This is a genomic window from Paenalkalicoccus suaedae, assembly GCF_006965545.2.
Taxonomy (GTDB): Bacteria; Bacillota; Bacilli; order Bacillales; family Salisediminibacteriaceae; genus Paenalkalicoccus; species Paenalkalicoccus suaedae.
Genome location: NZ_CP041372.2, coordinates 1,439,478 through 1,900,850, shown reverse-complemented (window position 1 = coordinate 1,900,850; position 461,373 = coordinate 1,439,478). Strand labels below are relative to the sequence as shown.

Below are 461,373 nucleotides of genomic sequence, written 5' to 3'. Positions count from 1 at the left end.
GTTTCAAGCAGACGCCCGCCAGATCTACCTGCATATGGTCGAGCGTTAGTTGCAGCAATTGAAAAGTAAGGAAACGTGGAAAGGGGATGCCTACTATAGGGCAACTCCTTTCCCTTATTATGTATTGTGACAGGGAGGAAGCATAGGCATGGAAAAATGGATTGAGCATATTCAAAAGCATACTCTATCACTTGATGAGAGCAACCCACATTTACATAACGAAGACCTCCTAGCCTATTTGTCCTTTTATTCCTTTCATATGGACAGGGTACATACCTATCGATGTGGCTTTGTCCCGTCGGCTCATTTCCGCATCTTTACTCAACTATTTTCGCGAAAAAAAGCAAAGGGACTAGTCGTGCTCGTTCATGGTTATTTAGATCATGCAGGAGGACTTAGCAAAACCGTCAACCATCTACTTGAGGATGGTTATGATGTATTAACCTTAGATTTGCCTGGGCACGGAATGACAGAGGGTGGGAACGGCTCCATTCGAACGTTCGATGAGTACGTGCAGGCAATCATTGATGTATGTGAAACGTCGACATACTACGTGAAGCAAACAACTATTATCGGAATGGGGCATAGTACGGGGGCTGCTATGCTATTCCATACAGCTTGTCAAAACAAAATAAAATTTGATCGACTTATTTTTGTTGCACCATTATTTATGCCGTTTAGGTGGACGCTTGTAAAAGGCATTATTAAAGCAGCAGGAAAAGTGCGTCCGAGAAGCAGAAGACGATTCAAACGGAATTCTGCGGATCGAACGTATCATAGTTTTATAAAAAAAGATCCGCTCCAGTCAAAATGGTTGCATGCAGACTGGTTATTAGCAATGGAAGCATGGCAGTCTTCCATTGAAAATTGTCTCGTGTACAAAAATCCCGTCTATTTAATCCAAGGGACGAAAGACACAACAGTAGAATGGCCAGTGAATATTCGTTTTTTTCGCAAAAAATGTAAAAATATCCAGGTGATGCTGTTACCGGAAGGACGCCATCAGCTATTGAATGAACGTGGTCTCTATCGAGAAATCATTATGGAAAGAATCTCGCAGTTTCTGCGCCAATCTGTAAAATAAACTATTTTTAACTCATCTAGCCTATACAGATTCTACTATGTTAAAATAGGAAAAAGGTTGCTTCTATGAAGAGCCAATTTAATACAGATTGAGGGTGACATGTGCGATGGACATTTCTGTTCAAGCATTTACAAACGCCTTACTAGAAGGCGATCACGGTCGGTCACTCGCCATCGTTCAAAAGTGGAGAGAATCCGCTTCGAGATTTCACGTATATCGCGATCTTTTTACACCGGCGATGTATGAAGTAGGGCGCCGCTGGCAGCGCAATGAGATCAGTGTAGCAGAGGAGCACTTAGCAACTGGCGTATGTGATTTTGTGCTAACGCAAACAGAGTATGAGCTTGTAAAGCATTCCGCTTCCATAGATGCAACACCCAAGGCCTTATTTTTCACGGTCGAAAATGAAGCACACTTTTTAGGGATGAAGATGGTGTCTATCCTCTTTAGGGAAAGGCAGTGGAACGTTCGGTTTATGCAGGCAAATGTACCACTAGAGGACTTGATGAAGGAAGTAGAGAAGTGGCGTCCAAGCGTCATTGGCGTTTCTTTTTCCCTTGCATACCGAGTGGATGAGTTAACTAAATATTTAAAGGCCTTTGCAGAGAGCGATGTCGAGATGGATGTCCTAGTTGGAGGAAGACTAATCTCTAGATATGATTTTTCCTCGGTAGGTTCCTTGAACACCTATTTTGTAAAGGATTTAGATGAATTAATGACATGGTTTAAGACTTATAAACAGACTGGACGGGATGTAGCAGATGGAAAATCAGGGACCACTTCCATTATTTAAAGTAAATACGGAGCTCGTTATTATGGAGAGGTCAGATGAAGCTGTCCGCTTATTTCCACACGTGGAAACACTTGAAAGACTTGTGGATCGAGAAAGCAGGGAGAAGTTTATCCTTGAGATGAGCGCAACTAACAAAGAGTCGCAGTTTGAGATTAACGTGACGACGAAAAAAAAGCCTTTAGAGCTGTTCACCGTCTTTACAAAATGGGTGGACAGCTCTTGTTACTGCTTATTCGTACCACAATCAAAAGGATATGAGCGTGTTGAGTCGCAATTAGTTGCCTTACAACAACGACTTCACGAAACAAACTTTGAGCTCTTCGAAAAAAAGGAGGAGCTCTCAGACCTCATGGGACGAGCAAATGAGCTGTCCGGTCCCTATATTGAGCTCTCTGATCGAGTAGCACTTGTTCCTATCTTTGGTGATGTTTCAGAAGCAAAAGTCGAAGCTATTCGCTACAACCTCTTAACGAAAGCGTACGCTGATCAACCGGATCGCATGCTGATTGATTTTACTAGTGTGGGACGAATTGCAAATGAAGGCGTTCAAGCATTAAAAGAGATGGTGTTAACCCTCCAACAAATGGGCATTGAAGTAATCATTTTAGGATTACATCCACAGCACGCTCGCAAGTTGCAATCGCATATAAAGGAACTACAAGTAGAATTTGATCGATCGACGAAAACAGCGATCAAAAAATGGCTACTACACGAATAGGTCGAACTATCCTTTATGGACGGTTCGACCTTTTGCATCCATCATCTAAAAAAGGAGTTCATACAATGACCGCGTATAATCATTTAAAGAATGAGACATCCCCTTACTTAAAGCAGCATGCTCAGGATCCAATTGACTGGTACCCATGGGGAGAAGAGGCCTTACAAAAAGCTCGCGACGAAGATAAACCCATTTTCCTCTCTATTGGTTACTCGACCTGCCACTGGTGCCATGTGATGCAAAAGGAGACGTTTTTAAACGAAGAAGTTGCCAAGCAATTAAACGAAACAATGGTTGCTATAAAGGTGGACAGAGAAGAACGCCCAGATATTGATCAGCTCTACATGCAGGCATGCCAGGTGATGACAGGACAAGGCGGTTGGCCAATGAGCTTATTTTTGCTACCAGATGAACGACCGTTTTATGCTGGACTCTATTATCCTCCCTACGCAAAGCGAGGCGTCCCAGGATTTATAGATGTTGTGTCGCAATTAAGTCACGTTTACAACGAGCAACGCGTAAACGTTATTCAAACAGCATCGAACTTAACAGCAAGGCTTAAAGAGACAATTGATCATTCTACAAAGGCCTCCGTATCGTCTAAGCACTATAACCAAGCAAATACGAGGCTACTAGAAGAAATGGATCAAGTTTACGGTGGATTTTCGGACGCACCAAAGTTTCCGATGACACAAAATATTAGTTTTCTATTACGCTTAGGTAATGAAGAGCCTGTATATAAAACGCTTGATGCTATGGCAAACGGAGGAATTTATGATCACCTTGGCGGTGGTTTTTCTCGCTATTCCGTCGATCAGCGCTGGCACGTCCCCCATTTCGAAAAAATGTTAAATGATCAAGCCCTTCTCATCATCGCTTATGTAGAGGCATTTAGTAAAAGCGGTCGGGAGTCGTACAAACAAATTGCTACAGATACCTACACGTACGTGACAAACACGTTAGAAGCGAAAGGCGGCTTTTATAGTGCAGAAGATGCGGATAGCGAAGGGGTAGAAGGAGCGTTTTATGTCTGGGATAAACGAGAAATAGAGGAGCTATTGCGTGAAGACAGCGCGCTTTTTTGTGAAGCCTACCACGTGACAGAAGAGGGCGTATTAGATCACAAAAACGTTCTTGCCTTCCTTGAGACAGATATCGATGATTTAGGAGAGCAATTTTCTATAACAAAGCAAGAATGCTTAACGAGACTAAAACAGGCGAAGAAGCGTTTATTCGAAGTAAGAGAGAAGCGAATCCGACCACACATGGATACGAAGATTAAGACGGCTTGGAATGCGCAAATGGTAGCGGCTATTGCGCTGTATGCACGTGTGATTGAGGACGATGCCATCAACCACGCAATAGACCAGTTTCATTTTATCGAAAACACGCTGGTGACAGATGGAAGAGTAAGATCTGTTTATACAGATGGAAAAGCATCTGGTCATGGCATATTAGAGGATTATGCGTCAATGTTATGGGCGGCGAATGAGCTCTTTGAGACGACAGGAGACACATTTTATAAGGAAAGAGCAAGGTACTATGCAACGCAGGCAGTGGAATTATTTTATGATGAAGAGGGCGGATTTTATTACTATGGGTCCGATCAACCACCACTCTTTATGCGCACTAAAGACGACTTTGACGGCGCGACGCCATCTGCTAATAGCATGATAATAAGAGAGCTTGCAAGACATAGCACGTGGAGCGAGGACCAAGCCTTTGAGCAGGAGATCGATGCTTCCCTTAAGCGATTTGCCAAAGTGGCAGACCGGGTCCCACACGCTGCGCCTCACTTACTTGTTGCGGCGATGCATATGGAGAGATCACAACAGCTTTACATCGTTGCAGATGAATCTGATCCACTATACCAGTCGGTCAAGCGTGGCTTTTACCCATTTGTTCAAATGCGACGCGTGGATGAGGCGTCTGAGCTACCTCTTGCGTACCAAACAGCTGTGACAGAAAAACCAACCTATTTACTTTGTGAGCACGGCTCTTGTAAACTTCCAACTTCAAGCTACGAGGCAGTCCTTGCACAATTAACTTGATTGACGAACGTATATTCGATACACTTCTATGTAAGAATGGAGGGACAGCATGTTAGGTAAAAAATCACTCTCGATGCTTTTAGACGAATTAAAGCAGGATGAGAACGTATCGCATTGGCATGTCATGAAGGAGCAAGAGGCCCGCTACGCCGACTTTCCTGATTCGTTGGATCCAACAATTAAACAAGCGCTTCAAAACCGAGGCGTTACATCCCTTTATACGCATCAACGCAGTGCCTATGATGCCGTGATGAAGCAAGATAATGTCGTGACTGTAACCCCAACAGCATCCGGTAAAACACTGTGCTATAACTTACCGGTGCTATCCAAATATATGCAAAATAATAGTAGTCGCGCGCTTTATTTATTTCCGACAAAAGCACTTGCTCAAGATCAAAAGTCAGAGCTTAATGAGCTTGTGGATGAAATGGAGATTGACTTAAAGAGCTATACGTACGATGGCGATACACCAGCGAATATCCGCCAAGTCGTCCGCAAAGCAGGACATATTGTTATTACAAACCCAGATATGCTACATGCGGCGATCCTCCCACATCATACAAAATGGATCTCGCTATTCGAAAATCTGGAGACAATCGTCATTGATGAGCTTCACACATATCGAGGTGTATTCGGATCCCACGTTGCGAATGTGATTCGACGGTTAAAGCGAATTTGCGAGTACTACGGAAGTAAACCGACGTTTATTTGCACATCTGCAACGATTGCAAACCCGTCTGAACTTTGTCAGGAGCTAATAGGTGAAGACGTCGTGTTAATCGACAATAACGGAGCGCCGCGGGGGAAAAAGCACGTTGTTTTATATAATCCACCCGTTGTCCATAAGCAGTTAAATATACGAAAAAGCGCCACTAGAGTAGTGAACGAGCTCGCTAGCCAGTTTTTAAAGCAAAAAATACAAACGATTGTTTTCGCAAGGAGTCGTGTAAGGGTCGAGGTTATTTTAAGTCACCTCCAGGAGCTCACAAAAAAAGAAATTAATACACGCTCTATCCGAGGCTATCGCGGTGGCTACTTACCTAACCAACGCCGAGAAATTGAGCGAAGTCTTCGTAACGGGGATACGATTGGGGTCGTTAGTACGAATGCGTTAGAGCTTGGTGTTGATATCGGTCAACTCCAGGTGTGTATTATGAGCGGCTATCCTGGTTCCGTTGCGTCAAGCTGGCAACAGGCGGGGCGTGCCGGGAGACGAAAGGATGAGTCGCTCGTTATTATGGTGGCAAACTCTACACCACTTGATCAATATATATTTCAGCATCCTGAATTCTTCTTTGAAGGCTCTCCAGAAACAGCCCGAATTAATAAGGATAATCTGATTATTTTAGTTGACCATGTAAAGTGCGCAGCCTACGAGCTTCCGTTTAAACAAGGAGACAGATTTGATGGACTCGATGTAGAAGAGGTTTTAGAATACTTAACGGAAGAACGCGTCATCCATCATGCGCAAGATAAATGGTTTTGGATGAACGATGCGTTTCCAGCCCACAACATCAGCCTTCGCTCAGCTGCTCAAGAAAATGTTGTGATCATTGATCAGTCAGACGTTGCTAATCACCGAGTTATTGGTGAAATGGATACGTTCTCTGCGATGACACTCCTACACGATGAGGCAATCTATTTACATGAAGGTGTCCAGCACCAAGTAGAGTATTTAGACTGGGACGAGAAAAAGGCATTTGTCAGAGAGGTCGACGTTGACTACTTTACAGATGCAAACCTTGCGGTAAAGCTTTCTGTATTAGAAATTGACGAAGAAAAACAGATCGGCAATCATTCGATTCAATACGGAGACGTCATGGTAACCGCGATGGCGACGATCTTTAAAAAAATCAAGCTTGATTCCTTTGAGAATATTGGATCTGGTCCGATTCACCTGCCAGAGCAAGAGCTTCATACTAATGGGTTTGTGCTTCAGTTTGAGAAGGAGACGTTTGCTGAACTTCGCGAGGATCATATCGAGCAAGTACTGATTGGTCTCGCTCACGTTATGCAGCACGTTGCATCGGTTCACGTCATGTGCGATAAAAATGATTTGCACGCAGTCCCAGAAGTGAAAGCCGTTTACACCGAAAAGCCGTCCGTTTATTTATACGACCGCTATCCAGGAGGAATTGGTCTAGCGGAGCGGGTTTACAGGCAAGCGGAGGAAGTGATTTTAAAAGCATGTGAGTACGTATTAATGTGTCCGTGCGAATCTGGATGCCCATCCTGTGTTGGAATGGCTTTATCTGACTCTGAACTTGAAGTGAAGAAGTGGGTTCGAATCCTCCTTCGTGATAGTACAGAGAGAACGTCTATAGAGAGAACAACATAAAGACAGGAGCGTGCCTACGTTAGCTTGGGCACGCCTCTTTTTCGTGATAAGATACAGGTTAGGTGATTATAATGAGTCTAAAAAAGAAACTGCTACGAATGAAAACCCATTTACAAACGGAAGAACCAAAAGAAATAACGCCTCCTAAACAGGAGGTGGCCACTAAAAACGAAGAGGATGCCTTTCGAGAGCTTGGATTTGAACCCTTTTATTTTGATAATCAAGTGTCTTATAGAAAGCGTGTCATGTATGACTACGAAGAAGGGCTGTATGACAGGCTCCACGCGCTAAACTTTATAGGGATCGAACAGCATCCACTCGCGTTCACAGAGCACCCTTCCAAGCTTTTATTTTTTGATACGGAAACAACGGGACTGTCCTCTGGAGCGGGAAACATGATCTTTTTATTAGGCTACGTAAGAGCGCATGATACAGGGCTTGAAGTCACACAACACCTGCTCCCACAGCCAACTGAGGAGGCTGCGTTTATGAGTGGCTTTTTAGACGACTTTTTAGAGGATGATCGCATTGTTTCGTACAATGGAAAGTCGTTTGATTGGCCCCACGTCAAATCTCGTCACGCCTTTTTAAGAAAGTTTTTGCCGAAGCTACCGGAGACCGGTCATATCGACCTTTTGCATGCAGCACGTAGGCTTTGGAAGGATGAGCTACCATCGTGCCGTCTTGCTATTGTAGAAGAGCATAAGCTAAAAAAGCCTCGTGTAGGGGATACGCCAGGTAGCCTTGCCCCACTTTTATATATGGACTTTGTGCGTGAACGTGATCCAGCGATTCTAGCTGGTATAATCGAGCATAATGATCAAGACGTACGAAGCCTCGTGACGCTTTACGTTCTTTTAGCTGAAAAAGTATTAGGCTACTCTCATACAGAGATTCATGAGCATGAGAAAATTGCGAAATGGTACGAAACATTAAAGCTTGAGGAGAAAGCGGAATATCACTACAAAGAAGCGATTACTCGAGCGGTAACTCCGTCTCGTGAAGCACATTTTCGACTCGGGAAACTATATAAAAAACAAAAGCGTTATCAAGAGGCCAAACACGAGCTACATCAAGCGATTGCTACAGCGCTGCCCCATACCGACGCGCTTTTAGAGCTAGCAAAACTATATGAACATCAAGAGAAAGACGTGGATATGGCATATAAGTTAACAAAGCTTGCTAGTAAATCTGTGTTAAAAAAGCAGGAGGCAAGCGTTGCGACGAGACTTAACCGATTACAACGAAAGAGAGAAGGTAAAAAATGACTAGCACGAATACGTATGAAGATTTAATTCGCCATGCCTTTCCGTTTGATTTATTAGATGATAATCAGTTTGCGAGATTGATCAAACGCTCGGAGCGTGCGTCGTTTAAGGAGAACGAATACGTCTTTCATGAAGAAGATGAAGAAGTAGAAGTATATTTTTTACTAAAGGGATTAGCAAAAAATGTGCTGCACAGAGAGGATGGGCAACAGTTCTCTGTACGCTTTTACTACCCTGGAGACTTAATTGGTCTCATGATCCTACTTGCGAGCGGTCAAATGAATTTTTCTGTCCAGGCGCTTGAAGACTGTGAGACAGTTAGGTTCCGCAAAAGCGAATTTTTAAAAATCATGACAGAAAATGATGCGTTTAGTGATGTTATATTGACAGGTATCGGAGAGCGCATGAAATCGCTGTACGATGAGATTAAAAAAGAGCGCAACGTGACAGACAAAGAGAATATTGGACTCTTCCGCACGCGCGTGCATACGATCATGGAGCCTGTTCGTAAAATTAGTCCAACAAAGACGATTCAGGATGCTGCAAAGCTAATAACCGAGTGGAATACGGCAGGAATTGTGGTCGTACATGACTCAGGTATGCTTGCAGGAGTTATTACGCAGCAGCAGGTGATTCGAGGCTTTATGCAAGGAAGCGCGAACGATCCTGTGAAAGATTGGATGGAGCATAGTCCGCACACCATTCAAGAAAATGCGTTTAGCTATGAGGTACTAACGTTTTTTAAAGATGACTATATTGACCTTGTCCCGGTTATGAAAGGGGAGCAGGTAGTCGGTATTTTAATGGCAGAGTCATTTTTACAGCTCCAAGATTCGAAGTATTTGAATTTATCGTATCGCATGCAGCACGCAAAGCACGTAAGAGAGCTTAAGAAGCTTGCACCTTCGTATAGTGCAGATTTTCATACGTTTACGGAGGCCCTCCTAAACGAGCGCACGCACCCAACAGAAGTGTGCGAATTCATCTCTAGCTACAATGATCAGCTACATCGTAAAATCATCACCTTTGCGTTAAAAGATATGGAGCGAGAGGGCTTTGGCAAGCCACCAATCGGCTTTTGCTTTGTCGTCATGGGATCACAAGGACGCAAAGAGCAAGCGTTTAGTACAGACCAAGACAATGGGCTAATTCTTGCAAACTATCAGCACTTAGCAAACAAGCGGGACATAGAGGAATATTTCCACCGTTTTGCAGCGAAGGTGAATGACGGGCTCATGGAGGCTGGATTCCCTGAGTGTAAAGGGGGTATTATGGCGAGAGAGCGCAGATGGTGTCGAGAAATAGCGGAATGGGAAGAAGAAGTTATTCGCTGGGTGCGAGAAAGCGACAGCCAGGAAATTCGCGACTTTACGATCTTTATTGATTACAGACCAGTGTACGGTGATTTTACTTTAGCAGAATCATTGCGCGATGCGATTACAGAAAAAATATCAAAGGGAAAGCTTTTGCACGCGATGCTCATGAAGGATACGATTCGCTTTCGAATTCCGATTAACCCGCTCGGACGAATTTCTGTGAAGGGGAAAAGTAAAACCATTGATTTGAAGAAGTCGGCGCTAATGCAAATTGTGAACGGTGTGCGGATATTTGCTATTCGCTATGGGATCCAAGAAGTCAGTACCGTAGCGAGATTAAAGAAGCTTCAAGAGATGGAGATCTTTCACCCAAGAGACGTCAAAAATGCAAAGCTTGCGATGGATGTTTTGCTAGACTTTCGAATTCGAGAAAATATTCGTCAGTTAAGACACGATGAACCACTATCGAACGAATTATCTCCACAGAATCTAGATAAAGATGATCGAAGACAATTAAAGGATGCTCTTATCATTGCAAAGCGCCTCCAACAGATGAGTGAGCTCAGCTTCCAAAAGAATCGAGGCATTTAACGATGGAGCTCTCAATCACTCAATTTCTACGGCATATATTGCTAGATAAGTGGCGGTTTCACCTCGCGTTTTCGCGCTATAAAAAGAAGCATGTGGATGCTTATGCAGCTTGCCTCAAGCAACTTGAGTTGTTTCAATCATTTAAAAAACGGGATGCTCACTTAAAAGACATTACCTATACTGTCTTTGATTTAGAAACAACGGGCTTTTATCCGAATGTAGGAGATGAGATTCTTTCGATAGGGGCACTAAAAATGAATGTCAATCACATATCATTTCCCGAGCAATATTATGAACTGGTGCATGTGAATAAACCGATACCAAAGGCCGTACAGAAGCTTACGGAATTAACAAATGACGATTGTCGTTATGCCAAAAAGTTCCCTGAAGTGTTACAGAGCTTTTTAGAGTTTGCGGATAATACGGTATTAGTTGCTCACCCAGCAAGCTTTGATGTCGTGTTTTTAAAAGAAATGTGCAAAAAATGGGGATTGCCTGTACCTCCGTTTACGTACATTGATTCTTATCTAGTTGCCAATGATTTATTTCCAGATAGTAAAAATAGCTTGGATGAACTTCTCGAGAGGTTTGACATTAACCAACTAGAGAGGCATCACGCACTAAACGACGCTCTCATGACGGCGGACATGTTTACTAAATTAATCGATGAGTTAGTCATTAGGGAAATAAACACGCTCGAGGAAATAAACGATTCAAACGCGTAATATTTCCCGGGCAAGCGCAAAATTCTACAATATAGTAAAAATCGTTGCAAAAGCTGTTGCCATTTGTCTAATTATTGTATATATTTACGAATGGATATTGTATTAGACAGGGGAGAGGCAGAAATGGTTAAACTAGTGGTTGCGATGTTTTTTGCTGTAATCGGTGGCACTGTATTCTTTTTAACGTAATTAGGTCAAGCAACTAGTCACTCGAAAGTACCTCGCATACGATGTAGAGAATCCAAACAAAGGAGGAAGACACGTATGAGAGGCTGCAACTGCAACAAAGGAAAGACTTTACCAGCACAAATTTGCCCAACGGTTCAAGGGGTGAACGAAATTAACTGTGATTACAACGTTCCTGTTATCCATCCAAGTCATACAACGAACGTTGTTAACCATCGCTATAATTTCTATCATAGCTACCCGCACACTGAGTCTACGGTAAACAGAGTTTTTAATCAGAATTTTGTTCAGGGCCCTGGTCCTGGTCAGGTTCAAGGTCAAAATCAAGGCTTTAACGGCGGTCCAGGTGGACCACTCGTGCAAGGTATTCAACAAAATAGACCACCTTGCGGATATTAATAGCTTAACGCCACGACATATGTCGTGGTGTTTTTTGTATGATGTAAATCAAAATCCCAGCAAGTCACTCGACAGTCATCTTAACGTAATGACTCTTATATTTCGCGCAAACTAAAGTCGGCGCCAAAGCTCCCCATGGCAGAGTCTCACGGTTATGTACAAAATTTGCCCTCTGTAGCTAGGATAGTAACTGCGCTATTTCCCGCAATAATGTTATCTAAGAGCCTCTCTATCGTTTGGAGGATGCAAGAATAGCGCCAATACGTTAAAATAAGGAAAGAAAATCGAAGGAGGGCATCTATGTACCACGTACTTGCCGTATCAGGCTATAAACCTCATGAAATTGGGGTTTTTAACGAAAAGCACGAACAGCTCCCCTTTCTAAAAAAAGCAATTAAACGTAAGTTATCGGATCTCATTAGCGAATTTGGCGTAGAATGGATTACAATAAGTGGACAAGCTGGCGTTGAATTATGGGCAGCTGAAGCATGTTTATTGTTACAAGAAGAGGGCGTAGACATTAAGCTTGCCGTGCTCGCTCCATTTATGGAACAAGAAGAGAAGTTCCCTGAAAAAGTGAAAGAGCTATACGAAAAGGTATGGCTAGAGAGTGATTTTCAAGACTACATCACTAAAAGACCTTACGATAGTCCAGCTCAGCTGAAACTTAAAAATGAATTTATCGTAAATAAGACACAGGCAATGATGCTCTTGTATGATGAATCGACTGAGGGAACACCTAAGTTTTATTTAGAAGCTGCTAAGAAAAAGCAAGAATCGACGGATTATCCCATTTTTTATGTGACACCGGACGATATAGAGGATATGATAAGAGCAGAGCAAGACTGGAATTGACAAGAGAGAGCTACTTTGAAAAAATAAGCAAATAGAATAGACCAATGAGGTGACGTTGATGGAACGTAAATTAACTGCAAAATTAACGAAGAATGAGATATACGAAAAAGACTTTAAATCAAGTATGCGTGGGTATAATCAAGATGAGGTTGATCAATTCTTAGATGAAATTATCAAGGATTATGAAGCATTTGAAACATACATTCAGCAACTTGAAGAGGAAGTAGAAAAGCTTAAAAAGCAGCCGGCGCCAGCAGAACCGAGAACACAGGCAAAGCCACAGCCAGCTCCTGGTAACACAAACTATGATATTTTACGTCGATTATCAAACCTTGAGAAGCACGTGTTTGGGAGCAAACTGTACGACTGATGATTGAAGTGTATATTGATGGCGCAAGCGCAGGGAACCCTGGAGCAAGCGGCGCTGGTATTTTTATTAAAGCACCGTCTGGACATATAAAAGAATCTATTCCACTCCCGCCTATGTCGAATCATGAAGCGGAATTTTACGCTTGTCTTAAAGCGGTCAAACGCTGTAAAGAAGAAGGATTTCGTATTATTTCTATACGGTCAGATTCAAAAATTGTCGTTGATGCTGTGGAGAAGCAATACGTCAAAAAAGAGCTGTATAAGCCGATGCTACAAGAGATTATCTCGATGATGGAGCATGATTTTGACTATGCTTTTATAAAATGGATCCCGACTAAAAGTAACGGAGAAGCGGATCATTTAGCAAAGAAAGCGATCAGGCAGTCATTGGCTTAAACTACCGATTGCATTTCGCTTACTCTGGTGGTATGATAAGTGATGTTGTTTTTATGACAACCATTTGTGTTCGGGTAATCGCTGCATCTCTTTGAGATGTAGAGGAAAGTCCATGCTCACACCGTCTGCGATGTCGGTAGTGTTCGTGCCTGACGAAGTCATAAGTCAGGGTAGCAAGTAATTGCTAACGGCAGGGAACTTACCTACGTTACGTTTGTAATATGGTAAGACGACCTTGAAAGTGCCACAGTGACGAAGTCTGATTAGAAATGATCAGAGTGGAACGAGGTAAACCCCACGAGTGAGAAACCCAAAATTTGGTAGGGGCATCCTTACGAAGGAACTGAACGGAGTAAGGGATAGGTTCGACCTATAGACAGATGATTGCCGCTTTCGTACGAGGTTGACAACCGTTTGAAGTACGGAGTAACAGAACATGGCTTACGGAACACAAATGGCGTCCTTTGTGACTGTAACTCCACGATGCCCGTCATCGTGGAGTTTTTTCATTAGATAATTAAAAAGAGGTGAAGACGATGACTACGTATACATTAATGGCCACTGCGACAATGGGCCTCGAAGCAATTGTCGGGAAAGAGGTTAAGGACCTTGGCTTTGAAAACGTACGAGTAGAAAACGGCCGCGTATTATTTGATTCTGATATGAGAGGAATCGCCAAAGCAAATATGTGGTTACGCACAGCAGATCGCGTCAAGCTTATTGTCGGTCAATTCCGCGCTACAACATTCGAAGATTTATTTGAGCAAACGAAGGCTCTTCCATGGTCAGAGTTTATTTCTGAGGACGCGGAATTCCCCGTATTAGGAAGATCGGTAAAATCAACGTTATTTAGTATCTCTGACTGTCAGGCGATCGTGAAAAAGGCAATTGTAGAGAGCTTAAAGCAGACTTACAACATTAGCTGGTTCCAAGAGACTGGTGCAAAAACAACGATTGAAGTTGCCTTACTTAAAGATGTTGCAACAATCACGATCGATACGAGCGGCGATGCGTTGCATAAACGTGGCTACCGCGAGCTTCATAACAAAGCGCCACTAAAAGAAACGATGGCAGCAGCAATGATCCAATTAACAAATTGGAAGCCTGATATGCCGTTTTATGACCTGTTCTGTGGATCAGGTACTATTCCAATTGAAGCGGCTATGATCGGTCAAAATATTGCTCCTGGATCAAATCGTTCGTTTGATTTTGAAAAATGGCATTGGTTTGATCGTGCCTTGCATGCATCGGTATTAGAAGAAGCAGAAGATCTTGCAAAGTATGACCAGCCATTGGATATACACGGATCAGATAATGATCGTACGATGATTTCATTAGCGCAAAAAAATGCGATGGAAGCTGGCTTCCCAGATCAAATTTCCTTCACGCAACTGAAAGCGCAGGATTTTAGAACGACAAAATGGCAGGGTGTCATTGTATCAAACCCACCATACGGGGAGCGTTTAGAAGAAAGAGATACGGTAGAAGTGTTGTATAAAGAATTAGGGAAAGCCCTTAAGTCCCTTGATCATTGGAGCATCTACTTGATCACTAGCCATCCAACCTTCGAGAATTTATTCGGTAGAAAAGCAACGAAGAACCGCAAACTTTACAATGGTAACATTAAAACGCATTACTATCAGTATTTCGGTAAGCGACTTCCAAGAAACTAGTATAATAAACACCCCTTTTGCATATGCTAAAACATAGACAAAAGGGGTGTTTTTGTATGATGACAGAAATGGATCAAGTACGCCAAGTAATGAAGGCAGCTGAAAAATTAAAGGCTGCTGCAGAAAGACTCTCTCATGAGGGAAAACAAGAAAAGTCTGATAAACTTTATCAAGAATTCGCACATGTAAAAGAAATGATGCAAGCGGGTCTTAAATGGTCACTGACAAATAAACATTAACGCTCTTCATTCGGGTTAAACGTGTCGGAGAAGGATTCGTGGGTAAAGGTTACTTCGCTTCGATCCTCATCATAATCGATCGTCATACCGTGTAAATACCAATAGTCATCTTCCATCACATAGTACGACACGCCTTCTACTTCTATTGCAGTAGAGGCTTTTACTGGTTTGCCACGAGTTAATCCTACGGAAAATCCGCCAGAACCTACGCCCCCGACTCGAACAAAAAACGTCAGCTCCTCGCCTTTGGTTAACCCCATCTCTTCTCTATAAAAAGCATGAGCTTTTTCTGATATGTGTAAAGTTAGTTCCATATAAACGCCTCCTAAAAAGTCAAACAACTATGAATTAATTCTATAATCGAAATACTTTTTGATGAAATTACTTGCAAAAGTAAGTATACTTATAGGCAAGCGTTGCGTCAATTTGTACATATTTTATTAAAAAGGGAGTTTGATTTATGCAAACAACAGAACAGAAGTATTTAGATTACGTAAAGAAGCTAAGCCACTTCCAAGAAGCGGTTGGTTTAATCGGATGGGATCTTCGAACTGGTGCACCAAAAAAAGGTGTTGCTCAGCGTGGAGAAGTTCTTGGAACACTTCAATCAGAGAGCTTTAATCTGTCTACGTCACAAGAGTTTAAAGACCTCTTACAAGAACTACGAGAGGATACAACGTGGGGTACGCTCGACGAAGTAACGCAAAAAAGCGTGGAACATAGCGAAAAAAGTCTAAAGAAGTTTGAAAATATTCCTCCAGAGGAATATAAAAACTACGTTATTTTGACTTCGCAAGCGGAATCTGCGTGGGAAACTGCGAAAGCAAACGCTGACTTCGACTCGTTTTCTCCGTACCTTGAAAAAATCGTGGACTTCAACCGCAAGTATGTGGATTGGGTTGGATATGAAGGACACAAATATAATGCTCTATTAGACGATTACGAGCCAGGACTTACTGTCGACACGATCGACCGAGTGTTTGGCGAATTAAAAGAGGCGCTTGTGCCATTAGTCAAGCAAATTACAGAGAGCGAGCAACCAAAAACAGACTTCCTCTTTACTCATTTCCCTAAAGAGAAGCAGGAAGCATTTAGTAAAGCAATCTTAACAAGCATGCAGTATGACTTTGAAGCAGGTCGCTTAGATACAACGGTACATCCATTTGCAACGGGACTTAACCCAGGCGATGTGCGTGTGACAACAAAATATGATGAAAGTGATTTCCGTACGGCTGTGTTTGGCACGATCCACGAAGGTGGACATGCCCTATACGAGCAAAATATTGATAAAAGCTTAATCGGAACAAACCTTTGCTCGGGTACTTCCATGGGGATTCACGAATCACAGTCTTTATTTTATGAGAATTTTGTCGGTCGTAACTTTGCATTTTGGGAGCGTCACTACGAGACATTAAAAGAATATGCAGATGGACAGTTTGATGACGTTTCTTTAGAGGATTTTTATGAAGCAATTAACGTAGCAGGTCCTTCCCTCATCCGTATTGAAGCGGACGAACTCACATACTCGCTACATATTATTATTCGCTATGAGCTTGAGAAGGCACTTATAAACGGAGAGATTGAAGTTGCTGATCTACCGGAGGCATGGAATAAGAAGTACGAGGATCTTTTAGGCATCCGCCCATCTCATGACGGAGAAGGAGTATTGCAGGATGTTCACTGGTCCTTCGGTGCCTTTGGCTACTTCCCATCCTATGCGTTAGGCCTTGTTTATGCGGCTCAGCTTAAACAAGCAATGCTTAAGGATCTTCCAAACTTTGATGATTTACTTAGAGACGGCAACCTTGCCCCAATCAAAGAATGGATGACAAAACATATCCATCAGTATGGTAAAAAGAAATCACCGGTTGAGCTACTAAAGGACACGACTGGAGAAGGCGTGAATGCGAAACACTTAATAACGTATTTATCAGAAAAATACCAAGGAATTTACGCGTTGTAAAAATATAGACGTTAAGGGAGCTTTATGTCGAGAGGCAAAAGCTCCCTTCTTCTGTCTGAACACGGAGGAAATAAGAATGATCGAATTTAAACATGTATCAAAAGAATTCGAAGATGGTACTAAAGCCGTTAATGACATTAACTTTACTGTAGAAAAAGGGGAGTTTTTTGTTCTAATCGGGCCAAGTGGATGTGGAAAGACGACGACGATGAAGATGATTAATCGTCTTATTGATCCCACAGAAGGAACGATTCACATCGATGAGAAAGATACGAAGTCTACAGACTTGAATAAACTACGTTGGAATATTGGTTATGTACTCCAACAAATCGCTCTTTTCCCCCACATGACAATAAAAGAGAATATTGCAATCGTACCAGAGCTTAAAAAATGGTCCAAGTCGGATATTGAGAAGCGTGTAGATGAACTACTAGCGATGGTCGGACTAGAGCCAGAGACATTTCGTGATCGAAAGCCAGATGAGCTCTCAGGAGGACAACAGCAACGCATAGGTGTTATTCGCGCATTAGCAGGAGATCCAGATATTATTTTAATGGATGAACCTTTCAGTGCACTAGATCCATTAAGCCGCGAACAACTTCAAAAGGATATTGCAGATTTGCAAAAAAATATTAAAAAGACGATCGTTTTTGTCACACATGATATGGATGAAGCCCTTCAGCTTGGTGATCGTATTGCTGTTATGAAGGACGGTAATATCGTACAGATTGATTCTCCACAAAATCTGATGAAGCATCCAGCAAATGAATTTGTGCAAAGCTTCTTAGGAAATCGAAAGGATCCCTGGATGGTAGAGCTTAAAGAGGTAGTTAAACCTACTAATTCCTTAGCAGGAGAAGTTCCAAAGCTTGAAGCATCAGCAACCGTGCGTGATGCGCTATATGAGCTTAATCAATTACAGGCTAGTAGTGTAACGGTCGCGTTACCAGACGGCGTTGGAGTAATCACATACAAAGATATTGCTCAATTCATCGAAAAAGAAGGGGGCAATTCACATGGAGTCCATTAATACGTTTTTTGATTTAGCAACAACAAGAAGTGACCTATTACTCAACGCACTTTGGGAACACGTGGAGATGTCTTTAATCTCTTTACTCATAGCTGTATTTATTGCGGTACCACTCGGAATTATTTTAAGTCATTATAAAAAAGGTGCCGAACCAGTCATTGGAACGACAGCTGTGTTACAAACAATCCCTAGCCTCGCATTACTCGGATTTTTAATCCCATTTGTAGGTATAGGGACAACACCTGCTATTGTTGCCCTGTCTGCCTATGCGCTTATGCCAATCTTACGCAATACATACACAGGCATAAATGGTATTGACCGAGCCTTGCTAGAAGCGGCTCGCGGGATGGGAATGAATGCGACGCAACGTTTATTAAAAATAGAGCTTCCACTTGCTATGCCTACTATTATGGCAGGTATACGCACGGGCATGGTGCTCGTTGTAGGTACGGCAACACTTGCTGCGTTAGTAGGAGCCGGTGGTCTTGGTGATTTAATTATGACAGGTCTTCAAAGAAGTAATAACTACTATATATTATTAGGTGCGATTCCAGCAGCACTTTTAGCTTTATTCTTTGACGGTATATTACGCATTACAGAAAAAAAGTCGAGTGGCTCAACCATTATGCCAATCTTCGTTGTCGTAATAGCGGCTATATTAATTGTTGCAACTCCAGCTACCTTGCGTGCTTTAGATGTATTTGATAACGGTGGGCGCCAACAAATCGTCATTGCAGGTAAACTAGGTGCAGAGCCAGAGATTATTATTAATATGTATAAACTATTGATTGAAGAAAACACCGACTATGAGGTTGTATTAGAGCCAGGACTCGGGTCAACAGATATCGTCTTTCAAGCGTTAATGAATGAGGATATAGACGGGTACTTTGAATTTACAGGTACCGCGATATCTGAGCTATTAGGTGTCACGCCAACCAGTAATGAAGAAGAGGATGCATATATTCAAGCAAGAGATGGTGTTTATGAGGAATATAACCTTGTGTTTTTAGAACCAATGGACTATCAAAATACGTATGCAATTGCATTAACAGAAGAGCTTGCTGATGAACTAGGCGTATCGACAATAGGAGGTTTAGTTGCCTATCAGGATCAATTATCAGCTGCGTTTACGTTTGAGTTTGCGGATCGTAATGATGGCTATCCTGCTATCCAAGAGGTATACGGATTAGAACTATCTAACGTTCAAACGATGGATGCGGGTCTTCGAGCAAATGCACTAGTTTCAGGAGATGTAGAAGTCATTGATGCGTATTCAACAGATTCGTATATGCGTCGCTATGGACTAGTTGCCATGGAGGATGACGAGAGCGTATTCCCACCGTTTAATGGAGCGCCTTTGTTTAGAGAAGATGTACTTGTGGAATATCCCGAAATAGAAGACATATTAAATCAATTAGGTGGTCGGATCACCGAGGATGAAATGATTGATATGAACTACCTAGTTGATGAAGAAGACGAAGATGCTGCTACTGTAGCAAGAAATTATTTAGAATCGCAAGGATTATTAGAGAACGTTGGCGAATAAAGAAAGAAGACAGGTCAAAAGGGGGATACGCATATGTTCCACTCTATCTTACTCGCAGGAGACGGATCTACTCATTCTCTTCGCGCCTGCGAAAAAGCTGTTTTCTTAGCAAAGCATTCCGATGAATCCTCTATTACGCTTTTGCATGTCGTTGATGATTTACCAAATCAAGCGGATGTAATCGATGAAGCCATGCGCTCAAGAGACATTCCAGATCATCGCAAAAAGCGAATTGCACCACTCGAGGCATACATGGCAAAACATGAGATAACGTTCCAAACTAAGCATGTGTTTGGTGACCCTGGCCCTACCATTGTAAGACACGCAAATGTTGATAAGTATGATGTAGTCGTCATTGGTAGTAGAGGCTTAAATCAGTTCCAACAAATGGTGCTAGGAAGCGTTAGTCATAAAGTAGCAAAACGTGCCAACTGTCCGGTTTTATTAGTAAAATAGGGAAGAAAGGGTGACAAACGATGGAAAATCCGTCTCGTAAAGTAATTAAAGATGTGCTAGAAAAAGCCAAGGTGATTGCAATCGTTGGTCTCTCTGATAAGCCTCACCGAACGTCTTACCAGATTGCTGAAGCATTACTCGATTCTGGTTATGATGTCATACCTGTAAACCCAGAGATTGAAGAGGTGTTTGGGATTAAAGCGCTAGATGCGATTTCAGAGCTACCTGACAACGTCGATATCATTAACGTATTTAGACGATCCGAGTACTTACCTGATCTCGCAAAAGCGGCTGTCGAAACAAACGTTCCTGTCTTTTGGGCACAGCTTGGCGTGTCGCACGAAGGTGCATATGACACGCTTACAAAAGCCGATAAAACCGTTATTATGGATCGATGCATCAAAGTAGAGCATGCCATTCTTATTGGCAAATAGTACGAATTAGAAGGGCGACTGCGTGTAATTCCTTACACGTGCTCGTCTTTTTCTATTGACAGAGGGCGCCCTGTTGCCTACATAATAGAGAGACGAACATATTTTCCCACTGATGAATTAAGAGGGGAATTATGGTATGTTAGTACATAGCGCAAAAAAGCAAGTGAGAAAGGGGTAACACGCATTGGCTAAGGAACAAGCATTTGATTATAACGATGATGCCATACAGGTGTTAGAAGGATTAGAAGCGGTTAGAAAGCGACCAGGTATGTATATCGGGAGCACAGACCACCGTGGCCTCCATCACCTTATTTATGAGATCGTCGATAACTCAGTAGATGAGATATTAGCAGGGTTCGGAGATAAAATCTCTGTTACTCTTCATAAAGATAAAAGTGTCAGCGTTGCAGATGAGGGACGCGGCTATCCAACTGGGATGCACACGACTGGTAAGCCAACACCTGAAGTCATTTTAACGGTCTTACACGCCGGGGGTAAATTCGGTCAAGGTGGGTATAAAACGAGCGGTGGGCTTCATGGAGTAGGAGCATCCGTAGTAAATGCCCTTTCCGAGTGGCTCGAAGTCACTATTCATCGGAATGGATTTATTTATAAACAGCGTTTTGAAGATGGCGGTAAGCCCGCTACCACGCTTGAAAAAAAAGGGAAGACGTCTAAGACAGGAACGACGGTTCACTTTAAGCCTGATCCTACGATCTTTCAAACAACGACCTTTCATTACGAAACAATTGCAGAGCGTCTTCGTGAAGCGGCATTTTTACTAAAAGGAATGACGATTGTTTTAAAAGACGAGCGTCATGACCAAACCGATACGTTTCATTTTGATACAGGGCTTGAAGCCTTTGTAGACTATTTAAACGAAGAGAAAGAAACATTTCATCAGGTTGTGTCCTTCAGTGGCGAACAAGAAGGCATTGAAGTTGATTTTGCTTTTCAATACAACGATGGCTATACCGAAAACATGCTATCGTTTGTCAACAACGTTCGAACGAAGGATGGCGGTACGCATGAGCTAGGTGCTAAAACAGCTATTACTCGTGCGATTAATGAACATGCTCGTAAACTCATGCTATTAAAAGAAAAAGATAAAAACTTAGACGGTAACGATATTCGAGAAGGCTTTACTGCCGTGTTGTCTGTCCGTGTGCCTGAAGAGATTTTACAGTTTGAAGGACAAACAAAGAGTAAGCTAGGTACACCAATTGCTCGTGCCGCAGCGGATCAAGTGATTGCGCAACAACTTAATTTTTACCTAGAGGAAAACCCACAGTTTTCGAACACAATCATTAAAAAGGCGATTAAAGCATCGCAGGCTCGGGAAGCGGCTCGTAAAGCGCGTGAGGATGCTCGTAACGGAAAGAAAAACAAGCGCAAGGACGCAATGTTATCCGGTAAGCTAACGCCTGCTCAGTCTAAAAATGCGGACCGTAACGAACTTTACTTAGTAGAGGGTGACTCTGCAGGTGGTTCGGCTAAGCAAGGACGTGACCGAAAGTTCCAAGCTGTCCTACCACTCCGAGGGAAGGTTATTAACACGGAGAAGGCAAAGCTTGCTGATATTATGAAAAACGAAGAAATCCGCACAATCATTTACGCGATCGGTGGAGACGTTGGTGCTGATTTTGATATTAGCACGATCAACTACGATAAAATCGTCATCATGACGGACGCCGATACAGATGGTGCACACATTCAAGTCCTACTTCTTACCTTCTTTTATCGCTATATGAAGCCGTTAATAGAAGCCGGCAAGATCTATATCGCACTTCCTCCTTTATACAAAGTGAGCAAAGGCTCTGGTAAAAAGGAAAAGGTAGAATACGCGTGGGATGAAGCCGGAATGAAGCAAGCGATGAAGACGGTCGGCAAGGGTTACACGATTCAGCGCTATAAGGGTCTTGGAGAGATGGATGCCACTCAGCTTTGGGAAACAACAATGAATCCTGAGACAAGAACACTTGTACGTGTGACGATAGAAGATGTAGCGCGAGTAGAACGACATGTGTCTACCTTAATGGGAGATAAAGTAGAGCCGAGACGTAAGTGGATTGAAAGCCACGTCGCGTTCGGGCTAGATGAAGAAACGAATATACTAGATAACGACAGCTTACTTATAACAGAGGAGGAATCGTAACGTGGCAGAAAAAGAACGATACCTCGATTTACCGCTTGAAGAAGTATTAGGAGATCGATTTGGACGCTATAGTAAATACATTATCCAGGATCGAGCATTACCAGACGCTCGCGATGGACTAAAGCCTGTGCAACGCCGAATTCTTTATGCGATGCACGTTGATCGTAACACCGCCGATAAGCCTTTTCGTAAATCGGCGAAAACAGTTGGTAACGTAATCGGTAACTATCATCCACACGGAGATTCCTCCGTGTATGATGCGATGATCCGTCAATCTCAAGATTGGAAAATGCGTAACCCACTTGTTGATATGCACGGAAATAATGGCTCGATTGACGGAGATCCTCCGGCAGCGATGCGTTATACAGAAGCTCGTCTTGCTAAAATTGCACAGGAGATGCTTCGCGATATTGAGAAGAATACAGTCGATTTCATGCCAAACTTTGATGATTCAGAGAACGAGCCAGTCGTTTTACCTGCCTCTTTCCCGAATTTATTAGTGAACGGTTCTACCGGTATTTCTAGTGGTTACGCGACAGACATTCCCCCACACCAGCTCGGAGAGGTCATTGATGCAACAATCTTTGCGATGGAAAATCCGGATTGTACGGTTCCTGAAATTATGAACTATATGCAAGGACCTGATTTCCCTACCGGAGGAATCATTCAAGGTGTGGAAGGTCTACAAAAAGCATATGAAACTGGTAAGGGTAAAATTGTCCTTCGCGGTAAAGCTGACATTGAAGCTGTACGTGGAGGCAAAGAGCAAATTATCATTACGGAAATTCCATACGAAGTAAACAAAGCAAATCTCGTTAAAAAAATGGATGAGCTACGTTTAGATAAAAAGGTAGATGGCATTGCTGAGGTCAGAGACGATACAGATCGAACTGGTCTACGCATTGTGATTGAGCTTAAAAAAGAGGCAGATGCAAAGTCCATTTTGCACTTTTTATACAAAAATACGGATTTGCAGATCTCGTATAACTTTAATATGGTCGCAATTGCAAATAAGACACCTAAGCTTATGGGCGTTAAAGCGCTATTAACGGCTTATATTGAGCATCAGCGTACCGTTGTTACGAGACGAACAAACTATGATTTAAAAAAGGCACAGGATCGTTCTCACATCGTAGAAGGCTTAATTAAAGCTATTTCTATCTTAGATGATGTGATTAAGACCATTCGCCAAGCGTCTGATAAAGCAGATGCAAAGAGTCAAATCATGGACGCTTTTGGCTTTACAGAGCCTCAGGCTGAAGCAATTGTCACCTTACAGCTTTATCGATTAACGAATACAGATATCACCACGCTCCAGAAAGAAGCAGAAGAGCTTCGTAAAACGATCGCTCGTTTAGAAAAAATATTAGCTTCTGATAAAGCACTCATCCAAGAAATGAAAAAAGAGCTTATGTACATCAAAAAGACCTACAATGATTCGCGTCGAACGCTTGTCGAGGCGGAGGTCGAGGACCTTAAAATAAGCTTAGAAGTGGTCATCCCAACAGAAGACGTCCGAGTTTCAGTGACGAAGGAAGGCTACATAAAACGGTCAAGTATACGTAGCTTTACAGCGTCAAACGGTGAGCTGCCGGTGATGAAGGACGAAGACCGCATGCTCTTTAGTCAGGAGATGCTGACGACGGATACGCTACTCGTCTTTACGAAAAAAGGCTACTATCTTCACCTGCCCGTGCACGTACTTCCTGAAATGAAGTGGAAGGATAGTGGTCAGCACGTAGCAAACATCGTGCAAATGGATGGAACAGATCAAATTGTTGAGATCATACCGATTCGAGACTTTACAGAGTCGGACTACCTCCTTTTTGCAACGAAGAATGGCATGATAAAGAAGTCGCTACTAACAGATTATAAGGCACAGCGTTATACAAAAGCATTGATGGCAGTCAAAGTTAAAGACGGCGATGAAGTGATAGATGTGTATCAAACAGACGGTAATAACAAGCTTTTCTTAGCAACAAAGCAAGGGTTTGGATTAATGTATAGTGAAGAGGAAGTTAGCGTCACTGGTCAGCGAACAGCTGGAGTAAAAGCAATAAACCTCAAGGAAGATGATCATGTGGCAGGCCTTGCTATCCTAAAAGGCGATAAAAACGCTGTCTTTATTGCCACACAACGCGGCTCTGTGAAGCGTATGCAGGTGGATGGCTTTGAAGGTGTTGGTCGGGCGAAGCGAGGCGTTAGAATTTTAAAGGATTTAAAGAAGCAACCTCATGAAGTAGTGCGAGCAATTAGCGTAGCCATTCAGGATCACGTTACACTAAAATCTAACTCAGGCTTTACCAAGGATATCATGATGTCTGAGCTTAGAATGGTGGATCGATACACGAATGGATCCCTTAAAGTCGATACGAGTAAACACGGTGATATTGTAGATGCGTGGAAACAACAGGATACCGAGTAATACGAGATAAGAGGATATTCCTCTTATCTTTTTTTATTTTAAGCATGGTGAGCTACTAATTTGCAGCTTTTAAAAATATATTGACATCTCAACTTCCAAGTATTAGTATATGTAGTGTACTAGTTAATATAATACACACAGGACGGAGGATGATCATGATAGATATATCAAAAGTTTATGTCGCTTTTACATTAGGCAAACAGGAAGAAGTCGTATTAAAGAACGTCCATTTACATATCGGACAAGGCGATAGTGTGGCAGTAGTAGGTAGAAGTGGTTCAGGTAAGTCAACGCTATTAAATGTCATGGCAGGCTTTATAGAGCCGTGTAAAGGATCTGTGCATTTTTTAGGTAATGAGCTTAAGAAAGAAAAACAGTGGACAGCCTTTAGGCAGGAGAATGCTGGCTTTATCTTCCAACATTACGAGCTTATCTCAAGCTTAACAGCGTACGAGAATATTGAGCTTCCCCTAAAAATTAGAGGCATGGACCGAAAAGAACGACATGAAAAAGTTGAGCGTTTATTAAACGAGCTAGATATTGCACATATTCAAACGCATAAGCCTACCGAAATGTCAGGAGGTCAAAAGCAGCGAGTCAGCATTGCTCGTGCCATTATTCATGAGCCAGACATTCTTTTTGCTGACGAGCCGACCGGATCTCTCGATAGTGAGACAGAACAACAAATTCTTGCTTTATTAAAAGAGTTAAGGCACGCAAAAAACATGGCCCTTGTTATGATTACGCACAGCGACCGTGTTGCATCAGCCTGCGATCGAATTGTACGAATGAATGATGGTGTTTTAACGCAAGAAAGGAGGTCTCACTATGAAGCTACGTGATCGCATGGGTACAGTCAAAACAAGTATGCTACGTAACAAAGGTCGTTTATTTATGACTATTTTAGCAACATCAATAGGTTGCTCATTTTTAATTGTCTTAGCATCATTTGGATTTGGTCTACAACAGTCGATGATTGATGAAGTGAGTGCTAATCAAGCTGTAACGGAAATTGAAGTTTATGGCAGGGAAGACGGAGAGGAATTAACAGAGCAGGATTTATCGTTATTTTCTGAGATTGAGAACGTCACCACCGTGGTACAAACTTCTATGATTTCTGCTCAGGCAGAAGTGGATGAATTGTTTGTAAATGGCAGCATAATTGCGTTCTCAGGAGATAGCGACACGGCATTTGGAATTGCAGAAGGACGAATGGCTTCAAATGACTCAGAAGTTATTATTGGTATGGATTTACATGAGCAAGGCTATGAAATTGGGGATTCGATCAGCGTCTCGTATTCAGACTATGGATCAATGGACGAATTAGCGACGATCACATCTACTATCGTTGGAATTAAAGAGACACCAACAAAGGATTGGATTGAAGACTTAGGTGTATACTATCATGGTTCAGCCGCTATATTGATGGAAAATGTCATGATTGATCAACCGTTTGTAACTGTACACACAGATGATGTACGTCACGTAGGGGCAATAACAGAAGAAATAAAAGGGCAATCTTACTTTGTATATTCAGTAACAGAAGAGATCTCATCTATGGCAGCACTATTCCAAGCTCTGCAAGCAGGGTTAATTGCAGTAGGAACAGTGGCGGTTATTATTGCATCTATTGGGATCTACAATACGATGACCATGGCTGTGACTGAAAGAACGCATGAAATAGGAGTGTATAAAGCGCTCGGAGCAGAGCCAAAGCAAATTAAATCATTGTTTTTAATGGAAAGTAGTTTTATAGGGGGGATAGGGGTAGTCATAGGAATTATTGTCGCCTATTGGGTTAGTATGTTTGCAAACGCCGTTATTCCTAGAATTCTAGCATATACAACGGAGTCAGAGGCAATTGATATCACATTCTCACGAATACCAGTAGAACTATTAGTCATAGCAGGAGCAATAAGCTTAATTGTCGCAATATTATCGGGTTATCGACCGGCTGTTGCAGCGACTAAAATTAGTGTAGTAGAAGCGCTGAATCGAAGATAAGGAAGAAGAACTAGGCCTTAACAAATTGTTAGCGTCTAGTTTTATGTATGTTTATATAGTTTACAGTAATATAACACTGTAATTATTTTTATCTAATTTCAAATGCAACTCTTAAAGCATAGCGAACAAATGCTTCTATTACTAGTCTTGACTTTCAAAGATGCTTACACATACACTTACATAAAAGCAGCAATAAAGGGGGAGACAGTATGCCATTTGGATACGGAGAATTTCTTCGAAGTGAGGGATTAAGAGAGACTACGATAGATGAACACGTACGTCAGGTCACATATTTTTTTACGTATTTAGATAGGCGCTACAAAAGCCAAAAGGAGCTTTATGAAATAAACCCTTCGGATATAAAGGATTATTTAGAGGAAAAAAAGGTTCAAGAACTAAAGCTGTCTTCACGAAAGAAAATATTATCTATTCTAAAGCGTTTTTTTCATTTCTCTTGGAAAACAAGTAAAATATCCATCGATCCAGCCGTAAAAATAGAGTTAGTAGAAGAACATGTCGTTGAACACGAGGATACACAGTATGAGTTATTAAGAGATGTTCTCTATGACTTAATCCGATCGAATGAACCAGATAAACGCATAGCAATCTATTGTTTGGCTTTACATGGACTAAGGCCGGAAGAATTTAAGGTAAAAGTAGCGAATTTACGTGATCGCTCATTAGAAATCACGCATCCAGGACACGAACGAGTAATAGCATTAGACGATCTATCTGGAACGTTTTTACGAAACTATGTAAAAGGGAAATTTCCAACTGATTTTATCCTTGAATCAACTGGTCAGGATGGAACGATAAAAGCTGTTGAGCGAATGACGATTGGACTAAACTTAAAAAAAGTCGCTAAAAAATATAATCTTGGCCGCATTACAACTAACGAAATAAGACGAAGCTATGCAGCGTACTTAGTAAATCAAGAAAAATCATATGATCAAGCTGCAATGATACTAGGTATTGATAAAATAAGTTTGTTGAAGCTTTTAGGCTCATAAGGCAATATTTCAATTCCGTCTCACTTCTTAGAGTAATCTTATAATATGAGACGCCTTTAAAATAAATTATTTAAGTTCCGATAATATATATTATGTTAACTAGAAAGAAATATAAAAAAAGAGTAAGTAGCATCTTAAAGCCACCTACTCTTCTCTACTACTATTTAACGTTGCTGGTTATTGATTGTCGATAATATCACTCATGAACGCTTCAGCGTCTTCAATCGAATTCTCATCGTCTACTATATGATGAACAAAGTATCCATAATCACCAGCATCATAGCTCATCGTAACAATTTCATTTTCTCCACTAGGAATTACTAGTTGGTTGACTTCAGCTCCACTAATTTCAACTAGTTCAGCATCTGAGCTTTCTACGGCACCGCCAGCTGTAATCATAATCGAAATCGGTTGATCATCTTCTGTTAAGTCTCCATAAACGATTTCACGACCATTACGTTCTTCCCAAGTATCCGTTAACTCTTGATCTACAGCTTCTGGATCACCACTACCATAAAATACATCAATATCTGTGCGTTCATCTGCGTAGTCAACTTCATTCCCATCAACTTCACGATTCGATCCAACAGAAGCATAGTGTATCGAATATTCCTCATGCTCTGGGATATAAGGAGAGATTCCTACTTGCTCCTCAGCTATTGCGGTTATTTCTGCTGACGCACTTGTCGTTTCCGTCGCGTTGCCTTCAGATTCATTTGCTGGTGCGTTCACTTCATCCGGGTCATTTTCTCCACACCCAACAAGTAGGATTGTTCCTGCTACAAGTACTGTTCTTAGTTGCATGATCATCCTCCTTCAAAATTGGCTAAAATAGCCCTCTGTATAGTTACGATTAATACATTAAAATGTTCCCATTAACACCAAAAAAGCCAGATAGCTACTAACAGCTACCTGGCTTTTTACTTATTTTTCGTAGAAACTTGAAGGGATTTTACCAAATGCACGCTTATGATAAAGCAGTGGCTCTTTTGCGTCATTCGTTAGCTCCGTTACCTCACCGATTAAAATCGTATGATCACCTGCATCGACCGTTTTAAACGTGTTGCATTGCATAATTCCTGCTGCTTCTTTTAATACAGGTAATCCGGCTTCAGACTCAGACCAATCTACGTTACTGAAGCGATCTGTGCCTTTAGTTGCGAACAGCATACACACGTCACCTTGATTTTCAGCGAGGACGTGTACAGCGAATTTCCCTGATTCTACAAATTCGTCATGTGACGAAACATTTTTATCAATAGACCATAAAATCAGCATAGGATCCAAGGACACGGACGCAAATGAATTGACTGTTAAACCAATCGGTGTGCCATCCTTAGCCATTGTCGTACAAACGGTAACACCAGTAGGATAGTTACCCATAATATCTTTAAATGTGCTTACTTTTGCTTCATCCATTGTATTCACTCCTGTGTACGATATTTGGTTGATGCTTCCATTGTAACGTAGCTAGTTAAGAATTTCGAGCAAAAGCATACATGTCTGATAGCATCTTACATTCTTGATCTGGATCGTGGACGTTTTTCACATACTTTAACGCGTTCTCCGCTAATAGTTCATATGTTTTCGTATCGTTTAATAACTGCACAACAGACTCTCTCAAATCTTGTTCTGATTGATAAATGAGTCCTGTCTCTTTGTCTTTTACAATACTCTTATTACCATCATTTGCGGAAACGATAACGGGCGTTCTGCTCATCATTGCTTCTAATACAGCTGATGACTGCCCCTCATGAAGTGATGTATTTAAAACAAGATCGGCATCTTTTAATATGGCTCCCATCTCATGATAGCTGACAGATCCTTTATAATGTACCCAAGGTTCGTCCTTAATGGCCTCTAAAACGCGCTCTCCTTCCGATTGATCGAGAATAGGACCAACTAGCCACAAACACACGTTTTGTTCCTTAGCGACTAATTTAAGCGCGTTGACAGCTTGTAAAACATTCTTTACTGGTCTTATACCAGCTGGTAACACAATAAGTTTATTCGAAGGCTTAGAAAAGGGGCTCTTAACAGACTTAAAAGGGCGAATACTCTGGGGGATCACAAATATTTTTTTATCAAGATGCGGTCGCTCCTGTACTAATTTCTCTTTTGCTGCAGATTCAAACACATGAATAGCTAAAGCCTTTTCACATAAATTTAGCATTTCGACCTTCAACACGTCATCATAAAAATCCTGGTTAATGTCTGTACCTGTCATAGACAATATAAAGGGCGTTAATTCGCTATTTTTATGACGCTTTAAGAAAGCACGAAACTTCGTAGCATGAAAGCCGTGAATAATATCTACATCTTTAGGATACGAATCAACATTCGTGCTAGTTGACGATAATATAGTTATGTCATACCCTTTTTCTACTAAACATTCCTGAATTCGCTCCACTGTAATTTTGTTGCCTCTTTGCTCGTCAAAATGCGGTGCTGCTAACAATACTTTTCTCATATGTCCTCCTTGACTAGCTTACTCTTCTTCAAGCATTGTATCTGCATCTTTTATGAGAATCAATGTATATGCATAATAAAAGGCATTGCCAGCTGAGGCAATGCCTTTTCCTTCTAGAACAGTGGTTTTCTACCTGCAAAACCATCCTTCTTATTGTGATAAAACGTAATCTCTTTTTCTCCCTCTCTCCAGCAAAGCAAGATCTCTTCTTTTTCTTTAAAGCTTGGAAAATCTACTAAGCCTGGCTCAATACCTTTAAGCTGTGCACCTGTATCTTGAATATTTTTAACATGAAGCTGTGCTTGAAGCTCAATAAATTCCAACTGACACTCCAATTTAAACATACTTTCCGTCTCTGTTTGCACATGCTGTTGATGATTTTCTTTCACTTGATGGTAAGCAGACCACTTCTCATCAAACTCATTTTGAATCTTTTTAAGCTCAGCGATCTCTGTCTCTACTATCGGGATCAATCTATTCGCCTGTTCTACGGTAAAATACTTTCTAGGCATCATTTTCTCCTCCTCTTTCGTTTACACTCCGTCATACATCATCCGTCCTGCGTAGTGACCGGTTAAGAATACGAATACAGCTCCAGCAATGGCTAAAAGAATGAGCAACCATCTAAGGTATTTATTATCTAATACGATATTTACAGCTAAAAGGATCACTGTAAAAATGTAAGTTATTAGAGAATAAAAGGCAAACTGTTGGTGAAGACCTAAAAACTCACCTACGGAATCTCCATATAATTGAAAGGCTACCCCAACTGCGTTAGGTCCTGACTGATAGGAGATAACGCCACCGATCGTTCCAATTACTAGCATCCACATTGCAGCTCGATCAAAGAAGTAAGGCTTCCATAAGGAAAGTACGATAAACAGTGAGCCTACTAACCATAGTGCAATTGGTAAATGTACAACTGCTGGATGGAGAGGTTCTGGGATTAAATACATGGCTTTCACCTCATATAATTATTGTCTAACATTTGTATATAGTTTGTATACCCTTCTGAGTACTCTTTAAACGAACTCTATGTGACAATTTTGTAAACAAAAAGATGACTCGAGTGAGTCACCTTAATTAGCCGTACGTTTATATTTCCACATCATATATCGATAACGAATAACACAACCAACACAAAAGCCTGCTAAAGCAAGCGATGAAGCAAGAATCACCATGCTAGCAAAAATCACACCTAAAGAAGGTAATCCAGTGCTAAAGAATAATAAAGACAACCCTAAACAAATAGTAGCTATTGATTGATTAAAGCGAAGCTGATCTTTATCCTCCATCTGTTCACTTGTCTTAGACCGTAGCATAAATGATCCTATTCGTATAAAAAGATTAAAACCAAAAATAACTGAGAACAAGCACACAAGGAAAGGAATCACTAATAATACAGGATGAATGAGTAATCCAAGTCCAATTGTACTAATTAGCAACACTTGATTAAAAGAAACTAGATGCTTTGGAATCAAAAGGATCCACCCCTATTACATAATATCAAATCTGTTTACTTGGTATTATACACAAAAAACAGGCTCTATGCCTGTTTTTTGCTTAAAGTACATATTTTTTAATGGCATTCGCTACGCCTTGTTCATCATTAGAAGTTGTGACATCGTCAGCAATCTCTTTCACTGAATCCTGCGCATTCCCCATAGCTATGCCTATGCCTGCCTCTTTGATCATCGCAACATCATTTAAACTATCTCCAATAGCTAACACATTTTCCATAGAGATCGATAGCTTCTCACAAATAGTCTTTAAGGCAGCAGCTTTATGGACGCCAGCAGCATTAATTTCAATATTCACGAGGGAAGAATTAGTGAGTTCTAAACCTTCCACTGATTCCAGTTCTTTTAAAAGTAGCTTTCTTTCATCCACCGTATCTAAATCGTAACCAAATTTAAGCCATTCTGATTGATAAATATCTTCTGGAGCTTCGTGCCGCCAGACCTTATCGACAGCTGCGGCCCAAAAACGTACGTTGTGTTTAGACGCAAGAGCTAAAAACGTTTCTACATGCTCCGTTGGCAAAATTGTACGCTCAACTAATGTTCCATCAAGTTGCCAAATCTCTCCTCCATTACTTGCTATTAAGAAATTTGTAAGCTCTAACTCTTCCGCATACTTTTTGACGTTTTGAAAGGATCTACCCGTGCTAATCACAATTTCTATGCCTGCATCTTTTGCTTGTTTAATTGCTTGTTTTGTCTCTTCATCTACAAGATGACTTGTTGTTAACGTTGTTCCGTCCATATCAAGTGCTAATAATTTTACGTTTGTCATGCTAAAAACTCCTTTTGCAAATTATCGCCAAAAAACAAAATAGACGATCGTTAAAATAATTGCCGGTACAAATGCCACGACATATAGAAGCGACAGGTTCGTAAAGTGCTTTTTTGCTTTTTTATCATAGTCCTTGTCCTGAGGATTAATCCCGACTTTGATCGTTCCAATTAATCCAATGATACAAATAATTGCTGCTGCGATTATCATAATAGTTGTCATACTCAAGCTCTTCACCATCCTTATGCTACGCGTTTACTTTGTCTCCTTAATCGCCTCTTTAAGCTTACCATAAAGCGCCAATAAATCGGCGTCAGATCCATCTGTTAATGTTTCATATCGATGCTGTTCATAGGTCAGTGCGTCTTTAAATGCATGACGAACGTGTTGATCCATTTCTTTAAGCCTTGCATCTACGTGTTTTGATAATTCGCGTTCCGCTTCGGCTACAACACTGACTGCTTTTTCTAACGCATCCGAAACGAGCTGGTCCTTAAGCTTTGATGATTCATCCTCTTCGAAGAAAGCTCGCTTTGATTTGATATAGGACTTATACGCTGTAGCATCCTCTATAAATGGAGGAATGTCAGCCTCAATATTTGCCTGTAGCTGGTAAGATGGATGTTCAAATAAAAGAGACGGGAGAATCTCTTTTAGCGACTCCTCATAACTCTCTGCCCATTCTCTAAATATACGTTGCACCGCATAGTCGAGTCTAACAGACATCGCCGCTAGCTCCTGCTTTAAAAATTGCTCCCCTAATGCAGACCAGTCCTCTATCGCCTTTGTTAACTGCATTTGCAAGCCCTTGCGATCATTATCTGACAGGACAGAAACATTGATCGCATCCGCATAATAATCATATAAAACAACACTCATTCGTTTACGTAAATAAAGCGACAGTTGTTCTAACTCGCGTTTTGCGTCCCGTGCTACGTGACGTAGAGAAATCTCCTCCACTTCTACAAGCTTGTTACTAGCTATCGTCTGCTTATTTTTAAACGCTGCCTTTTCCTCAACTGACACGTGCTGCGCATCGATGTAAGAAGAGACAGTGCGAAGCGTTTGCTCGACTCGTTCTTTAATGACGGATATACCAAGTAGGTTTAGCTCTTCGTATGTTTCCTCATAAAACGTCTCTTCAAACCGCTCAAAGCTTACATCCTCTGACTCTAGACCTTGCTTCTTTTTAAGTCCTTCTTTTGACGAAACCTGATGAACGCGCGGCTTTTTAAAGCCATTTTGCTTAAGCTGATCCTGTACATGGTCCATGACACTCGTAAGTTCATGCTTGGAGGCAGCAAGGTCAGAAGCATTCACGACAAAGAATAGCTTGTCCGTCGAGAATTCCTCATTAACCTGATTAACCTGCTGTAAGAAGTACTGATCCGATTTAGAGAACGAGTGATTGTAGTACGTTAAGTAAAAGATAGCGTCAGACTGTGCCATTTGCTTAAAAGCAAGATTAGTGTGACGACCGTGAATAGAGTTTACCCCTGGTGTATCAATCAAGATGATCCCTTTTCTTGTCAATGGCGCGTCATAATAAATCGTCACATCTTCAATGAAGCATGCTACGTATTCATTTGCTACATAGTCAGACAAGGAATCAATCGTTGTTAATTTCGTCGCATCAATAAGCTCTTCTCGTTCACGCAGACTCGTTTGAATAACACGTAGATAATCAATCGTCGCCTTTTGACGAATGGAGTTACCCGCTTCATTCGCATTCCACTTCGGAATGGAATCAATCGTAAGCGACGTCCGAATCGAATTTGCTACAGACGTAATTTCCTCCGATAACGCTGTACGTGACTTAAAACGTACGACAGCTGTTCCGTGCGCGTATTCGTCCGTAGGAGCTTGCACAATGGTTACTGTAGCCGTTGTAGGGTGAGGAGATACTGGCATCATATTATCTCCTAATAACGCATTAGCAAAGCTCGATTTCCCTGCTGAGAAGGCACCAAATAAAGAAATCGTAAATGAGCGTGACTCAAAACGATCAACAGCCTTCGTGATTAAATCTGCTTCTCGCTCTAAAATAGCCTTAGCCTGGATGTCGGGTATAAGCGCGTGAATCTGCTCCACCCACTCTGCCGCTTCCGCTTCATCAAATGTTTTCTCTGCCCGACGAACCTTTTCTTCTTTTACCTCTTCAGGCGCCTGCGATACAGTTAGTGAGTCAAAAATGGTCGCATCCGACACGTCGTCATAGGTGTACCCTTTACGCCACATCTCTCTCAATTCATCAAATGTCCCTTTTGGATTAAATTCTTTCACTTCCTCTAGCTGCTGCTGTTCGTAGGTAGCTATGTCATCCATGGCCTGCCTTAATTCTTTAAGTTCAGCTAAATTGGCAAGTTGCGCATTAATTCGCTCTAATTCAGCCTGCTTAGGCTCTTTCACTCCTGCAATGTAGATATCCACTACTCGGCTTGCCAAACGCTTCATCTCTCGAATGATCGCATCGTTTACTTGCTTTGTTAGCAAATAAATATAGTCGTTATTTTTTTGACCAGACTTTACATGTTTATCTAAAAAGTCATCCTCAAGCGTCATATTTAACTCTTGCAGTGCCTCATCAAAACGCGCTTCGTTAGTTAACGAGTGTCTTGGCCACGTACGAAAGAATGCCTCTAAATGATAAAGGAGCTGTGACTTTATATTATCCTGCACATCAATTTTAAGAAGCTCGCGGCGCTTTTCTCTCTCTTCTAGCGTTTTTTTCTTAGAAAATAACATGCCCACTTTAAACGAAGAAGCCGTCGATTCCATATACTGTTTAACAAGCTCTGTCGTTTGATAAGGAAATACGTGTACGTTTTTATATAGTCGCTCCGTAGCATCCTCATACTCTTCTTCTAATACTTCCACATAGTTCCTTGTCTTTTCTTCCTTTTCGTACAGTGTTTGAAGCTCCTCTAAGCTCTCTCGATCAAATCCGCGCTCCTCGGCTTTCTCACGAATATCCTCTCTAGCATTTTCCGCGTCCTTACTAATGCGATCTCGTAGCGTCTCGTAAAATCCTTTTTGTAATCGCTTGTATGATCCGTCTAAGAAAGCCTCACTGTTAGCAAGAATCCCTTTTAGTCTTGATGAAAAGGCATCATACTGGTTTAACGGGTGATGGGCCTCTCGCATAGACGTCATAAATAGCTCTACATAGTGAATGCGCCATGCTTCAAGCGTTGCTTCCACTTGTGCTTGGAATTCTTCGATCGAAAGCTCCGCATCATCATGCTTATCAATTTGATTAATTACAATAAAGATTGGCTTCGATGCTTTACTTAATTCTCGAAGAAAGTGAAGATTCGTCTCAGATTGTACGTGATTATAATCCATTACATATACGATAGCATCTGTTGTAAAAAGTTGCTCCGTGGTCATTTTCGCGTGGTTCTTATCTGTTGAATCAACTCCAGGCGTATCGACAATGACTCCATGTTCTCCTAAAAACGGGAGAGGAATATCTATAGTGATGGAGTCAATCGTGGCCCCATCACGTCCCCAGTCTTTTACTTGATCCCATGGAATGGTACCAGTAAAGGATTGAAGCTCCTGTCCATTCTCACCAGTTAGCTCAAGCTTCACAGGTCCATTTTTCATTCTGATAATATTAGCACTCGTTGGTAGAGGACTAGTAGGTAATACTTCCGCTCCTAAAAATGCGTTTAAAATGGTGGATTTTCCAGCGGAAAAATGTCCGCAAAATGCTATCTCAAATTCCGTTATCTCTTTTTTTCGTGTTAACTTTCGTAGTCTGTTTTGTTCCTCTGCTGTTAACGTAAACGTCTTCGTACTCATGGCAACCTCCTTCTATCTATTCAAACTATACCGAATTTATCGAATAAATGGAACTATACGTCTATCATCAAAAAAAAGAAGAGCTACACGTAGCCCTTCTCACATGTTATTCATTTAATGTTTGAACTGTAATGGCTGCAGGTAACGACGATCCACCTGAATGCATAAGCTCAAGCTTTAATTCTGTTTGACCTGGTTCAATCGTAACAGTAGCCATGCGTGCAGATTCAATACCTGGTCGCATTTGTGGTGTAATAAAGACGGTGCCGTTTAATCTGTAGGCACTAGAGTATGTCCCACCCCTACCTGATAAACGTAACTCAATTTGCTTCGGCTCAGATGACTCATTCATAACAGGAATAACCACCTCGTAGTTAATGCCATAGTGTCCTCTATTAGCTGAGCTCTCATTTGGCTTTGTGCTAGACTCTGCCGTAAAGAAGTTATCTGTTACCCCATTTGAGATAGAATAGGAGACACCTTCATTACCAACTGTATAAGTAGGAAGCGTTCCACGGATAGCAGAGTGATCCCAGCTACCTCTAGAGTGAACGTTAACCGTATCCTTTGCTATTGCTGGCGTTTTAATGCTACGAACATCCATTCCCGCCTCCGTTGTTACGACAGATCGGATCGTATAAGAGGCAGGTATAAATTGACCTCCTGGCTCAACATCAAAGTCATACATGTATCCGACCATCGTGCTTGCTGATACAGGATGGCGACCAATAACAGCTGTCTCACCTGGCTGGATCATGCGTGCCTGTTGATTCACTAACGTATTATTAAGCGTACGCCCTGCTAGATGAATACCAATATCAAAAGCTGGCCAGCCTCTTGTGCTCGTGCGGTGTAATCCTTTTACGTTACTAATATAAATAGGACCTTCTGACGTATTTTCGACCGTGACAGCGAAAACAGCGTCTTGGTCCTCTATACGGTTATGGTGATGCGCATAAACACGGTGCTGTTCTTTTGCACGCTTATTGGTGTGCGTCTCATCCCATAGCGTAGCACTTGGAGTTGGAAGTGTTCGATCGTAAATAGATTCTGGGCTATTACTTACGAATAGTTTACGATTACCTATTAATTGCACGTTTTCTAAACGAGTAGGTACAGGAACAGCGATCTCCTCACTTCGAATAGGTGTCGTGCGGAAGACTAGGTTATCGGTGAAGAAGGAAAGTCTTTTGGCCACGCTATTCCACTGCAAACGAATATCAAATGCGCGAGCAAGGTCTGTCGCAGCAATGAGCTTTATGCCTTCGTATTCTTCTACTGTAACCGGGACCTCATTTAAGATCACCGTATTATCAATAATCTCAGGAAGTGTTGTTTCTAAGCTTTGAAAGACAGAGACAATTGGTACGAAGCTACGTCCGTTGCGAACATAGACTGTATCTACGTCTAAAAGCTGGAAGCTATCGAGTTCCACAATCGCATCTGTAATGACTCGCGTAGAATCAGCTGGTGGTAAAGGTGGCGATGGCTCCGTTACTCGTCTTGCAATAGATGCAGTTCGTGTAGCTTGATCCCACGTCACTAAATCACCTAATGATTCTGTAATAAAACGAAGTGGTACTAGTGTCGTTCCTGATATAACTTTAGGAGCAACGCGAAGCTGAGTTGGCTGACTATTTACAAGCGCCGTTTGATTATCAATCGTTAAGTTGATAACCGATTCTCCTCTTGTTGCTCGTATGGTGCGGTCCTGCTGATTCCATATAACATTCGCGTCTAATGCTTGAAAGATAGAACGCATCGGTACGAGAGTTGTTCCATTCTCGACCCGTGCTTGTACATCTGTTACTAATGGTTCTCCATTTAAAATGACGGACACTGGTGCTTGTACAGCTGTCGAAGCGTGTGCATTAGCGGGTAGCACTAGGCTACATGCTACTCCGACTAACACAAGCTTCTGTGCAAGTTGACGTAATTTCATCTCTGTCCCTACCCCTTTGCTAAAAATTACTTACCAAAGACCATCATACTAGAGTCACTTCCTTATTTCACCATCTTTTGCGATAAATTTTGTGTAAATTTGGAGAATGCTGGACACATTCAGTGATTTAGTAGAAGTTATATGCAGGTCTGCACCCTCTTCTTTAACCGCCTCCCCAACAGCAATGGCACACATCCGCGCAGCTCGTATTGCTTCGAGCCCTGCTTGACTGTCTTCTAAGGCCACACACTCTTTAGGGTTAACCTTTAAAAAACGAGCCGCTTCTAAAAAGATATCTGGCGCAGGCTTCATATGCGTGACCTTATGATGAGGGACAAGATAATCGACGTACATGGATACGCCTAATTGATTAACCACTGACTCGGCATTGGAGCTTGATGAAGCAATAGCGAGTAAGACGCCCGCTTCTTTTAATTCTTTCATTAACATAATCATCCCTGGCAGAGCATCTTTTTCAGATATCGTTGCGATAAGCTCCTTGTAATACTCGTTTTTCTTTTCTCCTAATCGAATGAGCTCCTCTTCTGACTTATCTAATCCTTCGCAAAGCTCTCGAATCATCTCCATACGATTTCTACCTTGGAAAGCTTCATTCATTTTATAAGTAAAAGGGACACCGACTTCATCCGCGACTTGCTTTGTTGCAACGTAATGAAGCGGCACAGTATTTGCAATTACTCCATCTAGATCAAATATAACGGCTTTCGGCATTTTCATACGTAAACATCCTCCCTATAGCGTTAGTAAGTACGCGACGATTGTCCCGATCGAGCCATACAGTAACGCGAATGGCATATTTGTTTTGGTAATTCTGTAAGGGTTTTGTGCGGTATTCATCGACGTCATCGTGACTGTTACGCCAAATGTTCCAACAGTAGCTGTGGCAAGCGCCCCAGTAACAAGAATAATCCCAAAGCTTAATGGATTGATGACACCCATTAGAGGACCTACTGCTTCAATCAAAATAGAAACAGTTGCAATTGGATGAATACCTACCATGCTCATTGATAAATACGTAAACTGAATTAATAAGAAAAGGAGTAACGGTTGCTCACCGAGTGCTAAAAATGGCGTTTGAAATGCTCCAAGTACTGGCGAAGCGTTTAATGCGTCAGAAAAGAATGCAAGACTTCCAAATAACACAACGAAGTTTTGCATCCCATTTGCGCGTTCTTTCCAATTGACAACTCCAATTTTTAAGAAGCGGCGAATTCGTCCCATACATAGCGACCAAAGCATCGCAAAAGGTAAAATAACCAGGGTAACGGTTAAAATAAAGCTCAGATTAAAGAAGGAGCTAATAGACACAATCGCCACTAAAAATAGGCTTAACACTAGGAATAAGTGCAGAATAGACATGATAGGCACAGGACGCGCCTCTTGCTTGTCGATCGGTACATGTTGATAGCGCCTTTTCCCAAAGAAGGAATCGATCGAGAAGGTGATAAGGGATATTGCTAGAAGCCATGGGAAAAGCGTTAAGTAGCTAACTCCCGTAGCATCAACACTAATAGCAACGAGTACCTCCATGGGACTCCAGGCGAGCGCTAAGGCAAATGCGCGTAGCGTCGTTTGACTAATAAAGGTGTTCTTCTCTTTCCACCCCTTTAGCTGCTCCTTTAAAAGGTTTTGCGCAACATATAGAGCGGATAGGTTAATGAAGGTGACGAGTATATACGATGTAGCTTTTGCTCGCACATAAAGGGATCCCGCGTGGCTTACATTTGATTTAAGTAATTGCTGAAGCTTTCGGTCGAACCCTCCAGCTCGAACAGCATTATTCATCCAAGGTAACATTAAAAGCAAGGCAACTAGCCCTGTGTTACTATTAAAAAATAGCCAAAATCCTTGGATATCATAAGTAAAAACAAGGTAAACACCTACTGATAGGAATAAGAGACCAAGTACCTTAAATAGATTTGTCGCATAGATAAAGGATAATAAGAGGGCAACCATCATGACCGCGCTCGCTACATAATTTAGTAGTGTTGCGCCTGTAAAATAGGCGAATAGATATGAAACTACTACAAGCAGATAAAGAAGATAATAATACTGTCTCATCGCATGTGCCTCATGCGCCGTAATACTAGCTTTTCAACAGTGGCAGGAAATAGCCTAGTCATCGTAATCGCAAGCTTTGTCCTTACGCCTATGGTGTAACGAAAGGCCGGCTTTTTTGCTTGTATAATGCGTGTAACCGTTTTAACCAGTTTAATCGGGTCTGCTCCTGCTGTCTCCACTTGCTGTACATATGTCATCATATAGTCTTGTAGCTCCTTATAAGTAGCTTCCTCCGAAAGCTTTGCTGAGTTCCGTGCTTTTTTCCAAATGTTCGTTTTAAATGCGCCAGCTTCGATGATACTCGTTGTTATGCCTAAAGGTAAAAGCTCCGAGCGAAGCGATTGACTAAAGCCTGTTAGCGCAAATTTAGAAGCCGCATAGGCTCCTAGTGCCGGGAAGCCGATTTGTCCACTAATACTCGATAGCATAATGATCTTACTAGTAGTAGACTTTTTTAATAGAGGTAAAAGCGATTTAGTTAGGGCAAGCTGTCCAAATACATTCGTTTCAAACTGTTGCCGCATGTCGTCTATGGTTAATGCTTCTATCACGCCACCTTGCGAATAGCCTGCATTGTTAATGAGAACATCGATACGACCATACGTTTTTTCGATATATGTATATAGCCTATCTATATCTTGCTGATTCGTTAATTCGAGTAGCTGATAGTCTACGTGTTTACTAGGATTCGCCGGCAACTTTCTAACAGTACCAACGAGTGTATAGTCATGTAGCGAAGATGTCAGAACTTCGCCAAACCCACTATTACACCCAGTAACAACGATTACTTTTTGCATCATGATTCCTCCACATTTATTGAAAGGAGTTGAGCTACTATGAATCGTTTGCTCACTCTCTTGAGTATTTTAGCATACCTATCTTCTATCTTTTATTTAATAGATGCGTTTTTCGTCTCGATTCCTGCAGCATTTTTATCCGCTACCCTTTCTGCAATTCTTGTATTAGCAACCTTATTTACCGTCAAATGGGGTACAAAGATGATCGTGACAGTGCTCCTTGCGATCGGCTTTTATGTATTCATGATCGAGAGAGCGAGTATCTCCACTATTTTACTCGCCTTCGGAACGAATGCAACCATTCTCTCTTTATTTCTACTCATTCCACTCGTCGGTACCTATATGTCTTCCACTGGCTTTTTACATGCACTTAAAGAAAATGTCGTTGCCTATGAGGCGAAACACGGTAATAAGCCGTATAAAATGAGCTACGGTCTGATGATGTCGATCGCATTCATCTTAAACTTCGGTACGATCGCTATTGTAAAGCAAATTGCAGACGAAAGCTTTCGAGGCTATCGAGAGAAGAAATTGACGTTACATATTATGCGAGGCTTTGCCTTCTGTATGCTATGGTCTCCGTATTTCGTTAACGTCGGTCTCGTATTGACATTATTTTATGTCTCTTGGTTTGACATAGCTGTATACGGACTTGGCTTTGCCTTTGTTTATGCCTGTTTATCAGCGTTGTTTTTACCTCTGGTTGCATTCAAAGATGATCCAGTGATAGAAAAGCTTGCTGCTCCAAGTATTAGCAAAGCTTCATCCATTCGACCATTGGTGCAATTTTCGCTTATATTTGTTCTTCTTTCGTTTACGATGTATTACGCACTGGATGCTACAATGCTCGCCGTTGTATCCCTACTCGCTATTTTCATGCCTATCGTTTATTCCATTTTTAGACGTGACACGAAAATATACACGGCAGATGCCATTACGCAAATGAGCGGAGCATTTACCCGACTCAAAAACGAGCTAGGTATCTTTATTGCAGCCGGATTTTTCGGTACGGCCCTCGCGTTAACTTCCGTTGGAGATTATTTATCGACTATGTTAGTGAATGTCGCGAATGGGTCCATATTTATCGTCATTGTTAGTGTCATGATAGTCACGGTTGCACTTTCTATGATAGGCGTTCATCCAATCATCGTCATTATTGGACTCTCAAGCTCCCTGCATCCAGATACCTTTGGCGTGACGCCAGTGTTTGTTGCTATGCTCCTCTTATTATCATGGACATTAGCAACTCAAGTATCGCCTTTCTCTGGTCAAATGTTAATGAGTGCTCGTCTCATAAAAACACCAGCATTACAACTCTCTAAACAAAATGCGCTCTTTATTGCTACATGCTTTATCTGTTTTGCTGGAATCTTATATGCGCTAGAGCGTTTGGGCCTTATTTAATTGACGTTTGATTAGAAGCTTTGCGGCTGTTTTATAGAGATGTTTAAAGCTTGGAGACTCATATCTATTTCGGGACGCCCTATTGGTGATCGCGTAAATTGAGTAGCTAATTGCGCAAGTTCACAGTGGAATTGCGCGAAATTCTTACTCAATCGCGTGAAAATCGCCTCCGATTGCGTAACTCAAAAATAATCGCGCATCATCAAAGTAACTACTCACGTTTCCACGTAAACCACGCAAACCTTCTCTTTAATTCCTACAACAACTCATCCAACGCCAATTGACCCATTTCCTATATCTTCACTTAAAAAATAAAAAGGCTGAGACAACTTCTAACCTCATTGTCTCAGCCTTTTTTTCTTATTCACTTTTTTCAAGTAGCTCGTATTCCGAATGTCTTAATACAGTACGTGGCTTCGTACCGTCTTCATCGCGATCATCAAGTTCAATCGAAATGGAGTTTGTATAGGGAGCGATAACAGTTGCTGTCTTACCTTTATATTCACCCTCTAATACGATAACCGGATCACCGGACGCAATTAGCGGCTGTTCTTGTTCTTCTGCCATGATTAAATCCCCTCTCGCTTAAACTGTTTAGACTATGATCATACAAAATTTGAATGTGTTGGTCAAATCGTTTCCCTTATGTGCGCGAACTAGAGATCGTCATAGAATCTAAATTTATCTTTGCACCCGTCTTTTTGAGGAAATCAAGTCCGAGTACGCCATCAAATTCAGAGTCCTCTAGAGTCCCTTCAAAATCAATCATTTTTAGTGGTCCTACGCTAATCGCGTCCACTTTAGCTTGCGTAATTTTTGCTTTATTGAACGTAGTAATAGGCGCTGCAGTGTCTATGACAACACGCGATAATAAAACAGATTCTCCATTTACTTTCAGCTTTACTTCTGTAAACAGTTTCCCTTGATCAACAACGATTGGTTTCATGAGTACCCTCCATAAGTGCGATTCTTTGTACAAGATGCCGATTTAAGGCTAGTATATACTATTATACAACAGATAAAACAGAATGAACATGAGAGAGGAATCAACCCATGAACCGAACTGTCGTTATTGGTGCAGGCATTTTTATCCTTATGTACATTGCTCTGCACGTGTATTTAGCCTTTGTAACAGCATTATTCATACCAGTTTCATTTACCCTTTTAGCCATTCTATTCTCACTACTCGGCCTTAGCTATTTACTTGCTAACAAACTATTACTAGCCAAGCTTATAGGTTCTATCTGGTTTGCTATTTTGACGTATATGCTTATGGTACTACCAATCTTACATTTGCTTTATTATGTGGCACCATTTGCGCTTTTACAGATTGTATTTGCAACAACGTTTATTCTTTATATGATTGCTGGCTTATTTGGCGCATATAGCACAAAAACGATCGCTTACTCGATCACCGTACCTAAACGACAAGCAACACAAGATAAGCTTCGGCTTGTACTTGCATCTGACATGCACTTTGGTGGACTTTCTGGACATACCCATGTAAAAAGACTAGTTAAACACGTAAACGCACTAAAACCAGACTCCATTCTTTTAGCTGGGGATATTGTCGATGATGATCCAGCACATTTCCATAATAAGCATATGGATGAGACGATGGCGAAGCTCCAAGCGCCATTCGGTAAACTAGCGGTGCTCGGTAATCACGAATATTACGGCAAGGAGATTCCTAAACTACGTGACATTTTATCAACGATTAACATCCAGTTACTGGAGGATGCATCATTCGTTGTAGCAGACAGCCTGCGAGTGATCGGTCGTTTAGATCAAACAGACCGAAATCGTCAATCTGTAGATGACATGATTGGTGACGAGCATTTACCCGTTTTAGTCATGGATCATCAGCCGACAGAGCTTGAAAAGATCGCAGATGCTGGTGCACATATTAGTGTCAGTGGGCATACGCACAGAGGTCAGATTTGGCCATTTCACCTCATTACAGAGCGAATGTTTTTCTTAGATTACGGATACAAAAAGCATAAGCAACTGCACGCTTTTGTCTCCAGTGGCTTCGGATTTTGGGGACCGCCAATTAGAATTGGCACTCGGTCTGAGATTGTATGTATTGATGTCACCTTTTCAGATGAAACGTAAAAAAAGCTGCCTCGGCAGCTTTTTTGTTTGCTTATTTTGCTTGTTTGTTATTATCAAACTCCATTTTCCAACTGAAGTAGTCGTTATCCGAATTTTTTTCGTAGCGTAGCTTCGCTTCAAAGGTGGATCCCTTTTTACTTTTTAACCCCGACACCACTGCAACGCCATCTTTTAATAAGCTTTTCACCATCGTTTTTGTTGGCTTTTTCTTCATAGAGGCTAAATATTTATCGTTCTTCCAAATAACAAATTTGCATCCACTCTTCCAGTTGCTACATCCAAATCCCTTTTGCCCTTCAACCACTTTAGACTGGCATAATGGGCATTTTCCTAACGTTTCATTACTTCTTCTCGCGCGTTCTACCACGTGAAGTGTCACGTCTTGATCCTGCTTAATTTTATCGACGGACTCTCGTGTAAACGAATAAATAAACTGTAAAAAGCTCTCCCGCGTTTGTTTTTGCTTTTCTATATCCGACAGCGTTTTTTCAAGACGCCCTGTAAATTCTAAATCAAATAGCTCCTTCACAGGGAACGTCTCTACTAATCGAACACCAAGCTCTGTACAGACGAGATTTTTTTGATTTGCTGTAATATAGCCAACGTCCTTCAATTTTTTAATCGTCTCCGCACGTGTTGCCGGCGTACCGATGCTATATCCACTTAAAATAGCCTGCATCATTTCTTCGGGATTATCCTCAGCCGCTTCCTTTTGCTTTTTCCCGCACGTTTCCATAACACGAAGTAACGTTTTCTCGGTATGAGGCTTTGGTGGTTTTGTTGTATGCATCGACACCTTGTGACTCATAACATCAACCGCTTCTCCTTCGTTGACAAAGGGTAGAAGCTGATCCTTTGATTCGATTTTTTCCACCTTTTTAAAGCCTTCCACGAGCTGAACTCTTCCACTCGTCAGGAACACACCATTTACAGCTTCTTTCTCTATTTGAGTCGTCAGTTTTGTTTCTTCATACTCCGCAATCGGCATAAACTGCATAATAAATCGATTTTTAATAGCAGTATAAACGAGCTCCTCATCGCGATTAAGCGATTTCGGTAATACGTAGGTTGGCATAATAGCGCTATGACTGTCCACTTTAGATGAATCAAACACCCGTTTCTTTTTAGCGAATTGGATCTCGTCTTCATAAGGCAGTCCAGTCTTCACTTTATCTAACACTTGCTTTGCTTTGCCTGTTAATGTTTCATCTAGCACGACACTCGCTGTCCTCGGATACGTAATGTATTTCTTCTCGTATAGAGATTGGGCTACCTTCAATACTTTATCGGAGGTGAAACCCTTATACTTACTCGTAATATAACCCTGTAGATTCGAGAGATTAAACAGATAAGGGGGAAACTCCTTTTTCTTTTCTACCGTTTTCTTGATCACGGTACCTTGCTTCCCATCTATCAGCTTTTGAATGGCTTCAAGCTCTTCCTTCTTTTCAAATTTATCCTGTTTATCTAATGTGTACGTGCCCTCATATGTTTCTTTTTTAGGTGTCTGAAACGTAGCAGCTAGCTTCGCATAGTCTTTCGGGACAAATTCGTTTATTTCTTTATCACGATCATAAATAATTTTTAATGTAGGTAGTAAGACGCGACCAATATTCAGCGCCTTTCCACCACCCTTTTGATATTTCAATGTCGCAACAGAGGTCAAATTAATACCAATCACCCAGTCTGCCCACTGCCTACTAATACCTGCATCTAGAAGCGGTCGCATCTCTGTATTTGGCTTCAAACGCTCGAGTCCTCTATTTACTTCGTCAGCTGTCCATTCGTTTAATAGGAGTCGATACGTCTGCTTTTTCGTTTTAAGTTGATAAATGATCGTATCTCCAATGATTTGACCCTCGCGATCATAATCGCACGCTTGAATGACTCCATCGACATCAGAGCGATTGATTAGCTGATGAATCGTTTTTAACTGCTTTTTAGCGCGGAAATCCTCTTTTTGCTTCTGTTTAAAATCACGCTTCACTTTATAACGAAAGTCATTCGGAATAAATGGAAAGTTATCCATGTGCCACCGCTTTAGTTTCGCATCATAATCAAGTGCGTCAAATAATTGGAGTAAATGTCCGAATGCCCACGTCACGATATAGCCATTTCCTTCGAAATAGCCATCCTGTTTCGTCTTTATTTTAAGAGCATCCGCGATGTTTTTTGCTACAGAAGGCTTTTCGGATAGTATTACTTTTACCATTCCATCCCCTCCTGGCACGTAATTAATGATCGTGCTGCCTTTACTACAGTGGAATGAATCATCTAGGCATATCCCCTCTCCAAAATAAAAAACGTGCGAACGTATGTTTTTTATCATACGGTACGCACGTCTAAAACGCAACTATTCTACTAGCGTTGTTTGTCCATCTTCTTGTTTAATTTTTCCGTCCTTCATAAGCTTCCCTAAAGCGCGTTTAAACGACGCTTTACTAATCTTAAACTGCTCACGAATCTCATCTGGATCAGATTTATCCGTATATGGCATCAGACCACCAGAGCGTTCTAAATATGCTAGAATCTCATCTGCGTCTTGAGACTGACTCTCCTGAGCCTTCGATCGCAGCGTCACGTTTAACGAACCGTCCTCTTTGACGTCAATCACTCTTCCTTTAACAAATTCGCCAAGTCTCGGCTCACGTTTTCTCTCATACTCATGAATGAATCCACGATAGCCTTGCTCCGTAATCATAAATGAGCCAACTTTACTTACACGATAAATGTGCCCCTCAATCTCACTGCCTTTAAGCGCGAGCGATGCGCGATCTCTTTCCTCTTCAATCATCTCTTCTTTAACCGGTAGCGCAATTAAACGACCGCGTCGATCATTAGAAAGTGTCACAAAGAGTCGATCTCCTTCGTTTGGCCATGCGCGTTCAAATAGTGGCAAATCATCCATCGATACTAAAATATCCTTTTGCATACCAATATCAACAAATACCCCTAGCTTCGCGACAACCTTCACCACAGTTACCCAATCGTAGGTGCCGGATAAAATCGTCGGGATTTGAAGGGATGCAATGATTTGTCCATTATTATCATTATATAAAAAGACGTCTACCTCATCACCTATAGGACCCTTTACGCTTTCCTTTGGGAGGAAAATGCGGGTGTTTTGATAGTTCAGTAAAAAACCGTTCGCCGTCTTACTTAAAACTTCTGCTGTTACTACTTGTCCAATTAAATTATCACTCATTCATACCAACTCCTCATAAGAAAAACCTTGTCCATTTCATTGTTACACGGACAAGGTCTTTTCCTTAACTTAGCTTAAATAATGCCAAATATCAAGGTGTATTATTCGTTTAAAGATAAAATTAAATTAAATGAGTAAGTTAAATAGATCTTCATCTTTATTAATTTCAATATAGCCAAAGCCCTTTTTGTCCATACGACCAATCAAACTATCGTAGTCAGCGCGATGCTTCAATTCGATGCCAACAAGCACAGGTCCTTGGTCACGATTGTTCTTTTTCGTATACTCAAATCGTGTAATGTCGTCCGTCGGTCCTAATACGTCAATCAAAAATTCACGTAGTGCCCCTGCTCGCTGAGGGAAATTGACGATAAAATAATGCTTTAAACCTTGATAAATTAACGAGCGCTCTTTAATTTCCTGCATGCGATCAATGTCGTTGTTCCCACCACTAACCACACAAACGATATTTTTTCCTTTAATTTCATCCTTATAGTGGTCTAAAGCTGAGATGGAAAGCGCCCCAGCAGGCTCTGCAACGATTGCATTCTCGTTATAAAGAGAGAGCATCGTCGTACACACCTCTCCTTCTGGTATCACAACAATATCATCCGTTACTTGCCTTGCTACCTCAAACGATGTATCGCCAACTCGTTTTACCGCTGCGCCATCTACAAATTTATCAATCTTCGGTAACGTCACGACTTCACCTGATTCAAGCGAACGCTTCATTCCAGGTGCTCCAAGCGGCTCAGCACCGATTACTTTTGTTGAAGGACTAATTTGTTTAAAGTACGATCCAACCCCAGCTATCAAGCCACCTCCGCCGATGCTCATAAAGATATGTGAGACAGGTACCTCGATATCTTCTAAAATTTCTAAACCAACGGTCCCTTGCCCAGTCATTGTTCTCATGTCATCAAATGGATGAATAAAGGTCATGCCTTCCTCATCGCACGCCTCTTTCGCTTCTTTAAATGCATCATCAAACGTGTCGCCAGTTAAAATTACTTCGACAAACGGCTCTCCAAAAAATTCGACGCGTGATACCTTTTGCCTTGGAGTCGTGCTTGGCATAAAGATTTTGCCTCTTACACCGAGCGCTTTACAGGAGTATGCGACGCCTTGCGCGTGGTTCCCTGCACTTGCACATACGACGCCACGCTGCAAGTCCGCTTCCGATAGACCCTGCATAAGGTTGTACGCACCACGTAGCTTAAACGAACGAACAACTTGAAGGTCCTCCCTCTTTAAATATACGTTTGCCTCGTATTTGTCTGAAAGGATAGGGTCCAATTGTAAAGGTGTTTTCACGATCACTTCTTTTAGAGCTTGATGAGCGAGTAAGATGTCCTTAACCTGCACCGTTTCTACTTTCGTCTTCGCCATAATCATGCTCCTTTATATTCAAAATATTAAAACTTATCTTAACACATCCTTATGGCTTTCGGAACAGAAACTAGACGCTTTTTATTATGTAAGCGGTTTAGGACGGATAATTATCTCTTGGGATGTTCCATTCGCTTCCACTAATAGGTCAATATAAGCACCAACCTCTTCTGGTAATAGACCATGCTCCTTTTTCTCTTTAGGTACCCCACCAAAGTCTGTTTGCACGAGTCCTGGAGCAACTGTCGATACGGCAATACCATCTTCAGCGAGCTCTAGTTTTAATGACCCTGCAAAACCTAGTAGCGCCCATTTGCTCGCACAATAAGCACTTGCCTTAGGTCGTGACGTATAGGATAGATCTGAAGCAACATGAATGATATGTCCTTGACTCGACTTACGTAATAATGGAATGGCGTATTTACTCATTAAAAAGACGCCCTTCACATTTGTCTGCATCTGATCATCAAATTCTTCGCTCGTCATATCTTCAACCGTTTTCCAATGCCCGACACCAGCGTTGTTAATGAGCGCATCAATTCTTCCGAATTCTTGGTCAATCTGATGGAGAACCTCTTTTACTTTTGCTTCATCCGTAATATCAGCCACATATCTACTGCAACTGCTAGGGATTGATGCTGCATCTGTTTTTGTGATGGCAATTACTTTGTACTCTTTTTTAATCATTCTCTCAATAACGTCAGCCGCTATTCCACGTGCTCCTGTAATGACAACGATTTTTTGCATGCTAATCACTCCTTTCTTCCACCATATAGATAATAGATAGCTCGTGCAACTATTCCGAATAATATGTATAATGAGAGCGCAAAGGAGAGGATAGAATGGCAGATTGGGCGTTTATAACCGATTTTGACGGAACAATCTCATCAAAGGATTTTTATTGGATGATGATTGATGATTTTTATGCGAATGGGAAAGAAGAATACGAGGCTTGGCAAGCAGGTAAATACAAAGATCGCGATTTTTTACAGCATGTTTTTAACCAAGCTCCCATGTCTGAGTCAAAGCTACGTGACTACGCGGAGACAATCCCTTTTGATCAGACATTTAAAACGTTCGCTAACAAATTAGCGAACGCAAATGTGGACCTCTATGTGGTTAGTGCGGGAGCGGATTTTTATATTAAGCACTTCCTCACCTATCACGATATTCCATACACAAAGCTTTACGCGAATGACTCCGCTGTCATTAACGACACGTTAACGTTTCAGATTGATGAGCAAGGACCTTACTTTTCCGATCGCTACGGGATCGATAAGAAAAAAGTAGTAAAAGACATTCAATCCAACTATAGCAGAACGTATTATTTTGGTGACAGTGAGCCAGACTCACACCCGTCAGAAATTGTGACCGATGCGTTTGCTCGTGATAAGTTAGTACCAATCCTCTCTGAGAAAGGCGTACCTTTTACAGAAGTATCGTCTTTTGAGGACATCTATCACAAACTTCGTAAAAAAGAGGCCCTGTAAGTTTTTATCTTGTACGTGCAATGTACGTATATACATCACGAAGTGTGTGATAGCCAAGAGATTTCACTTTTTCTATGCTCTGATTCCACAGCTCAGCTGTAACGGTAGCATCTGCTAGAGCATGGTGACGTTCGTTAAAGTCAATGTCAAAATAGGAGCAGCATTCTTCCAATGAGTGCAGAGACTTCATCTCAGGGATAAGCTTTGTTAAAAAGCTTGTATCAAGTAAGCGATAGTCAAACGAGGACTTGTATAAATTCCACGTGACATGCTCCATAAACTTTTTCTCATGCATCGCATGGTGAGCAACTAGCGTATGTTCGTGAATAAACTCGAAAAACTGAGGAAGCACTTCATCCATCGTTGGAGCTTCTTTTAAATCTGTAAGGGTAAGACCCGTCAGCTCTTGTATGTGAGCCGGCGGGTCCTCTTCATGATAAACAAGGGAATAAAACTCTCCCACTTCTTCCTGTCCAACTAGCTTTTTTGCTCCTATAGACAAAATCGTATCACCCTTTGTAGGATGAAACCCCGTTGTTTCTAAATCAAAAATAACGGTAGGGAGCTGATCGAAGGGCATCTCCAAATGCGCTTGCTTACGAGAGGCTTTTTGAAGTCTCCTGGCGTAAGCAATTTTAGCTGGATCCCGCTCTTTAGATTTATAGCTATTTGGTTGTACAAATCCCGTAAGCTGTCTCATAAAGCGATCCATCGCATTCATTCCTTTTTACCCTCCTGATAATAGCTTGTAGTAGCCTTGACACAACTGCGTCCTTCTAGCATGAGATGCTTCAGCTTTTTTTGCTCATCTCGAGATAGGTCATTTCGCCTAATATGATGCACATCCTCATAGCTTTGCACGTGAGACGTATGATCATGTCTAAACTGAAGTGCTTCTTTAAAGGCTCCTTCAAAGCCTGCTAGCTTCGGTACTTTTTCTCGCAGCTTTTGCATCCGTTCCAATGTACTTGCCTCTTTAATCCCTTCGATGATCGAAGCGACTCGTATTGCATTTACATATGGAAAGAGTAGCTCCTCTTTTACGTTAATGTATCCGTGCTGATCCGTTAAAAGCTGTCCAAAAAGCGTCGTCATCCGTCGTTTAAATTGTATATTGGAGACAAAACGCCTTCTAATTTCTTTCCTAAAGCGAGCAATGGATAAGAGGTGCTCTTTTAATGGACAAGGATCCCCGTGTAAGTCTCTAGAATCCGCTAGTATGAGTAAGTAACGTATGGAATCAAAGCTTGCATCGTTTGCATAGTCTTCTATTTGTTTACGCCATGCAGCCTCACTTTTACACCATCTCGCCTCACTGGCCATTACTTTGCCGTCACACCTCTCGTACCCGCAGTACTCCATACCTTCTACAATTTCTTCCCCCAACTGTAAAAAAAACGATGTCTCTTTATCCGATCCATAGTGAACAAGTGCGTGGTCCTGATCACTAAAGTAAGATTGCTCGTGACGACCGGCACTACCTAGCAAAAGGAACGTAAAGCGAGCAGGTGCTGGACCATGCTCGCTCTCCGTTCGATATTGTGCCGTGCGTACAATCTTTTTCATCACGTCGTCGTGTAACTCGTTTAACTCCTGCGGCGACTTGATCGTCTGTCGTTCATTTACAAGCTCGTCACGTATTTCATCGTATGTTGGAATATGCGTCGGATCCTGTAAAGTAGACATTGTTAGGCACTCGGCTTTTCTGTTTTAGCTGGCTCTGGCTGTGCCATGTTTTCTGGGTAGCCATAGCTTCCGTGCTCACTCATATCAAGACCTAATAGCTCTTCTTCTTCAGATACTCGGATACCACCTGACATTACTTTGTCCATTACTTTTAAGATAATGAATGCTACTGCAAATGCGTAAAGTCCAGATACGGTAACCCCAGTTAATTGAACTCCTAGCTGTGATAGACCACCACCGTAGAATAATCCAGCCTGACCACCGTTCATTTCAGCAAGTGCTGGTGTAGCAAAGAATCCTGTTGAAAGTGTACCCCAAACGCCTGCTACACCGTGAACAGATAAAGCGAAAATTGGATCATCAATTTTTGCTTTGTCAAACATAACCATTGCAAAGTGTACGATAAGTCCACCGATTAGACCGATGATAACAGCCGCCCATGGCGCTACAAATGCTGTAGATGCAGTGATAGCTACAAGACCCGCTAACGCACCGTTTAACATCGTTGGAATATCGTTACGTCCCGTCATTGCTGATACGATAAGCATGGCTGCAATCGCACCCGCTGCTGCTGCTAACTGAGTAGTAAGTGCTACGTAGCCGAAGAATGCTCCGTCTACTCCAAATGTAGAACCACCGTTGAATCCAAACCAACCTACCCAAAGAACTAGAACACCTAAAGCCGTGTATACTTGGTTATGTCCAGCTAAGTCGTTTGACGTTCCATCTGCATTAAATTTACCAATACGAGGCTTTAATACAATTGTTGCAGCTAATGCAGCCATTGCACCTGTTAAGTGAACTACTGTAGAACCTGCGAAGTCTTGCTTTCCTAAGCCTGCTAACCAGCCGCCTCCCCATACCCAATGTGCTACTACCGGATAAATAAGTGCTGAAAATAGTACAGCGAAGATAACATAAGCGGATAGCTTAGCTCGTTCTGCAAAACCACCGAAGGCAATTGTTAATGCAATTGCAGCAAATGCAAGTTGGAAAATGAAGTCTACCGAACCTGCCAAGCCTTCTCCTTCAAAAGAAAAGTCACCATAGAAGAAATTAGATAAACCAATAAATGCGTTGCCTTCCCCATAAATAAACCCATACCCTACTGCCCAGAATACTAATGAGGCAATAGCCACCGTGAAAATCGTTTTACCGGCGATATGCCCGGCATTCTTCATTCGTGTAGATCCTGCTTCAAGAAGAATGAATCCTCCTTGCATCAGCAATACTAGAGCAAATGCGATGATAACCCATAAATTATCCATTAATGCGATTGCTTCCATTCCTACGTCACTCCTCTTGAATTTTTTTCTGTTAGCAAATGTGCCAATCAGCTATGAACCCAAGTATACATGCTGAAAATTCTGACACAATCGATTTGTCAGATAATTTAACAGACTATTCAAAAGGTCCCAAACTGTGTGAAATCCTGTAATTATTGTGGCAGTTGAGTGGAAGCGTTTACTTGAAGGAGCTAAAATTAACAGAATATTTTTTATATGATTTGTCTTTATTGAGTGGATGATTATCTTTTACAGAAGGACATTGATGAATCGCAGCGGAAACGTGTAGATAAGGGTTGGTTAATGAGAGCGCAAATGGTTAATTGAAGGTCGATTCCGGTTTATTGGAGCCTTAATCCGGTTAATCGGAGCTCTGTTCCAGTTTATTACAGCACCAATTCGGTTAATCGGAGCTCTGTTCCAGTTTATTACAGCACCAATTCGGTTAATCGAAGCTCTGTTCCGGTTTATTTCAACCCTATTCCGATTAATCGAAGCTCTAATAAAGTTCGTTCATTCAAAATACGTTCACCCAACATAAAAAAGCTAGGACCCATGATCTACATGTGCCCTAGCCTCTTCTTCTATATCTATACCTGTCTTTTTTGTCTTCTCGCCAAAAATCTTGCTTCTATATAACCCGTTCCAAGCAGAACCCCCAATACGATAAAGACAAATCCAATTAGCTGAGACACAAAAATCTGCTCGCCGAGAAAATAATAAGAGCCAATTAGCGCGAAAAAGGGCACGAAATTATTAAATACAGCTGTTTGACCCGCGCCAATTTTTTGGATCGCTCCATTATAGACGAGATGTCCAAGTCCCGTTGCAAAAATAGCAGACGTTAGAAAAACAATCCAAACCGTTATGCTAGGGCTAGTCATTGCAGAGGCGCTTGCAGGCTCTAAAACTAAACTAATCAAAATAAGACTTACCGAACCAACTAACAGCATAACTGCCGTCATCTGCCTAGATGATAATGTCACGGTAATTTTGCGTATGACGATAAAAGAGAATGCTTGGGCGATCATCGATAAGAGAACGAGCAAGTCACCTGATGATACACTAGCTGTCCCTTCTTCCGGACTAAGTACGATAAATAAAACACCTATAAATCCTAAAGCGATTCCTAAAAAACGCAGTCTCGTCACAATTTCACCAAGAAAGATCATGGTTAATATAGCTGTTGTAAGAGGTATGAGTCCGAGTATGAGCGAGGCATTGCCTGCGGTTGTGTTGACAAGTCCGATCGCAAGTAAGGAGTGATGCGCGACCTGTCCGAGCATGGCAGCGAGTAGCGTGTAGCCCCATTCTCGCTTTGTCATCGCTCGTAAATCTTTTAAGAAGAAAAGGAGTGTAATGGTCACGACGCCTGCGAGTCCGATGCGAAGACCTTGCATCATTACTGGTGGGAAGGCCTCCACTAAGTATTTTACTGCGACGACGTTTAAGCCCCAAATGACCATGACTCCTAGTAAGATTATATACGTAACTGATTTGTTCACAAAAACCCTTCTCTCTAAAAATATCAAAGCAACGTATATCCTACCACATCCGATCAAAAATAACAGGTTTAGCGTACTAAAGGATATCGTCACGATCGTAAAATTATGGTAGTCTAATGAATAGTGTTAAGAGAGCAAGGAGGATTATATGATTAAAGAAATTTTTGTGCTACGAAGTATTGGGTGCTTGAGCATCGTCTTTTTGCACAGTATTCATATAGCGCTACAAACGATTCCCATTATTGCTATGGGCGAAGTGTTTGCGATCTTTTTTGATTCGCTACAAATGCTTCTCTATTACGGGACACCGATGTTTATCTTCATTTCGGAGTTTTTAATCTCCTATTCCTATCGGAACAAACCGCTTCCAACCTATTTTTTGAGTAAGCGGACAAAATTTATCCTGATCCCGTTTTTCGTCATGGGCGTGTTTTATTCGCTCCCATTTCTATTATCAGGCGCTTCCGTCTGGGCGGAGACTGTTGCTATGAACCTTCTATTAGGCGACTATCACGGCTATTTTATTCTCATTATCTTTCAGTTTTATCTGTTTCACTATTACTTCCACTCATATTTAAAAAAATGGCGTCCATTCCCAGTTATTACAATCGCCTTTATTATTAACGCGATCTATTTATTTATTTTTAACTTCACTACTCCTCCTATCGAAAATTCAGCGACGATGTTTTTATGGGAACGATTTTATTGGGTCCCCATGTTTGGTTGGGTTTTCTATTTTGCAGTAGGATATTACGCCGGTCTTTACTATGAATCATTTATGACGTTTTTACTTAAATATCGGTACTGGATTATTGTAGGACCGCTTGTAACGAGCTTTATTTTACTATTTGTTTATCACTCTGGCATTCTCTCGATTCATAGCTCAAAACGCATTGATATTTTGATTCACACCATTGCATGTAGCTTCTTTCTCTTTTATTTGACCTCTCAAATGAAGGGACTACCTACCTTTTTTGCATTTATTAGCAGGTACTCATTCGGCATTTATTTATTACATTACTTCTATATATTCGCAATCGACTTCATCTATAGTTTGTACCCGATCCCGTTAGGTGTAGCTTATATTATGATTCTTTTTGTGTTTAGTACACTGTTATCAATCGGAACTGTCTATGTATTAAATAAAATCCCTTATGGTCATATTGTAATCGGTAAGATAGGAGCGCCGTATAAACCTCCGGCGAGTTCGGTTTGATAGTTGTAAAAAGGTAAATGTGAGCCCCTCGCTTGGTGCGGGGGGCTTTGTTGTGGGGTTTATAGAGGGTATTGACTGGTATTAATAGTGAAACTTTGTTGATTGCGCGAATTTCGTCTCTGTCTGCGCATATTTCGGTGCTGATTGCGCGAATACCCTCCTGAATTGCGTGAATTTCCACCTTAATCGCGTATCCGACAAAAAAACATCGAAGCCCCTTCCCCAACCAAAAAAACAGGAACCAACCTCTCTCCTGGTCAGTTCCTGCCTGTTATTAGGATCTTCTGGCATCTAATATTAACTGCAACAGCTGTAGTCGCTGCAGTTCGTTTACGCTGGAGCGCGTGAATTGATGTGTCAAAGTAGTGGAGTCAACTCGGTGTACAAACACTAAATCAAGCTCTGGAACAATGTCGATTGATTGTCCATACCTGCCTACTGCCGAGTATAAGCCTAAATCACTATATGGTGGTGTTGTCGAGACCCACCATAAATACCCGTAGTCAAACACGGAATTAGAGGGGACGGTTTTTTGAGCCGAGGTGCTCTCTTTGATCCATTCTTTCGAAACAAGCTGTTCTCCTTCCCACTCCCCTTCTTGAAGGTACAATTGTCCGAAGCGTGCCATATCCCTCGCCGACATACGGAATAAGTAAGAAGGGTGCCTAGAGCGACGGTCCTCATGTTTATAATACGTATTGGATAAACTAAAATCCTCCATTCCTAAAGGAACGGCTATGTTTTCGTAAAAATCCTCAAACACATCTCTCTCGGTTTGCTGATTATAAATCGTGCCTAATACATTAAAATCCCAATTATTATAATAGTAGTGCTGTCCTGGGAAATTACTTCCTCGTGCAGGTCTCGAGAGTCTCATACCAAACGACTCTTCTCCTGCTGGCAAGTACACGCCAGAGCTTGAGGTCATCAGGTGGCTCAAATTAGCCCGCTTTTCTAAAGAAGTAAGGGGTGTATCGTCCTCGACGGAAAGATCCTCGAGCGTTTGCTCCAAACTTAACGTCCCTCTCTCTATTTCGTTGCCGATCAAGGCGCTAATAAAGCTTTTGCGAACGGAATGGGCATTTGTATTCTTCGTGACGTCTCCCCATGAGAACAACACTTTGCCTTCATAAATAACCATAGCAGCCGTCGAATTTAATGATTCATAGTAGTTACGAGCCTGCTCTAATGCTGCCGGATTAAATCCAGCGGACTCTAGTGATTCATGCGTTTCCCACGTCGTTTCAGAAGACGAATCCATGGAAAGATAGACGTACATAAATAATCCCACCAATACAAGTATTGTTACAATCAATACCTTTATGATTTTTGTATACACCTTGATCATCCTCTGTCAGTTACAATAACTTGATCATATCACGGTCTTATAATGGTTGCTATTACAGTGATATTAATTTCTCATTCCCTTGACTAGCATTTAGAAAACTGATACGTTTAGTTAAATTAATACGAGCGATGAGCGCAGTGGGTCACTACTGCGGGAGCAAATTCTGGAGAGTTCGCATCTAAGCGACGCCGAAGGGTTCATAATCTCAGGCACAAGGACAGAAACGATCGGCATGGAGCCGGTTTTTTTCTGTTGAGATTAGGGACAACCCTTGTCTCTTTTTTTGTGCATCAAGAAGACTTCATATTAAAACGAGAAGGTAGTGACAGCAAAATGGAACAAAAACGTGCAGTAATTTCAGTAGTAGGGAAAGACCAGGTTGGTATTATAGCGAAAGTAACAACGATGCTTGCAGAGAATGATGTAAACGTGCTTGATATCTCTCAAACGATCTTACAAGACTTCTTTACGATGATGATGCTTATCGACATTTCGGACGTAGAGGATTTCCACCGCCTCCACGATAATCTAGATACAATTAGTGAAGAGATGAAGCTTAAAATTGACATGCAACGAGAAGAGCTATTCGGCTCTATGCACCGCATTTAATAGGAGGATACTATGAGCTTAGCATTTCAAGAAATTCAAGAAACCATACGCATGATTCAAATGGAGAAGCTGGATATTCGCACGGTAACAATGGGTATCAGCCTACGAGACTGTATCTCACATGATCAAGAGCATATGAGAGATGCTGTGTATAAAAAGATAACGTCCTATGCAAAAGACCTTACAAAAACGGCGGAGCAAGTCGCAGACGAATATGGTATTCCGATCGTCAACAAGCGTATCTCCATCACGCCAGCTGCTGAACTACTAGGTAGTGCTACGAGAGAGGATGCTATTTTACTTGCTAAAACGCTAGATAAGGCTGCAAGTGAGCTAGGAGTAGACTTTATCGGTGGATTCAGTGCGCTTATTCATAAAGGCGAAACTAAAGGAGACACTGTCTTACTAGATGCATTAGCAGAAGCCCTAAGTGATACGAACCGCGTGTGCGGATCTGTCTCTGTAGCGACAACTCGTTCCGGAATCAACATGAACGGCGTCAAACGTTTAGGGGAAATCATTAAAGAAGGTGCGGAGCTGACAAAAGATCAAAACGGAATCGCGAATGCAAAGCTTGTTGTATTCTGTAACCCTGTTGAAGATAATCCCTTTATGGCTGGTGCCTTCCACGGTGCTGGTGAAGGAGAAGTTGTGTTAAACGTAGGTGTCTCTGGTCCTGGCGTTGTCTTGCATGCGCTTCGTCGTTATCCTGATGCAGACTTAGGCGAAGTTTCAGAAGTAATCAAAAAGACAGCATTTAAAATCACTCGCGCAGGAGAGCAAATCGGACGAGTGGTAGCAGAACGCTTAGAGGTGCCATTTGGTATCATGGATCTCTCATTAGCACCGACAAATGCGATGAACGATAGCGTGGCGGAAATTCTTGAGGAGATCGGACTCGAGCGTGTCGGTACGCACGGTACGATCGCAGCACTTGCTTTAATGAATGATGCTGTCAAAAAGGGTGGCGCCATGGCGAGCTCTTACGTTGGTGGCTTAAGCGGAGCATTTATTCCGGTTAGTGAAGACAACGGTATGATTAAAGGAATCGAAGATGGCGCACTTACCCTTTCTAAACTAGAAGCGATGACGTGTGTATGCTCTGTTGGTCTTGATATGATCGCGATCACAGGTGACGCCTCTGCCGCTTCTATTTCTGGAATGATTGCGGACGAAATGGCTATTGGAATGATCAATAAAAAGACGACGGCCGTGCGCGTTATTCCTGTGCCAGGTAAACAAGAAGGTGACATGGTCGAGTTCGGCGGATTACTAGGTCGTGCTCCGATTATTGCGATGAATCCATTCGGATCTGATCGCTTTATTAATCGCGGTGGCCGAATCCCTGCACCACTTCAATCATTAATTAACTAAACAGAAGAGGGAGCGCTATTCTCCCTCTTCTTCGTATACAAATTTCACTTCTCCGCGCGTAAGTGTAACCATTCTAAACATTCGATCGCGATGGCGATTCGTATAGGACGTCGCCTCAAATCGATATACCTGCTCTTCCCCTCTCATTAACACGTAGTGATTTGCTTGCGCATCTGTCTCTTCCGTCATCCACACCTCAAGCGTGTCAATCGAACTCCAAGGAATCTCCCTTTCTCCAACCATGCTTATGGATGAAAAGGTGATGCCACGATCCGTAATGTAGTAATAGGAATTAAGCGCGACCGCGCTTAAGCAAATAAATCCAATCAAGCTCACTACTAAATAAACGGTGTACCCTCTTAGCATGTGTATCGTTACCTTCGTTCTAAAATAAAAATAAGCTAAAAGTCCAATTGGCAAGAACAAAAATCCTGCTGTAAGTAAAATATATGAAGAGGAATGCGCGCCAACAAACCAAATAGAATCATGACTAAACCATATCCACTGCGTGAGTAATAGCAGGAACGATGGGCCAAATAAGACGAGCGCTCCAAAACAAATAAATAACATTCGAAGAAGTGTATCACGCTTTTTTACAGTCGTTTGCATCCATAATCCCCTCTTTAAATTGTTTTTAGAATTGTGCAATTATTCCTTGACATTACCTCTAAAAGTATAAATAATAAGGTAATATTATTATGTAGAGAATAGTAGGTATGACTGTCTTTAAGAGAGTAGATCCCAACAGGCTGCAAGGATCTATAAGGCCTCACATACCGAACCTGCTCTAGTTTATCATAATCGTGCGGCAAGCGTTAATTGTCCTTTAAGCTGGGTTTTAAACCAACAAAGGTGGTACCGCGGAGATCTCTTCGTCCTTTTTTATAAGGGCGAGGTTTTTTTATTTTTAGGAGGGATGATTCGTGGAACGAATCGTATTAAAAATTGGTAGTAGTTCATTAACGACACCTAATGGAGAGCTTGACGATCAAAAATTACAAGAGGTTGTCACGTTTATTGCAAAAGCGCGCGATCATGCTGATATTATACTTGTTACGTCAGGTGCCGTTGCAGCAGGCTTTAAGCAAGTCGGCTATCAAACAAGACCCGTCACCGTTCATGGAAAGCAAGCTGCCGCTGCAGTTGGACAAACACTTTTAATGGAGCGATATCACACGCATTTTAAAGCGTACGATATGACTGCAGCCCAACTCTTAGTTTCTCGCAGTGATTTGTATCGCGAAGAGCAGTATAAGAACGTCTATGCAACCATCACAGAATTAATCAAGCGTCACGTTATTCCTATTATAAACGAAAATGATTCTACTGCTATCGAAGAATTAACGTTTGGCGACAATGACCGACTAGCGGCACTTGTAGGCGGCATGGTTCATGCTACTCACGTCATCCTCTTCACAGATACAGACGGTGTGTATAGCGCCAACCCGCAAACGAATCCGGATGCTAAAAAGTATGACACCATTACAGAGATTACGGACGACCTGTTTGCTCAAGCGGAAGAAACGACGACGAAGGTTGGGACAGGCGGAATGCGCGCGAAACTCTCTGCTGCGACACTGGCTCACCAATTTGGTGTCACTGCCTATATCAGCACATTAAAAGCAGAGACGTCGCTTTTATCGATCATAAAAGGAGATGGTAAGGGCACTTACCTACCTAGTCCAACTACTGGTGTGATGAAGACATCGAAGCAGTGGATTGCCGTTCATTCCAAGCACGCAGGCGAACTCTTTATTGATAATGGCGCAAAGGAAGCGATGATCGAACGTAAAAAAAGCTTGCTTGCTGTTGGGATCGATCATATAAAAGGCACCTTCTCACGAGATGATGTCGTCACAGTGTACAGTCTAGACGGCGAACTTTTAGGTAAAGGTAAAACGCAAGTCAGCTCCGAAGATTTAACTGCTCTTTCTTCCAAAGAAAATCAAGTCATTATTCATCGGGATCAATGGATCACGTATTCGTAAAAAGGAGGCTTTATCATGACAGAGGTCCAGGAAAAAGCGAAACGAAGTAAAGTTGCGTCAAAAAAGGTTGCCTTAGTATCAAATGATGCACGAGATTTTGCACTTGAACGAATAGCTGAAGCAATTCAAGCAAACGTAACGGATATCCTTTCGGCGAATCATCAAGACATTGCAGAGGCCAAAAAGAATCAGCTTCAAGAAGCGCTGATTGATCGTTTAACACTTACGGAGGAGCGCTTAGCTGGGATTGTTCAGTCGATCTACGACGTTATCGGTCTCTCCTCCCCACTCCAAGAAACGGTATCCACAAATGCCAGACCTAATGGACTTGTAATTGAAGAAGTTCGTGTCCCTCTTGGGTGTATCGCAACCATTTACGAAGCGAGACCGAATGTCACGGTCGATATCGCGGTGCTTAGTATTAAAACAGGAAATAGCGTCATTCTTCGAGGTAGCACTTCTACGATTCACTCGAATAAAAAGCTCGTCGCGATTATGAAACAGGCTTTAGCTGATACGGAATTACCGGAGGATACAATCTCGTTAATTGAATCACCTGATCGCGAAGCAACGAAATATTTGTTTCATGCAAAGGAATTTGTAGACGTGATTATTCCACGAGGGGGTAAAAAGCTGATTGATCTGGTTGTTCGAGAGTCGTCCGTGCCTGTGATCGAAACCGGGGCTGGCAACTGTCATATGTATGTAGACGAATCGGCAGATGTGACCCTTTCACGCTCTGTGATTGTAGATGCAAAAGCGCAGCGACCTTCCGTTTGTAATGCGCTTGAAACGCTTCTCGTGCATAAGGATTGGGCGTCTAAGCACTTATCGTGTTTGATGGATGATTTATTATTAAATAAGGTGACAGTCCGCGGAGATGAGCGGGCAAGGGCGATTGATGAGAGGATAGTACCGCTCTTAGAGGATGATTTTGACACAGAGTTTTTATCACTTACGTTACCAATTAAAGTTGTTGATTCTGTTGAAGAGGCCGTGGATCATATCGACACCTATGGCACGAAGCATTCGGAGGCTATTTTGTCAGAAGACGAAAATAGCGTTGTCTACTTTATGAATGCCATTGATGCAGCTTGCGTGTATCATAATGCCTCTACTCGCTTTACCGATGGAATTGAGTTCGGATTTGGGGCAGAAGTTGGTATAAGCACACAAAAGTTGCACGTACGTGGACCAATGGGTCTCCCTGCTTTAACATCGACAAAATACCGAATTAAAGGAAATGGGCAAACGAAAGCGCAACCAATCTTAAATACCCTTCTTCATTAAAATGAAACGTGCTATTTTTGAATTAGTATGATATATTTGATCAGATGTAGAAATTAGCGAGGACAGGAGTTTTTTAAACAATGAATGTACGTAATGACTTACGCAATATCGCGATTATTGCCCACGTTGACCATGGTAAAACGACGTTAGTTGACCAGCTGTTACAGCAGTCCGGTACTTTCCGCGACAATGAGCAGGTTCAAGAACGCGCAATGGATAACAACGATCTAGAGAAGGAACGCGGTATTACGATCTTAGCGAAGAACACTGCCGTTCGTTTTGAGGACAAGCTGATCAATATTTTAGACACACCTGGTCACGCCGACTTTGGTGGAGAGGTAGAACGTATTTTAAAGATGGTTGATGGCGTATTACTCGTTGTCGATGCTTTTGAAGGCTGTATGCCACAAACGCGCTTCGTACTAAAAAAAGCGCTTGAGCAAAAGCTGACTCCAGTAGTCGTTGTAAATAAAATTGACCGTCCAGCGGCACGCCCTGATGAGGTTGTCGATGAAGTATTAGACCTCTTTATTGAGCTTGGCGCAGACGATAATCAGCTTGAGTTCCCAATTGTATATGCTTCCGCAATTAACGGTACAGCAAGTTTAAATCCTGAAGAGCAGGACGAAAACATGAAGGCTCTATTTGAGACGATTGTTGAATCTGTTCCAGCACCTGTTGACAATGGCGACGAGCCATTCCAATTCCAGGTTACGATGCTTGATTATAACGACTACCTAGGTCGTATCGGTATCGGTCGTGTTTTCCGCGGAACGTTAAAGCGCGGTGACCAAGCTTCTTTAGTACAGCCTGATGGAACAGTTAAGAACTTCCGTATCACAAAAATGTTCGGATTCTTAGGTCTTAAGCGTGAAGAAATCGAAGTAGCACGAGCTGGTGATTTAATCGCTATGTCAGGTGTAGAAGATATCATGGTTGGTGACACCATTTGCCCTCCATCTCATATTGAAGCACTTGATGCAGTTCGTATTGATGAGCCTACGCTTCAAATGACATTCTTAGTTAACAACAGCCCGTTTGCTGGACGCGAAGGCGATCACGTAACGAGCCGTAAAATTGAAGCACGTCTGTTAACGCAAGTTGAAACAGATGTAAGCTTACGCGTTGAGCCAACTTCTTCCCCTGATGCATGGACAGTATCTGGACGTGGAGAGCTTCACTTATCTATTCTTATCGAAAACCTACGTCGTGAAGGCTATGAGCTTCAGGTTTCAAAACCAGAAGTAATCATCCGTAACGTCGATGGCGCAGCATGTGAGCCTTACGAGAACGTACAAGTAGACGTTCCTGAAGAGTACACTGGATCTGTTATGGAATCATTAGGTGAGCGTAAAGGTGAAATGCAAAATATGATCAACAAAGGTGACGGCCAAGTTCGCTTAGAGTTCTTAGTCCCATCACGTGGTCTTATTGGATACACAACGGAATTCATGTCCCAAACAAAGGGTTACGGAATTCTAAACCATAGCTACGATAGCTATCGTCCACTTGCTCAAGGCTATGTTGGCGGACGTCGTCAAGGCGTACTTGTTTCTATGGAGACAGGAAAAGCTACTGGTTACGGCATGCTTCAAATTGAAGACCGTGGTACTCTATTCGTAGAGCCTGGTACAGATATTTATGAAGGCATGATCGTTGGAGAAAACACGCGTGATAACGACCTAACAGTTAACATCACGAAGATGAAGGCACAAACAAACATCCGTTCAGCAACGAAGGAAGCAACTGTTACAATGAAGCGTCCACGTCTTCTAACTTTAGAAGAAGCGCTTGAATTTTGTAACGAAGATGAGTACTGCGAAGTAACACCTCAGTCCATCCGCCTTCGTAAGAAAGTGTTAGACAAGGCAATGCGTGAGCGTGAAGAAAAGCGCAGAAAGCTTTCTGCTAAAAACTAATTTATAAGTGTACAAGCCGAGACGAGAACACGATGTTCGTCTCGGCTTTTTTTGTGTTTAAAATTTGCTACCTTTCTTTCGGATTGCACGTCCATTTTCTCTTTCTCGTCACTTCTTTCCACTTGCTTCTCACTTCTGGCAACTTTCTCTGCACAACCTCGTGCTTTCTCTTCATATCGCCGGTGATTCGCACCACTTCATCTATTTGAGACCCACTTACCTCATCCTCATCCACTAAAAAGAATTTCACTTTTTTTCACAATGAATAAGTTGCGGCAAATAATCTCTCAAACACCCACGCTCCCAACGGATACACTCGCTTTAACATTCCCTGCGACTTTTGTCTGATCGGAGCATTAGAGACTATACGTCACTATTAGAGAGTTATTCATACTAATCGGTACCTTATCCCCTCTTATCTATAAGGATCCATATAATTCCTAGTTCTTCGTGTTTAAACACGTTTGCCATATCAGTTCATAATTCCTATGATTAGAAGTGTTGCAAACGGGGTAATAAAAATGTCGAAGACGTTTTCTTCAACAACTAAATAGTAAAGGTGGTAATTCTATCATGTCCAAAGAGTCAACGGCTGTTTTAGACACTTTCACACTTAGCCAGCCTACGAAAGAGGATGGTCAAGGGATGTGGGCGTTAGCCAAGAAGACCTCGCTCGATCTTAACTCCGTCTACAAGTACATCATGATGGCAGAATACTTCTCTGAGACTTGTGTTGTAGCAAAGGAAAAGGATGAAGTTGTTGGTTTTATTACTGGCTTTATTCAACCCGAACACCCAGATGTGATTTTCGTTTGGCAGGTCGGAGTCGACTCGTCGCAACGCGGTAAAGGCGTTGCCTACAAGATGCTCAAAGAGCTAATTAGTAGAGAAGCATGTAAAGAAGTCAACTTCCTAGAAGCAACCATTACGAAAGACAATACCGCTTCTCAAGCATTGTTTAAAAAGCTCGCCAAACAAATGAATACGACCTATCGTGTAACAGAGACATTTCCTGAAGAAGTTTTCCCAGGCGATGAACACGACGCTGAGTATACGTATCGTATCGGTCCATTTTCAAAATAAAACGAGAACAAAAAACAATTCGGAGGGGTTTAATTTAATGACTACTAATAATTTAGACATTATCAATGAGTTGGAATCAAGCGTAAGAAGCTATGTAAGAAGCTTCCCTACAGTTTTCACTAAAGCACAAGGATATAAGATGTGGGATGAAGCTGGAAAGGAATACCTTGATTTTTTCTCTGGTGCAGGTGCGCTGAATTACGGTCATAATGAACCAAGCATGAAAAAGAAATTAGTAGAGTACATCTTAGACGATGGCATTACTCATTCACTAGATATGGCATCTACAGCAAAGATCGATTTCTTAAATAAATTTAACGACGTTATCTTAAAGCCTCGTAATATGGAATACAAAGTGATGTTCCCAGGTCCAACTGGAACAAACACAGTCGAAAGTGCCCTTAAGATTGCCCGCAAAGTAACTGGCAGAACAGATATCGTGAGCTTTACTAACGGTTTCCACGGGATGACAATCGGCTCACTTTCCGTCACAGGTAATTCCATGAAGCGCCGCGGTGCTGGAATTCCTTTAAATAACACAGTGACGATGCCTTACGATAACTTCGTTAATGACGAAAGCATGGATACACTCGACTACTTCGAACGCTTCTTAGAAGATAACGGAAGTGGCGTAGCAATTCCTGCAGCTGTCATCTTAGAAACCGTTCAAGGTGAGGGTGGAATTAATGCTGCTCGCATGGAATGGTTACAGCGCGTCGAAAAAATCTGTCGTGAGTGGGGCATCTTAGTGATCATTGACGATGTTCAAGCAGGTGTTGGACGCACAGGTACCTTCTTCTCATTCGAGCCAGCAGGTATTAAACCAGATATCGTTTGTTTATCAAAATCGATCGGTGGCTATGGACTACCGTTAGCACTAACACTTATTAAACCAGAGCTTGATCAGTGGAAGCCTGGTGAGCACAACGGTACTTTCCGTGGTAATAACATGGCGTTTGTAACTGCTACGGAGGCGCTAACGTATTGGGAAGATCCTACTTTCGAAAAAAGCATTCAGGATAAGGCTGATACCGTAACAGCATTTTTAGATGATATGATCGAAAAGTACCCTGCGATGGAAGGTCGTCGTAAAGGCCGTGGTCTTATGCAAGGCATCCATTCTGATGTAGAAGGCTTCAGTGAAAAAGTTGCTGAGCACGCATTCAAGCGTCAATTAATTATGGAAACTGCCGGTGGACACGACGAAGTATTTAAGCTATTCCCTCCTATCAACATTGATGAGGATGGCCTTCAGTCAGGACTAGCAGTACTTGAAGAGAGTATTAAAGACGCAATGGAATCAATGAATCTAGATAAAGAGACAGCTAAACAATAAATCAGGAGGCGTTACAGCATGAAGGTAGTTAAATTAGAAGATATTATCGGATCTGAACAAGAAGTAAAAGGTGAAAACTGGACGAGCCGTCGCCTACTTTTGAAAAAAGACGGTATGGGCTACTCCGTTCACGATACAGTTATTAAAGCTGGAACAGAAACGCACATTTGGTATCAAAATCACCTAGAAGCCGTGTATTGTATCGAAGGTGACGGCGAAGTCGAGACAATCGCTGACGGCAAAGTGTGGCCAATTAAAGCGAATGAAATTTATGCATTAGATAAAAACGATGAGCATTTACTTCGTGCGAACACAGATATGCGTATGGTTTGTGTATTTAACCCACCTATTACAGGGAAAGAAACGCACAACGAAGAAGGCGCGTATGAAATCGTGGAAGACGACGAGTAATAGCCACTATTAACTAGTAAAACGAGCAGAGAGTTAGCCTCTCTGCTCGTTTTTTATATGCGTATTTCTGTCGAGTATCGAAATAAATGATATACTTACTAATAAGAAACTGTTTAACTTTCCCTCGTATAAAGGACGTGTTACCTAGATGAAATTCTTTCAAACCTTCGAAACGTTAGTAATCGCATTAATAGGAGGTATTATTTTTACCTACCTCTCCCTCCCACTATCGTGGATGCTCGGACCGCTTACCGCTGTTATGCTCTACAAAAATATCACAAAGCGCGATACACCATGGAATCCAAGGCTTAAGGAACTTGGGCTTATCGTGTTAGGAATATCCTTCGGCCTCTATTTCACCATGAATACGATTCAGCTTATACTGCCTTATTTTCTTCCCTATTCATTTATCACAGCGCTACTCATTGTTGCGACTATTATCATGGCAATTGCCGTAACTAGGTTTATTAAAGTCGATAAGATCACGAGTGTATTCGGGTCGATTCCAGGCGGGCTTACGGAGATGGTGATTGCGAGCGAAAAACTTGATGCAAAGCCGGCACAAGTTATGATCTTTCAAACAATTCGACTTCTTCTCGTTCTGTTCACCGTACCATACGCGATTATCTTTTTATTTGGAACGGTACAAGGAGATGCACCGATCGTCACAGCACCTAGCGGAGATGCTGCCTTTCTATCTGTTTTCACCTTACTATTTATTCTTCCAGCACTTATCGGGTTAAGGTTTCAACATGTGATCCCAGCAGGCATTATGATCCTTCCTATGATCATTACTGCTCTCCTTCACATCAGTCCTATTCCTGTAGCCTCCGTACCAGATGTCTTATTTTTCGGAGCTCAGCTCTGCGTAGGCGTGTCACTCGGTCGCTCTATTTCATTCGGAGATATTAAAGAGGCCGGTAAATATGGTCCGATTTACGCTGCAGTTGCTATCGGAACCATCTCCGTATCTTTTTTACTTGGCCTTCTCTTATCTACACTAACAACCATGAATGTGCAAACAGCTATGCTGGCCGCAGCACCAGGAGGTCTTATCGAAATGGTATTAACGGCTTCTATAGTCGGCGCGGATCCAGCAATTGTCTCTTCCCTACAGCTAATGAGGATTATCATCATCATTACCTTTGTGCCGTCGTTTTTAAGCTGGTACTTCACTTCCCTTACAAGCTAAAGTCATCAATAGCATCATCAATCTCTTCTTGTGAAATACCGATGTAGCGAAGCGTGACACTTTGCGAGGAATGATTAAAAATCTTTTGAAGCATCGACGCATCCTTATATTTTTTATAAAAATGGTAGCCAAATGTTTTGCGAAGTGTGTGAGTTCCTACAAACTCAGCGCCCGCTTCATTGGCTGCCTTTTTTAATAGTTTATACGCGCGATCCCTCTGGATCGGCTCCCCTGTCATAGATGATGGGAACAAATAATCATCATCCGTCATTCCTATCGTATATGTCGCGATGTGCTCTCTAATTTCTCTATTTAACGGAAATCGCTTCGCTTTCCCCGTTTTTTCTTCTACTAAAATAATATATTTTTTACTTCTCACGTGATGCACCTTCAACGGCAATAAATCTCCTATTCGAAGACCCGTATTTAAACCTAGTAAAAATAAAAAGTAGTCTCGGTACGACTGCTCCTTTAATAACTGCTTCATTTTCTCAATAGTCGCAAGCTTTCGAATTGGCTCCACTGTTCTTGGAGTCATAGCGAGTAATGCTTGAAAGTCCGAACTCATTTTAAGAGGGCGCTTTCCCTGCATCTTGAGTTGCATTAATCGCTTCATTCGCTGCTTTAATTGCTGTGATCCTAATTTCGCTACTAATTTAGTATGTTGCTCTTTCGTTAGATAAATATAATCTGCGTAACGTATTTTTTCTACCATGACACCCTCCATTCCCTCTCTTAGTTTAACATACTAATAGACTCATTTAGTATTCTTATTAGAAACTTCTTAACGAGTAGTTTCGACACTAGTATTTCGACAATAATCCTTTTATATCAACGTTTTATGACCATTTATATATTAGCAAACTTAAGGAGAGAATACAAAATGAGTATTTTGTATTCTCTCCTATCACCTAACACCCGTTAAAGAAAATCGTCTCAGATTGCCCCAAATCAATTAATTAAAACCTCGAGAACTCTATTATTCCTTTTCGTTTAAAAGACCCTTAAAACGAATTCTCAGAAGCCATTTTAAATGCACTTATTTAAAAATTCCTTCCAACGATTAACAGAAGGATTTTTCCAGCAAGAAGTAATAACTTATTGCATATTAAATATAACTGTTATATTATAAGTATAACAGTTATAACAAACCAACTAACGAGGAGGTGCCTTCATGCTTATTACGCTCAATTTTGAATCCGACGAAGCGATTTATTCGCAAATAGTGAAACAAGTCATTATCGGAATTGCTAAAAAGCAATTACAACCAAATGATCCTCTTCCGTCCGTCCGCTCTTTAGCAGCAGATATCGGAATCAACTTACACACAGTGAATAAAGCTTATCAGCAGTTAAAACAGGAAGGCTATATCCTTATTCACCGGCAAAAGGGAGTCGTTGTACATCCTGAAGGCGTAGGTAAAGCCACGGAGAAGTATGTGGAATCGGTGAAAGATACATTGCGTCCGATTATTGCAGAAGGACTATGTAAACAACTTTCAGACGAATCTATATTAGCTATATTTAAAGAGACGCTTGATGAATTTTCACCAAAGGAGGATGAATCGTGATGGGATATGTATCAATCCTACTGCTACTAAGCCTATTTATTCCGATTGCTATTATTTTAACGAGTATTCCCTTTTTGACTCGTAAAACAGAGAGCTTTGGCGTCTCCATTCCTGAGAAGGAATATGACTCTCCTATATTAAAATCGTGGAGAAAGCGCTATGTCGTAATCATGCTTATTACTTCACTTATTTTAATTATTGCCTTTTTCTCTATAGGTGCACCTTTATCAAATAACGAACAAAATATATCGATCTTTTTCGCATGTAGCATCCTTGTCTATTTAGCGGTAGCATTTCTTATTTACCTCTCTTTCCATAAAAAAATGAAGCAACTAAAAAAAGACTCCAATTGGACAGCGCATAAGCAACAAACAATTGCGATTCGCACCGACTTCCGTACACAAAAACTGCATTATTCGAATCTTTTCTATGCCATTCCATTCGGCATCACACTTTTGACAGCTGTATTAACGTATGTATTTTATTCATCGCTACCTGATACATTGCCAGTCCGCATAAATACGTTCTCTGGCTCCCTGTCATCTGTAGAAACAACGATAAGATCCGCCTTCTTTTTACCAATCATGCAACTTTATCTTTTACTCGTGTTTGTCCTGCTTAACACGGTCATTGCGCGATCGAAGCAACAATTAAATGCAGAAGACCCAGAAAGATCCTATCAGCAACTAAAAGTATTCCGAAGACGATGGTCCCTCTTTTTATTACTTACATCTATTTTACTTACTGCTCTCTTCTCATTTATTCAATGGACATACTTTTACCAGCCAGATCCCGCTGTGATCACCTATATAAGTTTAGCTATAACAGGAATGATCGTCGTTGCAGCAATGATACTTTCTTTCTCCACTGGTCAAGGCGGAAGTCGCATCACGTATTCATCCGGCCAGGAGCCAACTCGCATTGATCGCGATGACGATACGTATTGGAAGCTCGGACAATTCTACGTGAATAAACATGACCCATCTTTATTTTTGGAAAAAAGATTTGGTGTAGGATGGACCATTAATTTTGCTCGTCCCTTAGCGTGGATGATCCTGATTGGAATTATTGCTACAGCAATTTCTCTACCACTTTTGTTAATGTGAGCGATCGCAATGAGTTTAAGAAGCACTTTTATGAAAAGGAGCTGGTACCATGCATCAGCACATCAGAAAACCGTGGCGCGCCTTTCTATTTTATCTACTAGTAGGGTTATTAGGCATCTTAACCTTGTACCCAATGCTTATAGACGTTTTACCTGACCAGCTTGACACACTTGGAGTAGAGTCACCGCTTCCTATCGAAGCACTCGCACTAGCGTCATTAGTTAACCCCCTATTATTACTTATCGTTGCACTGATAGTTGGTCACTTTCTTTCCCATCGAGTTGGACTTCACTCATTTGTCTATGACAAGGACCGTTACGGAAAGCCCTTTTTATCGCGCTTTATTTCAACATTAACATTCTCTATTCCTTTAGGGATTCTTGTTGGAATACTCATTCTCATATTAGACTATGCGTTTCAACCATTCCTTCCGGACGTCTTACATCTAACAAATAACGCAACATTTTCATTCGCTGACGTCAGTCAAAGGCTTCTGTATGGCGGCATTGTTGAGGAGCTATTGCTTCGATTCGGTTTAATGACGTTACTTGTCTTTCTTCTATGGAAGCTCTTCGCTCGTAAACAAACACGTCCAACCGCGATCATCATGTGGGTGTCTATTACTTTAGCCGCTTTATTATTCGGTCTTGGGCATTACAGCGCAACTGCTCTTGTGACAGACGTTACACCTCTCATTTTCATCCGCATGATTTTACTTAACGGCCTTGGAGGCATGATCTACGGCTTTCTTTTTTGGAAAAAAGGGTTGGAGTCCGCCATGGTTGCTCATATGATGACGCACGTGACATTCTTGGTTGCTATACTTATTACGTAGAAAAAGCTCAATAGGATGTAAAAAGAAGGGTTCATCATGAGCTCTTCTTTTTTTCATGTGTCTTTCTACTAGGTGGAACAAATTAACACTATAACAACTTCATCTGTTATGATTTAACTACATAACAAAAGTCAGGAACAGATCGGAAGGTACCTCGTATGTTAAACAACCATAATAAAATGACTATTACTTCCCTACAACATAATCAAATAGAGGATATTCCCGCTACTAATGAGCCGTTTTCTATCTTTGGTAAAGTTATTCCAAGTCTTCAATCAGGAAGGTGGTCTTACAAAGAATCTTTATTCGAGAACAGAAAAGAAATTTGGTTTCCAGACGACAAGCTTGATTGGGATTTGTACATAGACAAAGACGACAAAGCGCTCTTTTTAGCGTATTTAGACGACACATGTATTGGTCAAATTCGCATCATTCGAGATTGGAACAGGTTTTGTTATATCGAAAACATTGCCGTAAGAAAGGATTTTAGAAAGTTAGGCGTTGGTCTTCATCTTTTAACACGCGCAGAGGAATGGGCGAAAGAGCATCAGCTAATCGGCATGTCATTAGAGGCGCAAGACGATAATCTTGCTGCATGTCGTTTTTATGCAAAACACGGCTTCATATTAGGTGGCGTTGATACATTAAAGCATTCGAATAATGTCGCGATCGAGGCAACGTTATACTGGTACAAGCTTTTCAGATAATAACCATCTATAGATCCTTTAAAGGAGGAATTTTTATGCCTACATCTATTATTCTATTTGACGGGTATTGCCACGTTTGTGATGCAAGCATTCAATTTATAATGAAGCACGATAAAAAAGATACGTTTACCTTTGCCTCTCTTCAAGGAGAAAAAGGCGCGCAACTAAAAAAAGACTACGATATCCAAGTGGACAGCGTAGTCTTGATCGAACCATCAGGTCGAGTATATACAAAATCGGATGCGGCGCTTAGAATTTGTAAACAATTATCTGGCTTTCCAAAAATCCTGCAGATCGGTCTGCTTCTGCCTCGCTTTCTACGAGACGCCGTTTATGAGCTCATTGCAAAAAATCGCTATCGATTCTTTGGCAAACGCGACACGTGTCGCCTACCTACACCAGAAGAGCGTGCCAAATTTTTAGACGGGTGATGGGAACGTCTTAGGATGCAGTAAATAAGCAAGCTTTTTTAGTCCAACAAAAAGTCGCGGGGATGGTCGGCAAAATAATGCCTCCTCTAAAATGAGGATGTCACGTCCGTCTATCTCCTCGCGTTTTTCTAACACAGATAAAGGAGCAGGTTTTGTGCCAACCCAAATTGCGATTATCTTTTGCGGGTTACGAGCAAGTACTTCTTCCCAGGTTGTTTGAACACTCGCTTCCTCCACATCTGCAAATACATTCCGTGCCCCAGCAAGCTCCGCCATTTCTGTGAGCCAGTTCGTTTTCCCAGGAGTAAAAATCGGTTTCGGCCACCACTCAAAGTACACATCTATTGGCGTAATCTCCGAGCCCATTTCTCTATAGAGCTGCAAGACCCGCTCCATCTCCTTTGCCGCAGCATCCGCCTCTTCAACATTCCCAATCATTTCTCCAACTTCCCGAACAATAGAAGGTATTTCACCCAGTTGCTCGGGATTTTTCACAATCGTATAAGGAATTCCTCTCTCCTCTAACCCTTCCACATTCTTTTCCATCCCAGGGACAGATAAGGATGCTAAAACGAGATCAGGCTCTAATGCTTCGACCTTATCTAGATCAATCGACAAGTCGGGTCCAAGCTTAGGCACGTCTAAATCTGGTGGATAGTCGGAGTAGTCGTCGACGGCAATAGGATCAACTCCAATTGCGTGGAGGATCTCCGTATTACTTGGGCAAAGTGAGATAATACGCACAGCTACATTCCCCTTCCTTAGCGAACGTTAATACGAAGTCCATTCTCCGCAAGTAGTTTAGCAAGCTCTTCTTCACGGCCTGCTATCGTAAACGCTAATTCTTCCATACTCACGTCATAGACATTCGGAATTTCTGTCACAATTTTAGCTAATTGTTTACTGAGCCTAGTCGATGCTTCCCCTGCTATCAGCTTTTTGTGATTACGCTTAAAGGCTGGATCCAGCTCATCAATATTTTCATACAACTCTTCGATCGTGCCGTACTCTTGAATAAGCGGGAGCGCAGACTTCTCGCCAACTCCAGGGCACCCAGGAATATTATCACTCGGATCACCCAATAATGCCTTCACATCTACCCACTGGCTCGGCTCAATCCCATACTCTTCTTTAAAATGCATATACGAGTAATGAATCTCTTCCTTCTTTTTAACGAAAATTTGAGTCGTCGACTCATTTAAAAGTTGCAATAAATCACGATCGTTACTGTAAATATACGAACTACCTATCTCCTCATTGGACCACTTTGTTGTAAGTGCGCCAATAATATCATCCGCCTCAAAGCGTGGTACGTGAAGCTGGTGAACGTCCATTTTTTCTAATAGATCGAGCGCAAGTAAGTACTGGTCAATAAGTGGCTCTGGTAAATCTGTTCGCTGTGCCTTGTACGTATCCGTCAAGTCATTACGAAAGTTATCCTCGCGCTTCCCGTCCCAAGCTACGATGATGTGTGTGATGCCAAGACTTTCGCGCAGCTGAAATAGCTTACTAAAAAACACGCGCAGTGCACCGGTATAACGCCCTTGCTCATTACGCGTCAGTTGCTCCGGCTCCTTTCCGTAGGACGTAGCAAAATATCCTCTGCTCAGTAAGTTAAATCCATCAATCAACAGTAGTTTTTGTGTCATAGTATCCTCCGATGTGTGGGCATAGCGCTTGCCATGCATCTAATTTTTGTTCAAATGTTTTTATGTATCTACCAGGTACTGGACTAGTCGAGGGCAGTTTAATCGCCTGAATATCTAGGTTATGCTCCTTTTTATAGCGCTCAAATAACGTATGTGCCTTTGATCCATTACAAGCGACGACCTGAATAGTCGCATGTTCATGCAAAAACCTTTTCAAATCATTTGGCTTCGCATCCTTAATATTCGAGTCTAAGCTCCCCTCTCTATAACACGACTCTATCACATCCCAAATCGCAATACCGTGATTTTTAATCACTTCCACCCGCTTTTCATACGAAAAATCAGGTAAAGAAGGATTTTTTATAAGCCTACTTATAATCGGCCAAAAGTGATTTCTTGGATGTGCGTAATATTGCTGAGTTTCTATCGATTTTACACCTGGCATCGATCCTAAAATAAGAATGGTAGGGTTTGATCCGACGACCGGATCCATGGAGACAACGTCCATTAGTGATTCCTCCTCACATGAAGCGGTTCATTTGTAGCGATCGCATGTTGCAATGCTTGCAACATATAGCCAATGCCTTTATAGGGAGCAAGCGGGCGAACGATATCCGTCTTGTGACGCACAATAGGCTTCACCACTGAGATATATTTTTTACCTGTTAACAAAACAATCCGATCATACGTGTAGGTACTTAGCTGAGCCGCGAGCTCCTTCTGCGAGATTCCTTGATTAGTAGGGAAAGTGAGGTCGTAGTTTGCTGGTACTATGTCCTTCGGTGCTAAAAATCCGTGCTTCGCCGACAGAATAACGTAGCCATTACAAAACATGCTAGCGTACTCTTTTGTCAATTTGTGAAGAGTCCCAATATATGCTTCGTCCGCTCGTGTAGGACCAACATCAGAAACATCCCAGATTTTTTTCTTCCCACATGGTAGGATCGCTAAGTCCATGATGATACCTCCATTTCCTCTCTATTATGCTACGCTTTTTTTCTTCTCGAGACAACCGTCCAGATAATACCGACTGGAATAAGCGCAAAGCTTGCATAAATCGCGTTCCATTTAAGAAATGTAAACAGAGGTGCCAGTGAATCAATGAATGGCGTCGTAGCAGGATATCGATACATGACGAGTGATGCTGCCATATTTTCGGCAAGATCAAAAAGAGCTGCGAATGTCGGCAAAAGAACAAGTCTACTTGGCATAGCAACTCGCTTGAAGGAAAGCGCGAGCGCTGTCGTCAAGAAAAACCAATAAGCAACTGGCCAGACTAGGTCAAAAGTGAATCTAGCACGAATATAGTAAGCACGTCCTTCCTCTCCATATTTGGCTGCCATCTCATAGAGATCTTGGCTTGAATACAGATAAGAGCCATCTGGCGATCGGTCTGAGCCAGTGACGGCACTTGATTCCATCGCTTCGTTAGGTAGAACGAAAGCAATAAATGAGGCAAAGATGATAAGAGCGATTGCAAATAAAATCCAAGATGCAAAGCGTTTGTGGAATTGTTCCATGTTGGAAACCTCCTTTTGTAGAATAGTTTAGTTTACATAATATAGTTATAGTTAATAAATATGTTTAATGAAATGCTATCTAGTTAGTGCAGCTCTCCGAGCTGTCAGCCCTACGAACACTCTCGGCATAGGGCCGGTCTTTGAGCTTCCTCGTCGGCAGGTTGCGTCTATCGCATTACCCTAAACGCCTCCTGTGGGATCTCAAAAACCTCTTTTCCCTATGGAGTGTCTCCGAATGTTCTTCGGGTCTGCCAGCTCTGCGTTTAATTTAAAAGATCTTGTGAATGAGCTTGTAAATGTCAAATTAGTCATGTACATTTTTGATTGCTTAAAGTTGTACAAAATCACTTCTCTTCTTTAACAAAAGCTCCTTCTCTCTGTATAAAGGCCTATATTATTTACTACTTCAACGTGATGTAAAAATGTAGCATTTTTTCCCAGAGCTGATTAGTTCTTTCAGGTAAAATTCGACAAGTAACAGACATGAGCATAGATAAACTTAAAAAAACTACTTTTTAATATCAGTAAAGTAGTTCATGCATCTTAATGATGTCAATGTAATAGTTTTTAAACATTAACTTTTATGCAATTCATTTGCTAAAATGATTCAATAGCTACAACCATTTACATTGCCTTTAATAACTACATTTGTTTATTTAGTTCGATAATCTCATTGATTACTTCTGAAGACAGGAGATTATCATTGATCATTTCAATATCTTTAATAAATGTTTGGGTTACACGTTTAATTTCATTTATAACTTCTTCTTTACTTACTGAAGTAAATTCGGTTTTGTTTTTAAATACTTCATGATGTTCCGAAATTATATGGCACTTTAATACATCGGAATATTTTATCAACTCCACTATTCGAACTAACACCGTATTTTCTTTACAAGTCATCTCTATCCAAAAAGAATCTGTTTCGGGTATCCAAAAAGCAACATATGACTTTTTTTGAAGAGCTATGGCTGCCTGGTTTAAAAGGCGTAACCAAAATGTTATAATTTCGATTCCAAATGGTAAACAATCATCTACGTATCCTTCGTGTAACTCATTAATAACTATCTCAAATTGACCATAAATATCGTAAACTTGTTCATTAAACGATTTTATATCCATAGTTGATATATCTTCGTTTTCTTCTAGGACGATACGATAATTAATCTTAAACATTTCAATCCCCCTAGAAACCGAAATTTGATAACTTATATTTGCAGTTACCATACGCTGTTTGAATCTTTCCATTTCAAATAGGAACTATAATCTTTTCTCCGAAAACAGTATGAACATAATCTACATGATTAACTCCTTTATCTAGAGCTTTATTATAGGCTATATTTGTACCTTTAACTATATAATAATTAAACCACTTTTTATTAAAAAAGCTTCATTCCGAAATTTAGCTATCTACTACTTTTCTAGACGAATTTGCTATTTCCCTAGAAATTTGAGTTTTTACATTATCGAAACTATGTCTGTTTAGAATATGCTTAGATTTTGATTTAGAAATAATAACACTGCTATTTTTCAATCCTTTAGCAAACCCTAGTATCTTATTCCCACCCATGTGCGTGATCTTTCCACCTGGCATGAGGCTTAAAAGAATATTCTTCATACTAGGATCATTCTTAATCGCCTTATGGGTGCTATACGCGGTATAAGCTTTAAATCCTGCTTTTGCTAAGAAGATAATCAACGGAATCGGCACGCGACCATCTGGATCCACAAAGTTAACCGGATTGTTATCGGCGTAAATATACAGGTTTGTATCTGCGACGATATCGCGCGTTAAGAATCGTCCGATATCGGCATCGTAGTAACGAGTCTGCACGTAGTACAAGCTTGTCTCTTCATCATACACGTAGCTCGCATAACGGAATGGGTTCGCTTCTCGTAAAAGACGCCCATCACCAGTTAGGTCGTTTCCAATTTGACCGATGATATTCCCGTACGCATCATACGTATACGTGACAACCATGATTCCATCCTCGTCACGAAGACCAAGCACATCGCCACGATGATTCAGCACATACAGATATGTTTTTGGCGAAGCTCCAGTATGATCCGTATACGTCATCAATTGACCAAGAGCATCTCGGACAAAGCTTGAGCGGATGCGGTTTTGTCCATCCGTGATGTACGCCAAATCTTTCCCTGTGTAGTAATAGTGCTCGGTGCGAGAGCCGGCTACTTTCTTCGTGCGCATGCCATGATGGTTATAGTCATATGTCGCAATCGTTGCGCCTGCGCGCTTCACTTCTGTTAACTCTCGGTCCGTGTTATAGACAAAGTTCGTGTCCCCACGTGACGTCGTGTTTCCAACGTGATCGTGCGTGTACGTGAGAGATCCTTGTTGAAGCAGGTGATTCGCTTTGTCGTACGTGTACGTTGTGCGAGCTGCGCCAACGGTCTTCGCAAGACGGTTGCCTAAGAAATCGTACTCATAGGATTGGTCGAGCGTGATGGCGCCAGCGGCGTTGCGCTGCGTCTCTTTACGAAGCTGGTAGTCGTTATCGTATTCGTACGTGACGCGTGCTCCTGATAACGAGCGCACCTCGGTAATATGCCCATTCTCATCAAATGTGAGTTGCTCATCCGACACGACGTCGCCATTTGATTAGCCCATTAATAAATATTTTTTAAAAAAATAGCACAATTACCTAAAAATCAACTAAAGATGAATGTAATAAAATAGTTGAAAGTTTAATTTGATGTTTTTTCGACTTATAAAAACCTTGAAAATTTAATAATCCTCAAGGTTTTCATATAACACTTTTTAATCTCTCCGTTCAGCTAAAGAGAGATAGTATTCCTCATAACCAATTTCAAAGGTTATCAACTCAGAGACAAAATTTAGAAAAGATAGGCTTGAGGAAGTTGAAATCATGGTAATTGGATCACTTTCTGACAGGTTAAAAGAGAGTATTCTTTCGTTATTACTCTCAAAAACTGATAAACCATTTTTAGTTAAGTCTGTCTTCACTAAATGAAGTTGCTCAATATTACCAAGATCCTCATTAGGATTGGTGAGAAGATTGAGACTGTTAATCATTCTGAGGTATTGCATATTTTTAAAAACCATTGTAATATTTTCGAAACTTTCTTCGTCTCTGATCCTATTTGCGTTAGGATGTTCATATGTTATTTTAGCATCAATGTGAAGCGTTAAAGTACAATTAATTGGATCAACATTAATTCCTGTCAAATAACTATGTTCAAATAAATACCATTTTAAGTTCATACTGTCCCCCCTATTTAAGGCTTATTGGAGTATGGTTACCTGCACTTTTCCGAGTTACCGGATTACCTAACGGGTTAATTCTTTGTCCACTAGAATCTTTTATTTCTACATGAGCTCCTGAACTACCCGGGGCCCTGTTACTGCCACTCTTTTTAGTAATTCTTGCCGTACCATTTTTATCCACCCATTTTTCTGGTCCATTAGATGTTTGAGTTTTTTTCGAACCTCGCGACTCTGCATATTTTCTTAAATCTGAAGCTTTAATTGTTTTTGAGGCATCTATTCCAAATATATTTTTTGTGACCTTTTTAACATCTTTAGCCCCTTTCGCAAAGGCCAGTATCTTCTTCCCACCCATTCGCGTGATCTTTCCACCAGGCATCATGCTTAAGAGAATATTCTTCATACTCGGATCATTCTTAATCGCCTTATAGGTGCTATACGCCGTATAAGCTTTAAATCCTGCTTTTGCTAAGAAGATAATCAACGGAATCGGCACGCGTCCGTCCGGATCCACAAAGTTGACTGGATTGTTATCGGCGTAAATATACAGGTTTGTATCTGCTACAATATCGCGCGTTAAGAATCGTCCGGTATCGGCATCGTAGTAACGAATCTGCACGTAGTATAAGCTTGTTTCTTCATCATACACGTAGCTTGCATAACGGAATGGGTTCGCTTCTTGTAAAAGACGCCCATCACCAGTTAGGCCGTTTCCAGTTTGACCGATGATATTCCCGTATGCATCGTACGTATACGAGACAACCATGACCCCACCCTCGTCACGAAGTCCCAGCACATCGCCACGATGGTTCAGCACATACAGATATGTTTTTGGCGAAGCTCCAGTATGATCCGTGTACGTCATCAGTTGCCCGAGGGCATCTCGGACAAAGCTCGAGCGGATACGGTTTTGGGCATCCGTGATGTACGCCAAATCTTTCCCTGTGTAGTAATAGTGCTCGGTGCGAGAACCGGCTACTTTCTTCGTGCGCATGCCGTGATGGTTATAGTCATACGTGGCAATCGTTGCACCTGCACGTTTCACTTCCGTTAGCTCTCGGTCCGTGTTACAGACAAAGTTCGTATCCCCACGTGACGTCGTGTTTCCAACGTGATCGTGCGTGTACGTGAGAGATCCTTGTTGCAGCAGTTGATTCGCTTTGTCGTACGTGTACGTTGTACGTGCTGCGCCAACTGTCTTCGATAGACGGTTGCCTAAGAAATCGTACTCATAGGACTGGTCGAGCGTGATCGCCCCAGCGGCGTTGCGATGCGTCTCTTTACGAAGCTGGTAGTCGTTATCGTATTCGTACGTGACGCGTGCTCCTGATAACGACCGCACCTCGGTGATATGCCCATTCTCATCGAACGTTAGCTGCTCATCCGACACGACGTCGCCATGCTTATTTTCTTGACGAATGCGCGACGGCTGACCAACCGGGTTATAGTCATAATACGTACTAAACGACTCTGCGTTTAGTTTTAAAAATGCTTTTTTGATGCCGCCAGACTCATCGTACATGTAGTCCATACGTTGTCCTTGTGGACCCTCGGCACTGTTCGATTTCCCAGAAGCATTGTGGGTAAAGCGGATAAGTCCAACTGAAATACGTATAGGTTAACGTATTTCGTGTGCCATTAACAGCGAGATACTCTTCTTTATTTGTAAGTCTTATCAAATAAACTTTAAAAAGCTATAAACACATTAATTCGACAAAATTCGAAAAGTGACCAGACACCAGTAAATAATCATTGGTAAGTAACTTTCATTCGACACGCCACCCTTTGTAAAAACCTTAAGAGAATACTATCTTTCTCTCAAGGCTTTTTCATTATTCCAAATGAATGTTTACCATTATAAGACCATTTAAAATATACTTACATCCCTCAGTTGTTTCAGACGCTAGAAATTCATTTGTCGGACTCCCAAATTTTAACCACCTATCCGAAATACTCATTAAAACCTTATTTAGTTCGACCTCGCTTGTCCCATCTAGAAGCGATAGGTCTATTTCCACTACATAAGCATTTTCTATCTTCCAGTAAGCCTCAATCTTTTGTATCTCTTGACTCTTTAGAATTGGATGAAACTTTTTTATAAAACTCCTCAAAATTGATCGAGTTTGGGAATCATTTTTTGAATTTACAAATAATCGTACAAACATTTCAAATCACCCTATCTATGAGTAATTTTATCATCCAATTAGACTTTTTAATGCGAAGCCTCTTTACTCAGTTGAGCTAATCTTAAAGTACTGATTGTCAGTCCGCACTGCACTATAAATAATAAAGCTCTTGAACTTTAACAATGAGGGGCTATTATATTAACAATTTAAACATTAGATTTTATCTTCTTAAATTATCCAATAAGCTTCGCTATAATTTAGATATGCCTTACGTACACTACATTAGCTCGGCCACCCGTTCATTCTCCAATTAGCCAGGATGTTTCAGCAAGTAGAAATACGTTTTGAGAGTTGAATGGGTATGGATCCGTGTATATCATCAGTTAATCGAAGGCACTTAGAACAAACCAAAGAGAATGATGTTTTACCCATCGGTAATCTGGCCAATTTAAAAGAACGTGAGTTGCTCATCTAATACTACGTCTCTATCCTTATATTCTTGAAAATTACGTGACGGCTAGCCAACTTAGTTCTTGCCCTAATATGTACTATAAGAGTTTGTATTATATTTGAAAACACTATTTTATTTTTCCGGAGTCATCGTTTATATAGTCCATGCGATACCCTTGTAAGAAACTCGGCACTTTTCAATTTCCCAGAAGGATCTTAAGTGAAGCTTAAAGATCCTCTCGTAATACTATAGGTTATCCTATATCTTGGTTCATTAGTAAAAGAATAATCTTCTTTATCGTTAGTCTTGACATATGATTTTTATAGATTTCCCCGCATACATATACTTTAATATTCGACAAGTGACACAGAGAACGAGCAATAAATAAAGAAAATAAATATGCAGTAAACTGTTCTGATTGATCTTAAATAATGAAATTCACTTTAAAGAAAAACCCTTAAGAGAAAAATTCCTTTAAAGTTTTTAAATACTATTAGAGTTTAATCCGGTTGCTTCAATTATGATGTGCTCACACGTATCACTAAATAATTAAATTAATTTTAAAATATGGATAATTCACTTCCTATAAAATTAATACATAATAAAATCAGAATCATCCACATCTCCTTCTAATGTAAAATATAATCTATACTCTCCTAATACACGCTCTTTATACTCAATACTTAGGTATGAGACTAAATGAATATAATCAAATTCTGGAAAGTTTCTTAATTCTATTGATACTTTTTTTATATAACACTCTAAATCCGTTTCCACAAATTCTCCAAAATAAGAATGAAACTCCTCTTCTTGTTCTACTCTATAATTATTGAAGCTAATCAAAAAATGGTCTCTAGTTTGTTTCTCTACTCTCCATTGTTCTACTATATTTTTAAATTGATCTATTTTTAAAATAATAAACTCCTCCTCATTTGCTTAGAAAGTAATTAATTAAATTTCTCGACGGTCTATACCCGTAAAGATTACCGAGTTTACTCATAGTAATTACTAAACGACTCTTATTTATATTTTAGAAACGCTTTTTCGATTCCACCGGACTCAATGTACATTTAAACCATGCGTTGTCCTTGTGGACCCATAGCATTATTCGATTTTCCAAAAGCATATTGGGTGAAGCGTGCTTGTCCCACTCTTGAGTACGTAAACGTTTATACGCCGCCATACTCGTTATGCGTATAGTTTAACGTATTTCGTAAGACGGTCTCAGCAGGAAATTCTTCTTTAAATATAGTCATTACAAACAATTTCTAAAGTGCTATCCATTTATCGTTCAGTTAAATTTAACAAGTGACAGCGTACGAGCAATTTACAAATCAACTTTTGCACTCTACAAAAGTTTCTATTTACATCCAAGTACACTTAAGACAACTTTATTTTTCGAGTACATTAACGATTCAATTAGTGTTATATAGCGAAAACAGGTTTGTCATTATGTACATTAAGTATTAAACTATCTAGTTCTACCTGTCTTAGTATGCTGATTAAAATAATCATACCGACTAAGTTAAGAATAATCTGATAGCTCCATAAAAAAACCTTGAAAGGTATGATGCCGCTCAAGGTCTATTAATTTATATCAATTTCACTTTTTAAAATAATCATCAATAACTTTTTCATCACTACAGCCGACAATTAATTCGCAACTTTCCGGTGTCAGAAAAAACCCTAATGTTTGCACCACTATCTCTTTGCTCGCTGGTTCTATGTGATAATGAATTCCTTCATTTTGGGTTCTTTTTCACCTTAAATTCTTGTTTTTGCCGAAGCCCACAGCCACATTCTTCGCAATAATGAGTAGTGTCATAGATAGTCTCGACATACTCATCCTCTGGTTGGGGATATTCCCATCTGTATGTAGGTCTAATTGTATACCAAGCGGCTTTTTTCATCTCGCTCTTCGAATAGATGCTTTCTGCTATAGATGAGAGATCTTCTTTGTCTAATAATCTGTTAAATTCTTTTGTCCACTCTTCTTCTTCCTTTTCGACTATATAGGCAACTACCAGATCTGTTTCATCCTCTTGAATGTTTGCGTTATGATCTTTTAAAAAACGAATAAACGCTGGGTTTATATCTGTCTTGTCATATACAATTCTGTGCCTGATTTTCATAGTCAAAGCCCCTATTCATACCGTATTTTAAATTAGTTAGTGATTGAATACGTGCTTATCTCATCTCTAACATTACTCTCATCCCATGTTGATTGGCATGCCTTTTTCATTAGTAAGCTGCTTAAATGATGTATCATCAATGCTTTTAATCTGATGACATAATGTGAGTGCTATAGAATGAGCGTGGAATGTACTGATTAAACGTAATTATCTCCTCTTGAGGTTTTCCTACTAAAGAAAGTTCTAGCATGCCAACCTCCCTTCTCGTGCTAAAAAACTTGTATCTCACAAGCTACTTAATCTAATCACCAATTGCAACAAGGAGTTTATTTTCGTCTACTGCCTTTTTAGAAAATCCAATTAGGTCTTCTAAAAATAGGTAGACCTCCTTATTTTCTAACTGATTGCGACATAACTTGCATAGTAAGATCAGGTCACTTATCTCATCTGATGAAAATATTTTATAGCCATATGGATCTAACCCTATTAACAGCTCTGCACGCGATGTAACGAATCCTCGATTATTGTACAAATAAAGGTGGACATTATCTTCTAAGTCTAAATAGCTATCTGATGTTAATGCTTCAGAAATCGAGTTAGCTAGATAAAATGTCACTGCCAAGTTAATCCCTCCTATTTAGTAATTCGACAAATATATCAATTTCATCATGCCTCTTTATCATAAAACATTCTTTTATTGTTCACATCCAGAGATCAACTTACCTTTCAAATCGTAAACTCGTTATTCATACACGTGTATGTTCCACCCCTATTATTAACAACCAAATAAACTTCTAGTAGCTTATGTAAGATTAGTACTTGTAAGCGTTATGTTTATGGAACTCAAAGTGCCTAGTTCCGAAAGTCAACCTTCAAGAATTAATGGTGCAAGTAAACCCTCCTGTAATTTATATTAATAGACAAGTGACAGGCACGAGCAAATTATCGAGCAGCAACGAGGGAAAAAGTGTCTTCATAGTAGTAAACGTTTTATGAGGGGGAAAGTTGCGATTAAAATTCAAAATAATTTATTAGACAGGGAGAAAGCGAAGGCTAGGTATTTCACTCTAAGTATGGATGTAGCTTATGAGATCGAAGTTATTATTGGAGTTGATGTTTATTAATTTAGGCATACTTTTCAAAGTTTAGTGCGTCAGGATACTTTAGTAATGCTCTATACACATAGAGAATTGTTATGTAATTTATCGTCGGACAGCGTTCTCATTCGGCACTCCACCCTATATAAAAAGCCTTTAGAGATATATTCTCTTAAGGCTTAAATTTGACTTTAAATACTTTTACTTATTTTACAATCTCCCAAATAAGGTTGTATTTTCGGCAGCACCCTGTCATTAAAGTCGTTAATTTTATCGTATACACATAAAACCGGTCCTTCGTTATTTTCAATTATATAGATTAAATAATTAAAATGTTCGATGTCTAATCCCTTTGGCAATATGACACATCTAAACAAACTTTCAATTGTAATCGCTTTTTTAATATCCTCTCTACCGTTTGTTTTATACCAAATAATATTCGGAACATTTATTGGCATTTCTTCAGGAAAAATCCACTTATTATTTTTAAACAACTTATTTATATTAATAAAGTCTTTATCTTCAACGCTCTCATATTTTAAATTATCTTCGATAGTACTGAATAGAATAGTATCATTCTCAGTACAAAACGAAAGTACTATTGAAATTACATCCTCTAAATCAACTTGATAAAACTTGTTAATATAATGAAAACTATTCAAAGATACCCCTCCTTTTTTAAGGTTTAAAATATATATGATTATTTGATAATTTCGTTGTACCTGATTTATACCGCTGGTAGTGTGAAGGGTAAAAACCTCCTGACATACTATTTTTTGTGTTGTTTCCAATATATTGCGGTTGCCCTAAATGGATTTCACCAACAGGCTTACCATTTTAATAAACAATCTTTCTTGCATATCAAATGTGTTTCTGGCAGGTCTAACTGTATAGCCATTTTTCTTTAAGAAATCATTCATACTACCAAAATGACGTGTCCAATTCTTATTTTTGGATACATTAACCCACTTACCAAAAATTGAACCTTTACCCCACCCTTATTACCCTTCGCAAAAGCCAGTATCTTCTTCCCACCCATACGCGTGATCTTTCCACCAGGCATGAGGCTTAAGAGAATATTCTTCATACTCGGATCATTCTTGATCGACTTGTAGGTGCTATACGACTCTGCGTTTAGTTTTTAAAATACTTTTTTGATGCCGCCAGACTCATCGTACATGTAGTCCATGCGTTGTCCTTGTGGACCCTCGGCACTGTTCGATTTCCCAGAAGCATCGTGAGCGAAGCGTACTTGTCCCACTCTCGAGTGCGTAAACGTTTCCACGTCGCCATCCTCGTTATACGTATAGGTTAACGTATTTCGTGTGCCATTAATAGACGAATAGCCTTCTTTATTGTTAGTCTTATCAAATGAACTTTAAAGAGCTATACACAAATTTATTCAACAGAATTCGATAAATGACAGGCGCGAGCAATTCAATTATCTTTTATTTTAGTACAAAAACCTTAAGGAATCGGACCCTCAAGGTTTTTGTACTAATATTACATTACTTATCAAATGGATAATTTTCGCATGAAATACATGTTTTTTCTATTTCTTTCACATCTTTTTTTAAAAATTTTTGAAGCATTTTAAGTTCTTCCTTTTTTTTTGCTCGTATTAATTCATAGTTAATATCTAAACACTTTCCTTCATCAATTTCTCTATTATAAAGTGGGCAAAAATAATGTATTACCATCACCTCCTAGAGTCTTTTATAACTTGCTTCACAACGTCGTCAAATTGTTTCTTTCCCCAAATAGTTATGATTCTTCCTTTATTGTCCATTACAACAACTGCCTTTTTAGAAACATATGCAAACTTCTTTCCGCCCCATTGAGATAATACAGCAATTGGCTTATTAACAGTGCTTTGAATTTCTTTAGTTTTAACTCCTCTAGTGATAGCTTGATTAACTGCATGTCCAGAAAAACTAGAAATTTTTATTTTAGGATTCTTGACAACAGTTCCAAATCTTCCGTTTTTCCCATAAGACTTTCCTATAATACCTACACTCTTTGTACCCTTTGCAAAGGCCAGTATCTTCTTCCCACCCATTCGAGTGATCTTCCCACCAGGCATGAGGCTTAAGAGGATATTCTTCATACTCGGATCATTCTTAATCGCCTTATAGGTAGAGTAAGCCGTATAAGCTTTAAATCCTGCTTTTGCTAAGAAGATAATCAACGGAATCGGCACGCGACCATCTGGATCCACAAAGTTAACCGGATTGTTGTCCGCATAAATGTACAGGTTTGTATCTGCCACAATATCGCGCGTTAAGAATCGTCCGGTATCCGCATCGTAGTAACGAGTCTGCACGTAGTACAAACTTGTTTCTTCATCATACACGTAGCTTGCATAACGGAATGGATTTGCTTCTCGTAAGAGACGCCCATCACCAGTTAGGCCGGTTCCGGATTGACTGATAATGTTTCCGTACGCATCGTACGTATACGTGACAACCATGATTCCATCCTCGTCACGAAGACCAAGCACATCGCCACGATGGTTCAGTACATACAGATATGTTTTTGGCGAAGCTCCGGTATGATCCGTGTACGTCATCAATTGACCAAGAGCATCTCGGACAAAGCTTGAGCGGATGCGGTTTTGGGCATCCGTGATGTAGGCTAGATCTTTTCCTGTGTAGTAATAGTGCTCGGTGCGAGAACCGGCTACTTTCTTCGTGCGCATGCCGTGATGGTTATAGTCATACGTGGCAATGGTTGCACCTGCGCGCTTCACTTCCGTCAGCTCTCGGTCCGTGTTATAGACAAAGTTCGTATCCCCACGTGACGTCGTGTTTCCAACGTGATCGTGCGTGTACGTGAGGGATCCTTGATGATGCAGGTGATTCGCTTTGTCGTACGTGTACGTTGTGCGAGCTGCGCCAACGGTCTTCGATAGACGGTTGCCTAAGAAATCGTACTCATAGGACTGGTCGAGCGTGATGGCGCCAGCGGCGTTGCGATGCGTCTCTTTACGAAGCTGATAGTCGTTATCGTATTCGTACGTGACGCGTGCTCCTGATAACGAGCGTACCTCGGTAATATGCCCATTCTCATCGAACGTGAGCTGCTCATCCGACACGAGGTCGCCATGCTTATTTTCTTGACGAATCCGAGACGGCTGGCCAACCGGGTTATAGTCATAGTACGTACTAAACGACTCTGCGTTTAGTTTTAAAAATGCTTTTTTGATGCCGCCAGACTCATCGTACATGTAGTCCATGCGTTGTCCTTGTGGACCCTCGGCACTGTTCGATTTCCCAGAAGCATCGTGAGCGAAGCGGACTTGTCCCACTCTCGAGTGCGTATACGTCTCCACATCGCCATCTTCGTTATACGTATAGGTTAACGTATTTCGTGTGCCATTGACAGCGGGATACTCTTCTTTTGTGACTCGGTCTAAAGAATCATAGGTATAGGTTGTCACAAGCGATCCATTTTGCGTCGCTTTCGTTTGATTTCCACTCTTATCATACTCATAGTCCCACGTAAGCGTGTCCGTTCCCCCATAGCTGACGCGCGTTAGTTCGTCAAACGCATTATACGCATAGTGAATCTGTCCGCCAGTTGGATACGTGACCTGCTTCAACGTACCATTTGGCTCGTAGGCAAATCGTGTCTCTGCGCCTAGTTGATCGACCGTTCTCGTCAGGCGGTCTAGTTCATCATGGTGTTGAGAAACGGAACTAAACACACTAGAGGATGCGGATGGTCGGTACTGAATCTGCGAAATGTTTCCATTCGCATCATGAGAAAGATCAAATCGTAAGCGATGATCCGATACAGACGTGACACGGTCTAGTTCATCATAGACGTAATTCGTGAAAACGCCACTCTTAGAGAAATTAATACGCGTGATATTTCCTCGCGCATCATTCGTATAGGTGACTTTTCTGCCTAACCCGTCGGTTTCTTCGATGAGATAATTGCCTTTTGCATCATACGCATAGCTGTCTCGGCTAATCTGATCATCTAACCGCACGTTATCGACGAGCATGGTACCCGTAAATCGACCCTTTGACCCTACAACAACGCGCATATGTGTCGCAGACGCGTGAATTTGCTTCGCACGTTGCTCGCTCATCTGCACATAAAGCGGTGTCCAATAATCTAATTTATTAATGGGTCGCTGTATTTCCTCCCGACCTAATTTGGCTCCTGTAGAGGAATATAACTCAATCGCAATAAATGCCGTTGCGTCCCCTAACTCTTTTCCACTGACAACACTACTTGCTGTGTATGTTTTTCCTGCACGAATTGGCTCAAGTGGGGCAGAGATAAAGGAAGCTCCCTTTGGTTCTATACCAGCATCATTTAGCACTCAATCTTAATTTTAAGAGATTGTTTTAAAGCCTGCTCTACCTATTACCTAAGCTTGTTACTTGCCTTATCAAAAATAAGAGGAGGCAGACTCGGAGAATGCCTGAAGACAATTAGTAGGATAAGGCTGGATATAAGACCACGCAGAAGGCGTTTAGGAGGAGACGATCGTCGACTCCTGCCGACGAGTAGGCTTAGATTCAGACCCTACTAATGTCGTAAGGCGTTCGTAGAGCTGACTCCTCCTACTATAAAGCAAATAAAACTGAACGAAACTAGTTAGATCTTTATCAACCAAGCTCGAAGAGCTGCACTAAAAAAGAGCTCTTTAGCAAATCAGCACTCCTCCCACACAAAAAGGGAAGCCCACGGCTTCCCCTTCAACAACTACAGCTTAAGCGTCCATCCAAATGGATCGCGCTCTTTGCCTGTTTGAATGTTTGTGATTGTTTTATACAGAGATGTTGTCACATCACCTGTTTCCCCACCATTGATTGTCATCGTCGTATCGCGCCATGTTAGTTCTCCAATTGGAGAGATTACTGCGGCTGTTCCTGAACCAAACGCTTCTTCAAGCGTTCCGTTGTCATATGCATCTTTTACTTCCTGCATCGTGACACGGCGTTCTGATACTGGCACCTTCCAGCTCTTTAGTAGCTCAATAACAGATTTACGAGTGATACCCTCAAGGATACTATCGCTTAACTCTGGTGTAACGATCTCGCCGTTTATTTTAAAGAAGACGTTCATACTACCGACTTCTTCGATATACTTCTTTTCCATCCCATCAAGCCAAAGTACTTGTGCGTGGCCGTTTGCAGTAGCTTTTGCCTGTGCATTGTACCCCGCTGAGTAGTTGCCTCCCGTTTTGGCACTTCCAGTACCGCCACGAACTGCCCGAGTTGTATCCTCCTCGACCATAATGCTTACTGGCTGAATGCCAGTAGGATAATAAGACCCTACTGGAGATAGGATGATGAATAGCTGATAGCTTTTAGCAGGTGCAACCTGCAAGCTAGGCTCTGTTGCGATTACGAAAGGACGAATATATAAGGACGTACCTTCTTCTGTAGGGATCCAGTCTTTCTCCAAAGCTACTAATTGCTTTAAGTGCTCAATCGCGCTTTTTTCATCGATTGGCGGAATGCTCAATCGTTTATTGGAGCGGTTCAATCGCTTAAAGTTTTCTTCAGGACGGAAAAGTCGGACAACGCCATCCTTCGTTCGATAGGCTTTTAATCCTTCAAATACCGTTTGGCTATAGTGAAAAACCATAGCTGCAGGATCAATCTCAATAGGAGCATAAGGTTTGATTTGTGGATTTGTCCACCCTTCGTCTGCTTTGTACTCCATTGTAAACATATGATCTGTAAATGTTTTGCCGAATTGAAGGGAATTCGGATCCGGCTTCGGTTTTTTCGTCACCGCTTCTGTAATTGCCAATGTTGCTTCCATAAAAAATCTCCTCTCGCCTACGAGGTGACATGCACCTTTTCGCCTACTGTTTGAATGTTCTATATTGTATCACGATTCGAATCGCAATTGTATAAATGATTTAGAAAATTCATGATAAATGAGATTTTGCAATTTGAAGCTGTTTTTTCACCTGTTCTTGGCCCGTTCCACCGTAGCTCGTTCGGTTTGCAACGACTTGCTCAGGCTTTAACACGTCAAAAATATCGTCTTCAAACAGGGTATGATGCTCTTTGTACTCTTCCATCGTCAGATCAAGTAAAAATTTCTTATGGTTAATGGCATAAAGGACGATTTTTCCGATGACTTCATGAGCCTCTCTAAATGGAAGTCCTTTTGTAACTAAATAGTCCGCAATATCCGTTGCGTTTGAAAAGTCTTCGTTTACTGCCTGCTTCATGTTGTCTGTTTTCACCTGCATGGTATCAATCATTGGCGCAAGCATTAGGAGTGATGCTTCTACTGTTTCCACCGTATCAAACATGCCTTCTTTATCCTCTTGCATATCTTTGTTGTATGCGAGTGGTAGCCCTTTCAATACGGTTAAAAGTCCGACTAAGTTGCCTAATACGCGACCCGTCTTCGCTCGCAGCAATTCTGGAACATCCGGATTCTTCTTCTGAGGCATGATGCTAGATCCCGTACAGAAGGAATCATCAAGCTCGATAAATTGGAACTCTTGGCTACTCCAAATAATGAGCTCCTCAGAGAGTCTTGATATGTGTGTCAGCATCAAAGAAGAGGCTGCCATAAACTCCACGATAAAATCTCGGTCACTTACAGCGTCCATACTATTTTCGTACACACCATCAAAGCCAAGCTCAGAAGCTACAAAATGACGATCGATCGGGAAAGTCGTGCCAGCAAGCGCACCAGCTCCAAGCGGGGATAGATTCGCGCGCTTTACGCTATCCTGGAGTCGACCTTTATCACGCTCAAGCATCCAAAAGTACGCAAGTAAATGATGCGCAAAAGAAACAGGTTGAGCGCGCTGCAGGTGCGTATAGCCTGGAATGAGCGTATCGATATGCTTATCTGCCTGGTTAAGAATCGCTGTTTGCGTTGCTTCAACGAGCTCAATAATCGCGTGTGTATGCTCGACTAAATATAAATGCATATCAGTTGCAACTTGGTCATTTCGACTACGCCCTGTATGTAGCTTGCCACCAACTGGACCAATTTCCTCGATTAAAAAGGCTTCGATATTCATATGAATATCTTCGTTTTGTACATTGTACGCATAATCTCCGGACGAAATCTTCGCTTTTACTGCATGCAGTCCATTAATAATCTGCTCCGCATCCTCTTCGCTAATGATCTCTTGCTTACTAAGCATCGTTGCATGCGCAATGCTTCCTTTAATGTCTTGCTCCATTAGCTTTTGGTCAAAGCCAATCGATGCTGTTTCTTCCTCTACTAATTGATTCGTCGCTTTCGTAAATCTTCCACCCCATAGCTTAGCCATGACAACACCCTCCATACATTCCATTAATAATAAAACAAGTGCCCCTAAATAAGCTAGGGGCACTCCATACATCGTTTGCTGTAAACGATTTGCTTATTTCGTAACCGTAACAGACTTCTTGTTATTTACCTGCGCATACGTTTTTGTTGTTAAGCCCCATAGCTTAATAAATCCAACTGCTGCATTATGATCAAATGCATCATGTTTTGAATACGTTGCAAGCTCTTCGTTGTACAGGCTATTGTCCGAGTGTCTCGCAACAACCATTTGCGTACCCTTCCAAAGCTTCACTTTAATCTTACCATTAACTTGCTTTTGCGTGTCACTAACGAATGCTTCTAAAGAAGATTTAAGTGGAGAGTACCAAAGTCCATCATAGATAAGCTGCGTCATTTGCTGCTCCACCTGCGTTTTGAATTGCGTTACTTCCTTTGTTAATGTTAAGAATTCCAGCTCTTTGTGCGCGTTAATTAATACGAGCGCTCCCGGATTTTCATACACTTCACGCGCTTTGATTCCTACAAGTCTGTTCTCAATGTGGTCAATTCGTCCAACACCGTGCTTTCCAGCTGTCTTATTAAGAGATTTAATGATCTCGACAAACGACATCGCTTCTCCGTTTAACGCTGTTGGCTTTCCATTTTCAAACGAAATCTCTACGTATTCTGGCTCATCTGGCGTATGCGCGATATTCGCAGTCCACTCAAATGCTTCCTCTGGCGCTTCCGCCCACGTGTCCTCTAAGACACCAGCTTCACACGCTCTACCCCAAATATTTGCATCAATCGAATAAGGCTTCTCTAGATTAACGGGGATCGGAATATTCTTCTCTTTTGCATATTCAATCTCCTGCTCACGGTTCATGCCCCACTCTCTTACTGGAGCAATAACCTCAAGATCCGGATTTAACGCCTGGATAGAAACCTCGAAACGCACTTGGTCATTTCCTTTACCCGTACAACCGTGTGCGACTGCAACTGCTCCTTCTTGCTCTGCTACTTCCACTAATAGTTTAGAAATAAGTGGGCGTGATAGTGCAGATGATAGTGGATACTTCCCTTCATATAAGCAGTTAGCCTGCAGAGCTGGTAACAGATACTCTTCTGCTAATAGCTCCTTCGCGTCGATAATAACGGCTTTCTCCGCTCCAACCTCGAGTGCTTTATTTTTAAGTGCCTCTAGATCCTTTCCTTCGCCAATTTCAAGACCTAGTGCAATAACTTCATATCCATACTGCTCTTGTAACCATTTAATTGATACGGACGTATCAAGTCCGCCAGAATATGCTAGAACAACTTTACCTTTACTCATGAATAACATCTCCCTAATCGGTATTTTTATATATCATAACGTATCTTTATGCAAAAAGCTACAAAAAAACACTATTTTTTTAATAATTTTTTTAGGAGAGCTTTCTGAGCGTGTAATCGGTTCTCTGCTTCATCAAATACGACGGAATGTGGACCGTCGATAATATCGGCTGTTACTTCTTCCCCACGATGCGCCGGTAAACAATGAAGGAATAAATAATCCCTCTGTGCATAATCAACCAAATCACTATTTACTTGATAATCCTTAAATGTTTGTAGTCTCGTTTCGATCTCTGCCTCATCACCCATGCTAGCCCATACGTCTGTGATGATAATATCTGCGTCTTTCACCGCTTCTTTCGGATCGTACGTAAAGGAAACGCTTCCTTCAGTTGCAGCTTCGTCTACAATGTCTTGATCTGGCTCATAGCCCTTTGGAGATGCTACGATGATGCTCATGTCTGCGTTCACCGCGCCTTGAATCAAGGAGTGCGTCATATTGTTATTGCCGTCCCCAATAAACGCAACCTTCAGCCCCTTAAGCTCTCCTTTATGCTCTTTAATTGTCATTAAGTCCGCTAACACTTGCGTTGGGTGATGCTCATTCGTTAACCCATTGATGATCGGCACTGTCGCATTCGCCGCAAACTCCTCGATCTTGGCGTGACCAAACGTTCGAATCATCATCCCATCTACATAGCGAGACATCACCTTCGCCGTATCGGCTACGGTTTCACCGCGACCAAGCTGAATATCATTCGCGCTCAAAAATAGCGCGTGGCCTCCTAACTGATACATGCCTACCTCAAACGATACACGCGTTCTAGTCGATGATTTTTCAAAAATCATTCCGAGCGTCTGACCAGCTAAGTGAGGATGGGGAATCCCATCCTTCACTTCCTGCTTCATCGTGATGGCATCTTCAAGTAGCTCGTGCAATTCTTCTTTCGACAAATCATTGATCGTTAAAAAATGTCTCATGATTAAACCTCCAGCGCTTTTCTGTATGATTGGATCGATTTAGGTGTGATCGTTGCTTCGTTATCTGTCGTGATGAATGTAAACGTATCTTCATGCGTAAATAGCGGTACTTGGTTCTTAATCGCAAGCTCACGTAGCTTAAAACCATTACTCTCGTGGTGTCTACCTGCAGTTGCAATGCTAAGCACTGCATCGATATCCACCTGCTTCATCAAGGCTTCAATATCCGCATAATCTACCTTTTCCGCTTGAACGCCATGATCCGTTAAATACTGATGCGTGGATGGCGTTGCATAAATACTCGCCTTTATGCAAGAGAGAACGTCCTTAATCGCTTGCTTCGATGCATCCGCAGCCGAAACAATGATAGTTGGGTTCGTAAGCATCGGTAGTACCTTCGCTTTTGCCTCCGCGACTGTCTCTCCAAACCCGATCATTTCACCAGTTGATTTCATCTCAGGGCTCACCGCATGATCAACCCCTTTTAGCTTTGTTGCAGAAAATACAGGAGCTTTCACTGTCACAAAGTCTGGCTCCTTCATTAATCCCTGTGGTGCGATGTCCGCTAGTACTTCGCCAATTTGAGCACGCACAGCCCACTCCACCATAGGAACACCCGTTACCTTGCTCATGATCGGAACCGTTCGTGAAGAACGAGGATTGACTTCTAATACGTAGACAGTTGAATCGTGAAGCACAAATTGAATATTCATCATGCCGATAACCTGTGCTTCTTTAGCGATAATGGTGGCGATTTCTACTAAACGATCTTTTTCTGCTTGTGTAAGTGTCTGAGATGGAAGAATCGTGACACTATCACCCGAGTGTACACCCGCTTTTTCCACATGCTCAAAAATGCCTGGAACGACGACGGTCTTCCCATCTGAGATCACGTCAATCTCCACTTCTTTACCTGGGATAAATCGATCGACTAGCAGGGGCCAACTCGTTTTAGTCGTTGCATCCTCTAGTCTAGAAAGGTAGCGATCAAGCTCTGCGTCCGAGTGACAAATATACATAGACTGCCCGCCGATAACAAAGGATGGACGAATGAGGACAGGATAAGAAAGCTCATTAACCGCCTGTTTAAGCTCGGACTTTTGGTGACAAATCGTTCCCTCAATATGTGGAATCGCGTGCGCGTCTAATAGCTGATAAAAGGCTTCGCGATCTTCAAGCTTAGTGATGGAATCAGCACTCGTGCCGATAATAGGAAGACCTGCCTGCTTTAGCTCATTTGCTAGGTTAATCGCCGTTTGACCACCGAACTGGACAATAACGCCATCAACCTGTTCCTTCGTAGCGACTGCTAAAACGTCCTCTACCGTTAAAGGTTCGAAGTAAAGGCGATCACCAATTGTATAATCAGTACTTACTGTCTCTGGATTATTATTCATCACAATCGTTTCGTAGCCGCTTGCTTTTGCTGCTAGTGCTGCATGGACGGAGCAATAATCAAACTCGACTCCTTGCCCAATACGGATTGGCCCTGATCCTAATACGAGTAGCTTTTGCTTGTCATGAGTTACTTCTACCTCATCAAAGCCTTGCCACGTAGAATAGTAGTATGGTGTTAACGCATCAAATTCACCTGCGCATGTATCAACAAGCTTATAAGACGGCGTAAGGTCAAATGTCTGTAATGCTTGATAAACGTTCAGCTCTGTAGTCCCTGTTAAGGTAGCAATTTGCTTATTACTCACATTTAAACGTTTTAGCTTTAGGAGCTCTTCTTTCGTTAACGATTCTAACTTTTGTCCTTTAATGGCAAGCTCTGCAGCAACTATTCGCTGTAGCTTATAGATGAACCAATAATCAATGCCCGTTAACTCATGAATCGTCTCTAAAGGAGTTTCGCGAGCTAGAAGCTCTCCAATCGCAAAAAGTCTGCGGTCATTCGGATTTTCTAACAGGTCAAAGAGATCTTGCTCCGATGCTTGCTCAAAGCCTGTATCCATGAGGCTGTAGCGGTTCATCTCAAGCGAGCGGATCGCTTTATTCATCGCCGCTTCAAACGTACGCTCCAATGCCATGACCTCACCCGTCGCCTTCATCTGCGTCCCGAGCGTGCGATCTGCTTCTGAGAATTTATCAAACGGAAAGCGCGGTAGCTTTACGACGCAGTAGTCTAAAGCTGGCTCAAACGATGCGTACGTATTACCCGTGATCGGATTTAAAATCTCGTCAAGTTGATAGCCAATCGCGCACTTCGCTGCAATACGCGCAATTGGGTAGCCTGTCGCCTTTGAAGCAAGTGCAGAGGAGCGACTCACACGCGGGTTAACCTCAATAATTGCGTACTCTTCGGATTCTGGGTGAAGTGCGAATTGAATATTACAGCCTCCAACAATTTCAAGGGCACGAATCACTTTAAGTGAAGCATTTCGTAGCATTTGATACTGCGTATCAGTGAGCGTTTGTGACGGAGCAACCACGATTGAATCTCCCGTGTGGACACCTACTGGATCTAAGTTTTCCATGTTACACACGATGATGCACGTGTCATTTGCATCACGCATGACCTCGTATTCGACTTCCTTCCAGCCTTTGATACTTTGCTCGACTAATACTTGGTGAATCGGGCTTGCTTCAAGTGCTGTTTGAAGCTTATCCTTTAGCTCCTCTTTTGAGTAAGCAAAGCCACCTCCACCGCCACCTAGCGTATAAGCCGGACGTAAAATAACAGGGAATCCAGCTTCATGAACGAAGGAAAGTCCCTCCTCAAGAGACTCGACGATCTCTGAAGCCGGGACTGGCTCCTTAATGTCATGCATGAGCGAGCGGAATTTTTCACGATCTTCCCCTTGTTGAATCGAAGGAACGGATGTGCCGAGCAGTCGCACGTTGTGCTTCTCTAAAATCCCTTGCTCAAACAGTTGCACCGTTAAGTTAAGACCTGTTTGACCGCCTAATGTACCAATGAGACCATCTGGTTGCTCGACTTTTATAATATTTTCGACCGAATCAACGGTTAATGGCTCCATATAAACATGATCGGCGATCGAATCGTCTGTCATAATGGTCGCTGGGTTATTGTTAACGAGAACGACTTCGATTCCCTCTTCTTTAAGCGCTAAACAAGCTTGTGTGCCTGCATAGTCAAATTCTGCTGCTTGCCCAATAACAATTGGACCAGATCCTATTACGAGTACTTTTTTTATTGTGTGATCAAACATGCCTTTTTGCCTCCTGCCTGCACCTGCTGTAAAAATTCTTCGAAGATAAACGCTGTATCACTTGGTCCTGGATGAGCCTCTGGATGGAACTGCACGGATTGAACCGGTAGCTCTTTATGCTTAATTCCTTCTAAGCTTCCGTCATTTACGTTTTTAAAGGTAATATCAAAAACAGCTGTATCGATCGTGCTATCCGTGACGACATAGCCGTGATTTTGCGACGTGATACTTACTTTCCCTGTCGGTAGATGCTTCACGGGGTGGTTGCCACCGCGATGTCCGAATAACATCTTTTCTGTTTTAGCACCGTAAGATAACGCCACTAGCTGGTGCCCTAAGCAAATACCGAGCGTTGGGTAGCTTGCTGTAATTTTTTTATAAAGCTCAAAGTACGGAGCTAGTGTCATAGGGTCTCCAGGTCCGTTACTAAATAACACCCCGTCTGGCTTTAATGCTACAAGCTTTTCGAACGAATAGTTGTAAGGTACAATCGTCACTTTACATCCTTCCGCAACTAACGCATCTAGGATCGATTTTTTATAGCCGAAATCATAAAGCGCAACGTGCTTCTCGCCTTCTCCGTGTACTTCTGTTTTACCAACCGATACTTCCTTTACTAGCTCGCCAGATTCGAATGATGGGAATGTGGAAAGTAGCTCCTTTGAGATAACCGCTTTAACGGTGTGCTGCTTACGAATAATGGAGACCAATTTACGCGTATCCATGTTTTTAAGTCCTGGAATTCCTTGCTCTTTTAAGTAATCATCAAACGTCCAGTTAGAGAGATAATGGCTGGGATTATCACATACATCATTTAAAAGAACTGCCGATACCGCCACTTTTTTACTCTCTGCGTCCACTTGATTTAATCCGTAGTTCCCTATTAACGGGTATGAAAATGTGAGGATTTGCCCTTTATACGAAGGGTCCGTCATCATTTCCTGATAACCTGTCATCCCTGTATTAAATACGAGCTCGCCATAAGCCTGAAGGTCCGCCCCGATCCAATCGCCTTTAAATACGTCACCTGTCTCAAGCATCAAATATCCTGTCATACGAGTACGTCCTCCTTTGATAAAACAGCCGCTAGCTGCTCTGTAAAATGATCTAATTCCTCTATCGTCACCGTAAGTGGTGGTAATACTCTCAATACGTTTGGCCCTGCAGGCAATGTTAAAATGCCGTTTTGTTGTAGTTCTTTAATTAGTGGCATAACCGGTTGATCAAATTCGATGCCGATTAAAAATCCTTCGCCTCGTACGTTTGGCACAAGCTTTTTAAGCGATTCTATAAAATACGTTGCTTTTACTTTTACTTCTTCTAAGAAGCCTGATGCTTGTATCGCTTCGACAGTAGCTACTCCAGCAGCCATTGCTAGTGGATTACCACCAAACGTACTCCCGTGTGTGCCAGGCCCCATCGATTCAGCAACCGTTGCTGTTGCCATCATCGCTCCTACCGGAAAACCAGAGCCTATTCCTTTGGCTGTGGTCACGATATCAGGTGAGATTCCGTATTGCTCATAGGCATAAAATGTTCCCGTTCTTCCTGCTCCTGTTTGGATCTCATCGACAATAAGGAGAATATCGTACTGCTCACAATAAGTCGCAACCTCTTGCACCCACGCTTGACTAACTGGACGCACGCCACCTTCTCCTTGAATAAGCTCTATCATAATCGCGCATGTTGACGCAGGGTCAATGTGTTCCTTTAGATCGCCATACATCTCCATGTATGAAAATCCGGGCGTGAGTGGTGTAAAGCCTTGATGGATTTTATCCTGTCCTGTAGCGGCCATCGTTGAACCTGTTCGACCATGGAACGACTGCTTTAAGCTGACAATACCGTTTTTTTCCGTGTGTCCATGATCATTGGCATATTTTTTAGCAAGCTTGATAGCTGCTTCATTCGCTTCAGCCCCACTATTACAAAAGAACACTTTTTCAAGATGGCGTCCATTTGTTAGCAGTTTCGCCAGTTTTTCTTGTAATGGAATATGATAGAGGTTTGAGACGTGCATCAGCGTGTGAGCCTGAGTGGTGATAGCATCGACGACGATTGTTGGCGTGTGGCCGAGGTTGCACGTCGCAATTCCAGATGTAAAGTCTAGATATTTTGTTCCAGCCGTATCATAGACATAGCTCCCGTGTCCGCGTTCTAGTGTGATATCAAATCTTGCGTACGTATTCATAACGGATGATGAGTTAGACATAAGATGCTTCCTCCAAACGAATCGATGTCCCACAGGCCGTGTGAGTCGCAAGTCCAATAAGTGACTCACTGTCTAAGATAATACTTTCTTGAACGCCTGATTCAATGCAGGATAGCGCGGCCTTGACCTTTGGGATCATACCACCAGAGATCGTGCCATCCGTTATCGCCACTTCAATAGCCTTTTTTGATAGAAAAGGGATGATTTCCTTTTGTTTACTCATGACACCTTTGATATTAGTGACAAAAACGAGCTTCGCTTGCATCGCTTTCGCAATTGCGGCTGCAGCACTGTCGGCATTCACGTTAAGCTTTTGCTTCTCTTTTGTCATCGAAATCGGGGAGATAACAGGCACATAGTTGTTCGCTAGTAGCATCGTAATCATCTGCTTATTTACATGAGCGATGTCTCCTACTAACCCAAGTGCCCCTGTTTGATCTGCAAGCTTTGCTTGTAATAGCTCTCCATCAATTCCACTTAGCCCAAAAGCTGCTACGTGCTGCTCTTGTAGCTTCGTAACAAGATATTTGTTTGTCTGTCCACTTAGGACCATCTCACACGTTTGGAGCACCTCAGGCGTGGTAACTCGCAACCCTTGATGAAACGTTGCTTCAATCGCGTTCTTTTCTAATGCATCGTTAATTGCTGGTCCGCCACCGTGCACGATAATCACGTTATTTGTCCTCGTAAGCTCATGTACATGTTTGTAAAAGGCTTGTGGCAAACTTTCTAATGTACTTCCACCAATTTTTAATACGAGTGTTTCCACTTAGGTTCCCTCCTTACGTGCGATAAGACGCGTTTATTTTGACATAATCGTAGGTTAAGTCACATCCCCAGGCTGTCGCCTCGCCGTCACCCATTTTTAGCTCAACCGTAACAGAGACGTTTTCACTCATTAAGTACTCCTTGCCTTCTTCTTCACTAAAGTCAGCTGGTAATCCGTTTTCGACTACCTTAATGTCTCCAAGGTAGACAGTGACTTTACTTGGGTCAATCGGCTGATTGCTGTAGCCAACTGCACAAATAACGCGTCCCCAGTTTGGATCAGCTCCGTAAATCGCAGTTTTTACTAAGTTAGAGCCAATAATCGCCTTGGCGATTTTACGGGCAGAGTCCGTAGATTCGGCTTGCTTCACGTTTACTTCTACAAGCTTTGTCGCTCCCTCGCCGTCCTTCGCAATCTTCTTTGCAAGAAGTTGGCTGATGAGTGTGAAAGCATCCTGGAATTTGTGCCATTCAGGATGATCGGTCGTTAATTCCGTTTGCATATTCATACCGTTTGCGAAAGCAAGTACGGTATCGTTTGTGCTACAGTCACCATCGACTGTGATCATATTAAACGTTTCGTTTGTAGCTGTTTTAAGCGCTGTTTGTAGAGATTCCGCTTCCACGTTTGCATCTGTTGTAATATAAGCAAGCATCGTTGCCATATTCGGATGGATCATTCCAGAGCCTTTGCACGCGCCACCAAGTGTAATGACCTTGCCCTCGATTTCTACTTCAACAGCCACGTACTTAGTAACCGTATCCGTCGTAAGAATGGCTTGCTCAAAATCCGCTGTTACAGATTGATCAAGATCAATTTGCTCAATACCTTTTGTCAGTTTTTCCATAGGTAGCTGAACGCCGATCACACCTGTCGAAGCAACGGCAACTAAATGCTCGCTCACGCCGATGCGCTCGGCAACTAGCTTACGAGTCTCATATGCATTGGCCATACCGATCTCACCGGTGCATGCATTGGCATTAGCAGAGTTGACGACGACCATTTGTAGCTTATCCTCTACTGCGATAGACTCTTTTGTTACGTGCAATGGCGCTGCTTGGAAAGCATTTTGTGTATATACACCAGCAACCGTCGCTGGAACCTCTGAGTAAAGCCATCCAAAGTCAACTTTTTTACGACGTAAGCCACAGTGCGTGCCACCAGCTTTAAATCCCTTTGGACTTGTCACGTGACCGTTTTTAATTATTTGTAGTTGAGCAAAATCTGTCATGACCATGTTTTTATTCCTCCTATGGATAAACAGGCGATACCGTGAGCCCCATCTGCTCATCAAGCCCGTTCATAATATTAAAATTCTGAAGCGCCTGTCCTGACGCACCCTTCACTAAATTATCAATGACCGATACAATAATGACTCGCCGTGTCCGCTCATGAATATGGAAGCCAATATCACAGTAGTTACTACCGTAAACCTCTGAAGTAGATGGAACACCAGTTTCTCTAACCCTGACGAACTTTTCTTCTTTGTAAAACTCTTTATAAGCTTGGATGAAGCCCTCTTCTGTCACACCATCCTTGAGCTTTCCGTAGCACGTCATCATGATCCCACGCGTCATCGGAATCAGATGTGTGGTGAACGTAATGGCTACGTCTTCTCCTGCTTGCTCCGATAGATACCGTTCAATTTCAGGAATGTGCTGGTGCTTTCCTAATTTATAGGCCGTGACATTTTCATTCGTTTCTGAATAATGCGTCAGTAAGGATTGCTTTCGTCCTGCTCCCGAAACACCTGTCTTACCATCTATCACTAAATCCTGAGTATCAATTAATGATTCTTTAATACCTGGTAAAAGTGCTAACAGCGTTGCTGTAGGGAAACATCCTGGATTGGAGAGAATCTTTGCCTTCGCCACTGCATCTTTATTCACTTCGCTAAGTCCGTATACTGCTTGACTTAACGCATCTTTATCAGGTGCTGATAACCCGTACCATGCTTCATAATCTTCTTTAGATAATCTGAAGTCACCGGATAAATCAATATGCTGTACATCTTCTGTGCACGCTTCGATTTGTGATTTCGCAACTCCCGCTGGTGTTGCATAAAAGATGGTGTCTACTTCTTTTGCAATTTTATTAATGTCTAGTGCATCGAATGTATTTGTTACGACCCCTTTTAGATGCGGGTATCTAGTTGAGACGAGCTCTCCCTCTTCCGAAGTTGATACAATCGAGTGAATCGTGATTTGCTCGTGATGCTGCATTAATCTTATTAACTCTAAAGCTCCGTATCCTGTTCCGCCTACTATTGCGACTTTTAACACGCCTATCACGCCTTCCTACGAACTGTTGAATTATTTAATGATTATACTTAATAAGTAATATTTATTCAACCCTTATACATAATATTTATAAATATTTTTGTATGAAAATTAGGTTTGGGTAGTGTTTATCTTTTATGTAAGTTGCTTTAGTTGGTTATATATTTATTATGTTAACTAGTTATTAATATATTATTAAAGTCTGATCAAGGTTGTTATATGTAAAAACAGCAAAAAACCTTTGAATGGAGATCAAAGGTTTTGGATTCGTTCTATTTTTGTTTCTAATAGTAAGCTTTATTGTTTACCAAATGTTGAATCGGTAAATTCTTACGTTTACTAGCATGATATTTTTTATTATAAATCAATTTTATCTTAAAGAGGTATGTAACTACCTATTATTGTTCTCCTAAAAGTGCATCGTGTAAAGAAGGACTCGCTTCCCTCACTGCTCACACTTCCCTCACTTCTATAACCTCTTTGTTAGCTTTTTTAAAAAAATGTCTAATCTCATTATTACATTCACCCTTCTACCTTTAACATAATGCGTTTCTTCATCCATTTCGTCATTTATAATAGTATTTATAACATTTTTATTGTCTTTGATAATAATTTAACATGACCCTCTAAATGTTCTCTTGCTTCTTTTAATTTCTTCTTATATCGTTTTCTTTTTTTCTTAGACACAGCGTCTAGCCGTGATTCAATCAAAAAATATGATTTTCTACTCACTTCATAGTTTCCGTTAATAACATAGTCAATTAGCAAATCCATATGCGCTGAATAGTCAAATGGTTCAAGAGCTGCTAACAAGTTTCCTCTGTATCCTAGTGTCTTTGGATCTTTAAGCATATTAATGAGAGATTTTAATGCACGTTTATCACCAATATCAGCTAACGTGAGAGCAAGTGCATTTCTAAATATATGACTTTCCGTACTCTCTAATAGTTCACAAAGGTATGGGACAACGCTCTTTTATTTTGACTCCCCTAGTTCCTCTACTATTAGTATAGCGCGCTCACTATTATTTCGCTGTAATTCCAGCTTTAACTGCTCTTCAAGATTCATAATTGACCGCCTTTACTTAATTTAGATCATCTAAAAGGAACGATATAGAAGAGACTTAATCAAATTATTAATTAACTAAGACCTCATTAATAATCCTCCAGCATTCGTAACAATCTATTTACCACAACTAGGGCTAATTGGTGATGATTTTCTTCTGATTGCGTGAATCTAATTATCTCTAGATCATTTAAAATTTCTAACTCATTGTCTTTTAATTCTTCAGGAAAAATCGCTGTCTCTAATCGACTCTGCAACTCTACTAAATCAAACTCCCCATCAATAAATCTGTTACATACTGTTTTAATTCGATCATGATGTGACACTTTTCTCACCCCATACATATTGATTTGCCCATTTTATTAGATGTTCCCGATTATTACTCGTTTGAAAAATCATCAATTGCTTTCTCTTCGTTATGAGCAATAATAAGTTCACAACTTTGAGGAGTGAGGAAAATACCGAGTGTCTGTACAACCTAATCCTTAAAAATACTAAATCGATCCGCAGTTTCAATTTGCATAAAAATCGTCTAAAATTAAAGAGCTATTAAATGATTTTCTATCCAATACTGGAAGTTGTTTGGGTTACTTTAACTACCAAAGAATACGAACTGGATGGTGCTAAACTATATGAAACTATTAAACGGAGTTACAGGATTTTATGATTATACTTTATACGAGCCTCCGCAAGTTAATTATAATCAATTTAAACAGCTTTGTTATAGTTATACATTTACTAATCAAAACAAAGCGAGAGTTATTGATAGTAACGTAGATGCTGGTTTAACCAATTTCTATTTAGCTCATTTAGAGCATGAAGGAGTTCCGATATATATACTTCTTAATATGCATCATCCATACCTTGCTTTTGCGTCTAGAGTAGACGTTGAACATATTCACTTCGTAAATCACACGGCTATGTATGAATTTTTCTGTGCTTATTATCATGTGCTTCCTACTTCTGAACTTAATCGTCCAGTTAATAAAAAATTACTCAGTGATTCCAAACTTAATAAAGCTGAGATGGAGCAAATAACATATTGGCAGCCCAAAACGGTTGGTGAAATAATCTTTAATTATTGGGATTAAATGATCACTGGTTAATACCGCCTAGCCTCTGTAAATGAGTACTCATTTATGAATAATCACCCGATTTAATATCTGACTAATCTGACTTTATAATGCCGAATCATTCTCTTTTTCTTTTCTCATTAAGGCAAACGCTTCTTCAAATGCTATGCCTTTAAGTAAATATATTTTCTCCCCGTCAACTATTTTCTCGTTCAACCAAATTTGCGCTAAAGACTCCCCACAGCTAGCCTTAATCATGTCATCAGTATGATTATCATTGGCTACTTGTAATAATGCCTTTTCCACTTGGTCATCATTTGATATAAACCCTAAGTCTATAGCTGCATCATCTCTTTCTGCGTCGCTAATGTCGCTATCCAATAAGATGCTGATAAGCATGGTTTTCCTATCCATAAGTAACACCTCTATTAAATTTTTTAATAAAATGAATTTTTGACGTATTCTTTTTTAACGCATTTAATTGGAGGGTATTGCAGTAAAATCAGTCTCTTTATATTGCTCTAATTCTATTTAATATTCAATTATTGTATGGTCTTTTGCAATTAAAGCTCAGCTCAATGTGTTACTCTTTAAGTGTCTTATAAAGGGGGGGGATTTTGTGAATAGGAAAAATCTAGCACTTATAATACTTTTTATAACCGTGGCTATTCTAGGAATACTTTTAAGTTATGAATATAGCAGAACAAGGACAAACCTTGATCTTATGTTAGATTTGTTTTCAGGAGTTGAATATGTTGATATTGGAGAAGATGTAGACATTAATTTATTGGAAGAAGCAAGAGAGGAGCTTGTAAATCAAGGGACAGTCCAATTTACAAATTCTATAGAGTTTACTTCCAGTGATGGGCATGTTTATAAAGTCATTATCCTCTATGATAATAGGAAACCATATATTCACGAGATTATTAAATCTCCTTAATTCGGTTAACTATTAAATTTATCATTGTAAAAATCTATTCTATTAATTACTAAATATAGTATAAGTTGCTTTTACAGTTCATGACGCTTCGCATATAGTATATTAACAAAGTTGATAGTATACTACTTAATTAATCTTTGCTTATTAAATCTGAAATAGAAAGAATATCGTATTGGCAGCCTAAAAGATTGGCGAAATACTCTTTAACTATTGGGATTGAATGATCCCTACAAATTAGCGATTAGTGCAAAAGTAATCGTCACATGACTTTTTTAAACTTATATATACATAGTTTTTGAATAGAGAATAACTATGTATTTGGGAATGATATTTCCAAATACGATCTACTACTATTCTGCATATTAGATTAACGGTAATAATTTTATGTAATAGTAGTAAAGTTTTAATCATTATGATCGAGGGAAATAGCTAACATGTGGAATATAGTGTAATTTTAAGGAGAGCTATTTTGAACAATATATATCAAGTAAGCATTAGTTTGACAGTAATCATCATCATAACCGCGTGTGGCGAATCTGAAAGCGAAGAAACTAATAACGACAATCTAAATGATGCGGAAGAAATCGCGACGCAGTTTATCCGTTATGTAGATGATATTGAAGAATACCGATACGAATTTGAAATAAATGGTGAAGAAAAAATACACGTCGTTGAATACGCGGATCTATCAGCTGATGAAGTTTTATGGAGAAGTGAAACAGATGGATCTGGTTCTGGAACGCTGTACCAAGCTGTAAGCGGGGAAACCCTTCTCAACTATAACGATCATTATAACCTTTATAATTACAACGAAGTGACTCAACAAGTAGATGATACTCCTGCCGACTTGTTAGCTACAAGAGATGGATTAGAATCACTTATTGCCGATGAGGAGTCTTCACTTACTCACGAAGGAGAAGAAGAAATCAATGGAGTTATGGCACATAAAATTTCTTCAGGAGAAACTGCTTATTGGATTAGTACAGAAACCTCAATGCTCTTAAAAACTAATGGATCAAACCCTGATACAATTACAACTATACTTAACTTTGAAGAATTAGAGCCATTTGACGAAGGATTCTTTGAGCTGGATGATGTGATTTCAGATGATGCAAAAGAAGGAGATATTGGTGAAGCAATGTTAGAAGAACAGATTAGTGAGTAAATATAATATTCTGACCTTGAAAGATTATTAAGCATAGAGTGGCTGGGTTCAGCTCAATGGCTCTCGAATTCGGTATTAACATCACTTTGAAAATTGACGTGTAGTTACTTGTAGCTGAGGCTATAAACTTTACATTTTCACTCTCATATCTATTTTTAACATTAAGATTTACTTCCATTAAACGGATCCTTCCCTCTAAACGAGTAAGTACTACTTCTAATTACTCTTAATCATTTTCCTCGAATATGGCATATAGCGTTATTTCGTGTCCATTGTAATCGAAATCCGCAATCTCGGCAGGGAAAAACTCATTACCTGTTTTGCTTTGTTGAAATCTCATTATACAAAAATCAATTATTTCTCTGTCTAACCGCATTTCTAAATGTTTATGATTATAACCTAATTCTGCTGGAAAGCCTTGATCACTTATTGTAAGGGAATCTATAATGAGTTTTTTATCAAAAAAGCTCTCAATAATTAGGGAATATGTTGCCTCTCCTTCTTGAAATGCTTGGGTAAATAATTTCTCTAATTCAATAGAACCATTCTTATTAAATATTAACGTAAGCGCATCTTCATCGTCGCGATATAATCGAATCATTTTTTTCACTACTATAGATTAAGAACAATTGGTTGGAATAGTAGTTATTTGATAGGTAGATTCTAAGAAATTATTGCATTGATTACATAAAAGCCTCCCTAATTTCGGGAGGCTTATTTTACTTATAATATTGGTGACAGCAAACGAGAAATGGACTCTTTGAATCGAATCATTTTTGGTCGTGTGTTATATTTTTCAATTGTTAATCGATCGGAGATCATCATGTCATTTTCAAAGTCCTTTGACAGTCTCTCTGATATCTCTTGATCGTAAATAAATGCATTAACCTCAAAGTTTAATTTAAAGCTTCGCATATCAATGTTTGCGGTACCTACAGAACTCATTTTTCTGTCAATGATAATAGACTTGGCATGAATAAAGCCTTTTTGATAAATGTAGACTTTGACACCAGATTTTAAAAGCTGTCCGATGTGCGATAGAGTTGCCCAATAGACGAATGGATGATCTGGCATACTTGGGATCATGATGCGAACGTCTTTGCCTGTGAGCGCCGCTACACGTAGCGAATCCAGGAGACTTTGGTCTGGGATGAAATATGGTGTTTGGATGTAAATCGACTCTTTTGCGATCATGATCATTTTCATGTAGCCATTCTTAATTTGCTCCCATTCGGAGTCAGGGCCGCTTGAGACAATTTGCATCGTTGCCGTACCGTTAGATGGATTTTTCATTGGGAAATAGCGTGCTTCGTACTGGATTGGGTGGTCTTTCGACGCTTGATTCCAATCGAGAATAAAGCGTGTTTGCATCGGATCGACAGCATTGCCGGATACACGTAGATGCGTGTCACGCCAATAGCCGAACTTTTTGCTTTTGCCTAAATATTCATCCCCGACATTAAATCCTCCAACATAGCCGTGCTGTCCATCAATAACCGTTAGCTTGCGGTGATTACGATAGTTGAGTCGGAAGTTAAGTGGTGCAAGTTTAGATGGGAAGAATACGCCAACTTCTCCACCAGCAGCCGTGAGCTCTTTAAAGTGTTTTCTTCGCAGTTGCCTTGAGCCTAGCTCGTCATACAAAATGCGAACCTGCACACCCTCCTGCGCTTTTTGTGTGAGCTTTTGAATAATTTGCTGACCTAAATCGTCGTTTCTAAAAATGTAATATTGCATATGAATATGATCTTTAGCATCCTCGAGATCTTGAAGAAGCTGTCTGAATTTATCATGTCCATCCGCAAATACTTCGACATGATTATCCTTTGTTAAGATGGCATCGTTGTTGATGAGATGCATAAATATTAGGTCTCGATACGGGTCAATATTTTCGTCATGGTAAGAAAATGATGGGTTTTGTACCTGCTGAATCTGCTTCGCGATAATGTCCATGATCCCAATCTTTTTTATCCCTTCCCAATCAAACAGGCGTCGTCTCGTTAAATTTTGGCCGAGGAAAATGTACACTAAGAAGCCAAGAAACGGGATAAAAAATAAAATAAGGACCCATGCCCACGTAGCAGACGCGTCCTTTCGTTCAATAAAAATGATAATACCTGCAAATAGTATGTTGATTAAAAATAGAATGATTAACAGTATGGATACAATTTCAAATTCGAAAGTCATAACATCCTCCAGTGCGCCTGTTCTTACTTAGTTTACCCTATATTTACATCTCTTGTATAGTATTGAACGTAGGGGTTTTGTGTGCGTGGGGTGGTTAGGAAAATGAGTTGGTTGGCAAATTCGATTTTAGCATTCTCGGGTTGAGTTAATTCGTTAATTATCTGAGTTCGTTCTTGGAATTTTCGATTAGTCGGGTAGGATAATTGTTTATGATCATTGATTAACCGAATTGGCGTGTTCATTAATCGCTTATTGTCTTTGATTAGCCGGATTGTCATGTTCATTAACCGCTTTTCGCCTTCGATTAACCGAATGGCTGTGTTGGTTAACCGTTATACCCTCTCAAAAAAACAGAGCCGCATGCGGCTCTGCTTCCAACGTATCCTATTTAATCGGCTTTAGTTTTGCTTCGATTTCTTCTCGTTGAGATTCGAAGTATGGTGGTAACGCTAATTTTTCGCCTAATGTATCAAATGGCTCGTCGCTCTCAAAGCCTGGTCCATCTGTAGCGAGCTCGTATAAAATGCCATTTGGCTCGCGGAAATAGAGGGATTTAAAGTAGTAGCGCTCCACAAAGCCGGAGTTTGCGTACCCTTTTTCCGTGATAAAGGAGACCCATTTGCGGAGTTCTTCTTCATCTTCCACTCGGAATGCGACGTGATGGACGCTACCTCGACCAGGGCGCTCACGTGTTTCTTCGGATGCTTCGACGTGAACTTCTGCACCTGTGCCACCTTCTCCAACGCTAAATACGGTGACTGTCTTCCCATCATGCTCATAGGTGCCGATATTTTCAAAACCTAGCACTTCTGTTAGCACGTTATGCGTTTTCTCCGGCTTGGCGACAGTTAATCGAACTGGACCGAGGCCCATAATTCCTTTCTCACGATCGACTGGGCTGTGCTCCCACGGAGTTCCAGCAGCGACACCTTCATTCGTCTCGTCAGAAACAAGCGCTAAACGCTGTTCTTCAAAGTCCGTAAATTCGATTGTCTTTCTACCGAATTTGTCGATGATGCCAGAATGCTTGATGTCATTCTCGTCAAAACGCTTCACCCAATAGTCGAGAGTCGCGTCGTCTTTTACTCGTAGTGAGGTTTGGCTAATGCTGCCTGTTCCTGGATACGTTCTGCCTGCTTGCGGAATTTCAAAGAAGGTTAAGTCCGTTCCTGGATTTCCTTTTTCATCGGCATAGAAAAGATGGTACATACTTGTATCATCCTGATTGACTGTTTTCTTTACTAATCTCATTCCTAATACTTCTGTATAAAAGTGCACATTTTCTTTTGCTTTTGCTGTTAACGCTGACACGTGGTGAATTCCCTTAAGAGCTTTCACACTAACACCTCCATAGTTACTTACTTTTAATAAGTATATATCCTTTATTCAGTTTTTGCAAACATTTTATTTGGAAGCAAATATTTAAGTAACCATTGGAAAGGTACCAGATCATTTTCCATCGTCACTGTGCAAATAACCTCGATCTCCCGCTCAGGTATTAGAAAGATAAACTTCCCCTTCCGCCCTGCCGCATAATAAATAATTGGCTGACGTGACGTTCCCTTACTTACCCACCAGTGATGCGCGTATTGCTGATTTCGTATACCAGAATCGACTCGTGGCTTCATTAACTCATCAAAAAACGTGTAGCTCTTAAGTTCTTTTACTAGCTTCGTCAAAGAATTCGCCGAGATGCGAAGTCCATAGCCACCAAGGAGCACACCTTCGTCTGTCTTTTCCCAAGTGGCATGAAGATCGAGTGGATCTTTAAGTGTGCTTGTAAAGAACTCCGCAGCATCGCCAGTTGCGCGGTCTAAAACCACTGCAAGCAAGTAGGAGCAGACGTTATTGTACGCAAACGTAGCGGACTCATCGCGATCAAGCGTTAAAATATGCTGAAGGTATTCCGCTGATTGAAGTGTCTCCCTCCACTGAGCTTCCGTGTACCCCGCAGTCATCGTTAGAAGATCATTGATCGTCACTTTTTCTACAGGCGTGCCAACAGCCTCTTTTACATAGGTGTGAACAGGATCGTTAAGCGAATCGATATGTCCTTCCTCGCGCGCAAGGTAAATGAGAATTCCTAAAATAGATTTAGATATGGAGTTCACTTGATGAAGCTCGTCTAGCTTGCCCTCTCCAAAAGTAAAAACGCGTTCATTTTTATGTACAATGGTAAATGTTTCGATGTTATGCGCCTCGAGCTCTTTCGTTAATTTTTCCATGAGTCTCATCCTTTCTAAAAAAACGTGCTAAAGGTAAATACCCTTAGCACGTCTCTATTATTCCCAATGGGAGGTAATAAAATCTTTTCGTCCCGATTCTTCTTGTTCCTGCTTGTACTTTTCAGGATTTTTCTTATAAAACTTTTGGTGCTCTTCTTCTGCTTCATAAAATGTAGAAGCTTCAAGCACTTGTGTGACGATCGGATCCTTAAACGGACCTTCTTGCTCCATTTTAACCTTAGAAACTTCTGCCACTTGCTTTTGCTCCTCATTGTGATAAAAAATAGCGGTACGGTACTGGCTACCTCGGTCAATAAATTGTCCGCCATCGTCCGTTGGATCGATTTGTTGCCAATAGAGCGTTACTAATTTTTCGTAAGGAAAAAGCTCGGGATCGAACGTAATTTGTACTGCTTCGTAATGTCCGGATTCACCAGATTTGACCTGTTGATACGTAGGATCTTTGACAGATCCACCAGTATAGCCCGAGCGAACAGAAATGATGCCTGGTTGCTCGTCAAACGGCTTTACCATACACCAAAAGCAGCCACCTGCGAATGTTGCGAGTTGAGTTGTCATATGCGTCATCCTTTAATTCAGTAATACAGTAAATAATACGTGCTAGTTGTTTGTTTCGTCAAATAAATAGAGAAATTCGCCGTAGCCGCTGTCTTCCATCTCTTCGAGCGGAATAAACTGCATCGCCGCCGAGTTCATACAATAGCGAAGTCCTGTCGGCTCCGGACCATCATTAAACACGTGCCCGACGTGGGAATCAGCGTACTTACTTCTTATTTCCGTTCTAGGGTAAAAAAGCTTCCAATCCGTTGTTTCTACGATCGTTTCTTCCATAATTGGCTGTGTAAAGCTTGGCCAGCCAGTCTCTGAGTCATACATGTGTGTGGAAGAAAATAGTGGCTCCCCTGAGACGATATCGACATAGATACCGTCTTCATAGTTTCTCCAATATTCATTTTGAAACGCAGGTTCAGTCGCATCATTTTGAGTCACATCAAACTGAATATCTGTCAGTCTCTCGCGAAGCTCTTCCTCTGACTCTTTCTCATACTGTCTCCAAGAGGCAATTTCTCCGCTATCTGGTGCTGCTACTTCGTACTCGCGATCCTCGCCCCAGTACTCATCTAAGAAATCATCTCGGCCTGAGTTAGCTCGGTAAAAGTCATAACGTACAGAGTTTTCGAGATAAAAGTTTTGATGATAGTCCTCTGCCTGATAGAACGTTGTCGCTTCATTAATTGGCGTCACGATTGGTTCAGGGAATCTACCGGAAGCATCTAATTCTTCTAATGAAGCCTCGGCAATCTCTCGCTGCTCATCACTGTGATAAAAAATACCAGTTGTATATTGGAAGCCTCTATCTACAAATTGCCCCTCATCATCCATTGGGTTAATCTGTCTCCAAAAGATCTGTACAAGATCTTCATAGGATACGATCGATGGATCGTAAATCACCTGAACAGCTTCTACATGTCCTGTATTACCTGAAGCTACGTCATCATAGGCTGGATTCTCTTCTTCACCGCCAATATATCCGGATACAGCATCATCTACTCCCTCGAGCTTTTCGAAAGGAGGCTCCATACACCAGAAGCACCCTCCGGCAAATGTTGCTACTTCTCTATAATCATTCTCAGCGAGTTCTAATGGCTCACTGCCATAGGATCTTGCAGTAAAGTAATCATAGACGATCGGAATAAAGATAACGCCTAACACGGAAAAAACGATTAACGTCGTAATAATCGTAAATTTTTTCACGTTAACACCTCCGCGGATTTATACTCTCATTATAATAAGCTAACGAGTAAAACACTTAAAAGGTGCTCGGATTTGAGAATTTTACATATGGTTAAGAATAAATTGTTCGTTTAATATACCCTCAAGGTTAAGTTCTCTTATTTGATTCTACCCCAGTATCTCTCAATTTCATCAGAAGCTATTTTAGTATTATCCCCCATTAGCCTGTATGACTTTTTTAAATGATCTTTATCATCACCAAGTCTTGCTAGAATTGTTACCGATAAAACCTCTTGAATATCTAAATCTCCCTCAACCGACATCTTCTCTAACAAAGTAAAGATCTGTTGTAATTCGCCCATCTCATCCTTATCTGCATCGAATAGTTCCTGCAACCTCTCATTTATTGTATCCCCTAAAAATACATGAAGTAGCAAGTCATCATAATCTTCTAAGTGTTGCTTATAAGCACCTTTATACTCTGGAAAACGAGTTAAAAAGTATGTAATAAATGTTTGCCTATTCATGTTAGATAAACCTCTTTCTTATTGCCCTGAAAATTAATATATATTTGAAGAACTAGACTCATAGCTAAACTGATTTTTTCTTTAATTGAGAAGGAGACTAATTAATAATTACTTAGTTTCTAATCAAACCATCTTATACGACGGTTTAATAACTTAAGTACTTATGCTTTAATAAATACTTTAACAATTCAATGTGAGTTTTACGTTTAATTGCTTTGTAAATTTAAGTAATATATTTTATCTGAATCCACTTCCTAAGAGAATTGGAAAAATACCCTTCTTCACACTGTCTGAAAATAAAATGTCTATTTCATAATATTTATTACTCTAAGTCAATTCAATTAAATATATTTGTTGATTCAAAAGCTGGTATTTATCAGTATTATTTACTTTTTAAATGAACCGAACAGGAGCCTTACACGATTAAATACGAAAAGGCGTTCTTTTAATTTGTAGTCCCATAGGGTCCTTTTTATATTCCTCTGAATCCCCAAATGAGTCTTTCCCTAAGTGTTTTTTCGCCTGTATTTCAAGATTATCATCTTTTACTATTTTATCTAATGGACTTTCCGATAAAAATGTTAATATTCCATCTGAAAGGTTTTCTAGTTGAAACCATGGAAAAGATTTAATTGTATTTTCCTGAAAGAAATCAACATATTTTTTACCGAAGTAATTGCACCAAAACACTCCTGGTAGCCTCGTCATTAGTGTACCTGTTACATGCTGACGGTCTAATGGGGTCAAGTGAGTGATGTACGCATATAAAGCATCAAATAAACAATTAATTCTTTAAATAAATTCACTATTTGCTTCTCGAAACTTCTAAATGTTTTAATTGCGAATATGAACCCAATATGATTAATCTTGGGCATATTGGGACAATTCCACCAAGTCATACCAAAGTGATAAGGTGGATTTTTCGATTTAGCGAGTAATATGCCAGCTTTACCAACCATCCCTACTCCTTCCTCATAGCAACCGTCCGATTCATCTGTCCATAGTTGTATAAATGTATCTGGGGAGTAAGCTACTTTTAATGGTTCAAAGGTACCCAATTTTTCAGGAACCAAGTTATATTTCTCTAATAGTTCTACGAATTTTTCTGCTATGTCTTGAGAATTAAATTGTTTTGAGGTGTAAATAGTTAAATCAATCTTAGTCATCTATTAAACATCTCCCTTCATATAATATTATTATTTAAGATCCGCTCCTATTTTTTATTCATTAATTGAAGCTATCTATCCATTCATTATTCAAAATATTGATCTATTAGTACTATGATAATCTCGCATTATAAAAACGTACACTTAAAAAAGCTGGCACAGACCATTGTATGATCTGTACCAGCTTTAAACTATCTATTATTCACCAGTTACTTTTAACTCTAAGTCGATATTGCCTCGTGTTGCTTTTGAGTACGGGCAGAATTCGTGCGCTTTGTGCGCTAACTCTTCTGCTTCCTCTTGTGAAACTCCTTTAACGTCTACGTGAAGCACGACACCAATTTTAAATCCACCATCGGATTCATCTTTAATGAGGCTTACTTCTGCAGTAGTTGTTGAGCTAATATCCTTTTTGCTTTTTGATGCCATTAGGTTTAATGCGCCATCGTAGCAAGAAGAATACCCTGCTGCGAATAGTTGCTCTGGGTTTGATGCATCTTGAGGAATATCATTTCCCTTTGGCATTTGAAGCTTTACATCAATTACACCATTATCTGATTTTACGTGACCTTCGCGGCCACCATTTGCTGTTGCTTTTGTTGAAAATACTACGTCTGCCATGAATTATTCACTCCTCTAATTGTTAGTACATTATCTCCTATTCACGTTTTTTTGATAAGTTAAACCATTTTGTATTTTAGATGACGCACGTTATACTCAATATAACTCAGAGATGGAGGTCACATATGAGAGATATTACCTTTAAATACTCAGATAAAAAGAGCCTACCCCTTTACTATAAACAGGCGAAAGAATTTACTAACACCGCCGTGCTATGTATTCATGGCGTTACGAGTGAGATGGATGCATGGGATACGGCCTCTACCATTATTTCTGAAAAAGCGAACGTAGACTGTTATATGCCTATTTTAAGAGGTTATGATGATGCTCCAGTTGGAGATTTAAAAAAGAAAGGTCAATTTGACTCCGATATTCACGACCTATTAACGTATTTATATAACCGCTACACGAATGTCATCGCAATCGGTCACTCAATGGGCTCTGGTAACTTATTAAGATATTTGTCTACGTATAATGACACGCGATTAAAGCACACCATCTTCACCGCCCCATTCTTCCATCCAGCTTTAAATACGTTTTATAAAGAGGAAGAGCAGGATCGACCAGAAGACATGACGTACACGGTATATTATAATAAGGTCATGGCAATAGGCATTTTAGATCGACTAAAGCTACCATTGTTCCACACAACAACAGTTGTTGAAATCCCTCATCGCAAGGTGCCTTATGATGTAAATTCAAAAACCTCGGTTAAAAAACTGAGCTTTAGACTCATGATCTCTCGCTTTATCGAGAATCCGGCTAAAATACCTTCTGTTCCATTAGATCATTCCACCGTATTAGTTGGCAGATTTGATCAAATTGTTCATCCCGAGCTCCTAACGACGTATTGGACTAGCTCTGTCGGAAGAGACGTGACAATTGCTGAAGGTGCGGATCATAATAGCATTTTAAGTAGCAAGGAGCTTTTGGAAACGGTGAAAAAGTATGCGGGGTAATGTGTAAAGTTTTGAATAGAGAGGCTGGCCGGAAGTGATTCCGGAGTCCAGCCTTTTATATTTAGATAGAAAGCGAAGTCTCAAGTAATTTTGACGTTGAGTATGTAGTAATAGAGTGTTAATGATAATGGTGCTGCGCCAGTTGCGCTGATAAATATTTGTTGGTTCGGCTGTTGATTGGGAGCGTGTCACTATTGACCGTGAGAGGGCTGCTATTGAACGCCAACCTGTCGTTATTGATCGCACCTTTTGCTATTGACCGATCGAGCTTCACTATTGACCGCACCTTCTACTATTGACCGGACGATGTCTACTATTGATCGCCAACTTGCCGTTATTGACCGCAAGTAAGCCACTAATGACCGCACCCTTCTACTTATTACCTTCACGCCGCATCGCATAAATACCTTTCACAAAAGCCTCTTTTCGATTTGTATACTCTCCTATCTCCATCCCTTCAATAGCCATGCTATCCTTCTTGATCGTTTCGTACGTTAAACGTAGGTCACGATTATTACGTAGCGTATCTCTAAAGAAGAGAAGATCCTTCCAGAGCTCGCCTTCATAGGTAACTAGATGTACAAAGTGGGTTTTAACTTGCAACGTCTCGTCTTCAAAAGCTGCAAGGACGATCTCATTAGGACGCTTCACTCTTAATCGATAGAAGCCCACTTCTTTGAACTGTTTAAATAACTTCTCGTCCACTTCTTCTATATTTTCTATCCCTACTAGTATGTCGATGATAGGCTTTGCAACAATATCCTGTAAGGCTGTGCTCCCTATATGCTCAATTGCATGGATGCCAGTTGCTTTACTAATCTGTTCCTTCGCATTCTCAAAATCACGCTGCCACTCTTCACGATGCTCCATTACTATAACTTGTTTATTTAGTTCTCCCATAAAAGTAAACATCTCCCTTCTATTGAGATTCTATCGTAACATAAAAAAACAGGAGCCCGAAGCCCCTGCCACATTTATCCTTATCCTCTTCGTTTTTGAAACACTTCCGTTCCGTTTTTGACAATAGTCTTCACTAAAGACGCGTACGCGGATTGGTCGGGCTTTGTCTGCTTACCCTTTGCTAAATAACCTAATTGCTGACTATACCACGTAAGCTCTAACATGGCTTTATCATCTACGAATGGGATGCCTGTCTTTTTGCGAGTTAGCTCAATCGACTCTTTTCCTCCATACATAAGATCGTGAGGAAGGTTTGGATAAACGACGAGTGGTCGCGCTATGCCGATAAAATCGGTCACTCCGTCACCTAGCGCTTGATTCATGCCGCTTAGAGAGCGAAATCCGCCCGTGACAGCAAGGGGCACTTGCATTGTCTCTCGAATCAAAGAAGCGAACTGTAAAAAGTAAGCCTCGCGCTCTTTCGTTGACTGCTTCATGCCTGTCATCGCTGGTCGTTCATACGTCCCACCAGAAATCTCCACGTGATCAATACCTATCTCATCAAGCTTGCGAATCACTTGCAGACTCTCTTCCTCCGAGAAAGAATCGCGTTGAAAGTCTGCGCTATTTATTTTCACACCAATCGGGAAATCAGCTCCGACCTTTTCTCGAATTGCCTCGTACACGCGAATTAACAAACGCATGCGATTCTCAATTGGTCCTCCCCACTGGTCCTCTCGTTTATTATGTCGCGCAGATAAAAATTGACTAATTAAATAGCCGTGAGCGCCGTGAATTTGAACGCCAGTGAAGCCTGCTTGTTTAGCAAGAAAGCTCGTTTCGGCAAATCGTGCAATTACGTCTTCGATCTCCGCTTCGGACATTTCCCTTGGACGTGCCAAAAATGCTTCGATCGGGGAATCTAATAATATCGCAGAAGGAGCAAGTGCCTCATCAGCTACTCCTTTAAACACCTGTTTACCAGGATGGTTCACCTGCATCCATAGCTCTGTATTGTTCTCGGTCCCAGCCTGAGCCCAGCGCTTAAAGGCATGCAAATGTCTATCATCCTCTAATATGACGTTGCGAGGCTCGCCTAAATATCGTTTATCAATCATCACATTTCCCGTGACCAAGATCCCTGCTCCACCATTTGCCCACGTGCGATAAAGTGTCTCAAGTCGTTTATCGGGTAAACCGTCCTTCGTGCCGAGCCCTTCGCTCATTGCTGATTTGAAAAAGCGGTTTTTACTCGTTACATTGCCATGCTGATAAGACGTTTTTAGCTGTGTCATCAAAGACCTCCATTCGATTATCCTAAACGTTCTTCTAAGTGATCGGCTCCTAGTATCTCGCCTAATTTCCCTCTAAATTTGCGAACGCCATAGCGCTCTCCCTTTAACCAGTCCCCAAACGGTACCTTAATTGCCTTTCCATTGACCCCAACGCCGGCATAAACGGTTAAATTCTTCGTGTCATATACAGCTGAATGAATTGTGCCTGACCAGTTTTTATACTCTGTTTTACCAATTCCATATTCCGTATTGTTTAAGTAGTCTAACAGCTGTAAAGGCTCAGGATTAGTAGCCCTAAGCTGCTTTAATCGTTCGAGGCGATTTTTTGATTCATCTAAGATGCGTCGATTTTCTCCCTGCTTTTTTTCGAGGCGAAAATGATTAGAGCATACATCGTCATGCTGTTTAAGCTCGATGGCACCTTGACCTGATCCCTCTACCACTGCATGCCTACCCGATTTATCGGTTAACGAATAGTTAAAGGCGTGTCGATGCGGTAATGACGTTAACACATCTACTGCTTCTTTCACGTTTTTACAGGAATCTAAAATAAAGCGCGCAATCGAACAACAAATGAAGCCATCCTGAGGCTTGAGTCGATTAACGAAGTGGTAACCAATCGCAAGTCCATGCTCATTCATTCCATCCATCCGACCTATAATTCGTTGCGCGAAGCCAACGTGTGCAAATCCTTTTGATGGTTGCCATAAAACAAATCGCCCATCATACGTTTTGGGATGATAATCATAGTTACGCCCGTAAGCACCATTATTCATAATAGCGCTACATCCGGATTTGACCCAGTTTTGCTGGTAGCCACCATACTCGTGAATAACGTCTTGGATTCTCCATTCTAAGCCATCTGCTAGTCCTTCAAGCTCTTCCCATAGTACTGGACTAAGTTCTTTCATCCAGGCTTTAGATTCTGCTAGATCAGTATCATATTTACGTATTGATTTTTTTCTTCTATTTGTATGCTTCATAAATAAGGGAGTTTCTTTTAACTTTTGCGCTTGTAGTAAACCAAACGAATACGCATCTCCCTTTGCTTCGATTACTTCTATTTGCATGTTCACCTGCATCACTCCTGCCCCTAAGTATACGGAAGAAAAGAGGGAGATGAAACTAAACTGTCTCGGTTGAAATTCTCCAATGTTTCCTTTAAAATAATGAACTTGTGAGTATAAATAAGAAGGGAGTTTTACACGTGACATCTGCCCTCTCGGCGTTTAGCGCGCCGGAAAAGACGACAGAAGAGCGAATCGAAGAATTAGAAGATCAGGAATTCCAGCTTTTACGTATGCAACAAAACATGATGGAAGTTGCAAAACATGGAGATATTATAGGCATTGATACGTCTAAGCACGATGAGTGGTTCATTATTTACTCTCAGGATGACGGAGAAGTGTGTAGATTGATGGCTGCGAGCTGTCAAAAAGCATTCCGAGGAAGTTGGGATGCATCTATTCACGCAACTTACAAATCAGAAAGTATTCATATAGATGATATTCGCGGTGAGCCGAATGCGGGCATGGGCTCTGTTTTAGTGAGCTTTTTAAAGCAATATGCCATCGATCAAAATGTCCCCAAAATTGAAGGCAAGCTTGCTGAGAGAGACTGGGATCACGTGGACCGGCTCATTCATTTTTACGAAAAGCACGAGTTTGATGTACACGTCGACTATCGAAATAAAGAAGGCCATTTAAAGTGGGCTGCTAATTAAAATGGATAGAAGAACGAAGGGGATGTGCTCCCTCGTTCTTCTATCCTTTTTACTGTTCTTTCTATTTTGGTGGTGCTTGCTCTTCCCATGGGAACGGGTCGTGAAGCTTCTTCCAATCAGCCTCAAACTCCTCATCTGTTAATAAACATTCATCTAACTCTTTGACAATTGTCTCTCGGTCCATGGCTGCTCCTATGAATACAAGCTCTGTTTTACGGTCACCAATATCCTCTCGCCATTCTTTTTTTAGATCTGGATCTTCTGTTAAATACGCTTCTTGCGTCTCTTTAGATAATGAAGCTACCCAAAAAGATACGGGATCAAGTGCGACACTACTTCCCGCCTGAGAAAGTAACAGGGCTAAGTCGTTTCTCGTCGCACACCAAACGATTCCTTTCGCACGAAGTACCTCCTCTGGGAACTGATTGCCCCACTCAAAAAAGCGCTCAGAGTGAAATGGTCGCTCACGTCTGTAGACAAAAGAGGAAATTCCATATTCCTCTGTCTCAGGAGTATGATCTTCAAGCTCTAACTCCTTCAACCATCCAGCTGACATACTTGCTTTATCAAAATTGAATTTTTTTGTATCAATTAATCGCTCTACTTCTACTTTAGAATAATCTGTCATATAGAGCTCCGCGTCTGGCTGAAGCTTACGAAGTAAATCCGTTAACTTATCTAACTCTTGTTGCTCAAGCATCGATTGCTTGTTCACTATTAGAACGTCACAAAATTCAATCTGATCAATTAATAGATCAGCAATATCGCGATCATCGTCTTCATTCGCCTCTTGCTTGCGATCCATCAAGCTTTCACCTGATTTAAAATCCTTCCAAAAGCGATTCGCATCAACTACCGTTACCATCGTATCTAATCGACACGTCTTTGTTAAATCTACACCCGTTTCCTCATCAATATAGCTAAAGGTTTGGGCCACTGGTACCGGCTCTGAGATGCCTGATGATTCAATGACAATAGCGTCTAACTCTTTATCCGCCGCAAGTTTTTCTACTTCTAATAAAAGATCTTCTCGAAGCGTACAGCAAATGCACCCATTCGACATTTCTACAAGCTTCTCATCTGTTCGTGAAATACCGTGCTTTTTTAAAATATCTCCATCTACATTAATTTCACTCATATCATTAACAATAACAGCAATTTTTTTACCATGCGTCTCGGTTAAAATATGCTGTAGCAATGTTGTTTTACCAGATCCTAAAAATCCACTAAGTACCGTTACTGGAATCACACGTGCCACTCCCTCTATTGTTCAAATCGTAATAATTACTATTTAGATACTAATAGAGCTTTCCTTTTCTGTCAAGAAAATATGGGGAAAGCGTTTTTAGCTCTCCGAGCTGCCAGCCAGCTTTAAGACTAATTTTATGAATATAAAGTTAAAAAAAACAGAGCCCTGTGTTTAGGCTCTGTTCATCTACATATATCATGCTGAATCTAATAATGGTCGGTCCCTTACGAATTTTCTAAAATCTGAATGCGCTCTTTAGAAATCTCGTCTAGCTCGCGCTGCAAGGATTGACGAGTGCTTTTAAGTTCGTTGACGATACGTGATACATCGCTCATTGTGCTTGAGATCGACTCCGATGAGGAAGATATTTTTTGATGCACAGCGAAATCGACAAAAATGTTATCGAAGAAATAGTCTGCAAAGGTTAGGCCTTCTCCAATAGTCACGTGAATGTTGAAGTGGTTTTTTACATCCTGCAATTCTTCATTAAATTGACGCAGTCTGCGCTCTGCTCGGTGAGTTGCATTTTTTGAGTCATCAATATGACTATGCTTGATATACGTTGTCACCATGCCACCGCCAAACATATCTACCTTCGACCAATTGGATGCTTTTTCAAGCGATGCGGATGCATCTCTTAAAGAGTAATAGGCATCTTCACCGGCCTCAATTGCTTCATTCACTTCTTGCATGGCACCGTGAAGCTCTACTTCTTTTTCGGTCGCACGAAATAATTGTTCGCTCCATACAGAGTCTGTGTTAAGAATTAACTCTTCTTTACGCTTTAAAATATCGCGATACTCTGCATCTGCGTAACGAACTGTCTCTAAATGCTCATCATACATTTGCTTTTCTTTTTCTAACTCCTCTACTGCTTGCAAAGCATCTTGATACCGAAGCTTACTTTTTGCCAACACTTCTTCACGTTCGGTCATTTTTTCTTGTTTGTTGCCAAGAATCGTAGCCATCACAGCTCCTACCGTAAACGTGCGTAAATTTTCTACGTCTTCTTCTTTTTCATACAGCTCAAGTTTAAGCTCGCGAGCAATTGCTTTCTTTTTTTGCATACTTTCAAGCAGTCGATCCGAGTGATCCTGCCACTTCGTCTTTAAGCGCTGTTTTTCCTTCACTTCAAATAGTTCTTCGTTTAAGCTCTTCACGTCGGTACGTCCCCCTTTAATATTCCTACTCTAATATACGTGTAAAAACGCTCAAATGTTTCTACCTATTATGTAAGTAACTCTTTTGAAATCGTACCAAATTTTAACCTTCTTGACTACAGTAGTAGGGAGCTTCTCTTATCTATGAGAAAAGGTAGCGATGTTCGCTCCCATTGAGGAACGATCTATTATAAGCGTTGACGTGTATCCATGTTCATAATGAAGAAACGTGAACACGTAAAGTGTCAAGGTTATAAGTTAGGAGCTTTCGGATAATGAATGCGTAAAACCGGATAATGGTACCTCGTTTTCGGATAATCGAACACGAAAACCGGATAACGTTACCTCGTTTTTGGATAATCGAACACGAAAACCGGATAACGTTACCTCGTTTTCGGATAATCAAACACGAAAAGCGGATAATGATACCTCGTTTTCGGATAATCGAACACGAAAAGTGGATAATGTTACCTCATTTCCGGATAATCGAACACGAAAAGTGGATAATGTTACCTCGCTTCCGGATAATCGAACACGAAAAGTGGATAATGTTACCTCATTTCCGGATAATCAAACACGAAAAGCGGATAATGTTACCTCACTTCCGGATAATCGAACACGAAAAGTGGATAATGGTACCTCGTTTTCGGATAATCGAACAAGAAATGCGGATAATGTTACCTCGTCTTCGGATAATCGCGAGCCATTATTCTCACCACCTCCCCACACAAAAAAGACCGAGACAGCATAATCGCTTTGTCTCGGTCTTTTCATTTATTACATCTTTACTTCATGATACTTTTTAGAAGCTGCCTGTAATAAGATTGTCATGCTAACTAACTTTTGCGCGAGGAAATCAATATCCTCTTGCTCATAGTATTCCATGGATAGGGAGATTGGCGTATCAAGTCCCCATTTTGAAAGAAGTAGTTGGATTCGTTGCTGATCATAAGCAGTTAAATAGTTTGGTAGAGGTAATTCTTCAAGTCGTACTACCTCATCGTTGTTCCGAATTGTCGGAACTAAATTAACATCATATTGAAACTTAGTAGTTTCTGCTAAACCAGTCGACGTTTGTACTTTATCCAAACGAACCGACAAGGTAGCTTCGATTTTATGACTTTCTGTTTCTTCTGGGTAGCTCCAGCAGATGACACCTTCATAAGAAAGCTTATCTTTATAATAAAGCTGGAAGCCACGCGTTTTTATAATCATATTATCTTCATCAATCACGGATGATTTATCTTCTACTAATAGGGCGAAATGGTGCCAAGAACTGTTTAAATCTTCTCTCGACACGGATTCGATAAAGCGGACCATTGTTTCCTTCAATTCAGGATTCATGATAGTCGCCTCACTATTTTCATATAATTTACTATACATTCTGCATCACTCTTTTCTTTTTCTGCGAATGATGTCGCAACTAGTCTCTCCACCATACTATTTCCTCTATTTCGCCAAACGAAACGTATGCGGATAAACTTTTTTTCTTTCCTAACAAATGGGTGTAATCATTATATAGTAATTAACTAAAAGAATGACTCCCACTAATTCTAATAAATACAGGGAAAACGGCAACTTTCTACATACGTGATTTTTGCGCAACCTTAAAAAGCGTGGGCGAAAAAATCAAACGGTTGGGTTAATAGATAATAGAGGTTTCGCATGGGTGACTTAAAAGGTGGATTTTCGGATAACACGAATGTTTGTGGGTCACTTCCGTGAGAGGAAGCGCATGTGGGACCTAAATCAAACTAATATATATAATGATCGTCCTATACGGATCTGTTTTACCTAATCTTAAAAATTACTCGTGTCTAAATAAGTCTCCCTGCACGCATGATGCGTTAAACACTTAATTAGCATGACACAAATTCTATTGTACCATACTTAGTGCAAAATGAAAAATCTGGGCACTATTTGACTGAAATTTTTTCTTTTCAACCATTGTAAAAAGCCTATCTTTAAGCTCTGGATGAAACATAAGCTCACATACTCGCTCGTAATCATACAGCATAAGTCGCTGCTCTTTTTCACTCATCGGTTTAGTAACATGAAAAGAACGCTCTGGTTCTATAGAGGTTAAAAACAAAATCATCTGTCTTAATTCATGAGAACACTCCTTATGTGAGTTATCATTTGTATGGTAGTAGCATCTTTCCTCATCATTGTATAAATCCTTTAATAGAGTAGTAACGCTATGAAACAAGCTATCTGATTGCATGACTGACCTCCCCTTTCCCACTACCGATATGTATATGTATGCTATTTAAAAGATAGAACCTACAATCATGCAAATTTTATTTGCTATATGATTTTGGCGTTAGTAATGGTATAATCCATGCAGTATGTCTATAGGAAGAGGTTGAATAAATTATGTTACAAGCAACTGATGTAAGCCTTCGCTTTGGCGATAAAAAGCTTTTTGAAGAGGTAAATATTAAATTTAATCCAGGTAACTGTTACGGATTGATTGGTGCAAACGGCGCGGGGAAATCCACGTTTCTAAAAATTCTTTCTGGTGAGTTAGAGCCACAAACAGGAAATGTTTCTTTAGGTAAAAACGAACGATTAGCTGTTTTAAAGCAGGATCACTTTGCCTATGAGGATGAAGTTGTTCTAGATACGGTCATGATCGGTCACGAGCGACTGTATGAAGTGATGAAGGAAAAAGATGCCATTTACATGAAGCCAGATTTCTCAGATGAAGACGGTATGCGTGCCGCTGAGCTTGAAGGTGAATTTGCTGAAATGAACGGGTACGAAGCAGAATCTGACGCTGCGGTTCTTCTCCAAGGACTTGGCATTGCGGATGAGCTTCACCAAGCAAAAATGTCTGAGCTTACAGAGGGGCAAAAGGTAAAAGTCCTTTTAGCTCAAGCGCTATTCGGTAGTCCTGACGTTCTTTTACTCGATGAGCCTACAAACGGACTTGATATCGAAGCCATCACGTGGCTCGAGGATTTCCTTGCTTCTTTCGAAAATACTGTTATTGTAGTTTCTCACGATAGACACTTTTTAAATAACGTATGTACGCACATTGCCGATTTAGACTTTAGTAAAATCCAGATTTACGTTGGTAACTATGACTTCTGGTACGAGTCTAGTCAACTTGCTCAAAAGATGGCTCAGGAGCGTAATAAAAAGAAGGAAGAAAAAATTGATGAGCTTAAGTCCTTTGTTGCACGATTCTCGGCAAACGCTTCGAAATCGAAACAGGCGACTTCTCGTAAAAAGCTCCTTGATAAAATTGAGCTTGAAGACATTCGTCCTTCATCTCGTAAATACCCATATATTGCGTTTAAACCAGAACGCGAAATTGGGAATGACGTATTAGTTGTTGAGAACATTTCTAAAACGGTTGACGGAAAGCAGCTTTTAAATAATGTGAGCTTTAGTTTAAACCGCGAAGACAAAGTCGCTTTAGTTGGTTCTAACGAACAAGCGAAAACGCTACTCATGCAAATTTTAATGGGTGAAGTAGAGCCAGATAGCGGAAGCTTTAAGTGGGGTCTAACAACGACTCAATCTTACTTCCCGAAGGATAACAGTGAGTTCTTCGAGAATTCGAATGATCCTTCTCTTATTGATTGGCTACGCCCTTATTCACCAGAAGATCAGTCTGAAAGCTTCATTCGTGGCTTCTTAGGACGTATGCTCTTCTCTGGTGAAGAAGCGAAAAAGAGCCCAAGCGTTTTATCTGGGGGAGAAAAAGTACGTTGCATGCTCTCTAAGATGATGCTAAGCGGATCTAACGTACTTCTACTAGACGAGCCAACAAACCACTTAGACTTAGAGTCCATTACAGCACTTAACAATGGACTTATCCAGTTTAAAGGTGTGTTAATGTTTGCTTCTCATGACCACCAGTTCAACCAGTCGATTGCAAATCGCATCATCGATATTCAAGATGAAGGTGTTATCGATAAAGAAATGACGTATGATGAGTACGTTGCTTCAAAGCTACAAACGACGAAGTAAGTTACCATTTGGCCCGTCTCCTAATTGGAGACGGGTTTTTGTATGTGGACAGAAAGATTATTTTGTCCAAACTTTGTGATGAATATCAAGTGGTTAATTCGAAACGAGGAGCGATTAATTGGTGAATTGCTTTGATTATCCGCTTTTACCTTTCGATTATCCGCTTTCCCCCTTTGGTTATCCGAAAATGCGATTCGGTAACCAGACAACCGAATCGAGCGGCATGTTATCTCAACTGCAAGTGACTCTCATCTACACCCGCGCGAATATCTTCCTTCCTCACGCTAAAACACCTAACATCTAATGACCAAATTCTTTTACCTTCACAAAAAAAGATAGAAGCCATCAAACTAGCTTCTACCCTCTTTAAAACTATTTTAATATATTTTTACCTAATTGACTGATCACTAAATCTTCTGCTGGCGGATTGTGAAGACCTGCTCGGACATCTCTAAAATGTCGTTGTAAAGGACAGCTTTGAGATAAGCTTTTTGCACCTACGACCTTCATAGCCAAATCCACGATGATATTCGCTTTCTCCGTAACAATTTTTTTAGTAGCTCCTAAGTCGCCGCGAAGATCATCTCTAGATTGAAGATCTGTCTCCTCCCATTTTCTCGCAGTAGCATGAAGTAAGGTCTCTGCCTCAAACAAAGCAAGCTCGATCTCTCCGAACTTACGCTGGACTTCTGGAACTTCTGCGATAGGATGTGGCAACGTTGAAGGCTGATAAGAATTAGCAAACTCTTTCGCATACGCTCGCGCAGCCTTAGCGACTCCTAAATATACAGCCGGAACGAGTAGGTACCATCCGCGCGGTTTAGGACTCGTTAAAGCCTCCGTTTTAAGTAACGCATCTTCCTCTACGAAAACGTCCGTCAACACCAAATCGTCGCTTCTCGTCGCGCGCATACTAACACTATCCCACGTCTCCTCAATCGTTACGCCAGGTTTTGTCATATCGATGACAAAAAAGCCCTTCTCTCCTGTCTCCTTAACGGTTGCAGAAATCACCGCGTAGTCTAATGCTTTGGCGAATGAGGTAAACGTTTTGGTTCCATTAATGACCCACCCTGAGTCACGCCTCGCAGCACTAACAGTAGGCGCACCTCCTCTTGCTGGGCTCCCAGTTGCCTTCTCCGTTTGGGCGAGATTAAGTAGCACCTGCTCTTTGGCGATCGTCGTAAGTAACTTCTCTGTCTTAGGAGAAATACTATCCTCCGATAATTCTAAACAGTAGCCAGCATGCCATCCGAAGGAGAGAGCTGTTGGCGCGTCCCCTTCAGCTAGCGTCGTCAAAATTTCAAGCATTGGTACTAACGTTAACCCATGGCCACCTACCCTCTCTGACACTGTCATGGACAAAAAGAATGCATTCTTTAAATCACGTATATTTTCTTCAGGTAGCATCGCAGATTCATCGTAAAATGCTGCTCGATCTGCAAATTTTTCTTTTAATATGTGTGCCTCTTCTATAAGTTGAGTCGTTTTGATCGACATGATTATGCCCCCTATTCGAGTTGAATGAGACTAATAGTACGTGACGAAGAAAATTCTGTCAATGACAAACTATTTTGAAAAACCCTGTTGACAGATCGGAGATGTGAGAGTAAAGTGAACACCATCAACTTCATAAAAAACCCAATTTTTTCTTATCCAGAGAGGTGGAGGGACTGGCCCTTTGATACCTCGGCAGCGTGCAACTTTGCGGCGTGCCAATTCCAGCAGGCGTATTGCCTGGAAGATGAGAAAAGCGGATCTGCGTAAATGCGCCTGCTTTTTTCATGATGAAAAAGGCAGGCGCATTTTTATTTTATTTTAGGAGGCCAACACACAATGACAAAACAATTACGACTAAACGCGTTTGACATGAATAGTGCGATGCATAATTCTCACGGGTTATGGAAGCACCCTGAGAACAAACGTCAAGATAGCTATAAAGATATTTCCTATTGGACAGATCTTGCTAAACTACTCGAAAAAGGAAAGTTTGACGCTATCTTTTTTGCAGACGTCGTTGGCGTTTATGATGTGTACCAACAAAGTAAAGCACCATCCATCAAACAAGCGATGCAAGTACCTATAAATGACCCTGCCCTCCTAGTTTCAGCAATGGCATCGGTCACGAAACACCTTTCCTTTGCCGTCACCGTTAGCACTACCTACGAGCACCCATTTTCAAACGCAAGACGATTCTCTACGCTCGATCATTTAACAAATGGTCGCGTTGCATGGAATATCGTCACCTCCTACTTGCCCAATGCAGCAAGAAACTTCGGACTTGAGGGTCTGATCAAGCACGATGAGCGCTACGATATTGCGGACGATTATTTAGACACCTCCTATAAGCTTTGGGAAACGAGCTGGGAGGATGATGCGATTGTGAACGATCGTCAAGCCGATGTGTACATTGATCCTGATAAGGTGCACGAAATTAATCATGAAGGTCCTTACTTTAAGGTTGAGGGTCCTCACTTGTCAGAGCCATCTCTGCAACGAACACCTGTCTTATTCCAGGCTGGCACTTCTGCCCGTGGTCGAGACTTTGCCGCGAAGCACGCAGAATGTATTTTTGTCGGTGGGCCGACTCCGGCTAAAGTTAAAGAGCTCGTAGCAGATTTAAAAACGCGCGTCGAAGCTCATGGACGAAAGCGCGAGGACGTACTTATCTTCTCGTTCTTGTCTGTCATTGTTGCAGAATCCAAAGTGGATGCCGAGCAAAAGCTAGAGGAATATAATCAGCACTGGAGTTCGCTAGCCGCTAAAGCGCAGTTTGGCGCTAGTGGCTATGACATCGCAGAATTCGAAGACAAAGATCCCGATGATATTTTTAGCTATGATAAACCAACTGAGGGTGGTCACTATAAAGCTGCCACCTTAACGAAGGATAACGCAAAGGCTCTGACAGTTGGCGAAGCATTAAAACGCTTCGATGGTATTACTAATCAAGTTATCGTAGGGGACCCTGATCATGTTGCAGCCGAAATACAGACGCTCTTTACTGAGTCCGATGTCGACGGATTTAATTTAAATCACTTTGTTACTCCAAGTGACCTCGAGGATTTTGTCTCATTAGTCGTGCCAAAACTGCAGGCTTCAGGAATTTACAAACAGGATTACGCGGAGGGCACGTTTAGAAAAAAGCTATTTCCTCACCTAGGAAACAAGCTTCCTGATACTCACCGCGCAAAATCATTTAAACACGAACAGGCATTAAGCTAAGGAGGAGCGATATGATACAGCTAGATCACGTGACTAAAAAGTACGGGGATAAGAATGATATCGTAGCAGTCGATGACGTGAGCCTCCGCATTGAGAAGGGCTCCATCTGTGGGATCGTCGGCTACAGCGGTGCAGGTAAAAGTACGTTACTACGTTGCTTAAATTATTTAGAAGTACCATCAAGCGGCGAAGTATCTATAGATGGCGTAGAGCTACATACGTTATCCAAAAGCGAGCTTCGAAAAACGCGACAATCAATCGGCATGATTTTTCAGCATTTTAATCTACCAAGCTCAAGATCTGTTTCTCAAATCGTTAATTTTGCGCTTAAAGCTAGTGGCTACGAGAAAAAGCTACGCAAACAGCGTATTCGAGAGCTTCTTGCGCTCGTTGGTCTTGCAGATAAAGAGAACGCCTACCCCAGTCAGCTAAGTGGTGGACAAAAGCAGCGTGTGAGTATTGCGAGAGCTCTTGCTAACGATCCAAGTATTTTACTTTGCGACGAGGCAACCTCTGCCCTTGATCCAAAAACGACGCAGTCTATTTTAGCTCTATTAAAAGAGTTGAATCAAAAGCTCCAGTTAACGATCGTCCTTATTACGCATGAGGTGGAAGTAGTAAAAGAGATTTGTGATACGTGTGTGATTATGGAGCGTGGGCAAATCATTGAGTCTGGGAACACCTACGACGTCTTTGCCAATCCTAAAGAGGAGCTAACAGCCTCCTTCATTGATACCGTTCTACATTTTTCTCTCCCAGAAAAGCTTGTGAATGAATTAACAGGTCATGTCATTAAATTAACCTTTAGAGGCCATTTAGCCTCTGAGGCAATCGTCTCGACGATGCTTCAAACCTTTAAAGTAAAGGGGAATATTTTGCACGGGAAGGTCGAGTATATCCAAGATAAGCCGCTTGGCGTATTCATTATGGAGCTTCAAGGTGATGCGCATGAGATTCGTCGAGCTGTGACGTATTTAGAAAATCAGGTAAGTAAAACGGAGGTGATTGCGAATGGACTCGATTCTACAGCTTTTGCCAGAGCTTAACGCAGCTTTCCTTGAAACATTATTAATGGTCGGTATTTCTCTCTCAGCCGCCTTCTTTTTAGGGTTACCTCTTGGGATTCTGCTTTATGTGACGGATCGAGGGCTAATCTTAGAAAACTCTTGGGTGCGCCAAGGTGCTGGCGTGGTTGTTAACTTAATTAGGTCTATTCCTTTTATCATTCTGTTAGTATTTTTAATCCCATTTACGCACTTTTTACTAGGGACAACGATTGGTCCAGTAGCTGCATCCGTCGCCCTATCCGTTGCAGCGATTCCTTTTTACGCTCGCATCGTGGAGAGCGCCGCTCGTGACATTGATCCTGGCGTCATTGAAGCAGCTGTTGCAACCGGCGCCTCTCCATGGCTTATCATCCGAGACATTATTTTACCTGAAATGACGCCAACTCTCATTACTGGTCTCACGATAACCGCTGTCAGCTTAATTAGTTATTCTGCGATGGCTGGCACGATTGGTGGAGGTGGCGTTGGTGACCTAGCGATCCGATACGGCTACTACCGTTATGATAATGTCATCATGTTCACAACGATTATCTTACTCGTTCTTCTTGTCCAACTTATCCAGTTTGGTGGAGATCGATTTGCGAAGCGTATATCTAAAAAATATTAAGGGAGCGATTATGGATGAAAAAATCACTACTACTTTTACCAACTGTTGCTACATTTTCTTTACTAGCAGCCTGTGGATCGGACGAATCAGAGGCGTCAAATGAATACGGGGAATTAACACTAGGCGCGACTATTCCTTACAGCGATATGTTAGAGGCCGGCGTAAAGCCGTATTTAGAGGACCTCGGCTACGAGGTTACCATCACCGAATTCACGGATTATATTCAACCAAACTTGTCACTTGACCGCGGCGACTTAGACGCCAACCTATTCCAGCACCTCGTGTATATGGAGGCGTTCGCTGAAGAACATAGTCTCGAGCTGCACGACGTCATAACCGTTCCAACAGCACCGATCGGCGTTTATTCCAATGTCTACGATTCCATTGACGACATCGAGCCCGGCAGCACAGTAGCACTAGCTAATGATCCAACCAATCTAGCCCGCGGTTTAACTGTTTTAAGAGATAATGGATTAATTGAGATTGATGACTCTGCCGATCCCCTTCGTGTGACAGAAAATGATGTAAAGGATAATCCACTTGATCTGAATTTTCATCCTGTAGAGGCCGCGCAGCTACCAAGAACGTTAGATTCGGTGGAGCTTGCAGCAGTTAATGGTAACTTTGCCATCTCTGCAGGCTTCGACCTAACAACAGCACTATTTAGAGATGAGATACCAGCTGATATCATCAACCGAGTTGTAGTCACAGAAGAGCGAGCTGACGAACAGTTCGTGAAAGACATCATTGCCGCAGTAGAATCCGATGAATTTAGGGAAGTAATCGAATCCGACTTCCAAGGCTTCCACCATCCAGACTGGATGAACGAGTAATTGTTAGAGAAAAGCCCCAATCACCTCTGTGATTGGGGCTTTTTTGTTATAGAGGTAGATGAGTCGCGTAACATGTGAAGATACGTTAAGTGCGTGTGATTCACTAGCATTTTCACGCGATTCCTGCTCCTTTTCGCGCAATCGCACGGTAAACTTGCGCAGTTCGCTCTCCAACTTGCGCGGAATCCCCCAACTCTCCGCAACTCTCCGCATCTTCCCCGCACATTCAACCAAATCCCCTACATCTCCTCTAACTTAACTGTCGTCCCTCTTCCTGATGCCTCACCAGGAGTCACGATTAACTTTCTCGGTAATCGTTCTCTAAGCTCTGGCACGTGGGAAATAACGCCAACGCTTAAGCGATCCGTATGCAGCTTCTCGAGTGCATGAATCACCGTTTCCAATAAATCAGGATCAAGTGTACCAAACCCTTCATCTAAAAAGAAGAATTCTAACGCATGCTGACCGTTGAGCTGGATGGACGTCGATAATGCTAGTGCTAATGCTAAAGACGTTAAAAATGTTTCTCCACCAGAAAGTGTTGTAACAGAGCGCTTTACACCACCATTCACATCGTCCCTCATGATAAATCCACCGGAGGAATCGACCTCTAATGCGTAGCGTCCGCGCGTTAACTGCTTTAAGCGATCAGTCGCTATTTGGCTAATCGTATGGAGCTGTTCCTCTGCAATAAACTCGACAAACTCTTTTCCTCTAAAGACTTTATCAAGCTTTGATAGCTTCTCTACAAGCTCACCATGAGTACCCTTTTGACCCTCGAGCTCACGGTATCGTTCAAGCCGAGCTTCCATTTGCTTAATGACCTCAGTTATTGCACCGACTCGCTCTCTTTCTTCACCAGCCTGATCACGAAGATCCTTTTGCTTTTCAACCTCTAGCTTTAATTCCTCTTCTGTCACAGGCCCACCCTCGAGCTCATCAAGTAGCGACTGAATTCGCCCCTTTACTTGATTCACTTGCTCATCGAATGCTCGGAGGGTTGCTTCTAGCTCGCGAATATCCTGAGCTTCCTTCGCGTGCCGTTGCACATCCTCTATCGAAAGCGACGTCTCCGCTACCTCCCATTTTTCTTTAAGCTCGGATAGTCTTTCTTCGATATCCTGCCTTCTTGCGTCTATGGTAGCAAGTTTACTGGTCGTCTCCTGTAGCGCCTTTTTTGCCATTTCAGATCGCTCATAAGCTTGTTTAAATGCTCGTTCTAATTGAGATAGAGACTGCTGTGTTTCTTCCTTGTACGCCGATAGATCCTTGCCGCTCGTAACAGAATAAATGTTTTCTTCAGCAGATTTAATCGCACCATCAAGCTCTTTTACCGCCTGCTCCGCTTCCAATTGACGACGATTTGCCTGTTGAAGCTCCTCTGTTATCGCCGTTTTTTCTTTCGCGACATCATCAATGGCTTGGTGACTTTTATCTAACCTCGCCTGGAGAAAGTCTACCTGCTCCTGCTTCTCTCTGAGCCTATCTCTTTCCTCTCCAATCGACTCGACAGAAAATGCTGGATACGTGCTCTTCCATTCCGCAAGCATCTTCTCCCACTCTACTTCTTTCTCTTTTGCCTCTGTTTTCTTTTGAAGCAGTTCCTTTTGCTCATAGTCATAGGCAGTCTCGAGCTGCTTGTGCTCATTAATAAACTCCGTGTATGAGCGTACAAAAGCCTGTCCTTTCTCTAAGACACCTCGCACTGTTGTAAGCTTTGCCTCTAAACTAGCTATAAAGCTAGCCCAATCCTCCTTAAACGTATCACTTCCATAATGAATCTCGTTATGTGCGTAAGAATCCGCTTCTTCGCTATGATAAGGGAGCGAATTGGATAGCTGTTCGAGAGACCAAGAAAGTTCCGTCAGCTGCGATAATTCAGAAGAGTAGTCTTGGTCAAGACGCTCATCGGACCGAAAATGATCTTTTTCTTGTCTGATATGATGCTCATGAGATCCACAAACAGGACACGCCTCTCCTTCAACTAAGTTCGATTGCACAAGAGCCACTGCGTGCAAAAGCTCGTGTTCTTTTTTCTCTGCTTTGTACGTTTCCATCACGTCATCTAGCTGTCGCTTCATCATTTTTACGCCATCGTACCAATACTGTAGTTTAGCGGATATATTGCGCGATTCCAGCTTTTTCTCTTCTAGTACGGTCTCTGCCTGCTTCACTTTTTCACCTGTAGTAGTAACAGCAGTCGGTATATCCCGACGCAACTGATTGACCTGTTTCTCCTGCATAGAGATTGGCAGGCTAGCCTCATAGGCCGCTTCAATTTCCTTACGATTAGTAACGGCATTTCTCAAATCAGCAATTTTCTCTTTAAAGGAGTTTTGCGCCTGTCTGTACTTCTCTTCATCCTTCTTTTTCTTCTCCAGCTGTTCTGATAGCTCACGGGCATGGCTTTCACTATGTTTCTTTTCTTGCTCGACATCCGTTAGCTTTCGTTTTTTAGCGACGAGCTCTTTCTCTATTTGCTCGACTTCAACAAGCTTTGCAAGTAATACCTTTAGAGGAACCTCTTGTTCTTTTTCTATTTCTGCTCGTTTAAAAGCTTCCGCAGCTTGCTTGTATTCTTCACGGTGCCGCTTTGATACTTCCTTCATCTTGGCTTCCGTTTGCACCATATCAGACAGTGCTGCCGTTTCTTTCAACAGAGCTGCAACAAGGTCCTTATACTGATTTGCTTCTTTAGAAGTGTCTAACTCCTTCTTAAGCACAAGCATATCCTGCTCTTTTTCTATTTGTACTCTCTGCTCTTCCTGTAAATTCTCAAGCTCTACAGACAGTGTTCTTTTCTTCTGAACGTTACTAACTTGCCCCTCTTGCTTCGCGAGTTGCTCTTGCGTCTTGTCGCGATTAGCAACAGCTAGATGAAGCTCCTGCTGCTTTTCCTTCATTAGCTCCTCTGAGATCTCACCTAATCCTTGTTGTTCACGCTCAATTAATTCAATCTGAGATTTTTCGTGCGATAGTTTAGAACGAAGCTTACGATTCAACTCGTCTCCGTACTTCTCTAGGTGAAACAAACGTTGAAGCATTAAACGACGTTCTGTTCCCTTTAATGATAAAAATTCAGCAAACTTCCCCTGCGGCAACACAACGGCACGAGTAAAATCATCGTTTGACAGACCTAATAAATCTTGTACATGCGCTGTTACATCCGTTGCTTTATCAGCAAGAACAATTGTTTCGTCAGAGACATGAACAAGTCGCGCTGTAGCTCCAACTAAACGGTCCTCCTTTTGGCGTTTATACGTTCGTTCCACCTTATACGTATTGGAACCGAGCGAAAACGTTAAAGAGACAGCTAGCTGGTTTTCTCCATGGTGTAAAATGCCCTGCGTATTACTAGGCGCTCGCTCGACTTTCCCGTAAAGTGCTAATGTCATAGCATCGAGGATCGTCGATTTACCACTCCCGGTCGGTCCAAATATACCAAATACGCCCCCCTCGCAAAGGTACTCGAAATCGACTGTTTGCTCTTCTCTAAAGCTATGTAATCCACGTATCGTAAGTGTCAATGGTCTCATGAATGGTCCTCCTCTTCAATTATCTCCATAAATAATTGAGTCAGATCAGGATCTGGCGTTGCTCCACCTGTTTGCCGGGCGTAGAACTGTTCGAATAGCTGATCAATCGATAGCTTTTCACGCTGTATCTCTTCTTCCTCCGTCGCTTGATAAACCGGTCGAATCGTGACGATCTGAGGATACTCCGTGCGAATCTTTTGTAACTGCTCCATTGACATTGCATCTGTCAAATTAACACTAAGCTCAATCCATGCAGATGCGTCATCTTTTGCTTCTATCTTAGTGAAGACATCTTGAATACCATCTAGCTTCCACTTCACTAGGGGTCGACCTGATGATAGTGGGATTTCTTTTATCGTTGCCGTTTGTCCTGGTTCAACATCAATAACCGTGACGGATTTGGTGAAGCCTGCCTCCTGAAAGCTAAAGGCTAATGGAGAGCCTGCATAGCGACTTGGGACTTCTGTTTTTAAGGTTTGAGGTCGATGTAAATGACCTAACGCATTATACTGAACGTTTGTTGGTAGCTGTGAGCGCCTTACAGTATACGCTCCTCCAACCTCTATCGGACGCTCTGATTCTGTTGAAGCACCCCCTGCAACAAACAGATGACTCATGGTCACCTGTACATGCCTGGAGGTAAAATCCTTCGTCAAATGAGAGAATATATCGGCAATTTTTTCGTCGTAGGCATCCCTAAGAGCCAGCTCATCGATCGACTCGGATAAATGCGTTTTAAGACGGGACTCCGACGGATAAGGCAGTGCCGCTACCTGTAATAATGAATCCTTAACAGGTACATATATTGGCTCAAGCGACGGAAGTCCTCGCACATAAATGTGCTGACTACTCATAATCTGCTTCGCCGCCGATAAACGCTCTGGATGATCGTGATTACCAGCTATTAGAATAATCGGCAGTTCACCGTTATCAGATAGTCTCGCCATACTCTCATAAAAGAGCTCCTCACCCTTTGCAGGCGGATTAACCGTATCAAATACGTCTCCTGCCATGAGGATCGCATCAATCTTTTCGTCTTTACAAATCTCTTTGAGCTCCATAAAAAAAGCTGCATGCTCCGCTAAGCGGTCGCGCCCCTCAATCGTTTTCCCTATATGCCAATCAGCAGTATGAAGTAACCTCACCGTCTCACTCCTTTGTAATCAATTGTTTTCCGTTCATCATATATAAATACGTCTCGTCAATTTCACGTCCAAAGCTTTCCTCGAGCGCTTTCGTATAAATATCCAATTGGAATTGATATCTCGATAAGAAAAACACGTCACTGTCTACGTCAGTTGGGACCTGATCCGTTTTATAATCAAGTAACACAAGCTTCCCTGACGCATCCTCAAATACACAGTCTACGATACCTTGAACAAAGACCTCTTCCTCTGTCTCCTGTGAAAAGTCCGAGTAAATAGTAGATGCAGGAACCCCGTACGTAAAGGCGAGCTCTCGTTCCATCCATACCGCCTCGCGCATTCTTTGAGCTAAATCGCTCTCTAAAAACACTCGAATATTGGCAACGTTAACCGTCGCTGCCTCTTCAACCGTAAGTAACTCCTTTGCTACTAACATTGCGATCTCATCTTCGATCTTTTCTGGCTGCAAGGAGATGTGTTGCATCACTGTATGCACGATCGTCCCCTTTTCTGCTTGCGAAAAGCCTGTTGAAGCCTCGAAGGATGGGCGCTCATAAAATGTCGGTTCAAACGCACGAATAAATTGGTCATCGCTAGATTCATCCATTAAGGCTGCTTTAAGCTCCGTTACAGATTGTTTCGCACGATGTTCGGTGCTTGTTTGATAAGCATACTGCCACTCCAGCTCTTGTTTAATGGCATCATTAACATCCTTAAAACCAGCCAATGCTTGTAGCTGCTGTACTTTCTCTATCATGTCAGACTTTTCTTCTTTTTTAGGAGTTTCAAACGTAAGATCTTGCCTTTTAAACGACTGAAGCTCAATTCTTGCTTCCATTTGTAGCTGGAATTCACTGGCACCAATGGCTGAATGTCTCACAAGTGCTGGTCCTACCCAATCTAAAAAGCCCTTCGCCTTGCTTCGAACGATATTCGGTAAAAGTAAATCTTCCGAAACATTTTGCGACCACTGGTCTACCATATCTTCTTTGTTTGAGACGGTAGCAAGTAAAATGAGCTTTTCTTCTGCTCGTGTTAACGCAACATATAAAATACGCATCTCCTCTGCCAAGAGCTCACGCTTTGAGAGCTCCTTGACGACATCTAGATAAAGCGTTGGATAGGATACTCGTTGCTCCGTATCAATTCGTCTTGTAGCAAAGCCCATTTCTTTATGGAGTAGATAATCCGTGCGAAGGTCCATCATGTTAAACTGCTTATTTAAGCCCGCTACAAATACGACCGGAAATTCTAACCCTTTACTTTTATGAATCGTCATCATTCGCACAACGTCTTCTTGCTCACCGATCGCTTTTGCTTTACCGAGATCATCCCCACGCTCCTGCATTCGTTCAATAAACCGCAAAAATCGAAATAGACCTCTAAACGATGTTTCCTCATAGGCTCGAGCTCGGTCATACAATGCCCGGAGATTTGCCTGTCGTTGCTTGCCTCCAGGCATACCACCTACGTAGTCCATATAGTACGTATCCTCATAAATTCGCCAAATAAGCTCCGCAACACTTAAGCTCCGCGACTCATCTCGCCACGTTTCTAAAAGAGTAAGAAAGCGTTGCACCTTATCACCAAGCGCAGATTCTTCTTTAGAAGTAAGCAGAACCGCTTCATAAAAAGCACGTTGCTTGTCCATTAATCGAATAGCGGAGAGTTCTTCTTCATCGAAAGAAAACATTGGTGAACGTAACACGGAGGCAACCGGGATATCCTGATACGGGTTATCAATCATCTTTAATGCCGAGAGCATAATGCGAACTTCTATAGCATCAAAGTAGCCAGTTGCAAGCTCCGCATAAACTGGAATGTCCGCTTGCTTTAATTCTTCTATCATCGTATCTGCCCAAGGCATCGAACGCATGAGGACGACGATATCTCTAAACTTGATGGGACGCGTCGCACCAGTTTGCTTATCAAAGATAGGAAAGCGCGATTGCACAAGCTCGTTGATTTTTTTCGCCATCGCACGCGCCTCAAGCTCGGCCGATTCTAAATCTTCGACCTCACTATCCTCGTCTTGATCCTTCTCGATTAATAAAAGCTCGGTCGCCATATCGGCTGATGGTGGGTAGCTCATATTCCCAATCTTTAACGACGCGTTGTCGTCATAGTCCATTTCTCCAAGCTTCTCATCCATGATTTGCTCAAAAATAAAGTTCGTTGTATCAAGAACCTCTCTTCTTGACCGAAAATTCTTGGAAAGATCTATTTTCAGGCCCTCGCCACTGCCTGTATACGTAAACCGTTTATATTTTGATAAAAATAGCTTTGGTTCCGCCAACCGGAATCGATAAATAGATTGTTTCACATCTCCAACCATAAACATATTCGATCCATTTGTAAGGAGCTGTAAGATCGTCTCCTGTACAAGGTTTGTATCCTGATACTCGTCTACTAAAATCTCTTTAAGTTTCCGCTGATAGCTTTTTGCAACTGCAGACGGCTCCCCGTTTTCACGAAGTAAATCTAGAGCAAAATGCTCTAAATCATGAAAGTCTAGTGCCTGCTTTTCTCGCTTTGCTTCCGCATACCTCTGTCCGAATTCGATAACCGACTCCATTAGTACTCGAATACTTGGAGCCATCTCAAGCATCTCATCTAACACAAAAGCAGGATCTAATTGAAATGGTGTTGTTACATCCGTAACCGCTTTTTTGGCTGCATCGCGGAGCTGTTTGACCTTCTCCTTAAGCTCCGGATCAACCTCTAGCTTCTTTGGAATCGTCGGCATACGCCCAAACGTAACTTGCCGAGCATACTCCGTAAACTGGCTAAATGACTCCGCTTCAAGAAGTCTTGTCGCCTGTGAGAATTCTGCCTCTAACGTATCCTGATATTTAGCGAATCCCTCGTCATACTGAATCATATCTAGCCCTTTTTGTAACACGTTTCGAGCGTCTTTCATTTCTTCCTTGGCCTGTGTCACAGCAATCTTAACCCACTCCGCTTTGTCAGGAGTGTCCGGCACATCCTCATACGTTTTCGCAATTTGCTGTAGCCATTCTTTTGGATTAGCATTAGCCATCGAATACGAATAAAGGCGGCTAATGAGCGATTTGATGCGATCGTCCGAACGATCCCCACTATACTGATCTACAACCGCAAAAAATGACTCATCTGTCCCATAATAATGCTCTGTCAATTCTTCTAGCACTTCTTCTTGAATGAGCTGTGCCTCTGTTTGATCTAGCATTCGAAAAGCTGGATCAATATTTAATTCATAGTAATGTTTACGAAGTAGCTCCATACAAAACGAGTGAAGAGTAGAGATAGACGCTTTTTGTAAAAGGTTTAGTTGTCTACGTAGATGCAAGGACCCTGGGCTATTAGCTAGGCGCTTATCAAGTGCAGCACCTATCCTTGCCTTCATTTCAGCCGCAGCTGCATTTGTAAACGTAACAACAAGTAATTCATCAATATCAACGGTTTGTGGCTCCTCAACCATCGACACAATTCGCTCAACAAGCACGGCAGTTTTACCTGATCCAGCTGCTGCTGCAACTAAAATATTTGTGTCTCTAGCCGAAATTGCTAACCACTGATCGTCCGTCCATCTAGATCCTTCTGGTTTAGGAATATTAGTGATCGTCATGCTCTCCCTCCTTTTGCTTTAACATTGCTAAGATCTCTTTATCATCCACTTTTGGTACCTGCTTAAATGTGTCCACCGTTGCATCAAATTGACACACATCTTTATACGGACAGTACGTACATGCTATTTGCTGTTGCTTTTTGTAGGGCGTTAGAGATATATCACCTGCGACAATCGCTTCCCCTATATGGGTAATATGCTCACGAAGGTGTGACTGTAAAAGCGAATAATCTTCCTCCGATAGCGTGCTAGATCTCGACTCTACTAATTGACCATCCTTTTTAATTTGGACCGGAATAACGGAGGAATGCCCTTCTAGTTGGTGGTCCATTTCATGAATAACGTCTTTATCAGAAGCTACGTATCCTTTCATCTTAAACTCTTTAAGCAGTTTCTTTTCAAGCTCTTCAAGAGTAAGTTTCTCTGTTGTTTTTAACATTGGATTATGCACATGGAAATATAGAACACCTGCAGGTGATGCCGTAACGTTTAACCACGAAGATGACATAGACACTACCACGTCTAAATACACAAGCATCTGTAAAGCGAGACCAAAATACACATCGTCTAAATTGATATCACGTTTACTAGATTTGTAATCAATGACGCGTACATAGGTAGATTCGTTTATATCCGCACGATCAACCCGATCTATTCGACCGATTAGCTCCATTTCGGTACCATCTTGGAGTTTAAAACGAAAAGGGGGTAACGGTTGATTGGGTCCAAACCCTACCTCTAATCCAGCAGGGACGAATCCACTTTGCCTAGCCTGCTCCCCTAATACTTGAGAGGCGCGTGCCACGACCTCTTGAAGTTTTGTAAAAATATACTTATAACGATTCGAATGAGCAAAGATGTTTCTTTGAATGCGCGGCGCAATCGATTCTACCACTGTTTTAGCCATTCTCTTTGCATCCGCCTCATGTAAATCTCTAAAATCACGACGATCCTTTTGGAGCTCGTCCGCCATCTCCTTTAAGGCCGCATGAAACAGCGTTCCGATATCTGGAGCTTCGAGCTTATACGTATCTCGTTCCTTCAGACGTAATCCATACCCTGCGTATTGAGAGAATGGGCAACGATTATATTGCTCTAACCTCGAAACACTCGTCGACAGCTTTTCCCCATATAGCTTTTTAGCCGTTGCCACGGAAAGCTGTTTTGGTGTATTTGAATAGTAAAGACTTTGTAAGGTTTGCAGTGGCGCATCTTTCTGATCAATAAACCAGTTATAAGCTCCAAACCAATAATCATGTATATGATAGCCTTTTAAAAATGCCTGAAGCTCACTGCTTAAGTGTGTGAGCGTCGCTTTAGGAGTTGTGACAAATGACCTCTCTTCATTTGGTGAATTATCAGAGGCTTGCTCATAAATAGACTCAAGCTCCACTTGTGGAAACATGTCCTGAATGGGCTTTATATACATAGAAGGAAGTCGTTTTTTCCCCTCTGAATCAGCTAAAGAGTAGCTTAAAAATAATTTGTCAGAAGGAAGTGTAATAGCACGATAAAATAAAAACGATTCATTCATGAGTTTTTCTTCGGAACTTTCTGCAAGCTCAATCCCAGTGTCATGAAAGAACTTTCTATCTGTATCACTTAACATCCCGTCATCTCGATGAACACTTGGTAATACCCCATCGTTCATACCTATTAGAAAGGTAACTTTAACCTGTGACAATCGTGAATTTTCCATATCTGCAACAACGATTTGATCAAATGCTGGAGGAATCGTCGTAAACTGCATCGAGCTGAGTCCTGCTTCGATCATCTGTATAAACGTATGAAATTCTAGCTTTTCGTCTCCACTAACCATCACTATTTGCTCAAACAGAGAGACAACTTCCTTCCAAATTTGCTCATGCTCGCGATACTCTCGAAGTTTATTTCGTTCGAATGAGTATTCTTGCAGTTGCTTAAGCTTAGCGGGTGCATCGATAGTCTCAAGTAGCGAGAATAATGCGTGCACATATTCTTTCGCAGTTTTGGCCTGATTGATTGACTCCATAAAGCCTCTTACAGGAGGTAATAGCGCTTCCCTCCATTCATTAATAGCTTGTTCCACTGCTATTTCAGACTGGTTTTGATCCTCGTCTTCTGCACGCGTTCGATTTCGTCTAAATGTCCAAGCATTTTCTTCTCGCCATTGATTTCCTCTTATTCCATAGGCCAATACGTAGTTCTCAAGCTGATCTACATAGTCTCGTTCACGCGATCCGACCTGATTAAATAAGAGCTCTGTTTTTAGCATTCTAAATACAGCCTCATACGGAAAGTTTCGATCTACTACTTCTAAAATGGAACGAATAAACTCTGCTAATGGATGATTTAAGACAGAACGCTTTTCATCCATGAAGTAAGGGATTTGCTCGCGATTACAGATCGTCTCAATATACGGCTGATATTGTTTCGGATTCCTTGCTACAATCGCAATATCACGATATCTGTAGTCGCCACTCTTCACTAGTTCTTGAATTCGCCTCGCGACATAGGCTATTTCAGTACGTTCGTTCACCGCCTGCGCAAATCGAATACCTGATGTTGCATTGCTTTCATTTATTGGTCTTACATCACTGTTTTTTTCAACGTGAATCAGTGCTTCTGAAGAAAATCGGTGTGTATCTGTAAACGATGTCTCATCAATTGATCTTCCAAGATCATTCGCTAATTGCTTCACCTGCTGATACGTTTTCGTTGTTTCATAAAACAAATCTAGTGGGTGTAAAATAGAGGCGTCATTTGGATCTAGCGTCAGAGCGATATGTACCTGATTGACATGCTCGATGAGCGATTGTAGCACCTGCAGCTCAATAGGTGTGAAGCTATGAAAGCCGTCAATATAAAGGCTTGCAGACTGAAGCTTGGAGGAATTAGGCACCTTCTCCGAGAGTAATCGCAAATGGTCCTCTGACTCTGTGTACTTAAGATGGAGTTCCTCATCAAGTCTTCCTTTTATTCGATTTAAATCAGATAGTTTTGAAAGCATAATTTCTTCTTCGTTCGATCGCTCTTTCTTTTGAAGCTTATCGAGTGTCTCCTGAACCGCTTCTTTTGTGACATTATAACGATTCCACTCCGTAAAGGTTGTCTCGAGTTGCTCGATAAAGCCAGAATGCGAGGCTGCCTTTTGATATAAGACAAGTGATTCTCTCTCCTCTTCGACAATTTTACGAAGCAGCGCATGGATGCCAGATTTAGAAAGTTGGTAGAGAGAGGCTCCTCCTACCTCTTGTAGCACGCGAAGGCCTAAGCGTTTAAAGCTGACAACTTGAATACGTGTCGTTGCCTTTAATAATCGAATAATACTTCGTTCTACTTGGAACGTCATTTGATCAGGAACTAAAAAATAGATAGGTTTGCCGAATGGATTTTGCTTTGCTTCCTCTACTGCTTTATGTAATAGCGCATATGACTTCCCGGTACCGGATCGTCCTGTGTAAATATGCATAAAAAGCCCCTTTCGTTGATATAGTAACGTACGTTCGTATATATATGTAGTATAGCATGAAGTAGTATGACGAAAAAACACGACTAACTACTTTACCAATAGTTAGTCGTGAACGTTCTTATTCATTGCGCCATGGGTAGTCATCTGTCTCATCAAAAATTACTTTCTTGCTTCTTGTTTCAAAATGCTTTTTGCGATACATATTGCTTGGCCCAATAAATCGAAATGCATCATATAAGGAATATGGCCACCAGCCGACACCCGAAATATTTAACATATGCTTATAGTGAAGGATAGGATGACGTTCAAAACGTTTTAACGCAAACTTTCTCCCCCATTGGTACCACTTAAATGGCCACGCATAGCCTAATGCAGACATGTGACTTAAATTAGATATACGATCTGCGCGCTTTTTACGCACTTTTTCGAATTGCTTTAAATGTTTTTTATCTAGATTGCCCGTTGAATACATCCAGCATAATAAATCTCCGAGTATTGCCCCATCCTGAATGGCCAAGTTCATTCCCTCTCCAGCCATCGGGTGAACAGTATGTGCAGCATCTCCAATAATAGCAGCATTCCCTTTCACATACGTATGAATGTTGTGCCTGATTGGAATCATTAGCTGAATTTTTTTCCAGCTTTCTATTTGTTGAACGTAAGGTTCAAGCTCAGGTTCAAAACGTGCGAAGGGCTCGTAGAATGTATGCAGGCCTTCTTTTTTCATTTTGTTGTATGAGCCAGGTTTAATCAGCATGACGCAACGAATTTCGTTATCTGGAAGTGGAAATAGACCAATAAACTCACGGTGTGAGGCAAACATTCGTGCTTCTGTATACGATTCCGGCCGTGGGAAGGTCACAGTTAAAAAATGATGATTATACTGTGTCGTCACAACCTGCTGTTTCATCGCTTTTCGTACAATAGAGGATCGCCCTTCAGCACCCACAAAAAATGTTCCTTGAATTTCACGATCCTCATCCCCATATTTAATAAGCGCTCGATCAAACTGGGCCTTTTTTTCGTCCATTTTTGTAAACGTCTGAAAGGTAGCTGGATTCCAATAGTGAAAGGAGTCATACTTTTTAGCTTCCTCTAGAATAATTGTTTTGAGCGTCTCATGCGGAATCATTCTTGCTTGAGCAAATTTACTAGGGAGCATATCGTATCTGAGCGGTATATACATGGACTCAAATAGTTGACCATCTTTATCCTCCGTCATTTCGTACGTGTGGATAATAGGCAAGGCTAAGCTTTTTTCCATGACTTCCTCTGAAATTCCCATTTCATGAAAGTTCTCAATAGACTTAGGCTGTAGTAACTCTCCTTTGTATATTTTACCCGGATTCTTTACCTTCTCTAAGACAAGTACCTTAATGTCTGACTTCGCTAATCGTAAGGCTAATGTGAGTCCACCGACTCCCCCGCCGATCACGACTACATCAAAACGTTCCACATCGCCACACCCTCTCTACTTCAACGCCTCTTTATCTGGTAAATCAATGTTTCGATTTTTTAACGCTTTCCTTACCGCTACAGGAATAAAAAAGGAAACGACAAACATGGAGATCGTGAGTACGATCATTTGCCAAGAAAGGTCCGCAATCGACGCGCCTAGCAGATTGAAAGCGAGTGTACCTGGAAGAATCCCAATCATCGTAGCTCCAATATATGTTTTCATATTTACTCTAGATAAAGCAGATAAATAGCTTACTAGATCAAAATTAATAACAGGCACTATGCGTAGTGCTAGAATGTACGAAAATCCATTTTCTTCGATACGAGTTTGAATCACCTCGTAGCGATCTCCGAAACTCTTTTTAATAAATCGTTTGCCTAACTTACGGATTACGATAAAGGATAAAATCGCGCCAGAAAGGGAGCCAATATACGTCGCGACTGGACCAATTATTGGTCCAAATGATAATCCCCCTGCCACCGCTAAAATAGAAGATGGAAATAAGAAGAAAGGTCGAATCATGTAAATGAGAATAAAGATGAATGGTGCTAGTACTCCAAAGGATAGTAAGAATATTTGTAGTCTCTCTGGTTCAATATTTAAAAAGCGATCGTTGAGGAACAATACTAATCCAATTATCAATATAAATCCTGCTAGCTTGACTAGGAATGACGTCTTCATTCTTGCTGTCTCCTTTAACTCATTTATCTATCTATATCCTTTATGAGTCTTTTGTAATCTCTTTGACGGCTCTCTCAACTGGATAATTTATCGGATCTAATAAGCCTTCTGATTCAGTCATTACCTGCGCTAACTCTTTCCCTAAGAAAGGACCTGCCGTTAAACCAGACGCGCCAAGTCCATCTGCTATATATAGACCTTCTTTGTAAGGAATACGACCGTATACAGGTAAAAATTCTGGTGCTGTTGGACGTAACCCTACTCGTGTCTCTATTAATTCTGCATCCTTTAGTCCTGGCGCAATTTCTAATGCTGCTTGGAGCACTTGGCTTACACCTTGGACTGTTGGTCGAATATCAAACCCACTATTGTCCTCGCGCGTTGCACCAAATACGACATGGCCGCGTCCAAAGTTGAGTAGATAGTACTCAGAAGGTGGCATTATTACCGGCCAGTGATCATTTTCTTCGTTGATTCTAAAGTGTAATATCTGTCCTTTTTGCGGTTCTACTAATCCTTGCAATCCTAGTGGCTCAAGTAAAAACTTTGACCACGCTCCTGCTGTCACCGCCGTTTTATCCGCCGCATAAAATTCTTTATCGACGTACGCACCGTTTACGACACCATTCTCTTCTGCTAATTCTGCTACACCATGCACCATTTTAACGCCTAGTTTTTCACTAGCACGAATCAAGGCACTTCGTAAATTTCGTCCATTCACTCTCGCAGACCCCGTTATATGGACGGCTTTTTTATCTTTTGCGATGAGAGGAAACAGCTTTTGCGTTTCTTCTTCATCAAGTAAGCTAACTTCGCCGAGCTCTGGAGCAGTCTCTTGTCTTTGTAAAGCTAGTTCATGCTTCTTTTCAAGTCGGTGCTCCAAATCATGAATATGCAGAGATCCAACTTTTTTGTACCCTGTGTCCGTTTCTCCGAACTCTTCTAGCATTGCTATTAATTCTTCATAATATTTCGCTCCGTTAGAAGCTAATGCATACCATGCCTTATTTCGTCTTTGCGAAAGCCAAGGACCAATGATTCCTGCTCCGGCTCCTGTTGCTTGTCCCGCGTGACATTCATCTATTAAGGTTACTTTATGTCCAAGCTTTGCTAAATGGAAAGCGGTCGAAGCACCTAGTATGCCTCCACCTATAATATTGAACGATGTCATATCAAATCACCTAATCTACTTGTAAGATGCTTTTATTTTACCTGATTAAAGCTTGACTCACAAATGAACGTCCTTTCGATCACGAATCTTTTAGGTTTAACTATTTCCCCTTGATCTTTAGCTTTATCTCTGATAGTGTTGGTTACGAAAATGACATTACTTCAACACGTTTTGAAGTGAGTTTAGAGGTGCATGGCTTAAGAGTATGTTAAGGAAGAGATCAGAATCTCTATGAACTTAACGGAAAGGATGCCGTGCCGAAGCTAGCTGTAATTCTGACTGCAACTAGCTGGGGCTACTTTTAATAAAAGTAGTACTGTCGTATAGCATGTTTGCTATATGGAGGGCTATCTCACGCTACAATGCACATTTGCAGCGGGCCCCGCTGCTATTTTTTGTGCCTAAGCTTTGATTTAGCTCTATTCAAGAAAAATTCTATTGAATAGAGGTGTCAGGTATGAATTTTGGTCAAGTTATTACTGCCATGGTAACTCCGTTTGATGAATCCAATCATATTGATTATGCGGCGTTACGAAAGTTAATTAATCATCTTATTGCAAATGGTTCTGATGCGATTGTCGTAGCTGGAACTACTGGAGAAGCACCAACGCTTACACTTGCTGAACGAGAGGCTTTATACTCGTTTACCGTTGAGCTAGTTGGAAATCGCGTACCTGTTATTGCAGGTTGCGGATCAAATAGTACGCAAGCCGCAATTGAACTTACACAGCTAGCTGAAAAGTGTCAGGTAGATGCAATCATGCATACTACTCCGTACTATAATAAACCAAGTCAGGAAGGGCTTTATTTACATTACGAAGCAGTAGCACGTGCAACATCTCTGCCAGTCATGCTTTATAATGTCCCAGGTCGAACGGGAGTACATTTAGATGTATCTACTGTTGTGAGACTTAGCGAGATCTCAAATATCGTTTCCATCAAAGATGCTAGTGGAGATTTGGACAATATGACGGCGCTTGTGTCACATACTCCACAGGACTTTACCGTCTATTGTGGCGATGATAGCTTAACTCTACCGGCAATGTCAGTTGGTGCGGACGGAATTGTCTCCGTTGCATCTCACATTATTGGCTCTGATATGAAGCAAATGATTCACGCATTTACATCAGGTCAAGTCGGCTCAGCCGCTAGAATCCATCAATCACTCGTACCAATTATGGATGCGATGTTTGCTGCTCCAAGTCCGGCACCAGTAAAAGAGGCTTTAAATTATATGAATGTACCAGTTGGTGGAGTGAGACTTCCAATGACACCACTAAACGATTCAGAACGTGAAGCTCTTCAGCATTTACTTCATCAAACACTTTACACGTCGGCTGTATAAATAAAAAGCTGAGCATGCTCCTATTAGGAGCGTATGCTCAGCTTTTTTCGTCTCGAAATTTACGTACTCTTCCGTGTCTTCTATAATATATAGCGTTTATCTCTGCTCCAAGTACAAATATTACGCCGGTAAGGAAAAACCAGAGCATTAGAATAACGACACCACCGAGACTTCCATAAGTCGCAGAATAGCTCCCAAAATTACTCACGTACATAGCAAATCCCCATGAAATTATGAGCCATGCAGCAGTCGCAAACATAGCGCCTGGTAACACTTGTTTAAAAGGTACTTTTGCGTTAGGAGCTACAAAATAGAGCACCGATAGTACTGCTAACATAACAAATAGTGCAATAAACCATCGTATAACTTGTAAAAACAGCTCAATATGACTAGGCATAGGCATGACCTGTCCAATAATCGAAATAATCGTGTCTCCTAAGATTGGCAAAAGTAACGTAGTTAAGATCGTTAAAATGAGTAATAATGTTAATCCGATCGATAATCCTCGATGCACCAGAAACGATCGTTTTGTTGTGAAATTATAGGCTTCATTTACTGCCATAATAAACGCATTCACTCCGTTAGATGCTGACCAAATCGTGCCTATAATTCCGACTGTGAGGAGCCCACCATTCGGTGTGGAAATGACATCAATAATCGTTTCGTCTATCGTAGAGACGACCTCTCGTGGTAGTAGTTCATCCATTAAGGAGAGCACCTGCTCTACATCTAAATTCAGGTAGGGTAAGATGGCAAGCAACAACACAATCAATGGTAATATTGCCAAAATATAATAATATGCTTGGGCGGCTGCTAACAGCGGCGGGTTATCATTAGCCCATTCGTTCATAATTTCTTTCACATACACCTTTAATGTATGAAACATGAGAACGCCTCCTTTCTTTGTACAAAAAATGGTGCATGAAGATTCCCATCATGCACCTTTTTATTACCTTAATTTAAGTTTGGATATTTAAGCTTTAGTAAACGATAAATATTTTGCACAAGCACCTTTGAAATCGCATATGTTGGTATGGCAAAAATTAAGCCAATTAATCCAGCTAAGTTACCTGCGATTACAAGTAAAAGAATAATCGTTAATGGATGCATCTGAAGCTTGTGTCCCATAACGTTTGGTGAGATTAAGTTACTCTCTATTTGCTGAATGATTACTATTGCAACAATAACCCATACTGCTGTAAGAGGATCATTAAAAAATCCGACTACAACGGCAGGCGCTGTCCCAATAAATGGTCCAATAAACGGGATTAAGTTTGTAAACATAGCCACAAGTGCAAGGATAAGCGAATAATCAAGACCAATAATTAAGTAAGCTATATAGGCAAACACACCTACAAACACACTAACAATCGCTTGACCTTGAATGTAAGCACTAATCGTGTTATCCATATCGCTCATGATTTTTCTACCCTCTTTATGCTGGTCGCTAGGTAAAATTTTCAATACGCTATCAGGGAATTTATTTCCATCCTTAAGTAAGAAGAAAAGGACAAAAGGAATTAACACGATCACGGTTACGACGCTAAATAGCATTCCAATACCTGAGAGAATACTACCTCCTGCACTCGCTAAAATATTAGATAAGTTGTCTGTAATAACAGACGGATCAAATTGCTCAAATATCGGTTCATTTTGAATCACTTGAACCCAATCAGAAGCCAACGTTTCATTGATCCACCGTTCTACTTGTCGAATGATGGAGGGAAAATTATTTACAAGCTCCGTTGTTTGCTCCACAATAATCGGTCCGACAACTCTAATAAGAAGAGCTAGAAGTCCAGCAAACGCTGCAAAAATAAGCAGAATAGACACAACTTTAGGAAGTTTTTTGTTTAACAGATGTACAAGTGGTCTCAGAATATAATACAGGACACCACCTAAAATGATAACTGGTGCAATAGATCCTAAAGCTATTCCAATTGGACGAAAGATAAATGGAACTTCTACCGCTAGATTAATCGTTACTAGAATTAATACAACACTGTATAAAAATAAAAACCACTTTGATTTTGGCATAAGCTCCTCCTACTATTACTCAAAAAGTGTGCTTACTGATTCATTTTGGTGCACACGTGAAATACCCTCAGCGAGTAAAGGTCCAATAGATAAAACGGTAATTCGCTCATCTCGTTTATGTGACGGTAAGTAAATAGAATTTGTCATGACAACTTCTTCTAAGTCAGATTCACGAATTCTTGATACAGCAGGCTCAGACAGAACACCGTGGGTACAACATGCGTATACAGCCGTTGCTCCAAGCTGTTTTAAAGCATTAGCACCAGACGTCATCGTTCTAGCTGTATCGATCATGTCATCAATGATAATAGCCTGTTTACCAACGATATCTCCAATGATATTTATACCTTGAACAGAATCTGGATCGTCCTTGCGTTGCTTATCAATAAATGCAATCGGTGCATCTAACAGATTTGCTAATCTACGTGCTCGTACAGTACCTGCATTTTCTGGAGCGACAACAACAATATCGCTAAGATTTTTCTTTAAAAAGTGATCAGCTAAAAGCTGGTTCGCGATTAGTTGATCAACAGGAATATTAAAGAAGCCTTGGACTTGAGGAGCATGTAAATCTACGGTTAGAATGCGCGTAGCACCAGCCGCTTCTAAAAGGTTTGCGATAAGCTTTGCAGTAATCGGCTCTCTTGAGCGCGCTTTACGATCTTGTCTCGAGTATCCATAATACGGCATAACCACATTAATGGATTCGGCTGAAGCACGCTTTAACGCATCAATCATAATTAGAAGCTCCATTAAATGTTCATTTCCAGGCTCAGATGTCGATTGAACTAAATATGTATCAAATCCTCTAACTGTCTCCTCAATGTTCATTTGGACTTCTCCGTCACTAAATCGAGTGATGGTACTCTTCCCTAAAGGAACTTCTAAATGCTCCGCGATCTCTTGAGCGAGAGGCTTGTTTGAGTTCAGTGCAAAAAGTTTCATTTTATTCATATCAGATGTCATTGTTACTCCTCCTAGCAAATTATCTATACATGTATAGTACCACAATTTCGTTTACATCATCTTATCTTGCTGAAACAATTTGCGTCTCGCTCTCAAAGGATTCCCTCTTTAAGCACTATAAAAACTTCCGAATTAGACTCTCAAATACCCATAGCCAAAGCACTTCTTAAAATGCTATCATAGAAAGGATACCTAAACCTGCACTTATTAGTAGCATTCTCTTTAATTGATGTATGCATAATAACGTTGAACTATACGACATATTCAGAAAGGAATGATGTGTTGCTGTGATCAGACGACATATTCCTAATACAATAACGATGGGTAACATTCTTTTTGGATTTCTCGCTATTGGTCAAACGGCCACTGGAGAACTTCAAAATGCAGCGATATTTATATTAATTGGGATGATGCTTGATAGTATGGATGGCTGGTCTGCACGTAAGCTAAAAGTAGAATCTGCATTCGGTAAAGAATTAGATTCACTAGCCGATATCGTGACATTTGGTGTTGCACCAGCGATGCTTATGTATTCATCTACATTTTTAAATATAGGATTTTATGGACTATTAATAGCGGCATGTTTTCCTTTATTTGGTGCGTATCGATTAGCGCGTTTTAATATTGATGACGACACAGGGGATAAGAATTACTTTACAGGTGTGCCTATCACCGCAGCTGGGGGAATTATTGCACTCCTAACAATATTTAATTTTATTATCCCACAAGCAGTTATTTCTGCTATTTACATGTTACTGTGTGTGTTAATGGTAAGCCGTATTCGGGTTCCTAGCTTAAAAGATATCCCCGTCCCGAAATATTCGATCCTTATCACCTTACTTTTAGTATCGCTAATTGTAGTAACAAGGTACAATCAATCTATTGAATATTCAAGCCTAATTATATTAGCAATTCTTGCTTATATTAGCTTCATGATTATCTTCATCTTACTAAAGCGAAAACGTCTGAGAGATGCAACTGCTACTAATGAGCATGATATGTAAAAATAAGTAAGTATAAAAAAGAAGCCGACCCATTTAATTCATGGCCAGCTTCTTTTTCTTATTTATTTTCCGTCCTCTTCCTCATCTTGCTTGTCCTTCTTATCTTTTTCTTTCTCTTCTTTCTCTCTATCTATCGTGCCTTCCGTTAACGTATCGTTCACCTGTTCCTTCGTTTCTTCGATGCCTTCGTTCTTATTTTCTTTCGTCATGATAATCCTCCTCTTCTTCCTCTTTTGTAAATTGTTCTTGCTCCGAATCGGATGTGCCGTGAGCTTCCACGTCCTGCCAAGACTCCGTTCGCATTTCTTGTTTTAAAGAAGTTGCCTCCTCTTCAATTGGAGAAGTAACCTCCTCTTCGACAGGGCGACTCTCTTCCATCTCTTTCGCATGATCGACACAATAGAGAGTAGTGGGTACTATTTCAAGACGTTCTTCCGGAATGTCTTTTCCACATTCCTTACATGTACCGTACGAGCCATCCTCTATCGCTGCAAGGGCTTGATCTATTTCGTATAACTGATCCCTAGATTGTTCGTCTAAAGCTAAATCTCTTGTTTGTTCAAACAGCTCCGATCCACCGTCACCTGGATGATTATCGTAGTTTGATAGCTCACCAGTATCATGATCCTCGTCTGTCTGTAATCGTTCCTCAGTTTCTTTTTTCATATCTAATAACGTTTGTTTAAATGATTTCTCCATATGATCACATCCTCCAGACATTACTGTCTATATTTCTCTCTCTCTGGTATTATTCACTTCATGAGAGAATTTTAAACAAGGATGTGTATGAATGATGGAAGCAAAATTTCTTTTTTTCTTACAAGACCTTCAAAATCCCGTACTTGATGCATTTTTTATTTTTCTAACGATTATCGGAGAATATGGAGCAATTTGGATCATCATAAGCGTATTTCTATTTTTTTTACACAGAAAAAAAGCGCTATTGCTTGGAGCAAGCCTTGCAATAACGGGCTTTTTATCTGATCAGCTTAAAAGTATGATTGCAAGAAGCAGGCCGCCTGAATCGGTTGTAGGGATAAATAGTCCGATTTCTAATCCAGAGTCCTATTCGTTCCCATCCATTCACACAAGTCTATCGTTTACAGCAGCCGTTATGCTTCACTATTTCTTTCCTAAGCTTCGAATTTATATTTGGCCACTAGCCATTTTAACATCTTTCTCAAGACTATATTTAACCGTTCATTATCCGTCTGACATAGTAGCTGGTGCCCTCATCGGAACAGCAATTGCGCTTTTGCTTATTGTCGCAACAAAAAGATTTGTACCTTAAATAGAGAGAATTTCGGCTAAACGATCAAGCTCCGGATCGTACGATTTTTCTTTCGAGAGCGCCTCATGAATATCTTCGAATACGAGCTGGTTTTGGCGCACTCCTAATGCTAGCTTGCCCTCTCCTTCTTTCAATAACTCAACGGCTTTCAAGCCAAGTCGACTTGCTAAAACTCGATCAAATGCGCTAGGGTCTCCCCCACGTTGAATAAATCCTAAAACGGAAATTCTAGCATCTTCACCAGTAGCATCAACTAGTTGTTGCCTTAGGTCCTCCGCCTTTGAGGATCCTTCGGCAAGAATGATAATGTGATGTTGCTTTCCTCTTTTGCGACCGTGCTCCATTTTTTCGATAATAGAAGGAAGTGAAAATGGCTTCTCGGGAATGATGATAGCTTCTGCGCCACCAGCCACTCCAGCATACATTGCGATGTCTCCACAGTGACGTCCCATCACCTCAATAATGGTTGCTTTCTCGTGGGAGGTAGAGGTATCTCGAATTTTTGAAATAGAGTCAAGAACCGTATTTACTGCTGTATCAAAGCCTATCGTATAATCTGTGTAAGCAAGGTCATTATCAATCGTTCCAGGAATTCCGATTGTTGCGATTCCTGCTTCAGATAGCTTGGCAGCGCCTTTGAAAGATCCGTCTCCTCCAATTACAATTAACCCTTCTATACCTTCTTCCTTCAAGTGTTTAATAGCTTGATTGCGCCCTTCCTCTGTCATAAAAGCTTTCGATCTAGCGGTCTTTAAAATGGTACCTCCTTTATGAACAATGTCCCCTACTGAAGATGCGTCCATTACCTCAAAATCTTTATGAATGAGGCCTTCATAGCCTCGCTTTACCCCTATCACTTCGATTCCGTAATAGATGGAAGAGCGGACCACTGCCCTAATACATGCGTTCATTCCTGGTGAATCTCCACCACTTGTTAATACAGCTAACTTTTTCATACGTATACCTCCAAAAAATAGTTAATCTCGACTAAATGCTGTCTTTGCGCTTCTCACAGATAATCCAATAGTAATTGCACAGGCTATCGCTATGACGGATGCTCCGATAAGTATCGGTTGCCAGACCCAGCCGTCTATTAATACTGCACGCATAGCATCAAATAGATAAGTGGTAGGATTCATAACAGCCGCCACACGAAGCCATGTCGCTTCTATTAATTCAAGTGGCACAAATGTTGTGCTTAGAAATAGTAATGGGAAAAAAATAAGTGTTCCTGCCTGAGCAGCCTGCGCGTTCTTTGTTTTTAATGCAATCGCAACAGAGTATCCTGCAAAGGCTAACCCCCATCCTATCGCAAAAAGTAAAAGTACAAGTACACCACCGACTCCTGCCTCCACTCTCAAACCTAAAAGAAAAGCAACCGCTAAAATAATACCTGTTTGCACAAGTAGCTGTAGCATACCTGCTATAATCGGACCGAGCACGATGGCAAGACGTGATACAGGCGTTTGTAATAGCCGTGCAAAATATCCGGATTCTAAGTCACGAATGAGACTTTGGCCTGCTCCCCCAGCACCACCTATTGCTGCCGAAACAATGGACACAGGTAAGATAAAGGACAGGTAATCGGCTCCTTCGAAGGCGGGTAAGCTAGCTATGCCACTAAGACCACCCGAGTAGACTAAAAGAAAGAACATGCTGATAAATAAGTTAGGGATAACTGTAAAAGGATTTCGTAATAAGACAATAACACTTCGCTTTGTTAAGACATACGTATGTGCTAAAAATGGACTCATCCTCTGTCATCCTCTCTTTTAGCCGCCGTCACTTGAATAAACACATCATCAAGCGTTGGTTGTGAAACAGACAGCGATTCCGGCTCTATACCCGCATCTGTCAATATCTTTAAATAGCTACTAAGTCGTTTACTTGCTTCTTTTGTCGTAATTCGTAGCTCTTTTTCCTGAGTTATCACTCCTTCTGCATCAGTTAAAAGCTCCTTCGCTCGTGCAACTTCCTGCTCTTCTGCAAACTCAAATACAATTACATCTGCACCAATTGAGTCTTTTAATTCACTCGGTGTTCCCTCCGCGACAATTTTGCCCTTATTTATAATTTTTATGTGATCAGCTAATTCGTCTGCTTCCTCCAAATACTGCGTTGTTAAAAAGACTGTCGTACCTTCTTCCTTATTAAGTCTTCTTATTTCCTCCCAGATTGCTTTTCGATTTAAGGGATCTAGTCCTGTTGTAGGCTCATCTAAGAAGAGTATTTCGGGATTATGAACCAGCGTCATTGCTAAATCTAATCTTCGCCGCATTCCGCCAGAATATTTTTTACTTGGTTTATCTGCGTCATCTTCTAGTCCCACTTTAGCTAATAATTCTGTGGCACGAGTTTTTGCTTCTTTCTTTGTCATGTTGAATATTCTTCCCTGTAGCTCTAATAGCTCTCGACCACTTAAATCTTGATCTAATCCTGTGTCTTGCAATACAACACCAATTTTCAATCGCACCTTATCAGGCTCTGTCTCTGCATTAAAACCGCTTACAAAAACCTCGCCGCTTGACGGTGTCATGAGCGTCGTCAAGATCTTCACCGTTGTTGATTTCCCCGCTCCGTTAGGACCTAAAAACGCAAAGCATTCTCCCTTTTGTACTTCTAATGAAACACCATCTACAGCTTTATAGGAATCCTTGTATGTTTTTACTAAGTTTGATACGACGATAGTACCTGTATCCATGCGTCTTCCCTCCTAACAAATAATATCCTTATCATACACAATGGCCATTCAATAAACAAAGCTTTTCTACCAGTGGCAGAAAAGCTTTAAAATTCTTCTTTAATTGATTATGCAAACACACCTGAATCAGTAGACAGCTTTTCGTAAAGCTCTTCAAGCGTTCCCTCATCATCAATTTGGTAAGTCGCCGTACCTCGATCTATCACATTACCATGCACTAAGAAGGTTCTCATCCCTATCTTTTCCGCTACCATATCTTCTTGTTTATCATTGCCTATCATGACACATTGGGAGGGATCCACGTCGAGTTCTTTAGCAATCATTTCATAGTAGGTTAAATGCGGCTTCGTAAAGGTGCTTTCTTCATAAACTGTCACATGATCAAGTGGCAGCTTATCTATGCCAGCCCACTTTAATCGATGCCAAATGGCGACTTTAGGAAAGACTGGGTTTGTCGCAATGGCAATTTTATAGCCTTTTTCATAAGCTTTCTGAATAACCTTAGCAGCTAATGACGTTGGCTCTGTTAAAGTCTTGAACTGAGGAAATGTTTCTTCATAAAAAATATCAAGAGTTGGCCATATATCTTCTTTTTCTAACCCAGTCCTAGCTAAAAATGCTTCTGTAAAAATGGCTTCATTCGTTCTTTCTGCTTCTGTATTTTTCATCATAACGGCAGTAGCTTCAAATAAGGCTTGTAAAAAAGTCTCCGGATCTACAATATGTGCGACTTTAGGAGCTAGCTCTCTCGTGTACTGCTCCACAAATGCATGCGTATCCATCGGTAAGAGTGTTCCATCTAAATCAAATAATAGTGCCTTCTTCATATATGTACCCTCCTATAAAAGTTAAAAAAGGCTGCCCCATTATTCTTAGAGCAGCCCTGTTCGTTATGCTTTTGCTTTTTCTCGATCTTTCTTCATTTGCTTACTGCGTAACTGACCACAAGCTGCATCAATGTCAGAGCCTTGTTCGTGACGAACTCCGCACTGGATACCTTTTTGCATCAATGTTTCAAAGAACGTTAAGATATTACTCTTGCGACTTTGTTCATACATGATGTGCTCATCAACCGGATTGTAAGGAATCAAGTTAACATAGGAGAGCTTTTTCTTATCTTTAATAAGCTCTGCCAATTCTTCCGCATGCTCTTTACTGTCATTGACACCATCTAAAAGAATATACTCAAACGTAATACGTCGATTAGTCTTCTCTAAATAGTAGTCAACAGCTTCCATGAGCTTCTCGATCGGTTGGCCTTTATTAATTTTCATGATGCTTGTGCGTAGCTCGTTGTTTGGAGCATGCAACGATACGGCAAGGTTAACTTGAATATTTTCATCAGCAAACTCATAAATCTTTTTAATGATTCCGCTTGTTGAAACGGTGATGTGACGCGCTCCAATGGCAAGTCCACGATCATTATTGACGATACGTAAAAATGACATTAGGTTCTTATAATTATCAAACGGTTCACCGATACCCATTACAACGATGTGACTAACACGCTCTTCTTTTTGTTCTTCATCGATTGCTTTTTGTACATGCATAATTTGTTCTACGATCTCACCGCTCGATAGGTCGCGATCCTTCGTTAATAGCCCACTTGCACAGAAGCTACATCCGATATTACATCCTACCTGCGTCGTAACACAAACAGAGTTCCCGTAGTCGAATCGCATGAGTACTGTCTCGATTAAATTTCCGTCCGTAAGTCTGAATAAAAACTTCATCGTTCCGTCTTTCGAAACTTGCTTAGAATGTACTTCTAGCGTTCCGATTGTAAACGCCTCGTTTAAAAGTTCAATACAATCTTTCTTTACGTTTAGCATTTCGTCAAATGTATTGATGCGCTTTCTGTATAACCAGTCCCACACTTGCTGCGCGCGGAACTTCTTTTGACCGTGTTCCACTAGCCAATCCTCAAGCTCTTGGAAGGTCAATCCATAAATGGATGTTTTCATTAGTAAACCCTCATTTCCGTTCATTGTTAATAAGCCATCTGACATTATCTCAAGTTTACAAACTAAAAGCAAGTGATTAGCGCTCTATTTCCTCTAATAAAGGGACGATATCTTGCATTTTTATTGCTAACCCTACTCTTGAACCGTTCGATGAAGAGGTCGCAAATACGAGACCAACTACTTCTCCATCTGTATTTATCACAGGACTACCGCTACTTCCACGATAAATGGGTGCATCTAGTGACATGACTGGTACCTCTTTAGATGAAACCGACATATCTGCTAAAAGCGTCCCTTCATTCGGGATAAAATTAAAAAAGAGCGGATTACCTATTACATACACTAACTCGTTTTCAGCATAGTCAGTGGTAAGAGGCAACGAAGGATGATCAAAGTTTTCATCCTCTACTCGTAGTATAGCCATATCTAATTCTTCGTTTACATAAATAGGCTCCGTTACGTAGCTATCGCCATTATCAAATGCGACAACAGGCGAGACAGCACGGTCAATCACATGCTCATTCGTCATTATTAGCGAATCATCAATGACAAATCCAGTCCCCTTCGAATCATCCGTTCTTACAATGACAACGGACTCTTTATACGTTTGTACGTCTTCGTTAGAAGATAGCTCTTGAGATGTTGCTAAAAATTCAAAGGCAGGTATATTAAAAAGCTGTGGCCAAATAGCAAATACGTTCGCTAAAAGTGCGACCGTTATAATTCCAGCGACCACTACTTTGAAAGCCCTTGAGCGCTTGCGTTTTTTTGGCGAGACCTCTTCCTCATCTGGCGAAAAAAACTCTTCCTTGGTGTAGTAGTTTTCCCCGTCAAAGAAAAGCTCTTCTTCCTTTTGTTCATCCACATTTAATTCAGAGTCATCCTCCACGGAGCCATTCTGCTCGGCATCGTTATGCTCTGATGGTTCAAGAACTTCTTCGTTATCTCCGTGTTGTTGTTCACGTTGATGCCTTGACTTGTCATCCTCTTGCATAGTTGCCTCCTAAACATTATAACAATCTTTTTTTACTTATTGACCTTGCAACATGGACACCTGAGCTTGATGCACCTATCGATCCTGCTCCTGGATACACATTATCTCCACAAATCCAAAGTCCTGGAATTCCTGTCCTATGAGACACAGCGTTCCAAAGCGCATTTTCTTTTGTTTGTGGAAAACCGCCAACGCCGCCACCTTTGCGGTTAGTATACCTCTCCCATGCAATAGGTCCTCCAGATTCCTGCCATTCTATATAAGACTCTATATTAGGCATAATTGTTTGAGATAACTTCTTTATAATTTCTCGCGTGAGTCTTGTTTTATGATAATCGTAGTCAGCCTTTGTTTGCCATTCAGATAACGTAATATGCGTAGAAATAGTAAATGTGCGGAACCCTTTTGGCGCTCTTCTTACGTCATCTTTTCTTGATAATGAAACAAAAAAATGATGACCATCTTCAAGCTGTAACTGACTAAAAAGAGGTGTCGTATCTGTAACAGCGGCTTCCTTAATGGCCACATACATCGTAAATGTCCCCCACTGGTCCACTTGCTCCCGACGATTCCACTTTAGCGCCATCGTTTCATACACATGAGGTTCTAATAGATCCTTCATATTTAAAAGTGGCATGTTTAATACAACATGATCCGCCTCATAGGATCTATCACGTTGATCATACAAGGTATAACCATTAGCATGCTTTACGATTCGCTTAATGTGCCTTGGTTTTTTTACGACTCCCCCATTGGAACGAATAGATTCGATCAATTCATCAATAAGTTCGTATAACCCACCGTCTATATAGTAGGCTCCTCGATGATATACATCTAAGGCAGTTGCACCAATATAAGCAGGAATGTTTTCGTAGGATGTTTGCATACTGTCAAGTAACACTCCGTCTATAAAAGTAACGAAGCTTCTACACTCCTTTAAGTCGTGCTTTTCGACCAAATCACCAACGGTCGTAAAGAGGTATCTTGGTAAACCAAAGGTACGAAGGTTAACACCTTTTAGAAGCGCGCTTATTTCCCAAACCGTCGCCGGAGGGATCACTGGGAAGTGAGCCATATGCGCATGTAATCCTGCAGCAATCGACCAAGCCTCTTTAAAAAATGCGCGTATTTGATTGGAGTAGTTAGGCTCTACTCGCTCCCACTCTTTTATAAATCGGTCTCGATTTTGCTCGTAAGATATGAATTGTTTCCCTACATCCACTTGCATAACGGAGGAGAGGAGACGCTTTTGTACATCAATTCCTAGAAATGAATTAATACGTTCGTGAATACCATTATGCTCAAACCCCATGCCGAGTGTAGCACCAACAGGAAATCGATAATGATTCCTTCTATATTTAGAAGCACTCCCGCCCCACTCTGCAGCGGCTTCTAATAAGGTTACGTTATAGCCTTCTTTTTGAAGGAGGGCACCTGCAGTAACCCCACCGAACCCCGATCCTACGATGACAATATTTTTCATGCAACGACCTCCTCCTATTCACTACCTTTAGACTATCATAGAAAGTCTGTTTAAAAGAAGGAAAAAGCCTATGCATCCGCATAGGCTTTAGTCAATTATCCTTCTAATAGTAAGGATTCCGGATCCTCGATTAGTTCTTTGACTTTCACTAAGAATCCAACCGCATCTTTCCCATCAATAATACGGTGATCATAAGAAAGTGCAATGTACATCATTGGACGATTTTCAAAGTTCTCATTATCAATAGCGACCGGGCGCATTTGAACAGTATGCATGCCGAGTATTCCGACCTGAGGCGTATTTAAGATCGGCGTAGACCAAAGTGATCCAAATACACCACCATTTGTAATTGTAAAGCTTCCACCCTGTAAATCATCTAACTTTAACTTTTTCGTTTTTGCTTTTTCGCCAAGATTTCGAATCTCGCGCTCAATGCCAGCAAAGTCTAATCGGTCTGCATCACGAACGACTGGTACTACTAATCCGTCGTCAGTCGATACTGCTACACCGATATCATAAAACTGCTTGAGAACAACTTCATCATTTTGAATTTCAGCGTTTACGTATGGATATTTCTTAAGAGCACCGATAACGGCTTTCGTAAAGAAGGACATGAATCCTAGCTTTACACCATTAGCATCTAAGAACTTGTCTTTACGGCGTTTTCTCAGATCCATTAAATTCGTCATGTCAACTTCGTTAAACGTCGTAAGCATTGCTGCTGTATGTTGCGCTTCAACTAAACGCTTCGCAATTGTTTGTCTTCTTCGAGACATCTTTTCGCGAACAACAGGCTTTGCAGGATTATCCTGCTTCTCCTCTTGTTTAGCAGGAGCTGGCTGTGATTTTTTCGCAGCATGCTCATCAATATCCTCACGACGAACGCGGCCTAATGGGTCACGTGGAGAAATATCGTTTAAGTCGATTCCTTTTTCACGAGCATATTTACGAGCAGCAGGTGATGCAACTACGCGAGAGTTGCTATCTTTAGAAGTCTCTTCCGCTGTATCTGGCTCATTTTTAGGCTCGCTCTTAGGAGCTTCCTTTTTTGGCTCTTTTTCTTTCGGCTCTTCTTTAGCAGCCTCTGCTGAATCAGAAGATCCTCCGCCTTCTCCATTTGTATCGATGACTGCAATGACGTCACCTACTTTAACTGTGTCGCCTTCTTCAAACTTCGTTTCTTTTAAGACACCTGCTTCATCTGCAGAAATCTCAACGTTTACTTTATCCGTTTCAAGCTCTACGATATCTTCGCCTTTTTCTACGAAGTCGCCAGGCTTTTTCAACCACTCTGCCACCGTTCCCTCAGTTACTGATTCTGCTAATTCTGGTACTTTAATATCCAACATTATTCATTGCTCCCTTCGGCATCGTGAGTCGTTGCTTCTTCTATGATTCGAGTTTGTTCGATCTTATGAACTTTTGGATCACCTTCTGCAGTACTTGAACGGCGTTTTCTGCCGATAAAGCTTACGTGTGCTTTTTCAGGAGCAACGTCTTGTAAATGAGGAGCAATATAGTTCCAAGCCCCCATGTTTTGTGGCTCTTCTTGTACCCAAATTACTTCTTCAAGATTCTTATACTGCTTCAATACTTCGGCGATTTGCTCTTTAGGGAATGGATACAGTTCTTCGATATTAATTTGCTGAAGGAAATCAACAGATTCTTGCTTTTGCTCGATTCGCTCCGTCAAATCAATGGCCATTTTACCAGTTGCTAAGATAACACGTTTTACGCTAGTCTTTTTCTTTCCAAGCGTTTCGTTCACAATAATAGGATTAAAGCGACCTTCCGATAGCTCTTCTACACTAGAGGCAACTCTCTCATTACGTAATAGACTCTTAGGAGCCATCAGTACTAATGGTCGTACTTCGTCCATTGTAAGGAGCTTTGCCTGTCTACGTAGCAAGTGGAAGTACTGGCTAGCCTTTGTTAAATTCGCTACATGCCAGTTATTTTCAGCTGCCAATGTTAAGAATCGCTCTAAACGTGCACTCGAGTGCTCTGGACCCTGTCCTTCATATCCGTGTGGTAGCAGTAACACAAGACCAGATTTTTGGCCCCACTTCGCGCGACCACTTGAAATAAATTGATCAAATAGTACTTGCGCTCCGTTTGAAAAATCACCGTATTGAGCTTCCCATAACGTTAACGTTTCTGGAGAATGTACGTTGTATCCGTACTCAAATCCAACGACAGCTGCCTCAGATAGAGGACTGTTATGTACTGCAAACGATGCCTTAGCAGATGGCATAACATGCAAGGGAGAATACATACCCTCTTCCTTATAGTCATGAAGCATTAAGTGTCTTTGAGAGAAAGTCCCACGCTGAGAATCCTGCCCTGACAGTCGAATTGGCGTCCCGTCTTGGAGAATCGAAGCGAATGCTAATGTCTCGGCATGACCCCAGTCCACTTTTCCGTCTGCCTCTAATGCGTCCGTGCGACGCTCAAGGATTTTTTGTAGTTTCGGGAAAATATGAAAGTCGTCTGGGAAATCCAGTAGCTCCTTATTTAACTTCGTCAATTCTTCAGCCGTGATCTTAGTTTCCATGCCATATAGATTTGTTGCCACATAATCAGGCGGAAGCATTTTGTCATCAATATGCGTACGCTTTTTGTCTTTAATGTTCGTGAAATATTGCTCAAGTTCTTTCGTGAATGTCTCTCTCATAGAAGAGAAGTCGTCTTCTGAGACTACGCCGTCCTTCACGAGCTTTTGACCATACAAATTAAACACGGTTGGATGATCTTTAATTAGCGTATAAAGCTGTGGCTGAGTCGTCATTGGCTCATCCATCTCGTTGTGCCCATAGCGACGGTACCCAATTAAATCAATCACGATATCTTTATGGAATTCACGACGGTATAAATAAGCAAGGTGAATTGCTGCAAGACACGCTTCCGGATCATCTGCATTAACATGAATGACAGGAACTTCGAAGCCTTTTGCAAGGTCACTCGCATATTTCGTTGAGCGTGAGTCTCCGCTCACCGTTGTAAATCCAATCATGTTATTTGCAATAAGATGAATCGTTCCACCAGTCGAATACCCCTCGAGCTGACTCAAGTTAAGCGTTTCAGCCACAATACCTTGTCCAGGGAATGCCGCATCACCGTGAATAAGAATAGGCATTGATTTCTTTTTATCTTGTAAAGGGAATCCTTTTTGAGAACGATCGTCCTGTGCTGCGCGTGCGAGACCTTCTACAACCGGATCTACAAACTCTAAGTGACTAGGGTTGTTCGCAAGCGTTACTGTAACGCCTTCTTTCACCTCATCAATTTCTCTATCTGCACCAAGGTGGTACTTCACATCACCCGTCCAGCCATAGTTGAGCCCAACGGATCCTTCAGAAGGCACAAGCTCTTTATTAGGCGCATCATGGAACTCAGAAAAGATAATTTCATATGGCTTATTTAATACGTGCGCTAATACATTTAAACGACCGCGGTGTGCCATCCCGATCATGATGTTTTCGGCACCATCGTTAGCTGCTTCGCGAACAGCCTCATCAAGCATTGGAACCATAGCTTCCAACCCTTCGATCGAAAATCGCTTTTGGCCCTTAAACGTTTTATGAATAAAATGCTCGAAGCCTTCTACTTCATTTAAGCGCGTTAATAAGTTTTGTTTTACTTTATCTGTTACTTCAGGAAGATAATTTCCAGATTCAACCATCTCAAAGAGCCAGTTTCTTTCGTCAATGTTTTGAACTTGCTTAAATTCAAACGCTAACTTTTTTGTATACGTATTTTTTAAATGGGTAATTGCCTCAACGCCGTTCTTAACGGACTTGTATGGAGATAACAGCTCCGCTGGAACCTTATTTAGTGAATCCTCAGTTAAATTAAAATCTTCTAATTTAAAAATATCCTCTTTGACTTTATCTGTGACTGGTACTATATCTGACATGATATGACCGTTACGCCTAATAAAATCAGCAAGGTTCATCGCACTAATTGCTGTATAGTACGTTTCTTTAGATGACTCCTGTGTCTCTACAGGAAGTGCCGGAGAACCGTTTACTGCCTGCTCCTCGTACGCCCCCCACATATCAAAGAAAGCAATGATTTCATCGTCAACAGGCTCATCCTGCTGATATTTCTCGTATTGCTCTAGCATGTAGCCTAGGTTTGGTCCGTAAAACTGATCCCAACCTTCGGTCATGCTAATTGACTGACTACCCATGTGTGCAACCTCCAATGAAAATTAAATATGTACATTCTTCACGTAAAGCGTTTACACCGTTATTTTATCACTATCTAGGCTGTTCCTCAAAGGTTAGTTTACACAAAATGACCTTTTTTTGTGTGATTAGACGGATTTTACGCTAATTGAAAGAAATTCCACCCCATAAGGGCGGAATTCCGCTAATTCGTTAATATTCTCTTCCAAAACCGTTCCATTCTTTCCATAGCTTCATGTAGCTCGCTCATAGAGTATGCATAAGAAAGTCGAATAAACCCTTCGCCTAAAGGTGAAAACGCATCTCCAGGAACAACTGCTAGTTCTTCCTCTTCTAAAAGCTTCACTGCAAAGTCAAAAGACGATAGCTCAGACTCTTTAATCGAAGGAAAAACATAAAAAGCTCCGAAAGGTTCTTCGACTGACATACCAATCTCATGCAGTCGTTTCATAACAAAACGCCGTCTTTCGTTATACTCGCTTTTCATCGTTAGTGGATCCTCAGCTCCGTGTTTGATCGCTTCTAATGCTGCATATTGAGAAATAGATGATGCACAGCTTACGTTATACTGATGTACTTTTAACATGTGCTTAGCAATTTCCTCTGGGGCCATTAAGTAGCCTATTCTCCAACCCGTCATCGAATGAGACTTACTTAGTCCATTAATGACAATGGTCTTTTCGCGCATACCAGGGAATGTTGCAATAGACTTATGGTTAGATGTATAGCAAAGTTCTGAATAAATCTCATCTGAAAGAATAAACAGATCCTTTTGCTTCAAGTAATGTGCAAGCTGGGTAAGCTCTTCCTCAGACAGCACGACACCCGTGGGATTAGACGGGTATGGTAAAAAAACCGCCTTCGTTTTAGAAGTGATTGTAGATTCTATTGCCTCAACTGTTAGCTTAAACCCTGTCATAGTAGTATCTACATACACCGGTTTCCCACCACAAAGCCTGATAATCGGCTCATAGGCAGGATAAACAGGGCCCGGAAGAATTACTTCATCCCCTTGCTCAAGAATTGTTCTAAGCGCAACATCTATCGCTTGAGATGCCCCTACAGTGACGATAATTTCGGAATCTGCACGATACTCGAGGCTATACTTGTCCTGCGCATGGTGAGAAATAGCTTCGCGAAGCTCCATTATTCCTGCATTAGGCGTATACGTCGTTTTGTTTTGATCGATTGCACGCTTAGCTGCGTCTTTAATATGATCAGGAGTTGGGAAATCTGGCTGCCCAAGTGTTAGCTGAACGGCGTTCGGATATTGTTGTACTCGTTGGAAAAACTGTCTGATTCCAGATATTTTTAAGCTAGCAGCTGCGGGGTTAATTCGATGCTCCATTAGTCAAATCCTTTCAATTTTTTACGCAATTAAATATAGCGAAAGGCTTATTTCAATAGCATAAAGCATTATAGCAAAAATAATGATGATCCAATATGGATGAATGCGAAGCGTTTCTGTTTTTACATGTATGAGCTGCTTGACTGAATCTGATGTGAAAACGAGAAGAGCGACTATGTAAAGTAGCACAACACTTATGTCTAAAAAAACGGCGGAAACGCTTAAGTCTTCATAAAACAAGCCAGTTTGGCTTAAAATAACTTCACCAATGAGTGATACTACCTTTGCAAGGAGTAGCTGCGTAAATACGATCATATGAAGCCACCAGCCTACACGAAAGGAAAAAAGCAGTAATAGACCAACTGCTAGTAATAGCATCATTGGTCCATTTGTTATAATTTGAAGTAAAAGCCGGTCGTTAAATCCAAAGACTACTCCAATATAAAAGTAGTAAAGGGCGTAGCCCACCCCTACTAAACTAAGAAAATAGGAATAAATGGTCAAATATAGATGTGAGGTGGTTGGCATTGTCTATTCATCCTTACTCTACTATTAAGAAATCTGCTCCCGATTTACCTAATAAATAGGCAGCAATCGCAAACGCCTCCGTATGGTCACGCACTTTATCAAAGCCTTTTGGTGGCTCTTTTACTTGTAACGCATACTCGTCGCGAATTCTTAACGTTTCATTATTAACCTGTCTTAAAAATACAGATGCCTCTTGAAGACCATCTCTTCCACTTTGCATCACTTCATAAAAGGATACAAATCCATGCATGACTCCACGGTATCTAGTAGCTTTTACAGGCACTCCTGCTTCATGTAACCTAGTTGCATACTGCTCCCCTTCGTCACGAAGAGGATCAAACTCTGCTGTTACAATGAGAGCTGGAGGTAAATCTTCTAAATTGTCCGCTTGTAACGGAGATGTATAAGAATGATTCCACATCCACTCATCAGGCGTATACGAATCACGCGCTTTGTACATAACGGACCTTGATAATAAATAGTATCCACTATCATATGCTTCACGAGAAGCTAATGGAATATCTTGAAATGTGGTTAATGGATAGAGTAGCACCTGTGATGCGATACTTGGTCCATTGCGATCGCGAGACATCATCGACACGACAGTCGCCAAGTTCCCTCCAGCACTATCACCTGCAACACTAATTTTAGAGGGATCCCCTTTTAAAGACGCTGCATTATCTTGCGCCCAAAGAAGAGTAGAATAACTATCTTCTGTTGCAGTCGGAAAAACGTATTCAGGAGCGACACGATAGCTTGGTGCTATAACAATACTATTTGTTCGAGATGCTAGAGATCGAATAATATTGTTGTGTGTATCTAAATCTCCAAACCCTTCAAGGAAGGCTCCACCATGATAGTATATAACAATTGGATGGGGTCCGTCACCACTTGGCCGGTAAATTCTTGCAGGAATCTGCGAACCGCCTTGAACAGGAATCGTAATGTCTTCTCTAAGAAGACTCGGACTACCCGACTCGCCTGTCACAATTTTAGGTGGTCGGATATTAATATCTAAGCTCACTAAATTATTATTAATCGCATGTAGCACTACTGCCGTCTTCGCTGGCAGTCTGCCTTCATCTGTTTGTTGCCAAATAAATAATGTCATAGAAACAATCGCAACGCTTAGTGCAGATAAAAACGACGTGACGAATATAAATCTTCTTATAAACCCTCTGCGCTTCATCATAGATGTAGATCACCCCAGTAGAAGAATGAAAGATTATCTATATAGATAATGTCGATTATATGCAAAAATAATAATAGTAAAATCTCTCTTATACTAAGTATACTATGTTTTCTGAAAAATTGTGTTAATTTAAGATTACAAAATGAAAAAGTGTGGGAAAAAGTTAAATTATGTAGGAATAATAGGCGATTCGGTCTTAAGATTATCAATTATGGCGATTTTGTTTGCAAACATGTCAGTAAAGATCTCTCAACAACCATTATCTCAAAAAAATGTATGTATATAAAAAGTCGAAGGTAACACCTCGCAAGGTGTCCTTCGACCTGTTTTAATAGCTAAATATATTTCGTGTAATCTCCGTAGCCTTCTTCTTCTACCTGATCCTTCGGAATAAATCTAAGAGAAGCCGAATTAATACAATATCGTAATCCAGTCGGCTTTGGGCCGTCTGGGAAAACATGTCCTAAATGAGAGTCTGCTTCTTTACTCCTAACCTCCGTTCGAACCATAAAGTGACTTCGGTCCGTTTTTTCGATAATCGACCCCTCATTAATTGGCTTTGTAAAACTCGGCCAGCCACAGTTTGATTCGAATTTGTCCTTTGAGCTAAACAACACTTCTCCAGAGACAATGTCCACATATAGTCCTTCTTCAAAGAAGTCCCACAGTGGGTTATCAAACGGTGGCTCTGTTCCGTCTTGCTGCGTTACTTTAAATTGAATATCTGTCAGTTTATTTTTTAAATCCTCTTTACTCATTGTTTAATTCCCCCAATTTCGATTAATAAAGTCAGCTCGTCCACTACCTTTACGATACATATTGTAATGAAGCGGATTCTTTCTGTAATAATCCTGATGATACTCTTCTGCTTCATAAAATGGCTTTGCCTCTCGGATAGTTGTCGCAATTGGTTTGGTAAATTTGCCACTCATCTCTAAGCGACCCTTTGACTCCTCGGCAAGCTGTTTTTGCTCATCATCATGATAAAAAATCGCTGTTGTATACGATTCTCCTCTATCATGAAATTGACCACCCGGATCGGTTGGATCAATTTGTTGCCAGAATAGCTCCAGTAGTTTTTCGTACGAATAAATAGATGGATCATACGTAATTTGTACAGCTTCTAAATGTCCAGTCGTTTCCGAACAGACTTCTTTATATGTTGGATTTTCGGTGTGTCCTCCTGTGTAACCAGAAATAACTGATTCAATTCCAGGCTCTTGGTCGAATGGCTTTACCATACACCAAAAGCAACCACCAGCAAACGTTGCTTTCTTCATAAAATCGACCTCCATTTCGTCTTTCATTATACCATTTATCCCCTATATGGTTTATAAATATGCTTGTTCAAAAGGAGAAAAAGCCTCTTTAGACAAAATAACGCATATGTCTAAAGAGGCTTCATTTAATTAGATTCGATTTAAATAAGCACGTACATTTTTATGGGCAATTTTCTCGACAAGTGATCGCTCATATTTGTTTAAAAGTGCATCAATTAAATTCTGATGCTTTCCTGCATGCTCTAATGACTCTACATACGTTTCGATCCCATCAAAATCAGAACCTAAAGCAATACAGTCTTCGCCGCCGCGATTTAATATATAGTCGATATGCTCAATCAATTCTTCTATGGACGCTGTGTCGTCACTTTTACCAACGAAAGGTGGATTATACACAATCCCTATAATGCCCTTTGCTTTAATTAGGGTATCAATTTGCTCATCATTTAAATTCCGACGATGCGGATTAATAGACGTTGCATTAGAATGAGTAGCAATTGGATATGCTGCTGTTTTCATGACGTCATAAAATCCAGCAATACTTAAATGAGAGACATCAGTTAACATACGATGCTCGTTGTTAAATTTCACGACATCAAAACCAAATTCCGTTAAGCCACCACCCCGCGGCTCTCCGATCCCATCAGCCACTAGGTTTGCTTGATTCCACGTTAGACCAAACGAGCGCACGCCTAAATGATAAAGAGTGGAAAGTTTTACTAAATCCTGACCAATAGGGTCAGCTCCCTCGAGAGTAAGAACAGCACCAATCTCGTCCTCTTTTAGCTGATTGATTTGATCCCAGCTAGTTATAAAGCGTATTCCTGGCGCAGTCAACACGTGCTTATGAAAAAGATCCGCCTGCTTTAACGCTTCGTAAAATTTTTGATCGCTTGGAATGTCCGGCTCAATAAATATTGCAAAAAATTGAACCTTCACCTTTCCCTGCTTTAATCTGTTTAAGTTAACCTCAAGACGCTCATCATCTATAAAGGATGCGTCAGAAAGTTCATCTAAGCGAAGTAGTGCATCACAGTGTAGATCAATAACGTTCATTGTGCCCTCCTATTTTTGTGGACGAACCATTTTTTCTAAATCAATATATTCATCAAACTGGTCCGCAGTTAAATAGCCAAGCTCCACGGCCGTCTCTTTAAGTGTACTATTCTTCTCAAAAGCTGTTTTCGCAATCTTGGCCGCTTTTTCATACCCGATATGTGGGTTTAATGCCGTTACGAGCATAAGTGAATTTTTCACGTGCTTGTCAATAATCTCTTCATTCACTTCAATACCGACAACACAGTTATCGTTAAAGGAGATCATGGAGTCACTCAATAGTCGAACCGACTGAAGGAAGTTGTAGATAATAACTGGCTTATACACGTTTAGCTCAAAGTTACCTTGACTGGCTGCAAAGCCGATAGTCGCATCATTACCGAAAATTTGACTTGCTACCATTGTAATGGCCTCTGATTGCGTTGGGTTTACTTTACCCGGCATGATCGAGCTACCTGGTTCATTTGCTGGAATCGTAATCTCTCCAATACCAGAACGCGGACCACTCGCTAACCAACGAACGTCGTTTGCAATCTTCATTAAGTCAGCAGCTAATCCCTTTAATGCTCCGTGCACGTAAACAATTTCGTCATGACTTGTTAGCGCATGAAACTTGTTTTCGGAAGAGCGGAATGTTTCGCCTGTAATTTGAGAAATTGCTTCAGCAGTTATATCTCCAAAATCAGGGTGAGCGTTGATTCCTGTACCAACCGCTGTACCTCCGATTGCAAGATCACGAAGCTGTTCCGACGACTCTTCGATCATATAAAGTGATTTTTTGAGCATATGCGCCCATCCACTCATTTCTTGGCCGAGTGTGAGTGGCGTTGCATCTTGAAGATGCGTACGTCCAATTTTAATTACATGATCAAAAGCCGCTGCCTTCTCCTCAATCGTTTGGTGTAACTTTTTAAGCGAAGGAACTAGACGGTTTTTCACTTCTAATAATGCTGCAATGTGCATAGCTGTTGGGAATGTATCATTCGAGCTTTGCGATTTGTTCACATCATCATTCGGGTGAATGCGATGCTCGCTTCCTTGTTTTTCAAACGCTTCGTTGCTTTTATATGCTACAACTTCGTTCATGTTCATATTAGACTGCGTACCACTTCCAGTTTGCCAAACAACTAATGGGAAGTGTTCGTAGTTTTTATCAGTTCTTACCTGCTTACAAATTTGCTGGATCATCTCAGCCTTTTCTTTTTCCATATTACCGAGTGTTGCATTGGCGCTTGCACATGCTTCTTTTAAGATCGAAAATGCGTCTGTAATCTCTCTTGGCATCACTTCTGTGCCAATTTTAAAGTTTTCGCGGCTTCGTTGTGTTTGAGCTCCGTACCATTTATCGGCTGGAACCTGTACTTCTCCTAGTGTGTCTCTTTCTGTTCGAAATTCCATGCATAATTCCTCCTCATATGTATCACTAAAGCGCTTACGATGTTCATTTTACCATAAAAGATTCTCCCTCACACTTTCTTGCTTTATGAAATTTCATAAAAAATGGATAAGGATTGAATTTTCTGAATGATGTGTATATGATTAATAGTGCAAGCTATCTTCTTTGGAGGTGTTTAGACATGGAAACGTTACAACCGAAAAAGGGTACATATGCGTTAGAGGATTATACAAAAGCACGCGAATCATTCGACTGGAAGGACGTAGAAAAAGTCTTTACTTGGTCCAAAACTGGAAATGTAAACGCTGCCTATGAAGCAATTGACAGACATGTGAAAGAAGGTCGCGGTCAAAAAACCGCCTTGCATTATTCAGATGCATCTCGTGATGAAACTTACACATACAGCGAGCTTTGCGATTTAACAAATAAAGCAAGCCATATGTTTCGCGATTTAGGTGTGGATAAAGGCGATCGTGTCTTCATCTTTATGCCCCGTTCGCCGGAGCTCTATGTAGCATTGCTCGGGGCGATTAAGGTAGGAGCTGTTGTTGGACCGCTCTTTGAAGCATTTATGCAGGACGCGGTGAAGGCGCGCCTTGAAGACAGTGAAGCAACGATGATTATTACAACCCCAGACCTTGCATCTCGAATTCCTCATCAGGAGCTACCTAGCCTGAAAACGATTATGCTAGTTGGAGGTTCAGAAGAAATCGGTGGGATCAATACCGTGTTTTATGAGACGGAGCTAGAAAAGCACCCATCAGATGACACTGCAATCGAGTGGGTCGATAAAGAAGATGGTCTTATCCTTCACTATACGTCTGGTTCCACCGGCAAGCCGAAAGGCGTTTACCACGTGCACTATGCAATGCTTCAGCATTATCAAACTGCAAAATGGGTTCTTGATTTACAGGATAACGATGTGTATTGGTGTACTGCCGATCCTGGCTGGGTAACCGGAACATCGTACGGAATTTTTGGACCTTGGTTAAATGGTGCAACAAACGTTGTCCGCGGCGGTCGCTTCTCACCAGATGACTGGTATCACACGATTGAAAAATATCAGGTAACAGTCTGGTACAGCGCTCCTACCGCTTTTCGTATGCTAATGGCCGCGCCTAAAGATATTTTATCAAAATATGACCTCTCCTCACTGCGACATATACTGAGCGTTGGAGAGCCATTGAATCCTGAGGTAGTCCGTTGGGGCTGGGAGGTATTCCATCATCGAATTCACGACACGTGGTGGATGACGGAGACCGGCGGTATGCTCATTTGTAATTATTTAAGTGAGCCCGTTAAACCAGGCTCTATGGGTAAGCCGTTTCCAGGCGTCCATGCGGCGATCATAGACGACTTCGGCAACGAACTCCCTCCAAATGAGATGGGGAATCTAGCAGTTCAAACCGGCTGGCCTTCTCAGATGAGAAAAATTTGGAAAAATGATGCGAAATTTGAGGAGTACTTTGCCATTCCAGGCTGGTATATCTCTGGTGATACTGCTTATCGTGATGAAGATGGCTACTTCTGGTTCCAAGGCAGAAACGACGATGTAATCATGACAGCTGGCGAGCGCGTGGGTCCTTTCGAAATCGAAAGTAAGTTAGTTGAGCACCCAGCTGTCGCAGAAGCCGGAGTAATCGGGAAGCCAGACGAGATTCGCGGTCACATTATTAAAGCGTTTATCTCACTACGAGATGGCTACGACTATTCAGAGGAACTGAAAAAAGAAATCCAAACGTTCATTAAAACGGAGCTAGCTGCTCACGCTGTACCTCGAGAGATTGAGTTTAAGGAGAAGCTACCTAAAACACGTAGTGGTAAAATCATGCGACGTGTCCTGAAAGCTTGGGAGCTCGACGAGCCGACGGGCGATCTGTCTACGATGGATGATTGATTTTTAGATGATTTACTAGAAAGTGAATTGTACATTATGCTTAAGGACAGCAGGAATCGACGGTACGAGTCGGTTCCTGCTTTTTTATTGGGGTATTGGTGGAATTTCGGAATTTCGCTTTGGTTATCCGTTCCACGCTCTTGGTTATCCGTCTATTGCTTGTGGTTACCCGCTCATTCCTCTCGGTTATCCTATTGCCCCCTTACTTCTGGAAAAAGCCCCCTGCCTGATCTTTGGCAGAGGGCTTTCTTATCGCTATATTTTCTAAAATGTATAATATGGAGAGATCATAACGTAGACGAGTACGCCAGTTGCGCTGACATATAGCCAGAGCGGCATGGCGAAGCGGACCCACTTTTTATGCTTTGATCTGAGATCCTTGAAGCCTGTGAAAAAGCTCATCAGTGCGAGTGGCACAATGACAGCTGCCAACACAATGTGTGTGATTAAGATAAAGTAGTAAAACATCGCGCTGAAGCCACCACCGCCGTAGCTAGTTGATTCTGCCATGAAATGAAAAATGACGTATGATACTAGAAATACAGAAGTTGAGGAGAATGCGGCAAAGATAAATCTTCTGTGTAATACAATATTGCGCTTTAATATTGCGAGAAGCGCAAATAACAAGAAGAAAAAGGTAAATGAGTTCATAATTGCGTTAAGTAACGGTAATCTCGTTACCCATGTCGGTAGATCGCCGACGTAGCCTGGGATACCTGATAGTACAATGATCAATACGTTTACTACAATAGAAATGATAACGACTGTTCTAACATGATGAGTTACCATAGCATCTATCATTCGTTTCATGGTGTTCACTCCTTGCACCATCTACAGTTTAGATGGTGTCACTTCGTTGGTTTTAGAATTTCGTCTACTTTGTTCAATTTTATCGATGACTTCTTGCACATCGCTTGCTTTACTTTGAGATGTAAAAAGGCGCCGCTTTTCTTTTTTTAATGCACTGATAATGATTTTTTTATCTTTTTCAGATAATATCATATGTGATCCCTCTCTTCTTTCGACTGACGAATAACGACAATTAGCGTGTAAATTGCCATCACAACTAACAACGCAGTTGCAAGGTAAAATACCCCAGCGAGACCGTAATAGCCTGCGATAAGTCCACCTAAGGCAGGTCCGGTTACATTGCCTAAAAAGCGAAAGCTTTGGTTATAGCCTAATACCTCTCCTTGAATATCAGTTGGAGTAACGAGGCGGATATACGCGGCAACGCATGGAATTATCCCACCTATCGCAATTCCAAATAAAAATCGCAATATGACTAGTTGCAAATAGGAATCGACAAATGCTTGAGGTGAGTAAAAAATCGCTGCAGCAATCATGCATGCTATAAGGACTCTCTCGTGGCCGTGCCGGTCGCCTAAAATCCCTAAATATCTCGTTGCTGTCAAGTTGCCAAGCCCCGTGATGGAAAATGCGAGACCGGCAAGGAATGCAATATTCTCCCCTTCAAGAAGTGTGCCTACAAATAAGGCCAGCTGAGGCTGAATGCTAAAGGTCGCTGTTTGCACAATTAACGATAGTAGCATGATCGTCACAAGTAGCTTATCTTTCCATATAAATGCGATGACGTCACGCATCGATTTCCGAGCTTTTTGGACCATCTTCTTCGTGCGAATTTCGTGTACGCCCCAGCCTACTAGTATCGTCGCTAAACAAATCCCTACTGCTGTGATCGAAAATGTGTAAATGAATCCCACACTATCAGCTAACAAGCCTCCAAATAGTGGACCGAATAAGCCCCCAGATAACGTCCCCATTTGTAGAGTACCAAGAACTCTTCCTGCATCTTCTTTCTTTGTTTGTGCGGATATTAACGCCATGGAGGTTGGAATAAAGCCTGTGACAACTCCCATAAACATGCGTAAGAAAAATAATTGAAGCACACTTGTTACAAACGACATAAGAAATAGAGAGATGGCAACTCCAAAGCCAGTAATAAGCAAAATTTTCTTACGACCGAAGCGGTCTCCAAATCTCCCCCACAAAGGTGAAACGAAAAAGGCGACTAAAAACGTGATACCAAAAATAAAGCCGGACCATCGCTGGACATAGGCGTCGGAGAAATCACCTAGTGTCTCAATGTATAACGATAAAAATGGGAGCACCATCGTGGCGCTCGCTGCTACAAAAAAGTTCGCAAAGATTAGGACGGTTAAATTATGTTTTTGCATAGTATCGGCGAGCGGAGGCAATCATGCCTACCATTAAGCCTCTATAAAACGCTCTAGTTCCTCTCTGTGCTGCTTCATTTGGTAATACCCGTGATCATATAATGCTTCAAGTCTATCGCGCTTACGCTCTAATCTCGTTACATTGAACAAGGACTCAGGACGGATGACGAGCGCTTGTCCCTCACGTTCTAATTGCTCAATGTGAGCTAATGTATTGTTATAAATTTTGGAGCGATTTTGCACGATATCGATAAGACCAGGAAATTGCTGAAATTTTCTTCTGAAATACCACATTCCACGTTTGGCAGGTTTCTTTTGATAGCCTTTTTGCTGCGTCAACACAACCACATGTTTTTTATTCCCTTGTTCGATAGAATGGTTGATCGGAATAGGGTCACTTATTCCACCGTCTAAATAGGTTCGGTCTTTGTAAGTGATTGGAGGAGCTACCATTGGTAACGATGAAGATGCTCGAAGTAACAAGTTAAAGTCATGTCCGAGCTGTTGCTTTTCGTAGTAGACCGTATCGCCAGAAATGCAGTCCGTTACTCCGACATACAGCTTTTGAGGAGATCCAAAAAAAGCTTCATAGTCAAAAGGGTTTTCTACATTTGGGATTTGGTCAAAGATCAAGTCCATGTTAAATAACTCGCCGACTTTAAATAGTCGCTTGAATGAAATATACTCCGGATGATCGGAATAATCAATTGTTGTCGCTTTATTACGACCTCGCTGTCTCGAAATGTATGATGCAGCGTTACATGCGCCTGCGGAAACTCCTACTACATTCGGAAATACGATTTCGTTATCTAATAAATATTCAAGTACCCCGCTTGTGAAGACGCCTCTCATGCCTCCACCCTCGAGTACAAGTCCAGTTTCGTTGTTCATTTTGCTCACGCTCCTAGCATCATCTACCTTTATTTTAACGAAGTACTACGTATCCTTCAAATATTTTCAAAGAAGAAGCATGATTAGCATCACACGCTACGAACGCAAGAAAGCGCATCGAGCAGGGTTGATCATGCTCCGATGCGCGACGTAATTGTCTACTCTTTCTCAGCGTAATACATTAAAGCAAGTGCACCCGGTCCTGTGTGGGTACTAATAATTGGCGTTGTGTCAATGATTTGTAGCTCAGGAATAGTCGCCATCTCTTTAATCTTTTCCTTAAGCTGATTTGCAAGCCCCATTGCTTCTACCTGGGCAATTCCAATTCCTTTAATCACTTTACCTTTTGTTTCTTCTTCAATCTTTTGCGTCATAAATTTAATCATTTGCGCGTGCGTTCTCACTTTAGAAACTGGTGTGTAAACGCCATCCTGCAAGGAAGCTATAGGCTTTATCTTTAAGAGGGAACCAACTAACGCTTTTCCTCTACCGATTCTACCACCCTTCACTAAGTACTCTAATGTATCCACCATTATATAAAGGGACGTATTTTTACGAACTTCTTCTAAGCGAGCTAAAATATCGTCCATGCTATTGCCTTCTGCCGCTAATCTAGCAGCCTCTTTTACTTGGAAGCTTAAAGCAAACGAAATATATTTAGAATCGACAACTGTCACGTTATGATCAGACATATCAGCAGCCGTTTTAGCGCTTTGATACGTTCCGCTCATCCCAGACGTCATATGTATGGAAATAATCTCAGAGCCGTCTTTCCCAAGCTCGTCATAAACCTCTAAAAATGCTCCTGTAGAAGGCTGTGAGCTTTTAGGAACATCTTCTGACTCTACTAACATCTTTACATATTCTTTAGCAGTAATATCTACCCCATCAAGATAAGATTTCCCATCCACCGTTACAGTAAGTGGTACAACCTTTACCCCTAATGCGTCAAGCTCTTCTCTTGGGATGTCAACAGACGAATCGGTTACGATCTTAATTGTCTTTTCCACGTGAACACTCCTTTGAAATTATCTCTTTTTCTCGATGATACTATATATTGTGGTGCTTGTTAAGCGCTCTCTGTTAGATAATCGACAATTTTCGTTCATCTTGCATTAAATCTCACCAGCATTCCTTTACATGAAAAATGAGTTGTTCTCCTTTATCTCGAATAATTTTCTTAAGAAATTTGTCATTTGGTGAGTGCTTTATGATAAAATAAACGGTGCTGCAATCGAAGATACGTCCATTTTCACAGCAACAAAAAGGAGTGAAGACGTGTGACACACCAATTTGACGCGCCGTTTATAGCGATTGAAGGACCGATCGGCGTTGGTAAAACCTCTCTATCCACCATGCTTGGTGACTATTATCAGTTTCACCTATTGAAAGAAATAGTGGATGAGAACCCATTTTTATCAAAGTTTTACGAGAACATTGACGAGTGGAGCTTCCAAACAGAAATGTTCTTTTTATGTAACAGATTTAAGCAATTAGAAGATGTATATGTGAACTATTTAGCTAATGATAAACCTGTTATTAGTGATTATCATATTTTTAAGAATCACTTATTTGCAAAGCAAACGCTTCACGAGAGCCACTTTCAAAAGTACGATCGTATTTATTCTATTTTAACTGGAGATTTGCCAAAACCAAATCTCATTATTTATTTAGATGCAAGCTTAGATACATTAATGGATCGTATAAAACTTCGTGGTCGTGAGATGGAGCAAGCGATGAGCATTGATTACTTGAATCAGCTATCGCATGACTATCGCCAGTTTATGAAAGAACACGAACGGGTGTATCCTCATATTCCTGTAATTCGTATTGATGGGGATAAAATGGACTTTGTTTCGAAAAAAGAAGACTTTAACAGAATCGTTGATCAAATAGATGAAGGTCTAAAAAGAAAACGCTCGTTATTATAGTGCACGGAGGGAAATAAAATGGAAAAAATAGAACATCAATTAGCACCAAATTCATTAATTACGTTAGCTGGAACCGTAGGGGTTGGTAAATCGACGTTAACGAATACTTTATCTGATGCACTTGGTTTTAAACCTGCGTTTGAGAGCGTTCAAGGGAATCCCTATTTAGAGGACTATTATCAAGACTTTAAGCAGTGGTCCTTCCACTTACAAATGTACTTTTTAGCAGAACGTTTCAAGCAACAAAAACGAATGCATGAAGAAGGACTTGGGTATGTCCAAGACAGAAGTATTTATGAGGATGTTGGGATCTTTGCCCGACTTCAGTATGATCAAGGTAACATGACGGATCGAGACTTTACTACATATCATTCTTTATTTGAAGCAATGGTTATGAACCCTTATTTCCCAAAGCCAGATGTGCTCATTTATATAGATGGTTCGCTTGAGAGTATCATGAGTCGCATCGAAGAGCGTGGTCGACAGATGGAGATTGATACGCCACTTGAGTATTGGCAGGATCTATATACACGTTATAAATCGTGGATTGCTGACTTCAAAGAATGTCCTGTTCTGCATTTAGACATTGATCACTACGATTGTAACGATCCTGCTTCTATTGCTGAGATTGTGCGAGCACTCGAGGAGTTACAAGCATCTAAAGATAAATCTTACGTGAAGCTAACGTAATAATAAAAGGTCGAGACAAAGGCGAGTCATTTGTCTCGACCTTTTCGATGTAGACTAGGAATGGTACTGGTTATAAAAGAGGTAAGGTTATTCGAGACTGTTACTTTATACCAAAATAACAGGTTACTGCGTGCATGTGCCTATTAGTTGCGAGAGTATAGTCAATAACAGCGAGCGTGTGATCAATAATGGCATTCTACTGATTAATTGCTGAAGCCACGATCAATGGACAAGCCTCGTTTGATCAATTACAGCGAAAAAAGATTTGAACCGTGCGTGTCTAGTCATAACTATGTAATCTACGGAAAGAGGCTGGAACAGTTATATCTAATCTGTCCCAGCCTCTTATTAATTCTTATTCTATTTCTTTCTCCTCTTGCTGTAGCCTTTTGAGTCTTCTCTTGTAAACAATCTTAGATAAAGAAATACTTATTTCATAGAGTAAAATTAGCGGTATGATTACAAGAACGTCAGAGAGAAAATCTGGTGGTGACAGTAGTACACTTACGACAACGATACCGAAATAAGCATACTTTCTGTTTTTGTGCATTCCCATAGGTGTTAATATACCAATGGATGTTAAAAACATGACTACTAAAGGCATCTCAAACAAGAAGCTGAATGGTACTGTCATTCTTAATACGAATTGGAAATACCGATCCGCTGTGAACATCGTTTGGAACGTCCCCTCACCTAACGCAAGGAGGAAATTCAACACAATCGGGAGTACAACAAAATAGCCAAAAGCAAGTCCACCTATAAACAATAGGAACGAAGCTGGAATATAAACGGCTGTTGCACGTACTTCAGCCTTCGTTAAACCAGGCTTTGAAAATAGCCATATTTGAAGAACTGCCACGGGCAAGGTTACTGCAATAGCTAACACTGCCGCGATACTAAAATAAATGACAATAATATCAAGCGGTCCTAAAACCGCTAGCTGCATATCTAAATCCTTCGTAATCCACGCATAAATATCTTGAATGTAAATAAATACGGCTATAAAAGCTATGATAAAAACCGAAGCAATTATAATAATTCTTTTTCTAAGCTCGTCTAAGTGATCGACGATATCCATATCCTGCGACATAGAAAAACCCCTTTTACCTATCCAATTATCCTCTAAAAACAAAGGAAAAGCTTGTCCGCTTTAACAGGAACAAGCCTTCATCAATCTACTTTTTGTTTTGTGGAGTAGAATCATCGTCCTGTGTTAATTCTTTTGCAGAGTTACGAAACTCTTTTAACGTCTGGCCCATCGCCTTTCCGATCTCCGGAAGCTTTTTAGGTCCGAAAATAATAAGTGCAATGACAAGAATTAGAATTAATCCAGGAATACCAATATTACTAATCATATTTAACCCTCCTTGGCTCAGCTTGTGAACCTATTGACAGTTACATCAACGAAGAAAACGCACTCACAGTTTTCATGACCTTATAGTAACATATTAAAAAGGGTTGTTGCTAGTTAATCTTCATCTATCTGTAACAAAAGTGTGTCAATAGAGACTCCCTCACCGTACGCAATAGCATCTCCGTTCCTGACGTCTTCTCTTTCAACTCGTTCTGGAATAGTCTCTTCTATGACCTCAGATGTGGTAATAGGCTCAGATTCTTGAGAAGTGGTTCTATCATCCTCAAAAGTCTCTGTTGAGTCAAGAGGCTCAGGATCCTCTTCATCTATAGCTTCCTCTTCTGGACTAGGCTCTACCAAACTTTGATCCTGCCTCGAGCTATCTAGCGTCGTTAACGTCGGTGGTTCAGGAGTGATGATCGTTGTTAATGTAATCACCCACACACTGATTGCAACAAGTGCTGCTACGATTACAGCTATCCATTTTTTCATTTCCATCATCTCCAATTATGGTACTATCGAATTAAACGCAAACTTTTAAATAGTTATTATTTACTAAGGAGGTTACCCCTATGCATGCCATTATACTCAATAATTCTTCAAATAATCAAGTGATATATCAAAAGATAGTCCAAATTTCATCAGGACTTTCGTTGAATCCGCTTCCATTTTTTCTTGCTAACACTTCTGAGGCATCTTTAGCAAATTTAAAACAACAGCTACTTTCTAAATTAGATGTTTTACAAGGAATTATTATCCTAGGCGGCGATGGAACCTTGCAGCTCATTTGTGCCTATTTACACGACCTTAATCTTCCCTTTGGCATCATAAGGGCAGGATCTGGAAATGATTTCGCAAGAGCACTTCGCATTCCTAAGCATCTTAAGCATGCCTTGCAACGAATAGCGAGCAATTCACCTAAAAAATATGACACCCTCTATGCTTGCGATCGTCTAGTACTCTCTGTGTGTAGCGCTGGAGCTGATGCCTTAACTGCCAAAGCCGTCAATGAATCTCGGCTAAAGTCATTGTTTAACAAAGCCTACATTGGCCGTTTTATCTACATCTTTTTATTTATGAAAATACTATTCACCTATAAACCACAATCATACGATCTTTATATTGATGACAAAAAGCACTCGTTTAAAAAAATCTGGCTCTTAGCAGTTGGTAATACGCCTTATTATGGAGGCGGTGTCCCTATTTGCCCCTCTGCCGATCCATGTGATCAAAAAGCGACCGTGACAGTAGTAGACTCCTTATCACGAGCAATGATCTATCTCGTATTTCCTCTTGTATACATAAAAAAACACGTAAACCTGAAAAAGGTTCACGTGTTAGAAGGAGAAAAGATAGAAATAGTTACTGATACCCCTATTTATATGCAGGGTGACGGCGAACTATTACCCTCTGATAAACAAATTTCTATTAAGACTATGCCTGCTAACGTGTCTTTCTATTAAGAGTGAACGAATGTGAGACGGAGTTCTTTGCAGCATGGTCCCTTTCTATAAACGTACACTTATTGTTTCTATCTACTAAAATTACGGTGCTCGTTCTCGTCCCATACCCCTCTATATCTATATAGATGGAGGATAAGCTTCGTTCTAACTCATCTGATACACCAGTTTTAGGTAGTGATGATGCTTCATATGGCTCCGCATTCGCTAATGAATGGAACAAGTACCCTGTAAGGTCATCACCTTTAAGTGATTTACTGTCTGTAATCTTTGATTCAAGAGCTCTCATTTTTGGCCACTTATCATCGAGATTACCATTTGACATGGCGTGTACACCAGAGGTTAGTATGCTATCCAGTTCATTATGATTAGAGACATACTGTAAGCTAGTTATATCTCCATAGAGAAGATTAAACCCTGCGAAGTGCTCCTTCTCATTTAAACGAGCATAGAATGCCCGCTCATCTCGCAAATACGATGTTACTAATTCTCCTCTAGAATGAGGGAAAGAGGACTGTGCCTCCTCCCTTCTTACATTTGTTAATGTCGCTAGCTTGCCTGACTTTGTCATTCCAAGCCAAGTGCCGAGCATATCAAGGTCCTGACCAGCTAATATCCCATCGTCCCACCAGTAAGCATTTTTTGTAGGGCGATGTAAAAATTCGTCGCGATTAGAAGCTAAGATAAATGGGTATTCTGGGTGATGGTTTAACGCTACTCCTACTATACACATACTAGTCATCCCCTATCGTTTTGTTTGTAGAATATAATAAGCAATGCCACACAAGATAAACACAATAAATCCAGGCGCAATGGAGGCTGGCAAAAGTAAATACACAAAGAAGCCGCCAACAACAGTGATTAAAGCTATTTTGTTCATTGAACGTTGACTATCCTTTAAGTGCTCCACTTCAATCTTCCCTTTTTTTATCACTAAAAAGTCGGTAACAACTACAGCAGCTAATGGAATAATAAACGCTCCAAGTAACGAAATAAAGCTTTCTGCTTGCTCGACGATTCGAGGAAAACTACTTAGAAGAACAGCAACTCCTCCAAAAATTAGTACGCTCGTGATACGTTTTAATTGCGGAAGACTATTTAGTAAGCTATACCCTCCCGTGTAAGCGTTATTCACATTAATGATCAACATACTACAAACCGCCGCAGTAAATATTAATATGCTAACCGCAGTTCCAGACAGCGCGCTGACTTGAACGAATGGATTCCAATCGTTCGTTAAGGTTGCCGTGTACGCACCTAGAATGGCTGTTAATAAAAATCCAAGTGAATTACCGATATAAATACCAGTAAATGCATGCTTAGGTGATTTAGCATACCTCGCTAAGTCTGCAGAAGAACTTACGCCTGATACGTATTGAACAAACGCTAAGCTTGCATAAAATAACATAACAGAAACCGATGTTTCTGAAGAATGAGAAATACCTGTTGCTTCTTGGCTAGAAAGGATCCAGAGCATGGAGGCAATACTCATTAATAATATCGGCATAGATAACTTAGTGAATCGTTTCATTGCCTGAAAGCCTACTAAAGCAACGGTTACCATGACGATTCCCAAGCTCGCGGTTAATAGTGGCAATGGTAGTTCGATCCCAAAGCGAGCTAAAAGTTCACGTATGACGTAAGCTCCTCCAATTGTTTGCACGGCAAACCAATACAGAGAGGTTAACGTACGTATAGGGGAAGAAAGATACATCGCGCCTTTAATACCAAAAATCGAGCGCATTAAATACTGAGCAGGTAGTCCGTATTTAGCGCCTGGTATTGCAAGCAAGGAGACAAAGAAAAACGCGGTGACAGCTCCAATCACAGTTGATAATACTGCCATTTGGAAGGATAAGCCCCCTTGCATGACAGCAAGTGCAGGGACTAACATGTTGCCCGCGTTAACAGCTATTGCTGTTTGCATGACAATATATTCTGAAGCAGTCGTTGTTTTTGATGACGTAGGAACAGGTTCGAGACCAATTCGTTCTAATTTAGGGGCAATTGCACGCATAAAACACGTTTCATCCTTTCACGGGTACCTTTTCGTTAAAAGCCTTTCTTATCATATCTCAAATAGAGCGGAATTTATAGGTTCGTGCACGCCTTACCTGTAACCCTCATATTTGTAACAACTATTTTTTCGTCGTATACTTTTAAGTAGGATACTAAACGCGCCAAACCATTCTTGTTCGCTATGAGATGAAACCATTTCGAGAATACTTTCGTAAAGAAAGACGACTAGGCTTTTAAATGGAGGGGAATACGTTGATGAATGAAGAAAAAGATACAAATGAGCTAGTAAACTCGGAGAGTGTAACAGAGGACACGGATTCAAGTACGAATGAAGTTGCTCCTCAGAGAGATATTCAAGAAATTTTAAAGACGATCAACACATTAGGTGCTCGTGAGCAAGAAAAAGCCGGAGAATCACTCGAGGCTTTAAAGCGCCCAGTGACCGATATGATGAACGATCCAAATCATAACCTACCTGACCAGCTTTCAAAATTAAAAGAAGTAGTGTCTGAGCTTGAGCCAAATTATTTACAACAAGGGAAGTTCAAACAGTTTTTATCTAAGGTAGTTAGGAAAAGCCCTATTGATAAATACGCAAGAAAGTATCAGTCTGTAGAATCTGAGGTTGATACGATTATCGAAGCATTACTTCACGGCAAAGATAAGCTTCAAGAAGATACCGTAATGCTTCATCAGCTAAAAGATATCGCACGCGAGCGAATTCATGGATTAAATGAGCAAATTGACGTGGGGAAGGAATTAAACGTTCTTTTAGAGCAAGAAGCGCAAAAGGACGAGTGGAAAGATGACCCAGTCCCACTTCAAAAAGGGCAACAAAAAGTATTAACGCGTATTAAAAATATGCAGCAGGCGGTTCTCGTTCTTCAGCAGTCACTCGCTTCGGTCGATATTATCGTTGAGAATAACGATAAGCTTGAAGAAGCTATTTTTAACTCCATTACGATGACGCGCAATATCATTACCGTAACAGCATCTATTCAGCTCTCATTAAGCAATCAGCGCCAAGTAATTGATGCCGTACAAAACGTAAATAAAACGACAGAATCTATGCTGTTAAATAACGCAGAGCTGTTAAAGTCCAATACGGAAGAAACACTCAAAACACTTGAGGAGCCTGCTATTGCGATGGAGACATTCCGTAAAGCTTATGAGGACGTTTACGCTGCCATTGAGATGACAGAACAATCAAACGAGCGAATTATAACATCCAGCAAGAAATTCATATCTGAAATGGAGCAGCTAAACTCGGAAATGGAGCGAAAGCTACTCAACTAAGGAGGAAACGAGGTGAGTACCTTGTCGTGGCGAGAAAAACTCTTGGAGCATCGATTTGTGACTCCTTTTTTACCAAATTATCTAAAGCCGTTGGATGATCCAACGCTTGTTAACGAACAAACGAAGGAATTCGTCTATGAAGCCGAGGAGTTTATTTCAGATCTAGCTGCGCTCTCTGAATTACCTCGTTTAAACAAAACCTTCAAACGAAGTATTCACGGATACTCGTATAAGATAAAAATAAAAGCAAAAAAGATCCATTTAGAAATGATCGATACACAAAAGTCTTCTTCAACGATTAAAAAGCGTTTGTTTATTACGATGTTCAGACGTCATATTAAGCAAGAGGGCGGAATTGGCAAGGTCGCTGATTCTACAATCTATTATCAGAAGAACGGTCGCACATCCGTACGAAACGTGAAACGACACCCAGCGTTTTTGTCGCTGTTTTATCATATTCATCGATTAGACTTGTCGATTTCTGGAGAAGACATTCCAGATACGGCTGTTTTATTAGAGCAGCATGACTCCTCTAAACCTCAGCCTTTACCTGAAGGAGAGGATCAGCTCGCTCTTTTAAAGAATCATTTAGCGGATGTACAAACTAGGTTCGCTTCTCTTGATCCATCGATTGAGGCTACGCTGTATCAAATTAAAGAAGCTGTCGATAGTTACGAAGAAGAATTTCATCTACTAGACGTAGAAGAGCGTCACCGTTTGAAGCGAATGATTCTTCACGATATTCCTAGTACCTTGCAAACCTATCTTTCTCTCTCTTCTGAAAAGCAGAAAGAATCTTTGCCAAAAATCATCCAGTCCTTTAAAAATATGCACAGCTTTTTACTATCTCAATCAAGAGATCTCGAAAAAACACGCATGGATCGGATGAATCATTTATTAACATTGAACGATTTACGCTACAAGCAGTCTGATAATAAGGGTACCTCTACTTCAGAAATGATGCGAAAACATCAGAAGCAATTTACGGACGATATGTAATGTGTAGATAAAAACAGGCTGGGACAAAGGTAAAACGACTTTTGTCTCAGCTTTTTTTATGGTTGTGGAAGCACGTGCTACGTAGGTAACTGAGTGAGGTGGTTGGTGTTAGAGTTCGATCCGTCGCGAATATCGAGGCGGGGCTCTTTTTTGCGCGGTTTTTTTCCCTCTACGCAGTCGTTCTTGATTTTCGCGCGGTTCTCCTCTATTTTTGCGCAATCCGTGCTTCAACTCGCGCAGTTCGCCACTTTCAACTTGCGCGGTTTTTCACACTTTCGCAATCGCGGAATTCCACCCTACCCATCCACTCAAAAAAAGAGTAACCAACTTATCACACATTGGCTACTCCTTTAAAATCAGCAATCGAATTATAAAAAACACTTTTTACATAGCTTTAAAATAATCCTGCAAATAGTCGTAGTCACCTTTTAGAACTAATACTACTGCAATAATATATTTGCGGTTACGCTCCATTGTTTTTCGACTCATATTTATCTTTTCCATAATAACCTTCATAGGGAGACGCTTTTTTTCTTTCATGTAGCTGACAATTGATTCATCATTTGCTATAAGTGAAGCAATCTCTCGCATATTCTCTCTTGCATCTCGATGTTTTGGACGTTGCTTTGCTACGTCAGAGAGCGAGATTTGATAGGATTTTAATGTTTCTTCTAAGTGTTCTATTTCTTCGCGTCGTTGTCTTTCTTCTAGGCTTAATAAAAATTGATCATAGGAGGCCTCAGCCTCTGCCATATTCTCTACGTTCTCTTTCTCTTCCCCTTTATAATCTAAGGAGATCGAAAAGCTTCTTCTCTGCTCTTTACGAATATAATCGATTACTCTTCGTTTAATAACTAGATTTGCAAACGTTAAAAAGGAGCTCCCTTTTTGTACACGGTAATGATGTATCGCTTCATTAAAAGCGATCAGTCCAACACTGAATTCATCATCAACACCTGGCACGATAAATTTTTTGCAAACACTCGCCACTACTTTACGTATATAAGGAATATATTGCTTTATAAATTCATCTTCCATTGTTTTTTGCCCTGCCTGGATGGCTTTTATTTTTGTGTATAGGTCATCTGTTGGTTGATGAGTTAAGTTTAGTAGCAACCTCAACACCTCTGTCATCTAAGTTATAGTAAATCATGCCCCTTTTTATTTCAGGCACATGTCACATAATACCGCGGTGACAACATCTAAAAGAGTGCTTATGTACCCAACTGCTAGTTACATTTGCGTGATACGAAGTTTACAGGAGTGTGACGACATCATTTTGTAACAAATGGTTCGCTCGATAGCCATCAACGTGCGAAGCAGGCTTTTTCGACAAAATTCTGTTACGTTATATTACATTTTCTCGCATAAAAGAAATGGGTACTAAGACTTAACCAGCCTGCTATCATAGCTAGAATCTCTTGCTCGTGGTAGTATAGAGGAAGATTATATTTTGATAATGAGGGATAAGTATGAAACGTGAACAAGCAACGAAATGGATTGGAAACACGGTTATTGTGGAAGAGGATTCGCATGGCGCATATATCGGCGTATTAAATGACGTGCAAGCAGAGCCTAAAAAGCCTTGGGTTGGAGTTGTTACGATTAAAGGTATTGAACGCGCTCCACATTTTTCGACAGACCTAACAAGTCTTAAGACGCTTAAGTATGAGAAAGATGAGCAAATTACGGTTCAGGGACGAAAAATTGAGCCGTTAGAAGTTCCAATTAGACGTTCATTCAGAGAATCGTATGCCTATGCGATTAAAGATGTGTATACAGAGTTATCAAAGGGTCATCAATTAGTGGAAACAAAGCTTCACACGCTAGAGCAGGAGCTTCGCAAATGGCAGGCAGATCACGTGTTATCGGAAGACGCGTATGTGTATTACCATGTTGTCCAAGACGGCAAGCGATTCTCGTTATATGACGAGGCAAAAGGAGAAGCTCTTTCTTTAGAATCATGCCCTTTCGAATTTGAACTGTTTGTTGATGGACAGTGGTGCTCTGCCCTTTACTCCTCCAAAAATGTATTTGAATTAACAGAGGGTAAAAAAGTGCGAGTAAAACACGGCGAAAAAATTCGTCTTAACAAAGGTCAATTTGATCCTTACCGAATCTTATTAAATGAGCTTGAGCACCCATCGTTACACGCACTTCAAGAGGGACTCACGTCATTCGGCTTAGGACATGAACATTGTGTTTATTGTCACAACACGCTATTAGAGCAACTACTATCATCGTCAAAGCAGAAGGAATTTGCTGGTGTGAATTTTATTTCGTTTAAAGATAAGGATCAACAAATACTTGTATTGCATCACTTTAAACGTCTTTTAGTAGAAGATGGAGAAGACAAAATAAACGATCGATTTGAGTTTACTTCTGATAATGGCGTTCGTTCCATTACCTCCTACGTATCTGAAGTTAATAAAGAAAGTTAATAAATGGAAAGACGCAGCCTCCTACTCGGAGCTGCGTCTTTCTTCGTCTATATCTACTGATTCAAGATGTTGAGTCTGATTTTCATACGAATACCAAGCGAAAAATCTCTCTTTTTGTTTATCGCTTATGTGAGGAAGATGAAATGTTTTTCCCGATAGTGTCGTAAGAACTGACACATGTATCGTGTGAAGCTGATCTACCTTTTGCAAAAGATGCTGAGACATATCCATAGTTTGAATACGCTTTTTAGGCAGATACACATCTGTCTTAGCAATCCCTCTAGAGCGCATACATAAGTAAGTTGTTTCTGTCGTAATACCTGCAGCTTTGTATTGCAAGTAGCCGATGAATGCTCCAGCTAGTGGAAGCAAGAACGACACGTACCCATACGGTAAAAAATATGTTGCTATTCCAGCAAGGATTGTTGGAATCAGAATAAGTTTAATCATATATCTGCGCATACTCTTTTTGGGGAGACCTTCATAAGATGGTGTAAATGCGAAATCTGATGCAAGCTCTCTAAGCAGACCTTCCACTTCACTCCTCTTACAAAGCGGCAAAAGAATGGTGGATTGATCCTCATCCTTCGTACCTCCGCCGGCGCTTTCTACGTAAACAGAGACAAAGCCAAATGGCTCTCGAAGTAGGTTTTGTACAATCCTTACAGCCGTTATGTTTTTCTCGTTTATCGTTAATGACCGCTTCTCCAATACGCCTCTTGAGATATGAATATCGTGGTCATCCTTCTCAACCTTAAACTGGCCATACTTAAGTAGTGTTGATACGAAGGTGAAAAGCCACGCTAGCGCAAGAACGGTAACAACAAAAGCACCTATTAAAAGTAAACTCGATTGAAATAGCCTACTTAGCGCCATTTCGAATAGCCACTCCGGTAAAAAGGATGGAGCTTGAGATACAACGGCCGCAATAAACGTTGCCGCAATGCCTACTCCGCTAGATGTAGCAGCTGCTATTAAAAGCCTTTTTACAGAGAGATCCCATGTATAAGATGGCTCTCGCTTTTCTTCCTGCACTTCTTCCACAAACGCCGGTGAGTACTGCTCTTTAAATTCTTTTGGTCCATACACGTCATCATCATTATGTTGCAACGGCTCGTTTGGATGAGCATCTAATGAATCAGTCACAGGCTTACTACCCCGCCTTAGTAGCATTGCTTTAATCTGCTCTGCTTCCTCTTGGCGAAGTGCTGTAATTTTAAACTCTGCCTCACCTTGACCGCCGGCTGTTTCGATACGAAGCTCGACTAGTCCAAATAAACGTTGTAATAGCTTTGCGTTTATATCAATACTTTGAATTCGTTCGCGTCTAATGTAGCGGTTTTTTGTAAAGAATAAGCCTTGTTTAATTTGTAATTCCTCTTCATGCACGATATATAAAAATCGCCACCAAAAGATGAGCCCACTCACAAGTGAGCTAAGTAGAATGAATGCAGAAAAAAATAGGGTAAAAATAGTACTAAATGTATTTGATGATTGCCCTACGATAAAGACAGCAATAAGAGTAAAAATAACCTGCTTTAAATTAGATAAAAATGTAATAAATATGACGGCGGGATGTTGGCGTTTCCAACTATTCGTCATCTGGATCCGCTTCTCTCGCAAGCTTTGCAATCTGATCACGTAATGAATCAGCGTCCACCACATCAAGACCTGGAATTTCATGGACGGTTGCCGCTGTCGAGACGGTTACAGTTGCTAGCTTATAATGTCTTAAAAGAGGTCCCTGTTTTGTATCAACATGCTGTACTCGGATCATTGGTATGATGACTCGTTGCACAATAAAAACGCCTCTCATAAGCTCTAGTTCATTGTCATACACTTTATATCGCCATTTCCGCCACTTTAATGGCTGTATATAAAATGTATTAATAATCATTAGGACTGCTAAAACACCTAAAATAGAAAAAAGAATATAAAGAGGAATGGTGAAGAAGATCGATAGTATCGCATAGATCCCTCCAATAATCGCAAGATAGATAACTTGCAGTGCAGACGCGATTTTCCAAACCGTTAGCGTTTTTTCAGCTAACGGTTGATCTGGAATCGCACGGATCGTATCCTCGTTCCATACTTCTGGTTCTTGCATCATTCCTCTTCTTCCTCTGAAACGTACTCGATTTCCACACCTTTTTCTTTTAATAGAGACAGTACTTCCTCGTTTAACTTTTCGTCTCTAAGTAGTCCTAGAGATGGCGCAAGCTCTAATACCTCGAGCTTCCCTCGATCCGCATCTTCAATAAGCTCAATAATGTCTGATAACTGTCTTTCCTCTAATTCTTTCATTAGTTCTTCCTGTGTCATGTATACTCTCTCCTTAATCGTTGTCAAACGCCTCGGTCATTTGCTTCCATACAGAACCTTTTGCTTTTTCTCCACTCTCAATTCTAGCTAATGCTAGCTTTGCCTGAAGCGCTACTTCAAATTCACTGTCTTCCTCTGCTTTCTTTAAAGCTGGCACTGCTGTTTCATCCCCAATTTCATATAGGAACATAGCCGCTCTCCATCGAACTAACTTATTTTTATCTTCTAAAGCTGCAATCATAGCAGGCATTGCCTTTGTGCTACTAATATCCGACATCGCATCACCTGCTGTACGTCTAACCGTAATCGACTTATCTGAAAGTGCCTTTTCCAAGTAAGGAATCACCTGTTCATCCTCAATCATACCAAGATAAATCGTTGCTAATCGACGAATCGATGGCTTCTCATCCTCTAGCGCTTTTTCGAGTAGCGGTAAGTCATCTAAGGATGGATCTATTTGTTCTAGCATCGCAAAACGCTTCTTCCAATCCTCTTCTTCAAACATCGGTAGCGTGACCTTGAGCCAATTTCTCTCCACTTTTTTCTTTTCTGGTTGCAACGCAGCATCCACAAGCTTATCTAAGCGTTCGCTCGTATAGCTTGCCTGTAGCTCTTCAGACACCTCATTTGCAACGTCCTCTAAAGCACCATAGCGTGGCTTTTGGTCCTCCCACTTCCTCATAAAGACGACGTTATCTTCATCTTTCGTTGCCTTCGTCACTGCATCAATAAACTGAACAGGAAGCGCTTCGCGATGCTCACTTTCACCGTCCGTCACCTTAACCTGCATTGGAATATCTTTAAAAACTTGAATTTGGACAGAAACTTCGCCGAAATGCTCATCCACCTCATGAGAATGAACATCTGCTGATTCTTCTCCAAATACTTTTCGAACGGCAGGAAGAACTTCCTTCCAGTCTTTTTTAGGATGTCTATCTACCGCAATAAAATCTGCGACGTGGTAAGCTCCCGTCACTCCGTCAATTGCTAGTATGTCCTTAATAAAATCAGGCGCACCTTCGACTGACTCTTTTGTATAATTATTTGCCGTACCTTGAGGTAAGGATTCACTCAGAGTAAATTTCATCGTATTTGGACTCGGTGTTGGTTCTACTGATATAATTCGCATCCAATATTTCCTCCTTCAAACTAATAAGTCTCTTCTATGTTATCATATCCAGTATAATCCCCAAAACGTCACGTTAAAAAGGAGACTACAGGAATGAAAAAAATCGCAGTGATATCTGATATTCATGGCAACATGCACGCGTTACAAGCAGTTTTAGCAGACATCAAGTCTCAATACATTGACGAAATCGTCGTATTAGGTGATTTAGCCTTTAGAGGTCCTCATCCAAATGAGTGCGTGGACCTAGTTAAAAAGCATGCGAGGTACGTCATTAAAGGTAATGCAGATGAATGGGCAGTTCGAGGTATTCACGAAGGTGAAGTACCAGAGCATGTCCTAGATGGCATGAGAACAGAACAAGCCTTTACGCACTCCCAATTAACAGAAGAAAATCTTACGTACCTTCACTCGCTTCCTGAAACACTAGAGTTACCTTTAACAAACAAAAAACAGCTGTTTGTTTTTCACGCTACGCCAGATAGTCTATTTGAGGTCGTGCCAAGTGACGCATCTAACGAGAAATTATTAAAGCTAATAGCATCAAATGAGCGAGCCAATCTGTTTGCCTATGGGCACATTCATGTTGCCCATCAACGGACGATAAATGGAAAACTCGTTTTTAATACTGGCAGTGTTGGACTTCCTTTTGACGGTGATAATCGTGCATCATACGCAATTGTTCACGCTAAAGATGATGTTCAATTAACACTAAGAAGAGTAAGTTATGATATTGACGCCGCTGTAGAAGCACTAGCTAGCTACCCAGCACACGCTATTCCATTACTTACTCATGTGTATACAAACGGCGCTTTGCCGAAGTAGCTTCACGCTTCCTGTAAAAACTCGACAACTGTAGCGACTGATTGGAAGGCATAGAGACGTTTTGTCGGCCTTCCATTCTTTATTACTAATAAGCAAGGAACACTTGTTACTTCCCACTCTTGTGCAAGCTCAGGTATATAATTGATATCTACTTCCCCAATAGGAGGCATGGATTCCATATGGTCTACGATCGTTAAAAACTTTCGTGCTACCATACATGTTCCGCAAAGTGGGGTTGTTAAAAATAACACGCACTCTCCTTCATCTTTATAAAGCTCGCTCACATCTGTTGCTTGTAATGTCTTCATTTATACGGTACTCTCCTTTTACTTTTAACGCAGCCCTAACTGCTGATAAATCACTTTCACTTAGCTTTAGCGGCAGTGCGACAAGCTCATAAACCCTTGCTTAATGGATTGCATTCAGAGCCCCTTTAAAATGAGAATTATAGCACGTCTGCAAGCGTGGTGTGCAAGGAGTTCTTCACTTGTTAATGGATCAACAGAAGGACCATCTGTTCCGATCATACTAATTCCTTTTTGCTCAAGCAACTCAATCGCTTCAACAGAAAACGCTGGATAGCTCTCATAATCATGAACGTGCTCCGTCGATTTAAACAAAAGCTTCGTTACAGTGTTGGGAACATCTGATACGCGCTCTGGAAGAATTTCTTTTACTCCAACTACATCAAGTACGAAGCAATCCCCACTAAAGTCATTGACGTCTCATATCTCGATTGTTAAGCCCGTTTCATCATAGTGATACGGTGCATCGACGCGTGTTCCGCTATGAGTGGACATCGTAATGATCGCTGTGTTTATAGTATCTTCGTTTATAATTTACGCACGTTTTCCTCTATTAAATGGCTCATCACCAGGCCATACATTCATTCCATTATGTAAGCTTTGTGAAATATCGATCCTAGACATTAAAAACCTTCCGTCAAAGGAATAAATCACAGTAGAAAAGCCGCTACTAGGCGGCTTTATTTGTTATTATTCATTCTCACCGTGCTTCATTTTGTACTGTTCTTCCGACCAATCATAGAGCATATTTACAAGTTCATCTACATCCATCGGTGCCTTATACCCTTGTTTAAACTGCGTTTTTTCATTGTCGTTAAGACGAAGGTACGAATTTTTTAACTCCTGGCTCATGTGTGCGACTTCTTCTAATTTTTTTCTGATTGTTTGTAATTCCATTTTTAAAACGCCTCCTCTTACAACAGCGATACCCATTTTAATCGCGTTTTAATCCTCTGGTGTCCAAGCGGAGACAACCGTTGCGCCAAGCGTATCCTTAAAGTGACCTAAAGCCCATTCGTGTCCCTCAGGGTTAAAGCTATCCACCGCATCCTCATGCACGACAATCGAAAATCCTTTATTGTACGCATCAACCGCAGTGTGGAGGACACAAATGTCCGTGCACACACCAACTAAATGGACTTCTGTTATTTTTCGTTCACGAAGCTTCATCTCTATTTCTGTACCAGCAAAGGCACTATATCGCGTTTTATCAAACCACTCGTAGTTGTTCGACCCTTCTACTAGAGGCTGAAGCTTTCCATAAAGCTCTCTGCCCTTCGTACCGATAACATTGTGCGGTGGGAAGAGCTTCGATTCCGGATGGAACGAATCGTTTTCTTTGTGAGCGTCAATAGCAAGAATCGTGTAGTCCTGTCGCTCCATAAACCCTTTCGTAATCTCTGTTAACCGATCCTCAATCGCTTGGCCTCTCTCGCCGCACGTAAGTTTACCATCTGGTGCGACAAAATCATATGTATAATCAATCACAATCAAAGCTCTCATAACTAGTACCTCCCTAAAAAATGAATGATCTCTCATTATTGTAGCATGATTTTGATTCCTGTCTATATCCGACAAAAATAGGAAGTGTAGCTTGTTTTCTTCCACGTATAGGATATACTTATATGCATACATAAAAGAGGAGCTGACTGTCGTGAAAATCAAATACAATATTATTGAGAAGTCTCAGGTTGCAAACTGTAAAGAATCGTATACGCTAGGTCAAGCTTTAGACGTTTTAGAGGAAAGTGGCTATCGATGTATTCCTGTACTAGATGAGTCAGAAAAGATGTTTGTTGGTAATATTTACGTCCAACAAGTTTACGAAGCATTAGCAAAACACACACTTTCTAAAGAAGATACTATTGCATCTCTTATTCAAGACAAGGATGTTTTTATGCAGGAAGATGCTTCCTTCTTCCGCATCTTCTCCCTCATTAAACGCTATCCTTACTTAGCGATTTTAAATGAAAGAGAAGAATTTGCAGGCATCTTAACCCATGCGAATGTGATGGCAATATTAGAGGACTCATGGGGTATTCAAAGTGGTAACTATACGCTAACTGTATCCACTCAAGAGTATCAAGGTGCATTAAGTTTATTAGTGGAGTCCATTCGTGAATACACGAGCCTTCACAGCTTAATGACACTAGATAATGAGAGTACGTTTTTCAGACGCATTATCGTAACTCTTCCAAGTGATGTCACAGAAGACACGTTAGAAAGACTAATCAACCACCTTGAAGACAGAGGCTTCCGCGTGTTTGATGTAGAAAAGATTTAGTCAGAGGGCATTTTAGGTGATAGAAACAGGACCGAGATTATCTCTCGGTCCTGTTTCTATGCGATTAGAGCGGAGTAGTGAAGTGAAGAGACGGAAAACTGTTAATGAACGCTTGCATTTGGTTAATGAAGCTACAGTTCCGGTTAATCGAAGCCTTTAAACGGATAATCAAAGAACGCATCCACCCTCCCCCAGCATTCCTTCACAAAAAAACTGGGACAGCTCACTCGCTATTGTCCCAGTCATCTTACATATCCTCTTCAACTGTCTCAATTGCCGTGACGCGTAATCCCTGATTACCCTCATTCATATAGTAATAACGAGTACGCTCAATTTGCTCAACACCAGCCGGTGATTCTCGGTCAATCCATACTGTTATACGCAGTCGTTTCTCACTATCATATTGATTTTCTTCTAGAATAGGATCCTCGGTATCGACAGCACGATCAATGATTCTTGATCCAATTAATTCTTGATGCTGCCTTCTCTCGATATGATAGCCGTGTGAATTTGGTACCATCAAAGGCTCCATGATAGAGAAGCTTTGCGTCTCAAGTGCTCGCTCCCAAGTATCTAAATAATTTTCAACAAGTGTTAAATAAGGTAACACGTCTTCCTCGTTTGTTACCTCTGACCATTCTGTATCATCGCTGCATGCTACGAGAAAACTAAATGATAAGATGATCATTCCATTCATAAGCCATTTCATTTATGCCACCTCTAAGCTGATTGCTCGTCAATTGTTTGAATCACCAATTGCAACGTATACTCAATTGACTTAACTTGCTCTTTAAACCTTTTTCTTTTAGTATCTTTTTGAAAACACGTGACAGATACCACTTCAAAATTTTCGACTAATTGATCAATCTGTTGTGCATGAAGATAAGCTGGCTTCTCTTTCTCAATAAGCTTCAACGCCTGTGGTGTCCACCATTCAAGCTTTTCATGGACACTATCAGCAAATGGCTTTACTGTCTGAAAAAAGTCTGCCTCTTCTTCTCCCTCTCTATATCGCATAAAATATTGTAGCGCCTCCTGATTGAGCGAACGAAGCTCATCTGTTGGTGCTTTAATAGTAGTCATGTCATTCACCTCAAAAGAAATTGTATCAGAAACTAAATAGACTTGCGAATCGTTTCTTAAAATGAGTTTGTGCTTCTTCATGATTTACATCTGTTTGCATCGTTTCTAGGCGATTAATCCGAAGCGATAGCTCCTCTAAGAAGCGGTTAATATCATCTAATTCCTTTCTATGATGTTGCGTTCTGATCGCATACGACTCATCGGCTTTCGCCTGAACTTGACGATCAATCGTCTCTAATCGAAATAAAAGCTTCTCAAGCTTTTCCTCAATAACACTTGGCTCCACATACTCTTGAAAAGATCTGCCTCGTTTTTGCATTAAAATCTCCTCTAATCTGCTCCCACTTGCGAGCTTCTCTTTTATCATGACTAGTTCACTGACGGAGCTCTCCGGAATCTCATAGTGTCCTGCTTCATTTTTGTTCGCATGTAGGCTAAAGCTCTTCATCCATCTCATGACTGTAGTAGGATCGACATCCAATAGTTGCGCCACTTCCCGCGTTTTAAAAACTTTTGTCATTGTAAATGCCTCCTTCATATTTGTTGTATCGTACTTGTTCGTGCTCCATCTTTTAAACTCCTACGTGCTTGACAAAACTAGTGCACATCTTACAAAAGTAGTGGAAAAATCTCTAAGTTTAGCAATTTCCGTCTCTAAAAGTAATTCATAGAGTAAACTCACAGTAGGCGTTTTTCCTTGCGCAGAACCCATATTATGCTCTGCTATGCGGGTAAATCGAGAGTGTGGTATGATATGAGATGCGCTTTAAAGGGGTGAGAATGTGAGTATCAACTATCCTAACGGAAAAAAATTTACGAAAAAGCGAATCCCTGAAGGGAAAAAAAACGTCTACAAAAAAGACGATAGCTTCGGCAATCGTGGGATGAGCTTTGAAGATGATATTAACGAGACAAACGACTATTATCTTGCACATGAATTTGCCGTCATTCATAAAAAGCCAACCCCATTGCAAATCGTTAACGTGCACTACCCTAAAAGAAGTGCTGCTGTCGTAACAGAAGCTTATTTCCAAAAGCCTTCGACGACAGATTATAACGGTCTTTATAATGGCTACTATATTGACTTCGAAGCAAAAGAAACAAAAAATAAAACGAGCTTTCCACTTAAAAACTTTCACGACCATCAGCTCACTCATATGGAGCGCGTTGTGAAGCATTCTGGAATTGCCTTTATCTTGCTCCACTTTGCCTATCATGGTGAAGTATATTTTTTACCTGCAGAATACCTACTCAGATTTTGTGAAACGATGGAGAGGAAGTCGATCCCTAAGGTAGAGATTGAGGAGCATGGGATTCTTGTAAAAACCGGCTATATGCCAAGAATTGATTATTTAAAAGCAGTAGATACGTATTTGGCTACTCGCAACAAATAGAAAGGAAGATGAAAGATGTCAGAAAATCTTTCTCGGAAAGCCAGAAAACAAACAAAATCAAAAAAAGAATCTGGCTCAACGAAACCTAAAAAAAGTAAAAAAGGGTTAGTAAAAAAATTAGCTATTGCGCTACTTATCATGGGAGCAGTTGTTATTTTAGCAGGAGGTATCACGGCATTTGCTATTATGCGAGATGCCCCTGAATTAGATCGTGAGATGCTTCAACTATCACAAGTGCCACAGCTACTCGATAGTAGTGATGAAGAATTTGGCTCGATTGAAACTGGAGAGACAAGACGTTCCGCAGACATTAGCGATGTCCCTGACGTTTTAAAGGATGCTGTAGTCTCGATTGAGGACGTTCGCTTTTATGATCACTTCGGCGTAGATCTACGACGCGTAGGAGGTGCCGTACTCGCTAACATCTCAAACGGTTTTGGTAGTGAGGGAGCTAGTACGATTACGCAACAGGTTGTTAAAAATCTGTTCTTTGATTTTGATAAAACGATCACCCGTAAACTGCAAGAGCAATACTTAGCAGTCAAGCTTGAGCAACAGCTATCGAAAGACCAAATTTTAGAACTTTATTTAAATGCTATTTACTTTAGTGATGGTCGCTACGGCGTTGTTGAAGCTGCTAATTATTACTTTAGTAAAGAGTTAAATGAGCTTACGATTGAGGATGCTGCTCTATTGGCCGGTATTCCTCAACGTCCGAACGCACACAATCCAATTACGAACCCTGAGCAAGCTGAGGCTCGTCGTAATGTGGTTATTGATCAAATGGTCCGTTATGAAAAAATTACAGCCGAAGAAGGCGAGGCTGCAAAAGCAGTACCTGTTGCAGATCAGTTAGACATTACGGATCGCGGCGGCAATGAATATCAATCATATATCGATCAAGTCTTTACGGAAGTAGAAGAAATTGAAGGCATTGAGTGGAATGATATTTACTCAGGTGGATTAAAAATCTATACAAACCTAGATCAAGATCTTCAGTCTCACGTGGAACGCGTGATGCAAACAGATGAATTCGTTCAATTTCCTGACGAGGCTTTTCAAGCTGGTATTACTTTAATGGATACAGAAACTGGGCAGGTTCGTGCCATTGGCGGCATGCGCGGCGAAGCCGAAGTTCAAATGGGATTTAATTTTGCTACAAATGCAAACAGGCAAGCAGGTTCTACTAGTAAGCCAATTTTCGCTTATGGTCCTGCCATCGAACAAAATCAGTGGTCAACGGGACATGTTATCGAGGATGAAGAGTACTTTTACGCAGATAATGAGACTCCCGTTCGCAACTTTAGCCGAACATTCCGTGGTCCTGTCTCTATGAGAGAAGCATTAAGAGACTCACTAAACGTACCTGCAGTCAAGGCTTTAGATGAAGCAGGAATAGATGCGGCCGGTGATTTTGCAAGTGGCATAGGTATTCCCGTAGATACCGTGCAACAATCATATGCATTAGGCTCGAATACCGTTTCTTCTTATGAAATGGCTGGTGCTTATGCAGCATTTGGTAATGGTGGAACATACAACGAACCACATACCGTGCGTAAAATCGAGTTTCCTGATGGACAGGTAATCGAAGTAACACCTGAGCCAGAGGTAGCTATGCAAGACTATACAGCATTCATGATTTCTGACATGTTAAAGGATGTTTTAACAGATGGTACCGGCACGCGTGCTGCCGTTTCCGGAGTACCGATCGCTGGTAAGACAGGATCAAGTAACTTTGATAGTGAGACACGTGAACGGTTAAATTTAAGTCCTGATGCGAACGTGATTCCTGATGCGTGGTTTGTCGGCTACTCGACGGATTTAACAGCAGCTGTTTGGACGGGATATAGCAACAACTCCGATGGTGTGATTGACCGGGATAATAATGAGCATCATATTTCACAAAACCTTTTCCAGTCTGTCATGGAGTACGCACATGAAGGATTAGATACAGCAGACTTCTCTCAGCCCGACTCTGTCGTAGCTGTCGAAGTCGAGCGCACTACTGGTTTGTTACCTAGTGAATTCACACCTTCAAGTGAAATAACAACAGAATTCTTTGTACGAGGCACAGAGCCAACACAAGTATCAGAGGAATTTGAAATTGATGTCGAGCCAGAACTAACTGGTTTAAATGCGGATTACGAAGAAGAGACGACTTCTATCTTCGCTTCATGGGACTTCCCAGATGAGTTACGCAGTGACTACTCCTTCCGATTAGAAGTTGGAACGAACGGTTCTTTCCAAGAAATTGATACGTCGAAGGATTTACAGTATCGTTTAACTGGAGCTGAACCAGGAGTGACGTACACGATTTCTGTAACAGTTGTATCGGATGAAGATGGATCTGAGCCAAGCTCGCTCTCGGTCGATGTAACAGTACCAGAGGAAGAGCCTGAAGAAGAAGAACTTAACGAAGAACTAAACGAAGAAAATATGGAAGAAAATAATGAAGAGGTGCCCGAGAATGAGGGCAACCAAAATGAAGAAAACCAAGGTAATGAGGAAGAGAACCCTGGTAACACGAATGAGCCCGGAGCTGGTAATCCTGGCGGCGGCAACGGTGGAGGAGCTGGCAATGGTGGCTCCGATGGCGGTTCTGGTAACGGCGGTAACGAAAATACCCCACCAGAAGAGACACCTCCTCCAGAGGATGAAGGAAACGCATCTACTTCGGATACGAATGAGGATCCAGAAGCATCTACAAGTGATGCTAACAACTCAAATGTATCGACAAGTAGCCAGAACAATAGTAACAATAGTACAAACAACGAATAATCAAAAAAGCGAGGCAAGAGATCACGCATGTGATCATCCTGCCTCGCTTTTTGTATCGTTAACGCACTATAACAGCAGACTTCTTTTTTGTTTCATCAAGCATTCCTTTAAACGTTCGTAGGCTTGAAAAATGGCTGCGGTTTTGTAAAACGTAAGACAGCCTTTCGTGATAGTTTAAAGGCTCACACTTTTTATGATTATTAAAAAGCTCTTCAACAGTTAGTCCTGAAACATCTTTTTTTTCTAAAAGCAATAGAAAAAGGTCAAGCTCAATAACAGCGCGCTCTAATTGAAGTGAATACGCATTAAGATCTTGCTTTAATAACATACCAAGCTCAACCACTTTACTATTCATCCTAGTAAAAAAGCTAATTCTAGCATCCTTTAAAGTAGAAGAAAACTCAAACTGACTTAGTACTTCTTCAAACGTTGATTTATTTACTAAGCGCCAATTCTCCATGAATCTACCCCGTCACCTTCACTCGTTTCTTTCCCTCACGGCAAAGATCTAATAAAGGGCACTCGGTGCATCTTGGCGACTGAGCCTTACAGTGATATCTGCCAAAAAAGATCATACGATGATGCGTATCAGACCACTCATCTCTAGGGATTTTTCGCATAAGGGTCTTCTCTACTTCTAAAACAGAGTCCTTCCACCTGCATAGAGCAAGACGTTTACTTACTCTTTCTACGTGCGTATCTACGGCTATGGCAGGCTCACCAAATGCTACTGAAGTCACGACATTTGCTGTCTTTCGACCAACACCAGCAAGCTTTACGAGCTCATCTCGCTCCTGTGGAATCACGCCACCGTAGTCATCAATTAAAGACCTGCAAAGTTTTTGAATATTTTTCGCTTTACTGCGAAATAAGCCAATTCGTCTAATATCCTGCTCTAGCTCCTCAAGTGGCACGGATAAGTAATCTTCTGGCGTTTTATACTTCTCAAATAATCCTGGCGTCACCTTGTTTACTAATGCATCTGTCGCTTGTGCAGAGAGTAAAACAGCAATCGTCAGCTCAAATGGATTACTATGCGTAAGCTCACACTCAGCGTCAGGAAACATCTCCGTCATCGTATCTAAAACATGTCTTATTTGTACCTTCGTAAGCACAGCTATCTCCCTCCCTCAAGCCAATTGTAGCTTGGTCTTGGTTTAGCCTGTCCAACTTTAGGAGCCTTTTTTCTAAAGTTTGCACTGTGCTCTTTCGCATCCCCAGTTGTTCGTATGTTTTTTCGCTTCCATTCGTGCAGGATGCGGTCAATATAGCGGAAGTTAAGCTTCGACGATAGCACGGCCTCTCGAAGAGCGGCCTGAATCATCGTCACATCGTGCTTATCATCATCTAACCACATGGAGATCATCTCTGCCTCCATTGGTGTTAAAGGTCGTGCAAATTCCTCTTCAAACGACTGGAATAGCTTTCCTTCAAGCTCCTTCGTTGAGGTTGCAGTCTTCTCTTCCTGCTCCGCTGCAGCGAGCTCATACATTCGCTCAAACAGTGGAGCTATTTGAATTGTTTCTTCGATCTTATCTGCTACCTGCTCTTCAATTTTTATGAACTGACTTTTTAGCAGTTGCTTTAGTACCGTTGTACATTCATTCTCAGTTAACGTCATTCTTTCACACAAATCAGTTGGTGTTGGGAAAAAATGATTCTCGTGATGAAACTGATGAATGTGCAATAGCACTAAAAATTGAGAGTCTGTCAGTCCTAGCTGCTTATAGGAACGAAAGAATACTCCTGGAAGGGTGAACGGTGCTTCCGTGAATAACGATAGTCCTTTCTTCATCATGATCTCTCTCTTTCTAGGTTAGTTACCTTCTTTAGACAGAAAAGGGCTGTCTCAAAAAAGATGAGACTGCCCAAAAATATAACATCAACCAGCTATTAAGGGTACAGACGATTTAATAAACGTGGGAACGGGATTGTTTCGCGAACGTGCTCCGTACCACTAATCCATGCGACCGTGCGCTCTAAGCCAAGACCAAATCCAGAGTGAGGAACAGATCCGTAGCGACGAAGGTCTAAGTACCAACCGTACGCATCCTCTGATAGGTTATGCTCATCATAACGCTCTTTTAGAAGCTCTGCATCGTCAATTCGCTGACTTCCACCAATAATTTCTCCATAGCCTTCAGGAGCAATTAGATCGGCACATAAGACAACGTCATCACGCTCAGGATGAGGCTTCATGTAGAATGCTTTAATGTCCTTTGGATAGTTTGTAATGAATACTGGCTTGTCATGTGCTTCTGCAATAGCTGTTTCGTGAGGAGCTCCAAAGTCTTCTCCCCACTCGATTTCATAGCCTTTTTCCTGTAAGAAAGAAATCGCATCATCATAAGATATACGTGGGAAGGGCGCTTTAATTGCCTCAAGCTTCGCTGTATCACGCTCTAACGCTTTTAGCTCCTGCTCACAGTTCTTTAATACAGATTGGATAATAGACGACACATAGTTCTCCTGTACTTGCAGGCTCTCTTCGTGGTCCATAAATGCCATCTCAGGCTCAATCATCCAGAATTCGATTAAGTGACGACGTGTCTTTGACTTTTCCGCACGGAAAGTAGGACCAAAGGAGAATACTTTGCCGAGCGCCATCGCAGCTGCTTCCATATACAGTTGTCCACTCTGAGAAAGGTACGCATCCTCATCAAAATATTTCGTGTGGAAAAGGTTTGTCGTTCCTTCCGCTGAGCTTCCAGTTAAAATTGGAGGATCCACTTTAACAAATCCTTGTTCGTTAAAGAATTCGTATGTAGCGCGAATGATTTCGTTACGTATACGCATGATTGCATGCTGTCTCTTCGAACGTAACCATAGGTGGCGGTGATCCATTAAGAACTCCGTTCCGTGCTCCTTAGGAGTAATTGGATAATCTACAGCTTCATGAATAAGCTCGATACCTGTTACCGTAAGCTCAAAGCCAGACGGTGCACGATCATCCGCGCGTACGATACCCGTTACGTATACAGAGCTTTCCTGCGTCAATTCTTTTGCAAGCTTAAATGTTTCTTCCCCTACCTCTGCTTTTACGACAACTCCTTGTATGAAGCCCGTGCCGTCTCGTAGCTGAAGGAAGGCAATCTTTCCGCTTGAACGTTTATTTGCTAGCCAGCCGCCAATCGTTACTGATTGTTCGACGTGTTTACCAATCTCTTTAATCGTAGTTTTCACAGTATAACCTCCGCGTTTCTATATCAAGTTTCGTCTTTTATTATAGCGAACCTTTTGTCTTTTACAACCTATTGATAGCTTTTTACAAAGCTTTCAATACGGCTCAGTGCTTCTTCAAAGCTTTCTAGGTTTGTTGCATAAGATAGACGGATATTATCGTCAGCTCCAAATCCGCTTCCAGGAACGACAGCTACCTTTGCTTCTTCTAGTAGCGCCTCTACCCATTCATCCGTCGTATTATATGGGCTCTTTTCGACAGCTTCACGTACGTTAGGGAACAAGTAAAATGCTCCTGTAGGCTTTAAACAAGAGAATCCGTCAATTGCTTGAAGCTTTGTGTAAACCGTATTTAATCGTTCTTCGAATGCTTCACGCATCATTTCTACAGAGCCATCCTCTTTCGTATAAGCAGCAATCGCACCATGCTGAGCCATTACAGCAGGGTTAGATGTCGTATGGCTTGCTAAATTCGCCATCTTTTTAATAATATCCTTGCGACCAGCTGTATACCCAATTCTCCATCCTGTCATAGAATGAGATTTAGACACTCCATTGACCACTAACGTTAATTCCTTCAGCTCCGGTGAAATCTCCGCGATCGAGACGTGCGTTGCGCCATCATACAAAAGCTTCTCGTAAATTTCGTCAGATACAATTAAAATGTTGTGATCGATACAAACTTGACCAATTGCCTCAAGCTCTTCTCTCGTATACACCATACCTGTTGGATTAGAAGGCGAGTTGATAATAACAGCTCGAGTTTTGTCTGTAATAGACTGCTTTAGTTGCTCGGGAGAAATTTTAAATGAATTCTCCTCTTTCCCCTCTACAAAAACAGGAACTCCACCAGCGATTTTAACTTGCTCTGGATAGCTTACCCAATAAGGAGTTGGAATGATCACTTCATCATCATCTTGCAAAATTGTTTGGAAGATAGATGATAGTGCATGCTTTGCTCCTGTAGACACAATAATTTCATCAGCAGCGTAGTCAAGCCCTTGATCGGTTTTGAATTTCTCAATGATCGCTTGTTTTAATGCAGGTAGTCCTGCGGCTGGCGTGTATTTTGTCGCACCAGCAAGCATAGCCTGATAGCTTGCTTCGATAATATATGTTGGTGTATTAAAGTCAGGTTCTCCTGCGCCTAGTCCAATTACGTCATGACCAGCGTCTCGAAGCTCCTTCGCTTTCGCCGTAATCGCTAGTGTAGTGGATGGGGTGATTGATTCTACTTTTGGAGAAAATTTCATGTTTACAGCTCCTTTAATTAAGATGGATTTTTAGATAACTGGTACTGACGCAAGTAATCTCCGGATTCAAAATCAATAAAGTAGTAGCCTAATCGATTTTGTGAATCCTCGTAGTGAATCTCATAAATAGGAACAGAGGAAATAGCGCCAAGCTTTACAGATCGAACTTCCATGATGTCAGCGTCGACACGCTCTAGCGCTTCTTCTGCCGTTAGTCCATCTGCATGAGCAAATGCAAAGATCGTAGGCTCGCGCTGTTCTGCTTCTTCCAAGCTAGCTTCCTCATTAGCTTCCTCTACTTCATTTGATACCTCATTATCCATATTATCTTGGATTTCGATATCTTCATCTGTCTCATCAATAAGCTCTTCCACCCAAATATACGTGGGCTCTCCTGCAACTACTGCATCAATGACCTGGTAAGGTGTCGTTCCATGATAAAACACAATATCTGTCACTTCATCAATCTCATAGGATGCCTGAGCAAGGCGCAGCGCCTCGTTTTCTCTAGCTTCTAAAGGTGAATTAGCAAGGTTAAAAGTACTATAAACTCCTGCTCCAACTAATACGACTAGTATAATCGCGATAGCGATAATCCATGCTTTCATTCGTTACTCCTTACGTCTCATAGATCGAAAAAATCATTTGATCCTTATCCTTCTCATCAAGCGAAAGACCAAACATCAAATCACGATCCTTAAGCGTTCTATTTAGGGCATCTACAAGTTTATACGTATCCTCATGCTTCGCGACCTTGACTGTGCTCAGCAAACGGATTTTATCATTCTCCATAAACAGTCTCCTTTCGACCTTATTAACCTATCTTACCATAGGATTACATGAGCTTGGACAGCTGATTTCGACAATCTGCAAGAACCTTTTCTTGATCAATTGTCGTAAGCTGCTGATCCTTCATGACCTGCTTCCCGTGAATAAATACATCTGTCACATCTGTGCTTTTAACGGCATAAACAAGATGGGAATGCATCCGTTCATTTGGGAAAAGATGAGGCTTATTTGGATCAATTAAAACAAAGTCTGCTTTATAGCCTTCTTTTATCACGCCTGTGTCAGACAAGCCTACTGCTTTTGCACCTTCAGAAGTAGCAAGTTTAAACGCCTGATTTGCCGTTATCTTAGTTGGATCCATTGCAACACCTTTATGAACGAGCGCTGTCATTCGAAGCTCTTCAAACAAATCAAGGGTATTATTACTTGCCGTTGAGTCTGTCCCTAGACCAACCGTTATCCCCTTTTCTAGCATAGCAGGAAGTGGAGCAATTCCTGATCCCAGCTTTAAGTTTGAGATGAGATTATGAGATACTCTGACATCATTTTTTGATAGAATCTCAAGCTCCTCCTCTGACGCATGTACAACGTGCGCGAGAAGTGCTGGCTGTTCAAAAAAGCCGATCGATTCAAGCTGCTTAATAGGATGCATCCCAAATTCTTTATACGAATCTTCTACCTCTTTATATGATTCTGCGCAGTGCGTGTGAAGAAGGATGCCTCTATTATTCGCAGCATCGGCGATACGCTTTAAAAAATCAGGTGGGCACGTGTAAGGCGCGTGAGGTGCTAAAACGACGGAAACCCGTCCATTGTCTGCACCGTGATACGTATCATATAAGGATAAAGAGTCTTGAAGCTTTTGATCCTGTTCTTCTTTTGAGCATAGACCAATCATTCCTCTCCCCAACACTCCCTTCACACCTCGATCAAGTATGAGTTCTGCAACATCTGGCATGGCTAAATGATAAAAGTCTAAAAAAGTCGTTGTACCTGAGCGAATCATTTCGATCATGCTTAATTCTGCAGCTGCTAAAACCGTCTCGCGGTCAAACTTTGCTTCATTTGGCCACATAACTGTTTGTAGCCACGTTTGCAGTGGAAGGTCATCTCCTGCCCCTCTCAAAAAAGAGCTGCCGATATGACCGTGTGTATTGATAAGACCAGGAATAAGCCATTTCCCTTTCCCATCGATCTTAAGAGCTCCTTTCATCATTTCTCTTGATACATCACCTTTTCCGATCGATTGGATCGTGTCATCCTTTATCGTCATGTACCCATAAAAAGGAGCCTCTTCGCCATATATGGTCACGTTATGAATGAGTGTTTCCATGCGTTACCTCCGATGCTTGTAAAAATGTAGCCAGCTCGTCTTCAATATCTGCCATCGATTTTTCTCGAAGTGGAACAGGAAGAGACCTCACAAACTGTGAGCCGTACCTTGTTGTTACAATTCGTCTATCTAATACGATGACAGCGCCACGGTCTGTCTTTCTACGAATTAACCTGCCGAATCCTTGTTTGAAGCGTAGGATAGCCTGTGGCAAAGCTAGCTTCATAAAAGGCGATGATCCGTTTTCTTTAAAACGATCAGATTTAGCTTGGAAAACAGGGTCGTTTGGCGGACTAAACGGTAGTCTGGCCATAACAAGTACACTTAAATCCTCGCCAGGAATGTCTACACCCTCCCAAAAGCTACTAGTACCAAGTAAAATGGCTTTATCTACCTGCTGAAAGTTCTTCGTGAGGCGTGTCCTACTTCTAGAATGAATACCCTGTCCGATGATCGTATATGTTTCATCCAATAAATCAACTAAAAGCTCATGCGCTCGTCTTAGCATCTCATAAGAAGTAAATAATACGAGCATCTTTCCCTCTGATGCCTGGGCGATCCGGTAAACCTGTAACGCTAACGCCTCCACATACGCTTGATCTCCCACTTCTTGAATCAGTGGCATATCCGTTGGAACATAAAGCTTTGCTTGATCCTCCCAATTAAAGGGCGATTCAACCTGCTTCGTCACGACATCAAAATCAAGCAGTCCTAATGTTTGCATCATATAATCAAAAGATTTATTCACCGTGAGCGTCGCCGACGTTAATATGACGCGTTTCTTTTTACGAAAGAAGCTGTCCGCAAGTAGGTCCGACACGTCCACAGGGCTCGTATAGACGACACCAGACTGCTTAGGGCCTTTCCCATCCACTTCTAGCCAATACACCGTACCCTCTTCTATTTGCAAGAAAATACTCGTGAACAGGGCATACACGTCTTCAAGATCACTCAAATAGCGGTTAAATTGATCGATCTCACGCTGGAAGCTTTGTTTATTTTGGTCCGTATCAAGGAGTTCAGAAAGCTCTATCAACTCGTTTATACTCTCACGTAAAATAGCGTCGCATCTACGTGCAATATCATCGACACCTGTCCAACTTGCCTCTGTTTTGTGAATAACCTTTGAATTACGTCCGGTGTCTTCCTTACCCACTTTCCCTCTCGTACCATACTGATAAAGCTTATAGTAAAGGTCTGCCCACTCCTGTTGCACATCCTTTAAGCGCTCAATGACATCTTGGTAATGAGGGATTTCTCGATGAAGCCATGCTGTAAATAGAGATTCCTTTACTGTAAACTGATTGATCACTTGAGCAAGTGCCGCATAGTCTAACCGTTTACCGAACTGCTTCGTCGCAGTCTCTTCTAGATGATGTGCCTCATCAATAATAATCGTTTCACTTGAAGGGATCACCTGGTGACTAAGCGTCACATCCGTTAACAATAAAGCATGATTCGTAATGATCAAATCTGCGTGCTTCGCCGCAAGCTTAGCGCGCTGATAAAAGCATCGCGAGAACCATGGTGATGATGGATCGATACAAGCTATACCATCACTTTGTAGCTCACTCCAAAGCCTATCCGAAGACGAAGCTAAGTTTAATTCCTCAGCGTCACCTGTATCTGTTTCCGTTAACCATACTAAAAGCTGGGCTAATGAAATGACTTTTTCATACGTTAACGATTGCTTTAATGCAAGAGCGTCCTCAAACTTATGCAAGCATAAGTAGTGAGAGCGTCCTTTTAAGAGAGCGGTTTTGACGGTAAAAGGTAAAATATCCTCAAGAACCGGAATTTCTTTTTTTAATAACTGCTCTTGGAGCTGGATCGTTTCGGTTGAAATCACAACCGGTTGCTCGCGTGTTACAGCGTCAATAATGGCTGGTACTAAGTAACCTAGCGATTTCCCAGTTCCAGTCCCCGCTTCAATAAGACCAATTTTATCGGCTTGCAACGTCTCATGAATAAAGCTCATCATTTCCTCTTGTCCGAGTCTACGTTCAAAACCTTGTAAAGGCACATTGTCTGAACGGAAAGATTGCTCCATTAATTCTTCAAACGTTTGTAAGTCTCGTTCGACAGGAATATGCGTCCCTTTCTTGCGAATAACGAGACCTCGGTATTCTTCAAGCCCCTCTATCTTCTCATCTGCCTCCACGTAAAAGCTGTGTAAAATTCTCTCGCAGTCACTTCTAAAAAGAGGCGCAAACTCACAAAGCTCCTTTAACGTTTGTTTGGGCAGGGCTCTCAATCGATCAAAAATTTCTATTAATAAAATAGCGGTTGCCTCCGCATCACTATCTGCCCGATGAGGATTCTCGTGATCCATATTAAATCGGTCACTAAGTTCCGTTAGACGAAAGCTTTCTTCTGTCGGAAAAGCAATTCTACTTAATTCTACTGTATCTAAAACAGGTCCCATGTATGGATTGTAACCAGCGTCTTCAAGCGCTTCATTCATAAATCCTAAATCAAAATCAGAATTGTGCGCAACAAAATAAGCACCCTCTAAATCCCGCAGTAGCTTAGGTGCAACTTCATCAAACTCAGGTGCATCTGTAACGTGTGCATCTGTAATTTGTGTCAATTGTTTAATGAACGGAGGTATATCTCGCTTAGGGTTCAAATACGTTGCATATCGATCAACAATACGGTTATCTTCTACAATCGAATATGCAAGCTGAATAATTCGATCTCCCTTTTTATGTGATACTCCCGTCGTCTCTAAGTCAAGGACAACAAAGCGACTCATCTAACTCGCCTACTTTCACTTTCAAAATCGTTCCCTAGCTATTGTAACACGTTTTTTGCTATAGAGAGACTAGCTAGTAGGCTCTAAAACAAATAGGTCAGAAGGGAGCAATCGCTCTCCTCCTAACCTAACTAGTGCTTTATCTTACAGTGGCAGCTGGTTCATGCCCCATCATTTCAATAATAACGTTTTGATCATCTAAAACCGCTACTTTAGGTGTATGAGACAAGGACTCTTCCTCTGTCATATATTTATACGAGATAATAATTACTTTATCGCCTGGTTGCACAAGTCTCGCAGCAGCACCATTTAAGCAGATTGTTTTTGATCCTCTCTCGCCTTTAATGGTATATGTTTCTAGTCTTGCACCATTATTATTATTCACAACTTGTACTTTCTCATTAGGTAAAATCCCAACAGCGTCCATTAAATCCTGATCGATTGTAATACTGCCTACATAGTTCAAGTTTGCTTCTGTCACGGTGCCTCTATGCAACTTTCCACTCATCATTTCTCGAAACATTGGTTATCGATCCTTTCTTGTAGGTTCCCAAATTATATTGTCAATTAGTCGAGCATGCTCATAGTTCATAGCAATTGCTAGAATCAACTGCCCTTCAAGTTTTGTCGCTTCTTTTAAGTCAGGAAACGTTCTAAGCTCTACGTAATCTAATTCTGCAAGCTCTAACTCATGTGCTTGTTTGAATGCGACATCAAGTAGCTCCTCTACAGTTTGAGACTGCGCGATAGCATGCTTTAAAAGAGCATAAATGCGAGGTGCTTCCTTACGCTCATAAGGAGTTAGTCTCACGTTCCTAGAACTCATCGCAAGCCCGTCTTCTTCTCTTACAATATCGACTGGGACAATGGTGACGTCCATCTCAAAATCTTCTACCATACGCCAAATGATCGCAACCTGCTGCGCATCCTTTTTACCAAAATACGCATGAGTGGGTGAGACGATGTTTAACAGCTTCATTACAACCGTTGCTACACCATCAAAGTGACCTTCTCGCTTCGCCCCGCAAAGCACGTTCACTCCGTCGTGAACCTGGAGAGTGGCGCTCATCTTACGTTTATACATTTCCTCTTCGTTCGGTGTAAATAAAATAGTGACACCACGTTCTTTTGCACGAAGCGCGTCGCGTTCTAAATCGCGTGGATACGAGTCAAAATCCTCTGTTGGTCCAAATTGAAGTGGATTCACGAATATACTCATCACGACACAGTCGTTGCTTTTTGTCGCTTCATCGACTAGCGTCATGTGGCCTTCATGCAAATATCCCATCGTTGGTACAAACCCAATTGTGTGACCTTTCTCTCGCTCCGCTCTTAAAATCGCTTTTAGTTCCTTTATCGTTTCCACTCGAATCATGAGGAGCTACCCCCATAGAGCGTTACTTTTTCATCTGGTTCAAATACGTGCTTTTCTTCAGGAAAATCGTGATGTTTGACGTCTTTTGTGTAAGACTTAATCGCATCTCGAATTGAATCATTGACAGAGGCATATTGCTTCACAAATTTTGCAACATGTCCGCTGTAGTAGCCAATGAGGTCATGGTATACGAGTACTTGCCCATCAACCTGACGTCCTGCACCAATCCCAATTACAGGAATGTCAATCGCTTCCGCTACTTGTTTTGCAATCCCTTCAGGCACACACTCTAACACGAGCATACATGCACCTGCTTCTTCAATCGCTTTAGCGTCCGTTAAAAGTTGCTCTTTATCCTCTTCTTTTTTAGCCTGTACCTTATAGCCACCAGTAACACCGACTGTTTGAGGTGTTAACCCTAAATGACTAACAACTGGTACTCCGGCTTGCACAAGTGCACGGGTATGGTCAATAACAATGCCATTCCCTTCAAGCTTTACCGCATTCGAGCCAGTCTCTTGCATAATACGCCTCGCATTCGCCATCGTTTCTGAAATGGAGGAATGGTAGGTCATAAACGGCATGTCTGTGACGATAAATGTATCTTTTGCGCCACGTCTACACGCTTTCGCATGATGGAGCATGTCCTCTAGTGTTACTGGAACTGTAGAATCGTACCCTAATACGACCATCCCAACGGAATCGCCTACTAAAATAACGTCTACCTCCGCCTCTTCACTAAGCTTGGCAGAGGGTGCATCGTAAGCTGTTAACATCACGATCTGATCCTTACTCGCCTTCATTTTTTTAAGTGAGGCTGTTGTATGCATATAAAAAACCCCTTCCTATCGTCTGACAAGAAGGCATAGTTAAAAGACTCTATAACCTTCTGTCCCTGTCTAAAAGATCAAGGCAGACAACTAATACTTAATTCTATCTTGCAGGTACAGGTTGTTTAGCACAATCCTGTCCGTTATTTAGTATAGCAAAAATGCAATCTTCTAGGAAGAAACGAGATCGATATCTCCAGAGATAATCAACGTCTCTTCTCCACCCTCTCGTTGCACACGTAAATAACCATCGTCTGTAATTCCGAGGAGCGTGCATACTAATGTTTCTTGCTCGGATCTGACGCGAATCGTTGCACCTATAGATGTTGCGTACGCTTCCCATAATGGTTTTAACACGGTGAATCCATCTGATTCAAATAAGGCGTACATTTGCGTCCATTCAGTAAGTACACGCTCTATGACATTGACGCGAGGAATGGATTGCTTCGCTTCTTGTGCAAGCGATGTTGCACGGTCTTCTAGGCTCTCATCAAATACAGCGTTATTTACGTTAATACCAATCCCGATAATCACTGCTTTAATTCGATCTGGATCCGCTTGAAGCTCTGTTAAGATGCCGCACACTTTCTTCCCATTAATTAAAATATCGTTTGGCCATTTAATGGATACATCTGCATACTTGGACAGTGCTCTCGCGACAGCAACTGCTGCTACAAGAGTGAGCTTTGGAGCATGCTGAAGTGTGATCGTAGGCTTAATAATCATGCTCATGGATACGGTTGTATATTTCTCCGATTGCCAAACGCGACCAAGTCTTCCTCGGCCACTCGTTTGTGTCCCCGCCACAACGACAGTATTAGTGTCAGCACCATCCGCTAACAGTTGCATCGCGACCTGCTGAGTAGATCCCGTTTGTTCTATATAGTGGATCTTGTATTCTGGAGCAATTAAAGCAAGCTCTCGTTCGTTTAAAAGGTCAAAATCAGTAAGTTTATAGCCCAAATTACGTTGCGCCTCAATTGGGTACCCCTCTTTTTTAAGCTGAGATATAGCTTTCCAGATTGCTGTTCTGCTACAAGCTAATTGCTCACTCATTTTCTCTCCTGAAACATGCGATTGACTTTCTTTTAAAATCGCTAACACGTCTTCTTTCATGTAATCATCTCCTGTTTAACAAACCGTAGCAACGTTTCCTTCTCGTTGTTAAGCTTTCCATTCAAAATGCGGATAAGAAGCTGTGTTTTGACATGAGCAATCTCTGGTCCTTGCTCCACTCCTGCTTGAATTAAGTCTAGACCAGTAACGCTGAGGTCACCTATGTCTTTTATCGGCAGGCGGTCATACTGATCCAACAGATTGGTTTTAGATCCACGCAGCTCCCTTAAAAACGATACGTCACGGACTTCTTCACGATTTAGTCGAAGCAGATCTATGGATGTGGGCACACGCTCTACATACGCATGATACAGCAATACCCTCTGCTTTAGCTTTTTAGGGAGAAGGGAAACGCGTCTCTTGTCAGTTAAAAGTACTGCTAAGAAAGACGTATCTGATCTTTGAGCAATCTTAATTAGTTGGGGCGCAAATTCTTCTGATACGGCGAACCCTAATGTCTCTAGTAATTCTAGTACCCGTGAGGAATGTTTTATCTCGTTCCTCAGCTTTAATAGCTCTTGAATAATTCGTTCTTTACTTGCTGTAAAAAGTAACTCCCTATTTTCAACGAAAGACGAAAAGGTTTTTGCATCCATTGTCACATCAAGCTGTTGCTCCATTCGAACGGCACGCAACAAACGTATAGGATCGTGTATAAAACTTTGAGACGTCACTTGAGATAATCTCTTCTCTTTTAATGCACGCTGACCGTTAAAAGGATCAATCAAGACGCTTCCTGCCGCTGCGATTGCATTGACTGTGAAATCGCGCCTTTTTAAATCTTCCTCAATAGGTGTATCCACCATTAATGTTACTTCTGCGCGCTCCCCTTGATGAAAAACTAAGTAGGACTGCTTCTCTCTTCCAATCGCTACGACGCGAGTAAATACTGAACGCAGAGCATCCTCCGAGATAGCGCAGGCGATGTCAATATCTCTTGAAGGCTTTCCTAATAGTGCGTCTCGAACCGCGCCTCCGACAACGTATGTTTCATATCCCGTTTCCACGAGCTTTGTAAAAACCTTACTCTTTATCATGAAGAGCTCTTTCATAAAGCACCTCATATTGATGCACAATTTTTTGCTTGTGAAAATCAACGGTAGCGCGTTTTCTTGCGGCAATAGCCATATTCTCATGAAGTCGCTCATCTTCAAGAAGTTCTACAGTCTTTTGAGCAATATCCTCAATATCTCCCAGCTTACAAATAAACCCGCTTACGTTATCTTCAATGACCTCAGGAATGCCTCCTATATCCGTTCCAACGACAGGAACTCCACACGCCATCGCTTCTAATAGCACTAAACCGAAGCTCTCTTTTGAAGATAGTAGCAACTTCACATCACTAATAGATAAAAGCTCCGCCACACGTTTTTGACTCCCTAAAATTCGTACACGATCCGAAATCCCTAAATCCTTCACTAACTGACGAATGATAGGAAGCTCGGGTCCATCTCCTACTAAAAGTAAAACACTGTCTATTTCTTTTTGGACAAGATGAAAGACGCGAACGACATCATCTACGCGCTTTACTTTGCGAAAGTTCGAAATATGGATGAGCACTTTTTGTTCATCTTTAATTTGCAATTCCTTTTTTGTATTTACAGTTGCCCGGGGATGATAAATGCGCTCATCAATAAAGTTATAGACGGTGTGGATATCCTTTTTAACGTGAAGTAGCTCCCTCGTCTGGCGAATAAGATCGTCCGATACAGCAGTTACGATATCTGATTTCTCTATACTAAAACGAATCATGTTGCTGAGTGTTGGATCATCACCTAGTACCGTTATGTCGGTTCCGTGAAGTGTTGTTACTATTCTCACATTCCCATCCACCATCTCTTTCGCTAAAAATGCACTCACGGCGTGTGGGATCGCGTAATGGACGTGAAGGATATCTAGTTTTTCCTCTTTAATCACATCCGCCATTTTAGATGCAAGCGCCAAATCATAAGGTGGGTACTGAAAAACTGCGTACGAGCTGACAGATACCTCGTGGTAATAAATATTTGTATGAGAGTCGTCTAAACGAAAAGGTAAACTGGAGGTAATAAAATGAACCTCGTGACCTTTTTCAGCCAACGCTAAGCCGAGCTCGGTTGCAACGATGCCTGAGCCTCCTACCGTTGGATAGCACGTAATACCAATTTTCATGCTAAAAAGCTCCTTTTAATTGAATAACTCTTTTGTAATGTACTGATGATGTGTCAAAAACCCCTCCGCATACAAAACGCCTGAGTTGCGACCTATTAATTTATCTCTTGCTAAAACGTCCTCTACGTACCCATTATTAAGCGGTGTCTGTGTTGAGGTACTAGTTGACTCAAACTGACTTTTAAACGCCTCAAGCGCCTCCTGCTTCTTTTCTAAACTCTTGGAGATGTCTATTGTGAAATCCGGTGTATGTAATCCATTAATTTGATAAAAGTACAGAGCCTTTGGCCTAAACGCATCTCCAAGCTCTGGCTTGAACCGTTTTATGCCGCTATTAAAAAAAGCTTCTGCTACAAGCTCCGCACACATGCCGTGGTCAGGGTGACGGTCTATTTTCGATGGAGCAAATAAGAAGCGCGGTTTAGTCTCGCGAATAATTTTTACAAGTTCATCAATAACTTTATCTCTCTGCGTGTATAACCCCCTATCAGGAAACGTTAAGGTTGTTGTTTTATCTACGTTTAGAATGTCACACGCACGTTTAGATTCCTCTAATCTTGTAGCAACAGTACCGTTTGAGCTAAGCTCCGCCTGAGTTAAATGGACAATCATTGTTTTTTTATCTCTATATTTATAAAGAGTCCCCCCCATGCCGATTTCTACATCGTCTGGGTGGGCTCCAACTGCTAATATATCCGTGTGTGACACTTACTTCCTCCTTTTTGCAAGCTCGCGAAAATCAAAATCTCCACGAGAAAGACCAGCAATAAGAATTTCGGCAGTAGCAAGATTGGTTGCAAGTGGAATCTCGTACACATCACAAAGGCGAATGAGCGCAGAAATATCTGGCTCATGAGGCTGAGCAGTAAGTGGATCTTTAAAGAATAAGACAAGATCCATCTCATTTTCAGCTATCTTTGCACCGATTTGCTGATCACCGCCTAATGGACCTGACCTAAAACGATGGACAGAAAGATTTGTTGCTTCCATAATACGAGTTCCCGTTGTTCCCGTTGCAAATAACGTATGATCTTTTAGCACAGGCTCATAAGCTATCGTAAAATTAACAAGTTCATCCTTCTTTTGATCGTGAGCGATGCATGCAATATTCATTTTTTCTCCCCCTTAGTCGATAAGTTGATCAAGTCCATATACGAGCGTTTTTAAATGCATAACCTCATCTACAGCTAGCTTCACACCTGGCATGAAAGAGGTACGGTCTAATGAATCGTGTCTTAAAGTCAATGTTTGACCTTGTCCACCAAATAGGACCTCTTGGTGCGCAACTCTTCCTGGTAATCGAACGCTATGGATGCGCATCCCTTCAAAGTCAGCTCCTCGCGCCCCTTGTAGCGTCTCCGTTTCATCTACGTGACCCTGTGTTTTTTCTTCTCTCACTTCCGCGATCATTTGAGCTGTTTTAATCGCCGTTCCAGAAGGAGCATCTAGCTTTTTATCATGGTGCTGCTCAATAATCTCAACATCCGTCATATATTTAGCTGCTTGCTTCGAAAATTTCATTAAAAGAATGGCACCAATAGCAAAATTCGGCGCAATAATCGCCCCTAATTCTTTTTCCGATGCAGTTTTCGTAAGCTCCTCAATATCTTCATCCGTAAATCCTGTCGTTCCGACAACTGGTCGCACGTTATAATTAAATGCCGTTACCATATGCTGCTTACCAGTCTCAGGACTTGTTAAATCGATTAATACATCACATACCTCTTTTTGGAAACATTCTTCCATGTTTGTATATACTGGTACGTCCGCATCTAAGTCGGGGGCCACATCCTTCAAACGAGCTCCATCATGTTTACGGTCTACGACTGCTGTTAACGTAAACGTTTCCTCACCCATGACCATTTTAACAGCTTCTTTCCCCATATTTCCTCTTGGGCCTGCAATCACGATATGTATCATTTCTCTTCCTCCTCAATCTTTGTCCATCTATCCTTATCTCTTGTGTTAAATTTATTCATAACTAAATCGAATGCTTCTTCCATGTCGATATCAAGCGAATTAGCAAAGCAAATCATCACGAATAAGATATCGCCAAGCTCCTGTTCCATCGATCGATCCTCTTCAGAACTCTTCTTTGGCTTTTCGCCATAATAGTGGTTAACCTCACGCGCGAGCTCTCCCACCTCTTCAGTCATACGAGCCATCATGGCAAGTGGCGAAAAGTAACCCTCTTTAAATTGAGAAATGTACGCGTCTACTTCTTGTTGCATCTCTTCCATTGTCTTTTTAGTCATTATGTACTCACTCCTATTTAAGCTACACGCTTATCGTACAGAATCCCACCGCCTTTGACAAATCTTTTCTTCTCATAATGACCGCTATTCGATATACTATAGCAGGCATTATTACTTTCAGGAGGTGTCATCTATGTATCCACCAATTAAAATTCGTCATATCTTGCTTATTTTATTAGGAACTGCCATTTTATCTTTTGGACTTGTTTATTTTAATATGGAAAATAATTTAGCAGACGGCGGATTTACAGGAATTACGCTTATTTTATTTTTTATGTTTGAGTTTAACCCTGCATACACGAACCTTTTATTAAATATTCCTTTATTTATTATCGGATGGAAAATACTTGGCCGTAACGTATTTATTTACACGGTGATCGGAACAGTCGGCGTTTCCGTGTTTTTATGGTTATTCCAAGCATACCCTATCATGTCCTTACCTTTACAAGATGATATGACGCTCGCAGCACTGTTTGCCGGCGTATTTATTGGAGTCGGTTTAGGCATCGTGTTTCGAGTTGGAGGCACTACTGGTGGGGTAGATATTATCGCAAAGCTAGGCTTTAACTACTTTGGGTGGAGTATGGGACGTACGATGTTTGTATTTGATGCAGTCGTCATAACAGCCTCCCTTATTTACCTTGACTACCGTGAAGCCATGTATACGATTGTCGCCGTATTTGTAGCGGCAAAAGTCATCGACTTTATGCAACAAGGAGCTTACTCCGGTAAAGCTGCCATGATCATTTCCGATCATGTACCAGAGATCGCAACAGCTATTCTAGAGGAAATGGATCGCGGTGCGACGATGTTAAAAGGTCGTGGCTCCTTCACTGGTAACGACCGCGAAGTCCTTTATTGTGTAGTTGGCAGAAATGAAATGGTTCGTTTAAAGAAAACGATCGCACGTGTTGATCCTCATGCCTTCGTCACGCTTCAAGATGTACAAGACGTCATGGGAGAAGGATTTACATTAGACGAAAACAAGCGACCTCTAGGGGTGTAAGTCGTTGGTATAACGATGTGATTTTTTCGTTGCGCAATTGTGATGGAATATCTCGCGATTCGCTCTCCGATTCGCGCGGTTTTTCTGACCACACGCAATTCACACTCCAACTCGAGAGATGCTTACACCATCTCCAACAAAAAACTCTACACAAAAAGCCAGGCAGTAACTGCCTGGCTTTACTTTAGTCTCTATTCATCGCTAAGAACATAAGCACAAAACGAATTAATTCGGCAACTGCTACAAGTGCGGCAGCTACGTACGTTAATGCCGCAGCATCTAGTACCTTTTTCGTTTCACGTTCCTCATCATTTCGAATAACACCTGAGGATACCATTTGTCCCATCGCTCTGCTAGATGCATTGAATTCTACCGGCAATGTAACAAGCTGGAATAGTACCGCGAAGGACATAAAAATGACACCGAGTAGCACAAGCTCTGAGATCGTAAAGAGAATTCCACCCATAATTAAGAAAATGGATGTATTTGATCCAAATCCTGCTGCAGGAACTAACGCATGGCGAAAGCGAAGAAAACTATAGTCTTCTGCATCCTGCATGGCGTGGCCAACCTCGTGCGCAGCGACAGCTGCTCCTGCTACCGATCGACCATAGTAATTCGCTTCCGATAAACGTACAGCCTTCTTACGTGGGTCATAATGATCAGTAAGCTGTCCTTTCACTGGCTCAACAGTAACATCATATATACCATTATCTTGTAATATTTTTCTCGCCACATCTGCTCCAGTCATACCCGAAGAAGCCTGTATTTGAGAATATTTACGATACGTATTTTTAACGCGCGAACTAGCCCACATTGGGATAATTAATAGGGCCGCAAAATAAATTAAAAAGCCTCCAAATGTTTCAAACATGGGTACATTCCTCCTCTTACTATTCCTTATGATCAATTTTAGTCAAACTTTTGAAAGGTGTCAACGAATCCGCCTTCTAACAGGCTTTTTTAGCTTCTCTTCACGCTCAACCTTGAGTTTTTTATAGCTGACATATGTCATGGAAGAGAGGATAGAAATCGTGACCAAATAAATAACGAATAAAATTCCTTCGTTCCTTTTTTGGTCATATACAATCTCTTTTAAATGACCTTCTAACTGCTTCGCTACATGTAAATCGGTAGGAGTCGTGAAATACCTTTCAGCAAGAGCCTTCAGTGGATAAAATTCTTCTTCTGACAAGCATAGCTCAAAAACACTTTTTGTTACATTGTATCGAGCTTTTGCTTTTTTAAAAGCATTATTAATATCCTCATTAGAATTCTTTATACTACTACGGACATCCTCATATAAAAGTTTCAATTGCTCTTTGTAGGCTTGATCACCATTAATAGCTTGTACAACTAAGAGAAAAGAATAGGCCTTAGTTTTATCCAAATTTCCCGTATTCGCTTTTGAGAGCTCTTCTTTCAAAGCTCTCTCTTCTCTAATCAGAATATGCAGGGTTTGAATCGGTAATTTGGGGCTCATTTCTTCAAATTGATTTTCAAATAAAAGAATAGATTCTCTTGCACGTATGTAGTCCTCTTCGTCGATAGCTTGTACAATGCGTTTGGCGCTATCCTCAAGAAAACTAAAGTCTTGCTCAGATTCTTGCATCGCATAGGTATATGGTAAAGGATACATACTGGATACTAAAAGGATGAATCCGATAATAAATTTCACAGTCTTCGCCTCCTATCTTGCTTATCCATATGAGCAAAATAGGAGGGTTAGACATGCTATCTGAGATCAACTTTAGGAAGATACTTATTAAGTAAATAAACGCTAAGTAAGGAAAAGATACTTAGAGATACAGTAAACACCGCAATTTCTGTCATGAAGGGCTCAAGGGACCTTGCTACCCACGGATGCATATCGAAATAGTAATCAATAAAGTCATTAAATAATGTCCAAATAGCAACTAATACAAGGTGAATTGGCTTGATTCTAAAATAAGGCATGTATAGAAATGCTTGAAGAGCCATCCCTGCGTGACTTAGGATTAGCATCCAGCTAACTAGGCTCAAAGGTGTGCCAGTAGCTTGAGCTCCTAAATTCATTGCGACGGCCCACAGCCCATATTTTATTAAGGTGACTGCTGCAAAAGCTTCGATAAACGGCCACCTTTTACCGAACAAAAAGAATCCGATTGCAATAGTAATAAAGAGACTCGCCGTTGGACTATCTGGCACAAATAGTAAAAATTGAGGCGGCGTCGCCATGAGTTGATTCTCATACCAGTAATAGCCATAAATCGTTCCTAAAAAATTCACTATAAAAAGTACTAGCAAGAAGATTCGTTGTCTTAATATGTACAAAATAAATTCGCCCATAACTAGCCTCGATTCTTAAGTAGTAAAAAAGGGCAATCCTACATAGAATGTAGAATAGCCCCATAAACCTTTAATTATTCGTTAGCGTTCGCTTCTTCGTTAGCATTGGCATCGGCATCTTCTTCGCCCTCGCCGCCTTCTTCAGCTTCTCCGCCACCGCCGCCTTCGCCTTCAGGCTGTTGGCCATCATTAGCGATGAATGCAGCAAGTGTTTCTAATTCTTCATCAGAGCCATCGAATTGACCGCCTGGCATAGCGCCTTGGCCGTTTACGATAATGTCGATAACTTCTTCAGTAGAATAATCACTTTGGAACATGTTAGGACCGGCTGCGCCACCCATCATGTCACCACCGTGACACCCGATACAAGAATCTTGTGTCTGGTAAATCTCATAGCCGGCAGCTGCTTCATCTATTTCAACACCAGATTCATCAAGCTGTCCGATATTAGCAGCAGCTTCCCAGTCATGCTGGTCTACTGACTCCCAAGTTAAGAAAATGATAGAAATAACACCAAGTAGCATAAGACCAGAAGCAATCGGACGTTTGTGAGGACGTCTCTCCTTACTTGTGTCAAGCCATGGAGCGAGTAATAACGCACCAAATGCAATACCTGGAATAACAACTGCTCCCATAACTGTGTATGGACCTGCAGCAAATTCATACTTTAATAGTTGATACAAGAATAAGAAATACCAGTCAGGAAGTGGAATATACCCGGAAACTGTTGGATCCGCTACAGCCTGTAATGGCGCAGGGTGTGCAACAGTAAGGATTAGGAACCCGATTAAGAATACGGCACCTACCATCCACTCACGAAGTAAAAAGTTTGGCCAAAACGCCTCTGTTTTACCTGGATATTCAGAATAGTCCTTTGGAATATTCGGCTTACGCTCAGCTGAGACACGCGAATCTCCAACGAACTTCATACCTTTACCGCGATGCATAATGTTCCCTCCTTATCATGTGATGAATAGCTCTTACAACGGACCTGAGATACCTTGCTTACGGATCATAATGAAGTGAGCTCCAAGTAATCCGAGTAGTGCTCCTGGTAAGAAGAACACGTGAATCGCAAAGAATCGTGCAAGTGTTTGAGCACCGATAATATCGCCACCTGCTAGAAGTGTTCTAGCAAATCCACCAACAAATGGAGCTGCTTCTGCGATTTCAAGTCCTACTACCGTTGCAAAGTAAGCCTTCATATCCCATGGTAGAAGGTATCCTGTGAAGCCTAGTCCTAAAATTACGAAGAATAATAGAACACCGACAACCCAGTTAAGCTCACGTGGTTTTTTATATGATCCTGTAAAGAATACACGCAGTGTATGCAAGAACATCATTACGATAACGAGACTGGCACCCCAATGGTGCATTCCCCGTACAATCATCCCGTGAGTTACTTCATTTTGTAAGTAATATACCGACTCGTGTGCGTGCACGATATCTGGTACGTAGTACATAGTTAAAAACATACCTGATAAAATTTGGATAACTACGACGAAAAATGTCAAGCCACCAAAACAATAAACGAACGCTGAAAAATGATGGGCAGGGTTCACGTGCTCAGGAACTTCGTGGTCTGCAATATCGCGCCATAATGGGGTAATATCAAGCCGCTCGTCCACCCAGTCATACACTTTCTGAAGCATTATTTGGCCCCCCTTAACGCTGATTAATTTGTCCTAAGTAAATCATTCCATCTCGAACCTCTACATCATACACATCCAATGGACGCGTTGGTGGTGTCCCCGGAACGTTCGTACCATCTCGTTCGAATCGTCCAAAGTGACATGGACAGAAGAACTGATCTTGGTTTTCCGGACTTGTGTTCCAATCCACTGTACATCCTAGATGTGTACAAACAGGAGACAGAGCCATGACTTCCCCTTCATTTAGGAATACCCATGCAGATCTTGATTGTTCAGAAGTATACCAACCGTCCTCTAATTCTACGGAGAAATCTACTCGTTGTGGTTCTTCTGTTAAGTCAGCTTCGCTTAGACCGATAGAAACAAATTCTGAATCTCCACCTGCCTCAAGCGCTGGATCCAATGCCATTCTGACCATTGGAGCGAGCATTCCTGCTGCCATGAAACCGCCTACACCTGTAAGTGTATAGGTTAAAAATTGGCGTCTAGATACCCGATGCTTTTTCTCGCTCACGACCTTCCCTCCTCACTACCGTTTCTACACACATTTTTATAATTTATCATACTAAGACTATTTAATGATAGCTTAACAAAACACGGGCTGTCAATATAATCCGGGAAAACATTTTGCAAGAATAATGTCTATTTCGTGTCGTTCCATTTTTCCGTAAATAAAGGGATTATTTGCTTCGCCTGTTGTTCAAACGCTTGTTGTCTTTTAGCCGCTTCCATATCAGCTACAGAGAATGATGGAATCCAAATTAGCTCTCCAACTTCAGGCTCAATAAGATGGCGCCATGCCATATCAGCTGTCACAAAAAAGACGTGAGGTAAGGATGCATCTTTAAAATGCGAAGCAAAGCTTTCAGCCCGCTTTTGCAAGGCATCTTTCTCTTCTGTAGGTAAATACGTGAACGCAGGGGTTAACAATAGCCTCCCCATAAACTGTCGCTCTAGATAGTCTGTTAAAAAGCCTGTAAACTCGCTCATTCTAACACTGTCCGCTTGATTGCGACCTGCCTCTACCGGAATAAGTGGAATAATGACAGTATCCACATATTCTTTTGCCTTTACAAATGTCTTATAATCCGATTCGATCCACTTCATCTTTTAGACCTCCAAAAAAGAAAAGCCCTAAGAGTACAGGGCTTTTAGCTCCGAATATTGTTTTGATAGTTCCAAGAAGCGCGCTTTATCTCCGTGCTCTAACGCAAGGTCGATTTGAAGAGAAAGCTCCGTTAACTGCTTATGTCGAATCGATTCATCGAGTACCATTTCTGCAAGTAAACTCTGAACCGTTTCTTCAGCAACATTAGCCGGAAGATAAGGATTCTCCTCAAGCACCGCAACATATTGGGGTAGTGCATGCTTATCTTTGAAGTTTAGCTGGATATAAATATCTTCATTTCTATTTAACCGAATATCATGAAAGGACTTTTCCGCATCCATTGTCACGTGCTGATTTTTGTGAAACGCAAACGGAACTTGATCCACGTTGTTAGCGGAAATCATGAGCGCTTTTGGGCAAAACTCTGCTTGTTCAACAAAATGCACGCGCTCCATTAAGATGTCGTCACTCATTAAAAAGTTTAAAAGCCATGCACACTCTCGTCGCTTTAGCTGGTACTTTTCTAGGAACCACTTTAGAAAGTCCCTTTTCTCCATTACTGGAATTGGACTATTCATCACGACCCCTCCCTTGATAAGTCAGATTCGAGCGAAAAAGTTTCTTAACATTTATCGGTTGTTATACTTATTCTACATTCACGCTCAATATCCTGCAAACGTTTCAACTTTCTTGCTCTAAATCTTCAATCCTCATAGCTATATCCTCTCGCTCTGGATCTAACACGACTATTTTTCGAAGTAGCTCTAGCGCTTTTTCTCTTTGACCGTTAGCAAAATAAACAGGATAAGCCTCTTCGTAAAGAGTTACCTCTTCAGCGAGTTCAGCTATAGCAATATCATAGGCTTGAATAGCACCAGTGATATCATCCGCTTCGTAAAGTGCTTTAGCACGATATCGTTCAAACAGCGGATCAAACTCATTGTAATCATCTAAAAAACGAACGAGGTCAAGCATCGCATCATAATCCTCAACGTCATCATAGTAGCGCAACGCTTCCGTCACAGCTGACAAGTTCGATGGATTGAGTGCTATTACCTTCTCTAAAAAGACTTGTCCGTCTTCTCCATGCCCTTGAGAAAGCAAGAGTCTAGCAAGCTCCAAATACAAGCTCTCATTGTATTCATCGCGACGTAAGCCTTCTTCAAATGTCTCCTGAGCGTCCTCCCATTTCTTAATAGCCATGTAAGCCTTACCTAGGTTGGCATAAGCAGTCGTAAAGTCAGGATCCTGCTTTAGTACAACGGTAAACGCATCAATTGCCGTTTCGTAATCCTCTAGCTGCATAGCTGTGACACCATACCCGTACATAGCCTCTGTCGTACGCTCTTCTTGAAGACCTTTTTTATAATAATCGAGCGCTTCTTCAAATTGACCCGTGGCGCTAAACGCTTCTGCCAGTCGAATGCGAGGATCAACAGGTAGATCACTTAAATCGTCCTGATGAATCACTCGCTTGTAATAAGAGATCGCCTGCTTAAAATCGCCTCGATTTAGATAGAATTCACCTAATCCATATAATAATACAACCTCATTCGGCAACTGCTTGATTGCTTCTAACAGCTTTTGTTCGGCAACCTCTTCTAGTCCTTGACTTTCATATAGGTCTGCAAGTAATAGTTGCGCCTGTAAAAATGCAGGACCATCTTTTTTAATTTCATTTAGCATATCTAGTGCTTCCTGCTCTTTACCTAGCTCAATGTAGCACTCTGAGGCAAACGCAAACAGCTCTCCATTATCCGGATAAGAGAACATGAGTTCCTCTGTGATCTCAAGCGCCTTATCGACTAAACCTAGCTGGAAATAAAGCTCTGCTATATCTCGTCTCGTTTCATCATCAGCTTCTTTTACATAAGCCGCTAAATCTTGAAGGCCTTTTTCATGCTGGCCGTCTTCTATCATTTTCACGATGCGTGCTACTTTTTCATTCATTACTTATAGCCTCCTCAAATATCTCTGCGCACAAAAGCCTACCAGATTTTCGTCTGATAGGCAATGAATCATGAATCTCCTTGGAGTTCTTCTAAATGAGTGAAGAAATTTGGATAGGAGACTGCAATCGCATCTGTTCCTGAAACAGACACTGGATTCTCTGAGATGAGACCAGCGAGAGCCATAGTCATGCCGATACGATGATCGTGATAGCTCTCTGCGCTTCCACCGTGCAACGATTCCCCACCATGGATGATCATACCATCATCCGTCGCTTCAATCGACGCACCGAGCTTCTGGAGCTGTAAAACAACCGTATCGATCCGATTCGTTTCCTTTACTTTTAGTTCTTCTGCGTCTTTAATCACGGTAGTCCCTTTCGCTTGCGTTGCTAACAGCGCAATAGCAGGAATCTCATCAATCAACCGAGGAATTTCCGCTCCCTCAACGGTTGTCGAGGTTAGCTCCTGATAGCGAATTCGAATATCCGCCACTGGCTCTCCCCCCACCGTCTTTTCGTTAGAAAATGTAAGGGACGCCCCCATACGCTCGAGCACATCAATAATACCTGATCTCGTTGGATTTAACCCTACATTAGTAAGAGTAACATCACTATCAGGTACAATAGCAGCCGCAACGAGCATAAATGTAGCAGAAGATACGTCTCCAGGAACGTGCACATTAGTCGCAGTAAGCTTTTGTCCACCTTGAATGGATGCCGAAAGCTCCGAAGAAGTGACATCGACTCCAAAAGCTTGCAACATTCTTTCCGTATGATCTCGTGACTTATGAGGTTCAGCAACTGTCGTCGTGCCATTTGCATAAAGACCTGCTAGTAAAATGGCAGACTTCACCTGCGCACTAGCAACAGGAGATACATACGACATCCCTTGTAAACTGCCACCTCGAATAGCAATTGGCGTTAAGTTTGCATAATCTCTACCGTCAATCGTTGCGTTCATCATTTTTAACGGTCCTGTGACTCTTCTCATAGGTCGTTTTGCAATGGAATCATCCCCAATTAACATAGACGCAAAAGGTTGACCTGCTAAAATTCCAGAGAGAAGTCGGATCGTCGTCCCTGAATTACCAACGTCTAATATTTCTTTTGGTTCTGTTAAGCCATGAACGCCTTTCCCGTGGACAATTATTTTATCCTCAGTCTCTTCAATTTTTACACCTAGCTGTCTCATACATGAAATCGTGCTTAAGCAGTCTTGACCTCGGAGAAAGCCCGTAATCTCCGATGTGCCCTCCGCGATGGCCGCAAACATAACCGATCTATGGCTGATCGACTTGTCTCCAGGAGTCACCACTGTCCCTTGTAGGGGCTTTTTCGCTTGATAAATCACCTTCTCCATAGACGCCTCCTCTTACTGTACATCGTACGCTTCATATGCGTGCTCTTCTAATTGTTGTTTTGCGACAGTTAAATCTTCTTCAGAACGGAAGCTAAGTCTTAATGCCCCCATTATGCCTTCGCGTGCTTCAATAATTCGAATGTTGGTAATGCTAATACTCGCCTTAGCTAATATTGCTGTAACATCCGAAATAACGCCAGGATGGTCAGGAATGTCTACATATAAATCATAAAAAGGAAGCATAGCCCCTTTTTTCTTAGATGGTAAGTTATCACGAACATCCTTTGCATCGGCAAAAAAGGCATAAATAGCTTCATCATCATCCGTATGTAGCATGTCCTCGACGTTCTTCATAATAGCATTCCACTCTTGAATCATTGGGAGTAGTTGCTCTTTATTGTGCATGAGTATATCTCGCCACATCGTTGGAGAAGCAGACGCAATCCGCGTGATGTCTCTAAATCCACCAGCTGCAAGCTGCGTAATCAATGGATCTTCATCGCCTGCTTTTGCCACGTGATGAACGAGAGCAGATGCAACGATATGTGGGAAATGACTGATGAGCCCAGCAAATCGATCATGCGAGGCTGGCTCTAACTGAATAAATTTTGCTTTTGTCCCCTTTAACACGTTTTGTAGCTGAATAAGCTTATTATCAGGCACGCCTTCTGCTGGCGTTAATACGTAATAGGCATTCTCGAATAGGCGTTCAATCGATGCTTCAACGCCTGTTTTATGAGAGCCTGCCATCGGATGACCTCCGATAAAAAAGACTCCTTTTGATTGCAGTTTATTACCCGCAACGACAACCGTTTCTTTTGTACTTCCAACGTCTGTCACAATGGCACCAGCTTGAAGCGGTAGCGTCTCTAGTTGCTGAATCAACTTAATCGTGCTCTCTACAGGAGCAGCTAAAATAATAATATCTGCATCTCTCACAGCATCTTCAAGAGATTCTGCCTGCTCGTCGATAATTTGCAGAGTCGAAGCGAGCTTGACAGAGTTTTGATCAATATCGAAGCCCTTGATTTGTGCTTTAGGGAGTCCGCTCTTAATTGCTAGAGCAAGAGACCCCCCTATTAAACCAAGTCCAATTAATGCAATTTGTTTACTCACGTGAATCCTCCTAAAGTAGCCAATCTGTTAATAGTGATCGAATGCGCTCATTTTGCTCTTTTGTGCCGAGCGTTACTCGAACATAGGAAGGGAATCCTAAAGCCTCTCCGTTACGAACGATGAAGCCTTTGCGCAGTAAGTAATCAAATACCTCTCCACCTGGCTTGTTCACACTAAACAAGAGAAAGTTCGTTTGAGACGGATAATACGGAAATCCGTTATCCTCACAAAATGCTTCAAACAGCTCTAGCTCTTCTTTGTTTTTAACCTTACAATCCGCAATGAAATCTTGGTCATCTAAAGCTGCAAGTGCTGCTGCCTGCGCGATACTATTCGTATTAAACGGCTCACGACCTGGTTCAATCCCTTGTATAAAACTTGCATTCGCAACACCATAACCAACTCGTAGCGATGCAATGCCATACGCTTTCGAAAAAGTGCGTAATACCATCAAATTATCATAGTTCTTGATTAGAGGAATTGTGTCGGGGTAGTCCTCTGCAGTGACGTACTCTTCATACGCCTCATCACTCACTACTAAAACGTCTTTAGGGACACGCTTTAAAAAGGACATAAACGCCTCTTCGTTCACATACGTTCCTGATGGATTATTAGGATTACAAACAAAAACAATTTTAGTCGTCTCATCAATCGCATCGTACATCGCATCTAAATCATGCGTTCCATTTACTAAGGGCACTTCGATCACATTCGCCCCCTCAATAACGGCGTTATGCTTATATTGGGGAAACGTCGGTGTAGCCGTCACAATCGAATCACCAGCACTTAATAATGCACGACATAGAATAAGGATGACTTCATCCGAGCCATTCCCAAAAATAATCTGTTGCTCGTCAATATTGTGAAGCTCCGCCACTTTTTGACGGAGTTTTGCCGCTCCACCATCTGGATAAATAGCAATAGAAGATACTGCTTCTTGAATCGCTGCTTGGACGCTATCTGAAGCACCGTATGGATTTTCATTTGAAGCAAGCTTAACTACTTCATCAAGACCAAGCTCGCGCTTTACTTCCTCCATCGGCTTCCCAGGTTGATATGGGGTTAGACCGTGGAGCGTTGATTTAATCTTCAAGACAATTCCTCCTCTATACTAAGAGCAAAGCTCTTCAATAAATGATTTAATCTCCTGCAAAGGTTTTTCCCGATTTGCTTGTAATAGGGTATCCTCACGCTCTGAAATAAAGCGCACTAAGGCACTACCTACAATGACGCCGTCGGCGATCGATTGGAAGTGCTGGACGTGCTCACGGGTGGATATACCAAATCCAGCAAGCACAGGAACGGAAGCAACGTCGCGTAACTTTTGGATAGACTCGGAAAGCTCCTCAGCAAAACTCTCTCTCGTACCTGTAACACCTAGGGAAGTCACGTAATAAATAAATCCATCGCCAAGACGACTAATTTTCTCCATCCGATTTTTAGAGCTTGGTGCAACTAATGAAATTAACGAAATCCCTTTCTCATTACATAGTGCACGTAATTCCTCGCTCTCCTCAAAAGGAAGATCAGGAATTAAAATCCCATCCATATCTGCGTCCTCCATTAGCTCTATTACCTCTTTAAAACCAACAGATAATACAGGGTTAATGTACGTGAATAGGACAAGCGGAACCGTTAATCCTTTTGCGCGTGCTTCTTTTGCTCCTTCAACTGCCCGACGCAGACCACCGCCTGCTTTACGAGCACGATCACCGGCCTCTTGAATAACTGGTCCATCAGCTAGTGGATCACTAAATGGTACGCCCCACTCAATTGCGTCAACGCCTGCTTCTTCAAGCGTTAACGCAATATCGATGGAAGCCTCATAAGACGGGTCACTGCTCATAATATATGGTACAAAACGTTCTTTTTTAGATTGAAAAGCATCTTGTTTTAAACGGTTCATCCCTTATCTGCCTCCAATGTCTCTTGAATCGTCATCACGTCTTTATCTCCTCGTCCAGAGAGACAAACGAGTAATACATCGTCTTTCGACATCGTTTTAGCATGTCTTTCTACATATGCTAGTGCATGCGCTGTTTCGATTGCTGGTAAAATACCTTCAAGCTCACAAAGGTCTTTTAATGCTTTCATTGCTTCATCATCTGTGACGGATTCATAGTTAACTCGCTTAATATCACGAAGGTGTGCATGCTCAGGACCTATACCTGGATAATCAAGTCCTGCTGAAATGGAGTAAGGCTCTGTTATATTCCCATTTTCGTCTTGCAGAAGGTAAGAAAGTGATCCGTGTAAGACACCTTTACGACCTCTTGTTAACGTTGCTGCATGTTCGGTTGTGTCAACACCTTTACCAGCAGCCTCAATGCCAGTTAACGCGACATCGTCATAGTTAATGAATGGGTGGAACATCCCGATTGCGTTACTTCCTCCACCAACACATGCAACTACCTCATCAGGCAAACGGCCAATCATACGCTTCATCTGCGCAATACTCTCTTCCCCAATCACACTTTGAAAGTCACGAACCATCATTGGATATGGATGAGGGCCTACTGCACTTCCAATCAGATAAAATGTATCTTCTACATTTGCAACCCAGTGGCGAATTGCTTCATTTGTAGCATCCTTTAACGTTTTACCGCCTGATTGTACTTCTATTACTTCCGCTCCTAATAGTCTCATACGAAATACGTTAAGCTCTTGGCGACGAATATCTTCTGCTCCCATAAATACCTTACAGCTCAGTCCAAACCTTGCGGCAACTGTCGCAGATGCTACACCGTGCTGACCAGCTCCTGTTTCAGCGATAATCTGTTTCTTTCCCATACGCATCGCTAAAAGTCCCTGAGCTAGCGCATTATTGATTTTGTGAGCACCTGTATGATTAAGATCCTCTCGCTTCAAGTAAATTTGCGCTCCACCGTAATGTTCGGACAGTCTTTCTGCATATGTCATCGCCGTAGGACGACCAGAATATTCATACAGCTCTTTGATTAAGGCTTGTTTAAATGACTCATCCTGTTGCGCTTCCTTATATGCTTCTTCAAGCTCTTCAAGCGCGTACATCAGTGTTTCAGGAACATATTTACCACCAAAATCACCAAAGCGACCTAAATGGTCTGGTGCTTGATACGTTTTCTTGACTGATTCTGCCATTTTTTTCATCTTCCTTTCATCTTTTGACGCTGCTGATTCAATACCTGACGAAACATCAATGCCATCAGGTTTAAAAGACATTAAGTCGTTCACATTATCTGGGGTGATACCGCCAGCTACAAAAAGTGGCGTATCCTGCGTTTTAGCTTGCTCCTTGTATGAAGGAATAGCTTTCCAGTCAAAGGAGATACCAGAGCCACCCCACTCTGTCTCTGTTTTTGTGTCTACTAAAAAGATGTCGACAAGATCGTTATACGCTGCCATCGTCTTTAAGGCATCTTTATTATGATGGATCGTTTTAATAATAAAGCAGTCCGTTTGCTCTTTAAGGGCCCTTACCGTTTTAACGTCCTCTGTTCCATGCAACTGCAAACCGTCTAACTGAGCTACGTTTGCCGTGTTTACAATTGATTCAATATCTTCATTTACAAACACCCCGACTAGCTTTTTACCATGGCGTCCGTGTGTATTGACCCAATTACGTACGTCGTTCGGATCAACCTGACGCTTACTTTTCACAAAAATAAATCCAAGATAATCTGCTTTTGTTTTCATGGCCTTCTGGTAATCTATTTCTGAACGCATTCCACAGTATTTGAGATCAGTCATGACTGATCACCAAACAACGCTTTAAGGAACTCGTGCTTATTGTCGCTTTTCATAAACCCTTCGCCTACTAATAGTCCATCGACTCCAATTTGATTTAAAAAGGCTGTATCGCTAGACGTTGCTATTCCGCTCTCACTGATAAAAAGAGCATCCTTCGGCAAGTAAGGCTTTAAACGTTCTGAATTTGCTAAGCTTGTTTCAAAGGTTTTTAAGTTTCGATTGTTCACGCCAATTAGCTCTGGCTTAATGTGAGTTACTACTTTTTCAATTTCCTCTTCGTTGTGAACTTCTACTAAAACATCCATAGATAGCTCTCTCGCATGCTCATAAAGCTCTTTTAATTGCGTACCGTCTAATATGGCAGCAATGAGCAAAATAGCATCTGATCCAATTCTATCTGCTTGCATGACTTGCTTATGATCGATAATAAAATCTTTTCTTAAGATAGGGATCGAAACGGCCTCTTTAATAGCTGTTAAATAACGATCGTCCCCTTGGAAAAAATCTTTATCTGTCAGCACCGAAATACCCGCTACCTGAAGCTTCTCGTATTCTTCTGCAATGGCCAGTGGATCAAAATCCTGTACAAGTATCCCTTTAGAAGGACTCGCTTTTTTCACTTCCGCGATGATTCCCATTGGGTGCTGACTCTTTTTAATCGAATCAACAAGAGAGAGCCTCTCGCGCTCGACTAGTCGCTCAGAAGGAATCTCTATTAATTGAACTTCCTGCTTTTTTCTCTCAACAATCGTATCCAATATTGTCATGATTGCACTTCCTTTTCTGCTCTCATTGACTGAAGATGAGCAATTGCTTGTTCTCCGAGTGCTTCTTTCGCTTGCGCCACTCCCGCTTTAATTGTGGAGGCCTTTCTAGCTACATATAAGGCAGCCCCTGCATTTAACAACACTAAATTTGTCGCACTTTCAGGAGCATTACCCGCAAATACTTGTTCAATGAGCGTTGCACTTTGTTCGGCGTCCGAGACGATTGCCCCATCTAACGTTGTTCTCGTAAGTCCCGCATCCTCTGGTCTAAAGGTTGATTCGGTTACCTCACCTTGATAAACCTCTATCATTGTTGTCTCAGTTTGAGGAGAGATTTCATCAAGTCCGTCATGACCTGCAACAAACAAAACGCGTTCCATAGACAAGGACTTACTAGCTTCCGCCATTTTGCGAGCTACCTCTACGTCATAAACGCCTATTACGCGACGCTTTGCTCCAGCCGGATTTGTAAGAGGTCCAAGTACATTAAAGATTGTTTTCATCTTCAACGCTTTTCTAACAGGCGCAACGTGTCTCATTGCTTCATGATAGTGGGGGGCAAATAAAAACGTTAGTCCATGTTTGTTCAGAGCATCCTTTGCCTCTACTTCTCCCTGCTGGAAATTGATCCCAAGCTTCTCTAAAACGTCGGCACTTCCTGTTTTTGAGGACACGCTTCTATTACCGTGTTTCGCAACTTTCACCTGCATGGAGCTAAGTAAAATTGCGACAGCAGTAGATACATTAAATGTTCCAGAAGCATCTCCACCAGTCCCGCACGTATCGATTACATCAAATCCAACATCGATCTTTTTACTTTTTTGTTCCATCCCTAATGCAAATCCCGCTATTTCCTCTGCATCTAATCCTCTAAACTGCATCACAGATAAAATAGCTGCCATTTCTTCATTAGACAGAGAACCCTCCATCATGATTGTAACTAATTCTGTCGCCTCTTTCTTACTTAATGCTTGTCCTGTCATGATTCTAGATAGTGTCATCTTTTCATGACCTCCTCTTTATCTAATCTCTGCTCTGCTAGCTTCACTGCATATAACAGTGCTCGTGCTTTATTTCTCGTTTCCTCGTATTCAAGCTCTGGAATAGAATCTTGAACGACTCCAGCCCCAGCTTGAACGTACGCTTTTCCATCCTTTAATACGATCGTTCTAATAGCAATACAGGAGTCAATAGCTTTATTAAAGCCGTAGTAGGCGATTGCGCCTGCATAGACACCTCTATGCATATTTTCAAGCTCTTGGATGATCTCCACTGCCCGAAGCTTCGGTGCTCCTGATACGGTTCCAGCCGGATGTGTAGAAAAAAGCGCCTCAAATGGATGAACGTCTTCTCTAAGTATCCCTGTGACTTTAGTAGTTAAATGCATCACGTGCGAAAAGTACGAAATATCCATCATATCGTGGACATCTACACTACCGTATTCACTAACTCGACCAATATCGTTACGAGCTAAATCAACAAGCATTAAGTGCTCGGCACGCTCCTTTTCATCGTGAAGAAGGTCTTGAGCCAATGCCTCATCTTCCGCCTTATCTTTTCCACGCTTTCTTGTACCAGCGATGGGGTGAATCTCTAAATGGCGGTCCTGATCAACCTTTACAAGCCGTTCTGGTGAGCTACCAATAATCTCTTGATCAGGAAAACGAATATAGTATAAATAAGGAGACGGATTCACCTTCCTTAATACTCGGTAAAGAGATAGTCCGTCTGATCGAACTGGGACCTCGAACCGCTGAGATAATACCGTTTGAAAAACGTCACCCGCAGCAATATAATCCTTTATTTTTAACACATCTTTGATAAAGCCATCCTTCGTATAATTAGAGCTGACTCCTTCATACACATCAATATCTTGATTTTGATCGATTGGAATTGTTGGGAAGGGCTTCTCCTCTCCCTCTTCAATCTTAGCTAAGATCCCATGAATGGTATCAACAGCTGATTCATACGCGTTTAATCGCTCCGACTCTTGAAAGTGAACGATGGTAAGCTGCTCTTTATCATGATCAAACGCCAAGATTGTTTGACAAAACATAAAGCTTGCATCATGAGCCTTTTCGGAAGATCGCTTCACTTTCGGCTCATAAAATCGAAACCCTTCAAATCCTAAATATCCAACCGCTCCTCCGGGGAACGGAATGTCTGGAAGTGTTGGCGATACATCAAGGGTTGCCATCGCACGGTCCCATGCAGTCTGTAAATTATTTTCACAGAAAAGAATATGATCATTCTTATCAGAAAAAATAAATTCATCGCCTTTATCACGTAAAAAATATTTAGGATTAAGTCCAATAAAGGAATAATTTGACCATGGCGATAGAGGATCCTTACTCTCGAGTAAAAAGCTCGCTTCGTCATTACAAATATTAAATAATTGGATTGGCGTACGCGTATCAGCTACCGTAGAAGCCGACACTGCGACCGTTCGATTCATGGATGCTTCTTCGTAGAATTGTTGCTTTGTTTTTGTAATCATGGGTGACCACCTTATCTAAAATGTATTTAGAGAAAAGCGGCAGAGGAGAAAAAAAGTAGATTGTGGGGGTAATCTCTATGCGTAGGAATAAAAAAACGTCTGCCAAATAAGGGCAGACGTGTCCTTACACTGTCTACACATGTAACTCTGCTATACTCATCTCAGCTATGCTAAACTCTCTCTCAACTAAATTATCCTAATGCTAACGCGAGCGACACCTGTATGTCAAGAATAAGAGGTTCTCTCGCCGTTAACCGATTACCACCTTATCTTTAGCCAATTAACTCTTGAAGTAGCGATTCAATGACTTCCTCCTGTACCTGATAAAGCCCCGCTATTCCAACTTCCGATAACAATACAAACTGCATGTTTCCACTTGATGCTTTTTTATCTAGCTTCATACGATCAATAAGTCCTGCTATAGTAAGGCCTTTCCTAAGTGATGTCTCATACCCTAGCCGTTGTAAATAAGTCGAAGTCTCGTCAATTGGAAGAGTTGTATGAAGCACTTTTTCACTTAGCTTCATAGCAAAGATCATTCCGATTGCAACTGCCTCTCCATGCGTAAGCTGTCCATAGCCTAATTCCGCCTCAATTGCATGGCCTAGAGTGTGACCGAAGTTAAGGTGGGCACGGATGCCCTGTTCTTTTTCATCAACCTCGACTACATCTGCTTTCACTTTAATAGATCGAAGCAGTAAGTCTCCGAGCATATCAACGTGTAAATCCGTTAAGCTATGAATATGATCTACAAGCCACGTGTAAAACGCACGATCGTGAATCAATCCATGCTTGATAACTTCTGCAAATCCTGATCGAAGCTCCGCTTCAGGAAGTGACTCAAGTATCTCTGGATCATAAAGTACGGCTGATGGAGCATGAAATGCTCCAATTAAATTCTTTCCAAGTGGATGGTTGATTCCCGTTTTACCGCCAACGCTACTATCATGAGCTAAGATGGTTGTTGGAACTTGAATAAAGCGAATCCCTCTCATATATGTAGCAGCAACAAACCCAGCAACATCGCCAACGACTCCTCCACCAATTGCTACAACAACAGCTTTGCGATCTAACCCAGCCTCTAATAGTTTCGTTACTAGCTGGTGGTACGTCTCAAATGATTTTGATCGCTCACCAGACGCAACTTCTATGACCTGTGGTGCTTCTGCAAAAGAGGATAAAAAATCCTCTTTGTACAGATCTGCCACATTTTTATCGATAATCAAGACTGTTTTTGTGTAACCTGGAGTATGCTGCTTAAGCTGTTCTGCTAACCGAAAGCGACTGCCCTTTTCCATTACAACTTGATAAGAATGCGTAGCACTCTTAATGGTTAACGTTTGCCCCATTAAAAATTCCTCGCTTCCTCCTGGTACATCTCGTAGTGCTTTTTAATGTCATCCATCGTGTCTGAACCAAACTTGTCTAAGAACGCATCCGCAAGCTCCCATGCAACAGCAGCTTCTGCAACTACCGCAGCCGCTGGTACTGCACAGCTGTCAGAACGCTCAATACTCGCCGTAAACGGCTCTTTAGAGTCAATGTCAACGCTTCTTAGTGGTTTGTATAGCGTAGGGATAGGTTTCATTGCGCCATGGACTACAACTGGCATTCCGTTAGTCATACCGCCTTCAAATCCACCTAAACGATTAGACATACGGTAAAAGCCTCGCTCTTCACTGTACGCTATTTCGTCATGTACTTGACTCCCCTTCATTCTTGCCGCTTCAAAGCCTAAACCGACTTCAACCCCTTTAAATGCGTTAATGGAAAGTACAGCTTGCGCGATCTTTCCATCAAGCTTACGGTCGTAGTGGACAAAGCTCCCAAGTCCAATTGGTACATTTTCAGCAACAACTTCTACGATACCACCGATAGAATCTCCGTTTTCCTTCGCATCGTCAATTGCTTGCTTCATCTTTTCGCTAGCTTCTTCATCCATGCAACGTACTTCGGATGCTTCCGTCACTTTTTTAAGCTCTGCAACAGTTGTAAATTCTGACGTTGTTGCTTTCACATCTCCAATTTCAAGCACGTGTCCTGCAAGCTCAATACCAAATTGTTTAAGGATAACTTGCGCAACAGCACCTACCGCTACCCTTACTGTCGTTTCTCTTGCAGAGGAGCGCTCAAGAACGTTACGCATATCACGATGGCGATATTTAATTGCTCCATTTAAATCTGCGTGTCCAGGGCGTGGTCTCGTAAGCTTTCTTTTTACTTCCGCTTCCTCTTCTTCAGAAAGAGGCTCCGCACCCATAATCTTCGTCCAGTGCGTCCAGTCCTTGTTCTCTACTTGAAGCGTAATAGGCGCACCTGTCGTTTTACCGTGACGTACTCCGCTTAAGATTTGCACCTGATCTTTTTCAATTTGCATGCGACGACCGCGTCCGTATCCTTTTTGGCGTCTCGCTAGATGTTCGTTAATATCCTCAGCTGTTAAAGGTAGCTGAGAAGGTACCCCTTCAATGATTGCTGTTAGTGTAGGGCCGTGTGATTCTCCCGCTGTCAAAAATCGCATTCTTCCATCAACCTTTCTTTATCGCTTTTATGCGTTAAACTGTGTTAATCCCTATTGTTCAATATTTCGCATGATTTTTCAAGTATTAAATCCTTAAAGATTCGATTTACCCCATTTTTTTGTAGAAAAAAGTGTCTTCTGTTTCAAGCTTATATTGCTGCGGATTAAATATTTGTTCCGTACTTCCAACAAATAAAATTCCGCCAGGACGGAGCGCTTCGCTAAATTTATGATAAAGCTTCACTTTAGCATCTTCCGTAAAATAGATCATAACATTTCGACAAACAATTAAATCAAAGCCACGATCAAAGCTGTCCGCTAGCAGGTTATGTTTTTTAAACGTGATAGGTTTTTGAATTTCCGGCTTTACTTTATAGCCTAACGGCTCTTTCTCAAAATATGTAGATAAATAAGAGGGGTTTACTTCCTTTAGTGATCTATCTGGGTAAAATCCTTTTTTAGCCCGCTCTAAGATCGATTGGTCTAGGTCAGAGGCCTGAATCGTAAACGATTGTGGTGAGACGTGCTGCCTTAAAAGGATGGATAAAGTGTACGGCTCCTCCCCCGTTGAACAAGCTGCACTCCAAACTTTAAGAGATCCCTTATTCTCAAGTAGCTTAGGTACAATTTTTTTGTCTAAAATATCCCAACGTTGTTTATTACGGAAAAACTCCGACACGTTAATTGTCATTCTGTCCAAGAACTCTTCGAACAACCGATTATCCTCTACTAATCCATTATAATATCCTTGAAAGGTATCAAAACCTCTCTTTTCACGTAAAGAAGTAAGTCGTCGCTTCATTTGCGCTTCTTTATAAAGCGAAAGGTCTATCCCAGTACGTTTATATATTTTTTGTATAAAATCTTGGTAGTCATTCATTCTCATTCGTCTCCCTCGGAGTTGCTAATTTCTAAAAAGCTATACTCTTACTTTTACCATATAATCACGCATTCTTCTACCAATTGTCCGACAAATCGAAAAACTATCTGTTTCTTTTGGAATGGTAAATAGGTTGTATAGGACTTTCATTTATTTTTGCGTGAAAAGAAAGGCGAGATGATGATGGCCTAGCTAGTTGCATTTGTTCTTCGTGCCATCACCCCTCCAGAAATCCTGCAATATCTTAGTAAAAGCAAACTGATAATCTTGTCGTCACGTTTTTTGTAAATAGTGGTGATAACCCGGAGCTTTCTTTTCTTATGGGAATTGAGGTAAGGACCTTATATTCAAGGCGTCTGCGTTAGATAATAGTTCATTTCCTTTAAATCTAGTAGTCGCTACTTCACTTCTACTGTTGCATACGTCAGCATTAAATAAGAAGGTGTTTGCATCGCATTACAAAGGGAGTGCGTCAGACAGGTCTTCGTTTACTTTTCTATCATTACTCAAATAAAAAAACGTTCTCCAAATGGAGAACGCTTCGTTTTATTTTGATAATACAGATGTTTGTTTGTTTGCTCCAACTAATTCTGATTGCTCAAAGAAAAGAGCCAGCTCTCTTTCAGCACTCTCAATTGAGTCAGATCCGTGCACGATGTTTTTGGATTTTTCGATTGCAAAGTCTCCGCGAATCGTTCCTGGCGCAGCTTCTTTAGGGTCCGTCTTACCGATAAGCTTGCGTGCCTCATCGATAACGCCGTCCCCTTCCCAAGCCATCGCAAAGACTGGACCGGAAGTAATAAATTCGATTAAGTCAGGAAAAAATGGTCTTTCTTTATGCTCCGCATAGTGTGCCTCTGCGTGCTCCTTTGATAGTTGCATAAGCTTAGCACCTACAAGTGTAAATCCTTTTTGCTGAAATTTTGCTAAAACTGGAGCAATTAGCTGACGCTCTACCCCATCAGGCTTTACCATAATAAATGTACGTTGCACGAAAACTCCCCCTAATCAAGTAATGTAAACCCTTTCATAGTATAACAAAAAAGAATTAAGTGAACAACATAGTTTTGGTAAAAAAAGATAATTCACTAAGAATTTAGTAGTCAGCTGTAGATAGGAGGGTTATTAACTCCTTCACCCTCCTATTAATAATTACGGTCGCGAATATATATCGCTATATCATATAACGCTTGTTTAGCTCGAATATCCTCTAATGGTTCTAAGCAATCCAAGGCTTTTGTTATATAATCATTACTTAATTTATTCGCGGCATCAATGGCATCTGAATGTTTAATGCGATTGACAACTTCTTTAATTGGAGATTCGCCCGTTGGATCTTGCATGTAAGAGGTCACATGGTGCTTAATCCAATTATCCTGTTCCATGGCATAAATAGCTGGAAGTGTGATATTGCCCTGAATTAAATCACTTCCTGCAGGCTTACCAAGCTGCTTTTCTGTCCCAACGAAATCAAGAATATCATCTGTGATTTGAAAGGCCATACCAACATAATAGCCATACCACTTTAATGCTACTCTCTCTTTATCAGCGACATTGGCAACCCTAGCGCCTAAATCACAGCTTACAGAGATAAGAAGTGCCGTTTTACGCTTTATTCTACGTAGGTATGTGCGTAAAGATTGGTCCAAATTAAACTGATCTCGAATTTGCTCAATTTCTCCGATACACATATCTACCATAGCTTTTGATAGAACATCATGCACGCCTTGTTTATTGGATCTTGACGCGATCTCTATAGCTTTGGCGAAAATATAGTCACCTGTATACATCGCTACGCGGTTATCCCACTTTGATTTAATCGTGCGCTTCCCTCGCCTAAGCTCCGCATCATCAATGACGTCATCATGAACGAGCGAGGCCATATGAATGAGCTCTAACGGAATCGCTACTTGCTTGATTTGATCCAAGTCATAGTTACCAAACTGAGCGCTCAGTAACACAAACACAGGACGAATTCGTTTACCGCCAGCTTTTAGCAGGTGCGAAGATGCTCTTTTTAAGTCTGGGTGTTCTGCATCAATATGGGATTCTAGTTCATTTTCAATTTTTACGATATCTGAACGTAAATGTAAATATATATCCGTGAGTTTCATAAATGTCCACCTTGCTAAACGGAATGAAAGGGAGAGACTGGGTTCCAGACCGATATTTCTTTGACTGGTTTGGATAAATAGCCATATTGGTAGGCAAGATCATAATACATGTGCAAGCCATCTAAATGATCACTTGTTAAATCATGATTTAACTTTGCAAAATAGCTTTGCCAAAATGTAAATGTGCCACCGTGCTCTCTTTGAATCGATGTAATTAAATCGTGATAATGATTACTTTTACACATACGCTTACTCTCGTGAAAGCCCTCATATAAAGAAGCAAGCGATTCTTCGTATAAAGCTGCCATTTCTTTTCTGACAGCAAAAACTGCGTATGTCATTGGTAGACCAGTATGCTCATACCAAAGTTTGCCGAGGTCATAGCAAAAATATTCTGCTTCGTGGTTCCACTTAGCTCGAATGGCATCATCGCCAATTAACAGGCAAGCAGATGCACGCTCCATCATCTCATTAAAATCAGGATCCTGCGTATAAAAGCGTGGCTCGACCCGATAAAAATGTCTGAGTAAAATTTTAAGCAGATGAACAGAAGTAGCAGAGCTTGAGGTAAGAGCAATAGGTTCGCCGTCTAACTCCTCTAGCTTTTTTTTAGTAAATAGAAAAATGGAGCCTACCTGCTGATAAGAAGAGACAGACAAATCAGCAAGCACGTGATAATCGTCTATGTTCTGACCGTATGCGAAAGAGCTTATTCCACCAACATCAATCATACCAGCAGCCATTTTTTTATTTAACTCTGCCGGTATGGCAGGAACAAATGAAAAAGAAGCTAAGCGCTCTCTATTTAAATAGTGGAACATCGGTCGAATATTCGTATAGGATATTTCTCCAACTACTAGTCCCATTTGGCACCAGCTCCTTTACTAAAATAACAGAATGTCTCCTAAAGCAAATAAGAAAATCGTTATACTTATTACACCGTTCATTGTAAAGAACGCTACGTTCACCTTCGATAGATCATGAGGTTTAACTAAAGAGTGCTCATAAATCATGATACCACCTGCAATCAGTGCTCCAATGAGGTAAATGATGCCAAGCGGTGTTAACGCAGATAATGTTAGCATCGCAAGAAAGCTTACAAGGTGAAAGCCTCTTGCTATTTTAAGTGCTTTTGGAATTCCAAAGTGACTTGGAATGGAGTAAAGCTTTGCTCCTTTATCGTAATCAGCATCCTGCGTCGCATAGATGATATCAAATCCAGCAGTCCACATTGCGACTGCTAGGAAAAGAACAAACGCTTCTACAGTAAGCACACCAGTTGCTGCAACCCATCCACCAAGAGGTGCGAGTGCAATCGTGATACCAAGTACAATGTGACACGCCCATGTAAAGCGTTTTGTATACGAATAAATAACGAGGAAAAATACCGCTATTGGTAGGAGATACACAGCTAACATATTCAAATTGAATGTTGCAACAAAGAGAAGTGCAAAAGATAAAACGATAAACAAGATCGTCTCTGCCTTCGATAACAATCCTGCAGGTATCGCACGATTCGCTGTTCGAGGATTGGCTTCATCTATTTTTGCATCAATGACACGATTTAAGGACATCGCTGCAGTTCGAGCTCCAATCATTGCTAAAGTAATCCAGAGCCAATCTATCGCACTAGGTAAGGCGCCATTAATCGTGTAACTACCAAGAATTGCTCCTAGAAAGGCAAAAGGTAATGCAAATATTGTATGCTCAAATTTGATCATTTCTAAAAAGATTTTTAGTTTATTCATCTCAGTAAACCTCCGGCTATTTTGTTGCGAAGTGAGCAGCAGCAACTCCACCAGAGTATGACTTGATTGCTACATCGTTAAAGCCTGCTTCTAAAAACATCTCTTTAAGAACCTCTTTTGACGGGAAGCCCTCTGTTGATTCTTGAAGCCACGAATATTCCTCGTAGCTTTTCGCAAACACTCGCCCAAACAATGGCATAATACGTTTAAAGTAGAGCCAGTATAGCTGTTTAAAGCCAAGAGCTGTTGGCTGTGATGTCTCTAAACACACGACTAGCCCATCGTCTTTTACTACACGTCTCATTTCTTTCAATACCTGCATGTAGTCAGGAACATTCCGCAGACCAAAACCAATGGTTACATAGTCAAAAGAGTTATCCTCAAATGGAAGCTCCATCGCGTTGCCGTGCAAAAGCTCGACATTGGACAGTTTTTTATCATCAATTTTATGAACGCCAACATCAAGCATATTTTGGCTGAAGTCTAACCCCTTTACGTCGCCCTTTGGTCCAACAGCTTCTCCAAGCTGTATCGTCCAATCGGCCGTTCCACAGCACACGTCAAGTGCTTTAGATCCTTCTTTTACTGCCATTCGCTTCATGGTATCTTTACGCCATGCTACGTGTCTTTGAAAGCTAATGATAGCATTCATTTTATCGTAGCTTGGTGATATGGATTGAAAGATCGCATGCACGCGCTCTTCTTTAGATTGACTCATTTCTGTTCGCCTCTTTCCTATTCCAAAAACGTATCCGATAATCTTCGGTGACTTGATCATACATAGATCGAAGTGGCATTCCGCTCTTCGTGCCAACTTGCTCTATTTCTAAAAGTAAACCTTCTTTTGCATCATGAATTAATCTCTCGAGCTGAAGATTTTCTTTTGGCAAAGCTAATGTAGCAAGTGTCGGCTTCTCATCCGACGCTCGACGATCCTTCTCTCTAAGTAATGATTCATAAAAGAACAATGCGCTCACTGCTTTACTCAGAGCTTTATCATCCAAATATAAGGAAATTTGCGTAACTAACGCACTTTTGATAACCGCCACATCGTGATAAAGAAGGTATTCAGGGTCAATACGTTTATATATACGCATTTTAGCTTCGTTGATATCTTGTATGGCATTGGACAGTACCGGCAAGTACGACTCTAAGCGTCCAGAGAGCGTATGATAGTAGAGAGCACTATAGTAGTCTCCTGCAAGCACAGTTAGCTGACGATCCTTCCAAGAAAAGTCGTCAGTAAGCTCTGTGGAATTGACTTTATCATGAATATTCATGGCAGCCTGCACTAAAAGTGTCGCAAGAGTTAGCGTATGCCGATCCTTATGATTTAGTCCTTTTTCTTGAAGAATACATAGGAGTAATTTCGCCTGATAGTCATCAATAGTTGGATAAGGTAAATACGTATGTAAATAGGAATGACGAGTAAGCGAATGAAAGTCTGCGTATATAGATTGAATTTCTTGTTGGTTATCATGAATCGCTGTCATCATCTCGTCCCCCACTTTTTGCACTACACAATTCGCTAAATTTCACGCTTATCTAGTATAGCACAATTATTTTCCAACGATAATGCTTGGTGCCATAATTTTGACCTCTCTTTATTCCTATTCTACCACCATCTTCTCACAGGGTAAAAAAGGAACACTTATTTCACCAATTGTTTAAATACTTCGATTATGTAGCTCTACTTGAACCTTACACAACTGCTTTTTTATATGATAAATATATCGTCAAACAAAAAGATGCGTCAGTAAGCAGATTCGCTTAGACGCATCTTTCAATTAATCGTTCGTCTCCATAACGCCATGTGCAGTTTGCACAGTAGCATTACCTCGGATCTTTATAGCGGATGTATGCTCCGTAAACTGAGCAATCATCATTTCGTTTTTATCAAGCTTCTCAGAATGGTGAAATCGTGTGTCTGTCCCTCTAGTGAGTCCTATGACGCTCACCCCATCCTCTTTTGCTTTAATAACGATATAGTTTGTAGATTCAGCCATAACGATGCTCCTTTATGTGAGACTAGTTTCGAATAAGTGCTAGCACTTCTGCACGGGCTGCTTCGTCTTCTTTAAATGCACCTCTAACAGCAGAGGTTACAGTCATAGACCCTGGCTTTTTAACTCCACGCATCGTCATACACATGTGTTCCGCTTCTACAATTACAATAACTCCGCGAGGATTTAATGTTTCTACCATAGAATCTGCAATAGTGGAAGTAATTCGCTCCTGTAACTGCGGGCGTTTTGTTACAGCCTCAACTGCACGAGCAAGCTTACTTAACCCAGTGACTTGTCCTCCCTGAGGTAAATACCCGATGTGTGCTTTTCCGTAAAATGGAACTAGATGATGCTCACACATAGAGTGGAATGGAATATCTTTCACAAGGACTAGCTCCTCGTGATCTTCGCCAAACACTGTTTTGAAATGTTCTTTAGGATCCTGATGAAGTCCTTGGAAGACCTCTTCATACATTCGTGCTACTCGTTTTGGAGTGTCATGTAGCCCTTCTCTCGATGGGTCCTCTCCAATTGCTTCTAAAATCATTGTAACTGCTTGCTGGATTTTTTCATGATCTACTTTGCTCATTCGTAAGTGCCTCCAATCATTTTCAGTAACTTGGTAGTGTATTGATTCTAGCACATACAAATTATTTAAAACAAATAAATACGCTTTAAATGACAAAAGCATTTTTCAAAAAAATATTTCTTTAAAAATTTAAGGCGTCTTAATTTCATTTTTCAATAAAAAAGCTCCCCCAGCCTAAGCTGGAAGAGCAGAGAAATCTTAAGGCCCTATATGTAAATTACTTTACAGCATCCTTAAGGGCTTTACCTGGCTTAAATGCAGGAACATTGCTCGCTGGGATTTCGATTTCTTCACCAGTTTGTGGGTTACGACCTTTACGAGCCGCACGCTCACGTACTTCGAAGTTACCGAAGCCGATTAGCTGAACCTTTTCGTTCTTTTGAAGTGCACCAGTGATGATGTCAAATACTGCATCAACAGCTCCAGTAGCATCCTTCTTAGAAAGCTCAGTCTTTTCAGCAACCGCATTGATAAGTTCTGTTTTATTCATGTGTTTCACCTCCCTCAAAAAATTAAAACCGTTATTTCCTTTGTTACACATTCTGAAGAAAATTATACGTTAAACCGCGTAACAACGGGATAACAAGGCTTATGTTAAACGATTGCGCTTAGAAATTCAACAATTTTTACGGAATTCATGGCTTTTTTATGACGAATTACCCTTATTTTACAGCATTCAGACCATAGATGAAGCCTTCACTAGTGTCTTTTACTTATCGAATACGCTATCCAAAAAAAATAAGCGAGGTAGCCACTAGAATGGATTTCACTCTTCCGATGTGTATATATATACATGTAATATTCACTTATTACAGTCTTTAGATTGTGACACCAGAACCTAAAGTAATTTTTTAGAATTACGTTCTTTCATTCACGTCGACACTGTTTGATCTAATAGAAATTGATTCTACATTTAAAATGTTCCAACTGCAAGTTTTCTCTTTCATGTTGAATCATTCTTAAAGTTTGATTTAAAAAAATAATTTTTTTGACCTACCAGAAACAATATTAAATTGGCCTCTTTACATGAACAAACTGGAGGGCTTTTAAGAGAAGCGCTAGTAAAGAACGGTAAAGGCTTTTTAAGTAGTTGCCTTCTTTTTTGCTAGCATTGTAATGGGGACCTTAATTCCGAGGGGGGGGGTGATACATTAAAACGGTCCATTGCATTTATATTGCTTATTCGTGCGAACAATAACTAAATTGCGCTGCATCACATTACCTTTCGATTACGTCCGTTAACTCGATACTTATTAATAGCTCGCTGAACCCGCTCCTCAATATCCAAGCGATATAAGACAGCACCCATAACGAACAGTTATCCATGAATAAAAAGGTTAGATAGTTCCCACAACATTTAAAAGAACTCGCAGAAGTTCTGCGAGCTCACGGTTATAAAATAATGGCAATCAAGCCACCTGACCCTTCATTGATAATTCTTTCTAGCGTCTCTTTTAGTTTGTAACGAGCATTTTCAGGCATCAAGGAAAGTTTTGCTGAGATTCCTTCTCGCACAATGGAATTTAGAGATCGACCAAAAATATCAGAGTTCCAAATAGATAAAGGATTGTCCTCAAAGTCTTGCATTAAATATCTCACAAGCTCCTCACTTTGCTTTTCAGTACCAATAATAGGAGCAAATTCGGATTCCACATCTACTTTAATCATATGAATTGATGGTGCTACAGCCTTTAACCTAACCCCAAACCTTGATCCTTGACGAATAATTTCAGGTTCATCTAAGCTCATGTCGCTTAAGCTTGGTGCCGCAATACCATAGCCTGTTTGGCGTACCATTTGCAACGCATCCCGCACCTGATCATACTCTGTTTTGGCAAAGGATAGCTCCTGCATAAGCGATAATAAATGGTCTTTCCCACGAATTTCGACCCCGACTATTTCCATTAAAATTTGGTCGTACAAGTCTTCAGGAGCCTCTAGATCAATTTCCGCAATCCCTTTACCCATTTCCATCCCGGCGATTGTGGCTCGCTCAATGTATTCAAGACCATTAAATCCTTGAACTACATCATTAACATCGCGAAGTCGTTTAATTTCACCGATTGTTTGGCGAATAGATTCCTCGTAGCTTTCCTTTAGCCAGTGATTATCTTGTAGAACCATAACCCAGCTTGGCAGGTGCACATTGACTTCATGTACAGGAAATTCGAATAGTACTTCTCTCATGACACTCATTAAATCGTACTCTGTCATGCTTTCAATATTCATCGCTAAAACAGGCACATTATGCGTTTCCTCTAGATTTGCTCGAAGCTTTTCTGTTTCAGGATGAGTTGGTTTAACGGAGTTAACTAAGACAACAAACGGCTTTCCTACTTCTTTTAATTCCTCTATCACTTGGTTCTCCGATGTCTCATAATCAGCCCTTGGAATTTCTCCAATTGTGCCATCAGTTGTCACAACAATACCTAGTGTAGAGTGCTCCTGAATGACCTTTCTTGTCCCAATTTCTGCTGCTTCTTGAAAAGGAATGGGATCATCAAACCAAGGTGTATGAATCATTCTTGGACCATTTTCATCCTCATATCCAGTAGCACCTGGTACTGCATAACCTACACAATCGACGACTCGAACGTTTACATCTAGACCTTCTTCAACAGAAATAGAGACGGCTTGATTAGGAATAAATTTCGGCTCTGTCGTCATGATTTGACGACCGGCTGCACTTTGAGGAAGTTCATCCTGAGCCCGAGTCCGATCTGCCTCATTATCTATATTCGGAAGAACGACGAGCTCCATAAAACGTTTTATAAAGGTTGATTTCCCTGTACGGACAGCTCCTACAACGCCTAAATAAATGTCCCCACCCGTCCGTTCGGCAATATCTTTAAATAAGTCTACTTTCATCACATGCCACTCCTCCTACCAATGGGTCAAGCCCAATTTATTCTTCCATACATCCTATGGGAGTTGTCCTTTAAATATGCGAACTTCTAGAGACACAAAAAAAAAGCCCTTACTACTAAAAAGTAGTAAAGACTAATGAAGAGATGTCTCTTAGCCTATTTCGCCTTCTTCTAGGAAAATAATCTCTCCATTTTCGATAGACTGAGGAAGGGAGTAGGTTGGGACGAATGGCGCGTGCTCTACTAATAGATCTCGCAGATCATCCCCTTCTTGGAAATCGCCTATGCCGTACTCATCTACGTAAAAACGTATGTCTAGGCCGTAATCAATCACCACATCACCTCTTGTTGTTAACACAAGGGGTAATTGGTGCGTGGGATGAAACGGACTGTCCACGGTTGGCTCTTCTTGAAAGCCTAGTGCTTCATAATCAAGCTTTAGTATTTCTGTGCCAATTACCTCTGCTACTGGTGCATAATCATTTTGGCTTCTATATTGGAAGATTGCGGATTCAACCTCTTGAATCGTTCGGATTGTTTTTAAATCAATGAGCTTCACTTGAGGTTCTTCTTCTACATCAACTAATACGTACTGAAACGTCCCTCCATTTTCGAACGAATTTGAGGGTGCCTCTTGCATGTACATAGGAACTAATTGCGTAAACTGAATTGGATACTTCCTATACAAAGGAGTATCAGCTTCTCTTGTTGCAATCGGAAGTAGCCCAGAATTATTCTCTCGATACTGATTAACTGCATTCCCAACAGCTACAAGCTGATCCTCATAAGGGACTTGATTACGCGTTCTTTCCTCCTGAGGGTACAAACATCCACTTAGCAATGCTGCTACGATCCCTAGAAGCATGACTCTAGTTAGTTTCAACGTGATCGCCTGCCTTTATTTACTATTCTGGTACTGGACCACTAAATGTGACGAGAATAACAATCAATCCAGATACAATAATACAGATAAAGCTAATTGTTAAAAATGAGTATCGTAAAAATCCCCGTAATTTTTCTTTTGTAAAAATAGTGAGTGCAACGGAGACAAACATTAATCCCATCGCAATGAATGATATCCACATCTTCATCAATGGATCTACAAACATGTATGCCCCTCCTTTAAGAGATTATTTATAAATTCTGCGTAATTATAGCACATTATGTATGCGCGTGCATGCCTTACCTATGACGGGATTGTGACGCTTTTTCGTTAGACAAAAGCAAGACTGCCTCTATCAACGATAGAGACAGTCAAACCATCTATTTTTTTTGGAAAATAGACGATAACGTAGAAAAATCGAGTGGAATTTGCTTGGATGTAATTGCTTTTATAAGCTCCTGCTCTTTTTTGGGATCTACTTTTACTTGTGCCATAGCAGCTACTTGGTGAATTAACTTCCTTACATTCTCTGGATTTGTTAAATCTACATTATTAACAGATTGCGCAAGTGAGAATAAATCCTGCTGTGAAACATTCGTCTTTTGCTTTACCTTGTCGAAAAATGAACCATCCTGAGTCATCGTTTCGCCTCCATTCGGATATAGAGTCACTATATGCGAGGAAGCGAAAAACGTTCTATGGCTCGAAGTGATTAAGTGGATCTTGATGGCTAAAGGCTGAGCTTAGTGGAAGATGCTCTACTTCTCGTTTTTTTACACGCCCCATTAACCGCGTCACTGCTTCGTCCACAGATTTATCATTAAAAAGTACTTCATATAGTTCTGTTGTGATCGGCATATCGACTCCAACTGCTTTTGCTAACTGGTAGGCAGCCTTCGTTGTTCGAATTCCCTCAACAACCATGCCAAGCTCTTTTTCCGTTTCTTCTACTGATAGTCCCTTACCAAGCATATTACCAGCTCTCCAGTTACGGCTATGCTGGCTTGTGCATGTCACAATTAGATCACCTAATCCTGATAAACCAGCAAAGGTTAATGGATTCGCACCAAGTTTTACACCAAGTCGTGCTATCTCAGCTAGTCCTCGAGTCATGAGTGCCGCTTTTGCATTATCACCAAACCCAAGCCCGCTTGTCATACCTGAGCCTAGTGCAATAATATTCTTTAAAGAGCCACCTATTTCAACACCAATTAAATCGGTATTCGTATATACTCGGAACGCCTGATTCATAAATAAATCCTGTACATCTTCTGCAATATTCATATGTATAGAAGAGCATGTCACGGTCGTTGGTTGCTTTTTACAGACTTCTTCTGCGTGACTCGGTCCAGATAAAACAACAACGCCCTCGCGCTTCTCTTCACTTATTTCTTCTTCAATAATTTGCGAGATTCTGTAGTGAGTCTCGGGTTCTATTCCTTTACTAGCATGAATAAACACAGACGTTGCTGTCATGAGCTTATTAATATCAGATAAAACGTCGCGCATTGCTTTAGTTGGAACAACGACTAGAATATAGTCAGCATCTGTAATACTTTCTTGTAATGAAGAAGTAAGAGCTATTGTATCGTCAAGTAAGACTCCCGGTAAATATCGTTTGTTCTCACGAGTAGCTTGCATCTCACTCATTTGTTTCTCATTGCGTCCCCATAATGAGACATGATGTCCATTTTCAGCCAACACCATTGAGAGTGCTGTTCCCCAACTGCCTGAACCTAAGACTGAGATTTTTTTCCCCATGACGATCTCCCCCTATTAAGCTTTTTGACCTACTTTACTCTCTGTTCCTTGACGAAGTCGCTTTATATTTTCGCGATGTCTCCAAATGGATAAAAGAGTCAGAATAACCAGAAAGTAAACAGTAGTAAATGAATAGTCAAATAAGTAAAATGTCGAAGCGGTCAGTATCGTTGTGCCTACCATAAAGAGAAGAGAGCCGAGTGATACGAAGCGCGTTATGATAATAGAAATGATAGCAATCGTCCCTGCGATTAACGCGGGCCAAAAAACAAGTGTAGCTAGTACTCCAATTGTAGTTGCTACACCTTTACCGCCTCTAAAGCCGTGGAAGATAGGCCAGTTATGTCCTAATACTGCAGCTAATCCACATGCTCCTGCAATGACCGGATCCCCATTTGACACTTGTAAACCTATTACGACAGCAACTATACCTTTTGCACAGTCAAGTAATAGGACAATGATAGCTGGTCCAACCCCTAAAACACGAAGAGTATTCGTGGCACCAGCGTTACCGCTGCCGTGCTCACGAATATCAAGTTTTCTAAGTAATCGTCCCATTAAAAAACTAAAGCTTATAGAACCAATTAAATAAGACAGAATGATGACGAAAAAAGCCATATTAGTCCCCCCTACAACTAGTCACTTTTCTTACGTGCAATAATATGGATTGGTGTACCTACAAAGCCGAATGCTTCTCTAATTTTATTTTCTAAGTAACGCTTATAAGAGAAGTGCATAAGCTCAGGATCGTTAACAAACAAGACGATCGTTGGTGGTGCCACCGAAACCTGTGTAGCATAGTTTATGCGAAGTCTTCTACCACCATGATCCGTTGGTGTTGGATTCATTGTCACCGCATCTAAAATAACGTCATTTAATACGTTTGTTTGAACACGTAGGTTATGCGATTCGCTGACTTCCTTTACAACTGGTAAAAGGTTTTGTAGCTTTTGCTTCGTTAACGCCGATAGGAATACAACTGGTGCATAATCTAAGAAGAGGAAGTGTTCACGAATATTTTGCTCAAAGAGTTGCATCGTTTTATCATCCTTCTCCACAACATCCCATTTGTTAACGACAATAACAACTGCTCGTCCTGCTTCGTGAGCGTAACCTGCGATCTTTTTGTCCTGCTCAATAATTCCTTCTTCTCCGTTAATAACGAAAAGAACGACATCAGAGCGGTCGATCGCGCGCAAAGCTCGAAGGACACTATATTTTTCTGTAGATTCATATACCTTACCACGCTTACGCATGCCGGCAGTATCAATCACAACATAATTCTGCTCGTCTTTTGTAAACGGAGTATCAATAGCATCACGCGTTGTCCCTGGAATATTACTTACGATAACGCGTTCTTCGCCTAAAATAGCGTTTACTAACGAGGACTTACCTACGTTAGGTCGACCAATTAAACTCATTTTAATTGTATCATCGTCATAGCCATCTCCATCATGCTTAGGGAAATGCTCTGCTGCTTCATCTAAAAGATCCCCAAGTCCTAAGCCATGAGATCCTGAAATAGGATGTGGTGTACCAAGACCTAAACTATAAAATTCGTATAGTTTTTCGTGCATCCCCGGATCGTCCATCTTATTTACTGCAACAACGATAGGTTTTTTAGATCTAAATAGCATTTGAGCTACTTCTTCGTCTGCAGCTGTCATTCCCTCACGACCGTTTACAACAAAGCAAATGACATCTGCTTCATCTATCGCTAGTTCAGCCTGCATTCTCATCTGAGCCATTAAAGGTTCATCATTCATTTCAATACCACCCGTATCAATAACAAAAAACGTGTGGTGTAGCCATTCACCAGAGCTATAAATACGGTCTCTAGTGACACCTGGCTTATCTTCAACAATGGCGATTCTCGCGCCAGCAATTCGATTAAATATCGTCGATTTTCCTACATTTGGTCTTCCAACGATGGCTAATACTGGTTTTCTCACAGTATTTCCCCACTTTCCTTATAAAAAATAAACGGACATAACTTCCCTATTATAGCAGAGTTATCACGATTCAAACAGGGCAATTCACGCTTGCTTTTTTAATTGCTCTAAATAGTGACTGTTAATTTGTTTTTTGAGCATTCTTTCTCTTACCTCTACTCCCTTTTCTATAAGAAGTAAGCACGCGTTACTACTCATAAAAATGGTTAAGAAATAATGCTCAGTAGGTAAACTATGAAAGATGTGCATCCCATAAATAACAACTAAGCCTACCAAAGCGACGCTTGGGCTTAAACGAATCATGACCTGAAGAATCTCCTTAGGTAAAAATAACAAAAAAAGGAGAGGTAAAGCGAACGTTATGAGTGGTGACTCGATAAATAGCATCGGGGCAATATACTGTCTTCTAATAATTTCCATTACATATATACTAAAAAGCATCACGAATACAAACGCTAAAAAAGTCTCTTTTCGATTCAACTTTATGAGACGAATAAAACCATTCAGGCTTAAGATAGCTAAAGCTAATAGTGGTACAAATACTCCTGTTACGATGCAGACTAGTACGAGTCTTTTTTCCTTCCTTCTCGTTAGAGGGTAGAAGACCGAAAGCAGATAACAGCATATCCATGCGTATAAAAGATACTCATTCAAAAAAATCACTCCCCTTTTACCTACTTAAAAGTATTGGCAAAAAGGGAGTGACATAATCTTCATTATTAGCGTCTTGCAAATTTCTCTGGATGTAAATCACGTTGAGATAACCAATGATACGTATTACCTTGAATCACAAGAGGGACTTGTTTTAGGGCGCCTACATCACTTGCACCTAAAGCCGTCATAATAAACGTAAGCTCTTCAAGCATGTGTGATAATGTTTGGATCGCATGTTTTTGCCCACCATTTTGGAGGAGCTTTAAAACGTATCCTGCCATTCCACACATATCAGCACCAAGAGCGATACTTTTAGCAATCTCTGTAGCAGAACGAATACCACCAGTTGCCGAGACACCTTTTGAAAACCCTTCACGTGTTTCTACAATGCTTGCGGCAGTTGAAATCCCCCAATCATCGAAAAATGAATATGGCATTTCTCTTCTAGCGTTTTCGATTTTCGAAAAATTTGTGCCACCATATCCACCTACATCGATCGCATCAACAATTGGTGCTAATTTCGTAGCAGCTTCTTTGCTCATACCAAAGCCTACTTCCTTCACCATGACAGGAATAGGAAGCGCCTCTTGTATTTGCGAGATTCGCTCTAATGCCCCATCAAAGCTTCTATCACCTTCCGGCATGACAAGCTCTTGGACCGTATTAATATGGATTTGTAAAAGATCGGCTTTGATTAAATCACAGGCTCGTTTCGCTTGCTCAACCGTTGCTTCACTACCTAAGTTAGCAAAAACGAGACCCTCTTTATTATATTCTCTCACAACTTTAAAGGATTGCTCTTGATCGGGGTCTCTTAATGCTGCCATTTGCGAACCAACTGCAATTGGAACATGAAAATGAGCTGCTATTTCAGCTAGCTGCCTATTAATTCCCTCCGTAGCAGTTCCACCGCCACCAGTCATCGCATTTATCATAAATGGAGCATCGAAAGAGAGCGTTGCTAGTGAGGTTGACAAGTCCACTGCTTCTACCGAGCTATTAGGTAAGCTTTGATGAACAAACTTTACGTCCTCAAGTCCATTATCTCCTGCTTGACCAGTCTTAAGGGCATGTTCAATATGATCTAACTTTCGTTTTTCTCTACTCATAGATGTCACCTTCTCTAAAAGCGTGTTATGTAAAAAAAGGGTGCCATGACACCCTTCGTCATGACGCCCTTTTTATGCTAGCTTATTTTTTGTATTTGTCTAATTGATCACCAATCATATCACCTAAAGAAAAACCAGAGTGGTCGTCTTCTTTTTTATAGGCTTCTTTTTGTTGGTTATCTATTTTTTGTTGCTTTTCTTCATCTAACGCTCGAATACTTAATGAAATTCGTTTTTCTTCCGTATTCACATCAAGTACTTTTGCTTTTACTTCATCGCCTTCTGTCAGTACTTCTCCGGCAGTTGCGATATGACGATTAGCAATTTGTGAAATATGGACAAGACCTTCTACGCCAGGTGCTACTTCAACAAATGCCCCAAATGATACAAGACGTTTTACTACACCGTCTACAATATCATCTTGCTTAATTTGATCTTTTACTGTCTCCCATGGCCCAGGGAGAGTATCTTTAATCGACAGAGAAATCCTCTCGTTGTCAGGATCGACAGAAAGAACCTTCACGTTCACTTTATCTCCTTCGGCAACAACATCAGATGGTGATTCTACGTGCTGATGAGCCATTTGTGAAATGTGAACAAGACCGTCAACGCCACCAACATCAACAAATGCGCCAAAGTCTGTTAATCGTTGAACAGTGCCTTCGATAACATCACCTTCCGCAATACCGGCTAACGTTTCTTTCTTTTTCTCTGACGCTTCAGCATCTAAAACAGCTCGTTGAGAAAGAATAAGTTTGTTACGCTCTCGATCCATCTCTACTGCCTTTAACCTCAATGTCTTCCCTTTATAGTCGGAAAAATCCTCGACGTAATGTCTCTCGACAAGAGATGCTGGAATGAATCCACGTACGCCGACATCGACGACTAATCCACCCTTTACAACGTCAGCTACCGTCGCTTCAAAAACTTCTCCAGAGTCAATGCGCTTTTGCATATCTTCCCAAGCTTTCTCTGCAACAACAGCTTTCTTTGATAGAACTAGCTCTTCTTCTGTAAGCTTTGTCACTTTAAATTCATGCTCTTCTCCTTCTGAGAGAGCGTCGGACATTGTTTCAACGTGGAGACTTGAAAGCTCGCTAATCGGTAGGACACCATCGATTTTATAGCCTACATTAACATACGCTTGCTTATCTTCCACCTTCGCAATAGTACCTTTTACAAGGTCTCCTACTGAAAGTGATTCAAATTCTGTCATTTCGTTGTTCATCTCTTCTACCATTGACAATTACCTCCCTATATCCCGAATAAACGGGGCCATAAAGCTACACTATTTATATTTAACTCCCCCTTAGAGAGAGCTCATACCTAATGTCGGTGTTCGTCTAGCAGTGACTGTATTGCTCCCATGATTACAACTGTCACTTCTTCTGGGGATTTTTTTTCCTCACGAAGTGATTGCATATCAACGGGCTTACCATAGATGACTTTAAGTGTTGAAAAAGGCTTGTAAGATCCAATAATAGCTGCTGGGATAACATCTGCCTCTGATCGAAGTGCAAAAAAACCAACTCCAGCAAGACCAGGCTTTAATACACCGTCTTTACTTCTTGTTCCTTCAGGGAACACTCCAATCATATCATTATCTCGCAGTAATTTTAAACCAGTACGCATTGCTTGTCTGTCACTTGCTCCGCGTTTAATTGGAAAAGCACCCAATTTAGGGAGAAGTGTTTTTAAGATCGGCAACGTGAATAGCTCTGCTTTTGCCATAAACCTCGTTTGTCTTTTTAAAAATGCACCAACAAATGGAGGATCTAAGTAGTGAATATGATTGCTACAAAGTAAGACACCCTTATCACTTGGAATGTTTTCTTTCCCTATCACTTTAGGACGGAAAAATAGTCGGAAAAACGTGCGACAAATAAACTGTCCAAATGCATATAGTTTCATTGTCCAACCCTCTTTACTGTCGCGTGATACAAGAAGTCTACAACTTCATCAATAGACATGGAAGTTGTATCAACCTCCATAGCATCCTCTGCCTTTTTAAGAGGAGCAACCTCCCTCTCCGAATCAATTTTATCTCGTTTTGCTATATCTTTAACGAGCGTATCGTAGTCGGAGTCCATTCCTTTTTTAACCTGCTCCTCGTGACGACGTTTTGCTCTTTCTGTCACGCTAGCGGTTAAGAAAAATTTTACTTCTGCTTTAGGCAAAACAGCTGTTCCAATGTCCCGACCATCCATAACAGTACCTTTTGATTCAGCTATCTCCTGCTGTTTATGTACCATTTCCTGTCGAATCTTTGGGTGCTTTGCCACATAGGACACGTTTCCAGTAACTTCTGCAGAACGAATTTCTTCTGTTACTTCTTTATTGTTAACAAGTAACACAAGTTCTCCGTTAGCTCCATTTTTCATATTTAAAGAAGTGCTTGTAAGTAGTGCATACAATTCTTCTTCGTTATGAAAATCTGTGTTAGTTTGAATAGCTAGCCACGTGATCGCTCGATACATCGCTCCTGTATCAACGTACACATAGTTAAATCGCTGAGCAAGCTTTTTGGCTACCGTGCTCTTTCCAGCGCCAGCCGGCCCATCGATTGCAATATTAATTTTTACTTCCATCTTGTAAACCCTCTCATGCACGAATTTCTGATTTTACAATTATAGATACTATACTACCACACAATCCTCCAAAAGGTCTATTTATTCCCTCTTATTGGAGCTTATTCTTAAGCTCGCGCTGTCTCTCGTAGCAATACCTAACGATTGTTTGTCTCGTTCCTTCGATCAGATCAACGAATTTGAACGAGCCCTTTAAACTCCCATGCTCCTCATATGTACGGATGGCTTCTGCATGAACTTCGATGTACTCCGCTTGATTGTCTCTAAATGGTAGAGAAAGCCAAAGCTTCACTTTATCATGCTTATTAATTGAAATATCTTTTGGAAGAGTGATTGCAGAGCCACCTGCACTCAAATCTATAGTAGTAGAAGTGAAAGGTTTAAATGATCCATCAAAACTATAGACAGCAGTGTCTAAAAAGCAATCCACACGAACAAACTCTCGTCGTTGCGTACGCGTGTAATTTTCTCGACCCGGATCCTTTAATACAAGCATGGGCATATTGCGCTTCTCACGCCCAATTACTTCTGTTTCGAATGAATAGACGGCTCCATCTGCACCTACCGTCGTAATAGAGAAAGCAGTACCTTCAAGAAAGAATTTAGGCTTCTCTGTCTCCTCAGATACTGGGAAATCGATATAGAGCTTTGATGCTTCATGATCTAACAGTTTACTCCTGTATTTCTTTAATCCTTCTTCATCTCTCATTTCCAACTGCAAAACATTTCCTATTTTAATCAACCTTAAACTCCTTTCCTGAGAGCTCGATTGACCTGGCATCTCTTCTACATTATGTTTACTTCTAAAACATACGTCAAGACGAAAATTGTATTCACTTTTAACAGGAAACAGGCGACTTTTGGTTAAAAGTCGCCTGCATTCACTCTTTATTTATAAATAGGGTCTGGTTTACCCATCATTTCCACGCGTTCTTCTTGACCAGTCTCCGCATTTATGAACATTCGGTATGTCTCTCCATTTGAAGTGACGATAAATTCGTAACACCTCACGACTTCTCCTAGCTCATTTTCGATAACAGCTTCATTTGTCTCACGAACCTCTACGTTTGGTTGTAATTTTTTAACCGCCTCAGCTTCTGATAATACAGGCTTTACATCAACCGCTTCTTTCGCGTGAGCATAATAAGGAAGTGCCTCAAAGGCTACAAGTTCATTTGTATCGAGACCTACTTCTACTACAACTTGTTCATCATAGTATCTAACATCATCTCTAACAGGAACAAACGTGTAGTAACCTTTGTTCTCATATTGGTTACTTGCCACCACTTCCACATCCTTAAAGCCTGCACGTTGAGCGAATTCTGAAGCGGTTTTTTGTCCTTCATGTAAGCTAAACGACGTTTCACCAATTTCACGCTGATCAATCATCCAGAGAGGGTGACCACCAACTTTTGTGACATCCATCATAATCGTCCCACCATCCTCTTCTAGAGTAAGTGAATATGCCGAATATGCTAGTCCATCCATTGTTTCTTCAATAGACTGAGGTCTAAGCTCGTCTCGTTGAAGCAGTTTTCTGGCGATTTTAACTGCCTCTCTGTCTGTGACCTCCTCCCCCGTTAAGTGTTTACTTATTTCTTCGTCAAGAGCCCCTGCAACTTGCTTTTCAGATTCATCGACTTGCAAGTGCTGATGAATATTTTTAAATCCACCGCTTATTTCTTCGTCTGTTTCTTCGGCGGCGTTTAAAAAGTGTAGCTCAGACTGAAGCACCTCCGATTGCATACTTCTTAAGTCCTCTTGAAGTATTTTTGACTTTTGATAATACGACTCAAGTGCTTCTGTACTCTCATCCGACAGTTCCTTATTATCCTGATCGTGCACCGCATGTTGATAAGCGAATGTGGAGACGTCTGTTAAATATGCCTCCATATCGTGATATGGTAAAGCTCTTGTCGGTAACTGCGCTAAATCATCCTTAGCCTCCGTCGCGATATTCCATACCCTGGCAAGAGATGGCGACAGCTGATCCTTCGAATTGGAGACGACAGCTGTGCCTAGCTCATCATGGAGTCTATCTACCTGATAGGCTAAATCGTGAAATGCTCGTTGGTAGCCTGTTTCAGCTCGTTCTGCCATTCCAGCTCTTGCATCCTCAGCTTGTACACCTATAATGACAGCATATATTAAAGCCACGCTAAGTATTCCTATTATTACCGTGCGAACCATTACTCTCACTCCTTTCTAGTGACAGAAAATATGTTTACCGATTCGTTTAATTTGTGGACGAGTCCAAATCCAACCTGATGTAGCAGTATCTGGGTTAAAGTAATAAATAGCATTTCCCGTCGGATCCTGCCCATTTATCGCATCAATAACAGCATTTCTCGATTGCTGATTAGGCTCCAGCCAAATTTGACCATCAGCTACTGCCGTAAATGCTCTCGGTTCAAATATAACGCCATTAACTGAGTCAGGGAAAATAGGGCTATTAACTCGATTTAAGATTACCGCTGCCACAGCTACTTGCCCGACATACGGTTCACCTCTTGCTTCGCCATAAACAGCTTGAGCCATCATTCGAATATCATTTTCTGTATAGCCTCTTGGAGTTTGTCTAGCTGCTCCGACATCTGGTTCAGCTGGTTCTGGGGAGTCTTCTGGCGCTGGCTCGGCTTCTTCGATTGGCTGCTCGTTTGGAGGATTAGCTTGCGATTCCTCTGGGGAGTCTGGGGGTTCGGGTGCTTGTGGAGGAGTTTGTGGAGCATCACTTGGAGTCTGCGGTGATTCCTCGGGCTGTTTTGTCTCTTGGTTACGAGTAGATTCTTTTGATTGATCCGCGCTACCTTTCGGACCTTTTTGGATTTCTTTTGGAGTGGTTCCGTAATGAGTAAATCTTCTTCCTTCTTCAAGACTCTTTTTAACGAATGCTTCGTCATAGTCAGTTGCTTTTACAAGCATATCCTTCATTTTTTCACCGACTAGTCCATCTACCTCAAGTCCAAACTGCTCTTGAAAGTTTTTGACGGACCAATACGTATCCCATCCAAAAACTCCATCAATAACACCATCATAGTACCCGTTATACTGCATTCTTGCTTGGAGCTCTACAACATCATCGCCAGTTGCTCCTTGTTGAATGACCTGATCAGAGAAAGCAAAAGCTTGCGTACTTCCAACAAGTAATAAACTAATAAATACGATCGTACTCAGTAAGACTTTCATCCTTTGACCTCCATTCTTCATGTTCATACCGTTAGTGTGGACAGTTGGTAGCTGAATATGAAGGATGTTAATGGAAATACCGTCGTTTCGTTAGTAAGCTTGTTTTTTTGTATAATTCATTTTTAGTTCGCGCGGTTCGGCTTCCGATTCGTGCGGTTTTTCTGATATAACCAATCGAGAGCCACTTCCGCGCTTTTGCGTTACCATTATGCGAGCTTCCTCAACTCCCGCAACCACTTTCCTAATCGACCTCATAAAAAAGAGTAGCCAATATGTCATTTATTGGCTACTCCATATAAAAATTCTCATGTTCGAGTCATCTTATTTACTTGCAACTACTCCGGAGAAATATCTAAATCTAAATTTGTTTCATTTCCACAAACACATTTTTTAAAGCCTGTATCAAAACCGCCCTCTTCATTAGGCCGTCCTCTTAAGATATATTTTTCTCCGCATTCGTTGCACCTAATCGTGACTTTATAACGATTGTTCGAAGTTGTTTGCATGTAAAATTCCTCCTTTAAGTGATACGTACTGTTTAGATGTCTTGTCGTGATGTTAATACATTAGGTGCGCATTTGCTTTCTTCACTTTCCTCATAGCAAAGATCCATAAGAAAATCATAAAGGGTACGAGCAAATAAATCCAACGATTCACACTGACTAAAATAAAATTATAGGAACTATGTAAAAGATAAGGAATAATAAAGGCTAATGCCAGATAGAAAATACGTCTTTTAGCGTGAAATTTTGCTAAGCCAAAATAATACCCCATTACTACTCCAAACAGAGCATGGCTTGTTACAGGGAATATTGCACGAAAAATAGCTGTATCAAGTCCATTAGTAGCAATATAAAAGATATTTTCGACGGATGCAAATCCTAATCCAACAGCAGTTGCATATACAATTCCATCGTAACGCTGATTAAATTCAGCGTGAAAGAAAATAGTTATTAGTAAAATAAACCACTTGAAAAATTCTTCTGTAAAAGCGACATAGAAAAATGTATCAATAATGACGGATGAAGTTGGAGCTTCAACGGATAGTACATATTGAATAAAGAGAATTGGGAACACTAATATGGCTCCGAAAATAAATGAACGTACTACTAAATAAACAGGCTCCTGCTCAAAATCATCTTTCAAATAAAAGAAGGACAATAATGCTACTGCAGGAGCTATCGCTGCTGTTATAATAGTTAACATACAATACGCCCTTCCTTTTTGAAGTAGGTACTTCTTACATACTAAGAAAGGTTTGCACTTTTTGCAATGTTTATCACATGAGAGGATGACAAGAGATGACAAAATCTATTCTACTTATTCACACTGGCGGTACGATCGCAATGAGCGAGGATAAAACGACTGGTGAAGTAAAGCCAACGGACGAAAATCCGCTACAATCCATGCTGACAGAGATTGATGGCGCAACATTTACCAACAAGGCAATGTTTAATATTCCATCCCCTCACATGACTCCTGAGACTATGCTTCAACTATCGAACGAGATTAAAAAGGAGCTACAAAACGGCTATGATGGAGTCGTTATTACTCATGGAACAGATACGTTAGAAGAGACGGCTTACTTACTTGATTTATTACACGAGACAGATCATCCTATTGTAGTAACAGGAGCTATGAGATCTAGTAATGAACTCGGTTCAGATGGTCCATATAATTTTATTGCTGCTATTCGTACCGCATTAAGTGATCAAGCTCGCGGCTTAGGCGTTTTAGTTGTGTTAAATGATGAAATTCATGCGGCTAAAAACGTCACAAAAACACACGCTTCAAACATCGCTACTTTCCAAAGTCCGCAGTATGGCCCTATCGGTATTGTCACGAAGGGACGAATTATTTTTCACCATCAGCCGGTTAAAAGAGAACATTATATCGCCTCTACCTTAACTAAAAATATTGTTATCTTAAAAGCATACGCTGGAATGGATTCTTCTGTACTACGATGCTTAAGTCACGTGGATGGTGTTATTATCGAAGCTCTTGGGCAAGGGAATTTACCTCCTGAGACCGTCCCTGGTATTGAGGAGCTCATTAGTCGAGGCATTCCTGTCGTATTAGTATCTAGATGCTTTAGTGGTATTGTGCAGGACGTCTATGGCTATGCTGGTGGAGGCAGAAAGCTCAAGGAAGCTGGAGTCATATTTACGAACGGATTAAATGGTCAAAAAGCTCGCATTAAGCTATTAGTTGCGATGGAGCTAACAAATAACCTAAAAGAGCTTCAACAGCTTTTTGATAGATAGAAAAAACCCCTATTTAGTTGCTCAGGCAAAGCTCTAAATAGGGGTTATTCTTAATGTTGACGAGTCTGCACAAGTCTTTCTTGCAGAGCCTTCGCTATTTGCTCTCCGTGAAAGCGTCCGTTTTCGATAAAAATCTCATTCGCATTATTTCCTGCAGCTAGTACACCCGCAATGAATATATTGTCTACGTTCGTTTCCATCGTCTCTTCATTAAATAGTGGACGGCCAGATACCTCATCTACGTCTACGCCCATCTTTTTAATAAAATTATGGTCGGGATGGTATCCTGTCATGGCAAACACAAAATCGCTGGCAACCGTTTTTGTCTCTCCATCTTTCTTGTATGTGACATGATCTTTTTCGACAGAAACAGGAGTAGCTTCAAACTCCATTCGGATCTTCCCGTGCTTTACCAGTGATTCAAATTCAGGTAAAATCCAAGGCTTAATGCTTGGGGAGTAGATAGCTCCTCTGTAAAGTACGGTAACGCGAGCACCTGCTTTATCAAGCTCTAGCGCCGCATCAACCGCTGAATTTTTGCCACCTATCACAACGACATCCTGTTTAAAATAAGCGTGCCCTTCATGGAAGTAATGCAACACATGTGGTAACTCTTCTCCAGGGATATTCATGTAGTTGGCAGAATCATAATAGCCTGTCGCTATGACAACTGCTTGTGCGGAATACTGGTACACGTACCCCTTTTTTACCGTTTCAACTGTAAATACGTTTCCGTACTTTGTGACAGATTGCACTTCTTCGTAGCTATTCACGCGAACATTTTTCTCCTCGGCGACCTTCCGATAATACACAAGCGCCTCATTACGCTTCGGTTTTCTTTCTGTGCTATAAAATGGCACGCCACCAATGGCTAGCTTTTCACTCGTACTAAAAAACTGCTGGTGAGTCGGATACTTGTAAATCGCGTGTACAATATTGCCTTTCTCAATAACGAGAGGGCTCATTCCCCTATCCATTAATTCAATGGCTGCTGATAACCCGCAGGGTCCTCCGCCAATCACGATGACTTGTTCTTGCTGTACCATCTTCTTTCATCACCTCATCTTCAATCAAAACTAGCTCTTATTAGTTTACTACATGTATCAAAAATAGGCACGGATAGGGCTTATCACCCTTATCCATGCCTAGATAAACTACTTGTTAAATCCAGCCTCTAAAGCGACTCGCTTCCGCCATTTTTCTTACTCCTACCATGTATGCAGCTAACCGCATGTCCACATTTCGCATAGCCGCAACCTTATAAACGTTATCAAAGGAGCTGACCATGACCTTTTCAAGGCGTCTTTCTACTTCTTCCTCTTCCCAATAGAAGCCTTGATTATTTTGCACCCATTCGAAGTACGATACCGTTACTCCGCCAGCACTTGCTAATACGTCTGGTACAAGTAAAATATCACGCTGCGATAAAATCTCCGTCGCTCGCATTGTTGTTGGACCATTTGCAGCTTCCACAACGATGCTTGCTTTGATTTTGTGCGCATTTTTTTCAGTAATTTGGTTTTCGATTGCAGCTGGAACTAAAATGTCGCAGTCTAGCTCTAAAAGTTCCTCGTTCGAAATCGTCTCTTTAAAGAGGTTAGACACCGTACCAAAGCTGTCTCGTCGATCCAGTAAATAGTCAATATCCAATCCATCCGGATCGTGAAGAGCTCCATTCACGTCTGAGATACCAACTACTTTAGCACCTGCATCAAACATAAATTTCGCTAGGAAGCTTCCGGCATTACCAAACCCTTGAATAACCACTCGTGCACCTTCAAGGTTGATCCCTTTACGTCTTGCTGCTTCTCTAATACAAATGGTAACACCTTTAGCAGTCGCAGACTCTCGGCCGTGCGATCCACCTAACACTAAAGGTTTTCCTGTAATAAAGCCTGGTGAATCAAATTCCTTCATTCTACTATATTCATCCATCATCCAAGCCATGATTTGAGAGTTTGTAAACACGTCTGGAGCAGGGATATCTTTAGTTGGTCCTACGATTTGGCTAATAGCACGCACGTACCCACGGCTGAGACGTTCAATTTCTGGGAAAGACATCTCACGAGGGTCACAGATGATTCCTCCTTTACCTCCCCCATAAGGTAAATCCATGATTCCTGCTTTTAGACTCATCCAAATTGATAGCGCTTTCACTTCTGTTTCTGTCACATTTGGATGAAAACGTACTCCACCCTTAGTCGGTCCGACAGCATCGTTGTGTTGCGCCCTGAAACCAGTAAAAATTTTAATAGATCCGTCATCCATACGCACAGGAATTCGCACAGTCATCATGCGAAGTGGCTCCTTCATGAGCTCGTAAACCTCATCAGAATACCCGAGCTTATTCAGCGCTTTATGAATGACAGTTTGTGTAGCTTGTAAAACGTTTTGTTCCTTTTGAACCTCTTTTTGTTCGTCCATAGTAACCTTTCCTTCCGTTGGATTCACCACAAAGTTTTAAAGGCCATAAAAGTGGCTCCCTTACTCTTCCTACTATAAAGAACTTGCAGTGTTTTTTCCACAACCTTTTGCGAAAAAAAAGGAAAAGCACTTGCACGTCATACTTCACTCTATGCTTTACTAGTCCTTTCATGTAAAGCGCTTTACTATTTCTTCGATAGCTTGATTCTCTATAAGCATGTTTCCATGCTCGACTACATATACATGAGAACAATCATCCAGTTCTCCCCATTCTGATAATATTGCTTCCGTTGCTTCGTCAGGATCCTGTAGAAGTAGGTAATAGAACCGTTTAAAAGATAGTAGTTGCCCATCTCTACACCCTCGTCTGTATAAAACCTTCGCAACTTCAATAACATGATCAATGGAGGAAAAATAGCAGACCCCTTCTTCCCTTAATTCACGCTCTTTAGAGACAATGATGACGATCCCATCTGCATTGTCCGCAAACACTTCTACTGTGAGAGTCCCTCCGACGAAAAAATGTAGCTCATCGGAGGCTTCGATAATGACTTCGTAAAGTTCTTCATCAAGCTCTGACTCTATCCCATCTTCAGTGATGATGCCACGCTCTTCTAAATCCTCATATGTTAATGATATTTTCATTTTATCTTTTGAAATTCGCTCTACCTTCATGCATATTTGCCCCCAAATCCTTTCGGCACGAAAAGAACCTTTTCCTGCAACGTATGACACGTTGTAAGAAAAGGTTCGGTAGTAAAGCGACTTCAAGCACCCATTTTTTAAAAGTTACGTAAGATCTCTCTTCAACCAATTCGACCAGTCTTGCTGAGAATCTCCGATCATCATATCCTGTATTTTTCTAAGCTCTATTTCGGATAGGTGTTTAAACGCAGATCCTCCTAGACCTACTTTTACAGAGTCTTTTTTAACGAGCTTGTCGACTAAATCCATGGTTTTATGAAGCGTTTCAGGCATAGTACATGAAATAACGACCATTTTTGGCTTCACTTCATCTACTACTTCTATGACATCATCTTTAGGAATGCCAGCACCTAAATAGATGGTTTCATATCCTCGTCTTTTTAAGAAGAAGGTAAAGATAAGCAAACCAATCTCATGCATATCATCTGGACCACATACACAAATAACCTTCGGTAAAAATCCATTAATAGGTAGGTTGTTAAACACCATACCAATGCGAGTTCGAAGGAAGGCTGTAACAAAATGCTCGTGGGCGGTGGAGATATCTCCTTTTTCCCACTTGTCTCCTACTTCAATCAAAATACTACCAAGAATATCAATCAGCACTTTTTCTATTGAAAACATTCCAAATGCATGGTCTAAAAGCTCATTACTTTTTCTTTCCTCAAACTTCAGTAAAGAGGTCATCAACTGTTGTCTGACCGCCTCCATTTGATCCTGATGACCGTGCTCTTGCTCGTAAACGGATGCTCCTCCTTGTTTGCTTAACAGGTCAACTGCCTGTCCAATTGTAAACCCATTGTCTACTTTGTGGACAATCCACTTAAGGATTCGAAGTTGTTCATCTGTATAAAGTCTGTGACCTGCATCATTTCTTACAGGTTCAATAATGTTATAGCGTCTCTCCCAAGCACGTAACGTTCCCGGATGAATGCCTAAAAGAGTGGACACAGCCTTTATGTTGTATTTCCCATCTGCTTGTTCTGCCATAATCCCATCAACTCCGTCCCACTAATTGAGCCGATAACTAGACTGCACTAATTATTCGTTACAACTAGTTTACTCCTTTACGTGACTGTTGTGCAATTGTTTTACAACTTGTGCCAACAGTTTAAACATATATTGTTAATTTGTGTATCTGCGCTCGTGCCATAAATCGAAATGGAATCTCTGACGTACCATGTCCATTTGAAATAAATACATCGACACCATTTCGTTTTTTCCAGCCACCACGCTCAGCAATTCCATATGGTCCAATTCGAATTTGTCCACCGTGTGTATGGCCGCTAAGCACTAGTTTTACATCTGGATAGCCTTTAAGTTTAAAACTAATATCCGGATTATGACTTAGCAAAACAACAGGCCCATCCGCCTCCTCTAAAGCCTTTTTTACATCGTGCTTATTTGATGTCAGATCACCAATTCCAGCTAATGTAAACGAGCCGAGCTTAACAGAACGATTAGTAAGCTCTACACTATTTGTCTCTTTTAATGCTTCATGAATCTCCTCTGCTACCTCATAGTCATTGTTACCCCAGACAAAATATACTGGTGCAACTTGATTCAATACTTGTAGATTGCGCACAATTTGTTCTTTATGAACACCTTTTTCTGCAAGATCACCTGCTAAAAAAACAGCCTCCACCGATCCAACTTTGCTTAATAATCTCTTAGAAATAGTACGTCTGTGTAGATCAGATAAAAATAATACGTTCATTTTTTTATTTGAATTACCTATTTTATAGTTCTCATAGTTGATCTTTGTCCATTTCGCCTCTATAAACATATAGATGAGGAGGCTAATAAAACAAATGATTAGCTTTTTGATCATGATTCGCTCCTAAAATAGACCAATGACTTTTCCTTCTTGGTCAATATCCATCTTTAACGCTGCAGGCTCCTTTGGTAATCCTGGCATCGTCATCACATTACCAGTTAAAACAACAATAAATTTAGCCCCTGCTGAAACTCGTAGCTCTCGAACAGAGATAGTAAAATCCTTTGGTCGACCTAATTCTTTTGGATCGTCCGATAATGAGTATTGAGTTTTAGCCATACACACATCAAAAAGTTCCCAATCAGGACGCAATTCCTTTAGTTGCTTTTTAGCTACAGGACTGAATTCTACTCCAGTTGCGCCATACACGGTTTTAGCGATTGTTGTAATCTTTTCACGAATCGTTTGCTCAGGTGTATATAAGCGAGTAAAAGTAGCTGGATGCTCGCCGATTTCACGAATAACACGATTCGCTAAATCACGTCCACCTTCTCCGCCATTCGCCCATACATCAGCAAGCTCTACTGCCACATCATTGGCTTGTGCCCAATCAAAAATCGCTTGAATTTCAGCGTCTGTATCATGAGTGAATTTATTGATGGCTACGACGGCAGGCAATCCGAATGATCGAACTGTTTCCACATGTTTTTCAAGATTTGCAATACCTTGGTTTAATGCCTCTACGTTCTCTGTTTTAAGAGCATCTTTCGCAACACCACCGTGCATTTTTAGCGCTCTAACAGTAGCTACGATCACAACCAATGATGGATCAATTCCTAATGCTCTAGTTTTAATGTTAAGAAACTTTTCAGCGCCTAAATCGGCACCGAAACCAGCCTCTGTCACAACGTAATCACTTAAACCAGCTGCCATTTTGGTCGCAATGACACTATTACAGCCATGAGCAATATTAGCAAACGGTCCTCCATGAATGATAGCAGGCGTGTTTTCTAACGTTTGGACAAGGTTTGGCTTTAATGCATCTTTTAATAGCAATGCTAATGCACCTTCCACTTTTAAGTCGGAAACTGTGACAGGCTCTGAATCGGTATTATATCCAACGACTATTTCAGATAAACGATGTCTAAGATCCTTCAAATCGGATGCTAGGCAGAGGACAGCCATGATTTCTGACGCTACCGTAATGTCAAATCCGCTCTCTCTAGGTGATCCATTTATAGGTCCTCCAAGACCGATGACAATATCTCTTAATGCGCGATCGTTCATATCTAATACACGCTTCCACTGCACTTTTCTGCTGTCTAATTGCAAGTCGTTCCCTTGATGAATGTGATTGTCGATAATAGCAGCTAACGCATTATGAGCAGTGGTAATCGCATGAAGATCTCCTGTGAAATGAAGATTTATATCTTCCATTGGCACGACCTGTGAGTAGCCACCCCCACATGCTCCGCCTTTGACACCCATAGTTGGTCCAAGGGAAGGCTCACGAAGTGCCACTATTGCTTGTTCACCAATCTTATTTAGCGCTTGTCCTAATCCTACAGTTAACGTCGATTTCCCCTCTCCTGCTGGAGTTGGGTTAATTGCGGTCACCAGAATAATTTTGCCCTGCTTTTTTTGATTCTCTAAAAGCGAAAGAGGCAACTTTGCCTTATTGTCTCCATATGGCTCTATCGTTTCTATTTCTAATCCATTTGCAATATCTGAAATAGGAAGTAATGTTGCTTCTTGTGCAATACGAATATCAGATGGAATTGTCATAATGATGCTCCTCTTTTTATAGTCTGAACCACTCAATCCAAACAGGATAGCTAAGCAATCCTGCTACTAAGGTAAAGAATAAAAGTAACCAAATCTGTATCAATGGGATTTGATTACGCTTTTTTTTCTTTTTTGACCTGACGTTTTTCTTTTGTGCACGTCGATGCGTACTTGACCTTGATGGTAATGAGCTCTCTTCTCTTTTTTCTTTTTGTTCACTCATAGTTTTCTCACCTTTTATATATGTTTATTTATCGTTTATAGCGAATAATGAATCCTAATATGGCATCGATTAAAAAATGGGCGACAATTACAGTTAACAAGTTTCCTGTCCACATATAAAGGATACCTAACGCAAAGCTTAAGATAATGACAAATCCAAATAAAAAAGGCTTTGTCACATAACGAATGTGAATAAGCGCAAAAATAACAGAGGCTATAATTAGCCCTAGCTCTTCTTGTAAAATTGCACGGAAAAGGATCTCTTCACTAACTGCCACGACCATACTTATAAAAACGATGTGTAAAGGATGCATACGGCGAAATATTCTCTCATTGATTCCCCCGTCATCGAAGTAGGAGGATGGTAGGATACTTGTGAAGAAAAGATTCAATGCTACTGCAATGAAAGCGAAAATAGATCCGTATAAGAGTGCTTCGTTTGTATATATAATTTTTGTAAAATGTTCAAACACGCTTCCTTGAAAGAAAAACGCACTTATTAATGCAAGTACAAAGATGCCCACCTGAGTCATGTACACGTTGGCATACAGTTCTTTATCTGAGAGAGTTTTTACTATTTCAGATTGCTTTTGCATGATGGTGTATCCTTTACTGGATATAAAAGTTTATGAAGTCGTGTTTGCCAGTTGACCTCGTCTCTTTTTCGTCGAGTAATGGGTTGATCCATTAATGGACGTGTTTGTTGACATCGATCACAGCAAAATGCTGGCTTCTCAAACGTAGACTCCCCAAAGAATTCAATAATTTGCTTTCTTGTACACGTGGAGCTCGTCATTAATTCCTCGACTTGATAGAGTTGCCTCTGTTTAAATAATCGCCTCTTTAAGAAATGTTGCGCTAAATCTCGAATCTTATCTTCTTTACCAACTGTTTGGAACTGTTGATTTATAATCAACCCTTGTTTATTGAAATAATACGCGAGCATGCGCCACATCGTCTCTTCTAATTGTGAGGCATGCTTTGCTTCTTCAAAAGACAGCCCATGACATGCTCTAGCAAAGCCTAGTAACCACTCCTCTGTTGGTAATTCATAATCGATCATTGTTAGAGGCAATTGCTTGTCTTCTGTACTAATAATAGCGATAGCTTCGCTTTGTAAACTGTCTCTTCCAGCCCGCCCAATCTCTTGCACGTAGCTTTCCACGGACTGAGGTAAATGTAAATGAATAACAGTTCGGATATCACGTTTATTCACGCCCATTCCAAACGCCGTTGTGGCTACAAGAATTTGCAAGTCTCCATCTAAAAACTGTGATTGTACAAGGGAACGATCCTCGCGAGAAAGGCCTGCGTGGTAATAGGCTGTATAAAATTCATTCGCTTGCAAGAGCTCTGACACCTTCTGAGCATCTTTTCTAGTCGACACGTAAACGATAGCAGGAAGCTGACAATGCTCGAGCTCACCTAATAACACTTGCTGTCGCTGTTGCTCAGATTCAATGATATGTGATCGTAAAAAAATATTTGGTCGATTCACAGAGTGTTGGATCAGTTTAGCGTTATCCAAATCTAGCTTAGCTCGTATATCGTCTATTACATTTTTGGTCGCCGTAGCAGTCAACGCAAGAACCGTTGGAGAACCTAACTTGTTTATATATGTCGGTAGGCGTAAATACTCCGTTCGGAACTCATGCCCCCACTGAGAAATACAGTGAGCTTCATCAATGACAACAAGGGACACATCGCAATGTTGCAATTTTTGTAAAAGCTCTCCTGACGCTAACATTTCAGGAGATACAAACAACATAGACAAATTATTTACTTGTGAAAGTATCGCTTTTTTCTCGTTATATGATAGGAGACCAGATAAATGGGCCACTCTTTTTTCACCAGCTAGTCGTAGTTGAATGACTTGATCCTCCATCAGAGAAAGAAGTGGCGAAACGACAAGGGTAAGACCTAGCATCATTCGCGTTGGTAGCTGATAGCAAAGTGTTTTCCCACTACCTGTTGGTAAAACTCCTATCGTATGAACACGACCTAAAACGGATTCTATTATTTCTTTTTGACCTGGTCTAAAGGAGGTTAACTGCAGTTTTTGAAGCTCATTCTCTAAATGCATAGTCACCCCTCCTAACGATTTAGTATGGCAACTGCTAGTCGAATCTCAAAGTATGTCACGTTTTCTGAAGCATCCTTTATTAAACGAAGACGAGTAGAAGAAATCGTTTTTATAATTTGATGAATATACGACACTTTTTCCTCTGAAATATAGTGGTTGTAAGGAAACGTTTTATCATACGTTATCAACTCTACAACATGATCTTCCACCGTACTTGCTTTCAGATTCCTAATCCTACAAACGTCTTCGAAGCTATGGCCTTGTCGAAATAATACAGCACTTTCGCGAGCTGTTTGGGTTGTTTGATTAAAGACTGCTTTTGATTCTTTTATAAAAGAAAGATCGCTTGGAATAGAATTAGACAATAAATAATGAATAACCGCTTGAAATTGAAGCGATTTCGCAACGGGATCATCTCCAAGCTGACGATACGTTTTTCCAGCCATGTGATACCCACTACACCTAGCAACAAAGAGATTAGCAGAACTTTCATCTAGTTGAGCTAGTCGCTCAGATAAAAAAGTATGTAGACTCTTTTGTAGGTTGTCTATTGAATACGCACGTAGCGTTTGTTTAACAGCAAGTCTGTTTTCAAAACTTGCATAAACTGGAATGAACGCTTTTTCTCCTGCTTGAAGGTGAGAAATGGTTTGCATTAAAAGAGAAAGCCTCTCCCATGCTACTTGAGCTTCATTCGTCCATTCGAATAGAAAGCCATTATAGTGCTCAGGCAAGCCTTTCCAAGTTGATAAAAATGCATCTCCCGCCTCTGTGATACTAGCCCTCTTTTGATCAAAACGAATATACTCTTTGGTTATTACGATCTCTTTTTGTTGCTCGATCAAAGTCGTAGGAGTTGTCTTTAGTGAACCAGCATACTTATTCAGTGAAAAGAAGGAGATATCTTGAATTGTTTGCGCTGACCGCTTCCCCTTCAATAAATGCATGGCACCATTTAACGATCTTTCTCCTCTCATATGTTTTACTGCTGTTAGTAAGAGGTATTGAATAGTATGCATCACAATCTTCCTTTATCAAAAAAGATACGTTCTTCTATTATAAAGCAAGATTCTGCGTGACGCTATGTTGTAGTTTTATGTTGAAATGTCGCCTGAATAGCTATAAACTGTTAAGTGGAGAATAATTTATGTTAGTTACTAAATACATTCATCGCTTTAGATGGATCTAGATAGCGATAATTATTAGGAGGTTTTTTTAATGGGTAAGTTTACTATTGTCGACAAAGATACGTGCATCGCTTGTGGCGCATGTGGAGCGGCAGCACCAGATATTTATGATTATGATGACGAGGGAATTGCCTACGTTATTTTAGACGATAATAAAGGTACGGCAGAAATCCCTGAAGATTTACACGAAGATTTAGAGGATGCATTTGATGGCTGCCCTACAGACTCGATTAAAATTGCGGACGAGTCCTTCGATGGAGACGCATTAAAATACGAATAGAATTCATTAACTGGAGTGCTACGTCTACGATGTGGCACTTTTTTGTATGGTTTTTACTCTATTAAAAGCTCCTACACTGCCAATACTCCTCTACTTAATCATGAAAAAACGAAAATTAAACCGGATATCCTGAGTCAACATTCGTAAATTATTATAAAGTTTTTAAAATAACTATGGTAAATTTCCTGACTTTCGTGATAATATGAAATAATTAAAAAATAGAAGGCGGGAGATGTTTACTATGGTTCAGCTTCAACAACCTGTTCGACCTGATCAAGACACATTTACTGTGCTTGTATCTGATCATATGAGCGAGGACGGTCTAAAGCCTATACTAGAAAGTTCATTAGTGAGCGTAATTAGAGAATCTGTTGATGATACTACTTTTCCTCTTGAACAAGTAGATGCACTACTCATAAGAAGTGCAACTACAGTTACAGAAGAACTTCTGCAAAAAATGCCTAATCTAAAAATAATTGGTCGTGCTGGAGTTGGAGTAGATAACGTTGACCTACCAGCTGCTACGGCTCATGGTGTCGTAGTGGTCAATGCACCAGACGGAAATACCATTTCTACTGCGGAGCACACATTTGCTATGCTAGCTTCGTTAGCAAGAAACATTCCTCAAGCAAACCAATCAATGCGCGAAGGTAAATGGGATCGCAAATCGTATCAAGGTGCAGAGTTATACGGAAAAACCCTAGGAATCGTAGGCTTCGGACGTATTGGATCTGAGCTAGCAAGTCGTGCACGTGCCTTTAAAATGAATGTCGTCGCATTTGACCCATTCCTAACTCAACAACGAGCAGACAAGCACCACGTTGATGCTGTGTCGTTTGAAAAAGTATTAGAACAAAGCGACTTCATTACTGTTCACACGCCTTTAACGAAAGAAACAAAAGGGCTACTCAATAAAGAGAACTTATTAAAGACTAAAAAAGGTGTATTTATTCTTAACTGTGCTCGTGGTGGCATCATTGATGAGGAAGCACTTTATGAAGTTATTGTAGAAGGACATGTACGCGGAGCTGCAATTGACGTGTTTGCTGAAGAACCAGCAAAGAATCATCCACTCTCCTCTTTACAACAGGTTATTACAACACCGCATATTGCTGCATCCACATCGGAGGCTCAAAAGAACGTAGCGGAGCAAGTGTCTAAAGAGGTGCTAGATTATTTAAGTGGCAACCCAGCTCCACATGCGTTAAACCTGCCATATTTAGATCAAGATGTCTATGAAAAATTCTCTCCTTTTACAAAGCTAACTCGAACGCTCGGAGAGACTGCTTCTCAGTTATTCCGAGAGCCTGTTAAGCATATTGAGATTACGTATGCAGGAGAAATTTCGCACCAAGAAACAGGTCTATTCAATCGTAGCTTACTTGCTGGCTTTTTCCGTCATCGTATTGATGGGTATGTAAACGAAGTAAACGCTACTCTTATTGCGAAAGAGCGCGATGTGAAGCTATCTGAGCGCCACGACAGTGAGTCACACGGATATGCTAACTTTGTTAAGGTGATAATCCATGGGGAATCAAGAACGCTTACGATCCATGGTACTCACAGCCAAGAATTTGGTTCAAGAATTACGCAAATTAACGAATTCCAATTAGATTTTAAACCTGCCAAGCATACGCTTTTCGTTCAGCACAATGACCGCCCTGGTGTAATTGGTAAAGTGGGTCAGCTTTTAGGAACTCACGATGTCAATATTGCCACTATGCAGGTAGGGCGTAAGCAAGAAGGTGGAGATGCTATCATGCTTCTTTCAACGGACAAAGAATGCCAAGACAGCGTCCTTACGGCATTTACTAGCATTGATGAAATTGCATCCGTAAAAACAATTGAGCTATAAGAATGATTTTACTAGCCTCTTTTAATAAAGGGGCTAGTTTTTATTCGCATAAAAAATAACCTTTCTAACCGCCAAAGTCCCTATTATCAATATACTGCCATACTTTTATAGATTTGATAAATTGAATAAATACGCACTTTTATGATACGCTTTATACCATCGTAAGACAAAACTAGAGAGGCTGATTTAACGAATGAAACGATTTAGCAAAAAAGCAATTCTAACAACTACTCTTTCAGCTGGGCTACTGCTTGCAGCTTGTAGCACGGATAATGATGGAGGAAATGACCAAGTAAACAACACGAATAATGCAGCAACTAACACAGAAGAGAATGTTACCGAAGTTGAAGGTAATGAAGGTAATGCTAATACGGATGGCGAAAATAATCTCGATGGCGAAGCTCAGCCAGAAGACGTACCAAATGTTATGGACCAAGATCCTGATGAGCCAGTAGCTATTGTTAATGGAGAAGAAATTCCATACAGCGAACTTCAAGCTCAAGTAGGCCCAATGCAAGGAATGATGGGCGGCGAAGGTGAAGAGGATGCGGAACAAGATGCTGAAATGCAAGCAATGATGGCTCAAATGAGTCAGCAGATTCTTGATCAGCTAGTGGTAACTCGACTGCTTGTACAAGAAGCGGAAGCTCAAGGCATTGAAGCTGACGACGAAATGGTTAATCAAGAGCTAGAAGAATTAAAAGCTTCTTTTGAAACAGAGGAAGCATTCCAAGAAGCTCTAGAACAACAGCAGTATACAGAAGAGCAAATTGAAGAAGAAATTCGCGATATTACTCGCGTTGAAGAACTTCTAACTCTTGCACACCTAGAGGAAGGTGCGTATGAGGTTACTGAAGAAGAAGTTCAAGCCTTCTACGAGCAAATGGCTGCACAAAATCCAGAAATGGAAGAGTTTGATACCATTCAGCCTGAATTAGAAGAACAGTTAGAGCAACAAGCTTATCTAGAAGACCTTCGTGCGAACGCGGAGATTGAAATTTTACTATAAGTAGGAAACAGGCTGGGACAAAAGCAAATAAGCTGTCCCAGCTTTTTTATTTGAGGAAACAGCGTTTGATTATCCGAAAACACGGCTTGGTTATCCGAAAACGCCGCTCCATTATCCGTTTATAAACGTCAATTATCACCCAACGAGGCTCACTTTTCCGTTCCCATGAACTACTGCCTATCCTCTTTAGAATCCCACATTTATTTCCCACAAAAAAAGGAACCGAATTGTTGCAACCGGTCCCTTCTATCTCAAACATAGCGCTCTTCTTCCTAGTCTTATCTATTTAAAAACGTCTTTCCCACGCTTATAAAGGATATCTTCTCTATTTTTTCTCGCATTCACAGCTCTTGCTGCTGCAAAGAAATAGTCAGATAGACGATTCAAATAGGCAAGCGCAAATGGTGGAAGCTCTGAACCATCGTCAATGGCGACTGTTAATCGCTCTGCACGTCTAGCTACTGTACGACAAACGTGCAAATGAGCGGCCGCCTTCTCTCCACCTGGTAATATAAATGTTTTAAGTTCAGGTGCCTCCGCCCAATAAGCATCTATTTTATGTTCTAGCCTTGTAATGGATGCTTCTTTTAACGCCCACTCTTTTTTCTCTGTGACATTAGCTAAATCTCCGCCAATATCAAATAGCTCATGCTGAATAATCTCTAGGTCCGAAATCATATCCTCTTGATCTAATTCAGCAATTGCAACGCCAATAAAGCTATTTAGTTCATCAACCGTTCCATAGGACTCCACGCGAGCGTGAGTTTTAGATACACGTTTACCAATTAATTGCGTTTGGCCCTTATCGCCTTTTTTCGTATAGATTTTCATTCCGACAAACCCCTCTCCGTCTCGTAAGGTAATGTTACCGTAAATGTCGTGCCTTCGTTCATTTTACTTCTGACTGCCACTTTACCGTGATGGGCCTCTACTAAATTTTTTACGATAGCAAGCCCAAGACCTGTACCTGCATTTCCCCTCGTACGCGCTTTGTCCGTCTTATAAAAACGTTCAAACACAAAAGGTAGATCTGCTTCTGGAATCCCTACTCCAGTGTCAACTACTTCTATAATCACATTTTTATCCGTACCTTCAATGTGAAAATAAACTTTGCCGTTATTATACGTATGTCTAATAGCATTATCGATTAAATTTGTAACAACTTGCTCGAGGCGATCACTATCTGCAATCAACGGTTTCGGTAAATGCTGGGAATAGGCCTGCAATTCAATTTGTTGTTCTTTCGCCACTACCTGAAACTTTCGCTTAATTTTTGTTACGAAAGCTTCTACGTCAATAGGCTCTTTTTCTAACCGAATATAGCCTGCTTCCATTCTGGCAAGGTCTAAAAATTCATTTACTAACCTTCCGATACGAAGGGACTCGTCGTGAATGATTTGAGCAAACTCTTTTTTCTCATCATCGCTTGAGGCGATATCGTCTACAATGGCTTCACTGTAGCCTTGGAGCATAGAAATAGGTGTACGTAGCTCGTGAGACACGTTTGCAATGAAATCCTTGCGTAGTTTATCGTGCTGTCTCTCCTCGGTCATATCGCGTACAACTGCAACAGCTCCACGTACGTCATGATTATCATAAAGTGGAGTCATTAAAATAACCCAGCTTCTACCCTGAATCATTACTTCTGCCACCTCTTCCCGTTCGTTTTGAACGACCTTACAATATAAATCATGTAAGACACTTGGATATTCCCCATGAGGCGCTTTAGAATCATATCTCCAGGCGTCAATAAACTCCCGCGCAGGAGGATTTGTGACCATAACCTTCCCATTACGATCTAACGTAATAACACCGTCGGCCATAGAGCTTAAAATTCTCGATAGCTGCTCTTTTTCCTGACTTAACGCATGTAGGTTTGTATGAAGCGTACGTGCCATTCGGTTGAATGCGATTGCTAATAGTCCAATCTCATCCTTCGTTTGAATAGGTACCTTCGCATCAAAATTACCCTTAGCAACCTCTAGAGAAGCTTTACGCATGCGTCTAAGTGGCGCTGTAATTCGTGTTGTTAAGAAAAAGGCAAAAATCGTTGTTAAGATAATCGCTACTCCAGCAGAAACATAAATGATTTGCTTTGTTTGATTAGATGCTTCTTCTACAACCGTTAAAGGCTGATACAAATAGATAGCTCCCTCTTCCCCACTCGTAAAATCGACAGGAACGCCTACTATCATAACTTCATCATGTTCATCTCGAGAAGTAACGGTGTAATCTCCTTGAGTAACCGCGGACTCACGAGTTGTGAGCACCTGCGAGAGCTCCGGATTTTCGATAAAGAAAGATAGTGGAATCTCCTCGATATCCTCATGAGATGTATACCAAAATTCTTCATCTTCAAAAACAATGACAGATTTAGCGCCATACGTCTCTGCTATTGTCTGACTCATCTGGAATGCTGCTTCATCCATCTCCTCATCCGCTAAAAAGGAGGCCATTAAGTTAGCATGGTTGAGGAGTTCCTGCTCCGCATGCTCTGTATGAAACTGCTCAAAGGACTGTAGGAGTAAAAACGTTAATACTAGCAGTACGACTGACACGAGTAGCAAAATCGTAAACCATAGCTTTCCTACTACGCTTCTCCAAAACATCATTAGCTCTCGTCGACCTCAAATTTATAGCCAACTCCCCAAACGGTTTTAATCATTTCGGAAGCATGTGGTTCTACTTGACTGAGCTTTTCACGAAGTCTTTTGACGTGAGTATCAACTGTGCGTAAGTCACCAAAAAATTCATAGTTCCACACTTCTTTTAATAACGTTTCACGCGCAAAGACTTTATCTGGGGCCTGAGCAAAATATAAGAGAAGTTCGTACTCTTTAGGTGTTAAATTAATTAACTGGTCGTTAACTGTAACTTTATGTGCCTCATCATCAATTGTTAAATGTGGGAACGAATATAGCTCTTTTGTTTTTGTCTCGGTTTGTAAAAACTTCGTCGACGAGGACCTTCGTAGAAGCGCTTTCACACGAAGAACCACTTCACGAGGGCTAAAAGGTTTTACGATATAGTCATCAGTTCCTGCTTCAAAGCCTTGAACTCGGTTGGCTTCTTCTCCTTTCGCAGTAAGCATAATAATTGGAGTCGCTTTTTGCTTTCTAATCTCTTCACACACTTCGATCCCGTCCATGCCTGGCATCATTAAGTCGAGCACGATTAAATCGTACTCATTTTTTAGTGCTAAGGATAGTGCGATTTCCCCGTTTTCTGCATCTTCAACAGCATAATTTTCTTTTTCTAAATACATACGCAAGAGACGACGAATTCTTTCTTCATCATCTACAACTAATATTTTTGTTTTAGGTGTCATGAGTATCCCTCCAAGTAAATAGATCAAGTCGTATAAAAAGGTGTAAGCCCGCCATCTACAGCGTAAATGCGGGCTTATTCCTGTCTTCTCTCTTCACGTATATTCCCTATCTGAAAAGAGTTTATACATGGAGTAATAGAAGACCTGTCTCCCCCTTAAAACATTGCTGCATAAGAGTGAAGTCCTGCTATTACAAGATTGACAAATATTAAGTTAAACATGATGAGTGCAAAACCGATTACACATAGCCACGCACTCTTTTCACCCTGCCAGCCTCGCGAGAGTCGTAAGTGAAGGTAAACGGCATAGAATAAGAAGGTGATAAGTGCCCATACTTCTTTTGGATCCCATCCCCAGAAGCGCGTCCATGCAATTTGCGCCCAAATCATGGCAAAAATAAGTCCACCTAACGTGAATACCGGGAATCCAATTGCAATTGCTCGATAGCTAATTTCATCCACTGTGTTTGGCTTCACATTTCGCACAGCTGGCTGAATAAGTCCACCAACAGGCTTTCTGAAGATAAGCCTTAGTGCTGCGTATAAAATGATCCCTCCTATAATAGACCAGAGAACCGTGTTTAAATCGTTACTACGAATGACCGCCGGCGCATTAAATAATGGGTTCATTCCCTGCTCGGAAATAAGCTCCCCTTCGTAAGGTCCGACAAGCGGCGGCATCGGATACGTCATCGTATCTTCTTGCTCTAACTCGTTCACATATGCGAACTTCGCCTCGTAGTCGGCCGCTCCAAAGCCAATACCTAAAAGGACGTAGGCTAAAGCTCCGATACATGCAAAGAGGATAAACTCTACCCCAATCACTTTTTTCGTCAATTTCTTAAAGTCAGTGACAATAATCAGGTACAGCAATCCTCCAGCAAATCCAATTGAAAGAATCCCTTGCCCAATTGCTGTTGTAATAACGTGAATAGCAAGCCAATCAGATTGAAGAGCCGGAATAAGCGGTTGCACGTCTCGTGGGAACATAGATCCATACGCAATAATAAGCATCACAATAGGCATTGTAATTAAACCTAACGAATTTGCTTTATAAATTGGGTAAATAATAACAAACGCTAAAGACATTGCAATGGCTAATGCCGTTGTATATTCAAACATATTACTAACTGGGGCATACCCTACAGCGATCCACCTTATAATAAAATACGATACTGCAGAAATAAGCCCTAGTAAGGCAGTAATGTAGCCTAATAAACCGGCTATGTTCTTTTCTTGACCTTGACGGTTTTTAAACTTTTTTCCCGTAATAGATACGGCAAAAAAGATCGTTGCCGCTAAGTAAAGACCAAATGCTACATATAATAGTGTACTACTTAGTTGGACCATGCTGATCATTCACCTCTTCTTTATTGTCGTGGGCTTCCTTTTCTTCCGATTGATCAACGACATCTGGTAATCCAGTTTTTTCGGAAAGGAAAGAAATATCATTCTTTAGTGCATGCCAGTTCTTATTGGCGTGACCAGCGATCATGACTTTACCGTTTTTACGTTGCACCCATATACGTCTGTGATGCCAATAAGACCCTTGGATAAGTCCAACCATAAAAATTGCTCCCCCAGCAATTAATACTGGAAGGGTATGGTCACGTCGAACCGTTAACCCGGTGACGTCTACTAATTCAAAATCAGCCATTCGAATTGTATGATCGTTTTCACCATTTAGCTCTTCATTGACTTGAAGACCTATTAAACTAATCTCTCCCTCTGAATTCTCATCTAACGGATCGACGCCAGGTGGGAATACCTCAAAAATAATTCGAGGATTGTCAGGAATACGGTTAAGCGTAGTTGGTTCTCTATTGTCATCGATAATAAAGTTAGGGAAATACTCAATAATCTCTACTTGATAGCCATTATCAAACTCATAAAACATTTGTGGGTCATTTAAATCCACTTCAAACACTACTTCTTCTAAAATCTCAGGTGCGACATCTTCATTTTCGAGCGTAAAAGTAAAGCTTGAGAGCTCATTTAAACGATAATCAACCTGATAGAGAGAAATCCCTTCAAATGTTAGTGGTTCGTTGACACGAATGTCGTGATCTCGAATTTCTTCAAGCTCCGTCTCACTTCCTAGTGCGCCTTCATTTGAACGCTTTAAAAGTGTAGCGGATGTTTGGAAGGTTTGAACAACAGGAGACCCTTGTCTCGCTATTGCATCTGCAAACATCTCGTCTTCTTCATCATACAATTCGATAAAGAATTCGTTATTGCGTAAGAAGTACTCTCCGTCCGTTCCACGTATTACTTCTGTTTCTCCCTCACGCACCCAAATGTAATCATCTAAATACATCCCTGGGAAGAAACGAAGCATGCCACCAATTAAAAAGATAATAAGACCAACGTGGTTTACATACGGACCCCATCTAGAGAATCGTCCTTTTTCAGCAAGAAGGTTTCCGTTCTCCTCTTTTAGCTTATAGCGCTTATCTTTAAGTATCTGTTTTGCCTGCTCAAACTGATCATCCTGAGACACAGAAGCCTCTGCCTCACCGAATACGCGTTGCTTTTTAAGAAACGCTTCGTGACGTGTGACACGCTGCTTTTTAAGCGCTTTATAAAGCGGAACTGCTCGGTCCAAAGAAGCAATAACGAGCGACACTCCTAGTGCAGCAATGAGTAGCATGTACCACCATGAGCTATACAAATTATGGAATCCAAGCTGATAATAAATCTGACCCGCTACTCCATATTCTTGAGAGTAATAGACCGTAGGATCTTCGCCCGGTGGAATATACATCTCTTGAGGGAACAACGTCCCAAAGGAAGAGGTAACAAGTAAAAGGACAATAATCCAGATTCCGACTTTTACAGATGAAAAGAAATTCCACACTTTATCAACGATTGATTTTTTATATGTTTGAGAACGTCTTGCAACACCTTCGTAGCGCATGTTTGCAAGCTTTCCCTCATCAATCAAGGGCTTCCCGCAGGAGCCGCATAAATACGTACCGTATGGGTTAACATGCCCACACTCACATTTTACTTTCTCCATAGTTCTCCCCCATTAATTGCTACTAGGTACTAGGTCATCAAGAGATGCTAAAACGTGCTCTCTTGTTTTTCCTCCCACCTCATGCTCAACAACCTCTCCTGTCTCATCAATTAAAAACACAGAAGGAAGGACCGCTACACCGTATGCGTTCCCAACGAGCATATTTCGATCAATATAAAGCGGGTAATCTAACCCATAACGTTGTTTATGTCGTTCTACTTGTAGTGTTGTCTCGTCAACGTTAATATTGACAATTTGGACGCCCTTCTCTGCATACTCATCATGGACTTCCTGCAAATAACCCATTTTATCTCTACAGTACGTACAATACGTCGCCCAGAAGTTTACATACACACCCTGTCCTTGTAGGTCAGAGAGCTCTAGCCGATTACCATCTAAATCCTCTAATACAAAGTTAGGTGCAAAATCGCCTGCATCTACTAACCCTCTATCTTCAGAAAAGTGGTTGTAAAACGTGTAGCCAATTGCTAGAACCATAACAAATAGGATCGAGGAGCGAATCCACAGTCTACGTTTTTTCATGTGACATCCCTCTTTTTTCAATCATTCTCACATTTCCATCTTACCACCGGAAATTAAATTGACATAGTTTTTACCTGTTTTAAAGTGTGAAAGTTATGTGACGGCTAATTCACGTAGCTTTTTCACCTCATGAGGCTTAAGCTCTCTATACTCTCCAGCGTTTAATCCATGAAGCGTTAAAAAGCCATATTGCTCACGCTTTAACTTAATAACTGGATGACCAATAGCCTCTAGCATACGTCTTACCTGTCTATTTCTTCCTTCATGAATCGTGATTTCTAAAATTGCGGTTCCTTTTGTTCTATCCTGTTTAACAATCTTTACTTTAGCTGGAGACGTTTTGCGATCATCGAGTTTAATCCCGTGCTGCAACTTTTTTAAATCTTCACGTTCAGGCACACCTTCTACCTTTGCTACATACGTTTTATTAATGCGATACTTTGGGTGCATCAGTATGTTAGCAAAATCGCCATCATTTGTAAGTAAAATTAATCCAGACGTATCATAGTCTAGTCTTCCAATTGGATAAATTCTGCTTTCAGTTGGAAGGAAATCCGTTACGACCTTACGATTTTTATCATCGCTAACAGAAGAAATGACGCCTGTTGGCTTATAAAGAAGATAATAAACAGGCTCCTCCTTATGAATAGGTACACCGTCTACGCTCACTTCATCCTGCATTGGATCTACTTTTGTACCAAGCTCTGTGATTTGAACACCATTTACTGAGACTCTTCCTTTTGTAATTAGCTCTTCCGCTTTACGCCTTGACGCTATTCCTGCGTTTGCAATAACCTTTTGTACACGTTCCATATAAATTGTCCTCCTATTTATCGCTCGCATTTTTCATGCTCGATATTTTACCATTAACATAATCAATCTCTAATTGTACTCTTATTCACGTCGCCTGACAATGAAACAAAAAGAAAGCAAGCTCATTTTGTGAGTTTGCTTTCTTCGTTTACGTAAATAAATAGCTAACGATGATAATAGCCGCAATCATTCCGGACAAGTCAGCTAACAGTCCAACCTTTAATGCATGTCCCATTTTTTTAATTCCTACCGCTCCAAAGTATACGGTTAAGACATATAGTGTGGTATCTGTACTCCCTTGCATAACAGAAGCAACTGTGGCAATAAACGAGTCTGGACCGTACGTTTTATTAAGATCTGCTGTAATAGCAAGCGCACCTGACCCTGAAATAGGTCGCATTAGCGCAAGAGGTACCACTTCTTCTGGCACTCCGATAAAGCTAAGAATTGGTGATAGCATGCTCCCAAAAGCAAATAATGCACCCGACTCTCTTAAAACGGCAATGGCAACACTCATCCCCACTATAAAAGGGATGAGCCGAAAAGAGAGATCGACCCCTTCTTTAGCACCTTCTACAAAGAGCTCGTATGCAGGCAATCGCTTTTTAAGCGCTAATAATAGAATTCCGCTTACGATGAGTGGAATTAACCAAGCTGCACTCATACAATACCTCGCTTCCACCTAAAAAAGCGATCAATTGTGAGAGCGGCTGTCGTAGACACTGTTGTGGCTAAAATTGTCGCTAAAATGATATCGGTTGGGTTTGCAGCACCATATTCCGACCTAATGGCGATCACCGTGGTAGGAATTAACGTAATGCTTGCTGTATTTATAGCAAGCAACGTGACCATAGATGGAGTTGCTTCATCGCTATTCCCACCAAGTTCTTTTAATGACTGCATCGCTTTAATTCCCATAGGTGTCGCAGCATTCCCTAAGCCAAGCATATTCGCACTAATATTTGAGACTATGTATCCGAGAGCAGGATGCTTTGGAGGAATATCTGGGAATATGCGAACTAATAAAGGTCTTAATATACCTCCAATCATGTGTATAAGTCCAGCTCGTTCTGCGATATTCATGATTCCAAGCCAAAAAGCAAGTATGCCTATAAACGCGATACAAAGGCTGACAGCATCTTTAGAGCTCGTCATAATGGCAGCATTTACATTCTCCATTGTTCCGGTTAATCCTGCGTACCCTACGCCGATTAAGATCATGACAATCCAAATAACATTAATCATGATCGTAAGCCCCGTGCATACGAAGGAAATTATGCTGAAGTCTCTCTGATAAAGGGGCTTCAGATAGATACAACGGAAGCCTTGTTATTTCAATGTCGTCATAGTAAAAGCTAATAAATCCAATTGGACGATTTCTTGAATATTCATTTGTAGCACCTTGTATGAGCTTGATTTGAGAGCGCACTGTCGTTTTTTCATCTGCATTAAGTGGAAAGGTAACATCATGATTGGCTCTGACATATAACCCTTTATCCTCAATGTAAATACTATCATTATGCTTATAAAGGAGCGTTTGGTCGAAATGATCAAATCCCCACTCAAAGAGTGCAATATGATCGTGCCAATCGCTTGGCGCGTTTAACGTGACAGCGATCAATCCCAAATCCTCATCTGTCGCGGTAGAAACTAATGTACGGCCAGCTGCTTTAGTAAAACCTGTTTTGCCACCAGTCGACTTATCGTATAACTGTGTTAAAAGACGATTCTTATTATGAAAAATCCGAGTAGTTTCACTCGTTTTTGATCGGTACGTTTTAGTTTTAGCTACTTCTCTAAACATCTCGTTCGACATGGCATATCGCATGAGTATCGCCATATCACGGGCTGTAGAGACATGGTTCATTTCATCATCTAATCCATGTGGATTCGTAAACGTCGTATTTGTCATACCAATTTGTTCTGCTAATTCATTCATTAAATAAACAAATCCTTCTTCGCTTCCACCAACGTGCTCTGCGATTGCGACCGCTGCGTCATTACCAGACCTAAGCATGAGACCGTAAACTAAATCAAGAAGAGGAACTTCTTCACCAAGCTGTAGGTACAAGGAGGACCCCTCTTTATTGTAAGCACGACTTGAGATTTCCACTTCTTCATCAAGCTTATCGGAAGATATTGCAAGGATTGCTGTCATTATTTTCGTTATACTCGCAATCTTTTTCGGCTCATCAGCTTGCTTTTCGTATAAAACTCGTCCACTACTTCCATCCATTAAAATCGCATTTTCTGCTGACACGTTGCCAGTATAAGAGGCACTACTAAATCCTGTTAAAAATATCAGGCATAACACTACGACACCAATTCTCACCTAAAGGCCACCCCTTTCGCCTATCTATACATCAATGTATGAGACTCGTCCTACCCATTAGAACATTGATTTTAAAAGGGGTTATCCTTTCGGTCGAAAAAGGAGTGCGGCTAGAAAACTAAAGATAATAGCAGCAGATATCCCTGCACTAGTCACTTCAAAAATACCAGTCAAAATCCCTACCAAGCCATTCGTTTTAGCTTCTTGCATCGCGCCATGTACAAGGGCGTTACCAAAGCTTGTAATTGGTACTGTAGCACCAGCACCTGCAAATTCAATCAATGGCTCATATAATCCAAAGCCATCGAGCAACGCACCAACAACTACTAACGTTGACATCGTATGTGCCGGGGTTAATTTCCCGACATCCATCAATAGTTGACCAATGACACAAATGGTCCCTCCAACTATAAAAGCGTATAAAAATATCATGACTTTCCTCCTTTAAGTGCAACAGCATGCGCAATCGCAGGGATCGTCTCATGCTGTTGGAAGGTTAGTGGGGATAATAGTGCCCCAGTTGCTACTATTAATACATTATTATATAGCCCTTCTTGTAATTTTTTTACTACTCTCCCATACGTATAAGCTGCCGAACATCCCGCTCCACTAGCCCCTGCCTGTACGGCTTGATCCGATTTATACATGTTCATACCAGCATCGATAAAAATGCCTTCCTGCACGTTATGACCTGCCTTTTCTAAGAGCTCTTTTGCAATAGCATGACCAATTTCCCCTAAATCACCTGTGACAATTAAATCATAATCCTCCATGCGTTTATTCAAATCACGTAAATGAGCTAAGATGGTATCAACAGCAGCCGGAGCCATCGCTGCTCCCATATTATAAGGGTCTTCAATCCCTTCATCCAATACTTTACCAATCGTAGCCGAAGAAATAATAGGTCCCTCTCCTTGCTGACTAACGATGGCAACACCTGATGCAGTTACTGTCCATTGAGCTGTCGGTGGCTTCTGAGATCCGTATTCTGTTGGATACCGGAACGTTTTTTCGATAGCAGCATTATGACTAGTCGCTCCAGTTAAAACATAGTTTGCTCCCTTATAATTACTAATAAAAGCGGCCATCGCTAGACCTTCCATTGATGTGGAGCAAGCGCCAAACAATCCGAAATAAGGAATCTGAAGCGCACGCATAGCGAAGCTTGTTGACGTAATTTGGTTTAATAAATCGCCTGCAAAAACGAATGACATATCTTCTTTTTGCAACTTACTTTTAGCAAAAGCTATGTGGCAGGCCTCTTCAAACAATTGCTTTTGAGCTTGTTCAAAGCTTGGCTGGTTAAACCAAATGTCTTTACCAAACTGGTCAAAATAGTCCGCCATAGCTCCTTGCTTCTCAAAAGGCCCACCAATAACACCCGTTGAAATAATGACTGGCTGATTTGTAAATTGCCACGACTGCTTACCTACTAACATGTCATCTCCTCCTATAGCCCGACTGTCACATAACGAATTAATACAATTAGAAATGCTGCAAAGGTCCCAAATACGATGACGGAGCCTGCGAGTTTAAACATATTCCCACCAACCCCTAACACGTATCCCTCCGTGCGGTGCTCAATTGCAGCTGAAGCCATGGAATTGGCAAAGCCTGTGACAGGTACAGCCGAACCAGCTCCTGCAAGCTGTGAAAACTTATCGTATACCCCTAGACCTGTTAAAAACGTAGCAATAATGACTAACGTTGCAACTGTTGGGTCACCCGCTGTTTGCTTTGTGAACGAAAAATAGTCGATATATCCTTGCTGTATTAATTGTCCAATCAAACAAATACCCCCGCCAAAAAGAAAGGCAAAGAGACAGTTCTTTGCTACAGGTCGTTTCTTTTCATGTTTTTTAGCAAGCTGACTATAAGCTTGCTGTGTTTTTTTGTCCTGCGCCATTCTGCGTCACTCCCTTTTTATTATCTGTTCATGTAGTATGTCGTTTGGTAGGATAGATAATAAGCAGAAAACGGAGGAAATTTTTATGATGATCATTATACTTCTAAGCTTAATTGGATCAATCGTGATTACATTACAAATTATTACGATTAAAATAATTTCTAAAGTTAATCAATTGCCCTCTGATTTATCAGTTGATTCAGAAGATAAACAGAGCAATCTACAGGCCGACCTCCAGGAGGAAATGCATCAGGCCATCACTTATGAGTGCTTAACGATGTATAATGCAGTATCTAAACAAATCGACTCATTACATGCGAATGAAATCAGATACGTAATCAAGCAACCAAGTTGGAATAACTCCGCTTTACTTGAGCATCTCTCTGCAGATGAAAAGGAGCTTTATCTTTTCTTTAAAACGATGTTTGATACATACGTTGAGACATACTGGTTAAATTCTAAAGGAACCGTTCGAACCGTATTTACTCAAACAGATACTCCTACATCCTTTTCAGAAAAAACGATCAGTCAGGCTTCCTTAGAGCTACAAAGTAAAATGAGGCAATGGTTTGACAATTGGTCGTAACAGTCACCTTAAAAAGGGTTCTCATCCTATAATAGGAAGAGAACCCTTTTTAATAAACACATATTGACGTGGCTTCCATACACTAATTTACTGAAGAGTAAGGAGACCCTTTTTATCCTGCTTAGCTTGAATATGCGTGGAATCTTTGGTCAACTTATATGCTTCGGAACCAACTACAAGCACGACATCTGAATAGCAGGTAGTAATATTGATCATGCTATCTTTATCAGTTTGAATGATCGTTTTCACTCCAGCTAGTGAGCCAGCCTCCACTACATGAACGCCTTTTTTTCCGTAAAGCTTTCCTCCGATAACTTTCCCTCTAACAGTAATGGTACCCTCTGCTTCAATAGACGTATGGATAGCTCCCTTACCTTTAATAGTTACGTCACCACTAGCTGTTATGGTACTATTCATCGCATAGTTTATCTCTACGTTTGCCTTATTTGAAGAAGGAATAGATGCATAGTCCAGCAGGGAGGCCGCTTCATTATATAATGTCTCCATATCACCTATGGATTGAAATCCTTTTGAATGAAACTTTAATAATCCTACTTCGATTAAAGATGCTAACGATTTCCACCTTTTATCAATTTTGCTTTCCATGGCTTGAATAGTTTCGACTAATCGAGTGGACGAGACCATGAGGCGCTTACTCGAGGACTCCATAAGTAGCTTAATAATTGGACTCAAACTTGAATGTTGCTTAAACACTTCCTCAAATTTTGGATTTTTAGAAAGTTGTTTAATTGTTTGGATACAATGTAAATAGTCTTCTACAAAAGGCTTTAATTGAGCAGCAAGTTCTGCATACAGCGAATTAGTCGCACCAGCAACAATTGTGCCTCTAATGACATTTCCATTTATCAAGATATGACTCTTAGCCTGCACAATCCCCTGCATCACGTGCCTATAAAGTGCTACTTGTCCTTCGGCGTGAACGAGCATTCCCTCGTTAATACTTCCTAAAATCTCGACATCTCCAATAAAATGTATGTTACCACTTGCCACATCCACATCTCCTCGATGCATCAGCTTTGGAAGAATCGAGATCTTTACCGTTCTACCTAATCGTTCAATGTGTGGTCTCCCTTTATTTGTCGCCACAACCTTGTTTTCTTCGTCTAAAAATTCGACGCCAGTACCTGGCTTAAGTACAACAGGTTGACCATCTCTTGCTTTTAATACATCTCCATAAATACTCTTGCCGTCTTCGCCCTTAGTAGGTTCTTTAATTTGTCCTAAAACTTCCCCCTCTTTAAGAGATGGTATATAAGACGATTCTCTAAAATCTGCTGTCCCATCACTATTTTCTGTGAAGGGTCGTGATCTCTCCGTAATGTCTATATAAAAATCGACTTCGCCGTCTCTGCCGTGCTTAGGAAGTTCCCCTTCGGCGATAGTTACCGTCATGGAGGCTGTTGAACGACATGCTTGTTTAATGGCATCTTGATTGATTCCGTGCACAATCCTCATTTGCTCGAGTTGTTTAATAACATCGTGCTCATAAAGCTGATTATTAATTTGCTCTTCTTGCTTGAGTTTGATCGTAAGAGTTTCTGTTGGTGGTTCGTCAATAATACACGGAACGTAGAATTTACCAGGGTTTACTCGTAGTGAAACCTGCTGCTTTTTTTCATCGACACGAATACTCCAGGTTGTTTCTATTGCAACAGTCTCTAAATCGAATGTGATTACGTCTCCTTCAGTAAGGATAGTACGGTCATTTACCTTCTCTCCATTTTTATAAAGTGTCATCCCTTCTGTCGTAACGATGACCGGCTTGTTTGTTGGAGAATCCTTAAATTGAATTTGACCATCTCTAATCCATACTTTCCCGTCTAAATGTGAGCGAATCTCATGCTCTTTCATTTGCACAGGAAACGAGTTACTAGAGACTTCGTCTAAAATCCAATCCTCCCATGTTTCTCTTTGTTTTCTACTAATTCGGATCTTCGCCCGCTTTTTTTTAACTCCCCAAAATTTATCCGACTCCTTTTGAATAATGACAATATCTGCTTCATTTTCTGTAATATTAAGATCTGCTAATCCAGCTTCAATAGCTTCTTTAACAGTATTCGCTTCATAAATAGTAGCCTGTGTATCCTGTGTCATCTGTATCATTCTCCTTTCGGTTCGGTCGTAGGGCTCTTTACATTATTAGTGAGAATCAGGTAAGCTAATGAATCACACTAATTCATTTGTAAGAGTGGAGGTGAGTGTGTCATAAAACCGTAAGACTTTAGGTCTTCTTTCATTTATAGGAATCTTCGTTCCTCTATTTTGATTATGATACAATGATAAAGTTAGTTGGAGTAATAAGTTGTTGGCTACTCCCCTCTCTAATACGAATTTTTTAAAGAAGTCGTGTATCTAGTTAATCGACCATTATGTAAATAACCTTTTTTATATCCATAATTTGTAATTATGTTGATAACAACTCTTCGAAATAGTGTCAATATATCCTATAATTGTTCATTATACCTTAAATATGACCAGCATCCAGCATGATAACCCCTCAGTTAGACAAAAATTCACATCATTTCACTTCTTTACCCCTATTTTTTATATTTCATACGCAAAAAAAGAACTACGACCATACTTAAGTCGTAGTTCTTTTAAATTAGATAGTGATTTATCTATGGGTATTATTCACTCGGTTGCTTATATAGCATATAAACAACCTGTGTTGCTAAGAAATCCTCTAGGCCGTGCTTTCCATCCGCTCCACCAAGACCGGATTTTCTGAACCCTGCGTGATAGCCTTGAAGTGCTTCAAAGTTTTCGCGATTCACAAACGTCTCCCCGAAGCGAAGACCATTCGTAATTTGCATAATTTCATGATAGTTCTCAGAGAAAACTGATGAAGATAATCCAAATTCAGAGTCATTTGCAAGCTCAATCACTTCTTCTACTGTCTCAAATGTAACGATAGGAAGAACTGGTCCGAAGATCTCCTTTTGAATAATATCCATTTTTTGAGTGACGTTTGTTAATACCGTAGGCTGATAAAAATAGCCCTTTGCAACGTCGGCTTTAGCTCCGCCAGTCTCTATATTGGCACCTGCTGCTACAGCTTCTTCGACCATAGCGTGCACTTCCTCAATGCGATCTGCACTGACCAATGGTCCAATGTCTAATGATTTATCTTCCTTAGGATTACCATAAGTAACGTTAGCCATTGCTTCTGTAATTTTCTTCGTAAATGCTTTTGCTACATCTTTATGCACGTAGACACGCTCTGCGTTTGTGCAAGCTTGACCTGCATTAACAATTCGACTCTTTGTAATATTTTCAACAGCTAGCTCTAAATCGGCGTGCTTCGTCACTATTGCAGGTGCTTTTCCACCTAGCTCTAAGTTTACTTTCGTAATGTTTTGTGCAGCAGCTTCCATTACTTTCACACCAGCAGGTACGCTTCCAGTCATCGTTACAATAGCCACTTTTTCGTGTGATGCCATTGCATTACCGATTGTCGAACCTTTACCGTTAATAAGGTTGTAAACACCTTTAGGAACGATGTCTAAATCGTGTAAAAGCTCCGTAAAGAATGCCGCAGTGTTAGGCGTCTGTTGGCTCGGTTTTAATACAATTGTACAACCAGCAATAAGCGCTGTCGCAACCTTTCTTGCAAGAATAAAGACTGGGAAGTTCCAAGGTACAATCCCTGCAACAACACCGATTGCACGCTTATGAATAAATATATTTTCGTTTGGACGATCGCTCGGGAATATTTCTCCTTCAATACGTCTCGCCCACTCGGACATATACTGGAAGTAATCGATAGCAAGGTCTACTTCATCACTTGCCATATCGTAGCTTTTTCCTTGCTCTTCGATAAGTAAATCAATGAATTTATCTCGGTTATCTGAAATAGCGTGTCCAAGCTTTCTTACTATCTCGCCACGCTCATTAGAAGGAATGAATTCCCACTTCTTTTGCGCCTCAAAGGCTGCCTCAATTGCTTTATTAGCATCCTCTTTCGTACCATCTGGAATCCTCGATATAACTTCTTCTGTTGCTGGATTTACTACGTCAATTGTATCCTGTGAAGATGGTGACACAAACTCTCCATTAATATAATGCTGATGCGTATTCATAAACGAAAAGGCCTCCTTTAAAAGTGAACTACGCTACTCTTTTCCTTTATTTGAATAAAATAAAACGTAGAAGCTATTTTTTTGAAAGTAAAGCGTCTTTAAAGTAAGTAAAAGAGGCGTAGACTAAAGTGTATTGAGAGGGAGTTGGAGTATCCGATATAAAAGAAAGATGTCTCATTTTGCATGGAGATAAGAACGTATACATGCATATTTTCCGGTTAACCGCATAACATTCTTCACAAAAAAGCCGGGACAAATGAATCACTTTTGTCCCGGCTTTTTTTACTTATTACTCATTCGTTTGTGTATCTTCAAGCTGTTGCTGGAATCTCTCGAAGAATAGATCCACATCTTCCGCTGCGTCCTCATCCGTTAAATCCGGAAGCTCTGGGAGATCGTTAATTGTAGCGAGACCGAACTGCTCTAAAAACTGCTTCGTCGTTCCGTACAAAATCGCTCGTCCTGTTCCATCCTGGCGACCTACTTCTTTTACTAACCCCTTTGACTGCAAAGTCCTTAGTGGACGTTCCGTCTTTACTCCTCGGATATCCTCGATTCCCATACGTGATATTGGCTGCCTGTAAGCAATGATTGCTAAAGACTCTAACGCTGCTTGTGAGAGTGTTGCGCTAGTCGGAGATTGTACGAGTCGTTTAAAATAAGGAGCGTGTTCCTCTTTCGTCGTCAGCTGAAATCCCCCTGCAACCGAGACTACTTGAATTCCACGTTTTTTTGAGGCGTACTGACTTTTTAATTCTTCTATATAAAAATAAAGTGACTTTTTATCAATTTCTAATACATCCATCAGCTGTTTTTCTTCCATTCCCTCTTCACCTGAAACGAAGAGCAATCCTTCAATAACAGCTACTATTTCTTGACTATCCAAGCTTGTCGTAGTCCCCTTTCCATTCGATTGTAATTTCATCGAAATTACTTGATTGCTCGCATGCAATCTCTTTCTCTTTCATTAGCTCTAATATAGCTAAAAAAGTCACAACGATCTCTGCATCCTCATTATCATCAAACAAGGAGTGAAACGTTGTTCTACCGCCTGAACGCTTAAGGATATCGACTACCTGTACCATACGAGTATCAATCGGAATCTCTTCTCTTGTGACAGTTGTCATAGGACGAGGTTTTTTCCGTCTTTTTTGAATGAGCTGGAAGGCTTGAAGCATATCGTACACGGTTACGTTCATCTTCGCGTTCTCCTGCTCTTTTTCTTCAACTAAAAGTGGCGTCAAGTCCGTCATTGGCTTAGAAAACAGGTCGCTCCTTGCTATTTCTCTCTCTTTTAAATCAGATGCTGCTTCTTTATATCGCTTATATTCAATTAAACGTTGCATGAGTGAGTCCTTTGTTAACTCTTCCTCTTCTATTGTCCACTCTTCTTCCCATTCCTCTTCCTCAACAGGTAAAAGTAATTTACTCTTCATATGTAATAACGTTGCGGCCATAACTAAATACTCGCTCGCTATATCTAACTGTAACACCTTCATTGCATGAATATACGCTAAGTACTGTTCAGTAATTTCCCTTACAGGAATATCATATAAATCTAAATCATTTTGTTGGATAAGATGGAGTAGTAAATCGAGAGGTCCTTCAAATGAATGAAGCTTTACATTATAGGTCATCACTAACCCTCCCTCAGACGTATTATAGCATATCATACGTCATTCCTTCACAATTCTCTTCATATCATATATGATAGAGGAAATATAATAAAGATGCTTGACCTAAAACAAATGGAGGGAACTATGGAAAACTATCCGAGGGCTTACGTCGAGTATTTAGTCCACTTTCATGCAACGAGGGATTATTTTGAGTGTCATGAAATCATGGAGGAGTTTTGGCTTGAGGCGAATAAAGAAAGTAAATATTTAGCGCTCATTCAGCTTGCAGTTGCCGTTTATCATGAAAGACAAGGCAACATTAACGGTAGCCTACGCCTTTATCGAAAGGTGCTATCTCATATGAGAACAAACCGCAACTTGTTAGAAGAGCTCGGGTTAAATGAAGATGAACTTGAGCACGACATAAAAACGAGAATGAAAAGCGTGATGTATGAATCTCCCTATGAGCCGATGGATCTCCCTTTAGATGAGGAGCTTGAGCTTTACTGTCAACGTATAGCCAAACAACAAGGTCTTATCTGGAAAATGGATGATCGCAAAGCAACCGATGAATTAATTTATAAGCACCGTTTGCGTAATCGTGATGACGTCATCGAAGCAAGACAGATGTCACTTATTCAAAAGCAAAAACAACGAGAGCAACAAACAACTTAATGATATCTTAGACTCCAGTCATGTGCGTTTATCGCCTTTTCTGGGGTCTTTCTTAATATTGAGGATGACGTAACCTTTAGAATAAGAGTTTAAATATAGCTTAGGCTCAAATGAGAGGCTCATTGAATCACTTTTACTAGTATATGCATCGAACCAAAACTCTGGTGCGTCCCTTCGAACTAACTATAAGTCATGTGAAATTGGCGTGCAGATAACCGAGTGCAGTAAACGGAGAACCAAAGGCAACTAGTGAAGAACCTCTTACATTCGCGGGATAACCGCGCTCCATCCAATCACTTTTCCCATGCAAAAGCCCACCTCTCAATAATCATTAAGAGGTGGGCTTCAGATATTAATTACTTAAAGCTCTTCATTAAATTAGCCATTTCAATTGCTCCAGCTGCCGCTTCCCAGCCCTTATTACCTGCTTTTGTGCCAGCTCTTTCTACAGCTTGCTCAATCGTGTCTGTAGTAAGTACACCAAAAATGACTGGAATGCCTGAAGACATGTTTGCTTGGGATACGCCTTTAGCTGCCTCACCACACACATAGTCAAAGTGAGGAGTCGAGCCTCGGATAACCGTACCTAATGTTACAACGGCATCGTATTTACCTGAATCAGCCATTCTTTTCGCTACTAAAGGTATTTCAAATGCTCCTGGCACCCATGCTACATCTACGTCTTCTGGATTAACGCCGTGACGTTTGAATGCATCTTCTGCTCCACCTAATAGCTTGCTTGTAATAAATTCGTTGAATCTCCCTACTACGATCCCTACTTTAAGTCCTGTTCCGATTAAGTTACCTTCAAATGTTTTACCCATGAATTGTCCATCTCCTTTTATGATTATAAGTGTAGCATGTGTCCTAATTTGTCTTTTTTCGTTTGTAAATACTTTTCTGTATCCTTTGAATGAGGCAACTGTAGAGGGAGTCTCTCTACAATTTCTAGATCATATCCTTTTAGACCAGTGATTTTACGTGGATTATTCGTTAATAGTTGCATCTTACGAATTCCTAGATCACGCAAAATTTGTGCGCCAATACCATAGTCACGTAAATCAGGTGCAAAACCTAATTCTTCATTAGCCTGCACAGTATCGTAGCCTTCTTCTTGAAGCTTATATGCACGCATTTTATTGAGAAGACCAATGCCCCGACCTTCTTGACGCATATACAGCACAACTCCACTTCCGTGCTCTTCAATTTGTGCTAAGGCTGCATGTAGCTGTGGACCACAGTCGCATCGTTTGGAGGCAAACACGTCCCCTGTTAAACACTCCGAATGCACTCTAACAAGCGTTGGCTTTGATCCACCTATTTCTCCTTTTACAATCGCAACGTGCTCTTTTCCATCCACCACATTCGAATATCCAATTGCCTTAAACTCCCCGTAGTCCGTTGGCAGCTTGATCTCCACTTCACGAGTTACAAGCTGGTCCTTTCGATTACGATATTGAATCAAGTCCTTAATCGTAATCATTTTTAAGTTAAACTGATCCGCGATTTTCTTTAAATCAGGCACGCGAGCCATCGAACCATCTTCATTCATAATTTCGCAAATAACCCCTGCAGGTGCCGAGCCGCAAAGACGCGCTAAGTCAACGGCAGCCTCTGTATGTCCAGCTCGTCTTAAAACGCCACCATCTTTCGCGATAAGGGGGAAAATATGACCGGGGCGCTGAAAATCAGCAGGCTTTGTTTTCTCATCAATCAACGCCTGAACAGTCATAGAGCGTTCATGAGCAGAGATCCCAGTCGTCGTCATTTTATGGTCGATACTTACAGTAAACGCGGTACCATGTGGATCTGAGTTTCGATCTACCATTGGAACGAGATCAAGTTTTTTAGCTCGCTCTTCCGTAATTGGTGTACAGACTAGACCTCGACCGTGCGTAATCATAAAGTTAATTACTTCTGGCGTTGTCTTTTCTGCTAAAGAAATAAAGTCTCCCTCGTTCTCTCGGTCCTCATCGTCACACACGATGATGACCTCACCTTGAGCTAGTGCGTAGATTGCTTCTTCGATTGGATCAAATATCGTCATCTTTATCCCTCCTCACCTTATTTAAAGCCGTGACCCTCTAGAAATGATTCTGTCATTGTTGACCCAGGTACTTCTTGTTTTGCTAATCTCCCTCTCAAAAGCTCTTCTACATATTTTGCGAGCATATCATTTTCGATATTCACAATATCATTGACACCTTTACTCCCTAATACAGTCTCTTGGAGCGTATGCGGAATAATACTGATTGTGAAAGAATCGTCTGTCAGCCCAAAGATGGTAAGACTAATGCCATCGACCGCCACACTTCCTTTCATTGTCATGAGTTCGCGAAGCTTTGGAGAGACTTCAATTTCATAATAAACAGCGTTATATTCCGCTTTTCTGGAGCGGATTTTCCCTACGCCATCTACGTGCCCACTCACAAAATGACCGCCAAACCTTCCACCAGCTGCCATTGCTCTTTCTAAGTTAACCTCCGAGTTGACTGCAACATCACGTAAACTTGTTGCTTTAACCGTTTCAGGCATTAAATCAGCTGTAAACGTCTTTTCTGTAAAGGATGAGACAGTAAGACAAACGCCGTTAACGGAAATGCTATCTCCTAGGTTAACGTCAGACAATACGGTGGATGCTTGAATTGTCATGACGATTGCTTGCCCACTCTGTCTCATGTCTGTGACTTTACCCTTTTCTTCAATAATTCCAGTAAACATTATCGTTCCTCCTCACGCATATACACGGCCTTTATATCAGGTCCAATTTGATCAACGGATACGAGCTTCAATCTTGGTGCATCATTTAACGCTTCGATCCCTGTGCCACTAACAGCAGACGGTGCCTCTCGACCACCGATCAAAAGAGGTGCCTGGTAATGTATGACTTGATTAAAGTACCCGGATCGAATGAAGCTATCATGGATGGTACCGCCACCTTCGATTAGTACACTCGTGACATTGTTTTTATAAAGGGAATGGAGTATAGCGTCAATAGATAACTCTTCTAGTTGTATTACTAGAGTAGTCTTTGACTTTACTCGTTCGACCTTTTGTTCACTCACATCATTCGTCGTAAAGATGATCGATGGCGCATCGTCGTTTAGTACCTTCGCATCTTCAGAAATTCGAAGTGTGCGATCTAACACTACTCTAATCGGATTCTTTCCACCTTCGGGAAGTCTCGTCGTTAGGGACGGGTCATCCTTTATGGCAGTCTCAATTCCTACTAGAATCGCATCATGTTGATGACGGAGTTTGTGACCGTCTAGACGCGCTTCCTCACTCGTAATCCACTTGCTTTCGTTATGTTTGGTTGCAATCTTCCCATCAATACTTGTCGCCATTTTTAATGTAACAAATGGCTTTTTATTCATAACGTGATAAAAGAAGCCGTGATTTAACTCATCTGCTTTCTCTTTTAAAACGCCTGATATTACCTCAATACCTGCATCTCTTAAACGTTTGATTCCATTGCCAGCAACTTTCGGATTTGGGTCATCCGATGCAATAATAACCTTGGCAACTCCAGCATCTACAATGGCGTCCGCGCAGGGTGACGTTCTTCCCGTATGACTACACGGTTCGAGCGTACAATATAACGTTGCACCCTTCGCCTTCTCTTTCGCCATTGCTAATGCATGACGCTCCGCGTGCTCCATGCCTGCTTTTAAATGAGCACCCATGCCAACTACCTCGCCATTCTTGACAATGATACAGCCAACTAATGGATTTGGAGACGTTTGACCATGTGTGATACTAGCAAGATCAATAGCAACCTGCATATATGTGTCGTGCGACATCATCGTCCCTACCCCTCTATACACAAATAAAAAACCCTGAAGAAACGTCTTCAGGGCATACGGGCAGAATTATAGTGATGCTATTTTTCGTAAGAAAATGGGTTTGCTAAAAAAGCATACACCACTCCTGTGTAAAAATAGTTCCTCATCCTTCTCCCATCCAGACTTTTACTGTCGGCTTTGGAATTTCACCAAATCCACCGTTAAAACAAATGTTAAAACGGGTCACGGACTAAAAGGCACAAAATGCCTTATCACCGCCGGTTGGGACTTGCACCCGACCCCGAAGGAAACGCATTCGATCAATACATTAGTAAACCAAATGTCGTATATTTAATTGTTATTGTGAAAATCATATCATTCGTTTTACACATTGGCAAGGACTATGCTCGGAATTCTCTAACTAAATTATAGTGGATTAAAAGCTTTTGGTAAGAGTGATGACATTGGCATTGGTGTTCACTTATGGGAAATCGTGTGGTTATACGGTTGTATGGTGAGGGTTTCTGTTTGTTGCTCTCGGTTATTCGGAATCGCGGCTTGGTTTTCCGTTTATTGCTTTAGGTTATCCGCAATCGTGCCTTGGTTTTCCGCTTATTGCTTTCGGTTATCCGCAACCGTGCCTAGGTTTTCCGCTTATCGCTTTCGGTTATACGGATGCGCGGCTTGGTTTTCCGCTTATCGTTTTCAGTTATCCGGAATCCCTGCTTCATTATTCACTTTTTGCTTTCCATTATCCTCAAACCGGTCTATCTTTCCTCAAACAAAAAGAGGAGCCCTCGATTTTGCAATCGGCTCCTCTTCTGTTTATTTCATTTATCTTTTCGTTCAAACGCTCTTATTCAACGTCGTATACTTTTACTTCTTCCATTACATCGCCTTGCTTGATGCGATCCATCACGTCAAGGCCTTCAATAACTTGGCCAAAAACAGTGTGAACACCATCTAGGTGCGGCTGTGGATCGAATACGAGGAAGAATTGGCTTCCACCAGTGTCACGACCTGCATGTGCCATAGAGAGAGTGCCTTTTTGGTGCTTATGTGGGTTGCCTTCTGTTTCACATTTGATTGTGTAACCAGGTCCGCCAGTTCCTGTTCCGTTTGGACATCCGCCCTGTGCAACAAAACCTGGAATAACTCGGTGGAAGTTTAATCCGTTATAAAAACCGTCGCTCGCAAGCTTCTCAAAGTTTTCTACGTGTCCTGGTGCTGCTTCTGGGAAAAATTCAATAACAATCTTTTCTCCGTTGCCAAAAATAATTTCGCCTTTTTTCATGTGAATTGCCTCCATTGTTTAACGATTTTATACCTTACATAGTGTAGCAGAGAATCACTTAAAGGTCACGTTTATGCTTTTTCAGGAAGCATAATTTTTGAGTATCGATTCTCACGTCTTGTTAAATCTTCAAACTGCTCTCTTTCGATCACACATTCATGCTCCCCATCCTCAACGAACACGACAGCAGGACGTAGAATCCGGTTATAATTGTTTGCCATCGAGTAACCATAGGCACCTGTTGAGAAGACAGCTAAAATATCACCTTGCTCGATTTTTGGGAGATTAATATCCCAGATTAGCATATCCCCGCTCTCGCAACATTTACCTGCAATAGATACAACCTCTTCAGGCTCCGCGTGAGCACGGTTAGCTAATGTCGCGGAGTATTCAGCCTGATAAAGCGCAGGGCGAATATTGTCCGTCATGCCTCCGTCAACTGATACATACGTGCGTACATCAGGAATTTCTTTACGTGTTCCGAGCGTGTAGAGAGTTGTTCCTGCTTCTCCAACTAAAGCGCGCCCAGGCTCTATCCAAAATTCCGGAAGAGGCTTATTTAATCTGTTAGATTCTTTTTTAGCCGCTTCTACCATTTTGTCGATGTACGTTGATAGTGGGAGTGGTTCGTCATTTTCAGTGTAGCGAATTCCAAATCCTCCACCAACGTTTAGTACGTTTGGATAGTAATCGAACTTGTTTACCCAACCTTCGATGGATGCATAAATCTCCTTGACTGCCTCTTCAAAGCCTTCTGCACGGAAAATTTGGGAACCGATATGAGAATGAACGCCTTGAAGCGTTAGGAATTCATGAGAAGTAATCATATCGATTGCCTTGTCTGCCTGCGCGCTATTTAAATCAAATCCGAATTTAGAATCCTCTTGACCAGTTGAAATATATTCATGCGTGTGTGCCTCTACACCAGGTGTGATGCGAATGAGCACATCCATTTGTTGCTTACTTGACTCCGTCAAAGCCATCAACCATGATAGCTCTGTAAAATTGTCTACGACAATACAGCCGATTTTATGTGTGACGGCCATCTCAAGCTCGTCTGGTGTTTTATTATTTCCGTGGAAGTGAATGCGTTCAACTGGAAAGCCTGCTTCAAGCGCTGTATAAAGCTCACCGCCAGAGCAAACATCTAAGCTCAGTTCTAATTCGTTTGCAAGCTCAATCATCGCAATGCAGCTGAATGCTTTGGATGCGTAAGCAATTTGATAAGACACAGATTGATTTTTAAAAGCATCGTGAAACTCATTAGCCCGATCTCGAATGTCTTTTACATCATACACAAATAAAGGGGTTCCGTACGCTTCCTTAAGCGTCTCCGTTGAGACTCCACCAATTTCTATAAACCCACGCTCATTTACTTTCGTCGTCCCTCTGTATGTCATTTATCTCCGCTCCTACTCTATTTGAATATAAAAAAGGGAATGAGGGCGTCACACACACTCATTCCCGACCCGTACCTAAACGTATTCGGAAAGATAGTGCTCCACTGCTATAGTGACAGTGTCTGGCTTCTTAAACCAGACCCCAGGGAGGTGAAATGAGGTACTTCACGCCCCTTCGGCAATGTAACCTTTCTAACATGATCATCGCCTCCTCAGACTATCATGCTGTACTTTTTTACACCGCGCCTCTATCCTTCTATTCAATTCATTTTATTCAAGATAGCATAGGGCTAAAAGATTCGCAACCGTTACGAGGAAGTTCGTTGTTTTATCCTGTCTGGCGGATGGACAATACTAGGACGTAATAGTTTCAATGGCACTGGCTTTCGGAAGAAAATATCAAGGCACGCAATTGGATAAAAGGGAATAAACGGCCAAAAATAAGGTGTCTCGAGCGCTTTCCTTGTGGAAATAAATAACATCATGACAGTTAAGCCAATGACAAATCCAGGGAGACCAGCAATAGCAACAGCTGTGATTAAAAGTATTCTCATGATTTTCATCGCAAAGGCAAGCTCATAGCTTGGAGTAGCAAACATACCGACGGCGGAGATTGCTACATAAAGGATGACCTCTGGCACAAATAATCCGACGCTAATCGCAACCTCTCCAATTAGGAGTGCCGCAACTAAACCCAATGCAGTCGCAAGAGGTGATGGGGTGTGAATGGCAGCCATTCTCAAGAGCTCAATTCCAAGCTCCGCAAATAGTATTTGCCAAAATATCGGAACATTTGACATCTCATTTGGTCCGATAAAAGATAGGTGATCAGGTAATAGTGTAGGTTCGAGCACAAACAATAGCCATAGTGGTAAAACAAGAAGGGAGAATAGCATCCCAGAGAATCGAACCCATCTTAAGAATGTCCCAATAGCTGGCGCTTGGCGATATTCTTCCGCGTGCTGCACGTGATGAAAAAAGGTTGTTGGAAAAATCATGACACTTGGAGAAGAGTCCACATAACAGACGACGTGACCCTCGAGTAGATGGGTTGCACATACGTCAGGACGCTCCGTATAGCGCACCATAGGGAAGGGATTCATTCCTTGCTTGACGATGTATTCCTCTACCACTTTGTCGGCCATAGTGAGGCCGTCGATATCGATCTGCTCAAGCTCTTTAAATACAATATCAACCGAGTTTTGATCGGCTACACCTTCAATATACGCCACACAAATATCTGTTTTAGAACGCCTTCCGACCTGAACCATAACATTCCGTAAGTTTTCGTCACGAATCCGGCGTCTCGTGAGCGCGGTATTCTCAATAATATTTTCAGTAAAACCATCTCGACTTCCTCTTACAACTCTTTCCGTGTCAGGTTCTTCAGGTCCGCGCCCAGGGTATCTCCTCGCATCAATGATTAACGCTTCAGACTCTCCATCAATTAAAATGACAACGAGTCCAGATAACACTTGCTTTATAATCGTATCGTACTCATCCGTGAGCTCTACCTGCATATGAGTCAGTCTGTTGAGCATCATCTCTTTCGTGTCACGCTTTTTCCTCTCCATACTGTCAACGAACATGAGCTTATCTAAAATATCAATTAGGTGGGAAATATCGCAAAGTCCCGTCACAAAATATAGCTTGATTCCGACATCATGAATAAACAGGGAGCGTTTATCAACATCAAAACTCTTATCTATTCCTAATCGGTCTTGTAAAATTTCCTCATTCACTTTTAAATCGGTTGAAAGCATCTGCTTCTCCCCCTCTCAAGGACCTTCTGTTGAGGGTTAGTATGTGTTTAGGTTTTAGTAATTATGTAAGGCTGTTTTCTTAAGACAAAAAGCACCCCTTTAGAAGAAAAAGAGGTGCTTCCTTTTTAACTTGTCTGCTCTAACTTTTCTTTCAGCGTCTCTAAAATTTTCTTCTCAAGCCTTGAGACTTGGACTTGGGAAATGCCTAACCTTGCCGCAACTTGAGACTGCGTTTGATCCTTATAGTAACGAAGCATGATAATTATGCGAGAACGTTCATCTAAATGCTTCATTTCCTCGCGAAGTGCCAGTTTGTCAAACCAATACCTGTCTGGTTCATCAGCCATTTGATCTAAAATGGTGATTGGTTCTCCGTCATTTTCGTAAATAGTCTCATGAATCGATGCAAGTTGTCTGCTAGCATCTTGTGCAAAGACGACTTCTTCAGGTGACAGCTCTAAAAAAGAGGCGATCTCCTTAACTGTCGGCACTCTTCCTAGCTCCTTCATGAGCTGCTCTGACGTTTTCCTAACTTGGTTACTAAGCTCCTTGATTGATCTACTAACCTTTACCGCACCATCATCCCGTAAAAATCGTTGAATCTCTCCAATGATCATCGGTACGGCATACGTCGAGAACTTCACGTCATAGCTCAAATCAAATTTATCAATGGATTTCATAAGCCCTATGCAGCCTATTTGGAATAAATCTTCCTGCTCATAACCTCTATTCGAAAATCGTTGTACAACAGACCACACGAGCCGAGTATTGTGCTTCACAATTTTGTGACGTGCAGGTACGTCTCCACTTTGCGCTTTGACTAAAAGCTCCTTTACCTCTTTATCCTCTAAGTGAGTAGCCATAATAGACTCCTACTGGCAGAAGGCAGAGGCTTTGGATAACTTTTTCATCACCATAAGCCTCGTGCCTTCGCCAACGACAGATGAAATCTCCACGTGATCCATGAAGTTCTCCATGATTGTGAGTCCCATACCACTTCTCTCAAGCTCAGGCTTTGATGTGTATAGAGGCTGCCTTGCCTCTTCTATATTTGCAATCCCAACACCCTCGTCTTCTACAGTAATCGAGATGTTCCCTTCATCGATTTCACAGGATACATAGACGATTGACTCTGCATTTTCCTCGTAGCCATGGATGATCGCATTAGTTACCGCTTCACTCACAACCGTTTTAATCTCCGTTAATTCATTCATAGATGGATCAAGCTGACTGACAAATGCAGCTACTGCAACACGTGCAAAGCTCTCATTCTCACTTTTGGCACTAAACGATATAGACATACGGTTCATGACGCCACCCCCAGCTCCATTAGTGCCTCTCGTTCATTGCTGTGTACAGCAATGATTTTAAAAAGGCCCGACAGCTCAAATAATCGTTGTACTTGAGGAGAAACGCAGCAAACAGCAAGCTTTCCACCTCTTTTAGCTAAAAGTTTATATCTACCTAACACAACACCTAATCCAGAGCTATCCATGAATGTAACCTTCTCTACGTTTAATAACACGTGGTGAATATTACTTGTCTCTATTGCTAAGTCGACCTGCTGCTGCAAGCGTTTAGCTGAATGATGGTCAACTTCTCCTACAAGTCTTACACACAGGACCGCTTCCTTTTTTTCTACGTCAATATAAAGTGACATGTTGTTCCCCTCCCTTGAAGTCGGCTATCATAACCGGTACAAGTAGCTTTCTCTCTTTCTTTTTATTCTCCTACCTCTTCGTTAAAACTAGTGGCTATTCGTCAAAACTAGTAGTCTGCTTGGATGTTTCGACATTCCCTTTTGTTAGCATCGAGAAGGACCGGGTGAAGAACTGCCAAAAGGACGCTTCCTCGACTTCCTCATTACTAATTAACGGAGTAGACGCAATTACTTCCTCCCCTCTCTTTAATTGCATCAAGCCAATTGTTTGCCCTTTCGCAATAGGAGCACTCACTTGATCTAATTCCACCACAGCAGTAGCTTCCTCAAACTCCTCACTCTTTTTACGAACTTCAGCGAGTGAATCTTGTGCCGTTGCAGCAATAACCTGTTTTGCTCCTCTTGAAATATACATATCTGATACGTGTTCAGCTGCTTCTAAATATGGTTCTACTGTATAAGTGTCAAACCCCGTATCAAGCATGGAGGCAATCTGCTTATTCCTCTCTTTAGCACTCTCCGCACCCATCACAACTGTAATCAGCCGCATATTGTCTCGAAGCGCTGAAACAGTAATTCCATACTTCGCCTCTCTTGTAAAACCAGTTTTTAAGCCGTCAACACCTGGGTAGGTGCGAATTAGCTTATTCGTATTGACTAACCAAAAAGGCTTATCCGTTTCAGTCCGTAAATAGTCTTCATACGTACTAGTGAAATCTAGTATTTCTTCGTGCTTTACAAGCTCCTGACCAATAATCGCCATATCTCTTGCTGTACTCACATGCCCCTCTTCAGGTAGACCATTGGTATTTTTGAAAACCGTACTTACAGCTCCCAACTCCTTTGCTCGTTCGTTCATCATTGTGACAAATGCTTCCTCGCTACCTGCTAATTTTTCCGCCATCGCAACAGTAGCATCATTCCCTGAGGCGATAGCAATTCCCTTCATTAAATCTTTTACAGTCATCTGCTCTCCGGCCTCTAGGAAAATTTGCGAACCGCCCATCGATGCTGCATTCTCACTGATCGTGACACTATCCTCCCAATCAAGCGAATGATTCTCAATTGCTTCTATGATCAAAAGCATAGTCATCATCTTTGTCATACTAGCAGGCTGTCTTTGAACATCCGCTGCTTGTTCCATCAAAACTGTTCCTGTCCTTGCTTCAAGCATGATTCTAGACTCTTGCATCACCTCTTCTGCAAACGCAGATGTCGGGAATAACGTACTTATAACGAGCATAATCAAGATCCATTTTTTCATAGTTGCGGGCCTCCTCTTCTTTGCTCCTATTTTTTCCTGAAGGTGTCTTTTTTATACAACAAAAAAACATAAAAAAGAGCCTGAACAATTTGTTCAGACTCTTTGCCAGTATCTTATTGAATGATGTCGTAAATGAGCGTTGGCTCTTTTACTTTTTCATCTGTAATCTCGTACGAATCGAGTATTTTCTTTGTTGCTTCTTCTACCCCTGCTTCATTTGCATGCAGAATTGCAATAGGTTCTCCAGCCTCAACGTAGTCTCCAATTTTCTTCGTTAGCTCAATACCTACAGCTAAATCGATGACGGAATCCGTCGTTTGTCTACCAGCACCTAAGAGCATCGCAGCTGTTCCAATTTGGTCTGCTACGATCGATGCTACGTATCCTGATTTTGTAGCCTTTACATCAATTTTATTAGAAGCTGTTGGCAGCGTTTCTGGATGATCAACAACAGAGGCATCTCCATTTTGAGCTTCGATAAATACTTTAAACTGCTCTAGCGCCTTTCCTGACTGAATTGCTTCTTCAAGAAGCTTACGACCTTCATCAAGCGTTGCCGCTTTTTCTGCAAGAACAGCCATATGACTACCTAACTGCAGACATAGCTCTGTTAAGTCTTCAGGACCTCTGCCATTTAAGGTATCAATCGCTTCTTTCACTTCTAGCGCATTTCCGATCATGCGCCCTAGTGGCTGACTCATGTCAGAAATAATGGCAGACGTACGACGGCCAAGGTTATTACCGATGTCAACCATCGCTCGTGCAAGCTCTTTGGAATCATCTAATTCCTTCATAAATGCACCAGCGCCAGTTTTTACATCTAGTACGATCGCATCTGCTCCGGCAGCAAGCTTTTTACTCATGATCGAGCTTGCAATTAACGGAATAGAATTTACTGTAGCAGTTACATCGCGTAAGCCGTAAAGCTTTTTGTCAGCAGGTGTTAAGTTTTGTGTTTGCCCAATAACTGCTGCTTTGTTGCGGTTAACGAGGTCGATAAACGTGTCATTCGTAATTTCAACGGAGAAGCCTGGAATTGCCTCAAGCTTATCGATCGTACCACCAGTGTGACCAAGTCCACGTCCGCTCATTTTCGCAACTGGAACGCCAATTGCTGCGACTAAGGGAGCTAAAATTAGTGTTGTCGTGTCGCCAACACCACCTGTCGAGTGCTTATCTACTTTAATGCCTTCAATAGCAGATAAATCAATTGTATCTCCAGAGTGCACCATCGCCTCTGTTAAGTTCGCTCTCTCGTCTTGCGTCATACCTTGGAAATAGATCGCCATTGCCCAAGCACTCACTTGATAATCAGGGATCGTACCTGTCGAATATCCGTTAATTATAAAATCGATTTCTTCTTTCGTATGAGCCAATCCATTACGCTTTTTTTCGATCAAATCGACCATTCTCATTGCTTTTACCTCCTACGCTAAAAGAGCGTCTGCTTTTTTAAGCACTAGTTTAATTAACTTTTTAAAGGCTGGCTTCGCTTTCGCCGCCACTTCCATTACTTCCTCATGTGTAATGCCTTCCATCTCTTCCCCGATTGCCATATCCGTAATACAAGAAATACCGAGAACCTTCATTCCCATATGTCTTGCTACAATTGTTTCAGGCACTGTAGACATGCCTACTACGTCCGCACCAAAGGTACGAAGCATCGTAAGTTCCGCACCAGCCATATAAGTTGGACCACTTACAGCGAGGTAAACGCCTTCATGTAGTGTAATGTCATTTTGCGTTGCAAGCTTTTTTGTGTCGTTCTGCAAAGACCTTGTATAAGCGGTTGTCATATCAGGAAAGCGCGCGCCTAACTCAGCGTCATTCGGACCGATTAATGGGTTTGCACCCGTAAAATTAATGTGGTCTGTAATCAGCATGAGCTCTCCAGGCTGGAAGTTTTTATTCATACTACCGCAAGCATTTGTCACGATGACACTCTCGCATCCGAGCTCTTTCATCACTCGAACCGGGAACGTCACTTCCTGCATAGAATAACCTTCATAATAATGAAAGCGTCCCTGCATAGCGATGACCGTAACTCCCTCGAGCTCACCGATGACGAGCTGTCCTTTGTGACCAGCAACCGTCGAAGTCGGAAAATGAGGAATATCCGTGTAGTCTATATAAGTGGCATTTGTGATTTCATCTGCAAGCTCGCCAAGGCCAGACCCTAAAATAAGGCCGACCGTAGGCGATAATTCACTTTTATCTCGTATAAATTGAGCTGCTTCATGTCTATTTGTCATTGTAATGCCCTACATTCTGTGAACAATTGCTTTAACAAGCTTTAAGAAGTCTGCTTTTACTTGCTCCGTTGTCTCCATTACTTCATCATGCGTCAGTGGCTGATCTAGAATACCTGCAGCCATGTTTGAAATACAAGAGATTCCAAGTACGTCGATGTCGCTATGACGTGCAATAACTACTTCAGGTACAGTAGACATTCCAACTGCGTCTCCACCTAATACACGTAGCATACGAACTTCTGCTGGTGTCTCATAGCTTGGACCAGTTGTTCCAACATAAACACCCTCTTGGACGTGAACGCCATTTTCTGTCGCTACGTCTTTAGCTAATGAAAATAGTTCCTTGCTGTATGCTTGAGACATGTCAGGGAAACGAACGCCTAGCGCGTCGTCGTTTGGTCCAATAAGTGGGTTCGTTCCAAACTGATTGATATGATCACGAATAAGCATTAAATCTCCTGCTTTAAATGATTCGTTAATTCCTCCAGCTGCGTTTGTTACGATCAGCTTCTCTACACCAATTGCCTTCATAACGCGAACTGGTAGTGTCACAAGCTCCATTGGGTATCCTTCATAAAAGTGAAAGCGTCCCTGCATAGCTACAACTGTCTTTCCTTCTAGTGAACCGATCACTAATTGGCCTTTGTGACCTGCAACCGTAGATGTTGGGAATCCCGGAATGTCGCTGTAAGGAATAGCTGTCGCGTCCTCAATCTCATCTCCAAGTACACCTAGTCCAGATCCTAAAATAAGTCCGATAGTAGGCTTTTTGCCTGCTAATTTTTCTTCGATAAATGATTTTGCTTGTTCCATCTTTTCGTGTAAGCTCATTGATTGTCATCCCCTTATTTTAATTCGTTTAAAAAGCTTGTCCCGTGCTCAGGCATCTTCACGTCAAAATTATCTGCTACAGTAGCTCCAATATCAGCAAATGTTTTACGTGTACCAAGCGATGCACCTTCTTTAAATCGCTTGCTGTATGCAAGTAATGGTACATATTCACGTGTATGATCAGTCCCGTGATGGATCGGATCATTCCCATGATCAGCTGTAATAATTAATAGGTCGTTTTCTTTTAAATCTTCTAGCACCTTTGTAAGTCTTGCATCATATTCTAGTAAAGCATTACCATACCCTATTGGATCACGTCTGTGACCAAAAAGCGCATCGAAATCCACAAGATTTAAGAAGCTTAGGCCTTTAAAGTCCATAGCAATAGTCTCTTCAAGCTTGTCCATCCCATCCATATTTGACACCGTTCGAAGGGATTGTGTAACACCTTCCCCATCAAAAATATCAGCAATTTTACCAATAGAGATAGAATCTAAGTTAGCATCTTTAAGTTCGTTCATAACGGTACGACCGAATGGTTTTAGTGCGTAGTCATGGCGGTTAGATGTGCGGATCCAATTGCCTTTCTCCCCGATGAACGGACGAGCAATAACACGACCAACCATATACTTCTCATCAAGCGTTAATTCGCGAGCCATCTCACAAATCTCCCATAATTCTTTTGCTGGCACGATGTCTTCATGTGCAGCAATTTGTAACACGGAGTCTGCCGATGTATAGACAATAAGATCTCCTGTTTGAACGTGATGCTCTCCAAGTTCATCTAATATTTCTGTACCTGAAGCTGGCTTATTTCCAACTACTTTACGACCTGTTCTCGCTTCGATCTCATCAATCAATTCTTTAGGAAAACCTTCAGGGAATGTGCGGAATGGTTGATCAATACGCAAGCCCATGATCTCCCAATGACCTGTCATCGTATCTTTTCCTACTGACGCTTCCTCCATTTTGCCATAATAGGCAAGTGCTTTATCGTGAACAGTGCCACCCTCATACTGTTTTACCTTAGTCAGTCCAAGCTTCTCCATATTCGGTAAAGGTAGACCGTTCATTTTTTGGGCGATGTGACCAAGCGTATCTGATCCAATATCATCAAAATCAGCAGCGTCTGGCGCCTCACCGATACCTACCGAATCCATTACAACTAAAAAGATTCGATCAAAATTTGTTTGTGTCATCATAGTTCCTCCTCATAAAGGGCATTGATGTCTGAGGTCAGACATCTTATTCTTTATCTATTATGCTCTAGGATGATAGTTGCTGTAAACCTCTTTCATTCTAACTTTCGTAACATGTGTATAAATTTGTGTCGTAGAAATGTCTGCATGACCCAGCATCTCCTGCACGGCTCTTAAGTCTGCGCCATTCTCTAAAAGATGTGTTGCAAAGGAATGCCTGAGTGTGTGTGGCGTTAACTCCTTCTCAATCCTTGCACTCTTAGCGAGCTTTTTTACAATCTTCCAAAACCCTTGTCTCGAAAGTTCTCTACCATGGTGATTAACAAAAACAAAATCACTTGACGTGCGTTTTAATAGTGCTGGTCGCGCATCAATTAAATAAGCCTCTACTGCCTCTTTTGCAGGCTTACCTAACGGAATGATTCGTTCTTTATTACCCTTCCCAATACACCTGACAAACCCCATTGCTAAGTGAAGATCGTTCATCTTTAACGTCGTTAGCTCCGTAACACGCATTCCTGTAGCATAAAGTAGCTCCATCATAGCTCTATTACGCTTGTCCAATGGCTCATTTGACGAAGAAACGTCTAAAAGCGCTTCTACCTCTTTCGCCGATAATACTTTAGGTAAGCGTTGCTGTTGCTTTGGCCGATCGACATGTAAAGTAGGATCAACAGACGCGAATCGTTCTCTAATTAAAAAGAGGTGAAACGATTTTATCGATGATAGCATTCGGGAAACTGTTGTGGTTGCTCTTCCTAGCTCGTGTAAATGCTTTAGAAATTGCAAAATATGTAGCTTTCTTACTTCCTCCCAAGCAGAAAGTTGCTCAACCTCCATTAAATATTGCTTATAAACAGTGAGATCTCTTTCGTACGCTTTCGTAGAGTTTAGCGCCAACCCTTTTTCTACCGTTAAAAATTGAATAAACGCTTTCATTTCAGATTCCAACAGACGTTCCCTCGCTCTCTCAATCCACAATCGAAATCACCTTTACAGCTCTTCCGCTCGGCTCCATGTAAGGATCTTCTTTTATAAACTCAGCATTTACCCATAGAATACCATAATAGAAAACAAGCGTGCACCCTAAGAAGATGAAAAACACGAAAAAAGTTTCAATTACTAATAAAAATCTGTTCACCATGATCTATCACCTCTTCTCTATCGTATGCCTACAGAAATAAAAATTATACGATCGAAGAGAAAAAGACGCATGATTCCTATCGAGCAAAAAAATAAAAACCAGAGCAGCTGCCCTGGTTTACTCACTTTTATCTTTGCATCGATAACAAATTCCGTGGAATGTTAATCTATGATCCTTTATTTCAAAATTAAATCGAGATTCTACTATTTTTTCGACATCTTCGAGTAAGTCTTCTTGAATCTCATCTACAGAACCACATTCAATGCAGACTAAATGATGATGGAAGTGTGCCGCCCCTTCTTGACGAAGGTCATAGCGTGATACACCGTCACCGAAATTAATTTTATCTACTACTTTTAATTCCGTCAAAAGCTCTAACGTCCGATATACTGTAGCAAGACCTATTTCCGGGTATTTCTCTTTAACTAACATGTATACATCCTCAGCGCTCAAATGGTCATCCTCATGCTCTAGTAGCACTCGAACCGTTACTTCTCGCTGCGGGGTTAATTTATAGCTTTTAGAATGAAGTTGTTTTTTTATACGATCAATACGTTGCTCCATGAAACTCCCCCTGCTGCCTCCCTCTTCTCTACCGTCCTAGATGGCTACATGTAGAAAGGGATTGTCCGTTTGAATCTATTATACTCCTTGTGAAAAATAGATGTCAAATGAGAACGAGAATTAAACTCACTTTATAATAATTATTATTTGATAATCACTTACCTGTATTTTCTCAATTAGAAAAGGATGAGAATTTTACACATCATGATTAACTTAATTGATTGAAAATTGCTTGAACAAGATAAGTAGAGAGCGTTGATTCATATATAGAGATTACGATACAAACAACACACGCGCCAGCAAACAGCATCCAATACGATCTGAAATAGACATGAATCGTCGAGTATCCTTTATTAAGCAAATGGCGGCAGACTCTTATCGTAAAAAATAAGGCCCCAGTAGATAAAATTAGTAGGACAGGCACAACAAATACATTTTGAGGAAATACTGCTGCTAAAGCTAACGCGAATCCTTGAACTCCTTGATCTAATACGAAAAAACCAATTGAGAACCCTAATGTTAAACCTTTTAAGAAGATAATTAATATTATAATTGGTGCTCCTAAAATGGAAATACCACAAAGCCAGATAATAAGAATGACTTTCGCATAATAGCTCAGAGAGCTTTTGAATAAATCAATCGTAGATCCCGTCGCCGGTTCTGTAAAAAAACTATGTACGTGTTGACTAATATAATGAACTTGGTCCTGTGACAAACTAGTTACGATAACGGCACCACTTACTATACCAGCTAATAATATTCCACTTAAGAATAACAACAATAGTTTTACTTGCATAAGCTCCTGCACACGACGCGCCTCCCCTATCCGTGATAGGTTAGCCTATGCAGATACTAGTTTGTCTATGCTTGTCCTTTTAGCTTTCGAAGCTCCCACATAAGAATGGCATAGATCGTTTTTGCATCGTGAATGTCGAGAGAGTCTATCAAGCTTTTTGACTCATCTAGCGTGTAGTCTTCTCTTGATACAAACTCATCCTCATCAAGATTAACAGAGCCCTCCTGTAGGTCTTCAGCTAAATAAACATGCACAAGCTCGTCTGCAAAGCCTGGACTTGTATAGAAGGAATGCAGCTTTGACCATGTAGATGCGATAATCCCCGTCTCTTCTTCTAACTCTCTTTTTGCGCATAAAAGCGGATCTTCATTTGGCTCTAATTTGCCTGCCGGAATTTCAACAACCTCCTTTTTTAGCGCCTTTCGATACTGTCTCACCGTTACAATTTTATCGTCATCTGTAATGGCTAGCACTGCCACTGCTCCTGGATGAAAAACGAGCTCACGCGTTGATTCCTTCCCGTTTGGTAAAGAAACCGTATGTACTTCTAAATCGATGATACGTCCGTTATAAATTGTTTCTTTTGCTAGTGTTTTTTCTTCAAAAGATGACATGTCACATTCCTCCTACGTGAATTGATGGTACAACTATATCAAACTCTCTTTAGCTTTACCTCAAATTGCTTGCAACTAAGCCTCCGTTTCCTCTACATTGGTATGTATAGGAGGCGATAGGATGAAGCAACAGACAATTGGAAGCTTACACGTATCAGAATTAGGATTTGGATGTATGTCCCTATCAGATGACGAAAAACAGAACGAAGCATTATTACGAACAGCAGCTGAAGGTGGCATCACGTACTTTGATACGGCCGACTTGTACCAATATGGAGATAACGAACGCTCAGTCGGAAGAATTTTGAAGCCATACCGCGATAACGTTACTATTGCCACTAAAGGTGGGAATGAGTTTGGAGAAGGTATTGATAAGTGGCGCTGGAACGCTTCGAGCGATTATTTAAAAAAAGCAGTAAAAGCTTCTCTTACGCGTCTTCAATTAGATTATATTGATGTATATCAGCTTCACGGTGGTACGTTAGATGATGATCTCGAAGCAATAATTGATACTTTTGAGGAATTGAAAAAGGAAGGATTAATTAGAGAATACGGGATGAGCTCTATCAGGCCTAACGTGATTAAACGCTTTGCTAAAAAATCAGGTGTAGCTACAAATATGATGCAATACAGCCTGTTGGATCGTAGACCTGAGGAGCTCTTTCCCTTACTTGAACAAGCAAACATAGGTGTAATCGCCCGCGGACCTGTCGCAAAAGGATTATTAACAGATACTTATTCGACTAGGAATATGGATGATTATTTATCTTATTCAAAAGAGGAGCTTGAACAAACGTTAGGAGATTTACATTCTCTTGCAAAAGAAGCTAATGTATCGTTAGAAGCATTAGCTTTAAACTATATTTTGGCGCAAGATGCAGTCAAAGTAGCTATACCTGGCGCAAGTTCTGTTGATCAACTTAAAAAATTGTTGCATGCTGCAGAATCGACAATAGATGATGCCGTTTTAGAAAAAGCTGCTGCGATTACGAAGCAAAGTATGTATGAAGAACATCGATCATAGTGAAGAGGCTGGGACAATAGCGAATAAGCTATCCCAGCCTTTTGAATGCGTGAAATTGAGGGGCGGTTATCATGAAGTAATTTAATTACTTCCTTTTCTCCTCATGAAGCTTGCGAGTTTTTCTATTGAAATGAGCTCTTATCATTTCTTAAACAACAATAAAAAAAGAGGAGACAACGTGTTGCAATCGGCCCCTCCTCGACACTCCAAGCTTCTATCCCCGCTATATGCTTTCAGACATGCAGTTTTATTTATGAGTGTACTGCGTGACAATAACTACTAAACGTCATGTAAGAATGCGATCGCCCGAATCCTTTACTCTATTTCCTAACACTCCTTACTATCCACTAACTAACTCGATCTTAGTTAGCCTGCACATTCTCCCGTATCGTTAAATAACTTTCTTCTAAAATGTCATAGCTTACGTAACCAGGGCGGTTCATAGCGACGCGACCTTCTGGATCAATAATATACGTTGTCGGCATCGCAAAAATCTCATACAAGTCTTCCATTTCTCCAGCTTCATCTAAAGGAATTGGGAATGGTAGCTGAAAATCTTCTGCAAATTGTTGAACACCGTCTATGTTTCTCTCCGTAGCAGTCATATTAACTCCTAAAATCTCTACATTATCATCCTCATACGCTTCATAAAAATCAACGAAGTGAGGCATCTCTTCTAAACATGGCGGACACCACGTCGCCCACATATTAACGATGACAAAATCTCCACGATAATCACGGAGTGACACTTCGTCCCCTTCAAGTGTTGTGAGTGTGAAGTCCGGTGCAATCATTCCGGGCTGCACACCCACACCTTCTACATGCTCAAAACCGATCATTTCGTCCTCAGATGGTTGTTCCGTGCGCTCCATACCATCATTATCTAAATAGTATTGCAGTGCTTCCTCGTTTGCCCTGTCCGTCCTATCTGCATATATAACACTACCTGCGAGTATAATTGCAGCAAGTAGAATAATAATGGATATAATCCGCTTCATAATGTTCCTCCCATAATCTTGTACGGTCAGTATATACGATTGCTAAACGAAATCAAAGAATATCCACATTATTTCACAAAATCATCATAGGATAAATGCAGCGGGTCTGGTAAAATGAACATAGTTTTGCGTATTACATAGTTTGGAAAGGGAGAGTTTAATGACGTTAATCGAAGCAATTATTTTCGGTATTGTTCAAGGAATTACCGAATTTTTACCTGTATCAAGTACAGCTCATATTGTAATCACCCAGCTTTTATTTGGCTATTCCTTCCCCGGTCTCGGATTTGAGATTTTCTTACACTTAGCCTCTGTCTCAGCTGTCATTCTTTATTTTTGGAAGGACCTTTGGTCAGTTATTGTTGGCTTTATCCGCTATATAATGAAACGTGATAGACAAGACCGCACAGAATTTTGGTTTGGTGTATACATCTTAATTGCAACTGTCATTACAGGTGGTCTTGGATTTATATTATCTGATTCCTTTGGTGAAGCATTTAAGACTCCACTCATGATAGCAATTGCGCTGACTGTAACTGGTGTCGCACTTATCTTTATCGAGAAATTTCATCGTACTGGTAAGAAGGATGCCTCTACGATGACGTTAATGGATTCTATCATCGTTGGTCTAGGTCAGACTCTAGCTGTTATACCTGGTATTTCGAGATCTGGTTCCACACTAATTGTGGCTTTACTGCGAGGAATGGACAAAGATACTGCAGTTCGCTACTCTTTCTTACTTTCTATTCCTGTGATCTTAGGTTCAACGGTTCTTGGTATTACGGATTTCACTTCTGAAATGGTCGATTATATCGGTGTCACAAACTTAATCGTTACATTTGTATTAACATTTACCTTCTCGATCCTAGGAATTATCTGGCTAATTGATTTTCTTAAGAAGAGTAAGCTTGTCTACTTCGCCATTTACTGTTTTGTAGTAGCAGCTCTCGTACTCATCTTTATCGATCCAACAACAGTTGTCGATGTTTAATAATTACTGTTTAAAACGCCCTATTTCAGGGCGTTTTTTTTCATGAAAAAAACGGGTGACAAAGTCACCCGCTCCTACCAGTACTATTTTGTTGATACAGTCATAATTGTTGTGCTACCCGCAGTTGCCTGCTGGTTTTCATGCTTCTCTGCGCTAGCTACAATGTCACCATTCGTTAAAATAATTGGTGTGATTGTGCTCTCCGCTTTCTCGTTTACTAAGTCCATGTCAAATTCGATTAGCTTATCGCCTGTTGCGACTTTGTCACCCTCTTTAACGTGAGCCTTAAAGCCCTCACCTTGCATGTTAACTGTTTCAATACCGATGTGGATGAGAATTTCTAATCCATTAACTGTCTTAATACCAACAGCGTGCTTCGTTGGGAACAGTTGCATGATTTCTCCATGAACTGGAGAGACGATTAAACCATTTGCAGGTTTGATGGCTACTCCGTCACCCATCATTTTTTCAGCGAATGTTGGGTCTGGTACTTCCGATAAAGGAACTACCTCTCCATCAGCTGGGCTCATGATAATATCCTTACCATCCGCTTCCGGCATTTCTACTTCTTTCTTATCCAAACCAAATAATTTTTTTAACATTCTAATCACCATTCCTTTTCACTGAGTTGTCTATACATGCTAACGACATCGTATAGTATATCAGACCATCCGTTTTAATTGTGTGAGAAAAAATCAACATTTTGTTCACATTGACTTTTTTCCCATAGTGACCGTTCTCTAAACATTTAGCGCATTGCCGGCTAAAACTTGTTCAATTGCGAACGCAACGCCATCCTCATGATTTGTTTTTGTAACCCAATTGGCATGAGCTTGAATACTTGCATCAGCATTTGCCATTGCCACGCCAACTTTAGCAGCGCGTAGCATAGAGATATCATTCTCATTATCTCCGATCGCCATCGTCTCTTCCATATCAACACCAACGTAATGTGCGAGTGTTGTTAATCCAATTCCCTTCGATGCGCTCTTATGAGTAATTTCGATATTATCCTTTGCAGATGCACTAAGCTCTAAATCGTATTGACTTAACTTTTCACGAACGGCCAAACGAGCCCCATCATCTTTAGAAAATGCTAGAAGCTTTAGTAAAGGATCTGTTTCAATCAGCGTCTCATAGTTATCTACAAGCTTCACGCCACCTTGATGAAAGCGTTCCTTCGCATATGCTCTGGCATACTCTTCGGAAGGGACTTCCTCGATCGACATGAGGACATCCACTATAATATCAATTCCTCTTTCAACATCCTTCGTAAAGGCACCTTTAGACGTGTAGACCTCATAGTAAACATCATGTGCCTCTAATACGTCGCGGATCTTCTTGAATAGCTCAGGCGCAATAATTTTACGCTCTACCATTGTACCGTCCTCTAATCTCACATCTGCACCGTTAACACCGATTATCGGCATCGTTAAATTAGCTTCCCGAATCGGCGCCTCCGCTTCAAAAAAGTCTCGTCCTGTGCAAGCAGCAACGATAATTCCCTGCGCCTGTGCTTCTCTAATCGCCTCAATTGTACGAGCAGATATCTGTCTTTTTTTGTTTAATAGTGTTCCATCCATGTCTGTTGCAATTAATTTTATGTTTGTCATCCTATTTCTCCTAATAAATCATTTTCTTTGTCATGCCACCATCAATCTTAATTTCTTCCCCATTAATAAATACACTTTTAGCTAAATAATAGCTAAGTTCTGCCACATCACTCGGCTTACCAACTCGACCTGACCAATGCATGTCGTGATGAGATTGTTCTAGCTCACCATAATCTCCAGTGTGAATCCATCCCGGACTTATGGCATTCACACGTATGTGCTTCTCACTCAGGCTTGCAGCTAGAGCATGCGTTAACGCTACAATTCCACCTTTGGATGCTGCATATGCCTCACTGTCAGGCTCGGACATAGATGCACGAGTAGAAGCAATATTTATGATGCTACTGCCATCTTTCATCGTCTTTGATGCGTGCTTAGAAACTAGGAAAACACCTCTCAAATTGACATTTAAAACGTTATCCCAATCTGCTACGGTGAGTTCCTGTAACGGAGTGAAGGTGGATAAACCTGCATTATTGATAACAATATCGAAAGGCTCCTCTACAGACTGAAAAAATGCTTCTATCTCTTCTGGATTTCCAACATCCAATGAGTAAGCAGTCGCATTGTCCAACTCATTTGCCACTTTTTTAGCACCGTCTCTATCCACATCGGTTACATAAACACGAGCTCCTTTTTCGGACCAGTATGTTGCAATAGCTTTTCCAATTCCATTTGCTGCACCAGTTACTAATACTTGCTCCATATTTGCCTCCTCATCTCCTGCACATTCGTGTACTTTGGAGTCTTTAAAAGCTATAATTAATATACACATCTATGATGTCACGAAAATCCTTCTTTTTTCAACTATCTGCACTTTACATGCACAATAATTTGTAGCAAAGGAAAGGAGTCATTATGCCTTCAACGTTTGATTTGTACTTATTTCGATTCTTTTTAGTATGGTATGGAGTAGGCGTCATTTTACTCTCATTTGACTTAGTTCCCCCTTGGCTTGAGTGGGCTAACGTCGTTTTCTTAATTACAGCAGGACTTCTTGCGATGGTCTACCTTATACGTAGTCAACTCAAAATTGTCGGTGTCTTTTTAGTTATTCTTATATTTGCCTTATCGATGGCTATCGAGAGCTTTGGTGTACATACAGGACTATTTTTTGGTGATTATTCTTACCAAGCGGACTTTGGTCCTAAAGTTATTGGCGTTCCTATTACCATTGGCTTTGCATGGGTCATGGTTATCGCCACTTCCCATGTTTTAGCAGCTCCCATTATTCATATGGTAGGCCGTTTTAAGCGCCTTATTTATACGATCTACGGCGCACTTATTGCGACATCTTTAGACCTTATTATAGACCCTGTTGCATACGACGTTAAACAGTATTGGGTCTGGAATGAGGGAGGACTTTATTATGACATTCCATTTTCTAACTTTTACGGTTGGTTTATTCTCTCCTTTGTCTTACACGGTGTCATTTCTTTACTCGTGTATCGCGGCGGAGAATGGCGCAACAGATTCAGTGAATTTTGGCGTTCTAAGATGGTCTTTTTATATGTAGCGATGGCCCTTATGTTTGTTATTGTGGCACTTGTTAACGGACTCGTACTAGCACCGATTGTTTCCGTTAGTACCGTCCTACTCTTTGTTGGACTCTATTTCCTTTTTGAGAGGAAGCTCGCACGATGATTGAAGCTACTAAAAGTCGTTCCTTTACAAAGATTTTTCACGTCTATAATACGTGGCTACTTAAACGAAGCTTCCACCGTTTACATCTCTCTACACGCTCTGTTCGGACGGATCACCAAGGGGCGATTTATATTATCAACCACTCCTCTTGGTGGGATCCATTAGTACTGTTTTATTTAAACGAAGCAATCCTCCATACAGATGCACTTGCCATGATGGATCAACACGGACTAACACGCTTTCCCTTTTTCAAAAAAATCGGCGCATTTTCGATCGATTCTTCCTCGAAGCGAGATATTATGAAGTCCCTCTCGTATGCACAACGTCAGCTTGAGGAGGGAAAGCACGTCTTTATTTTTCCACAAGGGAACGAGTATCCATTAGAGAAGCGACCACTTCAATTTTTTGCTGGTGTCGCCCATTTAAAGCAGGCTCTACCAAACGTCCCTATCATTCCTATTACGTTTTATCATACGCATTTACATCATCAGCTACCTGAATGGTTCATTCAGATTGGTTATCCCATTGAGCTTGATGTGACAAAACCTAGGAAGCAAGTAACAGCTGACATCGAACAAGCATTAACTAAAGAGCTTGATCTCTTAAAAGAAGATGTTATAAACGAGGCCCCTACGTTTGCTCCACTATTATCAGGGAAGCTAGGGATTGGAGCGACGCTTGAAAAAATGAAATCTACGCTTAGGAGGAGGAACTAATGGTCGAACTATGGATTCTCCTTCTTTTTATACTTGTTTTATGGACACTGTTTAACTGCTTGTCTATGCCATTACTGAAAGATTCTTCTTCAGAACACTCAGAGCTTGTATCTATCCTCATTCCTATGAGAAACGAGGAAGCGAATGTAGAGAGGCTGATGAAGTCGCTTCAAAAGCTTACATATAGCCATATAGAAGTCGTTGTATTAAATGACGGATCTACAGATAATACGGGAAATTTACTTGAACAAGCTAAAGATCAGTGGGATCAACTCACTGTCATCAATGGTAAAGAGCTACCAGAAGGATGGGTAGGCAAAGTACATGCTTGCCATCAACTTAGTTTACAGGCTAATGGTGACTTTTATTTATTTTTAGATGCAGACGTTACTGTTCACCCGAAGCTAGTGGAGAGAAGTTTAGCAGCATTTACTCCTCAAACAGGCCTTATCAGCGGCTTTCCCCATTATCCGCTTAAAAGTGTTTTTGGGTTTATGCTGATTCCTATGCAACATTTTCTCGTCTTTTTTCACCTTCCAATCCTCCTTGCCAATAAAACGAATTGGCAAGCTGCAACAGCTGCACACGGGGCATTTATGATGTATCGCCGTGAGGCATACATAAAGATGGGCGGGCATGAGCGTGTAAAGGACTCACTTGTAGAGGACATTCACAGTATGCGGGCGATGAAGCAAAGCGGCTATAAAGCAACGATTGTAAATAACACAAACTCCTTATCATGCTTTATGTACAACACAAGTAAAGAAGTATGGCAGGGATTCTCTAAAAATTTTTTCCCAGGTTTAGGTCGAAGTGTCTTAGTCGTAATTGCACTTAGCTTTCTTTATTTAATCCTTTTCTTTCTTCCACTACCAGTGGCAATTATCGGCCTTATTCAAGGGAACCTCATGCTCGTGGTGCCTTTACTACTTGTTATGCTAATTAAATGTATTATTGATTCTTTCACCAGGCAAAAGTGGTGGCTATGTACTTTTTTCCCTGTCACTATTATTGCCACTATTGCTATGCTCCTTTATTCCACCTATCTTGGCATTTCAAAGCGGGGCTTTATATGGAAAGGAAGACAGTATCGATGAAGAAAATTGTCATTATCGGAGCTGGCTTAGGAGGATTGTCTGCAGCAATCACCTTACAGCATGCTGGATATCAAGTTACAGTTATTGAAAAAAATGAACATGCAGGTGGAAAACTTCATCCTGTTAAAGTTGGTGAAGCTTCTTTTGACTTTGGACCAAATACCATTACGATGCCACATATATTTAACGAAGTTATCGAGCAAACAGGGGAAAGTCCACTTGATTATATGGAGTTCTTACCTCTCGAATCTCATACAACGAATGCATTTAAAGATGGAAGCTCGTTTCGATTTTCATCAAATCATGAGATCTTAAAAGAAGAATTAGCGACGATGCGAGCTGGCGAAGCGGATAAAGTGGATGATTATTTGCAGGAAGTGAAGAGGCTTTATGAATTGTCCGAACGCTATTTTTTACGGAGGACTTTCTCAAGCTGGCGCGATTATTTAAGTGCACCTTTAGCTAAAGCGATGATAAAGTCACGCCCCTTAGAGTCATTAGACCATTTTCATCGGCGCTACTTTAAAGATGAGCGTGTTATCGCGGCTTTTAATCGCTATGCCACGTATATAGGATCCTCCCCCTTCTCTTCTCCTGCCACATTTGGCATGATCGGTCACCTAGAACTGACACAAGGAGTTTTTTATACCAAGGGAGGCAATGTCCAGATCGCAACTGGATTTAAACGTTTGGCAGAAAAGCTCGGCGTTCTCTTTCATTTTAGTGAGGAAGTTAAACAAATTCACGTTGTCAAAAGCCGAGCTTCTAGAGTTGAGACAACTAAAGGATCGTACCTAGCGGATCTAGTAATTTTAAATGGTGACTTACTTACCCAGGTACCAAAATTGATTTCAGAAAAAAGTCGTCCATCTTTGAAGGATAAAAACTTTGCAAGCTACGAACCTTCTATTTCAGCCTATGTTATTATGGCCGAAACGGATAAACGGTTCCCATTGAATCATCATCATGTCTTTTTTGGAGATGATCCTAAAAAAGAGTTTTCTTCTATTTTCGATCATAATCAGTATGGAAAAGATCCAACTATGTATATTTGCACATCATCTAAAACGGAGCCTTCACGTTCACGAAGAGGAGATAATCTATTCATTCTTGCAAACGCACCAGCGTTACAAAACAAGATGACTCAACAAGTCCCAAGTCCGGCCTTTTTCTATGAGCGTTTAGAGGAATTTGGATTACAGGTTAAACCTCATATTCTAGATTCTACTGAGGTAACACCAGCTAAGATCAGCCATTCCTTCAACGCATTTTACGGTGCTCTTTATGGAATTTCTTCTAACAAGCGGAAAGATACGTTTTTACGACCTTATAATAAGTCTACCGATATTGATAACCTTTACTTTGTTGGAGGTAGCACTCATCCAGGAGGAGGCTCTCCAATGGTGACTTTAAGCGGGATGAATGTAGCAAAACAGGTGATTCGTACCGTCGGTAACTAAAAATATCTGCTAGACAAAGAGAGGGACTATGCGTGATATGATTTAGTCCCTCTCTTTAGAATACTTACACGAAAAAGAAGCTTTCATCTACTCAGATAAGAAAGCTTCTTTACATTAAACGTATTAATTTATCTCCGCAATCCCACTCAAAATAACGGTTTTTTGCTCGGAGCTCACAATCGCACGCTTATTAAACGCATCATAATGATTATGTCTTACTTTTGTTAAGATGTGACGGTATAAGTGAGCAGCTGCTTGAACTGGTAATCTAGAATGTATAGGGTATAAGTGCATGTCACGTAGCCCAGCTTCATAGTAGTGCTCCGCAAGTCTCGCCATTTCTTCCCAAACAGCCTGAAACGAGCTATTAATCACTCTATCTTCAAGCATCGCATTCGTATAACCGTGCTTAAGCATGAGTGATGTAGGTAAGTATTTTCTTCCTCGATCCAAATCCTCCCCAACGTCTCGCAAAATGTTGGTAATTTGCATAGCGTAACCAAGCTCCATAGCACTTTGGCGAAGACGTTCTTTATTATCAGGTGCAAGGATAGGTAGTAACATTAATCCAACCGTACTTGCTACATGATAAGAATAGTTAATAACGTCCTCAATTGTCTCATAAGACATTTTAACAAGATCCATTTCTTGCCCTTTAATCATATCGTAGAAAGGATCTTCATCAAAATCAAACTGTGAAAATGTATCTTGAAGCGCAATCCATAAAGGTGTCCTACTCGGAAGCTCTCCTTGAAAAAACACATCCAATTCTCGTTTAAACTGAGCCAATCTTTTTTGACTGTTATTCCCTTCATCTACAATATCATCGGCAGTACGACAAAAAGCATAGACAGCCCAGACAGCTTGACGCTTATTCTTTGGAAGGTGTTGAAAAGCCTTTGCGAATGTTTTGGAATGATGCTCGATGATTTGTTTACATTGATCATATGCTTCTTGAACATGCATTGGCGATAGCTCCCTTCATAGTTTCATCGTTTCCAACTAGTAACACTATCATAACAGATAATGACGCTACTGTCGTGAATTTTACTTCGTAGCTTTTTGTGCTACTTTTTCTTCTTGTAATAGGTCTGCTAGAAGCTTTGCTCCTTGCATAACTATAGGAATTCCACCACCAGGATGCACAGATGCACCAACCGCATATACGTTCTGAAGCGAAAATGGCTTTATTTGTGGTCGAAACACACCTGATTGAAACAGAGTTGGAGCTATTCCAAAGCTACCACCATCAAATAGACCTTCTAATTGCTGGTCATGAGGTGTTCGCACATGCTTCCATACTATTTTTGATCGTATAGCAGGATCTACTCGCTGCTCTAAGCGTTCCATCATCTCTTCTCCTAATTGATAGAGTTGCTCCTTTGTTACTTTAGATGCCGACGGAACAGGAACTAATACGTAAGCAACCCCGTGCCCTTTTGGAGCTAATGTTGAATCAATTAACGACGGATTGAACACATAAAAGGACGGATCAGTCGGGACACGCTGTTCATCAAATAGTTGTTTCATATGCTCGTCTAAACGATCACCCATATAAAATTGGTGTACATGCTCTGTCGCTAACGGTTCATTGAGTCCCATATACATAAGTAAGCAGCCTGAGGAAGGGTTATACGCTCGTTTTTTTTGCTTTCTAACTAGTCCCTCCATGTTAGGGAAGTCCCCATTCAGGACAAAGCGATCAAAGCTATACAACGTGTTTTCAATGCGCACACCAACAGCTTCTTGTTCATCTACTACTAGTTCGTCCACTTTTGTGTTCAAATGGACTGTAATACCGTGCTTTTCAACTGCTTCTGCTAATACCTCCGCTAACCTTGCATAGCCTCCCTTCACATACCATACTCCATGTTCATGTTCGCTAAAGGAGACAAGCGAATAAATAGCAGGAGTTTGTTCAGGAGCGCCACCGATATACAGTGTTTGTAGTGCAAATGATTCTTGAAGCCTTTCAGATTCAAAATACTTTTTCACTTGTTGACGAACGGTTTGATACGCTTTTAATTTAACTAACGTCTTCACATTGCTCTTCGTCCAAAACGTCTTTTTATCTATAAACGCCCGATCTAAAAACGCTGGCTTACCTACAGTAAAACGATCGTTCATATCTTTAATGTACTGTTTATAAGCCTCTACGTCTTGAGGAAAGAGGCGAGTCATTTCTTCCATTTGTTTTTCTTTATTACTCCATTTAAGAAAAGTCATGCCGTCTTTATAATGAAGCGGATAAACAGGGTCAATCCTCTCGAACTGAATGTCATCCTCTGTGATACCAATTTGCTCCAAAATAGATGTGATCATCTCAGGAAGTAAGACGATTGTTGGTCCCTCATCTACTTTATATGCTCCTTGCTGATGATAGCTAAGCCTTCCTCCAAGCTTGTCCCTCTGTTCAAAAATGGTCACGTCATTACCATCTAACACTTCGTAAAGAGCTGTGACAAGACCTCCGATGCCACCACCTATAATTGCAGTTTTCATGCGTGGGCCTCCTTTTTTTGATCGAGTAACAGCTTAGAAGTTATTCTAGCAGACTCAAAAATAGTGGGTAATCCACTACCTGGGTGAGTTCCTCCGCCAACTAAATAAAGACCGTCAATTTCTTCAAATTGATTATGTGGTCTAAAGTACATCATTTGTCCGAGGTTGTGAGCTAAATTAAATGTAGCTCCTTTATAAACAAGCTTATCTACTTCCCACTCTTTAGGGGATAAAATTTCTTCTGTAACGATGTGTTGCTTAATATCGATTCCGGTTCTCTTTTCGATGATGGAATAAACAAGGTCTCTAAATTCTCCTTTTTTATTATCCCAATCTATTCCACTATCGTTATTAGGCACAGGCGCTAAAATATACAAGGCAGCTTGTCCAACTGGCGCAAGTGTTTTATCGGTCACACTAGCATTTTGCACATAAATAGATGGATCTTCCGACAACAACTGTGTCTTCGTGATCTCTTCTACGTTGCGTTTATAGTCATCAGAGAAAAGGATAGTGTGATGGTCTAATTCTAGTTCTCTATCAATACCTACATACATCATAAAAGTGGAACAAGAGTACTTTTTCTTTTCTAACTTTTCAGGAGCGTATTTCTTAATTACTCCATCTTCGAAAAGATGCGTCATAGCATAGGCAAAATCCGCATTCATGACAAGGTTATCGGATGAAACCATTTCATCATTCTCTAATAAAACACCTGTCACACGGCGGTTAGATACATGAATCTTCTTTACTCCATTATTTAAATGAATAGTACCACCAAGTTCTTCAAATGCTTTTGCCATTCCTTTAGTAAGTTGATTTAACCCCCCTTTAGGATGATAAACACCAAATTCATGCTCCATAAAGGAAAGAATACTAAATGCTCCAGGACAGTCCCAAGGCGACATACCTAAATATTTTGATTGAAAGGTAAAGGAGAGCTTTAAACGCTCATCATCAAAATATTTGGATAAAACGTCATAAAGTGTTTTACCGATCTCGAGCTGGGGTAGAGCTTTTATACTTCTCCATCTCATGTAATCAAAAAGAGAAGCATGGTTATTTTGTAAAATTGGAGATAGTACATTTAATTTTTTTCTTGTATCGTTCATAAACGCTTCATAACTCTTCCCATTTCCTGGGAAATGCTTTTCTATTTCAGCTATCATCTTTTGAGGATCTCTTGATGCACGTATTGTCATGTCGTTAAAATCTAACGCGTACATCGGATCTAATTCCATAAGTTCCACATAATCACTTAATTTCTTTCCAGAGGCTTCAAATACCTCTTCGAGAATGTGAGGCATACTAAAAAAAGTAGGTCCTAAATCAAACGTAAATCCATCTTTCGTGAAAGAGGAAGTGCGCCCGCCCACGTAAGATTGCTTTTCATATATATCAACTTTATAGCCATTAGCAGCTAAAATCATGCCACAGGCTAGACCTCCTGGTCCTGCTCCAATTATTGCGATATTAGTCACGCGACACACCTACCTTAATTTCTTTTATATTATTCAACAAAAGTTATACAAATTGTATAAAGAACTTATACATTTTGCAATTGATATGTTCTACACTATTGATTTTAAATGAATGCTATATTGTACTCTTTAAGCCAGTACTCTAATTGAATAAAGTAGGCAAGTAGTTGTGGACCCGTCATTAATTGACCAAAAAAGGGCTCTTTATAAGATTCGCCACCCGTGTTCACTAACTCCTTTATTTCACCATAATCATACAAATCAAATAGTATGGAATCCTTTTGTTTTATTATGCTTTGCATTTTCTTTTGTACAGCATCTTTGTAAGCTGGATGATGAGTTTTGGGATAAGGGCTTTTTTTGCGTTGCACAATTTCTGTAGGCAGAATTGGAGTTACAGCGTCTCGGAGAAGTTTTTTCTCTCTTCCACCGGCTAATTTCCATTCCCATGGTATGCTCCATGCATATTCTACGATCTCATGATTAGCAAAAGGCACTCTTACTTCAAGACTGCTTGCCATGCTCATTCGATCTTTACGCTCAAGCAATGTTTGCATAAACCAGTGAATATTTGCGTAGCATAGCTTTTTCAACCTTGCTTCCTCTGGCAATTCATCTCCGTTTAGAGGTGTTTCTGCTAACGTATTTTTATAAAGTTCATTTGTATAAGCTGAAGCTGCTTTTTGATCTTGCTTTTTTAATAATGTGGCTCTATCTTTGTGTAACCATGGAAACCCAATAGCTTCTTTAAAAAACCATGGATATCCTCCAAATATCTCGTCAGCACACTCTCCTGATAAAGCAACTGTTGCATCTTTCTTAATTTCTTTTGAAAATAGCATAAGAGAGCTATCTATATCCGCCATACCAGGAAGATCCCTAGCAATAACAGCCTGATTCAAGGAGTCTACAAGCGACTGTTGGCTGAGCTCAATAGTCTTATGATTTAAGTGATATGCCTGCTTAACTAAATCGATATATGTGGCATCTCTATTTGGCTGATAGAAAGAAGATGCAAAGTGTTTGTCATTTTCTTCGTATTCCACAGAGTAACTCGTGCGAATATGATCACTAGCGATCGCAGTGATAGCACTTGAATCAATTCCTCCGGATAAAAAAGTTACTACTGGTACATCAGAGACAAGTTGATCTACAACGGTGCTAGTTAAAAGTTCCCTCACACGTTCTACTGTCATTTCATAGGAATCCACGTGTTTCGAGGTGGGTACATTCCAATACCTCGAGATCGTTAAGTTATGTTGATTAAAAAACAATTGATGCGCTGGTTTAAGCTCATTTATATCTCTAAATATCGCATGCCCGCTCGCTCGCATTGGACTTAGAGCTAAAAGTTGAAGACGCCCCTCTTCATCAACTTTTCTAGAAATAAGGGGATGTTTTAAAAGAGCCTTTATTTCTGAAGCAAATAAAAAAATACCATCTTTGTAGGAATAGAATAGAGGCTTTACGCCAAGTCTGTCCCGCGCTACAAATAATGAGCGATCACGACTATTCCAGATGGCAAACGCAAAGATGCCATTTAGCTTTTTTAAGCACGCCTCTCCCCACTCTATATAAGCTGTAAGGAGTACTTCTGTATCTGAATGTCCTTGAAAGGAATATCCAATTTCAGCTAATTCTTTACGAATAGCTTCTGTATTGTAGAGCTCTCCGTTATAACATATCGTGTAAGTAGATCCTCTCACCACTCGGCTCATTGGCTGTCTACCATTATGAGGGTCGACAACTGTTAATCTTGTATGACCAAATACTGCATGATTTGATTTATAGACTTCATTAGTATCGGGCCCGCGATGTAGTAAAGCATGAGTCATTGCTTGAATTGGTGCTGGATCTACTTCTTTCGTAATACTAATTATACCAGTAATCCCACACATGCTATCGTCCCCTTCTCCGCTTCAGGATGTCTCGTTATATGTATGCGGAGAAGGGGAAAGTGTTCCGCTATTTAAGTTCTTTTTTTACAGTGATTAAATACCATCCACCTTCTCTAATAAGCGGTTTACTCGATTTCACATGAAGATTAGCAACCTGTACATCTTTTTCAAGTTCTTCTAAACTTGGCAGCGGGTGAAGATTTTCATGTGCTGTCATAAACGTATTAAACGCTGTAGTAAACGTTCGGCCCCATCTTGCATTTACGATTGGGCAGATAAACGAAATGACGCCTCCATTACGTAGGATTTTTGACATACGTTTATATAAATTAATCCGTTCGTCACGACTGAAGTAGTAAAGAAGGTTGTGAGCCATAATAAAATCAACTTGCTTCTCGTAAGAATCCAAAAATTCAACGATATCTCCTTGCTGAATAGTTATAGAATCATCAAGTTTTTTACGTGCTTTCTGCACCACTTCCTCACTCATTTCTACTCCTGTAAGCTCCATCTTAGGATACTTCTCATTAATTTGACGAAGGTATCCTCCTAATCCGCACCCTAAATCAATAGCTGATTTTGGTTTTTCTGTTTTAACTATTTTTAATATTTTTGAAGCAGCCGCCTTTTCAAGTAACGTTGATGTCTCGGCAACTACATCTGCAAATTTGTCTGACAAGTACGTAATTTTACTATTAGACTTCATTAAATCTGGATACTCTAACAACGTCGGGATATGAAGCTCCATCATTTCGGTTAGAAGAATACCAACAGACTCCTCACTTTGACGTGAAGCATAGCGAACCATTTTAGGCTTAGCTTTTATCTTTTTAGTAAGGGTCGTTTTTAAATGACCGATTTCTAAACCAACATCTACCCATCTTTGCAACAGCTCTTCTGATAATTCGTGCTTTGAAGCCACTGCGTGCACAGAAGCGCCGTTAGCGAAATAGTGAAATAAATCCATTTTGTAACCAACATGTGCGTGCCACGTTGATAAAAAATCCTCGTTTGTTTTCATCCAATTTCTTGCTTGTAATACTCTACTAATCTCACTCATGCTACACGCCTCCACTTCCGGGTCATTAGGGTTAATTTTCCCTAGTCTCTGACAAATGAAACGTATATTCGGGTTCCTAGTATGAAAGTACTAAAAAACGTTTTTCAGCTATAAAGTTGAAAAACGTTTGGATTATTCAAAATCAGTTCTCAACTAAAATTTCTCTCTGATTATTTTCGCTAATAATCGCTCACACCCTTCATTGATTAAGCTGAACGTCTCTTCAAAATCGCCAGTAAAGTATGGATCAGGTACATCCTTGTTTTCTATTTCTGAAACTAGATCGAGAAGCCGAAAAGCATTAGCTACATGATTTCGTCCATTTTTTACATCCTCTAAGTTGCTATTATCCATAACAACAAGATAATCAGCTTGGTAGTCTGCTTCCCTAACTCCTCTTGCTGTCTGTCCGTTATATGAAATAGTGTGTTGGTCTAATATTTGTCTTGTACCCTCATGAGGTGGTTTTCCTTCATGCCAAGAGGCTGTTCCCGCCGACTCAACAGAGATATGATCAGTGAGTTCCTTTTCATAAATCCTTTTTCTGAAGATTGCCTCTGCCATTGGCGATCGACAAATATTGCCTAAGCAAACAAAAACGACTTTTATCAATGTTCTTCTCCCTCAATTCTTTTAAACGTTTTTTATGCTATTTATATTAGCAATAAAAAAGCCGTCTTCAGTTTATTTGAAGACGGCATGATTAAATTTAGTTAAAAAGGTCTGGCTTAGATGTTTTAATGAAATCTAGCGCAGATTCTAATGATGGATGATCCTTACCAATTTCCAACGTTTCTTTCACAACTAATGAACTGTCTGATGAGCCCATTAAAATTTGAATTCGTTCTTCTGGATCACACTCTAGTTCTTCAAACTGTTTATCACGATACTGACAGTCAACATTTTCATATCGCTCGTACACGATATAGACGTGCTCTTCTGTCTCTCCCGCCAACAACTGCTTTGATTCGACTAAATCTTTTACTATCATAGTGATAGAAAATCCTTTCTGCCATTCGGCATTACGTTAGGCTGTACCGCCTTTGACACTAGGATACAACGTGTAATCGGATTCAAGACTAGCCGAATTGTGACTATTTTGTGACAACTTACTTTTTAGTCATGATATCCTTCCCAACAAATTCAATGAGTCTAGGTGAGACCTGATATATTCTTGTTAATATGTTCATCCATAAAGGTAAATTAATTTCTCTTCGAGGACGTTTAATTAGCTGAATGGTTTTTTTAGAGACATAGTCGGCACGAAGCATAAATTTCTCCACTTGATTAACGTATTCGCCCGTTTTATCTGCGCGATCAAAAAAGGCCGTTTTAATGGGACCTGGATTTACAACAGAGACGTTGATGGCTGTATCTGCAAGCTCCATCCGAATCGTATTAGCAAATCCGTAAATTGCGTGCTTGGATGCCACATAAAAGCTCGACTTTGGAGAGATCATTTTAGATAGTGCCGAGCCAACAAAGATGATTTGTCCACTATTGCGCCCAATCATCGACGGCAAGACTGCTTGCGTCATCGCTATAGCTCCAAATACGTTCACTTGGAATATCCCCTCTAGATCTGCTAAATCAGCTTGCCAGATCGAGTCAAATACCGCATACCCAGCGTTATTTATTAACACATCAATGGACCCCACTTTTGCTTCTATTTGCTCTACTACTTCTTTAATTTGATCAAAGTTAGTCACATCTAATGTAAAATATGGCGCATGCTTTGACGTCTCCTCATATATCTCACTTGATAATTGCTCCAGCTTATTTAAAGATCTTGCGAGTAATACTGGAATAGCTCCTTGCCTTGCAACCTCAAGTGCCATCTCACGTCCTATACCACTTGAAGCACCAGTAATCACAACAACCTTATGCGCTAATCGATTTACCATATTATCAGTCCTCTCCTATTTTCATCATACTAAAAGGAAGAAAAGCTGTATATCCCTTCTTGACAAGCTTTACTACTAGTCAGATAATTAACATAATTTTATTATTTGGGGGACTTACAGTGAATGTATCAATTATTGGATCTGGCTCTATGGCCGAAGCCTTAATAGCTGGATGGGCACGACATGATGATGTATCTATGCTAGTTACAAATCGTTCAGACGATCATAAACTTCTCCATCTCGAATCAACTTATGGCGTGCATACATCACGTGACCCAAAAGCTCTTTTACAGCATGCAGATATCCTGCTCCTTACATGTAAGCCTAAAGATTATAAAGATGCGCTAATGCCATACGTTCCTCATATGACCTCTTCTACAATAGTCGTATCGGTGATGGCTGGTATCACAATAACGTCTCTTGAAGAGGTCGCTCCTCTCGCGCAGGTCATTCGAACAATGCCAAACACATCTGCTGCGGTGAATAAATCTATGACCTCTATAGCTGCCGGACAGTCTGCGTCGAATGTATCAATTGATGCTATATCTAGGCTTTTTAGTTTAGTTGGAGAGATCGCTTTCGTAGAGGAAAAACTATTAGATCCTATTACAGCTCTAACTGGTACTGGTCCCGCTTATATTTACTATCTAGTAGAAGCAATGGAGATTGCTGCTCACGATATTGGGATTGAAAAGGAACTTGCTCGAAAGCTGATTCTACAAACTCTTTCCGGAGCAAGCGAAACGGCTAAAGTTTCGTCTCATACACCTAGAGAGCTCTATAAGCAGATCATGAGTCCAGGAGGAACGACAGAGGCTGGCTTCCATGTGTTAGAAGAACGTCACGTGCAAAAAGCACTGATAGATTGCATTGGGGCGGCAAACGACCGCTCTAAAGAACTTGGTATCGTGTTAACAAATGCGCTAAAACGATCATAATTTGTAATAAGCTATATTTCTTTCTTTAAGCATCTCTAGTAGAATAGTAGAGATGCTTATTTAGGAGGAGAATTCTGTTGGAAGATATTACAACACTTAAGAGCTGGCAACGACCACTACATCGCTTAGTCAACAGCAATGCATTTACAACGACAATCATTATCCTCATTTTAATTAATGCGATAATCGTCGGTGTCGAGACATATCAAGGAATATATGAGAATAATCGCGCATTCTTTTTTGCGGCAGACCGAGTTTTACTTTGGATCTTTACAGTTGAGATAGCACTGCGTCTACTTGCTTCTCGCAATATTAAATCGTTCTTTAGCAATAGTTGGAATTGGTTCGATTTTATCATTGTCGCAGCTGGTCATATCTTTGTAGGTGCGCACTTCGTAACGGTGCTACGTATTTTAAGAGTGCTACGCGTATTCAGAGCAATCTCTGTTATCCCATCTTTACGAAAATTAGTGGATGCGCTTCTATTAACGATCCCTGCTCTCGGAAACATTTTTTTACTCATGAGTATTATCTTTTATATCTTTGCCGTTATTGGCACAATGCTCTTCCAAGAAGTTGCTCCAGAATATTTCGGGAATTTACAGTTGTCCTTATTAACCCTATTCCAAGTAGTTACGTTAGAATCATGGGCATCTGCGGTTATGAGACCAATCTTTGAAGAACTATGGTGGTCTTGGATTTACTTCGTCTCCTTCGTTTTAGTAGGAACCTTTGTTGTATTTAACCTATTCATTGGTGTAATCGTCAATAATGTAGAAAAAGCAGAAAATGCTGATGAAGAAGTGAAGGATACACATAAAGAAGTAACCGAATTACGAAAAGAAATCCAAGAATTGAAAGAGCTTATTGTGAAGAATTCTGACGAGAAATGACCAATGTAAGATTATCTCACATTTTTCACCAAGCGAATCTTTTTTCATGATATAGTGAGAAAAAAGTTGCTCTTCGGGAGGATGTGGATTTCTTTGCCATCGTCATATAAAGACAAGAAAGTGATTAGTATCGGTATCGCAAGTGAACTTACAGGACTTTCAGAACGTCAAATACGCTACTACGAAGAAAGAAAGCTAATTTTCCCTGAAAGAAGTAAAGGGGGTACTCGCAAGTATTCCTTTGGTGATATAGAGAGGCTTGTGGACATCGCAAATAAGATGGAGGATGGTATGCAGACGTTTGAGATACGTCGTGAAGAAATGAAAAAATCCTCTGTGCGTAATAAAATGCTTCGCGGTCAAATTAACGCAGCATTTAAAATGCGCGAATAAAAAAAGCTGTCCCACGGTAAAACGGGGCAGCTTTTTTATCGATTAAAACTCTTTCAAAACTTCTTTTATGATAGTAGGAGCAATTCGATACGATCTATCTATGTGCACTCTTTCTGTCCACTGATGCGCATCTCGACCGAACGTGCCATAGTTTAATACAGGCATCTCGATTTTTTTCATCTCAGAGAAGGGTAATGAATACCCGTTGTCCCAGAGCGGGGTATTATCCTTTAGAACACGAAGCTCTGATTCCTCTATTTGCAATCCTATGTAGCTCATATCAGAAAGTCCTGGGAAATAAGATTGGGTGATGACACGTTCATTTGCTTTTCGCAATTTCGAAGCAAGCTTTTCTCTTACTGTATTAAGTAAAGCGTCCTCTCTGCTTTTTACCGCCGGATAGAAAGGTGGACAATAATAAAGGACATAGAAAGGTGCTAAATCCTTTGCAAATTCGATAAGAGTTAAAAGGTAAGAGCTTGTTGAGTGAAGCATATCAGTTGGATCAACTTGTACAGATGAAATGCGTTCTAAAAATTCATCGCCAAATTTGGTATATGCATGTTCGTAGAGCTCTTGTACGGTGTAGACTTGAAACGAAAATCGGTCGTGATAAAACTCACCTACCTCTTTCGCACATGCGTTTAGGAGTTCTCTTAATGCAGTTGTGATTTGTAACGGAGTCCGCTCCATTGTTAATATATTATAGAGTCCAGAGGACGTAGCTGGAGTTTGAACAGAGTATTCCGATTTATGATCACGTTGAAACAACGTGCTCGGAGGTGCTGTTTTTTCGCCTTCTACTGTTTCGGAAAAAGCTTCGTTAAGCTCTAAATTCTTTGTAACAAATGATTGCATGAGTGCAGCATTAACACTGGCATTCTGATCTGCCACGTGCGCCTCTACTCCAACGCTCATCACACCAGCTAACAGCTTCCCAGCAGAGCCTGAGTAGATCCTGTGGGCGTTGTCCGTAGGAGCTTGAGGAAATGTAGGCTCTGTATTCCAAAAAAGCTTATAGGAGAGGTTGAATGTATCCTGAACACGCGAGAGCTCTTTCACTCCCTGCCTCATGCCTTGAGAGACACCCTCTTCGTCAGGAACAAACAGCATCACTAAGGAGTGGTGCAAACCTTCTTCAGCGGCAAACTCAATTAACTGCATACACATAGCAATAGAAGAGAGCATATCCATTGTACCTCTGCCAAACAAATAGTCGTTCGATTCGCTATCCTTTTTTACGTACTCAGTTAGCCGCAATTGTTTTACCTTTTCTGTCCATTCGATTGGTTGAAAGGCCATAGATGCATGCTCACCGAAATCTTCGACAGGAACGACATCGACATGACCAGAAAACACGATTGTCTCAGACGTTCGGCCCGGAATATATACCGAGCAACCAATTCTTTTGTCTTCCGTTAAAAAAACATGCATATAATCTTCATTTTTGTGGAAATAAGGAAGTGCGGCGAGCTTTTTATGTATGAACTCAATAATCTCTTTTTCACCATCTGTGCTATTTATACTTTTACACGCACATAGCTCTATAGCTAGTGTTAGTAAAGCTTCTTCCGTTTGCCAAATCATGAAAACGTCTCCTTCCGAATTAACAAGTCTTGGTTTGACAATCTCAACCAGGACGACTACCATTAAATATGGAGCCTCTATCTAGATGCTCCTAATTTTTAGACAGGATGTGTATAACGTGATGCCCAATGCACAAGAGCAAGATGTACTTAGTGGTTCAATCACAGCCTTTATTATTCCTGCTGAACAAGTCGCATGTGTACAACCAGAAAATTCGCTTGAACATGCCCTACTCGTTCTAGTTAAGTCTGGTTACACCGCGATTCCTGTACTTGGAATGGATAATAAGCTAAATGGATTAATAAGTAAAGCACAAATACTAGATTCTATTTTAGGTATAGAAAGAATGGAGCCTGAAAAGCTCGCTACATGGCTTGTCTCCGACATTATGAATAACGACCATGTTTCTATCCATAAGTCAGCTAGCTTTGAGCGGTTAATGACGTTGCTTATCCAATACCCATTTGTGTGTGTAGAAGATGAGAATGGAATTTTTGAAGGAATTATCCCTAGAAGCAAAGTGCTCGCCCACTTAAATGGCTTCTTACATGATCTGCGTAGACAGTAGCTATTGTTTTGTAAAAGGCTAGCGGAGTGACCCACTAGCCTTTTTGGTGTGCTTATAAGTACTTTTTCAACTGACGCTTTCGGTCTGAGAACATGCCAATGAGCATCGCTTTAATAAGCGGCGCAGGCACATATGAAGAGAATTCAACGCGATCAATCATCTTCGTTTTAGAAGGAGAAAGCTCCTTAAACGCATGCACATGTCGCCACTCTTTGAACGGAAATGGTAGCTTTTTCCCTTCATCCATAAAGTAGGCTTCCGGAACTACCTTCGTAATTTCTCCTTGCCAATCTAACTTGACAAGAAAGAAGTCCATCTTCAAATGCACGTGAGAACCTTCAAATACATCTTTATCCCCTAACAGCGTTATTTTAGGAAACCCCGTAATAGCTACAAGATTCTCGTTCGTTTGGAAAAACTCCCAAACATCTTTAATCGGTTTGTTGATTTCTGTTTTAAAATAAAAGGTACCTGAAAACATGACGTTCACCCTCTCCATCAATTGCTTCCATTAATCATAATGGAAGATGCTTGAAAATGGAACTAATTCGATTGTAATTGTGATGTTTTGTTACAGGGTAAATGGTTAGTTGGTAGTTCAGTTTTTGATTGCGGCGTGCAGTTTTCCCGAAACGTGCCTTGGTTTTCCGTTCGCGTCTCTCCGTTTTCCCGAAACGTGCCTTGGTTTTCCGTTTACTACCCTCAATCAACCGGAAACTCGACTCAATTAACCGCTCTCGTCCTTGAATTAACCGAAAGTCTAACTCGATTAACCGCTTTCGACTCTAAATTAACCGAAAACTTAGCTCGATTATCCGGTTATCGGCCTCAGTTATCCGGAAATCCCGTTTGATTATCCGAATACAAAGCTAGGTTATGACAAAGTGACATCATTCAGTTATCCTACTTACTTATCCTGAAAACACCTTTCAATATGTACGTGTGCTTATAACCCAATGAAAGACACCACACCCTTAAAAAAACCCCCATACCTGGAGGTTTTACGCATAAATATTAACTAGTAGGCCACGGATCTCGCCGACCATATTTAAAATATCTAGACTTTTTTTCTGTTCATGCAGAACGGCATTGGTCAAATCAATTAACTTACTGTCCACTTCACGAACAATTTTATATACCTTCGTTCGTCCGCGACGATTGAAGCCTTTATTCTCCTCTAAGTTCAGACCAAGCTTAACCGCATCATCCATAAAGTCTTTCACAAGCTGCTTGTACTTTCTTAGCTCATCGACCGTTCTAGACTCATACAACACTTTCCCTTGATCATCTATCTTTTCTAACAGCTGCCCAAGACGCTCATACTGTGCGTTGTTGCGCCCCTGCTGCATAATTTCCTTAAACGTAACCTTTGCCTCAGTCGGCTGTTGCTTCGACTCCTGACGAGCAAGCCCAGCCCGTGTGACGCGATTGACTTCCATATTACCTGCCTCCCCACTATTTTCATTATACGGGTATTTCCAAGCTTATTAAAGGAAAATTCGGTAAAACCGCTGAATAAAGAATGTCTCGGCAAGATTTTGCCGAGACACGTTTTTAACCATTTATTGAAGTAGCTGCAGAACGCCTTGAGGAAGCTGGTTTGCCTGAGCAAGCATTGCTGTTGCAGACTGATTAAGGATATTGTTACGTGTAAACTCCGTCATCTCAAGCGCCATATCAGCATCACGAATACGAGACTCTGAGCTTGTTAAGTTTTCATGCGTTACCTGAAGGTTGTTAATCGTATGCTCCATACGGTTTTGAACAGCCCCAAGCTTTGCTCGAATAGAAGATACCTGTTGAATCGCGCTGTCTAAAGCAAAGATCGCATCGTTTGCTTCCGTTTGAGTCGTCACACGAATTTGATCTATTCCAAGCTCCACAATGTTAAGCTCAGGAACATCGATCATCACGTTTTGGTTCGTGTTAGGCCCAATTTGGAACGCAAGAGCGTTGTTGATTACAGAGAATTCTGTTTGAGGTGTCGAAGTATTAAAGTTAGCAATTGCAGTCTTACCTGCAGCTAATAGGTCAGCATCTGCAGGTGCAGGCTCAGTTGGAACAGATTGAACAGCTGTTGCAATCTGCTTAGCAATTAGATTTACCCCTGCTCTTAAGTCAGCTGGTAAATCTCCATAAGTCGCTACAGTCATTCCTGTTTGAGTATTATATTCGCTTAAAACATCGGCTTCTAATGCTAAAACAATGTCTTCTTCGGATCCATCAATGATTGCTATACCTAAAGTAGATGTATCTGTAGCAGCATTAATAAGTCCTAAAGCCTCATCCAGTGTATCCTGTTTAAACCCGTCTAGATACCCAAGTGACTCCTGAATCGAACTATCAAACTTAAACTCCATTCCACCGTGCGTTACTTTACCATTCACAGTAGTAAGTTCTTTATCAAAGTCTACTGGACGGAATGTATCATTTGTCTCACTACCTTGCCATACTGCAAAGTTAGCTTTCACTTCAAGTGAAACTTTCACCGTACCTGATTTATCAATGCTTTCTAATGGAATGCTTAGTCCACCAATTTCTACTGTATCTCCAGCTTGTCCTACTTCAACAGCAATACGCTCATCCTTCGGTAAGCCGTCTGGACCAATTACTTCAATCGTCGCACTACGTACGCCAGTATCAGCGTTTTCGTTATAGCTACGAACGTTAATTGTATAAGTACCTAGTTGATTACCTGCACTTGGATCAGCAAATGCAATAGCTGCATCTTTACCTAAACCAGCTGCTGGTTGTTTAATCTCACGTACAAATTCTAGACCAGATGTTGAAAGTCCATAATCACCAGAACGCACATTAGGATTCACTACTGTTGGTTCTCCAACAATATTAGAAACATTTTTACCTTCGTTATATGTAGTCAACACCGCACTCTCACCATTTAAAAGCTTACGCGTATTGAACTCTGTCTTTTCAGCAACGCTATCAATTTCCGTTAATAGCTGATCAATTTCTTTTTGGATCTCTTCACGGTCTTGATCTGTGTTTGTATCGTTAGCTCCTTGTACTGCTAATTCACGCATACGTTGAAGCATCTCGTGAACTTCCTGCATCGCACCCTCAGAAGTTTGCATAAGAGAGATTGCGTCCATTGCATTACGCTCTGCCATTTTAAGACCACGGATTTGAGAACGCATTTTTTCAGAGATTGCAAGTCCAGCTGCATCGTCTGCTGCACGGTTAATGCGAAGACCAGATGATAGCTTTTCTAAGTTTTTAGATGTTGCCTGCTGATTTTGGTATAGGTTACGGTATGCGTTTAGTGCCTGAATATTATTGTTAATTTTCATGTTAAAAAACACTCCTTCAAGGGATTATTCGTACATCATACTTTGTTCGTATGCAGACGCTTGGCGCTTTAACGATTTCGACTGTGCGTCGCTATTTGTTACCATTGCTTTTTGCCATGCAACAGCAAGCTCTTCTAATGGCTTAATTACTTCATCAATTATTTCAATGCTTTTCTCATAGTTCGCAACAACAAGTCTATCCGCCATGTAGTTATATAACGCGTCTAGCTGATCCGCTACAATACCTGCCTCGTAGTTGATTCCTGCGCCTAATCGGTGCAAAATATCAATCGCTTTTTGAAGCTTCTCATTTACGACGACATAGTCTTTTTGAGTGATTGCTTCTTTAGCAGTCTCCAGGTGATCTAAGCACGCCTCGTATAAAAGGGCTGTTAGCTCTTGTGATGACTTTTTATGTAATGCCTCTTTTGTAATCAATGCTTTTCACCTCCACGAACATTCCACTTGACCTCCGTGTCTCGGTCCTGTCCTTTTGTCTCTACTTACAATATCGGCTCCACGCTCACATTTGTTAATAATTTCTCTCAATTTCTTCAATTAATAATAAAATTTCTGCAATAACTGCATAAAGCTGCGGAGGAATATTTTCACCTAAGTCGAGATCAATAAGATTTTCTAAAAGAAGCGCATCCTCCTCGAGATGGATATTGTTCTCTTTAGCGAGCTCTAAGATCCGCTCTGCGACATAGCCTTTGCCAGCGGCTACAATTTTAGGCTCCTCGCCGTTCGCCTCATCGTAGCGTAAAACAGCTGCCGACGGACCATTTTTAATCCGACGGTTCACTTGATTAAAATGCTTTTGGATCATCATATTTTATAATCAAATCCTTTCTCCGTCATGATCGGCGCTAGTCGTTCGTTTGCTTCGACCTGCTCCGATTGTTGCGCTTCCGTGAGAGCCTTCGTCGTCACACCTGACACGTTATAGCCAACCTCTTTTAGTTGCTCTAAATACTTCTCCGTGAGTGGCTCCACCTTTGCTCCAAACCCCTCTGTATCATTTTTCAGCGTTACCTGTAAATTTCGATCAGCGACATGGAGCGCAATTCCTAAAGGGCCTAACCCCTTCGTTTCGATATGAAAATAGAGCTGACAGTTCTCCCAATCGACCTCTTCCCCATTGTTACGGGAATTCACAAATACTTGTAAATCCTCCAACTCACCCTTTAATTGCATAGGTAGATGGAAGACATGCATTTGTTGGGAAGGGGTTGTTTCTTGTTTACTTAAAAGCTGCTGTCCGGTTAGATTTTGCATCGTTTGTTGCGCTTTTCCTTCTTCATCGCCACCAAGCTTCATCAGTAATGACTTTAAGTCACGCTGTTGGGATTCTGTTATAGGTTTCCCATTTACAAGCTGTTGCGCGAGCTCTGACTCTCTATTTAATCCAAGACCTCTTATCCCATCTAACACTTGCCTTGGAGAATGATCGTTATAAGTAAGCGTTCTGGCGACATAGTCAAGCTGCTGACTAGGTCGATGCACATTCGCTTTTGTCTCCATGTTTTGCACAACGTGCTGTACTCGTTCTTTTGTTGGTTGAAAACGAATCTCTTGAAGCGTTCGCTTTACTTCCTTCACTATTGCAGTAGCTTCTGCCATGTTTCCTCTAGAAAGAAGTTTATGGGCTTCATTAAGCTTTGCACTCGCGCCTAAGAGCTGACGCTCCTGCTTCATATTCGCATGAAGGAGCCAATCACTCTTCGTAATAGCACGATCCAATTGCTTGATGACATTCTCAAGCATTGGCTTTGCTTGAGGGAGTGCCTGTTGCTTGAACTGCGCAACTAGTTGTTCAACTCGCTGAAGCTGATTCACAACATCTCGCTGGAATGCTTTAAACTGATCCGTTGCAAGAGCAAGACGCTCCGTTACTTCCGTAATTAACAGTTGCTTGGACTGAAGACTTAAAGGAGAGAGTACATCATTTTTTACAAACTGCTCTAACTCTGCCATCCTAGCTTGAGCTGGATCTAATAACGTTTGCGACAGCTGTTGAAGCGAATCAGTTAGAATTTGTCTAGCGCCGAGCTCTCGTCCAGCATCTAGTTTTGTTGTAGCTGCTCGAACCGCGTCATCCCATTTTTGGGCAATCTCTCTAGGCATTGAAGTCATCTGCTCAGATACGGCTCGAATTGCTTCTTTTATGTTTGGCTCCTTAGTGAGAAGCTCTGTCATCGTTTGCATCGTTTCTTTCGTTGGCATTGGTGATAGCGAGACAAGTAAATCACGCATCGAAGCTACGGCCACCTCTTTCCCCTGCTTAGCTTGTAGCGTCAACATAGACCTTAATGCTTGATTGACTTCTTTTGAGAGTGCCTCGTCAGACTGAACAGTTGCTTGAAGTTGCTCGATAGCGGCTCTCACGTTTGTCCCAGATTGCATTGCCGCTATAACCTGTCGTACTGCTTCTGCTGTCTGCTCTTTAGTCGTTAAAACTTGCCGACTAGCTACTGCTTCCGAAGACCGATTGGATGTAGCTGGTTGGCTTTCCACTTGCCGATTTACTGCTTCTTCCACTTTAGAGAGGACACGTGACATCTCCTGTCTGTCCGCTTGTACAGGCAATGTTTGAATGCGCTCTTTCACTGCCTGAACTTCTTTTGTTACAGGTCTACCCATCGTGACGCGATCTTGGATGTTCCGTATCTCTCTCTCTACCTGTTCTCTCGAAGGTGTTTCTCTTCCTTGAGCTTGCGTTATCTGTGATTTATACGAGGAATGATGCAGTGCCTCATGCACGCTTCGAATCTGACTCGCAGTAGGCTCTAACCGTTTATGAGCGAGCATTGTAATCGTCTGCGCCCGCTCGCGCTCTGTGCCCTTCTCAGAGTTTACATACGAAAGAAGCTCACGTGCTGTATCGCGAGTTAGCGTAACTCCGCGCTGCATGAGCTTATCTGTATGAGCAAGCATTTCTCTGGATGGTTCTTTTATTCCGAGATCACGAAGCACACTTCGCGCGTCTTGCGCTGTGGGTACACCAGCTTGTCGGTCTTGTCCCGTTTGCCTAGTAACCTCTTTCACTCGGATCCCGTCGTCTGTCTTGCCTTGTACCTCAACGTGAATGACCGATCGATCAGGTACTCGACCTTCAAACGTTGCCTTCACCTCTTGCCCTCGTATCATAACCATTGCTTCTCTATCCGAAATACGTGAAGTAATTTGTGCTCGAGCCGTCTCCCCTTCACGAATGGGCTGAGAAGGTATATCTTGTTTTACGTGCTGCTGAGATGGATTTACTTGCATGATAGGTAGCACTCCTTTACAGATCCAAAATCGTACTACTTATATCGGTCTTTTCTTGTGTAATGTTTACTATAAATCCTCTTTTTCCTGAACAAAGCCTTTTCGTATTGCCTTCGATCCAAATTTCTTGTTTAAGCTAGATAAAAGCTGCTCCATCTCATAAGCCTTCGAATCTTCTTCATACGAGAACAAGTTTAGCTGTTTTCTCGCTAACCCAACTGGGACAAGCTCTTGAGCCGTCACCCCTACAAGCCTTACTGCGTCTCCATTCCATGCCTCCTCAAACAATCGTTTCGCCTCATTAAAAATAACGGCTTGATCATCTGTCGCATGAGCTAATTGCTTCGATCGCTGTATGGTCCGAAAGCTACTGTAGCGGATCGTAATTTGAATCGTTTGCGTATACACTTTCTTTTGCTTTAAGCGCGTTACGACCTTTTCTGTCATGTGACGGAAAATGGGTAAAACGGTTGCTACATCTTTTGCGTCTTTAGCAAGTGTCGTTGAGTGACCGATACTTTTAAAGTGATGAATCGAGTCTGGATCAACAGGTCGGTGATCAATCCCACGAGACTTCTCATGCATACGTCTTCCACTAACACCAAATAAGCGCGATAGCTCGTCAGGGTCAGAATCTACAATATCCTGAATCGTATGAAGTCCGTTTGCCTCTAATCGTTCCGCCGTTTTTTTACCTATCCCGTGTAATTCAATCGCTTTTAATGGCCACATCTTAGTAGGTAAATCCCTTTTACGAAGTACCGTGATACCCATTGGCTTTTTCATATCACTAGCCATCTTTGCCAAAAATTTATTGGGCGCAATCCCTATACTAGAAGGAAGGGACAGCTCTTTTACGAGTCTTGTTTGGATATGCTCCGCTAATGCGACAGCATCAACGCCTTCGACGACACTAGTGACATCCATGTACCCTTCATCAATGGAAACTGGTTCAACAAGCGGTGTGTATTCTCGTAGTATCGCAAACATAGCCTGTGACTTTTCTTTATAGCGATAAAAACGCGGCTCTCGAACAATAAGATCGCGACAATGTCTTAATGCCTCCCATAGAGGCATTGGTGGTTTAACACCTTCGGCGCGCGCTTCGTAGCTTGCCGTTACCACAATTCCACGACGTTGTTTCGCATTTCCAGCGATAGCAAGTGGCTTATTTCGCAGGCTAGGATCATCTGCCACTTCAACCGACGCATAAAAACTATTCATATCCACATGAAAAATAATTCTTGCCATCGCTCTCCCCCCTACCAAACGTATATTCTCTATTTTAACATGGAAATCGACAGTGACGACAGCAAATACGTTTTAATTCTCTTTTTTTACCAGTTCTTTTGGTTTTTGTCGCAATCTGTGTTATAATGAACGAATAAATAGGTGAAAGGTGGTCGAAGCTAATGCCAGACTTCCAAGAAACGTTCTCATTTCATAGTAGCGTTCTCTATCTCGTCTTAGAAATTGTACGAGATCATGCTCAAAAAGAATGGCCCTCACCTACGATTAGACAGCTATCCTTTCGGATTGGTTATTCTGAAGAAACAATTTTAGAGTCAATAGAGTTCGGAACTACTGAGCCTGCTACAATTCTGCAGTAGGCTTTTTTTCGTAAAAAGGGAAGGATTGCGAGCTATTCGCAAATCCTTCCCTCTTTTTTATTTCGTAGCTTCTTTCACTAAAGCAACGACTAGCTCTGATAGAGCACTTAATTCTTTTATAGCAATTCGTTCAGACGTTGTATGAATCTCTTCATAGCCTACACCTAAATTTACAGTTGGAATACCATGACCTGCAATGATATTCGCATCACTTCCACCGCCGCTATGTTTGTACGTTACTTCCCGACCAATTTCTTTAGCAGCACGAGTTGCAACCTGCACAACGTGGTCCTCTTCCGTTTGTTTAAAGCCCGGATAAACAACGTTTACTTCTACTTCAGCCTTAGCACCCATTTCAGCCGCAGCTTCTTCATACGCTTTCACCATCGCGTCTGTTTGGGCAACCATTTTTTCTTTTACTAACGATCTAGCTTCCGCTGTGATTTCGACGTAGTCACATACGATATTCGTTTGTGAGCCGCCCTCAAAACGTCCAATATTGGCAGTTGTCTCCTCATCAATACGACCAAGGGGCATATTGGCAATTGCCTTAGATGCTACGGTAATAGCAGAGACACCCTTTTCAGGAGCTACACCAGCGTGCGCTTTTTTACCACGAATAATAGCATTTACTTTTGACTGGTTTGGAGCTGCAGTAATGATTGTTCCTACTGGCCCATCACTGTCTAACGCATAGCCAAACTCTGCTTTCAGTTCGCTAGGGTCTAGCGCTCTTGCACCTCTTAGACCGGATTCCTCGCCAGCAGTAATAATGAGCTGAATATCGCCGTGCTTGACATCCTGCTCTTTCATGGTAGCGATAGCATCTATTAGCGCTGCTATTCCAGCCTTATCATCCGCTCCTAAAACGGTCGTTCCATCCGAATAAATATAGCCGTCACGGATCTCAGGCTTTACGCCAAGCCCTGGTACAACCGTATCCATATGACATGTGAAATAAATAGTAGGTGCGTCTGTGTTTCCAGGAACGGTACAAATAAGGTTGCCTGCTGCGTGTCCTGTTTCTTTTGCGCTATCGTCCTCTTTAACTTCAACATCTAAATCTGTTAGCTTTTTAGTTAAAAAGTCAGCGATCTCTCGCTCAAATTTTGTTTCTGAATCAATTTTTACTAATTCTAAAAATGTGTCTACGACTCTCTGTGTCATCTTAATCCCTCCAGGCAGTACATTCGATTTAAATTGTACCATACTTTAAAGAGGGATATTGCCGTGCTTCTTTTTCGGTCTAACTTCCTCTTTGTTTTCAAGCATATCAAAGCTTTGGATCAGCTTTATCCTTGTCTCTCTTGGATCAATCACGTCATCGACCATGCCATTTGCTGCGGCGATATAGGGGTTAGCAAACTTTTCGCGATAAAGCTCAATTTTTTCCGCACGCGTAGCTTCTGGATTGTCACTCTCAGCGATCTCGCGGTGGAAAATAATATTGGCTGCTCCATGAGGACCCATGACGGCAATCTCCGCATTTGGCCAAGCGTAAACGATGTCCGCTCCGATGGACTTACTGTTTAATGCTACGTAAGCTCCGCCGTAAGCTTTTCGTGTAATAACCGTGATTTTAGGCACCGTTGCTTCCGAATAAGCATAGAGAATCTTAGCACCATGTCGGATAATCCCTCCATGCTCCTGCTGTACTCCTGGTAAAAACCCTGTCACGTCTTCAAACGTAAGTAGCGGGATTTGAAAGCTGTCACAAAAGCGAATAAAACGTGATATTTTATCGGAAGAATCAATATCTAGTCCGCCGGCCATGACTTTTGGCTGGTTTGCAATAATTCCGATTGAGCGTCCGTTCAGTCTAGCGAATCCAACAACCGCATTACGAGCAAATTTCTCATGTACTTCAAAAAAGGAGTCCATGTCACAAACAGTCTGTATGATTTTCCTCACGTCATAAGGCTTAGAAGGATCAATCGGAAAATCATCTAAAATATCTGGAAGGTCATCGTTTTGATAATGAGCCTTTTTCGGCGGCTTCTCTCCTTCATGCTGAGGCAGATAAGAGAGTAAGTGTCTGACATGCTGCAAGGTCTCCTCTTCTGTTTTGTAAGTGAAATGCGCATTGCCACTTTTGGAACTGTGTACCTCGGCTCCACCGAGCTCCTCTGAGGTTAACGTAACACCAGTCACAGATTCAACCACTTTAGGTCCAGTGATGAACATTTGACTTGTATTCTCAACCATAAACACAAAATCTGTGATAGCTGGTGAATAGACCGCGCCTCCTGCACAAGGACCTAATATAACGGAAATCTGCGGAATGACGCCAGAATAAATTGCGTTACGATAAAAGATTTGTCCGTATCCATCTAAGGATAATACGCCTTCTTGAATTCTCGCGCCACCTGAATCATTTAGCCCAATAAAAGGTGCTTTATTTTTCACGGCGAGATCCATCACATTCGCGATTTTTTTCGCATGCATTTCTCCCAATGCCCCTCCGTAAACCGTGAAGTCTTGTGCGAACAGGAATATTTTCCTTCCGTTCACGAGTCCATATCCCGTTACAACTCCTTCACCAGGTGCGGATCCTTTTTCCATGCCAGGCTCATTAAAGCGATGCTCGATAAAGGGCTGAAGCTCAACGAAGGAATCTTCATCTACGAGTAAATCTATTCGCTCACGTGCCGTAAGCTTTCCTTTCGCGTGCTGTTTATCACGTCTCGCATCCCCGCCACCTAGCTCGACTGCGCGTCGTTTCTCATATAGCTCCGTTAACTTTTCGTACATATCCATTTAATCGCCCTCCCCTCGCTCAATCAGTTCAATTAACGTCCCTTGCGTTGTGCTTGGATGTAAAAAAGCGATAGGATGACCAGAAGCTCCTGGTTTTGGCTCTTTATCAATCAGTTTAACGCCCTCTTCTTCAAGCTCTTTTAGCCTAGACTCAATAGAGTACACTTGAAGTGCCAAATGATGAACTCCTTGCCCTCTCTTCGTTAAAAACGAGTGGATAGGACTACTCTCATCTAACGGCTCTAAGAGCTCAAGCGTCACATTTGAGAGCGGGATGAAGGCCACTCGGACACCTTGCGAAGGTACTTCTACAATCTTTTCGACCGCTAAGGCAAAGTGATTGAGATAAAATGCAGCAGTCTCCTCAATCGAATAGGTGGCAATACCAATGTGGTCGACTCCCTTTGGAGCAAGCTTTGGCGCTACCTCTTTCCCGCGGCGCTCCTGGATCTCTCGGGTAATGTATGATGCTATCAGCTTTGTAGATGTCCCTGGGGTAAATATTTTAGCTATCCCATCCTGCTCAAGCTGTATAATATCCTCTTGCGGGATCACCCCTCCACCGATTAATAAAATATCATCTGCCCCCTGCTCCTTAAGCTTTGCAATAACTTGGGGGAAAAGCACATTGTGCGCTCCGGACAAACTGGATAACCCAATCACGTCAACATCCTCTTGAATCGCCGCCTGCACAATTTGTGCAGGACTTTGCCTTAGCCCTGTATAAATAACCTCCATCCCCGCATCACGAAGCGCTTGAGAAATGACGAGCGCACCTCGATCGTGACCATCTAAACCAGGTTTAGCTATTAACACTCGAATTTTATCCATGACTGACCTCCTAGTTACCAAATTCTCCAAACACATCTCGTAGCGTGTGACAAATTTCTCCAATAGAAGCGTATTCTTTCACTGCAGCAATGATCGGGAACATGAGATTAGAGCCATTAAGAGCCGCTTGTTTAATATCTGCTAAACACGCCTCCACCGCTTCTTGATTTCTCGACTTTCTGCAAGCTTCTAGGCGACCTACTTGCTCACTGACAAGCGCCTCATCTAGCTTCATTACTGGCACCGCCTGCTCGTCCGTGGAGGTAAATCGATTGACACCCACGACGATGTCCTCTTCACCCTCCAGCTTCTTTTGAGCCTCGTATGCTGCCTGTCTGATTTCGCGCTGCATATACTGTTCCTGTACCGCTCGGACAGCTCCACCCATTTCTTCGATTCGGTATAAGTATCGCTGTGCTTCTTCCTCAAGCTTGTCTGTTAGGGTCTCTATATAATACGAACCTCCGAGTGGGTCAATCGTATTTGTTACACCTGATTCATAGGCAATGATTTGTTGCGTTCTAAGTGCGATACGCGCAGATTCCTCCGTCGGTAACGACAGTGCTTCATCCTTCGAATTCGTGTGCAAGCTTTGCGTTCCGCCGAGTACTGCTGCCATCGCCTGAAGAGATACACGGACAACATTATTTTCTGGCTGCTGAGCGGTGAGCGTACTACCTGCTACCTGTGTATGAAAACGGAGCATAAGACTTTTTGATTTTTTCGCTTGAAAGCGATCCTTCATGATAGATGCCCACATCCGTCTCGCCGCTCTAAATTTTGCAATCTCCTCAAAAAAGTCGTTGTGCCCATTAAAAAAGAACGCAAGTCTTGGAGCAAACGCATCGACATCCAGACCTTTATCGACAGCCGCCTGCACATAGGCAATCGCATTAGCAAGCGTAAACGCTAGCTCTTGTACAGCTGTGGACCCAGCTTCACGAATATGATAGCCACTAATACTAATCGTATTAAAACTTGGCGCATGATCGGTACAATACTCAAAAATATCGGTTATCAGTCTCATTGAAGGCTCTGGAGGATAAATATACGTGCCCCGAGCAATATATTCTTTTAAAATATCGTTTTGAATGGTTCCTTTAATCTGAGATGAGTCAACCCCTTGCTTTTCTGCTACTGCAATATACATAGCAAGTAACACGGATGCAGGTGCATTAATGGTCATCGATGTACTGACGTCCCCTAGTGAAATCTGATCAAAGAGAAGCTCCATATCCTCTAACGTATCAATCGCAACACCCACTTTGCCGACCTCACCAAGTGACATCGGATCATCAGAGTCATAGCCAATTTGAGTTGGTAAATCAAATGCAACAGAGAGACCTGTTTGTCCTTGCTCTAGTAAATAACGAAATCGTTTATTTGTTTCTCTCGCAGACCCAAATCCAGCGTATTGTCGCATCGTCCATAGCTTCCCTCGATACATGGTAGGCTGAATGCCTCTTGTATAGGGAAATTCTCCAGGTAATCCAATTTTATCTTTGTAAGCGCTATCAAATTTGTCCGGCACATAAAGACGTTCAATTTCAATATGAGAAGAGGTCTTAAACACCTCTTTACGTTCTGGACGTTTTTTTATCTGCTCCTTAAGCTTATGCTGCCACTCTTGATACGTTTGATCGAAAGAATCCATCGCTTCCATCACTCCTAATTAAGCAGTCAATATATGTTAGTAGTATACCATATCTTCCTTCTCATTTAGAAACTCGATCTTGAAAACGTCTCCCAAAATGAGTACAATAAGCTTAGCTACGTATATAGGAGGGAAAATAATGCCTCGTAAATTTAGAATGGCTATCATTTATGTGATGATTTTCATTATGTTTTTTGGAACTGTATTAATGGGAGTTTCCGCATTTTAATTGACGACTTCAAAAAAACGCGCATCCATCTGGATGTGCGTTTTTTTGAAGTCTTGATTTTGAGACACTACTCATTGCATTATTCAAACGCTCTGTATTCTTGAATAGGCTTAAACTGCTGTTTAATTGCTAAGTATTGATCTAGCTCTCTCACAACGTTAGCAAGTGCTGCACGAGCCTCAAATTCCTCTCTCGAGTCTGGAAGCTCCATTTCTTTATACGAGCTTCGGAGTTCTTCTAGCTTTTCGATAAAAATATAGGCCGTGTTTTGTGCATTAACGCCTTCAGATAGCTCTTCTAAAAAGTCTGCTAGCATATCAGCTTGATCTACATGATAATCAATAGACGTTAAAAGTGGCATAAGTCTCTCGATAATATCTAACTGTTTTTCTCTCATCTTAAAATAATGATAATACATATCTTCGTAGCGCAAGATGTGATTTTCTAAATTCTCAAGGGAGGCATTTTTGGCCTGATTAACGAGTTCAGAGGCATCGGTAATCTCCTTGCCAGCCCACTCACTTTCACCGGTCCGAATGTAAGACGCAAACTCTTTAAAAATAATAGATAAATCCTCTTCTAATTCCTTTTGCATCTGACCTAGCTTATCTTCCACGCTAGGCATATAGGCATTCATAAGGAGCGACATGCCGATTCCTATGCTAATTAATTGTACCTCATTCCAAAGAAGCCCGACCGTAACATTTCCAACTGTATATAGATGAAACATGATAACGGCACTTGTCACGATTCCGCTCGTAATTTTGAGTCTTACTGTGACGGGTATAAAAAGAAGCAGTACGATGGCGACGGAGTAAAACATGTAGCCTAGTGTCTCAAAAATGATACTCGCGATAACTAGCCCGATCATACAGGCTAAAAATCGGTTCCATGCGCTTTTAAAGGAACGCTTTCTCGTTTTTTGGATACACAATATGGTTAATATGCCGGCTGACGCAAAGAAGTCTAGGCCGAGCATTTGTGCGATTAGTATAGCGATTGCTGCACCAAATGCTGTTTTTAATGTTCGATATCCGATTCTAAACAATCGCGTCACCTGCTTTGTTTTTTGTTTAGGTATAGTTTATCATGTTCAATTTAAAATATTGACTGTCAGCTCTTCGTTTGATTTAAGAATATATATATATGAAAGAGTGTAGGTATATGTAGTTATTTCTCTTTGACATTAAGGGTCTGTTTATATGATATTAGCTCGGTTTTTGTGAATCATCTGTTTAGTGATAAGACTTCTAAATGTTATGGTTACCCTTTTTACATTCCTTAAGCTTCGTATAAATGAAGTTATATATACAAAAAAAGTCCGTCATCGACGGACTTAAAAGTTTGTTTAATGGCGCGCCCGTCAGGATTCGAACCCGAAACGCGAGAGCCGAAATCTCGTATGATATCCATTTCACCACGGGCGCGTGTAAAGCATCGTTTCGTTAACGACACTTTAGTAGTATAACAATTTCAGCATAAAGATGCAATTATTATTCGCTGTCCTTCTTAACAAGCTTTTCGTAGTCTTCGAACATCTTTTCGAAGCGTTCGTTCATTTGATCCTGGTCATAGCCTAGTCTTGCAAGACGTGCTGCAAAATTTTGAGCCCATAGCGTCAAGCGTTGGTTCATCTTTTCGTATTTCTTGCCTTCTTTTGCATTCTTTGTCTCTTTTGCTCGACCTTCTGCATTTGACATCACATTCTCAGAAATAAAGAGGCCTTTCCAAATGTGATCTTCATCGAACTCATCGGCATGCTCGTTAAAATATGCAACAGCATCCTTGTAGTAACGATCAAATTCCTTGAACGTAATTTCTTCCTCTTGATTTAAGTATATATGTATTTGGTTATATAGCTCTTCCATGTAAACTCACTCCTGTAGATTAATTGCAAAAATTGCACGCTTCAAAAAGTATAGCACAGTCCATAGAGCATTGTAACTATCTTACCAAGAAATATTTGAAGTTTGTTATAAATGCATCTATGAAAAATCTTTTTATGTATTTGTTTGAAGTAGATAATAATCACATTTTATACATAACCACATAATAACTAAACTACCATTTAGTTTAAATTAATATGCTATAATAAATATCTTAATAAGGGATTACAGCAATTTAGTTTTATTTAATGGAGGCAGGTATGAACTTCTTTAAGTTATTTATATTAAGTTCTTTATATGCTTTAATGGCATTTATTCCAGTTCAACTTCTCTTAAATGCATATAGAATTAACAGATTAACCAATTTGGAATTTGGTACGATCGAAATATTATTTGGCGTTTTTATATTCATTCAGTTAACTGTTGGCACACTGATTCTTTACTACCTTACAAAAAAATGGTTCTCCAGTCACAAGACTAATCTTTGGACTATTATGTTATGAATTCCTATTTTTGTCCTTTTTACACACATATTCACGACGATATTCCCTATGACTTATCGAGGAGACTATCCAAACCCGGTGTCTGGACTCGTAGTAAGAGGAGGATTACTCATGTACCCAATCTATATTTTGGCTATTAATTTATATAGTATAACATCAAACAAAAAGAGCCAAGAGGATCCTAATTAGGAAGCCTCCTGGCTCTTTTACGTGCACCGTATTATTTCTTGAAGTGCTCTTCAAATCCTGCTTCTAGCTTGTTAACGACTTCGATTGGTTCATGACCTTCGATTTCATGGCGTTCTACCATCATTTTAAGCTCGCCATCTTTTAGAAGCGCGAAGGACGGTGATGATGGAGGGAAGCCAGTGAAGTAAGAGCGTGCTTTCTCAGTTGCCTCTTTATCTTGACCTGCAAATACCGTTACGTAACGGTCAGCTTGTACTTCAAAGTTTTTCATGTATGCTGCTGAAGGACGTGCAATTCCTCCTGCACAACCACAAACAGAGTTAACAACTACAAACGTTGTACCTTCTTCCGTAAGTGCTGCATCTACCTCTTCCGGAGTGCGAAGCTGGTCATATCCAGCATTAATCATATCTTCACGCGCTGCTTGCACAACATCGTTCATAAACATTTGAAATTCCATGTCAAACACCCTTTCTTTATCATGTCTTCTTCTATTTTACACGTTTTTTATCGTAATACCAATAGAAGTGCACTAATTAAGGGAGCCACAAAAGATCCTCTGCTTGTTTACTGGAGACCCGTTTGAAGTGTCTCAATGTTACGTTGCATCAAGCTTACATAGTCTTCCCCATTTTCAACATCTTCTTCTGTCAGATTCTCTAAGTTGTGTAACCAAAGCTGTTCTGCACCTACTTGCTCACGAACTGTTTCAGCGATATTTGTAGGAATGTTTTGCTCAAACATGACGTAGTTCACATCATTTTCTTCCATATAAGCAATGACGCTCTCTACTTGTTGAATAGATGGTTCATTAGTCGGGGATAATCCCGTAATCCCCACCTGCTGAATGCCGTAGCGATCTTGCCAATATCCATATCCAGCGTGAGAAACGATAATTGTACTATTGTCTACCGCTTCGATCATCTCATTAAAATCAGCGTCTAACGCCTCTAAATCCGTCTGTAGCTCTTCAAAATTAGCAGTAAATGTTTCCTCCGCTTCAGGAAGTAGCTCTACTAATGTATTTTTAATCGACTCTGCAACCTCGATTGAGCGGACAGGATCTAACCAAACGTGTGGATCGAAGTCCCCGTGTGCGTGGTCGTGGCCACCTTCGTGATCATGGTCATCGTTATGACTGTGGTTATGCACGTCTTCATGATCGTGATTGTGCTCGTCATTGTGACTGTGGTTATGCTCATCATCATGGTCATGATTGTGCTCGTCATTGTGACTGTGGTTATGCTCATCATCATGGTCATGATTGTGCTCGTCATTGTGACTGTGGTTATGCTCGTCTTCATGGTCATGGTTGTGCTCGTCATTGTGACTGTGGTTATGCTCGTCTTCATGGTCATGGTTGTGCTCGTCATTCGATTCTTGGCTTAAGCTGACTCCATGGCTATATCCAATTAGTTCTAATCCTTCTGTAGCTTCTTGAATCATAACTCCTTGTGAAGAAACTGCATCAATAACACTGTCTGCAAATCCTTCAAATTCTGCGCCATTATATAAGAATAAGTCTGCTTCTGCAATACCGATCATTTGGTTTGCTGTTGGCTCAAACGTATGAGCGTCAGCGCCTACTGGTACTAGATTTTCTACGTTAACGTACTCGCCGCCAATTCGGTTTGTGAAATCTTCTAAGTAAAACAGCGTCGTTGTAATGTTTAGTGCATCCGCATCAGCTGGCTCATTGTTTACTTCGTTCGCTGTGTTAGTATTTTCCGTGTTACTCTCGTCTGCACTGTTCATGTCCTCGGCTTCGTTATTACTTCCGCATGCTGCTAGAAGCAACGCTGACGCGATTAATGTGTGCATAAGATAGCTCTTTCGTTGCATGGTAAAATGATCCCCTTCCGTAACCGTTACGTTTTATAATTTCTCACAATCGTGATTATATCGTATTGATTACGCTTTGTAAATAATAATGGTTACGATTAGATGTTTTTAGTCTCTTCCAACGTTTGTTTATGGGTAACACCAGATGTTTTAGAAGTAAATAAAAAGTATAAATATGCGTAGAAAGACTTTAGTCAGTTACCTTTAATTAGGATAGAAGGAAACCTATGATTTATTAGTAACACTTCTGCCTTAGAAAAGTAGAGTCCGGAAAACTAGGAGAGGTGAAAAGGTAAGCAAATCTTTGAACGGATAACCTTAGGCTTGGAACGGATAACCGCACATCACAAACGAATAACCTTAGGCCTTAAGCGGATTACCGCACGCCTTAAACGGATAAACTCCCCCTAGTTTCCGAGCAGCTTTGCTCACCTCCACACCCACACCAAAAAAAGCTAGCAGACGACCTTCGCCTGCTAGCTACTTCTTAAAGAGAGTCTGCACTCATATTTTCTAACGAATTCTTGATATGTGCCATGAATTTACCACACACAAGTCCATCTAATACACGGTGATCTAGTGACATACAAAGATTTACCATGTGTCGAATTGCGATTGCATCGTTATCTAAAACGACTGGACGCTTCACAATTGATTCAACCGATAAAATTGCGGCCTGAGGGCGATTAATAATTGGCTGTGATTGAATCGATCCGAACGACCCAGTGTTATTTAGTGTAAACGTACCACCCTGCATATCTGCAGACGTAAGCGTCTTATTGCGTACTTTGGACGCAATCTCATTTAACGATCGTGCTAAGCCTTTAATATTTAAATCATCGGCGTTTTTGATAACTGGAACGAATAGCTCTTCTTCTGTCGCAACGGCCATTGATAAGTGCACGTCCTTATGGCGAATAATCTTATCCTCTGCCCATCTCGCATTTACTTCAGGGAATTGCTTAAGCGCATCAATCGTCGCCTTCATAAAGAATGGAAGGAATGTGAGCTTGATGCCTTCCTGCTCCATAAAACTATCCTTCATGCTGTTGCGGAGTTTAACCAGATTTGTCACATCGACTTCAATCATCATCCACGCGTGAGGTGCTTCGTGCTTTGATTTAACCATATTTTGTGCGATGGCTCGACGTACTCCTGTGACTGGTACTTCAATCGTGCGTCCGTTTGCCACTACTTCTTGACTTGTCTGAGAAACTGGAGCCTCTTGCTTAGGAGCTTGGTGCTCTACTTCTTTAACAGGTTCCGCAGCACTCGGTGCAGCCGCTGGCTTGCTCGCAGCAGGAGGATTTTCGATAGCTTCTAAAATGTCTTTACGAGTAATTCGCCCACCGCGTCCAGATCCGTTTACTGATTGTAAATCAATATCATTTTCTTGCGCGAGCTTTAATACTGCTGGTGAGTATCGACCCTTTTGGCTTGTATCTTCGTTAGCTTTCGAAGCGCCCTCGTTCGGATGTGAACTAGATTGTGCAGCAGGCTCACTCTTCTCTATGCTAGTAGATGGTGCTTTAGTTTCTTCTCCAGCAACCTCGATCGTACAAATGACTTTGCCGACCTCTACCGTTTCATCTTCATTTGCGATTAGCTCACTTACGGTACCTTCATAAGAAGAAGGAACCTCTGCATTTACTTTATCCGTCATTACTTCTGCTAGTGGGTCATACTTTTTAACTTTATCACCAGGCTTCACAAGCCATTTTGTAATCGTACCCTCGGTTACACTCTCCCCGAGCTGAGGCATCGTAATTTCCGTAGCCATTGCATAATTCCTCCTTTAAAATTCTGCTAAGTCACGAATAGCAGCTTCGATTTTATCTGTGTTTACCATAAACTTCTTTTCAAGAGTAGGGGCGTAAGGCATAGCAGGCACGTCCGGTCCAGCTAAACGTTTGATTGGAGCATCAAGATCAAAGAGGCAGTTTTCTGCGATGATCGCACTCACTTCTCCGATAATACTTCCTTCAAGATTGTCCTCTGTAACAAGAAGAACTTTACCTGTTTTATTCGCCGCTTCAATAATCGCTTCTTTATCCAACGGATACACGGTGCGCAGGTCAACAATGTGCGTATTGATACCTTCCTTCTCTAACGCTTCTGCTGCCTGCTTTGCAAAATGTACGCAAAGTCCGTACGTAATAACCGTCACGTCATCTCCCTCACGAGCAATAGCCGCTTTATCTAAAGGCACTGTGTAGTCTTCTTCCGGAACATCTGCTTTTAACAGACGGTACGCACGCTTATGCTCAAAGAATAGGACTGGATCATTAGAGCGAATCGCCGACTTTAACAGTCCTTTTGCATCATAAGGATTCGATGGGATTACGATTTTAAGTCCAGGCACGCTTGCAAAAATGGATTCGACAGACTGAGAGTGGTAAAGTGCCCCGTGAACCCCGCCGCCGAATGGTGCTCTGATTGTGATAGGACAGCTCCAATCATTATTAGAACGATAGCGGATCTTTGCTGCCTCTGAAATGATCTGGTTCACCGCTGGCATAATAAAGTCAGCAAACTGCATTTCTGCAATTGGGCGCATGCCGTACATAGCTGCTCCAATACCAACTCCCGCGATTGCAGATTCTGCAAGAGGGGTGTCAATAACACGATCTTCTCCAAATTCGTTATACAGATTGTTTGTTGCACGGAATACGCCTCCGCGCTTTCCAACGTCTTCACCTAATACAAAGACATTCTCGTCGCGTGCCATTTCTTCTTTCATTGCAAGTGTTACAGCTTCTATAAACGTCATTGTCGTCATCGTTTATTCCTCCTCATACACGTACTGCATCATCGTGTCCGGATCTGGATATGCAGCGTTCTCTGCGTAATCTGTTGCCTCATCGATTTCTAAGCGAAGTGCTTGGCGAATCTCTTCATCTTTTTCATCCGTCAAAATATCTAAGTCACGTAAGTAAGCGCCGAAGGTATGAATCGCATCGATCTTCTTTGCTTCCGCTACTTCTTCGCGTGAACGATACGTGCTGTCATCATCGTCACTGGAGTGAGGAGTCAAACGGTAGGAGACTGTCTCAATAAGAGAAGGTCCTTCTCCACGAAGAGCTCGCTCTCTAGCTTCTTTGATCACTTTATACACGGCTAATGGATCGTTACCGTCAACAGATTCTCCGTAAATACCGTAGCCAACTGCGCGATCCGAGACTTTCTCAATATTTAATTGCTTATCGAGTGGGACAGAAATCGCGTACTTATTATTTTCACACATAAAGATACAAGGCAGATCATGAACACTGGCGAAGTTAATTCCCTCATGGAAGTCTCCTTGGTTAGAAGACCCTTCTCCAAATGTCGTAAATGCAACAACCTCTTCTTTTTTCATTTTAGCACCTAGAGCGATCCCTACTGCGTGGGGTACCTGTGTCGTTACAGGAGAAGATCCTGTTACAATACGATTTTTACGTTGACCAAAGTGCCCAGGCATTTGACGACCACCTGAGTTTGGATCCTCCGCCTTCGCAAAACCAGAAAGCATGAGGTCCTTTGCAGTCATTCCGAATTGTAAAACAACGCCCATATCACGATAGTAAGGAAGGGCATAGTCCTTTGTATTATCGAGTGCCATCGCCGCTCCAACCTGAGCCGCTTCTTGACCCTGACAGGAAATAACGAATGGTATTTTACCTGCGCGGTTTAACAGCCACATACGCTCGTCAATCATTCGCGCTTGAAGCATCACTCTATACATGTTTAAAGCATCCTGATCAGATAAGCCAAGTTCTTCATGTCTATTTTTAGTCATCATAAGTGCCTCCTTATTAACCATGAATTTGAATCCCGTCTACTGCAAGTGCCGCTTCGCCAATTGCCTCTGATAAGCTTGGATGAGGGTGAATGGACGCCGCGACCTCCCAATGTGTAGCATCTAACAATTTAGCTAGCGCTGCTTCTGAGATCATGTCTGTCACGTGCGGACCAATCATGTGAACGCCTAACAAATCCTCTGTTTTACTGTCTGTCACAAACTTAACAAAACCAGTTGTGTCTCCATACACGAGCGCTTTTCCAACTGCCTGGAACGGGAATTTACCAACCTTCACATCATAGCCTTTATCTTTTGCATCCTGCTCTGTCAGTCCAACACTTGCAACTTCAGGCGAGGAGTACGTACATTTTGCGACGAGTAGCGGATCAACTGGATGCGCTTCCAAGTTAGCCATATGCTCAACCGCTGCAATTCCCTCGTGAGATGCAACGTGTGCCAGCTGAAGACCTCCAATGACGTCACCTACCGCATACATGTGCGATTCTTTCGTTTGATAGTGCTCGTTTACTTTAATCACGCCATTTTCGACTTGTATGTCTGTGTTTTCTAGCCCGATATTCGTCACGTTCGCTTCCCGACCGACAGAAACTAATATCTTTTCGAACGTCAGCGATTGTTTTTCTCCATCTAATTCATAAGGAACTGTCACGTCAGACTCGGACGTTTTTACTTCCTCTGCAAGGACTTGAGCACTCGTTAGCACATTCACACCTTTTTTCTCTAGTGCTTTTTTCATTTCTTTTGAGATATCGCGGTCTTCGGTCGGTAACACTCGGTCCGTGTATTCAAACACGGTTACCTCAACGCCAAAGTCAGCAAACATCGATGCCCATTCCACTCCGATAACTCCACCACCGATAATCCCAATCGACTTTGGAAGCTCCGTTAACGATAATGCCCCTTCTGAAGAAAGGACACGATCTTCATCTAGCGTTAATCCCTTCAGGCTTCTAGGTCTGCTACCAGTGGCGATAAGGACATTTGATGGAATTAGCATATCGTTTTCTCGGTCTTCTTCTTTATACTCAATTGAGATGGTGCCTGGTGTAGGAGAAAAGATAGAAGGCCCTAAAATACGCGCAAATCCTTCGTAAATATCAATTTTCCCTTTTTTCATTAGAGCCTGAACGCCTTTATGAAGCTGATTTACGATCGCATCTTTGCGATCCATGACAGCTTGAAAATTTAACGTAGAACCTGAAACTTCCACGCCAAATTCTTCGGCCTGATTGATTGTCTTAAATACCTCCGCGCTACGAAGTAACGCCTTACTTGGAATGCATCCTTTATGTAAACACGTTCCGCCCACCTGAGACTTTTCAACGACTGCTACACTCTTTCCTAACTGAGCTGCACGAATAGCTGCCACATATCCACCTGTACCAGCTCCTATTATGACCAGATCATATTCTTTAGCCATAGTTCTCCTCCTAGACGTCGCGCCGATGCTTATTGCATCGCGCGAACGTGAATGTTGTATTCTTTAGCCTGCTCTTCTTGACGAAGCACTCGAAGCGCTCCAGCTGATAAAGCATGCAGTTCATTTTCTCCTGGCTTAACGATCACCTTTGCTATCCATTGTACACGAGAAATGATTTTACTTACAAACTCTTTTCCGTATGCTAATCCACCTGTAAGGACGATTGCATCAACTTCTCCAGATAAAACCGCCGCGTTACTCGCAATTTCTTTTGCGACCTGATACGCCATTGCTTCATAGACTTTTTCAGCCTGCTCATCGCCTTTTGCAATGCGGTTTTCGACTTCAACTGCATCATTTGTGCCAAGGTATCCAACAAGTCCGCCTTGACCGACGATTTTTTTCATTACTTCATCCGAATAGAGCTCACCTGAGAAGCATAGGGATACTAAGTCACCTGCCGGGACAGTTCCAGCACGCTCTGGAGAAAACGGTCCTTCTCCATGAAGTCCATTATTTACATCAATAACTCTTCCGTGACTATGAGACCCTACGGTGATGCCCCCACCCATATGAGCTACTATTAAATTCAGGTCTTCATATTTCTTACCTAAATCCGTGGCGACTTCACGAGCCACTGCTTTTTGATTTAAGGCATGAAAAATACTTTTACGCTCAAAATCTGCAAATCCAGAGACTCGCGCAACATCCTGCAGTTCATCCACCACTACAGGATCAACGATAAACGCTTCGATATTGAGCTGGTTCGCTATCTCATTAGCAATGATGCCACCTAAATTCGAAGCGTGCTGTCCAGCATACCCATCTCTTAAGTCCTGTAGCATGTCGTCATTAACGGAATACGTTCCACCTTCAATTGGACGTAAAAGCCCACCACGACCAACAACTGCTGAGAGCTTCGATAAGTTGATGCCTGCGTTATCTAGTGCCTGAAGAATCATCTCTTTGCGAAACGCATATTGTTCAATAATAGACGCGAATGATGCTATCTCCTCACGACCGTGACGAATTGTTTCTTCTAATACCTCGCGCTCATTTTCAAACACGCCAATTTTCGTTGATGTTGAGCCTGGATTGATGGCTAAAATTCGATATGTCGTTTCCACAGTATTCCCTCCACTTTATCTTCCACGAGAAACAATGCTCATCCCGTTTTGTAAAAATTGTTTTCTTGATTTTCTCATCGTTTCAATTCGTTCTTCCGCGAGTCTGTCTGCAGCTTTATATGTTGGGATACTATCTCGCTTCGAAATTTCAATGACGCGATCGATAGAATCATAAATCGTCTCAACCTTCTTCATTGCTCGCTCGCGATTATATCCTAGTAGTTCGTCCGCTACATTAATCACCCCACCAGAGTTAATCACATAGTCAGGAGCGTAAACGATACCCATATCTTGAATAATATCTCCGTGCTTTGGTTCTAGAAGCTGGTTATTTGCAGCGCCTGCAATTACTTTCGCTTTTAATTGAGGTATTGTTTGATCATTAATCGTTGCACCTAATGCACATGGCGCATAAATATCACAATCAACCGCGTAGATATCATTAATATCTACTGCATGCGCACCGAATTCTTCAACAGCGCGAGCAACAGCCGTTTTATTAATATCTGTTACAATGAGCTTTGCTCCTTCTTCATGTAAGTGGCGACACAACTGGAATGCAACATTTCCGATGCCCTGAACTGCTACTGTCTTACCTTCTAGCGAGTCGCTTCCGAACGCTTCTTTAGCAGCTGCCTTCATACCAACATATACTCCATAAGCTGTTACAGGTGACGGATTACCGGAAGATCCAAATGCAGGTGATACACCAGTTACATAGTTCGTCTCTTGGTAAACAAGGTCCATATCTTCAACCGTTGTACCGACATCTTCTGCTGTTATGTAGCGACCATTCAATCCTTGGATATAACGACCAAATGCTCGGAACATCGCTTCGTTTTTATCTTTTTTAGGATCTCCAATGATAACGGTTTTTCCTCCGCCTAAGTTTAATCCAGCCGCAGCATTTTTATAAGTCATGCCTTTTGCTAATCTCAATGCGTCCATGAATGCCGCTTCTTCGGACTCATATGTCCACATTCTTGTACCACCTAGTGCCGGTCCTAATGTAGTATCGTGGATGGCAATAATTGCTTTTAACCCCGACTGCTTATCTTGACAAACCACTACCTGCTCGTAATCATATTCTTCCATATAAGAAAAAAGTTCCATGTTAATATCCCCCTTAAGTTATGATGCATTCACTGCTAGTGCAATGGAAAATAATTTGCTCTCTTTTGAATCAGCACGTGATGTCAGAATGATCGGTGCACGAGCTCCGACAATCATGCCACCGACAGTCGCTGATCCGAATATCGTAAAGGATTTGTATAAGCTGTTTCCAACCTCAATGGAAGGTGCAAGCAAAATATCTGCTTTGCCAGCTACATCTGATTCAACCTTTTTTTGTTTTGCCGCTTCTTCTGAAACAGCTATATCGAAGGCTAATGGGCCATCTACAACACACCCTGTAAGCTGTCCACGTTTGTTCATCATCGTCAGGCTAGCAGCATCTAACGTTGCTGGCATTGCCTCATTTACATGCTCAACTGCTGCCAATGCAGCTACTTTAGGAGTTGTCACTCCAATCCTTGATACAGCATGGACAGCATTCTCCAAAATTTGTACTTTCTCTTTTAGTGATGGAGCAATATTCATCGCAGCATCGGTCAAATACAATAGTTTTTCTCTCTCGGGAAATCTAAACCCCGCTACGTGAGAAAGCACTCTGCCAGTGCGTAAGCCTGCTTCTTTATTTAACACCGCTTTAAGAAGTAATGACGTAGAAAGCATCCCCTTCATTAAAACTCCTGCACGGCCTGCCGAGACGAATCTCACAGCTTCAGACGCTGATTCTTTATCTGTCGTACAAGCATGAAACTCGAAATTGTCTTGTCTAGTAACATCCGCTTTAGAAGCCTCTTCGAGCATTGTCTCCATTGGACCAAAGAAGTGAAAGGAACATCCTCCTCTATCAGCTGCCTCTTTACAAGCTGCAAAAAGTGATGCGTCCGTTGCATGGGCGACGGCAATCGTTTGTTTCTTCGTTTTAGCAAGTTCTAATAATTGGTCAATGTTCACGTCTTTAGTTCACCTTCTTTATAAGAATTCACGCGTATTTATAATGCAAGATCAATGCCAACTTTTAAAACTGCTTAAATGCAGGATAAGCAATGCTTTCCTAGCATAGAATCGTGAATAAAATTGCACAGTGCGCAATATTTTTCATGCAATAAATTGCATCACTTGTATTTTTCAAGTTTATAATATAAATTCCTAACCGATAAACCCAATTGTTGCGCTGCTTTTGTTTTATTTCCTCCACATTGTTTTAACGTTTCATGAATGATAGCTGCTTCTACATCCTGTATTTGCTCATCAAGCGTTCGATCGTCTACACGAACCTGATTTTTTGATGTGTCGACATCCGCGATCGTTGGGAAGACACTTAGATGAGTATCTTCAATAACTGTTTCAGAGAGCTTCATATGAATGATGGCCCTACCTAGAACATTCTCAAGCTCTCTTACATTCCCTGGCCAGCTATAAGAATGTAACTTAGCAATCGCCTTATCTGTCAGCTGATAAACATGCCTCCCATAATCTTGATTTAATCGCAGTAAGAGGTGCTGGCTCAAGGCATGAATATCTTCCTTCCGATCTCGCAAGGCTGGTATCGAAATCGGAGCTCGGTTGAGCCTGTAATAAAGGTCAGCTCGAAATTCTCCTGCTTCAATTTTATCTTCTAAAGCAACATTCGTAGCTGCAATTACGCGCACATCTAGCGTGATAGTTTTCGTCCCACCTACGCGAACGATCTCTTTCTCCTGCAACACTCGTAACAGCTTTGCCTGCATGGTTTGCGACAACTCACCAATTTCATCTAAAAAGATGCTACCGTTATTCGCTTCCTCAAACAAACCTTTTCTTCCTCCACGCTTCGCACCTGAAAAAGCACCATCCTCATAGCCAAAAAGCTCACTTTCGAGTAAGGATTCAGATATTGCCGCACAGTTTACTCGCACGAATTTATTGTACTTTCTTTTACTTTCATTGTGGATTGCATGCGCAAAAAGTTCCTTTCCTGTGCCCGACTCTCCTCTAAGTAAAATCGTCGCAGGTGTTTTAGCAGCAACTCTCGCTTGTTCAATCGCCATCGTCATTTCAGCCGAGCTACCTATGATATCTTCAAAACGGTACTTTGCTTCAATGGAACGAATTATTTTTTTAGCTTGTTCTAATTCTTTTGTAAGTGATTCCATTTCAGATACGTCATGAACAACGCCGACGCTTCCTTTGATTTCATCGTCCACAATAACTGGCGCAACATTAACAACTACATCACGCTTACTAGGGCCTACCTTCATTCTAGCTCCTCGAATTGGTTTTTTCGTTTGGAGCACCTTCATGTGAATGCTTTCTCCTTCAGAAATATCTGCTGTAGCAGGTTTTCCGATTACCTCATCTTTATGAAGACCAGTTAATCTGGAATAGGCAGGATTAATCAATAATCCTAACCCTTTTTCGTTTACTACGGAAATCGCATCATCCGATGATTGAATAATTGCTTCAAGCATTGTTTGAATGCTTTTTAAATTTGTCACTTCCTCTGCCATATTCACAATTTCAGTTATATCACGAAACACACCGAGCGCACCCGTTATCGTGTCCCCTTCGTACATAGGAACACGAGTTGTGATGATTGTGCGGTCGTTGCCTATCACCTGTTTACGGTTATACTCTATTTGTTCGGTCGCCATTACTCTAGGGAGCTTAGACGATGGCATGACGTCTTGTATAGGTTTACCGATTACATCTTTTTTATAAAGTCCGGTCATTTCTTCTGCACGTGAGTTAATGATAGTTATTCGACTAAGAGCATCTATCGCTATCATGCCATCATGAGTAGAATCAAGTATATGGTACATTTGATCAAGGTCTTGCGCTCTTCTTACTAAGAGCTCTACGTCCTCTTGCCTTAATATTCGAGGTGAGTTTATCGTGTTAGTTAATGGAACGATGAGATCGGTTACGTCTGAAGGCAATGTATGTATAATAGGTATACCATAATTTTTTGCTAATTTTTGCAGACGATCTTCATTGTAGCCTTCTGCGTAAATTCCTTGAAATGCTAGAGGTTTGCGAGTCAACAGTAATCGAAGGTCATTTGATGACGTATCTGACCCAACAGCCAAATAAAAAGTAAACATGATAACACCTCCTTGCAAATTATTTCACACCTTAACTATACCTTAATTATAGCGAGACGCAAACTTGCTCATTCGCTGTATTTCAGCTAAAATTAATGTATAGATTAAAGAGAAGGGTTGTTTATTATGACGTTTATCCGCTTCATCGCCCTTGCAATAGCGATTCTTCCAGTAATACTAGCTGGATACGGGATTAAGCTAATGCGAGATACTTTATTTAATATCGTCAATTCTCCTTGGCCCTCCGCTTACATTCAATTTTTAGTTGGCATTATTGCACTTGCAGTCGGAATCTGGCTCATTGGCGGATTCATTTTGCATAGAGACAGAAAGAATAACAAAGTTGCTCCACGATTCCAAAAACAAGCTCGCCAATAAAAAAAGGCTCCCTAATGGGATGCCTTTTTTATGTCTTATACGCTAACTCTGTGCTCAATGCGCAACTTATCTGCAACCATTGCAATAAACTCTGAATTAGTCGGCTTTGCCTTCGATACATTTACCGTATATCCAAACATCTTTGAAATAGACTCAATGTTCCCTCTGCTCCAAGCAACTTCAATGGCATGGCGAATCGCTCGCTCTACACGGCTAGCTGTTGTATTATATTTTTTAGCAATATCTGGATATAACACTTTTGTGATTGAACCAAGCAATTCAATGTCATTATAGACCATAGTGATCGCTTCACGTAAATACATATATCCTTTAATGTGCGCCGGTACCCCGATTTCATGAATGATACTTGTAATAGAAGCATCTAAGTTCATTGGTCTATTATCTCTGCGCATTTCTTGTGTAGAAGGCTTCGAACGATGACTTGTTCGCCCCTGTGTAGATACATCGCGTACTTTGTTGACCAACGTATCCATATCAAACGGCTTTAAGACATAATAAGATGCCCCTAGCTCTACCGCTTTCTTCGTCACATCTTCTTGACCAAACGCCGTAAGCATAATAATATTAGGCTTTTTAGCAAGATTCATGTCCTGCATCTTTTCAAGAACAGCAAGACCATCTAAATGAGGCATAATAATATCTAAAATTAGTACGTCAGGCTGGACATCCTCAATTACCTCTAAGCACTCCTGTCCGTTAAATGCCTTGCCTACGACTGTTAGATCATCTTCTTGAGAAATATAATCCTCCAATAAATTCACAAGCTCACGATTATCATCTGCAATACATACGGTAACATTTCCCACATCTATTTCCTCCCCAGTGTTATTTCTTCCTATTATAACCTTTAGATTCGACATAGCAAACCTAATCCCTCTAAAAAAATTGATTTTTTATATAAAATCGTATAAATACTCTTATTTATTCGTGTTTACTCTTTTTTTCGATAGTATTCGATCTTATCTGATACGTTTGTCGAATAATCTTTATGGTAAGTATACCATAGGTATTCAAACGGTTGATGACCTCAAGTAGAATTTCTAGTTAGTGACGGATGCTAGCGCATCCACCTCATCAAGCATCCACTCAATGTGACAACCATATCCTCTAGAAGGATCATTAACGAATACATGTGAAATCGCTCCAATTATTTTGCCGTCTTGTATAATCGGGCTACCACTCATCCCTTGAATTATCCCACCAGTTTTATTCAGAAGCCTCGCATCTGTTACTTTTACAACGAGACCTTTTGAGGAAGCATGCTTCCTCGGCTTATTAGAAACAATCTCAATGGTGAACTTTTCAATTTTATCATCTTCCACTACTGTCCATATTTCCGCCTCCGCTTCTTCCACCTCATGGGCAAATGCGATAGGCAGTCCAGTGTCTGGCATAACTTTTGATAACACACTCGTTATGGCATGTCCGTAAATTCCAAATTCCGTATTGGATTCCACGCTACCTATATAACCACTTTTGCGATCAAAGCTTGCTAATTTTTCGCCCGGATGCCCTGAAGCGCCTTTTTTGATTGACGTCACTCTTGAATGAAGTACCTTCCCGTTCTCTATTTGTACTGGTAACTTTGTATCACCATCCGCTATAACATGCCCCAAAGCTCCAAACATCCCATTTTCTTGTACGAACGTTAATGTACCTATACCAGCAACGGAATCACGAATATAAAGTCCAATCTTCGCTTGATCAAGTGAAGTTCTTTGTAATGGAACATCAATGACCATCTCTTTTTCATCTCTCACTATATGTATCGAGATGACATCTCCTTTTGCGTCCTGCAATACGTGCATCACTTCTTCCACTGACCCAACCTCTGTCTGATTAAGCTTGTAGATTCTGTCACCAACTTCAAGCCCACCTCCTAATGGAGATAATTGACGAGATCCATCGGCTTGCAGTAAATAAAATCCCACAATTAATACACCGTCCATCTCGATTTGTACACCAATGGAAGCTCCACTTGGATAAAGGATAGGTCGATCTTTACTGTGTATAGTTACTTCTTTAAGAGGGATGTTTTTATATCCTAAGATCGCTTTAGAGCTTGATGCTTCAAGGCTTATTAGTTCATCATCCACAAAGCTAAATGGCTTTTCAACCTCCAATACATCAAACACCGTATGCGTCGTGGCTTCCCCAATAGCAGCTGTGTAATCATCCTCCAAGTGAAAAAGCTCGCCTATCGGGGTACCTATATAACAAAATAGAACAAGTATAAGTGCCGCATGCCAACCGATATGCCTCATTATAAGGTCCTCCCTCCTGTCTATCCTTTACTCTCTCCTTTAACGAAAAAAATATAAGTCCATTCAATAGAAAAAAACTAACCAATTAAGGTTAGTTTTTTCTTAGGTATTACATACTTTTAGCTTTGATCTGTTTTTGATGATCTTGCTTGATCAAGCAACTCTGTAGCATGTTGTCTTGTCAATTCTGTAATTTCGACTCCAGATATCATTCGGCTAATTTCTTCTACTTGTTCTTTATTAGTTAGCGGCCTTACATCTGTTGTCGTTCGATCATTTTCCTCATTCTTAGAAATGAACAAATGAGTATCAGCCATTGCCGCTACTTGAGGTAGGTGAGTGATACACAGCACTTGAGAGCCAATTGACAAACCATGTATCTTTTCAGCAATGGCTTGAGCAACGCGTCCACTTACTCCTGTATCTACTTCATCGAATATTAATGATGTGACGCCTTCATGTCTGCTTAAAATAGATTTTAATGCTAAGATCATTCTAGAAATCTCACCACCAGATGCTACTTTTGCAAGTGACTTCAGGGGTTCGCCTTTATTTGTCGCAACTAAAAATCCTATCTCATCGATTCCATTTGGAGTAAAGGGATTACGTTTTAATAAATCCTCCGCACGAAGTTCCCCGTTCATTCGAGTCTCAATTGCAACATCAAAGTTTGTGTTCTTCATATATAAATCTTGCAGTTGCTGTGAGATAGCTTCCTGAAGCTTCACAGAAGATCGCTTACGTATAGCAGTTAAGTTTTCCCCCTCAATACGAAGATCATTCGCGATCGATTCAAGCTCCTTCTCCCACTGCTCTAGTCGTTGCTCTCTATTTGTGAGCGTGTCTAATTCTTCTTCTATAGAGGTTGCGTATTCAATGACAGCATTAACGGTTTCCCCGTATTTTCTTTTTAGTTGCGTTATTTCTGACAGTCTCGCTTCGATTGTATTCAGGCGATCAGGATCAAATTCAATTGCCTCGTAATAATCACGCAGGCTATATGTAGCTTCTTCCAATAAATAGTAATTGCTCGTAATTGTCTCTAGCACCTGTTGCAAATTAGGATCTAGCTCAGCCGCTTCTTCCATCTGATTCATAGCAGCCATTACCCACTCAAGCCCTTTACCATCTCCATATAAAGAGTCATAGGCTCCATGTACATTCTGGTATAAACCTTCGCTATTATCAAGGCGCTTTTTTTCTTCTTGAAGCTCCTGGTCTTCATTTGGGACAAGCTCAGCCTTTTTAATCTCCTCAAATTGGTAAGAGATCAAATCTAATCTTTGAGCCATTTGCTTTTCGTCAGACGAAACTTGAGTAAGCTGCTGGCGCTTCTTTAAAAATTTATCGTAAACCGCTCGATACTCTGCCTTCGACTCTCGAAGATCGTCCTCTGCAAATCGATCCAAAAACATCACATGCTTCTCTGTTTGCAAAAGCTGTTGGTGTTCATGCTGACCATGAATATCGACAAGTTGCTGACCAACCTGCCTTAAAATGGCAAGAGTTGTAAGTTTCCCGTTTATACGACATACACTTTTGCCCTGCTGAGTCATTTCACGTCGTAAAACAATTGTCTCTTCTTCATCTAATTTAACCCCAACATCTATGAGCAAACGAGATAACTCCTGAGACCTAGATTCTTGGATCGAAAACAACCCTTCTATTTCCGCTCTCTTACTCCCGTGCCGTACAAATTCTACAGATCCTCGCCCACCAATAAGTTGCCCTATGGCATCAATGATAATAGACTTTCCTGCTCCAGTTTCTCCAGTTAAAACTGTAAGCCCTTCATCAAATGATATAGTCACTTCATCTATAATGGCAAAATTACGAATTGACAGCTCTAAAAGCAAGTGCCTCACTCCTTTATTTACGTAAAGAAACGCTCGTCACATGTATAGACGAACGTTTTCGTTTATTATAGCATGTCTAAAAATCGATCTGCTACTGGTTTGGATTCATTCTCTTTACGGCAGATAATAAGAATGGTATCGTCTCCACATATGGTCCCCATAATTTCTGCCCAATCAAGATTATCTATTAAAGCACCAACGGAATTCGCATTACCAGGTAGTGTTTTAATAACAATCATGTTTGCAGTGAAGTCAACGGATACAAAACTATCCATCAACGCTCTCTTTAATTTTTGCAGGGGATTAAAACGTTGGTCGGAAGGAAGACTATATTTATAGCGTCCATCCATCATTGGTACTTTTACTAAATGTAATTCTTTAATGTCCCTACTCACCGTAGCTTGTGTAACGTTAAATCCAGACTCTCTTAGCTGATCAACTAATTCATCCTGCGTTTCTATATCTTTATTTCCAATAATATCTCTAATTTTTATATGCCGTTGGCCTTTATTCATTTTACATCCCTCCGAGGTCACCTTTTCCTATATTAAGTATAAATTAAATCACATAAATATACAATTGATTCTGTATACAATTACCTTATTAAATACCAATTATGCACGTATACTATTATTTATTTATCCTTTGTGTTACATGATAAAACATGTATGTATGCAAAAAGAGCGATAACCTAACTAGTAGGTTATCGCTCTTTATTTACTCGTGAGACACCCTCACAATTTCTTTTATCAGTTCTTGATTATATGGGGACGGCTCCGCCTTCTTTTGAAGGTGTAAAAGGAATTCAATATTTCCTTCTCCACCTTTTATTGGAGAGGACGTAAGGTTGTTTACATGGAATCCTAGCGTCTCCGAAAAAGAAATGACTTCTGCAATCACTCGTTCATGAACTTTTTTATCCCTAACAATTCCTTTTTTACCGACATCTTCTCGACCTGCTTCAAACTGAGGCTTAATGAGGGCAACCACGTCGCCACCTTCAGCCAAGATCGTATAAAGTACGGGTAAAATAATTCGCAGAGAGATAAAGGATACATCAATTGTAGCAAAGTTGGGCTCACCTTTTTGAAAATCTTCTTTTGTGCAGTATCTAAAGTTTGTTCGCTCCATCACTTCCACTTGCTCATGCTGACGTAGCTTCCAAGCTAGCTGGTTATACCCAACGTCTAATGCATAGACGAGTGTTGCACCGTTTTGCAAAGAGCAGTCCGTAAATCCACCAGTAGATGCACCAATATCAAGAACCGTTCTCTTATTTAAATCAAGCTCGAAGGCAGTGATCGCTTTCTCAAGCTTCAAACCACCTCTACTAACATAAGGCAAAACCTGACCTTTTAAAGTTAAATTTGCCTCAATATCTACTTTTTGACCGGGCTTATCAATTCTTTCGCCGTTAGCTAGCACAAGGCCAGCCATAACGGCGCGCTTTGCTTTTTCCCGCGTCTCCATTAATCCTTTTTCAACTAGTAAAACATCAATTCTATCTTTTTTCATCAGTTATGCTCGTTGCCTCTTTCTTGGTACTAATTTGTGAACTGCTTGCTGTACGCCGTCTACCGTTAAGCCGATTTCTTCTAACAGTTCGGGAACACTACCGTGTTCAATGTACCAATCAGGAATACCTAATCGCTCTACAACAACAGAATGATAACTATTTTCGTGGAAATGCTCTAATACGGAGCTTCCAAAACCTCCAAGTAACGCTGTTTCCTCAAGCGTTATGATCGGTTTTTCCTGCTGAGCAAGCTCATTAAGCATCTCTTTATCTAGAGGTTTGATCGAACGTGCGTTAATCACCTCTACTTCAATTCCCGCTTGCTTCAATTGCTCCGCAGCCTCCATAGCAACAGGGATCATTGTACCGAATGTTAAAATCGATAAATCGGCACCTTCTTTAAGGACCTCCCACTTACCTAACGGTAGTTCGCGAAGCTCCTCATCCATTGGGATTCCAAACCCGTTACCTCGTGGGTATCGAACTGCTATAGGACCATTATTTTGCATAACCGCTGTGTAGAGCATATGCTGAAGCTCATTCTCATCCTTAGGATGGACAATTTGCATGTTTGGCAAGTGACGTAAGTAAGAAATATCGAATACTCCTTGATGCGTTTCACCGTCAGCTCCTACTAATCCTGCTCGGTCGATCGCAAAGACAACTGGTAGGTTTTGGCGACAAACGTCGTGTACAAGTTGGTCATAGCCTCTCTGTAAGAATGTTGAATAAACAGCAAATACTGGTTTCATTCCTTGAGTAGCTAAACCAGCCGACATGGTTGTCGCATGTTGCTCTGCAATACCAACATCAAACATTCTATCTGGGAATTCCTTAGCGAATTTGTCTAATCCGGTTCCTCCAGGCATCGCTGCAGTAACTGTTACAAGACGCTCGTCCGTTCTCGCAATCTTTTTCATCGTTTCTGCAAAAACACCGCTATAGCTTGGTGGTCCCGGCTTTTTGACAACTTCACCTGACTCAATTTTATATGGCCCTAAGCCATGCCACGTGCCTTTTGCATCATTTTCAGCAGGTGCGTAGCCCTTACCTTTTTTCGTGATGACGTGCATGAGCACTGGACCTTTTGTTTTTTTAGCATAGGTGAAATTTGACTTAAGCTCCTGCATATCATGACCATCAATTGGTCCTAAATATGTAAAGCCCATCTCTTCGAAAAACATTCCAGATACTAATAGATACTTTAAACTATCCTTTACTCGTTCAGCAGTGGCTGCTAATCTGCCACCAACTGCCGGGACTTTCTTAAGAAGCATTTCAAGGTCTTCTTTAGCCTTTTGATATTTGCCAGCGCTTCTCATTCTTCCAAGCATGGAATGGAGAGCACCAACGTTTGGCGCGATGGACATTTCATTATCGTTTAACACAACAATCATATCCTTCTGCTCATGACCAATGTGGTTAAGCGCTTCCAATGCCATACCTCCGGTCAAAGCACCATCGCCGATTACAGGAATGACGGTATTATCTTTCCCTTGCATGTCACGGGCAATAGCCATCCCCATGGCACCGGATAGAGAAGTAGAGCTATGCCCCGTCTCCCAAACATCGTGATCACTTTCAGAACGTTTTGGAAAACCGCAGAGCCCTTTGTACTGTCTTAACTGATCAAACTGATCTGCTCTACCTGTCAAAATCTTATGAACATACGCTTGGTGTCCAACATCCCATAAAAACTTATCGTTCGGGCTATCGAATAATTGGTGCATCACAAGTGTTAATTCTACAACACCTAAATTCGGACCTAAATGTCCACCTGTTACAGATAGCTTTTCAATTAAAAAATTTCGAATGTCCTGAGCAAGGTCGCTTAGTTCTTCGTCATTTAATCCCTTTAAGAAAGTTGGATCCTTAATTGATAATAAATCCACTGGGAAATCCCTCACTTTCTGCTTTTAGATTTCTTTTTGTTTTTTTTCTTTTTAGACTTTGTAAAAATGGTTATGTTCAATTTTACCTCTAACAAATAAAATAATCTACCCACATGGTATATGATCGGCGTGGAAAATTGGATAGCAATGGTTTTTCCTACAGATTTTCCACCAACTGTTAGCGCAGCTACAACACTCGTAAATAATATCGAGATTAAGAACTGTACAGTAGATCCATCCTCGTACCCTAGCTGGAGGCCTAATTGAAGAACGACATAAGCGGACGCTGTACCACTTATAATTCCTGAAATATCCCCAATAACATCATTTGTAAAGTTGGAAAACTTATCGGCATTTCTAGTTATGATAACCGCATGTTTTGCTCCTGGTAATCTTTCCGATGCCATTGCATGAAACGGTTTTTCATTAGCTGCAGTTGCAGCTACCCCAATCGTATCAGATATGACCCCTATAAGCACAATAATAAGAACAATTACCATGCCAATTGCCCACGAGACACCGCTCAATACGGCTGTTGAAATGACAGAAAAAATAGCCGCTAACACAAGAGTGATAACGGCGATCATCCAGCTCCATTTAAGAGATTGTTTAAGAGAATCCTTCATTTATATAGCCTACCTTTAAATAACAGTCACGTATTACTCACTAATACCTTTTTATGTCCGAATTAAAACCAATAACTTATTGGTTATTTGTGTATAGTGATTCCCTCTTTGGAGAATCATATGTAAGGGCGAGTGGTCACATAATGAGTAAAAACTGCGTCTTAGGTCCAGTAGGTTTTCCCAGACAGGTACCACGGCGTCGCCGCTATGGAGGTTTCCCATTACACCTACCTTGACACTGTCACCAAATGCCAGACTGGATTACCACTTAGTACGCACTATAATCCCCATTATATGTCGAGTGAACAGTCTAGGAGTTTTCCTCAGCAGCTCAATATCACTCTCTATCCTCTTTTGCAGAGATGATTTCATACGGCTGGCATGCCGTAATCCCCTCACACTCCACTCAAGGCAGGCTACGCTGCTAACGAGTTCCCGAAACTCATATTTGCAGGTTCATACCCCTGTTTATAGAGAAGCTCGGATGCGACTCCACAAACAAAGGCCTCCGCGACTGGAGGGTCATCGCCCACATGCCATTGTGGATCGCCCTACAATCTTTACTCCCAGTTAGGACCCAAGGCTGGGCGCCCCAAGCCAAAACTAGGAACTTCATCGATGTGCCCTTTAGCGAATTTTTAGGCTCGCTTTCGAAAATGGAGAGCCGACTAGAATACTGCACCACTCACCTATATAATTATATCACGGCTTGTGATTTTTGTACAAATTAGCTACTGCGATTCTCGATGTATAGAGCTAATTCCTCTAAGATCGATGTATCAGCAGACAGCTTAGATAATTCATGAAGAGCAGCCTTCGTGTGATATGCTAATTTCTCTTTTGCTCCATCTAATCCAAGAATCGATACATACGTACTCTTATCATTTCCTTGGTCACTGCCTACTGGCTTTCCTATTTCCTCTTCATCGCCTTCTACGTCCAAGATATCATCTTTGATTTGGAATGCAAGTCCAATGTGATGACCAAATTCGGCAAGCGTAAGTCTCTCTTGATTCGAAGCCTCTGCTAAGATAGCTCCACTTTCGAGAGCAACCGCCAAAAGATCTCCAGTCTTGTGCTCATGCACCTTTTCAAGCTCTTCGACAGAAACTTGTTGCTTCTCTGCTTCCATATCGGCCATTTGACCGCCTACCATCCCATTTGGTCCAGCAGCATGGACGATCGCACCGATAATATCAAGCTTAAGCGAGTCAGGAATTCGGCTAGACTCTCGAATTAACTGGATACTATACGTTAGTAATGCGTCCCCCGCAAGGATTGCCGTCGCCTCTCCGAACACTTTATGGTTAGTTGGCTTGCCACGACGCATATCATCATCGTCCATAGCAGGTAAATCGTCGTGAACGAGCGAATACGTGTGGATCATTTCAATAGCAAGCGCTGCATCATCACCAAGCTCCATCTCTTTTTTGTAACTACTAAGCACCGCATAGACTAACATTGGTCGGATTCGTTTCCCGCCAGCCTGAAGCGAATAAAGCATCGATTCTTTTAACGCACTTGGGCAATTTAGTTGTGCAACTACCCCTTCAAACTGTGATTCAAGTCGTTCTTTATACTCGTCAATAAAAAGCAGTAATTGTGAATAAGCAGTCACGATGCCTCTACTCCTCTACCTGAAATGTCGTAATCTCTCCATCCTCATGAAGGACTTCCGTCATCTGCTTCTCTACTTTTTGAAGCTTATCATGACATTGCTTAGAAAGAGCCATTCCTTGCTGGAACATATCAATCGCCTGTTCAAGAGGAACATCCCCTTGCTCAAGTTTATTTACTACTTCCTCAAGCTTACGCATTTGATCTTCGAATGAGAGCGTATCTTTCTCAGCCATCTCTTATTCCTCCTTCGCCATTAGCTTACTAGTATGTGTCACAACACCTGTTATCGTACCATCGGTCACACGTACATCTATCTCATCACCAGATTTCACTGTAGCAACTTGTTTAACGAGGTCATTCCCTTTGTAAACAAGGCTATAGCCGCGATCCATTAATTTTAAGGGACTTAGTAAATCTAGTTTGGAGAGTTGAAGGGATAACTGATGTTCTTTCTCTTTTTTCGCATCAATCATACCCTTTTTCAATCTAACTTGAAGCTGTGTCAGTTTTTCACTTTCACGCAGGATTCGATCCTGAGGATGAAGAGCTGCTAAGCGTTGTGTTAAAGAGCTCCATGTATGGGTGCGCCCTTCTACAAAACGTTCCTTTGCACGCATTAACGCCTCGTTTAAACGATCTAAATCCTGTTCCTTTTGCTCTATGAGCTGTTTAGGGAATCTAAACGCATACGATTCGACTAAACGCTTATGCCTCTCTGACTGGGCTTCAATCTGCCCATTCATAGAACGAATTAGTCTTGCTTTTCGGTCAGAAATAAAAGCAAGCATCTCTGTTAAATTAGGTACAGATAACTCTGCTGCCGCAGTGGGAGTTGGAGCACGTAAATCTGACACATAGTCGCTAATGGTGACATCCGTTTCGTGCCCTACAGCAGATATTAACGGTGTCTCACATTGATAAATAGCTTTGGCTACAATCTCTTCATTGAACGCCCATAGCTCTTCAATCGATCCACCGCCTCGACCGCAAATAATCACATCAAAGTTAGCTAAATCAGCTTGCTTAATCGCTTTGGCAATCGACTCAGGTGCAGAGGGTCCTTGGACCAAAACAGGTAAAAGTGTCGCTTTTGCAATTGGGTATCGCCTCTCTAACGTCGTCAAGATGTCTCTAACAGCAGCCCCGGTTGGTGAGGTAATAACAGCAATGCGTTCTGGAATTCTAGGCGGCTTTTTTTTATGAGCCTCATCAAAATAGCCTGCCATATGTAATTTTTTCTTTAATTGCTCAAATGCTAAATAAAGATTCCCCACACCATCAGGCTGCATCTCTTTTACGTAAAACTGGTAGTTTCCGTATGGTTCATAAACAGAGACATCTCCTCGAACAAGTACGTTCATCCCATCGCTTGGAATAAATGATAGTGATTTATTGCTACCAGCAAACATGACCGATTGAATGCGAGATTTGTCATCCTTTAGAGAAAAGTACATATGTCCTCTACTATGACGCTTAAAATTCGAAATCTCCGCCCGCACCCAAACGTTTTGAAGTGGACCTGACGAATCAATTAGTCGCTTAATATTGGCAGTGAGTCCGCTAACAGTTAAGTGAGCCGTACTCATTACTTACCTCCGTGAAGTCTATTCGTAGCTGATTTCACTGTGTTTTGCATGAGCATGGTGATCGTCATTGGACCGACTCCACCTGGGACTGGAGTAATATAAGACGCAACCTCTTTGGCCTCTTCAAATACGACGTCTCCAACTAGTTTGCCTTCACTATTACGATTCACACCTACATCAATGACGACAGCGCCAGCTTTAATATATGAGCTATCAACCATATGCTCACGACCAACTGCTACAACTAGGATATCTGCTTGTTTTGTCAGCTCTTTCATGTTTTCCGTACGAGAATGACAGTATGTAACTGTGGCATTCTCATTTAAAAACAGCTGACCGACGGGCTTCCCAACAATATTACTTCTGCCTATTACGACGACGTGCTTTCCTTCAATAGAAATCTGCTTCGATTTGACCATTTCCACAATTCCATAAGGGGTACACGGTAAAAAAGCATCCTTGCCAGTCATCATACGACCAATATTAATTGGATGAAATCCATCAACATCCTTTAATGGAGAGATCGCTTCTATAATGCTACTCTCTTTGATGTGATCTGGTAAAGGTAGTTGGACCAGAATCCCGTCAACAGATGCATCATTATTTAATGCATCGATCTTCGATAATAGCTCCTCTTGAGTAATACTCGCATCAACTCTATCTACTATAGAGTCAATTCCAATTTCATCACTCGCGCGCTCTTTGCCTTTAACATAAGAATGAGAAGCTGGGTCATCACCGACTAGTATTACTACTAGCTTTGGTGTCACACCCTGCTCCTTAAGGTTTTTTACTTCCTCTTTCATCTCGTTTCGCTTCTTTTGAGCTAACTCTTTGCCAGAAATCACATCAGCCGTCATTCTAAGACATCCCCCTTATGAAAGTTGTTGTGCTACTTTTGATACCACGCCATTAACAAATTTACCTGCATCCGGTTCAGGGTTAAATCCCTTAGCCAAGTCAATAGCTTCGTTAATACTCACATTAATTGGTACATCATCCACGTACTTCATTTCGTAAACACAAAGGCGTAAAATAGCGCGGTCTACGCGAGACAAACGATTTAATGCCCAGTGCTCAAGTGCAGCCTCTAAATATCCATCGATCTCATCCTGGTTTTCAAGCGTTCCATCTACTAATCCATGTAAAAACTCATCTGCAACTTCTCCGTCTTGTAAGGTAGAGGAGATCGCTTCTTCAGGCTCTACTCCGGTCATTTCAATTTGATACAATGCCTGAACAGTCTTTATTCGTGCAATTCTTCGATTCATTTTCATTCTCCTTTTACGTAGGATAGTCTTTAGACTACCCACCTGTTTCATCACGTATTAAATAATAGCACACCTAGCGCGCATCTGCATTAGCAGACACAAAAAAGAAGGCTACCTAAAGTCGAATTGACAATATGGTAGCCTCTTCTTATACAAGCTTAGTTTGCTTGAGGTTTTTTCTTCTCATCTAGCTCTTGTTTTTGCTCAAATTGCACACCTGTAATGTGAACATCTGTGCCGACAACATCGATCGCAGTCATTGTAGATAACGTCTGGACGATATTCTCCTGCACTTTTTTACCTACGTCAGGGATCGAAAAACCGAATTGAGTGACAACATACACGTCAATTTTAACACCCTTCTCTGTAAGTTCTACCTTTACACCTTTACTATGAGCACTTTTTCGCGATAAACGCTCTGCGACTCCAGCTGCAAAGTTACCTCGTAAAGCAGCCACGCCATCGATCTCAGAAGCAGCGATTCCTGCAATTACTTCAATAACCTCTGGAGAGATTTCTACGTTGCCTAGTTGCTCTTTGTCTTTCGCCATTTCAATTTGATGATTATCAGTCATGATGAGCCTCCTCAGCCGGTTTGATCGGATACGTTTCAAGGAATTTTGTATTGAAATCTCCCTTGCGGAAAACCTCATGCTCAAATAATCGTTCGTGGAAAGGAATAGTCGTGTGAACCCCTTCAATAACAAATTCCGATAGGGCACGTTGCATTTTTGCTACAGCTTCCGCACGGTCCTTACCATGTACAATCAACTTCGATATCATAGAATCATAAAAAGGACTAATCATATAGCCAGGGAAAGCTGCACTATCTACACGTACTCCTAATCCTCCTGGTGGTAAGTAGAAGTTAATCTTACCAGGAGAAGGCATGAAGTTTTTAAATGGATCCTCTGCATTAATTCTGCACTCAATGGACCACCCGTTAAACGTAATCTCCTCTTGAGAATACGTTAATGTCTCCCCTGATGCAACTAGAAGTTGCTCTTTAATGAGGTCAACTCCAGTCACCATTTCTGTGACAGGATGCTCTACTTGGATACGAGTATTCATTTCCATGAAATAAAATGATTGATCATTATGATCATAAATAAATTCGATCGTTCCGGCTCCACTGTATGATACAGCTTCTGCCGCACGGACTGCCGCATTCCCCATTTGCTCACGCACCTCTGCTGTTAATGCAGGCGATGGAGATTCTTCAACAAGCTTTTGAAGGCGGCGTTGGATCGTGCAGTCGCGCTCTCCTAAATGAATGACATTCCCATGATTATCAGCTAGTACTTGTATTTCAACATGGCGGAAGTCTTCGATGTACTTCTCTAAGTAAACACCAGCGTTACCGAAATTTGCTTTGGCTTCTTTTTGAGTCACAGAAATGCCTTTTTTAAGCGATTCCTCATCACGTGCTACGCGAATTCCTTTACCGCCACCGCCAGCTGTTGCTTTAATAATCACTGGGTAGCCTATCCCTTCAGCAACTTCCACACCGTGCTCAATGGACTGAATGATGCCATCAGATCCTGGAACGACCGGAACACCCGCTTCTTCCATTGTCTTTCTAGCCACGTCTTTTGTACCCATTCGACTAATTGCTTCCGGACTTGGGCCGATAAACGTAATGTTACAAGCTGCGCAAATCTCAGCGAAGTCTGCGTTTTCAGATAAAAATCCGTAGCCTGGATGAATGCCATCGACCTGAGTCAGTGTAGCTACACTCATGATATTCGTAAAGTTTAAATAGCTTTCGCTAGATGAAGTAGGGCCGATACAATATGCTTCGTCTGCTAACCTTACATGTAAGGCATCCGCATCTGCTTCAGAAAAAATAGCAACTGTCTCAATTCCTAACTCTTTGCAAGCACGAATAATTCGAACCGCAATTTCTCCTCTATTTGCAATTAATACTTTTTTTAGCATGTCCTACACCCCTACTCTGGCTTAACGAGGAATAGCTCTTGACCATACTCAACTAATTGGCCATTCTCAACTAAAACCTCTACGATTTCTCCGCTAACTTCTGCTTCAATTTCGTTCATAAGCTTCATTGCCTCAACAATACACACAACTGCATCCTTTTTAACCTTTGATCCAGTCTCTACATAAGGGTCCGCATCTGGTGAAGGCGACTGGTAAAACGTACCTACCATTGGTGACTTGATAGCATGTAGTCCACTTGTATCAGGTTTACTAGTAACCTCTGGCTGAGCCTGCGCTTGTTTAGTTGCTACAGGAGCCTCTACCTGTGTTTGTTCTGCGGGCTTAGCCGTTACTACCTTGGGCTCTGGATGAACGACTTGCGTCACCCCTCCCTTACGCATCGTTATCTTAGCACCGTTTTGTTCGTATTTAAATTCATCAATACTGGAATCATCGATGAGCTTTATTAACTCGCGGATTTCTTGAATTTTTAACACTCGAATCACTCCAATCTAATATGTAGGCATCATCTAGACATCTTTTTATTAGGATCTCTTATGATGTAGTCCTAAAAATATGCTACCTTAAAACTAGCTAATTGAAAACCTTTTTTATTTGAGAAGTCATTTCATTATTTTTGAAAGCGGTAACAAAGTGTGACACAAAAGAAGGCTAGACTTTACTTTAAACCAAAGCTAGCCTTCTTACCTTCTTATTACTCCACTGGTGTTTTATATTCTCTAAAGATCGGATAGTCAGACAAGTTATCAGGGATCTTCCCATCTTCTAAAATAATAATTTTTACTGTATCGCGATTACGTGCCATATGGTATTTCTCGCCATATTCATTATCCTGCGTATATTTTTTTAAACTCGTATAGTCCTCTTCTTGAATTGATACAGGTTCACCATCTGCAGTCTCAGGATCCTGCACAAAACCTACTTCAAATTCAACAATTTGGATTTTATCGTTTTTAATATTACGCGTTTGTTCAAGTACGGCTTTCGCACCTTCTGTTAGTTCTGACCATTCCATGTAAATCTCTCCCTTAACGAATCATAGAGGTCTTTTATGACCATTCATTTCGTCATTATACCATTATAAGCAAACGTTGCACACAGCAACTGATAAAAAACGTGCTAATGAGGTCGAAACCTTTTAGCACGTTTTAATTGCTCTTATTGATGATAGCCTACTCGTATGGAGGATATACCTAAATGGTCAAAGGTTAGCTGGTTAATTTCGGCTACCTGCTCTTTTGATAGCATGTCCGTTTTAACATAGACATTCACCTGAGAGTCGTTCGTCATGACTAGAGCATCTTCATAGCCTTTTGAAATGAGTAGAGTTTCTAACGTAAGTTCCTTTTGACTTAGCTCTTGCAACGCCTCCATTTTATCAAGCGCTTCGACCTGAGCTTCTGAATCTGTTTCTGGTTCACCGATTACGCTAACAAACTCATCGTGTAATCTACCTCGAGTATCTTGACGTTGCAAACGGATAGATTGAAACATATCATTTTCTGTAGGGCTAAAAACCTCTTCTGTTGGTTCTTCCTGAATATTTTCTAATTCCTCTACTTCTTGCAATGCTGACTGTTTAAATGATGCCTGCTCACCAGTTAAGTAATAAACAGATAGTACGACTGCAAGACTTAACATCGTAAACAGCCAAATTGTTTGTCTCTTCATTGCCATGCTTATTCCTCCCTTTTTTTAGGCATTACAGAAATTCTGTGTGTGGATACATCTAGTGCTCGACTAACCGCTTCGATAATCCACGTTCTACTGTTTATATCTTCCACTCCATTAGCGGTAATGAGAACCCCTCTGATCTCTGGATAATGATGCTCGATTAATACAGGGGACTCTCCTTTATCCTCTCGTACAGTAATTAATTGCTCGTCTATTTTTTCGTCTGTAGTAACTCTCATTCCACCCTCTTGCAGTTGCTCTCTAGACTGTGAGGTGCTTTTTTGTTTATTCTTCTCGAATTCGTTTCGACCTGAGCCCTCTAACGTTATAAAAACTGTTACATTACTGATTCCGAGAACTCCTTCAAGCATATCCTGAAGCCTTTCTTCCATCGTCGCTTCTTCCTGTTCGATTTCATGAGCGGTTTGACTCTCGTTGGACCTTTCAGGAGTAAAGCTTAGGATCATGAGGATAATCCCGATGCATAAAAGGCTTATTAATAAGTAAAGTCGCTGTTTTTTACCTAGTTGCTTTAATGGGAGCACTGGCACAGTCATCCCCCCTCCTGCACAATTATTAACTCCCGAGGTAGCTCCCAATCCCTGGCGAGTATGTCTGTTATCTCTTCCTTACTTCTTTCGCTATGGCGATGTACATGCACGGTGACTGACTCGAGTTTTTGAAGCCACTCGTCCCAGGTAGTTGCTTTCGTTATGATCGTGACATCGGTCACATCATTCTTTACCTCTTCGGGTACTTCTTTTAGTAGAGCTTGTTCGACTTCCTCTGATATATATGCAATAGAGGTATCAACTAATTCCTCCTTTTCTATATAAAATGATTCTTCTAAAACGAAACGATCCTGGAAGCCTTCATCTACGAGCATGATAATCGGTTGTATCAGTACGAGGATAACTAAGATGCCGATTACAAACCGAATATAAGGCTGATACGTCGAATTCGGGATAAGAAGCTCCAGCATAATAACTGATACGATTAATGTCACAATCGACATGATCCATGCACTCATAGCACCCTCCTTTAACGCAGCATGACGTTTGCATTACCAGAGATAATAATGATGACAATAGCTAAAAAGAACATAAAGGTTACAACTAATAGGGAGGCAAAAAGGAGTAAAATACTTTTACTAATTTCTGCTAGAACAGTTGCGATTTTATTGCCACCAAGTGGTTCAACTACTGCTGCCATTGCATAATACATGCATGCGATAATGGCAATTTTTATTGCTGGTAACAGTACAACTAATAAAAGTAATAATAGAGCAAAAAGTCCAACTGTATTTTTTACTAGTAAAGAGGCATTCACCATTGTTTCGGCCGCATCTGTAAAGACTCTCCCTACTACTGGAACAGCGTTTGAAGAGACAAACTTTAACGTCCTTATCGCAAGACCGTCGGTTACGGTAGTAGCAGCACCTTGTACAGACATCACACCTATAAACACAGTCATAAAAAGGAGAAGTGCTGTTATTGCTAATGATCGAAGTAAGGATGCGAGCTTTGTAAGTTTAATCGTCTCTGAGATACTGCCGAGAGCGCTTATAATTGTGTGTAGGAGGACGAGCGGAAAGACAATGGTCGTCATATACCAGCTACTAGTTTGGATGAACAATAAAATCGTAGGATGAAAAAAGGCAGCGGATGTAAATCCCCCGACAGACACTAATAGAAATAAAAAGTAGGGTAAAAATGCTACTAAAAAATGTCCCATTACAGCAATTGTTTGCTCAATATATGATGTTACGAGCATAAAGCTATGTAATACCATTGTGAGTAATAGAAGGTTAATAACGGTTGCAGCAATTGCACTCGTTCTGAATGTAGACACTGACTGATGTAGATGAAGCATGATTGTGCCGAGAATGGCTAAAACAAAAATTGTACTCAATGAGAATAGCTGTTGCGTAACTTCGTGCATAAATATAGCTGGTAGCATGTGGAGAAGCTCTTGAAAACTCCAAGAGGAAAGATCATGCCAATCGGGCTTCGTTAACTCTGTAAAGAGCTGCCCATAATCTGTATGTAGATCTGTCCACAGGTCATCTAAAACGTCTGTTCCTTCGTCAGTAGGTAAGGTGTTCATCATAAGGCAAACCCTGTGGGAAGTAGTGTCAAAACCGTTTCAATTAAATAAGAAAGAATTGGCAGTGCTAGCAGGAGGATACTAAGCTTCCCTGTTAACTCAATTTTTTTTGCCATTGCTCCTTGTCCAGCATCTTGAGCGATCTGAGCTGCAAATTCTGCTAAATATGCGATTCCAATGATTTTTAAAATTTGATCTAAATAGACTGCCTGTAAATCGACCTGTTTAGATAGGTTCATCATAAACTCTGCCACAATTCGAACGGGCTCCATTAATTGAAGAAGGACTAAAACGCCAGTTGCAACAGTTAAAAGCACAGCAAAAACAGGCGTTTTCTCTCGAATTAATAGAATGAACATGGTTGATGCCAAACAGATTCCAATTATGGAAAGTGCATTCACCGTTACCCTCCTTACTTGAACAAAAAGACGGATTTAATCGTTTGAAATAACTCCTCAATTGCAGAAGCTACCATGATTAATACAATAACGAATGCCAGTAAAGTTACCCAATTGGCTATATCCTCTTTGCCCATTTGTTTTAAAATGGTGTGAATCATTGCAACAACGATTCCGATTCCAGCAATCTGAAAGATGAGTTGAACATCGTAGTACATGTAAGGCTCCTTTCTATTAAAGAAGAAGTAAAATCACCATCATCCCTCCTAATACGCCAAAACTTCTATAGACTGTTGCATACTTCTCCTTTTCTGTATATGCGTTGGTCAATCGCTCTTTTACGGAATCCTTCATTAGCTCTGCGTGTTTATCGTGATTCACTCGATCGTACTTACCTAAGTAACGACCTATTTGCAGGAGGATATATAAATCCTTTTCTTTTAAATCTGTTTTTTTCCCCCAGGCTATCAACTCTTTCTCCCACAATTCAGCAAATAATTCGTGCTTACATTGTTGAAGATTACGTGATAGTTTGAAGAAAAAGCTTGCGTTTACCTCTTTCGTTTTCTTCGCCAACTCTTCACAAATATGTAAAATTGGCTTTTGATTATACGATATTTCTGCTGTCATATAAGAGAGAATGAATAGCCAATCTTCTAGTAGAATGCATCGCTTGTCCAACCTTTTAGCGAATTCTAGGCCGATCACGCTACACGTAAGCATAATGAGGCTTGCACCAATTAATGTACTCATGACTTTACCTTAATCAATGTGCTTGTTTTGTTTGCGTCTAGTTCAACGATATAAGCAAAAGCTTGGTTGCTAAGTAGCTCACCTATTGATTTTCGCTTTTTCACGTCTTGGACGTCCCTTCCATGAGCACTTGCCCAAACAGTAACACCAGCAAAACAAGCTTCTTGAATAGCTTCTTTATCTTGAGTAGATCCGATCTCATCCACTAAAATGATAGATGGACTAAGTGAACGAATCGCCATCATAATGCCGATTGCTTTTGGGCATCTGTCTAAAACATCTACATGGGGCAATGTGTATACGGACTTCCCTTCAGACATAGCAGCTATTTCTGAACGTTCATCTATAATCGTCAAAGAATGAATATACTGAGATGCACACGCCTGTGCCATCGCTCGTAAAAAAGTCGTTTTACCGGAGCGTGGCGGACCGATTACTAGCGTACTCGGCCATCCTCGTTTTTTTAACATATGGATCACAGCACTTTGATGCAGGTTTGTCTCTTTTGCAATTCGGATATTTATTGAACTAATGGTACGTATCCCTTTATAGACACTGTTATCGATGATGACGCTACCTGCGAGACCGACACGATGGCCTCCTTTTAACGTAATGAAGCCCTGTTTGAGCTCATCTTCTAATCGATAAAACGAATGATTACTTATTTGAGATAAACAAAGCTCAATGTCTTTTTCTGACACGATAAAGGGTAGGGAGTGGTTTAGCGGAACTAATATTGGAGGGTAACCAACTCTCAATCTGATCTCTTCGATTTGAAGTAGCTCGTCCTGATCAAGGGTTTGAATATATGCCTGAAGGTTATGTGGTAGGACATCTAATACTTCCTCCATGATACTTTCCACCTCCTCTTACCTTCACTCTATGCGCGATGAGAAAAAGCATGTCTTTAAATAATAGGATGGTAATAGAACTCACTTACGGAGACTGATTAACGGGCACTTTTAATCACACTAGCATGAATGCTCTTAAAAACACGTAAAAGCCCGTTTACCAAGATTGGTTAACGGGCTTTTACACATAGTTGGTTACCTGACTTTATGGATAGCTATTTTCTTTTATGTGCTAAAGTTGAATGCTGTTTAAAAGCATAAAAAAGGCTAAGGCATGCTGAAAATAGCTGCCTTAGCCTTTTATTTTAAAAAGTGAATGATCACCTACGCGCGAGAGACATATTTTCCTTCGCGAGTGTCAATAATAAGAACGTCTCCTTGGTTAACGAAGAAAGGAACTTGAACCGTTAGACCAGTCTCAAGAGTCGCAGGCTTCGTACCACCAGATGCTGTATCTCCTTTAATTCCTGGCTCTGTTTCTGTTACTTCAAGCTGAACCGTGTTAGGAGGCTCTACCCCAAGGATCTCTGTACCATACTGAAGTACACTTACTTCCATGTTCTCTTTCAGGAAGCGAAGCTGAGATTTGATTTGCTCTGTGCTTAATTCGATCTGCTCATAGCTAGACGTATTCATAAACGCATGCTGATCACCGTTAGAATATAGATACTGCATTTTACTATTTTCAATGTGTGCTTTTCCTACTTTTTCACCTGCGCGGAAAGTTTTTTCTTGAATACCACCGCTTCGAAGGCTTCTAAGCTTCGTACGCACAAAGGCTGCACCTTTACCTGGTTTTACGTGTTGGAATTCTAATACGGACCAAATATCATTATCTACTTCAATTGTTAATCCTGTCTTTAAATCGTTTACTGAAATCATGTTGATTTCCTCCTATTTATTAATTATTCACCAAGAATAAGTAGTTCTTTTGTTGAGTTTGAAAGAATGCGATTACCATCCTTCGTAATTAAAATATCATCTTCAATACGAGTACCACCAAGTCCAGATACATAGATACCAGGCTCAACAGTTACGATCATACCTTCTTTTAGTACGTTATTGGATTTAAATGATAATCCAGGAGCTTCATGTACTTCCATACCAAGTCCATGACCTGTTGAATGACCAAACTGCTCCCCATATCCTTGCTCCTTAATATAATCTCTCGTAAGGGCATCTGCCTCTACTCCAGTTAAACCAGGCTTAATACCGTTTACTCCTCTAAGCTGCGCTTCAAGAACAATATTGTAAATGTTACGAAGCTCGTCAGACGGTTCTCCAATTGCGACTGTTCGTGTAATATCTGAGCAATAACCTTTGTAGTAGGCACCAAAGTCTAACGTGACAAGCTCACCACGCTCCATCACTTTATCGCTTGCAACTCCGTGAGGTAAAGCAGATCGGTATCCAGAAGCGACGATAATATCAAAGGATGATGAGACAGCTCCTTGCTTTCTCATAAAGAATTCAAGCTCATTAGAAATATCAATTTCTTTTACGCCAGCTTTGATGTAAGACTGAATGTGTGAGAATGCCTTATCCGCAATGTCTACTGCTTCTTGGATAATGGAGATCTCCTCGTCTGTCTTAATTTGACGCAAATTCTCTATTAGTCCGCTTACTGGAACGAGTTCTGCCTCTACTGTTTTCTTAAAAATGCTAAAATGAGAGTAACTAACGACGTCTTGTTCGAAGCCTAATTTTGAGATACCTAACTCTTTTGCTTGCTTGGCTACTTCTTCAAAAATAGAAGCTGTATGTTTAACGATCGTAAACCCTTGTGCCTGCTCGTTTGCTTGGTCTGTATATCTAAAATCAGTGATGAGTCTCGCTTCGTTTTTAGATAGTAGCGCAATACCAGCAGATCCTGTGAATCCAGTTATGTACTGTCTGTTAACAGGGCTTGTGATAATCATTCCATCAATAGAATGTTCATCAAACTGACTTCTTAATTTATCGAGCTTTGTCATGCCTCATTCCCCCTAATTAAATAGTCAATCGCCATGATGTATCCATCAAACCCAAATCCACTTATTTGACCAATACAGACTGGGGCTGTTACGGATGTATGACGAAATTCTTCTCGCTTATGGATATTTGAGATATGTACTTCTATGGCGGGTATGTCTACGCTTGCAATAGCGTCTCTAATAGCATAGCTATAGTGAGTAAACGCTCCCGGGTTAATGATAATCGCGTCCGCCGACGCTTCATGGATCCAATTTATCAGTTCCCCTTCTACATTTGACTGCCTACAGACAATCGCCGCCTTATGTTGCTTTGCGTGTTCGGTCACTCGTGATTCAAGGTCCTCTAATGTATCGGTACCATAGACATTAGGCTCTCGTTTGCCTAAGCGGTTTAAGTTAGGTCCATTTAATAGTAGAATATTCATAAAACCCTCCGAATCAATAAACAACGTCTAATCAACTGTCACAACGAACATTTTACCATAGCTCCTCTTTCTTGGATAGCTCTTCGGATTTCAATCTCTCATGATAGTCAAAAGATACCGAGTATCCGACGAATAATCCGAATACAATATAAAGACATAACGTTGTCACAATCGAATGAAAGCTCATAGATAAAATACCTTTTATTGCTGGGAAAAGAGGACTAATAAACTGAAAGATGATAACCCACAGTATAACTCCGTAGAAGACTCCTGCGGTTGGGCCTTTAAATCGAATAAATAATACCCTGTATAGAAATGCGGCGCCTATACCTAATATTCCGTTTAAGAATACGCTAATCCACTCACCTAATGCAGTTGGTTCAAATTCTTCTGACATCCACATAGAAATAGTTAACCCTGGTCCTACTTCTGTAAAATGAAAATAGTATGCTGCATATCCAAGTAAACTAAAAAACAGCCCACCAAATAGACCGATCAATGTTACATTCATAGGGAAAGAAATTATTTGCTTTTCCACCTTTATCACCTCTGACTATACTATCTGCAAGAGTGGAAATTACTATACGTAGATTGCATAATTACGTGTAAAAGATAATCTTTTAGGGAATAGTAAGTTTAGAAGTAGGCAGAAGAAGGTATTGGGCTAATTCTTATCGAATTATGTATATAGAGATCGTCAATCCTTCACGTTTTACAATACGAGTGATCATCATGGAGGTGTATGGTATGAAAAAGAAATCATGGGGGCCTGTCGTAGTAGTTATTTTGGGTTTTGCACTATTGGGAATTGCGAATAACCCTTGGAGCTTCATTACATCTATTTTTCTTGCAATAGGATTTATTGCAATCCTTTATTTTGTTTTTACGAAATTCCTTCAGCCACGAATGATGGGTGGTCGTGATCAAGCTCCTTACCGAGCAGCTGTAGCAGCTCAAAAACAACCGCCTACAAAGAAGAAACCAACATCCTTAAAAGCAAAACAAAAGGAACGAAAAAAGAACTCTCAGTCTAAGCCTATCATGCGTCGTCAATCGGACGTTAAGCTGACTGTCATTGAGGGAAAAAAGAACAAGAAAAAGAGCCGAGCATTATTTTAAACGCTTGGCTTTTTTCTTTTATATAAAGGAGGGAGATGCATGTTAGGGACGGTTTATACGACCCACGTTTGGTCTGAAGCATTGTTTATCATCTGGCTTTTAGTAGCTGGATATATATATATTGCAAAATATAAACGTGCAGGCTTTGAAGTACTTTATTTAACCATTCTTTCTCTTTCAATTGGTTACGCTATTTTACTTTATTTCCCGGCTTTCGCAACTGCCACTGAGAGTGTTCCATTTACACACCCTCATATCCAAGCAACCATGACACTACTTGCATTTCTATTTCCTTTAATCGAAAAACGCTCGACTGGCTTCATTTTATTATTCATTGCATTAGCTATTAGCCTCTTATATTTATTTGTCTTTCAAGCATCCGTATTCTCCATTGCATTTGGGATCTTAATCGGCGGTTTTATAAGCTTTGTTTTTTATCGTAATCTAGATTGGTTAGGCTCCATGCCAGAACCCCTGGTTTTAGTCTTTGCGATCATACTCCCCGTATTTTTAATGCTTTTACTTGCAGGCATGCCATACTTAATTCTCTTGCCTGGTATTTTACTTGGTGCTGGAATCGGATATACGATAGAAAGATATAAGCTTCGCCTTGAATTAACCTTCGATGCTAAGAGTGCCGTTATTGGTTTTTCACTAATTGCAGTTCTAGTGGTTCCACTTCTTTATTTTCTTCGTCCTGCCATTGCACATATTCCTTTTATGGAATTAAGTATAGGAATTGTTATTGGCTTTTGGATGATGTTTATTGTTCCATTTGTACTCCTGCTACTAAACCTTGCTACTAAGCAAGGAAACGAACATACAATCAGTTAATGGTTATAACCAGTTTTTATCCACCAAAAACTCTTTAGCTGCCTTTTCTCCCTCTAAGAATAACGAGAGTCTCTCTTTTTCTGTGAGCGAAAAGGCAGTAGCTTTTACATCTGCTACTGGAATGAATATTACATTCTTAGCAAAAGCTTCGTCTACATATCGCTGATCATGCGCTCTTCTCATCGTTTCGATTATTGCTTGAAGTAGCTGTAAGCCATTATCAATAACGGCAGGTTCCATTGTTTTATTCGATACGAGTTGCATCCCAATTACAGGTCTTTTTCGTTCCTCCCATAGTCTATTCTCAAAAAGCCACATCGGAAAGTTACTTAACACTCCTCCATCTACAATCCACGAGTTCCCCTTTTTCCCTCTAAGTAGAACAGGCTCAAAAAAGAAAGGAAGACTACAGCTCATCCTAATGGCTCTTGCAATTGGAAAAGAGTCCGGGTCGATTCCATAGTCAGCTAAATCATCTGGGAATACGATAAATCGTCCATTCGTTAAATCAGATCCGACAATTTTCAGTGAATCTTTTTCTACATCTCCAAATGTCCGAATCCCCTTCTTTTTTAATTTATCTGCAATCCACTTTTCTAATGCATTTCCTTTATAAAGACCCATGTATTTATATACTTGCATCCATTTTAACCATGGTGTTTTTACTGCCTGCGGTCTTGCATCTAATAACTCTTCTCCCTTTAATTCATAAATGATGGCATTTAATTCGTGAGGCTTATACCCTGCAATGATAAGTGCAGCGGTAAGTGCTCCAGCACTTGTACCTGCAGCGCGCTTGACGTAAATCTGACGCTTCACCATTTCTTCCAATGCCCCAGCAAACGCAATTGCTCTGACTCCTCCACCTGCAAATACTGCATCTACCAACACTTTTTGCACCCCCTCACAAAACAAAAAGCTTTGCACCCATATATATGAGTACAAAGCTTATCCTAGTCTTTATTTTCATTATCTTTTTGTACATTTCTTAATTGATCTAGCCTCGAGGTATCCTCTTCAAAGTATTGAACTAAGTCCCCAATTCGATCAATCGCTTCCCAGCTAAGATGATGTTCGATTCCTTCAACATCAACATAAATCCTTGCATCATCAACTCCTATAATCCTCATGAATTCCTCAAGAAGTTCATGACGATATACGAGGCGCTTTCCTATTTTTTTACCTTTAGATGTAAGCATGAGTCCACGATACTTTTCGTATACAAGGTATTCGTTAGCATCAAGCTTTTGGACCATTTTAGTCACTGAGGAAGGATGGACCTCGAGCGCATCTGCTATGTCCGAAACTCTTGCGTACCCCTTTTCATCAATTAGTAAGTATATTCGTTCTAGATAATCTTCCATGCTAGGTGTAGGCATTCATCTTCCTCCAAGTTATAGCTTGTACCATTAGTATACTATACTTGCCTTTTGGAATACAGGACGAGGTTGGTAAAGATTTGCCTCGAGAAGCGCAGTCAAACGCCTTTGCCTATTAGCATATCACTTAGCTAATGTCGTGTAATCAAGCGTTAATAATTCATTAAAGTCATCAATAGAAGCATCAAATTCTGCTACGTTACCAAAACCATACTTTGCATAAACGAAAGGAACGTTAGCGTCCTTAGATGCATTTGCGTCTCCAACTGTATCTCCTACATAAATTGGACTAACTAGTTGATTTCGCTCTACGATAAGTTTTATATTATCCCCTTTAGGAAGACCGGTCCTTCCAGGGTTTTCGTAATCTTGGAAGAGATGACCAAGCCTATGATAATCAAAAAATGCTTCAATGTAGCCATCCTGACAGTTACTCACGATAAATAGCTTGTAAGAGGACGATAATTCATCTAGGATTTTCTCCACGTTAGGATAGAGGGCTCCTCCACGTTGTCTTATATACCCATTCTCCGCTTTTCCACATTTCTCGAGTAAGGAAATCTGCGCTTGCTCCTCTAATTCTGGGAACAGCTTCTTACCGATATCTGTCATTGTCAGACCCATGGTGTCCTCAAAATCATGACGAGTTACTTGCTTCTCTGTATGGTCGCTCTGCTTTAGTGTCTCATTCCAAGCAAGTATAACTGTGTCAATAGAGTCCCAGATTGTACCATCTAAATCAAAAATAATACTGTCTGCCATTATTAGTTCCTCCTTGTGCATCTGATTGTCATTTACTACTAGTGTTGGTATACGAATCTATCTCGTTTCTACTCCATTCTACCAAGGAATGATCATCGTTACATACAAAGAGGGTGAAGCCGAATATCAGCCTCACCCTCTAACAGCTTCTATTAACCTAAACGTTCACTCGATAAATCTATTTGTTAAAGGCCACACTTTAACTGGGCACTGCAGTTTGTACACGTATTACAGCCACCAATTTCTTCTACTGTCCCTTGTCTACACACTGGACAAGTATCGCCTACCTCACTACCATACGTAACGGAAGTAGATCTTACATCTTTAATGGTTTCGATCAACACTACCTGTTTTTTCTTTTCATCGACTGCTTCGCCACCAGTTAAATCGACCGCGTAGCTATCGTTTTCTTCTGCTTTTAGCGTTAATACTTGAGAGTCACGGCTACCATCTACGTAAACCGTACCACCTTTAGCTCCTCCACGATACAAACGCTCGTATACGCTCTTTACTTGATCGACCGTATATCCTTTAGGTGCGTTAACAGTTTTACTTAATGAGCTATCCACCCATTTTTGAATCACACATTGCACGTCCGCATGCGCTTCTGGAGATAGATCCATACTAGACACAAACCATTCAGGTAAATTATTTGGATCTGTCTCAGGATGATTATCTAAGTAGCGTTGTAGAATTTCAGCTTTCACCTCAATAAATTTACCTAAACGACCGCTTCTAAAGTAAGAGAAGGAGAAGTAAGGCTCGAGTCCAGTTGAAACTCCTACCATCGTTCCTGTAGACCCTGTTGGTGCAACAGTTAATAAATGAGAGTTGCGGATACCCTGCTCAAGAATTCCTTGTTTGATATCCTCAGGCATCTTTTTCATATAACCAGTTTGCGTAAATTTCTCACGAAGGTGAGCTGTTTCTTCCTCGTTGCCACCGACTAAATAAGGGAATGAGCCTTTTTCTTTAGCAAGCTCAACACTTGTGCGGTAAGCAGTAGTTGCAATTGTTTCGAAGACTTTGTCTACTAGCTCGTTCCCTTCATCTGATCCATATACAGTCTCCGTGTGGATGAGTAAATCGTGAAGTCCCATAACACCTAATCCGACACGTCGCTCTCCTTTAGCCTGCTTCGTATTATCCTCGAGGAAGTAAGGAGTAGCATCAATAACGTTATCTTGCATTCTTACTCCAGTTGCTACCGTTTGCTTAAGCTTCTCAAAATCTACCTGCTTCGTTGTTAAATCAGCCATTTCAGAAAGGTTCACCGCAGCTAAGTTACAAACAGAGTAAGGAGCTAATGGTTGCTCTCCACAAGGATTTGTCGCGACAACCTTTTGACCATATGCTTGCGCGTTCGTCATCTCATTTGCATTATCAATAAAGAAGATTCCAGGCTCTGCAGAATACGTCGCACAAACATTTATTAAATTCCAAAGCTCTTTTGCTTTAATAGATCGATATGTGCGAACTCCAAACCCAAGTGCTTCCCACTCGCGAACGTCACCGTATTCCTGCCACTCTCTATTATAGGCTTTCATTTCTTCTGCTGTGTAGTTCTCTACATCAGGGAAGCGAAGTGCATAATCTTCGTCCTTTTCAACAGCTTCCATGAATTCCTTTGTAATACAAACAGAAATATTTGCTCCTGTTAGGAACTCCGCATTGTTAACGGAGTACGTTCCCCCTGTGCGGAGCTTTTCTTCTGCATCTCGAATAACTTTTGGATCAAATCCACCCTGTCCTTCAATATGCTTGTAGTTTACGATGCTTTGATACATTGCTTCTTCAATCTCCGTGAATGGAGTAAATTTCAGCTTGTCCGAGATTAATTCACGAATTTGTCCATCCTCCGTGTTTTCTAGTAGGTAACGTAAGATACGAGGATTTTGCATTTTAGATATAATAAATTCTAAGATATCAGGATGCCAGTCTGCGAGCATAATCATCTGGGCACCACGTCTTGAGCCGCCTTGTTCAACTAAGTGAGTAAGCTTTGCAATATCGTCAAGCCAAGATACCGACCCAGATGATTTGCCGTTTACCCCTCTCGCAAGTGTATTACGAGGTCTTAGTGTAGAGCCATTTGTACCAACTCCGCCACCACGACTCATTATTTCCATTACTTGCTTACGGTGATCAGAAATACCTTCTCTAGAGTCTTCAATAAAAGGCATGACGTAACAATTGAAATACGTAACGTCTGTTCCTGCTCCTGCTCCGTAAAGAACTCGTCCTGCGGGGACAAAATTCATATGCACTAGCTCGTGATAAAACTTTTCAAACCACTCTTGTCTTGTATCTTCTTCCTGCTCCACGGATGCAAGTCCAAGGGCGTTACGCTTGGCGATTTGCTCGTAGTATACTTCAAGCGGCTTGTCGATTGTTGCAAGCGGTCGCTCTACGATACCAGTTCGCTTCTCTTCTGGATCATCTAATACGGCTTGGAATTCTTCATCGACAGCAATTTTAGCTTTACTTTCCGTCCAATCAACCTCGACTACAAATCCATATCCACGAGCTGGGAACTTAGGGTCTGATTTAACGGTTAATACGACAAAATCGCCCTCTTTTAGTGTCTTTTTTTCTGTGTCCTTAAACGTGTAGCGATCTAACATAACTAAACGTGATACCCCGCTTTGTTTACGGTGCATATCGGGTGTAATAGGGAACACCTGCGGAAATTGCTCAATATCTTTATTTAGTTGCTCTACGTTAATGCGTTTTTCTGACATAAAAGTTGTCATGTTTCTTCGCTCCCTTTCCATTCACTTACTACTATCGACCATGAAAAAAGCTACATATTGTGTTGTAGATATACTTTATCACAATATGTAGCGTCTGTATTTAATTTTATACCACTTCTTATAGCTTTGTAAACACTAATGAAGGGGAATTATTATTTTCATTTTCTTTCATAGGAATAGACAAATTATTCCTCTTGTCGCTGTAAGTACGAGTCTTATCTTAGCACAATTTGAAGAATACAAGAAAGTAAAAAACACTCAAAATGAGGGTGAAATAACTTATTAGCTCATGATAGATTAATTTCTCTCATTATTTTAGCCATTACTACGTTATTTACTCTCAGCCATTTTAATATTTGTAGGTCCATGCATCAGAGCGATATTTTTTCTCTGCTAAATGATGCACCTCATCTTCTTGCTCTCGTGTTAACGCGTAGTCTACTAACGAAATATTTAGTGCTCTCTCAAACCCATCGCGAAAAGCCTGCTTCATCACTGAGATTGACGGTGTTACTTCGAGCAAATCACATATTGGCGTTGCCTTCTTTTTAAATCCCTCCTGCATGCGTTGCCTTAGTCGCTCATTTTTAAATTTAAACATATCAAACAGCTTTTCTTCATTGATAGAACGAATGATCGACCCGTGTTGTAGTACAACTCCGTTTTGCCTAGTTTGAGCACTACCAGCAATTTTACGACCGGCTACCACCATTTCGTACCAGGAAGGTGCATCAAAGCAAACTGCTGACCTCGGATTCTTTAATGCGTCTCGCTCTTCTTGTGTCCGTGGGATCGAAAATTCAGCATCTAGTCCTAAATCACGGAACCCTACTAAAAGTCCTTCTGAAAGAACACGATAGGCCTCTGTCACGTGAAGCGGGATCCCTTCGTGGTCTTCTGAAACGATAATGCTATATGTAAGTTCATCTTCATGTAATACAGCTCTTCCACCAGTTGGTCGTCTAATGAAGCCAACCTCATGCCGTTTCACAGCCTCTAAATCAATATCTCGTTCTACTCGTTGGAAATAGCCGAGCGATAAGGTTGCCGGGTCCCATTCATAAAAACGGATTGCCGGTGGAATCTTGCCTTCACGATGCCAGTCCATTAGTTTTTCATCCAGAGCCATATTGTAACTAGGCTCTTGCTTTTCTGAATCTATAAATATCCATTTATCCAATTACATCCAACTCCTTTGCCCCCTCATTTTACATCATCGAGAATTTATACGCAAAACAAGTCTCTACCCATTGCATGATGGCTGATTTATGTATATCATTTGAAGTGGATATGTAATTATAAAGGAGTGGCAGTATGCTTTGGGTTTATATTGGAATCACCTTATTGTTAGTGGCATTTATTTTATTTAGACTTAAAAAGCCTAGCTTTTTAACCACCATTGAGCAAGAAGAGTTTACGAAGAACTATCGTAAAGCGCAGTTAATTGATGTTCGTGAAGAGCGAGAGTTCCAAACTGGACATATTTTAGGCGCAAGAAACATCCCTCTTTCCCAGCTTCGTATGCGTAACACAGAAATCAGACCGGATAAACCAGTATACCTGTACTGCCAAAACGGCTCTCGTAGTGTACAAGCATCTAAAATTATTAACAAAAAACGTGGCGCTGAAGACATTTATATGTTAAAAGGCGGCTTCCGCAAATGGTCAGGTAAGATCAAAAAGTAAACACGTACGTTGGATAGAACTAATGTAAAAGGGCTGGGACAAAAGCAATCATTTTGTTCCAGCTTTTTTGCGTTGAGTGACGTGCGGTTAATTGGGGAGGGGGGTTGATTATCCGAAAACTTGCTTCGATTATCCACTTTTGCCTTTGCATTATCCGAAAACGCGCTCCGATTATCCGCTTTTGCCTTTGCATTATCCGAAAATACGCTCTGATTATCCGCTTTTGGCCTTCCATTATCCGAAAACATGCTCCGATTATCCACTTTTGCCCTTCCATTATCCGAAAATCCACTTTTCTCCTTATACTAGACACCACATACAAGCATCAACAAATAAGCCGAGACAACCTTCAATCGCGTTTGTCTCGGCCATATTATTACTGTTCTACTAATTCTTTTTCTTTTTCATAACGCAGAATTGGCTTTCTTGCAGCTGTCGTTTCGTCTAAACGTCCAATGACAGTCGTATGAGGTGCTTCTTGCACAACCTCAGGAGTTTCCTCTGCTTCTTTGGCGATTTGAATCATGGCATCACAGAATTCATCAAGAGTCTCTTTAGACTCTGTCTCCGTCGGTTCAATCATTAGACATTCCTCTACGTTAATAGGGAAGTAGATCGTCGGTGGATGATACCCAAAATCGAGTAAACGCTTTGCCATATCTAACGTTCTCACACCAAGCTTTTTCTGACGCTTCCCTGACAAAACAAACTCGTGCTTACAGTGTTGCGTATAAGGAGCATCAAAGTAAGGCTCTAAGCGTCTAAACATATAGTTAGCATTTAAAACAGCATAGCGAGAGACAAGTCTTAGACCCTCTGCTCCCATCGTGCGAATGTACGTATATGCGCGTACGTTGATACCAAAGTTACCATAAAAAGGCTTCACTCGTCCGATTGTCTCATCACGCTCATAATCAAGGAAGTACGTGCCGTCCTTCACATCAACAACAGGTGCAGGTAGATAAGGAATTAAATCCTTTTTAACACCTACAGGTCCAGATCCTGGCCCTCCGCCCCCGTGAGGAGTCGTAAATGTTTTGTGTAAGTTTAAATGAACGACGTCAAAGCCCATGTCTCCAGGACGACTAATTCCTAAAATGGCGTTTGAATTGGCACCATCATAATAAAGCTTCCCGCCAGCTTCGTGAATAATCGCTGCCATTTCTTCAATTTGACGCTCGAATAAACCTAATGTATTAGGATTCGTTAACATAAGTGCTGCAGTATCATCTCCTGCAAGCTCGCGCAAGTGATCAAGATCTACTAGGCCTTCTTCTGTCGACCTAACTGTCACAGCGTCAAATCCAGCTACAACAGCTGAAGCAGGGTTCGTACCGTGCGCAGAGTCAGGTACGATTACCTTTGTGCGCTTTGAATCATTATTCGCTTCATGATACGCTCTGATCAGCATAAGCCCTGTCCACTCTCCATGAGCACCTGCAGCTGGTTGAAGCGTCACTTGATCCATTCCAGTGATTTCCGCTAATGACTCCTGCAGGTAATACATAAGCTCTAAAGCTCCTTGAAGCTGTGACTCATCTTGATAAGGGTGAATATGAGCAAACCCTGGCAAACGAGCCATGTCTTCATTAATTTTTGGATTGTACTTCATCGTACACGAGCCTAGTGGATAAAAACCAGAATCAACACCGTGGTTACGCTTAGATAGTGCCGTATAGTGTCTTACTAGCTGTAACTCGGATACTTCAGGTAGCTCCGCATCATCTGTACGTATCATCTCTTGTGGTAAAAGTTCTGATAACGAGACTTCTTCCGTGTCCATTTCAGGTAAACTATGACCGATACGTCCTTCCTTACTCAACTCAAAAATAAGTGCTTGGTTTTTCATGCCACAACCTCCCCAAGTGATGCCACTAGCTGATCAATTTCCTTTTTCGTTCGAAGCTCTGTCACGGCTAAAAGCATGTGACCTTCCTTCTCTGGATAAAAACGAGCTAGATCGAATCCTCCGATAATCCCTTTTTCAAACAGCTCTTGATTCACTTCTTTCACAGAACGCTTCACGTCAATGACAAACTCGTTAAAGAATGCCCCCGTTGTCACAACAGGTATACCTGCCGCTTCAAGCGCACGCTTGGCATAATTCGCCTTCTGAATGTTTTGCATCGCCATTTCTTTTAAGCCTTGTTTCCCAATTGCACTCATAGCGATAGAAGCACCAAGAGCGTTAAGCGCCTGATTTGAACAAATATTACTAGTCGCTTTTTCGCGTCTAATGTGTTGCTCGCGTGCCTGCAGAGTTAACACAAAACCTCTTTGTCCCTGGTCATCTGTCGTTTGGCCAACTAGTCGACCTGGTACTTTCCGCATTAGTTTTTTGGTGACAGCAAAATAGCCGCAGTGCGGTCCACCTAACTGCATCGGAATTCCGAACGGCTGAGCATCCCCAACAACTACATCTGCACCAAATGCTCCTGGCGGCTTTAAAACACCAAGACTTAGAGGATTGGAGGAAACAACGAGGAGGCTCTTCTTTTCAGAATGAGCAATTTTCTCAATCGCTGCTAAATCTTCAACTTCTCCTAAGAAGTTTGGATATTGAACGACTACACAAGCAGTGTCATCGTTATATTTTGCCTTTAAGTCCTCAAGGGAAGTTTGTCCGTCCTTTTCGTCAATCTCAATAACCGTTAAGCTCTGGCCAGAAGCATTCGTTTTAAGCACCTGACGCGCTTCGGGATGAACAGTTTTTGAGACAAGGATCGTCTTCTTTTTCGTTTCAGCAGCACTCATCATTGCTGCCTCTGATAAAGCTGTCGGACCATCATACATAGAGGAGTTCGCTAAATCCATTTGCGTCAATTCAGCAATCATCGTCTGAAATTCAAAAATCCCCTGTAGCTCTCCTTGTGAAATCTCCGGTTGGTAAGGAGTATAAGCTGTAAAAAACTCTGAGCGCAGTAGCATATGATTGACAACAGAAGGAATATAATGCTCATAGACACCAGCCCCTAAAAACGAGGGGAACTCTTTGACATGCGTATTTGCTTGAGCTAGACGGCTCATCTCTTTAACAAGTGCGGTTTCGTCCAAAGCTTCCTGTAGCTTTAAATCACCCTTAAATTTGATGCTGTCTGGAATATCCTCAAATAATTCATCCAAATTTGATACTCCGATAGTTTGCAGCATCTCTTTCTCATCTTGCTCAGTTAGTGGTAAATATCGATAGCGATTCATGATGATCCTCCTCTTTAGTTCTTCTCACGCTTATAAAATGGTGTAGCGACAACTTTTGCCTTCAAACGCTTTTTACGAACCTGCACGTCTACTTCCGTTCCAAGCTCTGTGAACACCGTCTCAATTAATGCAAGCCCAATATTCTTTTGCAAAGTAGGAGACTGCGTGCCTGACGTGACAAAGCCAATTTGTCTATCATTGTGATAAACCTCGTAGTCGGTTCTTGGAATTCCTTTGTCAATCATCTCGATTCCGACAAGCTTTCTTTGAAGCCCCTCTTCCTTTTGTTGCTTTAATGCCTTCTGCCCAATAGCAGCAGGCTCTTTTTCTGTTTTTACAACAAATCCAATCCCAGCCTCAAGTGGCGAAATTTCTTTAGAGAGCTCTTGACCATATAAGGCAAGCTTTGCCTCAAATCGGAGCGTGTCACGTGCTCCTAAACCACAAGGAACAAGTCCCTCCGCTTCACCTTCTTTTAGAAGCGCTTGCCAAAGCTCTGTCGCATCCTGAGGGTGACAATAGATTTCAAAACCATCTTCACCTGTATATCCTGTTCTAGAGATAAGTACTTTTTTACCAGCAAGGGTCACGTGATCTTTAAATCGGAAAAAGGAAATATCTGATAACTCCTCATCCGTCAAACGATTTGCAACCTTTTCCGCCATGGGCCCTTGTAGCGCTAACTGCGCATAGTTATCGGATACATCTGTTACTTCTACGTCCTCCGTTGCATGGTCTATTAGCCACTGCGCATCCTTCTCTTGATTAGAGGCATTCACCACTAATAAAAAGTCCGTTTCCGAGCGACGATAGATCACAAGATCATCCACTGTTCCACCATCTTCATAGCACATAGCTGTATATTGGCACTGATTATCCTTCATTTTACTAACATCATTTGTCATCATTTTTTGCAAGTACGTAATCGCCCCAGACCCTTTCACCTCAACCTCTCCCATATGAGAAACATCGAATAGGCCTGCCTTTGTTCGAACTGCTTCATGTTCCTCTTTAATAGAAGAAAATTGAACCGGTAAATCCCAACCACCAAAATCGATTGTTTTTGCACCAACACGTTTATACTCATCATAAAGTGGCGTTCGCTTTAACGTCATTCTTGCACCTCCATAAAATAAAAACCAATTTCACGTGATAAAAGCATCTTTTGCACAAAAAAAGACAGAGACACCCCTAAAAAGTAGTGTGTCTCTGTCTTTGTACCTGAGAGTTTCCCTCATAAAGGTTTCCCCATCGGTGCTCTGCTAAGTATCCAGATGCTCTCCAGAGTTGCGTCCAATAGAAGTCTCTTTTGCCTGAGAGATTCACGTCTCCGTTTGCTCCTTCGGCGTCGACTACGATGAGTCGCCCTCTCCCCCTATTGTCATTCGCAAATATTTACATAAATTTCTTTCGTTTGGTTCATACTATATACATCGTATCACTGAACGTAATTTCAAGGCAAGATACATTCTGTTTTTTTTGCATTTTCTGATTAGTGGAGGCGTTATCATGATTGATGTACTACTTAAAGATTCTTTGTCAGAAAAACTGACAGACCAGCATCCTATAACGACGTGGGATCAATTTACGTTAGCTTACGATATCAACGAGGCGCTACATAACCTCCCATTTGATGGAATCGTCTCTTTATCACACTTGCCAAATGTCACCTTACATGATTATCAACTTGACGCCTGTAAGCGTGTCCTTTTTGAATTAAACGGAAGCGCTTTGTTAGCGGATGAGGTTGGGCTTGGTAAAACGATTGAAGCAGGATTAATTTTAAAAGAGTATATGCACCGAAATATTGTGAAAAAGGTTCTGATACTTTGCCCTGCCTCATTAGTTTCTCAATGGGGAGAAGAGCTTCGCACAAAGTTTTTATTGCCGGCTTATGAGAAGAGAAAAGGCGTAGATTGGGAGACGTACGATATTATTATTTCCTCTATGGAGCTTGCAAAGCGTGAGCCTAATAGAGAGGCTATCTTAGCCATTAATTATGACATGATCATTATCGATGAGGCTCATAAGCTTAAAAATCATCAGTCTAGAAATCATCAATTTGTTCAGCAACTAAAAAAGAAATTTTGTTTATTGTTAACTGCAACACCTATGCAAAATAAAGTAAAAGAATTAATCCACTTAGTATCTATCTTACGTCCAGGTCTTCTCTCTGCTTCTCACGAAAAATCGTTAACAGATGACCAGATGAAAGCATTAGTTAAAAGCGTGATGATACGAACGAGGCGCAAGGATACCTCTATAGAGTGGCCGAAACGAATTGTCTCGACAACGTTAATTGACTTTTCGCCCGAAGAGACACAGGTCTATGAAAAGCTTGATGACTTACAAGCTGTTAACTCACTCCTCTCTTTAACTCTGAGACGGGAGTGGTGCTCAAGTAAATTTGCCGCATTAACAACCATGGTCAAAGCGCTAAAAGAAGAAAAGCTAGAAGATACAGGAGACCTTCAGGAGCTGTTAGCAGCTATGCAGCAGGTAGACCATCACGCGAAGGCTAAGGAAGTGTTAAATCAGATAAAAAGCTGGGGGTCTGATAAAGTACTTATTTTTACGGAGTATCGTGCAACCCAGCTTTATTTACAGGCATTTTTAACCCAAGCCGGGTATATATGCGTGCCTTTTAGAGGGGGTTTTAAACGAGGAAAGAAAGAGTGGATGAAACAGGTTTTTAAAGATCGTGCACAAATCATGATTGCTACAGAAGCAGGGAACGAAGGAGTAAACCTTCAGTTTTGCAACCGACTCATAAACTATGACCTTCCTTGGAATCCAATGCGGATCGAACAAAGAATTGGAAGACTCCATAGGCATGGTCAATCTAAAGATGTGACGGTCGTCCATGTCGCAGTTAAAGAAACGATCGAGGATCACCTATTATCATTACTGTATAAAAAAATTGGCTTATTTGAGGGCGTCGTAGGTGAAGTCGACACTATTTTAGAGGACGTAGCGCGCACGGACATAGAGTCCTATATGACGCAAACATTCACTAAGAAGCGTTCAACTAGCGAAATAAAGCTCAGACTCGAGCATCTATCTCATTTGCTAGAGGAGGAAAGACATGACGCAAACTAACCTGCTAGATTTTATCCATCGCTATTTTCATGCGTACGATTGTTTGTGCGAGCGAGATGCACAAGGTATTAAGGTTCAGTTATCAGAAGCAGAGGACAAAAAGCTTATGAATCGACCTTTCTATTGGCATTACCGTGAAAAAATCGGTCTGAAAGGTGTTCCTATGACGCGTTATTTCCATACAGATCAAACGCTAGCTCGTGGACCTGATAATGAATATGTGGAACATGCTGGATTGCGAGTAAAGCAGTTAGAAAATGAAGCTGTAAAGCATGGTTCATTAGGTATTTTTTATGAACAAACACAAGCAACAGAGCCTACTCCGCTTATCCCATGGCTTTTAGTTAATGGTCAGATTAGTTATCAATGTCAAAATCGTGCTGAGCGCACGTATTCGGTAGGCATTCAGCTTCATTCTGGAGAAATGCACGAAAACATGATGCATAAAGTAAGTGGCCGAGCGTTAAAAGAATCACTTTCTAACTATCATTACACATTAAACCCAATCATTAAGTATCCTTCCGCAGTGAAACGCGTTCACGCTCGCCTTTTAGAGCAACTTCAGCAAGAATCAACTGATTGGGCTTTCCATGCGCTAAAAGAAAGGGATAAAGAGCTCCAGTTATTACATCATGTGAAAGAGGCGTTTGAACCAAACTATTTTAAAAAGAAAGAAAAGGAAATCGAATCAAGGTATACTCCAATAATTGAGCTAAAAACGATTCAAACGGCTGTCATTTACTTAAAAGACCGATCATTACTGACCTTCTAGTCTAACTATAAGAGCGACTCCTCTAGTTGAGGAAGCCGCTCTTATTTATGTCTTGAAAATAATAATCGAATAGCCATTGGTATAAATCCAAATAAGTGAAAAGCTAGTGGACGATGAGTCCTTTTTTTGGGCTTCATCGCCCAAGTTGTTACGTACCGCACATATTCATCTGTTTTCATGTTGTGCACCTCCACCTATAGGATGTGCACATTTTGAGTATTTAAACCCCTTATGCGTTATTAAGCTCTGATAAAACTAATTCAACCGATTGTTCTTCTGATTGATCAGCCGTATCAATCCTAGCATGAGCTTGGTTGTAAAGAGGTAAGCGGTTCGTATACCGCTTTTGTAGCAACTCTTTATCTAAAGATGCTAGTGGGCGCGCCGTATCTTGTTTAATACGTTCGTATAGCGTTTCAAAGTCAGCATGAAGATAAATTACAAAGGCATGCATGAGCATTTCCTCGACGTTTTTCTTATTCTCGACCACTCCTCCTCCAGTTGAAATGATGCCACCCCTACTTAGGAGATCTTTAAGCGCAGCACTTTCTAACCTTCGAAACTCCGCTTCCCCACTATCTTTAAAAATATCTTTAATCGTTTTGCCAGCCTGCTTCTCTATGTATTGATCAAGATCAGTAAAGTGTACTCCTGTTTTATCTGCCAGGAGCTTTCCTATTGTCGTCTTGCCAGCACCCATGAATCCAATTAGCACTATTGTTTGCAACGTTATTGCATCCTCTCCGACCAAGTCAATATTGTCTTTGTCTCCACATTATAAAGAATAATCGCCTCTTTTGCATATGGATTTTTTGAGACGCTAACTACGATCGAGGCATTTCCCCCATCTATAACTGCAGATACGTGTATAGTAATGGAGTTATCAGAGACAGTGGTTTCGAAAGAATCACCTAAACGATCCATTTCTATTAACGCTTCCTTACTAGCAACTATCAGGAGTTGATCTAAATAGGTTTGATCAGATGCGAGCTTAAAAAAACGCTTCTCTGATTCATAATGAAGGATTAAGGTTGAAATGACCGCCGTAAAGAGAATGACTAATAACATACTAAATAACAATGAACTCCCTTGTTGATTCCTCATGAGTCAAAGTACACCTTCGTAAGAAGAAGATAAGATGCACTGTACGTTCCTGATTGTATGAATATAGTTATACCTTTTGGATGAAGAGAGTAAGCGATCGAATCAACGTTTTGGAGGACAATTTCATGCCCAGCTTGATTGACTTGTCTTCTGATTCTACTCTGATAAAGCTGATAACGAATTCGTTGACCATTTTTTGTCATCTCAATTTCTCGAGGTCTTAGCACATACGTATCACTTTCTCTCACTTCTTTCTCTAGTTGATCGATAAATAACACGGACTCTTGATGAGTCGTAACTTGATTTGATGTTGCTTTTGAATAGGTGGAAAGTAACGCTAGTGTTAAAGGAATAAAGAGCATAAATAGAGCTAGTGCAACTAAACTTTGAAGTAGAGTTACCCCTCTATTTGAGAGTAACAGATGCAGGTAAGCAAACAGATTTGTGTTTATGCTCCACACACCTCTCTGTTAATATTGGCGACTGAACACGCGTATATTGACCATGCGCATTATCCCCTTTTAATTCTTGATACGTCATCCATTCCTCTCTAATTAGAAGTCGATTGGAAGTCGTCATCGCATAAATATGAGCAAACACGTTTATAAGAGTGATGAGAATGAATAGTGCAATCATCACTTCTAGCATAAGGCTACCTTTTTCAGAGTGGCGCAAAATAAAACCTCCCACTTCCTAGCTGAAACATAAGGATGCGCACTTGATCTACATCGGTAACGCGAATAGATCCAGGGCGTGTAATCGTTCCTTGATTTGTAAACTGTAGCTCTGTAATTCCTAATGATCCCGGTTGGAAGCGAGTCTTTTCCCCTAAACGACGAGAATGGACGCGAGTGTTTAAACGGTAAACATCGTAGCCTCCAACTGGTTGGAAAATAAACCGGTGCGATTGATTGACTGATTTCGCTAGATACTGGTAGTACAATAAGTCGCTTGTAAGAAGTGTTTCTGTATGATTTTTTTGTACACTAGTAGTCAAAGCTTGCGTTGAGGCAATACAAATTAAGGAAACGAGTGCTGTGATAAATAAAGCGATTAAGGTCTCCCATAATAAATAACCTTGTTCAGTTTTCACCACTAGTCTGAGCCATTCCATTTACTAAACGAATATCAGATCCATCAGGACACGTTGCTCTCTCCATATAGGTAGGCACTAGCGAGTCAATGGAGCTTGCTTTCGTTCCGTGGTCAATTTCATATGCAAGTAGTTGAGCATTAGCTAAATCTAGTGTCGCCTCACAGCCTTTCCCTGACGCGACCTCTTGATTTTTTGTTAAATTAGGTATAAATACAAGCAATAGTATGGAGATGATTACTAATACAATCATCATCTCGATAAGAGTAAACCCTTTTTGATGTTGAATAAGTCTCCTTTTTTTCATCTTTATCCTCCTACCATTCATCTAATAATGAAAATACAGGGAGCATCATTGATAAAAAGAGCGTGATAACAAGTAGCCCTACTAGGCAAAAGAATACGGGCTGAATTAATTTCATTAGCGAATACGTGCGCTCATACATTTTTGTAAATAAAAATTGCGCAAACGTATCCAGTTCATTTGCAAGTTCCCCTTTCTTCTCGCCGAAGCTCACAACAAGAGCAAGCTGTGGTATGAAGTGTCTTTTAGAAGCCAATAGAGCAGGAAAGTCCTCTCCATCCTTCAAATATTCCAATAAAGAGCTCGCTTCAAGTTGAAAAAATACTAGCTTAGATTCTTCTGACATAATGCACAAAGAGTCCTGTAACGATAGTCCGTTCTGAAGCATTGGAGCAAGCTGCGCAGCGAAGTAATAGGTTAACAGCTGCTTCAAATAAAGAGAGATAAACGGAATATTGATCATAACATTAACCTGTTCAGATACAGGCTTTCTTTTAAACCAAATAAGAAAACTGACTGCGCTACCAACAACAATAAGAAAGATAGGGAGCCGGAACCAATTTATAAAGATAATCGCTATTTGAGTGAAGAATGGAAGCTCATGACCCATTGATTCATAAAACAGCGCGAACTGGGGCAAAATTCCTTCCATTAACACAGTACCTAATAAGACGACACCAATAAAAAGCATAAAAGGATACACTAAAATGGATTTAAGTTGTTTTTGCATAGATGCTCTTTTTTGGAGTAACGTACCTGTTCGTTCGAGACCTACTTGTAAATCTCCGTATTTCTCGATAGTTTGAAGGTAGTTTCTAATATCTTTAGAATATCCTGCTGCTTCTAACCCATCACTTAAAAGATCCCCTTCTGTTAATAGCTTTTTTACGTCTTCTATCCAGTCCTTTTCTCGATCTTTTACAAAAGCTTGATAAAGGGTTAAAGCATCGAGAAGTGGGTAACCATCTTTCAACAAATCAGAAAGTTGGATCAGAAAGCTAGCTCGGTCTTCATCCGATCGAAATACGCGTTTCATCTAGCAAGGCACCAGCATACTCATACTCCTTTATAATCGGAATAAATCCAAGTGCCACCCCTTTTCTATATAGATCGCGAAGCGATATGTCAGCGTGGTACGATCGATTATTTTCAATGCTATGGAACGCACGTGAGAGTTCTTCTTCCATCACTATTTCATATAAAGCAGCTCTCCTCTTCTTTCTCTGCTTTTTACAGTGCAAAGAGCAAGTAGTTTTGCAATATGGACAGACTAATTCTACGAGCTTCTGTGCTACAACGCCACGAAGTACCTCCTGAAGGTCTGACAAATCGACTCCAAGATCTAACATTCGTTTGAATGCTCCACCTGCTGTAGCGCTATGCAAGCTTGAGACAACGAGGTGTCCTGTTAGTGCCGCACTGATGGCAATTTCTGCTGTCTCCCTATCTCTAATCTCACCTATCATAATAAGATCAGGATCGTGTCTTAAAAGACTTTTTAACCCTGTCGTATAGGTGACACCAGCACGTTCGTTAATTTCCATTTGTAAAAAGCCTTGTTGAGGACTCTCAACAGGATCTTCAAGTGTAATAATATTTTCGTTACTTTGCTTTCTATCGTGTAATAAGGAATAAAGAGTAGTTGTTTTTCCGGCACCAGTTGGTCCGCAAATGAGGATTAATCCGTGAGGGCTATGTATCAATTTCTGTAAGTGGGCCGCTTGCGCGGGAAAAAGTGCGAGCTTTCGAATTTCTTCGGATTGTTTTTCTGGAAAAAGTCTTAGTACAAGTGTCTCCATGTGTGTAGACGGAAAGCTTGATACACGAATCGAGATTTTTTGATTCGCGATCGTCATATCTAATCGTTTATTTTGAGGCCTTCTCCTTTCTCCGACTTCCATCCCTGAAACAAACTTTAAGTGTGAGATGAGCTTTCTACCAGTAAATAGTGGTAACCGCATTGCTTCCATCATTGTTCCATCAATTCGGAATTTGACGACGATACGCTTATCGTCAGGAACAATGTGAATATCAGAAGCCCTTACTTCTACCGCAGAGTGTAACAGTTGATTTGTTTTAGCTACTATATCCATTCACCACATCCTTTCTTCGCTGCTTAGAACATATATTCGTCTTCGAGAATGAAATCTCCTTTTAATTCTTAAAAAAAGTTTTCGATTTTTTGTCACAAAAAAAAAGATCGGGAAAGTCCCGACCTTCTAAACAATTACTTATTTTCTTTTTTTGCTTCTTCAACGTCATTTTTTAAACGTTCTTTTGTAGCTTCAATTTCTTCCACAACTTGTTGAGCAAGCTTTTTTCCTTCTTGCTTCTCTTCTTCCATAATGTCCTTAACGTCTGATGCTAAGTCTTCACCTGCATCAGATGCCTTGTTAGCTAGAGAGCTTGTCTTTTCGGCTAGATTATCCCACTGGCTCTTCGCTTCTTTAGACCACTCATCTGTTTTTTCTTTCGCTAACTGCGTGTATTCATTTCCTTTTTCTTTCGCTGTATTCGTCCATTCTACTGTCTTATCTTTCGCTGATGTTGCGCGATCGTTAATGTCCGTACGAAGCTCTCTACCTGATTTAGGAGCGAATAGCATAGCTGCAGCAGCACCTACTAAGCTCCCAACAACTGCACCAATAACAAAGTCTTTCGTATCCATTTTACTCATTTGAACATCCTCCTCAAGTCACATAAATCAACTTTTTTTCTGTATACAGCTTTGTAATTCCTTTTATATCTATTAATTAAACCACTTTTCTTTCCAAAATTCCACCTTCGGTACCAATTTTCATGTATCCCTTTCCATCTGCTATTTACAAACATACAATTATTACTTTATAATAAAGTGAACTTACTTTCGTTCATATTAAGTTAGCTACATATAAAAGGAGGGGTAAGTCATGGAGCGCATGTACCGAGTTCTTGGATTCTGGACTGGAATTTTTGCTGTACTATTCCTAGTCGGTGACATGGTAGAGGCATCAATTTTGTTCTTTGCACAAACTGGCATTTTTGTTGCACTCAGCTATTTAAAACTCTCTGAGCGTGCTTATATTTATATATTTGGTGCGTATCTAACAGTCTTTATGGTTGGTTTCACTTATTACACAACGTTTATCATGCAGCCGAGCTTTGGACATTAATTTAAACGTTGAGGGATATCTCCACTAGGAGATATCCCTCTTTTCATTATTACCAACCAAATCCGTTTATAAACGGGTTCGTTTCTTTTTCTTCCCCGATCGTCGTGTCAGGACCGTGCCCATTCTTTACAATCGTTTCATCTGGTAGCTGTAGCATTTTATCATGAATAGAATCCATTAATGTGTCGTGGTCTCCACCAAAAAGATCCGTCCTTCCTACCCCACCTCGGAATAGCACGTCTCCAGAAATAATCGTATTTTCTTCAGGTAAATAATACGAAACACTGCCAGGTGAATGTCCAGGTGTCTCATAAAGCTCGAAAGTAAATTCACCAATCGTCAGTTCCTGTTCCCCGTCGATCATGATTGCCTCCCTCTTAATGCGAATCTCCGGTATTCCTGGAAAGACTCCTGATCCATTTTTTTCTGGGAGGCGTAGCCAGTCGACTTCATGTTTATGAACATAAATAGGTGCTTTAAAATACTCACTAACTTCATCAACAGCTCCAATGTGGTCAAAATGAGCATGAGTAAGTAAAATAGCTTGTACCTCTACATTTCTCTTGGCAAAGTAATTAACTAAGATGGATGCATCACCACCTGGATCAATGATTACCGCCTGCTCGTTTTTTTCAACGACAAAGCAGTTTGTTTGCAAAGCTCCTAATGGGAACGTTGATATCTTCATTTCAAATCTACCCTTTCGTAAAGTTACATATTTGTTCAATTGTGATGAAAGCGTTTTGTAAGTTGTCACAAAAGAATCGGTAATTTTGCACTTATTCTTTAGATTGACTCGACAAGGATTTAAAAAAAAAGTAAAATAAATATGGGTATACTAATTTATTATTCAGCTATATGTAAACGACCGGTTATTCAGGTCATCTCATACTGCTACAAGGAGGGTAAAAGATGGTTCTTGGATTGATTACGCTTGCAATCACCATTTTATCATTACTAGGATTAATTGTATCTGTAAAAACCAAAAACTTTTTTGCTGCTGGGTTCGCATTTGTCACAGTGGCTGTGTTCGGCTGGTTTTCTGTACGCACGCTATTCGCTATTATCTTCACTGGCGGAGGCGGAGTAGTAGCGTAAGGAATGTTACCATTTAAAAAAAGAGCCTACGGCTCTTTTTTTGTTGGCTTTTTGTCAGATGTACGAGTTGATTTGATAATAACGCGATGCGGCATCTCTTTAAATCCAAGTCTTCTATACGATCGTATGGCAACTTTTAAGTGAGAGTCTTCAGGCTCCGCTGTTGTAACCGCAACCTGTAAATATCTACTTAGCTGAAGTATCCATTTAATAAATGAAGATGGGTGTTTTTTGCGAAGAAACGGACTTATAAACGGCAGTGCTATCAGTGCAGCATAGCTAGCAAAAAACAAAGGATCCGAAACCCTAAAAATAAGCATAGCGATAACAAGTATTAATGTCGTAATAAAATAAAGAACAACAATATTTGTAGAGCAGTTCCGATTGCGTATATCTGCTTTTTTAATCTCCTCTAAATATCTCGAGCTTACCACACCTTTGTAACTAAACACCTTATGCTCTGCCCCATGATATTTCCTCATCTGCATAGGAAAGAAAAAGTGCATGCCAAATGCATAGTAAAGGAGAAAGTAACTTGGTAAATATGGTCCTACGTAAAATAACGGGAGGGATATGCCGAGAAGTATTCCCGCAGTTAGCACATGATAATACCACGGCATGGAACTAAACATATGCCATAGCATGCGAGCTAAACTTTTTAGCGTAATGGGATGTAAACTAGACTTTATTCGACCCTTTTCTTCATAGGCAACAGCCAAATATTTACGACCGATAAAATACACACCTTTTTGAAAGGACACCCCTCGTATCACATCCGACTCCCCCTCGCTTTACTCTGCTTCAACAACAAAGAATTGACCAGGAATAGTTTCCTGCAGCTGAAAGCCCAATGAACTCTCCGCGCTAAATATACCATCTTCTTCCGCCCACGTATGATAATACCTAGCCGAGACAGGTACGTCTTCTGTTAACGTCACATTAATTGTTCCGAACGGGCCAGCTATTTGCTCATTTGATACATATGTTGGGAAAGCTATTGCAATACCCTCTTGTGTCTCTGACCACTCGGAGCTAGTGTAAATGACTTCATCTGCTTGAAATAGTGTGAGTTCCACGCTATCTACATATTGCCAAAGGTCACCATTCTCTGAAATGAGCTCTACGTAATCATTTCCTGTTACGCCATCCTCAGGAAAGCCACCCCACTGCCAGCTTACATCAATTATATTATTCTCTTTTTCTAGCTCAAATTGGATAGATTCTTCAATACGCTCATTTGTGAAAGCATCTAAATCTGATAGATACATGTATCCAAATACGAACAATCCTATCATCACAATCATCGGTAGAAAAAGTACGATTTTATTTCCCTTCACAGCTCATACTCCCTTTATGATGATGTTAATCCGTAAGTTTCTTGCGCAAGCCAAGCAGCGCCTATAACTCCTGCATCATTGCCGAGTGTCGCAATATGGAGCTTTGTGTCACGTCCTATTCTAGGGATGGCAAATCGCTTAAATTGCTTTTCTAAGCTCTCTATTAAAAAGTCTCCAGCTTTAGACACTCCGCCACCAATAACAATTATCTCTGGGTTTAACGAATTGGCTAAATTAGCTAACGCGAATCCTAAGTGTTCCATTGCTTCGTCTAAAACCTCTACCGCTAATTCATCACCTTGCTTCGCCCCGTCTAAAACGTCTTTCGCTGTTATAGCACCTTTTTCTTCAAAGATTTCATCTAAGTAACCAATGCGATGCTCCTGCACGCTATCTAGTCCTAAACGAGCAATCCCTGTAGCGGATGCAACCGTCTCTAGACAACCCCGCTTTCCACAGTTGCATAAAGAGCCATGCTCCTTAATTGATGTAATATGACCTATTTCTCCTGCCATACCTTGTACACCATGAATAATTTTACCTCCAGCGATGATTCCGCCTCCAACTCCAGTTCCAAGTGTAACAGCGAGAAGATTTTCTGCATTCTCTCCTGCACCCTTCCATTTTTCGCCTGCAGCAGCAACGTTTGCGTCATTATCAACAACAACGGGAATTGCTAATAAAGCTTCCAATTCTTTTTGGATTTCATAGTCTTTCCATCCAAGGTTAACGGCCTCTAAAATGACCCCGTGGTCTACATCAATAAATCCTGGTGCGCCCACTCCACATGCTAGTACTCGACTCATATCAATCTGCTCTTCTTTCGCTTTTTCAAGAACAGATGTTGCCAAGTCTTCTACAATATAACGTCCGGCCTCTTGTCTATTTGTATGTATTTCCCACTTCGTCATGATATCTCCGTTTAGATTAATAAACGCAAGTTTAACCGTTGTCCCACCTACGTCAATACCTACTACTACATCCTTTGACACCGTCATCATTCCTTTATTAGTTAATCCTTTACATTGTATCACGAACACACCCTCGAATGGCGCTATCTCTTCGTTTTTTCGCGCTCTACCCGAATAGCTATTAGAGCATCTTTGAGAAAATGTGGTTCCACTATCCCTAGTCGAAAAAGCTCGCGAACTTCTTCCTCTATTAAATCAAGATCACTGTTTTTATCACCAGTGTATATGAATGCATGATAACTTCTTAAATGCATTAATAATTCATGATATGTCATTAATCATCCCTCCTTTTTAAGTATATCAGGAATTAGTCACACAAAAAATGATATCGTCACACTTTGTTCAATGTTTCACATAGTAGAATGTTGTTGAGCGTTCTATGGTTGGTTATACTATGTATATACACGTGTACAAGAAGAATGGAGGCACTTATGGCACAGCAAAAACTAGAACAAATTTTACAAAACGGCATGTACGGTACTCCAGAAATTCGACCAGAAGAAAGAAAGCTCTTTTTAGGTAGCTTGGCAGAGCGAGCGCACATTGCTTTAACAAACGGTCAAGTTAGAAAAACAGGCATGTATAAAGAAGTGTTAACCTTAATGGAAAAACATAAAGATGCAAACCTCCTTATTAACGGAGATTTAACGTATATGAGCTACAGTAATTATGTACAGGCAGCAAGTAAGCTAGGCGTTCAGTTTACTATCTATAACGATAGTAAAGAAACTCCACTAGGCTTAGTTTTAGCTGCACCGACGGCTATTAATAATCAAGCCTCTATGTTCATTAAAGATGAAATTTTTGAGAAAGAAATGTAACATCATCTAGTTTGATCAATTGGCTTTACAATACTTGGTCTTCTTTTAAGTAGCGGGATTGGAGACCTAAATACAATTGATTTAAAAGCTTTATACGAAAAAGGTAAAAACGGCCACAAATAAGGCGCATTCAGTGATTTCGTATACACTAATAGAATGACTACCATTGTTGTTCCAATAATCAACCCTGGAAGCTGAAAAAATGCGACGGATAGCAAAAGAAACTGTCTTACGTACCTATTAGCAAGGCTTAATTCATAGCTCGACGTCGCAAAGCTTCCGATAGAGACGATAGCAACATATAAAACAACCTCGTAGGAAAATAATCCAACTTCAACTGCAACCTCCCCAATAAGAATAGCAGCCACCAATCCGAGCGCTGTAGCAAGTGCTGACGGCGTGTGGATCGCCGCCATTCGTAGCATTTCTACCCCTATTTCTGCAAAAATAAATTGAAGTATTAACGGGATCTCACCGAGCTCATTAATGCCTATAAACGACAACGCATCTGGTAATAGTCCTTCCACGCTAACTAACGTAAACCAGATTGGTAGTAAGAAGATAGACATCCATACGGCAAGCATTCGGATAAGTCGCATCCCACTCCCAATTACGGGCTTTTGCCTGAACTCTTCCGCGTGCTGAAGATGGTGCCAAAACGTTGCTGGTGCTAGAATGACACTCGGGGAGCCATCTACGACAATGACAATGTGTCCCTCAAATAGATGTGAAGCGCACACATCAGGTCTTTCCGTATATCTGACAAGGGGATAAGGATGATAAAAATGACCAAATACATATTCCTCTAACGTTTTATCTGCCATAGGTAGCCCGTCTACATCAATTTGTTTAAGCCTGCTTCTTACCTCTTCTACAAGCTCATCTGAAGCAATGCCTTCCATATAAACGAGACACACATCTGTCTTCGAACGCTTTCCTATTTGTAAGTAGTTCGTGCGCAATGATTTATCTCGAACTCTCCTTCTAATCAATGCTAAATTAAACATAAATGTCTCTACAAATCCATCTCGCGCTCCTCTTACAACACGCTCTGTATCTGGCTCTTCCGGACTTCTTACTGGGTATGTTCGCGTATCTAAAAGGATCATCTTACTTTCGTCTTCTACTAATAAGAGTGCTTGCCCTGCTAAGACTGCATCCATTGCTAAAGAAGGATCCTTTTCTGTTGTTATTTCTACGTAAGGTATTGCGGATTGTAAAAGATGATCTAACGTAAAATTCTCGTGTAAATGAGATAATTCTCTCTGTATTTGTGTCCAAGCTTCATCCTTAATAAATCCGTCCACAGCGTAGAGAACAAACTTTTTGCCACCGTATGAAAGTGGTAATCTTATTAAATCAATATTATCCTCAACTGCAAGCTCACGATCTAAAAGACGCTCTAACTCAATAAAAGACATGCTCTTCACCTCTATGAAATAGCATGTCCGTTTTCGCACTAAAGCATGTGATATTTCTATTCCTGTAGCATGTCTTCTATCTGCCTTCTCACTTCTTCATAGCTTTCATTAGTAGAAATCTCTTGAGCCTGCTCAACTCGCCCTAAGGCCTCTTCGAGTCGATTTTGCTCAATTAGAAGAAGCGATAAGTTAAAGTATGCCTCATGAAATTCCGGATTCAACTCAATTGCTTCAAGAAGATTTTGCTCAGCATCCTCGTAATCAGCTACGTTTATCTGGGCATACGAGAGTAGAAAATAAGCATTTGCTAGAATCTGACCGGTAATAATCTCCCCGTCTAATTGATCGCTACCATCTGTCACTTCAGATAAATAGCCTATCGCATCCGTTAAGCGATCATCCTCAATGGATTCTCTTCCTAGTTCGTAGTAGATAGCCATCGTTTGCTCTGATTCAACCGATTGATTAAACCCGAAAAGTAAGAGTGCTACGAGAGCAGCAAATGTCCCTAAAGTAAAAATCAATTGTGAGGTAGGCTTAGACTGCCTAGGTAATCCCACTATCGCAGATGCAGCAAATCCACCAAGTAACCCACCAACATGAGCAGCATTATCTACCATCGGCACGAAAAAACCAAACGCTAAATTGATTGCTAAAATAACTAATACGCTTGATCCCATTGTTCGAAAGAATATACGCCTGTGTCTAATACCAAAGTACAACAATGCACCAAAGCATCCAAAAATAGCACCACTAGCTCCTGCTGACACGTTATCATTAAACACGAAGCTCGAGACGGAACCAAACAAGCCAGCGAGTATATAAACGATAATAAATCGCGACGATCCAAAAATTCGTTCTACGGCACTACCAAGATAAAATAGTGCAAGTGAATTCATGAATAAGTGAAGCATTCCGATGTGTAAAAACATCGCGCTAAAAAATCGCCACCACTCACCTTCTAAGATAAGCGGATCAAATTTGGCACCAAACTCCACGAGTGTCGATGTACTCATCGTAGATCCTTGCGATTCTATATAAATAAATAGAGCGATTATAATGCCAAGTAACGCGTAAGTAACTCTCGGCTTACTGTGGAAAAATAGCTCACGCTCCTTTTCACGTGATTCCGTAAACATCCGTTTTACTAATTGACGTAGTGTCTGCCTTAACTGGTACTGATCCTCTTCTGTCTCTAAATTAGTATCAGGTAAAAACGTTGGCATATCTCGTAAATTCCACTCTGTTGCAAGCGGAAATAGTCTATGGTCAATTTCCTCCATTGGAATTAAAATCGTTCGAAATTGGTTTTTGCCACCTGCCGTAAACGGCAAGGCGCGCGACGTAACATCCTCGTAACTGTCAACTGGCGCAAGTGCTGAAAAGACAACGCTTACGACATTTGCCTGTTTTAAGTTTATTTGTTTTCTGATTTGTTTAGATGCTTCAAAAACACGCTTTGAGTCTGCTCGTAGCTCATTACTCCAATCAAATGTACGATTGGCTAATCGAATAATAAGCCCCGGTTTCTTTCTGTCGTCTTCTAGCCACACAATATCTTCCTCGATGTTCATATGAATGACTCGGAAATCTTCTTTTAAGACAAGATGATGAACGATCTCCCAATATTTAACCGATGTTTTAAGTGAATCCATATGAGAGCCACCCCCCATTCTATCTCTAGTTTACCCTTCTAAGAAAGAAAGTGTCCATTCGGACGAACCCAAATGGACACTCTCCCTATGCTATCGTCGTTCTTGTAGCTAACTGCTTTACAATCAACCTTCGAATTGGCTTGATTTTTAAACCGATTTCCATTAGCCAGCCTCTAAAAATGAATACAATCACTATTATGGAGAGAACAAGATAGAGAACCTTCATGTACACGCCTCCGTTTTTACGTTAGCATGCTTCTTCCACTCTTTCCTTATTCGTCTTCGTGGAGTGGTTCCATCGCTTTTTTAAGTACATCTGCTGAATGATGAAGCTTTTGACTTTCTTCTTCAGTCAAATCAATCTCTACAATACGCTCTACTCCATTTCGTCCAACGACAGCTGGTACGCCAATATACAAGTCGTTAAGTCCGTATTCCCCATTAAGTAGCGTGGAGACCGTAATTAACGAGTGTTCATTACGTAAAATAGTCTTTGTTAAACGAGCGAGTCCCATTGCTATCGCGTAATGGGTCGCTCCTTTTCGCTCAATGATTTGATAGGCCGCATCGCGCACATTCACAAAGATCTCATCTAAATCCTCTTTTGTTCCTTCAGGCTTATATCGCTCCATATAGCGTTCGATTCTCTCCGAACCTATACGTGTCTGACTCCAGACCGGAAGCTCCGTGTCCCCGTGTTCACCAATAATATATCCGTGAATATTTCGCACATCTAATTCAAAGTATTGCCCTAATAAGAATCTAAATCGCGCTGTATCTAGCAACGTTCCAGATCCAATAACTCGCTCCATCGGAAGACCAGAGTATTTCCACGTCGCATAAGCAAGTACGTCTACAGGGTTTGTGGCAACAATAAAAATCCCATCAAATCCCGAGTCCATAACTGACGTAACAATCTTCTTAAAAATCGAGGCATTTTTTTCAATAAGATCTAATCTCGTTTCTCCTGGCTGTTGGTTTGCACCAGCGGTAATCACAACAATGTCTGCATCCTTACAGTCTGAATAGCTACCTGCCCAAATTTTAGTAGGAGCACCAAATGGAATTCCATGGTTCAAATCCATTGCGTCTCCTTCTGTTTTTTCTTCGTTTAAATCGATGAGTACCATCTCGTCTGTAATATTTTGATTGATTAAGGAGAACGCATAGCTCGACCCCACTTGTCCTGTACCTATTACCACTACTCTAGACGTTTTTAATGTTGACATTATTTCTACCACCTTTGTGTAAAAAATAGTGTGTCTTCTCTATCATTGTAAAGGATAAATGTGAGTTTGTACATTACTTCACAAACTTTTTCTATGACAGAAAATAAAGGTTGATTAGAATAGCTGACAGCGCCACCGTTATCGCAATAGATAATAAGTTAACGATGTCATTTGTAATATATCGATGCCCTTGAACAAGCTCTGTTTGCACATGGCATGTGGTGCGTTCCGTCGTTTTTTTGCACATGGGACATTGATAAGTAGCTTGAATGAAAGCTCCGAGTATAGAGTCAATAAACTGTCCGATAAATCCGATTAGGATAACCCAAACAAACAAAGTCACTTCATAATCGAATAAGATCATTCCTAAGCTAGCTATAAACGCCGCACCTAGCAAGGCAGCAATTGTTCCTATCACTGTCACACCCCCGGAGATTCGAGATGTCATTGGTTTTAGCGTGCGTAAATGAATAGGGTTCTTACCAATTGCTTTCTCAATCGTTGAAGCCCACGTGTCACTAGTAGCAACAGCAAAGCTAATGACAAATAATATACTAAAAATAGCTTCTCCTGTTGCATAATAAAGTACTCCTAATATAGAGCCCATGCCTCCGTTTACAAACACCTGAACCCAGTCTCTTCGATCACCCTTTACTTCTTCAGTCGTTGATCTAAATACCTTACTTAACACTAACGCAGAAAAGAAGAATGCCGCTAAGACAAGTAAGCCGTTGAGCTGAAATCCAATTAGCACACCGAACCCAACCAGTACTGCCATCCCTGCGCCTGATTGACTAAGAGCCTGTAATTTGTACCCTAAATATGCAAGTAGGATAATGCCTACAGCAAGCAACATCATGTATAGATCTCCCTTTGCGGCGTTAATACTTGGTCTACCTTTACGTCATATGTGTTGCGAGGCACGTGATCAATCAATTGTTCATCTAAACATATAGACAGAGTTAATGCGCTACTACTAGCTAAATAGCGATCATAGTAACCTCCACCGTATCCTACTCGGTACCCGTTCAGGTCAAACATTAATCCAGGTACCAAAATAACATCTATCTCTTCTCGCTTTACTTCATTACTTACTCGAGTATTAGGCTCCTTTAGCTGAAAAAACGTCTCTTCAAGCTGAGCAAAATCCGTCAATTCATAAAAACGTAGTTCCTTATTATCAGGAAAGCTTTTAGGAACGCATACTCGCTTATTCTCTTCCCAAGCTTGTTCAATAAGTCTATATGTATCTATTTCGTGCGGCATCGAGATCGTCATTGCTATACAAGTAGCCTGTTTCCAAGCAGAGGATAGAAATAACCGACTGTGTAATTGTGATACTTCCTCGCTACTTTTATGCTTCAGAAGTTCTTTTCCTTTTTTTCGATATTCTTTTTTTAGATTCATTTCCTACCACCTCACTTATCTACACCTTACTCATTCGACATTTCTTTACAAGTTCCTGTCTGTATTCATACAAAAGAGCCTAGATCGCTTTGTAAAAAGGATCTAGGCTCTTTATGACATACTTATTTAGTTTCCTTGTGAACAGTGTGACGACCTAGACGTGGGCTATATTTCTTTAGCTCGATGCGGTCCGGGTTTGTACGCTTGTTCTTAGTAGTAATATAGTTGCGGTCACCTGTTTCAGTGCACGCTAACGTTACTTGTACACGCATGTTAATTCCCTCCAAACTCTGTTTTACTCATACTTTAAAATAATAGCAGAGATTTTGGATACATTCAAGTAGATTTTCTTTACAGGCATTAGAGAGATTGTTCGCACGAGAGCTTCGTATGATAGTGTAAAGATTCTAACTGATTTAAGCTCTTTGCACGAGCTTCGAAATAGTACACGTTTTGCTTCTCAAATGGTGATAATTTCACCTCGAATTCCATCATACAACCCTCTCCATGTTGAGATAGAAGTGACCACTCCTCTGTATGACAAGAATACGTAATAGAGTGTTTAGACACTCCCCCAATTACACTATACTCCTCCGTATCACTTAAAATGATGGATTGGGATGACGGTGCATAAAATGCAATTGGGATTTCACCGTTTAAGTGGAAGTGAATTACGAAGGTTGTCTCAACATACTCATCCGATTTATTACGAATTTGTACTTGAAATAACCTTACATCGTCCACTTGTGCCGATTGCTTTTTTGCGACAACATCCACTTGATCCATCGCATTCATTGTCATCGATGTAGATGCTACTCTAAGTAGTCCTGTATTTACCTCCATGCTGTACACTCCTCTCTTCTTCTAGTTCAATCGTACACGCTGACCACCCTTTCAACAAGAAGGTATTTTTGTCACATTTTGTATTATCTTAATATTACGTTTTTGTTGCAAGTCTCCCTCTTCCGATCATTTTTTGATAAACTATTATCGTTCGGTTTTTTCGACAAATTTTGATATATGAAGGGGAAGAAAACATGAGTTGGATACTTATTGCGTTATTTTCTGTATCAGCGCTACTTTTTGGGCTATCATTCGCACGTAAGAACCCATATAAAGAGCTAGAGCGCCAGATGGAAAATTCGTCTATACAAATGATGCAGGAAATCTATTATTTAAGAAAGAAAGTAGAAACACTTGAAGAGGAATTGATGGTTCCTGGAGCTAGCGCAAAGGAGAGCAATCGTTTATCAAGGGAAGATGTTCTTCAAATGTTTGAGGATGGTCAATCCCCTCGTGAAATCGCTTCAAATACGGGGTTTGACGCTGATTATATTGAAGACCTTTTAGACGGTAAGGTAAAGGGGTGATTAGATGAATACGGAGTTACTTCGAGGCGCAGCCCTTAGCTGCTTTATCATTGCTGTTGTACTATCTGCTGTCCACTTTTTAGCACCATCTGTATTCACCTCAAGCTCTAATGCAGCGCAAATTCAAGCTCTTCAGGAGGAAAATATACAGCTATCAGAGCAACTAGTTGCTTTAGAACAACAAGTAGAGAATGAGGAAACAGATGTAGTTACCACAACTCCTCCTGAATCAAATGAATCAAATGATTCAAACGAAGGAAATGAAGAAATCCCTTCGAACGAAGAAGATCAAAGTAATGAAGCAAATCAGCAGAACGACATGTCTGAGGAAGAAAATAATCCAGAAGATACGCAAGATGACCCTGAAGTGCTTACGGTAACGATCGCACCAGGTACATCGGCTCCAGAGCTTGCAAATGAGTTAGAGTCACTAGGCATTGTTAACAATGCGCAAGACTTTTTAAACCAGCTTCGAGTTAGCGGTCGCGAATCGCTCGTTCAAGTAGGCGAATTCGAGCTTTCAAGCGATATGACACGCAGTCAAATCATAGAGATCATTACATCTTAAAACGAAAAAAAGCCGTTTCGCACTATTCATGCGAAACGGCTTCTTCGTTATTAGGTCTCAGTCGCTAATGTCATCTCCAACCTCGTCAACAGCAGGACCTGATTCAGGCTGCGTTGGACCTTGTCTTTCATCCTGTAACTCGAAGTATGCATCTAGAGACGCCTCTGCAATCCTATTTGCAATACCTGAACTATCTTGGTTATCACGCACACCCGGGACAACGACTGAAATTGCTACTTCTGGATTATTAAAAGGCGCATAGCCTACAAAGGTTTGGTTATTCGCCTCTTGACCATTTACTGAAACCTGCGCGGTACCCGTCTTCCCAGCAGGATCATAGTCTCGTCCATTGAAGAAAGCTCGAGCTGTACCTCTAGAACCATGGATTACTTGATAAAACCCACGCTGTACACGATCAAAATACGTTTGGTTCACATCGATTGTATTTAAGAGCTTTGGCTCGTTTTGAACAGCAATTGGACCTAGTTCCTCTTTATTTTCACCTGGTTCACGAATTTCTTTCACTACTTTAGGTGCAATTCTTGTACCATTGTTCGCAATCGTTGCTACATACTGTGCAAGCTGCATCGGCGTATACGTATCAAACTGACCAAAGGTTAAGAAGAGCATTTGTCCAGGTAGGTTCGTATTACCACCGTTAACCCCAGTAAACTCCCCAGGTAAATCAATACCTGTCTCTACACCGAGACCAAACTGCTGATAGTACGACCGAAGAATGTCAAATCCTCTAGAGAAGTTACCCCAGTTTGTTCCTGATACTCCCGGCACGTAATTAACTAGTCTCATCGCTACTTCAATCATATAGATGTTTGATGAACGCTCCAAAGCAGCAATATCATCTACATATCCTAAGTTACTTACAGAACGAATAGGATTAGATCCTGGAAAGTTCACCGGCCGATCAAATACCGTGTTTCCAGGAGCTAACACCCCTGTATCAAAACCAGCTAGTACTGTTGCCCCCTTCATGGAGGATCCAACTACGTACCCTTGCGTAAATGTCCCTAAATCGCTATTATATCCGCTCATCGCAAGTACTTCGCCTGTATCAGGCTCCATCATGACAACGTATGCGTCCGGCTCCCCGACAAAACGACCACTACTTCTAGAGACTTCTGAATCAACAATATTAGAAAGTCGTTGCTGGAGCTCCATATCAAATGACAATACTAAGTCATTACCACGACTCCCTTGTCTTTCTTCTGGATTTCGAAGTCGATTGCCGTCTTGATCAGTGAAGTTTTCTAAACGCCCATCTCGACCTCTTAGTACACTCTCATACTGCGCTTCAAGATAGCTTTGTCCTACCTCTTCATTTCGCTCATATCCCTCCGCAAGCCTTGCCTGCAAGTCATCACGGGATATAGATCCTACTCGCCCAAAAATGGAGCTTAAGGTATCTCCATACGTGTACGATCTTACCGAGTCACGAATTATATCGACTCCTGGCATTTGATCAATATTCTCCATGATTTGAGCAGCGCTATCATAGGAAATTCCGCGCTGAACTTTATGTGCGCTATTATTATAACCAGAGTTAAATTCACGCCAAATGAGGAACACTTCAAGCTCATCATCAGTAAATGAGTTTAGCTCCTCATCTGTGATCGCATTGAGCCTTTCTAAATGCGCCTCACTATCTGAGAGCCCTTGCGACTCTGCTTCTTCGATAGACAGTTTTTCTAAGTATTCTTCTTCATTTAAAAGTGCCCAGTACTCACGGCGGTCACGATCGAACCTTCCCTCGATATCATCTGTATCAAATGTGACAAATTGACTTAGTCGGTTTGCCGTTTCAATCATTTCATCCTGAGGTGTATTGCGATTCGTGTATGTTACAGTAAATTGAAGCTCATTATCGACGAGAAGATTGCCAAATCGATCGTACATTAGCCCTCTTGGCGCTTCAATCCTTTCTGTTACATTAATTTCCCGATCAAGTTGCTCGGAGAACTCCTCCCCCTGCACGATTTGAACAACCCCTAGGCGTAATATTAATGCAGAAAAAAGGATAAACACACCAAAGAACAATAAATTTAAACGAACGGAAACTTGCGGCTTATATGTTTTCTTCTCACTCATATAGTCAATCCCTTCCCCATAAAAAAAGTGTCCCAAATTATATGTCGGGACACTGTCATAGCATAAATGAACGCCCGCATGTGCGGTTATCTTCCAGATTTCACGAACCCGCCCTAGGCAGGTGGGTGCCCGCAAAATGGATTTCAACTTCCTGTAGACAGGCGTGTTGTTGGCCATCTAATGTTAGGCTCCCGAAGTGAATTGGTGTTCGGTTCGAATTAAACTCGAAGTTCACCAACACCGCAGGCAAATATAAGTATACCTCATGTAAAATAGCGACGCAATATCAACGTCTCTTATGTATGTTATTATACGTAGTCTGGTTTTGCGGGTCAACTAATTGGTCACTCTAATTGTAGAGAAAAGACAAGTTGCCTCCGAAATCATGTTCGCATAATATAGCACGATCCTCTGTCAGCCAGACTTAAACAAACAAATAAAAAATGCCCCCAATAAAGGAGGCATGTAACTAACTTATTTTGCTTCGTTGTAGCGCTTCGCTACTTCGTCCCAGTTAACTACGTTAAAGAATGCATCTACATAGTCTGGGCGCTTGTTTTGATATTTTAGATAATAAGCATGCTCCCAAACGTCTACTCCTAGGATTGGTGTTTTACCTTCGCTAATTGGAGTGTCTTGGTTTGGTGTGCTTGTAATTTCAAGCTTACCATTGTTTACTACTAGCCATGCCCAGCCAGAGCCGAATCGCGTAAGACCAGCATTTTTGAAATCTTCTTTGAAAGAGTCAAAGCTTCCAAAAGTAGACTCAATTGCTTCAGCAAGCTCACCAGATGGTGCGCCGCCGCCATTTGGAGACATTAACTGCCAGAATAGTGTGTGGTTAAAGTGGCCTCCACCATTGTTGCGAACTGGTCCGCGAACACTTTCAGGAAGGGCATCTAAGTCCGTAAGTAATTCTTCAATGCTTTTAGACTGAAGGTCACTGTGTCCTTCTAGCGCATCGTTAAGTTTCGTTACGTACGTTTGATGGTGCTTCCCGTGGTGAATTTTCATCGTTTCTTCATCGATATGTGGTTCTAGAGCGTTGTGTGCATATGGTAGTTCTGGTAGTGAAAAAGCCATTCAAAATCTCCTCCTTGGGTTTTTAAGCTATTGAAAGGGGGGATTCCCCTATCCAGTTTTTACATTATCAAATATTCCTCGGTGTTTCAAACGTTAAACCTTATTTTAATTCATTTCGAAAAGTCATACGTGGATTTAACATCTGATTTGGACTTTTTAGTTGGAACATTTGTTTATCTGCTTTGTAATCAATGATTAGATTCTCGTCATAGACCCAATCAACTCGTTTATCAATTGCAACTGTATAGTCTTCTGGGACAGTTTTAATGAATGCAGCAACATCAGGAAGCTCGTTTTTCTTCATTACAATAAGATCAGATACACCGTTTACGACACATCCAGTTCCCTTTGTTTCATGACTTAAAAAAAGAGCCTCTTCTGCTGTGAAAGAAACACGCTCTTTCATTTGATCAATTGCATCTTGCGTTAATGTAATATTCATTATCAAAACCTCCTACTCACTTTACTTACCCATAATTGAATAATACTATGCAAATTTGAATAAGTCTTTTGTAAATAACTATCTAAATACAACAAAAAAACTACTTAGATCACCTAAGTAGTTGAATGAATAATAATGGCGGAGGAAGAGGGATTCGAACCCCCGCGCGGTTTGACCCGCCTGTCGGTTTTCAAGACCGATCCCTTCAGCCAGACTTGGGTATTCCTCCGTGTGTTAAAGCTATTCAAGTGGTGGACCCTGTAGGACTCGAACCTACGACCGGACGGTTATGAGCCGTCTGCTCTAACCAACTGAGCTAAGGGTCCGTTGGTAGCGGCGGAGGGGATCGAACCCCCGACCTCACGGGTATGAACCGTACGCTCTAGCCAGCTGAGCTACACCGCCATCTCTTAACGACAAATATTATGTTAGCATACTTAGCTAAATAACGTCAACATGTTTTCTTAAAAAAATATGTATTCATTTAAGCACTTGTTTATTATAGCATACCTCAACCCAAAATCTACTAAAAAAAGTAGATGCCCCATTTCAAGACATCTACCTTACAATTAATAATCTTCTTCAGCTATAACCGCTTCGGCAATATTTACAGCATGATCGCCAATTCTCTCTAGGTTACTGATCATGTCTACAAATACGATACCAGCAGACCCATCACATAATCCTTCATTTAGACGAATAATGTGCTTTTTACGTAGCTGACGTTCCATCTTATCGATTTGTTCTTCTTTCAGCATTACCTGTCTTGCTGCTTGTATATCATGGTTCTCTAAGGCTTTAATCGCTTCTTTTAGCGTATCCTGCGTTAGTGTAAACATAGCATCTAAATCATCCATAGCAAGCTCAGACATTTTTACTTTGTTTGCTACTTGGAATTCAGATAGCTCCACAATATTCTCCATATGATCTCCGACTCTCTCAATGTCACGAACTGTGTCCATCAGCATGGAGTGTAGGTGCGAATCATGTGCAGTTAGTGAATTTGTTGAAATCTGAACCAGATATTCCGTAATTTTACGATCAAGGTTATTAATCGCATCTTCAAATTGATATGTTAATTCTGCGTGTCGACCTTGTTTTGTCTTTGCAAATTGAGCAGCCTCATTCAAGCCTTGTAACGATAGCTCTGCCATGCGAAGTGTTTCCATCTTGGCTTGACCTAGAGCAATGGCTGATGACTGTGTAATGAGCGTAGGATCAAGATGCTGTGCTTTATATTCAATAATCGTTTCTTCACCTGGAATTAATTTCGTTACTAAAATTGCCAGCAATGCAACAAATGGTAGTTGTAATGCTACGTTAGAAATATTAAAGATACCGTGCGCAAATGCAATTGTCATTTGAGGATTTAATCCTAATGCACCTTGCAAGTAAATAACTAAATTGGTGAACGGAGTTAGTAGAATTAAGACTATAACCGTCCCTATTAAGTTAAATATTACGTGTGTTGCCGCAGCACGTTTAGCTGCGATAGATGCACCTAAAGATGCTAATACAGCTGTGATCGTTGTCCCAATATTATCACCGAATAAAACCGGTAGAGCAGCATAAATATCTAATGCTTCTTGCGAGTAAAGCTGTTGCAATAAACCAATGGATGCAGATGAGCTTTGAACTGCTACTGTAAAGACAGTACCTATTAGTACACCTAACAGTGGATTTGAACTCATAGAAACGGTTAAATCTGCAAATGCCTCTAATTCTCTAAGTGGGCGAAGACCATCCCCCATTAAGTTAAGTCCGTAAAAAAGTCCCCCGAACCCAAAGATAACCTGGCCATAATTATTTGCTTTTCTATTTTTAATAAAGAAAATCAGGAATGTACCTACTGCAAGAATAGGTAAAGCATAATCTGAAATATTTAACCCTATAATGAATGCCGTTACTGTTGTTCCAATATTCGCACCCATGATAACACCTATTGCTTGCCTCAGTGTCATAAATCCAGCATTAACTAGTCCAATAGCTAATACCGTAGTACCTGTGCTGGTTTGTAATAGAACTGTTACAAATACCCCTGTGAAAACACCCATAACTGGGTTACTTGTGAACTTGTCTAATATCTCTCTAAGTTTGTCACCTGCGACTTGCTGAAGTCCGTCGCCCATATACTTAATACTGAATAAGAATATGGCTAGACCTCCAAAAAACATAAACAATAGTTCCTGTAAGCTAAAATCCAATGTGTTATCCCCCTGAGAATTCGAGTTTATGTGCGTTACCGAAGTACACTTTACGTTGTAAATGTTAATTATAAATTAATAAATTGTAAAGATTTTATTAAGATTATTTTAACCGTAACAAATAAAGGGAATTCTCGCGCTTGTCATGCTGGAAACTGTATGCAAAAATAGACAAAGAACACATAGAGAGGGAGTCATATATGAATATTTTTCAGCAGTTTGCAAAAAGTCTCTATTCTCCTGAGACAATCGCAAAATTTCGATTTCAAAAAATAGGTAAAACAATTGGATATGTATTCTTCTTAATGCTTATCGTTACCATTCCACCTTCCATTATATTTGGAATGACACTAAATTCCTTCTTTGATTCAGCAGAAAACTTTGTAGAGGATTTGCCTGAATTTGAGATTCAAAATGGGGTATTGTCAACGCCCGACAACGAGACGTACATTGATGATACAGGAGAGCTTGTTTTTATCGTCGATGCAGCTGGTAATGTCGATCGTAGTGAGTTAGCACAATACACAAACGTTGTTGCTCTTTACGAGACAGAGGTAGTGGCAAACTTTGGTGGTACGTCGGAACAAGTTCGTTATCAAGAGTTTGGAGCGAACCTTACAAGCGATGAGATTCAAGGTTTTGCAAGCTCCATTATAGGTTTAAGCCCACTGTTTATTGGTGTGTTTATAATTGGAATTTACTTATTCACAACGGCACTCAAGTTTATTGGCGTTAGCTTCTTGGCGCTAATAGGTCTGCTACTTAAAAAGAATGTAGCCGATCAGTTAGCGTATAGACAGCTGTGGAGATTAGCTGCCTATGCTGTAACGCTACCAACTGTCGTGTTCGCTATCATCGACCTTATCGTACCACAGCTTCCATTCTCCTTCGGATTATATTGGATTGTTGCAATTGTCATGATGAACCTTGCTTTAAAAGCAGTTCCCAAACCTAAACAGCCAAGTGTGGATCCTATTGAGACTGGCAATCCATCCTAGCATTTTACCCAAGCTCTTTTTACGAGCTTGGGTTTTTTCTATATTTTCTCAAAAAAATGTTTAAAATTGCCGAAATTTGTGAATGTCACATTCTCAATAACGAAACTTATGGTATGATATAAAGTACAATGACTCTTATTTATTAGTCATTTTTGTTGGAGGTGATCATGTTGATAGGAGAACGAGTTCGGAAATATCGCCAAGAGAAGGGCCTCACGATGAGCGAGCTAGCTGATCGGGCCGGAGTAGCAAAATCTTATTTGAGTGCTATTGAACGAAACATTCAGTCTAACCCTTCCATCTCTTTTATTGAGAAGATTGCTGAAGTATTAGACGTTGATATGAATCAGCTCTTAAACGATACAGCTTCCACAAAAAAAAGCTCTGCCTCACTTGATGCAGAGTGGCAGGAGCTAGTGGAGCTCGCAATGAATTCTGGGATTTCTAAGGAAGAATTCAAAGATTTCTTAGAGTTTAACAAATGGAAAATGAAGCAGAACTAATAATCGATCTCTTTTGCTTGAACAATTAAGCGATGCGTCGGGTTTATCATCGGATCACACGTTATTAACGTGAGTAAAGATGGACCCGGCGCTTCTTTAATAACATGCATTTCGTCAGGTAATACTCGGCTAATGTGCTCAACTTGATACGTTCTTTTATCCCCATTTACTTGCTCTACCTCAATAAGATCATGACGTCTTACTTCATTTAAACGATTAAATTGCACCCCATATTTGTATTGCCTGTGAGCCGCTATTGCACTGTTCCCACGCTTATCTAGTGGCGTCGATTCTGTCATTAACCCTGCCCCACTCTTTAGAATATCGTTTGTAGTCCCTAACCGTATAGGCAAGGTCAATTCAATAGAATCGATAGAAAGTAATCCAATGACATCCGTTTCATCCTCTTTAACAAGTGGAACGCCCTCTGTATGCGGGCCTTCATAAACATCTTCTCTAATCTTTTGATCAAAAATCGCGGAGAGCTCTTCAAACTCTTTTAATAAAGCCTGCTCCTTTTGTTGATCGAGCTCCGCTTTTATAAGAGGAGTCGACATAAAGAGCAGGCCAAGTACGATCATAATGAGGGCTGTTATTCTCATCCGAGATCAGCTGCCCTTCTATTTCTTCTAGCTATGTGTAAAAAATAAAACCCAGCCCCATAAATAATTAACCCTAAACCAATATAAACGAGGTATTGGAGAGATTCCGCACCTGTCTGAGGTAATAGTCCGTTATTTGTAGTTTCGATAACACGATCTGGTCCTATTCCACGATCATTGTTAATCGGAATTGCACCTCCGTCTCCACCACTCGAAGGAGGATCAACCTCACTGCCTACCTCAGGTTCATCTGGCTCGCTGACAATCGGCGTTTCGGGATCTTCCGGATTTTCTGGATCAGTCGGGTCAGTCGGCTCCTCTGGTTCAACCGGATCTACCTCTGGCTCATCCGGAGGATCAATAATAGGTGGTTCTTCAGGCACTTCTGGATCAGGATTTTCAGGATTTTCCGGCTCTTCTGGATCAGGTTCATTAGGTGGGTCCACTGGCGGTGGATTCACCGGAGGCGGATTTGTCGGTGGTCCATCCGTTGGTGGATCCGTCGAAGACACTGCCTCAGCCCATAAGGTTACCAAGAAATCAACGTTTAATCCTTGATAACTATTATCAAGACTGTAATCAATATATAGCTTAAAATGAAGTAGCTCCATCGTTTGCGATCGTAAAAATCTTGGCTCAAATCCAACAAAATCAGCTATTTTACCTTTGTAAAGTTCAAATTTCTCCTCTGTATCGGGGTTCACCTTACTGACCTCTAACATAATCGCATCCCATAAATACTCATCCCCAGAAACAAATTCTGCAGAAGATTTATAATAATAATTAATACTTCCATCGTTCATTACCCATAAATCACGCTCTAGAGCATCTCCTGGCTTTGCATTAGAATCATCAAATAAAACCGCTTGCCTACTTGTAGATAACGATAATCCATCAACAGCTAATACGTTTGTTGGGAAACTAAGCGCAGCTAGTAGAAAACACGTAGCAATGCATATAAATACTTTTCTCATCATCGATTATCACCTGCTTCCATTTATGTCATTTCGACGTATCGCTTTTAGGCAATCGAACTCTATTTTCATTTTGAATGTAAGAATTCGTCTTGCCCGTAACCCCTTGATGTTGAATAGCCTCTAGAGAGAACGATACTTCTATAGAAGCGCTTAAATCCACCTCTGTGATGACCACCTCTGGAGGTGTGTCTTTGTCTTTGTCTTTGTCTTTGTCTTTGTCTTTGTCTTTGTCTTTGTCTTTGTCTTTGTCTTTGTCTTTGTCTTTGTCTTTTCCGTTATTTCCGCTGTTTCCGTTGTTCCCACCATTTTCTTTTTCATTATTAGGTGGTTTTTTTGCTGAAGCCGTCTGCACTATACTATCCTCTGCCGACGTCTCTTTAGCAGTCATTTCAGGTGGATTGAATGAGATAGAAAACGTTACATCTGTATAGTGAGTGGAATCTCCTGGACTAGGTAAATGATTGGAAGGTGCTACATTTAAATAAGAACCTCCATTAATCACTACTTTATTAGCGATACTCACCTGAGAGAAATCATTATCACATAATTTTCCTAAAGTAAAAGTAGGGTCTGTTAGTACTTCTGTAGCTCCATTTTTATCTTTTGTTGTAATTTTTAGGTCCAGCATATTGAGATAGGAATCGCGATCGACTTGAAGTCCAGTATCTCCGCTACTAGAGGGTCCTACAAATTGACAATCATCAAGAAAAAAAGCAATATCTGAAATCGACATAGAACCTGTATTATGAATGCGATACGTGATATCCCTTGTTTCTCCTGGGATAATCCCATTAGAGGATAAAGATAGTGTCGTAGCTCCGCTTAAATCCTCCACATTTATATCGAGGGTTCCTGTGCTATGTTCCCCGGTTACTTGTTCGACATCGTTAAACAATGCGAGAGTCCCTCCGCTTACTAGAGTCAACCCAAGCATAAAAGTCAATGCGCTTACACCAAGCTTTTGCTTATATGACATCATGGTGATCACCTACTTTCTATGTCCTGCTAAAAAGAAGAAAGGGAGGGCAGCAGCCACTCCCTCGAGATTATTTATTAGTTTCCTTGATATAGACCATTACGAGTTTCTAGCTCTCCATCCTCTGTTCCAACAAATCCTTCATCTTGTGTTGCTTCAATCGAAAGACCAAAGTTCATAGAAGCACCTTGGAAGACGTTTTGCTTAAAGAGACGGTCTGTTCCACCGCCACTTCCAATTCTCTCATCATCGTTCTCAAATTCAATTTCGAATTTAATAACGTCCTGGTCACCTACTTCAAGGCCTCGAGTTGTGGAAAGATCCAGGTCTCCGTTCGTAATATACTCAGAACGAATCTTCCCAGTATAGTTCTTTTCTTTCAAGTCAAGTAAGGAGAATCTTGCTCCAGGGATAGTAACAGGGTTTACTAAGTTACCTGCTGCTCTGTCTGATTCAAGGAAAGTAATAACGAACTGGTCTAAGAAAGCATCTTCAATCGAACCGAATTCACCTTCATACTCTGCTTTAGCCGCTGAGAGTTCTGCACTATTTGGGATGGAGCTAAAATCTTGTGCGAAAACCCCTTCGTCAACATGTACAAGTAGTTTATCAATATGAAGTGACCCGTTATTTCGGAATGTAATCGTACGGTGAAGTTCGTCACCAGGCTTCAGGTTAGCATCCTCAAATAGTACGAAGCTACCATCCTCGCCTGCCGTTCTATCAGTAATAGTAAAGTCAAGCTCACCAGTTGCAAATGATCCACTGAGTTGTTCCACATCGTTAAATGCAGCCCATGTTCCGCCACCTACTAATGAAAGCCCGATCATACCAGTTAATACCCCAACGCCAATCTTCTTTTTCATTTCCATACTTAACTCCTCCTTTAATTTGTTATCCTTACTGGATATTTTTTATCTATGTTAATCATGTAGCTTCACGCCTTCATGAAATAACCGTATTTAAGCTGACTCTGAAGTAAGCTTTTGTTCCTCAAGTTGCTTTTTGTGTGCCTTAATCTCTCTCGTTCCTTCAACAAGCATTTTGCCTGAGTAGAATAAGAAGATGACACCTGGGATCATAAGTAGAAGCACCAATCCCATTTGCGAATTTGCAAAGTCCATTGCGAATCCAACGTAAGGAATATTGATATTGCCGTGTAGACCATAGATGTTATCTGGCAATAAAAGCTGTTGGTCAACGTCTGCGTTGTTATCCCCTTTCGTTCGATACACGGTTCCCTGGCCCGTCTCAACTAGCTCAACGATTCGGTGAGTAACAAATACTCCTGGTTCACTTTGATACATGACAACATCCCCAGGCTGCATGGCCTCTTTATCTGCCATCGTGTTAATTCCTATGATCGCCCCAGTCTGGATAAATGGCTCCATCGAACCGGAGTAAACGACTTTAAGCTCTTGACCAAACACTTCTGGCTCGCCCTCTGTAAAGACATTAATTAAGACTAGTGAAGCAGTAGATAAAAGCGCTACGATAAGCACGGTATTAATAAGCTTACTCACAAGTTTTAATCCTTTTTTCACCATGGAATTGTCTCCTCTCATTCTTCATCTTGATCATTCGCTTCTTCACTCGATGCATCCGATGTAGTCACTTCCACTTCTTCCACTTCCGACGTAGACGTATTTTCATTTGCTGGAGCTTCTATGACAGGCTCTTCTATGACAGGAGTTTCTTCTACTTTAGGTTGTTCCTTAGGCTCTTCCGCCTTCGGTTTCTCAGACTTCGTCTCTTCGACCTTTGGTTCCTCCGCTTTCGGTTTTGGCTCTTCCGCCTTCGGTTTTGATTCTTCTACCTGCTCCTCTTGCTTTTGTTCCGGAGCCTCTTCCTCCACACTCTCTGCTTTCTCGGCGCAGGTGTCTAGTACGAGATAGTCGACTTGGCTACTCCAACCCCCATTTTGACCACCAGGGTGAGACGCTTCTCTTACAAACCTAAATTTATACGTACCAGCACTCTTAGGCTCGTGAGAAAATTGAGCGATTTCTCCATTCTTAAGGTTACTGACAAAGATATTAGTATCCGGCATTCTCACCCAATTCTTCCCGTCTTTTTTATAAACCTCTATCTCCCACGGTACGTTCATATTGTTTCCAACGTTTTTAACTTCACCTACTATAAAGGAGCAGTCTTGCCAGACTTGAAGTCCGTCAAACGAAAGGGAAGCTCGCTTTCCTTTTTCTGGATGTTCCACTTCTTCTTCTGTGGCTACAATCCATTCTGTGGATGTAAGAAGGACGCCTTCATCCACATCATTAAAGCTAGCTAAGGTTGATCCTAGTAAAAAACTAGGTATAAAAGGAATGACACACAATAATATCCCCGTCTTACCGATCAGCTTATAAGTAACGATTCTTTTTCGTTTTTCCGTTAGACGTTTATCTCTCATCTGCTACCCTCCTTGCAAAGCGCTCATCGTTCTTGATAACGAATATAGGGTTAGTATAGAACGTTATAACGAACTTGAAAAGTCGCAAAATTCGTTGTATTTACGATATAACGAACACTTATCGTTCTTTATATCGCATTTACTCTCAATTACTCTTTATTTCATTTTTTCATTAATTCTTTTCGTGCGTTATAATGAACTAACTAACCAGAAGGGTGGGGGTTAACATGATCGGTGACATGATAAGAAGTGAACGGAAGCAAAAAGGATGGACACTATCACAACTTTCGAGGAAAACAGGGGTCTCAAAATCATATCTAAGTTATTTAGAACGTGATAAGAAAAAAAATCCATCGATCGTTATTGTCAAACGTATCTTTATGACATTAGAAATCCCCATGGAAGATCTCCTTCAACGTCTTGACGAGCATAGTGTGGACCAGACGAAAAGCAAGCATGAAGAAAAACAACTTTCATAAGTAAAATCCGTTAAGAGCTCGGCAACTATGCCGAGCTCTATTTTCGTTCAGTGCATTTACATGAGTTTATAGTTATGTACCGTAATCATAATCTCCATTAACACGATTCTGATGGATAATATCAGGTGACGACCCTTGTGCATAATGGTAAAGGTCTACCATTTAGGTTAAGAGTAACCGATACAAAATCGCGATTTCTCCTTTTTCACGCAAATAAAAACATCCACACGCATAGTTTTCAGTAATTAAAGGTTAAAAACGGTTAATCGACACTCGTATCTGAATAATTGATGCTCAAAAAAGGTTAATCAAATCACGTTTCCGGTTTACATCTAACATTCATCACGAAAGAGGCTAGGACAAAATAATCACTTTTGTCCTAGCCTCTCTTCTTTCTACTATATTAGTCAACGTTTCGGTTTCTTGACTCAAGCTCATTATCAGTTGTGCCTGTTCGACCACCAAACTGAACAGCTTCGAGAGACAAGCCAAAGTTCATAGAAGCTAACTGGAAAGCATTTTGCTTATACAAACGATCCTTCCCTCCACCTGAACCAATCGTTTCATCATCATCTACAAATTCAATCTCAATCGAGAAAGAAGCTCCTTGATTCGCATTAAATCCACTTCGCGGACTTAAATCTAACACATTTTTACCATCTACCTGTTTCACATACCAATTTCTCATTCTTTGTGTAAAGTCAGAAAAGTCGCCGTTTTTCAGATCATAAAGCGTGAAGTCCGTTGAATAAAAACGACCTTCAACATGTTGGAAAATTGGTATGCGCTCAAATATCGGTCGATCTGACGGTGAAATATCATAAAAATTAATTCGGAACTGTTTTAAAAACTCATCGGAAAATTCTTGATTGGTACTAGGAACTACACCAGCAGCAACTAATTCATCATAATTAGGATGCTCTTGCAAATTGCTAATAAATTCCCCTTCGTCAAAGTGTAAATAAACAGACTCAATAGCGAGCGTTCCATTGTTATAAATAGTCATATTACGTTGCAACTTATCACCAGGCTTTAAATTAGCATCCTCTAAGACAACATAACGCCCTTCTTCATCCGTATTTAATCCCGTTACGGTAATATCTAATTCCCCAGTTGCAAACGCACCACTTAACTGTTCCACATCGTTAAATGCGGCCCATGTTCCGCCACCTACAAGAGACAATCCTAACATACCTGTCAAAAATCCTACCGCTACTTTTTTCTTCATCTCATACTCCTCCTCTTACTCTCTATTTTTTGCAGATGCCTGCAGTAAATCCTGTTTAAGCTTTCGTTCTTTTAGTCCCGATAAAAAGAGCCTACATGAAAACACGACGAGTATGGCCCCTGGGATTAAAAGAAAAATAATTGGACTGTTTGCAAATATGCTCGGTATATATCCTAAAAGCGGTATATTCATGCCATTAAAGCTACCGATTACTTGCTCGGAGCTCACTGGAGTTACATCAGGAGCTTCATTGTTATCACCTTTTGTTTTGTAATAGACATCATCACCTATCTGCTCTACTGAAACAATTCGATGAGTAACATACATCCCTTGTTCTCGCTGGAACATGATAATGTCATTCTCTTTAAGCGCCTCTTTATCTACAGTCGAGTTAATACCAATTACAGAACCAGTCTTAATTGTTGGAGACATAGAACCAGATTGAACCGTTACGATATGCATGCCAAAAACGGTTTGATTGGCAAAAAACACATGCTGCAAGGCTATGATAGCAACTACTATGAGTGTGACAATAAGACAGATGTCCACGATACGATTCCATTTCTTTAATCCGCCCATGACTCCCTCCTTTTTTGTTCTTAATAACGAATACAAATGTAGTATAATTCATTATTAAGAACTAATATAGCTTTATAATCTCTTGAAATCTTCGTATTTAAAGCAAGATTCTTCCTTTATCTAAGGTATACTCTGTTTTTCTTTAAAACGCACAACATTCTTAATAACGAACATAACAAACGAAAAAAAGCCCTCATTTTATATGAGAGCTTTTACCTTCTTATCTAAGCTTCTGTCGTAGCCGCCTGCTGTTCAACTGGCTTCACTAATATTCTAGTACCATCCGTCTGAACGACTTCAATCGGCGTCTCTTCTTGCAACCAGCGATTGTCTGTAGTGGCACTATAAAGCTTACCATCAATCTCAATTGTTCCTGTAGGGCGAAATGGTGTTTTCGTAACACCTTGTTTACCAATGAGGCCTTTATAATCATCGTTCATCGAATTATATCCTGCCTCACTCGTTAATCTACTAGTAAAAATCATTTTATCCCACATCGTTCGTTTAGGGAATACTTTTGTGAATAGGTACGATGTTGGTGCTCCAATTAAAAACGCTAATGCGACCATAATACCGTACGTAAAATCAGGTGACGGTAATGATAAGCCAAGAACCATGAGTAAAATTCCGATACCGGCAATTGTACCATCTGTTGTCACTTTACCATCAAAAATGATAAGCGCTAGACCGATTGTATATAGAACTACAATCCACAAGCTATCCGTAGCACTTAGGTGATACGAGAAGTACATCGTCATGATACCAATACCTAAAATAGCGAATATCCCTTTTGATTTCACCATCAATTCTCCGAAAATAAAGAGTGTTGCTAGGAAAATGACGATAAACCCCATTACGTTAAGGTCAAGAAATTCCACGGTGCGTTCACTCCCTCTCCATTTATCTTTATTGTACCAAAAGATAACCTCTACTTTCATCTACGAGGCTCAAAGAAAAAAGTTTCAAAAAAAGAAGGAAAGAAAGGAAAAAGCTCCTCCATTCAATGGAGAAGCGAAAGCTCATCATTAGTTAGATGAAGTAAACCAGCCAGAAATCGTGTCTAATAGGTCTTGGAAGAAATTAATTATGGACTGAATAATACTCTGCCCTTCTTCGCTACTTACAAATTCACCAATGTTATCACGTACGGATCCGATTTGATCACGTACTTGGTTCCAGTCAATGTTTAGTCCACGAATTCGATCAAATAATGAAACTAATCCATTAAGCTCTTCTTCTGTTAACTCGATCCCAAGCTCCGCTGCGATTCGCTCAATAAGTGCACGCAGATCTTCTTCTGTTTCCACATTTCCTTCAGCGATTTCTTCTTTAATTCGAGCCATAAGCTCTGTTGCTTCCTCTACTCCGTAAGTATCTCCAAGCTCCGCCGTTTTAACTAGCTCTTCATTGGCTACTTGCTTTTGCTCTTCAGGAATAGTGGCTTCAGTAGTTGTCTCGTAAGCTTTGATTAGCCCTGTAAGAGCTCCTGTACCAGATACATCAAACGGTGCCGTTACATAAATAATGGCATCCTCAACGCCAGCTGTAATAAGTGCGTTTGCATACATACCGTCAGATACATACGTAATTCTATTGGATTCTACATCGATTCCTGTGCCAGGCTCTGCTATCGTAATTTTTGAGGATGAAATAGCATTGCTTCCAATAACAGATGCAGATAGATAATCCCCTAAGTACTGGTACTCTTCTTCATTGGAGACTGTGACAATTGTCACTTCGTCCTCTGTCACTCCCATTTCATTTAAAAGTTGTTCTCGTTGTTGAGGATTTAAATCTTCACCAAGAGTTACAATTTCATCTCCAGGTGCTGCGTCTGCCATAACAGTTGTCATTGCAATAAACCAAACTGCAAAAAAGCTAACTAAAAATGTTTTATACGATCTCATGTCATTCTCTCCTTTAAGTAAAAAAACTATCCAAATTATAGCATATTTTGGACAAAAGCAAATATAGTACTAGCGTGCTATACATATATGGACGTATTTTGATTTAAAAAAGTTTCACTACATGTTTGAGGAGGAAAAACGATGAGAAGATTATTACTTGCACTATTATTACTTACTGTTACCATCCTCGGTGTCAGACACGATTTAACCATAGGGACCCTTCAAATACCTTCTGTACAAAAATCACATGTTGATGTCATTGTTGAAAGTGGACAAACCTACACGACTATTATACAGCAATTACATATACCAGAAGAGATTACAGAGGAACAAGTCTTACACGATTTCCTACTATTAAATGATAGTAAGGATCCGGAAGAGCTACAAGCAGGTTCTATCTATCGCTTCCCAATTTACGACATCCATCGACCTATAGAGCAATAATCCTTGCCACATGCTATCGACCATTGTTACAATGAGTAACGAACGAAAAGTCTTTTTTTGAACAAACTAAAGGGGCGATGATGAAGCATGACCCAGTTAACACATCGAAAAAATACACGTCAGGTTAAAGTTGGTCCACTTACAATCGGTGGTAACGACGAAGTTATCATTCAAAGTATGACCATGTCAAAAACGCATGATGTTGAAGCTACAGTTGCAGAGATTCTTCGATTAGAGGAAGCTGGCTGTCAAATCGTGCGCGTTGCCTGCCCACATATGGAAGATGCAGAGGCAATTCCAGAAATTAAAAAGCGCATTAACATTCCACTTGTTGTAGATATTCACTTTGACTACAAGCTTGCGTTAAAGGCGATCGAGGGTGGAGCGGACAAAATTCGTATTAACCCAGGTAATATCGGTCGACGCGAAAAAGTAGAAGCTGTAGTAAATGCAGCAAAAGAAAAAGGTATTCCAATTCGTATTGGTGTAAACGCTGGTTCCCTTGAGAAGCGAATCATTGAAAAGTACGGATATCCTACTGCTGATGGAATGGTAGAGAGTGCTCTCCATCACATTAAAATTTTAGAAGACCTAGACTTCCACGATATCATCGTGTCGATGAAGGCATCTGACGTAAACTTAGCAATCGAAGCGTACGAAAAAGCTGCTGCAGCATTTGACTACCCACTTCACCTAGGAATTACAGAGTCAGGTACCCTTTTCTCAGGTACAATTAAGAGTTCCGCTGGTCTTGGCGCCCTTTTATCTAAAGGACTCGGTAACACCATGCGAATTTCATTAAGTGCGGATCCGGTTGAAGAAATTAAAGTAGCTCGTGAGCTTCTAAAAGTATTTGGACTAGCAGCTAACGCGGCAACGCTTATCTCATGCCCAACTTGCGGTCGTATTGAGATCGATTTAATCAGTATCGCAAACGAAGTCGATGAGTATATTCGTGATATCAAAGCTCCAATTAAAGTTTCTGTACTAGGATGTGCGGTAAACGGTCCTGGTGAGGCAAAAGAAGCTGACATTGGTATTGCTGGAGCACGCGGAGAGGGACTATTATTCCGTAAAGGGAAAACGATCCGTAAGGTTCCTGAAGAAACAATGGTAGAAGAGCTTAAGAAAGAAATTGATGCACTCGTTGTAGAGCATCAGGAAAAAGAGCGATTAGAGAAAGAAAAGCTTAATACATGATAACAATTGTCCGTCCTACATAAAGTGGGACGGGCTTTTTTAGCAGATACTAGTGTACAAAGGGTGAGTTTGTGAGACAATAGCATTAGCGCATTGTTTCAGAATTCAGATAAGAACTCTGCAAACGATAATTTAGACTTAGAGGTGACCGGAATGCCAACATACCGCTTTGGAATAGACATCGATGGAACTGTCACGGATCCAGGGACGTTCATCCCTCATTTAAACGAACACTTTAATAAAAACTTAACGTTAGACGACCTTGTTGAGTATGATCTAACTCGCGTGCTCAATGTAGATGAGCAAAGCTTCGCTCGCTGGATGGAAGAACACGAGCCAATGCTTTACCAAAAGTCTGTTTTAGCCAATGATGCTAAATCGATCCTTCATAAATGGGAAAAGCAGTTTGAACTTTTTTATATAAGCGCAAGGCCTGCTAAACTTCACGATATCACAGAAGAATGGTTTCAAGCCTTTAATCTCCCATATGATCACATTGAGCTTTTGGGTAGCCATAATAAAATCGAAGCTGCAAAAGAACATAAGGTTGATTTATTCTTAGAAGATAAGCACGATAATGCAGTGGATATTGCAGAAATCTGTCAGATCCCCGTCATTTTAATGAATACACCATATAATCAAATGCCCGTGCCAACAAACGTGTACCGAGCAAACAGCTGGCAAGAGGCAAACCAAATTGTATCGGACTTATTCGCCATTACTAAATAATGGACGATAGATCTAGATTCTATATAAAAAGCTAGGAGACTCTTTACCCGAGTCCTCCTAGCTTTTTTTACTGACACTGCTCACAGTATCCGTATACTTCAAACTTATGACCTGTTACTTGGAAACCTTGTTCACTTACTGCGGCCTCCATCGGACAATGATGAATGTGCTTCGTCTTACCACACTCTAAGCAAATTAAGTGGTGGTGGTGATCGTTCGTATCACAAGAAAAGCGGAAGCGCTTTTCGCCATCAAGCTCTGTTGCTTCAAGAATTCCAAGATCCGTAAAAACAGATAAATTACGATATATAGTATCAAAACTCATTCCATCATATTTCACCTGAAGTGATTCTAATACATCTTTAGCTGCTAGATATCTTCCTTCATCAGAAAATAACGTTAGCATGTCAAATCGCTTATCTGTGTACTTATATCCTTCTGACTTTAATTTGTCCATGGCTTGTTCGACGTTCATGAATGACCCTCCTTCGCACGATCACTTGAAAAACGGAGCATTCGCTTCACGAAGATCGCTCCTATTAATAATAACACACCGACGACAACAATCATTCCGCCAGTCGCAACATCTAAATGATAGGAAGAAACAATTCCACCTATCACAGCTGCCTCTCCAAATATAATACCAAGAATTAGCACGTGACGAAAGCTTTTTGCAAATTGAATAGCAGCAGCCACTGGAAGAGTAACTAGAGCACCGACTAATAAAATTCCAACTACCTTCATAGACATAGAGATCACAAGCGCAATCAAAATAGAAAATAAAAAGTTTAGCTTTTTAATTGAGATACCCGATGTTGCCGCAAACTCGGCATCAAACGAAATAGAAAGTAATTCTTTATAGAACAGTCCAATCAACCCAATTGCGACAATCCCCGTTCCACCAATAAAATATAAATCAGAAATTGTTACAGTTACAATGCTTCCGAATAAGTAATTATACCACTCCGTGTAACTACTGTTAGAAAAGCTAATCAATAGCGCGCTTAAACCAATACCAGCTGATAAGATAATTGGAATAGCAAGCTCCTCGAAGTATTTATATATTTGACGCAAGCGCTCAATTAGTAAGGAACCTCCTAAAGAGAACAAAAGCCCTGTGTAAAGTGGGTTTACAGCGCCAAATATTGCAACGGACTGCGTCATTAATACACCTGCTGTGATACCAGTAAGGGTGATGTGAGATAGTCCTTCTGTAATAATCGTCATTCTCCTTACTAACAAGAAAGCCCCAATTAAAGGACTAATAAACCCTATTAAAATACCCGCAATAATGCCACGTTCTAAAAAGGTAAGCTGTGTGAGTATTTCCATTATGCCGACCTCCTAATTGAACGTTCTCCTGTAAATGCGATAACGAGCAACAGTATTAGTACGTTAATCATGACAATGGTTCCACCAGGTGCTAAATCAAGATGAAACGCACTAACAAAACCAGTCAGAACACTCACCTCACCGATTACCACCGAGTAGACGAACATTTGTTTAAAGCTTTTTGCTACACGCATGGCAGCTGCCACTGGCAAAGTAATTAATGCAGATACAAGTAAAATCCCCACAATTTGCATGGAAATACCGATCACAATAGCGACTAATACGATAAAGATGATGTGAAGAGACTTCTTCGGTAGTCCTGCAATAACCGCCTGTTCTTCATCAAAACTTAAAAAGAACAATTCCTTATATAGGAAGAATAGTACAGTAGCTACGATAGCCGTGAGCGTAATAACGACATAAAAATCTGTTTGATTAATAGCAATTACACTACCAAATAGATAGTTAAACAAGTCCGTATTAAATCCATTTGCAAGAGAAATAAACACGACTCCTAATCCGATTCCCCCAGAGAGTAAAATCGGTATTGCAAGCTCCTTATAGTATGGATACACCTGTCTTAAACGCTCTGTTAATAAGGCCCCTGTGACGGAGAATGTCATTCCCATATAAACTGGATTTAGACCTGCAAAAAACGACGAATATCGCCCAAGTAGCAAACTAAAGGCGATACCAGTCAGCGTAATGTGTGATAATGCGTCAGCCATTAATGATAATCTTCTAACCGCAATAAAAACTCCGATAATCGGTGCCATAAATCCAATTAAAATAGCTGTAAATAAAGAGTATCGTAAAAAGTCAAATTGAAAGAATACCTCGATCATCGGACTTCTCCTCTAACATGATCATGGTCGTGATGATGATCATGATGGTGATGATCATGATTATGCTCAATCATACTAACGTCGTGACCGTACATAGCGGATAGCATTTCTTCCTGATTCTCTTCAAAGTCCGATTTATTGCCGTGAAAGTGCAAGCATTTATTTAAACAAGCAACATCTGTGACATAGTCTGTCATCGCTCCAATATCGTGCGTGACAAGAATAAGGGTAATACCTTTATTCGTGTTTAAATCGCGTAGCATTGTATAAAAATTTGATACAGACTTTGCATCCACTCCGACCGTTGGTTCGTCTAATATCAGAAGCTCAGGGTCACTCACTAATGCACGTGCAATAAACACGCGCTGTTGCTGTCCGCCGGATAGCTCACCGATATTCGCATACATAAAGTCTTGCATGTCTACTTGCTTGATTGCCTCTTTTACTTTCTCTTTATGCTTCTTTGTTAAAAAGCGGAACAGCCCCACTTTACCATACAGCCCCATAGAGACTACTTCAAAAACAGTCGCCGGGAATCCACTATTAAAGCTATTTGCTTTTTGCGAAACAAAGCCGATCTTGCTCCAATTTTTAAAGCTCTTTACGGACGTTCCAAACAGTTTAACTTGTCCGTCAACTGGCCGGTTAAGTCCAAGCAAAAGCTTTATTAAGGTTGATTTACCAGAACCATTAGGTCCACATAGGCCGAGGAAGCTTCCCGCAGGTATGCGCATATGGATATCCTCTAGAACCGTTTGCTGTCTATAAGCAAACGATACTCCCTCCACCTCAACAACAAAATTTGTTTCCTTCATTATATATCCCTCGTTTATATTAGTAAGAATCGTTACGGTTTACATTCCTAACGTAGTATAACGCAGTCCCCCTTCCTTGTAAACTTGCGAGCCTCCATATTTTCTTCAAATAATAAACAAAACTTGTAGGGTGGATACTATTCATGTGTTAAGATAAGTCCATCTATAAAGCGCTTAACTTAGGGAGGTCCAAACATGGAGCAAATTGGAATTATTGATATGGGGTCAAACTCCATTCGATTTGTTATTTATGAAATTGATGAGTATAAATGCTATAAAGAAATTCAAAACTTAAAAATTCCAGCAAGACTTAGTACATATATTGATGACGAAGGTGCCATGACGAAGGATGGGATCGATAAAGTCCTAGAGACATTAAAACGATTTGAACCCGTTGTCGCAAACTATGAGCTGTCATCCATGCGAGGTGTAGCTACAGCCGCTATTCGTAACGCAACAAATAGCGAGGAGATTTTAGATGCCATTAAAGAGCACTCTATCTTTCCCGTCGATATTTTATCAGAAGAGCAGGAAGCATATTATGGGTACTTAGCAGTGACAAATAGCATGGACGTACCAGAAGGTATCACAATAGATATAGGTGGCGGCAGTACAGAAGTGACCTATTTTAAAGATCGAGAACTCCTCCATTCGTATAGTTTCCCTTTTGGAGCACTAACATTAAAGAAACAATTTATTAAAGGGGATACGCCTACTGAGGAAGAATGGAAACGTCTGCGTGACTTTTTAAAGGAGTCCTATCGTTCCCTTTCTTGGATTAAGGATAAAAACGTTCCAGTGATTGGAATTGGAGGCTCTGCCCGTAACGTAGCCCAAGTGCATCAGGCAGATATTTCTTATCCTATGTCAGGTTTGCATCAATACGAAATGACGGCTAAAGAAGTGCATGATATCTCAGATGAATTAAGCTCTATGTCACTTAAGAAGCGAGAAAAAGTTGACGGTCTTTCAAAAGATCGTGCTGACACAATTCTTCCTGCAATCGCTGCGATGGAAGCATTAATTAAAGAAGTAAACACAAAATCCTTTATTGTTAGTAGTCGTGGTCTTCGCGATGGGTTATTCTTTGAGCTTTTATTAGCTCCGATCGAAGTTACTCATTTTCCTAATGTGAAAGAAGAAAGCTTTTATCAGTTAAGTAATTATTATCGACTGAATCTCGACCATCAAAAAAAGATATCTGTTTTAGCGTCTTATTTAACCTCAGAGCTTGTAGAGCATGATTTAGTAACACTTTCCAAACTTGATATGGAGCACTTACGGTTAGGTGCTAACGTTTTTTATATTGGTAATACCATTCATCCAGAATCTAAAAGTGAGCATACCTTTTATTTATTAACAAACCAATCGATCGATGGCTTACCTCATAGCGAACGTTTAGCAGTTGCGTTTATTGCATCCTTCAAATCAAAATCTCAGCTTAAAAAATATGCTGATCCTTATCGACCGTGGGTTTCAAAAGAAGACCTCGTTCAATATGAATTACTTGGCGCCATTATCAAATTTAGCTTTGCTCTAAATATATCTGAACAAAGTATTATAAAAAGAACGGAAATTACGGAGTGCGATAAAGAAGACATTACTATTACTGTCACATATGATGGCGATGCCTTCTTTGAAGAGGAGCAGGCGAATAAATATAAGAAGCATTTAGAGAAAGCACTAGATAAAAATATTACACTCACGTTTAATCACGTATAATCTTTACATGAAATTTACATCTGTATGATACGCTTGAAATAGATACTATTCAGGAGGTTCGATCATGCATACGAAGCACGACTTACACAATCCAGCCTATTACAACAACCGTGAACTTTCTTGGCTTGGTTTTAACGAACGAGTTTTAGAAGAAGCAATGGATCATCGAAATCCACTACTTGAACGTCTTAAATTTTTATCTATTTTTAGTTCTAATTTGGACGAATTTTTTATGGTACGAGTCGCTGGTTTAAAAGACCAAGTTCGCGCAGGCTTCCATAAGCCTGAAAATAAAACGGCCATGACACCGAAGCAACAGCTAGCAAAAATTGGTGAGCTTAATCATAAGCTTGTAACAAGACAGTATGAGCACGTACGCGACGCTATTATCCCAGCACTTCACGATCAATCTGTTTATCTTGTTACACCTGATGAACTAACAGAGAGTGAGTACACGTATTTGAAAAAACACTTTAAAGAGTATATTTTGCCTGTTTTAACACCCATGGCAATTGATGCATATCGCCCCTTTCCAATGCTATCTAATAAAAGCTTAAATTTAGCTGTTATCTTAGAGTTAAAGCATCATGAGCCTAATGATAAACTTGCAATCGTGCAGGTCCCATCTGTATTAAAGCGTACACTCTCACTTCCAGGTGATGGGCATCGATTTATTATGTTAGAAGACGTGATTAGTACCTTTATTAGTCATTTATTTAGTGGCAACTCTGTAAAGTCCGTGTCCCCTTTCCGAATTACACGTAACGCTGATTTGACGATTCACGAGGAGGGGGCTCGCGATTTGCTTCGAGAAATAGAAAAAGAGCTCAAAAAACGTAAATGGGGCGCAGCTGTGCGTCTTGAAATGATGAAAGGAAAGATGGATCCAAAAGTTTTATCTTTATTAACAAGTGTGTTAGAGCTACACAAAGAGGATATATACGAAGTTGATGGACCATTGGACTTTACGTTTATGTTCAGCTTCCACGCTCAGCTAGCTCCGCATTTCGAAGAGCTGTTGGACCGCCCTGTCATTCCTCAGCGTCCTGTGGACCTCGATCCAGATGAGGACTTGTTTGACGCTATTTTAAAACGTGATATTTTCTTACATCACCCATACGAATCCTTTCAACCTATCGTGGACTTAATTACGCGTGCCGCCGAAGACGAGAACGTGCTTGCAATTAAGCAAACACTATATCGCGTAAGCGGTGACTCCCCCATCATTGAGGCTTTAAAACGTGCTGCTGAGCTTGGTAAACAAGTAACTGTACTTGTTGAATTAAAAGCTCGATTTGATGAAGAAAAAAATATTCAGTGGGCAAAGCAACTAGAGAAGGCCGGTTGCCATGTTATTTATGGTATTACCGGATTAAAAACACATTCTAAGATCACGTTAATTATTCGTCACTATGAAAGTGGTATCCAGCGTTTTATTCATCTTGGAACTGGAAATTACAACGACTCGACAGCGAAATTTTATACAGATATGGGCATGCTGACATCTAATGAAAGATACGGTATCGATGCCACTAACTTCTTTAATTATTTAAGTGGCTATAGTAAAAAGCCAAAATGGAAAGAGCTTTCCACTGCTCCATTTGAAATTAGAGAGACGTTTATAAAACTAATTGATGAAGAAATCGAGCATCACAAAAAACATCAAAATGGGCATATTATGGCCAAAATGAACTCCTTAACTGACAAGCCAATTATTTTAAAGCTGTACGAAGCAAGTCAGGCTGGGGTAAAGATAGACTTAATCATTCGTGGAATTTGTTGCTTAAAACCTCAAATCCCTGGTGTAAGTGAAACGATTACGGTAAGAAGCATTTTAGGTCGCTTTTTAGAGCACAGTCGCGTATTCTACTTCCATGCTAACAATCATCATAAAATGTTCCTGTCCTCTGCCGATTGGATGACACGAAATATGGAAAAGCGAATTGAGATTCTCTTCCCTGTTTATGAACAGTCCATTAAAGATCGTATTCATGAGGTGTTCCACTATTCAATGAAGGACAATATGAAAGCCCGTATTCAAGATGAAAACGGCATTTACCACTATGTGGAGCGCAAAGAAGGTGACGAGGAGATCTCTAGCCAAGAGATCTTCTATGACCTCGCAGCAACCCACTTCGAAGATAATTAATTTCTGCGCTTCACCAAAAAACACAAGGTGAAGGGGCGTTGCCCCTTCACCTTGTGTTTTAATTTTGATCATCTACAAACGTAACTAACGCTTCTGCTTTTTCTTGAATTTCTTCCGCATACCAGCTTCTTGCGTGACCATTTTCACGAATATACTGATTTAAGCCGCCCATCCCTCTGTGATAAGCCGTTAAAGCATGATCCCAGTCACCATACTCTCCGTAAAGATACTCTAAGTAAGTGACAGACAGTTGAATCGCATAGTGCGGGTCAAACAAGTACTCATGTTTATACGGTAGCTCAGCCATCTCCGCTACCCAAGGTCCTGTGTTTTTCATAAACTGAGCCATACCATAAGCATGTCCATACCGAGTTTCTGGACCAACTAAGCTTGGATCAAATGTATCTCCAGTCTCAACTCGAAGAAGTTCATATACGACGTGAGGATCAATGTCTCTTTTTTGAGCCTCTAATGACAAGAGTAATCCCCAGTCATATTTAAAATTACCGTCGCTTTCTTCGTACAAAGCATCTGCTAACACTTTTGCTTCTTGAAAGTTTACATTACCAGAGACGATATATCCATCAGGTAATTTATCGATATGTTCATCAAGCTCGAGTACATAAGGATCAATCTCTGGGCGTTCTTCGGCCTTTGCGACCTCAAGACGCTCAATCTCCTTTTGTGTCTCCATATATCCATTTCCCAATACTAATGAAAGTGCCCCCATAACCGCAGTTACTGTTAACATTGTAAGGAATGAAATCTTCATAAAAATCCTCCTTTAGACTCTCCAAATAACAAAAAAATAAATACAAGTTAGAATGTTATAGGAAACAAGGAGGAATTGCAAGCGAAACGCTAATTTGCGATTTGTTCAGATTTTTTAGGCGAGCGCAACATTTTAGACAGATATCCTTGCTTAGGCGCAAATAAAAATGCTAGTACAAAGAAGCTAGAAGCAGCTAGAACGATAGATGCACCTGATGCCACATCATAAATAACAGAGAAGAATAACCCTATTACAGCCGATAGCACGCCAAATAAAGCCGAAAGGAACAGCATGACAGAAAAACGCTCTGTAAGTAAATAAGCTGTTGCACCTGGAGTAATTAGCATCGCTACGACCAAAATGATTCCTACCGTCTGTAAAGATGCTACAGTTACTAAGGATAATAAAAGCATAAGTAAGTAATGGATTGCTCTCACTGGATGTCCAGTTGCTTGAGCCATCGTTTCGTCAAATGTACTAAGAAGCAGTGGTCGGTAAAAAATAAAAATAGATAGTAAGACTATAATTCCGATTACTAATGTAATCAAAAAATCTTGAGAAGATACGGCCAAAACATTCCCGAATAGAATGTGGTTTAAATCAATAGAGGATCCTCTCAGCGCAGTCATGAGTACAATACCTAATGCAAACATTCCAGTAAACATGATACCGATGGCTGAGTCCTCTTTAATTTTACTATTTCGTGAAATAAACCCTATAGCAAGCGCCGTCAAGACACCTGTGAACACCGCACCAATAAAGAAGCTACCACTTATCATATACGAGACAACAACGCCAGGTAATACAGCGTGAGATATAGCATCTCCCATTAATGCCATGCCTCGTAAAATAATAAAGCATCCAATTACGCCACAGATTACCCCAACAAGGATTGCAGCAACTAGTGCGTTTTGTAAGTACGTATAATTCATTAATTGATCAATAAAAAGCTGTATCGATCGCATTACGGATTCACCACCATAACGTCAGATTTCCCATGCACGACAGCCATATTGCCCACGTAAGCCGCCTTTAAATTCTCCTCACTAAACACATCCTCTACTTCGCCACTTCCGATTAGCTTTCGGTTAAGTAGAAGAAGTTCGTCGAAATAGGACTCTACTTTGCTTAAGTCGTGATGAATAACCACAATTGTTTTACCTTGATGTTTTAAGTCGCGTAGCAGGTTGACAATAATCTCTTCTGAAGTGACATCAATACCTACGAAGGGTTCATCTAAGAAGAATGTTTCTGCGTCTTGGGCAATGGCCCGAGCAATAAAGACTCGTTGTTGTTGACCACCTGAGAGTTCACCTATTTGGCGGTTAGCAAACTCTTCCATACCTACTTGGTGGAGGGCCTCCATCGCTCTATCTTTATCTGTTTTACCTAATCGTTTGTACCAAGGGATGTGAACAAAACGTCCCATTTTTACGACGTCAATCACTCTTACTGGGAAATCCCAATCAATCGCACTTCTTTGCGGCACGTAAGCAATTTCCTTACGTTGCTTATCAACGGGCTTACCCAATATCGAAACTTCACCGCTATATTTAACTAACCCTAGTAGTACTTTCATCAACGTAGACTTTCCTGCTCCGTTCGGACCAATAAGTCCGATTATTTTTCCTTGTGAAACTTTAAAGGAAATATCCTCAAGAGCTACTATTCCATCATAATGGACAGATACATGCTTCACTTCAATGGTAGACATTACTGCTACCTCCTCTCTCCTTCAATGTATGTATATGTGTTCGCTATGTGCACGTATGCGAAAAAGTTGTATAGACTTCAAAAAGTTGCACGAAGGAAACTTTTTGATTTCTCTTCATTATAATCAATCTTTACTTATTACGCAAATTTTCAAGCATCTCTGCATAAACACTTTAAAAGAGGAGGGATGATATGTTTGAACAACTAATTAACGAACGAATTCGAGCTTTAAATGTCAGAGAGATTATGATGCTTGGCTATAAGTATGATGTGTCTTTAACTGTAAGAGATGCAAAGCGAATCATGGAAATTATCGAGCCCGCTACGTTTGATATTCATGATAAAGTGACGCTCCAAAAAAAAGTAGCGTTACTAAAAGAAGAATTTCCACTTGCAAGTAAACAGTTGTTTACTCTGCTAGAGCCGTATTTGTAAAATAAAAAAGGCTGAAGTGAATGAAGTCACTTCAGCCTTTGCTCTTTATTTCTCTTCAGATAAAGCGAGAAGCTCATCCTTTAAATTAGGTTCAAACTGCTTATTACGAATCATCTCGATCTCTTTCTTATAAGGAGCAAGTTTATTCTTTTTGTCTGTCCCTACATATGGAGTTTCCAAGATCTTTGGAATATTTTCAAACACTTCATGATAAATAATTTTTTCTAAAGTGTCATAGCCTATATGACCAAATCCAATATTCTCATGTCTGTCTTTCTTAGCGCCACATTCATTTTTACTATCATTCACATGTACAACCTTAATACGGTCGAGCCCAACGATTCTGTCAAATTCATCTAAAACTCCATCTAAATTATTGACAATATCGTACCCTGCATCGTGCACGTGACACGTATCAAAGCACACGGATAATCGATCATTGTGAGTCACACCCTCAATGATTTTAGCCAACTCCTCAAACGATCTACCACACTCTGATCCTTTTCCAGCCATTGTCTCTAAAGCGATTTGCACATGCTGATCCTTTTCGATAACCTCGTTCAAACCCTCAATAATCTTCTTGATCCCCTCATCTGGACCAGCTCCAACATGAGCGCCAGGATGAAGCACAATTTGACCTGCACCTAGTGCTTCTGTGCGAGCCGTCTCACTTCTTAAAAAATCTACTCCAAGCTGAAAGGTTTCAGGCTTCGTTGTATTGGCAATATTAATGATATAAGGAGCATGCACGACAATATTTGAAATATTGTTTTCTTTCATGTGTGCTGTTCCCGCTTCAATATTTAAATCTTCAATCGCTTTTCTTCTCGTATTTTGAGGTGCACCAGTGTAGATCATAAAAGTTGTTGACCCATAAGATGCAGCTTCTTGACTAGCTGCTAAAAGCATATTCTTTCCACTCATTGATACGTGAGATCCTAGTAGCATAAAGTAGACGTCCTTTCTTACTTCGTTTTTCGGCGATTAATTCGTCTTTCACGCTGTTGCTTACGCTCCGCTTCTTGACGAGCCTTCTTTTTATATCCTGGTTTAACCTTTTTAGGTTTTCTTGGGATCGCTTTCTTAAGCTCAGCTTCTGATACTTTTGACTTTCGTTGGAAAACACGCTTCTCTACTGTTTCCCAAGCTCCGTTTTTCCATTCTTTATAGACAAAGTTGATGCCCTGTTGTTTAAGCTTCTCAATCTTGCGCTCGTCTTCACGGCCGAAGATCGTCATCGCTAGACCATCCCAACCTGCTCTGGCAGTTCGACCAACACGGTGTACATAATATTCTAGCTCCGTTGGGATTTCATAGTTAATAATATGGCTGATTCCTTTAATATCAATGCCTCGTGCAATTAAATCTGTTGCAACTAGATATTGAATTTCTGCGTCCTGCAACTTTTTAAGTACCTTTTTACGTTTACGAGGCTCCACGCCACCGTGAATCATATCTACATTTAATCCTTGGCTTTGTAGCACTTGGAAAACTTCATTCGCAGATTCTTTCGTATTCGTAAATACTATTGCAAGGAACGGATTAATTCGTTCTGTTACTTGTTGAATAAGCTCTTTACGACTTCTGTCGCGGTCATTAATTAACCAATGCTCCATCTTTTTTGGAGCTGCAGTTCGAGGTTGTACTTCTATTTGCTTCGGGTTCTTCATATACTTTTTAAGGAATGGCATAAGTCTTTCAGGAATGGTTGCCGAGAAGACCATAAGCTGAAGCTCTTCGTTCATAGCGGAAGCAATACTATCTACTTCTTCTAAAAATCCCATGTCGAGCATTTGGTCAGCTTCGTCCACAACAAATCCTTTCACATAAGCTGGAAGTAATGCCTGCTCACGAATCATATCTAAAATTCGTCCTGGTGTTCCAATGACAATGTGAGGCTTTTGTTGTCTAACCTTCTCGACCATTCTTAGGCGATCGGTACCACCAACAACAAGCTGCACACTAATCTGATCATTTGCATAGTGTTTAAAGACCTCAAAAAGCTGTGTTGCAAGCTCTCGTGTTGGAGCAGTAACAACATATTGTGTCGATGCTTCCTCTTGATTTACGTTGTGTAAAATAGGAAGTAAAAACGCTAATGTTTTACCTGTTCCTGTTTGAGATTTACCGATTACATCGGCGCCTCGCTTAATCGATGGTAATAATCTTTCTTGAATTTCTGTAGGCTGTTCAATGTTGTCACGAACCAATCCTTCAATAAGAAACGGCTGTAAGTTAAAACGTTCAAAATTATGCAAAGTTTATCATCCTTTATTTTTATTCGATTCCGACATTCATCTTTTAAATTTAAGTGGCAACACGGCATGTGGGATAATTTAGAAGGAAACACGCTAAAGGGGTTTATGGATATACATGGAAGTAGATAATATCGCTTACCCTAATTAGTATCGCTTTACACGTAAAAGATGAATACTAACATTTTATTTTACCACATGCCTATTACACGTGACTAGACCTCATTTCGGTCTAATTTTGTTATTTGTACCTTTCTTGTGATAAGATGGGTATATCAATTAAATGGAGGAGTGCTATATGTTCGAAATTGGAGATCATGTCGTATACCCGTATCACGGCGCTGGGACAATTACAGACAAAGTAGAAAGAACGATCTTAGGTAAAGAAGAGACATATGTTGTCTTAACATTCCCTATGAACCAAATGACTATTATGCTCCCTGAAGAGAAACTCCAGGCTTCTGGCATTCGAAGCGTCATCACGCTTGACAAAGTCCAGGAATTAATCGAACACAGCTTAACACTCAAACCAGCTCAAGAATTCTCAAGACGAGACATTAACGATAAGCATGATAAGATGAAAAGCGGATGTATCTTTGATTGCACAACGATTTACACCGAGCTTATGTTAAAAAAGAAACATTCTCCTGATAAGCTTCACATAGAGGAACGCAAGCAGCTCGATTTCGCGCGTCAACTTTTAAAGAGTGAACTTGATTTTGTTGAAGGTCTATCTTCCGATGAAATCGAAGAATTTCTTTCAATGCAAAATCGTGAGGATACATCTGAACTTCCCTCTTCTTAACATCTTTAGTCAGTAGTATTTGTCACAGGCGGCTACAACTACTATAATAAGGACTAGAGAGATAAAGCTTTTGAGGAGGATGAAGAATGGAAGTCATGAAAATATCTCCTCGCGGCTACTGCTATGGTGTAGTAGATGCGATGGTAATGGCGAAAGAAGCCGCTGCAAATCCAGAGTTACCTAGACCAATCTATATCCTTGGGATGATTGTTCATAATAAACATGTTACAGACGCGTTTGAAGAGGACGGTGTTATTACCCTAGATGGCCTCAACAGACTCGATATACTTAAGCAAGTAGAGAAAGGTACCGTTATCTTTACGGCTCACGGGGTATCACCCGAAGTACGAGAGCTAGCAAAAGAAAAAGGACTTACTACAATTGATGCAACATGCCCAGACGTTACCGTCACGCATGATTTGATCAGAGGTAAAAAAGATGATGGGTACGAGTTTATTTATATTGGTAAAAAGGGGCACCCAGAGCCTGAGGGCGCTGTTGGTGTCGCCCCATCTATCGTACATTTAATCGAAAACTTAGATGATATTGAAGCATTACAAATTGAGTCTGAAAAAATTATTGTCACTAACCAAACAACCATGAGTCAGTGGGACGTTAAGCATCTTATTGACGCTGCTGTTAAAAAGTATCCGCACGCGGAGGTCCATAACGAAATATGTATGGCTACTCAAGTTCGCCAAGAGGCTGTAGCAGCTCAAGCTGGTGGCGCTGAACTTTTACTTGTTGTAGGTGACCCAATGAGCAATAACTCTAATCGCCTGGCTCAAGTATCAAAAGAGATCGCAGGAACTCCTTCCTATCGCATTGGCGGAGTAAATGAGATCAATTTAGAGTGGCTCAAAGGTATTAGCAAAGTTGCCGTTACATCCGGTGCTAGTACACCTACCTTAATTACTAAAGAAGTTATTGCGTTCTTAGAGAAATTTGATGAAGATGACCCACACACGTGGGATACAACAAGTACGGTTAAACTTGCAAAAATTTTACCAAAGATCCGTAAAAAAAGACGAGAAGATCTCTCTGTTAAAAAAGCGTAACTAAAAAACACTCGTTCGAAGAGGTTCCCTCTCTGAACGAGTGTTTTCTTATTTAAACCAAAATGGGTCTGTTTGAATGTTGGAAACAATAATTTCCGTATCATATTTCTTTGATGTAATAAATTTTCTGAGCTTATCGGCTACAGCTTGCTTCATAATCTTTTCTACGTGATGTCCAGGATCGACGCAGGCCAGTCCCTCTATCATCGCATCATGAGCGACGTGAAAATATAAATCGCCAGTGACATAGGCATCAGCGCCTTTTTGAATAGCTGTGCGTAAGTATTTATTACCGTCTCCACCTAACACAGCTACCTTTTTAATGGGCTTTGACTTGTCCCCTACAGCTCGTGCACCTTTAACAGCAAAAGCACCCTTAACATGATCAATAAAGGCATCTAAGGTCATCTCCTGCTCTAAGTAGCCGATGCGACCTAATCCTCGTGACTTTCCCTTAATATCAGAGACAAATATGTCATAGGCAGGCTCCTCGTATGGATGCGCCTGTTTAAGCGCACGAAGTATCTCCGACTGCTGTGACTCATAAAAGACACTTTCAATCTTCACTTCGTCTACTCGTGCCAATTCGCCCTTCTCACCTATGAATGGATCTGCTTCATTTGAAGGAACAAACATACCAGTACCTTCTGTTTGGAAAGAGCAGTGAGAATAATCACCAATCTTACCAGCACCTGCATCACCTATTGCCTCTCTTACTACTTCAGCGTGAGAAACCGGAGCGAAGACGGATAGTTTTTTTACTCTGTCTACAGTCGTTTCTGCTAGAACTTGAGTAGATGTTAATCCTAACGCCTCTGCCATAAGGTCATTGACTCCACCATCAGCAACGTCTAAGTTTGTGTGAGCAACATAAACGGCAATATCATGTTTAATTAGCTTTTCAATCGTTCGACCCGCCGCCTGATCTGTTCGCAGGTTTTGAAGTGGACGAAAGATAATAGGATGATGTGCAATAATAAGAGAAACGCCCTGCTCAATGGCTTCGTCTACTACTGGTTCTAATACATCCAGGGTCACCATTACTTTTTCGACAGGTTTATTTAACGTCCCAATTTGAAGACCTATCTTGTCTCCTTCTACTGCTAAGTTCTTCGGAGAGAATGCTTCGAATGCTTGAATGATCGTTTGAGCATGTGCTGCTTTCATAAACCTTCCTCCTCTAACCATGTGATTTTTTTAGCTATCGCCTGAAGCTTAGATTCCGAATCAGACTTTGCATGCTGTAAATTCGATTGGATAGCATAGAGCTGTTTTTTTTCTCTAGCCCACTTTTGCTTAAATGCATCCTCTTTTTCTGGGAGTAGGTAAGGACCTAACCAAATTAACTTTTCTCGATTATTGTCTTGATAGATGCTTTCCTCGCCTTTTTCCGCCACGATAATTTCATAGATGTGCCCATCTTCCTCAAGAATCGTTTCGGTGATTAGCTTCCAGCCATTAGAATAGAGCCAACCGCGTACGTGATCTCCTGCTACATTAGGCTGTAAAACTAAGCGCGTCACAAAAGCTAAATGGTCTTTGCCGTGCTCTAATATCGAAGAGATTAAAGGTCCACCCATTCCTGCTATAACAATCGTGTCAGCCGCACGATCAGCCAGTACATCTAATCCGTTTCCAAGTCTTGCTTCCACTTTACACGTTAATTCATGTTTACTAATATTCTCTTTCGCCGAATCAAGTGGACCTTCATTCACTTCTCCTGCTATGGCATACTCGCATACACCACTTTTGACTAAATAGACAGGTAAATGCGCATGATCCGATCCAATATCCGCAACTGTGCCACCAAGCACATATTCAGATACTTTATGCAGTCTTTTTGATAAGGTAAATTCGCTCATAGTTAAAATCATATCCTTCTTTTTAGTTGATAAAACGTACGATTTGACTCTCATTATATCGTTAAAGCGCTCTCATGCGCTTAGTTGCGTGTAAAATACTCAATCGTGCTAGGTGAATGATACTTTCATTTCAATGAATCTTCACCAGACTCACGTACAAAGAAAAAGTCCCTCAAAGAGTGTATACTCTCTGAAGGACTTTTGCAAGCTTTCCGCTTAACGAAAGGTGCTCGCTATTATTCGCTTACAGATAAAATAAATTCTGCAACTGCATCTGCTTCTTCACCAGAAGCAAGTCCAGCTGGCATTGAACCAGGACCTTCTGCAATGGCACTTAGAATTTCTTCCTGTGAGTAGTTTCCACCATCAAGTGCTGGACCAACTCCACCTTCTAAATTACCACCGTGACAAGATGCGCAGTTCATTTCATAAACACTTTGTCCAAGCTCGATTGGATCATCAAATTCTTGCTGCTCTGCGTTACCTTCGCCGTTTTCGTTACCGCCAGCTAAATCATCACCAATATTGATACCGACTAGTGATAAAGAAAGGATTAGTAAAAGACCTAAAAATGCTGTAACAGCAAACGGGAATAGAGGTGCTCCTCGCATGCGTATGTACCTCCCTTGACTCATTTCATTTCTCTGTACCGTACTAGTTTATTGTAGCCGAATTTGCTTTATAAAGAAAGAGTTTTCACGAAAGGTTACGATTTAAATGATGTCATTAGACGTGGGTCGTCAGAAATAATTCCGCTAACGCATCTTGCTTCACATCGTTTATAGTCTATCGCAGTATGCACATTATATGCACGAATGGTTTTTTGTTGTCGTGCCCAAATCCTATAGTGCAAAAGTGTTTGCACGCCGTGTCTTATATGTATACTATCAGCCTGTACACGTTTCATATAACGCGAAGCATTCACTAATGGTACGCGTGTTAAAAGAGCTGTTTCAATCTTAGAATCAAACTCTTTTACTTCTTTTAAATAAGGATGAATAAACGTCGATACCACTGTCTTATCTATCATTCCAGCTTGTTTAACAATCTCTAATACCCTCTTAACAAATCCTTCCGATTCTAACTGCTCCTTTAACTCCAAATGAAACGTTAGATTCGTTTGGTTAATAAACGCACAGAATTCCTCTAAACTCGGGATTTTTTCTCCACTAAACTCATTGGAAAATGGAGCCCCAGCGTCTAATTCCGAAATATCTTTATAGCTCATATCCGCAACTCTTCCAACACCATTTGTCGTTCTTTCTAAGGTTGGATCGTGAATAATAACAGGAACACGATCACGAGTCAGTTGAATATCACATTCGATTCCATTAATCGGGTAGTTCGCAGCTGATTTGAAGGCAACCATTGTGTTTTCAGGATAATATTTTTTATTACCACGGTGCGCAATGACTTGCATATACATTCTCCTTCTTATACCTGCTCAAGCATCCAGAATAATGCAAGTAGTAAAATCCCCCCTGCACCTGCTATCCACAAATATACGATTTTTGCTCTTAGTCCAACTACTACCCAAACAAACGATAGGAAGAGTATAGAGAGTCCTAATACGAATCTATTCTCAGAAAATAATATGTCACTAAACAATACGACAAACAAAAAAGATATACTAGTAGCTAGAAGCACGTAGATGTGTTTAATTAATGCAATCGATTGTTTACTCGCTAGCCATCCAGATGCAATAACTAAAAGCGCTATTCCAAAAAGGAGAATTCCTTCGTTGGCTGTCATTAATACAGATGCTCCTAAGAGCAGAAACGATAATAGAGTGATCAGTATAGGCATGAAAAGTGCCGTTCTATAAGACTTTAGTGATGATGTAGCTCCGTTATCTGTCTCCTCTTCGACATCCCCCTCTAAATAAAGGCTAAGTAGGAAATTACAATAGGTTTCGGGCAGTAGCTTGCTTTCTCGCCATTTTTTTATTTCTTCAACAATTACTTTTTTGCGTTCGTCCATTGTATCTCCTTTAAGGTTCGACATTGCTCTCTATTAAGTATATCGGAAGATGACACATTTTAGAAAGTTTATCTGTAAAATTGACATATGCAATGCCTTAAAACTGGATAAAAGGGACTTTTGTATATTCTTTTGACTATCAGAGTAGGGATTGTACGCAGTTGCACCTTTTACCTAAAGTCGCGTTACTTCATGTGGCTCATCATAACTATAAAACAATTGTCTTAAAGTAATACGTACTAATTCAGCAAAACAAATAAAAAACCGAACCAGAGGTAATCTGATTCGGTCGCTCGGTTCTATTCTAAGAAGTCTTTTAGACGCTTACTTCTGCTAGGATGACGAAGCTTGCGAAGTGCCTTTGCTTCGATTTGACGAATACGCTCACGCGTTACGCCAAATACTTTCCCTACTTCTTCTAACGTTCGAGTGCGTCCATCATCTAAGCCGAAACGAAGACGAAGTACGTTTTCCTCACGATCAGTAAGAGTATCAAGGACATCTTCAAGCTGCTCTTTCAAAAGCTCGTATGCAGCAGCATCTGATGGAGCTAATGCTTCCTGATCTTCGATGAAATCACCTAAGTGTGAATCATCCTCTTCTCCAATAGGAGTTTCGAGTGATACAGGTTCCTGTGCAATTTTAAGAATTTCACGTACTTTATCCGGAGTCAGATCCATCTCTTTCGATACTTCTTCTGGGCTCGGCTCACGCCCTAAGTCTTGAAGAAGCTGACGCTGTACGCGAATTAACTTATTGATTGTTTCTACCATATGAACTGGGATACGGATCGTACGGGCTTGGTCAGCAATCGCTCGCGTGATAGCCTGACGGATCCACCAAGTTGCATACGTACTAAACTTGAACCCTTTATCATAATCGAATTTTTCTACGGCTTTGATAAGACCCATGTTGCCTTCTTGAATGAGATCTAAGAAAAGCATACCACGACCGACATAACGCTTTGCAATACTTACAACTAATCGTAAGTTCGCTTCAGCAAGACGACGCTTCGCCTCTTCATCACCTTTTTCGATTTTTTTCGCTAACTCTACTTCTTCAGCTGCAGACAATAGAGGTACACGACCGATTTCTTTTAAATACATACGTACAGGATCGTTAATTTTAATTCCAGGAGGTACACTTAAGTCATTTAAGTCAAATGCATCTTCCTTTTCCACCTGTTGCATGCTTGGTACACTCGTGGTTTCGCTATCGTTAAGGATTTCAACACCTTGTTCTCCAAGGTATTCAAAAAACTCATCCATTTGTTCGGAATCTTGATCGAATGCACCTAGTCTTTCCGTAATTTCAGCGTAGGTTAAAGAGCCTCTTTTCTTACCTGCTTCTACTAACTGCTCTTTAACCTGATCGATGGTTAAATCACCTTCCGCCATTGGACGTAGTGGTTTATCAGCCATACGATCCCTCCTTCCTCATATTCAAAACCTTGCTTCACTATTAAGAGCTATTTTGCCTTTTTAAGTTGCAACTGAATGGCTAGAATTCGGTTAGCAATCGACATTCGTTCATCGATTTCTTTCACCTGATCTAGTTGTACTCGAAGCTCCTTTAGCTCTTGTTTTAGTGGATATAGCCTAATGTGTTTAAAATAATCGTGGAGTTCTTGCTCAGACAGATCAAGATTCACCTGCTTCATTGCAAGCTCCGCGGCTAATTTACGTAATGATGGATCTTCAAGTCTTTCTAGGAATGAAGAAGGATTT

General features: G+C 41.0%; 470 protein-coding genes, 4 tRNA genes, 2 other RNA genes and 7 riboswitches (2 of these 483 running past the window's edge). Of the genes, 109 read left to right on the top strand and 367 right to left on the bottom strand.

Translation table 11 applies throughout. The features are described 5' to 3' along the window. The 16 genes from FLK61_RS10125 to FLK61_RS10050 form a co-directional block, all read left to right on the top strand. Positions 1 to 69, top strand: the end of a protein-coding gene (locus FLK61_RS10125; RefSeq protein WP_176009350.1) for a type 1 glutamine amidotransferase domain-containing protein. Its footprint begins 453 nt before the window's first position; 69 of the gene's 522 nt are visible here — the last part of the coding sequence; its start codon lies off the left edge, out of view; the stop codon is at positions 67 to 69. A gap of 79 nt (positions 70 to 148) precedes the next feature. Continuing rightward, positions 149 to 1,084 (top strand): alpha/beta hydrolase, encoded by a 936-nt coding sequence (locus tag FLK61_RS10120; RefSeq protein ID WP_176009349.1) that lies wholly within the window; start codon positions 149 to 151, stop codon positions 1,082 to 1,084. 106 nt (positions 1,085 to 1,190) lie between these two features. Beyond that, positions 1,191 to 1,877 (top strand): cobalamin B12-binding domain-containing protein, encoded by a 687-nt coding sequence (locus tag FLK61_RS10115; RefSeq protein WP_176009348.1) that lies wholly within the window; start codon positions 1,191 to 1,193, stop codon positions 1,875 to 1,877. Further along, positions 1,846 to 2,595: an STAS domain-containing protein gene (locus FLK61_RS10110; RefSeq protein WP_176009347.1), complete on the top strand. Its 750-nt coding sequence runs from the start codon at positions 1,846 to 1,848 to the stop codon at positions 2,593 to 2,595. Before FLK61_RS10115 ends, FLK61_RS10110 begins: the two co-directional genes overlap by 32 nt. A gap of 65 nt (positions 2,596 to 2,660) precedes the next feature. Continuing rightward, positions 2,661 to 4,646, top strand: a complete 1,986-nt coding sequence (locus FLK61_RS10105; protein WP_176009346.1) for a thioredoxin domain-containing protein — start codon at positions 2,661 to 2,663, stop codon at positions 4,644 to 4,646. 49 nt (positions 4,647 to 4,695) lie between these two features. Continuing rightward, positions 4,696 to 6,984 carry a DEAD/DEAH box helicase gene (locus FLK61_RS10100; RefSeq protein ID WP_176009345.1) on the top strand — a complete coding sequence of 763 codons (2,289 nt, stop codon included), beginning with the start codon at positions 4,696 to 4,698 and terminating at the stop codon, positions 6,982 to 6,984. Between the two features lie 71 nt (positions 6,985 to 7,055). Next, positions 7,056 to 8,252, top strand: a complete 1,197-nt coding sequence (locus FLK61_RS10095; RefSeq protein WP_176009344.1) for a ribonuclease H-like domain-containing protein — start codon at positions 7,056 to 7,058, stop codon at positions 8,250 to 8,252. Continuing rightward, positions 8,249 to 10,159, top strand: coding sequence for a DUF294 nucleotidyltransferase-like domain-containing protein (locus FLK61_RS10090; protein WP_176009343.1), 1,911 nt, complete (start codon positions 8,249 to 8,251; stop codon positions 10,157 to 10,159). Before FLK61_RS10095 ends, FLK61_RS10090 begins: the two co-directional genes overlap by 4 nt. 2 nt (positions 10,160 to 10,161) lie before the next feature. Next, on the top strand, positions 10,162 to 10,884 hold the full coding sequence (locus tag FLK61_RS10085) for a 3'-5' exonuclease (RefSeq protein WP_176009342.1): 723 nt from the start codon (positions 10,162 to 10,164) through the stop codon (positions 10,882 to 10,884). A 264-nt stretch (positions 10,885 to 11,148) separates the two neighbouring features. Further along, positions 11,149 to 11,469, top strand: a complete 321-nt coding sequence (locus FLK61_RS10080; protein WP_176009341.1) for a CotD family spore coat protein — start codon at positions 11,149 to 11,151, stop codon at positions 11,467 to 11,469. Between the two features lie 300 nt (positions 11,470 to 11,769). Beyond that, positions 11,770 to 12,324, top strand: coding sequence for an SLOG family protein (locus FLK61_RS10075; protein WP_176009340.1), 555 nt, complete (start codon positions 11,770 to 11,772; stop codon positions 12,322 to 12,324). A gap of 58 nt (positions 12,325 to 12,382) precedes the next feature. After that, positions 12,383 to 12,694 (top strand): cell division regulator GpsB, encoded by a 312-nt coding sequence (gene gpsB / locus FLK61_RS10070; protein ID WP_176009339.1) that lies wholly within the window; start codon positions 12,383 to 12,385, stop codon positions 12,692 to 12,694. Continuing rightward, complete coding sequence (locus FLK61_RS10065; protein WP_176009338.1) at positions 12,694 to 13,089, top strand: reverse transcriptase-like protein; 396 nt, start codon at positions 12,694 to 12,696, stop codon at positions 13,087 to 13,089. The genes gpsB and FLK61_RS10065 overlap by 1 nt, the downstream gene beginning before the upstream one ends. A 66-nt stretch (positions 13,090 to 13,155) precedes the next feature. Then, positions 13,156 to 13,538, top strand: an RNA gene (gene rnpB, locus FLK61_RS10060) — RNase P RNA component class B. 87 nt (positions 13,539 to 13,625) lie between these two features. Further along, entirely contained in the window at positions 13,626 to 14,762 is a 1,137-nt protein-coding gene (locus FLK61_RS10055) for a THUMP domain-containing class I SAM-dependent RNA methyltransferase (protein ID WP_176009337.1), read from the top strand. A 56-nt stretch (positions 14,763 to 14,818) separates the two neighbouring features. Then, positions 14,819 to 15,001 carry a hypothetical protein gene (locus FLK61_RS10050; protein WP_176009336.1) on the top strand — a complete coding sequence of 61 codons (183 nt, stop codon included), beginning with the start codon at positions 14,819 to 14,821 and terminating at the stop codon, positions 14,999 to 15,001. Here the strand turns inward: FLK61_RS10050 and FLK61_RS10045 are convergent. Further along, positions 14,998 to 15,315, bottom strand: coding sequence for an iron-sulfur cluster biosynthesis family protein (locus FLK61_RS10045; protein ID WP_176009335.1), 318 nt, complete (start codon positions 15,313 to 15,315; stop codon positions 14,998 to 15,000). The two genes, FLK61_RS10050 and FLK61_RS10045, sit on opposite strands and share 4 nt — an antisense overlap. A gap of 146 nt (positions 15,316 to 15,461) precedes the next feature. Here FLK61_RS10045 and FLK61_RS10040 point away from each other — a divergent pair, with 146 nt between their 5' ends. The 10 genes from FLK61_RS10040 to FLK61_RS09995 all read left to right on the top strand — a co-directional run bounded on the left by FLK61_RS10040 (position 15,462) and on the right by FLK61_RS09995 (position 28,024). Next, positions 15,462 to 16,964 carry a carboxypeptidase M32 gene (locus FLK61_RS10040; protein WP_176009334.1) on the top strand — a complete coding sequence of 501 codons (1,503 nt, stop codon included), beginning with the start codon at positions 15,462 to 15,464 and terminating at the stop codon, positions 16,962 to 16,964. 76 nt (positions 16,965 to 17,040) lie between these two features. After that, a complete protein-coding gene (locus FLK61_RS10035; RefSeq protein ID WP_176009333.1) occupies positions 17,041 to 17,994 on the top strand; it encodes an ABC transporter ATP-binding protein in 954 nt (317 codons plus the stop codon). Then, positions 17,981 to 19,540, top strand: a complete 1,560-nt coding sequence (locus tag FLK61_RS10030) for an ABC transporter permease/substrate-binding protein (protein ID WP_176009332.1) — start codon at positions 17,981 to 17,983, stop codon at positions 19,538 to 19,540. Before FLK61_RS10035 ends, FLK61_RS10030 begins: the two co-directional genes overlap by 14 nt. A gap of 33 nt (positions 19,541 to 19,573) precedes the next feature. Continuing rightward, a complete protein-coding gene (locus FLK61_RS10025) occupies positions 19,574 to 19,996 on the top strand; it encodes a universal stress protein (protein WP_176009331.1) in 423 nt (140 codons plus the stop codon). Positions 19,997 to 20,016: 20 nt separating this feature from the next. Beyond that, positions 20,017 to 20,430, top strand: a complete 414-nt coding sequence (locus FLK61_RS10020) for a CoA-binding protein (RefSeq protein WP_176009330.1) — start codon at positions 20,017 to 20,019, stop codon at positions 20,428 to 20,430. 184 nt (positions 20,431 to 20,614) lie between these two features. Next, entirely contained in the window at positions 20,615 to 22,585 is a 1,971-nt protein-coding gene (parE, locus tag FLK61_RS10015; protein WP_176009329.1) for a DNA topoisomerase IV subunit B, read from the top strand. Position 22,586: 1 nt separating this feature from the next. After that, positions 22,587 to 25,010, top strand: coding sequence for a DNA topoisomerase IV subunit A (gene parC / locus FLK61_RS10010; RefSeq protein WP_176009328.1), 2,424 nt, complete (start codon positions 22,587 to 22,589; stop codon positions 25,008 to 25,010). Between the two features lie 155 nt (positions 25,011 to 25,165). Next, positions 25,166 to 25,852, top strand: a complete 687-nt coding sequence (locus FLK61_RS10005) for an ABC transporter ATP-binding protein (protein WP_176009327.1) — start codon at positions 25,166 to 25,168, stop codon at positions 25,850 to 25,852. Then, positions 25,839 to 27,014, top strand: coding sequence for an ABC transporter permease (locus tag FLK61_RS10000; protein ID WP_176009326.1), 1,176 nt, complete (start codon positions 25,839 to 25,841; stop codon positions 27,012 to 27,014). The genes FLK61_RS10005 and FLK61_RS10000 overlap by 14 nt, the downstream gene beginning before the upstream one ends. A gap of 209 nt (positions 27,015 to 27,223) precedes the next feature. Beyond that, positions 27,224 to 28,024: a tyrosine-type recombinase/integrase gene (locus FLK61_RS09995; protein ID WP_176009325.1), complete on the top strand. Its 801-nt coding sequence runs from the start codon at positions 27,224 to 27,226 to the stop codon at positions 28,022 to 28,024. A gap of 177 nt (positions 28,025 to 28,201) precedes the next feature. On the opposite strand, the gene FLK61_RS09990 is transcribed toward FLK61_RS09995, so the two are convergent. The 13 genes from FLK61_RS09990 to FLK61_RS09930 all read right to left on the bottom strand — a co-directional run bounded on the left by FLK61_RS09990 (position 28,202) and on the right by FLK61_RS09930 (position 41,420). Further along, the gene (locus FLK61_RS09990) at positions 28,202 to 28,828 is read right to left on the bottom strand and encodes a hypothetical protein (protein WP_176009324.1); all 627 of its coding nucleotides are present in this window, start codon (positions 28,826 to 28,828) and stop codon (positions 28,202 to 28,204) included. A gap of 120 nt (positions 28,829 to 28,948) precedes the next feature. Then, positions 28,949 to 29,443: a flavin reductase family protein gene (locus FLK61_RS09985; RefSeq protein ID WP_176009323.1), complete on the bottom strand. Its 495-nt coding sequence runs from the start codon at positions 29,441 to 29,443 to the stop codon at positions 28,949 to 28,951. A gap of 55 nt (positions 29,444 to 29,498) precedes the next feature. Next, positions 29,499 to 30,494 (bottom strand): glycosyltransferase, encoded by a 996-nt coding sequence (locus FLK61_RS09980; protein WP_176009322.1) that lies wholly within the window; start codon positions 30,492 to 30,494, stop codon positions 29,499 to 29,501. 113 nt (positions 30,495 to 30,607) lie between these two features. Further along, positions 30,608 to 31,009, bottom strand: a complete 402-nt coding sequence (locus tag FLK61_RS09975; RefSeq protein WP_176009321.1) for a DUF2203 domain-containing protein — start codon at positions 31,007 to 31,009, stop codon at positions 30,608 to 30,610. 18 nt (positions 31,010 to 31,027) lie between these two features. Continuing rightward, complete coding sequence (locus FLK61_RS09970; RefSeq protein ID WP_176009320.1) at positions 31,028 to 31,450, bottom strand: DUF2231 domain-containing protein; 423 nt, start codon at positions 31,448 to 31,450, stop codon at positions 31,028 to 31,030. Between the two features lie 123 nt (positions 31,451 to 31,573). Further along, complete coding sequence (locus tag FLK61_RS09965; protein ID WP_176009319.1) at positions 31,574 to 31,975, bottom strand: DUF4395 domain-containing protein; 402 nt, start codon at positions 31,973 to 31,975, stop codon at positions 31,574 to 31,576. 82 nt (positions 31,976 to 32,057) lie between these two features. Continuing rightward, on the bottom strand, positions 32,058 to 32,789 hold the full coding sequence (locus FLK61_RS09960) for a Cof-type HAD-IIB family hydrolase (RefSeq protein WP_176009318.1): 732 nt from the start codon (positions 32,787 to 32,789) through the stop codon (positions 32,058 to 32,060). Positions 32,790 to 32,810: 21 nt separating this feature from the next. Next, entirely contained in the window at positions 32,811 to 33,011 is a 201-nt protein-coding gene (locus FLK61_RS09955) for a hypothetical protein (RefSeq protein ID WP_176011201.1), read from the bottom strand. Between the two features lie 33 nt (positions 33,012 to 33,044). Beyond that, positions 33,045 to 36,596 (bottom strand): dynamin family protein, encoded by a 3,552-nt coding sequence (locus FLK61_RS09950; RefSeq protein ID WP_176009317.1) that lies wholly within the window; start codon positions 36,594 to 36,596, stop codon positions 33,045 to 33,047. 106 nt (positions 36,597 to 36,702) lie between these two features. Then, positions 36,703 to 38,538 (bottom strand): copper amine oxidase N-terminal domain-containing protein, encoded by a 1,836-nt coding sequence (locus FLK61_RS09945; protein ID WP_176009316.1) that lies wholly within the window; start codon positions 38,536 to 38,538, stop codon positions 36,703 to 36,705. A 54-nt stretch (positions 38,539 to 38,592) separates the two neighbouring features. After that, positions 38,593 to 39,276: a beta-phosphoglucomutase gene (gene pgmB / locus FLK61_RS09940; protein ID WP_176009315.1), complete on the bottom strand. Its 684-nt coding sequence runs from the start codon at positions 39,274 to 39,276 to the stop codon at positions 38,593 to 38,595. A gap of 15 nt (positions 39,277 to 39,291) precedes the next feature. Continuing rightward, positions 39,292 to 40,620: a hypothetical protein gene (locus FLK61_RS09935; protein WP_176009314.1), complete on the bottom strand. Its 1,329-nt coding sequence runs from the start codon at positions 40,618 to 40,620 to the stop codon at positions 39,292 to 39,294. Continuing rightward, the gene (locus FLK61_RS09930) at positions 40,617 to 41,420 is read right to left on the bottom strand and encodes an SDR family NAD(P)-dependent oxidoreductase (RefSeq protein WP_176009313.1); all 804 of its coding nucleotides are present in this window, start codon (positions 41,418 to 41,420) and stop codon (positions 40,617 to 40,619) included. Before FLK61_RS09930 ends, FLK61_RS09935 begins: the two co-directional genes overlap by 4 nt. A gap of 36 nt (positions 41,421 to 41,456) precedes the next feature. Between FLK61_RS09930 and FLK61_RS09925 the strand changes: the two genes are divergently transcribed. Beyond that, on the top strand, positions 41,457 to 42,821 hold the full coding sequence (locus tag FLK61_RS09925) for a hypothetical protein (RefSeq protein ID WP_176009312.1): 1,365 nt from the start codon (positions 41,457 to 41,459) through the stop codon (positions 42,819 to 42,821). 360 nt (positions 42,822 to 43,181) lie between these two features. Here FLK61_RS09925 and FLK61_RS09920 read toward each other — a convergent pair whose 3' ends face one another. Together FLK61_RS09920 and FLK61_RS09915 are read right to left on the bottom strand one after the other, a co-directional pair. Then, positions 43,182 to 43,388, bottom strand: coding sequence for a KOW domain-containing RNA-binding protein (locus tag FLK61_RS09920; protein WP_176009311.1), 207 nt, complete (start codon positions 43,386 to 43,388; stop codon positions 43,182 to 43,184). 76 nt (positions 43,389 to 43,464) lie between these two features. Then, a complete protein-coding gene (locus FLK61_RS09915; RefSeq protein WP_176009310.1) occupies positions 43,465 to 43,767 on the bottom strand; it encodes a pepsin/retropepsin-like aspartic protease family protein in 303 nt (100 codons plus the stop codon). 107 nt (positions 43,768 to 43,874) lie between these two features. Here FLK61_RS09915 and FLK61_RS09910 point away from each other — a divergent pair, with 107 nt between their 5' ends. After that, entirely contained in the window at positions 43,875 to 44,936 is a 1,062-nt protein-coding gene (locus FLK61_RS09910) for a metallophosphoesterase (protein ID WP_176009309.1), read from the top strand. A 31-nt stretch (positions 44,937 to 44,967) separates the two neighbouring features. Here FLK61_RS09910 and FLK61_RS09905 read toward each other — a convergent pair whose 3' ends face one another. The 4 genes from FLK61_RS09905 to FLK61_RS09890 form a co-directional block, all read right to left on the bottom strand. After that, entirely contained in the window at positions 44,968 to 47,148 is a 2,181-nt protein-coding gene (locus tag FLK61_RS09905) for a type IA DNA topoisomerase (protein ID WP_176009308.1), read from the bottom strand. 141 nt (positions 47,149 to 47,289) lie between these two features. Then, complete coding sequence (locus FLK61_RS09900; RefSeq protein WP_176009307.1) at positions 47,290 to 48,141, bottom strand: CvfB family protein; 852 nt, start codon at positions 48,139 to 48,141, stop codon at positions 47,290 to 47,292. 126 nt (positions 48,142 to 48,267) lie between these two features. After that, entirely contained in the window at positions 48,268 to 49,536 is a 1,269-nt protein-coding gene (gene ilvA, locus FLK61_RS09895; RefSeq protein WP_430708806.1) for a threonine ammonia-lyase IlvA, read from the bottom strand. Positions 49,537 to 49,614: 78 nt separating this feature from the next. Further along, positions 49,615 to 50,277: an SDR family oxidoreductase gene (locus tag FLK61_RS09890; protein WP_176009305.1), complete on the bottom strand. Its 663-nt coding sequence runs from the start codon at positions 50,275 to 50,277 to the stop codon at positions 49,615 to 49,617. A gap of 95 nt (positions 50,278 to 50,372) precedes the next feature. On the opposite strand from FLK61_RS09890, the gene FLK61_RS09885 reads away from it, so the two are divergent. Further along, positions 50,373 to 51,020 carry an MtnX-like HAD-IB family phosphatase gene (locus FLK61_RS09885; RefSeq protein ID WP_176009304.1) on the top strand — a complete coding sequence of 216 codons (648 nt, stop codon included), beginning with the start codon at positions 50,373 to 50,375 and terminating at the stop codon, positions 51,018 to 51,020. 4 nt (positions 51,021 to 51,024) lie between these two features. Here FLK61_RS09885 and FLK61_RS09880 read toward each other — a convergent pair whose 3' ends face one another. From FLK61_RS09880 to FLK61_RS09865, 4 genes are all read right to left on the bottom strand, one after another. Continuing rightward, a complete protein-coding gene (locus FLK61_RS09880; protein WP_176009303.1) occupies positions 51,025 to 51,741 on the bottom strand; it encodes an exonuclease domain-containing protein in 717 nt (238 codons plus the stop codon). Next, positions 51,738 to 52,706: a DUF294 nucleotidyltransferase-like domain-containing protein gene (locus FLK61_RS09875; RefSeq protein ID WP_176009302.1), complete on the bottom strand. Its 969-nt coding sequence runs from the start codon at positions 52,704 to 52,706 to the stop codon at positions 51,738 to 51,740. Before FLK61_RS09875 ends, FLK61_RS09880 begins: the two co-directional genes overlap by 4 nt. A 2-nt stretch (positions 52,707 to 52,708) precedes the next feature. After that, positions 52,709 to 53,992 carry an ammonium transporter gene (locus FLK61_RS09870; protein ID WP_176009301.1) on the bottom strand — a complete coding sequence of 428 codons (1,284 nt, stop codon included), beginning with the start codon at positions 53,990 to 53,992 and terminating at the stop codon, positions 52,709 to 52,711. 590 nt (positions 53,993 to 54,582) lie between these two features. Further along, positions 54,583 to 55,497: a DMT family transporter gene (locus tag FLK61_RS09865; protein ID WP_176009300.1), complete on the bottom strand. Its 915-nt coding sequence runs from the start codon at positions 55,495 to 55,497 to the stop codon at positions 54,583 to 54,585. A gap of 148 nt (positions 55,498 to 55,645) precedes the next feature. On the opposite strand from FLK61_RS09865, the gene FLK61_RS09860 reads away from it, so the two are divergent. Further along, positions 55,646 to 56,713 carry an acyltransferase family protein gene (locus FLK61_RS09860; RefSeq protein ID WP_176009299.1) on the top strand — a complete coding sequence of 356 codons (1,068 nt, stop codon included), beginning with the start codon at positions 55,646 to 55,648 and terminating at the stop codon, positions 56,711 to 56,713. 274 nt (positions 56,714 to 56,987) lie between these two features. On the opposite strand, the gene FLK61_RS09855 is transcribed toward FLK61_RS09860, so the two are convergent. Continuing rightward, positions 56,988 to 57,992, bottom strand: a complete 1,005-nt coding sequence (locus tag FLK61_RS09855; RefSeq protein WP_249777714.1) for a serine hydrolase domain-containing protein — start codon at positions 57,990 to 57,992, stop codon at positions 56,988 to 56,990. A 222-nt stretch (positions 57,993 to 58,214) separates the two neighbouring features. Next, positions 58,215 to 58,292, top strand: a riboswitch (glycine riboswitch). A 102-nt stretch (positions 58,293 to 58,394) separates the two neighbouring features. Here FLK61_RS09855 and FLK61_RS09850 point away from each other — a divergent pair. Further along, complete coding sequence (locus tag FLK61_RS09850; RefSeq protein WP_176009297.1) at positions 58,395 to 58,670, top strand: ACT domain-containing protein; 276 nt, start codon at positions 58,395 to 58,397, stop codon at positions 58,668 to 58,670. 12 nt (positions 58,671 to 58,682) lie between these two features. Next, complete coding sequence (locus FLK61_RS09845) at positions 58,683 to 60,044, top strand: PFL family protein (RefSeq protein ID WP_176009296.1); 1,362 nt, start codon at positions 58,683 to 58,685, stop codon at positions 60,042 to 60,044. A gap of 15 nt (positions 60,045 to 60,059) precedes the next feature. Here the strand turns inward: FLK61_RS09845 and FLK61_RS09840 are convergent, their stop codons facing one another. Then, positions 60,060 to 60,653: a hypothetical protein gene (locus FLK61_RS09840; protein ID WP_176009295.1), complete on the bottom strand. Its 594-nt coding sequence runs from the start codon at positions 60,651 to 60,653 to the stop codon at positions 60,060 to 60,062. Between the two features lie 314 nt (positions 60,654 to 60,967). Here FLK61_RS09840 and proB point away from each other — a divergent pair, with 314 nt between their 5' ends. The 7 genes from proB (at position 60,968) to FLK61_RS09805 (ending at position 69,263) form a co-directional block, all read left to right on the top strand. Then, positions 60,968 to 62,032, top strand: a complete 1,065-nt coding sequence (gene proB, locus FLK61_RS09835; protein ID WP_176009294.1) for a glutamate 5-kinase — start codon at positions 60,968 to 60,970, stop codon at positions 62,030 to 62,032. Positions 62,033 to 62,047: 15 nt separating this feature from the next. Next, complete coding sequence (locus tag FLK61_RS09830; protein ID WP_176009293.1) at positions 62,048 to 63,322, top strand: glutamate-5-semialdehyde dehydrogenase; 1,275 nt, start codon at positions 62,048 to 62,050, stop codon at positions 63,320 to 63,322. An 80-nt stretch (positions 63,323 to 63,402) separates the two neighbouring features. After that, positions 63,403 to 65,241, top strand: coding sequence for a translational GTPase TypA (gene typA / locus FLK61_RS09825; RefSeq protein ID WP_176009292.1), 1,839 nt, complete (start codon positions 63,403 to 63,405; stop codon positions 65,239 to 65,241). 573 nt (positions 65,242 to 65,814) lie between these two features. Further along, positions 65,815 to 66,324 (top strand): diaminobutyrate acetyltransferase, encoded by a 510-nt coding sequence (gene ectA / locus FLK61_RS09820; protein ID WP_176009291.1) that lies wholly within the window; start codon positions 65,815 to 65,817, stop codon positions 66,322 to 66,324. Between the two features lie 37 nt (positions 66,325 to 66,361). Next, positions 66,362 to 67,660 (top strand): diaminobutyrate--2-oxoglutarate transaminase, encoded by a 1,299-nt coding sequence (gene ectB, locus FLK61_RS09815; RefSeq protein WP_176009290.1) that lies wholly within the window; start codon positions 66,362 to 66,364, stop codon positions 67,658 to 67,660. Positions 67,661 to 67,678: 18 nt separating this feature from the next. Then, positions 67,679 to 68,071, top strand: a complete 393-nt coding sequence (locus FLK61_RS09810) for an ectoine synthase (RefSeq protein ID WP_176009289.1) — start codon at positions 67,679 to 67,681, stop codon at positions 68,069 to 68,071. A gap of 148 nt (positions 68,072 to 68,219) precedes the next feature. Continuing rightward, on the top strand, positions 68,220 to 69,263 hold the full coding sequence (locus FLK61_RS09805; protein ID WP_176009288.1) for an AbrB family transcriptional regulator: 1,044 nt from the start codon (positions 68,220 to 68,222) through the stop codon (positions 69,261 to 69,263). Here FLK61_RS09805 and FLK61_RS09800 read toward each other — a convergent pair. Then, positions 69,253 to 69,801 (bottom strand): site-specific integrase, encoded by a 549-nt coding sequence (locus FLK61_RS09800; protein WP_176011200.1) that lies wholly within the window; start codon positions 69,799 to 69,801, stop codon positions 69,253 to 69,255. The genes FLK61_RS09805 and FLK61_RS09800 overlap by 11 nt on opposite strands. Positions 69,802 to 70,437: 636 nt before the next feature. Here FLK61_RS09800 and FLK61_RS09795 point away from each other — a divergent pair. The 5 genes from FLK61_RS09795 to FLK61_RS09775 all read left to right on the top strand — a co-directional run bounded on the left by FLK61_RS09795 (position 70,438) and on the right by FLK61_RS09775 (position 73,912). Beyond that, positions 70,438 to 70,833: a GntR family transcriptional regulator gene (locus FLK61_RS09795; RefSeq protein WP_176009287.1), complete on the top strand. Its 396-nt coding sequence runs from the start codon at positions 70,438 to 70,440 to the stop codon at positions 70,831 to 70,833. Next, complete coding sequence (locus tag FLK61_RS09790; RefSeq protein ID WP_176009286.1) at positions 70,833 to 71,939, top strand: DUF1648 domain-containing protein; 1,107 nt, start codon at positions 70,833 to 70,835, stop codon at positions 71,937 to 71,939. Before FLK61_RS09795 ends, FLK61_RS09790 begins: the two co-directional genes overlap by 1 nt. A 49-nt stretch (positions 71,940 to 71,988) precedes the next feature. Further along, positions 71,989 to 72,774, top strand: coding sequence for a CPBP family intramembrane glutamic endopeptidase (locus tag FLK61_RS09785; protein ID WP_176009285.1), 786 nt, complete (start codon positions 71,989 to 71,991; stop codon positions 72,772 to 72,774). 158 nt (positions 72,775 to 72,932) lie between these two features. After that, a complete protein-coding gene (locus FLK61_RS09780; RefSeq protein ID WP_176009284.1) occupies positions 72,933 to 73,481 on the top strand; it encodes a GNAT family N-acetyltransferase in 549 nt (182 codons plus the stop codon). 35 nt (positions 73,482 to 73,516) lie between these two features. Beyond that, complete coding sequence (locus tag FLK61_RS09775) at positions 73,517 to 73,912, top strand: thiol-disulfide oxidoreductase DCC family protein (RefSeq protein WP_176009283.1); 396 nt, start codon at positions 73,517 to 73,519, stop codon at positions 73,910 to 73,912. On the opposite strand, the gene FLK61_RS09770 is transcribed toward FLK61_RS09775, so the two are convergent. From FLK61_RS09770 to FLK61_RS09635, 28 genes are all read right to left on the bottom strand, one after another. Continuing rightward, positions 73,901 to 74,656 carry a helical backbone metal receptor gene (locus FLK61_RS09770; protein WP_176009282.1) on the bottom strand — a complete coding sequence of 252 codons (756 nt, stop codon included), beginning with the start codon at positions 74,654 to 74,656 and terminating at the stop codon, positions 73,901 to 73,903. The two genes, FLK61_RS09775 and FLK61_RS09770, sit on opposite strands and share 12 nt — an antisense overlap. Positions 74,657 to 74,673: 17 nt before the next feature. Then, positions 74,674 to 75,561: a 5'-3' exonuclease gene (locus FLK61_RS09765; protein WP_176009281.1), complete on the bottom strand. Its 888-nt coding sequence runs from the start codon at positions 75,559 to 75,561 to the stop codon at positions 74,674 to 74,676. Then, positions 75,536 to 76,069, bottom strand: coding sequence for a DNA-deoxyinosine glycosylase (locus FLK61_RS09760; RefSeq protein WP_176009280.1), 534 nt, complete (start codon positions 76,067 to 76,069; stop codon positions 75,536 to 75,538). Before FLK61_RS09760 ends, FLK61_RS09765 begins: the two co-directional genes overlap by 26 nt. Then, on the bottom strand, positions 76,069 to 76,518 hold the full coding sequence (locus tag FLK61_RS09755; protein WP_249777713.1) for a DUF6884 domain-containing protein: 450 nt from the start codon (positions 76,516 to 76,518) through the stop codon (positions 76,069 to 76,071). The genes FLK61_RS09760 and FLK61_RS09755 overlap by 1 nt, the downstream gene beginning before the upstream one ends. Positions 76,519 to 76,547: 29 nt before the next feature. Then, positions 76,548 to 77,081, bottom strand: coding sequence for a hypothetical protein (locus FLK61_RS09750; RefSeq protein WP_176009279.1), 534 nt, complete (start codon positions 77,079 to 77,081; stop codon positions 76,548 to 76,550). A 642-nt stretch (positions 77,082 to 77,723) separates the two neighbouring features. Beyond that, positions 77,724 to 78,257, bottom strand: a complete 534-nt coding sequence (locus FLK61_RS09745; RefSeq protein WP_176009278.1) for a hypothetical protein — start codon at positions 78,255 to 78,257, stop codon at positions 77,724 to 77,726. 226 nt (positions 78,258 to 78,483) lie between these two features. Then, entirely contained in the window at positions 78,484 to 79,686 is a 1,203-nt protein-coding gene (locus tag FLK61_RS09740) for an RHS repeat domain-containing protein (protein ID WP_176009277.1), read from the bottom strand. 174 nt (positions 79,687 to 79,860) lie between these two features. Further along, positions 79,861 to 80,325 (bottom strand): hypothetical protein, encoded by a 465-nt coding sequence (locus tag FLK61_RS09735; protein WP_176009276.1) that lies wholly within the window; start codon positions 80,323 to 80,325, stop codon positions 79,861 to 79,863. 10 nt (positions 80,326 to 80,335) lie between these two features. After that, positions 80,336 to 81,859, bottom strand: coding sequence for an RHS repeat domain-containing protein (locus FLK61_RS09730; RefSeq protein WP_176009275.1), 1,524 nt, complete (start codon positions 81,857 to 81,859; stop codon positions 80,336 to 80,338). 301 nt (positions 81,860 to 82,160) lie between these two features. Next, positions 82,161 to 82,493: a hypothetical protein gene (locus FLK61_RS09725; protein WP_176009274.1), complete on the bottom strand. Its 333-nt coding sequence runs from the start codon at positions 82,491 to 82,493 to the stop codon at positions 82,161 to 82,163. 2,154 nt (positions 82,494 to 84,647) lie between these two features. Then, positions 84,648 to 85,037, bottom strand: a complete 390-nt coding sequence (locus FLK61_RS09720) for a hypothetical protein (RefSeq protein ID WP_176009273.1) — start codon at positions 85,035 to 85,037, stop codon at positions 84,648 to 84,650. A 301-nt stretch (positions 85,038 to 85,338) separates the two neighbouring features. Further along, on the bottom strand, positions 85,339 to 85,659 hold the full coding sequence (locus FLK61_RS09715; RefSeq protein WP_176009272.1) for a hypothetical protein: 321 nt from the start codon (positions 85,657 to 85,659) through the stop codon (positions 85,339 to 85,341). 666 nt (positions 85,660 to 86,325) lie between these two features. Then, positions 86,326 to 86,796 (bottom strand): hypothetical protein, encoded by a 471-nt coding sequence (locus FLK61_RS09710; RefSeq protein WP_176009271.1) that lies wholly within the window; start codon positions 86,794 to 86,796, stop codon positions 86,326 to 86,328. Positions 86,797 to 87,275: 479 nt separating this feature from the next. Next, positions 87,276 to 87,419 carry a hypothetical protein gene (locus FLK61_RS09705; protein ID WP_176009270.1) on the bottom strand — a complete coding sequence of 48 codons (144 nt, stop codon included), beginning with the start codon at positions 87,417 to 87,419 and terminating at the stop codon, positions 87,276 to 87,278. Positions 87,420 to 87,642: 223 nt separating this feature from the next. Then, positions 87,643 to 87,834 (bottom strand): hypothetical protein, encoded by a 192-nt coding sequence (locus tag FLK61_RS09700; protein WP_176009269.1) that lies wholly within the window; start codon positions 87,832 to 87,834, stop codon positions 87,643 to 87,645. Continuing rightward, positions 87,834 to 90,467, bottom strand: a complete 2,634-nt coding sequence (locus FLK61_RS09695) for an RHS repeat domain-containing protein (RefSeq protein WP_176009268.1) — start codon at positions 90,465 to 90,467, stop codon at positions 87,834 to 87,836. Before FLK61_RS09695 ends, FLK61_RS09700 begins: the two co-directional genes overlap by 1 nt. A gap of 386 nt (positions 90,468 to 90,853) precedes the next feature. Beyond that, positions 90,854 to 91,921 (bottom strand): branched-chain amino acid aminotransferase, encoded by a 1,068-nt coding sequence (locus FLK61_RS09690; RefSeq protein ID WP_176009267.1) that lies wholly within the window; start codon positions 91,919 to 91,921, stop codon positions 90,854 to 90,856. 109 nt (positions 91,922 to 92,030) lie between these two features. Beyond that, positions 92,031 to 93,404, bottom strand: a complete 1,374-nt coding sequence (gene argH / locus FLK61_RS09685) for an argininosuccinate lyase (RefSeq protein ID WP_176009266.1) — start codon at positions 93,402 to 93,404, stop codon at positions 92,031 to 92,033. Between the two features lie 93 nt (positions 93,405 to 93,497). Further along, the gene (locus FLK61_RS09680; protein ID WP_176009265.1) at positions 93,498 to 94,715 is read right to left on the bottom strand and encodes an argininosuccinate synthase; all 1,218 of its coding nucleotides are present in this window, start codon (positions 94,713 to 94,715) and stop codon (positions 93,498 to 93,500) included. A 71-nt stretch (positions 94,716 to 94,786) separates the two neighbouring features. Continuing rightward, positions 94,787 to 95,695: an ornithine carbamoyltransferase gene (gene argF, locus FLK61_RS09675; protein WP_176009264.1), complete on the bottom strand. Its 909-nt coding sequence runs from the start codon at positions 95,693 to 95,695 to the stop codon at positions 94,787 to 94,789. Between the two features lie 2 nt (positions 95,696 to 95,697). Then, positions 95,698 to 98,871: a carbamoyl-phosphate synthase (glutamine-hydrolyzing) large subunit gene (carB, locus tag FLK61_RS09670; RefSeq protein WP_176009263.1), complete on the bottom strand. Its 3,174-nt coding sequence runs from the start codon at positions 98,869 to 98,871 to the stop codon at positions 95,698 to 95,700. After that, positions 98,853 to 99,926 carry a carbamoyl phosphate synthase small subunit gene (locus FLK61_RS09665; protein ID WP_176009262.1) on the bottom strand — a complete coding sequence of 358 codons (1,074 nt, stop codon included), beginning with the start codon at positions 99,924 to 99,926 and terminating at the stop codon, positions 98,853 to 98,855. Before FLK61_RS09665 ends, carB begins: the two co-directional genes overlap by 19 nt. Further along, complete coding sequence (locus FLK61_RS09660; RefSeq protein WP_176009261.1) at positions 99,923 to 101,083, bottom strand: aspartate aminotransferase family protein; 1,161 nt, start codon at positions 101,081 to 101,083, stop codon at positions 99,923 to 99,925. The genes FLK61_RS09665 and FLK61_RS09660 overlap by 4 nt, the downstream gene beginning before the upstream one ends. Beyond that, complete coding sequence (gene argB / locus FLK61_RS09655; RefSeq protein ID WP_176009260.1) at positions 101,076 to 101,852, bottom strand: acetylglutamate kinase; 777 nt, start codon at positions 101,850 to 101,852, stop codon at positions 101,076 to 101,078. Before argB ends, FLK61_RS09660 begins: the two co-directional genes overlap by 8 nt. A gap of 13 nt (positions 101,853 to 101,865) precedes the next feature. After that, positions 101,866 to 103,089, bottom strand: coding sequence for a bifunctional glutamate N-acetyltransferase/amino-acid acetyltransferase ArgJ (gene argJ / locus FLK61_RS09650; protein WP_283811903.1), 1,224 nt, complete (start codon positions 103,087 to 103,089; stop codon positions 101,866 to 101,868). Between the two features lie 13 nt (positions 103,090 to 103,102). Next, positions 103,103 to 104,134, bottom strand: coding sequence for an N-acetyl-gamma-glutamyl-phosphate reductase (gene argC, locus FLK61_RS09645; RefSeq protein WP_176009259.1), 1,032 nt, complete (start codon positions 104,132 to 104,134; stop codon positions 103,103 to 103,105). Between the two features lie 579 nt (positions 104,135 to 104,713). Beyond that, positions 104,714 to 104,944: a hypothetical protein gene (locus tag FLK61_RS09640; protein ID WP_176009258.1), complete on the bottom strand. Its 231-nt coding sequence runs from the start codon at positions 104,942 to 104,944 to the stop codon at positions 104,714 to 104,716. 341 nt (positions 104,945 to 105,285) lie between these two features. Beyond that, positions 105,286 to 105,522 carry a hypothetical protein gene (locus FLK61_RS09635; protein ID WP_176009257.1) on the bottom strand — a complete coding sequence of 79 codons (237 nt, stop codon included), beginning with the start codon at positions 105,520 to 105,522 and terminating at the stop codon, positions 105,286 to 105,288. Positions 105,523 to 105,828: 306 nt separating this feature from the next. On the opposite strand from FLK61_RS09635, the gene FLK61_RS09630 reads away from it, so the two are divergent. Beyond that, positions 105,829 to 106,287, top strand: a complete 459-nt coding sequence (locus tag FLK61_RS09630) for a hypothetical protein (protein ID WP_176009256.1) — start codon at positions 105,829 to 105,831, stop codon at positions 106,285 to 106,287. Positions 106,288 to 106,374: 87 nt separating this feature from the next. On the opposite strand, the gene FLK61_RS09625 is transcribed toward FLK61_RS09630, so the two are convergent. After that, positions 106,375 to 106,683 carry a hypothetical protein gene (locus FLK61_RS09625; RefSeq protein ID WP_176009255.1) on the bottom strand — a complete coding sequence of 103 codons (309 nt, stop codon included), beginning with the start codon at positions 106,681 to 106,683 and terminating at the stop codon, positions 106,375 to 106,377. A 205-nt stretch (positions 106,684 to 106,888) separates the two neighbouring features. Here FLK61_RS09625 and FLK61_RS09620 point away from each other — a divergent pair, with 205 nt between their 5' ends. Both FLK61_RS09620 and FLK61_RS09615 read left to right on the top strand, forming a co-directional pair. Next, the gene (locus tag FLK61_RS09620) at positions 106,889 to 107,209 is read left to right on the top strand and encodes a hypothetical protein (RefSeq protein WP_176009254.1); all 321 of its coding nucleotides are present in this window, start codon (positions 106,889 to 106,891) and stop codon (positions 107,207 to 107,209) included. 469 nt (positions 107,210 to 107,678) lie between these two features. After that, positions 107,679 to 108,374, top strand: a complete 696-nt coding sequence (locus tag FLK61_RS09615) for a LolA-like protein (protein WP_176009253.1) — start codon at positions 107,679 to 107,681, stop codon at positions 108,372 to 108,374. A gap of 226 nt (positions 108,375 to 108,600) precedes the next feature. Here the strand turns inward: FLK61_RS09615 and FLK61_RS09610 are convergent, their stop codons facing one another. The 10 genes from FLK61_RS09610 to FLK61_RS09565 form a co-directional block, all read right to left on the bottom strand. Next, positions 108,601 to 108,975, bottom strand: coding sequence for a hypothetical protein (locus FLK61_RS09610; RefSeq protein ID WP_176009252.1), 375 nt, complete (start codon positions 108,973 to 108,975; stop codon positions 108,601 to 108,603). A 122-nt stretch (positions 108,976 to 109,097) separates the two neighbouring features. Continuing rightward, complete coding sequence (gene cls / locus FLK61_RS09605; RefSeq protein ID WP_176009251.1) at positions 109,098 to 110,561, bottom strand: cardiolipin synthase; 1,464 nt, start codon at positions 110,559 to 110,561, stop codon at positions 109,098 to 109,100. Between the two features lie 384 nt (positions 110,562 to 110,945). After that, positions 110,946 to 111,899, bottom strand: coding sequence for a ring-cleaving dioxygenase (locus FLK61_RS09600; RefSeq protein WP_249777712.1), 954 nt, complete (start codon positions 111,897 to 111,899; stop codon positions 110,946 to 110,948). 44 nt (positions 111,900 to 111,943) lie between these two features. Next, complete coding sequence (locus tag FLK61_RS09595; RefSeq protein ID WP_176009250.1) at positions 111,944 to 112,786, bottom strand: serine hydrolase domain-containing protein; 843 nt, start codon at positions 112,784 to 112,786, stop codon at positions 111,944 to 111,946. 57 nt (positions 112,787 to 112,843) lie between these two features. After that, on the bottom strand, positions 112,844 to 113,374 hold the full coding sequence (gene msrA, locus FLK61_RS09590) for a peptide-methionine (S)-S-oxide reductase MsrA (RefSeq protein WP_176009249.1): 531 nt from the start codon (positions 113,372 to 113,374) through the stop codon (positions 112,844 to 112,846). 33 nt (positions 113,375 to 113,407) lie between these two features. Further along, positions 113,408 to 114,562 carry a peptide-methionine (R)-S-oxide reductase MsrB gene (msrB, locus tag FLK61_RS09585; RefSeq protein WP_217706312.1) on the bottom strand — a complete coding sequence of 385 codons (1,155 nt, stop codon included), beginning with the start codon at positions 114,560 to 114,562 and terminating at the stop codon, positions 113,408 to 113,410. Between the two features lie 137 nt (positions 114,563 to 114,699). Further along, positions 114,700 to 115,068, bottom strand: coding sequence for a DUF7674 family protein (locus FLK61_RS09580; RefSeq protein WP_176009248.1), 369 nt, complete (start codon positions 115,066 to 115,068; stop codon positions 114,700 to 114,702). A 423-nt stretch (positions 115,069 to 115,491) separates the two neighbouring features. Next, complete coding sequence (locus FLK61_RS09575; RefSeq protein WP_176009247.1) at positions 115,492 to 115,776, bottom strand: hypothetical protein; 285 nt, start codon at positions 115,774 to 115,776, stop codon at positions 115,492 to 115,494. 35 nt (positions 115,777 to 115,811) lie between these two features. After that, the gene (locus FLK61_RS09570; protein ID WP_176009246.1) at positions 115,812 to 116,234 is read right to left on the bottom strand and encodes a hypothetical protein; all 423 of its coding nucleotides are present in this window, start codon (positions 116,232 to 116,234) and stop codon (positions 115,812 to 115,814) included. A gap of 198 nt (positions 116,235 to 116,432) precedes the next feature. Next, on the bottom strand, positions 116,433 to 116,855 hold the full coding sequence (locus FLK61_RS09565; RefSeq protein WP_176009245.1) for an organic hydroperoxide resistance protein: 423 nt from the start codon (positions 116,853 to 116,855) through the stop codon (positions 116,433 to 116,435). 125 nt (positions 116,856 to 116,980) lie between these two features. On the opposite strand from FLK61_RS09565, the gene FLK61_RS09560 reads away from it, so the two are divergent. Further along, on the top strand, positions 116,981 to 117,814 hold the full coding sequence (locus FLK61_RS09560; protein ID WP_176009244.1) for an alpha/beta hydrolase: 834 nt from the start codon (positions 116,981 to 116,983) through the stop codon (positions 117,812 to 117,814). A 372-nt stretch (positions 117,815 to 118,186) separates the two neighbouring features. Here the strand turns inward: FLK61_RS09560 and FLK61_RS09555 are convergent, their stop codons facing one another. The 3 genes from FLK61_RS09555 to FLK61_RS09545 form a co-directional block, all read right to left on the bottom strand. Then, positions 118,187 to 118,714, bottom strand: a complete 528-nt coding sequence (locus tag FLK61_RS09555; protein ID WP_176009243.1) for a GrpB family protein — start codon at positions 118,712 to 118,714, stop codon at positions 118,187 to 118,189. A gap of 80 nt (positions 118,715 to 118,794) precedes the next feature. Next, positions 118,795 to 120,009, bottom strand: coding sequence for an NADH:flavin oxidoreductase/NADH oxidase family protein (locus tag FLK61_RS09550; protein WP_176009242.1), 1,215 nt, complete (start codon positions 120,007 to 120,009; stop codon positions 118,795 to 118,797). A 17-nt stretch (positions 120,010 to 120,026) separates the two neighbouring features. Continuing rightward, complete coding sequence (locus FLK61_RS09545; RefSeq protein WP_249777730.1) at positions 120,027 to 121,079, bottom strand: C45 family autoproteolytic acyltransferase/hydrolase; 1,053 nt, start codon at positions 121,077 to 121,079, stop codon at positions 120,027 to 120,029. Positions 121,080 to 121,216: 137 nt separating this feature from the next. On the opposite strand from FLK61_RS09545, the gene FLK61_RS09540 reads away from it, so the two are divergent. Beyond that, a complete protein-coding gene (locus tag FLK61_RS09540; protein ID WP_176009240.1) occupies positions 121,217 to 121,732 on the top strand; it encodes a hypothetical protein in 516 nt (171 codons plus the stop codon). Positions 121,733 to 121,793: 61 nt separating this feature from the next. On the opposite strand, the gene FLK61_RS09535 is transcribed toward FLK61_RS09540, so the two are convergent. From FLK61_RS09535 to FLK61_RS09520, 4 genes are all read right to left on the bottom strand, one after another. Continuing rightward, complete coding sequence (locus FLK61_RS09535) at positions 121,794 to 122,990, bottom strand: GTP-binding protein (protein ID WP_176009239.1); 1,197 nt, start codon at positions 122,988 to 122,990, stop codon at positions 121,794 to 121,796. 215 nt (positions 122,991 to 123,205) lie between these two features. Beyond that, positions 123,206 to 124,141, bottom strand: coding sequence for a hypothetical protein (locus tag FLK61_RS09530; protein ID WP_176009238.1), 936 nt, complete (start codon positions 124,139 to 124,141; stop codon positions 123,206 to 123,208). 777 nt (positions 124,142 to 124,918) lie between these two features. Beyond that, a complete protein-coding gene (locus tag FLK61_RS09525) occupies positions 124,919 to 125,524 on the bottom strand; it encodes a hypothetical protein (protein WP_176009237.1) in 606 nt (201 codons plus the stop codon). Positions 125,525 to 126,017: 493 nt separating this feature from the next. Continuing rightward, positions 126,018 to 126,365 (bottom strand): hypothetical protein, encoded by a 348-nt coding sequence (locus FLK61_RS09520; protein WP_176009236.1) that lies wholly within the window; start codon positions 126,363 to 126,365, stop codon positions 126,018 to 126,020. 152 nt (positions 126,366 to 126,517) lie between these two features. On the opposite strand from FLK61_RS09520, the gene FLK61_RS09515 reads away from it, so the two are divergent. Continuing rightward, complete coding sequence (locus tag FLK61_RS09515) at positions 126,518 to 128,122, top strand: ABC-F family ATP-binding cassette domain-containing protein (protein ID WP_176009235.1); 1,605 nt, start codon at positions 126,518 to 126,520, stop codon at positions 128,120 to 128,122. A 372-nt stretch (positions 128,123 to 128,494) separates the two neighbouring features. On the opposite strand, the gene FLK61_RS09510 is transcribed toward FLK61_RS09515, so the two are convergent. Then, positions 128,495 to 129,622 (bottom strand): acyl-CoA dehydrogenase family protein, encoded by a 1,128-nt coding sequence (locus FLK61_RS09510; protein ID WP_176009234.1) that lies wholly within the window; start codon positions 129,620 to 129,622, stop codon positions 128,495 to 128,497. Between the two features lie 149 nt (positions 129,623 to 129,771). Beyond that, positions 129,772 to 129,873, top strand: a riboswitch (SAM riboswitch). 85 nt (positions 129,874 to 129,958) lie between these two features. Here FLK61_RS09510 and FLK61_RS09505 point away from each other — a divergent pair. The 4 genes from FLK61_RS09505 to FLK61_RS09490 are packed head-to-tail and all read left to right on the top strand — an operon-like array spanning position 129,959 to position 133,851. Beyond that, entirely contained in the window at positions 129,959 to 131,344 is a 1,386-nt protein-coding gene (locus FLK61_RS09505) for an LLM class flavin-dependent oxidoreductase (protein WP_176009233.1), read from the top strand. An 11-nt stretch (positions 131,345 to 131,355) separates the two neighbouring features. Then, the gene (locus tag FLK61_RS09500) at positions 131,356 to 132,390 is read left to right on the top strand and encodes a methionine ABC transporter ATP-binding protein (protein WP_176009232.1); all 1,035 of its coding nucleotides are present in this window, start codon (positions 131,356 to 131,358) and stop codon (positions 132,388 to 132,390) included. Next, on the top strand, positions 132,356 to 133,018 hold the full coding sequence (locus FLK61_RS09495; protein ID WP_430708804.1) for a methionine ABC transporter permease: 663 nt from the start codon (positions 132,356 to 132,358) through the stop codon (positions 133,016 to 133,018). The genes FLK61_RS09500 and FLK61_RS09495 overlap by 35 nt, the downstream gene beginning before the upstream one ends. 14 nt (positions 133,019 to 133,032) lie before the next feature. After that, positions 133,033 to 133,851, top strand: coding sequence for a MetQ/NlpA family ABC transporter substrate-binding protein (locus FLK61_RS09490; protein WP_176009230.1), 819 nt, complete (start codon positions 133,033 to 133,035; stop codon positions 133,849 to 133,851). A gap of 239 nt (positions 133,852 to 134,090) precedes the next feature. Here the strand turns inward: FLK61_RS09490 and FLK61_RS09485 are convergent, their stop codons facing one another. From FLK61_RS09485 to FLK61_RS09455, 7 genes are all read right to left on the bottom strand, one after another. Then, entirely contained in the window at positions 134,091 to 137,387 is a 3,297-nt protein-coding gene (locus tag FLK61_RS09485) for an SbcC/MukB-like Walker B domain-containing protein (RefSeq protein ID WP_176009229.1), read from the bottom strand. Next, positions 137,384 to 138,532, bottom strand: coding sequence for an exonuclease SbcCD subunit D (locus tag FLK61_RS09480; RefSeq protein WP_176009228.1), 1,149 nt, complete (start codon positions 138,530 to 138,532; stop codon positions 137,384 to 137,386). Before FLK61_RS09480 ends, FLK61_RS09485 begins: the two co-directional genes overlap by 4 nt. Positions 138,533 to 138,536: 4 nt before the next feature. Continuing rightward, on the bottom strand, positions 138,537 to 142,139 hold the full coding sequence (gene addA, locus FLK61_RS09475) for a helicase-exonuclease AddAB subunit AddA (RefSeq protein WP_176009227.1): 3,603 nt from the start codon (positions 142,137 to 142,139) through the stop codon (positions 138,537 to 138,539). Beyond that, entirely contained in the window at positions 142,126 to 145,590 is a 3,465-nt protein-coding gene (addB, locus tag FLK61_RS09470; protein WP_176009226.1) for a helicase-exonuclease AddAB subunit AddB, read from the bottom strand. Before addB ends, addA begins: the two co-directional genes overlap by 14 nt. 118 nt (positions 145,591 to 145,708) lie before the next feature. After that, entirely contained in the window at positions 145,709 to 147,046 is a 1,338-nt protein-coding gene (locus FLK61_RS09465) for an FAD-dependent oxidoreductase (RefSeq protein ID WP_176009225.1), read from the bottom strand. Between the two features lie 15 nt (positions 147,047 to 147,061). Next, positions 147,062 to 147,730 carry a TVP38/TMEM64 family protein gene (locus tag FLK61_RS09460; RefSeq protein ID WP_176009224.1) on the bottom strand — a complete coding sequence of 223 codons (669 nt, stop codon included), beginning with the start codon at positions 147,728 to 147,730 and terminating at the stop codon, positions 147,062 to 147,064. Between the two features lie 40 nt (positions 147,731 to 147,770). After that, positions 147,771 to 148,901 (bottom strand): NAD(P)/FAD-dependent oxidoreductase, encoded by a 1,131-nt coding sequence (locus tag FLK61_RS09455; protein WP_176009223.1) that lies wholly within the window; start codon positions 148,899 to 148,901, stop codon positions 147,771 to 147,773. Between the two features lie 175 nt (positions 148,902 to 149,076). Next, a riboswitch (Lysine riboswitch) is annotated at positions 149,077 to 149,259 on the top strand. Positions 149,260 to 149,358: 99 nt separating this feature from the next. Here FLK61_RS09455 and dapA point away from each other — a divergent pair. Further along, positions 149,359 to 150,246: a 4-hydroxy-tetrahydrodipicolinate synthase gene (gene dapA, locus FLK61_RS09450; protein ID WP_176009222.1), complete on the top strand. Its 888-nt coding sequence runs from the start codon at positions 149,359 to 149,361 to the stop codon at positions 150,244 to 150,246. Between the two features lie 37 nt (positions 150,247 to 150,283). On the opposite strand, the gene FLK61_RS09445 is transcribed toward dapA, so the two are convergent. The 3 genes from FLK61_RS09445 to FLK61_RS09435 form a co-directional block, all read right to left on the bottom strand. Beyond that, positions 150,284 to 151,132, bottom strand: coding sequence for a YihY/virulence factor BrkB family protein (locus FLK61_RS09445; protein WP_176009221.1), 849 nt, complete (start codon positions 151,130 to 151,132; stop codon positions 150,284 to 150,286). Between the two features lie 68 nt (positions 151,133 to 151,200). Continuing rightward, the gene (locus FLK61_RS09440) at positions 151,201 to 152,283 is read right to left on the bottom strand and encodes an AI-2E family transporter (protein WP_176009220.1); all 1,083 of its coding nucleotides are present in this window, start codon (positions 152,281 to 152,283) and stop codon (positions 151,201 to 151,203) included. Between the two features lie 15 nt (positions 152,284 to 152,298). Continuing rightward, positions 152,299 to 153,249, bottom strand: coding sequence for a ribose-phosphate diphosphokinase (locus FLK61_RS09435; protein ID WP_176009219.1), 951 nt, complete (start codon positions 153,247 to 153,249; stop codon positions 152,299 to 152,301). 287 nt (positions 153,250 to 153,536) lie between these two features. Between FLK61_RS09435 and pssA the strand changes: the two genes are divergently transcribed. Continuing rightward, positions 153,537 to 154,253, top strand: coding sequence for a CDP-diacylglycerol--serine O-phosphatidyltransferase (gene pssA / locus FLK61_RS09430; RefSeq protein WP_176009218.1), 717 nt, complete (start codon positions 153,537 to 153,539; stop codon positions 154,251 to 154,253). A gap of 62 nt (positions 154,254 to 154,315) precedes the next feature. Here pssA and FLK61_RS09425 read toward each other — a convergent pair whose 3' ends face one another. Continuing rightward, positions 154,316 to 154,462, bottom strand: a complete 147-nt coding sequence (locus FLK61_RS09425; RefSeq protein ID WP_176009217.1) for a DUF4025 domain-containing protein — start codon at positions 154,460 to 154,462, stop codon at positions 154,316 to 154,318. Then, positions 154,446 to 154,952, bottom strand: coding sequence for a TraR/DksA C4-type zinc finger protein (locus FLK61_RS09420; protein ID WP_176009216.1), 507 nt, complete (start codon positions 154,950 to 154,952; stop codon positions 154,446 to 154,448). The genes FLK61_RS09425 and FLK61_RS09420 overlap by 17 nt, the downstream gene beginning before the upstream one ends. Positions 154,953 to 155,043: 91 nt before the next feature. Between FLK61_RS09420 and FLK61_RS09415 the strand changes: the two genes are divergently transcribed. After that, complete coding sequence (locus FLK61_RS09415; RefSeq protein ID WP_176009215.1) at positions 155,044 to 155,544, top strand: phosphatase PAP2 family protein; 501 nt, start codon at positions 155,044 to 155,046, stop codon at positions 155,542 to 155,544. Here FLK61_RS09415 and pfkA read toward each other — a convergent pair. From pfkA to fumC, 16 genes are all read right to left on the bottom strand, one after another. Beyond that, a complete protein-coding gene (pfkA, locus tag FLK61_RS09410; RefSeq protein WP_176009214.1) occupies positions 155,541 to 156,500 on the bottom strand; it encodes a 6-phosphofructokinase in 960 nt (319 codons plus the stop codon). The genes FLK61_RS09415 and pfkA overlap by 4 nt on opposite strands. A gap of 21 nt (positions 156,501 to 156,521) precedes the next feature. Then, positions 156,522 to 157,298 carry an ABC transporter permease gene (locus tag FLK61_RS09405; RefSeq protein ID WP_176009213.1) on the bottom strand — a complete coding sequence of 259 codons (777 nt, stop codon included), beginning with the start codon at positions 157,296 to 157,298 and terminating at the stop codon, positions 156,522 to 156,524. After that, a complete protein-coding gene (locus FLK61_RS09400; RefSeq protein ID WP_176009212.1) occupies positions 157,295 to 158,245 on the bottom strand; it encodes an ABC transporter ATP-binding protein in 951 nt (316 codons plus the stop codon). Before FLK61_RS09400 ends, FLK61_RS09405 begins: the two co-directional genes overlap by 4 nt. Before the next feature lie 107 nt (positions 158,246 to 158,352). Further along, positions 158,353 to 159,072 carry an HAD family hydrolase gene (locus FLK61_RS09395; RefSeq protein ID WP_176009211.1) on the bottom strand — a complete coding sequence of 240 codons (720 nt, stop codon included), beginning with the start codon at positions 159,070 to 159,072 and terminating at the stop codon, positions 158,353 to 158,355. A gap of 63 nt (positions 159,073 to 159,135) precedes the next feature. Further along, on the bottom strand, positions 159,136 to 160,209 hold the full coding sequence (gene rlmN / locus FLK61_RS09390) for a dual-specificity RNA methyltransferase RlmN (RefSeq protein WP_176009210.1): 1,074 nt from the start codon (positions 160,207 to 160,209) through the stop codon (positions 159,136 to 159,138). A gap of 76 nt (positions 160,210 to 160,285) precedes the next feature. After that, a complete protein-coding gene (locus tag FLK61_RS09385) occupies positions 160,286 to 161,203 on the bottom strand; it encodes a S1 family peptidase (protein ID WP_176009209.1) in 918 nt (305 codons plus the stop codon). Between the two features lie 16 nt (positions 161,204 to 161,219). Then, on the bottom strand, positions 161,220 to 162,686 hold the full coding sequence (locus FLK61_RS09380) for an FAD-dependent oxidoreductase (protein ID WP_176009208.1): 1,467 nt from the start codon (positions 162,684 to 162,686) through the stop codon (positions 161,220 to 161,222). 95 nt (positions 162,687 to 162,781) lie between these two features. Beyond that, positions 162,782 to 164,035, bottom strand: coding sequence for a 2-oxoglutarate dehydrogenase complex dihydrolipoyllysine-residue succinyltransferase (odhB, locus tag FLK61_RS09375; protein ID WP_176009207.1), 1,254 nt, complete (start codon positions 164,033 to 164,035; stop codon positions 162,782 to 162,784). After that, positions 164,035 to 166,878 carry a 2-oxoglutarate dehydrogenase E1 component gene (locus FLK61_RS09370; RefSeq protein ID WP_176009206.1) on the bottom strand — a complete coding sequence of 948 codons (2,844 nt, stop codon included), beginning with the start codon at positions 166,876 to 166,878 and terminating at the stop codon, positions 164,035 to 164,037. The genes odhB and FLK61_RS09370 overlap by 1 nt, the downstream gene beginning before the upstream one ends. A gap of 182 nt (positions 166,879 to 167,060) precedes the next feature. Continuing rightward, entirely contained in the window at positions 167,061 to 168,224 is a 1,164-nt protein-coding gene (locus FLK61_RS09365) for an aminotransferase A (RefSeq protein ID WP_176009205.1), read from the bottom strand. A gap of 21 nt (positions 168,225 to 168,245) precedes the next feature. Continuing rightward, positions 168,246 to 168,752: a hypothetical protein gene (locus FLK61_RS09360; protein WP_176009204.1), complete on the bottom strand. Its 507-nt coding sequence runs from the start codon at positions 168,750 to 168,752 to the stop codon at positions 168,246 to 168,248. Between the two features lie 13 nt (positions 168,753 to 168,765). Then, positions 168,766 to 169,944 (bottom strand): alpha/beta hydrolase, encoded by a 1,179-nt coding sequence (locus tag FLK61_RS09355; RefSeq protein WP_176009203.1) that lies wholly within the window; start codon positions 169,942 to 169,944, stop codon positions 168,766 to 168,768. A 335-nt stretch (positions 169,945 to 170,279) separates the two neighbouring features. Continuing rightward, on the bottom strand, positions 170,280 to 170,702 hold the full coding sequence (gene msrB / locus FLK61_RS09350; RefSeq protein ID WP_176009202.1) for a peptide-methionine (R)-S-oxide reductase MsrB: 423 nt from the start codon (positions 170,700 to 170,702) through the stop codon (positions 170,280 to 170,282). Positions 170,703 to 170,705: 3 nt separating this feature from the next. After that, the gene (msrA, locus tag FLK61_RS09345; protein WP_176009201.1) at positions 170,706 to 171,224 is read right to left on the bottom strand and encodes a peptide-methionine (S)-S-oxide reductase MsrA; all 519 of its coding nucleotides are present in this window, start codon (positions 171,222 to 171,224) and stop codon (positions 170,706 to 170,708) included. A 129-nt stretch (positions 171,225 to 171,353) separates the two neighbouring features. Continuing rightward, positions 171,354 to 172,280, bottom strand: coding sequence for a dipeptidase (locus tag FLK61_RS09340; protein WP_176009200.1), 927 nt, complete (start codon positions 172,278 to 172,280; stop codon positions 171,354 to 171,356). Between the two features lie 9 nt (positions 172,281 to 172,289). After that, on the bottom strand, positions 172,290 to 173,678 hold the full coding sequence (gene fumC / locus FLK61_RS09335) for a class II fumarate hydratase (protein WP_176009199.1): 1,389 nt from the start codon (positions 173,676 to 173,678) through the stop codon (positions 172,290 to 172,292). Positions 173,679 to 173,857: 179 nt separating this feature from the next. On the opposite strand from fumC, the gene acsA reads away from it, so the two are divergent. Next, positions 173,858 to 175,573, top strand: coding sequence for an acetate--CoA ligase (gene acsA, locus FLK61_RS09330; RefSeq protein WP_176009198.1), 1,716 nt, complete (start codon positions 173,858 to 173,860; stop codon positions 175,571 to 175,573). Between the two features lie 264 nt (positions 175,574 to 175,837). Here the strand turns inward: acsA and FLK61_RS09325 are convergent, their stop codons facing one another. From FLK61_RS09325 to FLK61_RS09305, 5 genes are all read right to left on the bottom strand, one after another. After that, positions 175,838 to 176,383, bottom strand: a complete 546-nt coding sequence (locus tag FLK61_RS09325) for a DUF420 domain-containing protein (RefSeq protein ID WP_249777711.1) — start codon at positions 176,381 to 176,383, stop codon at positions 175,838 to 175,840. A gap of 21 nt (positions 176,384 to 176,404) precedes the next feature. Beyond that, positions 176,405 to 176,575 carry a hypothetical protein gene (locus tag FLK61_RS09320; RefSeq protein WP_176009197.1) on the bottom strand — a complete coding sequence of 57 codons (171 nt, stop codon included), beginning with the start codon at positions 176,573 to 176,575 and terminating at the stop codon, positions 176,405 to 176,407. Then, positions 176,572 to 177,771, bottom strand: a complete 1,200-nt coding sequence (locus FLK61_RS09315; protein WP_176009196.1) for an MFS transporter — start codon at positions 177,769 to 177,771, stop codon at positions 176,572 to 176,574. Before FLK61_RS09315 ends, FLK61_RS09320 begins: the two co-directional genes overlap by 4 nt. Positions 177,772 to 177,804: 33 nt before the next feature. Continuing rightward, a complete protein-coding gene (locus FLK61_RS09310; protein ID WP_176009195.1) occupies positions 177,805 to 178,662 on the bottom strand; it encodes a patatin-like phospholipase family protein in 858 nt (285 codons plus the stop codon). 158 nt (positions 178,663 to 178,820) lie between these two features. Continuing rightward, the gene (locus FLK61_RS09305) at positions 178,821 to 179,672 is read right to left on the bottom strand and encodes a DegV family protein (protein ID WP_176009194.1); all 852 of its coding nucleotides are present in this window, start codon (positions 179,670 to 179,672) and stop codon (positions 178,821 to 178,823) included. 270 nt (positions 179,673 to 179,942) lie between these two features. Here FLK61_RS09305 and FLK61_RS09300 point away from each other — a divergent pair, with 270 nt between their 5' ends. Both FLK61_RS09300 and FLK61_RS09295 read left to right on the top strand, forming a co-directional pair. Beyond that, the gene (locus tag FLK61_RS09300; protein ID WP_176009193.1) at positions 179,943 to 180,593 is read left to right on the top strand and encodes a deoxynucleoside kinase; all 651 of its coding nucleotides are present in this window, start codon (positions 179,943 to 179,945) and stop codon (positions 180,591 to 180,593) included. A gap of 18 nt (positions 180,594 to 180,611) precedes the next feature. Beyond that, entirely contained in the window at positions 180,612 to 181,283 is a 672-nt protein-coding gene (locus FLK61_RS09295; RefSeq protein WP_176009192.1) for a deoxynucleoside kinase, read from the top strand. A gap of 355 nt (positions 181,284 to 181,638) precedes the next feature. Here the strand turns inward: FLK61_RS09295 and tatC are convergent, their stop codons facing one another. The 3 genes from tatC to FLK61_RS09280 all read right to left on the bottom strand — a co-directional run bounded on the left by tatC (position 181,639) and on the right by FLK61_RS09280 (position 183,129). Further along, the gene (gene tatC, locus FLK61_RS09290; protein WP_249777710.1) at positions 181,639 to 182,373 is read right to left on the bottom strand and encodes a twin-arginine translocase subunit TatC; all 735 of its coding nucleotides are present in this window, start codon (positions 182,371 to 182,373) and stop codon (positions 181,639 to 181,641) included. Positions 182,374 to 182,458: 85 nt separating this feature from the next. Then, positions 182,459 to 182,638 (bottom strand): twin-arginine translocase TatA/TatE family subunit, encoded by a 180-nt coding sequence (gene tatA, locus FLK61_RS09285; RefSeq protein ID WP_176009191.1) that lies wholly within the window; start codon positions 182,636 to 182,638, stop codon positions 182,459 to 182,461. 113 nt (positions 182,639 to 182,751) lie between these two features. Continuing rightward, entirely contained in the window at positions 182,752 to 183,129 is a 378-nt protein-coding gene (locus FLK61_RS09280; protein WP_176009190.1) for a hypothetical protein, read from the bottom strand. An 80-nt stretch (positions 183,130 to 183,209) separates the two neighbouring features. Here FLK61_RS09280 and FLK61_RS09275 point away from each other — a divergent pair, with 80 nt between their 5' ends. Beyond that, complete coding sequence (locus tag FLK61_RS09275) at positions 183,210 to 184,100, top strand: diacylglycerol/lipid kinase family protein (protein ID WP_176009189.1); 891 nt, start codon at positions 183,210 to 183,212, stop codon at positions 184,098 to 184,100. On the opposite strand, the gene FLK61_RS09270 is transcribed toward FLK61_RS09275, so the two are convergent. Both FLK61_RS09270 and FLK61_RS09265 read right to left on the bottom strand, forming a co-directional pair. Beyond that, positions 184,081 to 184,830 carry an NRDE family protein gene (locus FLK61_RS09270; protein WP_176009188.1) on the bottom strand — a complete coding sequence of 250 codons (750 nt, stop codon included), beginning with the start codon at positions 184,828 to 184,830 and terminating at the stop codon, positions 184,081 to 184,083. The two genes, FLK61_RS09275 and FLK61_RS09270, sit on opposite strands and share 20 nt — an antisense overlap. A 12-nt stretch (positions 184,831 to 184,842) precedes the next feature. Next, the gene (locus tag FLK61_RS09265) at positions 184,843 to 186,114 is read right to left on the bottom strand and encodes a purine-cytosine permease family protein (RefSeq protein ID WP_176009187.1); all 1,272 of its coding nucleotides are present in this window, start codon (positions 186,112 to 186,114) and stop codon (positions 184,843 to 184,845) included. 257 nt (positions 186,115 to 186,371) lie between these two features. Between FLK61_RS09265 and FLK61_RS09260 the strand changes: the two genes are divergently transcribed. Both FLK61_RS09260 and FLK61_RS09255 read left to right on the top strand, forming a co-directional pair. Further along, positions 186,372 to 187,412, top strand: a complete 1,041-nt coding sequence (locus tag FLK61_RS09260) for a toxic anion resistance protein (protein ID WP_176009186.1) — start codon at positions 186,372 to 186,374, stop codon at positions 187,410 to 187,412. Between the two features lie 12 nt (positions 187,413 to 187,424). Further along, positions 187,425 to 188,411 (top strand): hypothetical protein, encoded by a 987-nt coding sequence (locus tag FLK61_RS09255; protein WP_176009185.1) that lies wholly within the window; start codon positions 187,425 to 187,427, stop codon positions 188,409 to 188,411. Between the two features lie 384 nt (positions 188,412 to 188,795). On the opposite strand, the gene sigI is transcribed toward FLK61_RS09255, so the two are convergent. After that, positions 188,796 to 189,527, bottom strand: a complete 732-nt coding sequence (gene sigI / locus FLK61_RS09250) for an RNA polymerase sigma-I factor (RefSeq protein WP_176009184.1) — start codon at positions 189,525 to 189,527, stop codon at positions 188,796 to 188,798. Between the two features lie 356 nt (positions 189,528 to 189,883). Here sigI and FLK61_RS09245 point away from each other — a divergent pair, with 356 nt between their 5' ends. Then, entirely contained in the window at positions 189,884 to 190,852 is a 969-nt protein-coding gene (locus FLK61_RS09245; RefSeq protein ID WP_176009183.1) for a DUF2777 family protein, read from the top strand. A 21-nt stretch (positions 190,853 to 190,873) separates the two neighbouring features. On the opposite strand, the gene FLK61_RS09240 is transcribed toward FLK61_RS09245, so the two are convergent. From FLK61_RS09240 to FLK61_RS09225, 4 genes are read right to left on the bottom strand one after another with little or no spacing between them, the layout of a single operon-like run. Further along, positions 190,874 to 192,454, bottom strand: a complete 1,581-nt coding sequence (locus FLK61_RS09240; RefSeq protein ID WP_176009182.1) for a PH domain-containing protein — start codon at positions 192,452 to 192,454, stop codon at positions 190,874 to 190,876. Then, positions 192,444 to 192,962, bottom strand: a complete 519-nt coding sequence (locus FLK61_RS09235; protein WP_249777709.1) for a PH domain-containing protein — start codon at positions 192,960 to 192,962, stop codon at positions 192,444 to 192,446. Before FLK61_RS09235 ends, FLK61_RS09240 begins: the two co-directional genes overlap by 11 nt. Continuing rightward, positions 192,959 to 193,174: a hypothetical protein gene (locus FLK61_RS09230; protein ID WP_176009181.1), complete on the bottom strand. Its 216-nt coding sequence runs from the start codon at positions 193,172 to 193,174 to the stop codon at positions 192,959 to 192,961. The genes FLK61_RS09235 and FLK61_RS09230 overlap by 4 nt, the downstream gene beginning before the upstream one ends. A 13-nt stretch (positions 193,175 to 193,187) precedes the next feature. Further along, positions 193,188 to 194,303, bottom strand: coding sequence for a conserved virulence factor C family protein (locus FLK61_RS09225; protein WP_176009180.1), 1,116 nt, complete (start codon positions 194,301 to 194,303; stop codon positions 193,188 to 193,190). Between the two features lie 93 nt (positions 194,304 to 194,396). On the opposite strand from FLK61_RS09225, the gene FLK61_RS09220 reads away from it, so the two are divergent. Beyond that, positions 194,397 to 195,125, top strand: a complete 729-nt coding sequence (locus FLK61_RS09220; protein ID WP_176009179.1) for a metallophosphoesterase family protein — start codon at positions 194,397 to 194,399, stop codon at positions 195,123 to 195,125. A gap of 2 nt (positions 195,126 to 195,127) precedes the next feature. Here the strand turns inward: FLK61_RS09220 and FLK61_RS09215 are convergent, their stop codons facing one another. From FLK61_RS09215 to FLK61_RS09195, 5 genes are all read right to left on the bottom strand, one after another. Next, a complete protein-coding gene (locus FLK61_RS09215; protein WP_176009178.1) occupies positions 195,128 to 195,433 on the bottom strand; it encodes a thioredoxin family protein in 306 nt (101 codons plus the stop codon). Between the two features lie 114 nt (positions 195,434 to 195,547). Beyond that, positions 195,548 to 195,745, bottom strand: a complete 198-nt coding sequence (locus FLK61_RS09210; RefSeq protein WP_176009177.1) for a cyclase family protein — start codon at positions 195,743 to 195,745, stop codon at positions 195,548 to 195,550. 105 nt (positions 195,746 to 195,850) lie between these two features. After that, complete coding sequence (locus tag FLK61_RS20330; RefSeq protein WP_176011192.1) at positions 195,851 to 195,925, bottom strand: cyclase family protein; 75 nt, start codon at positions 195,923 to 195,925, stop codon at positions 195,851 to 195,853. A gap of 195 nt (positions 195,926 to 196,120) precedes the next feature. Then, on the bottom strand, positions 196,121 to 196,327 hold the full coding sequence (locus FLK61_RS09200; RefSeq protein WP_176009176.1) for a hypothetical protein: 207 nt from the start codon (positions 196,325 to 196,327) through the stop codon (positions 196,121 to 196,123). 48 nt (positions 196,328 to 196,375) lie between these two features. Next, positions 196,376 to 196,933 carry a cysteine hydrolase family protein gene (locus FLK61_RS09195; protein WP_176009175.1) on the bottom strand — a complete coding sequence of 186 codons (558 nt, stop codon included), beginning with the start codon at positions 196,931 to 196,933 and terminating at the stop codon, positions 196,376 to 196,378. A gap of 151 nt (positions 196,934 to 197,084) precedes the next feature. On the opposite strand from FLK61_RS09195, the gene cbpA reads away from it, so the two are divergent. After that, the gene (gene cbpA, locus FLK61_RS09190) at positions 197,085 to 197,714 is read left to right on the top strand and encodes a cyclic di-AMP binding protein CbpA (RefSeq protein ID WP_176009174.1); all 630 of its coding nucleotides are present in this window, start codon (positions 197,085 to 197,087) and stop codon (positions 197,712 to 197,714) included. A 247-nt stretch (positions 197,715 to 197,961) separates the two neighbouring features. Here cbpA and FLK61_RS09185 read toward each other — a convergent pair whose 3' ends face one another. From FLK61_RS09185 to FLK61_RS09175, 3 genes are read right to left on the bottom strand one after another with little or no spacing between them, the layout of a single operon-like run. After that, on the bottom strand, positions 197,962 to 198,423 hold the full coding sequence (locus FLK61_RS09185; protein WP_176009173.1) for a hypothetical protein: 462 nt from the start codon (positions 198,421 to 198,423) through the stop codon (positions 197,962 to 197,964). An 11-nt stretch (positions 198,424 to 198,434) separates the two neighbouring features. Further along, entirely contained in the window at positions 198,435 to 198,797 is a 363-nt protein-coding gene (locus FLK61_RS09180; RefSeq protein ID WP_176009172.1) for a YppE family protein, read from the bottom strand. A 25-nt stretch (positions 198,798 to 198,822) separates the two neighbouring features. Further along, positions 198,823 to 199,317 carry a MerR family transcriptional regulator gene (locus FLK61_RS09175; protein WP_176009171.1) on the bottom strand — a complete coding sequence of 165 codons (495 nt, stop codon included), beginning with the start codon at positions 199,315 to 199,317 and terminating at the stop codon, positions 198,823 to 198,825. Positions 199,318 to 199,579: 262 nt separating this feature from the next. Here FLK61_RS09175 and recU point away from each other — a divergent pair, with 262 nt between their 5' ends. Both recU and FLK61_RS09165 read left to right on the top strand, forming a co-directional pair. Beyond that, complete coding sequence (recU, locus tag FLK61_RS09170) at positions 199,580 to 200,191, top strand: Holliday junction resolvase RecU (protein ID WP_176009170.1); 612 nt, start codon at positions 199,580 to 199,582, stop codon at positions 200,189 to 200,191. 15 nt (positions 200,192 to 200,206) lie between these two features. Next, a complete protein-coding gene (locus FLK61_RS09165; protein ID WP_176009169.1) occupies positions 200,207 to 202,969 on the top strand; it encodes a PBP1A family penicillin-binding protein in 2,763 nt (920 codons plus the stop codon). A 58-nt stretch (positions 202,970 to 203,027) separates the two neighbouring features. On the opposite strand, the gene FLK61_RS09160 is transcribed toward FLK61_RS09165, so the two are convergent. From FLK61_RS09160 to FLK61_RS09070, 19 genes are all read right to left on the bottom strand, one after another. Beyond that, positions 203,028 to 203,429, bottom strand: a complete 402-nt coding sequence (locus FLK61_RS09160) for a YpoC family protein (protein ID WP_176009168.1) — start codon at positions 203,427 to 203,429, stop codon at positions 203,028 to 203,030. A gap of 4 nt (positions 203,430 to 203,433) precedes the next feature. Continuing rightward, a complete protein-coding gene (gene nth, locus FLK61_RS09155; RefSeq protein WP_176009167.1) occupies positions 203,434 to 204,084 on the bottom strand; it encodes an endonuclease III in 651 nt (216 codons plus the stop codon). A 2-nt stretch (positions 204,085 to 204,086) separates the two neighbouring features. Beyond that, on the bottom strand, positions 204,087 to 204,767 hold the full coding sequence (locus tag FLK61_RS09150) for a DnaD domain-containing protein (RefSeq protein WP_176009166.1): 681 nt from the start codon (positions 204,765 to 204,767) through the stop codon (positions 204,087 to 204,089). A gap of 95 nt (positions 204,768 to 204,862) precedes the next feature. Beyond that, on the bottom strand, positions 204,863 to 206,152 hold the full coding sequence (gene asnS / locus FLK61_RS09145; RefSeq protein WP_176009165.1) for an asparagine--tRNA ligase: 1,290 nt from the start codon (positions 206,150 to 206,152) through the stop codon (positions 204,863 to 204,865). Between the two features lie 68 nt (positions 206,153 to 206,220). Continuing rightward, complete coding sequence (locus FLK61_RS09140; protein ID WP_176009164.1) at positions 206,221 to 207,402, bottom strand: pyridoxal phosphate-dependent aminotransferase; 1,182 nt, start codon at positions 207,400 to 207,402, stop codon at positions 206,221 to 206,223. A 17-nt stretch (positions 207,403 to 207,419) separates the two neighbouring features. Further along, positions 207,420 to 208,010, bottom strand: coding sequence for a hypothetical protein (locus FLK61_RS09135; RefSeq protein WP_176009163.1), 591 nt, complete (start codon positions 208,008 to 208,010; stop codon positions 207,420 to 207,422). Positions 208,011 to 208,020: 10 nt separating this feature from the next. Next, positions 208,021 to 208,194 (bottom strand): YpmA family protein, encoded by a 174-nt coding sequence (locus FLK61_RS09130; RefSeq protein ID WP_176009162.1) that lies wholly within the window; start codon positions 208,192 to 208,194, stop codon positions 208,021 to 208,023. Between the two features lie 43 nt (positions 208,195 to 208,237). After that, a complete protein-coding gene (locus FLK61_RS09125; RefSeq protein WP_176009161.1) occupies positions 208,238 to 209,524 on the bottom strand; it encodes an amidohydrolase in 1,287 nt (428 codons plus the stop codon). Next, positions 209,505 to 212,279 (bottom strand): ATP-dependent DNA helicase DinG, encoded by a 2,775-nt coding sequence (gene dinG, locus FLK61_RS09120; protein WP_176009160.1) that lies wholly within the window; start codon positions 212,277 to 212,279, stop codon positions 209,505 to 209,507. Before dinG ends, FLK61_RS09125 begins: the two co-directional genes overlap by 20 nt. 139 nt (positions 212,280 to 212,418) lie before the next feature. After that, complete coding sequence (gene panD / locus FLK61_RS09115; RefSeq protein ID WP_176009159.1) at positions 212,419 to 212,802, bottom strand: aspartate 1-decarboxylase; 384 nt, start codon at positions 212,800 to 212,802, stop codon at positions 212,419 to 212,421. 3 nt (positions 212,803 to 212,805) lie between these two features. Beyond that, a complete protein-coding gene (gene panC, locus FLK61_RS09110; protein WP_176009158.1) occupies positions 212,806 to 213,654 on the bottom strand; it encodes a pantoate--beta-alanine ligase in 849 nt (282 codons plus the stop codon). Continuing rightward, the gene (panB, locus tag FLK61_RS09105) at positions 213,651 to 214,484 is read right to left on the bottom strand and encodes a 3-methyl-2-oxobutanoate hydroxymethyltransferase (protein WP_176009157.1); all 834 of its coding nucleotides are present in this window, start codon (positions 214,482 to 214,484) and stop codon (positions 213,651 to 213,653) included. The genes panC and panB overlap by 4 nt, the downstream gene beginning before the upstream one ends. A gap of 171 nt (positions 214,485 to 214,655) precedes the next feature. Continuing rightward, entirely contained in the window at positions 214,656 to 215,600 is a 945-nt protein-coding gene (locus tag FLK61_RS09100) for a biotin--[acetyl-CoA-carboxylase] ligase (RefSeq protein WP_176009156.1), read from the bottom strand. Further along, the gene (locus tag FLK61_RS09095; protein WP_176009155.1) at positions 215,597 to 216,652 is read right to left on the bottom strand and encodes a hypothetical protein; all 1,056 of its coding nucleotides are present in this window, start codon (positions 216,650 to 216,652) and stop codon (positions 215,597 to 215,599) included. Before FLK61_RS09095 ends, FLK61_RS09100 begins: the two co-directional genes overlap by 4 nt. Then, positions 216,624 to 217,751 (bottom strand): N-acetyl-alpha-D-glucosaminyl L-malate synthase BshA, encoded by a 1,128-nt coding sequence (bshA, locus tag FLK61_RS09090; protein WP_176009154.1) that lies wholly within the window; start codon positions 217,749 to 217,751, stop codon positions 216,624 to 216,626. Before bshA ends, FLK61_RS09095 begins: the two co-directional genes overlap by 29 nt. A gap of 15 nt (positions 217,752 to 217,766) precedes the next feature. Beyond that, positions 217,767 to 218,459, bottom strand: a complete 693-nt coding sequence (gene bshB1, locus FLK61_RS09085; protein WP_176009153.1) for a bacillithiol biosynthesis deacetylase BshB1 — start codon at positions 218,457 to 218,459, stop codon at positions 217,767 to 217,769. Then, on the bottom strand, positions 218,460 to 218,864 hold the full coding sequence (gene mgsA / locus FLK61_RS09080; RefSeq protein ID WP_176009152.1) for a methylglyoxal synthase: 405 nt from the start codon (positions 218,862 to 218,864) through the stop codon (positions 218,460 to 218,462). A 12-nt stretch (positions 218,865 to 218,876) separates the two neighbouring features. Beyond that, entirely contained in the window at positions 218,877 to 219,671 is a 795-nt protein-coding gene (dapB, locus tag FLK61_RS09075; RefSeq protein ID WP_176009151.1) for a 4-hydroxy-tetrahydrodipicolinate reductase, read from the bottom strand. Continuing rightward, positions 219,668 to 220,006 (bottom strand): nucleotide pyrophosphohydrolase, encoded by a 339-nt coding sequence (locus FLK61_RS09070; RefSeq protein WP_176009150.1) that lies wholly within the window; start codon positions 220,004 to 220,006, stop codon positions 219,668 to 219,670. Before FLK61_RS09070 ends, dapB begins: the two co-directional genes overlap by 4 nt. Positions 220,007 to 220,139: 133 nt before the next feature. Here FLK61_RS09070 and FLK61_RS09065 point away from each other — a divergent pair, with 133 nt between their 5' ends. After that, on the top strand, positions 220,140 to 221,012 hold the full coding sequence (locus FLK61_RS09065) for a YitT family protein (RefSeq protein ID WP_176009149.1): 873 nt from the start codon (positions 220,140 to 220,142) through the stop codon (positions 221,010 to 221,012). A gap of 184 nt (positions 221,013 to 221,196) precedes the next feature. On the opposite strand, the gene FLK61_RS09060 is transcribed toward FLK61_RS09065, so the two are convergent. The 46 genes from FLK61_RS09060 to prsW form a co-directional block, all read right to left on the bottom strand. After that, the gene (locus tag FLK61_RS09060; protein ID WP_176009148.1) at positions 221,197 to 221,886 is read right to left on the bottom strand and encodes a zinc metallopeptidase; all 690 of its coding nucleotides are present in this window, start codon (positions 221,884 to 221,886) and stop codon (positions 221,197 to 221,199) included. A 60-nt stretch (positions 221,887 to 221,946) separates the two neighbouring features. Further along, a complete protein-coding gene (locus tag FLK61_RS09055; protein WP_176009147.1) occupies positions 221,947 to 222,690 on the bottom strand; it encodes a hypothetical protein in 744 nt (247 codons plus the stop codon). A 56-nt stretch (positions 222,691 to 222,746) separates the two neighbouring features. Beyond that, complete coding sequence (locus tag FLK61_RS09050; RefSeq protein ID WP_176009146.1) at positions 222,747 to 223,340, bottom strand: DUF1405 domain-containing protein; 594 nt, start codon at positions 223,338 to 223,340, stop codon at positions 222,747 to 222,749. 74 nt (positions 223,341 to 223,414) lie between these two features. After that, positions 223,415 to 224,287: a menaquinol-cytochrome c reductase cytochrome b/c subunit gene (locus FLK61_RS09045; RefSeq protein WP_176009145.1), complete on the bottom strand. Its 873-nt coding sequence runs from the start codon at positions 224,285 to 224,287 to the stop codon at positions 223,415 to 223,417. 33 nt (positions 224,288 to 224,320) lie between these two features. Beyond that, entirely contained in the window at positions 224,321 to 224,992 is a 672-nt protein-coding gene (gene qcrB / locus FLK61_RS09040; protein WP_176009144.1) for a menaquinol-cytochrome c reductase cytochrome b subunit, read from the bottom strand. Between the two features lie 13 nt (positions 224,993 to 225,005). Further along, positions 225,006 to 225,506 (bottom strand): QcrA and Rieske domain-containing protein, encoded by a 501-nt coding sequence (locus FLK61_RS09035; protein ID WP_176009143.1) that lies wholly within the window; start codon positions 225,504 to 225,506, stop codon positions 225,006 to 225,008. Positions 225,507 to 225,634: 128 nt separating this feature from the next. Continuing rightward, complete coding sequence (locus FLK61_RS09030; protein WP_176009142.1) at positions 225,635 to 226,099, bottom strand: DUF2487 family protein; 465 nt, start codon at positions 226,097 to 226,099, stop codon at positions 225,635 to 225,637. 27 nt (positions 226,100 to 226,126) lie between these two features. Beyond that, a complete protein-coding gene (locus tag FLK61_RS09025; RefSeq protein ID WP_176009141.1) occupies positions 226,127 to 226,678 on the bottom strand; it encodes a ReoY family proteolytic degradation factor in 552 nt (183 codons plus the stop codon). A gap of 103 nt (positions 226,679 to 226,781) precedes the next feature. Beyond that, positions 226,782 to 228,050, bottom strand: coding sequence for a tetratricopeptide repeat protein (locus FLK61_RS09020; RefSeq protein ID WP_176009140.1), 1,269 nt, complete (start codon positions 228,048 to 228,050; stop codon positions 226,782 to 226,784). A gap of 68 nt (positions 228,051 to 228,118) precedes the next feature. Continuing rightward, entirely contained in the window at positions 228,119 to 229,411 is a 1,293-nt protein-coding gene (aroA, locus tag FLK61_RS09015; RefSeq protein ID WP_176009139.1) for a 3-phosphoshikimate 1-carboxyvinyltransferase, read from the bottom strand. 12 nt (positions 229,412 to 229,423) lie between these two features. Beyond that, positions 229,424 to 230,527, bottom strand: coding sequence for a prephenate dehydrogenase (locus tag FLK61_RS09010; protein ID WP_176009138.1), 1,104 nt, complete (start codon positions 230,525 to 230,527; stop codon positions 229,424 to 229,426). Positions 230,528 to 230,537: 10 nt separating this feature from the next. Then, positions 230,538 to 231,620, bottom strand: a complete 1,083-nt coding sequence (gene hisC / locus FLK61_RS09005; protein WP_176009137.1) for a histidinol-phosphate transaminase — start codon at positions 231,618 to 231,620, stop codon at positions 230,538 to 230,540. 18 nt (positions 231,621 to 231,638) lie between these two features. After that, the gene (gene trpA, locus FLK61_RS09000; protein ID WP_176009136.1) at positions 231,639 to 232,433 is read right to left on the bottom strand and encodes a tryptophan synthase subunit alpha; all 795 of its coding nucleotides are present in this window, start codon (positions 232,431 to 232,433) and stop codon (positions 231,639 to 231,641) included. After that, positions 232,430 to 234,256, bottom strand: coding sequence for a tryptophan synthase subunit beta (gene trpB, locus FLK61_RS08995; protein WP_176009135.1), 1,827 nt, complete (start codon positions 234,254 to 234,256; stop codon positions 232,430 to 232,432). Before trpB ends, trpA begins: the two co-directional genes overlap by 4 nt. Beyond that, positions 234,253 to 235,023: an indole-3-glycerol phosphate synthase TrpC gene (trpC, locus tag FLK61_RS08990; RefSeq protein WP_249777708.1), complete on the bottom strand. Its 771-nt coding sequence runs from the start codon at positions 235,021 to 235,023 to the stop codon at positions 234,253 to 234,255. Before trpC ends, trpB begins: the two co-directional genes overlap by 4 nt. Then, on the bottom strand, positions 235,020 to 236,024 hold the full coding sequence (gene trpD, locus FLK61_RS08985) for an anthranilate phosphoribosyltransferase (protein ID WP_176009134.1): 1,005 nt from the start codon (positions 236,022 to 236,024) through the stop codon (positions 235,020 to 235,022). The genes trpC and trpD overlap by 4 nt, the downstream gene beginning before the upstream one ends. Continuing rightward, on the bottom strand, positions 236,021 to 237,520 hold the full coding sequence (gene trpE, locus FLK61_RS08980; RefSeq protein WP_176009133.1) for an anthranilate synthase component I: 1,500 nt from the start codon (positions 237,518 to 237,520) through the stop codon (positions 236,021 to 236,023). The genes trpD and trpE overlap by 4 nt, the downstream gene beginning before the upstream one ends. 272 nt (positions 237,521 to 237,792) lie before the next feature. Next, a complete protein-coding gene (gene aroB / locus FLK61_RS08975) occupies positions 237,793 to 238,869 on the bottom strand; it encodes a 3-dehydroquinate synthase (protein WP_176009132.1) in 1,077 nt (358 codons plus the stop codon). Further along, complete coding sequence (gene aroC, locus FLK61_RS08970) at positions 238,869 to 240,041, bottom strand: chorismate synthase (RefSeq protein ID WP_176009131.1); 1,173 nt, start codon at positions 240,039 to 240,041, stop codon at positions 238,869 to 238,871. The genes aroB and aroC overlap by 1 nt, the downstream gene beginning before the upstream one ends. Positions 240,042 to 240,147: 106 nt before the next feature. After that, positions 240,148 to 240,927 (bottom strand): CheR family methyltransferase, encoded by a 780-nt coding sequence (locus FLK61_RS08965; protein WP_283811902.1) that lies wholly within the window; start codon positions 240,925 to 240,927, stop codon positions 240,148 to 240,150. Between the two features lie 540 nt (positions 240,928 to 241,467). Beyond that, on the bottom strand, positions 241,468 to 241,914 hold the full coding sequence (gene ndk, locus FLK61_RS08960; protein WP_176009129.1) for a nucleoside-diphosphate kinase: 447 nt from the start codon (positions 241,912 to 241,914) through the stop codon (positions 241,468 to 241,470). 152 nt (positions 241,915 to 242,066) lie between these two features. Beyond that, positions 242,067 to 243,035, bottom strand: a complete 969-nt coding sequence (hepT, locus tag FLK61_RS08955) for a heptaprenyl diphosphate synthase component II (RefSeq protein WP_176009128.1) — start codon at positions 243,033 to 243,035, stop codon at positions 242,067 to 242,069. A 14-nt stretch (positions 243,036 to 243,049) separates the two neighbouring features. Continuing rightward, complete coding sequence (locus FLK61_RS08950) at positions 243,050 to 243,901, bottom strand: menaquinone biosynthetic enzyme MqnA/MqnD family protein (RefSeq protein ID WP_176009127.1); 852 nt, start codon at positions 243,899 to 243,901, stop codon at positions 243,050 to 243,052. A gap of 18 nt (positions 243,902 to 243,919) precedes the next feature. Then, positions 243,920 to 244,783, bottom strand: a complete 864-nt coding sequence (locus tag FLK61_RS08945) for a UbiA-like polyprenyltransferase (RefSeq protein ID WP_176009126.1) — start codon at positions 244,781 to 244,783, stop codon at positions 243,920 to 243,922. A gap of 16 nt (positions 244,784 to 244,799) precedes the next feature. After that, entirely contained in the window at positions 244,800 to 245,501 is a 702-nt protein-coding gene (locus FLK61_RS08940; protein ID WP_176009125.1) for a demethylmenaquinone methyltransferase, read from the bottom strand. Next, a complete protein-coding gene (locus tag FLK61_RS08935; protein WP_176009124.1) occupies positions 245,488 to 246,279 on the bottom strand; it encodes a heptaprenyl diphosphate synthase component 1 in 792 nt (263 codons plus the stop codon). The genes FLK61_RS08940 and FLK61_RS08935 overlap by 14 nt, the downstream gene beginning before the upstream one ends. Positions 246,280 to 246,570: 291 nt before the next feature. Continuing rightward, complete coding sequence (gene mtrB, locus FLK61_RS08930) at positions 246,571 to 246,789, bottom strand: trp RNA-binding attenuation protein MtrB (protein WP_176009123.1); 219 nt, start codon at positions 246,787 to 246,789, stop codon at positions 246,571 to 246,573. A gap of 22 nt (positions 246,790 to 246,811) precedes the next feature. Further along, positions 246,812 to 247,378: a GTP cyclohydrolase I FolE gene (gene folE / locus FLK61_RS08925; RefSeq protein ID WP_176009122.1), complete on the bottom strand. Its 567-nt coding sequence runs from the start codon at positions 247,376 to 247,378 to the stop codon at positions 246,812 to 246,814. 217 nt (positions 247,379 to 247,595) lie between these two features. After that, positions 247,596 to 247,868, bottom strand: coding sequence for an HU family DNA-binding protein (locus tag FLK61_RS08920; protein WP_176009121.1), 273 nt, complete (start codon positions 247,866 to 247,868; stop codon positions 247,596 to 247,598). Between the two features lie 902 nt (positions 247,869 to 248,770). After that, on the bottom strand, positions 248,771 to 250,249 hold the full coding sequence (gene spoIVA / locus FLK61_RS08915) for a stage IV sporulation protein A (protein ID WP_176009120.1): 1,479 nt from the start codon (positions 250,247 to 250,249) through the stop codon (positions 248,771 to 248,773). Positions 250,250 to 250,396: 147 nt separating this feature from the next. Beyond that, the gene (locus FLK61_RS08910) at positions 250,397 to 251,128 is read right to left on the bottom strand and encodes a hypothetical protein (RefSeq protein ID WP_249777707.1); all 732 of its coding nucleotides are present in this window, start codon (positions 251,126 to 251,128) and stop codon (positions 250,397 to 250,399) included. 22 nt (positions 251,129 to 251,150) lie between these two features. Continuing rightward, positions 251,151 to 251,354, bottom strand: coding sequence for a DUF2768 domain-containing protein (locus FLK61_RS08905; protein ID WP_176009119.1), 204 nt, complete (start codon positions 251,352 to 251,354; stop codon positions 251,151 to 251,153). A gap of 154 nt (positions 251,355 to 251,508) precedes the next feature. Then, positions 251,509 to 251,769, bottom strand: a complete 261-nt coding sequence (locus FLK61_RS08900; protein ID WP_176009118.1) for a stage VI sporulation protein F — start codon at positions 251,767 to 251,769, stop codon at positions 251,509 to 251,511. A 55-nt stretch (positions 251,770 to 251,824) separates the two neighbouring features. Continuing rightward, a complete protein-coding gene (locus FLK61_RS08895; RefSeq protein ID WP_176009117.1) occupies positions 251,825 to 252,889 on the bottom strand; it encodes an NAD(P)H-dependent glycerol-3-phosphate dehydrogenase in 1,065 nt (354 codons plus the stop codon). Between the two features lie 15 nt (positions 252,890 to 252,904). Further along, entirely contained in the window at positions 252,905 to 253,507 is a 603-nt protein-coding gene (plsY, locus tag FLK61_RS08890; protein ID WP_176009116.1) for a glycerol-3-phosphate 1-O-acyltransferase PlsY, read from the bottom strand. A 17-nt stretch (positions 253,508 to 253,524) separates the two neighbouring features. Next, on the bottom strand, positions 253,525 to 254,841 hold the full coding sequence (gene der / locus FLK61_RS08885) for a ribosome biogenesis GTPase Der (protein ID WP_176009115.1): 1,317 nt from the start codon (positions 254,839 to 254,841) through the stop codon (positions 253,525 to 253,527). An 84-nt stretch (positions 254,842 to 254,925) separates the two neighbouring features. Continuing rightward, positions 254,926 to 255,144, bottom strand: coding sequence for a hypothetical protein (locus tag FLK61_RS08880; protein WP_176009114.1), 219 nt, complete (start codon positions 255,142 to 255,144; stop codon positions 254,926 to 254,928). Positions 255,145 to 255,560: 416 nt separating this feature from the next. Continuing rightward, positions 255,561 to 256,604, bottom strand: a complete 1,044-nt coding sequence (gene fni / locus FLK61_RS08875; protein ID WP_176009113.1) for a type 2 isopentenyl-diphosphate Delta-isomerase — start codon at positions 256,602 to 256,604, stop codon at positions 255,561 to 255,563. 82 nt (positions 256,605 to 256,686) lie between these two features. Continuing rightward, complete coding sequence (rpsA, locus tag FLK61_RS08870) at positions 256,687 to 257,844, bottom strand: 30S ribosomal protein S1 (protein ID WP_176009112.1); 1,158 nt, start codon at positions 257,842 to 257,844, stop codon at positions 256,687 to 256,689. 86 nt (positions 257,845 to 257,930) lie between these two features. Beyond that, positions 257,931 to 258,515, bottom strand: a complete 585-nt coding sequence (locus FLK61_RS08865) for a lysophospholipid acyltransferase family protein (protein WP_176009111.1) — start codon at positions 258,513 to 258,515, stop codon at positions 257,931 to 257,933. Beyond that, positions 258,512 to 259,192 carry a (d)CMP kinase gene (cmk, locus tag FLK61_RS08860; RefSeq protein WP_176009110.1) on the bottom strand — a complete coding sequence of 227 codons (681 nt, stop codon included), beginning with the start codon at positions 259,190 to 259,192 and terminating at the stop codon, positions 258,512 to 258,514. Before cmk ends, FLK61_RS08865 begins: the two co-directional genes overlap by 4 nt. 91 nt (positions 259,193 to 259,283) lie before the next feature. Beyond that, positions 259,284 to 259,934, bottom strand: coding sequence for a flagellar brake protein (locus tag FLK61_RS08855; RefSeq protein WP_176009109.1), 651 nt, complete (start codon positions 259,932 to 259,934; stop codon positions 259,284 to 259,286). 146 nt (positions 259,935 to 260,080) lie between these two features. Further along, entirely contained in the window at positions 260,081 to 261,382 is a 1,302-nt protein-coding gene (ypeB, locus tag FLK61_RS08850) for a germination protein YpeB (protein WP_283811901.1), read from the bottom strand. A gap of 15 nt (positions 261,383 to 261,397) precedes the next feature. Then, positions 261,398 to 262,399 (bottom strand): spore cortex-lytic enzyme, encoded by a 1,002-nt coding sequence (sleB, locus tag FLK61_RS08845; RefSeq protein WP_176009107.1) that lies wholly within the window; start codon positions 262,397 to 262,399, stop codon positions 261,398 to 261,400. 314 nt (positions 262,400 to 262,713) lie between these two features. After that, complete coding sequence (locus tag FLK61_RS08840) at positions 262,714 to 262,884, bottom strand: hypothetical protein (RefSeq protein WP_176009106.1); 171 nt, start codon at positions 262,882 to 262,884, stop codon at positions 262,714 to 262,716. 52 nt (positions 262,885 to 262,936) lie between these two features. After that, positions 262,937 to 263,584 carry a glutamic-type intramembrane protease PrsW gene (prsW, locus tag FLK61_RS08835; protein WP_176009105.1) on the bottom strand — a complete coding sequence of 216 codons (648 nt, stop codon included), beginning with the start codon at positions 263,582 to 263,584 and terminating at the stop codon, positions 262,937 to 262,939. A gap of 95 nt (positions 263,585 to 263,679) precedes the next feature. On the opposite strand from prsW, the gene FLK61_RS08830 reads away from it, so the two are divergent. Further along, positions 263,680 to 264,642: an asparaginase gene (locus tag FLK61_RS08830; RefSeq protein ID WP_176009104.1), complete on the top strand. Its 963-nt coding sequence runs from the start codon at positions 263,680 to 263,682 to the stop codon at positions 264,640 to 264,642. 50 nt (positions 264,643 to 264,692) lie between these two features. On the opposite strand, the gene FLK61_RS08825 is transcribed toward FLK61_RS08830, so the two are convergent. From FLK61_RS08825 to FLK61_RS08780, 10 genes are all read right to left on the bottom strand, one after another. Next, positions 264,693 to 265,688: a YpdA family putative bacillithiol disulfide reductase gene (locus FLK61_RS08825; protein ID WP_176009103.1), complete on the bottom strand. Its 996-nt coding sequence runs from the start codon at positions 265,686 to 265,688 to the stop codon at positions 264,693 to 264,695. 115 nt (positions 265,689 to 265,803) lie between these two features. Then, positions 265,804 to 267,066 carry a Glu/Leu/Phe/Val family dehydrogenase gene (locus FLK61_RS08820; protein WP_176009102.1) on the bottom strand — a complete coding sequence of 421 codons (1,263 nt, stop codon included), beginning with the start codon at positions 267,064 to 267,066 and terminating at the stop codon, positions 265,804 to 265,806. Between the two features lie 168 nt (positions 267,067 to 267,234). After that, the gene (locus FLK61_RS08815; RefSeq protein WP_176009101.1) at positions 267,235 to 267,741 is read right to left on the bottom strand and encodes an adaptor protein MecA; all 507 of its coding nucleotides are present in this window, start codon (positions 267,739 to 267,741) and stop codon (positions 267,235 to 267,237) included. Positions 267,742 to 267,855: 114 nt separating this feature from the next. Further along, entirely contained in the window at positions 267,856 to 268,761 is a 906-nt protein-coding gene (locus FLK61_RS08810; RefSeq protein WP_176009100.1) for a MerR family transcriptional regulator, read from the bottom strand. Between the two features lie 121 nt (positions 268,762 to 268,882). Next, complete coding sequence (locus FLK61_RS08805; protein ID WP_176009099.1) at positions 268,883 to 269,602, bottom strand: metallophosphoesterase; 720 nt, start codon at positions 269,600 to 269,602, stop codon at positions 268,883 to 268,885. 9 nt (positions 269,603 to 269,611) lie between these two features. Next, positions 269,612 to 271,273, bottom strand: coding sequence for a formate--tetrahydrofolate ligase (locus tag FLK61_RS08800; protein ID WP_176009098.1), 1,662 nt, complete (start codon positions 271,271 to 271,273; stop codon positions 269,612 to 269,614). A 16-nt stretch (positions 271,274 to 271,289) separates the two neighbouring features. Then, the gene (locus FLK61_RS08795; protein ID WP_176009097.1) at positions 271,290 to 271,496 is read right to left on the bottom strand and encodes a hypothetical protein; all 207 of its coding nucleotides are present in this window, start codon (positions 271,494 to 271,496) and stop codon (positions 271,290 to 271,292) included. A gap of 28 nt (positions 271,497 to 271,524) precedes the next feature. Continuing rightward, the gene (locus FLK61_RS08790) at positions 271,525 to 272,091 is read right to left on the bottom strand and encodes a CPBP family intramembrane glutamic endopeptidase (protein WP_176009096.1); all 567 of its coding nucleotides are present in this window, start codon (positions 272,089 to 272,091) and stop codon (positions 271,525 to 271,527) included. Then, positions 272,070 to 273,578 carry a RecQ family ATP-dependent DNA helicase gene (locus FLK61_RS08785; RefSeq protein WP_176009095.1) on the bottom strand — a complete coding sequence of 503 codons (1,509 nt, stop codon included), beginning with the start codon at positions 273,576 to 273,578 and terminating at the stop codon, positions 272,070 to 272,072. The genes FLK61_RS08790 and FLK61_RS08785 overlap by 22 nt, the downstream gene beginning before the upstream one ends. 11 nt (positions 273,579 to 273,589) lie before the next feature. Next, positions 273,590 to 274,597, bottom strand: a complete 1,008-nt coding sequence (locus FLK61_RS08780) for a YpbB family protein (RefSeq protein ID WP_176009094.1) — start codon at positions 274,595 to 274,597, stop codon at positions 273,590 to 273,592. Between the two features lie 199 nt (positions 274,598 to 274,796). On the opposite strand from FLK61_RS08780, the gene FLK61_RS08775 reads away from it, so the two are divergent. The 3 genes from FLK61_RS08775 to FLK61_RS08765 all read left to right on the top strand — a co-directional run bounded on the left by FLK61_RS08775 (position 274,797) and on the right by FLK61_RS08765 (position 277,909). Next, positions 274,797 to 275,045 (top strand): ferredoxin, encoded by a 249-nt coding sequence (locus FLK61_RS08775; RefSeq protein ID WP_176009093.1) that lies wholly within the window; start codon positions 274,797 to 274,799, stop codon positions 275,043 to 275,045. Between the two features lie 241 nt (positions 275,046 to 275,286). Further along, positions 275,287 to 276,900, top strand: coding sequence for a phosphoglycerate dehydrogenase (serA, locus tag FLK61_RS08770; protein ID WP_249777705.1), 1,614 nt, complete (start codon positions 275,287 to 275,289; stop codon positions 276,898 to 276,900). 193 nt (positions 276,901 to 277,093) lie between these two features. Then, positions 277,094 to 277,909 (top strand): SurA N-terminal domain-containing protein, encoded by an 816-nt coding sequence (locus FLK61_RS08765; protein WP_176009091.1) that lies wholly within the window; start codon positions 277,094 to 277,096, stop codon positions 277,907 to 277,909. A gap of 282 nt (positions 277,910 to 278,191) precedes the next feature. On the opposite strand, the gene FLK61_RS08760 is transcribed toward FLK61_RS08765, so the two are convergent. The 13 genes from FLK61_RS08760 to spoVAC form a co-directional block, all read right to left on the bottom strand. After that, entirely contained in the window at positions 278,192 to 278,740 is a 549-nt protein-coding gene (locus FLK61_RS08760) for a cob(I)yrinic acid a,c-diamide adenosyltransferase (protein ID WP_176009090.1), read from the bottom strand. After that, positions 278,737 to 280,521: an ATP-binding protein gene (locus FLK61_RS08755; protein ID WP_176009089.1), complete on the bottom strand. Its 1,785-nt coding sequence runs from the start codon at positions 280,519 to 280,521 to the stop codon at positions 278,737 to 278,739. Before FLK61_RS08755 ends, FLK61_RS08760 begins: the two co-directional genes overlap by 4 nt. Next, on the bottom strand, positions 280,521 to 281,237 hold the full coding sequence (locus FLK61_RS08750; RefSeq protein WP_176009088.1) for a response regulator transcription factor: 717 nt from the start codon (positions 281,235 to 281,237) through the stop codon (positions 280,521 to 280,523). Before FLK61_RS08750 ends, FLK61_RS08755 begins: the two co-directional genes overlap by 1 nt. 155 nt (positions 281,238 to 281,392) lie before the next feature. Beyond that, positions 281,393 to 282,586 (bottom strand): c-type cytochrome biogenesis protein CcsB, encoded by a 1,194-nt coding sequence (ccsB, locus tag FLK61_RS08745; protein ID WP_176009087.1) that lies wholly within the window; start codon positions 282,584 to 282,586, stop codon positions 281,393 to 281,395. After that, the gene (resB, locus tag FLK61_RS08740; protein WP_176009086.1) at positions 282,570 to 284,255 is read right to left on the bottom strand and encodes a cytochrome c biogenesis protein ResB; all 1,686 of its coding nucleotides are present in this window, start codon (positions 284,253 to 284,255) and stop codon (positions 282,570 to 282,572) included. Before resB ends, ccsB begins: the two co-directional genes overlap by 17 nt. 12 nt (positions 284,256 to 284,267) lie before the next feature. After that, positions 284,268 to 284,798 (bottom strand): thiol-disulfide oxidoreductase ResA, encoded by a 531-nt coding sequence (resA, locus tag FLK61_RS08735; RefSeq protein WP_176009085.1) that lies wholly within the window; start codon positions 284,796 to 284,798, stop codon positions 284,268 to 284,270. Positions 284,799 to 284,891: 93 nt separating this feature from the next. After that, positions 284,892 to 285,611 (bottom strand): pseudouridine synthase, encoded by a 720-nt coding sequence (locus FLK61_RS08730; protein WP_176009084.1) that lies wholly within the window; start codon positions 285,609 to 285,611, stop codon positions 284,892 to 284,894. Positions 285,612 to 285,759: 148 nt separating this feature from the next. Next, entirely contained in the window at positions 285,760 to 286,275 is a 516-nt protein-coding gene (locus FLK61_RS08725; RefSeq protein ID WP_176009083.1) for a spore maturation protein, read from the bottom strand. Then, positions 286,272 to 286,856 carry a nucleoside recognition domain-containing protein gene (locus FLK61_RS08720; RefSeq protein ID WP_176009082.1) on the bottom strand — a complete coding sequence of 195 codons (585 nt, stop codon included), beginning with the start codon at positions 286,854 to 286,856 and terminating at the stop codon, positions 286,272 to 286,274. Before FLK61_RS08720 ends, FLK61_RS08725 begins: the two co-directional genes overlap by 4 nt. Next, on the bottom strand, positions 286,849 to 287,943 hold the full coding sequence (locus FLK61_RS08715) for a D-alanyl-D-alanine carboxypeptidase family protein (protein ID WP_249777704.1): 1,095 nt from the start codon (positions 287,941 to 287,943) through the stop codon (positions 286,849 to 286,851). The genes FLK61_RS08720 and FLK61_RS08715 overlap by 8 nt, the downstream gene beginning before the upstream one ends. Before the next feature lie 81 nt (positions 287,944 to 288,024). Continuing rightward, entirely contained in the window at positions 288,025 to 288,375 is a 351-nt protein-coding gene (spoVAE, locus tag FLK61_RS08710; RefSeq protein WP_176009081.1) for a stage V sporulation protein AE, read from the bottom strand. Continuing rightward, on the bottom strand, positions 288,372 to 289,382 hold the full coding sequence (gene spoVAD, locus FLK61_RS08705; RefSeq protein ID WP_176009080.1) for a stage V sporulation protein AD: 1,011 nt from the start codon (positions 289,380 to 289,382) through the stop codon (positions 288,372 to 288,374). Before spoVAD ends, spoVAE begins: the two co-directional genes overlap by 4 nt. Positions 289,383 to 289,393: 11 nt before the next feature. After that, entirely contained in the window at positions 289,394 to 289,849 is a 456-nt protein-coding gene (gene spoVAC / locus FLK61_RS08700; protein ID WP_176009079.1) for a stage V sporulation protein AC, read from the bottom strand. Positions 289,850 to 289,934: 85 nt separating this feature from the next. Here spoVAC and FLK61_RS08695 point away from each other — a divergent pair, with 85 nt between their 5' ends. Further along, positions 289,935 to 290,435 (top strand): hypothetical protein, encoded by a 501-nt coding sequence (locus tag FLK61_RS08695; protein ID WP_176009078.1) that lies wholly within the window; start codon positions 289,935 to 289,937, stop codon positions 290,433 to 290,435. Between the two features lie 87 nt (positions 290,436 to 290,522). Here FLK61_RS08695 and FLK61_RS08690 read toward each other — a convergent pair whose 3' ends face one another. The 4 genes from FLK61_RS08690 to FLK61_RS08675 all read right to left on the bottom strand — a co-directional run bounded on the left by FLK61_RS08690 (position 290,523) and on the right by FLK61_RS08675 (position 296,172). Continuing rightward, positions 290,523 to 292,550 carry a flagellar assembly protein A gene (locus FLK61_RS08690; protein WP_176009077.1) on the bottom strand — a complete coding sequence of 676 codons (2,028 nt, stop codon included), beginning with the start codon at positions 292,548 to 292,550 and terminating at the stop codon, positions 290,523 to 290,525. 533 nt (positions 292,551 to 293,083) lie between these two features. Further along, positions 293,084 to 294,535 (bottom strand): aldehyde dehydrogenase, encoded by a 1,452-nt coding sequence (aldA, locus tag FLK61_RS08685; RefSeq protein WP_176009076.1) that lies wholly within the window; start codon positions 294,533 to 294,535, stop codon positions 293,084 to 293,086. Between the two features lie 289 nt (positions 294,536 to 294,824). Then, positions 294,825 to 295,421 carry an SMC-Scp complex subunit ScpB gene (gene scpB, locus FLK61_RS08680; RefSeq protein ID WP_283811900.1) on the bottom strand — a complete coding sequence of 199 codons (597 nt, stop codon included), beginning with the start codon at positions 295,419 to 295,421 and terminating at the stop codon, positions 294,825 to 294,827. Next, entirely contained in the window at positions 295,414 to 296,172 is a 759-nt protein-coding gene (locus FLK61_RS08675; RefSeq protein WP_176009074.1) for a segregation/condensation protein A, read from the bottom strand. Before FLK61_RS08675 ends, scpB begins: the two co-directional genes overlap by 8 nt. Before the next feature lie 123 nt (positions 296,173 to 296,295). Here FLK61_RS08675 and FLK61_RS08670 point away from each other — a divergent pair, with 123 nt between their 5' ends. Continuing rightward, positions 296,296 to 296,826 carry a DUF309 domain-containing protein gene (locus FLK61_RS08670; protein ID WP_176009073.1) on the top strand — a complete coding sequence of 177 codons (531 nt, stop codon included), beginning with the start codon at positions 296,296 to 296,298 and terminating at the stop codon, positions 296,824 to 296,826. Positions 296,827 to 297,182: 356 nt separating this feature from the next. On the opposite strand, the gene ribH is transcribed toward FLK61_RS08670, so the two are convergent. From ribH to FLK61_RS08570, 20 genes are all read right to left on the bottom strand, one after another. Further along, positions 297,183 to 297,650: a 6,7-dimethyl-8-ribityllumazine synthase gene (ribH, locus tag FLK61_RS08665; protein WP_176009072.1), complete on the bottom strand. Its 468-nt coding sequence runs from the start codon at positions 297,648 to 297,650 to the stop codon at positions 297,183 to 297,185. 23 nt (positions 297,651 to 297,673) lie between these two features. Then, entirely contained in the window at positions 297,674 to 298,873 is a 1,200-nt protein-coding gene (locus FLK61_RS08660; protein ID WP_283811899.1) for a bifunctional 3,4-dihydroxy-2-butanone-4-phosphate synthase/GTP cyclohydrolase II, read from the bottom strand. 17 nt (positions 298,874 to 298,890) lie between these two features. Continuing rightward, the gene (gene ribE / locus FLK61_RS08655; protein WP_176009071.1) at positions 298,891 to 299,547 is read right to left on the bottom strand and encodes a riboflavin synthase; all 657 of its coding nucleotides are present in this window, start codon (positions 299,545 to 299,547) and stop codon (positions 298,891 to 298,893) included. Then, positions 299,547 to 300,629 carry a bifunctional diaminohydroxyphosphoribosylaminopyrimidine deaminase/5-amino-6-(5-phosphoribosylamino)uracil reductase RibD gene (ribD, locus tag FLK61_RS08650; protein WP_176011187.1) on the bottom strand — a complete coding sequence of 361 codons (1,083 nt, stop codon included), beginning with the start codon at positions 300,627 to 300,629 and terminating at the stop codon, positions 299,547 to 299,549. The genes ribE and ribD overlap by 1 nt, the downstream gene beginning before the upstream one ends. 144 nt (positions 300,630 to 300,773) lie before the next feature. Next, positions 300,774 to 300,924, bottom strand: a riboswitch (FMN riboswitch). Between the two features lie 543 nt (positions 300,925 to 301,467). Continuing rightward, complete coding sequence (locus FLK61_RS08645) at positions 301,468 to 301,905, bottom strand: peptidylprolyl isomerase (protein ID WP_176009070.1); 438 nt, start codon at positions 301,903 to 301,905, stop codon at positions 301,468 to 301,470. Between the two features lie 71 nt (positions 301,906 to 301,976). Continuing rightward, entirely contained in the window at positions 301,977 to 303,305 is a 1,329-nt protein-coding gene (lysA, locus tag FLK61_RS08640; RefSeq protein WP_176009069.1) for a diaminopimelate decarboxylase, read from the bottom strand. Positions 303,306 to 303,391: 86 nt separating this feature from the next. Next, positions 303,392 to 303,564, bottom strand: a riboswitch (Lysine riboswitch). Between the two features lie 49 nt (positions 303,565 to 303,613). Then, positions 303,614 to 305,068 carry a spore germination protein gene (locus tag FLK61_RS08635; RefSeq protein ID WP_176009068.1) on the bottom strand — a complete coding sequence of 485 codons (1,455 nt, stop codon included), beginning with the start codon at positions 305,066 to 305,068 and terminating at the stop codon, positions 303,614 to 303,616. 125 nt (positions 305,069 to 305,193) lie between these two features. Further along, positions 305,194 to 305,931, bottom strand: coding sequence for an RNA polymerase sporulation sigma factor SigF (gene sigF / locus FLK61_RS08630; protein WP_176009067.1), 738 nt, complete (start codon positions 305,929 to 305,931; stop codon positions 305,194 to 305,196). A gap of 9 nt (positions 305,932 to 305,940) precedes the next feature. Then, positions 305,941 to 306,378 (bottom strand): anti-sigma F factor, encoded by a 438-nt coding sequence (gene spoIIAB, locus FLK61_RS08625; RefSeq protein WP_176009066.1) that lies wholly within the window; start codon positions 306,376 to 306,378, stop codon positions 305,941 to 305,943. Then, positions 306,375 to 306,728, bottom strand: coding sequence for an anti-sigma F factor antagonist (gene spoIIAA, locus FLK61_RS08620; protein ID WP_176009065.1), 354 nt, complete (start codon positions 306,726 to 306,728; stop codon positions 306,375 to 306,377). The genes spoIIAB and spoIIAA overlap by 4 nt, the downstream gene beginning before the upstream one ends. Before the next feature lie 94 nt (positions 306,729 to 306,822). After that, the gene (locus FLK61_RS08615; RefSeq protein ID WP_176009064.1) at positions 306,823 to 307,992 is read right to left on the bottom strand and encodes a D-alanyl-D-alanine carboxypeptidase family protein; all 1,170 of its coding nucleotides are present in this window, start codon (positions 307,990 to 307,992) and stop codon (positions 306,823 to 306,825) included. Positions 307,993 to 308,105: 113 nt separating this feature from the next. Then, complete coding sequence (locus tag FLK61_RS08610) at positions 308,106 to 309,407, bottom strand: pyrimidine-nucleoside phosphorylase (RefSeq protein WP_176009063.1); 1,302 nt, start codon at positions 309,405 to 309,407, stop codon at positions 308,106 to 308,108. A gap of 12 nt (positions 309,408 to 309,419) precedes the next feature. After that, positions 309,420 to 310,244: a purine-nucleoside phosphorylase gene (locus FLK61_RS08605; RefSeq protein ID WP_176009062.1), complete on the bottom strand. Its 825-nt coding sequence runs from the start codon at positions 310,242 to 310,244 to the stop codon at positions 309,420 to 309,422. 9 nt (positions 310,245 to 310,253) lie between these two features. Next, entirely contained in the window at positions 310,254 to 311,075 is an 822-nt protein-coding gene (locus FLK61_RS08600) for a purine-nucleoside phosphorylase (protein ID WP_176009061.1), read from the bottom strand. A gap of 14 nt (positions 311,076 to 311,089) precedes the next feature. Further along, positions 311,090 to 312,274, bottom strand: a complete 1,185-nt coding sequence (gene deoB, locus FLK61_RS08595) for a phosphopentomutase (protein WP_176011186.1) — start codon at positions 312,272 to 312,274, stop codon at positions 311,090 to 311,092. 60 nt (positions 312,275 to 312,334) lie between these two features. Beyond that, positions 312,335 to 313,225, bottom strand: a complete 891-nt coding sequence (gene xerD, locus FLK61_RS08590; RefSeq protein WP_176009060.1) for a site-specific tyrosine recombinase XerD — start codon at positions 313,223 to 313,225, stop codon at positions 312,335 to 312,337. Between the two features lie 19 nt (positions 313,226 to 313,244). Next, positions 313,245 to 313,418, bottom strand: coding sequence for a DUF4227 family protein (locus FLK61_RS08585; protein WP_176009059.1), 174 nt, complete (start codon positions 313,416 to 313,418; stop codon positions 313,245 to 313,247). A gap of 117 nt (positions 313,419 to 313,535) precedes the next feature. Next, on the bottom strand, positions 313,536 to 313,982 hold the full coding sequence (gene fur / locus FLK61_RS08580) for a ferric iron uptake transcriptional regulator (RefSeq protein WP_176009058.1): 447 nt from the start codon (positions 313,980 to 313,982) through the stop codon (positions 313,536 to 313,538). A gap of 208 nt (positions 313,983 to 314,190) precedes the next feature. Beyond that, positions 314,191 to 314,790, bottom strand: coding sequence for a stage II sporulation protein M (spoIIM, locus tag FLK61_RS08575; protein WP_176009057.1), 600 nt, complete (start codon positions 314,788 to 314,790; stop codon positions 314,191 to 314,193). 53 nt (positions 314,791 to 314,843) lie between these two features. Then, positions 314,844 to 315,392: an NUDIX hydrolase gene (locus FLK61_RS08570; protein WP_176009056.1), complete on the bottom strand. Its 549-nt coding sequence runs from the start codon at positions 315,390 to 315,392 to the stop codon at positions 314,844 to 314,846. 121 nt (positions 315,393 to 315,513) lie between these two features. On the opposite strand from FLK61_RS08570, the gene FLK61_RS08565 reads away from it, so the two are divergent. Next, positions 315,514 to 316,416: an aldo/keto reductase gene (locus FLK61_RS08565; RefSeq protein WP_176009055.1), complete on the top strand. Its 903-nt coding sequence runs from the start codon at positions 315,514 to 315,516 to the stop codon at positions 316,414 to 316,416. Between the two features lie 362 nt (positions 316,417 to 316,778). On the opposite strand, the gene FLK61_RS08560 is transcribed toward FLK61_RS08565, so the two are convergent. Then, positions 316,779 to 317,414 carry a peroxiredoxin family protein gene (locus FLK61_RS08560; protein ID WP_176009054.1) on the bottom strand — a complete coding sequence of 212 codons (636 nt, stop codon included), beginning with the start codon at positions 317,412 to 317,414 and terminating at the stop codon, positions 316,779 to 316,781. Positions 317,415 to 317,574: 160 nt separating this feature from the next. Here FLK61_RS08560 and FLK61_RS08555 point away from each other — a divergent pair, with 160 nt between their 5' ends. Beyond that, entirely contained in the window at positions 317,575 to 318,405 is an 831-nt protein-coding gene (locus tag FLK61_RS08555; RefSeq protein ID WP_176009053.1) for an undecaprenyl-diphosphate phosphatase, read from the top strand. Positions 318,406 to 318,488: 83 nt separating this feature from the next. On the opposite strand, the gene FLK61_RS08550 is transcribed toward FLK61_RS08555, so the two are convergent. The 3 genes from FLK61_RS08550 to FLK61_RS08540 all read right to left on the bottom strand — a co-directional run bounded on the left by FLK61_RS08550 (position 318,489) and on the right by FLK61_RS08540 (position 320,724). After that, entirely contained in the window at positions 318,489 to 319,007 is a 519-nt protein-coding gene (locus FLK61_RS08550) for a PTS sugar transporter subunit IIA (RefSeq protein WP_176009052.1), read from the bottom strand. A 138-nt stretch (positions 319,008 to 319,145) separates the two neighbouring features. Beyond that, a complete protein-coding gene (locus tag FLK61_RS08545; protein ID WP_176009051.1) occupies positions 319,146 to 320,018 on the bottom strand; it encodes a Cof-type HAD-IIB family hydrolase in 873 nt (290 codons plus the stop codon). A 10-nt stretch (positions 320,019 to 320,028) separates the two neighbouring features. Further along, complete coding sequence (locus FLK61_RS08540) at positions 320,029 to 320,724, bottom strand: SDR family NAD(P)-dependent oxidoreductase (protein WP_176009050.1); 696 nt, start codon at positions 320,722 to 320,724, stop codon at positions 320,029 to 320,031. Between the two features lie 152 nt (positions 320,725 to 320,876). On the opposite strand from FLK61_RS08540, the gene FLK61_RS08535 reads away from it, so the two are divergent. The 4 genes from FLK61_RS08535 to FLK61_RS08520 are packed head-to-tail and all read left to right on the top strand — an operon-like array spanning position 320,877 to position 324,935. Beyond that, entirely contained in the window at positions 320,877 to 321,662 is a 786-nt protein-coding gene (locus FLK61_RS08535; RefSeq protein WP_176009049.1) for a carotenoid biosynthesis protein, read from the top strand. Next, the gene (locus FLK61_RS08530) at positions 321,659 to 322,378 is read left to right on the top strand and encodes a lysophospholipid acyltransferase family protein (RefSeq protein WP_176009048.1); all 720 of its coding nucleotides are present in this window, start codon (positions 321,659 to 321,661) and stop codon (positions 322,376 to 322,378) included. Before FLK61_RS08535 ends, FLK61_RS08530 begins: the two co-directional genes overlap by 4 nt. Beyond that, a complete protein-coding gene (locus FLK61_RS08525; protein ID WP_176009047.1) occupies positions 322,378 to 323,475 on the top strand; it encodes a glycosyltransferase family 2 protein in 1,098 nt (365 codons plus the stop codon). Before FLK61_RS08530 ends, FLK61_RS08525 begins: the two co-directional genes overlap by 1 nt. Beyond that, entirely contained in the window at positions 323,472 to 324,935 is a 1,464-nt protein-coding gene (locus tag FLK61_RS08520) for a phytoene desaturase family protein (protein WP_176009046.1), read from the top strand. Before FLK61_RS08525 ends, FLK61_RS08520 begins: the two co-directional genes overlap by 4 nt. 123 nt (positions 324,936 to 325,058) lie before the next feature. On the opposite strand, the gene FLK61_RS08515 is transcribed toward FLK61_RS08520, so the two are convergent. From FLK61_RS08515 to FLK61_RS08480, 8 genes are all read right to left on the bottom strand, one after another. Next, positions 325,059 to 325,901 carry a phytoene/squalene synthase family protein gene (locus FLK61_RS08515; RefSeq protein ID WP_176009045.1) on the bottom strand — a complete coding sequence of 281 codons (843 nt, stop codon included), beginning with the start codon at positions 325,899 to 325,901 and terminating at the stop codon, positions 325,059 to 325,061. 81 nt (positions 325,902 to 325,982) lie between these two features. Continuing rightward, positions 325,983 to 327,437 carry a phytoene desaturase family protein gene (locus FLK61_RS08510; protein WP_176009044.1) on the bottom strand — a complete coding sequence of 485 codons (1,455 nt, stop codon included), beginning with the start codon at positions 327,435 to 327,437 and terminating at the stop codon, positions 325,983 to 325,985. Beyond that, positions 327,434 to 328,918 carry a phytoene desaturase family protein gene (locus FLK61_RS08505; RefSeq protein WP_176009043.1) on the bottom strand — a complete coding sequence of 495 codons (1,485 nt, stop codon included), beginning with the start codon at positions 328,916 to 328,918 and terminating at the stop codon, positions 327,434 to 327,436. The genes FLK61_RS08510 and FLK61_RS08505 overlap by 4 nt, the downstream gene beginning before the upstream one ends. Before the next feature lie 104 nt (positions 328,919 to 329,022). After that, a complete protein-coding gene (gene asnB, locus FLK61_RS08500; protein ID WP_176009042.1) occupies positions 329,023 to 330,816 on the bottom strand; it encodes an asparagine synthase (glutamine-hydrolyzing) in 1,794 nt (597 codons plus the stop codon). A gap of 67 nt (positions 330,817 to 330,883) precedes the next feature. After that, positions 330,884 to 331,876: a class I SAM-dependent methyltransferase gene (locus FLK61_RS08495; protein WP_176009041.1), complete on the bottom strand. Its 993-nt coding sequence runs from the start codon at positions 331,874 to 331,876 to the stop codon at positions 330,884 to 330,886. Between the two features lie 153 nt (positions 331,877 to 332,029). Further along, positions 332,030 to 332,488 (bottom strand): low molecular weight protein-tyrosine-phosphatase, encoded by a 459-nt coding sequence (locus tag FLK61_RS08490; RefSeq protein ID WP_176009040.1) that lies wholly within the window; start codon positions 332,486 to 332,488, stop codon positions 332,030 to 332,032. A 97-nt stretch (positions 332,489 to 332,585) separates the two neighbouring features. Continuing rightward, complete coding sequence (locus tag FLK61_RS08485; protein WP_176009039.1) at positions 332,586 to 332,867, bottom strand: hypothetical protein; 282 nt, start codon at positions 332,865 to 332,867, stop codon at positions 332,586 to 332,588. Positions 332,868 to 332,985: 118 nt separating this feature from the next. After that, positions 332,986 to 333,780, bottom strand: a complete 795-nt coding sequence (locus FLK61_RS08480; RefSeq protein WP_176009038.1) for an SDR family NAD(P)-dependent oxidoreductase — start codon at positions 333,778 to 333,780, stop codon at positions 332,986 to 332,988. Between the two features lie 119 nt (positions 333,781 to 333,899). On the opposite strand from FLK61_RS08480, the gene proC reads away from it, so the two are divergent. From proC to FLK61_RS08465, 3 genes are all read left to right on the top strand, one after another. Next, the gene (gene proC / locus FLK61_RS08475) at positions 333,900 to 334,718 is read left to right on the top strand and encodes a pyrroline-5-carboxylate reductase (protein ID WP_176009037.1); all 819 of its coding nucleotides are present in this window, start codon (positions 333,900 to 333,902) and stop codon (positions 334,716 to 334,718) included. A gap of 77 nt (positions 334,719 to 334,795) precedes the next feature. Then, positions 334,796 to 335,611, top strand: coding sequence for an ion transporter (locus tag FLK61_RS08470; protein WP_249777703.1), 816 nt, complete (start codon positions 334,796 to 334,798; stop codon positions 335,609 to 335,611). A gap of 81 nt (positions 335,612 to 335,692) precedes the next feature. Next, a complete protein-coding gene (locus FLK61_RS08465; protein WP_176009036.1) occupies positions 335,693 to 336,004 on the top strand; it encodes a MerR family transcriptional regulator in 312 nt (103 codons plus the stop codon). A 42-nt stretch (positions 336,005 to 336,046) separates the two neighbouring features. On the opposite strand, the gene FLK61_RS08460 is transcribed toward FLK61_RS08465, so the two are convergent. Beyond that, positions 336,047 to 337,591 carry a M20/M25/M40 family metallo-hydrolase gene (locus FLK61_RS08460; RefSeq protein WP_176009035.1) on the bottom strand — a complete coding sequence of 515 codons (1,545 nt, stop codon included), beginning with the start codon at positions 337,589 to 337,591 and terminating at the stop codon, positions 336,047 to 336,049. Between the two features lie 85 nt (positions 337,592 to 337,676). Between FLK61_RS08460 and cbpB the strand changes: the two genes are divergently transcribed. Then, entirely contained in the window at positions 337,677 to 338,159 is a 483-nt protein-coding gene (gene cbpB / locus FLK61_RS08455) for a cyclic-di-AMP-binding protein CbpB (protein WP_249777702.1), read from the top strand. A gap of 52 nt (positions 338,160 to 338,211) precedes the next feature. Here cbpB and FLK61_RS08450 read toward each other — a convergent pair whose 3' ends face one another. The 7 genes from FLK61_RS08450 to FLK61_RS08420 all read right to left on the bottom strand — a co-directional run bounded on the left by FLK61_RS08450 (position 338,212) and on the right by FLK61_RS08420 (position 345,988). Beyond that, positions 338,212 to 338,640: an SRPBCC family protein gene (locus tag FLK61_RS08450; RefSeq protein WP_176009034.1), complete on the bottom strand. Its 429-nt coding sequence runs from the start codon at positions 338,638 to 338,640 to the stop codon at positions 338,212 to 338,214. Between the two features lie 520 nt (positions 338,641 to 339,160). Next, positions 339,161 to 339,598, bottom strand: a complete 438-nt coding sequence (locus tag FLK61_RS08445; RefSeq protein WP_176009033.1) for a YaaR family protein — start codon at positions 339,596 to 339,598, stop codon at positions 339,161 to 339,163. A gap of 123 nt (positions 339,599 to 339,721) precedes the next feature. Beyond that, the gene (locus FLK61_RS08440; protein ID WP_176009032.1) at positions 339,722 to 341,467 is read right to left on the bottom strand and encodes a flagellin N-terminal helical domain-containing protein; all 1,746 of its coding nucleotides are present in this window, start codon (positions 341,465 to 341,467) and stop codon (positions 339,722 to 339,724) included. A gap of 24 nt (positions 341,468 to 341,491) precedes the next feature. After that, positions 341,492 to 341,905: a flagellar export chaperone FliS gene (fliS, locus tag FLK61_RS08435; RefSeq protein ID WP_176009031.1), complete on the bottom strand. Its 414-nt coding sequence runs from the start codon at positions 341,903 to 341,905 to the stop codon at positions 341,492 to 341,494. A gap of 94 nt (positions 341,906 to 341,999) precedes the next feature. Continuing rightward, a complete protein-coding gene (locus FLK61_RS08430) occupies positions 342,000 to 342,299 on the bottom strand; it encodes an EscU/YscU/HrcU family type III secretion system export apparatus switch protein (protein WP_176009030.1) in 300 nt (99 codons plus the stop codon). After that, positions 342,296 to 344,737: a hypothetical protein gene (locus FLK61_RS08425; protein ID WP_176009029.1), complete on the bottom strand. Its 2,442-nt coding sequence runs from the start codon at positions 344,735 to 344,737 to the stop codon at positions 342,296 to 342,298. Before FLK61_RS08425 ends, FLK61_RS08430 begins: the two co-directional genes overlap by 4 nt. Positions 344,738 to 344,806: 69 nt before the next feature. Further along, positions 344,807 to 345,988: a DNA polymerase IV gene (locus FLK61_RS08420; protein WP_176009028.1), complete on the bottom strand. Its 1,182-nt coding sequence runs from the start codon at positions 345,986 to 345,988 to the stop codon at positions 344,807 to 344,809. 161 nt (positions 345,989 to 346,149) lie between these two features. On the opposite strand from FLK61_RS08420, the gene FLK61_RS08415 reads away from it, so the two are divergent. Then, positions 346,150 to 346,347 carry a hypothetical protein gene (locus tag FLK61_RS08415; RefSeq protein ID WP_176009027.1) on the top strand — a complete coding sequence of 66 codons (198 nt, stop codon included), beginning with the start codon at positions 346,150 to 346,152 and terminating at the stop codon, positions 346,345 to 346,347. Positions 346,348 to 346,404: 57 nt separating this feature from the next. Here FLK61_RS08415 and FLK61_RS08410 read toward each other — a convergent pair whose 3' ends face one another. Genes FLK61_RS08410 through FLK61_RS08395 form a run of 4 tightly spaced genes read right to left on the bottom strand, consistent with a single transcriptional unit; the run spans position 346,405 to position 351,589 of the window. Then, on the bottom strand, positions 346,405 to 347,514 hold the full coding sequence (locus FLK61_RS08410) for a M20/M25/M40 family metallo-hydrolase (RefSeq protein ID WP_430708801.1): 1,110 nt from the start codon (positions 347,512 to 347,514) through the stop codon (positions 346,405 to 346,407). Positions 347,515 to 347,559: 45 nt separating this feature from the next. Further along, complete coding sequence (locus tag FLK61_RS08405; RefSeq protein WP_176009026.1) at positions 347,560 to 349,104, bottom strand: acyl-CoA carboxylase subunit beta; 1,545 nt, start codon at positions 349,102 to 349,104, stop codon at positions 347,560 to 347,562. Then, positions 349,105 to 349,935 (bottom strand): methylmalonyl-CoA epimerase, encoded by an 831-nt coding sequence (mce, locus tag FLK61_RS08400; RefSeq protein ID WP_176009025.1) that lies wholly within the window; start codon positions 349,933 to 349,935, stop codon positions 349,105 to 349,107. Positions 349,936 to 349,945: 10 nt separating this feature from the next. Next, a complete protein-coding gene (locus FLK61_RS08395; protein WP_176009024.1) occupies positions 349,946 to 351,589 on the bottom strand; it encodes an acyl-CoA mutase large subunit family protein in 1,644 nt (547 codons plus the stop codon). 139 nt (positions 351,590 to 351,728) lie between these two features. Between FLK61_RS08395 and prli42 the strand changes: the two genes are divergently transcribed. After that, positions 351,729 to 351,818 (top strand): stressosome-associated protein Prli42, encoded by a 90-nt coding sequence (gene prli42 / locus FLK61_RS08390; RefSeq protein WP_176009023.1) that lies wholly within the window; start codon positions 351,729 to 351,731, stop codon positions 351,816 to 351,818. A 79-nt stretch (positions 351,819 to 351,897) separates the two neighbouring features. Here prli42 and FLK61_RS08385 read toward each other — a convergent pair whose 3' ends face one another. The 13 genes from FLK61_RS08385 to FLK61_RS08325 form a co-directional block, all read right to left on the bottom strand. Beyond that, positions 351,898 to 352,866: an aromatic acid exporter family protein gene (locus tag FLK61_RS08385; RefSeq protein WP_176009022.1), complete on the bottom strand. Its 969-nt coding sequence runs from the start codon at positions 352,864 to 352,866 to the stop codon at positions 351,898 to 351,900. A gap of 304 nt (positions 352,867 to 353,170) precedes the next feature. Next, positions 353,171 to 353,245 (bottom strand) — tRNA-Arg (locus FLK61_RS08380). A gap of 66 nt (positions 353,246 to 353,311) precedes the next feature. After that, on the bottom strand, positions 353,312 to 353,686 hold the full coding sequence (locus tag FLK61_RS08375) for a hypothetical protein (RefSeq protein WP_176009021.1): 375 nt from the start codon (positions 353,684 to 353,686) through the stop codon (positions 353,312 to 353,314). Between the two features lie 741 nt (positions 353,687 to 354,427). Then, entirely contained in the window at positions 354,428 to 354,856 is a 429-nt protein-coding gene (locus FLK61_RS08370; protein WP_176009020.1) for a BrxA/BrxB family bacilliredoxin, read from the bottom strand. Positions 354,857 to 354,963: 107 nt separating this feature from the next. Further along, a complete protein-coding gene (locus tag FLK61_RS08365) occupies positions 354,964 to 356,238 on the bottom strand; it encodes a metal ABC transporter solute-binding protein, Zn/Mn family (RefSeq protein WP_176009019.1) in 1,275 nt (424 codons plus the stop codon). 487 nt (positions 356,239 to 356,725) lie between these two features. After that, positions 356,726 to 358,018, bottom strand: coding sequence for a dihydrolipoamide acetyltransferase family protein (locus tag FLK61_RS08360; RefSeq protein WP_176009018.1), 1,293 nt, complete (start codon positions 358,016 to 358,018; stop codon positions 356,726 to 356,728). Between the two features lie 15 nt (positions 358,019 to 358,033). Next, positions 358,034 to 359,017 (bottom strand): alpha-ketoacid dehydrogenase subunit beta, encoded by a 984-nt coding sequence (locus tag FLK61_RS08355; RefSeq protein ID WP_176009017.1) that lies wholly within the window; start codon positions 359,015 to 359,017, stop codon positions 358,034 to 358,036. Between the two features lie 3 nt (positions 359,018 to 359,020). Then, positions 359,021 to 360,016 (bottom strand): thiamine pyrophosphate-dependent dehydrogenase E1 component subunit alpha, encoded by a 996-nt coding sequence (locus FLK61_RS08350; protein ID WP_176011182.1) that lies wholly within the window; start codon positions 360,014 to 360,016, stop codon positions 359,021 to 359,023. Positions 360,017 to 360,032: 16 nt separating this feature from the next. Further along, positions 360,033 to 361,460, bottom strand: coding sequence for a dihydrolipoyl dehydrogenase (gene lpdA, locus FLK61_RS08345; RefSeq protein WP_176009016.1), 1,428 nt, complete (start codon positions 361,458 to 361,460; stop codon positions 360,033 to 360,035). A gap of 29 nt (positions 361,461 to 361,489) precedes the next feature. Next, positions 361,490 to 362,587, bottom strand: coding sequence for a butyrate kinase (gene buk / locus FLK61_RS08340; protein ID WP_176009015.1), 1,098 nt, complete (start codon positions 362,585 to 362,587; stop codon positions 361,490 to 361,492). Positions 362,588 to 362,602: 15 nt separating this feature from the next. Then, the gene (gene bcd, locus FLK61_RS08335; RefSeq protein ID WP_176009014.1) at positions 362,603 to 363,700 is read right to left on the bottom strand and encodes a branched-chain amino acid dehydrogenase; all 1,098 of its coding nucleotides are present in this window, start codon (positions 363,698 to 363,700) and stop codon (positions 362,603 to 362,605) included. Positions 363,701 to 363,718: 18 nt separating this feature from the next. Beyond that, entirely contained in the window at positions 363,719 to 364,609 is an 891-nt protein-coding gene (locus FLK61_RS08330) for a bifunctional enoyl-CoA hydratase/phosphate acetyltransferase (RefSeq protein ID WP_176009013.1), read from the bottom strand. 161 nt (positions 364,610 to 364,770) lie between these two features. Continuing rightward, the gene (locus tag FLK61_RS08325; protein WP_176009012.1) at positions 364,771 to 366,738 is read right to left on the bottom strand and encodes a sigma-54 interaction domain-containing protein; all 1,968 of its coding nucleotides are present in this window, start codon (positions 366,736 to 366,738) and stop codon (positions 364,771 to 364,773) included. Positions 366,739 to 366,864: 126 nt separating this feature from the next. Here FLK61_RS08325 and FLK61_RS08320 point away from each other — a divergent pair, with 126 nt between their 5' ends. Then, on the top strand, positions 366,865 to 367,116 hold the full coding sequence (locus FLK61_RS08320; RefSeq protein ID WP_176009011.1) for a DUF2627 domain-containing protein: 252 nt from the start codon (positions 366,865 to 366,867) through the stop codon (positions 367,114 to 367,116). A gap of 35 nt (positions 367,117 to 367,151) precedes the next feature. Here the strand turns inward: FLK61_RS08320 and spo0A are convergent, their stop codons facing one another. The 28 genes from spo0A to FLK61_RS08180 all read right to left on the bottom strand — a co-directional run bounded on the left by spo0A (position 367,152) and on the right by FLK61_RS08180 (position 390,445). Continuing rightward, entirely contained in the window at positions 367,152 to 367,943 is a 792-nt protein-coding gene (gene spo0A, locus FLK61_RS08315) for a sporulation transcription factor Spo0A (protein ID WP_176009010.1), read from the bottom strand. Between the two features lie 234 nt (positions 367,944 to 368,177). Beyond that, positions 368,178 to 369,401 (bottom strand): SpoIVB peptidase, encoded by a 1,224-nt coding sequence (gene spoIVB / locus FLK61_RS08310; protein WP_176009009.1) that lies wholly within the window; start codon positions 369,399 to 369,401, stop codon positions 368,178 to 368,180. A gap of 119 nt (positions 369,402 to 369,520) precedes the next feature. Then, positions 369,521 to 371,257, bottom strand: coding sequence for a DNA repair protein RecN (gene recN / locus FLK61_RS08305; protein WP_176009008.1), 1,737 nt, complete (start codon positions 371,255 to 371,257; stop codon positions 369,521 to 369,523). A 65-nt stretch (positions 371,258 to 371,322) separates the two neighbouring features. After that, entirely contained in the window at positions 371,323 to 371,772 is a 450-nt protein-coding gene (gene ahrC, locus FLK61_RS08300) for a transcriptional regulator AhrC/ArgR (protein ID WP_176009007.1), read from the bottom strand. Between the two features lie 202 nt (positions 371,773 to 371,974). Then, positions 371,975 to 372,772 (bottom strand): TlyA family RNA methyltransferase, encoded by a 798-nt coding sequence (locus FLK61_RS08295; RefSeq protein ID WP_176009006.1) that lies wholly within the window; start codon positions 372,770 to 372,772, stop codon positions 371,975 to 371,977. A 3-nt stretch (positions 372,773 to 372,775) separates the two neighbouring features. Beyond that, a complete protein-coding gene (gene dxs / locus FLK61_RS08290; protein ID WP_176009005.1) occupies positions 372,776 to 374,665 on the bottom strand; it encodes a 1-deoxy-D-xylulose-5-phosphate synthase in 1,890 nt (629 codons plus the stop codon). Positions 374,666 to 374,676: 11 nt separating this feature from the next. Next, positions 374,677 to 375,291 (bottom strand): hypothetical protein, encoded by a 615-nt coding sequence (locus FLK61_RS08285; RefSeq protein ID WP_176009004.1) that lies wholly within the window; start codon positions 375,289 to 375,291, stop codon positions 374,677 to 374,679. 727 nt (positions 375,292 to 376,018) lie between these two features. Continuing rightward, positions 376,019 to 376,909, bottom strand: coding sequence for a polyprenyl synthetase family protein (locus FLK61_RS08280; protein WP_249777701.1), 891 nt, complete (start codon positions 376,907 to 376,909; stop codon positions 376,019 to 376,021). A gap of 7 nt (positions 376,910 to 376,916) precedes the next feature. After that, entirely contained in the window at positions 376,917 to 377,144 is a 228-nt protein-coding gene (gene xseB / locus FLK61_RS08275) for an exodeoxyribonuclease VII small subunit (protein ID WP_176009003.1), read from the bottom strand. 3 nt (positions 377,145 to 377,147) lie between these two features. Continuing rightward, a complete protein-coding gene (xseA, locus tag FLK61_RS08270; protein WP_176009002.1) occupies positions 377,148 to 378,497 on the bottom strand; it encodes an exodeoxyribonuclease VII large subunit in 1,350 nt (449 codons plus the stop codon). Continuing rightward, a complete protein-coding gene (folD, locus tag FLK61_RS08265; RefSeq protein ID WP_176009001.1) occupies positions 378,497 to 379,357 on the bottom strand; it encodes a bifunctional methylenetetrahydrofolate dehydrogenase/methenyltetrahydrofolate cyclohydrolase FolD in 861 nt (286 codons plus the stop codon). Before folD ends, xseA begins: the two co-directional genes overlap by 1 nt. A gap of 15 nt (positions 379,358 to 379,372) precedes the next feature. Beyond that, entirely contained in the window at positions 379,373 to 379,768 is a 396-nt protein-coding gene (gene nusB / locus FLK61_RS08260; protein WP_176009000.1) for a transcription antitermination factor NusB, read from the bottom strand. Between the two features lie 158 nt (positions 379,769 to 379,926). Next, positions 379,927 to 380,343 (bottom strand): Asp23/Gls24 family envelope stress response protein, encoded by a 417-nt coding sequence (locus FLK61_RS08255; protein WP_176008999.1) that lies wholly within the window; start codon positions 380,341 to 380,343, stop codon positions 379,927 to 379,929. After that, complete coding sequence (gene accC, locus FLK61_RS08250) at positions 380,336 to 381,706, bottom strand: acetyl-CoA carboxylase biotin carboxylase subunit (protein ID WP_176008998.1); 1,371 nt, start codon at positions 381,704 to 381,706, stop codon at positions 380,336 to 380,338. The genes FLK61_RS08255 and accC overlap by 8 nt, the downstream gene beginning before the upstream one ends. Positions 381,707 to 381,717: 11 nt before the next feature. After that, positions 381,718 to 382,203, bottom strand: coding sequence for an acetyl-CoA carboxylase biotin carboxyl carrier protein (gene accB, locus FLK61_RS08245; RefSeq protein WP_176008997.1), 486 nt, complete (start codon positions 382,201 to 382,203; stop codon positions 381,718 to 381,720). A gap of 218 nt (positions 382,204 to 382,421) precedes the next feature. Further along, complete coding sequence (locus FLK61_RS08240; protein WP_176008996.1) at positions 382,422 to 382,742, bottom strand: hypothetical protein; 321 nt, start codon at positions 382,740 to 382,742, stop codon at positions 382,422 to 382,424. A 143-nt stretch (positions 382,743 to 382,885) separates the two neighbouring features. After that, positions 382,886 to 383,404, bottom strand: coding sequence for a SpoIIIAH-like family protein (locus FLK61_RS08235; RefSeq protein ID WP_176008995.1), 519 nt, complete (start codon positions 383,402 to 383,404; stop codon positions 382,886 to 382,888). A 2-nt stretch (positions 383,405 to 383,406) separates the two neighbouring features. Then, positions 383,407 to 383,958 carry a hypothetical protein gene (locus tag FLK61_RS08230; protein ID WP_176008994.1) on the bottom strand — a complete coding sequence of 184 codons (552 nt, stop codon included), beginning with the start codon at positions 383,956 to 383,958 and terminating at the stop codon, positions 383,407 to 383,409. Next, complete coding sequence (locus FLK61_RS08225; RefSeq protein WP_176008993.1) at positions 383,955 to 384,431, bottom strand: stage III sporulation protein AF; 477 nt, start codon at positions 384,429 to 384,431, stop codon at positions 383,955 to 383,957. Before FLK61_RS08225 ends, FLK61_RS08230 begins: the two co-directional genes overlap by 4 nt. 11 nt (positions 384,432 to 384,442) lie before the next feature. Beyond that, positions 384,443 to 385,510, bottom strand: a complete 1,068-nt coding sequence (gene spoIIIAE, locus FLK61_RS08220; RefSeq protein ID WP_176008992.1) for a stage III sporulation protein AE — start codon at positions 385,508 to 385,510, stop codon at positions 384,443 to 384,445. Next, complete coding sequence (gene spoIIIAD, locus FLK61_RS08215) at positions 385,507 to 385,908, bottom strand: stage III sporulation protein AD (protein WP_249777700.1); 402 nt, start codon at positions 385,906 to 385,908, stop codon at positions 385,507 to 385,509. The genes spoIIIAE and spoIIIAD overlap by 4 nt, the downstream gene beginning before the upstream one ends. Positions 385,909 to 385,919: 11 nt before the next feature. Then, complete coding sequence (gene spoIIIAC, locus FLK61_RS08210) at positions 385,920 to 386,123, bottom strand: stage III sporulation protein AC (RefSeq protein ID WP_176008991.1); 204 nt, start codon at positions 386,121 to 386,123, stop codon at positions 385,920 to 385,922. A gap of 16 nt (positions 386,124 to 386,139) precedes the next feature. Next, complete coding sequence (locus tag FLK61_RS08205) at positions 386,140 to 386,658, bottom strand: stage III sporulation protein AB (protein ID WP_176008990.1); 519 nt, start codon at positions 386,656 to 386,658, stop codon at positions 386,140 to 386,142. Further along, the gene (locus FLK61_RS08200) at positions 386,655 to 387,509 is read right to left on the bottom strand and encodes an AAA family ATPase (protein WP_176008989.1); all 855 of its coding nucleotides are present in this window, start codon (positions 387,507 to 387,509) and stop codon (positions 386,655 to 386,657) included. Before FLK61_RS08200 ends, FLK61_RS08205 begins: the two co-directional genes overlap by 4 nt. A gap of 324 nt (positions 387,510 to 387,833) precedes the next feature. Continuing rightward, positions 387,834 to 388,391, bottom strand: coding sequence for an elongation factor P (efp, locus tag FLK61_RS08195; protein WP_176008988.1), 558 nt, complete (start codon positions 388,389 to 388,391; stop codon positions 387,834 to 387,836). 23 nt (positions 388,392 to 388,414) lie between these two features. Then, positions 388,415 to 389,482, bottom strand: a complete 1,068-nt coding sequence (locus tag FLK61_RS08190) for a M24 family metallopeptidase (RefSeq protein ID WP_176008987.1) — start codon at positions 389,480 to 389,482, stop codon at positions 388,415 to 388,417. After that, complete coding sequence (gene aroQ, locus FLK61_RS08185) at positions 389,479 to 389,907, bottom strand: type II 3-dehydroquinate dehydratase (RefSeq protein WP_176008986.1); 429 nt, start codon at positions 389,905 to 389,907, stop codon at positions 389,479 to 389,481. Before aroQ ends, FLK61_RS08190 begins: the two co-directional genes overlap by 4 nt. Positions 389,908 to 389,959: 52 nt before the next feature. Continuing rightward, positions 389,960 to 390,445 carry a YqhR family membrane protein gene (locus tag FLK61_RS08180; protein WP_176008985.1) on the bottom strand — a complete coding sequence of 162 codons (486 nt, stop codon included), beginning with the start codon at positions 390,443 to 390,445 and terminating at the stop codon, positions 389,960 to 389,962. A 209-nt stretch (positions 390,446 to 390,654) separates the two neighbouring features. Between FLK61_RS08180 and FLK61_RS08175 the strand changes: the two genes are divergently transcribed. Further along, positions 390,655 to 391,026 carry an SA1362 family protein gene (locus tag FLK61_RS08175; protein ID WP_176008984.1) on the top strand — a complete coding sequence of 124 codons (372 nt, stop codon included), beginning with the start codon at positions 390,655 to 390,657 and terminating at the stop codon, positions 391,024 to 391,026. Positions 391,027 to 391,065: 39 nt separating this feature from the next. Next, positions 391,066 to 391,860: a hypothetical protein gene (locus FLK61_RS08170; RefSeq protein ID WP_176008983.1), complete on the top strand. Its 795-nt coding sequence runs from the start codon at positions 391,066 to 391,068 to the stop codon at positions 391,858 to 391,860. A 3-nt stretch (positions 391,861 to 391,863) separates the two neighbouring features. Here the strand turns inward: FLK61_RS08170 and FLK61_RS08165 are convergent, their stop codons facing one another. The 5 genes from FLK61_RS08165 to FLK61_RS08145 all read right to left on the bottom strand — a co-directional run bounded on the left by FLK61_RS08165 (position 391,864) and on the right by FLK61_RS08145 (position 397,883). Beyond that, on the bottom strand, positions 391,864 to 392,751 hold the full coding sequence (locus FLK61_RS08165; RefSeq protein WP_176008982.1) for a patatin-like phospholipase family protein: 888 nt from the start codon (positions 392,749 to 392,751) through the stop codon (positions 391,864 to 391,866). Between the two features lie 62 nt (positions 392,752 to 392,813). Next, positions 392,814 to 393,239: a transcriptional regulator MntR gene (gene mntR / locus FLK61_RS08160; RefSeq protein WP_176008981.1), complete on the bottom strand. Its 426-nt coding sequence runs from the start codon at positions 393,237 to 393,239 to the stop codon at positions 392,814 to 392,816. Positions 393,240 to 393,362: 123 nt separating this feature from the next. Next, positions 393,363 to 394,001: an HAD family hydrolase gene (locus tag FLK61_RS08155; protein WP_217706311.1), complete on the bottom strand. Its 639-nt coding sequence runs from the start codon at positions 393,999 to 394,001 to the stop codon at positions 393,363 to 393,365. Positions 394,002 to 394,186: 185 nt separating this feature from the next. After that, on the bottom strand, positions 394,187 to 396,754 hold the full coding sequence (locus FLK61_RS08150; protein ID WP_176008979.1) for a vitamin B12-dependent ribonucleotide reductase: 2,568 nt from the start codon (positions 396,752 to 396,754) through the stop codon (positions 394,187 to 394,189). 349 nt (positions 396,755 to 397,103) lie between these two features. Next, positions 397,104 to 397,883 (bottom strand): lipoate--protein ligase family protein, encoded by a 780-nt coding sequence (locus tag FLK61_RS08145; protein WP_176011179.1) that lies wholly within the window; start codon positions 397,881 to 397,883, stop codon positions 397,104 to 397,106. Between the two features lie 185 nt (positions 397,884 to 398,068). Here FLK61_RS08145 and FLK61_RS08140 point away from each other — a divergent pair, with 185 nt between their 5' ends. Continuing rightward, complete coding sequence (locus FLK61_RS08140) at positions 398,069 to 398,440, top strand: rhodanese-like domain-containing protein (protein ID WP_176008978.1); 372 nt, start codon at positions 398,069 to 398,071, stop codon at positions 398,438 to 398,440. A gap of 376 nt (positions 398,441 to 398,816) precedes the next feature. Here the strand turns inward: FLK61_RS08140 and gcvPB are convergent, their stop codons facing one another. From gcvPB to gcvT, 3 genes are read right to left on the bottom strand one after another with little or no spacing between them, the layout of a single operon-like run. Then, positions 398,817 to 400,289 carry an aminomethyl-transferring glycine dehydrogenase subunit GcvPB gene (gcvPB, locus tag FLK61_RS08135; protein WP_176008977.1) on the bottom strand — a complete coding sequence of 491 codons (1,473 nt, stop codon included), beginning with the start codon at positions 400,287 to 400,289 and terminating at the stop codon, positions 398,817 to 398,819. Continuing rightward, the gene (gcvPA, locus tag FLK61_RS08130; RefSeq protein ID WP_176008976.1) at positions 400,286 to 401,638 is read right to left on the bottom strand and encodes an aminomethyl-transferring glycine dehydrogenase subunit GcvPA; all 1,353 of its coding nucleotides are present in this window, start codon (positions 401,636 to 401,638) and stop codon (positions 400,286 to 400,288) included. The genes gcvPB and gcvPA overlap by 4 nt, the downstream gene beginning before the upstream one ends. A 14-nt stretch (positions 401,639 to 401,652) precedes the next feature. Further along, positions 401,653 to 402,753: a glycine cleavage system aminomethyltransferase GcvT gene (gcvT, locus tag FLK61_RS08125; protein ID WP_176008975.1), complete on the bottom strand. Its 1,101-nt coding sequence runs from the start codon at positions 402,751 to 402,753 to the stop codon at positions 401,653 to 401,655. A 92-nt stretch (positions 402,754 to 402,845) separates the two neighbouring features. Continuing rightward, positions 402,846 to 402,925, bottom strand: a riboswitch (glycine riboswitch). 3 nt (positions 402,926 to 402,928) lie between these two features. Further along, positions 402,929 to 403,023: riboswitch (glycine riboswitch) on the bottom strand. A gap of 124 nt (positions 403,024 to 403,147) precedes the next feature. On the opposite strand from gcvT, the gene FLK61_RS08120 reads away from it, so the two are divergent. Both FLK61_RS08120 and FLK61_RS08115 read left to right on the top strand, forming a co-directional pair. Further along, positions 403,148 to 404,737: a DEAD/DEAH box helicase gene (locus FLK61_RS08120; protein WP_176008974.1), complete on the top strand. Its 1,590-nt coding sequence runs from the start codon at positions 403,148 to 403,150 to the stop codon at positions 404,735 to 404,737. Further along, positions 404,724 to 405,509 (top strand): YqhG family protein, encoded by a 786-nt coding sequence (locus tag FLK61_RS08115; RefSeq protein ID WP_176008973.1) that lies wholly within the window; start codon positions 404,724 to 404,726, stop codon positions 405,507 to 405,509. The genes FLK61_RS08120 and FLK61_RS08115 overlap by 14 nt, the downstream gene beginning before the upstream one ends. Positions 405,510 to 405,550: 41 nt before the next feature. On the opposite strand, the gene FLK61_RS08110 is transcribed toward FLK61_RS08115, so the two are convergent. From FLK61_RS08110 to FLK61_RS08065, 10 genes are all read right to left on the bottom strand, one after another. Beyond that, positions 405,551 to 405,688: a YqzE family protein gene (locus tag FLK61_RS08110; protein WP_176008972.1), complete on the bottom strand. Its 138-nt coding sequence runs from the start codon at positions 405,686 to 405,688 to the stop codon at positions 405,551 to 405,553. Between the two features lie 50 nt (positions 405,689 to 405,738). Beyond that, positions 405,739 to 406,236, bottom strand: coding sequence for a shikimate kinase (locus tag FLK61_RS08105; protein ID WP_176008971.1), 498 nt, complete (start codon positions 406,234 to 406,236; stop codon positions 405,739 to 405,741). Between the two features lie 2 nt (positions 406,237 to 406,238). Continuing rightward, the gene (locus tag FLK61_RS08100) at positions 406,239 to 406,613 is read right to left on the bottom strand and encodes a hypothetical protein (protein WP_176008970.1); all 375 of its coding nucleotides are present in this window, start codon (positions 406,611 to 406,613) and stop codon (positions 406,239 to 406,241) included. Next, positions 406,610 to 407,074, bottom strand: coding sequence for a competence type IV pilus minor pilin ComGF (comGF, locus tag FLK61_RS08095; RefSeq protein WP_283811898.1), 465 nt, complete (start codon positions 407,072 to 407,074; stop codon positions 406,610 to 406,612). The genes FLK61_RS08100 and comGF overlap by 4 nt, the downstream gene beginning before the upstream one ends. Then, the gene (locus FLK61_RS08090; RefSeq protein ID WP_176008968.1) at positions 407,019 to 407,288 is read right to left on the bottom strand and encodes a hypothetical protein; all 270 of its coding nucleotides are present in this window, start codon (positions 407,286 to 407,288) and stop codon (positions 407,019 to 407,021) included. The genes comGF and FLK61_RS08090 overlap by 56 nt, the downstream gene beginning before the upstream one ends. Then, positions 407,275 to 407,709 carry a hypothetical protein gene (locus tag FLK61_RS08085; protein ID WP_176008967.1) on the bottom strand — a complete coding sequence of 145 codons (435 nt, stop codon included), beginning with the start codon at positions 407,707 to 407,709 and terminating at the stop codon, positions 407,275 to 407,277. Before FLK61_RS08085 ends, FLK61_RS08090 begins: the two co-directional genes overlap by 14 nt. Further along, complete coding sequence (comGC, locus tag FLK61_RS08080) at positions 407,696 to 408,013, bottom strand: competence type IV pilus major pilin ComGC (RefSeq protein ID WP_176008966.1); 318 nt, start codon at positions 408,011 to 408,013, stop codon at positions 407,696 to 407,698. Before comGC ends, FLK61_RS08085 begins: the two co-directional genes overlap by 14 nt. Positions 408,014 to 408,023: 10 nt before the next feature. Then, on the bottom strand, positions 408,024 to 409,046 hold the full coding sequence (gene comGB / locus FLK61_RS08075) for a competence type IV pilus assembly protein ComGB (RefSeq protein WP_176008965.1): 1,023 nt from the start codon (positions 409,044 to 409,046) through the stop codon (positions 408,024 to 408,026). Then, positions 409,021 to 410,103 carry a competence type IV pilus ATPase ComGA gene (comGA, locus tag FLK61_RS08070; RefSeq protein ID WP_176008964.1) on the bottom strand — a complete coding sequence of 361 codons (1,083 nt, stop codon included), beginning with the start codon at positions 410,101 to 410,103 and terminating at the stop codon, positions 409,021 to 409,023. The genes comGB and comGA overlap by 26 nt, the downstream gene beginning before the upstream one ends. A 134-nt stretch (positions 410,104 to 410,237) precedes the next feature. Next, on the bottom strand, positions 410,238 to 410,687 hold the full coding sequence (locus FLK61_RS08065; protein WP_176008963.1) for a YtxH domain-containing protein: 450 nt from the start codon (positions 410,685 to 410,687) through the stop codon (positions 410,238 to 410,240). 232 nt (positions 410,688 to 410,919) lie between these two features. Between FLK61_RS08065 and FLK61_RS08060 the strand changes: the two genes are divergently transcribed. Beyond that, positions 410,920 to 411,162: a DUF2626 domain-containing protein gene (locus FLK61_RS08060; RefSeq protein WP_176008962.1), complete on the top strand. Its 243-nt coding sequence runs from the start codon at positions 410,920 to 410,922 to the stop codon at positions 411,160 to 411,162. A 49-nt stretch (positions 411,163 to 411,211) separates the two neighbouring features. On the opposite strand, the gene FLK61_RS08055 is transcribed toward FLK61_RS08060, so the two are convergent. Beyond that, a complete protein-coding gene (locus tag FLK61_RS08055) occupies positions 411,212 to 411,850 on the bottom strand; it encodes an MBL fold metallo-hydrolase (RefSeq protein ID WP_176008961.1) in 639 nt (212 codons plus the stop codon). Positions 411,851 to 412,074: 224 nt separating this feature from the next. On the opposite strand from FLK61_RS08055, the gene FLK61_RS08050 reads away from it, so the two are divergent. After that, complete coding sequence (locus FLK61_RS08050) at positions 412,075 to 412,260, top strand: DUF2759 family protein (protein WP_176008960.1); 186 nt, start codon at positions 412,075 to 412,077, stop codon at positions 412,258 to 412,260. 26 nt (positions 412,261 to 412,286) lie between these two features. Here FLK61_RS08050 and FLK61_RS08045 read toward each other — a convergent pair whose 3' ends face one another. From FLK61_RS08045 to FLK61_RS08030, 4 genes are read right to left on the bottom strand one after another with little or no spacing between them, the layout of a single operon-like run. After that, a complete protein-coding gene (locus FLK61_RS08045) occupies positions 412,287 to 413,033 on the bottom strand; it encodes a DUF1385 domain-containing protein (protein WP_176008959.1) in 747 nt (248 codons plus the stop codon). Positions 413,034 to 413,051: 18 nt separating this feature from the next. Continuing rightward, complete coding sequence (locus FLK61_RS08040) at positions 413,052 to 413,597, bottom strand: hypothetical protein (protein ID WP_176008958.1); 546 nt, start codon at positions 413,595 to 413,597, stop codon at positions 413,052 to 413,054. Positions 413,598 to 413,611: 14 nt separating this feature from the next. Then, complete coding sequence (locus FLK61_RS08035) at positions 413,612 to 414,598, bottom strand: ROK family glucokinase (RefSeq protein ID WP_283811907.1); 987 nt, start codon at positions 414,596 to 414,598, stop codon at positions 413,612 to 413,614. A 53-nt stretch (positions 414,599 to 414,651) separates the two neighbouring features. Next, entirely contained in the window at positions 414,652 to 414,843 is a 192-nt protein-coding gene (locus tag FLK61_RS08030; RefSeq protein WP_176008957.1) for a YqgQ family protein, read from the bottom strand. Positions 414,844 to 414,999: 156 nt separating this feature from the next. Between FLK61_RS08030 and FLK61_RS08025 the strand changes: the two genes are divergently transcribed. After that, positions 415,000 to 415,389 (top strand): YueI family protein, encoded by a 390-nt coding sequence (locus FLK61_RS08025; protein WP_176008956.1) that lies wholly within the window; start codon positions 415,000 to 415,002, stop codon positions 415,387 to 415,389. Between the two features lie 2 nt (positions 415,390 to 415,391). Here the strand turns inward: FLK61_RS08025 and FLK61_RS08020 are convergent, their stop codons facing one another. From FLK61_RS08020 to FLK61_RS07985, 8 genes are all read right to left on the bottom strand, one after another. Continuing rightward, positions 415,392 to 416,810, bottom strand: a complete 1,419-nt coding sequence (locus FLK61_RS08020) for a spore germination protein (RefSeq protein WP_176008955.1) — start codon at positions 416,808 to 416,810, stop codon at positions 415,392 to 415,394. Positions 416,811 to 416,866: 56 nt separating this feature from the next. Then, the gene (locus tag FLK61_RS08015) at positions 416,867 to 418,465 is read right to left on the bottom strand and encodes a rhomboid family intramembrane serine protease (protein WP_176008954.1); all 1,599 of its coding nucleotides are present in this window, start codon (positions 418,463 to 418,465) and stop codon (positions 416,867 to 416,869) included. 85 nt (positions 418,466 to 418,550) lie between these two features. Continuing rightward, a complete protein-coding gene (locus tag FLK61_RS08010; RefSeq protein WP_176008953.1) occupies positions 418,551 to 418,691 on the bottom strand; it encodes a hypothetical protein in 141 nt (46 codons plus the stop codon). A gap of 46 nt (positions 418,692 to 418,737) precedes the next feature. Next, positions 418,738 to 419,694, bottom strand: a complete 957-nt coding sequence (locus FLK61_RS08005; RefSeq protein WP_176008952.1) for an L-lactate dehydrogenase — start codon at positions 419,692 to 419,694, stop codon at positions 418,738 to 418,740. Between the two features lie 91 nt (positions 419,695 to 419,785). Further along, positions 419,786 to 420,553: a DUF92 domain-containing protein gene (locus tag FLK61_RS08000; protein ID WP_176008951.1), complete on the bottom strand. Its 768-nt coding sequence runs from the start codon at positions 420,551 to 420,553 to the stop codon at positions 419,786 to 419,788. After that, positions 420,550 to 421,101 (bottom strand): 5-formyltetrahydrofolate cyclo-ligase, encoded by a 552-nt coding sequence (locus tag FLK61_RS07995; protein ID WP_176008950.1) that lies wholly within the window; start codon positions 421,099 to 421,101, stop codon positions 420,550 to 420,552. Before FLK61_RS07995 ends, FLK61_RS08000 begins: the two co-directional genes overlap by 4 nt. Positions 421,102 to 421,223: 122 nt before the next feature. Next, positions 421,224 to 421,373 carry a 50S ribosomal protein L33 gene (rpmG, locus tag FLK61_RS07990; protein ID WP_176008949.1) on the bottom strand — a complete coding sequence of 50 codons (150 nt, stop codon included), beginning with the start codon at positions 421,371 to 421,373 and terminating at the stop codon, positions 421,224 to 421,226. 88 nt (positions 421,374 to 421,461) lie between these two features. Further along, positions 421,462 to 421,944 (bottom strand): hypothetical protein, encoded by a 483-nt coding sequence (locus FLK61_RS07985; RefSeq protein ID WP_176008948.1) that lies wholly within the window; start codon positions 421,942 to 421,944, stop codon positions 421,462 to 421,464. A 194-nt stretch (positions 421,945 to 422,138) separates the two neighbouring features. Between FLK61_RS07985 and FLK61_RS07980 the strand changes: the two genes are divergently transcribed. Beyond that, on the top strand, positions 422,139 to 422,471 hold the full coding sequence (locus FLK61_RS07980) for a hypothetical protein (RefSeq protein ID WP_176008947.1): 333 nt from the start codon (positions 422,139 to 422,141) through the stop codon (positions 422,469 to 422,471). Between the two features lie 4 nt (positions 422,472 to 422,475). Continuing rightward, positions 422,476 to 423,039, top strand: a complete 564-nt coding sequence (locus tag FLK61_RS07975) for an MltG/YceG/YrrL family protein (protein WP_176008946.1) — start codon at positions 422,476 to 422,478, stop codon at positions 423,037 to 423,039. Between the two features lie 57 nt (positions 423,040 to 423,096). On the opposite strand, the gene FLK61_RS07970 is transcribed toward FLK61_RS07975, so the two are convergent. From FLK61_RS07970 to FLK61_RS07935, 8 genes are all read right to left on the bottom strand, one after another. Further along, the gene (locus tag FLK61_RS07970) at positions 423,097 to 425,142 is read right to left on the bottom strand and encodes a penicillin-binding transpeptidase domain-containing protein (protein WP_176008945.1); all 2,046 of its coding nucleotides are present in this window, start codon (positions 425,140 to 425,142) and stop codon (positions 423,097 to 423,099) included. A gap of 67 nt (positions 425,143 to 425,209) precedes the next feature. Beyond that, a non-coding RNA gene (gene ssrS / locus FLK61_RS07965) (6S RNA) lies at positions 425,210 to 425,394 on the bottom strand. Between the two features lie 222 nt (positions 425,395 to 425,616). Continuing rightward, complete coding sequence (locus FLK61_RS07960) at positions 425,617 to 426,225, bottom strand: superoxide dismutase (RefSeq protein WP_176008944.1); 609 nt, start codon at positions 426,223 to 426,225, stop codon at positions 425,617 to 425,619. Positions 426,226 to 426,325: 100 nt separating this feature from the next. Next, the gene (locus tag FLK61_RS07955; protein WP_176008943.1) at positions 426,326 to 426,667 is read right to left on the bottom strand and encodes an iron-sulfur cluster biosynthesis family protein; all 342 of its coding nucleotides are present in this window, start codon (positions 426,665 to 426,667) and stop codon (positions 426,326 to 426,328) included. 136 nt (positions 426,668 to 426,803) lie between these two features. After that, a tRNA-Ser gene (locus tag FLK61_RS07950) sits at positions 426,804 to 426,896 on the bottom strand. Positions 426,897 to 426,916: 20 nt separating this feature from the next. Then, positions 426,917 to 426,993 (bottom strand) — tRNA-Ile (locus tag FLK61_RS07945). Between the two features lie 2 nt (positions 426,994 to 426,995). Next, a tRNA-Met gene (locus tag FLK61_RS07940) sits at positions 426,996 to 427,072 on the bottom strand. A gap of 164 nt (positions 427,073 to 427,236) precedes the next feature. Next, on the bottom strand, positions 427,237 to 428,841 hold the full coding sequence (locus tag FLK61_RS07935; RefSeq protein ID WP_176011177.1) for a Na/Pi cotransporter family protein: 1,605 nt from the start codon (positions 428,839 to 428,841) through the stop codon (positions 427,237 to 427,239). 230 nt (positions 428,842 to 429,071) lie between these two features. Here FLK61_RS07935 and FLK61_RS07930 point away from each other — a divergent pair, with 230 nt between their 5' ends. Together FLK61_RS07930 and FLK61_RS07925 are read left to right on the top strand one after the other, a co-directional pair. After that, positions 429,072 to 429,869, top strand: coding sequence for a DUF1189 domain-containing protein (locus FLK61_RS07930; RefSeq protein ID WP_176008942.1), 798 nt, complete (start codon positions 429,072 to 429,074; stop codon positions 429,867 to 429,869). A gap of 170 nt (positions 429,870 to 430,039) precedes the next feature. Next, a complete protein-coding gene (locus tag FLK61_RS07925) occupies positions 430,040 to 430,372 on the top strand; it encodes a helix-turn-helix domain-containing protein (RefSeq protein ID WP_176011176.1) in 333 nt (110 codons plus the stop codon). On the opposite strand, the gene FLK61_RS07920 is transcribed toward FLK61_RS07925, so the two are convergent. From FLK61_RS07920 to FLK61_RS07895, 6 genes are all read right to left on the bottom strand, one after another. Continuing rightward, complete coding sequence (locus FLK61_RS07920) at positions 430,369 to 430,974, bottom strand: class D sortase (protein WP_176008941.1); 606 nt, start codon at positions 430,972 to 430,974, stop codon at positions 430,369 to 430,371. The two genes, FLK61_RS07925 and FLK61_RS07920, sit on opposite strands and share 4 nt — an antisense overlap. Then, positions 430,971 to 431,951, bottom strand: coding sequence for a hypothetical protein (locus FLK61_RS07915; protein ID WP_176008940.1), 981 nt, complete (start codon positions 431,949 to 431,951; stop codon positions 430,971 to 430,973). Before FLK61_RS07915 ends, FLK61_RS07920 begins: the two co-directional genes overlap by 4 nt. 25 nt (positions 431,952 to 431,976) lie before the next feature. After that, the gene (locus FLK61_RS07910; RefSeq protein WP_176008939.1) at positions 431,977 to 432,930 is read right to left on the bottom strand and encodes a TasA family protein; all 954 of its coding nucleotides are present in this window, start codon (positions 432,928 to 432,930) and stop codon (positions 431,977 to 431,979) included. A 74-nt stretch (positions 432,931 to 433,004) separates the two neighbouring features. Then, the gene (locus FLK61_RS07905) at positions 433,005 to 433,799 is read right to left on the bottom strand and encodes a TasA family protein (protein WP_176008938.1); all 795 of its coding nucleotides are present in this window, start codon (positions 433,797 to 433,799) and stop codon (positions 433,005 to 433,007) included. 90 nt (positions 433,800 to 433,889) lie between these two features. Beyond that, positions 433,890 to 434,474 carry a signal peptidase I SipW gene (sipW, locus tag FLK61_RS07900; RefSeq protein ID WP_176008937.1) on the bottom strand — a complete coding sequence of 195 codons (585 nt, stop codon included), beginning with the start codon at positions 434,472 to 434,474 and terminating at the stop codon, positions 433,890 to 433,892. Between the two features lie 14 nt (positions 434,475 to 434,488). After that, complete coding sequence (locus FLK61_RS07895) at positions 434,489 to 435,337, bottom strand: hypothetical protein (RefSeq protein ID WP_176008936.1); 849 nt, start codon at positions 435,335 to 435,337, stop codon at positions 434,489 to 434,491. Between the two features lie 227 nt (positions 435,338 to 435,564). Here FLK61_RS07895 and FLK61_RS07890 point away from each other — a divergent pair, with 227 nt between their 5' ends. Then, a complete protein-coding gene (locus FLK61_RS07890; RefSeq protein WP_176008935.1) occupies positions 435,565 to 435,816 on the top strand; it encodes a helix-turn-helix domain-containing protein in 252 nt (83 codons plus the stop codon). Positions 435,817 to 436,219: 403 nt separating this feature from the next. Here FLK61_RS07890 and FLK61_RS07885 read toward each other — a convergent pair whose 3' ends face one another. The 4 genes from FLK61_RS07885 to FLK61_RS07870 form a co-directional block, all read right to left on the bottom strand. Next, positions 436,220 to 437,044, bottom strand: a complete 825-nt coding sequence (locus tag FLK61_RS07885) for a TasA family protein (RefSeq protein ID WP_176008934.1) — start codon at positions 437,042 to 437,044, stop codon at positions 436,220 to 436,222. A gap of 15 nt (positions 437,045 to 437,059) precedes the next feature. Then, positions 437,060 to 437,623, bottom strand: coding sequence for a signal peptidase I (locus tag FLK61_RS07880; protein ID WP_176008933.1), 564 nt, complete (start codon positions 437,621 to 437,623; stop codon positions 437,060 to 437,062). A 224-nt stretch (positions 437,624 to 437,847) separates the two neighbouring features. Further along, positions 437,848 to 438,501, bottom strand: a complete 654-nt coding sequence (locus FLK61_RS07875) for an NfeD family protein (protein ID WP_176008932.1) — start codon at positions 438,499 to 438,501, stop codon at positions 437,848 to 437,850. A 147-nt stretch (positions 438,502 to 438,648) separates the two neighbouring features. Beyond that, complete coding sequence (locus FLK61_RS07870; RefSeq protein WP_176008931.1) at positions 438,649 to 439,530, bottom strand: DUF1002 domain-containing protein; 882 nt, start codon at positions 439,528 to 439,530, stop codon at positions 438,649 to 438,651. Positions 439,531 to 439,671: 141 nt separating this feature from the next. Here FLK61_RS07870 and FLK61_RS07865 point away from each other — a divergent pair, with 141 nt between their 5' ends. The 3 genes from FLK61_RS07865 to FLK61_RS07855 all read left to right on the top strand — a co-directional run bounded on the left by FLK61_RS07865 (position 439,672) and on the right by FLK61_RS07855 (position 441,903). Then, positions 439,672 to 439,974: a hypothetical protein gene (locus tag FLK61_RS07865; RefSeq protein WP_176008930.1), complete on the top strand. Its 303-nt coding sequence runs from the start codon at positions 439,672 to 439,674 to the stop codon at positions 439,972 to 439,974. Between the two features lie 87 nt (positions 439,975 to 440,061). Next, a complete protein-coding gene (gene ispG / locus FLK61_RS07860; RefSeq protein ID WP_176008929.1) occupies positions 440,062 to 441,174 on the top strand; it encodes a flavodoxin-dependent (E)-4-hydroxy-3-methylbut-2-enyl-diphosphate synthase in 1,113 nt (370 codons plus the stop codon). Between the two features lie 153 nt (positions 441,175 to 441,327). After that, entirely contained in the window at positions 441,328 to 441,903 is a 576-nt protein-coding gene (locus FLK61_RS07855) for a 5' nucleotidase, NT5C type (protein ID WP_176008928.1), read from the top strand. 67 nt (positions 441,904 to 441,970) lie between these two features. Here FLK61_RS07855 and FLK61_RS07850 read toward each other — a convergent pair whose 3' ends face one another. Genes FLK61_RS07850 through FLK61_RS07835 form a run of 4 tightly spaced genes read right to left on the bottom strand, consistent with a single transcriptional unit; the run spans position 441,971 to position 444,895 of the window. Further along, positions 441,971 to 442,378, bottom strand: coding sequence for a Fur family transcriptional regulator (locus FLK61_RS07850; RefSeq protein ID WP_176008927.1), 408 nt, complete (start codon positions 442,376 to 442,378; stop codon positions 441,971 to 441,973). Further along, a complete protein-coding gene (locus tag FLK61_RS07845; protein WP_430708815.1) occupies positions 442,375 to 443,238 on the bottom strand; it encodes a metal ABC transporter permease in 864 nt (287 codons plus the stop codon). Before FLK61_RS07845 ends, FLK61_RS07850 begins: the two co-directional genes overlap by 4 nt. Next, positions 443,235 to 444,080 carry a metal ABC transporter permease gene (locus FLK61_RS07840; protein WP_176008925.1) on the bottom strand — a complete coding sequence of 282 codons (846 nt, stop codon included), beginning with the start codon at positions 444,078 to 444,080 and terminating at the stop codon, positions 443,235 to 443,237. The genes FLK61_RS07845 and FLK61_RS07840 overlap by 4 nt, the downstream gene beginning before the upstream one ends. After that, positions 444,077 to 444,895 (bottom strand): metal ABC transporter ATP-binding protein, encoded by an 819-nt coding sequence (locus tag FLK61_RS07835; RefSeq protein WP_176008924.1) that lies wholly within the window; start codon positions 444,893 to 444,895, stop codon positions 444,077 to 444,079. Before FLK61_RS07835 ends, FLK61_RS07840 begins: the two co-directional genes overlap by 4 nt. 195 nt (positions 444,896 to 445,090) lie before the next feature. On the opposite strand from FLK61_RS07835, the gene ppx reads away from it, so the two are divergent. Beyond that, positions 445,091 to 446,617, top strand: a complete 1,527-nt coding sequence (gene ppx / locus FLK61_RS07830) for an exopolyphosphatase (protein WP_176008923.1) — start codon at positions 445,091 to 445,093, stop codon at positions 446,615 to 446,617. 64 nt (positions 446,618 to 446,681) lie between these two features. Next, positions 446,682 to 448,766 carry an RNA degradosome polyphosphate kinase gene (locus tag FLK61_RS07825; protein ID WP_176008922.1) on the top strand — a complete coding sequence of 695 codons (2,085 nt, stop codon included), beginning with the start codon at positions 446,682 to 446,684 and terminating at the stop codon, positions 448,764 to 448,766. 58 nt (positions 448,767 to 448,824) lie between these two features. On the opposite strand, the gene FLK61_RS07820 is transcribed toward FLK61_RS07825, so the two are convergent. From FLK61_RS07820 to FLK61_RS07810, 3 genes are all read right to left on the bottom strand, one after another. Next, a complete protein-coding gene (locus FLK61_RS07820; protein WP_176008921.1) occupies positions 448,825 to 449,538 on the bottom strand; it encodes a lytic transglycosylase domain-containing protein in 714 nt (237 codons plus the stop codon). A gap of 89 nt (positions 449,539 to 449,627) precedes the next feature. Further along, positions 449,628 to 450,503, bottom strand: a complete 876-nt coding sequence (locus FLK61_RS07815; RefSeq protein ID WP_176008920.1) for a metal ABC transporter permease — start codon at positions 450,501 to 450,503, stop codon at positions 449,628 to 449,630. After that, positions 450,503 to 451,252, bottom strand: coding sequence for a metal ABC transporter ATP-binding protein (locus FLK61_RS07810; RefSeq protein WP_176008919.1), 750 nt, complete (start codon positions 451,250 to 451,252; stop codon positions 450,503 to 450,505). Before FLK61_RS07810 ends, FLK61_RS07815 begins: the two co-directional genes overlap by 1 nt. A 191-nt stretch (positions 451,253 to 451,443) precedes the next feature. On the opposite strand from FLK61_RS07810, the gene FLK61_RS07805 reads away from it, so the two are divergent. Next, a complete protein-coding gene (locus FLK61_RS07805) occupies positions 451,444 to 451,686 on the top strand; it encodes a DUF2624 family protein (RefSeq protein ID WP_176008918.1) in 243 nt (80 codons plus the stop codon). 45 nt (positions 451,687 to 451,731) lie between these two features. Here FLK61_RS07805 and FLK61_RS07800 read toward each other — a convergent pair whose 3' ends face one another. Next, on the bottom strand, positions 451,732 to 452,634 hold the full coding sequence (locus tag FLK61_RS07800; protein WP_176008917.1) for a deoxyribonuclease IV: 903 nt from the start codon (positions 452,632 to 452,634) through the stop codon (positions 451,732 to 451,734). Positions 452,635 to 452,651: 17 nt separating this feature from the next. Next, positions 452,652 to 453,944 (bottom strand): DEAD/DEAH box helicase, encoded by a 1,293-nt coding sequence (locus FLK61_RS07795; RefSeq protein ID WP_176008916.1) that lies wholly within the window; start codon positions 453,942 to 453,944, stop codon positions 452,652 to 452,654. Between the two features lie 295 nt (positions 453,945 to 454,239). On the opposite strand from FLK61_RS07795, the gene FLK61_RS07790 reads away from it, so the two are divergent. Then, positions 454,240 to 454,746, top strand: a complete 507-nt coding sequence (locus FLK61_RS07790; RefSeq protein ID WP_176008915.1) for a CarD family transcriptional regulator — start codon at positions 454,240 to 454,242, stop codon at positions 454,744 to 454,746. 86 nt (positions 454,747 to 454,832) lie between these two features. Next, a complete protein-coding gene (locus FLK61_RS07785; protein WP_176008914.1) occupies positions 454,833 to 455,804 on the top strand; it encodes a 4-hydroxy-3-methylbut-2-enyl diphosphate reductase in 972 nt (323 codons plus the stop codon). A gap of 48 nt (positions 455,805 to 455,852) precedes the next feature. Here the strand turns inward: FLK61_RS07785 and FLK61_RS07780 are convergent, their stop codons facing one another. The 7 genes from FLK61_RS07780 to dnaG form a co-directional block, all read right to left on the bottom strand. Continuing rightward, positions 455,853 to 456,971 carry a Nif3-like dinuclear metal center hexameric protein gene (locus FLK61_RS07780; RefSeq protein WP_176008913.1) on the bottom strand — a complete coding sequence of 373 codons (1,119 nt, stop codon included), beginning with the start codon at positions 456,969 to 456,971 and terminating at the stop codon, positions 455,853 to 455,855. Next, positions 456,968 to 457,666, bottom strand: a complete 699-nt coding sequence (locus FLK61_RS07775; protein ID WP_176008912.1) for a tRNA (adenine(22)-N(1))-methyltransferase — start codon at positions 457,664 to 457,666, stop codon at positions 456,968 to 456,970. The genes FLK61_RS07780 and FLK61_RS07775 overlap by 4 nt, the downstream gene beginning before the upstream one ends. Before the next feature lie 236 nt (positions 457,667 to 457,902). Continuing rightward, positions 457,903 to 458,277 (bottom strand): c-type cytochrome, encoded by a 375-nt coding sequence (locus FLK61_RS07770; protein ID WP_176008911.1) that lies wholly within the window; start codon positions 458,275 to 458,277, stop codon positions 457,903 to 457,905. Positions 458,278 to 458,372: 95 nt separating this feature from the next. Continuing rightward, positions 458,373 to 459,086: a glycerophosphodiester phosphodiesterase family protein gene (locus FLK61_RS07765; protein ID WP_176008910.1), complete on the bottom strand. Its 714-nt coding sequence runs from the start codon at positions 459,084 to 459,086 to the stop codon at positions 458,373 to 458,375. 14 nt (positions 459,087 to 459,100) lie between these two features. Then, positions 459,101 to 459,646, bottom strand: coding sequence for a hypothetical protein (locus tag FLK61_RS07760; RefSeq protein ID WP_176008909.1), 546 nt, complete (start codon positions 459,644 to 459,646; stop codon positions 459,101 to 459,103). A 299-nt stretch (positions 459,647 to 459,945) separates the two neighbouring features. After that, positions 459,946 to 461,067, bottom strand: coding sequence for an RNA polymerase sigma factor RpoD (gene rpoD / locus FLK61_RS07755; RefSeq protein WP_176008908.1), 1,122 nt, complete (start codon positions 461,065 to 461,067; stop codon positions 459,946 to 459,948). Positions 461,068 to 461,114: 47 nt separating this feature from the next. Continuing rightward, a protein-coding gene (gene dnaG / locus FLK61_RS07750) for a DNA primase (protein ID WP_176008907.1) crosses the window boundary here: on the bottom strand, positions 461,115 to 461,373 show its 3' end. Its footprint extends 1,547 nt past the window's final position; 259 of the gene's 1,806 nt are visible here — the last part of the coding sequence; its start codon lies off the right edge, out of view; it ends in the stop codon at positions 461,115 to 461,117.

What these genes read in the sequence shown, in the direction of transcription:
- pgmB (WP_176009315.1), bottom strand. Translation starts at nt 39,276, where the DNA reads ATGAAAATGCCGAAAGCCGTTATATTTGATCTAGATGGAGTAATTGCA.
- FLK61_RS09660 (WP_176009261.1), bottom strand. Translation starts at nt 101,083, where the DNA reads ATGTCTAACTCATCATCCGTTATGAATACGTACGCAAGATTTGATATC.
- sigF (WP_176009067.1), bottom strand. Translation starts at nt 305,931, where the DNA reads ATGGCTACTCACTTAGAGGATAAAGAGGTAAAGGAGCTTTTAGTCAAA.
- FLK61_RS08235 (WP_176008995.1), bottom strand. Translation starts at nt 383,404, where the DNA reads ATGGCAATGAAGAGACAAACAATTTGGCTGTTTACGATGTTAAGTCTT.
- resB (WP_176009086.1), bottom strand. Translation starts at nt 284,255, where the DNA reads ATGGAGAAAGTAAAATGTGAGTGTGGGCATGTTAACCCATACGGTACG.
- FLK61_RS08415 (WP_176009027.1), top strand. Translation starts at nt 346,150, where the DNA reads ATGCCAGACTTCCAAGAAACGTTCTCATTTCATAGTAGCGTTCTCTAT.
- FLK61_RS08695 (WP_176009078.1), top strand. Translation starts at nt 289,935, where the DNA reads ATGATGATCATTATACTTCTAAGCTTAATTGGATCAATCGTGATTACA.
- FLK61_RS09045 (WP_176009145.1), bottom strand. Translation starts at nt 224,287, where the DNA reads ATGCATCGCGGTAAAGGTATGAAGTTCGTTGGAGATTCGCGTGTCTCA.
- FLK61_RS09595 (WP_176009250.1), bottom strand. Translation starts at nt 112,786, where the DNA reads ATGGAAAAATTAACGAAAGAGCTCGAGGCGCATAACATCGAAACATTT.
- FLK61_RS09185 (WP_176009173.1), bottom strand. Translation starts at nt 198,423, where the DNA reads ATGAAATGGCTTATGAATGGAATGATCATCTTATCATTTAGTTTTCTC.
- FLK61_RS09900 (WP_176009307.1), bottom strand. Translation starts at nt 48,141, where the DNA reads ATGAGTGATAATTTAATTGGACAAGTAGTAACAGCAGAAGTTTTAAGT.
- FLK61_RS09570 (WP_176009246.1), bottom strand. Translation starts at nt 116,234, where the DNA reads ATGACTAAGATTGATTTAACTATTTACACCTCAAAACAATTTAATTCT.
- trpD (WP_176009134.1), bottom strand. Translation starts at nt 236,024, where the DNA reads ATGACACTATCTAGAATCATGACAGGACAAGCATTAAGTAAGAAAGAG.
- FLK61_RS08830 (WP_176009104.1), top strand. Translation starts at nt 263,680, where the DNA reads ATGACAAAATCTATTCTACTTATTCACACTGGCGGTACGATCGCAATG.
- aldA (WP_176009076.1), bottom strand. Translation starts at nt 294,535, where the DNA reads ATGAATACGCATCAGCATTATATTAATGGAGAGTTTGTGTCACCATCT.
- spoIIAB (WP_176009066.1), bottom strand. Translation starts at nt 306,378, where the DNA reads ATGAACCGTATGTCTATATCGTTTAGTGCCAAAAGTGAGAATGAGAGC.
- FLK61_RS08610 (WP_176009063.1), bottom strand. Translation starts at nt 309,407, where the DNA reads ATGAGAATGGTCGATTTGATCGAAAAAAAGCGTAATGGATTGGCTCAT.
- FLK61_RS08465 (WP_176009036.1), top strand. Translation starts at nt 335,693, where the DNA reads ATGTGGATTTCTTTGCCATCGTCATATAAAGACAAGAAAGTGATTAGT.
- FLK61_RS09160 (WP_176009168.1), bottom strand. Translation starts at nt 203,429, where the DNA reads ATGGAGAATTGGCGCTTAGTAAATAAATCAACGTTTGAAGAAGTACTA.
- FLK61_RS09845 (WP_176009296.1), top strand. Translation starts at nt 58,683, where the DNA reads ATGAGCTTAGCATTTCAAGAAATTCAAGAAACCATACGCATGATTCAA.
- FLK61_RS08635 (WP_176009068.1), bottom strand. Translation starts at nt 305,068, where the DNA reads ATGCTTTCAACCGATTTAAAAGTGAATGAGGAAATTTTACAAGACCGA.
- FLK61_RS09195 (WP_176009175.1), bottom strand. Translation starts at nt 196,933, where the DNA reads ATGAGAGCTTTGATTGTGATTGATTATACATATGATTTTGTCGCACCA.
- FLK61_RS09460 (WP_176009224.1), bottom strand. Translation starts at nt 147,730, where the DNA reads ATGAAGACGTCATTCCTAGTCAAGCTAGCAGGATTTATATTGATAATT.
- FLK61_RS07865 (WP_176008930.1), top strand. Translation starts at nt 439,672, where the DNA reads ATGAGAAGATTATTACTTGCACTATTATTACTTACTGTTACCATCCTC.
- FLK61_RS09690 (WP_176009267.1), bottom strand. Translation starts at nt 91,921, where the DNA reads ATGGAAGCAACATTGGCAATTACAGAAGCGGTGACGAAAAAACCGAAG.
- FLK61_RS09920 (WP_176009311.1), bottom strand. Translation starts at nt 43,388, where the DNA reads ATGGCAGAAGAACAAGAACAGCCGCTAATTGCGTCCGGTGATCCGGTT.
- serA (WP_249777705.1), top strand. Translation starts at nt 275,287, where the DNA reads ATGGTTCAGCTTCAACAACCTGTTCGACCTGATCAAGACACATTTACT.
- FLK61_RS09565 (WP_176009245.1), bottom strand. Translation starts at nt 116,855, where the DNA reads ATGGCAGACGTAGTATTTTCAACAAAAGCAACAGCAAATGGTGGCCGC.
- FLK61_RS09100 (WP_176009156.1), bottom strand. Translation starts at nt 215,600, where the DNA reads ATGAAAGAAGACGTGTTAGCGATTTTAAAAGAAAGTCAATCGCATGTT.
- mtrB (WP_176009123.1), bottom strand. Translation starts at nt 246,789, where the DNA reads ATGGCTGAATCTACAAACTATATCGTTATTAAAGCAAAAGAGGATGGG.
- FLK61_RS09875 (WP_176009302.1), bottom strand. Translation starts at nt 52,706, where the DNA reads ATGTCTACTTTACAGGATCCGACGCATATTCCAACATACGATGAAATA.
- FLK61_RS10085 (WP_176009342.1), top strand. Translation starts at nt 10,162, where the DNA reads ATGGAGCTCTCAATCACTCAATTTCTACGGCATATATTGCTAGATAAG.
- FLK61_RS08550 (WP_176009052.1), bottom strand. Translation starts at nt 319,007, where the DNA reads ATGTTAAAAAAATTATTTGGTTTGGATAAGAAAGAAGTAGAAATGCCG.
- FLK61_RS08615 (WP_176009064.1), bottom strand. Translation starts at nt 307,992, where the DNA reads ATGAAAAAATGGATCTTGATTATGCTCGTTATAAGTACGTTATTCCCG.
- folD (WP_176009001.1), bottom strand. Translation starts at nt 379,357, where the DNA reads ATGACGGCTGATGTGATTTCTGGCAAAGAGTTAGCTCAAAAGAAGCGA.
- FLK61_RS08000 (WP_176008951.1), bottom strand. Translation starts at nt 420,553, where the DNA reads ATGATGTTGCTTGCTGTAGGCATTATCCTACTTGCATATTTAGGGTAC.
- FLK61_RS08945 (WP_176009126.1), bottom strand. Translation starts at nt 244,783, where the DNA reads ATGAATAAACTAAAAATCTTTTTAGAAATGATCAAATTTGAGCATACA.
- FLK61_RS09790 (WP_176009286.1), top strand. Translation starts at nt 70,833, where the DNA reads ATGGGATATGTATCAATCCTACTGCTACTAAGCCTATTTATTCCGATT.
- FLK61_RS09135 (WP_176009163.1), bottom strand. Translation starts at nt 208,010, where the DNA reads ATGAAAGCATGGATTATCGCTATCGCGATTATACTAGTCGTATTAGTT.
- FLK61_RS07885 (WP_176008934.1), bottom strand. Translation starts at nt 437,044, where the DNA reads ATGAAGAAAAAAGTAGCGGTAGGATTTTTGACAGGTATGTTAGGATTG.
- FLK61_RS09180 (WP_176009172.1), bottom strand. Translation starts at nt 198,797, where the DNA reads ATGACTACTATTAAAGCACCAACAGATGAGCTTCGTTCGCTCAATCAG.
- FLK61_RS08675 (WP_176009074.1), bottom strand. Translation starts at nt 296,172, where the DNA reads ATGACCTATAATGTAAAGCTTCATTCATTTGAAGGACCTCTCGATTTA.
- FLK61_RS09455 (WP_176009223.1), bottom strand. Translation starts at nt 148,901, where the DNA reads ATGACATCGTTCAATATTATAGGTGGAGGCATACTAGGTGCTTCGACC.
- FLK61_RS08905 (WP_176009119.1), bottom strand. Translation starts at nt 251,354, where the DNA reads ATGTTTGTAGATCCATTGATGAAGATGTGGATATCATTCATTGCGATG.
- FLK61_RS08600 (WP_176009061.1), bottom strand. Translation starts at nt 311,075, where the DNA reads ATGAGCTTACACGAAAAGATGGAACAAGCAAAATCATTTATCGAAGAA.
- FLK61_RS09545 (WP_249777730.1), bottom strand. Translation starts at nt 121,079, where the DNA reads ATGCAAATAGAAGTAATCGAAGCAAAGGGAGATGCGTATTCGTTTGGT.
- FLK61_RS09445 (WP_176009221.1), bottom strand. Translation starts at nt 151,132, where the DNA reads ATGTTTCATACATTAAAGGTGTATGTGAAAGAAATTATGAACGAATGG.
- FLK61_RS07780 (WP_176008913.1), bottom strand. Translation starts at nt 456,971, where the DNA reads ATGAAAGCAGCACATGCTCAAACGATCATTCAAGCATTCGAAGCATTC.
- FLK61_RS08920 (WP_176009121.1), bottom strand. Translation starts at nt 247,868, where the DNA reads ATGAATAAAACAGAACTTATCAATGCGGTTGCTGAAAAGACTGAGCTT.
- FLK61_RS09340 (WP_176009200.1), bottom strand. Translation starts at nt 172,280, where the DNA reads ATGAACGTTATTGATCTACACTGTGATGCACTACTTCGCTTAGATGAA.
- FLK61_RS07910 (WP_176008939.1), bottom strand. Translation starts at nt 432,930, where the DNA reads ATGATGTCATATAAGCAAAAGCTTGGTGTAAGCGCATTGACTTTTATG.
- FLK61_RS09295 (WP_176009192.1), top strand. Translation starts at nt 180,612, where the DNA reads ATGGAAAAAATAGAACATCAATTAGCACCAAATTCATTAATTACGTTA.
- FLK61_RS09890 (WP_176009305.1), bottom strand. Translation starts at nt 50,277, where the DNA reads ATGCAAAAAATCGTTGTCATTACAGGAGCACGTGGAATAGCGGCTGAC.
- nusB (WP_176009000.1), bottom strand. Translation starts at nt 379,768, where the DNA reads ATGAATCGAAGAATTGCACGAATAAAGACTGTTCAGGCATTGTATCAA.
- FLK61_RS09175 (WP_176009171.1), bottom strand. Translation starts at nt 199,317, where the DNA reads ATGACAAAAGTTTTTAAAACGCGGGAAGTGGCGCAACTATTGGATGTC.
- FLK61_RS10055 (WP_176009337.1), top strand. Translation starts at nt 13,626, where the DNA reads ATGACTACGTATACATTAATGGCCACTGCGACAATGGGCCTCGAAGCA.
- trpB (WP_176009135.1), bottom strand. Translation starts at nt 234,256, where the DNA reads ATGACTGATCTCAAATACTGTGGAATGCGTTCAGAAATAGATTACCAG.
- FLK61_RS09805 (WP_176009288.1), top strand. Translation starts at nt 68,220, where the DNA reads ATGAAATTCTTTCAAACCTTCGAAACGTTAGTAATCGCATTAATAGGA.
- FLK61_RS08720 (WP_176009082.1), bottom strand. Translation starts at nt 286,856, where the DNA reads ATGATTAATGTTATTTGGATTGTCATGATCTTAATCGGCGTAGGGTAC.
- FLK61_RS09310 (WP_176009195.1), bottom strand. Translation starts at nt 178,662, where the DNA reads ATGAACAACGAAACTGGACTTGTACTCGAGGGTGGAGGCATGAGAGGC.
- FLK61_RS09515 (WP_176009235.1), top strand. Translation starts at nt 126,518, where the DNA reads ATGTTACAAGCAACTGATGTAAGCCTTCGCTTTGGCGATAAAAAGCTT.
- FLK61_RS08035 (WP_283811907.1), bottom strand. Translation starts at nt 414,598, where the DNA reads ATGATGACGGTGTCAAAGGATGTAGTAGTAGGTATTGACGTAGGTGGG.
- spoVAD (WP_176009080.1), bottom strand. Translation starts at nt 289,382, where the DNA reads ATGTTAGTAGGTAAGCAGTCGTGGCAATTTACAAATCAGCCAGTCATT.
- FLK61_RS08895 (WP_176009117.1), bottom strand. Translation starts at nt 252,889, where the DNA reads ATGGGGAAAAAAATCTCAGTCTTAGGTTCAGGCAGTTGGGGAACAGCA.
- FLK61_RS10080 (WP_176009341.1), top strand. Translation starts at nt 11,149, where the DNA reads ATGAGAGGCTGCAACTGCAACAAAGGAAAGACTTTACCAGCACAAATT.
- comGA (WP_176008964.1), bottom strand. Translation starts at nt 410,103, where the DNA reads ATGGATATAGTAGCTAAAACAAATCAACTGTTACACTCTGCGGTAGAA.
- FLK61_RS09745 (WP_176009278.1), bottom strand. Translation starts at nt 78,257, where the DNA reads ATGTTTAAGATTAATTATCGTATCGTCCTAGAAGAAAACGAAGATATA.
- FLK61_RS07855 (WP_176008928.1), top strand. Translation starts at nt 441,328, where the DNA reads ATGCCAACATACCGCTTTGGAATAGACATCGATGGAACTGTCACGGAT.
- FLK61_RS09935 (WP_176009314.1), bottom strand. Translation starts at nt 40,620, where the DNA reads ATGAGACAGTATTATTATCTTCTTTATCTGCTTGTAGTAGTTTCATAT.
- FLK61_RS09240 (WP_176009182.1), bottom strand. Translation starts at nt 192,454, where the DNA reads ATGACGAATAGTTGGAAACGCCAACATCCCGCCGTCATATTTATTACA.
- FLK61_RS09915 (WP_176009310.1), bottom strand. Translation starts at nt 43,767, where the DNA reads ATGAAACCAATCGTTGTTGATCAAGGGAAACTGTTTACAGAAGTAAAG.
- fumC (WP_176009199.1), bottom strand. Translation starts at nt 173,678, where the DNA reads ATGGAATTTCGAACAGAAAGAGACACACTAGGAGAAGTACAGGTTCCA.
- FLK61_RS09070 (WP_176009150.1), bottom strand. Translation starts at nt 220,006, where the DNA reads ATGACTAAAAAGACAATGGAAGAGATGCAACAAGAAGTAGACGCGTAC.
- FLK61_RS08495 (WP_176009041.1), bottom strand. Translation starts at nt 331,876, where the DNA reads ATGAGTGAGATTAGTAGAGTATTACAAGCAAGAAATTGGATGAAAACA.
- spoIIIAC (WP_176008991.1), bottom strand. Translation starts at nt 386,123, where the DNA reads ATGTACTACGATGTTCAACTCATCTTTCAGATTGCTGGAATCGGAATC.
- FLK61_RS10025 (WP_176009331.1), top strand. Translation starts at nt 19,574, where the DNA reads ATGTTCCACTCTATCTTACTCGCAGGAGACGGATCTACTCATTCTCTT.
- FLK61_RS09020 (WP_176009140.1), bottom strand. Translation starts at nt 228,050, where the DNA reads ATGAATGAAAAAGTAGCACGCATCGTGAAAATGATAGAAGACGGCCAG.
- FLK61_RS09140 (WP_176009164.1), bottom strand. Translation starts at nt 207,402, where the DNA reads ATGAAATTTTCTCCAAAAGTAGAATCAATCACCCCATCCACTACACTA.
- FLK61_RS09830 (WP_176009293.1), top strand. Translation starts at nt 62,048, where the DNA reads ATGACAGAGGTCCAGGAAAAAGCGAAACGAAGTAAAGTTGCGTCAAAA.
- FLK61_RS09990 (WP_176009324.1), bottom strand. Translation starts at nt 28,828, where the DNA reads ATGCAACTAAGAACAGTACTTGTAGCAGGAACAATCCTACTTGTTGGG.
- FLK61_RS08520 (WP_176009046.1), top strand. Translation starts at nt 323,472, where the DNA reads ATGAAGAAAATTGTCATTATCGGAGCTGGCTTAGGAGGATTGTCTGCA.
- FLK61_RS08055 (WP_176008961.1), bottom strand. Translation starts at nt 411,850, where the DNA reads ATGAAGATATCAACGTTCCCATTAGGAGCTTTGCAAACAAACTGCTTT.
- FLK61_RS09370 (WP_176009206.1), bottom strand. Translation starts at nt 166,878, where the DNA reads ATGGGTAGTCAGTCAATTAGCATGACCGAAGGTTGGGATCAGTTTTAC.
- FLK61_RS09200 (WP_176009176.1), bottom strand. Translation starts at nt 196,327, where the DNA reads ATGGAATTACAAACAATCAGAAAAAAATTAGAAGAAGTCGCACACATG.
- FLK61_RS09680 (WP_176009265.1), bottom strand. Translation starts at nt 94,715, where the DNA reads ATGAGTAAAGGTAAAGTTGTTCTAGCATATTCTGGCGGACTTGATACG.
- trpE (WP_176009133.1), bottom strand. Translation starts at nt 237,520, where the DNA reads ATGATTACAAAAACAAAGCAACAATTCTACGAAGAAGCATCCATGAAT.
- fni (WP_176009113.1), bottom strand. Translation starts at nt 256,604, where the DNA reads ATGAGTAGAGAAAAACGAAAGTTAGATCATATTGAACATGCCCTTAAG.
- aroA (WP_176009139.1), bottom strand. Translation starts at nt 229,411, where the DNA reads ATGGAGAAGGTGATTTATCAAGCGAAAAAGCCCCTACAAGGGACAGTG.
- FLK61_RS07915 (WP_176008940.1), bottom strand. Translation starts at nt 431,951, where the DNA reads ATGATGAGAAAAGTATTTATATGCATTGCTACGTGTTTTCTACTAGCT.
- FLK61_RS09425 (WP_176009217.1), bottom strand. Translation starts at nt 154,462, where the DNA reads ATGACGAAAGAAAATAAGAACGAAGGCATCGAAGAAACGAAGGAACAG.
- FLK61_RS10115 (WP_176009348.1), top strand. Translation starts at nt 1,191, where the DNA reads ATGGACATTTCTGTTCAAGCATTTACAAACGCCTTACTAGAAGGCGAT.
- FLK61_RS07970 (WP_176008945.1), bottom strand. Translation starts at nt 425,142, where the DNA reads ATGAGTGAGAAGAAAACATATAAGCCGCAAGTTTCCGTTCGTTTAAAT.
- FLK61_RS08510 (WP_176009044.1), bottom strand. Translation starts at nt 327,437, where the DNA reads ATGAAAACTGCAATTATAGGTGGTGGCATCGGAGGTCTTGTCACAGCT.
- FLK61_RS09975 (WP_176009321.1), bottom strand. Translation starts at nt 31,009, where the DNA reads ATGATGCCTAGAAAGTATTTTACCGTAGAACAGGCGAATAGATTGATC.
- FLK61_RS09765 (WP_176009281.1), bottom strand. Translation starts at nt 75,561, where the DNA reads ATGACACAAAAACTACTGTTGATTGATGGATTTAACTTACTGAGCAGA.
- FLK61_RS09260 (WP_176009186.1), top strand. Translation starts at nt 186,372, where the DNA reads ATGAATGAAGAAAAAGATACAAATGAGCTAGTAAACTCGGAGAGTGTA.
- FLK61_RS09560 (WP_176009244.1), top strand. Translation starts at nt 116,981, where the DNA reads ATGAGAGATATTACCTTTAAATACTCAGATAAAAAGAGCCTACCCCTT.
- gcvT (WP_176008975.1), bottom strand. Translation starts at nt 402,753, where the DNA reads ATGACGTTAAAGCGAACGCCACTTTATGATGAGTATAAACGTGTTGGT.
- FLK61_RS08535 (WP_176009049.1), top strand. Translation starts at nt 320,877, where the DNA reads ATGCCTTCAACGTTTGATTTGTACTTATTTCGATTCTTTTTAGTATGG.
- trpA (WP_176009136.1), bottom strand. Translation starts at nt 232,433, where the DNA reads ATGAACCGTTTAAAACAAGATGCTTTTCAATCTAAAAAAGAACGTTTT.
- ppx (WP_176008923.1), top strand. Translation starts at nt 445,091, where the DNA reads ATGGAGCAAATTGGAATTATTGATATGGGGTCAAACTCCATTCGATTT.
- FLK61_RS09325 (WP_249777711.1), bottom strand. Translation starts at nt 176,383, where the DNA reads ATGAAACGAATGATAGATGCTATGGTAACTCATCATGTTAGAACAGTC.
- argF (WP_176009264.1), bottom strand. Translation starts at nt 95,695, where the DNA reads ATGAGACATTTTTTAACGATCAATGATTTGTCGAAAGAAGAATTGCAC.
- FLK61_RS07975 (WP_176008946.1), top strand. Translation starts at nt 422,476, where the DNA reads ATGAATACGGAGTTACTTCGAGGCGCAGCCCTTAGCTGCTTTATCATT.
- FLK61_RS08355 (WP_176009017.1), bottom strand. Translation starts at nt 359,017, where the DNA reads ATGACGACAATGACGTTTATAGAAGCTGTAACACTTGCAATGAAAGAA.
- FLK61_RS09220 (WP_176009179.1), top strand. Translation starts at nt 194,397, where the DNA reads ATGAAAAAAATCGCAGTGATATCTGATATTCATGGCAACATGCACGCG.
- FLK61_RS09505 (WP_176009233.1), top strand. Translation starts at nt 129,959, where the DNA reads ATGACAAAACAATTACGACTAAACGCGTTTGACATGAATAGTGCGATG.
- FLK61_RS08100 (WP_176008970.1), bottom strand. Translation starts at nt 406,613, where the DNA reads ATGAGGAATCAACAAGGGAGTTCATTGTTATTTAGTATGTTATTAGTC.
- FLK61_RS09665 (WP_176009262.1), bottom strand. Translation starts at nt 99,926, where the DNA reads ATGACAGGATATTTGATGCTTGAGACAGGTGACGTATTTAAAGGCGAT.
- FLK61_RS07890 (WP_176008935.1), top strand. Translation starts at nt 435,565, where the DNA reads ATGATCGGTGACATGATAAGAAGTGAACGGAAGCAAAAAGGATGGACA.
- FLK61_RS08935 (WP_176009124.1), bottom strand. Translation starts at nt 246,279, where the DNA reads ATGATGACAGCGATTCATGATAACCAACAAGAAATTCAATCTATATAC.
- FLK61_RS09630 (WP_176009256.1), top strand. Translation starts at nt 105,829, where the DNA reads ATGAAACTATTAAACGGAGTTACAGGATTTTATGATTATACTTTATAC.
- FLK61_RS07895 (WP_176008936.1), bottom strand. Translation starts at nt 435,337, where the DNA reads ATGAGAGATAAACGTCTAACGGAAAAACGAAAAAGAATCGTTACTTAT.
- plsY (WP_176009116.1), bottom strand. Translation starts at nt 253,507, where the DNA reads ATGGCTTTTTTCGTCATCATTCTGTCTTATTTAATTGGTTCTATAAGC.
- sipW (WP_176008937.1), bottom strand. Translation starts at nt 434,474, where the DNA reads ATGGTGAAAAAAGGATTAAAACTTGTGAGTAAGCTTATTAATACCGTG.
- FLK61_RS09130 (WP_176009162.1), bottom strand. Translation starts at nt 208,194, where the DNA reads ATGGAGAATGATAAAATCCGTTTGCTGAGCACAGTCAAGGTCGCGAAG.
- xseB (WP_176009003.1), bottom strand. Translation starts at nt 377,144, where the DNA reads ATGGCTGAGAAAGATACGCTCTCATTCGAAGATCAAATGCGTAAGCTT.
- FLK61_RS08780 (WP_176009094.1), bottom strand. Translation starts at nt 274,597, where the DNA reads ATGCATACTATTCAATACCTCTTACTAACAGCAGTAAAACATATGAGA.
- FLK61_RS08965 (WP_283811902.1), bottom strand. Translation starts at nt 240,927, where the DNA reads ATGAGAATGAATGACTACCAAGATTTTATACAAAAAATATATAAACGT.
- fur (WP_176009058.1), bottom strand. Translation starts at nt 313,982, where the DNA reads ATGGAGCAACGTATTGATCGTATAAAAAAACAACTTCATTCTAAAAGC.
- ribE (WP_176009071.1), bottom strand. Translation starts at nt 299,547, where the DNA reads ATGTTTACTGGAATTATTGAAGAAAAGGGTAAAGTCACAGACATGAGA.
- FLK61_RS09525 (WP_176009237.1), bottom strand. Translation starts at nt 125,524, where the DNA reads ATGTATAGTAAATTATATGAAAATAGTGAGGCGACTATCATGAATCCT.
- FLK61_RS09795 (WP_176009287.1), top strand. Translation starts at nt 70,438, where the DNA reads ATGCTTATTACGCTCAATTTTGAATCCGACGAAGCGATTTATTCGCAA.
- FLK61_RS08115 (WP_176008973.1), top strand. Translation starts at nt 404,724, where the DNA reads ATGACGCAAACTAACCTGCTAGATTTTATCCATCGCTATTTTCATGCG.
- spoVAC (WP_176009079.1), bottom strand. Translation starts at nt 289,849, where the DNA reads ATGGCGCAGGACAAAAAAACACAGCAAGCTTATAGTCAGCTTGCTAAA.
- FLK61_RS08050 (WP_176008960.1), top strand. Translation starts at nt 412,075, where the DNA reads ATGGTTCTTGGATTGATTACGCTTGCAATCACCATTTTATCATTACTA.
- comGC (WP_176008966.1), bottom strand. Translation starts at nt 408,013, where the DNA reads ATGAAAAAAAGGAGACTTATTCAACATCAAAAAGGGTTTACTCTTATC.
- FLK61_RS08420 (WP_176009028.1), bottom strand. Translation starts at nt 345,988, where the DNA reads ATGGCAAGAATTATTTTTCATGTGGATATGAATAGTTTTTATGCGTCG.
- FLK61_RS09985 (WP_176009323.1), bottom strand. Translation starts at nt 29,443, where the DNA reads ATGGATGAAGCAAAAGTAAGCACATTTAAAGATATTATGGGTAACTAT.
- FLK61_RS08285 (WP_176009004.1), bottom strand. Translation starts at nt 375,291, where the DNA reads ATGAAGGATTCTCTTAAACAATCTCTTAAATGGAGCTGGATGATCGCC.
- FLK61_RS09360 (WP_176009204.1), bottom strand. Translation starts at nt 168,752, where the DNA reads ATGCCAACCACCTCACATCTATATTTGACCATTTATTCCTATTTTCTT.
- msrA (WP_176009249.1), bottom strand. Translation starts at nt 113,374, where the DNA reads ATGACGCATATGACAACTCAACTCGCAACATTCGCAGGTGGCTGCTTT.
- accC (WP_176008998.1), bottom strand. Translation starts at nt 381,706, where the DNA reads ATGCTAAAAAAAGTATTAATTGCAAATAGAGGAGAAATTGCGGTTCGA.
- FLK61_RS08570 (WP_176009056.1), bottom strand. Translation starts at nt 315,392, where the DNA reads ATGTCATCTTTTGAAGAAAAAACACTAGCAAAAGAAACAATTTATAAC.
- FLK61_RS08225 (WP_176008993.1), bottom strand. Translation starts at nt 384,431, where the DNA reads ATGAGTGCATGGATCATGTCGATTGTGACATTAATCGTATCAGTTATT.
- FLK61_RS08145 (WP_176011179.1), bottom strand. Translation starts at nt 397,883, where the DNA reads ATGGCTCTGGATGAAAAACTAATGGACTGGCATCGTGAAGGCAAGATT.
- dinG (WP_176009160.1), bottom strand. Translation starts at nt 212,279, where the DNA reads ATGAGTCGCTTTGTTGTCCTTGACTTAGAGACGACGGGAGTATCACAT.
- addB (WP_176009226.1), bottom strand. Translation starts at nt 145,590, where the DNA reads ATGCATATTTACACAGGACGATCCGGTACCGGGAAGTCATATGCGCTA.
- FLK61_RS07800 (WP_176008917.1), bottom strand. Translation starts at nt 452,634, where the DNA reads ATGCTACTAGGATCTCACGTATCAATGAGTGGAAAGAATATGCTTTTA.
- FLK61_RS07775 (WP_176008912.1), bottom strand. Translation starts at nt 457,666, where the DNA reads ATGAGCGAATTTACCTTATCAAAAAGACTGCATAAAGTATCTGAATAT.
- FLK61_RS10120 (WP_176009349.1), top strand. Translation starts at nt 149, where the DNA reads ATGGAAAAATGGATTGAGCATATTCAAAAGCATACTCTATCACTTGAT.
- FLK61_RS08950 (WP_176009127.1), bottom strand. Translation starts at nt 243,901, where the DNA reads ATGGGACTAGTAGTTGGAGAAATATCCTATACGAATATTCGACCGATG.
- tatA (WP_176009191.1), bottom strand. Translation starts at nt 182,638, where the DNA reads ATGATTAGTAATATTGGTATTCCTGGATTAATTCTAATTCTTGTCATT.
- FLK61_RS08690 (WP_176009077.1), bottom strand. Translation starts at nt 292,550, where the DNA reads ATGACACAGGATACACAGGCTACTATTTATGAAGCGAATACTGTTAAA.
- hepT (WP_176009128.1), bottom strand. Translation starts at nt 243,035, where the DNA reads ATGAAACTCACGGATATATATTTACATTTACGTTCAGATATCGTAAAA.
- FLK61_RS08175 (WP_176008984.1), top strand. Translation starts at nt 390,655, where the DNA reads ATGAAAAAGAAATCATGGGGGCCTGTCGTAGTAGTTATTTTGGGTTTT.
- FLK61_RS09380 (WP_176009208.1), bottom strand. Translation starts at nt 162,686, where the DNA reads ATGAAAAATATTGTCATCGTAGGATCGGGGTTCGGTGGGGTTACTGCA.
- FLK61_RS08515 (WP_176009045.1), bottom strand. Translation starts at nt 325,901, where the DNA reads ATGCATGTTCAAGAAGCATATGATCAATGTAAACAAATCATCGAGCAT.
- FLK61_RS09060 (WP_176009148.1), bottom strand. Translation starts at nt 221,886, where the DNA reads ATGTTTGAAACATTTGGAGGCTTTTTAATTTATTTTGCGGCCCTATTA.
- FLK61_RS07960 (WP_176008944.1), bottom strand. Translation starts at nt 426,225, where the DNA reads ATGGCTTTTTCACTACCAGAACTACCATATGCACACAACGCTCTAGAA.
- panB (WP_176009157.1), bottom strand. Translation starts at nt 214,484, where the DNA reads ATGCATACAACAGCCTCACTTAAAAAAATGAAGGCGAGTAAGGATCAG.
- FLK61_RS08760 (WP_176009090.1), bottom strand. Translation starts at nt 278,740, where the DNA reads ATGAAAATCTATACGAAAAAAGGCGATAAGGGCCAAACGCAATTAATT.
- FLK61_RS08200 (WP_176008989.1), bottom strand. Translation starts at nt 387,509, where the DNA reads ATGGAGGAAGTATTAGATGTCCTACCACATAACCTTCAGGCATATATT.
- FLK61_RS08190 (WP_176008987.1), bottom strand. Translation starts at nt 389,482, where the DNA reads ATGACAAAGCTCGATAAATTAAGAAGTCAGTTTGATGAACATTCTATT.
- FLK61_RS07760 (WP_176008909.1), bottom strand. Translation starts at nt 459,646, where the DNA reads ATGGACGAACGCAAAAAAGTAATTGTTGAAGAAATAAAAAAATGGCGA.
- folE (WP_176009122.1), bottom strand. Translation starts at nt 247,378, where the DNA reads ATGAGCAAAGTAGATCATGAAAAAATCCAGCAAGCAGTTACAATGATT.
- FLK61_RS08255 (WP_176008999.1), bottom strand. Translation starts at nt 380,343, where the DNA reads ATGACTGATAATCATCAAATTGAAATGGCGAAAGACAAAGAGCAACTA.
- FLK61_RS10095 (WP_176009344.1), top strand. Translation starts at nt 7,056, where the DNA reads ATGAGTCTAAAAAAGAAACTGCTACGAATGAAAACCCATTTACAAACG.
- msrB (WP_176009202.1), bottom strand. Translation starts at nt 170,702, where the DNA reads ATGAGTAAAGAGGATTTAAAAAATAAACTGACAGATATTCAATTTAAA.
- FLK61_RS08375 (WP_176009021.1), bottom strand. Translation starts at nt 353,686, where the DNA reads ATGGAAGAGCTATATAACCAAATACATATATACTTAAATCAAGAGGAA.
- FLK61_RS09980 (WP_176009322.1), bottom strand. Translation starts at nt 30,494, where the DNA reads ATGAGAAAAGTATTGTTAGCAGCACCGCATTTTGACGAGCAAAGAGGC.
- prsW (WP_176009105.1), bottom strand. Translation starts at nt 263,584, where the DNA reads ATGTTAACTATTATAACAGCAGCGATAGCTCCTGCAGTAGCATTATTG.
- FLK61_RS08360 (WP_176009018.1), bottom strand. Translation starts at nt 358,018, where the DNA reads ATGGCTACGGAAATTACGATGCCTCAGCTCGGGGAGAGTGTAACCGAG.
- pfkA (WP_176009214.1), bottom strand. Translation starts at nt 156,500, where the DNA reads ATGAAAAAGTTAGCTGTATTAACAAGTGGTGGAGATTCACCAGGAATG.
- FLK61_RS07815 (WP_176008920.1), bottom strand. Translation starts at nt 450,503, where the DNA reads ATGCGATCGATACAGCTTTTTATTGATCAATTAATGAATTATACGTAC.
- FLK61_RS09725 (WP_176009274.1), bottom strand. Translation starts at nt 82,493, where the DNA reads ATGTTTGTACGATTATTTGTAAATTCAAAAAATGATTCCCAAACTCGA.
- FLK61_RS09405 (WP_176009213.1), bottom strand. Translation starts at nt 157,298, where the DNA reads ATGAGTCCATTTTTAGCACATACGTATGTCTTAACAAAGCGAAGTGTT.
- FLK61_RS09510 (WP_176009234.1), bottom strand. Translation starts at nt 129,622, where the DNA reads ATGTCGATCAAAACGACTCAACTTATAGAAGAGGCACACATATTAAAA.
- rpsA (WP_176009112.1), bottom strand. Translation starts at nt 257,844, where the DNA reads ATGGTAGAAGAGATGAACAACGAAATGACAGAATTTGAATCACTTTCA.
- FLK61_RS09735 (WP_176009276.1), bottom strand. Translation starts at nt 80,325, where the DNA reads ATGAACTTAAAATGGTATTTATTTGAACATAGTTATTTGACAGGAATT.
- FLK61_RS09030 (WP_176009142.1), bottom strand. Translation starts at nt 226,099, where the DNA reads ATGAAGTGGATCGAATCGGATTATAAGACATTTGTAAAGGCAAAAGAA.
- FLK61_RS08560 (WP_176009054.1), bottom strand. Translation starts at nt 317,414, where the DNA reads ATGAAGCGGATTATATCCATTATTATTCTACTTGCTGCAATTATACTC.
- FLK61_RS09870 (WP_176009301.1), bottom strand. Translation starts at nt 53,992, where the DNA reads ATGGAAGCAATCGCATTAATGGATAATTTATGGGTTATCATCGCATTT.
- FLK61_RS10005 (WP_176009327.1), top strand. Translation starts at nt 25,166, where the DNA reads ATGATAGATATATCAAAAGTTTATGTCGCTTTTACATTAGGCAAACAG.
- FLK61_RS07770 (WP_176008911.1), bottom strand. Translation starts at nt 458,277, where the DNA reads ATGCGAGGAGCACCTCTATTCCCGTTTGCTGTTACAGCATTTTTAGGT.
- asnB (WP_176009042.1), bottom strand. Translation starts at nt 330,816, where the DNA reads ATGTGTGGGATTACTGGTATAATTAGTATTACGAAAGAAGTAGATCCA.
- FLK61_RS10105 (WP_176009346.1), top strand. Translation starts at nt 2,661, where the DNA reads ATGACCGCGTATAATCATTTAAAGAATGAGACATCCCCTTACTTAAAG.
- FLK61_RS07955 (WP_176008943.1), bottom strand. Translation starts at nt 426,667, where the DNA reads ATGAATATTACATTAACGCAAGATGCAATTGATCAAATGAAAGAGCGT.
- argJ (WP_283811903.1), bottom strand. Translation starts at nt 103,089, where the DNA reads ATGGTCATGACAGATTTTGCTCAACTACAAATAATTAAAAACGGTCAC.
- FLK61_RS08155 (WP_217706311.1), bottom strand. Translation starts at nt 394,001, where the DNA reads ATGGCAGACAGTATTATTTTTGATTTAGATGGTACAATCTGGGACTCT.
- dapA (WP_176009222.1), top strand. Translation starts at nt 149,359, where the DNA reads ATGAATTTTGGTCAAGTTATTACTGCCATGGTAACTCCGTTTGATGAA.
- FLK61_RS07785 (WP_176008914.1), top strand. Translation starts at nt 454,833, where the DNA reads ATGGAAGTCATGAAAATATCTCCTCGCGGCTACTGCTATGGTGTAGTA.
- FLK61_RS08790 (WP_176009096.1), bottom strand. Translation starts at nt 272,091, where the DNA reads ATGCAAAAGCAATCTGAAATAGTAAAAACTCTCTCAGATAAAGAACTG.
- FLK61_RS08900 (WP_176009118.1), bottom strand. Translation starts at nt 251,769, where the DNA reads ATGACTCAGGATGGTTCATTTTTCGACAAGGTAAAGCAAAAGACGAAT.
- FLK61_RS09495 (WP_430708804.1), top strand. Translation starts at nt 132,356, where the DNA reads ATGGACTCGATTCTACAGCTTTTGCCAGAGCTTAACGCAGCTTTCCTT.
- bcd (WP_176009014.1), bottom strand. Translation starts at nt 363,700, where the DNA reads ATGGAACTTTTTTCTTATATGGAAGAATATGATTACGAGCAGGTAGTG.
- FLK61_RS08775 (WP_176009093.1), top strand. Translation starts at nt 274,797, where the DNA reads ATGGGTAAGTTTACTATTGTCGACAAAGATACGTGCATCGCTTGTGGC.
- sleB (WP_176009107.1), bottom strand. Translation starts at nt 262,399, where the DNA reads ATGAAGAATGGAGGTCAAAGGATGAAAGTCTTACTGAGTACGATCGTA.
- FLK61_RS08785 (WP_176009095.1), bottom strand. Translation starts at nt 273,578, where the DNA reads ATGCATTTAGAGAATGAGCTTCAAAAACTGCAGTTAACCTCCTTTAGA.
- FLK61_RS10040 (WP_176009334.1), top strand. Translation starts at nt 15,462, where the DNA reads ATGCAAACAACAGAACAGAAGTATTTAGATTACGTAAAGAAGCTAAGC.
- bshA (WP_176009154.1), bottom strand. Translation starts at nt 217,751, where the DNA reads ATGAAAATTGGTATTACGTGCTATCCAACGGTAGGAGGCTCAGGCATC.
- ypeB (WP_283811901.1), bottom strand. Translation starts at nt 261,382, where the DNA reads ATGGTTCGCACGGTAATAATAGGAATACTTAGCGTGGCTTTAATATAT.
- FLK61_RS08230 (WP_176008994.1), bottom strand. Translation starts at nt 383,958, where the DNA reads ATGACTGTGCCAGTGCTCCCATTAAAGCAACTAGGTAAAAAACAGCGA.
- FLK61_RS09435 (WP_176009219.1), bottom strand. Translation starts at nt 153,249, where the DNA reads ATGACATCTGATATGAATAAAATGAAACTTTTTGCACTGAACTCAAAC.
- FLK61_RS07980 (WP_176008947.1), top strand. Translation starts at nt 422,139, where the DNA reads ATGAGTTGGATACTTATTGCGTTATTTTCTGTATCAGCGCTACTTTTT.
- cmk (WP_176009110.1), bottom strand. Translation starts at nt 259,192, where the DNA reads ATGGAAGTAAAAATTAATATTGCAATCGATGGGCCGGCTGGCGCTGGA.
- FLK61_RS09880 (WP_176009303.1), bottom strand. Translation starts at nt 51,741, where the DNA reads ATGAATGCGATGGATCGCTTTATGAGACAGCTTACGGGATTTGTACAA.
- ilvA (WP_430708806.1), bottom strand. Translation starts at nt 49,536, where the DNA reads ATGATTATGGCGAAGACGAAAGTAGAAACGGTGCAGGTTAAGGACATC.
- FLK61_RS07985 (WP_176008948.1), bottom strand. Translation starts at nt 421,944, where the DNA reads ATGGAGGTAAATACAGGACTACTTAGAGTAGCATCTACATCGATGACA.
- FLK61_RS09440 (WP_176009220.1), bottom strand. Translation starts at nt 152,283, where the DNA reads ATGCCAAAATCAAAGTGGTTTTTATTTTTATACAGTGTTGTATTAATT.
- FLK61_RS07820 (WP_176008921.1), bottom strand. Translation starts at nt 449,538, where the DNA reads ATGAAGATTTCATTCCTTACAATGTTAACAGTAACTGCGGTTATGGGG.
- FLK61_RS08530 (WP_176009048.1), top strand. Translation starts at nt 321,659, where the DNA reads ATGATTGAAGCTACTAAAAGTCGTTCCTTTACAAAGATTTTTCACGTC.
- FLK61_RS09235 (WP_249777709.1), bottom strand. Translation starts at nt 192,962, where the DNA reads ATGATGCAAGAACCAGAAGTATGGAACGAGGATACGATCCGTGCGATT.
- rpmG (WP_176008949.1), bottom strand. Translation starts at nt 421,373, where the DNA reads ATGCGTGTACAAGTAACGTTAGCGTGCACTGAAACAGGTGACCGCAAC.
- FLK61_RS07790 (WP_176008915.1), top strand. Translation starts at nt 454,240, where the DNA reads ATGTTCGAAATTGGAGATCATGTCGTATACCCGTATCACGGCGCTGGG.
- aroC (WP_176009131.1), bottom strand. Translation starts at nt 240,041, where the DNA reads ATGCGATTTTTGACAGCGGGAGAATCACACGGCCCTACACTAACAGCA.
- FLK61_RS08765 (WP_176009091.1), top strand. Translation starts at nt 277,094, where the DNA reads ATGAAACGATTTAGCAAAAAAGCAATTCTAACAACTACTCTTTCAGCT.
- FLK61_RS10020 (WP_176009330.1), top strand. Translation starts at nt 20,017, where the DNA reads ATGGAAAATCCGTCTCGTAAAGTAATTAAAGATGTGCTAGAAAAAGCC.
- ectA (WP_176009291.1), top strand. Translation starts at nt 65,815, where the DNA reads ATGTCCAAAGAGTCAACGGCTGTTTTAGACACTTTCACACTTAGCCAG.
- FLK61_RS09270 (WP_176009188.1), bottom strand. Translation starts at nt 184,830, where the DNA reads ATGTGTATAGTAGGAGTAGCGTTAAACCATCACCCAGAATACCCATTT.
- typA (WP_176009292.1), top strand. Translation starts at nt 63,403, where the DNA reads ATGAATGTACGTAATGACTTACGCAATATCGCGATTATTGCCCACGTT.
- FLK61_RS09025 (WP_176009141.1), bottom strand. Translation starts at nt 226,678, where the DNA reads ATGAATAGTCCAATTCCAGTAATGGAGAAAAGGGACTTTCTAAAGTGG.
- FLK61_RS09485 (WP_176009229.1), bottom strand. Translation starts at nt 137,387, where the DNA reads ATGAGACCATTGACACTTACGATACGTGGATTACATAGCTTTAGAGAA.
- FLK61_RS08395 (WP_176009024.1), bottom strand. Translation starts at nt 351,589, where the DNA reads ATGGATTCTTTCGATCAAACGTATCAAGAGTGGCAGCATAAGCTTAAG.
- prli42 (WP_176009023.1), top strand. Translation starts at nt 351,729, where the DNA reads ATGCCTCGTAAATTTAGAATGGCTATCATTTATGTGATGATTTTCATT.
- FLK61_RS09910 (WP_176009309.1), top strand. Translation starts at nt 43,875, where the DNA reads ATGAACCGAACTGTCGTTATTGGTGCAGGCATTTTTATCCTTATGTAC.
- FLK61_RS08810 (WP_176009100.1), bottom strand. Translation starts at nt 268,761, where the DNA reads ATGGCAGAACAAGCAGATGGGAAATACAACATAAAGGCTGTGTCCACT.
- lpdA (WP_176009016.1), bottom strand. Translation starts at nt 361,460, where the DNA reads ATGGCTAAAGAATATGATCTGGTCATAATAGGAGCTGGTACAGGTGGA.
- FLK61_RS09500 (WP_176009232.1), top strand. Translation starts at nt 131,356, where the DNA reads ATGATACAGCTAGATCACGTGACTAAAAAGTACGGGGATAAGAATGAT.
- FLK61_RS07935 (WP_176011177.1), bottom strand. Translation starts at nt 428,841, where the DNA reads ATGTTTTTTGGAGGTCTAGCCATATTCTTATTCAGTATTAAGTATATG.
- FLK61_RS10050 (WP_176009336.1), top strand. Translation starts at nt 14,819, where the DNA reads ATGATGACAGAAATGGATCAAGTACGCCAAGTAATGAAGGCAGCTGAA.
- FLK61_RS09750 (WP_176009279.1), bottom strand. Translation starts at nt 77,081, where the DNA reads ATGGAACAATTCCACAAACGCTTTGCATCTTGGATTTTATTTGCAATC.
- FLK61_RS09860 (WP_176009299.1), top strand. Translation starts at nt 55,646, where the DNA reads ATGATTAAAGAAATTTTTGTGCTACGAAGTATTGGGTGCTTGAGCATC.
- FLK61_RS09490 (WP_176009230.1), top strand. Translation starts at nt 133,033, where the DNA reads ATGAAAAAATCACTACTACTTTTACCAACTGTTGCTACATTTTCTTTA.
- resA (WP_176009085.1), bottom strand. Translation starts at nt 284,798, where the DNA reads ATGAAAAAACGTAGACTGTGGATTCGCTCCTCGATCCTATTTGTTATG.
- rlmN (WP_176009210.1), bottom strand. Translation starts at nt 160,209, where the DNA reads ATGAAAACATCCATTTATGGATTGACCTTCCAAGAGCTTGAGGATTGG.
- FLK61_RS09125 (WP_176009161.1), bottom strand. Translation starts at nt 209,524, where the DNA reads ATGGAAACACTCATTCATAACGTGACCATATATGGCGAAGAGGCTCCT.
- panD (WP_176009159.1), bottom strand. Translation starts at nt 212,802, where the DNA reads ATGTTTCGAGAAATGATGAGTGGAAAGTTGCATAGAGGCACCGTGACA.
- FLK61_RS08545 (WP_176009051.1), bottom strand. Translation starts at nt 320,018, where the DNA reads ATGACAAACATAAAATTAATTGCAACAGACATGGATGGAACACTATTA.
- FLK61_RS10110 (WP_176009347.1), top strand. Translation starts at nt 1,846, where the DNA reads ATGGAAAATCAGGGACCACTTCCATTATTTAAAGTAAATACGGAGCTC.
- FLK61_RS09575 (WP_176009247.1), bottom strand. Translation starts at nt 115,776, where the DNA reads ATGACGAGGCTACCAGGAGTGTTTTGGTGCAATTACTTCGGTAAAAAA.
- FLK61_RS09520 (WP_176009236.1), bottom strand. Translation starts at nt 126,365, where the DNA reads ATGCAATCAGATAGCTTGTTTCATAGCGTTACTACTCTATTAAAGGAT.
- FLK61_RS09885 (WP_176009304.1), top strand. Translation starts at nt 50,373, where the DNA reads ATGGCAGATTGGGCGTTTATAACCGATTTTGACGGAACAATCTCATCA.
- FLK61_RS08800 (WP_176009098.1), bottom strand. Translation starts at nt 271,273, where the DNA reads ATGACAATTCCATCTGATATTCGTATTGCACAAGAAGCAACATTACTT.
- FLK61_RS07765 (WP_176008910.1), bottom strand. Translation starts at nt 459,086, where the DNA reads ATGCAAGTCATTGCGCACCGTGGTAATAAAAAATATTATCCTGAAAAC.
- argH (WP_176009266.1), bottom strand. Translation starts at nt 93,404, where the DNA reads ATGGCTAAGCTATGGGGTGGAAGATTTACGAAAGCGACGAATCAATTA.
- FLK61_RS08525 (WP_176009047.1), top strand. Translation starts at nt 322,378, where the DNA reads ATGGTCGAACTATGGATTCTCCTTCTTTTTATACTTGTTTTATGGACA.
- FLK61_RS07920 (WP_176008941.1), bottom strand. Translation starts at nt 430,974, where the DNA reads ATGAGAATAACAGCCCTCATTATGATCGTACTTGGCCTGCTCTTTATG.
- FLK61_RS10090 (WP_176009343.1), top strand. Translation starts at nt 8,249, where the DNA reads ATGACTAGCACGAATACGTATGAAGATTTAATTCGCCATGCCTTTCCG.
- FLK61_RS10065 (WP_176009338.1), top strand. Translation starts at nt 12,694, where the DNA reads ATGATTGAAGTGTATATTGATGGCGCAAGCGCAGGGAACCCTGGAGCA.
- FLK61_RS09065 (WP_176009149.1), top strand. Translation starts at nt 220,140, where the DNA reads ATGTATCCACCAATTAAAATTCGTCATATCTTGCTTATTTTATTAGGA.
- FLK61_RS09225 (WP_176009180.1), bottom strand. Translation starts at nt 194,303, where the DNA reads ATGCGAATTATATCAGTAGAACCAACACCGAGTCCAAATACGATGAAA.
- FLK61_RS08150 (WP_176008979.1), bottom strand. Translation starts at nt 396,754, where the DNA reads ATGACAACTTTTATGTCAGAAAAACGCATTAACGTAGAGCAACTAAAT.
- FLK61_RS09775 (WP_176009283.1), top strand. Translation starts at nt 73,517, where the DNA reads ATGCCTACATCTATTATTCTATTTGACGGGTATTGCCACGTTTGTGAT.
- FLK61_RS08120 (WP_176008974.1), top strand. Translation starts at nt 403,148, where the DNA reads ATGATTGATGTACTACTTAAAGATTCTTTGTCAGAAAAACTGACAGAC.
- FLK61_RS09365 (WP_176009205.1), bottom strand. Translation starts at nt 168,224, where the DNA reads ATGGAGCATCGAATTAACCCCGCAGCTGCTAGCTTAAAAATATCTGGA.
- trpC (WP_249777708.1), bottom strand. Translation starts at nt 235,023, where the DNA reads ATGACAATATTGGATACGATTGTTGAGAGAAAAAAGCAGGAAGTTCAA.
- FLK61_RS08205 (WP_176008990.1), bottom strand. Translation starts at nt 386,658, where the DNA reads ATGAGTACATTAATTGGTGCAAGCCTCATTATGCTTACGTGTAGCGTG.
- lysA (WP_176009069.1), bottom strand. Translation starts at nt 303,305, where the DNA reads ATGACATACAGAGGGACGACGAAAGTAAATGAGCGTGGGTTTATAGAA.
- FLK61_RS09150 (WP_176009166.1), bottom strand. Translation starts at nt 204,767, where the DNA reads ATGATGAAGAAAGGACTATCGTTATTCACGGAAGCACCGTTCACCCTT.
- FLK61_RS09800 (WP_176011200.1), bottom strand. Translation starts at nt 69,801, where the DNA reads ATGACTCCAAGAACAGTGGAGCCAATTCGAAAGCTTGCGACTATTGAG.
- FLK61_RS08445 (WP_176009033.1), bottom strand. Translation starts at nt 339,598, where the DNA reads ATGGAAGTCAATCGCGTCACACGGGCTGGGCTTGCTCGTCAGGAGTCG.
- FLK61_RS07850 (WP_176008927.1), bottom strand. Translation starts at nt 442,378, where the DNA reads ATGAACGTCGAACAAGCCATGGACAAATTAAAGTCAGAAGGATATAAG.
- FLK61_RS09315 (WP_176009196.1), bottom strand. Translation starts at nt 177,771, where the DNA reads ATGCAAAAACATAATTTAACCGTCCTAATCTTTGCGAACTTTTTTGTA.
- FLK61_RS07825 (WP_176008922.1), top strand. Translation starts at nt 446,682, where the DNA reads ATGCATACGAAGCACGACTTACACAATCCAGCCTATTACAACAACCGT.
- FLK61_RS09230 (WP_176009181.1), bottom strand. Translation starts at nt 193,174, where the DNA reads ATGACACAGGAAGAACTAATGAAAGAATTAGAGGAAAGACAGTTATCA.
- FLK61_RS08325 (WP_176009012.1), bottom strand. Translation starts at nt 366,738, where the DNA reads ATGTTTACTTTTTATTTGGCTGTTGGGTCAGATACGTCATCAAATGAC.
- FLK61_RS10030 (WP_176009332.1), top strand. Translation starts at nt 17,981, where the DNA reads ATGGAGTCCATTAATACGTTTTTTGATTTAGCAACAACAAGAAGTGAC.
- mgsA (WP_176009152.1), bottom strand. Translation starts at nt 218,864, where the DNA reads ATGAATATTGCATGCATCGCTCACGATCAAAAGAAGGATGAACTTGTT.
- FLK61_RS08405 (WP_176009026.1), bottom strand. Translation starts at nt 349,104, where the DNA reads ATGGATATGTACGAAAAGTTAACGGAGCTATATGAGAAACGACGCGCA.
- FLK61_RS08460 (WP_176009035.1), bottom strand. Translation starts at nt 337,591, where the DNA reads ATGATTTGGCAAACGGAAGAAGCTTTACTAACACTAGCTATAGAGCTA.
- FLK61_RS09610 (WP_176009252.1), bottom strand. Translation starts at nt 108,975, where the DNA reads ATGATTCGATTATATCGCGACGATGAAGATGCGCTTACGTTAATATTT.
- FLK61_RS09415 (WP_176009215.1), top strand. Translation starts at nt 155,044, where the DNA reads ATGATGGAAGCAAAATTTCTTTTTTTCTTACAAGACCTTCAAAATCCC.
- FLK61_RS07870 (WP_176008931.1), bottom strand. Translation starts at nt 439,530, where the DNA reads ATGAGATCGTATAAAACATTTTTAGTTAGCTTTTTTGCAGTTTGGTTT.
- FLK61_RS08815 (WP_176009101.1), bottom strand. Translation starts at nt 267,741, where the DNA reads ATGAAGGTAGAGCGAATTTCAAAAGATAAAATGAAAATATCATTAACA.
- FLK61_RS08485 (WP_176009039.1), bottom strand. Translation starts at nt 332,867, where the DNA reads ATGATAGTAAAAGATTTAGTCGAATCAAAGCAGTTGTTGGCGGGAGAG.
- FLK61_RS08840 (WP_176009106.1), bottom strand. Translation starts at nt 262,884, where the DNA reads ATGCAAACAACTTCGAACAATCGTTATAAAGTCACGATTAGGTGCAAC.
- FLK61_RS08555 (WP_176009053.1), top strand. Translation starts at nt 317,575, where the DNA reads ATGACGTTAATCGAAGCAATTATTTTCGGTATTGTTCAAGGAATTACC.
- FLK61_RS10000 (WP_176009326.1), top strand. Translation starts at nt 25,839, where the DNA reads ATGAAGCTACGTGATCGCATGGGTACAGTCAAAACAAGTATGCTACGT.
- ahrC (WP_176009007.1), bottom strand. Translation starts at nt 371,772, where the DNA reads ATGAATAAAGGCCAACGGCATATAAAAATTAGAGATATTATTGGAAAT.
- FLK61_RS08020 (WP_176008955.1), bottom strand. Translation starts at nt 416,810, where the DNA reads ATGTCTTTTATTGAGTTAGAGCGTCTTTTAGATCGTGAGCTTGCAGTT.
- panC (WP_176009158.1), bottom strand. Translation starts at nt 213,654, where the DNA reads ATGATTCGAGTGGAAACGATAAAGGAACTAAAAGCGATTTTAAGAGCG.
- FLK61_RS08060 (WP_176008962.1), top strand. Translation starts at nt 410,920, where the DNA reads ATGGAGCGCATGTACCGAGTTCTTGGATTCTGGACTGGAATTTTTGCT.
- ccsB (WP_176009087.1), bottom strand. Translation starts at nt 282,586, where the DNA reads ATGGTCCAACTAAGTAGTACACTATTATATGTAGCATTTGGTCTTTAC.
- FLK61_RS09970 (WP_176009320.1), bottom strand. Translation starts at nt 31,450, where the DNA reads ATGTATTTAATCCCAGAACCTCTCCATCCAGCAGTTGTACATTTACCA.
- FLK61_RS09420 (WP_176009216.1), bottom strand. Translation starts at nt 154,952, where the DNA reads ATGGAGAAATCATTTAAACAAACGTTATTAGATATGAAAAAAGAAACT.
- FLK61_RS09165 (WP_176009169.1), top strand. Translation starts at nt 200,207, where the DNA reads ATGTCAGAAAATCTTTCTCGGAAAGCCAGAAAACAAACAAAATCAAAA.
- ectB (WP_176009290.1), top strand. Translation starts at nt 66,362, where the DNA reads ATGACTACTAATAATTTAGACATTATCAATGAGTTGGAATCAAGCGTA.
- carB (WP_176009263.1), bottom strand. Translation starts at nt 98,871, where the DNA reads ATGTTTGATCACACAATAAAAAAAGTACTCGTAATAGGATCTGGTCCA.
- FLK61_RS10075 (WP_176009340.1), top strand. Translation starts at nt 11,770, where the DNA reads ATGTACCACGTACTTGCCGTATCAGGCTATAAACCTCATGAAATTGGG.
- FLK61_RS09400 (WP_176009212.1), bottom strand. Translation starts at nt 158,245, where the DNA reads ATGGATACAGGTACTATCGTCGTATCAAACTTAGTAAAAACATACAAG.
- FLK61_RS08450 (WP_176009034.1), bottom strand. Translation starts at nt 338,640, where the DNA reads ATGTTTTCAGGTACCTTTTATTTTAAAACAGAAATCAACAAACCGATT.
- FLK61_RS08565 (WP_176009055.1), top strand. Translation starts at nt 315,514, where the DNA reads ATGAAGCAACAGACAATTGGAAGCTTACACGTATCAGAATTAGGATTT.
- spoIIIAE (WP_176008992.1), bottom strand. Translation starts at nt 385,510, where the DNA reads ATGATGAACACCTTACCTACTGACGAAGGAACAGACGTTTTAGATGAC.
- FLK61_RS09760 (WP_176009280.1), bottom strand. Translation starts at nt 76,069, where the DNA reads ATGGACGTTGTCTCCATGGATCCGGTCGTCGGATCAAACCCTACCATT.
- FLK61_RS08425 (WP_176009029.1), bottom strand. Translation starts at nt 344,737, where the DNA reads ATGCAAGTAAATCCATCTCAGCAGCACGTAAAACAAGATATACCTTCT.
- odhB (WP_176009207.1), bottom strand. Translation starts at nt 164,035, where the DNA reads ATGTTGGATATTAAAGTACCAGAATTAGCAGAATCAGTAACTGAGGGA.
- tatC (WP_249777710.1), bottom strand. Translation starts at nt 182,373, where the DNA reads ATGTCGCAGGATATGGATATCGTCGATCACTTAGACGAGCTTAGAAAA.
- FLK61_RS08660 (WP_283811899.1), bottom strand. Translation starts at nt 298,873, where the DNA reads ATGACGATATTTGATCCAATCGAAGAAGCAATCTACGCACTAGCTCAA.
- cbpB (WP_249777702.1), top strand. Translation starts at nt 337,677, where the DNA reads ATGCTCCTAATTTTTAGACAGGATGTGTATAACGTGATGCCCAATGCA.
- FLK61_RS08750 (WP_176009088.1), bottom strand. Translation starts at nt 281,237, where the DNA reads ATGACACCTAAAACAAAAATATTAGTTGTAGATGATGAAGAAAGAATT.
- FLK61_RS09280 (WP_176009190.1), bottom strand. Translation starts at nt 183,129, where the DNA reads ATGAAAAAATGGATAGCTGTAATCGTAGCAGCACTTGTTGCAATCAGT.
- qcrB (WP_176009144.1), bottom strand. Translation starts at nt 224,992, where the DNA reads ATGCTTCAGAAAGTGTATGACTGGGTGGACGAGCGGCTTGATATTACC.
- aroQ (WP_176008986.1), bottom strand. Translation starts at nt 389,907, where the DNA reads ATGAATATTCTACTATTAAATGGACCTAACTTAAACCGCTTAGGCAAA.
- FLK61_RS07880 (WP_176008933.1), bottom strand. Translation starts at nt 437,623, where the DNA reads ATGGGCGGATTAAAGAAATGGAATCGTATCGTGGACATCTGTCTTATT.
- aroB (WP_176009132.1), bottom strand. Translation starts at nt 238,869, where the DNA reads ATGGGGCAAACGTTAACCATTAAGAGTGCTACGCATTCTTATCAAGTT.
- FLK61_RS08940 (WP_176009125.1), bottom strand. Translation starts at nt 245,501, where the DNA reads ATGAGTCAATCTAAAGAAGAGCGCGTGCATGCGATCTTTCAATCCATA.
- FLK61_RS08350 (WP_176011182.1), bottom strand. Translation starts at nt 360,016, where the DNA reads ATGACTAAAAATAGACATGAAGAACTTGGCTTATCTGATCAGGATGCT.
- FLK61_RS07905 (WP_176008938.1), bottom strand. Translation starts at nt 433,799, where the DNA reads ATGGAAATGAAAAAGAAGATTGGCGTTGGGGTATTAACTGGTATGATC.
- ribD (WP_176011187.1), bottom strand. Translation starts at nt 300,629, where the DNA reads ATGTCGCACGACACATATATGCAGGTTGCTATTGATCTTGCTAGTATC.
- spoIIAA (WP_176009065.1), bottom strand. Translation starts at nt 306,728, where the DNA reads ATGTCACTTTATATTGACGTAGAAAAAAAGGAAGCGGTCCTGTGTGTA.
- FLK61_RS08065 (WP_176008963.1), bottom strand. Translation starts at nt 410,687, where the DNA reads ATGAGTAAAATGGATACGAAAGACTTTGTTATTGGTGCAGTTGTTGGG.
- dapB (WP_176009151.1), bottom strand. Translation starts at nt 219,671, where the DNA reads ATGATACATATCGTGATTGCAGGCCCAAGAGGAAATATGGGGAAAGAA.
- spoVAE (WP_176009081.1), bottom strand. Translation starts at nt 288,375, where the DNA reads ATGATATTTTTATACGCTTTTATAGTTGGAGGGACCATTTGTGTCATT.
- FLK61_RS08320 (WP_176009011.1), top strand. Translation starts at nt 366,865, where the DNA reads ATGACGTTTATCCGCTTCATCGCCCTTGCAATAGCGATTCTTCCAGTA.
- FLK61_RS08365 (WP_176009019.1), bottom strand. Translation starts at nt 356,238, where the DNA reads ATGCAACGAAAGAGCTATCTTATGCACACATTAATCGCGTCAGCGTTG.
- cls (WP_176009251.1), bottom strand. Translation starts at nt 110,561, where the DNA reads ATGACTTTCGAATTTGAAATTGTATCCATACTGTTAATCATTCTATTT.
- FLK61_RS09245 (WP_176009183.1), top strand. Translation starts at nt 189,884, where the DNA reads ATGAAACGTGAACAAGCAACGAAATGGATTGGAAACACGGTTATTGTG.
- FLK61_RS08480 (WP_176009038.1), bottom strand. Translation starts at nt 333,780, where the DNA reads ATGGTAAATCGATTAGCGCATAAGGTTGTTGTGATTACTGGTGCTTCA.
- FLK61_RS09320 (WP_176009197.1), bottom strand. Translation starts at nt 176,575, where the DNA reads ATGATATTATCTGAAAAAGATAAAAAAATCATTATCAGTGCATTAAAA.
- FLK61_RS08865 (WP_176009111.1), bottom strand. Translation starts at nt 258,515, where the DNA reads ATGAAACTATATGCATTTGGACAGTTTATTTGTCGCACGTTTTTCCGA.
- FLK61_RS08030 (WP_176008957.1), bottom strand. Translation starts at nt 414,843, where the DNA reads ATGACATATCATGAATTATTAATGCATTTAAGAAGTTATCATGCATTC.
- FLK61_RS09925 (WP_176009312.1), top strand. Translation starts at nt 41,457, where the DNA reads ATGAATCGTTTGCTCACTCTCTTGAGTATTTTAGCATACCTATCTTCT.
- FLK61_RS09855 (WP_249777714.1), bottom strand. Translation starts at nt 57,992, where the DNA reads ATGTACGTCTATCTTTCCATGGATTCGTCTTCTGAAACGACGTGGGAA.
- FLK61_RS08005 (WP_176008952.1), bottom strand. Translation starts at nt 419,694, where the DNA reads ATGTCAACATTAAAAACGTCTAGAGTAGTGGTAATAGGTACAGGACAA.
- FLK61_RS08010 (WP_176008953.1), bottom strand. Translation starts at nt 418,691, where the DNA reads ATGAAGGTTCTCTATCTTGTTCTCTCCATAATAGTGATTGTATTCATT.
- FLK61_RS09840 (WP_176009295.1), bottom strand. Translation starts at nt 60,653, where the DNA reads ATGCAAACGACTGTAAAAAAGCGTGATACACTTCTTCGAATGTTATTT.
- FLK61_RS09730 (WP_176009275.1), bottom strand. Translation starts at nt 81,859, where the DNA reads ATGGACTACATGTACGATGAGTCTGGCGGCATCAAAAAAGCATTTTTA.
- FLK61_RS08605 (WP_176009062.1), bottom strand. Translation starts at nt 310,244, where the DNA reads ATGACAAATAGACATGAAGCAGCTCAATTTATACGAGATAAAAGTGAA.
- FLK61_RS10035 (WP_176009333.1), top strand. Translation starts at nt 17,041, where the DNA reads ATGATCGAATTTAAACATGTATCAAAAGAATTCGAAGATGGTACTAAA.
- FLK61_RS08755 (WP_176009089.1), bottom strand. Translation starts at nt 280,521, where the DNA reads ATGATGTTTTGGAGAAGCGTAGTAGGAAAGCTATGGTTTACGATTTTG.
- FLK61_RS09995 (WP_176009325.1), top strand. Translation starts at nt 27,224, where the DNA reads ATGCCATTTGGATACGGAGAATTTCTTCGAAGTGAGGGATTAAGAGAG.
- FLK61_RS09550 (WP_176009242.1), bottom strand. Translation starts at nt 120,009, where the DNA reads ATGACACAGCTAAAAACGTCTTATCAGCATGGCAATGTAACGAGTAAA.
- FLK61_RS08295 (WP_176009006.1), bottom strand. Translation starts at nt 372,772, where the DNA reads ATGAAAAAAGATAGAATTGATGTTTTACTAGTTGAAAAAGGATTAATG.
- FLK61_RS07995 (WP_176008950.1), bottom strand. Translation starts at nt 421,101, where the DNA reads ATGAATCTAAAAAAAGAATATCGAAAAAAAGGAAAAGAACTTCTGAAG.
- FLK61_RS09755 (WP_249777713.1), bottom strand. Translation starts at nt 76,518, where the DNA reads ATGGACTTAGCGATCCTACCATGTGGGAAGAAAAAAATCTGGGATGTT.
- mntR (WP_176008981.1), bottom strand. Translation starts at nt 393,239, where the DNA reads ATGCCTACACCTAGCATGGAAGATTATCTAGAACGAATATACTTACTA.
- FLK61_RS08645 (WP_176009070.1), bottom strand. Translation starts at nt 301,905, where the DNA reads ATGAAAAAAGGCGAAATTATTTTTGGCAACGGAGAAAAGATTGTTATT.
- ribH (WP_176009072.1), bottom strand. Translation starts at nt 297,650, where the DNA reads ATGGGTAAAACATTTGAAGGTAACTTAATCGGAACAGGACTTAAAGTA.
- FLK61_RS09810 (WP_176009289.1), top strand. Translation starts at nt 67,679, where the DNA reads ATGAAGGTAGTTAAATTAGAAGATATTATCGGATCTGAACAAGAAGTA.
- gcvPB (WP_176008977.1), bottom strand. Translation starts at nt 400,289, where the DNA reads ATGAAAAACCAAGCACTTATTTTTGAGTTGAGTAAGGAAGGACGTATC.
- FLK61_RS09050 (WP_176009146.1), bottom strand. Translation starts at nt 223,340, where the DNA reads ATGGGCGAATTTATTTTGTACATATTAAGACAACGAATCTTCTTGCTA.
- FLK61_RS09960 (WP_176009318.1), bottom strand. Translation starts at nt 32,789, where the DNA reads ATGACAAACGTAAAATTATTAGCACTTGATATGGACGGAACAACGTTA.
- FLK61_RS07930 (WP_176008942.1), top strand. Translation starts at nt 429,072, where the DNA reads ATGAATATTTTTCAGCAGTTTGCAAAAAGTCTCTATTCTCCTGAGACA.
- FLK61_RS09905 (WP_176009308.1), bottom strand. Translation starts at nt 47,148, where the DNA reads ATGGTAAAAGTAATACTATCCGAAAAGCCTTCTGTAGCAAAAAACATC.
- FLK61_RS09720 (WP_176009273.1), bottom strand. Translation starts at nt 85,037, where the DNA reads ATGAAAATCAGGCACAGAATTGTATATGACAAGACAGATATAAACCCA.
- FLK61_RS09095 (WP_176009155.1), bottom strand. Translation starts at nt 216,652, where the DNA reads ATGAAAGAGCTCTTCATGATAAAGAGTAAGGTTTTTACAAAGCTCGTG.
- ispG (WP_176008929.1), top strand. Translation starts at nt 440,062, where the DNA reads ATGACCCAGTTAACACATCGAAAAAATACACGTCAGGTTAAAGTTGGT.
- FLK61_RS09950 (WP_176009317.1), bottom strand. Translation starts at nt 36,596, where the DNA reads ATGAGTACGAAGACGTTTACGTTAACAGCAGAGGAACAAAACAGACTA.
- FLK61_RS07810 (WP_176008919.1), bottom strand. Translation starts at nt 451,252, where the DNA reads ATGTCTACCATTGAAGTGAAGCATGTATCTGTCCATTATGATGGAATA.
- FLK61_RS09945 (WP_176009316.1), bottom strand. Translation starts at nt 38,538, where the DNA reads ATGAAATTACGTCAACTTGCACAGAAGCTTGTGTTAGTCGGAGTAGCA.
- spoIVB (WP_176009009.1), bottom strand. Translation starts at nt 369,401, where the DNA reads ATGAGGCATATCGGTTGGCATGCGGCACTTATACTTGTTCTATTTTGT.
- FLK61_RS08795 (WP_176009097.1), bottom strand. Translation starts at nt 271,496, where the DNA reads ATGAGTGAACAAAAAGAAAAAAGAGAAGAGAGCTCATTACCATCAAGG.
- FLK61_RS08725 (WP_176009083.1), bottom strand. Translation starts at nt 286,275, where the DNA reads ATGAGTGCAGCTTGGTTAATTCCACTCATCGTAAGCGGAATTCTATTA.
- FLK61_RS08540 (WP_176009050.1), bottom strand. Translation starts at nt 320,724, where the DNA reads ATGGAGCAAGTATTAGTAACTGGTGCAGCAAATGGAATTGGAAAAGCT.
- FLK61_RS08440 (WP_176009032.1), bottom strand. Translation starts at nt 341,467, where the DNA reads ATGAAAATTAACAATAATATTCAGGCACTAAACGCATACCGTAACCTA.
- gcvPA (WP_176008976.1), bottom strand. Translation starts at nt 401,638, where the DNA reads ATGAATCGCTATCGATATTTACCACTAACTGAGCAAGATGAGAAAGAG.
- FLK61_RS08410 (WP_430708801.1), bottom strand. Translation starts at nt 347,514, where the DNA reads ATGACACAGAGAGTCGTAGACACATTTTTAGAATTAGTAAAAATTGAT.
- FLK61_RS09555 (WP_176009243.1), bottom strand. Translation starts at nt 118,714, where the DNA reads ATGGGAGAACTAAATAAACAAGTTATAGTAATGGAGCATCGTGAAGAG.
- gpsB (WP_176009339.1), top strand. Translation starts at nt 12,383, where the DNA reads ATGGAACGTAAATTAACTGCAAAATTAACGAAGAATGAGATATACGAA.
- FLK61_RS09955 (WP_176011201.1), bottom strand. Translation starts at nt 33,011, where the DNA reads ATGACAACTATTATGATAATCGCAGCAGCAATTATTTGTATCATTGGA.
- FLK61_RS08015 (WP_176008954.1), bottom strand. Translation starts at nt 418,465, where the DNA reads ATGGATTCACTTAAAACATCGGTTAAATATTGGGAGATCGTTCATCAT.
- FLK61_RS09850 (WP_176009297.1), top strand. Translation starts at nt 58,395, where the DNA reads ATGGAACAAAAACGTGCAGTAATTTCAGTAGTAGGGAAAGACCAGGTT.
- comGB (WP_176008965.1), bottom strand. Translation starts at nt 409,046, where the DNA reads ATGAAACGCGTATTTCGATCGGATGAAGACCGAGCTAGCTTTCTGATC.
- FLK61_RS08240 (WP_176008996.1), bottom strand. Translation starts at nt 382,742, where the DNA reads ATGGAATGGTCAGAACTAACAGAAGGTGCGAAAGCCGTACTTGAACAA.
- acsA (WP_176009198.1), top strand. Translation starts at nt 173,858, where the DNA reads ATGGAAACGTTACAACCGAAAAAGGGTACATATGCGTTAGAGGATTAT.
- FLK61_RS09580 (WP_176009248.1), bottom strand. Translation starts at nt 115,068, where the DNA reads ATGAATAGGCAAACATTTATTACATACTTTTTAACTCGTTTTCCAGAG.
- FLK61_RS09355 (WP_176009203.1), bottom strand. Translation starts at nt 169,944, where the DNA reads ATGATGAAGCGCAGAGGGTTTATAAGAAGATTTATATTCGTCACGTCG.
- FLK61_RS10100 (WP_176009345.1), top strand. Translation starts at nt 4,696, where the DNA reads ATGTTAGGTAAAAAATCACTCTCGATGCTTTTAGACGAATTAAAGCAG.
- FLK61_RS08730 (WP_176009084.1), bottom strand. Translation starts at nt 285,611, where the DNA reads ATGGAACGTGTACAAAAGGTTATTGCAAACGCAGGAATAGCGTCAAGG.
- FLK61_RS09395 (WP_176009211.1), bottom strand. Translation starts at nt 159,072, where the DNA reads ATGAAGAAGGCACTATTATTTGATTTAGATGGAACACTCTTACCGATG.
- FLK61_RS09700 (WP_176009269.1), bottom strand. Translation starts at nt 87,834, where the DNA reads ATGGTAATACATTATTTTTGCCCACTTTATAATAGAGAAATTGATGAA.
- FLK61_RS09265 (WP_176009187.1), bottom strand. Translation starts at nt 186,114, where the DNA reads ATGCGTGCAATTGCCCCTAAATTAGAACGAATTGGTCTCGAACCTGTT.
- mce (WP_176009025.1), bottom strand. Translation starts at nt 349,935, where the DNA reads ATGGATAAAATTCGAGTGTTAATAGCTAAACCTGGTTTAGATGGTCAC.
- FLK61_RS08880 (WP_176009114.1), bottom strand. Translation starts at nt 255,144, where the DNA reads ATGATTCGTTTAAGCCCAAGCGTCGCTTTGGTAGGCTTAGTTGTTATT.
- deoB (WP_176011186.1), bottom strand. Translation starts at nt 312,274, where the DNA reads ATGACACAAACAAATTTTGATCGAATCTTTTTAGTTGTAATGGATTCG.
- FLK61_RS09275 (WP_176009189.1), top strand. Translation starts at nt 183,210, where the DNA reads ATGCATGCCATTATACTCAATAATTCTTCAAATAATCAAGTGATATAT.
- FLK61_RS09780 (WP_176009284.1), top strand. Translation starts at nt 72,933, where the DNA reads ATGTTAAACAACCATAATAAAATGACTATTACTTCCCTACAACATAAT.
- FLK61_RS07805 (WP_176008918.1), top strand. Translation starts at nt 451,444, where the DNA reads ATGTTTGAACAACTAATTAACGAACGAATTCGAGCTTTAAATGTCAGA.
- FLK61_RS08110 (WP_176008972.1), bottom strand. Translation starts at nt 405,688, where the DNA reads ATGAAAACAGATGAATATGTGCGGTACGTAACAACTTGGGCGATGAAG.
- FLK61_RS09930 (WP_176009313.1), bottom strand. Translation starts at nt 41,420, where the DNA reads ATGATGCAAAAAGTAATCGTTGTTACTGGGTGTAATAGTGGGTTTGGC.
- FLK61_RS08025 (WP_176008956.1), top strand. Translation starts at nt 415,000, where the DNA reads ATGGCACAGCAAAAACTAGAACAAATTTTACAAAACGGCATGTACGGT.
- FLK61_RS07840 (WP_176008925.1), bottom strand. Translation starts at nt 444,080, where the DNA reads ATGATCGAGGTATTCTTTCAATTTGACTTTTTACGATACTCTTTATTT.
- FLK61_RS08805 (WP_176009099.1), bottom strand. Translation starts at nt 269,602, where the DNA reads ATGATCAAAAAGCTAATCATTTGTTTTATTAGCCTCCTCATCTATATG.
- efp (WP_176008988.1), bottom strand. Translation starts at nt 388,391, where the DNA reads ATGATTTCAGTAAACGATTTAAAGACAGGATTAACAATTGAAGTAGAT.
- FLK61_RS10045 (WP_176009335.1), bottom strand. Translation starts at nt 15,315, where the DNA reads ATGGAACTAACTTTACACATATCAGAAAAAGCTCATGCTTTTTATAGA.
- FLK61_RS08430 (WP_176009030.1), bottom strand. Translation starts at nt 342,299, where the DNA reads ATGATGATCCAAAAGCATTTTAATCAAGTGAACCGTCGGATTAAAAAT.
- FLK61_RS08140 (WP_176008978.1), top strand. Translation starts at nt 398,069, where the DNA reads ATGCTTTGGGTTTATATTGGAATCACCTTATTGTTAGTGGCATTTATT.
- FLK61_RS09625 (WP_176009255.1), bottom strand. Translation starts at nt 106,683, where the DNA reads ATGGATAGGAAAACCATGCTTATCAGCATCTTATTGGATAGCGACATT.
- FLK61_RS08820 (WP_176009102.1), bottom strand. Translation starts at nt 267,066, where the DNA reads ATGGACGAACAAAAAGAGGTTCAAAAGGAACAAAACGTTTTACAAGCT.
- xseA (WP_176009002.1), bottom strand. Translation starts at nt 378,497, where the DNA reads ATGAGTACGGCTCACTTAACTGTTAGCGGACTCACTGCCAATATTAAG.
- msrA (WP_176009201.1), bottom strand. Translation starts at nt 171,224, where the DNA reads ATGAAGAAAGCAACGTTTGCTGGTGGTTGCTTTTGGTGTATGGTAAAG.
- FLK61_RS08585 (WP_176009059.1), bottom strand. Translation starts at nt 313,418, where the DNA reads ATGGTGAACAGATTTTTATTAGTAATTGAAACTTTTTTCGTGTTTTTC.
- FLK61_RS07835 (WP_176008924.1), bottom strand. Translation starts at nt 444,895, where the DNA reads ATGAAGGAAACAAATTTTGTTGTTGAGGTGGAGGGAGTATCGTTTGCT.
- FLK61_RS08825 (WP_176009103.1), bottom strand. Translation starts at nt 265,688, where the DNA reads ATGGTACAGCAAGAACAAGTCATCGTGATTGGCGGAGGACCCTGCGGG.
- FLK61_RS09385 (WP_176009209.1), bottom strand. Translation starts at nt 161,203, where the DNA reads ATGCAAGAGGATGACAAGTCAAGGCATCAACGTGAACAACAACACGGA.
- FLK61_RS09215 (WP_176009178.1), bottom strand. Translation starts at nt 195,433, where the DNA reads ATGAAGACATTACAAGCAACAGATGTGAGCGAGCTTTATAAAGATGAA.
- FLK61_RS09785 (WP_176009285.1), top strand. Translation starts at nt 71,989, where the DNA reads ATGCATCAGCACATCAGAAAACCGTGGCGCGCCTTTCTATTTTATCTA.
- addA (WP_176009227.1), bottom strand. Translation starts at nt 142,139, where the DNA reads ATGACGATCACTAATATTCCTAAACCAGAAGGATCTAGATGGACGGAC.
- FLK61_RS08370 (WP_176009020.1), bottom strand. Translation starts at nt 354,856, where the DNA reads ATGGAATTTCAAATGTTTATGAACGATGTTGTGCAAGCAGCGCGTGAA.
- FLK61_RS08170 (WP_176008983.1), top strand. Translation starts at nt 391,066, where the DNA reads ATGTTAGGGACGGTTTATACGACCCACGTTTGGTCTGAAGCATTGTTT.
- rpoD (WP_176008908.1), bottom strand. Translation starts at nt 461,067, where the DNA reads ATGGCTGATAAACCACTACGTCCAATGGCGGAAGGTGATTTAACCATC.
- FLK61_RS08670 (WP_176009073.1), top strand. Translation starts at nt 296,296, where the DNA reads ATGGAAAACTATCCGAGGGCTTACGTCGAGTATTTAGTCCACTTTCAT.